This window comes from Flavobacterium ardleyense (assembly GCF_042686085.1).
Lineage (GTDB): Bacteria > Bacteroidota > Bacteroidia > Flavobacteriales > Flavobacteriaceae > Flavobacterium > Flavobacterium ardleyense.
The window spans coordinates 1-461,373 of record NZ_JBHUOL010000006.1 but is presented as its reverse complement, the minus strand read 5'-3'; the positions used below and the strand labels follow the sequence as shown (position 1 = coordinate 461,373).

At 32.2% G+C, this 461,373-nt stretch carries 420 protein-coding genes, 2 tRNA genes, 1 rRNA gene, 1 other RNA gene and 3 pseudogenes (1 of these 427 only partly in view); 191 read left to right on the top strand and 236 right to left on the bottom strand.

Going from position 1 to position 461,373, the window contains the following annotated elements; translation table 11 throughout:
- From gyrA to hisIE, 26 genes are all read left to right on the top strand, one after another.
- On the top strand, positions 1-2,229 hold the 3' portion of the coding sequence (gene gyrA, locus ACFSX9_RS03780) for a DNA gyrase subunit A (protein ID WP_379804602.1). The gene continues 369 nt to the left of window position 1, outside the view; only the last 2,229 of its 2,598 coding nucleotides appear in the window; the start codon falls outside the window, past its left edge; the stop codon is at positions 2,227-2,229.
- Positions 2,230-2,291: 62 nt separating this feature from the next.
- Positions 2,292-3,398, top strand: a complete 1,107-nt coding sequence (locus tag ACFSX9_RS03775) for a hypothetical protein (RefSeq protein ID WP_379804599.1) — start codon at positions 2,292-2,294, stop codon at positions 3,396-3,398.
- Positions 3,399-3,499: 101 nt separating this feature from the next.
- Complete coding sequence (locus ACFSX9_RS03770; protein WP_379804597.1) at positions 3,500-4,738, top strand: HD domain-containing protein; 1,239 nt, start codon at positions 3,500-3,502, stop codon at positions 4,736-4,738.
- 119 nt (positions 4,739-4,857) lie between these two features.
- Positions 4,858-5,880, top strand: a complete 1,023-nt coding sequence (lpxD, locus tag ACFSX9_RS03765) for a UDP-3-O-(3-hydroxymyristoyl)glucosamine N-acyltransferase (protein WP_379804594.1) — start codon at positions 4,858-4,860, stop codon at positions 5,878-5,880.
- Positions 5,881-5,893: 13 nt separating this feature from the next.
- Positions 5,894-7,282: a bifunctional UDP-3-O-[3-hydroxymyristoyl] N-acetylglucosamine deacetylase/3-hydroxyacyl-ACP dehydratase gene (locus tag ACFSX9_RS03760; protein WP_379804592.1), complete on the top strand. Its 1,389-nt coding sequence runs from the start codon at positions 5,894-5,896 to the stop codon at positions 7,280-7,282.
- A gap of 4 nt (positions 7,283-7,286) precedes the next feature.
- Positions 7,287-8,075, top strand: coding sequence for an acyl-ACP--UDP-N-acetylglucosamine O-acyltransferase (gene lpxA / locus ACFSX9_RS03755; protein WP_379804589.1), 789 nt, complete (start codon positions 7,287-7,289; stop codon positions 8,073-8,075).
- Positions 8,076-8,113: 38 nt separating this feature from the next.
- On the top strand, positions 8,114-8,680 hold the full coding sequence (efp, locus tag ACFSX9_RS03750) for an elongation factor P (RefSeq protein ID WP_379804586.1): 567 nt from the start codon (positions 8,114-8,116) through the stop codon (positions 8,678-8,680).
- Positions 8,681-8,754: 74 nt separating this feature from the next.
- Positions 8,755-9,696 carry a UDP-3-O-(3-hydroxymyristoyl)glucosamine N-acyltransferase gene (locus ACFSX9_RS03745; protein ID WP_379804583.1) on the top strand — a complete coding sequence of 314 codons (942 nt, stop codon included), beginning with the start codon at positions 8,755-8,757 and terminating at the stop codon, positions 9,694-9,696.
- Positions 9,686-10,048: a nuclear transport factor 2 family protein gene (locus ACFSX9_RS03740; RefSeq protein WP_379804581.1), complete on the top strand. Its 363-nt coding sequence runs from the start codon at positions 9,686-9,688 to the stop codon at positions 10,046-10,048. Before ACFSX9_RS03745 ends, ACFSX9_RS03740 begins: the two co-directional genes overlap by 11 nt.
- 82 nt (positions 10,049-10,130) lie before the next feature.
- The gene (gene sucD, locus ACFSX9_RS03735) at positions 10,131-11,003 is read left to right on the top strand and encodes a succinate--CoA ligase subunit alpha (protein ID WP_379804579.1); all 873 of its coding nucleotides are present in this window, start codon (positions 10,131-10,133) and stop codon (positions 11,001-11,003) included.
- 106 nt (positions 11,004-11,109) lie between these two features.
- A complete protein-coding gene (fabG, locus tag ACFSX9_RS03730; protein WP_379804577.1) occupies positions 11,110-11,856 on the top strand; it encodes a 3-oxoacyl-[acyl-carrier-protein] reductase in 747 nt (248 codons plus the stop codon).
- Between the two features lies 1 nt (position 11,857).
- Positions 11,858-12,259, top strand: coding sequence for an MFS transporter (locus tag ACFSX9_RS03725; RefSeq protein ID WP_379804575.1), 402 nt, complete (start codon positions 11,858-11,860; stop codon positions 12,257-12,259).
- A gap of 19 nt (positions 12,260-12,278) precedes the next feature.
- Complete coding sequence (locus ACFSX9_RS03720; protein WP_379804573.1) at positions 12,279-14,306, top strand: hypothetical protein; 2,028 nt, start codon at positions 12,279-12,281, stop codon at positions 14,304-14,306.
- Positions 14,307-14,396: 90 nt separating this feature from the next.
- A complete protein-coding gene (locus tag ACFSX9_RS03715) occupies positions 14,397-14,774 on the top strand; it encodes a hypothetical protein (RefSeq protein ID WP_379804571.1) in 378 nt (125 codons plus the stop codon).
- A 98-nt stretch (positions 14,775-14,872) separates the two neighbouring features.
- Complete coding sequence (locus ACFSX9_RS03710) at positions 14,873-19,207, top strand: CusA/CzcA family heavy metal efflux RND transporter (RefSeq protein WP_379804569.1); 4,335 nt, start codon at positions 14,873-14,875, stop codon at positions 19,205-19,207.
- A gap of 4 nt (positions 19,208-19,211) precedes the next feature.
- Positions 19,212-20,330: an efflux RND transporter periplasmic adaptor subunit gene (locus tag ACFSX9_RS03705; RefSeq protein ID WP_379804567.1), complete on the top strand. Its 1,119-nt coding sequence runs from the start codon at positions 19,212-19,214 to the stop codon at positions 20,328-20,330.
- 12 nt (positions 20,331-20,342) lie between these two features.
- A complete protein-coding gene (locus ACFSX9_RS03700; protein WP_379804565.1) occupies positions 20,343-20,837 on the top strand; it encodes a hypothetical protein in 495 nt (164 codons plus the stop codon).
- A 28-nt stretch (positions 20,838-20,865) separates the two neighbouring features.
- Positions 20,866-21,573, top strand: coding sequence for a VIT1/CCC1 transporter family protein (locus tag ACFSX9_RS03695; RefSeq protein WP_379804563.1), 708 nt, complete (start codon positions 20,866-20,868; stop codon positions 21,571-21,573).
- A gap of 252 nt (positions 21,574-21,825) precedes the next feature.
- Entirely contained in the window at positions 21,826-22,683 is an 858-nt protein-coding gene (gene hisG, locus ACFSX9_RS03690) for an ATP phosphoribosyltransferase (RefSeq protein WP_379804561.1), read from the top strand.
- 20 nt (positions 22,684-22,703) lie between these two features.
- Positions 22,704-23,984 carry a histidinol dehydrogenase gene (gene hisD / locus ACFSX9_RS03685; RefSeq protein ID WP_379804559.1) on the top strand — a complete coding sequence of 427 codons (1,281 nt, stop codon included), beginning with the start codon at positions 22,704-22,706 and terminating at the stop codon, positions 23,982-23,984.
- A gap of 2 nt (positions 23,985-23,986) precedes the next feature.
- Positions 23,987-25,054 carry a histidinol-phosphate transaminase gene (gene hisC, locus ACFSX9_RS03680; protein ID WP_379804557.1) on the top strand — a complete coding sequence of 356 codons (1,068 nt, stop codon included), beginning with the start codon at positions 23,987-23,989 and terminating at the stop codon, positions 25,052-25,054.
- Positions 25,029-26,168 carry a bifunctional histidinol-phosphatase/imidazoleglycerol-phosphate dehydratase HisB gene (gene hisB, locus ACFSX9_RS03675; RefSeq protein ID WP_379804555.1) on the top strand — a complete coding sequence of 380 codons (1,140 nt, stop codon included), beginning with the start codon at positions 25,029-25,031 and terminating at the stop codon, positions 26,166-26,168. Before hisC ends, hisB begins: the two co-directional genes overlap by 26 nt.
- Positions 26,168-26,749, top strand: a complete 582-nt coding sequence (gene hisH / locus ACFSX9_RS03670) for an imidazole glycerol phosphate synthase subunit HisH (RefSeq protein WP_379804552.1) — start codon at positions 26,168-26,170, stop codon at positions 26,747-26,749. The genes hisB and hisH overlap by 1 nt, the downstream gene beginning before the upstream one ends.
- A gap of 78 nt (positions 26,750-26,827) precedes the next feature.
- Complete coding sequence (hisA, locus tag ACFSX9_RS03665) at positions 26,828-27,553, top strand: 1-(5-phosphoribosyl)-5-[(5-phosphoribosylamino)methylideneamino]imidazole-4-carboxamide isomerase (RefSeq protein WP_379804550.1); 726 nt, start codon at positions 26,828-26,830, stop codon at positions 27,551-27,553.
- A 1-nt stretch (position 27,554) separates the two neighbouring features.
- A complete protein-coding gene (gene hisF, locus ACFSX9_RS03660; protein WP_379804547.1) occupies positions 27,555-28,310 on the top strand; it encodes an imidazole glycerol phosphate synthase subunit HisF in 756 nt (251 codons plus the stop codon).
- 40 nt (positions 28,311-28,350) lie between these two features.
- Positions 28,351-28,950, top strand: a complete 600-nt coding sequence (gene hisIE / locus ACFSX9_RS03655) for a bifunctional phosphoribosyl-AMP cyclohydrolase/phosphoribosyl-ATP diphosphatase HisIE (RefSeq protein WP_379804544.1) — start codon at positions 28,351-28,353, stop codon at positions 28,948-28,950.
- A gap of 5 nt (positions 28,951-28,955) precedes the next feature.
- Here hisIE and ACFSX9_RS03650 read toward each other — a convergent pair whose 3' ends face one another.
- Positions 28,956-29,423: a hypothetical protein gene (locus tag ACFSX9_RS03650; RefSeq protein WP_379804541.1), complete on the bottom strand. Its 468-nt coding sequence runs from the start codon at positions 29,421-29,423 to the stop codon at positions 28,956-28,958.
- Positions 29,424-29,507: 84 nt separating this feature from the next.
- On the opposite strand from ACFSX9_RS03650, the gene ACFSX9_RS03645 reads away from it, so the two are divergent.
- Positions 29,508-29,897 carry an acyl-CoA thioesterase gene (locus ACFSX9_RS03645; protein WP_379804538.1) on the top strand — a complete coding sequence of 130 codons (390 nt, stop codon included), beginning with the start codon at positions 29,508-29,510 and terminating at the stop codon, positions 29,895-29,897.
- Between the two features lie 4 nt (positions 29,898-29,901).
- Positions 29,902-30,567, top strand: coding sequence for a DUF2461 domain-containing protein (locus tag ACFSX9_RS03640; RefSeq protein ID WP_379804536.1), 666 nt, complete (start codon positions 29,902-29,904; stop codon positions 30,565-30,567).
- Here the strand turns inward: ACFSX9_RS03640 and ACFSX9_RS03635 are convergent.
- From ACFSX9_RS03635 to ACFSX9_RS03610, 6 genes are all read right to left on the bottom strand, one after another.
- Entirely contained in the window at positions 30,557-31,054 is a 498-nt protein-coding gene (locus ACFSX9_RS03635; RefSeq protein WP_379804533.1) for a MepB family protein, read from the bottom strand. The two genes, ACFSX9_RS03640 and ACFSX9_RS03635, sit on opposite strands and share 11 nt — an antisense overlap.
- 6 nt (positions 31,055-31,060) lie before the next feature.
- Positions 31,061-31,453, bottom strand: coding sequence for a glyoxalase (locus tag ACFSX9_RS03630; RefSeq protein ID WP_379804531.1), 393 nt, complete (start codon positions 31,451-31,453; stop codon positions 31,061-31,063).
- 56 nt (positions 31,454-31,509) lie between these two features.
- Positions 31,510-32,760, bottom strand: a complete 1,251-nt coding sequence (locus ACFSX9_RS03625) for a mechanosensitive ion channel family protein (RefSeq protein ID WP_379804528.1) — start codon at positions 32,758-32,760, stop codon at positions 31,510-31,512.
- A 3-nt stretch (positions 32,761-32,763) separates the two neighbouring features.
- Positions 32,764-33,048, bottom strand: a complete 285-nt coding sequence (locus tag ACFSX9_RS03620; RefSeq protein ID WP_379804525.1) for a DUF3817 domain-containing protein — start codon at positions 33,046-33,048, stop codon at positions 32,764-32,766.
- Positions 33,045-33,653: a YqaA family protein gene (locus ACFSX9_RS03615; protein WP_379804522.1), complete on the bottom strand. Its 609-nt coding sequence runs from the start codon at positions 33,651-33,653 to the stop codon at positions 33,045-33,047. Before ACFSX9_RS03615 ends, ACFSX9_RS03620 begins: the two co-directional genes overlap by 4 nt.
- Before the next feature lie 118 nt (positions 33,654-33,771).
- Positions 33,772-34,140, bottom strand: coding sequence for a hypothetical protein (locus ACFSX9_RS03610; protein WP_379804519.1), 369 nt, complete (start codon positions 34,138-34,140; stop codon positions 33,772-33,774).
- A gap of 178 nt (positions 34,141-34,318) precedes the next feature.
- Between ACFSX9_RS03610 and ACFSX9_RS03605 the strand changes: the two genes are divergently transcribed.
- Together ACFSX9_RS03605 and ACFSX9_RS03600 are read left to right on the top strand one after the other, a co-directional pair.
- Complete coding sequence (locus tag ACFSX9_RS03605) at positions 34,319-36,238, top strand: DUF294 nucleotidyltransferase-like domain-containing protein (protein ID WP_379804516.1); 1,920 nt, start codon at positions 34,319-34,321, stop codon at positions 36,236-36,238.
- Position 36,239: 1 nt separating this feature from the next.
- Positions 36,240-36,848: a 3'-5' exonuclease gene (locus tag ACFSX9_RS03600; RefSeq protein ID WP_379804513.1), complete on the top strand. Its 609-nt coding sequence runs from the start codon at positions 36,240-36,242 to the stop codon at positions 36,846-36,848.
- 4 nt (positions 36,849-36,852) lie between these two features.
- On the opposite strand, the gene ACFSX9_RS03595 is transcribed toward ACFSX9_RS03600, so the two are convergent.
- The 8 genes from ACFSX9_RS03595 to ACFSX9_RS03560 form a co-directional block, all read right to left on the bottom strand.
- On the bottom strand, positions 36,853-37,332 hold the full coding sequence (locus ACFSX9_RS03595; RefSeq protein ID WP_379804510.1) for a 4'-phosphopantetheinyl transferase family protein: 480 nt from the start codon (positions 37,330-37,332) through the stop codon (positions 36,853-36,855).
- Positions 37,329-37,583 (bottom strand): acyl carrier protein, encoded by a 255-nt coding sequence (locus ACFSX9_RS03590; RefSeq protein ID WP_379804507.1) that lies wholly within the window; start codon positions 37,581-37,583, stop codon positions 37,329-37,331. Before ACFSX9_RS03590 ends, ACFSX9_RS03595 begins: the two co-directional genes overlap by 4 nt.
- A gap of 50 nt (positions 37,584-37,633) precedes the next feature.
- Complete coding sequence (locus tag ACFSX9_RS03585) at positions 37,634-38,902, bottom strand: beta-ketoacyl-[acyl-carrier-protein] synthase family protein (RefSeq protein ID WP_379804505.1); 1,269 nt, start codon at positions 38,900-38,902, stop codon at positions 37,634-37,636.
- Positions 38,903-39,031: 129 nt separating this feature from the next.
- Positions 39,032-39,454, bottom strand: a complete 423-nt coding sequence (locus tag ACFSX9_RS03580) for a 3-hydroxyacyl-ACP dehydratase FabZ family protein (protein ID WP_379804502.1) — start codon at positions 39,452-39,454, stop codon at positions 39,032-39,034.
- Between the two features lies 1 nt (position 39,455).
- Complete coding sequence (locus ACFSX9_RS03575; RefSeq protein WP_379804499.1) at positions 39,456-40,508, bottom strand: type III polyketide synthase; 1,053 nt, start codon at positions 40,506-40,508, stop codon at positions 39,456-39,458.
- Positions 40,509-40,544: 36 nt separating this feature from the next.
- Positions 40,545-41,249 (bottom strand): methyltransferase domain-containing protein, encoded by a 705-nt coding sequence (locus ACFSX9_RS03570; RefSeq protein WP_379804496.1) that lies wholly within the window; start codon positions 41,247-41,249, stop codon positions 40,545-40,547.
- Between the two features lie 40 nt (positions 41,250-41,289).
- Positions 41,290-42,441, bottom strand: a complete 1,152-nt coding sequence (locus ACFSX9_RS03565; RefSeq protein ID WP_379804493.1) for an NAD(P)/FAD-dependent oxidoreductase — start codon at positions 42,439-42,441, stop codon at positions 41,290-41,292.
- Between the two features lie 86 nt (positions 42,442-42,527).
- The gene (locus ACFSX9_RS03560; RefSeq protein ID WP_379804491.1) at positions 42,528-45,005 is read right to left on the bottom strand and encodes a zinc-dependent metalloprotease; all 2,478 of its coding nucleotides are present in this window, start codon (positions 45,003-45,005) and stop codon (positions 42,528-42,530) included.
- A gap of 134 nt (positions 45,006-45,139) precedes the next feature.
- Between ACFSX9_RS03560 and ACFSX9_RS03555 the strand changes: the two genes are divergently transcribed.
- Entirely contained in the window at positions 45,140-46,951 is a 1,812-nt protein-coding gene (locus ACFSX9_RS03555; protein ID WP_379804489.1) for an SLC13 family permease, read from the top strand.
- A 14-nt stretch (positions 46,952-46,965) separates the two neighbouring features.
- On the opposite strand, the gene acs is transcribed toward ACFSX9_RS03555, so the two are convergent.
- The 8 genes from acs to ACFSX9_RS03515 form a co-directional block, all read right to left on the bottom strand.
- Positions 46,966-48,873 carry an acetate--CoA ligase gene (acs, locus tag ACFSX9_RS03550; RefSeq protein WP_379804486.1) on the bottom strand — a complete coding sequence of 636 codons (1,908 nt, stop codon included), beginning with the start codon at positions 48,871-48,873 and terminating at the stop codon, positions 46,966-46,968.
- A 109-nt stretch (positions 48,874-48,982) separates the two neighbouring features.
- Positions 48,983-50,884: an acetate--CoA ligase gene (locus ACFSX9_RS03545; protein WP_379804663.1), complete on the bottom strand. Its 1,902-nt coding sequence runs from the start codon at positions 50,882-50,884 to the stop codon at positions 48,983-48,985.
- A gap of 131 nt (positions 50,885-51,015) precedes the next feature.
- Positions 51,016-51,378, bottom strand: coding sequence for a response regulator transcription factor (locus tag ACFSX9_RS03540; RefSeq protein ID WP_379804483.1), 363 nt, complete (start codon positions 51,376-51,378; stop codon positions 51,016-51,018).
- Positions 51,379-51,383: 5 nt separating this feature from the next.
- A complete protein-coding gene (locus ACFSX9_RS03535; RefSeq protein ID WP_379804481.1) occupies positions 51,384-54,077 on the bottom strand; it encodes an ATP-binding protein in 2,694 nt (897 codons plus the stop codon).
- A gap of 282 nt (positions 54,078-54,359) precedes the next feature.
- Positions 54,360-56,108, bottom strand: coding sequence for a sodium:solute symporter family protein (locus ACFSX9_RS03530; RefSeq protein ID WP_379804478.1), 1,749 nt, complete (start codon positions 56,106-56,108; stop codon positions 54,360-54,362).
- 23 nt (positions 56,109-56,131) lie between these two features.
- Positions 56,132-56,392, bottom strand: a complete 261-nt coding sequence (locus tag ACFSX9_RS03525) for a DUF4212 domain-containing protein (RefSeq protein WP_379804475.1) — start codon at positions 56,390-56,392, stop codon at positions 56,132-56,134.
- A 27-nt stretch (positions 56,393-56,419) separates the two neighbouring features.
- Positions 56,420-57,652 (bottom strand): hypothetical protein, encoded by a 1,233-nt coding sequence (locus ACFSX9_RS03520; protein ID WP_379804472.1) that lies wholly within the window; start codon positions 57,650-57,652, stop codon positions 56,420-56,422.
- Between the two features lie 100 nt (positions 57,653-57,752).
- A complete protein-coding gene (locus tag ACFSX9_RS03515; RefSeq protein WP_379804470.1) occupies positions 57,753-58,172 on the bottom strand; it encodes a transposase-like zinc-binding domain-containing protein in 420 nt (139 codons plus the stop codon).
- Between the two features lie 256 nt (positions 58,173-58,428).
- Here ACFSX9_RS03515 and ACFSX9_RS03510 point away from each other — a divergent pair, with 256 nt between their 5' ends.
- The 5 genes from ACFSX9_RS03510 to ACFSX9_RS03490 all read left to right on the top strand — a co-directional run bounded on the left by ACFSX9_RS03510 (position 58,429) and on the right by ACFSX9_RS03490 (position 63,471).
- Positions 58,429-59,037, top strand: coding sequence for a flavin reductase family protein (locus tag ACFSX9_RS03510; RefSeq protein ID WP_379804467.1), 609 nt, complete (start codon positions 58,429-58,431; stop codon positions 59,035-59,037).
- 523 nt (positions 59,038-59,560) lie between these two features.
- Positions 59,561-61,141, top strand: coding sequence for an FMN-binding glutamate synthase family protein (locus ACFSX9_RS03505; RefSeq protein WP_379804464.1), 1,581 nt, complete (start codon positions 59,561-59,563; stop codon positions 61,139-61,141).
- Positions 61,142-61,650: 509 nt separating this feature from the next.
- Positions 61,651-61,881, top strand: a complete 231-nt coding sequence (locus ACFSX9_RS03500) for a 4a-hydroxytetrahydrobiopterin dehydratase (protein WP_379804461.1) — start codon at positions 61,651-61,653, stop codon at positions 61,879-61,881.
- Between the two features lie 392 nt (positions 61,882-62,273).
- Entirely contained in the window at positions 62,274-63,176 is a 903-nt protein-coding gene (locus ACFSX9_RS03495; protein WP_379804458.1) for a DnaJ C-terminal domain-containing protein, read from the top strand.
- Between the two features lie 4 nt (positions 63,177-63,180).
- Positions 63,181-63,471 carry a chaperone modulator CbpM gene (locus tag ACFSX9_RS03490; protein WP_379804456.1) on the top strand — a complete coding sequence of 97 codons (291 nt, stop codon included), beginning with the start codon at positions 63,181-63,183 and terminating at the stop codon, positions 63,469-63,471.
- 136 nt (positions 63,472-63,607) lie between these two features.
- Here ACFSX9_RS03490 and ACFSX9_RS03485 read toward each other — a convergent pair whose 3' ends face one another.
- Both ACFSX9_RS03485 and ACFSX9_RS03480 read right to left on the bottom strand, forming a co-directional pair.
- Positions 63,608-64,243 (bottom strand): NAD(P)H-dependent oxidoreductase, encoded by a 636-nt coding sequence (locus ACFSX9_RS03485; protein ID WP_379804453.1) that lies wholly within the window; start codon positions 64,241-64,243, stop codon positions 63,608-63,610.
- Between the two features lie 146 nt (positions 64,244-64,389).
- Positions 64,390-64,809, bottom strand: coding sequence for a MarR family winged helix-turn-helix transcriptional regulator (locus ACFSX9_RS03480; RefSeq protein ID WP_379804450.1), 420 nt, complete (start codon positions 64,807-64,809; stop codon positions 64,390-64,392).
- Positions 64,810-65,127: 318 nt separating this feature from the next.
- Between ACFSX9_RS03480 and ACFSX9_RS03475 the strand changes: the two genes are divergently transcribed.
- Positions 65,128-66,132 (top strand): LLM class flavin-dependent oxidoreductase, encoded by a 1,005-nt coding sequence (locus ACFSX9_RS03475; RefSeq protein ID WP_379804447.1) that lies wholly within the window; start codon positions 65,128-65,130, stop codon positions 66,130-66,132.
- A gap of 172 nt (positions 66,133-66,304) precedes the next feature.
- On the opposite strand, the gene ACFSX9_RS03470 is transcribed toward ACFSX9_RS03475, so the two are convergent.
- The 6 genes from ACFSX9_RS03470 to ACFSX9_RS03445 form a co-directional block, all read right to left on the bottom strand.
- Positions 66,305-67,402 (bottom strand): slipin family protein, encoded by a 1,098-nt coding sequence (locus ACFSX9_RS03470; RefSeq protein WP_379804445.1) that lies wholly within the window; start codon positions 67,400-67,402, stop codon positions 66,305-66,307.
- A gap of 1,485 nt (positions 67,403-68,887) precedes the next feature.
- Positions 68,888-69,946: a DNA polymerase beta superfamily protein gene (locus ACFSX9_RS03465; RefSeq protein WP_379804441.1), complete on the bottom strand. Its 1,059-nt coding sequence runs from the start codon at positions 69,944-69,946 to the stop codon at positions 68,888-68,890.
- A 4-nt stretch (positions 69,947-69,950) separates the two neighbouring features.
- The gene (locus ACFSX9_RS03460; RefSeq protein ID WP_379804438.1) at positions 69,951-72,620 is read right to left on the bottom strand and encodes a DEAD/DEAH box helicase; all 2,670 of its coding nucleotides are present in this window, start codon (positions 72,618-72,620) and stop codon (positions 69,951-69,953) included.
- Entirely contained in the window at positions 72,617-73,621 is a 1,005-nt protein-coding gene (locus tag ACFSX9_RS03455; protein WP_379804435.1) for a Hachiman antiphage defense system protein HamA, read from the bottom strand. The genes ACFSX9_RS03460 and ACFSX9_RS03455 overlap by 4 nt, the downstream gene beginning before the upstream one ends.
- A 10-nt stretch (positions 73,622-73,631) precedes the next feature.
- On the bottom strand, positions 73,632-74,381 hold the full coding sequence (locus ACFSX9_RS03450; protein ID WP_379804432.1) for a nucleotidyltransferase domain-containing protein: 750 nt from the start codon (positions 74,379-74,381) through the stop codon (positions 73,632-73,634).
- Between the two features lie 91 nt (positions 74,382-74,472).
- Positions 74,473-75,894 carry an RtcB family protein gene (locus ACFSX9_RS03445; RefSeq protein WP_379804429.1) on the bottom strand — a complete coding sequence of 474 codons (1,422 nt, stop codon included), beginning with the start codon at positions 75,892-75,894 and terminating at the stop codon, positions 74,473-74,475.
- A gap of 156 nt (positions 75,895-76,050) precedes the next feature.
- On the opposite strand from ACFSX9_RS03445, the gene ACFSX9_RS03440 reads away from it, so the two are divergent.
- Positions 76,051-76,554, top strand: a complete 504-nt coding sequence (locus ACFSX9_RS03440) for an HD domain-containing protein (RefSeq protein ID WP_379804426.1) — start codon at positions 76,051-76,053, stop codon at positions 76,552-76,554.
- 170 nt (positions 76,555-76,724) lie between these two features.
- Positions 76,725-77,750 carry a helix-turn-helix transcriptional regulator gene (locus ACFSX9_RS03435; RefSeq protein WP_379804423.1) on the top strand — a complete coding sequence of 342 codons (1,026 nt, stop codon included), beginning with the start codon at positions 76,725-76,727 and terminating at the stop codon, positions 77,748-77,750.
- 623 nt (positions 77,751-78,373) lie between these two features.
- Here the strand turns inward: ACFSX9_RS03435 and ACFSX9_RS03430 are convergent.
- Together ACFSX9_RS03430 and ACFSX9_RS03425 are read right to left on the bottom strand one after the other, a co-directional pair.
- Positions 78,374-78,925, bottom strand: a complete 552-nt coding sequence (locus tag ACFSX9_RS03430; protein WP_379804420.1) for a hypothetical protein — start codon at positions 78,923-78,925, stop codon at positions 78,374-78,376.
- A 190-nt stretch (positions 78,926-79,115) separates the two neighbouring features.
- Positions 79,116-81,092: an alpha-ketoacid dehydrogenase subunit alpha/beta gene (locus ACFSX9_RS03425; RefSeq protein WP_379804418.1), complete on the bottom strand. Its 1,977-nt coding sequence runs from the start codon at positions 81,090-81,092 to the stop codon at positions 79,116-79,118.
- A 205-nt stretch (positions 81,093-81,297) separates the two neighbouring features.
- On the opposite strand from ACFSX9_RS03425, the gene ACFSX9_RS03420 reads away from it, so the two are divergent.
- From ACFSX9_RS03420 to nhaA, 10 genes are all read left to right on the top strand, one after another.
- A complete protein-coding gene (locus ACFSX9_RS03420) occupies positions 81,298-82,251 on the top strand; it encodes an isopenicillin N synthase family dioxygenase (protein WP_379804415.1) in 954 nt (317 codons plus the stop codon).
- Positions 82,252-82,407: 156 nt separating this feature from the next.
- On the top strand, positions 82,408-82,800 hold the full coding sequence (locus tag ACFSX9_RS03415; RefSeq protein WP_379804412.1) for a GxxExxY protein: 393 nt from the start codon (positions 82,408-82,410) through the stop codon (positions 82,798-82,800).
- A gap of 66 nt (positions 82,801-82,866) precedes the next feature.
- Positions 82,867-83,199, top strand: coding sequence for a translation initiation factor (locus ACFSX9_RS03410; protein WP_379804409.1), 333 nt, complete (start codon positions 82,867-82,869; stop codon positions 83,197-83,199).
- Positions 83,200-83,270: 71 nt separating this feature from the next.
- The gene (locus tag ACFSX9_RS03405) at positions 83,271-84,137 is read left to right on the top strand and encodes a nucleoside phosphorylase (RefSeq protein WP_379804407.1); all 867 of its coding nucleotides are present in this window, start codon (positions 83,271-83,273) and stop codon (positions 84,135-84,137) included.
- A gap of 3 nt (positions 84,138-84,140) precedes the next feature.
- Positions 84,141-84,518, top strand: coding sequence for a VOC family protein (locus ACFSX9_RS03400; RefSeq protein WP_379804405.1), 378 nt, complete (start codon positions 84,141-84,143; stop codon positions 84,516-84,518).
- On the top strand, positions 84,519-85,055 hold the full coding sequence (locus tag ACFSX9_RS03395) for a GNAT family N-acetyltransferase (RefSeq protein WP_379804403.1): 537 nt from the start codon (positions 84,519-84,521) through the stop codon (positions 85,053-85,055).
- Between the two features lie 30 nt (positions 85,056-85,085).
- On the top strand, positions 85,086-86,210 hold the full coding sequence (locus ACFSX9_RS03390) for an SDR family oxidoreductase (RefSeq protein WP_379804401.1): 1,125 nt from the start codon (positions 85,086-85,088) through the stop codon (positions 86,208-86,210).
- A gap of 50 nt (positions 86,211-86,260) precedes the next feature.
- Positions 86,261-87,109, top strand: a complete 849-nt coding sequence (locus ACFSX9_RS03385) for a substrate-binding domain-containing protein (protein ID WP_379804399.1) — start codon at positions 86,261-86,263, stop codon at positions 87,107-87,109.
- Positions 87,110-87,137: 28 nt separating this feature from the next.
- A complete protein-coding gene (locus tag ACFSX9_RS03380; RefSeq protein WP_379804396.1) occupies positions 87,138-88,064 on the top strand; it encodes a transglutaminase in 927 nt (308 codons plus the stop codon).
- 19 nt (positions 88,065-88,083) lie between these two features.
- Positions 88,084-89,415, top strand: a complete 1,332-nt coding sequence (gene nhaA / locus ACFSX9_RS03375; RefSeq protein WP_379804393.1) for a Na+/H+ antiporter NhaA — start codon at positions 88,084-88,086, stop codon at positions 89,413-89,415.
- Positions 89,416-89,448: 33 nt separating this feature from the next.
- On the opposite strand, the gene ung is transcribed toward nhaA, so the two are convergent.
- Positions 89,449-90,114, bottom strand: a complete 666-nt coding sequence (gene ung, locus ACFSX9_RS03370; RefSeq protein WP_379804391.1) for a uracil-DNA glycosylase — start codon at positions 90,112-90,114, stop codon at positions 89,449-89,451.
- A gap of 83 nt (positions 90,115-90,197) precedes the next feature.
- Between ung and ACFSX9_RS03365 the strand changes: the two genes are divergently transcribed.
- The 3 genes from ACFSX9_RS03365 to ACFSX9_RS03355 all read left to right on the top strand — a co-directional run bounded on the left by ACFSX9_RS03365 (position 90,198) and on the right by ACFSX9_RS03355 (position 93,069).
- Positions 90,198-92,366 (top strand): endonuclease MutS2, encoded by a 2,169-nt coding sequence (locus tag ACFSX9_RS03365; protein ID WP_379804389.1) that lies wholly within the window; start codon positions 90,198-90,200, stop codon positions 92,364-92,366.
- Between the two features lie 65 nt (positions 92,367-92,431).
- A complete protein-coding gene (locus ACFSX9_RS03360) occupies positions 92,432-92,854 on the top strand; it encodes a thiol-disulfide oxidoreductase DCC family protein (RefSeq protein ID WP_379804387.1) in 423 nt (140 codons plus the stop codon).
- Positions 92,855-92,925: 71 nt separating this feature from the next.
- The gene (locus tag ACFSX9_RS03355) at positions 92,926-93,069 is read left to right on the top strand and encodes a hypothetical protein (protein ID WP_379804384.1); all 144 of its coding nucleotides are present in this window, start codon (positions 92,926-92,928) and stop codon (positions 93,067-93,069) included.
- A gap of 87 nt (positions 93,070-93,156) precedes the next feature.
- On the opposite strand, the gene ACFSX9_RS03350 is transcribed toward ACFSX9_RS03355, so the two are convergent.
- Complete coding sequence (locus tag ACFSX9_RS03350; RefSeq protein ID WP_026726210.1) at positions 93,157-93,636, bottom strand: Lrp/AsnC family transcriptional regulator; 480 nt, start codon at positions 93,634-93,636, stop codon at positions 93,157-93,159.
- 57 nt (positions 93,637-93,693) lie between these two features.
- Positions 93,694-94,848, bottom strand: a complete 1,155-nt coding sequence (locus ACFSX9_RS03345; protein ID WP_379804381.1) for a M14 family zinc carboxypeptidase — start codon at positions 94,846-94,848, stop codon at positions 93,694-93,696.
- A 301-nt stretch (positions 94,849-95,149) separates the two neighbouring features.
- Here ACFSX9_RS03345 and ACFSX9_RS03340 point away from each other — a divergent pair, with 301 nt between their 5' ends.
- A complete protein-coding gene (locus ACFSX9_RS03340; protein ID WP_379804378.1) occupies positions 95,150-95,599 on the top strand; it encodes a helix-turn-helix domain-containing protein in 450 nt (149 codons plus the stop codon).
- A gap of 54 nt (positions 95,600-95,653) precedes the next feature.
- Here the strand turns inward: ACFSX9_RS03340 and ACFSX9_RS03335 are convergent, their stop codons facing one another.
- On the bottom strand, positions 95,654-96,691 hold the full coding sequence (locus tag ACFSX9_RS03335; protein WP_379804376.1) for a hypothetical protein: 1,038 nt from the start codon (positions 96,689-96,691) through the stop codon (positions 95,654-95,656).
- Positions 96,692-96,816: 125 nt separating this feature from the next.
- The gene (locus ACFSX9_RS03330; RefSeq protein ID WP_379804373.1) at positions 96,817-97,377 is read right to left on the bottom strand and encodes a 1-acyl-sn-glycerol-3-phosphate acyltransferase; all 561 of its coding nucleotides are present in this window, start codon (positions 97,375-97,377) and stop codon (positions 96,817-96,819) included.
- A gap of 55 nt (positions 97,378-97,432) precedes the next feature.
- Between ACFSX9_RS03330 and ACFSX9_RS03325 the strand changes: the two genes are divergently transcribed.
- Entirely contained in the window at positions 97,433-98,095 is a 663-nt protein-coding gene (locus ACFSX9_RS03325; RefSeq protein WP_379804370.1) for a spermidine synthase, read from the top strand.
- A gap of 8 nt (positions 98,096-98,103) precedes the next feature.
- On the opposite strand, the gene kdsB is transcribed toward ACFSX9_RS03325, so the two are convergent.
- The 3 genes from kdsB to ACFSX9_RS03310 all read right to left on the bottom strand — a co-directional run bounded on the left by kdsB (position 98,104) and on the right by ACFSX9_RS03310 (position 100,987).
- Complete coding sequence (gene kdsB / locus ACFSX9_RS03320; protein ID WP_379804367.1) at positions 98,104-98,832, bottom strand: 3-deoxy-manno-octulosonate cytidylyltransferase; 729 nt, start codon at positions 98,830-98,832, stop codon at positions 98,104-98,106.
- 117 nt (positions 98,833-98,949) lie between these two features.
- Positions 98,950-99,513 carry a DUF4919 domain-containing protein gene (locus tag ACFSX9_RS03315; protein WP_379804364.1) on the bottom strand — a complete coding sequence of 188 codons (564 nt, stop codon included), beginning with the start codon at positions 99,511-99,513 and terminating at the stop codon, positions 98,950-98,952.
- Between the two features lie 49 nt (positions 99,514-99,562).
- Positions 99,563-100,987 carry an ATP-dependent DNA helicase gene (locus tag ACFSX9_RS03310; protein ID WP_379804362.1) on the bottom strand — a complete coding sequence of 475 codons (1,425 nt, stop codon included), beginning with the start codon at positions 100,985-100,987 and terminating at the stop codon, positions 99,563-99,565.
- Between the two features lie 120 nt (positions 100,988-101,107).
- Between ACFSX9_RS03310 and ACFSX9_RS03305 the strand changes: the two genes are divergently transcribed.
- From ACFSX9_RS03305 to rsmD, 3 genes are read left to right on the top strand one after another with little or no spacing between them, the layout of a single operon-like run.
- On the top strand, positions 101,108-101,866 hold the full coding sequence (locus tag ACFSX9_RS03305; RefSeq protein ID WP_379804359.1) for a hypothetical protein: 759 nt from the start codon (positions 101,108-101,110) through the stop codon (positions 101,864-101,866).
- Positions 101,850-102,662 (top strand): DUF3822 family protein, encoded by an 813-nt coding sequence (locus tag ACFSX9_RS03300; protein WP_379804357.1) that lies wholly within the window; start codon positions 101,850-101,852, stop codon positions 102,660-102,662. Before ACFSX9_RS03305 ends, ACFSX9_RS03300 begins: the two co-directional genes overlap by 17 nt.
- On the top strand, positions 102,659-103,234 hold the full coding sequence (gene rsmD, locus ACFSX9_RS03295; protein ID WP_379804354.1) for a 16S rRNA (guanine(966)-N(2))-methyltransferase RsmD: 576 nt from the start codon (positions 102,659-102,661) through the stop codon (positions 103,232-103,234). Before ACFSX9_RS03300 ends, rsmD begins: the two co-directional genes overlap by 4 nt.
- 10 nt (positions 103,235-103,244) lie before the next feature.
- On the opposite strand, the gene rnpB is transcribed toward rsmD, so the two are convergent.
- Positions 103,245-103,568: RNase P RNA component class A (gene rnpB / locus ACFSX9_RS03290), an RNA gene on the bottom strand.
- A gap of 170 nt (positions 103,569-103,738) precedes the next feature.
- Here rnpB and dnaX point away from each other — a divergent pair.
- The 8 genes from dnaX to ACFSX9_RS03250 all read left to right on the top strand — a co-directional run bounded on the left by dnaX (position 103,739) and on the right by ACFSX9_RS03250 (position 109,243).
- Positions 103,739-104,812 (top strand): DNA polymerase III subunit gamma/tau, encoded by a 1,074-nt coding sequence (gene dnaX / locus ACFSX9_RS03285; RefSeq protein WP_379804351.1) that lies wholly within the window; start codon positions 103,739-103,741, stop codon positions 104,810-104,812.
- Between the two features lie 62 nt (positions 104,813-104,874).
- Entirely contained in the window at positions 104,875-105,483 is a 609-nt protein-coding gene (locus tag ACFSX9_RS03280) for a DNA polymerase III subunit gamma/tau (RefSeq protein WP_379804349.1), read from the top strand.
- 362 nt (positions 105,484-105,845) lie between these two features.
- A complete protein-coding gene (locus tag ACFSX9_RS03275) occupies positions 105,846-106,199 on the top strand; it encodes a DUF488 domain-containing protein (RefSeq protein ID WP_379804347.1) in 354 nt (117 codons plus the stop codon).
- Positions 106,196-106,513, top strand: a complete 318-nt coding sequence (locus tag ACFSX9_RS03270) for a phosphoribosylpyrophosphate synthetase (RefSeq protein ID WP_379804344.1) — start codon at positions 106,196-106,198, stop codon at positions 106,511-106,513. Before ACFSX9_RS03275 ends, ACFSX9_RS03270 begins: the two co-directional genes overlap by 4 nt.
- A gap of 17 nt (positions 106,514-106,530) precedes the next feature.
- Positions 106,531-107,019, top strand: coding sequence for a hemerythrin domain-containing protein (locus tag ACFSX9_RS03265; protein WP_379804341.1), 489 nt, complete (start codon positions 106,531-106,533; stop codon positions 107,017-107,019).
- A 184-nt stretch (positions 107,020-107,203) separates the two neighbouring features.
- Entirely contained in the window at positions 107,204-107,953 is a 750-nt protein-coding gene (locus ACFSX9_RS03260; RefSeq protein WP_379804338.1) for an ion transporter, read from the top strand.
- Positions 107,954-107,962: 9 nt separating this feature from the next.
- Positions 107,963-108,508, top strand: coding sequence for a GNAT family N-acetyltransferase (locus tag ACFSX9_RS03255; RefSeq protein ID WP_379804336.1), 546 nt, complete (start codon positions 107,963-107,965; stop codon positions 108,506-108,508).
- Between the two features lie 15 nt (positions 108,509-108,523).
- Positions 108,524-109,243: a YoaK family protein gene (locus ACFSX9_RS03250; protein WP_379804334.1), complete on the top strand. Its 720-nt coding sequence runs from the start codon at positions 108,524-108,526 to the stop codon at positions 109,241-109,243.
- 33 nt (positions 109,244-109,276) lie between these two features.
- On the opposite strand, the gene ACFSX9_RS03245 is transcribed toward ACFSX9_RS03250, so the two are convergent.
- The 3 genes from ACFSX9_RS03245 to ACFSX9_RS03235 are packed head-to-tail and all read right to left on the bottom strand — an operon-like array spanning position 109,277 to position 112,754.
- Complete coding sequence (locus tag ACFSX9_RS03245; RefSeq protein WP_379804332.1) at positions 109,277-110,167, bottom strand: Ppx/GppA phosphatase family protein; 891 nt, start codon at positions 110,165-110,167, stop codon at positions 109,277-109,279.
- 15 nt (positions 110,168-110,182) lie between these two features.
- Positions 110,183-112,270 (bottom strand): polyphosphate kinase 1, encoded by a 2,088-nt coding sequence (gene ppk1, locus ACFSX9_RS03240; RefSeq protein WP_379804329.1) that lies wholly within the window; start codon positions 112,268-112,270, stop codon positions 110,183-110,185.
- A complete protein-coding gene (locus ACFSX9_RS03235) occupies positions 112,263-112,754 on the bottom strand; it encodes a SixA phosphatase family protein (RefSeq protein ID WP_379804327.1) in 492 nt (163 codons plus the stop codon). The genes ppk1 and ACFSX9_RS03235 overlap by 8 nt, the downstream gene beginning before the upstream one ends.
- A gap of 320 nt (positions 112,755-113,074) precedes the next feature.
- Here ACFSX9_RS03235 and ACFSX9_RS03230 point away from each other — a divergent pair, with 320 nt between their 5' ends.
- From ACFSX9_RS03230 to ACFSX9_RS03215, 4 genes are read left to right on the top strand one after another with little or no spacing between them, the layout of a single operon-like run.
- Positions 113,075-113,563, top strand: a complete 489-nt coding sequence (locus tag ACFSX9_RS03230; protein WP_379804324.1) for a hypothetical protein — start codon at positions 113,075-113,077, stop codon at positions 113,561-113,563.
- Between the two features lie 12 nt (positions 113,564-113,575).
- Entirely contained in the window at positions 113,576-124,072 is a 10,497-nt protein-coding gene (locus tag ACFSX9_RS03225) for an HYR-like domain-containing protein (protein ID WP_379804321.1), read from the top strand.
- Between the two features lie 30 nt (positions 124,073-124,102).
- On the top strand, positions 124,103-125,011 hold the full coding sequence (locus tag ACFSX9_RS03220; RefSeq protein ID WP_379804319.1) for a PorP/SprF family type IX secretion system membrane protein: 909 nt from the start codon (positions 124,103-124,105) through the stop codon (positions 125,009-125,011).
- Between the two features lie 11 nt (positions 125,012-125,022).
- Complete coding sequence (locus tag ACFSX9_RS03215; protein ID WP_379804316.1) at positions 125,023-126,930, top strand: OmpA family protein; 1,908 nt, start codon at positions 125,023-125,025, stop codon at positions 126,928-126,930.
- 77 nt (positions 126,931-127,007) lie between these two features.
- Here ACFSX9_RS03215 and ACFSX9_RS03210 read toward each other — a convergent pair whose 3' ends face one another.
- The gene (locus tag ACFSX9_RS03210; protein ID WP_379804313.1) at positions 127,008-127,499 is read right to left on the bottom strand and encodes a CAP domain-containing protein; all 492 of its coding nucleotides are present in this window, start codon (positions 127,497-127,499) and stop codon (positions 127,008-127,010) included.
- 227 nt (positions 127,500-127,726) lie between these two features.
- On the bottom strand, positions 127,727-128,371 hold the full coding sequence (gene pdxH, locus ACFSX9_RS03205; RefSeq protein WP_379804310.1) for a pyridoxamine 5'-phosphate oxidase: 645 nt from the start codon (positions 128,369-128,371) through the stop codon (positions 127,727-127,729).
- A 116-nt stretch (positions 128,372-128,487) separates the two neighbouring features.
- Here pdxH and ACFSX9_RS03200 point away from each other — a divergent pair, with 116 nt between their 5' ends.
- Genes ACFSX9_RS03200 through ACFSX9_RS03190 form a run of 3 tightly spaced genes read left to right on the top strand, consistent with a single transcriptional unit; the run spans position 128,488 to position 129,937 of the window.
- The gene (locus tag ACFSX9_RS03200) at positions 128,488-129,030 is read left to right on the top strand and encodes an RNA polymerase sigma factor (protein ID WP_379804307.1); all 543 of its coding nucleotides are present in this window, start codon (positions 128,488-128,490) and stop codon (positions 129,028-129,030) included.
- 30 nt (positions 129,031-129,060) lie between these two features.
- Complete coding sequence (locus ACFSX9_RS03195; RefSeq protein WP_379804305.1) at positions 129,061-129,483, top strand: hypothetical protein; 423 nt, start codon at positions 129,061-129,063, stop codon at positions 129,481-129,483.
- A gap of 4 nt (positions 129,484-129,487) precedes the next feature.
- On the top strand, positions 129,488-129,937 hold the full coding sequence (locus ACFSX9_RS03190) for a sensor of ECF-type sigma factor (RefSeq protein ID WP_379804303.1): 450 nt from the start codon (positions 129,488-129,490) through the stop codon (positions 129,935-129,937).
- 74 nt (positions 129,938-130,011) lie between these two features.
- On the opposite strand, the gene ACFSX9_RS03185 is transcribed toward ACFSX9_RS03190, so the two are convergent.
- On the bottom strand, positions 130,012-130,941 hold the full coding sequence (locus ACFSX9_RS03185) for a WD40/YVTN/BNR-like repeat-containing protein (RefSeq protein ID WP_379804300.1): 930 nt from the start codon (positions 130,939-130,941) through the stop codon (positions 130,012-130,014).
- A gap of 264 nt (positions 130,942-131,205) precedes the next feature.
- Here ACFSX9_RS03185 and ACFSX9_RS03180 point away from each other — a divergent pair, with 264 nt between their 5' ends.
- The 3 genes from ACFSX9_RS03180 (at position 131,206) to ACFSX9_RS03170 (ending at position 134,996) form a co-directional block, all read left to right on the top strand.
- A complete protein-coding gene (locus ACFSX9_RS03180; RefSeq protein ID WP_379804299.1) occupies positions 131,206-132,513 on the top strand; it encodes a hypothetical protein in 1,308 nt (435 codons plus the stop codon).
- A 73-nt stretch (positions 132,514-132,586) separates the two neighbouring features.
- On the top strand, positions 132,587-133,804 hold the full coding sequence (locus tag ACFSX9_RS03175) for an RsmB/NOP family class I SAM-dependent RNA methyltransferase (protein ID WP_379804296.1): 1,218 nt from the start codon (positions 132,587-132,589) through the stop codon (positions 133,802-133,804).
- 1 nt (position 133,805) lies between these two features.
- Entirely contained in the window at positions 133,806-134,996 is a 1,191-nt protein-coding gene (locus ACFSX9_RS03170) for an endonuclease (protein ID WP_379804294.1), read from the top strand.
- A 109-nt stretch (positions 134,997-135,105) separates the two neighbouring features.
- Here the strand turns inward: ACFSX9_RS03170 and ACFSX9_RS03165 are convergent, their stop codons facing one another.
- From ACFSX9_RS03165 to ACFSX9_RS03130, 8 genes are all read right to left on the bottom strand, one after another.
- Positions 135,106-135,807, bottom strand: a complete 702-nt coding sequence (locus tag ACFSX9_RS03165) for a sulfite exporter TauE/SafE family protein (protein WP_379804292.1) — start codon at positions 135,805-135,807, stop codon at positions 135,106-135,108.
- A gap of 137 nt (positions 135,808-135,944) precedes the next feature.
- Complete coding sequence (locus tag ACFSX9_RS03160) at positions 135,945-136,391, bottom strand: FixH family protein (RefSeq protein ID WP_379804289.1); 447 nt, start codon at positions 136,389-136,391, stop codon at positions 135,945-135,947.
- Between the two features lie 15 nt (positions 136,392-136,406).
- A complete protein-coding gene (ccoG, locus tag ACFSX9_RS03155; RefSeq protein ID WP_379804287.1) occupies positions 136,407-137,831 on the bottom strand; it encodes a cytochrome c oxidase accessory protein CcoG in 1,425 nt (474 codons plus the stop codon).
- 113 nt (positions 137,832-137,944) lie between these two features.
- Entirely contained in the window at positions 137,945-138,886 is a 942-nt protein-coding gene (locus ACFSX9_RS03150; protein ID WP_379804284.1) for a cbb3-type cytochrome c oxidase N-terminal domain-containing protein, read from the bottom strand.
- 78 nt (positions 138,887-138,964) lie between these two features.
- Positions 138,965-139,138, bottom strand: coding sequence for a CcoQ/FixQ family Cbb3-type cytochrome c oxidase assembly chaperone (locus tag ACFSX9_RS03145; RefSeq protein ID WP_379804282.1), 174 nt, complete (start codon positions 139,136-139,138; stop codon positions 138,965-138,967).
- Positions 139,138-141,327 carry a cytochrome-c oxidase, cbb3-type subunit I gene (ccoN, locus tag ACFSX9_RS03140; RefSeq protein ID WP_379804279.1) on the bottom strand — a complete coding sequence of 730 codons (2,190 nt, stop codon included), beginning with the start codon at positions 141,325-141,327 and terminating at the stop codon, positions 139,138-139,140. The genes ACFSX9_RS03145 and ccoN overlap by 1 nt, the downstream gene beginning before the upstream one ends.
- 2 nt (positions 141,328-141,329) lie before the next feature.
- A complete protein-coding gene (gene ccoS, locus ACFSX9_RS03135; RefSeq protein WP_379804276.1) occupies positions 141,330-141,530 on the bottom strand; it encodes a cbb3-type cytochrome oxidase assembly protein CcoS in 201 nt (66 codons plus the stop codon).
- Positions 141,531-141,611: 81 nt separating this feature from the next.
- Positions 141,612-143,987 carry a heavy metal translocating P-type ATPase metal-binding domain-containing protein gene (locus ACFSX9_RS03130; protein WP_379804660.1) on the bottom strand — a complete coding sequence of 792 codons (2,376 nt, stop codon included), beginning with the start codon at positions 143,985-143,987 and terminating at the stop codon, positions 141,612-141,614.
- A 107-nt stretch (positions 143,988-144,094) separates the two neighbouring features.
- Between ACFSX9_RS03130 and ACFSX9_RS03125 the strand changes: the two genes are divergently transcribed.
- The 5 genes from ACFSX9_RS03125 to pdeM all read left to right on the top strand — a co-directional run bounded on the left by ACFSX9_RS03125 (position 144,095) and on the right by pdeM (position 150,825).
- Positions 144,095-144,772 carry a Crp/Fnr family transcriptional regulator gene (locus tag ACFSX9_RS03125; RefSeq protein ID WP_379804273.1) on the top strand — a complete coding sequence of 226 codons (678 nt, stop codon included), beginning with the start codon at positions 144,095-144,097 and terminating at the stop codon, positions 144,770-144,772.
- Between the two features lie 214 nt (positions 144,773-144,986).
- Entirely contained in the window at positions 144,987-146,024 is a 1,038-nt protein-coding gene (locus ACFSX9_RS03120; protein ID WP_379804271.1) for a ligase-associated DNA damage response exonuclease, read from the top strand.
- 12 nt (positions 146,025-146,036) lie between these two features.
- On the top strand, positions 146,037-147,638 hold the full coding sequence (locus ACFSX9_RS03115; RefSeq protein ID WP_379804269.1) for an ATP-dependent DNA ligase: 1,602 nt from the start codon (positions 146,037-146,039) through the stop codon (positions 147,636-147,638).
- Between the two features lie 54 nt (positions 147,639-147,692).
- Positions 147,693-150,155, top strand: a complete 2,463-nt coding sequence (locus tag ACFSX9_RS03110; RefSeq protein WP_379804267.1) for a ligase-associated DNA damage response DEXH box helicase — start codon at positions 147,693-147,695, stop codon at positions 150,153-150,155.
- 34 nt (positions 150,156-150,189) lie between these two features.
- Positions 150,190-150,825: a ligase-associated DNA damage response endonuclease PdeM gene (pdeM, locus tag ACFSX9_RS03105; protein ID WP_379804264.1), complete on the top strand. Its 636-nt coding sequence runs from the start codon at positions 150,190-150,192 to the stop codon at positions 150,823-150,825.
- Between the two features lie 611 nt (positions 150,826-151,436).
- Here the strand turns inward: pdeM and ACFSX9_RS03100 are convergent.
- The 3 genes from ACFSX9_RS03100 to ACFSX9_RS03090 form a co-directional block, all read right to left on the bottom strand.
- A complete protein-coding gene (locus ACFSX9_RS03100; RefSeq protein WP_379804261.1) occupies positions 151,437-151,628 on the bottom strand; it encodes a hypothetical protein in 192 nt (63 codons plus the stop codon).
- A gap of 129 nt (positions 151,629-151,757) precedes the next feature.
- A complete protein-coding gene (locus ACFSX9_RS03095; RefSeq protein ID WP_379804258.1) occupies positions 151,758-153,908 on the bottom strand; it encodes a catalase in 2,151 nt (716 codons plus the stop codon).
- A 275-nt stretch (positions 153,909-154,183) separates the two neighbouring features.
- A complete protein-coding gene (locus tag ACFSX9_RS03090; protein ID WP_379804256.1) occupies positions 154,184-154,489 on the bottom strand; it encodes a rhodanese-like domain-containing protein in 306 nt (101 codons plus the stop codon).
- 128 nt (positions 154,490-154,617) lie between these two features.
- Here ACFSX9_RS03090 and ACFSX9_RS03085 point away from each other — a divergent pair, with 128 nt between their 5' ends.
- Genes ACFSX9_RS03085 through ACFSX9_RS03075 form a run of 3 tightly spaced genes read left to right on the top strand, consistent with a single transcriptional unit; the run spans position 154,618 to position 156,306 of the window.
- Entirely contained in the window at positions 154,618-155,070 is a 453-nt protein-coding gene (locus ACFSX9_RS03085; RefSeq protein WP_379804254.1) for a MarR family winged helix-turn-helix transcriptional regulator, read from the top strand.
- 15 nt (positions 155,071-155,085) lie between these two features.
- Positions 155,086-155,718, top strand: a complete 633-nt coding sequence (locus ACFSX9_RS03080) for an NAD(P)H-dependent oxidoreductase (RefSeq protein WP_379804252.1) — start codon at positions 155,086-155,088, stop codon at positions 155,716-155,718.
- Between the two features lie 24 nt (positions 155,719-155,742).
- Positions 155,743-156,306 (top strand): YceI family protein, encoded by a 564-nt coding sequence (locus ACFSX9_RS03075; protein WP_379804249.1) that lies wholly within the window; start codon positions 155,743-155,745, stop codon positions 156,304-156,306.
- A gap of 69 nt (positions 156,307-156,375) precedes the next feature.
- On the opposite strand, the gene ACFSX9_RS03070 is transcribed toward ACFSX9_RS03075, so the two are convergent.
- Together ACFSX9_RS03070 and ACFSX9_RS03065 are read right to left on the bottom strand one after the other, a co-directional pair.
- Entirely contained in the window at positions 156,376-156,915 is a 540-nt protein-coding gene (locus tag ACFSX9_RS03070) for a hypothetical protein (RefSeq protein ID WP_379804247.1), read from the bottom strand.
- 1 nt (position 156,916) lies between these two features.
- On the bottom strand, positions 156,917-157,816 hold the full coding sequence (locus ACFSX9_RS03065) for a hypothetical protein (protein WP_379804245.1): 900 nt from the start codon (positions 157,814-157,816) through the stop codon (positions 156,917-156,919).
- A 165-nt stretch (positions 157,817-157,981) separates the two neighbouring features.
- On the opposite strand from ACFSX9_RS03065, the gene ACFSX9_RS03060 reads away from it, so the two are divergent.
- On the top strand, positions 157,982-158,908 hold the full coding sequence (locus ACFSX9_RS03060; RefSeq protein ID WP_379804242.1) for an SIMPL domain-containing protein: 927 nt from the start codon (positions 157,982-157,984) through the stop codon (positions 158,906-158,908).
- 57 nt (positions 158,909-158,965) lie between these two features.
- On the opposite strand, the gene ACFSX9_RS03055 is transcribed toward ACFSX9_RS03060, so the two are convergent.
- The 4 genes from ACFSX9_RS03055 to ACFSX9_RS03040 form a co-directional block, all read right to left on the bottom strand.
- A tRNA-His gene (locus tag ACFSX9_RS03055) sits at positions 158,966-159,041 on the bottom strand.
- Between the two features lie 74 nt (positions 159,042-159,115).
- The gene (gene bshB1 / locus ACFSX9_RS03050; protein ID WP_379804239.1) at positions 159,116-159,832 is read right to left on the bottom strand and encodes a bacillithiol biosynthesis deacetylase BshB1; all 717 of its coding nucleotides are present in this window, start codon (positions 159,830-159,832) and stop codon (positions 159,116-159,118) included.
- A gap of 31 nt (positions 159,833-159,863) precedes the next feature.
- The gene (locus ACFSX9_RS03045; RefSeq protein WP_379804236.1) at positions 159,864-160,904 is read right to left on the bottom strand and encodes an isochorismate synthase; all 1,041 of its coding nucleotides are present in this window, start codon (positions 160,902-160,904) and stop codon (positions 159,864-159,866) included.
- Positions 160,904-161,326, bottom strand: coding sequence for a hotdog fold thioesterase (locus ACFSX9_RS03040; protein ID WP_379804233.1), 423 nt, complete (start codon positions 161,324-161,326; stop codon positions 160,904-160,906). The genes ACFSX9_RS03045 and ACFSX9_RS03040 overlap by 1 nt, the downstream gene beginning before the upstream one ends.
- A 133-nt stretch (positions 161,327-161,459) precedes the next feature.
- Between ACFSX9_RS03040 and ACFSX9_RS03035 the strand changes: the two genes are divergently transcribed.
- The 4 genes from ACFSX9_RS03035 to purL all read left to right on the top strand — a co-directional run bounded on the left by ACFSX9_RS03035 (position 161,460) and on the right by purL (position 168,459).
- On the top strand, positions 161,460-163,007 hold the full coding sequence (locus tag ACFSX9_RS03035) for a hypothetical protein (RefSeq protein ID WP_379804230.1): 1,548 nt from the start codon (positions 161,460-161,462) through the stop codon (positions 163,005-163,007).
- Between the two features lie 116 nt (positions 163,008-163,123).
- Positions 163,124-163,804, top strand: coding sequence for a hypothetical protein (locus ACFSX9_RS03030; protein WP_379804228.1), 681 nt, complete (start codon positions 163,124-163,126; stop codon positions 163,802-163,804).
- Complete coding sequence (locus ACFSX9_RS03025; RefSeq protein ID WP_379804225.1) at positions 163,804-164,502, top strand: hypothetical protein; 699 nt, start codon at positions 163,804-163,806, stop codon at positions 164,500-164,502. The genes ACFSX9_RS03030 and ACFSX9_RS03025 overlap by 1 nt, the downstream gene beginning before the upstream one ends.
- A gap of 291 nt (positions 164,503-164,793) precedes the next feature.
- Entirely contained in the window at positions 164,794-168,459 is a 3,666-nt protein-coding gene (purL, locus tag ACFSX9_RS03020) for a phosphoribosylformylglycinamidine synthase (RefSeq protein WP_379804223.1), read from the top strand.
- A 196-nt stretch (positions 168,460-168,655) separates the two neighbouring features.
- Here the strand turns inward: purL and ACFSX9_RS03015 are convergent, their stop codons facing one another.
- From ACFSX9_RS03015 to ACFSX9_RS02980, 8 genes are all read right to left on the bottom strand, one after another.
- Positions 168,656-168,994 (bottom strand): YtxH domain-containing protein, encoded by a 339-nt coding sequence (locus ACFSX9_RS03015; RefSeq protein WP_379804220.1) that lies wholly within the window; start codon positions 168,992-168,994, stop codon positions 168,656-168,658.
- A gap of 58 nt (positions 168,995-169,052) precedes the next feature.
- Positions 169,053-169,214 carry a lmo0937 family membrane protein gene (locus tag ACFSX9_RS03010; RefSeq protein WP_379804217.1) on the bottom strand — a complete coding sequence of 54 codons (162 nt, stop codon included), beginning with the start codon at positions 169,212-169,214 and terminating at the stop codon, positions 169,053-169,055.
- 485 nt (positions 169,215-169,699) lie between these two features.
- Positions 169,700-170,149, bottom strand: coding sequence for a hypothetical protein (locus tag ACFSX9_RS03005; protein ID WP_379804214.1), 450 nt, complete (start codon positions 170,147-170,149; stop codon positions 169,700-169,702).
- A gap of 95 nt (positions 170,150-170,244) precedes the next feature.
- Complete coding sequence (locus ACFSX9_RS03000) at positions 170,245-170,556, bottom strand: YtxH domain-containing protein (RefSeq protein ID WP_379804212.1); 312 nt, start codon at positions 170,554-170,556, stop codon at positions 170,245-170,247.
- 268 nt (positions 170,557-170,824) lie between these two features.
- Positions 170,825-173,203, bottom strand: coding sequence for a glycosyltransferase (locus ACFSX9_RS02995; protein WP_379804209.1), 2,379 nt, complete (start codon positions 173,201-173,203; stop codon positions 170,825-170,827).
- A complete protein-coding gene (locus tag ACFSX9_RS02990; protein ID WP_379804206.1) occupies positions 173,193-174,227 on the bottom strand; it encodes a glycoside hydrolase family 130 protein in 1,035 nt (344 codons plus the stop codon). The genes ACFSX9_RS02995 and ACFSX9_RS02990 overlap by 11 nt, the downstream gene beginning before the upstream one ends.
- A gap of 431 nt (positions 174,228-174,658) precedes the next feature.
- Positions 174,659-175,219, bottom strand: a complete 561-nt coding sequence (locus tag ACFSX9_RS02985; RefSeq protein ID WP_379804204.1) for a helix-turn-helix domain-containing protein — start codon at positions 175,217-175,219, stop codon at positions 174,659-174,661.
- Between the two features lie 42 nt (positions 175,220-175,261).
- On the bottom strand, positions 175,262-175,615 hold the full coding sequence (locus ACFSX9_RS02980) for a cupin domain-containing protein (RefSeq protein WP_379804202.1): 354 nt from the start codon (positions 175,613-175,615) through the stop codon (positions 175,262-175,264).
- Between the two features lie 334 nt (positions 175,616-175,949).
- On the opposite strand from ACFSX9_RS02980, the gene ACFSX9_RS02975 reads away from it, so the two are divergent.
- The 5 genes from ACFSX9_RS02975 to ACFSX9_RS02955 all read left to right on the top strand — a co-directional run bounded on the left by ACFSX9_RS02975 (position 175,950) and on the right by ACFSX9_RS02955 (position 183,777).
- Positions 175,950-177,728 carry an AMP-dependent synthetase/ligase gene (locus tag ACFSX9_RS02975; protein ID WP_379804199.1) on the top strand — a complete coding sequence of 593 codons (1,779 nt, stop codon included), beginning with the start codon at positions 175,950-175,952 and terminating at the stop codon, positions 177,726-177,728.
- Positions 177,729-177,852: 124 nt separating this feature from the next.
- A complete protein-coding gene (locus ACFSX9_RS02970) occupies positions 177,853-178,293 on the top strand; it encodes a MarR family winged helix-turn-helix transcriptional regulator (protein ID WP_379804197.1) in 441 nt (146 codons plus the stop codon).
- Between the two features lie 11 nt (positions 178,294-178,304).
- Positions 178,305-180,695 carry a 3-hydroxyacyl-CoA dehydrogenase/enoyl-CoA hydratase family protein gene (locus ACFSX9_RS02965; protein ID WP_379804194.1) on the top strand — a complete coding sequence of 797 codons (2,391 nt, stop codon included), beginning with the start codon at positions 178,305-178,307 and terminating at the stop codon, positions 180,693-180,695.
- A gap of 6 nt (positions 180,696-180,701) precedes the next feature.
- Complete coding sequence (locus ACFSX9_RS02960; protein ID WP_379804192.1) at positions 180,702-181,889, top strand: acetyl-CoA C-acyltransferase; 1,188 nt, start codon at positions 180,702-180,704, stop codon at positions 181,887-181,889.
- 97 nt (positions 181,890-181,986) lie between these two features.
- The gene (locus tag ACFSX9_RS02955; RefSeq protein ID WP_379804190.1) at positions 181,987-183,777 is read left to right on the top strand and encodes an acyl-CoA dehydrogenase family protein; all 1,791 of its coding nucleotides are present in this window, start codon (positions 181,987-181,989) and stop codon (positions 183,775-183,777) included.
- A 67-nt stretch (positions 183,778-183,844) separates the two neighbouring features.
- Here the strand turns inward: ACFSX9_RS02955 and ACFSX9_RS02950 are convergent, their stop codons facing one another.
- On the bottom strand, positions 183,845-185,068 hold the full coding sequence (locus ACFSX9_RS02950) for a cation:proton antiporter (protein ID WP_379804188.1): 1,224 nt from the start codon (positions 185,066-185,068) through the stop codon (positions 183,845-183,847).
- A gap of 137 nt (positions 185,069-185,205) precedes the next feature.
- On the opposite strand from ACFSX9_RS02950, the gene rlmH reads away from it, so the two are divergent.
- On the top strand, positions 185,206-185,679 hold the full coding sequence (gene rlmH, locus ACFSX9_RS02945; protein WP_379804186.1) for a 23S rRNA (pseudouridine(1915)-N(3))-methyltransferase RlmH: 474 nt from the start codon (positions 185,206-185,208) through the stop codon (positions 185,677-185,679).
- Positions 185,680-185,685: 6 nt separating this feature from the next.
- Here the strand turns inward: rlmH and ACFSX9_RS02940 are convergent, their stop codons facing one another.
- From ACFSX9_RS02940 to ACFSX9_RS02920, 5 genes are all read right to left on the bottom strand, one after another.
- A complete protein-coding gene (locus ACFSX9_RS02940) occupies positions 185,686-187,884 on the bottom strand; it encodes an ATP-binding response regulator (protein WP_379804183.1) in 2,199 nt (732 codons plus the stop codon).
- A gap of 74 nt (positions 187,885-187,958) precedes the next feature.
- On the bottom strand, positions 187,959-189,650 hold the full coding sequence (gene ettA, locus ACFSX9_RS02935) for an energy-dependent translational throttle protein EttA (protein WP_379804181.1): 1,692 nt from the start codon (positions 189,648-189,650) through the stop codon (positions 187,959-187,961).
- A gap of 52 nt (positions 189,651-189,702) precedes the next feature.
- Positions 189,703-189,885 carry a CAL67264 family membrane protein gene (locus ACFSX9_RS02930; protein WP_379804179.1) on the bottom strand — a complete coding sequence of 61 codons (183 nt, stop codon included), beginning with the start codon at positions 189,883-189,885 and terminating at the stop codon, positions 189,703-189,705.
- Positions 189,886-189,963: 78 nt separating this feature from the next.
- The gene (gene holA / locus ACFSX9_RS02925; protein ID WP_379804177.1) at positions 189,964-190,968 is read right to left on the bottom strand and encodes a DNA polymerase III subunit delta; all 1,005 of its coding nucleotides are present in this window, start codon (positions 190,966-190,968) and stop codon (positions 189,964-189,966) included.
- Between the two features lie 29 nt (positions 190,969-190,997).
- Positions 190,998-191,396, bottom strand: a complete 399-nt coding sequence (locus ACFSX9_RS02920; RefSeq protein ID WP_379804174.1) for a four helix bundle protein — start codon at positions 191,394-191,396, stop codon at positions 190,998-191,000.
- A 25-nt stretch (positions 191,397-191,421) separates the two neighbouring features.
- Here ACFSX9_RS02920 and ACFSX9_RS02915 point away from each other — a divergent pair, with 25 nt between their 5' ends.
- The 5 genes from ACFSX9_RS02915 to ACFSX9_RS02895 all read left to right on the top strand — a co-directional run bounded on the left by ACFSX9_RS02915 (position 191,422) and on the right by ACFSX9_RS02895 (position 195,075).
- Positions 191,422-191,868 (top strand): type I restriction enzyme HsdR N-terminal domain-containing protein, encoded by a 447-nt coding sequence (locus ACFSX9_RS02915; RefSeq protein WP_379804171.1) that lies wholly within the window; start codon positions 191,422-191,424, stop codon positions 191,866-191,868.
- Positions 191,869-191,870: 2 nt separating this feature from the next.
- Positions 191,871-192,263 carry a hypothetical protein gene (locus tag ACFSX9_RS02910; RefSeq protein WP_379804169.1) on the top strand — a complete coding sequence of 131 codons (393 nt, stop codon included), beginning with the start codon at positions 191,871-191,873 and terminating at the stop codon, positions 192,261-192,263.
- Positions 192,260-193,162, top strand: coding sequence for a hypothetical protein (locus ACFSX9_RS02905; protein WP_379804166.1), 903 nt, complete (start codon positions 192,260-192,262; stop codon positions 193,160-193,162). The genes ACFSX9_RS02910 and ACFSX9_RS02905 overlap by 4 nt, the downstream gene beginning before the upstream one ends.
- Position 193,163: 1 nt before the next feature.
- Positions 193,164-194,168 carry a glycosyltransferase family 2 protein gene (locus ACFSX9_RS02900; protein WP_379804163.1) on the top strand — a complete coding sequence of 335 codons (1,005 nt, stop codon included), beginning with the start codon at positions 193,164-193,166 and terminating at the stop codon, positions 194,166-194,168.
- A 70-nt stretch (positions 194,169-194,238) separates the two neighbouring features.
- On the top strand, positions 194,239-195,075 hold the full coding sequence (locus ACFSX9_RS02895) for an OmpA/MotB family protein (RefSeq protein ID WP_379804161.1): 837 nt from the start codon (positions 194,239-194,241) through the stop codon (positions 195,073-195,075).
- Between the two features lie 266 nt (positions 195,076-195,341).
- On the opposite strand, the gene ACFSX9_RS02890 is transcribed toward ACFSX9_RS02895, so the two are convergent.
- Both ACFSX9_RS02890 and ACFSX9_RS02885 read right to left on the bottom strand, forming a co-directional pair.
- Positions 195,342-195,962 carry an L-threonylcarbamoyladenylate synthase gene (locus ACFSX9_RS02890; protein ID WP_379804158.1) on the bottom strand — a complete coding sequence of 207 codons (621 nt, stop codon included), beginning with the start codon at positions 195,960-195,962 and terminating at the stop codon, positions 195,342-195,344.
- A gap of 41 nt (positions 195,963-196,003) precedes the next feature.
- A complete protein-coding gene (locus ACFSX9_RS02885; RefSeq protein ID WP_379804658.1) occupies positions 196,004-198,337 on the bottom strand; it encodes an ATP-dependent helicase in 2,334 nt (777 codons plus the stop codon).
- Between the two features lie 209 nt (positions 198,338-198,546).
- Here ACFSX9_RS02885 and ACFSX9_RS02880 point away from each other — a divergent pair, with 209 nt between their 5' ends.
- Positions 198,547-199,071, top strand: coding sequence for a DUF7935 family protein (locus tag ACFSX9_RS02880; protein ID WP_379804156.1), 525 nt, complete (start codon positions 198,547-198,549; stop codon positions 199,069-199,071).
- 190 nt (positions 199,072-199,261) lie between these two features.
- On the opposite strand, the gene ACFSX9_RS02875 is transcribed toward ACFSX9_RS02880, so the two are convergent.
- Both ACFSX9_RS02875 and ACFSX9_RS02870 read right to left on the bottom strand, forming a co-directional pair.
- The gene (locus ACFSX9_RS02875) at positions 199,262-200,302 is read right to left on the bottom strand and encodes a PLP-dependent cysteine synthase family protein (protein WP_379804154.1); all 1,041 of its coding nucleotides are present in this window, start codon (positions 200,300-200,302) and stop codon (positions 199,262-199,264) included.
- 138 nt (positions 200,303-200,440) lie between these two features.
- Positions 200,441-202,576, bottom strand: coding sequence for a S9 family peptidase (locus ACFSX9_RS02870; protein WP_379804152.1), 2,136 nt, complete (start codon positions 202,574-202,576; stop codon positions 200,441-200,443).
- A gap of 65 nt (positions 202,577-202,641) precedes the next feature.
- On the opposite strand from ACFSX9_RS02870, the gene ACFSX9_RS02865 reads away from it, so the two are divergent.
- Positions 202,642-202,965: a YbaB/EbfC family nucleoid-associated protein gene (locus ACFSX9_RS02865; protein WP_379804149.1), complete on the top strand. Its 324-nt coding sequence runs from the start codon at positions 202,642-202,644 to the stop codon at positions 202,963-202,965.
- 208 nt (positions 202,966-203,173) lie between these two features.
- Here the strand turns inward: ACFSX9_RS02865 and ACFSX9_RS02860 are convergent, their stop codons facing one another.
- On the bottom strand, positions 203,174-203,743 hold the full coding sequence (locus ACFSX9_RS02860) for a fasciclin domain-containing protein (protein WP_379804147.1): 570 nt from the start codon (positions 203,741-203,743) through the stop codon (positions 203,174-203,176).
- A gap of 143 nt (positions 203,744-203,886) precedes the next feature.
- On the opposite strand from ACFSX9_RS02860, the gene tpx reads away from it, so the two are divergent.
- From tpx to ACFSX9_RS02785, 15 genes are all read left to right on the top strand, one after another.
- Entirely contained in the window at positions 203,887-204,384 is a 498-nt protein-coding gene (tpx, locus tag ACFSX9_RS02855) for a thiol peroxidase (RefSeq protein ID WP_379804145.1), read from the top strand.
- A 1-nt stretch (position 204,385) separates the two neighbouring features.
- A complete protein-coding gene (locus ACFSX9_RS02850; protein WP_379804142.1) occupies positions 204,386-204,760 on the top strand; it encodes a diacylglycerol kinase in 375 nt (124 codons plus the stop codon).
- Between the two features lie 33 nt (positions 204,761-204,793).
- Positions 204,794-207,304: a DNA translocase FtsK gene (locus ACFSX9_RS02845; protein ID WP_379804140.1), complete on the top strand. Its 2,511-nt coding sequence runs from the start codon at positions 204,794-204,796 to the stop codon at positions 207,302-207,304.
- Positions 207,305-207,311: 7 nt separating this feature from the next.
- Positions 207,312-207,956 (top strand): LolA family protein, encoded by a 645-nt coding sequence (locus tag ACFSX9_RS02840; RefSeq protein ID WP_379804137.1) that lies wholly within the window; start codon positions 207,312-207,314, stop codon positions 207,954-207,956.
- 10 nt (positions 207,957-207,966) lie between these two features.
- A complete protein-coding gene (locus tag ACFSX9_RS02835) occupies positions 207,967-209,439 on the top strand; it encodes an LptF/LptG family permease (RefSeq protein ID WP_379804135.1) in 1,473 nt (490 codons plus the stop codon).
- 4 nt (positions 209,440-209,443) lie between these two features.
- Complete coding sequence (ribB, locus tag ACFSX9_RS02830; RefSeq protein WP_379804133.1) at positions 209,444-210,577, top strand: 3,4-dihydroxy-2-butanone-4-phosphate synthase; 1,134 nt, start codon at positions 209,444-209,446, stop codon at positions 210,575-210,577.
- Positions 210,578-210,813: 236 nt separating this feature from the next.
- Positions 210,814-212,931, top strand: coding sequence for a ribonucleoside triphosphate reductase (locus tag ACFSX9_RS02825; RefSeq protein ID WP_379804131.1), 2,118 nt, complete (start codon positions 210,814-210,816; stop codon positions 212,929-212,931).
- Positions 212,912-213,085: an anaerobic ribonucleoside-triphosphate reductase gene (gene nrdD, locus ACFSX9_RS02820; RefSeq protein ID WP_379804128.1), complete on the top strand. Its 174-nt coding sequence runs from the start codon at positions 212,912-212,914 to the stop codon at positions 213,083-213,085. The genes ACFSX9_RS02825 and nrdD overlap by 20 nt, the downstream gene beginning before the upstream one ends.
- Positions 213,072-213,758, top strand: a complete 687-nt coding sequence (locus ACFSX9_RS02815; RefSeq protein ID WP_379804126.1) for an anaerobic ribonucleoside-triphosphate reductase activating protein — start codon at positions 213,072-213,074, stop codon at positions 213,756-213,758. Before nrdD ends, ACFSX9_RS02815 begins: the two co-directional genes overlap by 14 nt.
- 34 nt (positions 213,759-213,792) lie before the next feature.
- Entirely contained in the window at positions 213,793-214,227 is a 435-nt protein-coding gene (locus ACFSX9_RS02810; protein ID WP_379804124.1) for an RrF2 family transcriptional regulator, read from the top strand.
- 40 nt (positions 214,228-214,267) lie between these two features.
- Positions 214,268-215,194, top strand: a complete 927-nt coding sequence (gene nadA / locus ACFSX9_RS02805; protein ID WP_379804121.1) for a quinolinate synthase NadA — start codon at positions 214,268-214,270, stop codon at positions 215,192-215,194.
- Positions 215,195-215,200: 6 nt separating this feature from the next.
- Positions 215,201-216,727 carry an L-aspartate oxidase gene (gene nadB, locus ACFSX9_RS02800; protein WP_379804119.1) on the top strand — a complete coding sequence of 509 codons (1,527 nt, stop codon included), beginning with the start codon at positions 215,201-215,203 and terminating at the stop codon, positions 216,725-216,727.
- The gene (locus ACFSX9_RS02795; protein WP_379804117.1) at positions 216,724-217,158 is read left to right on the top strand and encodes a c-type cytochrome; all 435 of its coding nucleotides are present in this window, start codon (positions 216,724-216,726) and stop codon (positions 217,156-217,158) included. Before nadB ends, ACFSX9_RS02795 begins: the two co-directional genes overlap by 4 nt.
- Positions 217,155-218,471: a cbb3-type cytochrome c oxidase subunit I gene (locus tag ACFSX9_RS02790; protein WP_379804115.1), complete on the top strand. Its 1,317-nt coding sequence runs from the start codon at positions 217,155-217,157 to the stop codon at positions 218,469-218,471. Before ACFSX9_RS02795 ends, ACFSX9_RS02790 begins: the two co-directional genes overlap by 4 nt.
- Positions 218,472-218,567: 96 nt before the next feature.
- On the top strand, positions 218,568-219,002 hold the full coding sequence (locus ACFSX9_RS02785) for an RrF2 family transcriptional regulator (RefSeq protein WP_379804113.1): 435 nt from the start codon (positions 218,568-218,570) through the stop codon (positions 219,000-219,002).
- 25 nt (positions 219,003-219,027) lie between these two features.
- Here ACFSX9_RS02785 and ACFSX9_RS02780 read toward each other — a convergent pair whose 3' ends face one another.
- From ACFSX9_RS02780 to ACFSX9_RS02565, 44 genes and pseudogenes are all read right to left on the bottom strand, one after another.
- On the bottom strand, positions 219,028-221,019 hold the full coding sequence (locus ACFSX9_RS02780; protein ID WP_379804110.1) for a TonB-dependent receptor plug domain-containing protein: 1,992 nt from the start codon (positions 221,017-221,019) through the stop codon (positions 219,028-219,030).
- Between the two features lie 53 nt (positions 221,020-221,072).
- Entirely contained in the window at positions 221,073-221,921 is an 849-nt protein-coding gene (locus ACFSX9_RS02775) for a FixH family protein (protein WP_379804108.1), read from the bottom strand.
- Positions 221,922-222,033: 112 nt separating this feature from the next.
- Complete coding sequence (locus ACFSX9_RS02770) at positions 222,034-222,411, bottom strand: hypothetical protein (protein WP_379804106.1); 378 nt, start codon at positions 222,409-222,411, stop codon at positions 222,034-222,036.
- Positions 222,412-222,552: 141 nt separating this feature from the next.
- Positions 222,553-225,180 carry a TonB-dependent receptor gene (locus ACFSX9_RS02765; protein WP_379804104.1) on the bottom strand — a complete coding sequence of 876 codons (2,628 nt, stop codon included), beginning with the start codon at positions 225,178-225,180 and terminating at the stop codon, positions 222,553-222,555.
- Between the two features lie 2 nt (positions 225,181-225,182).
- On the bottom strand, positions 225,183-225,971 hold the full coding sequence (locus tag ACFSX9_RS02760) for a GLPGLI family protein (protein ID WP_379804101.1): 789 nt from the start codon (positions 225,969-225,971) through the stop codon (positions 225,183-225,185).
- 56 nt (positions 225,972-226,027) lie between these two features.
- Entirely contained in the window at positions 226,028-226,363 is a 336-nt protein-coding gene (locus tag ACFSX9_RS02755; protein WP_379804099.1) for a hypothetical protein, read from the bottom strand.
- A 411-nt stretch (positions 226,364-226,774) separates the two neighbouring features.
- Entirely contained in the window at positions 226,775-227,443 is a 669-nt protein-coding gene (locus tag ACFSX9_RS02750) for a hypothetical protein (RefSeq protein ID WP_379804097.1), read from the bottom strand.
- Positions 227,444-227,776: 333 nt separating this feature from the next.
- The gene (locus ACFSX9_RS02745) at positions 227,777-231,085 is read right to left on the bottom strand and encodes a T9SS type A sorting domain-containing protein (RefSeq protein WP_379804095.1); all 3,309 of its coding nucleotides are present in this window, start codon (positions 231,083-231,085) and stop codon (positions 227,777-227,779) included.
- 1,352 nt (positions 231,086-232,437) lie between these two features.
- Positions 232,438-234,699: an acyl-CoA dehydrogenase family protein gene (locus ACFSX9_RS02740; RefSeq protein WP_379804092.1), complete on the bottom strand. Its 2,262-nt coding sequence runs from the start codon at positions 234,697-234,699 to the stop codon at positions 232,438-232,440.
- A 247-nt stretch (positions 234,700-234,946) separates the two neighbouring features.
- Positions 234,947-235,726, bottom strand: a complete 780-nt coding sequence (locus tag ACFSX9_RS02735; RefSeq protein WP_379804089.1) for a hypothetical protein — start codon at positions 235,724-235,726, stop codon at positions 234,947-234,949.
- A 165-nt stretch (positions 235,727-235,891) separates the two neighbouring features.
- Complete coding sequence (locus tag ACFSX9_RS02730) at positions 235,892-236,668, bottom strand: NYN domain-containing protein (RefSeq protein ID WP_379804087.1); 777 nt, start codon at positions 236,666-236,668, stop codon at positions 235,892-235,894.
- Between the two features lie 557 nt (positions 236,669-237,225).
- On the bottom strand, positions 237,226-238,068 hold the full coding sequence (locus tag ACFSX9_RS02725; RefSeq protein WP_379804084.1) for a DUF5694 domain-containing protein: 843 nt from the start codon (positions 238,066-238,068) through the stop codon (positions 237,226-237,228).
- A 102-nt stretch (positions 238,069-238,170) separates the two neighbouring features.
- A complete protein-coding gene (locus tag ACFSX9_RS02720) occupies positions 238,171-238,749 on the bottom strand; it encodes a hypothetical protein (protein ID WP_379804082.1) in 579 nt (192 codons plus the stop codon).
- 333 nt (positions 238,750-239,082) lie between these two features.
- Positions 239,083-240,489, bottom strand: coding sequence for a sensor histidine kinase (locus tag ACFSX9_RS02715; protein ID WP_379804079.1), 1,407 nt, complete (start codon positions 240,487-240,489; stop codon positions 239,083-239,085).
- A gap of 206 nt (positions 240,490-240,695) precedes the next feature.
- Positions 240,696-241,301 carry a hypothetical protein gene (locus ACFSX9_RS02710; RefSeq protein WP_379804076.1) on the bottom strand — a complete coding sequence of 202 codons (606 nt, stop codon included), beginning with the start codon at positions 241,299-241,301 and terminating at the stop codon, positions 240,696-240,698.
- A 328-nt stretch (positions 241,302-241,629) separates the two neighbouring features.
- Positions 241,630-242,025, bottom strand: coding sequence for a hypothetical protein (locus tag ACFSX9_RS02705; protein WP_379804074.1), 396 nt, complete (start codon positions 242,023-242,025; stop codon positions 241,630-241,632).
- A 283-nt stretch (positions 242,026-242,308) separates the two neighbouring features.
- Positions 242,309-242,893 carry a hypothetical protein gene (locus tag ACFSX9_RS02700; RefSeq protein ID WP_379804071.1) on the bottom strand — a complete coding sequence of 195 codons (585 nt, stop codon included), beginning with the start codon at positions 242,891-242,893 and terminating at the stop codon, positions 242,309-242,311.
- A 281-nt stretch (positions 242,894-243,174) separates the two neighbouring features.
- Positions 243,175-244,140, bottom strand: coding sequence for a hypothetical protein (locus tag ACFSX9_RS02695; RefSeq protein ID WP_379804068.1), 966 nt, complete (start codon positions 244,138-244,140; stop codon positions 243,175-243,177).
- 210 nt (positions 244,141-244,350) lie between these two features.
- A complete protein-coding gene (locus ACFSX9_RS02690) occupies positions 244,351-245,097 on the bottom strand; it encodes a DUF6882 domain-containing protein (protein WP_379804066.1) in 747 nt (248 codons plus the stop codon).
- A 236-nt stretch (positions 245,098-245,333) separates the two neighbouring features.
- On the bottom strand, positions 245,334-245,840 hold the full coding sequence (locus ACFSX9_RS02685) for a DUF6678 family protein (RefSeq protein ID WP_379804063.1): 507 nt from the start codon (positions 245,838-245,840) through the stop codon (positions 245,334-245,336).
- Between the two features lie 170 nt (positions 245,841-246,010).
- Positions 246,011-246,538 (bottom strand): hypothetical protein, encoded by a 528-nt coding sequence (locus ACFSX9_RS02680; RefSeq protein WP_379804060.1) that lies wholly within the window; start codon positions 246,536-246,538, stop codon positions 246,011-246,013.
- Positions 246,539-247,387: 849 nt separating this feature from the next.
- Positions 247,388-247,612, bottom strand: coding sequence for a hypothetical protein (locus tag ACFSX9_RS02675; protein ID WP_379804057.1), 225 nt, complete (start codon positions 247,610-247,612; stop codon positions 247,388-247,390).
- A 138-nt stretch (positions 247,613-247,750) separates the two neighbouring features.
- Positions 247,751-248,152 (bottom strand): hypothetical protein, encoded by a 402-nt coding sequence (locus ACFSX9_RS02670; protein ID WP_379804054.1) that lies wholly within the window; start codon positions 248,150-248,152, stop codon positions 247,751-247,753.
- A 203-nt stretch (positions 248,153-248,355) separates the two neighbouring features.
- A pseudogene (locus tag ACFSX9_RS02665) lies at positions 248,356-248,556 on the bottom strand (DUF6678 family protein); the annotation flags it as partial.
- 547 nt (positions 248,557-249,103) lie between these two features.
- Positions 249,104-249,661: a hypothetical protein gene (locus ACFSX9_RS02660; protein ID WP_379804052.1), complete on the bottom strand. Its 558-nt coding sequence runs from the start codon at positions 249,659-249,661 to the stop codon at positions 249,104-249,106.
- A 188-nt stretch (positions 249,662-249,849) separates the two neighbouring features.
- Positions 249,850-250,542 carry a hypothetical protein gene (locus tag ACFSX9_RS02655; RefSeq protein WP_379804050.1) on the bottom strand — a complete coding sequence of 231 codons (693 nt, stop codon included), beginning with the start codon at positions 250,540-250,542 and terminating at the stop codon, positions 249,850-249,852.
- 335 nt (positions 250,543-250,877) lie between these two features.
- Entirely contained in the window at positions 250,878-251,528 is a 651-nt protein-coding gene (locus tag ACFSX9_RS02650) for a hypothetical protein (protein WP_379804047.1), read from the bottom strand.
- A 172-nt stretch (positions 251,529-251,700) separates the two neighbouring features.
- Positions 251,701-252,246: a hypothetical protein gene (locus ACFSX9_RS02645; RefSeq protein WP_379804045.1), complete on the bottom strand. Its 546-nt coding sequence runs from the start codon at positions 252,244-252,246 to the stop codon at positions 251,701-251,703.
- Positions 252,247-252,424: 178 nt separating this feature from the next.
- Positions 252,425-253,213, bottom strand: a complete 789-nt coding sequence (locus ACFSX9_RS02640) for a DUF4272 domain-containing protein (RefSeq protein ID WP_379804043.1) — start codon at positions 253,211-253,213, stop codon at positions 252,425-252,427.
- A 180-nt stretch (positions 253,214-253,393) separates the two neighbouring features.
- The gene (locus tag ACFSX9_RS02635) at positions 253,394-254,101 is read right to left on the bottom strand and encodes an EF-Tu C-terminal domain-related protein (RefSeq protein WP_379804041.1); all 708 of its coding nucleotides are present in this window, start codon (positions 254,099-254,101) and stop codon (positions 253,394-253,396) included.
- A 348-nt stretch (positions 254,102-254,449) separates the two neighbouring features.
- The gene (locus ACFSX9_RS02630; RefSeq protein ID WP_379804039.1) at positions 254,450-255,712 is read right to left on the bottom strand and encodes a WG repeat-containing protein; all 1,263 of its coding nucleotides are present in this window, start codon (positions 255,710-255,712) and stop codon (positions 254,450-254,452) included.
- Between the two features lie 204 nt (positions 255,713-255,916).
- The gene (locus ACFSX9_RS02625; protein WP_379804036.1) at positions 255,917-256,411 is read right to left on the bottom strand and encodes a hypothetical protein; all 495 of its coding nucleotides are present in this window, start codon (positions 256,409-256,411) and stop codon (positions 255,917-255,919) included.
- A gap of 493 nt (positions 256,412-256,904) precedes the next feature.
- The gene (locus ACFSX9_RS02620) at positions 256,905-257,672 is read right to left on the bottom strand and encodes a hypothetical protein (protein WP_379804034.1); all 768 of its coding nucleotides are present in this window, start codon (positions 257,670-257,672) and stop codon (positions 256,905-256,907) included.
- 196 nt (positions 257,673-257,868) lie between these two features.
- Positions 257,869-258,378, bottom strand: coding sequence for a hypothetical protein (locus ACFSX9_RS02615; protein WP_379804032.1), 510 nt, complete (start codon positions 258,376-258,378; stop codon positions 257,869-257,871).
- Between the two features lie 515 nt (positions 258,379-258,893).
- Positions 258,894-259,286: a phospholipase D-like domain-containing protein gene (locus tag ACFSX9_RS02610; protein ID WP_379804029.1), complete on the bottom strand. Its 393-nt coding sequence runs from the start codon at positions 259,284-259,286 to the stop codon at positions 258,894-258,896.
- 454 nt (positions 259,287-259,740) lie between these two features.
- Entirely contained in the window at positions 259,741-261,270 is a 1,530-nt protein-coding gene (locus ACFSX9_RS02605) for a hypothetical protein (protein ID WP_379804027.1), read from the bottom strand.
- Between the two features lie 681 nt (positions 261,271-261,951).
- Positions 261,952-263,754, bottom strand: a complete 1,803-nt coding sequence (locus ACFSX9_RS02600; RefSeq protein WP_379804655.1) for a hypothetical protein — start codon at positions 263,752-263,754, stop codon at positions 261,952-261,954.
- Between the two features lie 114 nt (positions 263,755-263,868).
- Entirely contained in the window at positions 263,869-264,108 is a 240-nt protein-coding gene (locus ACFSX9_RS02595; protein WP_379804653.1) for a cytochrome C oxidase subunit IV family protein, read from the bottom strand.
- A 5-nt stretch (positions 264,109-264,113) separates the two neighbouring features.
- Entirely contained in the window at positions 264,114-264,686 is a 573-nt protein-coding gene (locus tag ACFSX9_RS02590; protein WP_379804025.1) for a cytochrome c oxidase subunit 3, read from the bottom strand.
- Positions 264,677-265,645 (bottom strand): DUF438 domain-containing protein, encoded by a 969-nt coding sequence (locus tag ACFSX9_RS02585; protein WP_379804023.1) that lies wholly within the window; start codon positions 265,643-265,645, stop codon positions 264,677-264,679. Before ACFSX9_RS02585 ends, ACFSX9_RS02590 begins: the two co-directional genes overlap by 10 nt.
- A 1-nt stretch (position 265,646) precedes the next feature.
- On the bottom strand, positions 265,647-267,413 hold the full coding sequence (locus ACFSX9_RS02580) for a nitric oxide reductase activation protein NorD (protein ID WP_379804020.1): 1,767 nt from the start codon (positions 267,411-267,413) through the stop codon (positions 265,647-265,649).
- A gap of 11 nt (positions 267,414-267,424) precedes the next feature.
- Positions 267,425-268,210, bottom strand: coding sequence for a CbbQ/NirQ/NorQ/GpvN family protein (locus ACFSX9_RS02575; protein WP_379804014.1), 786 nt, complete (start codon positions 268,208-268,210; stop codon positions 267,425-267,427).
- Between the two features lie 105 nt (positions 268,211-268,315).
- On the bottom strand, positions 268,316-269,653 hold the full coding sequence (locus ACFSX9_RS02570; RefSeq protein WP_379804011.1) for a cbb3-type cytochrome c oxidase subunit I: 1,338 nt from the start codon (positions 269,651-269,653) through the stop codon (positions 268,316-268,318).
- Positions 269,654-269,669: 16 nt separating this feature from the next.
- Positions 269,670-270,101: a c-type cytochrome gene (locus ACFSX9_RS02565; protein ID WP_379804009.1), complete on the bottom strand. Its 432-nt coding sequence runs from the start codon at positions 270,099-270,101 to the stop codon at positions 269,670-269,672.
- A 159-nt stretch (positions 270,102-270,260) separates the two neighbouring features.
- Between ACFSX9_RS02565 and ric the strand changes: the two genes are divergently transcribed.
- Complete coding sequence (gene ric, locus ACFSX9_RS02560; RefSeq protein WP_379804007.1) at positions 270,261-270,977, top strand: iron-sulfur cluster repair di-iron protein; 717 nt, start codon at positions 270,261-270,263, stop codon at positions 270,975-270,977.
- Between the two features lie 289 nt (positions 270,978-271,266).
- On the opposite strand, the gene ACFSX9_RS02555 is transcribed toward ric, so the two are convergent.
- The 10 genes and pseudogenes from ACFSX9_RS02555 to ACFSX9_RS02510 form a co-directional block, all read right to left on the bottom strand.
- A complete protein-coding gene (locus ACFSX9_RS02555) occupies positions 271,267-272,550 on the bottom strand; it encodes an alginate export family protein (RefSeq protein ID WP_379804005.1) in 1,284 nt (427 codons plus the stop codon).
- A 29-nt stretch (positions 272,551-272,579) separates the two neighbouring features.
- Positions 272,580-273,173 carry an SCO family protein gene (locus ACFSX9_RS02550; RefSeq protein ID WP_379804002.1) on the bottom strand — a complete coding sequence of 198 codons (594 nt, stop codon included), beginning with the start codon at positions 273,171-273,173 and terminating at the stop codon, positions 272,580-272,582.
- Between the two features lie 28 nt (positions 273,174-273,201).
- Positions 273,202-273,984 carry a formylglycine-generating enzyme family protein gene (locus tag ACFSX9_RS02545; RefSeq protein ID WP_379803999.1) on the bottom strand — a complete coding sequence of 261 codons (783 nt, stop codon included), beginning with the start codon at positions 273,982-273,984 and terminating at the stop codon, positions 273,202-273,204.
- Positions 273,985-274,009: 25 nt separating this feature from the next.
- Positions 274,010-274,327: pseudogene (locus tag ACFSX9_RS02540) on the bottom strand (c-type cytochrome); the annotation flags it as partial.
- A gap of 136 nt (positions 274,328-274,463) precedes the next feature.
- Complete coding sequence (gene nirK / locus ACFSX9_RS02535; protein WP_379803996.1) at positions 274,464-275,933, bottom strand: copper-containing nitrite reductase; 1,470 nt, start codon at positions 275,931-275,933, stop codon at positions 274,464-274,466.
- Between the two features lie 325 nt (positions 275,934-276,258).
- Complete coding sequence (locus ACFSX9_RS02530) at positions 276,259-277,290, bottom strand: TlpA family protein disulfide reductase (RefSeq protein ID WP_379803993.1); 1,032 nt, start codon at positions 277,288-277,290, stop codon at positions 276,259-276,261.
- Between the two features lie 19 nt (positions 277,291-277,309).
- The gene (locus tag ACFSX9_RS02525) at positions 277,310-278,728 is read right to left on the bottom strand and encodes a RagB/SusD family nutrient uptake outer membrane protein (RefSeq protein WP_379803990.1); all 1,419 of its coding nucleotides are present in this window, start codon (positions 278,726-278,728) and stop codon (positions 277,310-277,312) included.
- Between the two features lie 10 nt (positions 278,729-278,738).
- Entirely contained in the window at positions 278,739-282,170 is a 3,432-nt protein-coding gene (locus tag ACFSX9_RS02520; protein ID WP_379803987.1) for a SusC/RagA family TonB-linked outer membrane protein, read from the bottom strand.
- Positions 282,171-282,334: 164 nt separating this feature from the next.
- A complete protein-coding gene (locus tag ACFSX9_RS02515; RefSeq protein ID WP_379803984.1) occupies positions 282,335-283,477 on the bottom strand; it encodes a FecR family protein in 1,143 nt (380 codons plus the stop codon).
- Positions 283,478-283,615: 138 nt separating this feature from the next.
- A complete protein-coding gene (locus tag ACFSX9_RS02510; RefSeq protein WP_379803982.1) occupies positions 283,616-284,194 on the bottom strand; it encodes an RNA polymerase sigma-70 factor in 579 nt (192 codons plus the stop codon).
- Positions 284,195-284,609: 415 nt separating this feature from the next.
- Here ACFSX9_RS02510 and ACFSX9_RS02505 point away from each other — a divergent pair, with 415 nt between their 5' ends.
- The 3 genes from ACFSX9_RS02505 to ACFSX9_RS02495 all read left to right on the top strand — a co-directional run bounded on the left by ACFSX9_RS02505 (position 284,610) and on the right by ACFSX9_RS02495 (position 286,793).
- Positions 284,610-285,056, top strand: a complete 447-nt coding sequence (locus ACFSX9_RS02505; RefSeq protein ID WP_379803979.1) for an META domain-containing protein — start codon at positions 284,610-284,612, stop codon at positions 285,054-285,056.
- A 300-nt stretch (positions 285,057-285,356) separates the two neighbouring features.
- Complete coding sequence (locus ACFSX9_RS02500) at positions 285,357-286,364, top strand: NAD-dependent epimerase/dehydratase family protein (protein WP_379803976.1); 1,008 nt, start codon at positions 285,357-285,359, stop codon at positions 286,362-286,364.
- Between the two features lie 12 nt (positions 286,365-286,376).
- Positions 286,377-286,793 (top strand): DUF2141 domain-containing protein, encoded by a 417-nt coding sequence (locus ACFSX9_RS02495; protein ID WP_379803974.1) that lies wholly within the window; start codon positions 286,377-286,379, stop codon positions 286,791-286,793.
- A gap of 93 nt (positions 286,794-286,886) precedes the next feature.
- Here ACFSX9_RS02495 and ACFSX9_RS02490 read toward each other — a convergent pair whose 3' ends face one another.
- Positions 286,887-287,387, bottom strand: a complete 501-nt coding sequence (locus tag ACFSX9_RS02490; RefSeq protein WP_379803971.1) for a hypothetical protein — start codon at positions 287,385-287,387, stop codon at positions 286,887-286,889.
- A 276-nt stretch (positions 287,388-287,663) separates the two neighbouring features.
- Between ACFSX9_RS02490 and ACFSX9_RS02485 the strand changes: the two genes are divergently transcribed.
- The 6 genes from ACFSX9_RS02485 (at position 287,664) to ACFSX9_RS02460 (ending at position 294,720) form a co-directional block, all read left to right on the top strand.
- On the top strand, positions 287,664-289,370 hold the full coding sequence (locus ACFSX9_RS02485; RefSeq protein ID WP_379803969.1) for an amidohydrolase: 1,707 nt from the start codon (positions 287,664-287,666) through the stop codon (positions 289,368-289,370).
- Between the two features lie 17 nt (positions 289,371-289,387).
- Positions 289,388-290,161 carry a glucose 1-dehydrogenase gene (locus ACFSX9_RS02480; RefSeq protein WP_379803967.1) on the top strand — a complete coding sequence of 258 codons (774 nt, stop codon included), beginning with the start codon at positions 289,388-289,390 and terminating at the stop codon, positions 290,159-290,161.
- Positions 290,162-290,268: 107 nt separating this feature from the next.
- The gene (locus ACFSX9_RS02475) at positions 290,269-291,168 is read left to right on the top strand and encodes a DMT family transporter (RefSeq protein ID WP_379803964.1); all 900 of its coding nucleotides are present in this window, start codon (positions 290,269-290,271) and stop codon (positions 291,166-291,168) included.
- A 10-nt stretch (positions 291,169-291,178) separates the two neighbouring features.
- Positions 291,179-292,633, top strand: a complete 1,455-nt coding sequence (gene cls, locus ACFSX9_RS02470) for a cardiolipin synthase (protein ID WP_379803961.1) — start codon at positions 291,179-291,181, stop codon at positions 292,631-292,633.
- A gap of 295 nt (positions 292,634-292,928) precedes the next feature.
- Positions 292,929-293,975 (top strand): endonuclease/exonuclease/phosphatase family protein, encoded by a 1,047-nt coding sequence (locus tag ACFSX9_RS02465; RefSeq protein WP_379803959.1) that lies wholly within the window; start codon positions 292,929-292,931, stop codon positions 293,973-293,975.
- A gap of 199 nt (positions 293,976-294,174) precedes the next feature.
- On the top strand, positions 294,175-294,720 hold the full coding sequence (locus ACFSX9_RS02460) for a hypothetical protein (RefSeq protein ID WP_379803957.1): 546 nt from the start codon (positions 294,175-294,177) through the stop codon (positions 294,718-294,720).
- 95 nt (positions 294,721-294,815) lie between these two features.
- On the opposite strand, the gene ACFSX9_RS02455 is transcribed toward ACFSX9_RS02460, so the two are convergent.
- The 24 genes from ACFSX9_RS02455 to dinB form a co-directional block, all read right to left on the bottom strand.
- Positions 294,816-298,784, bottom strand: a complete 3,969-nt coding sequence (locus tag ACFSX9_RS02455; RefSeq protein ID WP_379803954.1) for a PAS domain-containing protein — start codon at positions 298,782-298,784, stop codon at positions 294,816-294,818.
- Between the two features lie 12 nt (positions 298,785-298,796).
- Positions 298,797-299,231, bottom strand: coding sequence for a response regulator (locus tag ACFSX9_RS02450; protein WP_379803950.1), 435 nt, complete (start codon positions 299,229-299,231; stop codon positions 298,797-298,799).
- A 173-nt stretch (positions 299,232-299,404) separates the two neighbouring features.
- On the bottom strand, positions 299,405-300,331 hold the full coding sequence (locus tag ACFSX9_RS02445; protein ID WP_379803947.1) for a TolB-like translocation protein: 927 nt from the start codon (positions 300,329-300,331) through the stop codon (positions 299,405-299,407).
- A 227-nt stretch (positions 300,332-300,558) separates the two neighbouring features.
- Positions 300,559-303,075, bottom strand: a complete 2,517-nt coding sequence (locus tag ACFSX9_RS02440) for a heavy metal translocating P-type ATPase (RefSeq protein WP_379803944.1) — start codon at positions 303,073-303,075, stop codon at positions 300,559-300,561.
- Between the two features lie 5 nt (positions 303,076-303,080).
- Positions 303,081-303,557: a DUF305 domain-containing protein gene (locus tag ACFSX9_RS02435; RefSeq protein WP_379803941.1), complete on the bottom strand. Its 477-nt coding sequence runs from the start codon at positions 303,555-303,557 to the stop codon at positions 303,081-303,083.
- Between the two features lie 333 nt (positions 303,558-303,890).
- Entirely contained in the window at positions 303,891-304,910 is a 1,020-nt protein-coding gene (locus ACFSX9_RS02430; RefSeq protein ID WP_379803938.1) for a TerC/Alx family metal homeostasis membrane protein, read from the bottom strand.
- 21 nt (positions 304,911-304,931) lie between these two features.
- Positions 304,932-306,443: a helix-hairpin-helix domain-containing protein gene (locus tag ACFSX9_RS02425; protein ID WP_379803935.1), complete on the bottom strand. Its 1,512-nt coding sequence runs from the start codon at positions 306,441-306,443 to the stop codon at positions 304,932-304,934.
- Between the two features lie 3 nt (positions 306,444-306,446).
- Positions 306,447-307,856: a PP2C family serine/threonine-protein phosphatase gene (locus ACFSX9_RS02420; protein ID WP_379803932.1), complete on the bottom strand. Its 1,410-nt coding sequence runs from the start codon at positions 307,854-307,856 to the stop codon at positions 306,447-306,449.
- Between the two features lies 1 nt (position 307,857).
- The gene (locus ACFSX9_RS02415) at positions 307,858-308,910 is read right to left on the bottom strand and encodes a TerY-C metal binding domain-containing protein (RefSeq protein ID WP_379803929.1); all 1,053 of its coding nucleotides are present in this window, start codon (positions 308,908-308,910) and stop codon (positions 307,858-307,860) included.
- A 252-nt stretch (positions 308,911-309,162) separates the two neighbouring features.
- Complete coding sequence (locus tag ACFSX9_RS02410; RefSeq protein WP_379803926.1) at positions 309,163-309,798, bottom strand: vWA domain-containing protein; 636 nt, start codon at positions 309,796-309,798, stop codon at positions 309,163-309,165.
- Positions 309,799-309,965: 167 nt separating this feature from the next.
- Positions 309,966-310,604 carry a vWA domain-containing protein gene (locus tag ACFSX9_RS02405; protein WP_379803924.1) on the bottom strand — a complete coding sequence of 213 codons (639 nt, stop codon included), beginning with the start codon at positions 310,602-310,604 and terminating at the stop codon, positions 309,966-309,968.
- A complete protein-coding gene (locus ACFSX9_RS02400; protein WP_379803922.1) occupies positions 310,604-311,287 on the bottom strand; it encodes a TerD family protein in 684 nt (227 codons plus the stop codon). The genes ACFSX9_RS02405 and ACFSX9_RS02400 overlap by 1 nt, the downstream gene beginning before the upstream one ends.
- A 24-nt stretch (positions 311,288-311,311) precedes the next feature.
- On the bottom strand, positions 311,312-311,863 hold the full coding sequence (locus tag ACFSX9_RS02395; RefSeq protein WP_379803919.1) for a TerD family protein: 552 nt from the start codon (positions 311,861-311,863) through the stop codon (positions 311,312-311,314).
- Between the two features lie 4 nt (positions 311,864-311,867).
- On the bottom strand, positions 311,868-312,605 hold the full coding sequence (locus ACFSX9_RS02390; protein WP_379803917.1) for a hypothetical protein: 738 nt from the start codon (positions 312,603-312,605) through the stop codon (positions 311,868-311,870).
- A gap of 248 nt (positions 312,606-312,853) precedes the next feature.
- Positions 312,854-313,939, bottom strand: coding sequence for a toxic anion resistance protein (locus ACFSX9_RS02385; protein WP_379803914.1), 1,086 nt, complete (start codon positions 313,937-313,939; stop codon positions 312,854-312,856).
- Positions 313,940-313,948: 9 nt separating this feature from the next.
- Positions 313,949-314,557 carry a TerD family protein gene (locus ACFSX9_RS02380; protein ID WP_379803912.1) on the bottom strand — a complete coding sequence of 203 codons (609 nt, stop codon included), beginning with the start codon at positions 314,555-314,557 and terminating at the stop codon, positions 313,949-313,951.
- Between the two features lie 4 nt (positions 314,558-314,561).
- Entirely contained in the window at positions 314,562-315,116 is a 555-nt protein-coding gene (locus ACFSX9_RS02375) for a TerD family protein (protein ID WP_379803910.1), read from the bottom strand.
- Position 315,117: 1 nt separating this feature from the next.
- Positions 315,118-315,924, bottom strand: a complete 807-nt coding sequence (locus tag ACFSX9_RS02370) for a phosphoribosyltransferase family protein (RefSeq protein WP_379803908.1) — start codon at positions 315,922-315,924, stop codon at positions 315,118-315,120.
- Positions 315,925-315,926: 2 nt separating this feature from the next.
- Positions 315,927-316,592: an HAD family hydrolase gene (locus ACFSX9_RS02365; protein WP_379803905.1), complete on the bottom strand. Its 666-nt coding sequence runs from the start codon at positions 316,590-316,592 to the stop codon at positions 315,927-315,929.
- 10 nt (positions 316,593-316,602) lie between these two features.
- Positions 316,603-317,361 (bottom strand): TerD family protein, encoded by a 759-nt coding sequence (locus ACFSX9_RS02360; protein ID WP_379803903.1) that lies wholly within the window; start codon positions 317,359-317,361, stop codon positions 316,603-316,605.
- A 9-nt stretch (positions 317,362-317,370) separates the two neighbouring features.
- Positions 317,371-317,946: a TerD family protein gene (locus ACFSX9_RS02355; protein WP_379803901.1), complete on the bottom strand. Its 576-nt coding sequence runs from the start codon at positions 317,944-317,946 to the stop codon at positions 317,371-317,373.
- Positions 317,947-318,968: 1,022 nt separating this feature from the next.
- The gene (locus tag ACFSX9_RS02350; RefSeq protein ID WP_379803899.1) at positions 318,969-320,348 is read right to left on the bottom strand and encodes an exonuclease domain-containing protein; all 1,380 of its coding nucleotides are present in this window, start codon (positions 320,346-320,348) and stop codon (positions 318,969-318,971) included.
- Between the two features lie 31 nt (positions 320,349-320,379).
- Entirely contained in the window at positions 320,380-323,436 is a 3,057-nt protein-coding gene (locus ACFSX9_RS02345) for a DNA polymerase III subunit alpha (protein ID WP_379803897.1), read from the bottom strand.
- A gap of 19 nt (positions 323,437-323,455) precedes the next feature.
- Positions 323,456-324,637 (bottom strand): DNA polymerase IV, encoded by a 1,182-nt coding sequence (gene dinB, locus ACFSX9_RS02340; RefSeq protein WP_379803895.1) that lies wholly within the window; start codon positions 324,635-324,637, stop codon positions 323,456-323,458.
- Positions 324,638-324,730: 93 nt separating this feature from the next.
- On the opposite strand from dinB, the gene ACFSX9_RS02335 reads away from it, so the two are divergent.
- The gene (locus ACFSX9_RS02335) at positions 324,731-325,504 is read left to right on the top strand and encodes an XRE family transcriptional regulator (RefSeq protein WP_379803893.1); all 774 of its coding nucleotides are present in this window, start codon (positions 324,731-324,733) and stop codon (positions 325,502-325,504) included.
- 181 nt (positions 325,505-325,685) lie between these two features.
- Here ACFSX9_RS02335 and ACFSX9_RS02330 read toward each other — a convergent pair whose 3' ends face one another.
- On the bottom strand, positions 325,686-326,681 hold the full coding sequence (locus ACFSX9_RS02330) for an OmpA family protein (protein WP_379803891.1): 996 nt from the start codon (positions 326,679-326,681) through the stop codon (positions 325,686-325,688).
- Positions 326,682-326,685: 4 nt separating this feature from the next.
- A complete protein-coding gene (locus ACFSX9_RS02325; RefSeq protein ID WP_379803889.1) occupies positions 326,686-329,007 on the bottom strand; it encodes an outer membrane beta-barrel protein in 2,322 nt (773 codons plus the stop codon).
- 517 nt (positions 329,008-329,524) lie between these two features.
- On the opposite strand from ACFSX9_RS02325, the gene ACFSX9_RS02320 reads away from it, so the two are divergent.
- The 20 genes from ACFSX9_RS02320 (at position 329,525) to ACFSX9_RS02225 (ending at position 348,301) form a co-directional block, all read left to right on the top strand.
- Entirely contained in the window at positions 329,525-330,217 is a 693-nt protein-coding gene (locus ACFSX9_RS02320; RefSeq protein WP_379803887.1) for an NUDIX domain-containing protein, read from the top strand.
- A 72-nt stretch (positions 330,218-330,289) separates the two neighbouring features.
- A complete protein-coding gene (prs, locus tag ACFSX9_RS02315; RefSeq protein WP_379803885.1) occupies positions 330,290-331,132 on the top strand; it encodes a ribose-phosphate diphosphokinase in 843 nt (280 codons plus the stop codon).
- Positions 331,113-331,496 carry a hypothetical protein gene (locus ACFSX9_RS02310; RefSeq protein ID WP_379803883.1) on the top strand — a complete coding sequence of 128 codons (384 nt, stop codon included), beginning with the start codon at positions 331,113-331,115 and terminating at the stop codon, positions 331,494-331,496. Before prs ends, ACFSX9_RS02310 begins: the two co-directional genes overlap by 20 nt.
- A 4-nt stretch (positions 331,497-331,500) precedes the next feature.
- Complete coding sequence (locus ACFSX9_RS02305; protein WP_379803881.1) at positions 331,501-332,955, top strand: nicotinate phosphoribosyltransferase; 1,455 nt, start codon at positions 331,501-331,503, stop codon at positions 332,953-332,955.
- 313 nt (positions 332,956-333,268) lie between these two features.
- A complete protein-coding gene (locus ACFSX9_RS02300) occupies positions 333,269-333,631 on the top strand; it encodes a hypothetical protein (protein ID WP_379803879.1) in 363 nt (120 codons plus the stop codon).
- A 183-nt stretch (positions 333,632-333,814) separates the two neighbouring features.
- Positions 333,815-334,675, top strand: coding sequence for a DUF3347 domain-containing protein (locus ACFSX9_RS02295; RefSeq protein WP_379803877.1), 861 nt, complete (start codon positions 333,815-333,817; stop codon positions 334,673-334,675).
- A gap of 13 nt (positions 334,676-334,688) precedes the next feature.
- Complete coding sequence (locus ACFSX9_RS02290) at positions 334,689-335,162, top strand: TlpA family protein disulfide reductase (RefSeq protein WP_379803875.1); 474 nt, start codon at positions 334,689-334,691, stop codon at positions 335,160-335,162.
- Between the two features lie 4 nt (positions 335,163-335,166).
- On the top strand, positions 335,167-335,664 hold the full coding sequence (locus tag ACFSX9_RS02285) for a heavy-metal-associated domain-containing protein (protein ID WP_379803873.1): 498 nt from the start codon (positions 335,167-335,169) through the stop codon (positions 335,662-335,664).
- Positions 335,664-336,473 carry a hypothetical protein gene (locus ACFSX9_RS02280; protein WP_379803870.1) on the top strand — a complete coding sequence of 270 codons (810 nt, stop codon included), beginning with the start codon at positions 335,664-335,666 and terminating at the stop codon, positions 336,471-336,473. The genes ACFSX9_RS02285 and ACFSX9_RS02280 overlap by 1 nt, the downstream gene beginning before the upstream one ends.
- A gap of 251 nt (positions 336,474-336,724) precedes the next feature.
- The gene (locus ACFSX9_RS02275; RefSeq protein ID WP_379803867.1) at positions 336,725-338,944 is read left to right on the top strand and encodes a multicopper oxidase family protein; all 2,220 of its coding nucleotides are present in this window, start codon (positions 336,725-336,727) and stop codon (positions 338,942-338,944) included.
- 585 nt (positions 338,945-339,529) lie between these two features.
- Positions 339,530-339,769, top strand: coding sequence for a toxin-antitoxin system YwqK family antitoxin (locus tag ACFSX9_RS02270; protein WP_379803865.1), 240 nt, complete (start codon positions 339,530-339,532; stop codon positions 339,767-339,769).
- A gap of 767 nt (positions 339,770-340,536) precedes the next feature.
- On the top strand, positions 340,537-341,217 hold the full coding sequence (locus ACFSX9_RS02265) for a hypothetical protein (RefSeq protein ID WP_379803862.1): 681 nt from the start codon (positions 340,537-340,539) through the stop codon (positions 341,215-341,217).
- A gap of 648 nt (positions 341,218-341,865) precedes the next feature.
- Entirely contained in the window at positions 341,866-342,444 is a 579-nt protein-coding gene (locus ACFSX9_RS02260; RefSeq protein ID WP_379803859.1) for a Crp/Fnr family transcriptional regulator, read from the top strand.
- 84 nt (positions 342,445-342,528) lie between these two features.
- Positions 342,529-343,335: an SDR family oxidoreductase gene (locus ACFSX9_RS02255; RefSeq protein ID WP_379803857.1), complete on the top strand. Its 807-nt coding sequence runs from the start codon at positions 342,529-342,531 to the stop codon at positions 343,333-343,335.
- A gap of 436 nt (positions 343,336-343,771) precedes the next feature.
- Positions 343,772-344,170, top strand: coding sequence for a GNAT family N-acetyltransferase (locus ACFSX9_RS02250; RefSeq protein ID WP_379803855.1), 399 nt, complete (start codon positions 343,772-343,774; stop codon positions 344,168-344,170).
- 313 nt (positions 344,171-344,483) lie between these two features.
- The gene (locus tag ACFSX9_RS02245) at positions 344,484-345,230 is read left to right on the top strand and encodes a hypothetical protein (RefSeq protein WP_379803852.1); all 747 of its coding nucleotides are present in this window, start codon (positions 344,484-344,486) and stop codon (positions 345,228-345,230) included.
- 55 nt (positions 345,231-345,285) lie between these two features.
- Positions 345,286-346,317 (top strand): sensor histidine kinase, encoded by a 1,032-nt coding sequence (locus ACFSX9_RS02240; protein ID WP_379803849.1) that lies wholly within the window; start codon positions 345,286-345,288, stop codon positions 346,315-346,317.
- Complete coding sequence (locus ACFSX9_RS02235; protein WP_379803847.1) at positions 346,314-347,081, top strand: LytR/AlgR family response regulator transcription factor; 768 nt, start codon at positions 346,314-346,316, stop codon at positions 347,079-347,081. Before ACFSX9_RS02240 ends, ACFSX9_RS02235 begins: the two co-directional genes overlap by 4 nt.
- 68 nt (positions 347,082-347,149) lie before the next feature.
- On the top strand, positions 347,150-347,686 hold the full coding sequence (locus tag ACFSX9_RS02230; protein WP_379803844.1) for a Crp/Fnr family transcriptional regulator: 537 nt from the start codon (positions 347,150-347,152) through the stop codon (positions 347,684-347,686).
- Positions 347,687-347,737: 51 nt separating this feature from the next.
- A complete protein-coding gene (locus tag ACFSX9_RS02225) occupies positions 347,738-348,301 on the top strand; it encodes a DinB family protein (RefSeq protein ID WP_379803842.1) in 564 nt (187 codons plus the stop codon).
- Between the two features lie 982 nt (positions 348,302-349,283).
- On the opposite strand, the pseudogene ACFSX9_RS02220 reads toward ACFSX9_RS02225, so the two are convergent.
- Positions 349,284-349,472, bottom strand: a pseudogene (locus ACFSX9_RS02220) (Sir2 family NAD-dependent protein deacetylase); the annotation flags it as partial.
- Positions 349,473-350,182: 710 nt separating this feature from the next.
- On the opposite strand from ACFSX9_RS02220, the gene ACFSX9_RS02215 reads away from it, so the two are divergent.
- Positions 350,183-351,676: a Fic family protein gene (locus ACFSX9_RS02215; protein WP_379803839.1), complete on the top strand. Its 1,494-nt coding sequence runs from the start codon at positions 350,183-350,185 to the stop codon at positions 351,674-351,676.
- 121 nt (positions 351,677-351,797) lie between these two features.
- On the opposite strand, the gene ACFSX9_RS02210 is transcribed toward ACFSX9_RS02215, so the two are convergent.
- The 31 genes from ACFSX9_RS02210 to ACFSX9_RS02060 form a co-directional block, all read right to left on the bottom strand.
- Complete coding sequence (locus ACFSX9_RS02210) at positions 351,798-352,061, bottom strand: hypothetical protein (RefSeq protein WP_379803836.1); 264 nt, start codon at positions 352,059-352,061, stop codon at positions 351,798-351,800.
- Positions 352,051-352,362: a HipA N-terminal domain-containing protein gene (locus tag ACFSX9_RS02205; RefSeq protein ID WP_379803834.1), complete on the bottom strand. Its 312-nt coding sequence runs from the start codon at positions 352,360-352,362 to the stop codon at positions 352,051-352,053. Before ACFSX9_RS02205 ends, ACFSX9_RS02210 begins: the two co-directional genes overlap by 11 nt.
- 11 nt (positions 352,363-352,373) lie before the next feature.
- A complete protein-coding gene (locus ACFSX9_RS02200) occupies positions 352,374-352,496 on the bottom strand; it encodes a hypothetical protein (protein ID WP_379803831.1) in 123 nt (40 codons plus the stop codon).
- Positions 352,497-352,552: 56 nt separating this feature from the next.
- Entirely contained in the window at positions 352,553-352,843 is a 291-nt protein-coding gene (locus ACFSX9_RS02195; RefSeq protein ID WP_379803828.1) for a helix-turn-helix domain-containing protein, read from the bottom strand.
- 91 nt (positions 352,844-352,934) lie between these two features.
- Positions 352,935-355,445: a UvrD-helicase domain-containing protein gene (locus tag ACFSX9_RS02190; RefSeq protein WP_379803825.1), complete on the bottom strand. Its 2,511-nt coding sequence runs from the start codon at positions 355,443-355,445 to the stop codon at positions 352,935-352,937.
- A gap of 19 nt (positions 355,446-355,464) precedes the next feature.
- Positions 355,465-356,319: an SPL family radical SAM protein gene (locus ACFSX9_RS02185; RefSeq protein WP_379803822.1), complete on the bottom strand. Its 855-nt coding sequence runs from the start codon at positions 356,317-356,319 to the stop codon at positions 355,465-355,467.
- Positions 356,320-356,399: 80 nt separating this feature from the next.
- On the bottom strand, positions 356,400-356,594 hold the full coding sequence (locus ACFSX9_RS02180; protein ID WP_379803819.1) for a hypothetical protein: 195 nt from the start codon (positions 356,592-356,594) through the stop codon (positions 356,400-356,402).
- A 19-nt stretch (positions 356,595-356,613) separates the two neighbouring features.
- Entirely contained in the window at positions 356,614-356,817 is a 204-nt protein-coding gene (locus ACFSX9_RS02175) for an SOS response-associated peptidase family protein (protein ID WP_379803816.1), read from the bottom strand.
- Between the two features lie 502 nt (positions 356,818-357,319).
- Positions 357,320-357,535, bottom strand: coding sequence for a hypothetical protein (locus tag ACFSX9_RS02170; protein ID WP_379803814.1), 216 nt, complete (start codon positions 357,533-357,535; stop codon positions 357,320-357,322).
- Positions 357,536-357,631: 96 nt separating this feature from the next.
- Positions 357,632-358,153 carry a hypothetical protein gene (locus tag ACFSX9_RS02165; RefSeq protein WP_379803812.1) on the bottom strand — a complete coding sequence of 174 codons (522 nt, stop codon included), beginning with the start codon at positions 358,151-358,153 and terminating at the stop codon, positions 357,632-357,634.
- A 116-nt stretch (positions 358,154-358,269) separates the two neighbouring features.
- Positions 358,270-358,413 (bottom strand): DUF4113 domain-containing protein, encoded by a 144-nt coding sequence (locus ACFSX9_RS02160; protein ID WP_379803810.1) that lies wholly within the window; start codon positions 358,411-358,413, stop codon positions 358,270-358,272.
- Positions 358,413-358,670, bottom strand: coding sequence for a DinB/UmuC family translesion DNA polymerase (locus tag ACFSX9_RS02155; protein WP_379803807.1), 258 nt, complete (start codon positions 358,668-358,670; stop codon positions 358,413-358,415). The genes ACFSX9_RS02160 and ACFSX9_RS02155 overlap by 1 nt, the downstream gene beginning before the upstream one ends.
- Positions 358,671-358,726: 56 nt before the next feature.
- The gene (locus tag ACFSX9_RS02150) at positions 358,727-358,870 is read right to left on the bottom strand and encodes a DUF1156 domain-containing protein (RefSeq protein WP_379804651.1); all 144 of its coding nucleotides are present in this window, start codon (positions 358,868-358,870) and stop codon (positions 358,727-358,729) included.
- Positions 358,871-358,899: 29 nt separating this feature from the next.
- The gene (locus ACFSX9_RS02145; protein ID WP_379803805.1) at positions 358,900-359,280 is read right to left on the bottom strand and encodes a hypothetical protein; all 381 of its coding nucleotides are present in this window, start codon (positions 359,278-359,280) and stop codon (positions 358,900-358,902) included.
- A 30-nt stretch (positions 359,281-359,310) separates the two neighbouring features.
- The gene (locus ACFSX9_RS02140; protein WP_379803802.1) at positions 359,311-359,748 is read right to left on the bottom strand and encodes a hypothetical protein; all 438 of its coding nucleotides are present in this window, start codon (positions 359,746-359,748) and stop codon (positions 359,311-359,313) included.
- Positions 359,720-360,721 carry a type IV toxin-antitoxin system AbiEi family antitoxin gene (locus tag ACFSX9_RS02135; RefSeq protein WP_379803799.1) on the bottom strand — a complete coding sequence of 334 codons (1,002 nt, stop codon included), beginning with the start codon at positions 360,719-360,721 and terminating at the stop codon, positions 359,720-359,722. Before ACFSX9_RS02135 ends, ACFSX9_RS02140 begins: the two co-directional genes overlap by 29 nt.
- Positions 360,722-361,217: 496 nt before the next feature.
- Positions 361,218-362,066 carry an SMODS-associated NUDIX domain-containing protein gene (locus ACFSX9_RS02130; protein ID WP_379803796.1) on the bottom strand — a complete coding sequence of 283 codons (849 nt, stop codon included), beginning with the start codon at positions 362,064-362,066 and terminating at the stop codon, positions 361,218-361,220.
- Positions 362,063-362,947, bottom strand: a complete 885-nt coding sequence (locus ACFSX9_RS02125; protein ID WP_379803794.1) for an AAA family ATPase — start codon at positions 362,945-362,947, stop codon at positions 362,063-362,065. The genes ACFSX9_RS02130 and ACFSX9_RS02125 overlap by 4 nt, the downstream gene beginning before the upstream one ends.
- Positions 362,947-363,459: an HORMA-1 domain-containing protein gene (locus ACFSX9_RS02120; RefSeq protein ID WP_379803791.1), complete on the bottom strand. Its 513-nt coding sequence runs from the start codon at positions 363,457-363,459 to the stop codon at positions 362,947-362,949. Before ACFSX9_RS02120 ends, ACFSX9_RS02125 begins: the two co-directional genes overlap by 1 nt.
- Before the next feature lies 1 nt (position 363,460).
- Positions 363,461-364,441, bottom strand: coding sequence for a CBASS oligonucleotide cyclase (locus tag ACFSX9_RS02115; protein WP_379803788.1), 981 nt, complete (start codon positions 364,439-364,441; stop codon positions 363,461-363,463).
- A 110-nt stretch (positions 364,442-364,551) separates the two neighbouring features.
- Positions 364,552-368,040 carry a DEAD/DEAH box helicase family protein gene (locus ACFSX9_RS02110; protein ID WP_379803786.1) on the bottom strand — a complete coding sequence of 1,163 codons (3,489 nt, stop codon included), beginning with the start codon at positions 368,038-368,040 and terminating at the stop codon, positions 364,552-364,554.
- Positions 368,041-368,052: 12 nt separating this feature from the next.
- Positions 368,053-368,631 (bottom strand): hypothetical protein, encoded by a 579-nt coding sequence (locus ACFSX9_RS02105; protein ID WP_379803784.1) that lies wholly within the window; start codon positions 368,629-368,631, stop codon positions 368,053-368,055.
- Position 368,632: 1 nt separating this feature from the next.
- The gene (locus tag ACFSX9_RS02100) at positions 368,633-370,669 is read right to left on the bottom strand and encodes a DUF262 domain-containing protein (RefSeq protein ID WP_379803782.1); all 2,037 of its coding nucleotides are present in this window, start codon (positions 370,667-370,669) and stop codon (positions 368,633-368,635) included.
- Positions 370,670-370,679: 10 nt separating this feature from the next.
- The gene (locus tag ACFSX9_RS02095; protein ID WP_379803780.1) at positions 370,680-371,231 is read right to left on the bottom strand and encodes a zinc metalloprotease; all 552 of its coding nucleotides are present in this window, start codon (positions 371,229-371,231) and stop codon (positions 370,680-370,682) included.
- Between the two features lie 2 nt (positions 371,232-371,233).
- On the bottom strand, positions 371,234-372,361 hold the full coding sequence (locus ACFSX9_RS02090; RefSeq protein WP_379803778.1) for a restriction endonuclease subunit S: 1,128 nt from the start codon (positions 372,359-372,361) through the stop codon (positions 371,234-371,236).
- Positions 372,361-374,079 carry a type I restriction-modification system subunit M gene (locus ACFSX9_RS02085; protein WP_379803775.1) on the bottom strand — a complete coding sequence of 573 codons (1,719 nt, stop codon included), beginning with the start codon at positions 374,077-374,079 and terminating at the stop codon, positions 372,361-372,363. The genes ACFSX9_RS02090 and ACFSX9_RS02085 overlap by 1 nt, the downstream gene beginning before the upstream one ends.
- 20 nt (positions 374,080-374,099) lie before the next feature.
- Positions 374,100-375,017: a hypothetical protein gene (locus ACFSX9_RS02080; protein ID WP_379803773.1), complete on the bottom strand. Its 918-nt coding sequence runs from the start codon at positions 375,015-375,017 to the stop codon at positions 374,100-374,102.
- Entirely contained in the window at positions 375,014-377,479 is a 2,466-nt protein-coding gene (locus ACFSX9_RS02075) for an N-6 DNA methylase (protein WP_379803771.1), read from the bottom strand. The genes ACFSX9_RS02080 and ACFSX9_RS02075 overlap by 4 nt, the downstream gene beginning before the upstream one ends.
- A 61-nt stretch (positions 377,480-377,540) precedes the next feature.
- A complete protein-coding gene (locus ACFSX9_RS02070) occupies positions 377,541-378,551 on the bottom strand; it encodes a helix-turn-helix transcriptional regulator (protein ID WP_379803769.1) in 1,011 nt (336 codons plus the stop codon).
- Between the two features lie 268 nt (positions 378,552-378,819).
- Positions 378,820-378,984: a hypothetical protein gene (locus ACFSX9_RS02065; protein WP_379803766.1), complete on the bottom strand. Its 165-nt coding sequence runs from the start codon at positions 378,982-378,984 to the stop codon at positions 378,820-378,822.
- A 361-nt stretch (positions 378,985-379,345) separates the two neighbouring features.
- Positions 379,346-379,738 carry a helix-turn-helix domain-containing protein gene (locus tag ACFSX9_RS02060; RefSeq protein ID WP_379803763.1) on the bottom strand — a complete coding sequence of 131 codons (393 nt, stop codon included), beginning with the start codon at positions 379,736-379,738 and terminating at the stop codon, positions 379,346-379,348.
- A 160-nt stretch (positions 379,739-379,898) separates the two neighbouring features.
- On the opposite strand from ACFSX9_RS02060, the gene ACFSX9_RS02055 reads away from it, so the two are divergent.
- From ACFSX9_RS02055 to ACFSX9_RS02045, 3 genes are all read left to right on the top strand, one after another.
- Positions 379,899-380,729, top strand: a complete 831-nt coding sequence (locus ACFSX9_RS02055; protein WP_379803761.1) for a hypothetical protein — start codon at positions 379,899-379,901, stop codon at positions 380,727-380,729.
- A 25-nt stretch (positions 380,730-380,754) separates the two neighbouring features.
- Complete coding sequence (locus ACFSX9_RS02050) at positions 380,755-381,153, top strand: hypothetical protein (protein ID WP_379803758.1); 399 nt, start codon at positions 380,755-380,757, stop codon at positions 381,151-381,153.
- Between the two features lie 93 nt (positions 381,154-381,246).
- Positions 381,247-381,621 (top strand): hypothetical protein, encoded by a 375-nt coding sequence (locus tag ACFSX9_RS02045; protein ID WP_379803756.1) that lies wholly within the window; start codon positions 381,247-381,249, stop codon positions 381,619-381,621.
- 79 nt (positions 381,622-381,700) lie between these two features.
- On the opposite strand, the gene ACFSX9_RS02040 is transcribed toward ACFSX9_RS02045, so the two are convergent.
- From ACFSX9_RS02040 to ACFSX9_RS02025, 4 genes are all read right to left on the bottom strand, one after another.
- Positions 381,701-382,261, bottom strand: coding sequence for a hypothetical protein (locus ACFSX9_RS02040; RefSeq protein ID WP_379803753.1), 561 nt, complete (start codon positions 382,259-382,261; stop codon positions 381,701-381,703).
- A gap of 798 nt (positions 382,262-383,059) precedes the next feature.
- Positions 383,060-383,144, bottom strand: a tRNA-Ser gene (locus ACFSX9_RS02035).
- 165 nt (positions 383,145-383,309) lie between these two features.
- Positions 383,310-383,543: a hypothetical protein gene (locus ACFSX9_RS02030; protein WP_379803751.1), complete on the bottom strand. Its 234-nt coding sequence runs from the start codon at positions 383,541-383,543 to the stop codon at positions 383,310-383,312.
- A gap of 42 nt (positions 383,544-383,585) precedes the next feature.
- Positions 383,586-384,749 carry a THUMP domain-containing class I SAM-dependent RNA methyltransferase gene (locus ACFSX9_RS02025; RefSeq protein ID WP_379803748.1) on the bottom strand — a complete coding sequence of 388 codons (1,164 nt, stop codon included), beginning with the start codon at positions 384,747-384,749 and terminating at the stop codon, positions 383,586-383,588.
- A 110-nt stretch (positions 384,750-384,859) separates the two neighbouring features.
- On the opposite strand from ACFSX9_RS02025, the gene ACFSX9_RS02020 reads away from it, so the two are divergent.
- From ACFSX9_RS02020 to ACFSX9_RS01985, 8 genes are all read left to right on the top strand, one after another.
- Positions 384,860-385,603 carry an SAM-dependent methyltransferase gene (locus ACFSX9_RS02020; protein ID WP_379803746.1) on the top strand — a complete coding sequence of 248 codons (744 nt, stop codon included), beginning with the start codon at positions 384,860-384,862 and terminating at the stop codon, positions 385,601-385,603.
- Complete coding sequence (locus ACFSX9_RS02015; RefSeq protein WP_379803744.1) at positions 385,603-386,337, top strand: ZIP family metal transporter; 735 nt, start codon at positions 385,603-385,605, stop codon at positions 386,335-386,337. Before ACFSX9_RS02020 ends, ACFSX9_RS02015 begins: the two co-directional genes overlap by 1 nt.
- A gap of 90 nt (positions 386,338-386,427) precedes the next feature.
- Positions 386,428-386,808, top strand: coding sequence for a PH domain-containing protein (locus ACFSX9_RS02010; RefSeq protein WP_379803742.1), 381 nt, complete (start codon positions 386,428-386,430; stop codon positions 386,806-386,808).
- Positions 386,809-386,812: 4 nt separating this feature from the next.
- On the top strand, positions 386,813-387,631 hold the full coding sequence (gene murQ / locus ACFSX9_RS02005) for an N-acetylmuramic acid 6-phosphate etherase (protein WP_379803740.1): 819 nt from the start codon (positions 386,813-386,815) through the stop codon (positions 387,629-387,631).
- Positions 387,632-387,639: 8 nt separating this feature from the next.
- The gene (locus ACFSX9_RS02000) at positions 387,640-388,104 is read left to right on the top strand and encodes a hypothetical protein (protein ID WP_379803737.1); all 465 of its coding nucleotides are present in this window, start codon (positions 387,640-387,642) and stop codon (positions 388,102-388,104) included.
- Positions 388,104-388,343 carry a DUF6095 family protein gene (locus ACFSX9_RS01995; RefSeq protein ID WP_379803734.1) on the top strand — a complete coding sequence of 80 codons (240 nt, stop codon included), beginning with the start codon at positions 388,104-388,106 and terminating at the stop codon, positions 388,341-388,343. Before ACFSX9_RS02000 ends, ACFSX9_RS01995 begins: the two co-directional genes overlap by 1 nt.
- A 1-nt stretch (position 388,344) precedes the next feature.
- The gene (locus tag ACFSX9_RS01990; protein WP_379803732.1) at positions 388,345-388,716 is read left to right on the top strand and encodes a DNA topoisomerase IV; all 372 of its coding nucleotides are present in this window, start codon (positions 388,345-388,347) and stop codon (positions 388,714-388,716) included.
- Positions 388,717-388,748: 32 nt separating this feature from the next.
- Positions 388,749-389,522, top strand: coding sequence for a TerC family protein (locus tag ACFSX9_RS01985; protein WP_379803729.1), 774 nt, complete (start codon positions 388,749-388,751; stop codon positions 389,520-389,522).
- 155 nt (positions 389,523-389,677) lie between these two features.
- On the opposite strand, the gene ACFSX9_RS01980 is transcribed toward ACFSX9_RS01985, so the two are convergent.
- From ACFSX9_RS01980 to ACFSX9_RS01950, 7 genes are all read right to left on the bottom strand, one after another.
- The gene (locus tag ACFSX9_RS01980) at positions 389,678-391,351 is read right to left on the bottom strand and encodes a formate--tetrahydrofolate ligase (protein ID WP_379803726.1); all 1,674 of its coding nucleotides are present in this window, start codon (positions 391,349-391,351) and stop codon (positions 389,678-389,680) included.
- A 240-nt stretch (positions 391,352-391,591) separates the two neighbouring features.
- Positions 391,592-392,644 (bottom strand): serine hydrolase domain-containing protein, encoded by a 1,053-nt coding sequence (locus tag ACFSX9_RS01975; RefSeq protein ID WP_379803724.1) that lies wholly within the window; start codon positions 392,642-392,644, stop codon positions 391,592-391,594.
- Positions 392,645-393,081: 437 nt separating this feature from the next.
- Complete coding sequence (locus ACFSX9_RS01970; protein WP_379803722.1) at positions 393,082-394,479, bottom strand: alpha/beta hydrolase family protein; 1,398 nt, start codon at positions 394,477-394,479, stop codon at positions 393,082-393,084.
- A gap of 67 nt (positions 394,480-394,546) precedes the next feature.
- Entirely contained in the window at positions 394,547-397,252 is a 2,706-nt protein-coding gene (locus ACFSX9_RS01965) for a DNA gyrase/topoisomerase IV subunit A (RefSeq protein WP_379803720.1), read from the bottom strand.
- A 19-nt stretch (positions 397,253-397,271) separates the two neighbouring features.
- The gene (locus ACFSX9_RS01960; protein ID WP_379803718.1) at positions 397,272-397,451 is read right to left on the bottom strand and encodes a hypothetical protein; all 180 of its coding nucleotides are present in this window, start codon (positions 397,449-397,451) and stop codon (positions 397,272-397,274) included.
- 6 nt (positions 397,452-397,457) lie between these two features.
- On the bottom strand, positions 397,458-398,573 hold the full coding sequence (locus ACFSX9_RS01955; RefSeq protein WP_379803716.1) for a PDDEXK nuclease domain-containing protein: 1,116 nt from the start codon (positions 398,571-398,573) through the stop codon (positions 397,458-397,460).
- Between the two features lie 2 nt (positions 398,574-398,575).
- On the bottom strand, positions 398,576-400,432 hold the full coding sequence (locus ACFSX9_RS01950; RefSeq protein WP_379803714.1) for a DNA topoisomerase IV subunit B: 1,857 nt from the start codon (positions 400,430-400,432) through the stop codon (positions 398,576-398,578).
- Positions 400,433-400,582: 150 nt separating this feature from the next.
- Here ACFSX9_RS01950 and ACFSX9_RS01945 point away from each other — a divergent pair, with 150 nt between their 5' ends.
- A complete protein-coding gene (locus ACFSX9_RS01945; RefSeq protein ID WP_379803711.1) occupies positions 400,583-401,767 on the top strand; it encodes a GAF domain-containing sensor histidine kinase in 1,185 nt (394 codons plus the stop codon).
- Positions 401,768-401,778: 11 nt separating this feature from the next.
- Here ACFSX9_RS01945 and ACFSX9_RS01940 read toward each other — a convergent pair whose 3' ends face one another.
- Genes ACFSX9_RS01940 through ychF form a run of 5 tightly spaced genes read right to left on the bottom strand, consistent with a single transcriptional unit; the run spans position 401,779 to position 405,536 of the window.
- Positions 401,779-402,453, bottom strand: a complete 675-nt coding sequence (locus ACFSX9_RS01940; protein WP_379803708.1) for a TIGR02117 family protein — start codon at positions 402,451-402,453, stop codon at positions 401,779-401,781.
- Between the two features lie 5 nt (positions 402,454-402,458).
- Positions 402,459-403,124, bottom strand: coding sequence for a hypothetical protein (locus tag ACFSX9_RS01935; RefSeq protein ID WP_379803705.1), 666 nt, complete (start codon positions 403,122-403,124; stop codon positions 402,459-402,461).
- 47 nt (positions 403,125-403,171) lie between these two features.
- Positions 403,172-403,831, bottom strand: coding sequence for a YiiX/YebB-like N1pC/P60 family cysteine hydrolase (locus tag ACFSX9_RS01930; RefSeq protein WP_379803703.1), 660 nt, complete (start codon positions 403,829-403,831; stop codon positions 403,172-403,174).
- 55 nt (positions 403,832-403,886) lie between these two features.
- On the bottom strand, positions 403,887-404,381 hold the full coding sequence (locus tag ACFSX9_RS01925; RefSeq protein WP_379803700.1) for a nuclear transport factor 2 family protein: 495 nt from the start codon (positions 404,379-404,381) through the stop codon (positions 403,887-403,889).
- A gap of 60 nt (positions 404,382-404,441) precedes the next feature.
- The gene (ychF, locus tag ACFSX9_RS01920) at positions 404,442-405,536 is read right to left on the bottom strand and encodes a redox-regulated ATPase YchF (RefSeq protein WP_379803697.1); all 1,095 of its coding nucleotides are present in this window, start codon (positions 405,534-405,536) and stop codon (positions 404,442-404,444) included.
- Positions 405,537-405,741: 205 nt separating this feature from the next.
- Here ychF and ACFSX9_RS01915 point away from each other — a divergent pair, with 205 nt between their 5' ends.
- Positions 405,742-406,278 (top strand): hypothetical protein, encoded by a 537-nt coding sequence (locus ACFSX9_RS01915; RefSeq protein ID WP_379803694.1) that lies wholly within the window; start codon positions 405,742-405,744, stop codon positions 406,276-406,278.
- 59 nt (positions 406,279-406,337) lie between these two features.
- On the opposite strand, the gene ACFSX9_RS01910 is transcribed toward ACFSX9_RS01915, so the two are convergent.
- Positions 406,338-406,682: a DUF2853 family protein gene (locus ACFSX9_RS01910; protein ID WP_379803692.1), complete on the bottom strand. Its 345-nt coding sequence runs from the start codon at positions 406,680-406,682 to the stop codon at positions 406,338-406,340.
- 71 nt (positions 406,683-406,753) lie between these two features.
- Positions 406,754-408,409 carry a 2-succinyl-5-enolpyruvyl-6-hydroxy-3-cyclohexene-1-carboxylic-acid synthase gene (menD, locus tag ACFSX9_RS01905; RefSeq protein WP_379803689.1) on the bottom strand — a complete coding sequence of 552 codons (1,656 nt, stop codon included), beginning with the start codon at positions 408,407-408,409 and terminating at the stop codon, positions 406,754-406,756.
- 79 nt (positions 408,410-408,488) lie between these two features.
- Here menD and ACFSX9_RS01900 point away from each other — a divergent pair, with 79 nt between their 5' ends.
- Complete coding sequence (locus ACFSX9_RS01900) at positions 408,489-408,986, top strand: GNAT family N-acetyltransferase (RefSeq protein WP_379803687.1); 498 nt, start codon at positions 408,489-408,491, stop codon at positions 408,984-408,986.
- A 69-nt stretch (positions 408,987-409,055) separates the two neighbouring features.
- On the opposite strand, the gene ACFSX9_RS01895 is transcribed toward ACFSX9_RS01900, so the two are convergent.
- Positions 409,056-409,646, bottom strand: a complete 591-nt coding sequence (locus ACFSX9_RS01895) for a glutathione peroxidase (protein WP_379803685.1) — start codon at positions 409,644-409,646, stop codon at positions 409,056-409,058.
- A 107-nt stretch (positions 409,647-409,753) separates the two neighbouring features.
- Between ACFSX9_RS01895 and ACFSX9_RS01890 the strand changes: the two genes are divergently transcribed.
- Complete coding sequence (locus tag ACFSX9_RS01890; RefSeq protein ID WP_379803683.1) at positions 409,754-410,119, top strand: potassium channel family protein; 366 nt, start codon at positions 409,754-409,756, stop codon at positions 410,117-410,119.
- Positions 410,120-410,143: 24 nt separating this feature from the next.
- On the opposite strand, the gene ccsA is transcribed toward ACFSX9_RS01890, so the two are convergent.
- Both ccsA and ACFSX9_RS01880 read right to left on the bottom strand, forming a co-directional pair.
- Positions 410,144-413,302 carry a cytochrome c biogenesis protein CcsA gene (ccsA, locus tag ACFSX9_RS01885; RefSeq protein ID WP_379803681.1) on the bottom strand — a complete coding sequence of 1,053 codons (3,159 nt, stop codon included), beginning with the start codon at positions 413,300-413,302 and terminating at the stop codon, positions 410,144-410,146.
- 104 nt (positions 413,303-413,406) lie between these two features.
- Complete coding sequence (locus ACFSX9_RS01880) at positions 413,407-414,138, bottom strand: biotin--[acetyl-CoA-carboxylase] ligase (RefSeq protein ID WP_379803679.1); 732 nt, start codon at positions 414,136-414,138, stop codon at positions 413,407-413,409.
- Between the two features lie 85 nt (positions 414,139-414,223).
- Between ACFSX9_RS01880 and rsfS the strand changes: the two genes are divergently transcribed.
- The 7 genes from rsfS (at position 414,224) to ACFSX9_RS01845 (ending at position 419,762) form a co-directional block, all read left to right on the top strand.
- Entirely contained in the window at positions 414,224-414,595 is a 372-nt protein-coding gene (gene rsfS, locus ACFSX9_RS01875) for a ribosome silencing factor (protein WP_379803677.1), read from the top strand.
- 8 nt (positions 414,596-414,603) lie between these two features.
- Entirely contained in the window at positions 414,604-416,532 is a 1,929-nt protein-coding gene (ftsH, locus tag ACFSX9_RS01870; protein WP_379803675.1) for an ATP-dependent zinc metalloprotease FtsH, read from the top strand.
- Positions 416,533-416,638: 106 nt separating this feature from the next.
- Positions 416,639-417,250, top strand: a complete 612-nt coding sequence (locus tag ACFSX9_RS01865; RefSeq protein WP_379803673.1) for a lactate utilization protein B/C — start codon at positions 416,639-416,641, stop codon at positions 417,248-417,250.
- 1 nt (position 417,251) lies between these two features.
- Positions 417,252-418,058 (top strand): phosphatidate cytidylyltransferase, encoded by an 807-nt coding sequence (locus tag ACFSX9_RS01860; protein WP_379803670.1) that lies wholly within the window; start codon positions 417,252-417,254, stop codon positions 418,056-418,058.
- A complete protein-coding gene (locus ACFSX9_RS01855) occupies positions 418,048-418,701 on the top strand; it encodes a phosphatidylserine decarboxylase family protein (protein ID WP_379803668.1) in 654 nt (217 codons plus the stop codon). The genes ACFSX9_RS01860 and ACFSX9_RS01855 overlap by 11 nt, the downstream gene beginning before the upstream one ends.
- A complete protein-coding gene (locus ACFSX9_RS01850) occupies positions 418,701-418,988 on the top strand; it encodes an acyl-CoA-binding protein (RefSeq protein WP_379803665.1) in 288 nt (95 codons plus the stop codon). Before ACFSX9_RS01855 ends, ACFSX9_RS01850 begins: the two co-directional genes overlap by 1 nt.
- Before the next feature lie 6 nt (positions 418,989-418,994).
- Positions 418,995-419,762: a superoxide dismutase gene (locus ACFSX9_RS01845; RefSeq protein ID WP_379803663.1), complete on the top strand. Its 768-nt coding sequence runs from the start codon at positions 418,995-418,997 to the stop codon at positions 419,760-419,762.
- A 73-nt stretch (positions 419,763-419,835) separates the two neighbouring features.
- On the opposite strand, the gene ACFSX9_RS01840 is transcribed toward ACFSX9_RS01845, so the two are convergent.
- Together ACFSX9_RS01840 and ACFSX9_RS01835 are read right to left on the bottom strand one after the other, a co-directional pair.
- Positions 419,836-420,768 (bottom strand): peptidylprolyl isomerase, encoded by a 933-nt coding sequence (locus tag ACFSX9_RS01840; RefSeq protein ID WP_379803661.1) that lies wholly within the window; start codon positions 420,766-420,768, stop codon positions 419,836-419,838.
- 166 nt (positions 420,769-420,934) lie between these two features.
- On the bottom strand, positions 420,935-422,092 hold the full coding sequence (locus ACFSX9_RS01835) for an MFS transporter (protein WP_379803658.1): 1,158 nt from the start codon (positions 422,090-422,092) through the stop codon (positions 420,935-420,937).
- Between the two features lie 201 nt (positions 422,093-422,293).
- On the opposite strand from ACFSX9_RS01835, the gene ACFSX9_RS01830 reads away from it, so the two are divergent.
- The 5 genes from ACFSX9_RS01830 (at position 422,294) to ACFSX9_RS01810 (ending at position 427,451) form a co-directional block, all read left to right on the top strand.
- Positions 422,294-423,013, top strand: coding sequence for a 3-ketoacyl-ACP reductase (locus ACFSX9_RS01830; protein WP_379803656.1), 720 nt, complete (start codon positions 422,294-422,296; stop codon positions 423,011-423,013).
- 73 nt (positions 423,014-423,086) lie between these two features.
- Positions 423,087-423,884, top strand: coding sequence for a class I SAM-dependent methyltransferase (locus tag ACFSX9_RS01825; protein ID WP_379803654.1), 798 nt, complete (start codon positions 423,087-423,089; stop codon positions 423,882-423,884).
- Between the two features lie 17 nt (positions 423,885-423,901).
- Entirely contained in the window at positions 423,902-424,585 is a 684-nt protein-coding gene (trmD, locus tag ACFSX9_RS01820; RefSeq protein ID WP_379803652.1) for a tRNA (guanosine(37)-N1)-methyltransferase TrmD, read from the top strand.
- A 133-nt stretch (positions 424,586-424,718) separates the two neighbouring features.
- Complete coding sequence (rplS, locus tag ACFSX9_RS01815; protein WP_379803649.1) at positions 424,719-425,075, top strand: 50S ribosomal protein L19; 357 nt, start codon at positions 424,719-424,721, stop codon at positions 425,073-425,075.
- A gap of 153 nt (positions 425,076-425,228) precedes the next feature.
- On the top strand, positions 425,229-427,451 hold the full coding sequence (locus ACFSX9_RS01810) for an NADP-dependent isocitrate dehydrogenase (protein ID WP_379803646.1): 2,223 nt from the start codon (positions 425,229-425,231) through the stop codon (positions 427,449-427,451).
- A 96-nt stretch (positions 427,452-427,547) separates the two neighbouring features.
- Here ACFSX9_RS01810 and ACFSX9_RS01805 read toward each other — a convergent pair whose 3' ends face one another.
- Complete coding sequence (locus ACFSX9_RS01805) at positions 427,548-428,216, bottom strand: hypothetical protein (RefSeq protein WP_379803643.1); 669 nt, start codon at positions 428,214-428,216, stop codon at positions 427,548-427,550.
- Positions 428,217-428,341: 125 nt separating this feature from the next.
- Here ACFSX9_RS01805 and ACFSX9_RS01800 point away from each other — a divergent pair, with 125 nt between their 5' ends.
- The 3 genes from ACFSX9_RS01800 to ACFSX9_RS01790 all read left to right on the top strand — a co-directional run bounded on the left by ACFSX9_RS01800 (position 428,342) and on the right by ACFSX9_RS01790 (position 432,272).
- A complete protein-coding gene (locus ACFSX9_RS01800) occupies positions 428,342-430,711 on the top strand; it encodes a TonB-dependent receptor (protein WP_379804649.1) in 2,370 nt (789 codons plus the stop codon).
- A 4-nt stretch (positions 430,712-430,715) separates the two neighbouring features.
- Positions 430,716-431,546, top strand: a complete 831-nt coding sequence (locus ACFSX9_RS01795; protein WP_379803640.1) for a DUF4249 domain-containing protein — start codon at positions 430,716-430,718, stop codon at positions 431,544-431,546.
- Between the two features lie 63 nt (positions 431,547-431,609).
- Positions 431,610-432,272: a thiamine diphosphokinase gene (locus tag ACFSX9_RS01790; RefSeq protein WP_379803637.1), complete on the top strand. Its 663-nt coding sequence runs from the start codon at positions 431,610-431,612 to the stop codon at positions 432,270-432,272.
- Between the two features lies 1 nt (position 432,273).
- Here ACFSX9_RS01790 and ACFSX9_RS01785 read toward each other — a convergent pair whose 3' ends face one another.
- Positions 432,274-432,840, bottom strand: a complete 567-nt coding sequence (locus ACFSX9_RS01785; protein WP_379803634.1) for a C40 family peptidase — start codon at positions 432,838-432,840, stop codon at positions 432,274-432,276.
- 105 nt (positions 432,841-432,945) lie between these two features.
- Between ACFSX9_RS01785 and uvrB the strand changes: the two genes are divergently transcribed.
- Together uvrB and ACFSX9_RS01775 are read left to right on the top strand one after the other, a co-directional pair.
- Positions 432,946-434,937 carry an excinuclease ABC subunit UvrB gene (uvrB, locus tag ACFSX9_RS01780; RefSeq protein WP_379803632.1) on the top strand — a complete coding sequence of 664 codons (1,992 nt, stop codon included), beginning with the start codon at positions 432,946-432,948 and terminating at the stop codon, positions 434,935-434,937.
- Positions 434,938-434,939: 2 nt separating this feature from the next.
- Entirely contained in the window at positions 434,940-435,410 is a 471-nt protein-coding gene (locus tag ACFSX9_RS01775; RefSeq protein ID WP_379803630.1) for a DMP19 family protein, read from the top strand.
- An 82-nt stretch (positions 435,411-435,492) separates the two neighbouring features.
- On the opposite strand, the gene ACFSX9_RS01770 is transcribed toward ACFSX9_RS01775, so the two are convergent.
- The 3 genes from ACFSX9_RS01770 to ACFSX9_RS01760 form a co-directional block, all read right to left on the bottom strand.
- Positions 435,493-435,828, bottom strand: coding sequence for a hypothetical protein (locus tag ACFSX9_RS01770; protein WP_379803628.1), 336 nt, complete (start codon positions 435,826-435,828; stop codon positions 435,493-435,495).
- Positions 435,829-435,915: 87 nt separating this feature from the next.
- Positions 435,916-436,512, bottom strand: a complete 597-nt coding sequence (locus ACFSX9_RS01765) for a PAS domain-containing protein (RefSeq protein WP_379803625.1) — start codon at positions 436,510-436,512, stop codon at positions 435,916-435,918.
- Between the two features lie 520 nt (positions 436,513-437,032).
- Positions 437,033-437,434, bottom strand: a complete 402-nt coding sequence (locus ACFSX9_RS01760; RefSeq protein WP_379803622.1) for a TerB family tellurite resistance protein — start codon at positions 437,432-437,434, stop codon at positions 437,033-437,035.
- Between the two features lie 272 nt (positions 437,435-437,706).
- On the opposite strand from ACFSX9_RS01760, the gene ACFSX9_RS01755 reads away from it, so the two are divergent.
- On the top strand, positions 437,707-438,174 hold the full coding sequence (locus ACFSX9_RS01755) for a DUF1456 family protein (RefSeq protein ID WP_379803620.1): 468 nt from the start codon (positions 437,707-437,709) through the stop codon (positions 438,172-438,174).
- A gap of 263 nt (positions 438,175-438,437) precedes the next feature.
- On the opposite strand, the gene ACFSX9_RS01750 is transcribed toward ACFSX9_RS01755, so the two are convergent.
- A complete protein-coding gene (locus ACFSX9_RS01750) occupies positions 438,438-439,934 on the bottom strand; it encodes a glycosyltransferase (protein ID WP_379803617.1) in 1,497 nt (498 codons plus the stop codon).
- Between the two features lie 185 nt (positions 439,935-440,119).
- Entirely contained in the window at positions 440,120-441,925 is a 1,806-nt protein-coding gene (rho, locus tag ACFSX9_RS01745) for a transcription termination factor Rho (protein WP_379803615.1), read from the bottom strand.
- Positions 441,926-442,112: 187 nt separating this feature from the next.
- On the opposite strand from rho, the gene ACFSX9_RS01740 reads away from it, so the two are divergent.
- Positions 442,113-442,523: a DUF4293 domain-containing protein gene (locus ACFSX9_RS01740; protein WP_379803612.1), complete on the top strand. Its 411-nt coding sequence runs from the start codon at positions 442,113-442,115 to the stop codon at positions 442,521-442,523.
- A 93-nt stretch (positions 442,524-442,616) separates the two neighbouring features.
- On the opposite strand, the gene ACFSX9_RS01735 is transcribed toward ACFSX9_RS01740, so the two are convergent.
- Positions 442,617-443,111 carry a metallophosphoesterase family protein gene (locus ACFSX9_RS01735; RefSeq protein ID WP_379803610.1) on the bottom strand — a complete coding sequence of 165 codons (495 nt, stop codon included), beginning with the start codon at positions 443,109-443,111 and terminating at the stop codon, positions 442,617-442,619.
- 110 nt (positions 443,112-443,221) lie between these two features.
- Here ACFSX9_RS01735 and truA point away from each other — a divergent pair, with 110 nt between their 5' ends.
- From truA to ACFSX9_RS01705, 6 genes are all read left to right on the top strand, one after another.
- Positions 443,222-443,974 carry a tRNA pseudouridine(38-40) synthase TruA gene (truA, locus tag ACFSX9_RS01730; protein ID WP_379803607.1) on the top strand — a complete coding sequence of 251 codons (753 nt, stop codon included), beginning with the start codon at positions 443,222-443,224 and terminating at the stop codon, positions 443,972-443,974.
- Positions 443,974-445,791, top strand: a complete 1,818-nt coding sequence (locus ACFSX9_RS01725; RefSeq protein ID WP_379803604.1) for an ABC transporter ATP-binding protein — start codon at positions 443,974-443,976, stop codon at positions 445,789-445,791. The genes truA and ACFSX9_RS01725 overlap by 1 nt, the downstream gene beginning before the upstream one ends.
- A gap of 189 nt (positions 445,792-445,980) precedes the next feature.
- Positions 445,981-447,369 (top strand): dihydrolipoyl dehydrogenase, encoded by a 1,389-nt coding sequence (lpdA, locus tag ACFSX9_RS01720; protein WP_379803602.1) that lies wholly within the window; start codon positions 445,981-445,983, stop codon positions 447,367-447,369.
- A gap of 171 nt (positions 447,370-447,540) precedes the next feature.
- Positions 447,541-448,320, top strand: coding sequence for an MlaE family ABC transporter permease (locus tag ACFSX9_RS01715; RefSeq protein WP_379803600.1), 780 nt, complete (start codon positions 447,541-447,543; stop codon positions 448,318-448,320).
- Positions 448,321-448,329: 9 nt separating this feature from the next.
- The gene (locus tag ACFSX9_RS01710) at positions 448,330-449,076 is read left to right on the top strand and encodes an ABC transporter ATP-binding protein (protein WP_379803597.1); all 747 of its coding nucleotides are present in this window, start codon (positions 448,330-448,332) and stop codon (positions 449,074-449,076) included.
- A gap of 3 nt (positions 449,077-449,079) precedes the next feature.
- On the top strand, positions 449,080-450,057 hold the full coding sequence (locus tag ACFSX9_RS01705; protein WP_379803595.1) for an MlaD family protein: 978 nt from the start codon (positions 449,080-449,082) through the stop codon (positions 450,055-450,057).
- A gap of 111 nt (positions 450,058-450,168) precedes the next feature.
- On the opposite strand, the gene ACFSX9_RS01700 is transcribed toward ACFSX9_RS01705, so the two are convergent.
- The 6 genes from ACFSX9_RS01700 to ACFSX9_RS01675 all read right to left on the bottom strand — a co-directional run bounded on the left by ACFSX9_RS01700 (position 450,169) and on the right by ACFSX9_RS01675 (position 457,616).
- Complete coding sequence (locus ACFSX9_RS01700) at positions 450,169-450,630, bottom strand: hypothetical protein (RefSeq protein ID WP_379803593.1); 462 nt, start codon at positions 450,628-450,630, stop codon at positions 450,169-450,171.
- A gap of 23 nt (positions 450,631-450,653) precedes the next feature.
- Positions 450,654-451,337, bottom strand: coding sequence for a (d)CMP kinase (gene cmk, locus ACFSX9_RS01695; protein WP_379803591.1), 684 nt, complete (start codon positions 451,335-451,337; stop codon positions 450,654-450,656).
- A gap of 298 nt (positions 451,338-451,635) precedes the next feature.
- Entirely contained in the window at positions 451,636-452,655 is a 1,020-nt protein-coding gene (porQ, locus tag ACFSX9_RS01690; protein ID WP_379803589.1) for a type IX secretion system protein PorQ, read from the bottom strand.
- Positions 452,656-452,842: 187 nt separating this feature from the next.
- Entirely contained in the window at positions 452,843-455,308 is a 2,466-nt protein-coding gene (gene lon, locus ACFSX9_RS01685; protein ID WP_379803587.1) for an endopeptidase La, read from the bottom strand.
- A 147-nt stretch (positions 455,309-455,455) separates the two neighbouring features.
- A complete protein-coding gene (locus tag ACFSX9_RS01680; protein WP_379803584.1) occupies positions 455,456-456,748 on the bottom strand; it encodes an MFS transporter in 1,293 nt (430 codons plus the stop codon).
- A gap of 49 nt (positions 456,749-456,797) precedes the next feature.
- Positions 456,798-457,616, bottom strand: coding sequence for a M48 family metallopeptidase (locus ACFSX9_RS01675; protein WP_379803582.1), 819 nt, complete (start codon positions 457,614-457,616; stop codon positions 456,798-456,800).
- A 140-nt stretch (positions 457,617-457,756) separates the two neighbouring features.
- Between ACFSX9_RS01675 and ACFSX9_RS01670 the strand changes: the two genes are divergently transcribed.
- From ACFSX9_RS01670 to ACFSX9_RS01660, 3 genes are all read left to right on the top strand, one after another.
- Complete coding sequence (locus ACFSX9_RS01670) at positions 457,757-458,617, top strand: alpha/beta hydrolase (RefSeq protein ID WP_379803580.1); 861 nt, start codon at positions 457,757-457,759, stop codon at positions 458,615-458,617.
- 412 nt (positions 458,618-459,029) lie between these two features.
- Entirely contained in the window at positions 459,030-459,398 is a 369-nt protein-coding gene (locus ACFSX9_RS01665) for a hypothetical protein (protein WP_379803578.1), read from the top strand.
- Positions 459,399-459,539: 141 nt separating this feature from the next.
- Positions 459,540-459,986, top strand: coding sequence for a hypothetical protein (locus ACFSX9_RS01660; protein WP_379803575.1), 447 nt, complete (start codon positions 459,540-459,542; stop codon positions 459,984-459,986).
- A gap of 676 nt (positions 459,987-460,662) precedes the next feature.
- Here ACFSX9_RS01660 and ACFSX9_RS01655 read toward each other — a convergent pair.
- Both ACFSX9_RS01655 and rrf read right to left on the bottom strand, forming a co-directional pair.
- Complete coding sequence (locus ACFSX9_RS01655) at positions 460,663-460,899, bottom strand: hypothetical protein (RefSeq protein WP_379803573.1); 237 nt, start codon at positions 460,897-460,899, stop codon at positions 460,663-460,665.
- Between the two features lie 269 nt (positions 460,900-461,168).
- Positions 461,169-461,278, bottom strand: a 5S ribosomal RNA gene (rrf, locus tag ACFSX9_RS01650).
- Between the last annotated feature and the right edge of the window lie 95 nt (positions 461,279-461,373).

Sequence of the window (461,373 nt, the reverse complement as noted above, 5' to 3'; positions counted from 1 at the left end):
GCAAGAATGAGAAAGATTTCGGAAGAAATGTTAGCTGACATTGATAAAGAAACTGTTGATTTCCAATTGAACTTTGATGATACGCTACAGGAACCAACTGTAATGCCAACAAAAATTCCTACCTTATTAATTAACGGTGCATCTGGAATTGCTGTAGGTATGGCGACAAATATGGCGCCTCATAACTTAAGAGAGGTTATAGATGGTACTTTAGCTTATATTGATAATCCTGAAATTGAAATTGACGAATTAATCAATTATATAAAAGCACCCGATTTTCCTACAGGTGGAATCATCTACGGAATGGAAGGTGTAAGAGAAGCTTTTAAAACGGGTAGAGGTCGTGTAGTAATGCGTGCTAAAGTCGGTTTTGAAGAAGTAAACGGAAGAGAAGCTATTATTGTTACCGAAATTCCATACCAAGTGAATAAGGCAAATATGATTAAGCATACTGCCGATTTAGTAAACGATAAAAAGATAGAAGGTATTTCAAATATCCGAGATGAATCGGATAGAAATGGAATGCGTGTTGTATATGAATTAAAACGTGATGCGGTTCCAAACGTTGTTTTGAACACATTATATAAATACACACAATTACAATCTTCATTTAGTGTAAATAATATTGCATTGGTGAAAGGTCGTCCGCAAATGTTGAATGTGAAAGATTTAATTCACTATTTCGTTGAACACCGTCATGAAGTTGTAATTCGTAGAGCGCAATATGATTTGCGTAAAGCAGAAGAAAGAGCTCATATTTTAGAAGGTTTAATTATCGCTTCGGATAATATTGATGAAGTTATCAAAATTATTAGAGCTTCTAAAGACGGAGATCAAGCAAGATCAAGCTTAATTGAACGTTTTAAATTATCAGAAATTCAAGCGCGCGCGATTGTAGAGATGCGTTTAAGACAATTAACAGGTCTTGAACAAGATAAACTTCGTGGCGAATATGAAGAAATAATGAAATTGATCACCTACTTAAAAGAATTATTAGCAAGCGAAGAAATGCGTATGCAAGTAATTAAAGATGAGTTAGCGGATATGAGAGAGAAATATGGCGATGAGCGTCGTTCTCAAATTGAATATTCTGGTGGTGATGTAAGTATTGAAGATTTAATTGCCGATGAAAGTGTTGTAATTACAATTTCACATGCAGGTTATATCAAACGTACTTCTTTATCAGAATACAAAACACAAAATAGAGGAGGAGTAGGACAAAAAAGTGCTGGAACAAGAGATCAAGATTTCTTAGAGCATTTGTTTGTAGCAACGAATCACCAATATTTAATGTATTTCACGCAAAAAGGTAAATGTTATTGGATGCGTGTTTACGAAATTCCGGAAGGAACGAAAACAAGTAAGGGTCGTGCTATTCAGAACTTAATCAACATTGAAAGTGATGATAAAGTAAAAGCGTTTATTTGTACACAAGACTTGAAAAACGAAGAGTATATCAATAGTCACTATGTGATTATGGCTACTAAAAAAGGTCAGGTTAAGAAAACATCTTTAGAGCAGTATTCACGTCCACGTCAAAACGGAATCAATGCTATTACTATTAAGGAAGATGATGAATTAATCCAAGCAAAATTAACTACTGGAAATAGTCAAGTATTATTGGCTGTGAAATCGGGTAAAATGGTTCGTTTTGAAGAAGAGAAAACACGTCCAATGGGAAGAACTGCGTCTGGAGTTAGAGGAATTACTTTAGCAGATGACAAAGATGAAGTTATTGGAATGATTTCGATTGATAAAGATCATGTTGCGGAATCTCAAATCTTAGTAGTAACAGAAAACGGTTACGGAAAACGTACGCGTTTAGTTGAAGAAGACGGAGTTGATGTTTATCGTATCACAAATAGAGGTGGTAAAGGTGTGAAAACACTAAATATTACTGAAAAAACAGGTGCTTTAATTGCTATTAACAACGTAACAGATGCTGATGATTTAATGATTATCAACAAATCTGGATTAACTATTCGTATGATGGTTTCTGATTTACGTGTAATGGGAAGAGCTACACAAGGAGTTCGTCTTATTAATATCAAAGGATCTGATTCTATTGCTGCAGTTACAAAAGTACTTCGTGAAGATGAGGAAGTTTTAGAAGAGCTAGAAGGTTCTGAAGAATTAGAAGGTTCTGAAGAATTAGAAGGTTCAACAGGTTTAGAAGGCGATGTTGAAAATGGCACAGCTATTGAAGCGCCAGAAGATACAGAAGAATAAATAAAAGTAAATACGCCCGAATTTATTTTCGGGCTTTTGTTTAACCCCAAGACAATAAAATTATGAAAAAACTTATTTTAAGCGCAGCTTTATTACTTTCAGTTGCCACGTTTGCTCAAAAAGAGGAGCTGAAAACTTTAAAAAAGATTTACTCAAAAAAAGCGATATCTGAAAAAGATTTAGCAATGTACAAAGATGCTAGTGACGCATTGCAAAGTAAAGCTACCGAAGAATCAGATAAAGTATATGCAGAACTTTATAAAACGATGTATCCTACCGTTGTTTTAGCTTCTAAAGGAGATAAAGCTAGTCCTCAGGATCTAATGAAATTATACACTCCTGAATTCGTAAAAGAATACGGGGCTGTTATTGATGAAACTATTGAATTTGAAAAAAAATCAGGTAAAAAAATTCATACAGATGAATTAATTGCTGAAAAAATAGAATTTAAATCAAATTTAAGTGCATTAGCTATGTCGTTAAATGGCGCAGCTAAATTCAAAGAAGGTTCTGATGTTTTTTATAATTTATATATTTTTGACCCCAAACAAGAAGGTAAATCACTTCATAATGCAGCGCTCTTAGCTATTCAGTCAAAAGATTATAAATTAAGTGAAAAACGATATGAAGAGCTTTATAAAAGTGACTATTTAAATAATAGTGTTCATTATTATGCTGTAAATAAAGCGACTGGAAAAGAAGAGGATTTACTTACAAAGGAAAATAGAACAAAATTCATAGGATTAGGCGTTTATGAAAAACCTAGAGATGAAAAAGTTAGCAAAATGAAACCAGAAGTTTTAAAGATGCTTGCAATTTTATATGATCAAAACGGTGAACTTGCTAAGGCCAAAGAAGCTTATGCGGGCGCTAGATTGTTGTTGCCAAATGATAACGAATTAAAAACAGGAGAATTTAGTATCTACTACAATGAAGGGTTCGCTGGCCTGGCTGATGAATCTAAATTAGTTGATGAAATGAATGCAATTAGTGCTAATGACAAGAAAATGCCTGAATTAGTAGCTAAAAGAAAAGAAATGTTCAGTAAGGTAATTCCTTTATTTGAAAAAGCATACTCAATCAAACCAGATGATGCAAATACCAGAAGTGTTTTAAAATTAGGATACGAAGTTACGGGACAAACTGAAAAAGTTAAATCCCTAAAATAAGATATGTTTTTTATATAGAGAAGGTGCTAGATTTAATTCTAGCACCTTTTTCATTTATATCTTCTTCTTAAATTCCATACATTTGTAATTCAAAATTTTATATGACGGCTCAAACTAATAAACTAAAAATAATAAACGATCCTATTTATGGTTTTATTACCATTCCTAATGCGTTAATTTATGATTTAATTCAACATCCATATTTTCAAAGGTTACGTAGAATTTCACAGATGGGTATGTCTTATTTGGTTTATCCTGGCGCGCATCATACGAGATTTCATCATGCTTTAGGTTGTATGCATGTGATGCAAAAAGCAGTTCATACGCTTAAATTCAAAGGTGTTTCTATTTCGCTAAAAGAAGAAAATGCGCTTTACATAGCGATTCTTTTGCATGATATTGGTCATGGGCCATATAGTCATGCAATGGAACACAGCATTGTTGAGGAAGTGCATCATGAGGAATTGTCGTTACTTTTTATGGAGCAATTGAATAAAGAGTTTAATGGAGAATTATCATTGGCGATTCAAGTTTTTAAAGGAGAATATCAACGACAATTTATGCTTCAATTGATATCAAGTCAACTTGACATGGATCGAATGGATTACCTTAAACGAGATAGTTTTTATAGCGGTGTAGCCGAAGGGAATATAAATAGTGACCGATTAATTCAGATGATGAATGTTCAAGATGACATCTTGGTGATCGAAGAAAAAGGGATTTATTCCGTAGAAAAATTTTTAGTAGCCCGAAGATTGATGTATTGGCAGACTTATTTGCATAAAACTAGTGTTGTCGCAGAGCTAATACTGACAAAAATATTAAAAAGAGCAAAAGAATTAACGCAAAAAGGTATCGTTTTACCTTGCAGTGAATCTTTGCAATTCTTCATGCAGTACAAAATTACACTGCAAGACTTCGATAAAACTGTCTTAGATAAATTTTCTTATTTGGATGATTATGATGTTATGGGAGCTATCAAATCATGGCAATTTAATGAGGATTATGTGTTGCATAATTTATGTAGAATGATCCTTAATCGTGATTTACTAAAGATTCAAATGACCGAAGATAAACCAGACAAAGACAGGTTATTAGAACTTAAGAATAAATTCATAAATAAGGAGAATATAACCGAAAAAGAAGCAGATTATTTTGTATTTAAAGGGAAGATTAAAAACCAAGCTTATAATAAATCAATCGAACCTATTTATATTCTAAAAAAGGATAAAAGCATTGAAGATGTTGTCGAAGCTTCAGACCAGATGTACTTGAAAGCATTGTCAAAAGAAGTGACTAAGTATTACATTTGTTTTCCGAAAGTGATACTAGAATCTTAACATTATAATTAATTTTTATATTTTTGTCCAATTGAAATACTCAAATTTGTATATTTGATACTTTTGAGTCGTTTTATATTTATCATTCTGTCAAAAACGGAATAAACATTACTTTTAAAATGAAGTTTACAGCAGCGCAAATAGCAGGTATTTTACAAGGTGAAGTAATAGGTAATCCTAATGCTGAAGTTTATAGATTGTCTAAAATAGAAGAAGGAACCGAAGGATCGCTTACTTTTTTAGCAAATCCTAAATATTTGAATTTTATCTATTCTACCCAAGCAACCGTTACTATCGTTAGTAATACCTTTGAGCCTGAACAAGAAATAACAACTACTTTGATTAAAGTTGACGATGCCTATGAATCATTTTCAAAATTATTAGAATACTACAATCAAGTGAAATTGATGAAATCAGGAATAGAGGAACCTTCAGTTATTTCTGAAAATGTATCTTATGGTACTGATTTATATTTAGGAAGTTTTAGCTACGTGGGTAAAAATGTCATTATTGGAAACAATGTAAAAATCTATCCAAATAGTTTTATAGGGGACAATGTGACAATTGGTGATAATTGTGTTTTCTTTGCAGGCGTTAGAATCTATTCTGAAACTGTAATTGGAAATAATTGCACCGTTCATTCTGGCGCTATTATAGGTTCAGATGGTTTTGGATTTGCACCACAAGAAGACGGTACTTTTAAGAAAATACCGCAAATTGGAAATGTAATTATTGAAAACGACGTTGAAATAGGTTCTTGCACAACTATTGATAGAGCAACATTAGGCTCTACTTTTATTAGAAATGGTGTAAAATTAGACAATCACATTCAAGTAGCGCACAATGTTGAAATTGGCGAAAATACAGTGATTGCTGCTCAAACCGGAATTGCAGGTTCAACAAAGATTGGTAAGCATGGAATGATTGGTGGGCAAGTTGGTTTTGCAGGTCATTTAGTAATAGGTGATAATGTAAAGATCCAAGCACAATCAGGGATTGGGAAAAATGTGGGAGATGATGAAGTAGTACAAGGAAGTCCAGCATTCAATTTTGGAGATTTTGCAAAATCATATGTGCACTTTAAAAATCTACCAAAAATTGTTTCAGATTTAGAAGAAATTAAGAAAAACAATAATATATAAATTGAATAATATCATGGTCAAACAGACAACCATTGCCAGTGAAATTACGCTATCTGGAGTAGGGTTACACACAGGAAAAGAAGTTACAATGACTTTTAAACCTGCCCCTATTAACAACGGTTTTACATTTGTTAGAGTCGATTTAGAGGGGAATCCAATTATCGAAGCTGATGCAAATTATGTTGTGAATACACAACGCGGAACAAACCTTGAAAAAAGAGGTGTTATGATCCAAACGCCCGAGCATGTTTTAGCAGCAGTAGTAGGTTGTGATTTAGACAATATTGTAATTGAGTTGAATTCTTCGGAATTACCTATTATGGATGGTTCTTCAAAATATTTTGTAGAAGCTATCGAAAAAGCTGGAATCGTTGAGCAAGAAGCCGAACGTAAAGTTTACGTTATAAAAGACGTTATTACATATACTGATGAAGCTACAGGAAGCGAAATTACTGTTATTCCTAGTGATAACTACTGCGTAACTGCTATGGTAGATTTTGGTACCAAAGTATTAGGTACTCAAAATGCCACTATGAAAAATATTTCAGAATTTAAAACTGAAATTGCAAATTGTAGAACGTTCAGTTTTTTACATGAATTGGAAAGTTTATTGAATAATGGATTAATAAAAGGAGGCGATTTAAATAATGCTATTGTTTATGTAGATAAAGAAATATCTTCAGAAACAATGAATAATTTAAAGAAAGCGTTTAACAAAGAGACTATTTCGGTAAAAGAAAATGGAATTTTAGATAATCTTACGTTACATCATCCAAACGAAGCAGCTCGCCATAAATTGTTAGATATTGTTGGTGATTTATCTTTAATTGGAATTAGAATTCAAGGTAAAATTATCGCTAACAAACCAGGTCATTTTGTAAACACTCAGTTTGCTAAAAAGCTTCAGAAATTAATTAAAATTGAAGAGAGAAATCAAGTTCCTGTGTATGATTTGCACAAAGAACCATTGATGGATATTCATCAAATTATGGCAATTTTGCCTCATAGACCACCATTTTTATTTATTGACAGAATATTAGAAATGTCAGATTCGCACGTTGTTGGATTGAAAAATGTAACAATGAACGAACCTTTCTTTGTAGGACATTTTCCAGACGCACCAGTGATGCCTGGGGTTATTATCGTTGAAGCTATGGCTCAAACAGGAGGGATTTTGGTATTAAGCACAGTTCCAGATCCTGAAAATTACCTTACATTTTTTATGAAAATTGACAATGTAAAATTCAAACAAAAAGTATTACCAGGTGATACATTAGTTTTTAAGTGTGATTTAATAACACCTATTAGACGTGGAATTTGTCACATGCAAGCAAACGCTTATGCTAATGGGAAATTAGTAGCTCAAGCCGAATTAATGGCACAAATCGCTAAAAAACAATAAGACTATGAATCAACCGCTAGCATATGTACATCCAGGAGCCAAAATTGCTCGAAATGTAGTAATTGATCCTTTTACAACCATTCATAACAATGTAGAAATTGGCGAAGGAACTTGGATTGGTTCTAATGTTACCATTATGGAAGGCGCAAGAATTGGTAAAAATTGTAATATTTTTCCAGGAGCAGTAATTTCCGCAGTACCACAAGATTTAAAGTTTGGTGGTGAAGATTCGCTAGCAGTTATTGGTGATAACACTACTATTAGAGAATGTGTTACTATTAATAGAGGTACAGTTGCGTCAGGTCAGACTAAAATAGGTAAAAACTGTTTAATTATGGCAACTGCTCATATTGCACACGATTGTCATATTGGTGATAATGCTATAATTGTAAATGGTGTTGCTTTAGCAGGACATGTTACGGTTGGTGATTATGCAATTATTGGAGGTTTAGCTGCGGTTCATCAATTTATTTCAATTGGAGAACATGCTATGATTTCAGGTGGAAGTTTAGTTCGTAAGGATGTTCCTCCGTTTTCAAAAGCAGCAAAAGAACCTTTATCCTACGTCGGAATTAATTCAGTTGGACTAAGAAGAAGAGGTTTTTCAACAGATAAAATTAGAGAAATTCAAGATATCTATAGAATTTTATATCAAAAAAATTACAATACCACTCAAGCAGTAGCAATTATCGAAGCAGAAATGGAAGCAACGCCAGAACGTGACGATATTATTCAATTCATAAGAAATTCTTCTCGAGGAATCATGAAAGGATATAGCGGCAGCTCAATGTAAGACTAGAAAAAATCACAATCACTTAAAAATAAAATAAAATGGCAAGTACATCAGATATTAGAAATGGATTATGCATTAAATTTAATAACGATATATATAAAATTGTTGAATTTTTACATGTTAAACCAGGTAAAGGTCCCGCGTTCGTAAGAACCAAATTAAGATCATTAACTAATGGAAGAGTTTTAGACAATACGTTTTCTGCAGGGCACAAAATTGAAGAAGTACGTGTTGAAACGCATACTTACCAATACTTATATGCTGAAGGTGATCAATTTCATTTTATGAATAATGAATCATTTGAGCAAATTACTTTAGATAAAAAAGTATTAGATAATCCAGGTTTGTTAAAAGAAGGAACTAATGTAATGATTATGATTAATGCTGAAACAGAACTTCCTTTATCTGTTGATATGCCGGCTTCTATCGTTTTAGAGGTTACTTATGCTGAGCCAGGTGTAAAAGGAAACACAGCTACAAATGCTACTAAACCAGCAACTGTTGAAACTGGAGCTTCAATCAATGTGCCTTTGTTTATCAATGAAGGAGATAAAATTAAAATTGATACAGCTACCGGAAACTACATGGAAAGAGTAAAAGAATAATTTTTAAAATGTTCCGATAACTACCTGTTTTCGGAACATTTTCTTATAAATTACTTTTAAACGAATAAATACAAATGAAATTCCCTAAAACTTATCCTCTTAAGGAAATAGCACAAATTATCAATTGTAATTTTGTGGGCGATGAAAATTTTCCTGTGCACGGCATGAACGAGATTCATGTGGTTGAAACAGGTGATATTGTTTTTGTTGACCATCCAAAATATTACGATAAAGCTTTGCAATCCGCAGCAACTATTGTTTTAATTAATAAAGAAGTAGATTGTCCTCAAGGAAAAGCGCTTTTAATTTCTGATGATCCTTTTAGAGATTTTAATAAATTAACCAATCATTTCCGACCTTTTCAAGTGGCAAATAAAGCTATTTCTGAATCGGCAATAATTGGAGAAGGAACAATAATTCAACCGAATTGTTTCATCGGACATAATGTTCAGATTGGAAAAAATTGCTTAATTCATCCTAATGTTACTATTTACGATAATACGTTAATTGGTGATAATGTAATGATTCATGCCGGAACTATTTTAGGTGGCGATGCTTTTTATTATAAAAAACGACCAGAAGGCTATGACCAATTGATTTCGGGCGGAAGGGTAGTAATTGAAGATAATGTCGGAATTGGTGCACTTTGTACAATAGATAAAGGTGTTACCGGAGATACAACCATTGGAGCAGGAACAAAAATTGACAATCAAGTTCATGTCGGACACGATACTGTAATTGGTAAAAAATGCCTCATTGCTTCACAAACAGGAATCGCAGGTTGCGTAATTATTGAAGATGAAGTCACAATTTGGGGTCAAGTTGGAACTACTAGTGGCATCACAATTGGAACAAAAGCCGTAATTATGGGCCAAACTGGTGTAACTAAATCTGTAGAAGGCGGTAAAACTTATTTTGGAACACCAATTGAAGAATCTCGTGAGAAGTTAAAACAATTGGCTAATGTAAAGCGAATTCCTGAAATTATGGAAAAATTAAAAAAGTATGACAAATAGAGAGAAAATCGAGTTTCTATTCAAAGATGACGGAATGCGAAATGAACAATTTTTAAAAGAGTTGATTCATGAAGATTTTAAGTTAGAATGGGATAGTTCTTCAGGCAATTCTATTTCAGATAAAAGCTTTATTTTAAATCTAAGCGATGCGATTAATGCGAATTATGAGATTTCATATTTTGAAATTTCACACATAATTGAAGAGAATAATCAAATTGTTGTAAAATACAGCCACAAAGTAGCTACAATTGAAAACCCTAAGGAAATAATGTTAATCACGAAAGCCGTGGCTATTTGGACCTTTGAAGAAGGGAAAATCACAAATGGATACTTAATTAGCAAACCTAATTAAAAATATTCGGGAAACATAGTGACAATAGTTGCTAAAAAACTTACTTTTGCATAAAATTTAAACACAATCTAATTCATATATCATGAGCGTTTTAGTTAATAAAGATTCAAAAATAATTGTACAAGGTTTTACAGGTAGCGAAGGAACTTTCCACGCTTCACAAATGATTGAGTACGGAACGAATGTTGTGGGTGGTGTTACGCCAGGAAAAGGTGGAACAACTCATTTAGAAAGACCCGTTTTTAATACTGTTGCACAAGCAGTAAAAGAAGCAGGAGCAGACACTTCAATTATTTTTGTACCGCCAGCATTTGCTGCTGATGCAATTATGGAAGCTGCTGAAGCTGGAATTAAAGTAATTATTTGTATCACGGAAGGAATTCCTGTTGCAGATATGATTAAAGCAAACGAATACGTAAAAAATAGAAACTGTAGATTAGTAGGTCCTAACTGTCCAGGAGTTATCACTCCAGGTGAAGCTAAAGTTGGTATTATGCCAGGTTTTGTTTTCAAAAAAGGTACAGTAGGAATTGTTTCTAAATCAGGAACATTAACTTATGAAGCAGCGGACCAAGTTGTTAAACAAGGATTAGGAATTACAACAGCTATCGGAATTGGTGGTGACCCAATTATTGGAACTACTACTAAAGAAGCAGTTGAATTGTTAATGAACGATCCAGAAACTGAAATTATCATTATGATTGGAGAAATCGGTGGTCAATTAGAAGCTGATGCTGCTAAATGGGTTAAAGCTGATGGAAACCGCAAACCAGTTGTTGGATTCATCGCAGGTGAAACCGCTCCAAAAGGAAGAACAATGGGTCACGCAGGTGCAATTGTAGGTGGAACTGATGATACTGCAGAAGCTAAGAAAAGAATTATGAGAGAATGTGGAATTCACGTTGTAGATTCTCCAGCAGAAATTGGTAAAAAAGTAAAAGAAGTTTTAGGATAATTTTACATCATATATTTAAAGTAAAGCCTTACAATTGTAAGGCTTTACTTTTTTTAACAAACTAAAGTATTATATTTGTTACACTTATTTAAAAACTAGACATAATATGAAATTATTAGAAGGAAAAGTTGCAATTATCACTGGAGCTAGCCGTGGAATTGGTAGTGGAATTGCAAAAGTTTTTGCAGAACAAGGAGCAAATGTTGCTTTTACTTACAGTTCATCTGTAGAATCGGCGATGGCTTTAGAAAATGAATTAAATGCTTTAGGAATTAAAGCAAAAGGATATAAATCAAATGCTGCTGATTTTACAGAAGCTCAGAAATTGGTAGAAGATGTTTTGGCTGAATTTGGTACAGTTGATGTTTTAATCAACAATGCTGGAATCACTAAAGACAACCTATTAATGAGAATGTCTGAAGAAGATTTTGATAAAGTAATCGAAATCAACTTGAAGTCAGTTTTTAATATGACAAAAGCAGTACAAAAGATTATGTTGAAAAACCGCAAAGGTTCAATCATAAATATGAGTAGTGTTGTTGGAGTAAAAGGAAATGCAGGTCAAGCGAATTATGCAGCTTCTAAAGCGGGTATGATTGGTTTTACAAAATCAATTGCCTTAGAAATAGGTTCAAGAAACATCCGTTGCAACGCAATCGCACCTGGATTTATTGAAACAGAAATGACTGCTAAATTAAACGAAGATGTAGTGAAAGGTTGGAGAGAAGCTATTCCTTTAAAAAGAGGTGGAACTCCTGAAGATGTTGCTAATGTTTGTGTGTTTTTAGCCTCAGATATGAGTGCTTACGTAACCGGACAAGTAATTAATGTCGATGGCGGAATGCTTACATAATATGGACCAGAAATTAAAAACTCTTCAAACGATACATTTAGCTTTAGTAATGGGAATTGTTATTGCCTATTTCGTTTTATTAGATAAAAATTTTATTATCAATTTTAAATTTCCAAAAATTGAAGGAGAAGCTATTGTATTTGCAATAATTCCTGTTGTAGCTATACTATTAGGTAACTTTTTATTCAATAAAACAATTAGTAAAGTCGATTCAAGATTATCAGTTGAAGAAAAATTTACAACATTTCAAACTGCCTCAATAATCAGATGGGCAGTATTGGAAGGTGCTGCGTTTTTAATATTAATACTAAAACCAGAATTGTTTATTTTTGGAATTCTATTATTAATTTATTTTATAATTACTCGACCTAGTGAAAATCAGGTAAGAAATTACTTAAGTTAACATATAAACTTTTAAACAATTGACAACCAACACAATTCTCCTGCTTATTTTATCAGTAATAATTGCTGTCGGCTTGTCTTTTTATCAATATATTTATAAAGTCAAAAACCAATCAAAAGTGTATTGGTTTTTGGCTTTTTTACGTTTTTTAAGTTTATTGTCGATTTTCATTTTACTGATTAATCCAATTATTAGTCGAAAAATCACAGAAATCAAGAAAACGCCACTTCCAATAGTTGTTGATAATTCGAAATCTATTGCCGAATTAAAGGCCACTAAAGAAGCTAGTGAATTATATCAGAAAATTGCTAACAATAAAGACGTCACAGAAAAATATGATGTCCAGTTGTTTTCGTTCGATGAAGATTTCAATTCTTTAGAACAATTAGATTTCAAAGGAACACAATCGCATATTGATGGTGTTGCAAAAAATCTAAAACAGTTATTTAGAAATACTAATTATCCAGTTGTACTAATTACCGATGGAAATCAGACAATGGGAAATGATTATTTGTTTAGTTTTCAAGAAAATACTAGCGTTTTTCCAGTTGTTTTGGGAGATACTACGACGGTTTTCGATTTGAAAATTAATCAGATTAATGTAAATAAATACGCTTTTTTAAAGAATAAATTTCCAGTTGAAGTGTTTTTGCAATACAATGGAAATCAAACAATTTCGACAACTTTTGCTATTCAAAACGGAAATCAAACTATTCACAAACAAAATATTACTTTTTCAAAAGATAAAAAAGCTCAATCCATTTCAGTTTTATTGAATGCAGATAAAGTAGGAATTGCCAAATACAAAGCCGTAATTTCATCTGAAGTAAAAGAAAAAAATACATTTAATAATAGTAAGAATTTTGCCGTTGAAGTGATTGATCAAAGAAGTGAAATTGCTTTAATTTCCACTATAAATCATCCGGATTTAAGTGCATTGAAAAGAAGTATCGAAGTTAATCAACATCGTAAAGTAACTATTCTTAAGCCAAATGAAATCAAAGCATTAGAAAATTATAATGTTTTAATTTTTTATCAACCAGATGCTTCTTTCAAAACAATAGTTGATAAAAATAAAGTTACGCAGTTAAATACGTTTATCATCACAGGAACGACTACCGATTTCAATTTTGTAAACCAGATGCAATCGGATTTAACGTTTAAAATGTCGTCTCAAAATGAAGATTATTTGGCCGCATTTGAGTCCAATTTTAATTTATTTGCTCAACCAAATATCGGTTTTGAGAATTTTCCTCCGTTGCAAAATAAATTTGGAACGATTACACCAAACAACAATCTTTCAACTTTACTTTCGGCAAGAATTCGAAATGTAGAATTGCAAAATCCAATCTTAACTTTCGCAGAAAATGGAAGTAAAAGAAACGCTTATTTACTAGGAGAAAACATTTGGAAATGGCGTTTAGAAACCAACATCAATAAAAAGTCATTTGACGAATTTGATTTGTTTACCGATAAAATTATTCAGTTTTTAATGACTAATGCTTCAAAAAAGAATTTAAATGTAACGTATGAAAGTTTTTATAATTCTGGCGAAAACATTGAAATATCAGCCGAATTCTTCAATAAAAACTATGAATTCGACGAAAAGGCACAATTAACCATCCAGGTAGTCAATACAAAAACCAAAGCGTCTAAGAAATACGATTTATTAAAAGCTACAAATAACTATAAAGTAAACTTAGACGGTTTAGAAGCCGGAAATTATTCGTTTAAAATTACTGAAAAACAATCTAATTCTAATTTTTCTGGAGCTTTTGAAGTCTTAGATTTTGACATCGAAAAGCAATTCGTAAATCCAGATAAAGCTCGTTTAGAACAATTGGCTAGCAATACAAATGGTGCTGTTTTCTATCCAAATCAAATGGAACAATTAATTAAGTCGTTAGTTGAAAATGAAAATTATATTCCAATTCAAAAAACAATTATTAAGAAATCACCACTTATTGATTGGACTTGGCTGTTACTGCTTTTAATCGCTTCTTTAGCAATCGAATGGTTTACCCGAAAATACAATGGTTTGTTATAACTTAAGTAAATTTTAACTTATTTTTTAATTCTCAAATTACTAAAAACAGCTTTAAGTAATACTTTGCGATATTTTCATTAAATTTGCGATATGAATAAATTAGTCACATCTTTTTTAATAACCGTATTTTTGTGTGCGAACACATCAATAGGCGAGTTGTTGAAAGTGCCTAATTTAGTAGAACATTACAAACAGCACATTCAAGAAGCTTCAAATTCTTCTGCTTCATTTGTTGATTTCATCAAAGATCATTATGCTAAAAACACGGATAACGATTTAGACGAACATCAAAATTTACCTTTTAAAACGTTTGATCATAGTTCAAATGTATTAATTGATTTTCCAATTTCACACTTTAAATTGGAAACTGAAAAAGTTGCTATTGTAACGAATAAAACATTTGTTTATAAAAATTCATTCAAGTCAAATCTGTTCACTTCCATTTGGCTTCCCCCAAAAATAGCCTAACATAGTACCGTTTAATATTTAAACGAATCCTTTAGTATTATCTGTATTTATCTAATAATGAGATGAATGCTATTTATTAATTTTATTATTGTAATAAAATGTTAGAAAAAATAATCGCTTTTAGTTTAAAAAATAAACTAATCGTTTTGCTATTTACATTAGGAATTTTTGGATTTGGATTGTTTTCCATTTTTCAAATTTCCATTGGTGCTGTGCCTGATATTACGAATAATCAAGTGCAAGTAATCACTACTTCAGCAAATTTATCAACACAAGATATTGAACAATATATTACGTATCCTGTAGAAATTGAAATGGCTAATTTACCAGGTGTGGTAGAAATTCGTTCTATTTCGAAATTCGGATTATCCGTAGTTACTATTGTTTTTAATGAAGAAATTGGAACTTATCTTCCAAGACAATTAATTGCCGAAAAGATAAAATCAGCATCCGAAAAAATTCCAGCCGGATTTGGAACTCCAGAAATGGGACCAATTACAACAGGTTTGGGAGAAATCTATCAATATACCTTAGAAGTTAAACCAGAATTCAAAGACAATTATACCGTTACTGATTTACGTACCATTCAAGATTGGGTGGTTAAAAGACAATTATCGGGAATTAAAGGTGTTGTTGAAATTAATACTTGGGGTGGTTATCTAAAACAATATGAAGTTGCCATAAATTCGGCAAGTTTAAAAGCGATGAACATCAACACAACCGATGTTTTCAAGGCTTTAGAAAATAACAACAGTATTGCCGGCGGAGCTTATATCGAAAAAGTAAATCAAAGTTATTTCATTCGTGGCGAAGGAAAAGTAACATCTCTAGAAGACATTGAAAATATTGTAGTTAACAACAATTCGGGAACGCCAATTTATATAAAAAATATTGCCGAAGTGAAATTTGGTCACGCCAATCGTTTCGGTGCAATTACCGGAAATGGAGAAGGTGAGAAGGTTTTAGGTCAAGTAATGATGCTAAAAGGAGGAAACTCTAAGCAAGTTATCGACGATGTAAAACACAGAGTTACTGAAATTGAAAAAACCTTACCAGAAGGCGTTTATATCAATGGTTTTTTAGAAAGAAGTGAATTAGTAGGAAAAACAACATTTACAGTAGCTGAAAACTTAATTTTAGGTTGTTTAATCGTGATTTTTGTCGTGGTTTTATTATTAGGAAATTGGAGATCAGGATTAGTAGTTGCTTCGGTAATTCCGTTGTGTTTGCTTTTCGCGATCTCATTTATGAATATTTTCCATATCGATGCCAATCTAATGAGTTTAGGTGCAATTGATTTTGGAATTATAATCGATGGAGCTGTAATTATTGTTGAGTTTATAGCTTTTCAAATCGCCCATAAATCAAAACATTTAGTCGGATTATCAAGAGAAGAACAACGAATTCAAATTGATGAAATTACTTATAAAAGTGCTTCTAAAATGATGAATTCGGCTATTTTCGGTCAATTAATCATCTTAATTGTGTTTATACCGATTTTATCACTTTCTGGAGTAGAAGGAAAGATGTTTAAACCAATGGCAATGACATTTAGTTTTGCATTATTAGGAGCTATGTTGCTTTGTTTTACTTATGTTCCGGTAGTTTCTTCACTATTTTTAAAACCAAATGAAGAAAATCCAAAATCAATTTCAAACCGATTAATCGCTAAATTAAATGCACTTTATTTCCCTGTAATTAATTGGGCTTTGCATCATACTAAAAAAGTATTATACGGAGCAGTAGCCTTATTTATAATCACCATCGGAATTTTTACAACAATGGGTGGGGAATTTATCCCAACATTAGATGAAGGTGATTTCGTAATTCAACCTGTTTTAAAAACGGGAACTTCTTTAAGTAAAACCATCGAAATTACGACAAATATTGAAAAAATAATTCTTAAAAACTTTCCGGAAGTTTCTCAAGTGGTAAGTAGAATTGGTGCCGCCGAAGTGCCAACAGATCCAATGAGCATGGAAGAAAGTGATATTATCGTTAAGCTGAAACCAAAATCAGAATGGGTTTCTGCTAAGAATAAAGATGATTTAGCCGATAAAATGAAAATTGCTATCGAGAAGAAAATTCCAAATATGGAAATTGAATTTACGCAACCTATCGAAATGCGATTTAACGAATTAATTTCGGGTTCGCGTTCCGATATTGCGGTGAAAGTTTTTGGAGATGATTTAGATATTTTAGCGAAAAAAGCGACAGAAATCGAAAACGCAATCAAAAATGTAGCAGGAGCTTCGGACATAATTATCGAAAAGACAGAAGGGTTGCCTCAGATGATTGTTGAATATGACAGAAGTAAAGTAGCTAGATATGGTCTAAACATTGCCGATTTAAATGATGCAATTGCTCTAGGTTTTGCAGGAAAAACGGTCGGAAATGTGTTTGAAGGCGAAAAACGCTTTGATATGGTGGTTCGTTTGAAGCAAGAAAATCGCGAAGACATTGAAGATTTGCGTAATTTATATGTGTCAACCCCAAATGGTGAGCAAATTCCACTTCGTGAATTAGCAAGCATTGAATATACTGAAGGTCCAGCGATGATTTCCAGAGATGATACCAACCGAAGAATTGTTGTAGGAATCAACGTTAGAAACCGAGATTTACAAAGTGTTGTTAAGGATATAAGAGAAATTATCGAGACTAAAATTAAATTACCAAATAGCTACAGAGTTACTTATGGTGGTCAGTTTGAAAATTTAGAAAGTGCTAAAGCGAGATTATTAATCGCTGTTCCAGTTGCTTTATTTTTGATATTTATGTTATTATATTTTGCTTTTGGATCAATAAAAGAAGCTTTAATGGTTTATTCTGCGATTCCATTATCTGCTGTCGGAGGAATTTTGTTCCTTTGGATGAGAGATTTACCATTTAGTATTTCAGCAGGGGTAGGGTTTATTGCTCTTTTCGGAATTGCGGTATTAAACGGAATCGTACTAATTGAGCATTTTAAAGAATTGAAACAGCAAGGAATGAAAGATATGAATGAATTAATTTTAAAAGGAACAGCAGACAGACTAAGACCCGTTTTATTAACCGCTTCGGCTGCCGCATTAGGTTTTTTACCAATGGCAATTTCATCGTCAGCAGGAGCAGAAGTACAGCGACCTTTAGCCACAGTTGTAATTGGAGGATTATTCACCGCAACGCTTTTAACAATGATTGTTTTACCAATTTTATTTAAAGTGTTTGAAGAAAGACAAATTAAAAAACTTCAAGCGAAGAATGCCTTGAATAAGGTAGTAGTTATCTTGTTTTTTTTAGGAACAAGTTTTGGATTTGCCCAAAATAACAATCCAGAATTACAAGAACTTGTGTCGAAAGGAATTCAGAATAATAAAGGAATTAAGTCAGGACAATTACAAGTTGATAAATCGAAAGCTTCAATCAAAACAGCTTATGATTTTGAAAAAACCAATATTTACTATAGTTATGACCAAAATAATTTGGCAGTAAATGATAAACCTTTGAAAGTATTTGGAGTACAACAAAATTTTGCTTTTCCCACCGTTTATGGTGCTCAACAAAAAGTAAATGCTGCCGCTTATGAAAAAGAAAAATCAGGTTTCGAAATTCAAAAAAACAAGCTTTCTTTAGAAATTTCAAAGTCATATTATCAAATTGTTTATTTGCAACATCAGGAGAAATCATATACTTATTTAGATAGTTTATACCAAAATTTCTCCACTGCAAGTGATAGACGATTTGAGTTAGGTGAGACAAATTATTTAGAAAAAATTACAGCTCAAGCCAAATTCTATCAAATCAGAGTGAAGTTAAAACAATTGGAAAAAGAGAAAAATAAGCAATATGAAATTCTAAATTCTTTAGTGCAATCGGATGAAAAAACAATAATTGAAACTACTAAGCTAGAACCTTTATATGCTTTAACTGATAGTTCAAATAAAGATTTATATGATTCATATTTTGAGACCGTTACAAAAGAATACAAAAGTAAAATTAAACGAGAAAACCAGAGTTGGTTACCCGATTTAAATGTGGAATATTTTCAAGGAAAAAATAACGGTATATCGCAATCATTGTACGGATTTCAAGTAGGAATTGCTGTTCCTTTATTGTTTTCAGGAAATGTAGCAAAATCAAAAGTAGCTAGGTTAGAATTGCAGTCTTGGGAGCAACAAAAACAAGAAGAAGAGCAAAAAATAGCGACTTACATTAAAGTTTCAAAGAATACTTTAGACCAACATTTAGAAGCTATAAAATACTACAATGAATATGGTAAAAAGTTAGCTTCCGAAATCATTAAAGTGGCGGATATGAGTTACAAACATGGAGAAATTGACTGGTTTGATTACATAAATAGTTTAGAAAATGCTAACACGATTCAAATTGAGTATTTGGATGCAGTAATAGAATTCAACACAACACAACTAGATTTACAATACCTTAATTATTAATAAGATGCTTAAAAAATATATACTATTAGCCGTTTTTTCACTTGTTATGTTTTCTTGTAAAGATAAACAACAAGAAGAAGTTGCAACCGTTGACGAAAATGTAATTACGGTTACTAAAGAGCAGTTTTCTTCTTCTAACATGAAGATTGAAACACCAATGGAACAAGAGTTTGATGTAACTATAAAGACATCTGGTAAAATAGATGTGCCACCACAATATCGTGCAAAAGTGACCCCATTTTTAGGCGGTTATGTAAAAAACACGAAACTTTTAGTTGGCGATAGAGTAGCGAAGGGTCAAGCCTTAATTACATTAGAAAACACAGAATATTTAGATTTACAAAAAGATTATTTAGAATTAGCCGAAAAGCTAAAGTATTTAAAATCAGAATTTGAACGTCAGAAAACTTTGTTTGAAGAAAAAATTTCTTCGCAAAAAAATTATCTCAAAGCAGAAAGTGATTACAAAAGTACCCGTGGAATTTACCAAGGTTTAAGAGAAAAATTACTACTTTTAAACATCAATCCAGCAAGTGTGGAAAGAGGAAATTTCACGTCGCAAATTACGTTAACAGCACCCATTTCTGGTGATATTACAGTTATGAATGTGAATGTTGGTATGTTTATGTCACCTTCTGAAGTTGTTTTGGAAATCGTAGACACCCACTATTTAAATTTGAATTTATCCATTTTTGAAAAGGATATCTTAAACGTCAAAGAAGGACAAAAGATAACTTTTTCAATTCCAGAAGCTAGTAAAGAAGTATTTACTTCAAAGGTTCAAAAAGTAGGAAAATCTATTGAGAGTAAAGATCGAACAATTCCCGTTTTTGGTGAATTGAGTACGGCTGACAAAGCGAAACTACTTTCCGGAATGTTTGTCGAAGCCAATATAGTAGCGACTTCTAAGAAAGGTTTTGGAGTGCCATCGGAAGCTATTATTTACGAAAATAACAATACATTTGTACTGCTAGTAACGGATGATAAAAAAGATATAATTTTCAAAAAAGTAATGGTTACTTTGGGTGAAAAAACAGAAGGTTTTTCAGAAATTATCCTTTCAACAGCTATAAATAAAAATAGCAAAATATTAACTAAAGGAGTTTTTGATTTAACGAATTAAAGAATAGAAATTATGAACGATGCACATTTACATATGGTAGTAAACCATTTTCCAATTATTGGGACAATCTTTGGATTAGGCGTATTGATTGCTGGAATATTTTTTAAAAATAATGTTGTAAAAAATGTCGGTTATGTGCTTTTTGTTGTAGCAGCAATTTTTGCAGCAATAAGTATGGCAACTGGCGAAGGAGCGGAAGAAATCGCTGAAAAATTACCATCTGTAACCGATGAAATTATTCACGAACACGAAGAAATGGCTGAAAAATTAGCACTAGTTTTATATGCATTAGGATTGGTATCTTTGCTTGGTTTGTTCGTAAATTATAAAAATCATGCAAAAGCAAATTTAATCTCTTATTTAGCGGTTATAATTGCAATTGTTGGTGTTTTTTTAGGCAAACAAACAGGAACAACAGGAGGAGAGGTTCGTCATACTGAAATTAGAGAAAATTTTGTTCCAGCACAAAATAGTTCGGACAAAAATTATAAGGATGACGATAATTAGCTATCAATTTTTTATTTAAATAAATACTATGGAAGAATCAAATGACGATTATTTAGACAATCACTACATTCATAAAAGTAATTGGTTGCGTGCAGCTGTTTTAGGTGCAAATGATGGAATTTTATCTACTTCCAGTATTGCAATTGGTGTGGCGGCAGCAAGTGAATTTAGAGAACCCGTAATCTTGGCGACTTTAGCAGGATTAGTAGCAGGTGCTTTATCAATGGCTGCCGGCGAATATGTTTCTGTAAGTTCGCAAACCGATGTTGAAAATGCAGATATAGCTCGAGAGAAAATCGAACTCGAAGAAATGCCAGAATTAGAATTGCAACGTTTAGCCGAAATATATGAAGATAGAGGTTTGAAAAAGGAAACGGCTTTACAAGTTGCAATAGAATTAACGGCTCACGATGCATTAGGAGCACACGTTAGAGATGAATTAGGAATTAACGAAATAAACCAAGCACATCCGTTGCAAGCTGCTTTAGCTTCCGGTGCAGCGTTTACCGTTGGAGGAGTTTTACCTTTTTTAGTAACTTTATTTCTACCAATGGAAACTATGGAATATACGCTTTATGGTTTAGCCATTTTATTCCTAGCAATTTTAGGTGCATTAGCAGCAAAAACTGGCGGTTCTAGTGTTTCTAAAGCAGTATTTAGAGTTACGTTTTGGGGAACAATTGCTATGGTTTTAACCGCTATTGTTGGACACCTTTTTGGGGTGCAGTTAGCTTAAACAAAACATAAATTTTAAAAACATTTTGTTTATTCGGAAAATTAGTTGTTACATTTGCAAAGTTAAATACAAGAAGAAATTATGTTTTCAAGTCAATTACATCATCATCATCATTTTTCCCACGCTCGAGCGAGGTAGTGATGCTATGTAATTAATCCACATATAAACTATTAACCCGTTTGAGTACATCAAACGGGTTTTTTTATGCAAATTTGCGAAACTCCTAGGTGTACTCTTTTAAACAACTAAAAAATGAACACCTTAAAAATTGCTATTCAAAAATCAGGTCGGTTACACGATGAAAGTATTCAACTCTTAAAAGATTGCGGAATTTCTGTTTACAACGGAAATGACCAGTTAAAAGTTACAGCTTCCAATTTTCCTTTAGAAGTCTATTATTTACGAAATTCCGATATTCCTCAGTATTTGATTGATGGCGTTGTAGATATCGCGATTGTTGGCGATAATCTTTTAGTCGAAAAAGGACAAAATATTGTTGTTGCCGAAAGATTAGGCTTTTCAAAATGTAAGGTCTCGGTAGCCGTTCCAAAGAATTTTGAATATAATTCAATTCAAGATTTAAAAGGATTACGTGTTGCTACTTCTTATCCAAATACGGTTATTGATTACTTTTCTTCCCAAGGAATTTCAGTGGATATTCACCAAATTTCTGGTTCGGTTGAAATTGCTCCAAACATTGGTTTATCCGATGCCATTGTAGATATCGTTTCCAGTGGAAGCACGTTATTTAAAAACGGATTGAAAGAAGTAGAAGTAATTCTAAAAAGTGAAGCCGTTTTAGCAGTTTCTCCTCAAATTTCAGACGATGTAAACGCCTTAGTTGTCAAGCTTCAATTTAGAATTCAATCGGTATTACGTTCTAGAAAATCGAAATATATTTTAATGAATGTGCCCAATGATAAAATTCCAGAAATCAGTAGAATATTACCTGTTTTAAAAAGTCCAACAGTTATGCCGTTAGCAGAAGAAGGTTGGAGTAGTGTACATTCTGTAATTGACGAAGAGCAGTTTTGGGAAGTGATCGATCAATTAAAAGAGGCTGGAGCCGAAGGTATTTTGGTTTGTCCAATAGAAAAAATGGTATTATAAGTAATAATAAGAAATTTAAAATGAATAAAATATACAATCCACAACCCGAAACTTGGTCTACACTTTGCAAAAGACCAACGCAAACCTTCACCGATGTTGAAGAAACGGTAAAACAAATTTTCAAAGAAGTCCAAACTAAAGGCGATCAAGCCATCATCAAATACGCTTCTTTTTTCGATAATGTAAATTTGGAGGTTATTCAAGTATCTGCTGAAGAAATAGCTTCAGCTAAAAATGAGATTTCTACCGAATTGAAAGAAGCTATTCAACTGGCCAAATCAAATATCTACAACTTTCACCAAGCACAAAAAACGGAAAAAATAGAAATTGAAACTACAATTGGCGTAACTTGTTGGCAAGAAAAACGTGCGATTCAAAAAGTAGGTTTATATATTCCTGGTGGAACAGCTCCTTTATTTTCAACTGTTTTAATGTTGGCAGTTCCAGCTAAAATTGCAGGTTGCAAAGAAATTGTAATGTGTACGCCACCCGATAGAAACGGAAAAATTAATCCGGCCATTTTATACACGGCAGAATTATGTGGCGTGACTAAATTATATAAAGTTGGAGGAATTCAAGCCATTGCCGGAATGACATTTGGTACAGCGACAATTCCGAAAGTATATAAAATATTTGGACCAGGAAATCAATTCGTAACGATTGCTAAACAATTTGCTTCTCAAAACGGGGTTGCAATTGATATGCCAGCCGGACCAAGCGAACTGTTAGTTTACGCAGATGAAACGTCAAATCCAAAATTCGTTGCTTCTGATTTATTGAGTCAAGCCGAACACGGAAAAGATAGCCAAGTAATTTTGGTTACTACTAATAAAAATCTTTTAAATGACGTTGAAGAGGAAGTTTACAAACAACTAAAAGAACTGCCAAGACAAGAAATAGCTCAAGTTGCAATCAATAATTCGAAGTTAATTTATGTAGAAACAGAACAAATGGCTTTGGATTTAATTAACGAATATGGTCCAGAACATTTTATTGTTTGTTCTAAAAATGAAGATTTTTTTGTGGACAAGATTGAAAATGCAGGATCAGTTTTCATCGGAAACTATACACCAGAAAGTGCTGGAGATTATGCTTCGGGAACCAATCACACCTTGCCAACAAATGGTTATTCAAAAAGTTATAGCGGTGTAAACTTAGACAGTTTCCTAAAAGCAATGACTTTTCAGAAAATTACCCAAGAAGGCATACAAAATATTGGAAAAGCCATTGAGGTTATGGCAGAAGCTGAAGGTTTACAAGCCCACAAAAATGCAGTTACATTACGTTTAAATCAGAAATAATTATGACGAATTTTAATTTAGAAGCCATTACTCGGGCTAACGTAAAAAATATGAAACCTTATTCTTCGGCTAGAGATGAATTTGAGAATTTCACATTAAATATGATTTATTTAGACGCTAATGAAAATCCGTTTTCTAACGGAATGAATCGTTATCCAGATCCGCAACAAAAAGAATTGAAATTAATAATTTCAGACAAAAATAACGTTCCAAAAGAGTCTATTTTATTAGGTAATGGAAGTGACGAAGTCTTAGATTTAGTTTACAGAGCTTTTTGCGAACCGAATAAAGATAACATAATCACTTTACCGCCAACATACGGAATGTATAGCGTTTTAGCTTCCGTTAATGCGATAGAAAATCGTGAAGTACTATTAAATGAGGATTTTCAGCCTAATGTCGATGCGATTTTAAATGCTGTGGATGAAAATACGAAAATTATCTTTTTATGTTCGCCGAATAACCCAACAGGAAATTCATTTACAGATTCTTCTGTAATTAAAATCTTAAATAGTTTTAATGGATTAGTGGTTTTAGACGAAGCTTATATAGATTTTTCTGAAGATCAGAGTTGGTTGAGTGTGTTGAATGATTTTCCAAATCTAATAATCACACAAACGCTTTCAAAAGCTTACGCAATGGCTGGTTTACGCATTGGTATTTTGTATGCTTCCAAAGAAATTATTACGGTTTTGAACAAGATAAAACCACCTTATAATATTAATGGTCTTTCCCAAGATACGGCCGTAAAAAAGCTGTTACAAAGCACAATGCCAGCTCAGGTAAAAAAAATAATTTCAGAAAGAAAAAAATTGGTTGAACTGCTTGAAACTTGCGAATTTGTTGAGAAAATATATCCATCAGACGCCAATTTTATATTAATAAAAGTAGATGATGCTAATTTTCGATACAATCAATTTTTAGAAAATGGAGTAGTGGTTAGAAACCGAAGCAATCAGCCTTTGTGCGAAAACTGCCTTAGAATTAGCATCGGAACAAAAGAAGAGAACGAACAAGTATTTGAATTAATAAAATCCATAAACAATGTCCAAAAAAGTATTATTTATTGATAGAGACGGCACTTTAGTGTTAGAACCCGAAAATTATCAATTAGACAGTTTAACCAAATTAGAATTTTATCCGAAAGCTTTTCAATATATGAGTAAAATTGCTCAAGAATTAGATTTCGAATTGGTAATGATAACGAATCAAGATGGTTTAGGAACTTCAAGTTTTCCCGAAGATACTTTTTGGCCAACTCAAAATTTTATCTTGAAAGCTTTTGAAAATGAATCAGTTAAGTTCGATGAAATATTTATAGATCGAAGTTTCCCGGAAGATAATGCACCAACTCGAAAGCCAAGAACTGGAATGCTAACAAAATATTTGAATAATTCAGATTATGACTTGGCCAATTCTTATGTGATTGGCGACCGAATTACCGATGTAGAATTAGCAAAAAATTTAGGTTCGAAAGCTATTTTTATTAAAAACGAAGCTGACTTAGGTGGAAGTGAAATTGTTGCTTCGGTAGAAGAATTGCAAAACGTAATCGCTTTACAAACAACAGATTGGAAACAAATCTATGAGTTCTTAAAGTTAGACGAAAGAACAGCTTCAATCACAAGAAAAACGAATGAAACGGATATTTTCATACAATTGAATTTAGACGGAACAGGAAAAAGTAACATCGACACCGGAATTTCATTTTTTGATCATATGTTGGACCAAATTGCTCGTCACGGACAAATGGATTTAGACATTCAAGTCAAAGGCGATTTAGAAGTCGACGAACACCACACAATTGAAGACACGGCAATTGCACTTGGAGAAGTTTTCGCCACAGCTTTAGGAAACAAATTAGGAATTGAACGCTACGGATTTTGTTTACCAATGGACGATTGTTTAGCCCAGGTGGCAATTGATTTTGGTGGTAGAAATTGGTTGGTTTGGGAAACCGAATTCAAACGAGAAATGATTGGAAAAATGCCAACCGAGATGTTTTTTCACTTCTTCAAATCGTTTACAGACGGTGCAAAAGCCAATTTGAACATCAAATGTGAGGGATCAAACGAACACCACAAAATTGAAGCGATTTTTAAAGCCTTTGCAAAAGCTATAAAAGTTGCCGTAAAACGCGATACCGAAAAAATGATTTTACCATCCACAAAAGGAATGCTATAATGAAGATTGCGATTATAGATTACGGCGCTGGAAACATTCAAAGTATTCAATTTGCCTTAGAACGATTGGGTTTTGAAGGGATTTTGACGAACGATGTTGCGTTTATTCAATCGGCTGATAAAGTAATTTTTCCTGGTGTTGGCGAGGCGAGCAGTGCAATGAAAAAATTAAAAGCTTCAGGTTTAGCTGAAATCATTCCCAATTTAACACAACCTGTTTTAGGAATTTGCTTGGGAATGCAATTGATGTGCAATAGTTCGGAAGAAGGAAACACTAAAGGATTAGGGATTTTTGACGTCGATGTTCAACGCTTTTCTAATGCTGTAAAAGTGCCACAAATGGGTTGGAATAAAATCAATAATTTGAATTCCGACTTGTTTAAAAATACCAAAGAAAATGAGTATATGTATTTGGTTCACAGCTATTATGCACCAATATGTGCAGAAATGATCGCTTCCACCAATTACGAATTCGACTATGCAAGTGCTTTGCAAAAGAATAACTTTTACGGCGTTCAGTTTCATCCCGAAAAAAGTGGAAAAGCAGGCGAACAAATTATAAAAAACTTTTTAACACTATAATATAGATTACAACACAGATTTTAAAAATTTTAGAAATTTATCCAATCTGTGTTGCAAAAATTAAATTTGACATTGAAAATGAGAATCATCCCAGCCATAGATATAATTGACGGAAAATGTGTTCGCTTGTCGAAAGGCGATTACACTACCAAAAAAATATACAACGAAAATCCGCTTGAAGTTGCGAAATCTTTCGAAGACAGCGGAATCGAATATTTACATTTAGTAGATTTAGACGGAGCGAAATCGAGCCAGATTGTAAATTATAAAATATTAGAACAAATAGCTTCGAAAACCAAATTAAAAATCGATTTTGGTGGTGGATTAAAGTCGGATGCCGATTTAAAAATTGCGTTTGAAAGTGGTGCCAATCAGATTACAGGCGGAAGTATTGCAGTGAAAAATCCTGATGTTTTTAAAAACTGGATAGCAACTTTTGGTTCTAATAAAATCATATTAGGAGCTGATGCAAACAATAGAAAAATAGCGGTTTCAGGTTGGTTGGAAGAAAGTAACGAAGAAGTAATTCCGTTCATTCAAAACTATCAAAAAGAAGGAATTTCTTATGTTATTTGTACCGATATCGCAAAAGATGGAATGCTTGAAGGTCCGAGTTTTGACCTCTATAAAGATATTCTTTCAAGTTGTAAAAGTGTAAAACTAATTGCTTCTGGCGGAATTTCCACTTTTGATGAATTACCAAAATTAGCCGAATTAGGTTGCGAAGGTACAATCATCGGAAAAGCCATTTACGAAGGCCGAATTACTTTAAAACAATTAGAAAACTTCATTTTAAAACAATAATATGCTTACGAAAAGAATAATTCCTTGTTTAGATATCAAAAACGGAAGAACCGTAAAAGGTGTTAATTTTGTAGATTTGAAAGATGCAGGAGATCCAGTAGAATTGGCTAAAAAATATGCAGAAACAGGAGCGGACGAACTTGTGTTTTTAGATATTTCAGCAACAGAAGAACGCAGAAAAACCTTAGTTGATTTGGTTCGAAAAGTAGCACAAAACATTAATATTCCGTTTACCGTTGGTGGTGGAATTTCATCAATTGAAGATGTTGAAATCTTACTCAAAAATGGTGCAGATAAAGTTTCTATTAATTCATCAGCCGTAAAAAGACCGGAGCTAATCAACGAATTAGCAACAGCTTTTGGAAGTCAATGTGTTGTGGTTGCAATCGATGCTAAAAAGATCAATAACGATTGGATAGTCCATTTAGTTGGTGGAAAAGAAGCGACTACCTTAAACCTTTTCGATTGGGCAAAAGAAGTGGAACAAAGAGGAGCAGGCGAAATTTTATTTACTTCGATGGATAATGACGGTACAAAAAACGGCTTTGCAAATGAAGCTTTAGCAAAATTATCAGAATTGGTTAATATTCCAATCATTGCTTCGGGCGGTGCTGGAACAATGCAAGATTTCGCAGACACTTTCACAATAGGAAAAGCTGACGCAGCATTAGCAGCAAGCGTTTTTCATTTTCAAGAAATTGAAATTCCAGTTTTGAAACAGTTTTTAGAGGATAGAAAAATAGCAGTTAGATTATAAAAACAACTTAGTGACTTAGAGCCTTCGAGGCAAAAATAATATGAAAATAGACTTCACAAAAAACACAGACAACCTTATTCCAGCGATAATTCAAGACAATGAAACTAAAAATGTTTTGATGTTGGGTTACATGAATCAAGAAGCGATTGATAAAACTTTAGAAACAAAAAAAGTAACTTTTTTCAGTCGTTCTAAAAATAGATATTGGACAAAAGGCGAGGAGAGTGGCAACTTCTTAGAATTGATTTCCATCAAAAATGATTGCGACAATGATACGCTTTTAATTCAAGTAAATCCTGTTGGACCAACTTGCCACACAGGTTTAGATACGTGTTGGCAAGATGATAACAATCAAGAGTATGGATTTATTTCGAAATTGGAAAAAACAATAAAAGAACGCAAAGAAAATGCTGATGCCGAAACAAGTTATGTAGCTTCATTATTTGCTAAAGGAATCAATAAAATTGCTCAGAAAGTGGGCGAAGAAGCTGTTGAAGTTGTGATTGAAGCTAAAGATAATAATGATGATTTATTCTTATCTGAGAGTGCCGATTTATTATTTCACTATTTGATTTTACTACAAGCAAAAGGGTTTCAGTTGAATGATGTGGTAGAAGTTTTAAAAGGAAGGGAGAAGTAGATTAATTATAACATTAGATTTGAATTCGACTCTATAAAACTTAATGCTTGATCAAATTTATCTTGTGAATGTAAAGTGCTTAAATTCTGTTCGTTTAAATACAGAACAAAAAAGTTTTCTTCTACGTGAAAAGTTCTGTCAAAAATATGATGAGCTTGATAGTTATTACTACTAATAAATTTTTTGTGATTTAGGTGAGAATTTTTGTATAATTGGAAATGCTTAATTTTAATAATAATACCGAACAATGAGATTATTTTTATAACATTTTCATTATTGCAAATCAATCCTTTTTTACTAAATAATAGGAAAGTAAGAGTCAAACAAATTAACGATAGAGAAAATATTATAATTTTAGAGGTACTTTCTTCAGAAAAAAGGAAACCAAATAAAAGCAATGATAAAATTAGATTTAAAAAAAATACATTTTTAAACCTTTTAAAATCAAGAGCATTTTCTAAAATTAGCGTCATATATTTAATTTCAAATAACTAACAGTAGTTAAATTCCTCAAATATATCTAACTTTTCTTAAACTTTTGTATCTTTAAAATAAAAATGAGATTTCATACAAGAAAATGGATTAAACCCGAAGATTTAAATGCAAACGGAACTCTTTTTGGAGGTAAATTACTAGCGTGGATTGACGAAGAAGCTGCTTTATATGCGATTGTTCAATTAGAAAATGCTAAAGTTGTAACCAAATATATGAGTGAAATAAATTTTACAAGTGCTGCAAGACAAGGCGATATAGTTGAAATCGGTATCGATGTGGTTAAGTTTGGAAGATCTTCCTTAGTGCTGAAATGTGAAGTACGAAATATGATGACTCGTGCTACAATCATTACGATTGAAAATATTACCATGGTGAATTTAGGTGATGACGAAAAACCAAAAGCACACGGAAAAACTCAAATCGAATTTGTTGACGATCGCTTCAAAAAATAAAACTATGGTACAAAAGTCAGTGTTAGAATTTCTAAGTATTCTTCAAGAAAATAACAATCGTGAATGGTTTGCTGAAAATAAGAAAACCTTCGAAAACGAACAAAAAATTGCAAAGGAGTTTTTTACCGAAGTGGGAACAGCTTTAGGAAAAGTTGACAGTATTGAACGTACTCAGATTTTTAGAATTTACCGTGATGTGCGATTTTCTAAAAACAAATTACCTTATAAAAATCATTTTAGTGCCGGTTTTACGCGAACTAAACCTTTACTTCGTGGTGGTTATTATTTGCACATTGAACCTGGAGCAAGTTTTGTAGGCGGTGGTTTTTGGGAACCAAATCCTGCTGATTTATATCGAATAAGAAAGGAAATTGAATTGGATGATGAAGAAATCAGAACACTTATTGCCGATAAAACATTTCAAAATTATTTCCAAGAATTGAAAGGCGAGGAGTTGAAAACCGCTCCAAAAGGATTTGATAAAACGCATCCTGCTATTGATTTACTTCGTAAGAAGCAATATTTACTTACGCGTAATTTTTCGGATAAAGAAGTTTTAGCTCCACATTTTCAAGAGGAAGTATTGAAGACATTTGAAGCAATGCGACCATTTTTTGATTACATCAGTGAAGTGCTTAGCACCGATTTAAATGGCGAATCTATTTATTAAGAAATAACTTTTTTAAAGAATCTATATCCATAGTTTCAGATAGTTGTACGAAATATTTATTTTGCCACAACTGTGTTTTTTGGGCTTGCTTGCTGACTGTTAATTCCCAACTTGGATAAACCCTAAAACCGCGTTTTCCATCTTTTTTAGTCGAAGAAATAATTCCTTTTTTAATTAAAATGGATTTAGGAAATACGAATTGCCCAAAATCAGTTTCGGTAGAACAATTAATGACGAAGAAGTCGAAATCGTCATTTTCGTTGTAGGGTTCAATAGGTCCAAGTTCACTTCTTTTCCAAAAAGTAACAAATTGACCCAATTTTTTAGGAGTTTCTTTTGATTTTCGATAAATAACTTTGTTTCCGTTTAAAAGAAACGAACTAGCATTATATTCAATACTTTCGGGATCAAGAATTGTGTTTTTAATAGTGAATTCACAATTAGTATAGCACTCTTGTTCCAATAAACTTACTTCAGCAAATATCATAATATATTATTTTTCAATTAGTTGCATTTGACTTTTAAAACGTTCCGTCAATAAATTTGTCATTCTCTTATTGATATTAGAAGTGTTTTGACTGTATTCTTTATATTCAGCAATCGTAAAAAAACCGATAATCATTCCTTTTAAAGAATTGCTGAATTTTACGTCTTTTTGTAGTGCATTTTCAATATAAAGTTGTTTTTTAGACAACGATAATGTAAAAAATAAATCTTTTTGTGTTTTTGCATAATTTATAAAAACTTCCAAAAGTAAGTCGTTTTGAAGTTTTAAAATCGGACGTAAGATTTCATTTTGAAAGCGTTCTTCAACACTTGAATCTTCGTTAACTATTCCTAGTGCAGTTCCTCTAAGTTCTAAAATTGCTTCGTCTTTTGTTTTCATATCACTTATATTAATAGTTAAAGGTAGAAATAAAAAACCTCCAATTTCTTGAAGGTTTATAAATTATTTAGTTTAGGATTCGTAGTACTAATGATTTCAAAAACTTCTAAGTCAAAGTAAGGAATCGAAGCCATTGTATGATCCACAATGTCCGCCATAATATGTTCATAATTAGCCCATTGCTTGTCTTTTGAGAAACAATAGATTTCTAAAGGAATACCATTTTCAGTCGGTTGTAAATGCCTCACCATCATAATCATATCCTTATTAATTCCAGGATGTGAAACAATATATTGATTGATATATTTTCGAAATAAACCTAAATTAGTCAAATTTCTACCATTTACAATATTAGATTTATTGATGTTGTTTAAGGTATTAAATTTATCAATGTCAGCTTGTCTGTGTGTAATGTAAGATGTTAAATGATGGATTTCTTTATAGTGTTCAACTTCCTCTGGTGTAACAAATCTTACAGAATGTGCTTTGATTAAAATATGTCTTTTAATACGTCTTCCTCCAGACTTTGTCATTCCTCGCCAGTTCTTAAAACTATCTGAAATTAAACTATATGTGGGGATTGTTGTGGTTGTATTATCGAAATTTCGAACTTTCACAGTAGCTAAATTGATTTCAATTACATCACCATCGGCACCAAATTTATCCATTGTAATCCAGTCGCCAATTCGAACCATGTCGTTCACGGAAACCTGAATACTTGCTACAAATCCAAGTATAGTATCTTTAAAAATTAAGAAAATTAAGGCTGAAATTGCTCCAAAAGTAGTCAACAACGTCTTCATCGTCGTGTTAAACATAATTAGCACTAAAGCAGTAATTCCGAAGATCCACAAAATAATCATAATCACTTGAATGTAACTATCGATTGGTTTGTCGCTAAATCTAGGTTTGTTCTTTAAATAATCTTTTAATGAATTAAAAATACTTCGAATAATCCAAAGGAAAATTATAACTATATAAATTTTTACTCCTTTTTCAAAGAAATCTTCCCAGTATGTAAATTCGCTCAAAATAACTGGAACCGTTTTTGAAATAAAAATAAACGGAACCAAATGTGCAATGTATTTAGCTGTTTTATTGGCAATCAAAAAATCGTCAAAAGTGGATCTAGTTTGAGTCGCAACAATTGCTAAAATAACAATAAATATTTTTTTGAAAATAAAATCCAATAAAAAGGAAACCGCTATTAAAATAATAAGATTTACAATCAAATTTAGGTAAAGCGAAACATCGTTACTAAAATCTAAATGTTTGAATAGCTGGTATGCCCAATTGAATATTTTCAAATTTTATGCTTCTTTAGGTTGTAAGTACTTTTTATCGATATAAAAAGTGCCAAATGGAAATAACGATGCAATGCAAATGATTGCAAATTCTTTCATCGTCCATTTTTGTTGGCTTTTGTTCAAGATAGCAAAAATAATGTACAATACAAAAAGAATTCCGTGAGCCATACCTATGTTTTTCACATAAATAGGATCGTTAGCAATATATTTCATTGGCATTGCAAAAAAATATAAAGCAAGAGTAGAAATTCCTTCTAATAAAGCAATTGATCTAAAAGATTTCATCATGATAAAGCAGAATATATTATAAATCCATAAATTATAAAACGTCCAAAACGCAACAAAGCGAACAAGAAGAAATGTTTTCTTGAGAAATTAATCATTCCTGCTGCCAAACACGCAATAGCAAATGGCAAAGGTAATAATGCCCCAACAGCAATTAAGAAACCGCCCCATTTTTGCATGTTTATAATGTGTTTTGTCATTTTTCCATACAAATACTTATTCACAGAAGGAATAGCAGCGATCCCCATTCCCATAAAATATGCAATTACACCTCCTAAATAAGATAGGAAAGCTAAAATGGTTAAATAGAGTAGAGGAGTGTCCGTATTTTTTGTCCAAGCGATAAAAATATCGGGTGGAATTAATCCTAAGATTGTTTCAGAAGCTAAGAAAACAGTGAAAATAAAGAAATCACTAAAGTTTTTAGTAATATACATTAACCCTTCGTTCAGGTTAATTACCTGATAATTAACATAGAATAAAACAGCCACAATTATAGCGGTTGGAATAATAGCCTTACGAATACCTTCCCAAATGAAGGAATAAAAACCAGTATATTTATAGTACTGATGTAATAATTTATATTTAGGCTTTTTAGCTTTAGACATTATTATATATTTTACGCAAAACTAACATATTATATGACAATAATATGTTAATAAAAAATAAAAAATCGGCAGAAAAATCCTACCGATTAATTATAAATATTATGTAAAATAGAATGTATTAGAGCGCTAAAAAGGCCTTATTATATTCTTTTAAATCTAACAGATTATTTTTCTTACTTAAATCAGTAAACAATGTTAAGAAGTAGTTTAAACTTTCTAAATTATTCTCTTCAGAAATATTCGCTTCAACAACAGCATCTTTAGAGTCAACTGGCTCATCATCAGGAATTCCGATTAAAAAGGCATCGTTAGATTCTAAATGTTCGTACGCTAAACGCAATGCTTTTGTAACAACAGGATTGTTTAATTCTAAAGTGATTTCTCTTAACTTCTTTAAATCGGTTACTGCATCAGCAACAACTAATTTATCTTGTAATATCTCTTTTTGAATCTTTTCAATTAATTTAAGGGCTTGTTTGTTTTCCATGACTTATTTGATAATGGTACAAAACTAAACTTTCTGAGCTATAAATACAAACGTTTTTCAGTCTTATTTAGATATTATATAATTGAACTATAATATACATTATGTAAAATAGAATATTTAAGAATACAACTTTTGTAAACAAACCTTATTTCGTACCTTCGTATCAAATGTACTTTCTATGAAAAATTCTATAGCAGAACGTATTACCGATTTTCTAAAGCAATATCCTCCTTTTTCGAGTTTACAATATGCTGACTTATTAGAAATTGCTAAGAATTCTAAAGTTTTATATCTTGAAAAAAATCAGACTTTATTCAAAATAAATGATGTTACACACGGCTTTTTTTATGTAGTGAATTCGGGTGCAATTGGATTATCTGTAACGTCGGACAGCGATGATGTTTTAATTGATAAATGTGATGAAGGTGATATTTTAGGCTTGCGTCCGTTTTTTGCTAAGGATAATTATTTGATGACGGCAAAAGCTCGTGAAGAAAGTATCGTTTATGCGATTCCTATAGACATTTTTACACCTTATGTAGCATCAAATCCGCCTGTTTTGAGCTTCTTATTAGAAAGTTTTGCTTCAAACACTCGGAATCCTTACGATAAAAATAACAAGGGAAAATTAATTTCTGAAAATGTTATTTATAACGATCAAAATGCTGAAATTCAATACTATCAACCTATAAAATATACTGAAAATCCAGTCACGGCTTCTCCCTCTGATATAGTTCGATATGTCGCGCAAACGATGTCTAGCAGTCATATTGGAAGTATTATTATTCACGAAAACAGAAAACCAATTGGTATTGTAACGGATAAAGATTTGCGTTCCAAAATTGCTACTGGTTTATTCGGAATTGACGTTACGATTGATAAAATTATGTCTTCGCCAGTAATTACGGTTGCCGATAATTTGTCTTTGGCTGAAGCCCAAATTATGATGTTGAAAAACAATGTCACGCATTTATGTGTTACCAAAGATGGATCAAGAGATTCAGAAATTACGGGAATTCTTACCGAACACGATATTGTCGTCGCTCAAGCCAATAATCCAGGTGTTTTGCTGAAACAATGTAAAAGAGCAATGAAATCAGCTGATTTAAAAGAAGTTAGATTAAAGTTGTCCGATTTAATTCAGCATTCTTTGGATAAAAATGTGCCTATTCAACACATTACTTCGATTGTTGGTGAAATTAATTTAGCGATTACTACACGTGCGATTGAATTGGCGATTGAAAAAATAGGAACTCCTCCTCCAACCGAATTTGCTTGGATGAATATGGGAAGTCAAGGTCGAAAAGAGCAACTTTTAATGACGGATCAAGATAATGCGATTGTTTTTGAAGATGTTCCCGAAGAACAATACGATACGGTGAAACAATATTATATAGAATTAGCCGAAAAAGTTACCAAAACACTGAATAAAGTTGGCTATATTTATTGTCCAGCCGGAATGATGGCAAGTAATCCGTTGTGGTGTAAATCAGTTACGGATTGGCAAAATCAATTCAAAGGTTGGATTAATACGCCAGGCGAAAAAGGTATTTTACATTGCACGATTTTTTTCGATTATGATTTTGTTTATGGATCTGAAGCTTTGGTTGATGCAATTACCAAAACGATTCACGAAGAAACGAATGATAATCAGTTATTTTTCGCATATTTAGGTGCGGATGCGTTGAAGAATCCGCCACCATTGGGATTCTTTAGGCAATTTTTAGTTGAAAATGACGGCGAACATAAAGATACTTTTGATTTAAAAGCAAGAGCTTTGATGCCTTTGATTGATTCTGCTAGAATTTTAGCCTTAAGTAAAGGAATCAAAAATGTTTCGAATACACTTTCAAGATATGCGAAATTAGCCGAATTAGAACCTCAAAATGCTCCTATTTATGAAGCTTGTGCCGATGCTTTTTCCGAATTATTAAATTTTAGAACGGAAGAAGGTTTGCAAAATGATTCTGATGGTAGATATTTGAATTTAAACGAGTTATCTAAATTAGATAAACTAAAACTTAAGAATGATTTCCAACCGATTAATGATATTCAAGAAGTAATTAAAAATCGTTTCCAATTAACCTATTTTACATAATATGAAGTTGAATTGGTTTAATAAAATAGTAAAAGAAAATCCTAAATTTTGGGAAACCTATCTCGCCTACTTTGATGAAAATCAGAGCAAGGAGAAGCGTTACGTGGTTTTTGATTGTGAAACAACAGGATTAGATTATAAATCGGATCGAATTTTGTCGATTGGCGGTGTTGCCATTCAGCATAATGAAATAATTGTCAATGATTATTTAGAGGTTTTCCTGCAACAAGATGTTTTTAAAGCAGAAACAGTTCCTATTCACGGAATTTTAAGAGAAGGAAAAGAAGAGAAAATCGTAGAAGCTGAAGCGGTGATTCGATTTTTAGATTTCGTAAAACATGCAACAATAGTAGGACATCACGTTGATTTTGATATTGAAATGATCAATCAATGTTTAGCACGATTAGATTTGGGTAAACTGAAAAATCAATCAATGGATACGGATATTATGTACCAGAAATTGAAGTATTTACCTTATGAGCAACATATTTCTTTAGATGAATTATGCACTATTTATAAAGTTAAAAAGTCAGATCGCCATACTGCAAGTGGTGATGCTTTTATTACAGCCTTGTTGTTTTTGAAATTGAAGCGAAAACTAGAGATTTAAAGCATTAATTCAAAGCAATGATTTCTTTATATCTTCCGTGATGGCTTACGGATATTGGTTTATTTGAATTTAAAGTTATGGGTAAGCCTTTTTCATCTTTTTTATATTCGGAAGTATTTAGCTTTTCAATTCGTTGAAAATCGGCTTTATTTAAAACGACAATTGTTTTTATGAACTCGGAATTACTTGTGGTTTTTCCGTAAAATAAAGTTCCAAATAACTGAATAACAGATTCATTTTTAGCATTTATTTCTAATATTTGTATTTTGGTTGGATAAAAGCCTTCGTTATACTGAATTCTTTGGTAAGCTTTGTAAACGCTTTCTTTTATACTCCAAAGCGTCCAAACCATTTCTTCTTGATTTGTTGCTATTGCGATTAATTCTTGCTCAAATGATGTAAATAGTTTAGTTAGAAAGCCTTTGCGTTTCCAATTGCTTTCTTTTTTGGCGAGCACCAAATCTATTACATCGTTTCCAATCATTTTTCGGCTAATTTGGTTTGAATGATCGCAATTGTGTTTCCTAAATCTAACATTTTTTCCATTGAATCGTTGTCAATTTCAATTCCAAAGGCTTCTTCAACATCTAAAACAATATCTACTAAATTGGCCGAATTGATGTTCAAATCCGTGATAAAATGCGTTTTTTCGGTAATTGAATTAAAAGCTGTTTCGTCCTTTACAAACGGCTTAACGATGGGCTTCAATTTTTCTATAATTTCTTCTTTGTTCATATTTTTTTTATTTAAATCAGTGTGTAATATACACTTTACAATATACTTTTTTAATACTTTTTAAAGATAAGGCAACCATTTACATCACCAAACCCAAAACTCGCTTTTGCGACGATATTTAGTTCTTTTTGAATCATTTTTTGTGGAATTTTATCCTCTGAAATAATTGATTTTATTTCTTCATTCAAATCTTCGCAATTTATATTTGGAAATATAAAATCATTATAAATTTGAAGCACCGTTGCCACAGATTCCACACTTCCCGAACCTGATAAACAATGTCCAACCATTGATTTTAGCGAATTTATATACGGAAAATCAATTCCTGTTCGATTTAAAGCTTCGCTCCAATTTTTTATTTCTAAAGCGTCTTTTGAAGTCGCGGTTAAATGCCCGTTTATTGCATCAATTTCATTTGGATTTACGTTGGCATCTTTCAAAGCATCGGTAATACATTTTTGAACGGCCACCGAATTTGGAGCTGTCATTGTTCCTTCGCCACGTTGTCCGCCCGAATTTACATTTCCTCCTAAAATTTCGGCATATATTCGAGCTCCACGAGCTAAAGCCGATTCTAATTCTTCTAGTACCAACGCTCCTGCTCCACTACTTGGAACAAATCCGGAAGCGGTTGCACTCATAGACCGTGAGCCTTTTTCAGGTGAATTATTGTGTTTAAAAGTACAGACTTTCATCGCATCGAATCCACCCCAAATATACGGTCCAGAATCGCTCGTGCTTCCGACTAACATTCGTTTTGCTTTTCCTTGTTGGATGCGTTCAAAACCCATTAAAATGCTTTCAGTTCCTGTTGTACAAGCCGATGAATTGGTTGTAACTTGATTCCCTAAACCTAATTTTCCACCTAAATAAGCCGAAATTCCGCTGTTCATAGTTTGTGCAACTGCCGTACTTCCTAATCTTCTGGTTTCAAAAGCGTCAATTTTATAAATCGATTCCCTAAATTTCTCAATTCCCGAAGTTCCTGTTCCGAAAATCGTTCCAGTTTCCCAATCGGGATTTTCATTATTTTCAATTGCTAAGCCAGCGTCTTTCCATGCATCTAAACCCGCAATTACGCCATATAAAATTCCCGTTGAATTGAAATTTCGTAATTCTAAATCCGAAAAATACAGACTTTTTAGTTCTTCCGAAATTTGTGGCGTTCCCGAAATCTGACACGAAAATTTTAATCGTTCTAATTCCGCATCAAACTTAATGCCTGATATTCCGTTTTTTATGGCATTCGTAAACGCCTCAAGTCCTACTCCATTTGGAGCAACAATTCCTAAACCTGTTATAACGACTCTTTTTTTCATAAATCAATTGCAATTTCAAAATTCAATGTCAACGACAATTTCAAGAACAATTTCAAAAATAAAACATAAAAACTATTATTTATTATCAACATAAAACTTACAACGTATAACCTAGAACATACAAACTTTTTAAACAATCATTCCTGCTAAAATTCCTGAACAAACTTCTTCCCTTTTCTCGTTTAACATTTTGACTTTACATTTCAGTTTACCGAATCGGTAATATATTTTTTCAGAAATAACCGTTACTTTTTCATTTGGGTAAACAGGTTTCAAAAATTCCACTTCGGAAGATGTAAACCCTATATTTTGAATCTCTTTTCCTTCATTTAAATAAATTCCCAAACAAACTAGTCCAATTTGAGCCATGGTTTCCGTTAAAATAACGCCTGGCGTAATGGGATTATTCTTAAAATGGCCTTTATAAAAATCTAAATTTTCATCAAAGGTAAAGCTTCCTTCTACTCCATTTTCATTGACAACTAAAAGTTCGCCCACAAATAAAAAAGGTTTGGAATAAGGTAATTTCGATATTATTTCTTCTTTTGTCATTTTACCATTCTAATAAAACTCTTTGAGCTGTAAAACCAGGTCCAAAACTTAACATTACGCCTTTGTCTCCGGCTCTTGGTTGATTGGCCATTATTCGTTCTAAAACGTATAAAACCGTGGCACTCGACATATTTCCATACAAGCGAAGCACTTCTTTTGTATCATCAATATTTTTGCCTAAATCGGAAAATAAGCCTTCGACTAAATTAACGATTTTTTTTCCACCCGGATGGAATATTAAGTGATCGATATCTTCTATTTTTAACTGATTTCGCTCTAAAAATGGATGAATTATAGCCGGGAAATGTTCTTCGATCGTATCGGGAACTTCGATATCTAAAATCATCTTCAAACCATTATTAGTCAGTTCAAAACCCATCATATTTTCTTTATCGTAGAAATGATACATCGCTTCATCGACAATTGTGGGTCCAACTTCATCTTCATACGATGAAAGTAAAACACAAGCCGCTCCATCACCAAAAATCGCTGCACTCACTATGTTTGCCATCGAATAATCATCTAACTGAAAAGTAGCTGTTGGACTTTCGACCGCAATAACAACGGCTCTTTTATTCGGATTTGCCTTAAGAAAATTTTTAGCATAAATAATTCCAGAAACACCACCAACGCAACCCATTTCAGTAACGGGCAAACGCACGACATCCTGACGCAAATTCAATTTATTAATCAAATACGCGTCTAAAGACGGAATCATAATTCCAGTGCAACTTACCGTAATAATATAATCGATCGTTTCTGGTTTCCAATTAGCTTTATCCAAAGCTTTTCTAAGTACTTTTTCACCTAAAACAATCATTTCTCGTGCATAAATGGCGTTTCGCTGTTCAAAAGAATATAACGAAAAGACTTCCGCAGGATCCATTATAGAATAGCGTTTATCCACGTTTGCTCCTTCAAAAATCTTTTTGACTTTACGCTTAAATCGATCGTCTTGATTGGCTAACCAAATATCTAAAAAAGGCAAGATATCCTTGGTTTCTCGATAGAAATCGGGCAATTGAGTAGCAACATTTATTATTTTAACTGACATAAAATATAGATTTTCAGATATTCCGATTTTGGATATTTAGACTTTTTTAATAATCCATTGAAAACGAAAAGCCCATTTCCAGTGAATTGTATAATTTTTAAGTTGATTTCGTTCCGAAAAATCAATTAATTCTTGTTTTTTAAAACCTCTTAAAATGGAAATTAAACCATCTTCTCTCGACATTCTGTTTAATCTAAAGAAGAAACAAATTAATTGAAACGCTCGGTAAGCCACTATATTTCGATGCAAATCATTTATGACTATTCCTGTTCGCGCTTGCTTGTGAAATAATTGCAATAAGTAGTCTATTTGGTCATTTTTAAAATGATGTAATGTTAAGGTGCACAATACGATATCATAATTCAATTGACTGAAAGGTTCACTAAAAATATCTTCGCATTTATAGCTTATATTTGGATATTCTTTGGAAAGTCTGATGGCATAATCGATTGTAAAAGCATTTGCATCAATTCCGATTAGTTTGAAATTGTAGTTATTCTTTATTCCAAAATCAGCCAAAGCTCGCAACATATCACCATTTCCACAACCAACATCTACGATTGTAATTTCATCTTTTGTGTGAATTAACTTTTTGACTCCTTGTAAAGTTAATTTATTTCCTCCTAAAAACTGATTTATAGAAGCAATTTTATCCAAAGCATCACGAAGTTCCTCACCTTCTAGCGCGAAATCATCCATAAATTCCTCTTCTTCAGTTCTTTGTTTCGTGCTTATTGCCATTTTATAAATTGTTTTTTGAAGTTGTTTTTTTTGATGCCATTTATATCGGATTTCCGTGCGTTTTCTTAATAATAATCGGCAACAAAAACGGAAATACTAATAATAAATTCATTGTTACTTTAGACAGATACGGATTTAAGAGCAATTTGGATAAAAATTTTCCGAACTTTAATCTGTTTTTAAACGTTTTATTCCAGATTGAAGTATAACTGGCTTCTAAATTTACTCTCGAAATTTTATTATTTAGAAAATCACCTACTAATTCGCTTGCTATTTTAGCACTATGAATCGCCATTGCCATTCCGTTTCCACATAAAGGATGAATTAAACCTGCCGAATCGCCCAACATTAAAATGTGGTTTTCAATTTTTGGCTTGTCTTCAAATGAAATTTGGCTGATCGTTAGCGGATTGTCAAAAATCATTTTACTCTCTTTTAATATTTTTTCAAGATTTTTATTTTGATAAAGTACATTCTCTTGAAAATCAGTTATATTTTTATATTTCTTAAACGATTCAAATTGAACTAAATAGCAAATATTAATTGCATTATTTTCAACTTTAGAAACACCACAATAACCTCCTTTGAAATTATGCAAACCAACAATATCATTGGGAAAATCACCTGAATAATGTGCTTTTACACCCAACCAAGGCGATTTCTGTTGGATGAATTTTCGCTTCAATTCTATATCTAAATTAGACCGTTTACCGAAAGCACCTAAAACAACTTTTGATTGAAATATTTGATCTGTTTGAGTCGTAATAGTGAAATTATCTTCTAAATAATCGATAGTTTGTACATTATCGACAATAATTTTACCTCCTAAATCTAGCACTTTTTTTGATAAATAATAATCTAACCTATAGCGACTTACACCAAATCCACCCAAAGGCAATTTTGCTTTAATTGTCTTTCCAGAATGCGTTGATAACTCTGTTTTAAAAATATGTGTTGGTTGAAGTGAATCGATATTTAAACCTAAATTTTCTAAATACGGTAGAACTTCGTTGGATATGAATTCGCCGCAAACTTTATGCTTTGGATATTCATTTTTTTCAAATACAACAACTTTAAAATTTCTATTAAGTAAATCTATAGCAGCTGTTAATCCTGCTAAACCGCCACCAATTATAGAAACTTCGTTACTTGCATTCATTTTACTAAAGTATGAATTTTTATGCGAAAACATATCAAACAATTTTTATTAACACATGTTTAATAAAAAAAAACTGCTCCATTTCTGAAGCAGTTTTAAATTTAAGTGTTTTTTGAGAGTTATTTTGGATCTAAAATAACGTTGATTCTAGACAAACAATCTTCTAAATGATATTTGTTTTCGGTTGAACTTTGCAAACCTTTCTTACCTATAATAATCTTTTTAAGCACATTTAATTCGCCTCTAACTAAAGCTCTCACATCAGATTGCGATGCATTATAACTTTCTATAGAGTTCGAATTTTTAAACTCTTCTTTCATTAAAAACTCCATTCGTTCAATATAAGCTCTCTGTAAATTTCTTCTGTAAATTGTTATATCTTGATTGGTAGTAAGTTCACTCCATATTCCCGCTCTAAGTTCTTGTAAGAATGCAACTGGTTTATAACTATTTTGATCAATAACTGTTGCATTTTGAAGCCTTCCTAATGTTTCTAAACTTAAAATTTTATTCAAAACACGAACTTGTAATCCTCTAAATTTTTCAATATATCCTGTATAAGCTGTGTTTTTTAATATAGCAGTATTTACTAACCAAGTTGGACTATTGAAAGCATTTTCTTGCATCCACTTTAGAGCTTCTTGCTGTGTTAGTTTAGGTACATTGCTATAAATATCCCCTGTTTGATTTGGCTTTTTATAAGTTTCATAAACGCCGCCAATATTCGTAGAGACGTGACCCACATATCGGTTCCAGCATCCTAATAATTCATCATATAATTCTTCTACATCTTCATAATTATTTGTTTTTGCACTTGTCCAATTTTCTAAGTTTTCAGAAACAAACTTTAGATTCTTTAAAGCGTAAGTACTGGCTTTCATAGCATCATTTCCAATATCTTCCGTTTGTGAACTAGGATCAAAACTACTTCCTTGGTTTCCAAATTTATAAATGATATCGTTCGATTTTTCTTCAATCCACTGGTCTAGAATTTTAACCTCACTTTCTGGAGTATTTGCATTTGGAATTTTTCTGTAACCCCAATTTGCAGCATAATAATCATAAGGTCCCATTTGACGAATAAAACGAACATCTTTATCGCCAGGTTGAGCAATGTAATTGAAACGCGCGTAATCCATTATACTAGATGAAATACCCATTTTCTTAGTAAAAGCAGGTTTTCTATAATTCTCCACATCATAAGCACAACTTGCGCCCATATTATGTGGAAAACCTAATGCGTGTCCAACTTCATGAGCAATTACCATTTGCATCATTTCCCCCATATCTTCGTCAGAAGTATCTAAAGTTCTTGCATTTTCATTCGCAGCACCCGTTTCTAATAAATATCTATTTCTGTAGGAACGCAAATGATTGTGGTACCAAATAATATCACTTTCAATAATTTCACCTGTTCTTGGATCTGAAACACTTGGTCCAACTGCGTTTCGCGTAGTACTCGCAACATAGCGAATTACAGAATAACGAATATCTTCTGGACTAAAATCTGGATCTTCTTCCTTTGATGGCGCATCTTTACAAATAATTGCATTTTTAAAACCAGCGCCTTCAAACGGCTTTTGCCACTCTTCTACTCCTGCTTTGATGTATTTTCTTAACTTTTCCGGCGTGGCAGGATCTAAATAATAAACAATTGGTTTGATCGGTTCTACTAATTCACCTCTATTATAAGCTTCAACATCTTTTGGTTCTAAACGCCATTTTCTGATGAATGTTTTCTTATCTGACTTTAAAGCTTCGCTAGAATAATCATATTGATTTACTGTAAACCATCCAACGCGTTTGTCAAAAAGTCGTGGTTGCATAGGTTCTTCCGGAAGTAAAATCATCGATTGATTCATCTGCAAGCTAATCGTTTCTGTATTTTGTAAAACAGAAGGATTTGAAGCGATATAAGTGAAATCTTGAATTACTTCAATATTTAATGGAAATGATTTTACCGAAGTAATAAAACTTCTCGAATCATCTAAACTTTTTACTTTATAAGATTCTCGCATTTGCGTTGTTAAGCCACTCAGAGCTTTAACATCTGACGAATAAAATTTTGTTACATCGATTACAATTGCAGAAGAATCTTTGGCAAAAGCAACGATATCAAATGCATATAAAGTAGGTTCGTAATTATTGGCTTTTACGGAAATATTAATCGGCAAGCTGTCGTTAGCAATTGAAGCAAAAGATTTTACTTTTATTAAAACTTTATCTTGAAATCTTTCCCAAACAATCAGTTGTTCGTTTGCTGAAGAACCCGCATTTACATAACCACCGCCGAGCCCAGAAGGAAGTTTTGATATTCTACTTACCAATAACATTTCTTTATTTAAAAGTATATTTGGGATTTCGAAATAATATTTATTATCTACTTTATGACTTTTAAATAAACCATCATCTGAAACTGCTTGTTTTGTTATTACTTGATTGTAATCCTTAATTTTAACGTCTTTTTTCTTTTCAGCTTGTAATTTAAGTAATTGCTCTTTCTCAGCTAGCTCTTTTTTCTTTCTTTTAGATTGTGAATAAGTGTTGTTTACTTGCAAAAACATAGTCACAATAAATAGGAATGTAATTTTTCTCATATTTAGTTTTTTGGGAAACCAAATATAACAAAATCAAATATAACAATTGATATGGTAATCTTATAAATAGTTTTTGTAATTTCATAAGTTGAAATATATTAAAGTAGATACTTTTATCAAAAATTAAGAAGACTATGACTATAGAAATTATCATTGTATTTAGCGTGCTTTTGTTATCTGTAGTTTTGTTCGCGTTAGAAGTTTTTCCTATCGATAAAATTGCATTTTTTATAATGGTTAGTTTATTGGTATTCGGTCTTTTAAGTCCAGAAGAAGCGATTAGCGGGTTTTCAAGTCCGGCTACAATCTCCATTTTGTGTTTAATGATAATTGCCATAGGTTTAGAAGATAATGGAGTTATTTCGTGGCTCTCTCAAGGACTTCAAAAGCTAAAAATATTACCACTTCTTCTAATTATTCCTTTATTTATGTTTATTACGGGAACGGTTTCTAGTTTTATTAGTACGACTGCTGTTGTAATTGTTTTCATTAAAATTATTACCGATTTAGCTCGAAATTATAAAATTCCAAAAGGTAAATTATTACTTCCCATTTCATTTGCAGGAATTTTAGGTGGAAGTTGTACGCTAATGGGAACATCTACGAATTTAATTGTGAATTCTGTTATTAAAAAAGAAGGTTTAGAACCTTTTACTTTTTTTGAATTTTCTAAATATGGCTTAATTTTCTTAGTAATTGGTATTGTTGTAGTAACCGCTTTATCCTTTTTATTACCAACTGGAAATACGGAAGACTTAGACGTTTTAGACAAAAATAATCGCTATTTAACTACTGTCCAAATTAAAGAAGATTCTGAATTAATTGATAAAACTCTAGAAGAAACTATTTTATTTAAAGAAGATAAAATAAAGATCTTAAAATTGATTCGAGGTTATAAAACCACAAAATCTCCTGGAAAATATATAAAAATTCAAGCTAATGACGTATTTGTAATAAGTGGCGATGCGAAATCGTTATTTGATATGAAAAATTCCGATCATTATTTGGTGAATCATACGCTTGAAGAGAATGAAATTGCAACCATTACCGATGAAAAGCAGAAAGAAGCAAATTACACGAAAATTGTTGACTTAGTAGTTTTACCAGGTTCTGCCTTGATCAATAAAAGATTTTCAGATATAAAAAGTTATATGATTAATGGTGCAAAGCCTTTAGGGTTTCGAAAAAGGACAATTATGCCGAATTTTTACGAAAGAATGATGCAAGTAAAAATTAATGATCAGACGATAACATTAGGAGACCAACTTTTGGTAGAAATCCCTGAAAATAGATATTTCGAATTTAGTTCTTCAGAATACATGACCGTCAACAAAGATTATGATTTTACAATTAAGTCTTCTAGATTCAAAAGAAATATAACTTTTTCAATATTGTTATTAGTTATTGGATTAGCGGCAACAAGTATAGTTCCTATTATAACAAGTGCCTTAATCGGCTGCTCTTTATTACTTGCTTTTAATTGTATCACATTAGGAAACATCTATAAAAAGGTAAATTGGGAGATTATATTTCTCTTAGCCGGAATGATTCCCATTGGAATTGCAATGTCAAATAGCGGTGCTGATAAATTCTTGACGGCAAATTTGCTAGAAATATGTATGGGACAAAAACCATTTATTATTATTGGAATTTTATTCTTAACGACGATGATTATTAGTGGTTTTGTATCTAATAATGCCACGGCAATTATTATTACACCAATAGCAATTGCACTAGCACAAGGAATGAATTTGCCTGTAAAACCTTTTATATTAGCCGTCTTATTTGCTTCAAACTTTAGTTTCTTTACGCCAATGGGATTTCAGACCAATACTATTATTTACGGAATGAATATTTATAAATTCAAACACTTTTTTATTATTGGTGGAATTTTATCAATAGTACTATGGATTGTAGCAACTTTTGTTTTATCAAGTATGTTGTAAAAAAAAAAGGAAGCTTATAGCTTCCCTTCTTTAATTTCTTCCACAATTTCTGGATTGAGCAGTGTTGAAGTATCTCCAAAGTTTGAAAAATCTCCTTCTGCAATTTTACGTAATATTCTACGCATAATTTTACCTGATCTTGTTTTTGGTAAACCGCTTACAAATTGAATTTTATCTAATTTTGCAATTGGGCCTATTTGATTAGAAATCATTTCATTAATTTCTTTTGATAAGTTAGTTTTATCACGTCCTTCACCACTTTCTTTCAAGATAATGAATGCGTATAAAGCATTTCCTTTGATATCGTGTGGGAAACCTACAATAGCACTTTCCGCTACAGCTGGATGTTCGTTAATTGCATCTTCAATTGGCGCTGTTCCTAAATTATGTCCCGAAACAATTACCACATCATCTACTCTACCGGTGATTCTGTAATAACCAACTTCATCGCGTAAAGCACCATCTCCAGTGAAATATTTACCTGGGAAAGCTGTGAAATACGTTTCTTTATAACGCTGGTGATCACCCCAAATTGTTCTTGCCATTGACGGCCAAGGGAATTTAATACACAAACTTCCGTTTACTTGATTTCCTTCGATTTCATTGCGTAATTCATCCATTAAAACAGGTTGGATCCCTGGTAATGGTAAAGAAGCATAAGTAGGTTTTGTTGGTGTTACGAATGGAATTGGTGAAATCATAATAGCACCAGTTTCAGTTTGCCACCAAGTATCTACTAATGGGCAACGCTTTCCTCCTACGTGGTCGTTATACCAGTGCCAAGCCTCTTCATTAATAGGTTCTCCAACCGATCCGATAACTTTTAATGAGTTTAAAGTAAATTTTTGAACATAATCTAAACTTTCTTTAGCTAAAGCACGAATTGCTGTTGGCGCCGTGTAAAATTGAGTAATTTGATGTTTTTGAATCACTTCCCAGAAACGACTAAAATCAGGATAAGAAGGAACTCCTTCGAAAATAACTGTAGTGGCACCGTTTAAAAGTGGTCCGTATAAAATATAAGAGTGTCCGGTAATCCAACCAATGTCGGCTGTACACCAAAACACGTCATTTTCTTCATAATTGAATACATTTTTGAAGGTATAAGCCGTGTAAACCATATATCCTGCTGTCGTATGCAACATTCCTTTTGGTTTCCCAGTCGAACCCGAAGTATATAAGATAAATAACGGATCTTCTGCATCCATAATTTCGGCAACGCTGGTTCCCATTGCTTCATCTAATAAAGGTTGTAACCAAATATCACGACCTTCTTTCATGGTAACAGGCGTATTAGTTCTTTTTACAACCAGTACTTTTTCAACACAAGGAGATTTTTCTAAAGCTTCGTCAACAATTACTTTTAAATCAATTGTTTTATTACCTCTATAACTTCCGTCTGAAGTAATTACCATTTTACATTCACTGTCATTAATTCTTGCTGAAACTGCTGTAGAAGAAAATCCTGCAAATACTACTGAATGTATTGCTCCAATTCTAGCACAGGCTAAAATGGCAACGGCTAATTCAGGAATCATTGGTAAATAAATACAAACTCGGTCTCCTTTTTGAATGCCTTGATCGCGCAATACATTCGCCATTTTAGAGACTCTTTCATACAATTCGTTATATGAAATATGTAAGGCTTGTTCACTTGGATCGTTTGGTTCAAAAATAATAGCGGTTTTAGTACCTCTTTTTGCTAAATGCCTGTCTATACAGTTTTTAGAAATATTAACTTTAGCATTTAGAAACCACTTAAAATTGGCTTCTTGCATATCAACTTCAAAAACTTTATCCCATTTTTGGTACCAAACAAAGTTTTCATCTGCAATGCGATCCCAAAATTTTCTTGGTTCGCGCACTGATTTTTTATACATTTTAAAGTAATTCTCTAAATCGTGTATTTTATAATAACTCATTTTTCAGTTTATTTTTTAATTGATTATGTAAATATAACCAAAGTATTTTTTGAATAAAATATTATTTTGCTAAATTACTATAGTTATAGCACTTTTACTATTTATATAACTATTTAAAAGAACCTATTTTAGCAGTTTCTAAAACCATTCTTATTTCACCAATTATTGCTTCATCATCAATTGTGGATGGAACTTGAAATTCTTCACCATCGGCGATGCTTCGCATCATTTTTCTTAAAATTTTACCAGATCGTGTTTTTGGTAAGCGTTCTACCATCACAACATCTCGCAAAGAAGCAACGGCTCCGATTGTATCTCTAACTAACTTAACCACTTCAAACTGTAATTGGAAACTCTCAATTTCTTCTCCTGATTTTGCAACGACTAAAGCTAAAGGAATTTGGCCTTTTAAATCGTCGTTTATACCAATTACCGCGCATTCTGCAACCGAAGAATGAGAAGCAACTACTTCTTCCATTTCCGCTGTAGATAAACGGTGTCCTGCCACATTTATGACATCATCCACACGTCCTGTTATAAAAATATAATCTTCGTCGTCTTTATAACCGCCATCTCCTGAGAAATAATAGCCTGGGAATTTATTCAAATAACCTGCTTTGAAACGCTCATTGTCTTTCCATAAATCCATTAAGGTTCCAGGAGGTAATGGTAATTTGATTACTACATAACCTTCTTCATTTGGACCTAATTCTTTTCCGTTTTCGCTAAAAATTCGTACATCGTAACCCGCAACAACTTTTCCAGATGACCCCGGTTTCACTGGTAAGCGCTCCACTCCCATCATATTTGCAATCATTGGCCAACCTGATTCCGTTTGCCACCAATGGTCAATTGCAGGAACTGGAATATGTTGGTTAATCCATTCTAAAGTCGCCACATCACAACGTTCACCCGCTAGAAATAAAATTCGTAAAGATGCTAAGTTATATTTCTTAATAAATGCTCCGTTGGGGTCTTCTTTTTTTATAGCTCTAATTGCAGTTGGCGCCGTAAACATTATACTTACTTTGTGTTCTTCAATCACTCGCCAAAACGTACTTGCATCGGGTGTTCGAATCGGTTTTCCTTCAAATATAACAGTTGTATTTCTATTTATTAATGGACCGTAAACGATAAAACTATGTCCTACAACCCAACCCACATCTGAAGCTGCCCAGAAAACATCGCCTTTTTTTACATCATAAATGTATTGCATTGAATATTTAAGTGCTGTAGCATAACCTCCTGTATCTCTTATGATTCCTTTTGGTTTTCCTGTTGTGCCAGACGTATATAAAACATATAAAGGATGCGTTGCATTTACCGGAACACAATCCGTTTCTTCCGAACCATAAACCAAAGCATCATAATCAACATCGTACTTTTTGAAAGGAACTCTTGCGCCTAATTTTCTATTGAAAACTAATACTTTTTCAGGTTTGAAGTTTGCTAATTCAATCGCATCGTCGACTAATGGTTTATAAGCAATTACCCGATCAATTTCAATTCCTGAAGAAGCCGTAATGATTAATTTTGGTTCACAATCGTCAATTCTAATGGCTAATTCGTGTGGTGCGAAGCCTCCGAAAACTACCGAATGAGTAACTCCAATTCGGGCGCAAGCCAACATCGCGAAAGCTGCTTGAGGAATCATTGGCATGTAAATTACCGCAGTATCTCCTTTTTCTAATCCTAAGGATAATAGACCTCCGGCTAGCTTAGCTACTTCCGACTTCAGTTCACTATATGTATACTTTTTTACAGTTTGAGTTACTGGTGAGTCATAAATAATGGCGATTTGATCTCCAAAACCATCTTCTATATGTTTATCAACCGCTAAATAACAAGCATTTAGCTCTCCATCAGCATACCATAGTGGATAATCATTAGCATCTTTAGATAAAATCGTCTCAGGATTCTTAAACCAATCAATCTTTTGCGATTGCTCCTTCCAAAAATCTGCAGCAAATTCGCTACTTTTCTTATAAAATTCTAGATAATTCATAGGGATAGTTTGGTTTTTGTTACTATTTGATTCGTAAATTTAAAGAATAAAATAAAGCCAAATGAATTAATCTTGCTAAATAGATATAGTTATAAGAATTAAAAAAAGACTAAGTTTTCTTAGCCTTCTAATTTATACTACACCAATAAATCGCTTATCTGTTCCACTACCTTTTTAATGGAGAAAGGCTTGGTCATATAAGCATCAGCACCTAATGCCAATCCCTTTTCAATATCACTAGCTTTGTTTTTGGCAGATAAAAACAATACTTTGGTGTGTTTCAAATTATCATCTTTTCTAATATGTTCCAAAGTGGCAAAACCATCCACCGTTGGCATCATAATATCCAATATAATTACATCTGGAAAATTGGTTTTTAATATATCTAATGCTTCTTGCCCATCGCGAGCGATAAATACTTCGTAATTATTTTTTTTGAATGTATATTCTAACGACATTACAATATTTGGCTCGTCATCTACAATTAAAATCTTCTTCATAAATCTTAGTTTTCAATATTTTTTTTAGGCAATGTAAATACAACACAAGCTCCTTTAATGCTTGGTTCTACTGTTATTTGTCCTTTATGATGTTCTATAATTTGCTTACAGATAGCAAGTCCTAAACCGCTACCTATTGGTTTTTTAAAGTTTTGATTAGATGCTTGATAAAACTTGTCAAATATAACATCAAAATCGTTAGTGTTTATCCCTTTTCCATTATCCTGAATGGAAGTAACGACGAAATTATCCCTTTGTTGTACTTGAATCGTGATTAAACCTTCTTCATCTGGACAAAATTTAATAGCATTTGACAACAAATTGGTAATTACTTGAATAATTCGGTCTTCGTCGTAATAAGCAATAACAGTATCTTTCGCTTCGATATGTACTTTTATACTTTTATTATTAATCAGTTGCCGCAGTGGTTTAACAGCATTTTCAATAGTTGTGATCAGATTACTTTCTGCTGGATAAATCGTTTGTTTTCCAGTTTCAAACTTCTCTAAATCTAATATTTTGTCAATCAGACGATTTAAACGATCGGACTCCGAAATTATATTCTGTAAAAATTGCTTTTTTAGCTCTTCGGGAATATTATCATCGTCGTGCAAAATTTCACTTGCAGCGCGAATTGCTGTGATTGGTGTTCGTAATTCGTGCGTAACTGTATCTAAAAACTCATCTTTTTGTTTGTCTTTTCGAACTAAGTTTTCGTTGGCTGTTTGGAGTTGGGATGTAATTTCTTTTAGTTCATTAGAAGTTTCAACCAGTTTTTTATTGGTAATAATATTCTCTTTCGATTCTTCTAATATTTTTAAAACTTCAGGCAAGGTTACTTTTTCCTCTTTTACAACGCTCGAAATCAAAATTCTGGCCGAAGCTGTTCCGATATGTCCTGTCAATAAATTTTCGGCAAATTTCACCAATCGTGCATCGGCTAATTCTTCGTTCTTATCTACGTTATACTTCACGTTGAAGATGTTTAAGGCTCTTTTCGTACGATCTTCGCCTAAAAATCGAACTAAAACTTTTTCAATATCACTAGTGTAAGCCGTCCCTTTCCAAACAAATGCATTTTCATGATTGGTGCTGTATTTATCGATATCCACGTACATTTCGGCATAATTTCTTTCACGATAATTTCCTTTAAAACTTACGGATACTGCGAAATAGGTCAAGGTATTAAATAACATACTCCAGAAAAAGGCGTGAGGAACAGGTTCTAAATAATCCAACCCAAACAATTGGAAAGGTTTCAATAATTTAATATTCATAAATCCTTCTGAAATAAAGGAACTTTCTTCGTTGGTTAGCCCAATGGCATAAGGAATTAACAATGTATAAAGACAAATGGCGAATCCGATTAAAATTCCGTAAATGGCACCTAATCTTGAACCTCTTTTCCAAAAAATAGCTCCAAAAAAGGCTGGTCCTAATTGTCCGATGATTATAAATGCAATCAATCCGATGGAAACTAAACTATAATCTAAAGCGAAGAAGCGATATATCAAATATGAAGCTATAATTAAAGAAAATATTCCGATTTTTCTAATGTTAACAATCTTCTTGTTATTTATTGTTTGTTCTTCATTTCGCAACTTTCCTAAGAATGTATAAGGGATTAATAAGTTGTTACTCAACATTGTAGATAAACTTATGCTTGAAACAACAATCATAGATATCGCTGCAGAAAATCCGCCAAGGAAAACTAAAACCGTTAAAAAAGTATTGTTGAAATACTGTGGAATTAATAATGAATAAGAATCGGCATTAGCATTTGTGCCTTCAAACAAAACATTGCCTCCCCAAGCAATTGGATAGACAAAAATATTAAACAACAATAAATATAATGGAAATAACCAAATAGCGGTTTTAATATGACGTTCTCTATTATTTTCAACTACCGACATATGAAATTGGCGTGGCAAAAGAAAAATTGCAAAAAGCGAAGCCATACAAAGGAAAAACCAGTTCATTCCTTGCTCTAAACTTCCGAAAGTATTTTTTTCGTGATAATTTTCTAAAAGTGACGCTTTTGCATAAATATCATCGTAACCATCAAAAACAAAAAATGTTACGTAAATCCCGATTATTAGAAAGAATACTAGTTTTAAAATACTTTCCATAGCAACTGCGGTAACAATTCCTTTCCTTTTTTCGGAAGCATCTACATATCTAGTTCCATAATAAGAGGCAAAAAGCGCTAATGCAATGGCAACATAAGTTGTGGTATCATCAAAAATTAGCGAACTTGTATCTGTTTTTGTTACAATATGGAAGGTTTCAGAAATTGCTTTCATTTGTAATGCTACATAAGGTAAAATCCCAGCCAAACAAACTACGGTAACTAATGCGCCTAGAAAACGACTGTTTCCATAACGAAGTGAAATAAAATCGGCAATACTCGAAATTTTATTGACTTTTGAAATTCGAATGATTTTTTTAAGGATAATAATCCAAGCCGGAATAATAATTATGGGTCCAATGTAAATCGGCAAATAACCTAAGCCCGAATTTGCAGCGACACCAATACTTCCATAATAAGTCCACGCCGTACAATAAACCGCCAATGATAAGGAATAGATATACGAATTATTGGTCCACTTGCTGCTTTCTTTCTTTTCTGCCCAATGTGCAATAAAAAAAAGAATACCTAAATAGACTAATAAAATAAGTAAAAGAACTGCACTATTCATAATAACGTTGTACTACAATCCAAGAAATTAATACGGAAAACAACCAAACCGAGAAAATATAAATGTAGATAATGGGAAACCCTAAAAAACTTTCAGAGCTATCAAATAATAAAAGTAATGGCAGATTAAGCGCCAATACTAATAATAAGGATAATACAACTAACTTATGTTGATGTCTTTTCTTCATTAATAACTACGTAGTTTATTATATTTATTTTTTAAAAATACAAACTCTGCTCTTGAAAAACAAGAACAGAGTTGTAAAATAATTATATATAAAAATTAGTGAGAACCGCCAGCTTCGCCTGCTCCAGAAGGAATACGGATATTTTCAACAATATCTTGTACTTCTTGAGGCGGCGCAGGTGTAAACTTACTTACAACTATAGCAACAACGAAGTTTGCAATCATAGCAACAGTACCAAATCCTTCCGGTGAAATTCCAAACCACCATTCTGATTTGTCTGGCATATCGCCTATCCAACCTAATTTGAATTTTGCCATATAATAAAGCATTAACAACATTCCGACAATCATTCCAGAAACAGCTCCTTCTTTATTCATACGTTTATTGAAAATTCCTAAAATAATTGCTGGGAAAAATGATGCAGCCGCTAATCCAAAGGCAAGCGCGACGACGGCGGCGACAAAACCAGGCGGATTAATTCCGAAATATCCTGCAATAACTACCGCAACTGCAGCAGCTCCACGAGCAGACCAAAGTTCCGCTTTTTCAGAAATACCTGGGTTGATCATTTTCTTAATTAAGTCGTGAGAAACAGCAGCAGAAATTACCAATAATAATCCAGCAGCAGTTGATAATGCTGCAGCTAATGCTCCAGCAGCAACTAATGCAATTACCCAGTTTGGTAATTTTGCAATTTCAGGATTCGCTAAAACCATAATATCATTATCGATATATAGTTCGTTCGCACTTTCTAAATTTGGCTGATCTTTCTGTGGTTTACCATCTTTTAAAATAAAAGCATCCCCTTTTACATATTGAATTATTCCATCATTATTCTTATCGTTATAAATCAATAGTCCTGTTTTTTCCCAGTTTGTAAACCATTCTGGCATATCTACATAGTTTTTATTACTAACTGTGTCAATTAAATTAGCTTTAGCAAAAACAGATACTGCAGGTGCAGTTGTATATAAAATAGCAATTAAAAATAACGCTAATCCGGCAGATTTACGTGCATCTTTTACATTTTTCACCGTGAAGAACCGAACAATAACGTGAGGTAAACCAGCAGTTCCAACCATCAAAGCTAATGTAATCGCAAACACATCTAATTTAGATTTTGTGCCGCTTGTGTATTCTGCGAATCCTAATTCTGTAGATAATCCATTTAATTTATCTAATAAATATACATCAGTACCGATTAGTTTATCTCCCATTCCCAATTGTGGAATTGGATTTCCTGTCATGTGAATTGAAATATAAATCGCAGGAACCATAAATGCGAAAATCAATACGCAATATTGTGCAACTTGCGTGTAAGTAATTCCTTTCATTCCTCCTAAAACAGCATAGAATAAAACGATAATCATTCCGATAATTACTCCTGTGTTAATTTCAACTTCTAAAAATCGTGAAAAAACAACTCCAACGCCACGCATTTGACCTGCAACATAAGTAAATGAAATAATTAAAGCACAAAATACCGCTACTGAACGCGCTGTTTTTGAATAATATCTGTCTCCAATAAAATCAGGCACTGTAAACTTCCCGAATTTTCTTAAATAAGGAGCTAAAAGTAAGGCTAGAAGCACATAACCTCCGGTCCAACCCATTAAATAAACGGCACCATCATAACCTGCAAAAGATATAATTCCTGCCATCGAAATAAAGGAAGCCGCAGACATCCAATCGGCAGCAGTTGCCATTCCATTTGCTAATGGGGAAACGCCTCCACCGGCAACATAAAATTCTTTTGTAGAACCTGCTCTACTCCAAATTGCAATTCCAATATATATAGTAAACGTAATTCCTACGATAATATAGGTCCAAATTTTTACATCCATGATTTCGTTTTTTTGTCTGTTAGTTAGTCTTTGTCAAATCCGTATTTTTTGTCTAATTTGTTCATCAATCTCACATAAACAAAGATTAAAATAACAAATATGAACATTGAACCTTGCTGTGCAAACCAAAATCCTAAGGGAAATCCTCCCATTTTTATGGTGTCTAATTGGTCAACAAAAATGATTCCTGCTCCATAAGAACATAAGAACCATATGCTTAATAAAATTAGAAGGTATCTCACATTTTCCTTCCAATAAGCCGTGGCGTGTTTTTGATCGCTCATAATTTTGTAGTAGTTTTTGATTGGTTATTATAGATAAATCATCGCTTGAAGTGTCAGCGTATTTACCGCATCACTTGTAGCATATTTTAAAGATTGATATTCTAAAGTTAATTTAGCGTTGTGACCGCTTAAATAAAGGTTTGTTCCCAAGCCAAATTGTGTTGCATTATCGTTTAAAACATCAATTTGTCTGTTGTTATAAGAAAGATAAGGTTGAATTTTTGCAGTAGTTTTTAAAGGTAAAACATAACCAACGTGCGCATATAACATCGAACCCGTTTCATAAGTAGTTCCTAATGTGAAGTCTTTTCCGTAATCGTTATTTTGATATAAAGCATAAGCCGTTAAAGCTGCACCATTTGCTCCTAAAGGAACATCATAAAAAGCATCTACAGCTAATATTTTTACATCTTCACCACTTAAATTTCCAATTGCATCTGCAACTACAGAACCTTTAGGATGAACAAAAAATCCAGCTCCTACATTAAATACTTTTTTTGTTCCTACATAAGAACCTACTTTATAAGGTAAAAAATTACTTTCATCTTCTAAAAAACCATATTCAAAATAACCAGCATACGTTTTTCCAGCATCTTTTGAACCTAATAATCTTCTTCCTGAGTAATTTGCAGCCCCACCATTTACAGGAAGTCCTGTTTGTAAATTAGTTGTTACAGCATCATTTATTGAAATTCGGTATTGAAATTTATACAAAGCTCCTTTTAGATAAACACCCATATGTCTCGCAAATTGATCAGACAAACCAAGAGTTGCCCAAGTTTGACGTTGATTGTCTAACGTCATAATGTTCAAAGTACTTTGGTTATTTAAACGCGAAATTCCGTTCCAATAATGCAAACCTCCACCGATTGCGTGATCTTTTCCTAAACTATATTGTGCCCAAACATCGTGAAAGAATAACTGAGAAGCATCTTTAGTTCCGGTCGGACTCATATTATCTGCATTAAGGCTGTTTAAACCAAAATGCGTTAATATCATAAAATTCTTATTAATCTGAGCGTACATTAATACTCGCGCTCTTCTAAGATTGAATTGCGTATCTGATTGCTCGTTTCCGTTTGCGTCTAAAGGTCGGTCTGAATTGTGTTGTGCCCAAAATTGCGCCCACGAGATAACTCTGAAGTATTTAGAGCCATCTTCATTGATATTTACTTTCAATCCGCCACCATAATCAGGCGAACCTTGACCAAATGTAAGTGCCGAAAGTAATAATCCAGCGGTTAGTAATAATTTTCTCATAGTTTAGAAATTGGTTAATCAGTTGGTTTTTGATGCAGCCAAATTCTAAAATTATGTTAATGAAAAAAATTACAATATATAATTTTGTAAACTACTATAGTTAATCCTTAAAACGTTCCCATTTTATAAGCATAAATTTATCACCTAATTCGGTAATAATCATTCCAGCTCCTGATAATTGGTCTTTGTTTTGAAGGTATTCAACTAGTTCTGCGTGTTTAAAAATCTTATAAGTAGGATGATAATTAGGATGTGGTGGTTTCTTGATTTTAAACTCCTTAACCCAATTACTAATGGAAACGTGCGAAACCCCGATAATACGCTCAATTTCTCTAAAGCTTAGCCCTTCAAGATACAATTGTAAAGCTTTAGTCACATAATAATCATCAATCTTTTTACCTAGTTTGTTGACTGTGAAGTAATAATTACAAGATTTACACAAATAACGTTGTCTTTCTTTAATAATACCGCTTTTTACAATTGTGTCGCTTTGACATTTGGGACAAGCTAAAATCTCCATATATATAATTTTTGCATAAATATACTAATTTAGCAAGATATACAAAAAAATATTTCATAATTATTGAATAGTATTTTTTTATTAATGATAATTTTATTCCTTAATAATTACACATAATACAATTAATACCAGTAACTAACAAAATAGAATAGTGAAAAATAACAGCTTATAATCTAATTTATCTACAATTTTATGATTATTCTATTATGGAAACTTTAATTAATTTACGTAATTTGTACAAACAACGATAACAATTATGCAATTCGATATTCAAAATACGGATCCTTCAACTTTATACAAACTCTTGACAGGAACTATTATCCCAAGACCCATTGGTTGGATTTCTACTTTAGATGAAAATGGAATTAACAACTTAGCTCCTTTTTCGTACTTCAATATGGTAAGTAGCGATCCTCCATGTGTTATGTTTTCAACCCGAAGAGATAATGGAACTAATAAAGACACTTTAAATAATGTCTTACAAAATGGTGAATTCGTGGTGAATTTAGTCACGATGGATATTGTAGAACAAATGAATAAAACTTCGGCAACTGTAGATTCAACTGTGGATGAATTTGAACTAGCAGGCCTTACTCCTATTGACTCTATTGTGGTTAAACCAAAAAGAGTTAAAGAAAGTTTAGTACATTTTGAATGCGAAAAAATCCATCATTATTTCATTAGAGATGCGGATGGAAATGAAACGGCTTGTATAATTGTAGGTCAAATTAAAACAATTCACATTGACGATTCAATTCTTTGTGAAAACAATCGCATTGATTTGGACAAATATAAACCTGTTGCTCGTTTAGCAGGTTCTAATTACTCCACTTTAGGTGAAATTTTTTCCATAACAAGAGCTTAATACTTTTTCGGATTTACTTCCGAAAAGGTTTATAAATTCCTAAAAGAAGATAACAATAATTGCTCCGATGAAACTTTGCGAGATCTTGTAAAATGCGAGAATGAAATTATATAACTGGACCTACTTTCATTCAAGATGCTGACGGATATTTAAATTTGTAGTGGGCTATGATGACATGATTGATTGTTTCTTCGCGTTATAATGTTGCTTCAATTCAAGTAGAATCCGTACTTTTAACAAATGAGATTCTTTTCAGATGTGCTGTTAGTGGCTTCACAGCTATTGCTTCACAGATAAATTTTAAACTTATATTGTACTGAAATTTTATTAAAGCTTTAGATTATATTAGGTACGATAATTATAAGTAATTCAAGTGATTAATGTAAAATTAAAAGTATAAAAGTATTTTGAATTTCGTTACTATATTACCTAAAAAATTAACGGAGAAACCCACCGTCAAATTAAAATAACACTAATTTGTATCTCCAAATTTTTGTTGTAAACTAAATAAAAAGAATAAAATATGAGAAAAGTATTTGTTGTAGTCAGTATCACACTCCTTTCCTTAACAGGGATTTTAACCTATATCAATTGGAAATTCAGTTTCTTATTATTGATTTTTATTCCTTTAATAATAATGGGATTGTATGATATGTTTCAATCTCAAAAATCAATTCGTAGAAATTTCCCTTTATTAGGAAGAATGCGTTATTTGTTAGAAGGAATTGGACCAGAAATACGCCAATATTTTGTGGAAACCGATTTAGACGGAAAACCATTCAACCGACTACAACGAAGCATTGTATATCAACGAAGTAAAAAAGAAGCGGATTCAATGCCTTTTGGAACCCAATTAGATGTTTATAAAAACGGCTATGAATGGATAAATCATAGTATTCGTGCAATTTCTTTTACTAATGTAAACGAAAATCCAAAGGTGCATATTGGTTCTTCGCAATGTGAAAAACCTTACGACGCTAGTTTATTCAATATTAGTGCAATGAGTTTTGGCTCACTTAGTAAAAATGCAATTCTGGCTTTAAATAATGGAGCAAAAGAAGGTGGATTTTACCACAATACAGGCGAAGGCGGACTTTCACCCTATCATTTACAAGGTGGCGACGTAGTTTGGAATATTGGAACAGGTTATTTCAGTTGCCGTGATGAACAAGGAAACTTTAGTTATGATCAATATACTAAAAGAGCGATTTTAGACAATGTAAAAATGATTGAAATTAAATTCTCACAAGGTGCAAAACCAGGCCACGGTGGAATTTTACCTAAAGAAAAGGTAACCGATGAAATTGCCGATATTCGCTTGGTAGGAAAAGGATATGATATCATTTCACCACCAACGCATTCTGCTTTTTCAACGCCTTTAGAATTGATGGATTTTGTCAAATTACTACGAAAAGGTTCTGGTGGTAAACCCGTTGGAATCAAGATTTGTATCGGTAATAAAACTGAATTTGTAGCAATCTGCAAAGCTATGGTTGAAACAAAAACTTTTATTGATTTCATAACAGTTGATGGTGGCGAAGGCGGAACTGGTGCGGCTCCGCAAGAATATTCTGACCACGTGGGAATGCCATTACGCGATGCTTTAGCGTTTGTTTACGATTGTTTAAATGGATTCGGAATCAAAGACCAAATAAAAATTATTGCTAGTGGAAAAGTGGTTACTGGATTCGATATTATTCGTTGTCTTTCTATCGGTGCAGACCTTTGTAATTCAGCCCGAGGCATGATGTTTGCCTTAGGATGCATACAAGCTTTAGAATGTCACGCGAACACTTGTCCGACCGGAATTGCGACTCAAAATCCAAAATTAACTAAAGGATTAGTTCCCGAAGAGAAAAGTATTCGTGTCGCTCGTTTTCAGCACGAAACCGTAAAATCAGCTATGGATTTAATGGCTTCTGCGGGAATTGATCATCCGGATGGTGTAACGCGAGATGTAGTGAGCACAAGAGTTGAACGCAATAAAACACAAACATTTGCTGAAATTTATCCCGAATTAAAACCAGGATCACTTTTAGATGGAAGCAGCGTACCCAACGAATATTTCAGAATTTGGAAAAATGCCACTTCAGAAAAATTTTAATTAGATGCTAATCCCGCTATACATTGCAAACGAAGTTCACTGAACTCCTAATAAGATATAAAATATGTGAAGTAATCTTTGTGTTTAGAAAGAAAAAACACAAAGAATTTCCACTACTATCGGGGCTAGGCAATCAGTAATGTTAATTAATAAATTTTAAATTAGTCTCATTTTGTACTATTTGGTAAGTTAGATAAAGTAAGGATCAAGCTTTTAATTAGCGAGAAAAATGTGTCTTGAATAACTTTATTATTCAGGATCAGTGTTCGTTTAAGTTGAAATTATTTAAAAAAAATAACGTGTTTGACTATTTATCAAGAGATTAAAGTTTTGATGGTTTCGTATTTTGTACAAATGCTACGTTTGGTAGCTACTGATTAAATTCAGGCAGAATGCGCTATTACAATAGCATCTGCAACAGTTTGCAAAACTTATGAAATGATGAAAAAAATTAGGACTTCAAGCTAAAGCAGCTGAAGGTAAATTATTAAACAGTAAATATTATAACTATGGAATGGAACGTAATTGATGGAAAATTGGTAAAAAACTTTAAGTTTGAATCCCAAACTGAATTGGCACAGTTTCTTTTAAAAGTAGCCACTTATGCAGATGAAATGAATCATCACCCCGACTGTAAAATACATAAAGCGTTTCAATTAGAAATTACTTTATTTACACACGATAAAAACGAAATTACTAGTTTAGATCACCAGCTTGCTGAAAAAATAGATTCGTTATAGGTTCGAACAGAAGTTAATTATCGTAATTACGAAATAAAACAAGATATTTAATTTATATAAAAATTTTAGAAAATTGTGTAATATGACAAATGATATTGTGTCTTAAATTTGCTAAACTAATTACTAAAACTAACTATCATGAACGGATTCTTTAAAACAATAATTGCCGGATTTACCGCAAAAAAACTAGGTGGAGGTTGTCTTACAACGATAATAATTTTTGTAATCATCTATTGGTTACTTGGAAAATTTTAATCTTAACTCCTTAAGATTTATATTATGTATTAATTTTCTTGCTTAATCAAGCTATATTTTAATACATTTTAAAGGATAAATTCCATAGAAATTTGTAAATTTACTAAGCTATTTAAACAGCTTAATTTACATATTCTATGGAATTTATTGATTACTACAAAGTCCTAGGCCTATCTAAAACTGCAACTGCAGATGAAATTAAAAAAGCTTATCGAAAATTAGCTAGAAAATTACATCCCGACATCAACCCGAATGATAAAGATGCCAATACTAAGTTTCAACAATTGAATGAAGCTAACGAAGTATTAGGCAATCCTGAAAAAAGAAAGAAGTACGATAAGTATGGAAAAGATTGGGAAAACGGTGAAGAATACGAAAAATACAAACAACAACAGCACTATTCTAACGCTGGTCAACAACAATCTTATGGTGGCGGTGGTTTTGGTGGAGAAGATTTTTCAGACTATTTTTCATCTATGTTTGGAAATCAATCTGGTGGTGGACAAAGAAGCCAGCCAAAATACCGTGGACAAGATATTCAAGCGCAAGTACAAATTGATATTAAAGAGGCTTATACAACCCATAAAAAGGAATTTACGGTAAGCGGAAAAAATATTAGAATTACGGTTCCTGCTGGGATTGAAGATCAACAAACCATTAAAATTGGCGGTTATGGTTCGCCTGGAATGAACAATGGGCCAAGTGGCGATTTATATATTACATTTTCAATTTTAAATACTACTGCTTTTAAACGGGTCGTAAATGATTTGTTTTTTACGCAAGATTTGGATTTATATACTGCTGTTTTAGGTGGAGAAATTACTCTTTCCGATTTCAATCACTCTAAATTAAAACTAAAAGTAGCTGCAGGGACTCAAAATGGAACAAAAGTACGTTTGAAAGGAAAAGGATTTCCAATTTATAAAAAAGAGGATGCTTTTGGTGATTTATATGTGACTTATAATATTGTTATTCCAACTAATCTTTCCGAAAAGGAAAAAGAACTGTTCACTGAATTAGAAAAATCTACCAAAAACTAATACTATGGAAAATCAAGAATTAATTATAATAGACGTATTTTGTAAAGAATACCAAATCGAAATTAACTTTATCCATGATTTAGAAGAATTTGGTTTGATTCAAATTGTTAAACATCAAGAAAAGAACTATTTAGATAAAAATCAATTAGTATTTATTGAAAAAATACTTCGACTACACAACGATTTAAATATCAATAAAGAAGGTATTGAAATAATTTTAGATCTTCAAGAAAAAGAAAATCAATTACTGTCGGAAATTAATTATTTAAGAAAGCGTTTGGGATTGTATGAGTAATGAAATTTACAAATTGAACAACTATTTCTTTCACGAATTAATTTATAAAATATAAAAAAACCTGAATTAAAACTAAGTTTTGATTCAGGTTTTTATTTGTGAAATACAGAAAAATAATCGGTATTCTATTTAAAGATTATTTAAACTCAATAACAAATTCTTCTTTAGGAGTTCTCACTTTTTTCATAGGAGCAATCCAGTCTTTTGGTGTATCTGCATAGCCAACATACATTAATGACACACTTTTTAAGCCCAGTTTATCTAATTCCAAAATTTTATCAACAACACTATTGTCGAATCCTTCAACGGGCGTGCTGTCAATTCTTAATTCTGCCGCTTGTCCTAATGCTAATCCAAGAGCAATGTAAGTTTGTCTAGCAATGTGTGCGAAGTTTTCTGCAGCGGGTTGCGCCAAATAAATTTTCTTCAGCATATCCGTATAACTTCCAAAACGTCCGCGTTCTAATTCACGTTCATCGGTAGTGTAATTATAAACTTTGTCAATTCGTTCTTCTGTGTAACGATCCCAACCTGCAAAAATTAGTACGTGAGAACAATCGCGCATACATTCAGGATTTAATGCTCCTTTTACTAGTTTTTCTTTTAATTCTTGATTTTCAACAACAAGGACATTAAAAGGTTGCAATCCCGATGAAGTTGGTGCTAAACGCGCCGCCTCGATTATTTTATCAATATTTTCTTTACTAACTTTTTTACTTGGATCGTATGCTTTTACAGCGTGTCTCCAGTTTAAATCTTCTATTAAAGCCATTTTTATTTAGGTGTTATGTAATTTATTTATTCTTTTGAAACAATGAAAATTCTGAAAGTATTTCTTTTAATATAAAAATCCATTTTCACATTTAACCAATTCCTTTCTAACTGCAACTTCTATATTTTATGAATTATAGAAAAAATCTATTTTTTTGATATTTTAGCAATTATGTTTTTTAATACCATCAAATCTTCCAGAGAAATATCCATAGCTTCCATCATTTTAGTCGGAATGCAAGCTGCCCTAACTTTTAAAGCTTTACCTTTTTCGGTTAATGAAATATTTACTATTCGTTCATCAACTGAGCTTCGTACTCGGATAACAAAACCCTTCAGTTCCATTCTTTTTAGTAATGGAGTTAATGTACCGCTATCCAATTGTAATTTTTCCCCGATTTGATTCACAGTTAGTTGCTCGAATTCCCACAAAACCATCATTACTAAATATTGAGGATAAGTAAGTTCTAATTCCTCTAAAAAAGGGCGATACCTATTGATTATCTCTTTGGCAAAGGAATAAACAGGAAAACAAACTTGCTCACTAAGATGTAATGGATCTTTCATATTTTCAATTTGATCGTACAAATGTAAAAATAAATTAAATTGCGCACAATTTAATTGTGAAAAACTAACATTAGTTTAACAATAGTTTATTAAAGAATTAAGAACCTCAATTTGGCACTACTCATTCAATTGAGTTACCTTTGCGACTACTTCAAAATTGAAAATTCAGAACGCTAAAAGTTTTATAAAACAATCTTTTTAGTACTGTAAAGTGTACTAATTAAAATAAGTGGTTTTAGTTTTTATAGTTTTAAAATAATACACGAGAGCATTCTGCTACTTTTAGAAAAAAAGTCAAAACCTTAAGTTTGAAAATCAATGAAAAATTCGCATACCTCCTATTCCATTTTAGATCTTGCTCTAGTTTCTGAAGGAAATTCGTTAAAACAAACCTATAATGATGCCTTAAAATTAGCACAACATGCAGAAAAATATGGTTATACGCGTTATTGGCTTGCAGAACATCATAATGCACCTAACATTGCCAGCAGCGCCACTTCTATATTAATTGGATATATTGCTGAAGGCACGACAACACTTCGTATTGGTTCGGGTGGAATTATGTTGCCAAATCACTCGCCATTGCTAGTAGCAGAACAATTTGGGACTTTAGGTTCGTTGTATCCTAACCGTATTGACCTTGGATTGGGCAGAGCTCCAGGAACAGACGGAGAAACAGCAAAAGCTATTCGGTCTGATTTTATGGAAGCCGCACATTCGTTTCCAAATGAAATCGATAAAATTCAAAAATATTTTTCTGCGGATAATTCCACTGCTAAAGTTCGTGCCACAGTTGCAGAAGGTGTCGAAGTGCCGCTTTATATTTTAGGTTCAAGTACAGATAGTGCTCATTTAGCAGCCAAAAAAGGATTGCCTTATGCTTTCGCAAGTCATTTTGCCACCACACATTTAATGGAAGCATTGGCTATTTATCACAATGAATTTCAACCTTCAAAAGACTTAGAAAAACCTTATGTTTTAGCGGGTGTTAATATTATAGTCGCTGATACTGATGAAGAAGCGCAGCGTTTATCAACTTCGCTAATTCGTATGATTGTTGGAATACTAACAGGAAAACGAGATTATGTACAACCTCCAACAGCACTGACCGATGATTTAAAGGAAGTTATGCAACATCCACAAGTATACCAAATGTTGAAATATTCATTTATAGGAAGTAAAGCCACAGTAAAAGATCAAGTAAAGAAATTTCTAGCCGAAACAAACGCAGACGAACTTATCGCAGTGACGCACATTTATGATGCAAACGAAAGAATTCGGTCGTATGAATTATTTGCGGAGCTTATGAAAGAATTAAATTAGAAAAATTTGTTTCTATAACTTAAAGTAAATGAAATTTTATAAACACTTGAAAGACTAAACATTGAGATCCTTTTTTTAAAGCCTTACTTAATCTTCGATTCAAATAATACTCAGAGAAGCATCATTAAAATACTTAATAAAAAACCTCGAAAAATAAATTCCGAGGTTCTTCTTACTTAACAAAGATTTCCTTCAATTGACTAATAACATTCCCACCTCCAGATATGGTTATTTCACCAATTTTATCCGCAATTTTTTCAACATATTCCATCTCTTTCAATTTCCATAACATTTCGTTTTCTTCCATCAATTTGGCCGTATTTAATAAACTTCTGGTCGCAGCTGTTTCCTCTCTTCTCATAATGCTATTAGCTTGAGCCTTTTTCTCGGCAACTAAAACCTGATTCATGATTTCTTTCATATCTCCTGGCAAGATAATATCTCTAATACCTACCGCAAATACTTCCAAACCTAAATCAACCATTTTATTTTTAGTTTCTTCCAAAATTACTTCGGCAATAGTATCTTTTTTAGACAATAACTCGTCCAAAGTAAAGGTACTCACAAAAGCTCTTAAAGCCAATTGCATGGTTACATACAATTGTTTTTCAAAATCCTTATTGTTTATTAAAGCTTTCGTAACATCAACAACACTATAACTGGCAAAAAAGTTAATTCGCAACGCTGCTTTATCTTTAGTCAATAATTCTTGACCTGAAATTTCCATTTGTTGCTTTCTGGTATCGGCATTTTTAACTTCCACAGCAATAGTATTATTCCAAAAGTAGAAAGTACCCGCTTGTAATTCTTTTACGAAAACACCGTTTACAAATAACAAACCTTTTTCAAAATTCGCCACGTTGAATTTTCTGATGTAAGCTCTAACCTTTTGGTTTTCCAACATATTTACTGAAATTTCTTCTGTAATCTCAACTTTACTTGTATTTGCTTTAATGAATTTATTTTCCAAATAACCTTTCCAAAAAGCAAATCTTCCTGTTGTTAAAACCTCTTTAAAAATGCCGTTTACATAGTATAATGCAATTTCATTATCCGCAATTTCAACAACTTCTAACATGGCTGCTAACTTTTCGTTTTGCATCAATATACTTATTTCTATTGGTGCTACAAAAGAAGATTTCATTTCATAAATCATTACTTCTTTGTTCCCTAAAATCCAAAATTTTCCTTCTTCTAAAACAGTTACTAATTTTCTGTTTTCAAATACCAAACCTACTTGATATGCTTTAATTGTAATTCTTTTAATCATTAGTTCTAGTTATTATAGCTGCATTATTCAGCGTTACTTATTATTTCTTTTTTAATAAAAAAGCCTACTTGTCTCAATCCTCCTCCAAGGACGGAAAAATGACTGTTTAAGAAAGCGATGAAAACGTTTGTGATTATTTTTTGTACAAAACCTAAGTTTAAAACAAGCAAACCCTAAAGGCAATTAACGGTTTAAAAAACAGAGCCAATTTTCAGGTCGTGTCGGCAGTGCAATACGAGAAACCTGCGTAATTTGTATTGCCGATCAAGACAAATAGTCTTTTTCCATGGTACGTTCAATTTAAAGAGCGAGCGCCACTCTGTGAAACAGATTATTAGTCTGTTGGTGACAACCACTGTCAAACACATTTACTAAACGTGTGTAGGATTCGAACCTACGATTCTATTACTCTAACCAGACTGAGCTATTCTGACAAAGTCAGAAGTGGGACTCGAACCCACGACAAATAGATTGGTGATTTTTGGAAAACTACCAAAACCTTCAAATCAAGTTGAATAGTAAAACATCATACGCAATTGCGAAACGAATACTACAATAGTGCTATACAGAAACACCCAACAAGACTTGCTTGATATTTTTTCCTCCAAATTGTCTTTACAACAACAGGAGGCTTTATAATTTTTTATCCTTCAAAGAACTTAGTTGCTTTCGCTTTACAAATATTCAAAACCAACTACGCAACTATTTTACGTAGTGAATTTTAATTTTATATTTTTTCACAAAACACCTGTTAATCTGCCTTTTAAAAAATATTTTAAACAAGAAAAACGCCCTTTTATAAAGGGCGTTTGGACTATTGACAAACGAAGGAACTCACAAAAATTTCCACAAACAAAAGAAACCACCGAAAATCAGCGTTGGACGAAGTCGATTCGTGTCGTCCGCGTTCGAATCACACAAAACCTTCATTCCTGTATAAAAATCTATTTTCTCAACAAACTTTACGAAAAAATGGAACGCGGATGACGCGGATACAGCGGATTTGCACAGATTTTTTATGATGCTTTTTCTCCACAAACTTGTCATCCTAAAGAAGTAAGGATCCCACAAAAATTTCCGCAAACAAAAAAATCAGCGAAAATCTGCGTTTGACGTAGTCGATTTGTGTCATCCGCGTTCGAACCACACAACATTTTCATTACGATCTAAAAATCATTTTCTTTACAAACTTTGCGAAAAAAATGGAACGCGGATGACGCGGATTAAGCGGATTTGCACAGATTTTTTTTAAGACGCTCCATAAACACAAACTTGTCATCCTGACGAAGGAAGGATCCCACAAGAATTTCCGCAAACAAAAGAAATCAGCGAAAATCAGCGTTTGACGAAGTCGATTCGTGTCATCCGCGTTCGAATCACATAAAACATTCATTCTGATATAAAAATCTATTTTCTCAACAAACTTTGCAAAAAATTGGAACGCAGATGACGCGGCTTAAGCGGATTTACACAGATTTTTAAAAATTATCGATAAATATTTTCTCGAATTGCGATTAAAGTAGCTATAGCTTTCTCTTCATTTGGTGTTTCCGGCAATATTGAGGTTTGATAAAGAGCTTCAATTCTTTCTATCAAGTCATCAGCTTTTTGCAATAAATCATCATATTCCATAACACCTGCTTTGATGTCCAACAGTTCTTCACGATTGGTAACTTTTATGTTTAAAGTTCCGATAGCTAAAATTTGTTCTGCCGATTGCAACAAACGAATCGTATGCATCATGTTTTTAGAATCGTAATTTTTACCGTGTTCCTGATTGGTTTTATAGCGTTCTTCGTTGCGTTTTTCAATCCAATCCCAATATTCTGCGTATTCTTTGCAGTATTTGGAAGATCCTTCAATATTGCAAGACAAATAGCCCAGTTCCTTTTCTCCTTTTGGGATAGAAGACAAAGAAACTTCATTAGACAAGTCACTTTTGACGATTCCTTTGTAACCTAATGTGTTGGAATCATCATAAAACAAGGCATAAATTCCTTTAGCATTGGGCACTTTTATTAAACCACATTGCTCCTGCTCTATTTTATTTGCTTTTAACCATTGCATTAAAGAAACCGAGTCATAACCTTGCAGAATACTACAAAAATCCAATAAACTTTTACGTTCTTTTGCCATTGGATTTACGATTTTCTTTTTTAAACCTCTCGCTTTTCTAATTTGCGTCATGGCATAACCTGCAAAACTGTCTTTGCATAATTTAGAAATAAAATCTTCCAACTGCAATTGCTCCATTAAAGGATGTTTGTACAAAATACAATCTTCTGGTGTAGCGAGAATTTCAATTATATTAGGATTATTCTTTAAAAGCAACTCCACAAACCGACCTATTTCATAATAGACTTCATCATTGGTTTCATTACTAATTTGTGGAATATAATTTAACCCATAAAATTGTTCTCTGGGTAAATAATAAACTCCTTTAATATCGGTATCCGATGTTGGTGTGTTTAAACCAAACGACTTACTTCCCGAAATTACTTCGAATAGTATAAGGTTTTGGGATTTTAGGGTTTGGATGGTCATAAGATCAAATAGTTGTTTTTAAAACTTTAATCCTTCTTAAGTATCTATTATAAATAGGTTTTAATCCTTTTAATTCATTCTGATTTGATAGCCATATTAAAACATCATTTTTTTCTCTAAAATCTTTCGAGGTACTTTTTTTATAGACATCAAATATTTGAATTGCGACACTTCTTGTAATCCCTGATGAAATTAATTGAATGACAACAGGTTCTTGAGTACCTAATTCTAACATTGTAGGCAAACTCAGCGTTAATCTATATTCTTCTTTTTGTTCTTCTGTTAAAATGTCTTCAAGAATATCAGTTAACACTTTTAAATATTTAGGTAATAAATGAGTTGTAATAGAGGAATTGTATTTAATTGTCTCATTTATTACAGAATTTATATCTTTTAAACTTTCAGGGTCAATTCTATACCTTACATCAACCTTCTCCGATTTATATTTAATATCCTCATCAATTATTCTACCTATTGGATAACTAGCCAACCATTTTTTTGCATTAACACACATTGATCTTGAGGATACCCATCTATGATGTTTGTCCTTTCCTTCTTGTAGTATATTAAAAATATCATCTAATTTATCAACAATATTTACTAATTGCCAATAAAAAGGTCTTTCAAAAATTGATAAATCTTTTATTTCTTTATAGCCTAGATATTCGTTGAAATTACTGTTTTTATTGATTACCCATTCTCGAATATCATTTTTTTGTACGTTGTCATACAATATGTTTTGTAATACAGGATCAATAGAAGGGTTATTTTTTAAAATAGATTTAGGAATGTTTCTACCTGATAAATTTTTTCTAAGATAACTCATAGATAATTCAATTTCAGTTTCTGTTAACTTTTTACTTCTTAAATATTTTAATGCATACTCTTCACCTTTAATAAATTTATGTCTTAAAAAAATTGATAATTGTTGAGCCTTAAAAGTTTTTGACTTGTCTTCTTTATCGATTTGTTTTATATCTTTATTTAAATCACCAATATCTAAATCATTCAATGCATTTGATGAAAAAACCTCAATTTCTTTATTATATTCAGCATCATAATAATCACTTGCTTTCAATTTATCTTTAGACTCCTCTATATAATAAACTGTACCATATAAAGAAGAATTTAACCTACCAGCTCTACCAATTAAATTTCCAAATTCAAATTTTGTCAAAGGTGTATCTTTCTTTTTTGGCTCAAATGTGAATAAATTATTAGCAGGCAGATTGACTCCTTCTAATAAAGTTGAAGTGCAAAAAATAGTCGATATTTTTTCATTAATGTACAGTTCTTCAATTTCCTTTCTTACAATATCCGGAAGACTACCGTGATGATACGCAACTTTTTTCTTTAAACATTCAATTAAATAATACTTTTTATGTATGTCCTCTTTTAAAAAATCAATCAATTCCTTAACTTCATTGTCTATTGCAATATCTTCAACTTTTAAGTTTGCATACTTTATAGCCCATTGCTGTGCATAATATCCATTATGTACAAAAACTATATTAAAATCATCTGGAGCAATGTAGTTTACTAATTGAGCAACTGTATCTCCTTTATTTGAATCTTTGCTAAAATTATATTTAAAATCTTGAATAAATTTTTGATATTTACCTTTCTCTGTTTGAAATTCTATATCAAATCTACTTTTTTTATTATTTTTTAATGTTATTTTTAATTGAAATACAGGAGATAATTTTGTTTGAACTGTCGAACAATCTCTTTCAAAAATGTCTTTAAATGTTTTTTCTGGATTGTCTATATTCGGACCAGCTGACACAAATTTAGCAAAAGGAAATTTTAACGATATTTCATTAAATACATATTCAAAAGTTAAACCCCTTCCATAAACATCTTCTATTCCTTGTATCTCATCGATAAAAACAAATTGGATATTTATATTACTATTCAATAGCTTAATACACCTTTCAGGCGTTAGTATATATATTTCTTTTTCGAAAATTTCATTTTCTTCAACAAATGAGGTTTTAATATGTACATCAAAATCTAATTCTGTTTTAAAATCTTCACTAACTTGATTAATCAGAGCTCTAGATGGAACTATATATAAAACTTTAAAATTTTTCTTAATTGTAAACTCATTAATTAAATATTGTTTTATTATAAATGATTTTCCAGAAGATGTTGGAGCAGAAATTGCAATTTCTGAAACATCATTTAAACCCTGCCATAACTCTTTTTGAAAGTCAGTTATTAAAAATGAGTTATTAAATGATGAAATTATTTTTTTTTCTCTTTCGAACAATAGCTCATGGCTCAAGAGTTCTCCAAAATCAAATTTAGATTTTAACTTTACAGGATTATCTTCTTTTCTCACATATAGCTTTTCTAAAAATTTAGTTGCTGTAAGATTACCTAATCTAGAAAATAATATATAACATGTTTTAAGAATTTCAATATTATCCTTGTTGTTTAAATAAAGTAAAGAAGCAAATAATTGTGCCTTTCTTTTGTGATTTTGATCATTACTATTACATAAAATGGATGCTATCCAAATAGATTTTTTTAAATCATTTTCTTCAATTTCTATTGATTTAATAGAATCAAAAACATTAGGTAATAAATTTAAAGTATAATTATAAATTACTTTACTTAATACTATGTGGTTAAAGGCTTGTGAACTTAATAAGTTATTATTTTTTATCATATTAAATTGTCCATTGTATCATTAAAATCAGCTACACTATTTGTTGGAATCAAAATAAAATCTAAAAATACTTTTTCTAGTTCAGGAAATTCTTTTACTTTTAAAGCAATTTTTTCTAATGTTTTGTCCAACTTTGATTTGATATTTATATCAATTAAATTAGTTAATTCAGTACAATTTAGTGCGTTTTTCATCAAATTATTGTAATTCTTTGTTTCGTACATAATCAATATTGGATGAACGGCTATTTGGCTTTTGAATAATTCGGATTTTTGATCAAGCCTATCGTATAATTCATCAATATCTATTTGATTACCAACCACTTTTTCAATATCTTTCTGAGCAATAAAAAATTCTAATGTTTTAAAATCAGCTTGGATTTTTGAATCGTAAAATCTATTTATAGATTCCAAAGCATCTTTTTTAGCTCCTGAATAATCTTTCCAAACTTTTGATTCGCCAATTAGATAAGCAACTTCAATATTTCCATTTGGTAATTTATAATTTCCCATAAAAATTCCATCACCTCCTTTAACTTCATCATGATAATTAGTAAGGTTTGTTATTTTATGAGCAATCATTTTACAATCGAAAACTGCTTCAACAAGTCCAAACAAAAGTAATTCGCCATATTTTCCGCTTTTGGAATCAGAACTCTTTTTTTTAAAGAAACTCTTTGCTTCTCTATAGGTTCTAGCATGTACTATTTTAGCAATTTCTTCTTTTTGGTCAATATCAGATGCACTTGTGTAATCATTAATTGTCTTAGAAATTTCTCTTTGTACTTGTTTATCTATTTCAGATTTTGATTTAAAATAATATGGAAGTATATCTAGCAAAGTATTTGCTAACGAAATAGAATTTATCGTTGTACCTGAGGGTTTTATAGAATATAATCTAATATTAAGTTTATCATTTACCTTTTCCGTGTAATGATGATTAAATTCATTATCAACCCATTTTTTATTAATTGTAATCAAACCGCTAAAATCAATAGCCATAATCTGTAATTTATAATTTTATTATCTCCCTAAAAACCCCATCCAATTCCTCACTAACCTTCTTCCCAATCCCCAAACCACTCGCATTCTCCTGATTAAAAACCACCGTTTCCTGCAAAAAAATCATAATCAATTTCTCTTTTGGGTGTAAATAGCTTTCGTCTTGGTTGGCTTTTATTAGCATTAATTCTTTCACTTTTTCTTGTATGTTTTGCGGTGCAATCGGCAACAATTCCATAAAATCTACTGGTGGAAAGGTTTGGCTTATTATAATCCATTTTCCTGCCAAAGCCGTTCGCAAGGCATAGAAATAGCTTTTTAGCTTTACTTCTTCTTGCTCGCAAACGTCCATAAAATTCTTAGTCGTTCCTAAGTAATGATGCAAACAAGCAATAGGCGAAAAACATTCTTTAGCCAATGTTCGTATTTGCTTCATAAACGCTTCATTTTCATAATAGACTACTGGAGAAAATATCCATTCCAACAAAGATGCGTTCGATTTCGCTAGCAATTTTATGCTTTTACGTAAATCCCAACCCGAACCGTCTAAATCGTCTTCTGTCATGAATTCAATAACGTCGGTTTGCTCCCACAACGATAAATAATAATCGATATCGTGTTTATAAATAAAGCGTATGTCATAATCGCTATCAGAAGAAGCAAAACCCCAAGCTCTACTTCCTGATTCTACAGCATATAGTATCTCTACTCCTTTTTGAAGTTCAACTTCTTTTAGCTTTGCTACTATTTTATCTTTCATAATTTTCTTTTCAAATCTAATGAAAAAAAGAACCACAAAAAAGGGTATAAATACCTGTTTTTATGGTTTATTTTTAATTGTTTATTTATTGTTAATCTTCCCTACTTCCATCGTCAGCCATTCGTACCATTTTGGGTGTAAATGTCGCTACAACATCCACCAAATCAGTTTGAGCAGCCATCACTTGATGAATATCTTTGTAAGCCATGGGAGCTTCATCTAAACCAGCACCAATTAAGGTTACGTTATGGTCTTTTAAGATGCTTTTCATCTCGTTTTTACTGATGTTTTTAATAGCCGAAGTTCTGCTCATTTGTCGGCCTGCTCCGTGTGATGCTGAGTTTATGGCTTGTGTTTCTCCTTTTCCACGCACTAAAAATCCCGGTGCGGTCATACTTCCTGGTATAATTCCCATTACTCCTTTTCCGGCTGGTGTCGCTCCTTTTCTATGCACAATAACGTCTTCGCCCTTGTGCTGTTCTTTCCAGGCAAAATTATGGTGGTTTTCTACTTTGGCTAAAACCGTTGCACCTAATGCTTTTCCCATTTTATCGTGAATCACTTCATGACAAGCAGCAGCATAATCTCCGGCTAAATTCATAGCAATCCAATATTCTTGCCCTAATTCGCTATCTAAATCTAAATAAGCTAAGTTTTTGGCAATTTCTGGTAAATTACACACTTCTTTAGCCATTTTCGTATAATGTCCGGCTACAGTTGCTCCAAATCCTCTAGAACCGGAATGCGTCAATAAGGCTACATATTTTCCTTTAGCAATATTTAAAACTTTATCTTCTTGAGCAAATTCAAGGATTCCGAATTCCACAAAGTGATTTCCACCACCAGAAGAACCCAATTGCGACCAAGCTTTGTCTTTCAAATTCTTAATAAACGAATGGTTGTTAAATTCTTTTCGTTCTAAAACCGCATGATCTGATTTGTACTGACCTTGAAAACCGTGTCCGGCTCCAAATTTTGAATGGGCTACCAATTCTCGCTTGAATTTATCTTCGTTTTCATAATAAAACAATTCTGGAATATCATAAATAGACAAAGCCATTCGACAACCAATATCAACACCAACTCCAAAAGGAATTATAGCATTTTTAGTGGCTAAAACACCACCAATTGGCAAACCATACCCTTGATGAGCGTCGGGCATTAAAGCACCGGCAACTGTAACTGGTAACTGCATCGCCACGTCCATTTGCTTTCTCGCTCCTTCTTCAATATGACTTTCACCATATAATGCATAAGCAGGTGGATTTTGATTTAAAGCAATAAAATCTTCTGGTTTTTCATTGGCTTTATCAATTATGGCTTGGGCCAAAGTACCGAACAATGCATCTTCTAAATAACTTTCGGGATTGGCTAATACGTTTTTATACTTTTCTACCATTTGTTCTTTGGTAAAACCAGTGCGTTTTCTATTGCATTTTAAAGCAAGTCCAATTAAACTTCCTTCGGCGTATCCTAACTCTTTTAAATCGTTTCCGTTGATTGGTGTATTCATAACTATAAATTTAGTGTTTTTTTATTTGGTAAGTCTGATGCTGTTCTTCGAGACATCGACCTACTTATTATTTGATGAAGCAAAGATTTTACTTGAGTACGCAATTATTTTGCGTAGTATAAAAAGAATTGTATTTTTACTAAAAAAAGAATGGATTTGGAACAATTATTTACCAAATTATTACTTGAAACAGGCTTTGCTCCTAGTAGTATTCCTAAACAGTGGGAAGAATTAGAAAAAGCATATTCTTCAAAATCAAGACAATATCATAATTTGAGCCATATAGAAGCTATGGTTTCCTCTTTTGAACAGTATAAAGAAGAATTAGAGTTTCCGAACGAAGTTTTATACAGCATCTTTTATCACGATATTATTTATAAAGCGACACGAAACGACAATGAAGAAAAAAGTGCTGCTTTTGCAATCAAAATTCTTCCGGAAACCACAACACTAAATTCGAGTTTAGTATCTGATATGATATGTGCCACGAATCTTCATCAAAAGAATGAGGTAAATGATATTAACTGGTTAATAGACTTCGATTTAAAAATATTAGCATCAGATTGGAATACGTATGAAAACTACTGCCAACAAATAAGAAAAGAATATAAAATATATCCAGATTTACTCTATAAACCCGGAAGAAAAAAAGCCTTGTAACGTTTCTTAGCAAACGATTTCATTTTTCAAACTAAAGTTTTTAGAGATCAATACGAAACGCAAGCCAGAACAAATATCCAAAACGAAATTAATAACCTATAATTTCAACGAAACACGGTAATCGCAATACCTTTTAAACTCATAAACTTTTAAACTTTGAACCTAAAAAAATGGCCCAAAACAAAAACGCACTAATTCGATACAAAACCATAGACAAATGTTTGCAAAACAATTACCGTCAATGGACTTTAGAGGATTTAATTGAAGCTTGTTCGGATGCTTTGTTCGAATATGAAGGCAAGGAAAATAAGGTTAGTAAGCGCACAATTCAATTGGATATTCAGTTGATGCGTAGTGAAAAATTAGGTTATAATGCTCCCATTGAAGTCTATGATAAAAAATACTATCAGTATGCGGTTGAAGGTTTTTCGATTACAGATATTCCGCTGACAGAAACCGATATGAACGTACTAATGGAAACGGTTTCCATGTTGAAACAATTCAAGGATTTCTCTTTGTTTAATGATGTCACTGATATTTTACAACGTTTAGAAGATAAGATATATTCCGAAAAATCAAACAATAAACCGGTTATTCATTTGGATAAAAACGAGAGTTTAAAAGGATTGCATTTTTTAGATGAAATATATCAATCGATTATAAAGAAAGTGGTTTTGAAGTTGGAATACCAATCCTTTAAAGCTTTAGAGTCCAATACGTTTCACTTTCATGCCTTTGCTTTGAAAGAGTTTAATAACAGGTGGTTTTTAATTGGAAAAAGGAAAGCACATCATCCAATCGCTAACTTGGCGTTAGATCGAATTATTTCAATAGATTATGATTTTACGCAAACGTATTTAGAACAAGATTTTGATGTAGAAGCATTTTATAAATATGTAGTTGGTGTTACGGTAAATCAAGGAATGCAACCGAAAGTTATTCAACTTTGGATTGATAAAACGAATGCTCCTTATGCGATTACAAAACCTTTACACAATACGCAACGCCTACAGCAACAAAATGAAGATGGTAGCATCATTATAAGTCTATTCTTAAAGGAAAATTTTGAGTTTGAACGCTTGTTGTTAGGTTTTGGTGCTGGTTTAGAAGTGCTAAAACCTGAAAGTTTACGAAATCGAATTAAAACTATTTTAAAAAATAGCTGTCAGTTATATCAACGGGAAATAACTGATTAGTTTTTTTAGCCCCTTATAAGTTCGGAGTGTTATTTCAAATTTTTAAAACATTCCACTCTATTTATACTATATCGTTTATTCTTTGTTCCATTTTCAATTAACAACTAGTGTGATTATTCTATTCAAAAAATTATTTTAATCACACAGTTGTGATTTTATTTATTAAAAAGTTTTATTAATCGCGTTATTGTGATTGTTTTATAGAATTATGAATCATAATCACAATTAACTTACAAGCTTTGCGAAAAAAATGGAACGCGGATGACGTGGATCAAGCAGATTTGCACAGATTTTTTAAGAATCTCCTTCTCCACAAACTTGTCATCCTGACGAAGGAAGGAACCCACGAAAATTTCCGCAAACAAAAAAATCAGCGAGAATCTGCGTTTGACGAAGTCGATTCGTGTCATCCGCGTTCGAACCACACGATATTATTATTCTGGAAAGATTTTAAGATGTATTTTTACATACTTTACGAAAAAATTAGAACGCAGATGACGCAGATTAAACGGATTTGCACAGCTTTTTAAAATGCTCATTCTTCACTAACTTGTCATATTGTAAGCACATTAAAAGAAGCTTTTTAAGTGCTAGAATACTAGTTCTTTTTGAGGAAGGGATTGTTAATTAGCACTATCGGTAGTAATTCCATTAATTTGTTTTTGTATTGCTAATTCTGTATTAATAATATCTAATATCATTAATTTTAAGAGTTCCTTCTTATCAATTCCGGTTTCATTAGTATTTGGGTAAATGAAATTCATTAAATTTTGACTTTTCATTTTCAATAATTCCCTTTGTTCCTCAATATTCGCCATTGTAGAAACTTTATCGTATTCCATTAATTCAATTTTCGAATTAGAAATAGCTTTCCAAGAATTTATTTTGATTGAAGGTATATTAATCCCGTTTACTTTCTTTAATATGTCAAATAATGAAATTTTATCTTCTTTTTTATAAAAATCAAGCGTATCAATAAGAGATTTTTGTGTTGCTATATTATTAATAATATCATCCCTAGTTTCAGATAATTCTTTATTAATTGAAGTAGTAATATGGTGAATGTATTTTTTGTCTTTTCTATTTTCATTCCAATTATTAATCCACAACGCAATTAGAATTCCGACTATTATTGTCACAATCTCTTTAACAAAAGCTTTTATTTTTTTTTTCATTTACTAGTATTATTTTTAATTTTGGGTTTACTACTACCAATAGAAGTCTGTAAACAAAACAAATATAACGCAAACTCTTTGGAAAAATAGTTTTAAATATTTTTTTAAACTTACCGTGCAGAAAAATAAAATCACAAAAAAAGGAGTTTCCAAAATAGAAACCCCTTTTTCACGCTTTATGTTTGTACTATTAGTAAGCTAATAATTCCTTTAATTCTGTTTCAAACCTAACTTTAGGTAAATACTGATCTTCTAATGATTTCATAAACGGAATTGCCGATTCTAAACTTCCTACTCTTCGAACAGGTGCGTCTAAATATTCAAAGCAATTTTCCATAATCATCGAAGAAATATCACTTGCAATTCCACCAAACAAAGTATCTTCTTGCAAAATAATTACACGATTTGTCTTTTTAACCGAATTAAATATCGCTTCTGTATCTAAAGGTTGTAACGATCTTAAATCTAATAAATCGGCACTAATTTCTGGATTATTAGTCAATGTTTCTAAAGCCCAATGCACTCCTGCTCCAAAAGAGATAATCGTAACATCTGAACCTTCTTTAAGTAATGAAGCTTTTCCGAAAGGCAATGTGTAATAATCCTTTGGTACATCTTGGTGAATACTTCTATATAATTGTTTATGTTCGAAAAACAATACTGGATTTGGATCATTAATTGCGGTATTCAACAATCCTTTTGCATCGTAAGGAAAAGCAGGATAAACTACTTTTAATCCTGGCGTTTTCGTAAACCAAGCTTCATTTGTTTGCGAATGGAAAGGTCCGGCTTGCGTGCCACCACCACAAGGCATTCGAACCACTACATCTGATTTTTCTTGCCATCTGTAATGTTGTTTTGCCAATAAATTTACAATCGGATTGAATCCTGAAGATACGAAATCGGCAAATTGCATTTCTACAATAGCTTTGTATCCGTTAATAGATAAACCGTTTGCTGCGGAAACAACTGCACTTTCACAAATTGGTGTATTTCTAACGCGTTCTTTTCCAAACTGTGCTACAAATCCGTCCGTAATTTTAAAAGCACCACCATATTCTGCAACGTCTTGGCCCATAATGACCAAATTTTCATGTCGTGTCATTGATTCGCGTAAACTTGAAGAAATAGCGTCAATAAAACGAATATTTTCAGTTTCAGTTGAAGGTTCGAAATTTTCAAAATCATAAGGAGCATAAACATCGCCTAATTCTCCTTCTAAAGTCGCCACAATTGCTGGTTCTTCTTGTACTTTTGCCCAATCGGTATCGATTTCTTTTTTGATTTCAGCACGAATCAATTCATCTTCTTCATCCGATAAAACGATCGTTTCTTTTAAATAGCGTCTGTAATTTTCCACTGGATCTTTCACAGCCCACATATCCATTAATTCTTGCGGTACATATTTGGTGCCACTCGCTTCTTCGTGCCCACGCATTCTAAACGTTTTGAATTCTAGTAATACCGGACGTGGATTTTCGGCCATCGATGCTTTTAATTCGGTAATTAAATGCACGACTTCTAATAAGTTATTTCCGTCCACAACGTGGCTTTCCATTCCGTATCCAATTCCTCTATCCGCTAAATTTTCACAACGATATTGTTCGTTTGTTGGCGTTGACAAGCCATAACCGTTATTTTCAATTACAAATAAAACTGGTAATTCCCATACCGAAGCAATATTTAATGCTTCATGAAAATCACCTTCAGACGTAGCACCTTCTCCTGTAAAAACAGCGGTTACTTTTCCGTTTCTCTTTAATTTATTGGCCAATGCAATTCCGTCAGCAACACCCATTTGTGGACCAAGGTGCGAAATCATACCAATAATATTATAATCTTGCGTACCAAAGTGAAAACTTCGATCACGACCTTTTGTAAAACCATTTTCTTTTCCTTGCCATTGCGAAAAAAGTCGGTGCAACGGAATATCTCTCGTTGTAAAAACCCCTAAGTTTCTGTGCATTGGCAAAATATATTCGTCTTTATCCAAAACTGAAGTAATTCCGACTGAAATAGCTTCTTGGCCAATTCCTGAGAACCATTTTGATACTTTTCCCTGACGAATCAGGATTAGCATTTTTTCTTCAATTAATCTCGGTTTCAAGATTTTCTTATATAAATCTAATAACTGTGGATTCGATAATTCTTTTCTTTCAAAGTTCATGATACTGGAACAATTAAATTTTTCTCAAAAGTAAGAAAAATAACATTTTGAAAACCATTTGTGATAAAATATTATATCTTTTTTGAAAACCCGATTTTATGCCAATTTTAAAATGCTAATAACGCAACTGATTTGTGATAAAAATAATTATATTTGTGGTACTTGGGTTATAGCCCTATTGGTTTATTAACAATAAAGTTTAAGTATGCAACAAATTCCTAGTGTTGACTTACGTGATTTCCTGTCGGATGATCCGGCACGTAAACAAAAGTTTGTAAATGAAATCGGAAAAGCCTACGAAGATATTGGATTCGTAGCATTGAAAGGTCACTTTTTAGATGATCAACTTGTACAAGGATTGTATTCAGAAGTGCGAAACTTCTTCAGTCTTCCATTAGAAACCAAATCTAAGTACGAAATCCCAGGTATTGGCGGTCAAAGAGGTTATGTTTCTTTTGGTAAAGAACATGCTAAAGGTCGTTCTGCTGGTGATTTAAAAGAGTTTTGGCATTTTGGACAATACGTTAGCGAAGATTCTCCTTATGCTGGTGAATATCCGGATAATGTGGAAGTATCAGAGTTAGCAAAATTCAATTCGGTAGGAAAAGAAGCTTACCAAATGTTAGAAAAAACCGGCGTTTATGTATTAAGAGCTTTGGCTTTATACATTGGTTTAGATGAGTTTTATTTTGACAAATTCATCAAAGACGGAAACAGTATTTTACGTCCAATTCATTATCCACCAATTACTAGTGAACCTCTAGATGGTGCTGTTAGAGCTGCGGCTCACGGTGATATCAACTTGATTACGCTTTTAATGGGTGCTCAAGGAAAAGGTTTACAAGTACAAAATCACGATGGCGAATGGATTGATGCAATGGCACAACCAGACGAATTGATGATTAATGTGGGTGATATGTTATCACGTCATACTAATAATAAGTTGAAATCGACGATTCATCAAGTGGTAAATCCACCTAGAGAATTATGGGGTTCTTCGCGTTATTCTATTCCATTTTTTATGCATCCTGTAAGTGATATGGATTTGAATTGTTTATCAGAATGTATTGATGAAAATAATCCGAAAAAATATGAAGACATCACTGCTGGCGCTTATTTACACGAGCGTTTAGTGGAATTAGGATTGATTAAAAAATAGATTACCCGATTATAATTTATAGAAAGGCATTGAGATTTCTTGATGCCTTTTTTAATATTTAATTTTTGCAACACAGATTTGAGAAATTTAAAAAAAATTAAAAAATGTGTTTCTTGAAATTAATACAATATAAAATAAACGCCAAACAGAATAAGTATGAAAAATTTTCCACAACAAGAGTTAACAAAAGCAATAATAGGTATTTACTACGATGTTTATAACGAATTAGGATACGGTTTTCTAGAAAGAGTTTATCAAAATGCGATGCTGATCGAACTAAAATCAAGAGGTTATGAATTTGAAGCCCATAAAAAGATAAATGTTTTTTATAAAAAAGAAATAGTTGGTGATTATATTCCAGACATAGTGGTTAATAATTCATTAATTTTAGAATTAAAATGTACCGAATGTTTAGTAGATGCACACGAAGCACAACTATTAAATTATTTAAAAGCTACAGATTGTGAAGTGGGATTAATTCTTAATTTTGGAAAAGAACCACAATTTCTCAGAAAAATTTTCACTAACGATTTAAAAAAACGCAAATAAGCAGAATATAAAGATTTTAAAAATTATTTAAATTTCTTAAATCTGTGTTGCTAAAAAATTACAGTAATGAATCTAGAAGAACAACTAAAAAAATTATTCCCAGACCACGAAGTTTCTAACGAACCAGAAGCGGTCGATGACACACCGCACGAATTATTCGTTCAAAAGGAACCTATGATTTGTAAATATGAAAAACGAAAAGGGAAACCAACCACCATTATTTCGGGTTATGAAGGTGAAGAAGAAGATTTTAAAATACTAGCTAAAGAAATTAAGAGTAAATTAGCCGTTGGTGGTACTTTTAAAGAAGGCGAAATCATTATTCAAGGTGATTATCGCGATAGAATAATGAAAATGTTACAAGACAAAGGCTTTAAAACAAAACGCGTTGGAGGGTGAGAAAAGTGTTCAGTGATCAGTAAAATATATTGACCTTTAAAAAACCTCTAAAACGCATAAAATAAAAAAATATGATAGCAGCATCAGAATTAATATTAAATCCAGACGGAAGTGTTTATCACTTAAACCTTAAACCTGGTCAAATTGCAAACGATATTATTTTCGTAGGCGACCAAAATCGTGTTGAAAAAATTACGAAACACTTTGATTCTATTGAGTTTTCAATTCAGAAAAGAGAATTCAAAACACAAACCGGAATTTACAAAGGCAAAAAAATCACCGTAATGTCAACAGGAATCGGTCCTGATAATATTGACATTGTAATGAATGAGTTAGATGCTTTAGTAAATGTCGATTTGGCAACAAGAACCATCAAAAAAGAACTAACTTCTTTGAATATTGTGCGTATTGGAACTTCAGGTTCACTGCAAGCTGATATTCCTTGTGATAGTTTTGTTATGAGTCAGTATGGCTTGGGATTAGACAATATGCTTCGCTCCTACTTGATTGAAGAAATTTCGGAAATTGAAATGGAAGATGCGTTTATTGCCCATTCAAATTGGGATATGAAAAAAGGACGTCCTTATGTAATTGCTGGAAGTAGAACTTTGGAAAAACAATTGGAAAGCGATAAAATATTCAAAGGTTTCACGGGAACTGCTGGTGGATTTTATGGTCCTCAAGGTCGTGTTGTCCGTTTAGGAATTCAAGATCCTGAATTAAATAATAAAATGGATTCATTCAATTACAAAGGAATTAAAATGACCAATTTAGAAATGGAAACTGGAGCCATTTACGGACTTGGAAAATTACTTGGTCACCAATGTTTATCTTTAAATGCTATCATCGCCAATCGTACAACTGGTACTTTCAGTGAAGACCCTTATAAAGCTGTAGATGAATTGATTGAATATACTCTGAATAAGTTAGTAGAATAAAAAATGACCTTTCGTTTTGCCAGACATACTAATAATTTAGAGCAACTAAAAAATTTTTATTGTTCATTGATTGGATTTGAAATTCTAGGAAATTTTGAAAATCATAATGGATATGATGGTGTTTTCATTGGTAAAAAGAATGAAAATTGGCATTTAGAATTTACTAAATCAGATGAAGTTATTGCATTTAATTTTGGCGAAGAAGATCTATTGGTTTTTTATCCAAATACTAAAAAAGAATATTATCAAATTTTAGAAAATTTCAAAACCAACTCTGTACCAGCTATCAAATCAAAGAATCCCTATTGGATGGAAAATGGTAAAATGTATAGTGATCCTGATGGCAATCACATCATAATTTCCGACCTAAAAACAGCATAAATGAATTTTAAAATAGAAACCGAACGACTGATTATGCGTCCTTTAGAAATTTCGGATGCAGCTGCTTTCTTTGCGATGGATAAAAATCCAAATGTTCATACTTATTTATGGCAAAAACCTGTTCAAGAAATTGATGAAGTCATAAAAAACATAGAAATGGTACAGAAGCAATACGATACTAATCAAATTGGTCGTTTTGCTACTATTTTAAAAGAGACAGGAGAATTTATTGGTTGGACAGGAATTAAATTTGTCAATGACCACATCGAAAACGGAAAGACAAACTTTTATGATTATGGCTATCGTTTGGATGAAAAATTTTGGAATAAACGTTTTGCTTCTGAAGCGACAATAGCTTGGTTAAATTATGGTTTTAATCAGATGAATATTGATAAAATAAATGCATCAACCCATTCAGAAAACGTAGCTTCAAACCATATTTTGCAAAAAGTAGGCTTTTCAATGATAGAAGAATATCTGGATAAAGATGAAATTCTGTGGAAATGGTGGGAATTAGAGCATAAATCGTTCAAATAGCATTACTTTTGTTATTAATCAAAATTTAGAATGAAAATTATCCTTACGGGAGCAACAGGAGCTTTAGGTTCTCACATTATGTTTGACATTTTGGAGCAATTCATAAGCAATAAAGGTGATGGAAAATTATTTTTAATTTCGAGAAACAAAGGGAAAACTTCCGCTAAAGAGCGTATAAATACAATACTTTCAAGTGATTATACGCCAAAAATTTTACTAGACTTTGGCTTAGATAAATTAAATGAATTTTTAGAAATAATTGATACTGATTTAGCGTATATAAACGATTCGTTTTCAGAAAAAATAAAAGATGCTTATTTTATTCACGCCGCAGGTTATGTGAATTTATCTACTGATGAAGAGCAGAAGGATAAAATTTTTAATGAAAATGCCGAAATAACAAAAGCTGTTTTCAATACTTTTTCACCTTTTATAAAAAAATTCATATACATAAGCACTGCTTTTTCATCAGGCGCAAGAAAAGGTTTAATTGCTAATGATTTTCATAATTTAAATTTCGAATTAGCGCATCGAAATGCCTACGAAAACGCAAAGTTTCATTCGGAAAGCTTTGTAATTAAGCAATGTAACGCTTTAAACTTACCTTATCAAATCTTACGTCCTAGTGTGATTGGCGGGAAAATGTTAGGTACAGAAAATCGTTATTTTATATCAAAATATATGGTTTTCTATTTGATGGCTAAATTTTTCCATTTTACTGCCCAACGCAAAAATCAACAAGAAAACGTTCGTTTCGCTATAAATGAGGAATCGGGTTTAAATATTATTCCTGTAGATTATGTAGCTAAAGTAATTGTTAATACCTTTGAACGAGAAGATATAAAACAGTTAAATATTGTTCATAATGAAAGTTTCAATTTAGTAAATGGACTAGAATTGATCATGAAGGAAGTGGGTTATTCTAATTTTAGCATAATTCAAAAAACTTTTGATTTTAATTATACCAACTCTATTGAAAAATTATATTATGAAAGTATCGGAAAACATTTAGAGCCCTATTTAACAGCTCCGGCAAATGAATATGATACAACTTTACTAAATTCAATCTTAGAAATACCAAAACTAGATGCCGAATCGTTTACTAGTATGATCCGTTATGCGCGTCTTAATAACTTTAAAGATATTAATGTTTAATTTATAATGAAAGTGAAGATTCACGAGTACAAAATAACAATATATAAAACATGAGTAAAACAATAAAAATTGCAGGTGTTCCAGAGCACTTTAACTTACCTTGGCACATGTGTATAGAAGATGGCGAATTTGATGCTGTTGGAATCGACCTAGAGTGGACTGATGTGCCAGAAGGAACCGGTAAAATGTGCCAAATGCTTAGAGACGGTGAAACCGATATCGCTGTAATTCTTACCGAAGGAATTATGAAAGATATTGCAGCCGGAAATCCATCTAAAATTGTTCAGGTTTATGTGAAAAGTCCATTAATCTGGGGAATTCACGTGGCTGCCAATTCTAATTATAAAACATTAGCCGATTTAGAACATAAAAAAGTAGCTATTTCTCGATTTGGTTCGGGTTCGCAATTGATGAGTATCGTAAATGCTGAAAATCAAAATTGGGACACCAATAATCTTCAATTTGAAGTTGTAAATACTATTGACGGCGCAGTTGAAGCATTAACTTCAGGCAAAGCCGATTATTTTATGTGGGAACGTTTTATGACGCAACCTTTAGTAGATCAAGGAATATTCAGAAGAATTGACGATTGCCCTACGCCTTGGCCTTGTTTCGTAATAGCGGTTAGAGATGAGTTTTTAGAAAAGAATCCTAAAGTTATTGAGCAAATTTTAGAAATCATCAACACAACAACCGAAGAATTTAAAATTATTCCTAGTATTGATCGAACTTTAGCTTCAAAATACAATCAAGAAGTTGATGCTATTCAAGAATGGTTAAAAGTTACAAATTGGTCTCAAAAACAGATGACCACGCCAACTTTTGATAAAATAATGGAACAGCTTTTAAAGCTTCAAATCATTGACAAAAAAGTAGCTAAAGAAGCGATACTTATATAAACATATATTTTTTATCGTTCAGAACGAAATGACATTTAAAAATCCAAAAATAATACTGCTCAAAAAGAAGCTTTCTTTACCGAAGCCATGGGATATTATTGTCATTTTTATTTTGAATATTCTTATTACAATACCTCTTTTTTTAATTGCACATCAAAATTTAATTGATTTAGATTGGATTTTGCATTTAGACCGAGTTATTATATTTATCGTTCTTATTGTTCTGATTCAGTTGTTGTTAAGATTAGTAAAGACGATTATTATTTTAATTATTTTTCTTTATGTAATCATATTACTGTTTGGAACATTGTTTGGCGATTATGGTTTCACTAGAGTTTATGAAGATTATAGGTATATGATTTACGCGATGAAAGAAAATCCGAATCCACAAGATTTGATTATCTCTAAATTGCTTCCTTTCCCGAATAAATCGAAAATTATAGCTGCAGTGGAATATAATAATCCAAAAGTTAGAAATTTTGCCGTTGCTGCGACTACCAAACATTTTAAAAATGTAAAAAAATCGGGAGATTTGAGGGTGATGATTCAATGTTTCGCTGTTTTCAAAGAAATTAGAAACAATTGGAACTATGTAAACGATCCAAAAGGAAGAGAATATATTGCAGCGGCTTCAGAAAGTTTACAACATTTTTCAGGCGACTGCGATGATCATGCTATTTTAATGGCGGCTTGTATAAAAGCTATTGGAGGAACACCAAGAATTATTCACACCGGTGGACATTTATACCCCGAAATGCTAATTGGCTCCCAAAAAGAGCTTGAAACAGCAACATATTACATAAAAGAAGTTCTTTTTGCCAAAGAATCACGCAGCCAGCAAATCCATTATCACATTGATGAACGCGGCCAAATTTGGTTAAATTTAGATTACACCGCTACCTACCCCGGCGGAAAATTCATGAGTGAAGAAATTCTAGGGGCATTGACATTTTAAAATAATTAAAAACTTATTGATGAACAGAAACGAAATTAAAAGAGCACCAGTAGACAAATGGGTTATCGAACCTATAAAAGATTTTATAAATAACAGTACAACAAGTGGAATAGTTCTATTTTCTGCTGCAGTAATTGCTTTAATTCTAGCGAATTCACCTTTAAAAGATGCTTATCACGATTTTTGGGCAACTTCTTTTAGCATAGGATTTGGCGACCATGTACTAACAAAATCTTTACATCATTGGATAAATGATGGTTTAATGGCAGTTTTTTTCTTTGTCGTAGGTCTAGAATTAAAAAGAGAAATTGTAGGTGGCGAATTAAGTAATCCTAAAAATGCATTATTACCCATAGTTGCCGCTGTTGGAGGAATGGTTTTTCCTGCTTTAATATTCTTATTATTTAACACCACAGGTCAAGCTTCTCAAGGATGGGGAATTCCAATGGCAACCGATATCGCATTTGCATTAGGTGTTTTATTTTTATTAGGAGACCGAGTTCCTATCCAAGTTAAAATATTTTTAACAGTTTTAGCAATTGCTGATGATTTAGGAGCCGTTTTAATAATCGCTTTTTTCTATACTTCCCAAATCGATTTTGATAGTTTATTAGTTGGTGTTCTGTTTATAGGTGTTCTTGTTTTCGCTAATTTTATTGGTGTAAGAAATACTTTATTCTACGGAATTGTTGGAATTTGTGGTGTTTGGTTGGCGTTTCTTATGTCTGGAGTTCATGCTACAATTGCAGCAGTTTTAGCAGCATTTACCATTCCTACGAATGCCAAAATTAACGAGAAGCAATTTAATGTTCACCTGAACTATTTACTGGAAGAATTTAAAATTGCTAAACCGAACGAAAACCCAACCGTCACTACTGAGCAACTTTATATCCTCGAAGAAATTAGAGATTATTCTAAAAAAGCATTGACACCTTTACAACGCTTGGAACATAGCATGCATCCTTTAGTTTCCTTTATAATCATGCCTATTTTTGCGTTGTGCAACGCTGGTGTAGAAATTAATGGCGCAATGTTTTCTAATGGATTAAGCAACGTTACATTGGGAGTAATATTTGGATTAATTGGTGGAAAATTAATTGGAGTTGTCGGCGGCACTTACTTATTTCATAAAATGAAATGGGCAACTTTACCCGAAGAAATTACAGTTAAACACTTATTTGGAATTGGTTTATTAGCCTCTATAGGGTTTACGATGTCCTTATTTATCTCAGAATTAGCGTTTAAAGATCCTACACTTATCAATCAAGCAAAAGTAGGTGTGCTAATTGCTTCTGTGATTGCTAGTATCGTAGGATTTATAGTTATGAAAAAGGCTTCTAGCGCACAATAGTAAAAAAATCACATATAATAAAGCTGAATTAGACTACCACTCTATTTCAGCTTTTTTGTTTTCTTTTAAATACGCATTAGCTTGTTTGAAATGATTATTTCCAAACCAGAAACCTCGATTAGCACTTAAGGGCGATGGATGACCGCTTTCTAAAACTAAATGTTTATTTCTATCTACAATTTTTCCTTTTTTATGTGCGAAATTTCCCCAAAGTAGAAAAACTAAATTTTCACAATTTTCGTTTAAAATTCGAATTACAGCATCGGTAAAAAGATTCCATTTAAGATGTTTGTGACTGTTAGCTTCGTCTTTTCTTACAGTTAAACCAGCATTTAAAAGCAATACACCTTGTTTTGCCCAGCGGTCTAAATTGCCTGTTGTCTGAAAAAGTAAGCGGTCATATTCTGAATTAATTTCCGAAAATATATTTTTCAAAGAAGGCGGAATTGCAATACCATCATTTACAGAAAAACACAAACCATTCGCTTCACCCGTGCCATGATAAGGATCTTGACCAATGATAACGACTTTAGTTTGTTGAAAATCAAATTGTTCGAAAGCATTAAAAATTAGTTCCTTCGGCGGAAAACAAATGGTTGTTTTATATTCATTATCAACGTGTTGCGTTAGTTCCAAAAAGTAAGGTTTCTGAAACTCCTCCTTTAATTGCTCTTGCCAAGTACTGTTTTTGATAAACATATTATAATTTTTACCAAAAATATAAATTTCTATTTCAATATGGGTCTATTACTTTGTAACTTTGACCTATTAGAAAAAGAAAAATGATTTCGATTACAGAAAAAACCTTAAAAGATTTAGAATTTAATACCGTTTTAGAAACCATTGCCAGCCGTTGTAATACGGACATTGGTGAAGAAAAAGCATTGGCAATTGTACCTTTTAAAACGAAAGAAGAATTGCTCGTTAATTTGAAGCAGACTTCTGAATATTTGTCGTCTTTTTCAAACAATAATGCGATTCCAAATCATGGATTTGATAATATAAATTACGAACTAAAATTCTTAGCGATTGAAGACAGTTTTTTAGAAGTGGCTAGCTTTAAGAAAATTGGAACGCTTTCGGAAACAGCCATTGCTTTACTACAATATCTAAAGAAATTTGAAACTTATTATCCTTATTTGTATCAAAAAGCAATCGAAATTGATATAATCAAATTAATTAATCAACGAATAGATGAAGTGGTTGATAAATTTGGAATTATAAAAGACGATGCTTCGCCTGATTTAATTGAAATTCGAAGAAATATCAATGTTGTTCGAGGAAAAATAAATCAAAGCTTTGGAATGGCTATGAGTCAGTACAATGGTTTGGGTTATTTAGATGATATTAAAGAAAGTATTGTTGATAATCGCAGGGTTTTAGCAGTTTTAGCAATGTATCGTAGAAAAGTTAAAGGTTCCATTTTAGGAAATTCTAAAACTGGAAGTATCGCATACGTCGAACCCGAAGCAACTTTACGCTATTCAAGAGAATTAAATAATTTAGAATACGAAGAGCGCGAAGAGATAATGCGAATTTTAAAGCGTTTGACTAATGAAATTCGTCCTTTTTCAGAAACAATTGCAGCTTATCAAGATTTCCTGAGCGATATTGATGTGATTGCTGCTAAAGCGAAATACGCCAATAAAATCAATGGAATTTTACCGAATATTACGGAAGAAAGACGCTTATTTTTTAGAGAAGCCTTCCACCCTATTTTATATTTAAATAACAAAGAAAAAAAGGCCGTTACTTATCCGCAAACTATTGAATTACACGCTGAAAGTCGCATTATTGTTATTTCTGGTCCAAATGCTGGCGGAAAAACAATTTCATTAAAGACGGTTGGATTGTTGCAATTGATGTTGCAATGTGGGATTTTAATTCCCGTGCACGAACGAAGCGAAACCTTCCTATTTGATCGAATTTTAACTGATATTGGTGATAATCAATCTATTGAAAATCATTTGAGCACGTATAGTTATCGTTTAAAAAACATGAATTACTTCTTGAAGAAATGTAATGATAAAACGTTATTTCTAATCGATGAATTCGGGACGGGTTCTGATCCTGAGCTAGGTGGCGCTTTAGCGGAAATATTTTTGGAAGAATTTTATGATCGTGAAGCTTTCGGAATTATTACCACCCATTATAGTAATTTAAAAATATTGGCTAATGAACTGCCATTTGCTTCGAATGCCAATATGCTTTTCGACGAAAAATCGCTTGAGCCAATGTATAAATTAATATTAGGTCAAGCCGGAAGTTCCTTTACATTTGAAGTGGCGCAGAAAAACGGAATTCCCTTCGGATTAATCAATCGCGCTAAAAAGAAAATTGAAGGTGGAAAAGTACGATTTGATAAAACAATTGCGACGCTTCAAAAAGAACGTTCAAAATTAGAAAAAACATCGATTAATCTGAAGGAAGAAGAATCGAAAGCGCGTGAAGAAGGTAAGAAAATGGAAACCATCAACGCGAAAATTCAAGATAAATTAGAACGTTATCAGGAATTATACGATGCGAATCAACGTCTGATCTATATTGGGCAAAAGATTGATGATATTTCGGAAACGTATTTTAACAATAAAGACAAAAAGACTTTAATCGGAGATGTATTAAAATTAGTGGAAATTGAAAATTCAAAACGTAAAAAACTGACCGTTAAAGAGAAAAAAGTTAAAGAAGTGGTTCAGAAGAAAGTTGCTGAAGAAGTAAAAGTTATTGTCGAGGAAATTCGAGAAGAAAAAAAAGAAAAGAAAATTAAAGCTAAAATTGAAGAAGATAATAAGCCAAAAGTGCTATTAAAGGTGGGCGATCGTGTTCGAATGATTGATGGTAAAGCTATTGGAACTTTGGAAAAAATTGAAAAATTAAAAGCAACAGTTAACTACGGCATTTTCACTTCAAAAGTAAGTATAGAACAATTAGAATATGTGCAACCTTCTTAAAAATTGAGGTTATAAATTAGAATTTGAGATTTATATTTAGTTTTTAATTTGGAATTTAATTCGTTATGGAAATAGAAGATCTGCCTTTAGATAAAAAAATAATATTGTTTGATGGAGTTTGCAATTTATGCGACACTTCCGTTCAATATGTGATTAAACACGACAAGAAAGACATCTTTCGATTTGTGGCTTTGCAATCTGAATTAGGAAAAAAAATATTACAACATATTGGTATCAATACATTTCACACCGATAGTGTTGTGCTTTATGAACCAGGCGTTTCGTATTATTATAAATCCGATGCGGCTCTTCAAATTTCAAAAAATCTCAGTGGAATTGTTTCTGTCATTGGTGTCTTTAAGATCTTACCTTCAGGATTTAGAGATACCATATATGATTATGTAGCCCGTAATCGCTACAAATGGTATGGTAAAAAAGAAAGTTGCTTACTTCCAACAGCCGAACTACGGTCTAAGTTTTTAGAATGATTATATGATAATTATCAGTGGTTTAACAATTGTTAATTACTATATTTGTTGAAATTCTAACCTTTATAGCTATGGCAAACTTATTATTACCACTTTATTCATGGGGAAACGGAGCGTTTATTATGGTCGCAGTTTTTGGACTTGTAATTTTAGGCTTAATTGGAGCAGTAATGTTACTAATGAATAGTGATAAAAAGAAAAAAAACGACCAATAATTGGTCGTTTTTTGTTTAAAGTATATTGTTTTTAGTGCAGTTCTTATGGGAAAAGCATAAAAAAAGCCCCTTTGCAGAGGCTTTATATTAAAGTTCTTTAAAAATAGTATGCATCAATCGTTTTTTGTCGTTGATACTTTCTTCTAAAGAAATCATTGTTTCTGTTCTATAAACACCTTCAATGTCGTCAATCATAAAGATAACTTCTTTTGCGTGTTTTGTATCCTTAGCTCTAATTTTACAGAAAATATTGAATTTCCCTGTTGTTACGTGCGCTACAGTTACGAAAGGGATTTGGTTAATTCTCTCTAACACAAACTTAGTCTGAGATGTATTATGTAAAAACACTCCAACATAAGCGATAAAAGAATAGCCTAGTTTTTCATAATCTAATGTTAATGAAGAACCTTGAATAATTCCTGCATCTTCCATCTTTTTCACCCTAACATGCACAGTTCCGGCAGAAATCAAAAGCTTTTTTGCTATATCTGTAAAAGGAACTCTTGTGTTATCAATCAACATGTCTAAAATTTGATGATCCACTTCATCTAATCGAAACTTACTCATAAGTGCTTATAATAAATGTTAAAATATTGTAATTTAATCAATATCCTTGCAAATTTATTAAATTATTTCATCTCCATTGTTAAAATAAGTTAAATTATTCAAATTAAATGATGCTTTTGCTCCTATTTCGGGGAAATTCTTTCCTTCCGATGAAAAAAGCATCGATTTACAATCATATTCAACATGTCCTGAAAAATTCTCTAAATCTGATATTTTAGAAATAATGGCTTCAAAATGAATTTCATCTGCTACCAAAGTTTCCTGATATTGGGCTGCAAAGGTAATTATTTTTTCAACTTTATTATCAATTATTTTCACATTTTTATAAATAAAATCGAAAAAACTTTTACTATTCTGAGGAATCTCTAAATAATCATCCAGATTATCAGCTTCAATTGCATTTTCGTCAGTTACTTCAAAAGAATTTAACAATGCAATGAATACAAATTTTCTACTTTCATCTCTAGCATAGTCGTTTTGAAAATGACCGGCTTCAAACAAAATAGTTGGTGTATTGCTAGTTGTAAAAAAATCTCCAGTGCAATTGACGTTATAACTATCATCAAAACGTCCTACTTGATTAGGTATATAAGCTTGTAAAGCATCATTCATACTATTAATAACAGTTATTGCTTTTAATCTAACGTCATTGTAATCTCTTTGGACGTTGTATGCAGGCGCTAAAAAAGATAAGGTCGCAGGAAGCTTAAAACCCTCAGTACCAAATATAGTGCGCTGATCGTGCAAATTGTAGCAATAATCAGGCTGAAATGCTTCGTAAATCGTCCGTAATAACTTCATCTCAGGCTGACTTGCCAAAAAAGCATCTCTATTTAGATCAATTTTGTTCGCATTTTCACGTGTATATGCAAAAGCGCCATCCGGATTTAACATTGGGATACATAATAAGGTATACTTTTTCTTAATCTGTTCAGCTAATTCTAGATCTGATGCAAGAAAATTGAAGAAGTCTAACAAGCCTTTTGTAGTGGTTGGTTCATTACCATGCATTTGAGACCAAACCAGAATTTTAGTTTTACCCGTTCCAATTTTTACTTGCAAAATACTTCTTTGTGCTACTGATTGTCCAATTTCAGAAACTTCGAATATCGTTTTGTAAGCATCTAAAATGGGAAGAATTGTATCTAAATGAATATACTTTCCTTTTAGATTCTGCTGTAAAAAATGTGTTGCTAATTGTAAATTATTCATAGTTTTATAATGTGTTACAAATGTAAACAACTTTATATTCACATTTGTAAACAGCGAATTGGCTCCATTTAATTACTTCTGTAAACAGTCAGTAATGGTTTATTAATGCTTAATATACAATAATGTTTACAAAAATAAATAGTGTTAAAATAAAAAGTAATAACACTATTAATCAATTACTTATAATACTTCACATGTAGTAGTAGTTTAGTGTTAAATACACTATTTACAATTGTAAACTTGCAATAGTAAGTAACTTTGTTTACATTTGTAACAGGTTAAATCTGAAACACTATTTACAATGGTAAACATCGATGACTTTATAAAACGGTTGGAAATAATACTTGATTATTATAATCTATCTGCTTCTGCATTTGCAGATAAAATTGGTGTGCAACGTTCTAGTATGTCGCACCTACTCTCTGGTAGAAACAAGCCTAGTTTAGATTTTATCATAAAAGTAATTGAGGTATTTCCTGAAATAGATTTGTACTGGATTTTGAATAATAAAGGAACTTTTCCAAAATCGGAAAGTAAAAACGTTTTCGTCGAAGAGAAAAAAACGGTACTAAAAGAAGATTCAGTTTTACCAAATGAATCCGTACCAACTGATTTATTTTCCACAGCAGTTCAAAATGAATCACAACCGACAGCTAATTCAAATTATAATCCAATTGCTAGCAATGATATCAACATTGAAAGGATTGTGATATTCTACACCGATGGAACTTTTAAAAATTATACGCCATAAAAAAGCCCTAGTAAAACTAGAGCTTTTCAAAATGAAAATAATTAACTAAACCTATTATCTTCTCAATAAGTAAACTGCGGTAACTCCAGCTTCCATTCTGCTTGTTGTAGGAGCAAAATCTCCATTTGCTGTAGGGAAAGCAAATTTTAAAACTGTTCCTCCTCCATTTAAACGTTCTGCTACGTAAATATCATTTGTTACATGATCGTAAGCGACATCAACTGGATTTCCTAACAAAGAGTTTGGTCCGTAAATTCTAACTTGGTTACTCATAGCAATTGTTCCCATATTTGCAGTAGCACTTAAAACTGCAGAAAAGTTATTAATAACAATTAATCCGCCATCTGCATCGTCTGCTGCCAATCCTACATCTGATAAAATCATTACATTATCTTGTGCAGAGTGCGTTATTCCATGAGTTCGTACTAGTCCTTCAATCGTAACTCTTTTTGAAGGTGTAATATCTCCTGACATATTAGCAAAGAAATTTTCATAAACTACTAAATCACTTGTTGCATCAGCAATTGCGTACATAGTATTTCCATCAATATGTATTCCCCATAGTTTAATATTTACGGTAAAAGTATTTATTAATGAAAGACTTGAAGCTGTTCTCTGGTAAACATAAAATTTACTAACATTTCCATTTCCAGCAATTTGGTCCTGTGCCACAACTACCTTATCAGTAGTAACAGCAATTTCTCTTGCATTTGTAAAATCAGATTCGGATGAAAATCCTAAATTTAAAGCTGCCGCTCCAGAGATAATTGAATTTCTAAAACCAGAATAAACATCTATTTTATTATTTGTTCTAGAAGCCTGAATAACTTGATCTTTAAAGGGGTCATAAAAAATCCCGTCAGCATCAATTGAATTAACCATGAAACTTTTTGGAGTTGGTGTTGCAGCTAAAAGATCTGTAAAAGACATTTTACCAGACGTGTTGCTTGAAGTAAATAATTTCAACTCCACCGCTGGGGTTGGCGTTGGCGTTGGTGACATTGGCGTAAGAGCCGTTGCCATTGAATCATCATCACTGCAAGATGCTAAAGAAATTGCGATAATAGCTAAGGGTAAGAATAATTTTTTCATTTTGAAAGTTTTTAGATTTCTTTCATTTACGAAAAAGGATTCTTATTGGTTTTATATAAGTGAACAATTAGTATTATTGATTACTAAATATAATACTAAATAATTAGAAAACAACAACTTATGTCCTATTTATTTTCTGGATAAAAACCTTTTTCTGGATTTTTACCAATTACTCCTATATAATATGATTCTAAAACTTTTAAATCTTGTTCGATACTTCCTGTAGGATAAAACGGTTCGTGATAAACTACTTCTTTTTTTCCATAATCAAAGGCAACGGGAATTATTGGAACATTTGCTTTCAAAGCGATGTAATAAAATCCGGTTTTCCATGTAGTTACTTTTTTACGAGTTCCTTCTGGCGACAATGCTAGTCTAAAAACATCATTCTGTTCAAACACGGCAGCAATAGTATCCACTTTATTTTCGTTTTTTCCTCTATTTAAAGCTCTCCCGCCCGTCCATTCAAAGAAATACTTAAAAGGAAAAACAAATAATTCCTTTTTCGCCAAGTAATTAATTTCTACTTTCAAAATAGCTCGAGAAAAAATTCCTAAGAAAAAATCCCACCAACTTGTATGAGGAACCACAACCAGTACTGCTTTTTTTACTTCTGGAGCAATAGTACCAACTACTTTCCAACCAAAAATTTTGTAGAAAATAAATTTGTAGATAATTCGTTTCATTTGACTTAATTTGCCACAAAATTAAAATTATATTTACGATTACAAACTAAAACAGATGATAAAGCGATTGCTAAGCTATTTATTGCCTATAAATATTTACCAAAAAAAGTCGGAATTCAGTAAAAATCTGGAAGTTACGTGGAATAATGGGTTCTTAGTTTTAGATTCTGAAAACACTAATTATTCTTTTGGAAGTCTACAACGCGTACTTAAGAAAGGCTTGAAATATATTGGTTATGACCGAATTAATAAATTTGAGTCGATTTTAATACTCGGAGTTGCTGCCGGAAGCGTTATAGAAACACTAAAAAATGATCTAAAATTCAAAGGAAAAATTACAGGAGTAGAAATTGATCCGACAGTAATTGAAATTGCAAATAAATATTTTGGTCTAGACCAGTTTAATAATGTCGAAATCGTAATTGATGATGCGTTTGAATTCGTTTTAAAAACAAGAGAAAAATACGATTTAATAGTGATTGATATTTTTCAAGATACCACAATGCCTAATTTTTTATTCGAAGATTTCTTTATAAATCGTATTAACTTTTTACTTAATGTAAATGGATTTATCTTATTTAATACCATGATATTAGATAAAAAAGATTCAGAAAGAAATCTAGCTTATCGTACAAAATTTAGTACCGATTATTGCGTTAGATTGTATCCGAAAATAGAACATCACAACGAATTATTTACCATTAAAAAACTAGCTTAATTTAAAGTTTATTGCAATAATTTTCTCGCTTTTTCTAAATCTTCAGGCGTATCAATTCCGATGCTTCCGTGAGTAGTTTCTACCATTTTAATTCGTTTTCCATATTCTAAATAACGAAGTTGCTCTAGTTTTTCCGAAGCTTCTAAGGATAACATTGGTAAATTATAAAAATCAAGTAAAGCTTGCTTTCTAAACGCGTAAATTCCAATGTGTTTCATATACCGAACGCCTACATTTTCTTCTCTTGGAAAAGGAATCACCGAACGCGAAAAATAGAGTGCAAAACCTTGTTGGTCCGTAATTACTTTTACATGATTTGGATTATTAATCTCTTCTTTATCAGTAATTTGAAACATTAACGAACCTAAATCTACCTTTTTATCGAAATCGTTTTTAAAAACTTCAATTAATTCTTCCAGAGGTTTTTTGTTAATGAACGGTTCGTCTCCTTGCACGTTAATTACTACGTCAATATCCATATTTTCAACTGCTTCTGCAATTCTATCGCTTCCGCTTTCGTGCAATTTTATTGACATAATCGCTTTTCCGCCTTTCGAAATAATTTCGTTAAAAATTAAATCGGAATCAGTCACCACGAAAACATCGTCAAACAAATTCGTAGCAATTGCTGCTTCATATGTTCGTAGAATAACGGTTTTACCTCCTAAATCTTGCATCAATTTTGCAGGAAAACGAGTGGATGCATAACGAGCCGGAATTACAGCAATTATCTTCATTCTTTATTTTATATGTAATAAGTTGATGGTTTTATTCTCTTTTTTGGCCTTTTTTCAGGAAATCCACTTTCTAAATAACAAAATTAGTATTAAAAATGGTATTCTTTTGCTGTTTTTCTAATTTAATGATCTACTTATATCGAAATATAGTTCCTTAATATTTTTATCGTCGATAATCTGAACTACTTCAAGCGAATTCATATAACTTATTTTGCCAGATGTTTTTAATTGGAGCAGTTGCAAAATGAAATTTTTATGATTTGAATTTATAATATATATAGGACTTTCAAGTGTACCTTCACCTGAGCTTTTTATAGCATGAAACATTTTCATAACTAACTGAACTTGATTAATATAATTATTATCTTTAGGTACTAATTGTCTTTTACAATTTAAACGAATGATATTAACTTCTACATCAAACAAATCATCTTCTAAAATTGAATCACAAATTTTAATTTTCCGAGAACAATCTACCGATTCGTTTAAGATCAGATCAAAATTTTTATTTCTAAATGTCGAATTATTAGCATAAAAATATTTCAGTTTATAACCATAATATAAGTGTTGCAGTTCGCTTTGCGTTAAAGTCAAATCAAAATCAGTATAGCGTTTTAGCAAATCGTCAATACCATTTGAATTTACTTGTGCATCAATAAGTTCAAAATTAATTTTTTCCACATTATTTTGTGAAAATAAAAAAATTGGAAATAATAACAGTAACCAAAAATTATTCTTCAAAATATTCATCTTTAAATCCTATTAAATAAAGTTTTTCTTGAGAACGCGTGATTGCCGTGTACAACCATCGCACATAATCAATATCAATTCCGTTAGGTAAATAAGGTTGTTCTACGAAAACCGTTTTCCACTGTCCACCTTGCGATTTATGACAAGTAATCGCGTAAGAAAACTTAACCTGCAATGCATTGAAATATTCATTTGCTTTTACTTTTTGCAGTTTTTTATACTGCTGGCGCTCGTCTTCATAATCCAATAATACCTCCTGATATAATCTATTAGATTCTTCATAACTTAGGGAAGGTGATTCGCTCATGATTGTATCTAACATAATAATAGTATCAAGTGGCGCCTGATTTGGGTAATCGACCATTCGAACTTTTACCGTTGCAAATTTGAATCCGTATAATTCTTGAATTTTTCTAATTTCTAAAATTTCAATAATATCACCATTCGCAATAAAACCAGCTTCTGATTCTTCCTTCAGCCAGAAATAATTATTTTTCACAACCATTAAATAATCTCCAGTAGAAATCTCGTTTTCTTTTGATAAAATTGAAGCTCTAATTTGTTGATTGTATTGATTCGCTCTTTTGTTAGAGCGAACAATGAAAACGGTGTCTTCTAATCCGTAATTATCATAAGCGCCGTGAATGGCATCTTGAATATCGTAGCCATCTTGCAAACGGACAATATCTTTAAAACCTTTCAGGTTAAATTTAAAAGTATCTATAAAATGAGAATTAAGTAAGTCTCGCAATAAAGTAGCATTGTATAAAATTCCTGAATCTTCGGACTGGCGCATTACTTCATCAAACTCTATGTGATGTACATTTTTTTGATAATGCAAAGAAAGTCCATCAATATCCAAAGCCGGGCTAACTGTCATATTCACGGGTGGCAATTGCGCGGTGTCTCCTATTAATAACAATTTACAGTTTTTTCCAGCTTCCACATAGAAAAACAAATCATCTAGTAATGATCCGTTTTCATATAATTTAGAATCTTGCGCTGTATCTGAAATCATGGAAGACTCGTCAACTATAAAAAGTGTATTTTTAAATTTATTTTGTTGGAGCGTAAAACTTACGCCACCAGAATTGTTCTTTTTAGGATAATAAATACGCTTATGAATTGTAAAAGCTGGCTTTCCAGAGTAATTACTGATCACTTTAGCGGCTCTTCCGGTAGGTGCTAACAATACACACTTCATATCCACGTTTTCAATTGAATTAATTACATTCGAAATAATGGTTGTTTTTCCGGTTCCGGCGTATCCTTTAAGCACAAAAATATCCTCAGAAGTAGAATTTAGTAAATAATCGGCAATTTTTTGTAAAAAAATATCTTGTTTTAGCGTTGGTTCAAACAGAAAATTTTCACGTAAAATATTGTAAAACAGCTTGTAATTCATAAAAAGAGGTATGGCTAATATTAATTTTTCAAAGATACTGATGATTTTTACAAGAAATTCTTTTCTAAAGAAAAAAAAATTGTAGATTTGTCAACCTATTTTAACTAAAAAGTATATATAATGTTGTTATTAATTTATTTTGTTATCACTTGCATCGTTGCATTCGTATTAGTAAAACTTATTGATAAATTCTTACCTTCTGGAGCTAGAATAATTGTCTCAGTTGTTTTATGGGCTGTATGTATCGTTATTGCCTATTTTATTTATGCTTCGATTATGAAGCCTATTGAATTTAAAAATGAAAAAGAAGCGCGTTTTGCAGTTGCTGTAAAAACAATGCTTGACATTAAAAAACTACAAACTGGGTACAAATCAGTTAATGGTCAATTTGCTGATAATTTTGATGAATTAATAAAATTCGTTGAAGAAGGAGAGTTTGAAATTATATCTCGTAAAGATACCTCAATCGTTGACGTAGCTAGAAATGCTGCTTTTGGTATTAAAGCAGATGAAAATGGCGTTGGAGGTTTTTACAAAGATGTTGTAATAACTGAAAAACTAGGAAGTGTTTCTGTTAAAGATTCATTATTCAAAAACTCAGAAAGATACAAAAGATTAAATGTTGTAAAAGTTGGAAATATCGAAGTACCAGTTTCTATGAAAACAGGTTTAGTTAGCAGAAACGATATGAACATTTCTGTATTCCAAGCGGTGATTGACAAAGATGCTTTATTAGCAGATCTAGATCAAGATTTAGTAAAAAGCGAAAATAAAGTAGAATCAATTGACGAAATCAATGGTCCTAAAATTACTTTAGGTTCACTAGAAGAAGTAAGTCTTACTGGAAACTGGCCAAAAAAATATGGTAAAAACGAATAACGACATTACACAAAAAACATATAAAAAGTTGTCCATTCAGGTTTCCTTGAATGGACTTTCTTTTTGTGTATTTGATGTAATTACAAATAAAATATTGCATACTTCCACTATTGACTTTGAGAAGAACAAAGTGGTTGAGGAACAATTGTGGCGTGCTTTTGTAGATAATACAATACTTACAAAGTCTTATGATGAAATTATAGTTGTACACAATAACAATTTGAATGCTTTTGTGCCTTCATCACTATTTGACTCTAATTATTTAGCAAGTTATTTACAATACAATACAAAGGTTTTTGAGACAGATTTCTTTACATTTGACACAATTTCTCCTTATGAAATTAATAATATTTATGTGCCTTTTGTAAACATCAACAACTTCTTATTAGACCAATATGAAAGTTTTGAATATAAAAATAGCAATTCCATTCTAGTAAAAAAATTATTAGATCTGTCTAGAAACACAGAAGAAAAGCAAATTTTTGTACACCTACAGCAAAATACATTTGAATTAGTAGTTGTGAAAAATCAAGAATTGCTTTTATTTAATTCATTTACTTATACTGCTCCAGAAGATTTGATTTATTACATTTTATTTTCATGCGAGCAATTGCAACTCAATCCGGAAACCATTTTACTTAAAATTTTAGGAAATTGTTCTGAATACGATGCAAATTTTAAAATTATTTATAAATACATTAGAAACTGTTCGTTATTAGATGCTAGAATAATGAGTATTGCACTTGGCGAAACAGAAGCAAATATTAGAAATCACTTTACACTATATCATTCATGAGAATAATTTCCGGAAAGCACAAAGGTCGTCGTTTAGTTGCTCCTAAAAACTTACCTGTTCGTCCCACGACTGATATGTGCAAAGAAGCATTATTTAATGTTTTAAACAATTATTTCAATTTTCACGGTTTGAAAGTTTTAGATTTGTTTGCTGGAACTGGTAGTATAAGTTATGAATTTGCATCACGCGGTTCTGGCGCTATTACTAGTGTTGATGGCGATATGGGTTGTGTAAATTTCATTAAAAAAACGGCAACCGATTTAGATTTAAATATTACTGCTGTTAAAAGCGATGTTTTCAGTTTTGTTGAAAATAGTAAAGCTACTTTCGATATTATCTTTGCTGATCCTCCTTACGAAATGAGTCAGGAAGATTTTGAACGTCTAGTCCAACTGATTTTTGAAAAAGAATTATTAGATGAAGAAGGAATGTTAATTGTAGAGCATTCAAAATATACAAAACTAGAACACTTGACCAACTTTTCTTTTGCAAAAATTTATGGAGGTTCTGTATTCTCTTTCTACGAATTTGAAAGCGACGACGAAGAGGATTATGAAGACGACGAAGAATAATATTATTTTTAAAAAATGCAGACCTATAAGCCGGATTCTGTCCCCAATAAATTGGAGCCTTATCATTTATCTAGACTAAGCATTACTGCTTAGCTCAAGCTGTCTACCCTTCAACATCGGACGAGTCGCCCTTATCCTAATAAATTAGGAGGAGTTGATATACTTGACATTTCACCGCATAGAGTTTACCTGGTTTCACTACAGCATTACCTGTACATACTTTCTGTTGCACTTGTCCTCGCCTTTCAACGGACGGGCGTTACCCGCTATGCTACTCTTTGGTGTCCGGACTTTCCTCTCTTCATTATTGAACAGCGATAAGGCGGTCTGCGGGGCAAAGATAGTGTTTTGAAGTTAAAAAAGAGAAGTTAGAATTTAGAAAAAAGAAAAAATAAAAGTATCAAATTTTAACTGGTAATGTGACTTAATTTTTGATCTTGAAATTGCTTTTTCAACTTGAATTTTGAGATTTAAAATCCTATATTTGTCACTCAATAATATTCTATGGAACAATTTGTAGTATCAGCCAGAAAATACCGTCCGCAAACATTTAAAGATGTTGTGGGCCAGCAGGCTATTACTAACACTTTGTTGAATGCTATTGAAACCAACCATTTGGCGCAAGCCCTTTTATTTACTGGACCCAGAGGTGTTGGAAAAACAACTTGTGCTCGTATTTTAGCCCGAAAAATAAATCAAGAAGGTTATGATGATCCGCTAGAAGATTTTTCGTTTAATGTATTTGAATTGGATGCTGCTTCAAACAACGGAGTCGATGACATTCGAAGTATTATTGACCAAGTTAGAATACCGCCACAAACAGGAAAATACAAAGTCTATATTATTGACGAGGTGCACATGCTTTCACAGGCTGCTTTTAATGCATTCTTAAAAACATTAGAAGAACCGCCTAAACATGCTATTTTTATTTTAGCGACTACAGAAAAACATAAAATTATTCCAACGATTTTATCGCGTTGTCAAATTTTTGATTTCAAAAGAATCACTGTTAAAGATGCTAAAGAGCATTTGGCCGAAATTGCAAAAGAACAAGGAGTCGCTTATGAAGATGACGCTTTGCATATTATTGCACAAAAAGCTGATGGTGCTATGCGTGACGCTTTGTCTATTTTTGACCGAGTAGTTTCGTACTGTGGTAAAAACTTAACAAGACAAGCCGTTACGGAAAACTTAAACGTACTTGATTTTGAATATTACATCAGAATCACCGATTTAATTTTAGAAAATAAGATTCCAGATTTATTAATCGCTTACAACGATATTTTAGCTAAAGGTTTTGATGGTCATCATTTCATTGCAGGTTTGGCGTCGCACTTTAGAGATTTGTTGGTTTGTAAAAATCCAGCAACTTTATCTTTACTAGAAGTAGGCGAACAAGCGCAAAGTTTATATTTAGCACAATCACAGAAAGCAACACACGACTTTTTAATCAAAGGAATTGAAGTGGCAAATGATTGCGACTTAAAGTTTAAAGTCAGCCAAAACCAACGCCTGCTTGTTGAACTTTGTTTAATGCAATTAGCCTCTATCACTTTTGATGGAGAAAAAAAAAAGTAGCTAAATTTATAATTCCAGCTACTTACTACAAGAATAACTCCTACTCTATTACCGAAGTTTCAGTGCCTAAACCGTCAGCGCCAAAAGAGGAAAAACAAGCTGATGCTACACCCGTACAAAAAACGGAACCACTAATTGAAGTTGCACCGCAAGAAAAAGTTATAGCTCCTACAGCTGTAAATCCGGTTACGCCACATTTAAACACCATTGGCACAAAGGTTTCCGCACTTTCTATTGCTAGTATAAAGGCTAAGAAAGATATTGAAGCGCAGCAACAAAGCCATCAAAAAGCACAGGAAAATGCACCTGCACAAGCGTTTACAGAAACCGATATGCTGTTGTTGTGGACAAAATTTGCCGAAAGAATGACTAAAGAAGGCAAACGTCTATTAGCAACTTATATGCAAATGAACGACCCAACATTAAACGGCACAACTATCACTTTAGAATTACCAAATCAAGGTACAAAAGAGGATTTTTTATCGGGTTGCCACGAATTAATGACCTATTTAAGAGGCCGACTTCACAACCACGAAATTAGTATTGAAGTAATTGTCAACGAAGTTACTGAAACTAAATTTGCTTTTACACCACAAGAAAAATACGATCGTTTGCGACAAATTAATCCTAATTTAGATTTATTACGTAAAGTATTTGATTTGGATGTTTAGCCGTTTACGAAAGTATTAGATTTCATTTTCAAGTTATATAATATGGGCGTTCCCTTCGGGCGGGCTTTCCGTTGCAATCTTTTGCTTTTTTAAAGAAAAAAACAAAAGGATTTCCACTGCAATCCCTAACGCAAACCTGTTATTACAGCAAATTTATTCTTAAAATCAAAATTTCCAATCGATTAAATTAGTGCTTAATTCTTTTTTATCTGACAATTTAACTCGGCATTTCACGTCAAAAACCAATCCAAACCAAACTATTTTCGGTATCTTTGTGTAGGCTTCGTATCAAAAAACTGATGATAATGAACTTCAAAATCTTTTATTTGGTACTAAAAAGTCACTAAACTAAAACGGTTAGTATGGAACCTATTGTTATCAAAAGAATTTACGAAGACGCATCCGAAAATGATGGTTATCGGATTTTAGTAGATCGAATTTGGCCTCGTGGCGTTTCAAAAGAAGAAGCAAAATTAGATGAATGGGATAAAAACATTGCTCCTTCCACCGAACTTCGAAAATGGTTTGATCACAAAGAAGAACGGCTTCACGAATTTGAAATTCGGTATAAAGAAGAATTAGCGGACCAAAAAGAAGAGCTAAATCGATTATTAAAAATTGCTCAAACGCAGAAAGTAACGCTTTTGTATGGAGCAAAAGATCCTAAAATAAATCAAGCACTGGTTTTAAAAAATATATTAAATCAAATTGTATGAACAATCACCACTATGACACTGTAACAGAAGCAATGGCTGGACTTAAAGAAAGAGGCTATTTAACTGACTTCGAATTGTTGGTTGAAAAAGAATGTTTGGCCTGTCACAAAACTTCATCCTATCTTTCTCCTGAAGAATTTGAAATTGACGAAATTCACCGCTTTGAAGGCGATTCAGATCCTGGAGACGAAATGATTGTCTATGGAATTTCTTCAACAATTCACGGTATGAAAGGTATTGTTGTAAATGCATACGGACTCTATTCAGATCCTAATACCTATAAAATTGTCTCAAGATTAAAAAAACATATTTAAAAAAATAGAATTAAAAAATGGAAGTAAAGAAACCCTTAAAACGAAATCCTGCCATTGTCACTTTTTCAAAAGATCATCATTTTGCTTTGTTGCTGGTTTGGAAAATTAGAGAAGGTCTAAAAAAAGAAATTGAAACTTCAAGAATTAGCAATTATATAATTCACTTTTTCGATACAGATTTAATTTTTCATTTTGAAGAAGAAGAAACACTATTGTTTAGTAAATTACCTTCAGATAATTTATTAAGACTTCAGGCCGAAGAAGAACATAAATTAATTAAGTTAGAAATAGACGCTTTGCGAAATAATCCCGAAGACAAAGTCGGAATTGAAAACTTAGCAAACATTTTAGAAAAACACATTCGTTTTGAAGAACGTGAATTGTTTAATTATTTACAAGAAATTTTTACGGAAGACGAATTAGCGGCAGTCGCAGAAGCTATGGAAGCTAGAACTCGCGATCACGAAATTATCTGGAAAGATGAATTTTGGATCGTTACTAAATAATAAAACTAGAGGATTTAAAGTCCTCTTTTTTTATGCCTAAAATTTATTTAATAAAGCACTCAATTCTATTTTTATCCTTTAAAACGAGGCGTAAACTAACTATTTTTAATATATTTGTTAAAGCTTTTATATAAAATCCCCCTAAAAAGCGCCGCTTAAAATTGCGCTAATTCAAAAAATACTGATGACAAAATTAAAACTGCGATCCATAATTGACGACACAACAACTCGTGAAGGAAGATTTTTTGACTATTGCATTCAACTGTTAATTTTCATTTCCTTAGTCGCTTTTTCAATTGAAACATTACCAGACAATTCTGCTCAAACAAAGCAAATTTTAAGTGTAATTGAATCAATTTGTATTATAATTTTTAGCATTGAATATTTGTTGCGAATTTATGTAGCGGAAAAACCTTTAAAATATATCTTTAGCTTTTACGGTGTAATTGATATTATATCTATTTTGCCATTTTATCTTCATGTTGCTTTCGATTTAAAAGCCTTAAGAGCTTTCCGAATTTTCCGAATTTTCAGAGCCTTTAAATTAGTGCGTTACAACAAAGCATTGAAACGGTTTGGAATTGCGTTTAACATAATTAAAGAAGAATTAGTTTTGTTTTTTATGGTGACTTTAATATTGGTATTTCTTACGGCATCCGGAATTTATTTCTTTGAAAATGAAGCCCAACCCAAAGTTTTTAGCTCGTTGTTTCATAGTTTATGGTGGGCAATTGTTACACTAACAACCGTTGGGTATGGCGATGTTTATCCCATTACTTTAGGCGGAAGAATATTCACATTTTTTGTCTTAATTATTGGAATCGGTATCGTAACTATTCCGGCAGGATTAGTTGCAACAGCTTTGACGAAAGCAAGAACAATTGAAGAAGAAAACGACGTAAAAGAAGAAGAAGAAAAAAACAAATCACTTTAAATAAATCCTATGAATTTCAGCATTCAACCTGTTTTAGAGCATGAAAATGTAATTCTTTATCCGTTACAAAAAGACGATTTTGAAGCGGTGCACTTAGCGGCTTCCAATCCAGAAATTTGGGAACAACATCCTAATAAAAACCGTTGGCAAAAAGAGGTTTTCAAAAATTTCTTCGAAGGAGCAATTCAAAGTAATGGTGCTTTTAAAGTAGTCGACAAAACCAGCAATAAAGTAATCGGAAGTACTCGGTTTTATGATTACAATGAAGCTGAAAACAGCATTTTAATTGGATATACTTTTTACGATAAAGCATATTGGGGAAAAGGAGTTAATCATGCAGTTAAAAGTATGATGTTAGATTATATTTTTCAATTTGTTGCTAGTGTAGATTTTCATATTGGTGCCGAAAACATACGCTCTCAAGTATCAATTAATCGCTTAGGCGTTACGAAAATTGGTGAACTCGAAGTTACTTATTTTGGTGAAGAACCGAAGATGAATTTCGTATATCGCTTAAGTAATGAGGATTGGTTAGCTTTTCAAGCGAAAAACTAAAATGCAACAACAATAATGTTTAGACATCAAGGCAAGACAAGAACTTTAAGTCACAATAAAAAGATTGCTTCTTTGCTTTCCTTCGTCGCGGGAATTGTAAACGTAGCCGGATTTTTATCGGTGCAAAGACTTACTACAAATGTAACAGGTCATTTTGCTTTTTTTGTTGATGAAGTGTTTAAACTAAATTTTTCAGAAAGTTTTATTTACTTTTTATATATTCTATTCTTCTTTTTAGGTTCTTTCGTTTCGAGTTTATTTATTGAAATTATTTCAAAGAAAAATGATCGTTATATTTATGTAATTCCTACTTTAATCGAAAGTCTAATTTTATTTGCAGTCGCTATTTTCGTACAAAATAATATTGCTACTCATTATAATATAATTGCTTTTACACTTCTTTTTGCAATGGGATTACAAAACTCTTTAGTAACCCGAATTTCTGGAGCAATTGTAAGAACCACTCACTTAACTGGGCTTTTCACGGATTTGGGAATCGAATTATCTCAATTGTTTTTCTATAAAACGAAAGAACAAAACGAAAAATTGACTTCAACGATCAGACTTCGATTGCGAATCATTTTATTTTTCTTTATTGGTGGTGTTTTAGGTGGAATTTTCTATTCGTATTGGTCACTTTATGTGTTGTTTATTCCGGCTACTGTTTTATTGATTGGGTTGTATTATGACACCATTAAATTCCAATTGTTAAGTTGGAAAAGAAAACATATTTAAAAGAAAAAAGCCGCTTTCGCGACTTATTATTTCTTACATTTTTCCGTAATACATAGCTTTCACTATTCCATCAGACAATCCGATTTTTGGCACATAAATTTGTCGTGCACCACTCCATTTCATCGCATTTAAGTAAATTCTTGTTGCTGGAATAATTACATCGGCACGATCAGGATTAAGTCCTAAATTTGCGATTCTTTCATCATACGTCATGCTATTCAATTTTTGGTATTGCGCTTGCACGTACATATATGACAACGGTTTTTCCTGATTTTTTCCTGATAATTTGAATAATTTGTTGATGTTTCCACCCGTTCCAATCAAATTTATATCTTCAAAAGGTTCACATACTGCTTTTATCCATTTTTCAATTTCCTGCCAAACAATTTCGGAAACCATATTATTCAACAAACGCACCGTTCCATTTTTAAATGATTTCGAAGCTATAATTACGCCTTTGTTGAACAATGAAAATTCGGTACTTCCACCACCCACATCAACATATAAATAGGTTTTGTCTGTATTTATAAAATGATTTAAATCAGATGCCGCAACAATAGCAGCCTCTTTCTTCCCTTCTATAATTTCTATTTTTATATCTGCTTTTTTCTTAATCAGATCAGCAATTTCTTTACCATTATAGGCTTCACGCATGGCAGAAGTGGCGCAAGCATGATACTTTTCAACCTTATGAACTTTCATCAATAATTTAAAAGCTTTCATGGCATCAATCATTCGTTCGATGTTTTCTTCCGAGATTTCTCCCACCGTAAAAGCATCTTGTCCCAAACGAATAGGCACACGAACTAAAGCACATTTATTGAATTGAGGTGCACAATTTTTTTGCTCTACAATATTCGTTACTAATAACCTCATGGCATTCGAACCGATATCAATAGCTGCGTATTTTTTTATAGTAATCATCTTATAAATATAGGGTTATTGTACTGTTTCAGCAATTACATCTAACCTGTTTTGGTAATAATTATACATTTCTAATTGTGCTCTAAAGGGCTTTTCGTCACCACATGTTCGGTACACATTTTTTAAATCGTCTGAATGAATTCTGGCTTTTACATTCGCTTTCCAACCAATATCAAATGTTTCTATCAGTTCTTGTCTAATATCAGCATCATATATAGGACAAGTAACTTCGACTCTAGCGTCTAAATTACGTGTCATAAAATCGGCAGAAGAAATATAAACTTCCGGATTTCCATTATTTCCAAAAATATAAATTCGAGAATGTTCTAAATAGTGATCCACAATACTAATAGCTTCAATGTTTTCACTCAAACCTTTAACCCCTGGGATCAAACAACAAATTCCTCTAATAATCAATTGAACTTTCACTCCTGCTCTGCTGGCATCGTATAATTTATCTGTCATTTTAAAATCAGATATACTATTCATTTTCAACTTTATATAAGCTTCTTTTCCTGAAAGTGCATTTAAAATTTCACGATCTATTAATTTATTGAATCGACTTCTTGTATAATGTGGCGATACGATTAAATGTTTGTAACGATGCACGCGATAATTAACATCGAAGAATTCAAAAATCTTTGCTGTATCTTTTAAAATTTCAGTATTACTAGTAAATAGCGTTACATCAGTATAAACTTTTGCAGAATTTTCATTGAAGTTTCCTGTTGAAATAACACCATATCGTTTTACTCTTCCTTCTTCAAGACGCTCTATTACACAAATTTTGCTGTGTACTTTCAGACCTTTAACACCAAAAATCAATTCGATGCCTTCCGTTTGCATTTGTTCCGAATAGTAAATATTACTTTCTTCATCAAAACGAGCTTGCAACTCAATTTGAACGGTTACTTTTTTACCGTTTTTGGCGGCATTTATAAGTGAACTAACAATTTGAGAATTTTTTGCTAAACGGTATAAAGTAATTTTTATTGAAACTACTTTTGGGTCCAACGCGGCTTCACGAAGAAACTTAATTACGTAAGAAAAAGACTGATAAGGTGTATATAATAAGTAATCTTTCTTTTTAATTTTTTCTAAAATACTACCTTCTAGCGACAAACCAGGAATTGGCAGTGGTAAATTTTCCCTATATAATAAGTCGTATCGTCCTAAATTTGGGAAATTCATATAATCTCTACGGTTGTGATATCTGCCGCCTGGAATAATACTATCTGAACTATCGATTCCCATTCCGGTTAAGAAAAAGTCCAATGTATCTGCGCTAATTGCTTGGTCGTAAACAAAACGCACGGGTTCTCCCACTCTTCTATCCTTTACGGATGAAGATATTTTTTCGATGAAACTTTTACTCAAGTCACTATCAAATTCCAACTGTGCATCTCGCGTAATTTTAATCATGTGTGCCGAGATGCTTTGGTAATCAAAAATATTGAAAATATTATTCAAGTTATAGCGAATAACATCATCTAAAAGAATAATATATTGTTTTTCAGAATTAGAAGGTAGCACTACAAAGCGATTAATGGTATTTGGAATTTCAACAACGGCATAGCGAATCTGTTCAGTATCTTCAGTTGAATTCATTACTAGTTTTATCGCCAAATAGCCCGAAGTATCCTTTAAAAGTGGGAATTCTTCCAAATCATTTAACATAATAGTAACTACGGCTGGACTGACTTTTTGAATGAAATAATCGTGAATAAACTGCTCTTGCTCTTTTGAAATATCTTTTTCTGTAATGATATAAATATTTTCATTTTCGAGTTTATGCTCGATTTCGCTTAAAATTCGTAAACTTTCGGATTGTTGTTCAATTACAATTTCGGTGATTTCTTTCAATAGCTTTTCTGCTGGAACCCCGAGAATTTTCTCAGTTTCTGTACTTTCTAAAGATAATCTTCTGATTGCTGCGTAACGAACTCTAAAAAATTCATCTAAGTTGTTAGAAAATATACCTAAAAAACGAAATCGATCCAATAATGGAACGTTTTGGTCATTCGCTTCTTGTAAAACTCTTGCGTTAAAAGTCAACCAGCTTTTTTCTCTATCGATATATGAATTATGATTGGAATTATTCATGTTTAAAATGGCTTGGAAATAAGGTATTTATTGTTTTCCCCTTTGCTATACTTTCCCAATCTTCGCAATCAAATTGCAGATGAACTAATCCCGAAGTGGGTACATTTTCTATATAAAGGTCCCCAAATTTATTAACAAAATTTGTAATAGCTTCATTATGTCCAAAAAGAATTAGATTATTATGTTCATTTTTACATTTTTTTATGATTTGAAGCAATTTTTGATCACAAAAGGTATATAATTCGTCTGAAAAATTAATTACTTCAATGGGAACAGATAAATATTGTGAAAAAATATAAGCTGTTTCTTTTGTGCGTTTGGCATTACTACTCCAAACTATGTACGATTTAGGAACAATATTCACTGATTGCAAAGCAATTAAATGAGCATTCTTCACTCCTCTCGAAGAAATAGAACGATCTACGTCTTGAACAGGTACATCCCAACTTGACTTTGCATGTCTAATTAAAATTAAATTTTTCATATTTTCCTATTTAAAAAATTAAATTAATCATTTTTTTTGAATTGGCAAACACAATAATTCGGAATTTTTAAGGAGTTAATAGATTATTTCGACCACTTTATCGAATAAGACCTGCGTAATATTCACTCCTAAGAGATTTTATATAAATTAGCGCTATAATTTTAATAGGATTATTACATTTAATTAACAGATTTTAAAAATTAACCAAAAGATTGACAAACACTTATCGCCAAAAAAGGATTAACATCCCATCGACCCATCCCCAAAAAATCTACCCTATTACTTCTCCTCCTATTATCATTAATTTTTTAACTTTTATTATGAAAAATACAGCAAAACTAAAGTGTCATTTGACGCTTACACTATTTTTCTTTATAAGCTTTGGTGCTTGTAATGCACAGGAATTTTTTAATTATAACAATGTTGGATCAAATACACCCAGCCAGCTTATAAATAAAGGAAAGATCGATGCTATTTTAAATTCAGATAGCGTTAGTTTCACTACAAACAGTAGTGCAAGCAGAACAACTTCGGCAGCTCAAGTAAATGCAAGTGTCAATACACTTGAAATTAACTATTCGAACTTAAATGAAGTTAACGGAATGCAAAATCAGAATATAAAAAATTGTATTGTGAAAATTACAGCTCCGGTTTCTACTATTAATTTAAACGTCTTAAATCATTTTTCAAAATTAGAAGTTGTTCATGTAATAATTGAGACTCCTTTAATTACTGGAAACATTCGTGATTTAATCGTTATGACTAATTCTCTTGTTTTGATATCTTATCAAATAAGTATTCTTCAATAAAAATAGTATATTATGAATTTAAAAAATTACATTTTTAAAAATATGGCAGAACAAACAACACTACTATATGTGTTGCTTTTCTTGTCTTTTAGCTATTTTGGAGTTGCACAAGTTAGAGTTGGTTTTACACCAAGAAAACCAGCAGCAAATCCGTCACAGACAATTTACAATGTAAAAGGAGATTTTACATTAATTGGAAATACGAATTTAACACTAAACAGTTACGGTGTTAATACTCAAAATGGTAATAATAAGATGAATTATGTTGATGTTGATAGTGATAATACCACTTTTAATTCATCATCTGCAAATTTAACGTTTTCAACTGAAAACGGTGCTATTCCAAGTTGTTCTAAAGTTGTATTCGCAGGATTGTATTGGACAGGTAGAGCATCAAACTCTTCACCTAGCTCTGACACATTTACCGTTACAAAAAATGGAACTACTAAAACTTTAAATAAACGAAAAGTTCGACTAAAAGGTCCTACTGCAGGTTCATATACTGAAGTTACCGCTGGTACAAATGATATTTATTATCCTCAAAATAGTGATGATTATATGTACTCCGCATTTGCCGAAATTACTGATTACGTGCAAACAAACGGCGTAGGTAAATACACGGTTGCAGATATTGCACTTGTCGAAGGTAATGGTGGCGGTACAGGATATTATGGAGGTTGGGGAATCATAGTAGTTTATGAAAACTCAAAAATGAAATGGAGAGACATTACTATTTTTGACGGTCATGCTTTTGTAGCTGCAAGTACAGTAAGTCATCAAATTCCAATATCGGGCTTTAACGCAGTTCAAAGTGGCCAAGTAAATGTCAAATTAGGATTAATGGCAGGTGAAGGTGACAGAGGAATCACTGGTGATTATTTTGACATTCGCAGAGTCAATAATAGTTGGTTAGGCTTGGATCATGCTGGAAATTCAGTTGATAATTTTTTTAATTCTTCTATTCAGACTGGCGGAAATACTAGAAGTCCTAATTTGGTAAATAACACAGGACTAGATATTTCAATGTTCAATATTCCTAATCCAAACAACTCTGTAATTGCTAATAACCAGACATCGACGGCACTCCGTTATGGCTCTACCGGTGACACTTATGTCGTTTTTATGGCAGCTATGGCAGTTGATGCTTATATACCTGAAATTCAAGGAATAATGTCTTTAGAAACTATTGATGGTCTTCCGGCAACAGGAATTACAAGCGTTACTCCTGGTCAAGAACTTGAATATTCTATAAAAATAGTAAATCAAGGAACAGAGGCGGTCAACAATACAAAAATTAAGATTGATATTCCATATATGGCTACTTATGTAAATGGAAGTGCTGTTAAAACAATTAATTTCAGTCCATTACCTAGTCCAAATACGGTGTCTTTTAATCCTTCGATTGGTCCATCAGGTCTGTTAACTTGGGATGTTGGAACACTTCCTATTCCTGCAAATCCATCTACCATTCTCGGAGAATTAAGATATAAAATTAAGGTAACCGAAGATTGTTTTTTATTAACCAATCAAATTTGTACACCAAGCGCTACTTTGCAAGGTTTTATAAATGGAACTGGTTCAATTACCGGCGTATCGATTTCAAATCAACCTTTTATTCAAGGTTATGAAACATCTGGTACCTGTGTTGGAGAACCAATTACTAGACCACTAAAAATTGATGTAAATGCAATAAATTTCGTAAATCAAAATTGCCAGAATGAAAGTACAAACACTAGTTTTAACTTTTGTGGTTCAGCAAGTGGTATTCCTTTCAGCACTATAGTTGCAACTTATCCTAATGGTACTTTATTTTACGACTCTTATCCTGTAACTGCATCTTCAGTTCAGTATACTAGTGCTAATCCATTTCCTAGTAATGTTGTTGGTTCAACCACTTATTACGCAGTTCCCGCCGATCCAAATGGTTGTTATTTTAAATTTGTGATTAGTATAGATGATGTTCCAACAATTACAGGACCTTCTTCAGCGACATTTAATGGTTGTGGAACAAATGGTATAGCACCATTAGCTTTTAGCACTGCTCCTGTTACAATAACACTTCAAGATTTTATTACCGCTGGTGGAACTGTATCAAATAGTTTATTAAATTATACTATAACATATAAAGATGTTGCAACTGGTAGTTGTCCAACAATTGTGACTAGAAAATTTACAATTTCCACAACATGTATTAGTGTAAATTTCAATCAGACAATTACTATTAATGATATTATTGCTCCAGTATTTAACGAAATCGCTCCAGCACATGTAACTGTAGAATGTAATGCAGTGCCGGCAGCTGCAACATTAACAGCAACAGACAATTGTGATTCCAATATTGTAGTAACTTTTATTGAAGTAAAAAACTCTAGTGAGGGAGGTTCTTGTTCAAACAATTATAAATTAGTTAGAACTTGGACAGCTACTGATCTTTGTGGAAACACAACTTCAGTATCACAAACAATTACAGTTCAAGATAGGCAAGCGCCAACATTTACTTCAACTGCTCCGGCTGACGTAACAGTAGAATGTAATGCAGTTCCAACAGCTGCTACTCTACTTGCTACAGATAATTGTAGTGATGCAATTGTAACTTTTAACGAAGTGAAAACGGATGGTTCTTGTGCAAACAATTATAAATTAGTTAGAACTTGGACCGCAACTGATGTGTGTGGAAACACAACTTCAGTATCGCAATCAATTACAGTTCAAGATACGCAAGCGCCAACATTTACTTCAACTGCTCCAGCTGACGTAACAGTAGAATGTAATGCAGTTCCAACAGCTATTACTCTTTTAGCAACTGATACTTGTGATGCAAACGTGGTAGTAACTTTTAACGAAGTGAAAACAGATGGTTCTTGTGCAAACAACTACCAATTAGTTAGAACTTGGACAGCAACTGATCTTTGTGGAAATACAACTTCAGTATCACAAACAATAAATGTTCAACATACACAAGCGCCAACATTTACTTCAACTGCTCCAGCCAATGTAACAGTAGAATGTAATGCAGTTCCAACAGCTAGTACACTTTTAGCAACTGATACTTGTGATGCAAATGTGGTAGTAACTTTTAACGAAGTGAAAACAGATGGTTCTTGTGCAAACAATTACCAATTAGTTAGAACTTGGACAGCAACTGATCTTTGTGGAAACGCAACTTCAGTATCACAAACAATAAATGTTCAAGATACACAAGCGCCAACATTTACTTCAACTGCTCCGGCTAACGTAACAGTAGAATGTAATGCAGTTCCAACAGCTATTACACTTTTAGCAACTGATACTTGTGATGCAAACGTTGTAGTAACTTTTAACGAAGTGAAAACAGATGGTTCTTGTGCAAACAATTATAAATTAGTAAGAACTTGGACGGCAACTGATCTTTGTGGAAATACGACTTCAGTATCACAAACAATAAATGTTCAAGATACACAAGCGCCAACATTTACTTCAACTGCTCCAGCCAATGTAACAGTAGAATGTAATGCAGTTCCAACAGCTATTACACTTTTAGCAACTGATACTTGTGATGCAAATGTGGTAGTAACTTTTAACGAAGTGAAAACAGATGGTTCTTGTGCAAACAATTACCAATTAGTTAGAACTTGGACGGCTACTGATCTTTGTGGAAACACGAATTCAGTATCACAAACAATTACAGTTCAAGATACGCAAGCACCAACATTTACTTCAACTGCTCCGGCTAACGTAACAGTAGAATGTAATGCAGTTCCAACAGCTATTACACTTTTAGCAACTGATACTTGTGATGCAAACGTTGTAGTAACTTTTAACGAAGTGAAAACAGATGGTTCTTGTGCAAACAATTACCAATTAGTTAGAACTTGGACAGCAACTGATGTTTGTGGAAACACGACTTCAGTATCACAAACAATTACAGTTCAAGATACACAAGCGCCAACATTTACTTCAACTGCTCCAGCCAATGTAACAGTAGAATGTAATGCAGTTCCAACAGCTATTACTCTTTTAGCAACTGATACTTGTGATGCAAATGTGGTAGTAACTTTTAACGAAGTAAAAACAGATGGTTCTTGTGCAAACAATTACCAATTAGTTAGAACTTGGACAGCGACTGATGTGTGTGGAAACACAACTTCAGTATCACAAACAATAAATGTTCAAGATACGCAAGCGCCAATATTTACTTCAACTGCTCCGGCTAACGTAACAGTAGAATGTAATGCGGTTCCGACAGTTACTACTCTACTTGCTACAGATAATTGTAGTGATGCAATTGTAACTTTTAACGAAGTAAAAACGGATGGTTCTTGTGCAAACAATTATAAATTAGTTAGAACTTGGACGGCAACTGATCTTTGTGGAAACACGACTTCAGTATCACAAACAATTACAGTTCAAGATACGCAAGCGCCAATATTTACTACGACTGCTCCGGCTGACGTAACAGTAGAATGTAATGCAGTTCCAACAGCTATTACACTTTTAGCAACTGATACTTGTGATGCAAACGTGGTAGTAGCTTTTAACGAAGTAAAAACGGATGGTTCTTGCGCAAACAATTATAAATTAGTTAGAACTTGGACAGCTACTGATGTTTGTGGAAACACGACTTCAGTATCACAAACAATAACGGTTCAAGACACGCAAGCGCCAACATTTACTTCAACTGCTCCGGCTGACGTAACAGTAGAATGTAATGCAGTTCCAACAGCTATTACTCTTTTAGCAACTGATACTTGTGATTCAAACGTGGTAGTAACTTTTAACGAAGTAAAAACAGATGGTTCTTGTGCAAACAATTACCAATTAGTTAGAACTTGGAAAGCTACTGATGCTTGTGGAAACACGACTTCGGTATCACAAACAATTACAGTTCAAGATACGCAAGCGCCAATATTTACTACGACTGCTCCGGCTGACGTAACAGTAGAATGTAATTCAGTTCCAACAGCTATTACACTTTTAGCAACTGATACTTGTGATGCAAACGTGGTAGTAACTTTTAACGAAGTAAAAACGGATGGTTCTTGTGCAAACAATTACCAATTAGCTAGAACGTGGACAGCGACTGATCTTTGTGGAAACACGACTTCAGTATCACAAACTATAACAGTTCAAGATACGCAAGCGCCAACATTTACTTCAACTGCGCCGGCTGACGTAACAGTAGAATGTAATGCAGTTCCAACAGCTATTAAACTTTTAGCAACTGATACTTGTGATGCAAATGTGGTAGTAACTTTTAACGAAGTGAAAACAGACGGTTCTTGTGCAAACAATTATCAATTAGTTAGAACTTGGACAGCAACGGATGTATGTGGAAACACGACTTCAGTATCACAAACAATTACAGTTCAAGATACGCAAGCGCCAATATTTACTACGACTGCTCCGGCTGACGTAACAGTAGAATGTAATGCAGTTCCAGTAGCAGTTACACTTTTAGCAACTGACACCTGTGATGCAAATGTGGTAGTAACTTTTAACGAAGTGAAAACGGATGGTTCTTGTGCAAACAATTACCAATTAGTTAGAACTTGGACAGCAACTGATGTGTGTGGAAACACGACTTCAGTATCACAAACAAGAACAGTTCAAGATACGCAAGCGCCAACATTTACTTCAACTGCTCCGGCTGACGTAACAGTAGAATGTAATGCAGTTCCAACAGCTATTAAACTTTTAGCAACTGATACTTGTGATGCAAATGTGGTAGTAACTTTTAACGAAGTGAAAACAGATGGTTCTTGTGCAAACAACTATAAATTAGTTAGAACTTGGACAGCTACCGATGCTTGTGGAAACACGACTTCAGTATCACAAACAATAAATGTTCAAGATACGCAAGCGCCAATATTTACTTCAACTGCTCCGGCTGACTTAACAGTAGAATGTAATGCCGTTCCAACAGCTATTACTCTTTTAGCAACTGATACTTGTGATGCAAATGCTGTAGTAACTTTTAACGAAGTGAAAACGGATGGTTCTTGTGTAAACAATTACCAATTAGTTAGAACTTGGACAGCTACCGATGCTTGTGGAAACAAGACTTCAGTATCACAAACGATAACAGTTCAAGATACGCAAACGCCAATATTTACTACGACTGTGCCAGCTAACGTAACAGTAGAATGTAATGCGGTTCCAACAGCTATTACACTTTTAGCAACTGACACTTGTGATGCAAACGCGGTAGTAACTTTTAACGAAGTGAAAATAGATGGTTCTTGTACAAACAACTACCAATTAGTTAGAACTTGGACAGCAACGGATGTATGTGGAAACACAACTTCAGTATCGCAAACAATAAATGTTCAAGATACGCAAGCGCCAACATTTACTTCAACTGCTCCAGCTGACGTAACAGTAGAATGTAATGCAGTTCCAGCAGTTATTACACTTTTAGCAACGGATACTTGTGATGCAAACGTGGTAGTAACTTTTAACGAAGTGAAAACAGACGGTTCTTGTGCAAACAATTATAAATTAGTTAGAACTTGGACGGCGACTGATGTTTGTGGAAACACGACTTCAGTATCACAAACGATAACAGTTCAAGATACGCAAGCGCCAATATTTACTACGACTGTGCCAGCTAATGTAACAGTAGAATGTAATGCAGTTCCAACAGCTATTACTCTTTTAGCAACTGATACTTGTGATGCGAATGTTGTAGTAACTTTTAACGAAGTGAAAACGGATGGTTCTTGTGCAAACAACTACCAATTAGTTAGAACTTGGACAGCTACTGATGTGTGTGGAAACACGACTTCAGTATCACAAACAATAACAATTCAAGATACTCAAGCGCCAACATTTACTTCAACTGCTCCGGCTGACGTAACAGTAGAATGTAAAGCAGTTCCGACAGTTGCTACTCTACTTGCTACAGATAATTGTAGTGATGCAATTGTAACTTTTAACGAAGTGAAAACGGATGGTTCTTGTGCAAACAATTACCAATTAGTTAGAACTTGGACGGCGACTGATCTTTGTGGAAACAGGACTTCAGTATCACAAACAATAAATGTTCAAGATACGCAAGCGCCAACATTTACTTCAACTGCTCCAGCTGACGTAACAGTAGAATGTAATGCGGTTCCAACAGCAGTTACACTTTTAGCAACTGACACCTGTGATGCAAACGTGGTAGTAACTTTTAACGAAGTGAAAACAGACGGTTCTTGTGCAAACAATTACCAATTAGTTAGAACTTGGACAGCAACTGATGTTTGTGGAAACACGACTTCAGTATTACAAACAATAAATGTTCAAGATACGCAAGCGCCAACATTTACTTCAACTGCTCCGGCTGACGTAACAGTAGAATGTAATGCGGTTCCAACAGCAGTTACACTTTTAGCAACTGATACTTGTGATGCAAATGTGGTAGTAACTTTTAACGAAGTAAAAACAGACGGTTCTTGTGCAAACAACTACCAATTAGTTAGAACTTGGACAGCTACTGATGTTTGTGGAAACACGACTTCAATATCACAAACAATAAATGTTCAAGACACGCAAGCGCCAACGTTTACTACTACAGCTCCGGCTGACGTAACAGTAGAATGTAATGCAGTTCCAACAGCTATTACACTTTTAGCAACTGATACTTGTGATGCAAACGTGGTAGTAAGTTTTAACGAAGTAAAAACGGATGGTTCTTGTGCAAACAACTACCAATTAGTTAGAACTTGGACAGCAACGGATGTTTGTGGAAACACGACTTCAGTATCGCAAACAATTTCAGTTCAAGATACGCAAGCGCCAATATTTACTTCAACTGCTCCGACTGACCTAACAGTAGAATGTAATGCCGTTCCAACAGCAGTTACACTTTTAGCAACTGATACTTGTGATGCAAATGTTGTAGTGACTTTTAACGAAGTGAAAACAGATGGTTCTTGTGCAAACAGCTACCAATTAGTTAGAACTTGGACTGCGACTGATCTTTGTGGAAACACGACTTCAGTATCACAAACAATAACAGTTCAAGATACGCAAGCACCAACATTTACTTCTACTGCTCCGGCTGACGTAACAGTAGAATGTAAAGCAGTTCCGACAGTTGCTTCTCTACTTGCTACAGATAATTGTAGTGATGCAATTGTAACTTTTAACGAAGTGAAAACAGACGGTTCTTGTGCAAACAACTACCAATTAGTTAGAACTTGGACAGCTACTGATGTTTGTGGAAACACGACTTCAGTATCACAAACAATAAATGTTCAAGATACGCAAGCGCCAACATTTACTTCAACTGCTCCGGCTGACGTAACAGTAGAATGTAATGCAGTTCCAACAGCTATTACTCTTTTAGCAATTGATACTTGTGATGCAAACGTGGTAGTAACTTTTAACGAAGTGAAAACAGACGGTTCTTGTGCAAACAATTACCAATTAGTTAGAACTTGGACGGCAACGGATGTGTGTGGAAACACGACTTCAGTATCACAAACAATAAATGCTCAAGATACGAAAGCGCCAACATTTACTTCAACTGCTCCGGCTGACGTAACGGTAGAATGTAATTCAGTGCCAACAGCTATTACTCTTTTAGCAACTGATACTTGTGATGCAAACGTGGTAGTAACTTTTAACGAAGTGAAAACAAATGGTTCTTGTGCAAACAACTACCAATTAGTTAGAACTTGGACAGCTACTGATGTTTGTGGAAACACGACTTCAATATCACAAACAATAAATGTTCAAGACACGCAAGCGCCAACGTTTACTACTACAGCTCCGGCTGACGTAACGGTAGAATGTAATTCAGTTCCAACAGCAGTTACACTTTTAGCAACTGATACTTGTGATGCAAACGTGGTAGTAAGTTTTAACGAAGTAAAAACGGATGGTTCTTGTGCAAACAACTACCAATTAGTTAGAACTTGGACAGCAACGGATGTTTGTGGAAACACGACTTCAGTATCGCAAACAATTTCAGTTCAAGATACGCAAGCGCCAATATTTACTTCAACTGCTCCGGCTGACGTAACAGTAGAATGTAATGCAGTTCCAACAGCTATTACTCTTTTAGCAATTGATACTTGTGATGCAACTGTGGTAGTAACTTTTAACGAAGTGAAAACAGATGGTTCTTGTGCAAACAATTATAAATTAGTAAGAACTTGGACGGCAACTGATGTGTGTGGAAACACGACTTCAATATCACAAACAATAAATGTTCAAGATACGCAAGCGCCAATAATAACAGTACAAGCTGCAGATGCTTTAGTTGAGTGCGATGGACAAGGAAATACCGAAGCTTTAAACGCATGGTTAGCTTCTAATGCGGGTGCAATTGCCAATGACATTTGCTCTTCAGTAACATGGAGTAATAACTTTAATACAGTAACAGATACTTGTGGCGCAACGGGAACTGCAGCTGTAACATTTACAGCAACTGATGATTGTGGAAATACTTCTACTTCTGACGCGACATTTACAATTATTGATACAACAGCACCAGTTTTTTCAAGTGATTTACCTGCAAACGTAAGTGTATCTTGTGATAATCTTCCGACAGTACAAACAGTAACAGCAATTGATAATTGTGATACTAATGTGCTTGTTACACTAGTTGAGACCTTAGATTATGAAGGATCTAATTGTGCTGGTTCTTACAACATTATAAGAACATGGACTGCAACTGACGCTTGTAACAATAATGTAAGTCACACTCAAGTTATCACTGTTTCAGATACTACACCTCCTACAATTCTAACACCATTAGAAGCTGTAATTGATGTAATCTGTTCGGAAATTCCACCAGTTCCAACACCCGAGTTTACAGATAATTGTTCAGGAATATTAGACGTAGTTTACACAGAAACCGTTACTACAATTTCTATATACGATTATACAATAACACACCAGTGGCTTGTATCTGATAATTGTGGAAATGAAGCTACTTTTTCTCAAGTATTGAATGTTATTATAGACAAGCCGTTTGATTCAATTAATTACGCTATTTGTACTGAGGACGAAGCTTTAGATTTATTCTCAGTAATAGGTGCTTCGGTTCCTACAAATGGAGTTTGGACGGAGACGACAAGTTCAGGAGGTTTAACGGGAAGTATATTTAATCCTTTAAATGTATCACTAGGATACTACACCTTTCAATATGTTGTTACTCAAGAAAATAACGACTGTCCGATGATATTCGAAATTTATCTAAATGTAAATGATGATTGTGTGGTATTAGCAGCTTGTGATATTACTGTTTATAATGCAGTTTCTCCTAATGATGATGGATCAAATGACCTGTTCTTTATTGATGGATTAGAATGTTATCCAAAAAACAATGTGGAGATCTATAACAGATGGGGAGTACTTGTTTATGATCAAAGTGGTTATGATAATCTCACGAAATCATTTAAAGGAAAATCAGAAGGTAGAAGTACTTTTAACAAAAACGAACTTTTACCAGACGGAACCTATTTCTACATCTTGAAATATACAGATGCAGAAAATAACAATCATAATAAATCTGGGTACCTGTACCTTAATCGTTAATAAATTATGGCAATTAAAAATATGAACAATATGAAAACATATATCACTATAATTTGTACACTTATTTTACATGGTTTGAGTTATTCACAACAGGATTCTCAATATACCCAGTATATGTACAACACCGCAAATGTCAATCCGGCATATGCGGGTTCGCGAGGAACTTTAAGTGCTTTCCTTTTGCACCGTAGTCAATGGGTGGGATTAGATGGAGCTCCAGTAACTAATAACTTTAGTATAAGTTCACCTTTAGGCGATTCAGATTTTGGGATGGGATTATCATTTACGAATGATAAAATAGGACCAACATCTGAAAATCAAATTTCTGCAGACTTAGCCTATTTTATTCAAGTTTCTGAAAATTACAAACTGTCTGTAGGATTAAAAGGAACCGCTAATTTATTTAATTTAGACGTAAATAAATTGACTATATATGATCCTTTTGATCCTCAATTTCAAAATGTTGACACTAAATTTTCTCCAAATATTGGTGCTGGTATGTATCTATTTTCTGAAAAAGGATATCTAGGAATATCTGTTCCTAACTTTTTTGAAAGCTATAGATATAATGACAATGATGTAAAGATTAATAAAGAAAAAATGCACTTTTATTTTATAGGAGGATATGCTTTTGATATAAATGAAAATTTAAAATTCAAACCAGCCTTGTTAGCAAAAGTTGTAGAAGGTGCGCCATTGCAAGCAGATGTAACTGCTAATTTCTTATTCTTTGATAAACTAACATTAGGAGCAGCCTACAGATGGGATGCTGCTCTTAGTGGATTAGCTGGTTTCCAAATTTCCGACTCATGGTTTATTGGCTATGGATACGATATGGAAACAACTAAATTAGCACGATATAATTCAGGTTCGCACGAAATATTTCTTCGTTATGAACTTTTTAGTAAAACACGAGTTTCTGCACCAAGATTCTTCTAAAAGATATAATTATGAAAACAAAACACATTTTTATTATCCTTATAGGTATGACCTTTTCAGCTTTTGGCCAATCGTCAAAATTAAAAACAGCTGATAAAAAATATGAACGCTATTCATATATTGATGCAATAGAAATTTATGAAAAAGTAGCTGAGAAAGGTTATAAGTCAGTGGATCTGTATCAAAAACTAGGAAATTCTTACTATTTCAGCGGTGATTTAGATAAAGCTGCAAAAGCTTATGAAGAATTATTTGCACTTAATCAAGAAGTAGATTCTGAATATTATTTTAGATATGCGCAAACCTTGAAGTCGCAAGAAAAATATGAAAAGGCGGATCAATATATGGTGATGTTTAATCAGAAGACGACAGACTCAAGAGGTAAGTTATATGCTGAAAACAAAAATTATATAAAAGATATCAATGCTGTTTCAGGTAAATATACGGTTGAAAATACAGCTATTAATTCTGAATTTTATGATTATGGTCCTTCCTTCTTTGGTAAAAAATTAGTTTTCACTTCATCTAGAAGTGAAGGCAATACACATGCTAAAATTCACGATTGGACTAAGCAAAACTTTACCGACTTATTTGTAACCACAATTGACAATGAAGGAAAACTTTCTGGAGTAGAAAACTTCTCAAGTGAGATCAATACCAAGTTTAATGAGTCCTCTCCTATTTTTACAAAAGATGGTAAAACAATGTATTTCACTAGGAACAATTACAACAACGGTAAAAAAAGAAAAAGTGAGGACAAATTAACTATTTTAGAAAAAATTTATAAGGCTGATTTAGTAGACGGTAAGTGGTCAAACGTTACTGAACTGCCCTTTTGTAGTGACAACTATGCAACAGCACATCCTGCTTTAAGCCCAGACGAGAAAACAATGTATTTTGCATCTGATATGCCAGGCACTTATGGCTTGTCTGATTTATACAAGGTGTCAGTTGCTGCTGACGGAACTTTTGGAACACCAGAAAATTTAGGTCCAGCAATAAATACTGAAGGGCGTGAAACGTTTCCGTTTGTGGATGAGCATAATAATTTATTCTTTGCTTCTAATGGACATCCAGGTTTAGGAGGTTTAGATATTTTTGAGGCTAAAAATGTAAATAATCAATTTCAAAATCCAGAAAACGTCGGGAAACCTATTAACAGTTCAAAAGATGATTTCGGTTATATCTATAAAGACAAACTAGGTTTTTTCTCTTCTAACAGAGAAGGAGACGCGGGATTTGATGACATTTACACGTTTAAAATTTGTACTCATAAATTGTCTGGCTTAATTACAGATATAGTTACTAAAACGATTTTACCAAATTCAAAGGTTATTTTATTTGATGAAAACATGAAAAAAGTAAGTGAAACAACTTCTTCAGACAAAGGTTTATATGAATTTGACATCAATTGTGAAAAAGAATACTATGTAAGAGCTTCTAAAGAAGAATATGAAACAGCTGAAAAATCTTTTGCACCTGTGGAAGTTAAAGGAGAATCTACGCTAAATATTGAACTTAAGCGTAACATTATTCCTATTGAAGAAGGAACAGATTTAGCAAAAGCGCTAGATATAAGCATCATTTACTTTAATTTAGACAAATCCAACATTAGACCTGATGCAGCAGAAGAATTAGAGAAAATTATTGTAGTTCTGAAACAATACCCAACAATGGTAATTGATATTAGATCGCATACAGACAGTCGTCAAACGCATAAATACAATGAGTCACTTTCGGATCGAAGAGCAAAATCTACTCTAGAATTCATGGTTAAAAATGGAATCGACAGAAAAAGATTAAGTGCGAAAGGTTATGGCGAAACGCAATTAATTAATGATTGTTCTGATGGAGTTCCTTGTAGTGAAGCAGAGCACCAAAAAAATAGACGAAGTGAATTTATTATAATTAAAATGTAAGTAGTACTACTCAACATAAAAAAAGCAGCTAAATCCCAGTGAGATAGCTGCTTTTTTACTATTAATCAAACTTTAAACTATTTTTTAATAAACATATTCGTATAATATTTTCTTCCTGCATCGTCCGTTTTAATCGATGCACCAAAGTGACTATAATCACCTTCTAAATTTGCTTTATGACTTGGGCTTGTAGTCCAAGCACTAACTGTAGCTTTTGAAGTATTAAAACCATAAGCCACGTTCTCTCCCACTCTAACAGCGCATAAAACTTGTTTTAAATTCGATTTTCTTTCGCTGAATCCATCATGATTTGCATTTTTAACAGCGATCATATAATCGTTGTGCTGACTTGAAACATGAGAAATATGTTCGATAATCTGAAGTGGAATTAAACCAACAGAAACACGATAAGAATTCACTTCATCTAATAATTCTAATTCATTTACTGCATGTGTATAACTCTTAGCCGTTTCAATAGGATTTGAATTAGAAACATTATCAGAATCTGAAGAACAAGATGTTAGAGAGATAAATGTTAACGCTACGATGGTGATAATAATTTTTTTCATGATTATCTAGTTTTAGATACGTTAATCGGTCAAAAAATCCGATGAAGTGTATTAATTACTAGACAAATGTATAAAACTATCGACCATCTGCAAATAAAATCGATGAACCGCAACAAACTTTAACATATAGTTGGTGATAAGTCATAATAACTGCTAATTTACTTACAGAAAATAAAAAATCCCAACTATAACTAGTTGGGATTCAGGGTGAAAAATATTTTTTAACACTAAGGAGACAGACGATCTATTTTCCATTCGTAATTTTCTTGCAACTTGTACCTTATTCTATCGTGCAAACGATTTGGACGACCTTGCCAAAATTCAACTTCAACAGGACGTACTAAAAATCCACCCCAGTGAGCAGGTCTCAGAATTTCTTTTCCTTCAAAATCTGTTTTTAATTGCTTTAAATTATTTTCTAAGAAAGTTCGGTCTGGGATTATTTCACTTTGTGGTGAAACAATAGCACCGAGTTTACTTCCGTCAGGTCGTGAAGCAAAATAATTGTCGGAAATAATATCCGTTGTTTTTTCAGCAATACCTTTTATAATAATTTGGCGTTCTACCGTTGGCCAAAAAAACGACAAACAAACCTTTGGATTATTTAAGATCGCTTTTCCCTTTTCAGAATTATAATTGGTATAAAAAACAAAACCATCTTCATTAAACTTTTTTAGCAGTACAACTCTAGCTTTTGGAAAACCATCTAGTCCAATTGTATTTACCGTCATGGCATTCACTTCTTCCGCCGCGTTTAATTCTTCTGCTTCATAAAACCATCGGTGAAATAAATTTATTGGATCTTCAGGAATACTATTTTCCAATAATTCACTTTTCTCGTATGACTTTCTATAATTACTTAAATCTTTCATATTGATAAGCTGTTTATAAAGCAAAGTTACAACTCCAAAGCAGAAATACATCAAAACAAAATTTAAAATTAAACCTTTTTGAATATCTTTAGTCTTAAGTAAATAACCTAATTGTTTTGCAAGACGAAAAAGCTTTTATTTTAGAACTATTAAATCCTACTACGCAGAATGAAGCGTTTAGGAAACTCTTGCAATTGTATCAAAAACCATTGTATAATCACGTTAGAGGAATGGTTTTAAATCATGATGATGCTGATGACGTGCTTCAAAATACTTTTGTTAAAATTTTTGGGAATCTAAAAAATTTTAAAGGCGATAGTAAATTGTTTTCTTGGATGTATCGAATTGCCACAAATGAAGCCATTACTTTTATGCAACAAAGAGCTAAAAAGCAAGGGATTTCGAATGAAGAGGTGCAACAAAATGCAATTAACAGTTTAGAAAGTGATGTGTATTTTGATGGCAATGAAATCCAACTCAAACTACAAAAGGCAATTGCCATTTTACCTGAAAAACAGCAATTAGTATTTAAAATGAAATACTTTCAAGAATTAAAATATGAAGAAATGTCTGAAATTTTAGAAACTTCTGTTGGTGCTCTGAAAGCAAGTTATCACCTTGCAGTTAAGAAAGTTGAACATTTTTTAAAAACAAATTAAACCTTTACGAATTTTAATTGTCTAATGAATATGAAACCATTTGATATAGAACATAACGAAAAAGTAGCAACTGGATTTAAAATTCCAGAAAATTATTTTGAACAATTTGAAGCTAAAATGATGGCGCAACTTCCAGTTGAAAAAGAAGTCAAAGTAATTTCTATTTTCCACAAAAAACAACTTTGGATGAGCAGCATCGCAGCCTTGGTTTTGCTAGCAATCGCCATTCCTGTTTACTTTAATATGGCAAATGAAACTAAGTTAGACGCTTCTACAATTGAAAATTACTTAGCGAAACAACATACAATTACGAACAATGAACTGATTAATCATTTAACAGATGATGATATTAAAGAATTAGAAACATCGCTCGGAGTTACAGTTGCAAACACAGATGGAATTGAATCTTATTTATCAGAAACGCAAAACTTAGATTATATTTTAAACGAATAATATTATGATAAGAAAATTTATACTACCGATTTTATTTCTTCTTGTTACCACTATTTCTTTAGCGCAAGGACATAAAGAAAAGCAGGAGAAGATTAAAGCGCTAAAAGTAGCTTACATCACAGAACAATTAGAATTGACTGCAGATGAAGCCCAAAAATTTTGGCCAATTTACAACGACCTACAAGAGAAACAATTTGACTTACGTCACGAAAAAATGCGAGCCATTTTAAATAAATTAGAAGCTGGAAGCATCGAGAAGTTATCTGATAAAGAAGCTTCTAGTTTATTAACTCAAATGGAAAATATTGAAGAGAATTTATTCGCGCTTCAAAAGAAATATACTAAAGACTTACAAGGAATTATGAGTGACAAAAAAATAATGAAACTTAAAAAGGCGGAAGTTGATTTTAACAGACATTTATTGAAACAAATGCGCGAAAAACACAAAAATTAATATAAGAAGGTTACTAATTGCCAATTGGAATATGTTTTAGAATCTGAAACTAATTCCAATTGGCAATTACTATTTTACTTAATTTCAAATTTTACTACTTTATTTTTTCCTGTTGCATAAAACGTTTTTTCGGAAGCAAATCTAAACGTAAAGAAGGCTTTATCGTCTGAAAATTTAATCCAATTCTTTCCGAAATCTTCCGAATAAAACATCCCTGTTCCTCCCACTGAAATTAATTTTCTTCCATTACTATTTGGAACAAACTGAACACAGGAAGCATAACCAAACGCTTCATTTTCTGCTATTAAATCCCAAGTTTTTCCACCATTTGTCGTAATTGCTTTATTGCCAAAATTTTGTTCTTGTTTGACGTAATTTCCACCAGCGATAATTCCCGTTTTGGTATCGTAAAAATCCGCAGTGAAGATTCCAGTCATTTCTTCGCCTTGAATTATTGGCGTGTTGTAAACATTCCAAGTTTTTCCAAAATTATTCGAAACAAAAACACGCGATTTTTTGCCACCTGAAACCATAAAAATGCTTTTACCTTTTACAATTAAATTCGTATTACTGGTTGCAAAACCTCCTTCTCCTTCTTCCACTTTTGGCAAATTATCACAAGAAACTTTTTGCCAGGAATTTCCGCCATCAGCTGTTCTGATAAAAGACAAACAATTCCCAATTGGATCACCCATTGCAAAACCATTCAAATCATTAGCAAATTGCATACTGTCGTAAAAAACTTTTTCGTCTTCTTCTTTATAAACTATGGTTTCTTGTTTGCTTTTTTTATCAATCTTCAACAATACTGCAGGATTTCCAACTGTTAAAATAAAAACCGATTCTTTTGTCATTGCGATACTTCGGAATTCAGTTGAATTTGCTACAAGTCTAATTGTTTTCAAAATTAAAGTATCTTTTTTCTTATCGTAATAACCAAATCTTCCTTGATCCATTCCCAACCAAATATAATCCTGATCCACTAAAATGGCTCTGCAACTCATTTTTTGACTTGAAAGGATTTCGCTTTGGAACTTTGGGCCCACCCAACTATTTTGTTTTGTAGCACATCCAAAGCAACAAATTAGTACTAAAAAGAAATAATTTTTCATAAGTATAAATTATTTTTCAAATATAAAGATTTCAATCGAATAAAATAAAAAATACAAATCATTAATATTCAAATACTTGCCGTTAAATTTAAAAATTGGCACAGAAATTGGATAATCAAAATCAAGAAAAATGTGTTTAACCTTAATACGGAAATTATGAGAACGAAAATACTGACTTTGAGCGCAATTACTATGTTATCGATAACGTCGCTAGTAGCTCAAGATAAAACCACAGTTAGAGCAAAAAGTGCTGACATTAGTGATAACTTAGATTTGAGAGCCATTGCAACAGTATTTGGTGACGCATCTAATTTAGAAGATTTTGAAAACAGAATAAACGATCCAAAAGCTCAAATTTCAAATTTAGATTTGAATAATGACAATTACGTAGATTATTTACGTGTAATTGAATCTGTTGAAGGAAATGCGCATTTAGTGATTGTTCAAGCGGTTTTAGAAAAAGATGTTTACCAAGATGTTGCCACCATTGAAGTGCAAAAAGACCGAAATAATAAAGTGCAAGTACAAGTTGTGGGTGATGTTTATATGTATGGTGAAAATTATATTTACGAACCAGTTTATGTGCACAATCCGGTAATTTATACTACGTTTTGGGTAACCAATTATCGTCCGTATTATTCTTCTTGGCATTGGAATTATTATCCAAGTTATTACACGTATTGGGCTCCATACCCAATTTACAGATATAGAAATAACGTTCACATTCATATTAACTACGGTCACTCCTATCATTACGTAACCAATAGAAGATGCCAGGTTGCATACTCTTCTTATTATGGAAGGAGAGGGAATGGTTATGAAACAAGATACCCGAATCGTTCATTTTCGCACCGAAATGCAGGTTATGCAAACCGTCAAGAATTAGATAATAATAGAAGAGTAAATTCGCCAAGAGGAAGAAATGAAATGGCTGGAACTAATTCTAGAAACAGCGATTCAAATGGAACCAGAGGAAATAGAGAAGCTAATTCTTCACCAAGAACTAGAGAAGCGAATGGTTCTAGAGATGCAAATACGACACCAAGAACTAGAGAAGCAAATGTAACTAGAGATGCGAATACAAATCCACGAACTAGAACAGCGGAAGTTTCTTCAACAAGAAATGAATCTACTCCTAGAGCAAATTCGACAAGAACGGAAACAAATTCACCTAGACAAAGAGAAGCAAATGTAGCAACAAGAACAAATACTCCAAGAAATTCACCAAGAGCAGAAAGCCCAAGAAGTTCTTCGGAACCAAGAGCATCTGCACCACGAGCTGAAAATCAAAGAAGTTCTTCTCCAACGCGATCAAGTGCGCCAAGTGCTGGAAACCAGAGAAGCTCTTCGCAATCTAGTCCTAAAATGAGTTCACCTAGAGGTGATTCAGGTCAACGAAATAGTTCACAGAGAAGTGATTCGGGCTCAAGAAGTTCAGGTTCTCGAACCACTGGAAGAGGATAAATCATAAAGCTGCCAAATAAGGCAGCTTTTTTTATTTAAATTCGTATCTTTGCAAGCTGATTTAAAATATAAAATGAGATTACATAGAAATTTAGTGTTCACAACGATTGATTCCCTAATGGCGATTTTCAATGACGGTGAATATGCTGATAAAGTGGTTGCTAGAGCTTTAAAAAAAGACAAACGTTGGGGAAGTACGGATAGAAAATTCGTTGCAGAAACAATTTATGAAATTGTTCGATGGAAACGTCTATACGTGGAAATTGCAGAAGTAAGAGAACCATTTGATAGAGATAAAATTTGGAGAATATTCGCAGTTTGGGCTGTATTAAGAGGATATACCCTACCCGATTGGAAATATTTCGAAGAAACACCTGTGAGAAGAATCAAAGGTAAATTTGACGAATTAACAAAAACTAGAAAATTCAAAGAGTCTATTCCAGACTGGATGGACGAATTAGGTGTTAAGGAATTGGGTGAAGAAATTTGGACCAAAGAATTAGCGGCTCAAAACCAACAAGCGAAAGTAATTCTAAGAGTAAATCGTTTAAAAACGACGAAAGAAAAACTTAGAGCGATGTTGATGGATTTAAACATAGTAACGGAGTTTAACAAAGAATATCCAGATGCTTTAATCTTAACGGAGAGAGCGAATGTGTTTTTAACAGATGCATTTAGAGACGGTTTATTTGAAGTTCAAGATGCTTCCTCTCAACTAGTTGCTTATTTCTTGGATGTAAAGCCAGGAATGAAAGTTGTAGACACTTGTGCTGGTGCTGGTGGAAAAACGTTGCATTTGGCTTCTTTAATGGAAAACAAAGGGCAAATTATTGCAATGGATTTATATGAAAGTAAATTAAAGCAATTAAAAATTCGTGCTAAACGAAATGGTGCATTTAATATTGAACCAAGAGTTATTGAAGGCACAAAAACAATAAAAAAATTACACGAAAAAGCGGATAGAGTATTAATTGATGCGCCTTGTAGTGGTTTAGGAGTTTTGAAAAGAAACCCTGATAGCAAATGGAAATTGCAACCTGAATTCATTGAAAACATCAAGAAAATTCAAGCGGAAGTATTAGAAAATTATTCAAAAATCGTAAAACCAGGCGGTAAATTAGTTTATGCTACTTGTTCTGTTTTACCTTCAGAGAATCAAGAGCAAATTGAGCATTTCTTAACTACAGAAATTGGAAAAGAATTTACTTTTGTTCAAGATAGAAAGGTTTTAGCGCACGAAAGTGGTTTTGACGGTTTTTACATGGCATTATTAGAACGAAAAAATAAATAGCATGAAGAAAAACTTTACCTTATTATTGGTTTTAACTTCATTCCTCGCATTAGCGCAACCAGCCGGATATTATAATGCAGCAACAGGAACAGGTTATGCATTAAAAACGCAGCTAAAAAAAATAATTGATGACGTAAATGATGGATTATCTCCTGAATTTTTACATATTGATAGAGGTTATGGTTCTGGGACTAATACTAATAATAATGGTTTATGGACTGCTTATAAAACCACTGATAGAGATTTAGGTATTGGTTATGAAAATGACAATACAATAGTAGATATGTATTCTGAAAATCCGAATGCTACCGATCCTTATAATTATAATTACAATACAGCTTCTTCCGGAAATAATGGACAATGTGGTACCTATAGTGGTGAAGGTGACTGCTACAATAGAGAACATTTAGTGCCACAAGCTTATTTTAGTCATTATCAAATTGATCCAATGAAAAATGATCCCAATTTTGTTTTTCCAACTGATGGTAAAGTAAATTCTATAAGAGATAATTATCCATTCGGTCCAGTTTCTGTAGCAAATTACACTTCAGGTAACGGTTCAAAAAGAGGTTCAAACGTTAACTCTGGATATTCCGCAGGCTACAACAATACTGTATTTGAACCTATTGATGAATTTAAGGGGGATATAGCTAGATCTGTTTTGTATTTTGCTACGCGTTATGAAGATTTATTAGGTAACTTTTATACAGGAACAAACGTTAGGTCAAAAGATATGTTTGATGGTTCTTCTGATAAAGTCTTTTCAAACACCTTTTTGAATATTTTAATAACTTGGCATTTACAAGATCCTGTTAGCACAAAAGAAATAATCAGAAACAATGCTATTTATGCTTTTCAATCTAATAGAAATCCATATATTGACCATCCTGAATATGTTTGCCAAATATGGTCTGCAACTTGTGCTAATTTATCATCTGATAGTTTTGCTTTGGACAACAATATAACTATTTATCCAAACCCAGCGCTGAACAATGAAGTTTATGTAACAGCTACGACAGAATTAAAAACAATAGTTTTGTACAACGTTAATGGACAAATCATACAAGAGATTAAAAACCCTTCTAAAGTTGAAAATAACACGTATAAAGTATCTAATTTACCTAAAGGATTTTACTTAATGCAATTAGGAACAGAAAATGCTTCAACTACTAAGAAGTTGATTGTAAACTAAACATTTAGAAGTTATAAAGTAGAAAAGCATCACGTTAAGTGATGCTTTTTTTATTGAATAAAAAGAGTGCTAGGAGAAAATCTTATTTCTCTTTTTCTATTAACTACAATTAATGACAATCTGCTTCGGGTTGCACAAATAAGCTTGTATTGCTTGGTGAAATATAAGGAATGTCTAATCCTAAACCTCTAATAATAAATAACATTCCGATTAGTACTGCAATTACTGGAATTGCTTTTTGAATCTTTCCTCTTAAGGAAAATGACATCACATCTGAAACATAAACCACTGCTGTTAACATTGGAATTGTTCCTATTCCGAATAGAATCATATAAAGAACACCTAATGATACACTTTGCATGGCTGTAGCACCAAAAATAGCCACATAAACCATTCCGCAAGGAAGAAACCCATTTAACAAACCGATGGTAAATAATGACTTATAACTTTTCTTCTTGAATTGCTGCCCCAGACTCGACTTTACTTTCATAATAATCTTGTAAACAGGTTTCGAGAAATTATATTTAGCAAATACTTTTTCAGGAACTAGCGCCACGACTATCATCAAAATCCCTACGACTATTGACAATTGCTGTTGCATTCCGGCTAAGTAAAAGCTTTTCCCTAATAATCCAAAAATCAGACCTAAACTACCGTACGCAACCAATTTACCAATATGATAAGTTATAATTTGAGTTACTTTTTTGGCTTGATTATTTCTATCGACAGGTAACATCATAGCAATGGGTCCGCACATTCCTACGCAGTGAAAGCTACTAATTAAACCAAAGATAAAAGCTGAATAAAGCATAAGAATTAAATTTCAAAAATAAAATTGTATTTTCTAAATAAATCTAAAAACAAGAGGTAAAAATATTGCTATAAAATGTATAGTGCATAGTAAACCTTCGATTCAATATACACTATACAAAACTACTTTATAACTTACTAAAAATAAACAGTTTCTTTATTTAAGTAGTCTTTTCCATCATATTTCCAATCTACAGAAACATCCCAAATACCACCTGTCAAACTACTCTCAGGTATCAGTAAATGAGTACTACTTAGCTCAATCTTAAATTCAAAATCTAATTTTTGACTTGAAGGCCTGTATAAAGATACTTTTCCTTCAATTTTTGAATAATCGAAATCCGCTGGAAATTCTACTTGAATTCCCTGATCATTCTTCTTTATTGTCACTTTTGTATTTAAAGCATTAGCATTATCTCTCTTTTCATTATCATAATTAACAGCACCTTCCGCTTTGTAATAATCTTTTGTTACTAACTCATTATCATACTTTGAATCTGTTTGTACTTTATAAACAAAGAATAAAATAAAAATCATAAACAAACCAAAAGCAATTACAATCCCTGTTCCCCAATTAATTTTCATATCTGTAAATTTTATTTAAAACGTTCGTGGACCCATAAAGTTGGTGGTAGCAGTTTCTATCAGCTTATCGCCGCTGTATACTTCAATCACGATCACCATCTTATCATCTTCTAAAAGTGCCTGATTAATTTCAACAAACATTGTTCCTTGAACCAATCCTTGCTCTTTAATTACAATAGCTTCTTTACCTACTAATATAATTTCACCTTTGGCATCTCTTAGTTTGAAATTAATATCCTTTAATTCTCTCACGGTTTTGTTCACAATTTTAAAAGTAAACACATTACTAATGTTATCACCTTTGTGCTCAAACATTTGACCTGGCATTCTTAAAACTGTTGCTTCCACATCATTACGTAAAAATAGCATCGAGATCAGAACACCTATTAATATAAGTAAAACCGCAATATACCCCTTCATTCGAAGTGTTAATTTAAATTTACGCTTGTTGACAATTTCATCTTCACTAGCATAACGAATTAACCCTTTTGGTAAACCGACTTTTTCCATAACGATATCGCATTCGTCAATACACGCCGTACAGTTTACACATTCTAACTGCGTACCATTACGAATATCAATTCCGGTAGGACAAACTACAACACATTGGTTACAATCGATACAATCTCCATAACCAGCGGCTTCTCTATCTTCTCCGTTTCTCCATTTTTTTCTACCATTCTCTCCTTCACCTCTTACGTGATCATAAGATACATTAATTGATTTATTATCTAGTAGTACACCTTGCATTCTTCCGTAAGGGCACGCAATTATACATACTTGTTCTCTAAACCAAGCAAAAACAAAATAGAAAATTCCGGTAAAAATTAATAAAGGAATTAGTGTACTTTTATTAGCTGCAGGTCCTTCAGTTACCAGTTTGAGTAGCTCATCACTACCAATTAAATATGCTAAGAAAACATTCGCGATGAAGAATGAAAAAATAAAAAAGATAGTCCATTTAATAGCTCTTTTTCTTATTTTTTCAGCATTCCATTTCTGTCTGTCCAAGCGCAATTGAGAACCTCTGTCACCATCAATCCAGTATTCAATTCTTCTAAAAACCATTTCCATAAAAATAGTTTGAGGACAAAACCATCCACAAAATATTCTTCCGAAAGCTACAGTAAATAATGTTAAACCCACTACTCCAACAATCATTGACATCACAAATAAATAAAAATCTTGTGGCCAAAAGGGAAGTCCGAAAATATTAAACCTACGTTCCATGATGTTAAACATCAAAAACTGATTTCCATTAATCTTAATAAAAGGAGCAACTATTAAAGCTACCAATAATATGTAACTAAGTATTTTTCTTTTCTCGTAATACGGGCCAGAAGGTTTTTTTGGAAAAACGTAATTTCTTTTTCCATCTTCAGAAATAGTAGAAATACTATCTCTAAAACTTTCGTCTGGCAAATTTTGATGATTAGACATAATTTATACTTTTTTTAAGTGCTTATATTTTAATTTAAAAAAGGTTTTGGGGTTCTCCCAAAACCTTTTTAGTTTTATTATTGCGTTGCCATTTAACAACGTAAAATAATTATTTATTCTGCCATAGGAGCCATTGCATCTGCTACAGGTGCATCAGCTGCGGGAGTGACTGCTTCATCAACCCAAATTTTCGCATCTGGTTCAGTTGGTTTTGGTTCTTTTGGATTAGAACCTTGCAATGAAAGTACATAACTAGCTAATTTTTGTAAATCAGTTGGTTTAATTTGGTCTTTCCAAGGAATCATTCCTTTACCAGGTCTCCCACCTTCCATCAAAGTGTTGAATACGTTTTTAACACCACCACCTAAAATCCAATATTCATCTGTTAAGTTAGGTCCAATTGCTCCTCCTCCATCTGGTCTGTGACAAGCAATACAGTTTGCATCATATATTTTTTTACCTTCAGCTAAAGCGCCAGCATCTGTTAATAAAACAACTTTATCCATATCCATTTGGTCTGGAGCTGTTTTTAAATAAGCTTCAACTTCTTTGTCTTTTTCAGCCATTTCAGTTAAAAACTCTTCGTCCTGCGTGTAATCACCAATTACATGGAAACGAACCATATAAACGATAGCAAAAATGATACCTGCCCAAAACAACCCAACCCACCATGGTGGTAAAACGTTGTCTAGCTCTTTAATACCGTCATAATCGTGCTCTAGCATTACGTCATTCTCTTCCTCTATATCTTTCGTACGAGTTAGTTTCTGAACTAAACCTTGATAAAATTTACTTTCGGTAAAAGGTACTGATTCAGCAACTGCCAATTGATTTTTCTGTTCTTCAGATAATAAATGGTATGTAACTTTATCCATGGCACTAACTACAACTTCAATTGCAATTAATAAAAATAGAAATATAGCTAAGAATAAAGAAACCATAGGGAACTTTATAAAAGCTGGCAACTCTCCAGAGTCAATAAAATATTCCAATGCTACAAACACAATTGCAAAAAGTAGTAGCACTCTTACATATGATGGAAATAATTTTTTCATTTGATTAATTTTTAAATTTTGATAACGATAACTTTTTATAAACTTCCTCTCTCAAAACTAAGAGAGGAAGCTGTTTATTTATTTTTCATCTTTGAATGGTAAATCACTCAATTCTTTAATTTTCTCTTTACTATAAGTCATTGCCCAAATAAAGAAAGCAACGAATATTATGAAGAATAAAGTCAATGAAATTATCGGATAGATATCAACGCCGCTGATAGTTTCTAAATTATGTTTGATAAACTTTAGCATTATTCGGCTTTTTTAACTTTTATATCTGTACCCATACGTTGTAGGTAAGCAATAAGAGCAACAATCTCTCTATCTTTCATTGGCACAAAAGTTTCCCCTTTAGCCGCAGCTTGTTTCTTACTCATTTCATAAGATTTTACAAAATCTGGATCATCATGTAAATTTTTCTCGATTTTGGCTGATTGTTCTTCAATACTTTTTCTAGCATTTGTAATATCTGCTGGCGTATATGGAACTCCTAAAGTTACCATTACATCCATTTTCTTCTCGATTAAAGAATTATCCAAAGGTTCGTTATCAAATAACCATTTATAAGCTGGCATTATAGATTTTTCATCCATACGCTGTGGACTCCACATGTGATTAAAGTGCCAGTTATCGTTATATTTCCCACCAATTCTCATTAAATCTGGACCAGTTCTTTTAGAACCCCATAAGAATGGGTGATCGTAAACATATTCTCCTGATTTAGAGTATTCACCGTAACGTTTTACTTCCGAACGGAAAGGTCTAATCATTTGAGAGTGACAGTTGTTACACCCTTCTCTGATATATAAATCTCTACCTTGTAATTCTAATGGTGAATAAGGTTTCACAGTAGAAATTGTAGGAATATTAGATTTTACTACAATAATAGGTACAATCTGAACAATACCTCCAATTGCTACGGCAATAGTAGTTAAAATTGTGAATTGAACTGGTTTTCTTTCTAACCAAGAATGCCATTTTTCACCTTTTAATTGTTTTCCTGATATCGCTGCTAATGGAGCTGCTTCTGCTAATTCATCTTCAAAAGCAGAACCTTGTCTAACCGTTCTAATAATATTATATACCAAAACTAAAAGTCCAATGAAGTATAAAGTACCTCCTATTGCTCTCATAATGTACATTGGCATAATCTCAGTAACTGTTTCTAAGAAGTTACCATACACTAAAGTTCCGTCTGGATGAAATTGTTTCCACATTGATGCTTGTAAAAAACCAGCAACATACATTGGTAAAGTATAAAGAATAACCCCTAAAGTACCAATCCAAAAGTGGAAATTAGCTAATTTTTCAGAGAATAATTTGGTTTTTGTCATTCTTGGGATCAACCAATAAATCATACCAAACGCCATGAAACCATTCCACGCAAGAGTTCCTACGTGAACGTGAGCTACGATCCAATCCGTAAAGTGAGCAATAGCATTTACGTTTTTCAACGATAACATTGGTCCTTCAAAAGTTGACATACCGTAACCTGTAATAGCTACAACGTAAAACTTAAGAACTGAATCTTCTCTTACTTTATCCCAAACACCTCTTAAAGTTAACAATCCATTAATCATACCACCCCAAGATGGTGCTAATAACATAATTGAGAAAGCTACACCTAAATTCTGCGCCCAATCTGGAAGTGAAGAATATAATAAATGGTGAGGTCCAGCCCAAATGTAAATGAAGATTAACGACCAGAAGTGAATAATAGATAATCTGTAAGAATATACAGGACGATTAGCTGCTTTAGGTACAAAATAATACATCAAACCTAAGAATGGTGTCGTCAGGAAGAATGCCACCGCATTATGTCCATACCACCATTGCACTAAAGCATCTTGAACTCCTGCATATACTGAGTAAGATTTCATTGAAGTAAATGAAACCGGAATCTCTAAACTGTTAAAAATATGAAGTAAAGCAACTGCAATAAACGTAGCAAGATAGAACCAGATCGCTACATAAATATGACGTTCTCTTCTTTTAATAATCGTACCAATCATATTCACACCAAACGAAACCCAAATTAAAGCAATGGCAATATCAAATGGCCATTCTAATTCTGCGTATTCTTTTGATGTAGTATAACCTAAAGGTAAAGTGATTGCAGCACCTAAAATAATTAACTGCCAACCCCAAAAGTTAAGCTTACTTAAAAAATCACTATACATTCTTGTTTTTAACAAACGTTGTAGTGAGTAATATGCCCCTGCAAATACAGCATTTCCGACGAAAGCGAAAATTACAGCATTAGTATGCAAAGGTCTTAGTCTCCCGTAACTCAACCACGGAATCCCGTCTGTTAAGTTTGGAAACAAATATAAGAAGGCTACTAAAAGCCCTACAAGCATTCCGATGACTCCAAAAGCAATTGAAGCGTAAAGGAAGTTTCTTACAATTTTGTTGTCGTAATAAAATTGTTGCTTCTCCATAATTAGATTGATTTTTGTTTTTCTGTTTGTGTTTGTATTAATTTATTGGGATCTTCCTTTACTAATTCATCGTCAAAAAGCATTCTGACAGATGGTGTATAATCATCATCATACTGCCCACTTCTAACCGCTTTTATGAAAGCAAATAGAAAAAAAACAGCTACGCTAATACTTACTGAGATTAATATATAAATGACGCTCATTCCTTATTTTTGTGTTAACAAAGTTACTTCTGCTCTCTTCTTTAAAATATGATAATTATCATATCTTTTTTTTTATTCTGACTACTTATTTCTTGCAAATAAATTACTCATTATGGTAACAAAACTTACAATTGTAATTGTACTTAACGGCATTATAATTGCCGCAACTACTGGTGCTAATTCTCCAGTTACTGCATAACTTAAACCTACCACATTGTACAATAATGACAATCCAAAACTCATATAAATGGTCTTCATAGCGTTTTTAGAATAATTCATTAAAAAACCAATAGATTCAAATTTACTGGCATCTACAATTCCGTCGCAAGCTGGTGAAAACACATTTACATTTTCTGAAATTACGATTCCAATGTTACTCTGTGCTAAAGCTCCGGCATCATTAAGCCCATCTCCTACCATCATCACATTTCGTGAATTTTGTTGCAATTGTTCAATATATTGAAGCTTTTGCTCCGGCTTTTGGTTAAAAACTAAAACCGTACTTGAGGGTAACATTTTCTCTAAAATCTTGCGTTCACCATCATTATCTCCTGATAAAATAACCAATTGATACTTCTTAGAAAGCGTTGCAAATAACTGCTCTAAACCTTTACGATATTGATTGTTAAAAACGTAACTTCCCTTGTAAACACCATTAACTTCTACATGCACTTTTGTTTTTTTGTGCGTATTTTCGCTCATATGCTCCAAAAACTGCGAAGAACCTAATTTTATTGAACCTTTTTCAAAAGTAGTAAAAATTCCTTTACCTATCACTTCTTCGAAGCTAGTTGTTGCTATTTTTTCCTGATTTGGTAAGAAATCGTATAATCTTCTACTTAGTGGATGATTTGATCCTCTTAATGCATTTTTCAGTAATTTAAGATCGAAATCATTTAAAGGCTCTCCTTCATAAGTAATTGAAGTCTTTTTATTGGTTGTAATTGTTCCAGTTTTATCGAAAACTATCGTATCCACTTTTGCCAATTGCTCAACCACTAAAGCGTTCTTTAAATAGAATTTACGTTTTCCTAAAATTCGCAATACATTTCCTAAAGTAAACGGAGCCGTTAATGCCAAAGCACAAGGACAAGCTACAATTAGAATGGCTGTAAATACATTAAAAGCTGTGGTAATATCAATAAAGAACCAATATATAAACGATATAAAAGCCAAAGCTAATAAAGCCGGAGTAAAATAACGGCTGATTTTATCGGTAACCGTTTTGTGTTGTTGCTCTACTCTTTTTTGGAAAACATCATTACTCCATAATTGGGTTAAATAACTTTGGGAAACCGAAAATAAAACTTCAATTTCGATTACTTTCCCAATTTGTTTTCCACCTGCAAAAACTTTATCGCCTGATTTTTTCTCAATGGCAACTGCTTCTCCAGTAACAAAACTATAATCGACCGAGCCATTTTCAGAAATTAAAATACCATCAACAGGAATTAATTCTTGGTTTCGAATTAATAATCGATCTCCTTTTTCAATATCATAAACCTGAACTGATTCTTCGATTCCGTTTGGAAGTATTTTTGTAATGGCGATGGGGAAATACGACTTATAATCGCGTTCGAACGAAAGAAAATCATATGTTTTTTGTTGGAATAATTTACCTAAAAGCATAAAGAATACTAATCCGGCCATACTGTCAAAAAAACCTTGACCGTAACCAAAAATAATATCAACCGTACTACGAACAAACATCACAATAATTCCTAAAGCAATAGGAATATCGATATTTAACATACCCGATTTAATACTTTTCCAAGCAGAAACATAGTAACCCGAAGCCGAATAAAAAAATGATGGAAGTGCTAATGCAAAAACCATCCATCGGAAAAAACCGCGATATTGATTGATCCAAAATTCTTCCACCTCAAAATATTCAGGGAAAGATAATAGCATTATATTTCCAAAACAGAAAAATGCTACACCTATTTTGTAGATTAAACTTCTATCGATCTTCTTCTTCCCTTCGTCAAAGTTTTCTAAACTAATATAAGGTTCGTAACCAATCGTGCTCAATAAATAAACGATTTCTTTTAAAGTAGTTTTTTCGGAATTATACGTTATACGTACTTTTTTCTCTGGAAAATTAACCTGAGAAGTGCTTATTCCTGACTGAAGTTTCTGTAAATTTTCCAAAATCCAAATACACGAACTACAGTGTATATGAGGAATGTAGAGTGAAACAATGTGTGTGTTGCTCTCTTGGAAATCGAGTAATTTATTAACAATTTCTTCATTATCTAAAAAGTCATATTTTCCTTGTATATCCTGTGGTGTTGCACCTGGAGATGATTGAAAATCATAATAACAAGTTAAATCATTCAAACTAAAAATTTCATAAACGGTTTTACATCCGTTGCAACAAAACTTCTTATCATCAAATAAAACCTCGTCTTTTTTTATAATTTCATTACCACAATGGAAACAATTTTCGGCGTCCATAAATCTGCTCATTTTACCTTTTGCAAAGTTCTTTTATAATTATAACTCAAAATATGATAATTGTCATACATTTTCGTAATTTTGCAGTCTTAAAACAACTGCATTCTATGAGTAAATGTGAACAATGTATCGTGAGGCAATTTAGTTCTTTAAAAGCATTAAACAAAGAAGAACTTGTACGAATGGCCGATTGCAAAACTTCTTATACAATTAAAAAAGGAGAACCTATTTTTGAAGAAGGAGAAGTTACCAATGGCATTTATTGCATCAAAGAAGGCGTTTGTAAATTGTCTAAATTAAGTGATAATGGAAAAGACCAAATTGTAAAATTGGTAAAACCAGGAGAGCTTTTAGGACAACGTTCGATGATTAGTGATGAACCTGCAAATTTAAGTGCTGTTGCTCTGGAAGATATGGAAGTTTGCTTTATTCCAAGAAATGAAGTAATGCAGTTTTTTACTGAAAATAATCAGTTTTCAATGAATGTAATGAAAACTATTTGCGAAGATTTGAAAGGTGCCGATGATCATATGGTAAATATGGCTCAGAAAACCGTTCGTCAGCGTTTAGTAGATACTTTGATATATTTGGAAGAAACTTTTGGAAAAAATCAAGATGGTTCGTTACGTATTCAACTTTCAAGAGAAGAATTAGCCGGAATGATTGGAACTGCAACAGAAAGTTGCATAAGATTATTATCAGAACTAAATAAATCAAAATTAATTGAGCTAACAGGAAAGAAGATTCTACTTTTCGATAAAGTGAAATTGAAAAAATTCGCTTAGTAAAAGCAAAAATATAGTTTTATAAAAAATGCTGTTTTAGATTTCTAAAACAGCATTTTTATTTAATATTGGTAAGGAATATTCTCATCAGTTTGAATGATATTGACTCCCATAACTGATTGGAAGATGTAAATTTTACTACTATTTTCAAATAAACTATAAAACTTCCACAGTAAAAATAATTAATTTTATAAGTTAATAAAATTGACACATTATGCGGAAGCCACTTTTAGTTTTTAACGACAAAGGAATATATTGTGAACAAGCAAATGTATACCTGGATCCTTGGAAACCAGTACAAAATGCCATTATTACTCACGGTCACGCCGATCATTCGCGTTGGGGACATGACAATTATATAACACATACTACAAATGTACCCATCATCAAACATCGATTGGGTCCAATTAATGTTACGGGTAAAGAATGGAATGAAACTTTTGTGATCAATAATGTAAAGTTCTCGTTGCATCCTGCCGGACATATAATTGGAAGTGCTCAGATACGAGTTGAATACAAAGGCGAAGTTTGGGTGTTTACAGGTGATTATAAAACAGAAGACGACGGAATTTCAGTTCCTTATGAAGTGGTAAAATGTGATACTTTTATTACAGAATGTACTTTTGGATTGCCCGCTTTTAAATGGACGCCACAAGCCGAAGTGATGGATAATATCAATACTTGGTGGGCAGAAAATAGAGCAGAAAAGAAAACATCGATTCTTTTTGGCTATTCTTTGGGTAAAGCCCAACGTTTATTAAAGTATTTAGATCCAAATATCGGTACAATTTATACGCATGGAGCCATCGAAAATATGACCAATGTGATTCGGCCGATGGTTGACTTCCCTCCTACAACATTAGTTACGAGAGAAACTAAAAAAGAAGATTTATTAGGAAATTTAGTTTTAGCACCGCCTAGTGCACACGGAAGTACTTGGATAAGAAAAATGACACCTTTCGTAACCGGAACAGCAAGCGGATGGATGGCTTTTAGAGGAGCAAGAAGAAGACGAGCCGTTGACAAAGGATTTGTTCTAAGCGATCATTGTGATTGGTCTTCCCTTCTTGAAAGTGTGAAAGCAACTGGTGCCGAAAAAGTAATCTGCACTCATGGTTATACCGATATTTTTTCGAAGTATTTAAGAGAATTGGGATACGATGCAAGAACAGAAGCTACGCAATATGAAGGCGAATTAAGCGAAATTGAAAAAGAAGTCGAAACTGAAATTACATCGGAAACAACTAGTTAAAATGAACAATTTATGAAGGATTTTGCCAATTTAATAAAACAGTTAGACAGTTCGAACAAAACGACTTTAAAGGTGGAAGCATTAACAGATTATTTCCGAAAGGCTTCACCGGAAGATAAAGTTTGGACGATTGCTATTCTTTCCCACAGAAGACCGCCAAGACCTGTTAACACTACATTATTACGAACTTGGGCTAACGAATTAGCAAATATTCCGCTTTGGTTATTTGAAGAAAGTTATCATATTGTGGGTGATTTAGCTGAAACGATTGCGTTAGTTATTCCTGAATCTAATCAAGTTTCCGAAAAAAGTTTATCAGCTTATTTACAGGAAATTATAGAATTAAAGAAAAAAACGGAAGAAGAGAAAAAGAAATACTTGCATGACAATTGGTTGGCTTTAAACTATTACGAACGTTTTGTTTTTACCAAATTAATTACCGGAAGCTTTCGAATTGGCGTTAGTCAAAAATTAATGACTCGAGCACTTTCCAAAGCAGAAAATGTCGACGAAGATATTTTGGCTTATAAACTGATGGGAAATTGGAATCCGAGTACAATTAGTTTTCAAGAATTGATTTTAGATGAAAAAAGTAGCGACTATTTATCAAAACCATATCCTTTTTATTTAGCCTATCCAATTGAAGGCGAAGTTTCGAATTTAGGAAATGTGGAAGAATGGTCAATTGAGCATAAATGGGATGGAATTCGGTCACAAACGATTATCAGAGACGATCAAATTTTTGTTTGGTCGCGTGGTGAAGAATTAGTAACCGATAAATACCCGGAATTTCAGTCCTTAATAAATGCTATCCCAAATGGAACGGTTATCGATGCAGAAATTTTAGCTTTCGCGAATGGAGAAATTGGAACTTTCAATGATTTACAAACGCGAATAGGCCGAAAAACCGTTTCTGCCAAAATGCTACAAAGTAATCCAGTCGTTTTAAAAGCTTATGATTTATTAGAATGGGAAGGAAATGATATTCGAAATTTACCGTATGAAAAACGAAGAGTATTATTAGAAGAATTATTCGAAACTATAAAAGATAAAAACTTACCTTTTCACTTATCCGAAAGGAAATCCTTTACATCTTGGAAAGAGGTTTCAGACGAAAGAATGATGGCCCGAGAAATGAGAAGTGAAGGTTTGATGTTAAAAAGAAATGATTCACCTTATCAAGTTGGGCGAAAAAAAGGAGATTGGTGGAAATGGAAATTAGAACCTTTGGTAATTGACGCCGTGTTGACTTACGCGATGCGAGGAAGCGGACGACGAACCAATTTATTTACTGATTACACCTTTGCTTTATGGCAAAACAACGATAAAGGCGAAAGAGAATTAGTGACATTTGCAAAAGCGTATTCCGGTTTGACCGATGCCGAATTCAGAAAAGTTGATGATTTTATTAAAAAAAATACACTTGATAAATTTGGTCCTGTTCGAAGTGTGAAACCACAACTTGTATTTGAAATTGGTTTCGAAGGAATAGCATTATCAAAAAGACATAAAAGTGGTATTGCAACAAGATTTCCTAGAATTATTCGCTGGCGACAAGACAAAAAAATTGAAGAAGCAAATACAATTGATGATTTGAAAGATATGATTATTTAAGAAACATCTTCGGATATTGAGATTTTCGGATTTTCGGACCAAAAGAGTAAAAAAATGAATAGAGAAGAATTATTTAAAATAGCCGAAGCTTGGTTCCAACAACAAAATTGGAAACCATTTCCTTTCCAAACGCAAACTTGGACGGCATTTTTACAAGGGAAAAACGGTTTACTAAACGCACCAACGGGTAGCGGAAAAACTTATGCCCTTTGGCTTCCTATTGTTTTAAATTATATCAAAGAAAATCCAAATTATAAAACCAAGCATAAACCAGGATTAAAAGCAATTTGGATAACACCTTTACGAGCACTTTCTGTGGAAATAAAACAAGCTGCTGAAAAAGTGGCTTCAGATTTAGGAACTCAAATGACGGTCGGGATTCGTTCAGGAGATACTTCTGCAAGCGAAAGAACCAAGCAAAAAACTAAAATGCCCGATTTGCTAATTACGACGCCTGAAAGTTTACAACTGCTATTAGCGACTAAAGAATATAATAAAATATTCGCGAATTGTTCTGCAATTGTAATCGATGAATGGCACGAACTTTTAGGCACAAAACGAGGCGTTCAAATGGAATTAGCTTTATCGCGATTAAAAAATATAAGTCCGAACTTGAGAATTTGGGGAATTTCCGCAACCATTGGAAATTTAGAGTTGGCACAAGAAGTTTTACTAGGACATAATTCAGAAGCTTTAGAAAATTCCGTTTTGATTAAGGCTAAAATCAATAAAAAAATAACCGTAAAATCGATTATTCCGGAAAAAATGGAAACATTTCCATGGCGTGGTCACATGGGTTTGCACCTTATTAAGGAAGTAGCAAAAATTGTAAAACAGAGTAAAACTACTTTAATTTTTACCAATACAAGATCGCAGTGCGAATTATGGTTTCAAGCTTTATTAGATAAATATCCGGAGTTTGCTGGCGAAATGGCCATGCATCACGGAAGTATTGCTCGCGAAACAAGAATCTGGATTGAAAATGCGATTAAAAATGAAGATTTAAAAGTAGTAGTTTGTACTTCCAGTCTAGATTTAGGAGTCGATTTTGCTCCTGTAGAAACCATAATTCAGGTGGGTGGACCAAAAGGCGTTGCACGTTTTTTGCAAAGAGCCGGAAGAAGTGGCCATCAACCCGGAAAAGAAAGCGTAATTTATTTCTTAGCCACGCATGCAATGGAATTGATTGAAGCTTCAGCGTTAAAAAAAGCTGCTGAAAATACAATTGTTGAAGATCGGGTTCCCTATTTAGACAGTTATGACGTTTTGATCCAGTATTTAAATACGTTAGCGGTTTCAGATGGTTTTTTTCCCGACGAAATTTTTAAAGAAATAAAAACTACGTTTTGTTACCAAAATATTTCAGCTGATAATTGGCAATGGATTTTAAATTTTATTACGCTCGGAAGTCAAAGTTTGCAACGTTATGACGAATACAAAAAGGTAGAAATTGAAGAAGACGGACTTTTTAAAATTAACAGTAGGAAAATTGCAATGCAACATCGCATGCAAATTGGAACAATTGTAAGTGATGCTGTTTTGAATGTGAAATTTCTAAAAGGCGGTTATATAGGTTCTATTGAAGAATCATTTGTTTCGAAATTACAAGCAGGCGACACTTTTATTTTTGGTGGAAAAAAATTAGAGTTTTATGCTATCAAAGACATGAAAGTTCTGGTTCGGAAAGCAGATGTTAAAAAAGTAGCGAAAACTGTGAGTTGGCAAGGCGGAAGAATGTCGTTTTCTGCACAAATGAGTGAATTGCTTCGCGAAGAATTGTATCATTTAGAAAATAATCCACTTTCAATTGAAGCACAAGCTTTGAAACCCATATTTATAAGACAGAAAAGAGAAAGTATTGTGCCAAATGCAGACCAGTTTTTAATAGAAATGTTTAAAACTAGAGAAGGTTTTCATTCGATCTTCTACCCATTTGAAGGTCGATTTGTCCATGAAGCGTTAGCAAGTATTTTATCTTATCGAATAAGTTTGCTTTCGCCAATCACTTTTTCTTTGGCTTATAATGATTACGGATTTGAATTACTTTCGGATCAAGAGATTGATATGCAAGCTGTTTTCGATAATAACTTATTTACGACTTCGTACGTGCATGATGATTTGCAAAAAAGTCTAAACGCAACGGAAATGGCAAGAAGAAAGTTTCGAGACATCGCAATTGTTGCTGGATTAGTTTTTACAGGAATGCCAGGAAAAGTAGTAAAAACAAAACATTTACAAAGTGGTTCCCAATTGCTATTTGAAGTTTTTCGTGATTATGAACCTGATAATTTATTATTGCAACAAGCATATATTGAAACCTTTGAACACCAATTAGAAGAAGGTCGATTGTTAAAAGCTTTGGAACGTATTGATAAGCAAGAAATTGTAGTAAAAAGATGCGAAAAACCAACTCCTTTTAGTTTTCCAATTATTACCGATCGCTTACGCGAAAAATTATCTAGCGAATCTTTAGCCGAACGAATTGCTAAAATGACCGCAAGTTATCTAAAGGAATAATTTTGAAAAGAATACCTTTGCCAAAAGGAATTTCATGAAGATAACTATCCAAAGTCAGACATTTATATTACATCATTTTGGTGCTGTTTTTTGGGAAAGTAATTCCATTCTTCTACTTTCGGATGTACATTTAGGGAAAGTTAGTCATTTTAGAAAACATGGAATTGCTATTCCGATGGAAGCAATAATTGCCAATTTCAATCGGATGGACACATTAATAGCTGAATTCCAACCAAAAAGTATCATTTTCCTTGGCGATTTATTTCACAGTGTCCAAAATATAGAATTTGAGCTCTTTGCAAATTGGACAAAATTGCTTTCACAAAAAATTATCCTAGTTAAAGGAAATCATGATATAGTCAACGAACTTTTTTTTGAAGAGTTAAATATCGAGGTAATGAACGAGTTACTTATAGACAATTTTATTCTAACTCATCATCCTTTAGAAGGTAATACTTTGTTTAATTTTTGTGGTCACATTCATCCAGGAATTAAAATTAGAGGAAAAGGTAGACAATTTCTTAATATCTCTTGTTTTTTTAGAAAACCTACTCAAATGATATTTCCATCATTTGGTGAATTCACCGGAAATTTTTATCTAGAACCTACAAAAAATGATTTGGTTTATGGAATCACTCCAGATGAAGTCTTTGAAGTTGTCTTGAAATAAAAGTTATAAGTATTGTAATAGTAAACGATAAATTTCAGAAGTATGAAATTCAATTTTAAGATGTAAAAAATTGACCGATGCTTGGATTATTGTTGTGTGACTGGTTCTCCTTTAAGTGGAGACGTAGGCTTTTTATGCATGCCCGAACGGGTGGAAAGGACATACGCCATTACAGATACTTCAACAACCTGACTACCCGTGACCTTCGTTTCACCAGCATCGGTTCAATTTTTATTTAATTTGGCTCCCAACAGCCAAAAAAAACAAAATCAGAATTTAATTTTTTCTTTATTTTTGTTTCTACTTTCGTAAAAATTAATTACTAAAGATATGCTTGAATTCTGTTTAGTAAAATTATGAAAAACACCACATATGCGTTTTACAAAATTTTCTAAAATTTTTATATAATTTTATTTTCAAGTACACTAACAAAACCTATTCTAGCCCTGATTGCATGAAAATCCTTTTGTTTTTCTTCTAAAAACAAAAGATTGTAAGGAAAGCAGGAATATGGACCGCTGAAAATGCCCTAAACTTTCGCTCCAAATAAAACTTATATTATTAAATAGAAACGCCTCAATTTTGCAATTGAGGCGTTTTAATATGAAGTATTATTTCTTTTCTTCATTATTCATTTTATCATCTAATTCTGGTAGTTCACCTTTGAATTTCTGTGTGTCAACATCATAATTTTCATCATTTGTTAATACTTCTTTGTGATCTTTATATTGATGTTTTCTCATATCACTTCTGTTGTCACTCCCTTTTTTGTTCGCTGATTGCGGATTTTTGTTTGCGCTCATAATACTAGTTTTTAAATTCTTTATAAAATTACATGTATTAGAAGAATAAGTACTTACATGATTTTTACGAATAGTTACAAAACATTACTATTAATAAAGATGACCAAAATTTATGGTTCTGTTACCAATTTAATTCTTCAATTTATCCTCGCGATTCCAAAATCTGTGCTTTCCTAAAGAAGCAATAAAATCTTTACTGATATCATCGCCAGTTATAATTCCAAATTCTGCAAAATTAGAAGCTTTTACTTTTTTCTTAATCGTAGTGTCATCAAGTAAAACTAAACTTTCATCAGAGAATCCCATAACTTTGCAATGTTTAAACATATCCATTAAGAATTCTGGAACTTTGTCTAATTCGCTAAGTTTTAAAATACTTTCTTTTCCACTTGGCACATAAACTGCATCAAACAAAACTGCCGATACGGTGTTCAAACTATGATCTACTTTAATCATTTTTCCATCTGAACTCTTAATTTCAGTAGCATTTGTTCCAATAATTTTTATTTGTGCACCTTCTTTTTCTAACGCACTTTTAAGCTTGTCAATTGAATTGCTGTCAACGCCATCACTACATAGAAAAGCAACACTTCTAGTTGCGATTGTAGCTGAATTTGTTTTATTTTTAATCATACTCAATGCCGGTGAAGGCTTTGCAGTGCTTTTAACAATCTTTGGTTCTTGTTCGTTTCCAGCATCTGCTCCTACTCCTTTATTGATAGGTTTTTCTGGTGCGTCCGGAACTTTTAAACCCAAACCTGTCGCAACATCTTTTGCTAAGTCTTTATCAATAATATCAAGCAAACTCAACATTCTTAATCGAATAGCAATCGTCTCTACTTTACCAAGTTCGAACTTTAAAGCACTTTTCATGTGATCTTGTTCTGTTTTTGTCTGACTAACGTAGAATAGTTGTGCTTGACTAAAATGATCTGCAAAACTTGTACTTCTAGCGCGAACTTTGTGTGCGTCAACTCGTTCATTAAAACTTGTAAATCCACCTTCTGCTGCTTTTGCTTGGAAAGGACAACCACCACCTAAAGAATTAGGATGATAGTTTGCACGACCTACATTAATTTCTTGTCGCATGTGTCCATCTCTCTGATTATTGTGCATCGGAGCTATAGTTCTGTTGATAGGAATTTCATGAAAATTTGGTCCGCCTAATCTTGAAAGTTGTGTATCTGTATAAGAAAATAACCTTCCTTGAAGTAAAGGATCATTTGAAAAATCAATTCCTGGTACTAGATGACCTGGATGAAAAGCTACTTGTTCTGTTTCTGCAAAGAAATTATCTGGGTTTCTATTCAATGTCATTGTACCAATTATTGTAACCGGTACCAATTCTTCAGGAATTAATTTGGTAGGATCTAATAAATCGAAATCAAATTTATGTTCATCTGCCTCTGGGATAATTTGAACTCCTAAATCCCATTCTGGAAATTGACCATTTTCAATAGCTTCATATAAATCACGGCGATGAAAATCTGGATCATTTCCAGAAATTTTTAAAGCTTCATCCCAAACTACAGCGTGAGTTCCTAATTTAGGTTTCCAATGGAATTTCACAAAATGCGATTCGTTTTTAGCATTTATAAATCGGAATGTATGCACTCCGAATCCTTCCATCATTCGAAGACTTCTTGGTATTGCACGATCTGACATTACCCACATTATCATGTGCATTGACTCTGGCATTAATGAAATGAAATCCCAAAAATTATCGTGCGCACTTGCTGCTTGTGGCATTTCATTATGTGGTTCTGGTTTTACAGCATGGACCAAATCTGGAAATTTTGAAGCATCTTGTATAAAAAATACAGGCATATTATTACCGACCAAGTCGAAATTTCCTTCTTGCGTATAAAATTTTACAGCAAAACCGCGTGTATCTCTTGCCAAATCCGTGGATCCTCTAAAACCTGCTACTGTGGAAAATCTTGCAAAAACAGGCGTTTCTACTCCAGCTTGTAAGAAACCAGCTTTAGAGTATTTAGCCATGGAATTCGAAACTTTAAAAACACCATGCGCTGCAGAACCACGGGCGTGCACTATACGTTCTGGAATTCTCTCATGATCAAAATGTGTTATTTTTTCTCGTAGTATAAAATCTTCTAATAACGATGGTCCACGTTCACCTGCTTTTAAAGAATTGTTGTCATCATTTATTTTTAAACCTTGATCAGTAGTTAAAAACTGACCGGTTGCATCTGACTTATTTTTTTCTAAATCTGTAATTTTATCACTCGATGCATTATTTTTTTGGTCTTGCTTTTTCATCGCTTTGCCTTTTAAAGATTGAAGTTGTAAAATTGGTGTTTTATTCAATTTTAATGTTATAAAATTTTTTATAAAACTTATACAATTTACACCCTAAACTCTGACTATCAAAGCATAAGAAATTAAAAAGAACTGCTATTTTATTGATATATATTATTTATGAAAAGTTAGACCTCAATTATAAGTACTAATCGCAGTGAGAAAACCTACTTAATATTAGATATAAAAAACAAAAAATCCGCATAAAGCGGATTTGATACTAATATGTAGATTACTTATTCCGTGGGACCATCCCATTGCGAAATACCACCTAATAAATTATATGCGGTTTCAAAACCAAGTTGATTCATTACACCACAAGCTTGACCGCTTCTTCCGCCTGACAAACAGTAAACGTAGTAATTTTTAGTTTTATCTAATTCCTCTAATTTATAAATAAAACCTTGTCCTTTATAAATATCAATGTTAATAGCTCCTGGAATTTTACTACTTTCAAATTCTTCATCCGTTCTAACATCTAAGATTACACCATTTTCATCAGCTGAAAATTTGCTCCACCATTCGCTTTGTTCTAAATTCATTGTCTTTATTTTTACCAAAAGTACTATTCAAATATTTAATTTCAAAAAATTAATAAAAAATTAACAGACACTTGTATCTACAACTAAAATAATTACTACATTTGTACCTACAATTATTACAAAAGCAAATGAGAATAGAAGACATTATAAAACCTACTTCACCACTGCCAGTTGAAAAGCGCACATTGTTAAATGTGATGTTTACGCAACATGTCATTGCTGAAAAGTTCAATGAAATTTTAAAACCATTTGACTTATCGCCTGAACAATTTAACGTTTTACGCATTTTAAGAGGTCAAAAAGGCAATCCGGTAAACATGTTTACGATTCAAGAACGAATGGTCGCAAAAACGAGTAATACCACAAGACTTGTGGATAAATTGCTTTTAAAAGAATTTGTAAACAGAGAAATTTGTACAGAAAACAGAAGAAAAATGGAAATTACCATTACTGAGAAAGGATTGGCCCTTTTATTGCAGTTGGATCCACTAGTTGAAGCCCACGAAAAAGCGTTTGCGAACAACCTTTCAAGTAAGGAATTAGAAGTACTGAATGAATTATTAGAAAAATTTAGAATTTAATCACAAGAATTAAAGATGAGTAATTTCATAGAAAATCAAAATTGGCGTTATGCCACTAAAAAATTTGATGCGACAAAAAAAATATCGGCAGCAGATTTAGAACTATTAAAAAAAGCAATACAGTTGAGTTCTTCTTCTTATGGTTTGCAATTGTACAAAGTATTTATTGTTGAAAATCCAGCCATTAGGGAGCAATTAAAACCTGTTTCTTGGAATCAGGCTCAGATTGTTGATGCTTCTCACCTATTCGTTTTTGCCAATATTGTTGATGTTCAAGACAACCATATTGACGCTTATGTAGAAAATGTAGCAAAAACAAGAGGCGTTGCAATTGAAACTTTAAAAGGATATTCTGATTTTATGAAATCTAAAATTGTGACACTTCCGTTAGAAGAAAAAGCGGTTTGGACTTCAAAACAAACATATTTGGCTCTAGGAAATTTAATTAATGCTTCCGCCGAATTGAAGATTGATGTTACACCGATGGAAGGATTTGATGCTGCAAAATACAACGAAATTTTGGGCTTGACCCAATTGGGTTTAAATGCAGCTCTCGTAGCACCCGTTGGATATCGCCATGAAGAAGATAGTACGCAACACAGTCCAAAAGTAAGAAAACCAATCGAAGAATTATTCGAAATTATTTAATAACTAATCTTAATAAATCAAACAATGAAAAATTTAAAATCAATTGCATTAGCAGTAGTTGCGTTTGTAACGTTAACTGCAACAGCTCAAACTAAACAAATTGATGCTTCAAAAAGTACTATAAACTGGGTTGGAAAAAAAGTAACTGGTTCGCATGAAGGAACAATTAACTTGAAAGACGGTGCTTTAGTATTTAAAGAAAATAAATTATCTGGTGGTATTTTCAACGTAGATATGACGTCAATCAATACAACTGATTTAGAAGGAAAAAGCAAAGCAAACTTAGAAACACATTTAAAATCTGAGGATTTCTTTGGTACAGAAAATTTCCCAACAGCCAATTTATCATTCAAAAAAATTGTTGATAAAGGAAATGGTGTTTACGGAATTACTGCTGACTTAACAATTAAAGGCATCACAAATTCTATTAATTTTGACATGACTGTTACTGATTCTACCGCAATTGCAGATTTAAAAGTAGACAGAACAAAATATAAAATCACCTATAAATCAGGAAACTTTTTCACCGATTTAGGTGATAAAGCAATTTATGATGATTTTCTATTAAAAGTAAAATTAGTTTTCTAATTGAATTTTGGGGGGAGATTGCTATGAAAAGGAAAGCCTTGGAGAAATTCAGGGCTTTTTTGCGTTAACTTATTGCTCAATTTCTCCTAGTAGTATAGTCCAAACCTCTTTTTTAGTTGTTCCAAATGATTTTAAAACAGGCTTAAATTTTACGTTTTGAAAATAGTGCGATTTGACTCTTTTATTGTTTTGAATCACGGTTAATTTATATTGCATCGTCCAATAATCAGAAGCCACAATAGAACTTTCAAAATCAGAAACCAGAAAAGTATAATTTTTATTTTGAATTTTCTCGATGATTTTATTCAAATGGATGAAAGGCTTTTCATCCGTTGTAAAATCAATTATATTCACATTTTCCGTTTCAAAAAAACTATAAATTGAAGTTTTAATTTCACTTTTTAAAGGTCCAGAAGTAGTTTCGTTAGATAATAATGTCAGATAGTTATAAAAATCCTCCACTTTTAATGTCGCACTTTCTTGGTATGCTTTTACTGAAGCTGTTGTAAAATTAGCTTTGATCGATTTTGTCGCAGGAGAGTTTACACTTTGTCCAAAGGAAAAAAATGAAGTCAATAAAAAAACGATATAATAAGTTGTAATACGCATATTATTCTTGTAAAATTCTTATAAAATTAATTTCATTACTACTATTCCTTTGAATGTCAATTACTTTCATTTTTTTAAGGGAAACGCTCGGGACAATTAGTTTTTCTGAAAATTCTTTTTTGTTGAAATATTCAGTTCCTAAATCATTTTTCAGCATTACCAAAACTTCTAAATCAGCAGCTAAAATTTTATTTAATTGTTCTTTTCGGGTTTGCCAGTCTTTAATGTCTGATTTCATAAAACCTTTCAAAATCATGGCATAATCGTCAGGTTGTAACGATATTTCAGGATTTGACGTCTTATTGATGATAACGGTTTTCTCTTTATAGTACGGGCTTTTCAATACTATTTTCGAACTGTCTTTAGCGTTAATTTGAATTTTAGAATCAATAATTTGAATTGGCGTTTCTACATTTTTTTCAATTAAAACGGCTTTTACTTCATCGCTATTTATTTGTTCTTCCGTAAAGGCATTTTTCACTTCTATGGTTTGTATATTTTCGCTTTTGATATATTTATAGCTTAAAAACATAAGTAATACTAGAACTGGAAAAAGTACAAAATAAATTTTAGCACGATTCGGTGCTTTCGCTGTTAAAACTATAGCCGGTTCTTCTTTCCACTTAAAAACATATTCATCCCAACCGGAATAACCTACAAATTGCGATAAAATATCCAACATATCTTTCCGCGGAAGCTTTTCATTCGTTTCCACTTTTAGATGCGTATAAATCCATTTTTCACTCACCGTTTGCTTAACGTTTGTGGTGATTAAATCGATTAAATTCTGAATGTCTTGGGAACTGAATGTTTTCCAATTTCCTTCAAAATAGGGATATTGCTTCTGATAAGTCAAAAGCACATCTTCTTTAAGTTTTTGAAAGACAAGTATTGGATTCATTAATTTTATTAGTATTCAAAAGTATTTTATACTCTTTATTATTTACTGTAAACCAACTGTAAAAGTAGTGAAAAATCTTTACAGATAATGGAAGGCGATTTTACTACGTTATTTTTTGATTCCAAGAGTAGTATTGCATCATACTAATCTTAAAAACAAAAAGACATGAATATGCAATTCCTTTTACTAAACGAAAAAATTAAATTCTTTATTGCTTTACTTTTTCTGACAACTTTTTCTTCATTTGCCCAAATTAGCGGTAATCAAATCTATGGCAACACCACTTACAATTCGGATAATTACAATCAAAACACTTCAGCAAATAGTACTAGTTTTTCTATTGATGACACTATTTTGTCTGTTTCTGTCAAAATAGTATTGAATAAGAAAGCAGATGGATTTGTCATTACTTTAGGTTTAAATGAAGAAAATGAAACCGTTTCCACTTGCAATGAAAAAATCAATTCTAGAATTAATGGATTTATTGGAAAACTAAGAGCAATTGGTATTAAGCCTGAACAAACTTATGTCGATTTTATTTCTCAAACTAAAATTTATGATTTCAATACAAACGATGCAACCGCTAAACAATATGAAAAAGGATTTGAAATAAAAAAGAACATCATTATTTCGACTTCCAATGCAATAAATTTAGAAAAGATAATCACTTTGGCTTCTGAATATGAAATTTACGATATTATTAAAGTAGATTATTTCAATACAGATATAGATTCAATTCACAATTCACTATTTGATGATGCATTAGTTTTAGCAGAAAGCAAAAAAAACAAGTATTTAAAGGCGTTCGGCAAACGAATTAATGGCACACCGAGCGCAACGGAGACTTTTACGACACTTCTACCCAAAACACAATATAAATCATATCAAGCTTATGAAAGTTCGGAAATTCAAGCCAATTCCAATTCTAGAAATCACAATTTAAAAAAGGTTGAGCGAAAAAATAAAACTTTTTACTACGACGGAATATCAAGTGCAGGATTCGATAAAATAATAAATGCAAATCAGACGGAAGTTGGAATTCAATATGCAATAACCTTGACGATTACTTATAAAATTGACACTTCGATCTAAGAATTAATTCCATAAAAAAAAGCCCTGAATTGCTTCAGGGCTTTTGTAAATAAAAATGGGTGAAAGACGGGGCTCGAACCCGCGACCCTCGGTACCACAAACCGATGCTCTAACCAACTGAGCTACAATCACCATTTGTTTAACGGGTGCAAATATAAGGCAAAAGTTCGATTCTCCAAACCTTTTTCAATAATTTTTACTACTATTTTATTTCAAATCACTTAAACTATTGACTGCCACATATCTTTCGGTTGTAAAACCTTCTGCATAAGTTGCTCCTACTAGCCTTCCTAGGTCTTGTGCTCGATATTTTACACTGTCTAAAAAGTTTTTAGAGGTAATTGGAGAAACCGGTTCGCTAGAGTTTGGATTGTAAAATTGAGAACCGTAAGCCAAAACTGCATCCATCTTCTTATCCATAAAGTCTGAAATATCTACTACAAAGTCGGGCTCAATATTTTGCCATTGGATGTAATGATAAACTATTTGTGGACGCCAAGCTTCTTGTGGAACACCATCTAATTCCGTTTCAATTCGAATTAATCCCGATAAAAAACAAGCATCGCTTACTAATTTACTACCTTTTCCATGATCAATATGTCGGTCTTGAATTGCATTACACAACACGATTTCCGGCTTGTACTTACGAATCATCTCGATTACTTTCAATTGATGTTCTTCGTCATTTATAAAAAAACCATCACGCATATCCAAATTTTCACGAGCTACAACGCCCAAAATTTCAGAAGCTTTAGCAGATTCCGAATTACGGATTTCAACTGAACCACGCGTTCCTAATTCGCCTCGAGTCAAATCTACAATTCCAACTTTTTTTCCTAAACTTATTTCTTTAGCAATTGTACCGCTGCAACCTAATTCTACATCATCAGGATGTGATCCAAAAGCAAGTATATCTAATTTCATATTTATAGTTTAAAAGTTCTTAGTTAATAGTTTAAAAGGTGTCTATTTTCACTAGAATATTTCGCATTGTCATCGACTTATTCTCTGTTTCTATAAATTCTTTTTCGGGATTACTATTTTTTGTAATACCACAACCTACGTAAATATTGATTTTATTTTCTTCTATTTCCAAACAACGTAAATTTACGAATAAATCGGATTGATTTTCCTTATTCCATTCGCCTAAATATCCAGAATAGTAAGTGCGCTGATAATTTTCATTTTTCAAAATAAAAGCAATCGCTTCTTCTTTTGGCATTCCGCAAATTGCTGGCGTTGGATGTAAGGTTTTTACCAATTCAATTGCTTCTAAATCGCTATTTAATTCTCCTGTAATTGTGGATTTCAAATGAGCTAAATTTCCGGCCTTAATTGATTTAGCTTTAGTGATATTAAGGTTTGTTACTTTATCTTTTAGTTTAGCAAAAATATAGTCAGTTACAAATTGCTGTTCTTCAAGCTCTTTTGTTTCCCAAATTAATTTTTCGGAATATAATTGCGTTCCCGCCAAAGCAACAGTTTCAAACTGATTTTTATTAATTTTCAGTAATTGTTCTGGTGTTGCTCCCATCCATAATCCCACTTTTGGATGAAAAAATAAATAACGAAAAGCCGTTGAATAACTTGCAATTAGATTCTGAAATGTTTCTGAAATGGCTATTTCTTCATGCAAAACTACCTTTCTAGAAACTACCACTTTTTCAAAAACTCCTTTATTAATTTCATCAATTCCATTCGAAACTAAAGATTCAAAAGCACTCTTTTCAGAACTTGATGCCGATTTAAAAGTTATGGAAGATTCTTTTTTGGAAACCTCAAATTCTTCCGAATAAAACGAACATATATCAAAAGGAAGCACAACTTCAATTCCTGCATCAAAAGGCATAAAAACAAAACCCGATTGCCCTGAAAATTCGTGTAACTCTGTATCTTTTTGAACTAATAAATGCCCAGTAGTTTCGTTTGGTTTCACATAACAAACGAAAGGTTTTTCACCACTTAAAAGCAAATTTATCTGTTCTAAAATATTCATTATTGTCTTCTAGATAATACCATATTAGTCAACTTACAAAGCGAAATTAATTTTCCTTGCTCGTCTACAATTCTAATTTCCCACAAATGGATACTTGCTCCTTTGTGAACAATTTTAGCTGTTGCGGTAACCATTCCTTCCCGTTTGCTTTTCAAATGATTAGCCGAAATTTCAATACCACGAACCTCTTGCTTTTCAGGATTAACAAACATTAAAGAAGCAGCACTTCCAACACTTTCTGCTAAAGCAACCGTTGCGCCACCATGCAATAATCCCATTGGCTGATGTACTCTTGGATTTACAGGCATTGTTGCCGTTAAAAAATCTTCACCGGCATCAGTATAAACGATGTCTAACGTATCCATTAAGGTATTTTTACTCCAATCATTGCACAATTGTAGCATTTTTTCTCTATCCATCATAAGTTCTAATTTTGTGTAAAATTAATCATTCCTACTAGAATAATTCAAGCTATTTAACGTTTTGATAAGTAGAATAAGCAATTTCTTTATAAAATTGAAATTAATAATTACTTTTACAAAAAAATCATCTTAAATGCGTCAATATATACTTCTCTTACTTATTGGATTTGGAATTACATTAACTTCTTGTAGAAATGATTTTGATTTTGAATCGAGTAAAGGTGGATTAAGTTTTTCTAAAGACACAGTTTATTTAGACACTGTATTTACAGCTATCGGCTCAAGTACATATACTTTAAAAGTGTATAATAAAAGTAATAAAAATATTTCTATTCCTTCACTTAAACTACGGAAAGGATTGGCCTCAAAATACCGATTAATGGTTGATGGTGTTGCGGGACAAGTGTTCCAAAATGTAGAAATGCTAGCAAAAGACAGTATGTATATTTTTGTTTCAGTTACGGCTGAAGTCGCTGATTCTAATCCAACCGATTTTTTATACACCGATCAAATTTTATTTGGTGAAGGAACAAATGAACAAAAAGTAGAATTAGTAACACTTATTCAAGATGCTTATTTTATTTATCCAGGAAGAATTCAAAATCCTGATAATTCTTATACCTACGATTCTTTAAATTTAGGACTTGATGCAGATGGAAATCCAATTTCAATCCGTGGTCGTTTTTTAGAAGAAGCCAACGCAGCTAACGGAAATGAATTAAACTGGACGAATACCAAACCTTATGTTGTTTATGGTTATGCAGCGGTTCCGCCAAACAAAACATTAGTTGTTGATGCAGGTGCGAGAATTCATTTTCATGCGGAATCTGGACTAATTGTCGCCAATAATGCATCATTACAAATCAACGGAACTAGCTCCTCAACAGCTTCTTTAGAAAATGAAGTGATTTTTGAAGGCGACCGTTTAGAGCCAAATTTTTCTGAAGCGCCAGGTCAATGGGGAACAATATGGTTAACACAAGGAAGTACAAACAATAGTATTTCAAATCTTACGATTAAAAATGCAACTGTAGGATTATTAGTTACCGGAAATGACGGAACTTCTACTCCAACCTATATTAATAACACCCAAATTTACAATTGCTCAAACGTAGGAATTTTAGCTAGAACTGGAAGTATTGAAGGGAAAAATGTGGTAATCAACAGCTGCGGTCAAGCTGCTTTCGCTGGAAGCTTTGGTGGAAGCTATGAATTTACGCATTGCACCTTTGCAAATTATTGGTCAAGCCCAAATCAAACCGCTGTTTTATTAGACGATTACGATGGTGATGCTTTGTACACACTTACTAAGGCAGATTTCAAAAATTGTATTATTTATGGTTCTTCTAATTTAGGCATAAACTTGAAGAAAAAGGGAACTACTTTTAGCTATAATTTTGAAAATTGTTTAATTAAATTTATTGATATTGGCAATCAGTTCGGCACCAATCCTTTATATCAGTTTTCAGGAAGTAATTTTGTGAATTGTTTAATTGCAAGTAGTTCGAATGTTAATAAACCTATCTTTAAAAACCCTTCGAGAAACGAATTAATTATTGGTGAGAATTCCGTTGCGAAAGGTACTGCTAATGCAACTTACTCCACATTTAGCGACATTTTAAACAAGCCGAGAAATGGCGACACGGATATTGGAGCCTACAATTGGATAACCTTTGACTAAAATTAAGTTAAAAAGTAATATATCAGAAAAGTTTTGCTAATTTTGCACACCCCAACTATTTAAAACTTTTAAATAGATTTCAAAAGCATGGTAGCTTAAAACCTTATAACTTTTCGATGAAAATTTTTATTTTTATTCTTTTATTCGTTCTAAATTCTCAAGCGCAAGTAGGAATTGGAACAACAGATCTGGAACCTAGTGTATTGTTAAAATTAGAAAGCAAAACTCAGGCTTTTGTTACAACAAGAGTTTCTACAGCACAAATGAAAGCTCTTGTAAAGCCTTTAGAAGGTTCGTTTGTATTTAACATTACTGAGCAGTCACCGTATGTTTATATAAACGGGGCTTGGGTAAAATTTGAAAGCAACAGAACTCCTTCCCTTCTTTTAAGGAAAGATTCTGGGACATTTCAAACTTCGCTAACAAGTGAATTTCCATTTCCTTTAAATGCTTCAAATGTACTAGAAAATGATACTTCTGTTTTTAAAGTAGATAATGCGCAAGGTAAAGTCACAGTTTTAAAGGATGGAATTTATGTCTTCGCAGCTACTTTGAGTACAAAAAATTTAAATCCTGGAAATCGTAAATTTTCTCTAAAACTTTATAAAAACGATGTAGCAGTAGGAAACTTATCTGCTATTTCTTTTAGTATGCCTAAAAATGACTTTTGGGGTGGCAACGGTGTAATAATGATAAATGCTAATGCAAATGATGTGTTTGACTTACGTTATTTTTTAAATGAAAACACCGCCAAAAACATCGCAATTCTAACCTATAATATCACAAAATTAAGATAATGAAAACACTATTTAGTTTTTTTTTAATCATAACGTCATTTTTTACTGTTGCCCAAGTAGGAATTGGAACAACGACGCCTAGTCCTAGTTCAATTTTAGAACTTCAAAGTACTACACAAACATTTGTTCCTCCAAGAATGACAGGAGCAGAAATGAATGCAATTACAGCTCCATTAAATGGTTCTATTGTTTACAACACTACGGAAGATGCTATGTATATAAAAACCAGTGCAGGATGGCAAAGCATGTTTTTTGTAAACAATGATGTTTTATTATTAAACAAAGAGTTTTCTGAAGGCAACATGGCACTTGCTACAGGAAATGACTCCTATTATAATTTGCCAATCAACAATGCGGACGTTTTACAAATCGAACCGCTTACTTATACCGTTATCGGAAACGGAACCATAAAAATTTTAAAATCAGGCGTATATTCGATAGTTGCAGGTTTGTCAACTTCAAATTTACCAGCTGGAAATGCAAAATATATTATTGCAGTATATAAAAACGGAAATTTATATAATTATTTGGCAAGAGGAGTTGCTAACAATTCTTCAACTGATGAATTCGGATTTAGTGGATCAACAGGTATCACTGTAATTTCTGGAGATGTGTTAAATATACAGTACGTACTTAATAACGGTGGAACTCCATTAAATGCTAAATACATTAATATAGGAATTACTAGATTAAAATGATGTTTTTGAGGCTATAAAATTTGAGCGATCCTTTTAATTTCTGTTAAGTATTGAATTGTGCAAATTAATACTTATTAGACCTCATTAAAATCAAATAAAGGGACGATTTTAGCAACAAAAATGTAGTTTTCAACACTATTTTTTAAAGCCATTCATAAAAGAATATTTTTTTAGATTTTATAGTAATATAAAACTTTGAACTTCTAGTTATTTTGAATAAATTTGCACTTTCAAAACAACAACACAAACGCACTGATAGGTCTTGACTTGTCACTAAAAAATTTCAACACAATGATTCATTTCTTCGGAAACCAATCCAGTACAGTTTTTGCGGTTCAAACGCAAAACGAAATTTCATCAGAAGACATCAACAAATTAAATTGGCTTTTTGGCAACGCAAATAAAATAGAAAAATCCATACTTACGGATTTTTTTGTTGGACCTCGTGCCACAATGATTACGCCTTGGAGTACTAATGCCGTTGAAATTACTCAAAATATGGGGATTTCCGGAATTATTAGAATTGAGGAGTTTGAAAAAGTTTCTGCTGATTTCACTGATTTCGATCCAATGCTTTCGCAAAAGTATTCGGAATTAAATCAAGAAATTTTTGCAATTTATGTGCAACCAGAACCTATTTTAGACATTGATGATATCGATGCTTACAATAAACAAGAAGGTTTAGCACTGAGTTTAGAAGAAGTAGGCTATTTAGATGACTTGGTAACAAAATTAGGCAGAAAATTAACCGATTCTGAAATTTTTGCTTTTTCTCAGGCCAATTCAGAACACTGTCGTCATAAAATTTTCAACGGTACTTTTATCATTGATGGTGAAGAAAAACCAACTTCTTTATTCAAACTAATTAGAAAAACGTCTGAAACGAATCCAAACGAAATCGTTTCAGCTTATAAAGATAACGTGGCTTTTGTAAAAGGTCCAAGAGTGACTCAGTTTGCTCCAAAAAGTGCTGACAAACCTGATTTTTACGAAGAAAAAGAATTTGATTCGGTACTTTCTTTAAAAGCAGAAACGCACAACTTCCCTACTACTGTTGAACCCTTCAACGGAGCGGCAACAGGTTCTGGAGGAGAAATTCGCGACCGTTTAGCTGGTGGACAAGGTTCGTTACCATTAGCAGGAACAGCAGTTTATATGACTTCGTATTCTCGTTTAGAAAACGATAGAACTTGGGAAGATAAAATGGACGAAAGACCTTGGTTGTATCAAACACCAATGGATATTTTAATTAAAGCATCCAACGGAGCTTCAGATTTTGGAAATAAATTTGGACAACCTTTAATTACAGGTTCTATTTTAACTTTCGAACATGAAGAAAACAATCGCAAAATTGGTTACGATAAAGTAATTATGCAAGCGGGTGGAATTGGATACGGAAAATTAGACCAAGCGATAAAAAAGACACCACAAGAAGGCGACAAAATCGTTATTTTAGGTGGAGAAAATTATAGAATTGGAATGGGTGGCGCTGCAGTTTCTTCTGCAGACACGGGTGCTTTTGGTTCAGGAATTGAATTAAATGCCATCCAACGTTCTAATCCAGAAATGCAAAAACGTGCTGCTAATGCTATTCGTGGTATGGTGGAAAGCGATGTGAATCCTATTGTTTCCATTCATGATCACGGCGCTGGTGGACACTTAAATTGCTTGTCTGAATTAGTAGAAGATACTGGAGGTTTAATCGATTTAGATAAATTACCTGTTGGTGACCCTACACTTTCTGCTAAAGAAATCATCGGAAATGAATCTCAAGAAAGAATGGGATTAATTATCGCCAAGAAAGATATTGACATTCTACAAAGAATTGCGGACAGAGAGCGTTCTCCAATGTATGAAGTTGGGGATGTCACTAGCGATCATCGTTTTACATTCGAATCAAAATCCACAGGTGAAAAACCGATGGATTATGCTTTAGAAGATTTCTTCGGAAGTTCGCCAAAAACGATTATGACAGATAAAACTGTTGTAGCAAATTACTCAGAATTAGACTATTCTCAAGATAATATTGCACGATATTTAAATCAAGTATTACAATTAGAAGCTGTCGGTTGTAAAGACTGGTTAACCAATAAAGTAGATCGTTGTGTAGGCGGACGCGTTGCAAAACAGCAATGTGTTGGACCTTTGCAATTGCCTTTAAATAATGTTGGTGTAATGGCTTTGGATTATAAAGGTAAAGAAGGAATTGCAACTTCAATTGGCCACTCGCCTATTGCTGCTTTGATTGATCCTGTTGCGGGTTCAAGAACAGCTATTGGCGAATCATTATCAAATTTAGTTTGGGCACCTTTAAAAGAAGGAATGCAATCGGTCTCGTTATCGGCAAACTGGATGTGGGCTTGTAAAAATGAGGGTGAAGATGCGCGTTTATATGAAGCTGTGAAAGGATGTTCAGATTTTGCAATTGAATTGGGAATCAATATTCCGACAGGAAAAGATTCATTATCGATGAAGCAAAAATATCCTAATGATGAAGTAATTGCACCGGGAACGGTTATTATTTCGGCTGCAGGAAATTGCTCAAATATTACGAAAGTTGTAGAACCTGTTTTACAACGTAACGGTGGAAACATTTACTACATCAACTTATCGCAAGATTCCTATAAATTAGGAGGAACATCATTCGCACAAGTTTTAAATAAAATTGGAACAGAAGTTCCTACTATTAAGGATGCGAAATTCTTTAAGTCAGCGTTTAATGTTTTACAAGATTTAATTAAAGAACGCAAAATTAAAGCAGGACATGATATTGGAAGTGGTGGTCTAATCACAACTTTATTAGAAATGTGTTTTGCTGATGATAAATTAGGAGCTTTAATCGATTTGACTTCATTAGGAGAAAAAGATACGGTAAAAGCCTTATTTAATGAAAATATTGGAGTGGTTTTTCAAGCAGATGCATCTGTTGAAGCTACTTTCAAACAGCATAACATTGAAATTTTCAATATTGGTTCGGCTATCGATGGGGATGCGTTTACTATTATTAATCGTGATGATAGCTTAACTTTTAGCATTTCGACATTAAGAGATACTTGGTACAAAACTTCATTCTTACTAGATTTAAAACAATCTAAAAACGGAATGGCTGCTGCGCGTTACGAAAATTACAAAAATCAAAAATTACAATTTACATTCCCAAGCCATTTTACAGGAAAACTTCCTGTAATTGCAACTGGAACTGCAAAACCAAAAGCAGCTATTATTCGTGAAAAAGGAAGTAATTCTGAGCGTGAGATGGCAAACGCTATGTTCTTAGCAGGTTTTGATGTAAAAGATGTGCATATGACCGATTTAATTTCGGGAAGAGAAACTTTGGAAGATATTCAATTTATTGGAGCTGTTGGAGGATTCTCTAATTCGGATGTATTAGGTTCAGCTAAAGGTTGGGCTGGTGCCTTCTTATACAATGAAAAAGCAAACACAGCACTGAAAAACTTCTTCAAACGTGAAGACACACTTTCTGTTGGAATTTGTAATGGATGTCAATTGTTTATGGAATTAGAATTAGTAAATCCAGAACACGAAGTCCATGGAAAAATGCACCACAATACGTCTCAAAAACACGAGAGTGGTTTTACTTCGTTGACTATTCAAAAAAACAAATCGGTGATGCTTTCTAGTTTAGAAGGTTCTACTTTAGGCGTTTGGATTTCACATGGAGAAGGAAAATTTAAATTACCTTATACAGAAGATCGTTATAATATTGTAGCAAAATATGCTTACGAAGGTTATCCTGCAAATCCAAACGGTTCAGATTTTAACACAGCCATGATGTGTGATACAACAGGAAGACACTTAGTAATGATGCCACATATTGAGCGTTCTACTTTCCCTTGGAACTGGGCTCATTATCCAGAAAGAGGACAGAAAGACGAAGTTTCACCTTGGTTGGAAGCTTTTGTGAATGCTAAAAATTGGATAGAAAATAAGAAATAAAAACAATAAAGCTCTCATGAAAATGAGAGCTTTATTTCTAAAAAGCGAAAACTTTAAAAAAAGCTTTCTGTTCATTAGGCCCCAAACCTAAAAAAGTAAACTTATCTTTAAAATAGTACTGCATTGTTTTTTAAAATACAGCACAATCTGTTTTTATAATGTTGGAAGTGTTAATAATGATTTTTCAATTCAATTACTACTTTCTCACCATTTTATGATTAACTGGCGGGTTTGGTCTTTGATTGACTTTGTCCTTAAAAGATGTAGCGCTATTTATCATCTTCCCTTCTAAAAAATTTTCAAAACCAGGCGCTGTATTTGGCAAGTTTCCTATTGTTTCATATTCGATATCTTCAATCTCACCTTTAAATTTACTTGTAAAGCTTTCTGTTGTCTGTTGCACAGCTTTAGAAATTAACTTTCTAGTTTTTTTTCCTTTATGTGGTGCAAAAAGTACTCCAACTGTGGCACCGATTAAAGCGCCAACAATGAAACTTCCTGCAATTGTTCCTATATCGTTATTTCTGTTTTTCATAATGCTATATTTTAAATTAAACTTACTATGTTATTAATTTTTTCTAAACTAGAAAAAATTATGTGGTCAATGTTTTCTTTCCTTTCACAAATCTAACCACCACTAATGCAACAGCTGCTACTAATGCTAGATGAATGAAATTTCCTATATCATAGATAAAAAAACCTATAATCCAGATTCCGAAAAGAATAACCGCCACTACGTATAATATATTTCTCATTACCATGATTTCTAATGTTTTAGGATTACTAATATGTTATACAAATTTCAAGAAATATAAGATAGCATGTGTTATATAATTTATTTTATAATTTACAAAATTTACCTTTTTGTAAAATAATTTTAAAATAACACCTTGATTTCAGCTCTAGTTGCTTCAAAAGTTAGATTTGATTACTTGATGAACTTATATAAAATGATTACAGTTATTTAAAATGAAACGCTATTTAATGCGAAAAACTGCTTTACAGCAGTTTTTCTTATAAACCCAAAAACTAAAACTCGCGATTATGTAAATCAATATAAGTATTAACTATTATACTTATCTGCTTCTATCTTTAATTCTTCTCTAACTTTAAATTAAAGGAAGTAATCTTCAAATGTTATCTTTTAAACATGAGATAAATATTAGCAATGACGCAGAAAATTATACTAAAAAAAAGTAATAACCTTAGAACCGTAGTAGTTGTTTTCATTTCATTTTATCTACTTATCGTAAACCGCCATGCTAGAAATTGAACTTCTTAAATCGTCCAATTCATTATTAAAAGTTTCTTTAGATATTTCCCACTTTTGCGTTGAGATTAGTTCATAATTCTCAATTTTGTATTTTAAAGTGGCATTTCTTTTTTCTAATTTACTAATTTCAGAATTTTCTATAGCTCTAACTGCTTTATCGTTAGAATCGATATCCAATTTTAAATTATTCAAAACTTTTTGATTTTCACCTAATTTAAATTTAAAACTAACTTTAAATGTGTTATAATCATTAATTGAATCAAATTCTGCTTGGGCTAACACTGCTTTAGCATCGTTCAAATCTTCAACTGTTTCATTCAAGTTCTTATTATATTCTGCAGAAGAAACAGTACAACTTGTTAATAAAGGAATACTCACAATTAAAAAAACTAACATAATAGTTAAAAATGTTCTCATTCAAATATTTATTGGGTTAGGAAAAAGCCATAACAAATTTTAAAATTACATTATGGCTTTTGTTTGTTATAAATTAAATAATCCGAATCCGATTTCTATTTATTCATTAAATGATCTGAATTGCTGTGTAACAATTCATTCGCTTTATCTTTAAATGACTTAACGGCCTGGGACATTTTATCTTCTATAATATTTTCAAACTCCATCGCTTTATCTTTTAAGTAAGTAGCGTCATCGATAATTTCATTTTTTATGTTTTTCGATGTTTTTTTAACTTTGTTAGAAATGTTTTTTCTTGTTTTTTTACCTTTATGTGGTGCGAACAAAACACCTAACGTTGCTCCAAGAATTGCACCAACTAATAAACCACCAACTACTAATTTTCCTTTTTGACTATTATTTTCCATAATATTTTCTTTTTATTAATTTAAAATTTGTTTTGTATTGTGGTACGATACCACTTTTTTTTGTAAAGTTATGTTGCAACACTATTATCAACTTTAATACTTTTTTTGTAGTTGCATTTTTACTATCAAATGCTAATTAAAATATTTCCTTCTTTCATCATTCCAGTAATGGTAAGAAAAACTTTAGCTATTTTCCTACTTTCTTACACAAAGATGCAACACAATCAATCAAAATATGTTACACATTAGATGCTCTAAGTTACAGATTTTACTGATTTTCAAATTTTTCTTCAAAGTGCGCTAATTCGCTTTCTACAATTGAAAGCTGTTCCATAGCTAATCTGGAAAGTAAATAACTAACTGTAGATTCTGCTCCTTGATTCAAGTTAATATGATTTTCCTCCACACCGTCATAACATCCGCCGGTTTTAGGATTGTAAACTATTTGACTTAAATGATTTCTTCCTAAAAACCAATCAAATGCAATTTCCATTTTTTCTTTGTACGTTTCTTCTTCATATACTTGGTAAAAAGTTTTCAATGCCATAATAGTGTATGCCACATCAATAGGTTGCTCGCCAAATTGGTTTATTGATTTTCCTTTTTGATACCAACCTTGATTTGAAATTACCTTAATCTGATCATCTTTAAAGATCACAGAAAGTAAAAAGTCAAATGTCGTTTTTGCAATGTCTTTAAAGAGTTCACTGCCTGTTGCTAATCCTGCAAAAAGCATTGCTTCGGGCATAATACTATTAGCATAAGTTAGATATTCTTCAAACCATTTCCATTTGTCATCTGAAACGCCTCGGTATTTCGAAACTAAATTATCTGCTAATGAAGTTATTAACTGATTAACTTTTGGACTTTGCAACTCTAAATTGTAAAAATACAAACCTTTAATAGAAAAAGAAATTGCTCTCGGCGAATTGAATTTTGCGCTGTTAATCATCGCATTTTCAATGGCATTTGTAGCTTGTTCAATCACATCTTTTGGCATAAGCTTTTTGTAAGAAATAAACTCGCCTAAAGCCCAAATAGCTCTACCATTGGAATCTTCCAAGTTCTCATTGCGATTATTAGCAGTGAAATTTCCTTTCTTATCTACATAATTATAAAATTCACCATTATCTTGTTGGCAAAATAAAATAAACTTTAGATAGGTTTTAATCAATTTTAAATCTGCACTATCATTTGTTAATTCATAATGTTTCGTTAGCGCAATTAATGCTCTTGCATTATCATCTAAAGTATAACCCGATTCAATATCTGGAGCTGAAATAGCCGCAAACTGGATTAATCCATCTTTAGTTGTCATTCTTTTGATATGATCTAATGAAATACTAGGTATATTATAGTGTAAATCAATTTTATAATTACTGTTTTTTACTAGCTGTATGTGTGCTATAGCAGCGTTTTGCCACGAAGTAGGACTAATTTTATGCAAGGCATTCAAACGCATTTCCCTTAATAGCTTCGTATTATATAAGAGTTCTATTGTTTTTTCTGCCAATTGATTAGCGTTTTGAAAGTCATAATTCATCCCAGCTCCATCTAAGAATTCTTTAGCATGAGGAATTGGTGTTGCAATAATAGGACAACCACAAGACATTGCATAGGATAAAGTGCCGCTAACTGCTTGATTTGGATCTTTTGAAGTGAATAAATAGATTTTTGTACGTTGCAAATAATCCATTAACTCTGCTAAAGATAAATACTTATCCACGAAACGAACATTATTCTCTAAATGTAATTCTTTTACCTTTTCATACAGAAATTCTCTATATTTTTCGCCGTCACGCTTCACAACTTCGGGATGTGTTTTTCCTAGAACTAAATAAATAGCATTAGGAAACCGTTCAATAATTTTAGGCATTGCTTCTAAAGCTGTTTCTATACTCTTCCCTTCACTTATCAAGCCAAATGTTGACAAGACAATTCGATCACTGAATTGATTTCTTGTGGTTTGTTGTAAGGTATCTAGTGAAGCTACTAAATGTGTTCCGTGCGAAATAACGGATATTTTTCTATCAGCAATTCCATAATCATTCATCAAAATAGCTTTTGAAGTAGCGGTCATCACAACCAAAACTTCAGAACAATCCGCAATTTCTCGAACTACTTCTTTTAATTTTTCCTCAGGATTTGGCAATACGGTATGAAACGTCGTAGTAATTGGTCTGTTGATGTGTTTCATGAACTTTAGTAAAAAAGTCCCGTAAACACCTCCAAACAGTCCAAATTCGTGTTGCAGAAACACCATTGCGATGTTTTTATCCGAATTAATCTTTGCAGCTAATTCAGAGAAATTGCTTTCAACTTGTGTATCTAATTTATATTTTACTTCCTCAGGATAATCATAATTACAACCAGCTGTTTCTATAGCACAAACTTTTAGTGAAAAAGTGGCTCCAAACTTTTCTTGAACGGCGTTTTTTAAATCTTGTGCATACGTTGCAATGCCACATTCTCTCGGTGGATATGTTGTAATGAACAGAATTTCAGGTAATTTCTTCTCCATCAATAGAATTTCTTCATGCTTTGAGGCAGTTAGTAACTTTATTAACGGAGATTCTTTCAAGTTCTTTTTTGATTCATTATAAACGATAAATGAATTTTTATAAATGGGAAAAAAATTAGTGTTCATTTTGAGAGGGATTTAGTAAAAGTTCTTTTAATAACGCTTTTAAGCTTACAGAAGCACAAGCAATGCGTTTATCTGCAGCACCATAGTAAATATAAAGTGTGTCATCAAATAAAGCGGTTCCTGTAGGGAATACAACATTAGACACTACTCCATTTTTTTCATAATCGAGTTCAGGAATGATTAAAGGTTCTTTTAATCTGCAAAGTACTTTCGTTGGATCATCTATATCCAATAATGCAGCGGCAGCCGTATAAACATAACCATCGCAAGTATCACTTACTCCGTGATAAATGAGTAACCATCCATATTCAGTTTCTATTGGAGGGCAACCACCACCTATGAAACCCGCTTCATGATTTGTTCCTAAAGGATCTAAAATAATATGCTCGTTAAAATGTAGAAAATATTGATTCCAAAATTCCTTAGTTAAATTAGCTAAATCGTCGATTAAGACCAATTGAATTCCTGGACGTATTCGGTGTAGAAAAGCTAGTTTGCCATTGATTCTTCTGGGAAAAAAGATTACATCTTTGTCCCAAAGAAATACATTTTCGTTTTGATCAAAATGTCTTACATGTCTAAAATATTTTGCGTTTACTAAATTATTACATTCAGCTAATCTTTTAAATTCATCAAAAGTGAATTTTGGCACAATAATTCCATGTCTTTCAAACGTTATTAAATCTGTTGACGTTACTAAAGCACCCAACGCATTAATTCCGTCATAGGCAGTGTAAGTAATATAGTAGACACCATCTATTTTAACAATCCGAGGGTCTTCAATACCCTTCGAACCTTGTTCAGAATACGGAATTAATAATGGTGTATTATTTCTTTGTACAATTTTAAGAGGCCCTTCTAACTTGCAATAACCAATTGTAGAATAATTACCACTTCGCACCGCACGATACAACATATGAACCACATTTCCTTCTTGCATAATGCCCGGATTCAAAACACTATCATTTTCAAAAGAAAGTGTCGTTTTTTTTAGAAGGATTCCTTCTTTTTTAATTGGTATCATAACGGTGGTAAAAATTAATGAATAAAAAAAGCGTAGATGCTAATTAAATACGCCTTTGTTGGATTATATGTATATTCTTAATAATTTTAATTACTAAGAATATACATAAACCAGTCAATTATAATAGTTCAGGTTGCCCCTTTCAAATAATGCTAATTACTTCAAGTCGTTTTTTATGAAAACGCTGTTCTAATCTCTTGAGTAAATAATCATTTGTTTCAGTTTGCAATCTTTAATCAGAATCGGTTCACTGCGTAAAATTTTCTTTCAGTTTATATTTTTGTTTTAGAATCTCCAAAAAACTGAAGCATTTATGTTCGCTTTTACATTTTTTTAATCTTCTTAAACAAATATACAGTAACATGTATCAATAACTGTTATAATATAATTGAAATATATTACATAAATCACACATTTCTAACAACTTAACATCAAATATTTTCTAAGTTTCTATTTCTTTTCTCTTTCAATTTTTTAAAGAATGAAGGTGATAATCCTGTAACTTTCTTAAACTGATTAGATAAATGAGCTACACTGCTATAATTTAGTTTGTAAGAGATTTCGGTAAGATTCAGTTCGTCATATAAAAGTAATTCTTTGACTCGTTCTATTTTTTGATTGATAATAAATTGTTGTATTGTAATTCCTTTAACTTCGGAAAAGATATTAGACAAATAGGTGTAATCATAATTCAATTTTTCGCTAATATAGTCTGAGTAGTTTACTTTTGGCATTTCATCAGTATAATGCACAAGCTCAATAATTACGTTTTTAATTTTTTGAATCAAGATAGCTTTCTTATCATCTAGTAATTCTAGGCCAGATTGTGCTAAATTTTTTCTAAGTTCTTCAAATTGTTTAGGAGTTATATCTTCTAAAATCTCTACAAATCCTAAATCAACAACAACAAATTGCAACCCTAATTTTTTTAATTCTTCCTTAACCATCATTTTACAGCGAAGGCTAACCATATATTTAATATAGAGTATCATAAATTTTTAATATTTGCAAGCAAATTATTTTTTGCTCAAAAACTAATCTTCATAACCACTTTTAATTACTGTGGAAATCATTTTAAATTGTTGGTTTGCGTTGAAGTGATGACTTGAATGTGCCTGAATAACCATTCCGTCGCCTTGTTTCATAACATACTGCTTTTTATTTATCGTAACTTCTGCTACGCCGTCAATAATTTGAATATAGGTATCAAACGGTGATTTTTTCACATCTCCTTCTTCGCCAGCATCAAAAGATGACACCGTAACATTACCCGTTAATTTTTTAATTATTGTTTTGCTCAGTACTGCATTTGGAATATATTCTATAAGTTCTACTACAATATGTACTTTCTCTTTATCAACTTCAATACCTTCGTTTGGTTTTTTCATAATGTTTTTGTGAGTTGTCTCATAACTCTAATCAAAGATGACTCGTTTTTTTTAATATTAATTGCATATGGTAAATTATTATTTACATAAATCACACTTATAAAAATTCACAAATTAATCTAACTTATCTATTATTTTCTAATTATAGCTGCTATGCAATTGTAGAAAGTATTATTTCAACAATTTTTATCAGAATTCTGTATTATTCAGAGTTTAGTAGGCAAGCATAGTATTTTAAAAAATTCAAAAAATTAAAGTATAGATTATCAATTGTTTAAAAAATTGCACAATTAGTTTTATTTTTATACTTTGCATTAAATATTAATTGTGAATTATGGACAATATTACACGCTTATTTGACTTTCCTTATCACCAATTAGAAAAGTACAATTTAGAGGACTCTCTTGTAACCAAGTATGGTAACGAATGGATTAAAACTTCAACCAAAGAATATTTAGACAAAGCAAATGCATTTTCTAGAGGATTAATTAGACTTGGCGTCAATGTCAATGACAAAATAGCTATTATTTCTTCAAACAACAGAACAGAATGGCATATTACCGATATTGGTGTGCTTCAAACAGGTGCACAAAATGTACCTATTTACCCTACAATTTCGGCTGAGGATTATGATTATATTTTAAATCACTCTGACTCTTCTTATTGTTTTGTTTCAGATCAGGAAATTTTTGACAAATTAACTAGCGTGAAGCATAACATTCCGAAGTTAAAAGAAATTTATTCTTACAATGATATCGAAGGATGTAAAAGTTGGAAGGAAATTCTTGAATTAGGAAAAGATGAGTCCAATCAAAATGTGGTTGAAGAACGAAAGAATAATGTGACTACTACTGATTTAGCTACAATTATTTATACTTCAGGAACTACCGGAAGACCAAAAGGTGTAATGTTATCTCATCAAAATATTGTTTCTGATGTATTAATGAGTTCTATAAGAGTACCATTAAGAGCAGGAGATACAAGAGGAATGAGCTTTTTGCCAATCTGTCATATTTTTGAAAGGATGATTACCTATCTTTATCAGTATTATGGAATTTCGATTTACTTCGCTGAAAGCATTGAGAAAATTTCAGATAACTTAAAGGAAGTACAACCTCACGTAATGTCAGTTGTTCCTCGCCTATTAGAAAAAGTGTACGATAAAATATACGCTAAAGGATCTGATTTAACTGGAATTAAGAAACGATTATTTTTCTGGGCAACTGGTTTAGGAATTCAATTTAAACCCTATAAAGAAAATGGATGGTTCTATGAATTCCAATTAAAAATTGCTAGAAAATTAATATTTTCAAAATGGCAAGAAGGTCTTGGTGGTCGATTAGAACTTTTAGTTTCTGGAAGTGCTGCTTTGCAACCTAGATTAACAAGAGTATTTACTGCAGCTGGAATTCCAGTAATGGAAGGATATGGTTTGACTGAAACTTCTCCTGTAATATCAGTAAATGATATGAGAAACGGAGGATTTAGAGTAGGAACTGTAGGAAGAGTTTTAGATGGTGTTGAAGTTAAGATCGCTGAAGACGGTGAAATCCTTTGTAAAGGACCAAATGTAATGCTTGGTTACTATAAAGATGAAGAGCAAACAAAAGTTGTTATGGAAGGTGGATATTTTCATACAGGAGATATTGGAGAAATTGACAGCGATGGTTTCTTAAAAATTACCGACCGTAAAAAAGAAATGTTTAAAACTTCAGGTGGAAAATATGTTGCACCACAATTGTTAGAAAACACATTTAAACAATCTCGATTTATTGATCAAATAATGGTTATTGGTGAAGGAGAAAAAATGCCTGCCGCTTTTATTCAAATAAATTTTGACTTCGTTAAAGAATGGGCAAATAGAAATGGATTTACAATTGGTACTACAAATGAAGAAATTTGTAATAATCCAGAAGTTATTAAACGTATTCAGGAAGAAGTAGATCATTATAATGAAAAATTTGGTAACTGGGAAAAAGTAAAACGCTTTGAGCTAACTCCAGAAGTTTGGTCCATTGAAGACGGACATCTAACACCTACTATGAAATTAAAACGTAAAATTATTATAGAAAAGTACAAAGCATTATACACTAAAATCTATGGTGTACATTAAAAACACTCCTAATAATAGATAAATTATATTTTTAAATGTTAAAATGTAACTATTTACATAAAATAAACCTAAAATACTATGCGTGCATAGTATTTTTTTTTTATATTTGGAGTAAATTAAGAACATGCAAGATAAAACCATAGATTATATATTAAGATCAACTTGGCAAGCTGTGGCAAGAATGTATAATGAAGAAGCAACAAAATATGGCGCTACTATGGCAACAGGTTTTGCTTTATTAAGCATTGACAGAGAGCACGGAACATCTTCAACCGCACTTGGTCCAAGAATGGGGATGGAAGCAACTAGTTTAACTAGAACGCTGAAATCAATGGAAGAAAAGGGTTTAATCTACCGAAAAAAGAACCCGGCAGACGGAAGAGGTGTTTTAATATACCTAACAGAATTAGGAAAGGAAAAAAGAGAGTTGTCAAAAAATACGGTATTGCAATTTAACGATACCATAAAAACAAATCTTACCGAAGAAAAATTAAGGATTTTTGCTGAAGTTTCCGAAACTATAAATGAATTAATTACAGATAAAAAAATATTTAACGACAAATAATTAACCTAGACATGAAACGAAATATTAAGAAAGTTGCTGTTATTGGTTCCGGTATTATGGGAAGTGGCATAGCGTGTCATTTTGCTAATATTGGTGTAGAAGTCTTATTATTAGACATTATACCAAACGAGTTAACCGAAGCGGAGCAAAAAAAAGGATTAACATTAGAAAGTAAAGCTGTTAGAAACCGATTAGTAAATGATCATTTAACAACCGCTTTAAAATCGAAGCCCTCTCCTATTTATCATCCAAGTTTTGCTAGTAGAATTACTACTGGAAACACTACAGATGATATGAAAAAGATTGCTGAGGTAGATTGGATCATCGAAGTTGTTGTAGAACGCTTAGATATTAAAAAATTGGTTTTCGAACAAGTTGAAAAATACCGTAAACCAGGTACTTTAATTACTTCAAATACTTCAGGTATTCCTATTCATTTTATGAGCGAAGGCAGAAGCGAAGATTTTCAACAACATTTTTGTGGAACGCATTTCTTTAATCCAGCACGTTACTTAAAATTATTCGAAATCATTCCTGGTCCTAAAACATCTCAAGAAGTATTAGATTTCTTAACTGTTTATGGGGAGAAATTCTTAGGAAAAACTTCAGTTGTGGCAAAAGATACGCCTGCTTTTATTGGAAATAGAATTGGAATCTTCGGAATTCAAAGTTTATTTCACCAAGTAAAAGAAATGGGATTAACGGTTGAAGAAGTTGATAAATTAACGGGTCCAGTTATTGGCCGTCCAAAATCAGCTACTTTCAGAACTGTTGATGTTGTAGGATTAGATACATTAGTTCATGTAGCTAACGGAATTTATGAAAATTGTCCAAACGACGAAGCTCACGAATTGTTTAAATTGCCAGAATTTGTTAACAAAATGATGGGAAACAAATGGTTGGGAAGCAAAACAGGTCAAGGTTTCTACAAAAAAGAAGGTAAAGAAATTCTAACATTAGATTTAGATACTTTAGAATATAGAGCTAGTAAAAAAGCTTCATTCGCTACTTTAGAATTGACAAAAACAATTGACAAACCAATTGACAGATTCAAAGTATTAGTAAAAGGAAAAGATAAAGCAGGTGAATTCTACAGAAAAAACTTCGCTTCTATGTTCCAATATTGTTCGAATAGAATTCCCGAAATTACAGATGCATTTTACAAAATCGATGACGCTATGAAAGCTGGATTCGGTTGGGAAAATGGTCCATTCGAAATTTGGGATGCAATCGGAGTTGAAAAAGGAATTGAATTAATGAAAGCGGAAGGTTATGAACCAGCTGCTTGGGTTAAAGAAATGTTAGCAGCAGGAGTTACTTCTTTCTACGCTGTAAAAGATGGTTCAACTTACTTCTACTCTATCACGAATAAAAAATTAGAGAAAGTTCCAGGACAAGATTCATTTATCATCTTAAACAACATTCGCGAAAGCAAAAAAATATGGAGCAACAGTGATTCTATCATTACCGACTTAGGCGATGGAATTATCAATTTAGAATTTACTTCTAAAATGAATTCAATTGGTGCTGGCGTTTTACAAGGAATCAACAAAGCAATTGACATTGCAGAAAAAGAATACAACGGTTTAGTGATTGGAAATCAAGGTACAAATTTCTCTGTTGGAGCTAATTTAGGAATGATTTTCATGATGGCTGTAGAACAAGAATATGATGAATTAAACATGGCAATCAAAATGTTCCAGGACACTATGATGCGTTGTCGCTATTCAGCTATTCCAGTTATTGCTGCGCCTCACGGTATGACACTTGGTGGTGGTTGTGAATTAACAATGCATGCTGACAGAGCGGTTGCTGCTGCTGAAACGTATATCGGTTTAGTAGAATTTGGAGTTGGTGTTATTCCGGGTGGTGGTGGTTCTAAAGAAATGGCGTTGCGAGCTTCTGATTTATTCCGTAAGAATGATGTTGAATTAAACGTGTTACAAGAATATTTCTTAACAGTTGGAATGGCTAAAGTGGCTACTTCTGCTTATGAAGGATTTGATACAGGCGTTTTAATAAAAGGAAGAGATATTGTTGTAGTAAACAAAGACCGTCAAATTGCAACTGCGAAACAAGTGGCAATGCAAATGGCAGAACAAGGTTATACGCAAGCACCTAGAAGAAAAGATATTAGAGTTTTAGGAAAACAAGCTTTAGGAATGTTCTTAGTAGGAACAGATCAAATGGAAGCTGGTAAATATATTTCAGAGCACGATAAGAAAATTGCTAATAAATTGGCTTACGTAATGGCTGGTGGTGATTTATCTGAACCAACATTAGTAACTGAGCAATACTTATTAGATCTTGAAAGAGAAGCATTTTTATCACTTACAGGTGAAAGAAAATCTTTGGAAAGAATTCAATTTATGTTAACCAAAGGGAAACCATTAAGAAACTAAGAAATTATGAAAACAGCATATATAGTAAAAGCATATAGAACAGCAGTTGGAAAAGCACCTAAAGGAGTTTTTCGTTTCAAAAGACCAGATGAATTGGCTGCTGAAACCATTGAATACATGATGAATGAATTACCAAACTTTGACAAGACGCGTATTGACGATGTTATGGTTGGTAATGCAATGCCAGAAGCAGAACAAGGCTTAAACGTTGGTCGTTTGATTTCGTTAATGGGATTAAAAGTTGAAGATGTTCCTGGAGTTACTGTAAACAGATATTGTGCTTCTGGAATTGAAACTATCGGGATGGCAACTGCTAAAATCCAATCTGGAATGGCAAGTTGTATTATCGCTGGTGGCGCGGAAAGCATGAGTTTTATTCCAATGGGAGGTTATAAACCTACTCCAGATTATAAAGTAGCTAAAGCCGGAAATGAAGATTATTATTGGGGAATGGGATTAACTGCTGAAGCTGTTGCAAAACAATTCAATGTTTCTCGTGAAGACCAAGATGAATTTGCATACCATTCGCATATGAAAGCTTTAAAAGCTCAGGCTGAAGGTAGATTTGACGCACAAATTGTTCCAATTACGGTTGAAGAAACTTTTGTAAACGCAAACGGTAAAAAAGAAACACGTTCTTACGTTGTAAATAAAGATGAAGGACCAAGACTTGGAACTTCTAAAGAAGGTTTAGCCGGCTTAAGAGCAGTATTTGCTGATGGCGGAAGCGTAACTGCCGGAAACTCATCACAAATGAGTGATGGAGCTGCTTTTGTATTAGTAATGAGCGAAGAAATGGTAAAAGAATTAAACCTTGAACCAATTGCTCGTTTGGTAAACTTTGCTTCAGCAGGTGTTGAACCAAGAATTATGGGAATGGGTCCTGTAAAAGCAATTCCAAAAGTATTAAAACAAGCTGGTTTAGACTTAAAAGACATTGACTTAATTGAGTTGAACGAAGCTTTTGCTTCTCAGTCTTTAGCGGTTATTCGCGAATTAGGATTAAATCAAGATATCGTGAATGTTAATGGTGGAGCAATTGCATTGGGTCACCCACTTGGTTGTACAGGTGCAAAATTATCAGTTCAATTGTTTGATGAAATGCGCAAGCGTGGTAATGCAAAATACGGAATGGTAACTATGTGTGTAGGAACTGGACAAGGAACTGCAGGTATTTACGAATTTTTAAAATAATAGAGAAGCAACACAGCTTAAATAAATTTAAGAAATTTCAATAATTTATTTAATCTGTGTTACTGAAAAATAAAATAACAATATTAAAATATAAATCATGGCAGATATTATTAGAGGAGGTCAATTCCTTGTAACAGAAACAAAATGTGAAGACGTTTTCACACCAGAAGATTTCAATGAAGAGCAAATTATGATGCGTGATTCAGTTATTGAATTCGTTGATAAAGAAATTTGGCCTTATAAAGAAAGATTCGAAAAGAAAGATTATGCACTTACTGAAGAAGTAATGCGTAAAGCGGGTGAACTAGGCTATTTAAGTATTGCCGTTCCTGCAGAATATGGTGGAATGGGAATGGGATTTGTAAACACGGCTTTAGTTTGTGATTACATTTCTGGAGCTACAGGTTCATTTTCAACTGCTTTTGGAGCACATACAGGAATTGGAACTATGCCAATAACTTTATACGGAACAGAAGAACAAAAACAAAAATATGTACCGAAATTGGCTTCAGGTGAATGGTTTGGTGCGTACTGTTTAACAGAACCGGGTGCAGGATCTGATGCTAACTCAGGAAAAACGAAAGCTGTTTTATCTGATGATGGTAAATATTACAGCATTACAGGTGGGAAAATGTGGATTTCAAATGCAGGTTTTTGTAGTGTAATGATTGTTTTCGCTCGTATTGGAGATGATAAAAATATTACGGGTTTCATCGTTGAAAATGATCCATTAAATGGAATTTCAATGGGAGACGAAGAGCATAAATTAGGAATTCGTTCTTCTTCTACGCGTCAGGTTTACTTTAATGATACTAAAGTTCCTGTAGAAAATATGTTGGCGGGTCGTGGTGAAGGTTTTAAAATTGCCATGAACGCTTTAAATGTTGGTCGTATTAAATTAGCTGCTGCGTGTTTAGAGGCACAAAGAAGAACTATTACAGGTGCAGTAAATTATGCTAACGAAAGAATGCAGTTTAATGTTCCTATTTCTAGCTTTGGAGCTATTCAGGCTAAAATTGCTGAAATGGCTACAAATGCATATGCTGGAGAAAGTGCAACTTATAGAGCAGCTTCAGACATTGAAACTAGAATTAAAATTAGAGTAAGTGAAGGAAATTCGCACCAAGAAGCAGAATTAAAAGGTGTTGAAGAATTCGCAATAGAATGTTCTATCTTAAAAGTAGCAGTTTCTGAAGACGTACAAGCTTGTACAGATGAAGGAATTCAAATTTTTGGTGGAATGGGATTCTCTGAAGATGCTCCTATGGAAAGTGCTTGGAGAGATGCTCGTATTGCAAGAATTTATGAAGGAACTAACGAAATCAACAGAATGTTATCGGTTGGAATGTTAGTGAAGAAAGCAATGAAAGGTCATATTGATTTCTTAGGTCCAGCAATGGCTGTGGGTGAAGAATTAATGGGAATTCCATCGTTTGACGTGCCAGATTATTCTGAATTATTCGCTGAAGAAAAAGAAATGCTTGTTAAGTTGAAAAAAGTATTCTTAATGGTTGCTGGTTCTGCTGTTCAAAAATACGGACCAGAATTAGAAGCACACCAACAATTATTAATGGCTGCATCTGATATCTTAATTGAAATTTATATGGCTGAAAGTACTATTCTTAGAACTGAAAAATTAGCTAAAAAAGAAGGTGAAGCGAAAGTGCAAGAGCAAATTGCTATGGCACAATTGTACTTATATCATGCAGTAGATATCATCAACCAAAAAGGAAAAGAAGGAATTGTTTCTTTTGCTGAAGGAGATGAACAACGTATGATGTTAATGGGATTAAAACGTTTCACAAAATATGCAAACATGCCAAATGTAATTGGTCTTCGTGAAAAAATTGCTGCAAAAGTAATTAGCGAAAACAAATACGCATTCTAAGGTTATTTTGTAATAGGTTATAATAAAAACCGTCAAGTATTCAATTACTTGACGGTTTTATTTTATATTATAAAGGAACATTAATATCGATTTTTAAAGCTGAATCACTATCAGATTGTGTTTTATCTTTATCTGTCTTATTGAACATTAAACCTAACATCATAATTAGCGCTGTCAATACAATAACTTGAATTATCAAGGCATTGTTAACTAAATCGATTTTAAGTGTTGAAGGAATACCTAAGAATAACAAAATAGTTATTAAGCCTCTTGGCGCGACAAATAATAAAGGCATCAGTTTTACTTTGTAAATTTTCAATTGAATGGCTCTTATCAAATAAATAAGAATTACTATACCGACTGCTAATTCAAATGTTTGGGGATTTATCACATCTTCCGTTCTTATTAAGTATCCAAATAGTATAAAAAACAGAGAACGTACCAGAAAAGCAGCTTCAAATATTAATTCCTTAAATTTATGAACTTCTTTTTGTAAGGCTCTAGGTTTAAGAAATTTGATCCAACTGTAATGTTCTAATCCGTCAAAATTACCCATTATCAAACCAAATATCATAATAAATATTAAGGCTGGCAAATGATAAATCTCTGATACAGCATAAATTAATATGATAAAAAGTACGATAGGAGCAAATTTCACATGATGGTCAATCCTACTCAATAAAAAAGCTAGAAAAGCTGTAGCGATAAATGAAATAGCTAACATCATTAGAATTTGAAGCCCAAAATTCGCGAAGGTCTCTAAGTTAATTACGTGATTCAGTACTAAGAAATTAAAAAATAAAACTCCAATAATATCAGACATGCTGCTTTCGTAAATAGCAAATTCTTTATTAAATGAACTCAAATTTCCAACACTAGATATCGCAATAGCACTACTAATTATACACAACGGAATTGCATTTATCAATCCTTGTTTATAATCAGCATCTAGAAAGTAATAAAAAAAATGACCAATTGCAAAAGCTGAGATTACTAAAGGAACGATAGCCGTTACCACCGTTTTACCAATAAAAGGTAATTTTCTTTTATTTAACTGCACTTCCAGCGAACCTTCAAGTACAATTAAAATTAAACCAACTGTACCAAAAAAAGGTAACAGACCATTTAAATCGGGAATTACAATATTCAATAAAGTTGTGCCTTGCTTTACCAGCCAACCCATTAAGATTAATAAAATCACTGAGGGAATTTGTGTTTTGTTAGCAGACACTGTAAAAGCATAGGCCAATAATAGTAAAACACAAATTGTAATAATAATTACATAATTCATAAAAAAATACTTTTCAGCAAGATAAAAATACTTTTAAAAATAATACAATTTTAAAATACAAATTTTCCAATTTTTATAGAAACAATTTTAAAAGGAAAGATTTACAAAAAAAAACTATTTTTGCAAAAATAATTTTTATGAATATTCGCCTTATCACCATTGGAAAAACTGATAATAAAAACTTACAAACGCTAATTGAAGATTACACGAAACGTTTGTCGTTTTATGTAAAATTTGATTTGGAAATTATTCCCGATATTAAAAATGTAAAGAATTTATCAGAAGCACAGCAAAAAGAGAAAGAGGGCGAATTAATTCTATCAAAAATAACCGCAACCGATCACTTAATCTTATTAGATGAAAATGGAAAAACGTTCAACAGTGTAGGATTTTCGGACTATTTGCAGAAAAAGATGAATGCCGGAACTAAAACGTTGGTTTTCGTAATTGGTGGTCCTTATGGTTTTAGTGAAACCGTTTACCAAAAAGCAAATGGAAAAGTTTCTTTGTCTGAAATGACTTTTTCACATCAAATGGTTAGGCTTTTTGTAATTGAACAACTTTATAGAGGCTTTACAATTTTAAAAAATGAACCTTATCATCATCAATAAGCCTTCTTATTTATCAACGAATTTTTTAATTACATCAAATAACTTACCACTATCAAATGGTTTTACAATTACGTCATCGATTTTAGCATCTTTGATCTTATCCATAATCTCTTGTTTATCAAATGCTGTCACCGCTATAATAGGTGTTTTAATTCCTTTTTCTCTAATTAGTTTTGATGTTTCAAATCCATTGATCTTCGGCATATTAATATCCATCAAAATAACGTCATAACTTTTCTCTTCTAAAAGTTCTAATGCCGTATAACCATTGTCTACAATATCACAAATAAAGTGATTGTTTTCCAATAGTTTTCTCGTTACCAATTGGTTAATTTTATTATCCTCTACAACAAGAACTGTGTAATCTCTTCGCGTTGATTCATCTACAATTATATTTTTAATAATTTCGCTGATTTTAAATTGGTCCGTTTCAAAAGGAATTACTAAGCTAATTTTTGTTCCAACATTCTCTTCACTTTCTAGCTCAATGGTTCCATTAAAAAGTTCAACCATCTTTTTTACAATCGTTAAACCTAAACCAGTTCCTAAATAATCATCTTCTTTACGAACAATCTGTACAAATTTATCAAATACCTTGTCCTGATCTTTTTTAGCTATACCTATTCCATTATCGATTATTTCAAATCTAATTTGACAAAGTGTACCTTGAGTCTTAACTAAATTTGCTTTAATCGTAACATGACCATTCGTAGTAAACTTTAATGCGTTACTTATTAAGTTAATAAAAATTTGAGAAAGTCGTACTTTATCGCTGATTATTGCTTCTGGAATAGTAGAATCGAATTCTAAGAAAATTTTATTATTGTTTTTTATCGCGATAAAATGAAGTGAATCTTTTATCGTTTCTAATTCATCATGAAGGTTAAATACAATATTGTCTAAAACAACTTGATTTTCTTCAATTTTATAAACGTTTAAAATATCGTTTACTAAGGATAGTAAATATTTTGCAGAAAACTTCAATGACTTTAAGTGTGGACTGTCTTTTAGTTCTTGATGTTCATCTAAAATAATATCAGTAATTCCAACAACACCATATAAGGGAGTTCGAAGTTCATGACTAACAGTTGAAATAAATTGAGATTTTATCTTTGACGCTTCTTCTGCTTTTTCTTTGGCAAATAATAAATCAGCATTTGCCTTTTTTAACTTAGCGTTTACCAATGTTTTAAGCCTGTTGTTTCTAATAAAAGAAAACAACAACAATAATAATGTGGTGACGATTATCGCTGATAAAACTACAAATTGTTTATTTTTCTCAATTCGTTGTTCATGCGCTAACTTCTCAGCCTCAATAACTTCAATTCTTCTATTAATTTCATCATGTTCTAGCTCTAAACCGGCTACTTTAACACCTTTTAATTTATCATCATTGTAAATTTCATCTCTTAACTCATTATGTTTTGCTAAATATTTGTGGGCTTTTTCAAAATCTTTATATTTTAAATAAAAGTTAGAAAAATCTTCATAAACAACAGAAATATGAGATTTTATATACTCTACATCACCTTGATCAGCATAAGAAAGAGCTTTTAAATAATGTTCTTCTGCTTTTTCATAATCGTTTAAGTGATTATAATACAATGCAAGGTTGGAATTTAATGAAATTTTAGATTCAATATCATCATCGTTTTCAATATAATCTCTAACTTGATTTACATATTTTATACCCGTGTCGTAATCTCCAACTGTAAAATAAGCGCTTCCAATATTTAAGGTAGAAAATGTAATTTCGTACTGATCTTTTAATCTTTTTGCATAGATTACACCTTTTTTATAGTTTTCAATCCCTTTTTTGAAATCAATTTTCCGATAACAATAGACATTTGCCAGATTGTTATACAACCAACATTTAATAGTATCATTATCCGTTTTTAAAGCGGCTACTATTCCTTTATCGTAGTATTCAATTGATTTACTGTATTCTGCAAATTCATCAAAATTTAAGCCAATTAGGTTATAAGCTTTTGCAGCTAACAAATCATCATCGTTTCGCAATGATAATTCTAAAGATTGTTTGGCGTAGTTTAAAGATCTTTTTCCGTCTAAAGCTAAAAAGCTTTCTCCACCCTTGGAAAGTAAAATTTTTGCTTCTTTTTCAACAGCACTATTTTGTTGCGCCCAAGCAAGTTGGAAACCAGAAAAAAAGAGTATAAATAAAGCAGTATGCTTAGAGAAATTCATTAGTTTAAGTGCGATTTTTGAACATGACAATATAAAAAAAATCCTGATTAAATCAGGATTTTTTCTGTAATTATTTAACGTACTAATTTCTTGTATTTTATTCGAGTTGGAGCAACGTCTTTTCCTAAACGTTTGCGCTTATTTTCTTCGTATTCAGAGAAACTTCCTTCAAAGCAATATACTTGTGAATCTCCTTCAAAAGCTAATATATGCGTACAAACTCTATCTAAAAACCATCTGTCGTGAGAAATAATAACTGCACAACCAGCGAAGTTTTCTAAACCTTCCTCTAAAGCACGCAATGTATTAATATCTAAATCATTCGTAGGCTCATCTAAAAGCAATACGTTTCCTTCTTCTTTCAAAGTCATCGCAAGGTGCAATCTATTTCTTTCACCACCTGATAAAGTTGCAACTTTCTTATTTTGATCGCTTCCGCCAAAGTTAAAACGAGATAAATAAGCTCTAGAATTTACTTGTCTTCCACCCATCATGATCAATTCTTGACCATCACAGAAATTTTCCCAAAGTGACTTATTTACATCAATATTTGAATGTGCTTGATCCACGTAAGCAATTTTCACAGTATCACCAATTTCAAAAGTTCCACCATCTGGTTGTTGCTCACCCATTATCATTTTAAAAATGGTCGATTTTCCAGCTCCGTTTGGTCCGATAATTCCAACAATTCCTGCTTGTGGCAACACAAAATTTAAATCATCATATAATAATTTATCACCAAATGCTTTTGCAACATTTTTAGCTTCAATTACATTAGTTCCTAAACGTGGTCCATTAGGAATATAAATTTCTAATTTCTCATCTAATTCTTTTTGATCTTCGTTTAATAACTTATCATAGTTTTGTAAACGTGCTTTTTGCTTGGTTTGACGGCCTTTTGCACCTTGACGAACCCAATCCAATTCACGTTCTAAGTTTTTTCTACGTTTTGACGCTACTTTTTCTTCTTGCGCCATACGAGTTGATTTTTGATCTAACCAAGATGAATAATTCCCTTTCCAAGGAATACCTTCTCCTCTATCTAACTCTAAAATCCAACCGGCTACATTATCTAAGAAATATCTATCATGCGTTACAGCAATTACTGTTCCTGCATATTGTGCTAAATGTTGTTCTAACCAAAGCACCGATTCTGCATCCAAGTGATTCGTAGGCTCATCTAATAACAATACATCTGGTTGCTGCAATAACAAACGACATAAAGCCACACGACGCTTTTCTCCACCTGATAATACATTAATTGGCGTATCTGCTTCTGGCGTGCGAAGCGCATCCATTGCAATTTCTAATTTGGTATCAATTTCCCAAGCACCACAAGCATCAATTTTGTCTTGTAATTCTGCCTGACGATCCATTAGTTTTTCCATCTTATCAGCGTCTTCATACACTTCTGGCAAACCAAAATCATCGTTGATTTTATTAAATTCTGCTAATAATGCAAATGTTTCAGCTGCACCTTCACGAACAATTTCAATAACTGTTTTAGTTTCATCTAAAAGAGGTTCTTGCTCTAAATAGCCAACTGTATAACCAGGTTGAAAAACCACATCACCTTGATAATTTTTATCAATTCCAGCAATAATTTTCAATAATGAAGATTTTCCTGAACCATTTAATCCAAGGATACCAATTTTTGCACCATAGAAAAAGCTCAAATAAATGTTTTTTAGGACCTGTTTATCGGCTCCTGGATAACTTTTACTCAATTTTTGCATTGAGAAAATTACTTTCTTATCGTCTGACATAATATAAATTTAATTTAAAATATTCTTTTTCAATAAACTATCAATCTACTGCTTAAACCCTTCCTTTTAAGGCATTAAAAACCCATGCAATAGCAAGAAACCCAATTCCTACTGCTGCGAATCCCCAACCTGCTACATCATCATAACGATAAATTCCTAAACCAATAATGATTAAACCCATTAGTATCATAATAAAGGTGGCCCAAGCCAATACAGTATTTTTATTCATTCCCATTTTGTTCTCGTTTTGTTTTAGTAAAAATTTAGGATTGCAAATATAAGCAATAATAAAAGGTTTCGTTTGAATACAAATTTAATAAAAAATATTAATCAACATTTCCTTTAATAAATCGTGATGTGTCATTGAAGCGGCACCAACACCTTTACTCTTTACGTCAATATCTCGAAGAGCTCCAATAATACCACTTACTTTTCTCATCGGATAATTTCGGGCAGCTACTTCATAATCTTTCACGAAAAAAGCGTTAATTTTTAATTCCTTAGAAACATTCTGTTTTGATTTATCTTTTAAGCCATGATATTGCATCAATTGAGAGAAAAATCCAAAAACCATTGCAGTTGTAACAACCATGGGATTATCCTTTGGATTTTGCGCAAAATAATCGACTATTTGATATGATTTGAGTTGGTTTTTTTCGCCAAGCGCACTCCTTAATTCAAAGTTATTGAAGTCTTTACTGAACCCGATATTTTCTTCAATATCTTTTGGTGATATGGTATGACCTTTGGGTAAAATGATCTTCAATTTATCTAATTCATTACTTATCTTAGACAAATCTGTTCCTAAAAATTCAACTAAAATAGAAGAAGCCTTAGGTTCAATGGAATAACCTTGACCAGACAAAACGCGCTTAATCCACTCACCTACTTGATTTTCATATAATTTTTTACTTTCGTATACTACACCAACTTTATCTAATAATTTGGTAATCTTTTTACGTCTATCTAACGTTTTATATTTGTACGCAAAAACCAAAACAGTTGTCGGTTGAGGATTTTCAACATAAGCTTCTAACTTGTCAATATATCGAGATAATTCCTGAGCTTCTCTAACAATAACTACTTGTCTATCAGCCATCATTGGATACCGTTTTGCATTCGAAACAACTTCTTCAATCGTGGTATCCCGACCATATATAATAGTCTGATTGAAATCGCGTTCGTGTTCTTGCAAGATATTTTCCTGAATAAAATCGGTCAATTTATCAATATAATAAGGCTCTTCACCCATAAAAAAGTAAATTGGCTTGATCTTTCCAGCTTTAATATCTTTTGTAATTTGAATTACTTCATCCATTTTTTAGTTTATTGTTTGTGGTTATTAGTTTATTGTTTGTTGCCGAACTTTAAACCTTTAATTTCACAATTGTTCAAATACGCCATAAATGCACCTATTTTGTTTTTCACTAATTCCACTTTAATAGAAACACAATCGAATTCTAGTTGAGAAATCAATTTTTTATCTAAATATCGATATAGCTGTGATTTTAATTCGCCAGCCGAACCCTTGGCATAACTTAAAAAGTTAATGAACTCTCTATTTCCATTTCTTTCAAATCCTTCAGCAATATTGTCCATTATAAAACCTGAACTTCTGTCCATTTGATCTTTCATTGAATATCTTTTGCCTAAATTTGTAGTTTCGAATAAATTTTCGAAGTCAATACAAATTTCCCTAGCTAAATTCCATGTGACTAAATCCTCGAATTTTTCTATTTTTGCCATAAACGATAAACAATAAACGATAAACTTGAGACAGTTGAATTTCCCAACGTATTCCTTTCGGTTCAAAAATAGTGAAAATAAAGTGTCTATTTTTGATGAAATTAGAAAAAAATTTATTGTGCTTACGCCCGAAGAATGGGTGCGTCAACATGTGATTCAGTATTTATTGCAAGATAGGAACTATCCAAAATCATACATTAATGTGGAGAAGTTAATCAAAGTCAACGGATTAAGTAAGCGTTATGATGGAATTGTTTTTAAACCCAATGGTGAAATATTCTTATTAATTGAATGCAAAGCACCGGAAGTTCCTATTTCACAAGACACTTTTGATCAAATTGCTCGTTATAATTTGGAGTTAAAAGCCCAATATTTAATGGTAACCAACGGCTTAAATCACTATTTTTGCCAAATGGATTTTGAGAATGAAAAATATGTTTTTCTAAAAGAACTTCCTGATTTTAAAAACTAATTATGGTAAAGAGAGATTTAATTTTAGACCAAATTGAACAAATGGGTGCTTTCTTACGGAAGTTACTCGATAAATTTGCAAACAGTAATTCGCTTGAAGATGGAACTAATGCTTCAGATTCAGTTACAAATGAAATGATTGATGAAATCGGATTTGATTTGAAATTATTTTTAACCCTTTCGGAAGAAGAAGCTAGAAAATATCTTTCAAACTATAAATTTACCGAAGAACATTTGGAAACTTTATCAAATTTATTAGTTAAAATGAGCTCCGATGCACTAAGTAGAAAAGAATATTTAGAAAAAGCATTGTTAATTTTAGATTTTACAGATGAAATTTCTAGTACTTTTTCTTTCGAAAGAAATAATACGAAAAACAAGATCAGAGGATTATGAAGTATAAAACACTACTACTAATCGCTAGTATTTTTTTATCATCTTACAAAGATAAAAATTTCACTGATGAGAATAAATATAATGGAATTAACCACAGTATTTCTTTTAGTAAATTTTTAAATTCAGACGAAAAAACTCCTATTAGTGGAATAGATCAAGAACAGTTAGATTCATATTGTGATTCTTTAAAAACTAATAAACAATATATTATCGATTTATTGGATAAAAATGCTTCTGTAGCAAACAATATTAAATACGAGAATTATAAAACCAACAGAAAACGCCTAGAAGAAGAACTCTTTGGTATTCTATCTCCGCTAATAGAAAAGTATATTAATTTATTCCACGAAAGTAATAGTAAAGCTGTTGTACCAAAAGATTTTAAATTAATCAACAAAAAACTTAAATCGGTAGACATTGAAACCTGGTATATCGGCGAAGGAATTACCGAATTAAGAACAGTTCCAAGCCACTATTATAAATTATTTAAAAACATAGTTTCGGTTGATTATAAAGATTTTATAAAGCAAGAAACCGTAGAGGAAGAGTCCCTATATTCTAGCGATGGTGGAATCGTTGTGTCTTTTGAAGAGGTTGGAAATCGGGTTGCTTTTTGGGAAAAATTTATTTCTAAATATCCAAGCAGTTCCTTGTTGTCGAATGCGAAAGAAAGATACCTTAATTACTTAAGTGATTTTCTTTTTGGTCTAGATAACACGCCAACTTTTGAAAATAATATTATTTATCCTGAAATTTTGAATACTCATAATTCTTTCATTAGGAAATACCCTAAATCTGAAACTTCACGAAAGATAAATGAGTTAAAGAGTTTACTGACTTTAGAGATAAATAATAGCGATGAGTATAGAAAAATAATCTTTAAAGAAACTAATTTTTAATATGATTAATTCAAAAAAAATAGCAGTAGTTATACTCAATTGGAACGGTGCTAAATTATTAGAACAATTTTTACCTTCAGTTGTAGCTTATTCGGATGAAGCAACGGTTTATGTGGCCGATAATGCTTCAACTGATAACTCAATTGAAATCCTTAAAAAGCAATTTCCATCGGTAAAAATAATTCAAAATACTGATAATTTTGGTTTTGCAAAAGGTTATAATGAAGCATTGAAAAATGTAGAAGAGGAATATTATGCTTTAGTAAATTCAGATATAGAAGTGACTGAAAATTGGTTACCTCCTATTCTAAACATATTCGAAACAGAACCAAATACATCAATTATCCAACCTAAATTACTTGATTTCAAGAAGAAAACTCATTTTGAATATGCAGGTGGAGCTGGTGGTTTCATAGATAAATATGGTTATCCGTTTTGTCGTGGTCGAATTTTTGATACTGTTGAAGCAGATAAAAACCAATATGACGACGAAATAGAAATATTTTGGGCAACCGGAGCTTGCTTTTTTATTCGAAAAGAAGCTTTTAGAACGCTTAATGGTTTTGATGATGATTTCTTTGCCCATCAAGAAGAAATTGATTTGTGTTGGCGCGCATTTAACTTAGATTATACCACTAAATATTGTCCGCAATCTGTGGTTTATCACGTTGGTGGTGCTACCTTACATGAAGGAAATCCAAGAAAGACATTCTTAAACTTTCGAAATTCACTTTTAATGTTACTAAAGAACCTTCCTAAAAATCAGTTAGTTCCAGTGATTATTATGCGAATGATATTAGATGGCTTAGCCGGATTCCAATTTATTTTAAAAGGAAAATTCAGACATTTCTGGGCAATTCTTAAAGCACATTATGCTTTTTATTTGCTTACTCTTAAATTTTACAAAAAGCGAAATATCATACAAAAAACAAATTATTTTAAAATAAAAAGCATCGTTTACCGTTATTTTATTAAGAGTGGCAAGGAGTTTGCTAAATTGTTTTAACAATAGTTTAAGTATAAAAATTTCCTATCCTTGAACTTCCTGTTTAATTTTGTAAAAAATAATTATTAGTATGAAAAAAGTATTGTTAGTCATCACAATTGTTTCAATGTCGCTAACTTCTTGTGTTTCTAAAAAGAAATACACGGAATTAGAAACTAAGAACAAAGAAATTCAAGATTTATTAAACACAGCAACTGTAAAGTTAAACTCTTGCTTAACAGAGAGAGAAGCGTATGCTAACCAAATTGATTTTTTAAAGAAGAACAATTCTGATTTAATCAACAACATGGGGAATTTAACTACGCTTACTACGAAAGGTGCTGAAAACCTTGAAAAATCATTAGAAAGTTTAAAAGAGAAAGATTTAAGAATCACTCGTTTACAAGATGCTTTAACTAAAAAAGACAGTGTAACATTGGCTTTAGTTACTAGCTTAAAGCGTGAAGTGGGTATGGACGATCCAGACATTAACATTAATGTTGAAAAAGGAGTTATTATGATTTCTATTGCTGATAACTTATTATTCAAATCGGGTAGTTATGAAGTTAGCGATAAAGCAAAAGGAGTTTTAGCTAAAGTTGCTAAGGTTATTAACAGCAAGCCAGATTTTGAATGTATGGTTGAAGGTCATACTGATAATGTTCCTGTTAAAAATGCAGTTTTATTAGACAACTGGGACTTATCTGTAAAAAGAGCAACTTCAATTGTAAGAGTTTTACATAATGATTTAGGTGTAAGCCCAAAACAATTGATTCCAGCAGGAAGAAGTTCATATGTGCCTTTAGTTGATAACGATACACCAGCTAACAGAGCAAAAAACCGTAGAACTAAAATTATCATAATGCCAAAAATTGATCAATTCTACGAAATGATTGAAAAAGAAATGAAAAACTTAGGCGGGAAATAATCCACTTAAATTTCAACAATATAGTAAAACACCTCAAGCAATTGAGGTGTTTTTTTATTAGAATAAAATCGTGCTATATTACAATGTTGGTGCAACAGATTATTGAATTTTAAGCATGGTATGAAAAGACTCATAGTATTGCAAAGAAAATAAAATTCGGGAAAAATAAAGATGGTGCTATTTTAAATTAGTATTTAAAATCTATTTCAGAGGTTTTATTTTAAATAATAAATAACGCGAAAAAAAAATATTAAGATAGAGTTGATCTACAATATATCTAAACTTCCTTTTCCTTCACGAATTACTTCGGGCTCATCACCAGTCAAATCTATAATGGTTGAAGCTATGTTATCACCATAACCTCCATCGATGATCAGATCGACTTTGTTTTGCCACTTTTCGAAAATTAATTCAGGATCGGTTGAATACTCGATTACATCATCTTCGTCTTTAATAGAAGTAGAAATAATTGGATTACCCAACATTTCTACAATTTGCAAAGCGATGTTGTTTTGCGGAACACGAATTCCAACTGTTTTTTTCTTTCTGAATTCTTTCGGCAAGTCGTTATTTCCTGGTAAAATAAAAGTATAAGGTCCAGGCAAAGCACGTTTTAAGATCTTGAAAGTAGCTGTATCAATTTGCTTCACATAATCAGAAATATTGCTTAAACTGGAACAAACAAAAGAAAAATTTGCCTTTTCCAACTTAATTCCTTTGATTTTAGCTAATTTTTCTAAAGCACGAGAATTCGTAATATCACAGCCAAAACCATAAACAGTATCGGTTGGATAAATAATTATGCCACCATCTTTCAACACAGCAACTACTTTTTTAATAGCAGCTTCATTGGGTTTGTCTTCGTATATTTTTATAAATTCTGCCATAATTTTTTGTTTCAGGTTAATTTTGTTTGAAGTTTCAGATTTTATCCAATCACTTCCAATTTTGCAAAACGAAGCAATAATTTCTTCAATCCGCCAACATCAAATCTAATTTCTGCTTTTTTATCAGCTCCAATTCCTTCTATATTTACAATTTGTCCTTTCCCAAATCGTTCGTGCATTACTATATTTCCTGATGCTAAATTCGAATCAAACAAATTAGCACTTCCTGAATTTGAGTTACTCGACATTGGTTTTAACTTTCTAACGTTTGCCGATGGATTCGGTTGGTCACTCTTTAAATTAGCCGGTGGCGTTCCCATTTTTGGTTTAGCTAATCTTAATTTCGATTTATCAATATCACCAAAAACATCAATATCCATGACAGGTTTATAACGATAACCTGAATCAACCGGATTCAAATATTCCAAATATTGGTCGTCAATTTCTTCAATGAATCGAGAAGGTTCGCTATCCACTAGTTTTCCCCAACGATAACGTGATTGTGCATAAGTCAAGTAGGCTTGATGTTCTGCACGTGTTAAAGCCACATAAAACAAGCGACGTTCCTCTTCTAACTCACTTCTGGTATTCATACTCATCGCACTTGGAAATAAATCTTCTTCCAATCCTACGACAAATACATGTGGAAACTCTAATCCTTTCGCCAAGTGAATTGTCATCAAGGCAACTCTATCGTCATCTCCGGTATCTTTATCTAAATCGGTAACCAAAGCAACATCTTCCATAAATTCGGCTAATGCGCCTCTTGCTCCGTCAATTTCAACTTGTCCTTCTGTAAAATCTTTAATACCGTTTAAAAGTTCTTCGATATTTTCAATTTTAGCAATTCCTTCTGGTGTTCCGTCTTTTTTAAGTTCTTGAACTAATCCTGTTTTTTTGGTAACGTGTTCAGTCAAGAAAAAAGCATCTTGATTTTCATTAATTACTTGAAAACTCTTAATCATCATCACGAAATCATTCAGTTTGGCTTTCGTACCAGAATTTAGTTTTAAATCAATTTTATCAATATGTTCCATTACTTCAAAAATAGAACGCTTATAATGATTAGCGGCAACTGTTAATTTTTCTACGGTTGTATCTCCAATTCCCCTAGCCGGATAATTAATAACACGCACTAAAGCTTCTTCATCTTTAGGATTGATCACCAATCGAAGATAAGCCAGAACATCTTTAATTTCTTTACGCTGATAAAATGATAAACCACCATAAATTCGGTAAGGAATATCGCGTTTACGCAAAGCATCTTCCATAGCACGTGATTGTGCATTGGTGCGATATAAAATTGCAAACTGTCCGTTTAACATTTGATTCTGCATTTTTTCTTCAAAAATGGTAGCCGCCACAAAACGCCCTTCTTCCCCATCTGTTAAACTGCGATGTACTTTTATCTTTGCACCATCTTGATTTGCGGTCCAAACAATTTTATCTAACTTAGTTTTGTTTTTATCAATTACGTTATTCGCCGCTTCCACAATATTTTTTGAAGAACGATAATTCTGTTCCAAGCGATACATTTGAACATTTTCATAATCTTTCTGAAAATTCAAAATGTTATTGATGTTTGCACCACGGAACGCATAAATACTTTGGGCATCATCTCCAACAACACAAATGTTATGAAATCGATCCGACAAAGCCCGAACAATTAAATATTGCGAATGGTTGGTATCTTGATACTCATCAACCAAAATATAACGAAAACGATCTTGATACTTCGCTAAAACTTCAGGAAAAAGATTCAATAATTCATTAGTTTTTAATAATAAATCATCAAAATCCATCGCACCTGATTTAAAGCAACGCTCTACATAATTTTGATAAATTTCTCCCATTCGAGGCTTTTTGCTCATCGCATCCGCTTCTTGTAATTCGGGATTATTGAAATAAGCTTTAACCGTAATTAATGAGTTTTTGTACGATGAAATTCGACCTAAAATCTGTTTCGGTTTGTAAATTTCCTTATCCAATTGCATTTCCTTGATGATTCCACCAATACAACGCAATGAATCTTGTGAATCATAAATCGTAAAGTTCGAAGGATAACCTAATTTATCGGCTTCACTTCTTAGAATCTTAGCAAAAACCGAGTGAAATGTTCCCATCCAAAGGTTTTTAGCTTCGTTATTTCCTACAATATCAGCAATACGTTTTTTCATTTCACGTGCTGCTTTGTTAGTAAATGTCAAAGACAAAATATTAAAAGCATCAACTCCCTGACTCATTAAATTAGCAATACGAACCGTCAGCACACGCGTTTTTCCAGAACCCGCACCTGCAATAACAATCATTGGCCCATCTTTTTGCAAGACCGGTAATTGTTGCGCCTCGTTTAATTGGCTAATATATTTCTGTATATCCTTCATTTTTCTGATTAACTTTTAACTAATCTACAAAAATACGCTTTGAATAGGGTTATTACAAGTTTTAATTTAAACTTTAAGAGACGTTTTATTTTGAACACGGATCGAAAAAATTTTAAAAAGCATTGTTATTAAATAGTTGCTATTCATTTTTGATTATTAAAAATTTTGAGCTTAATTTGTGCTACTAAAATAAACCAAAAATGACAATTGAAAGTAAATTATTAGAAATTGCTGCATACACCTTACCTGCTATAATTACTGGCGGCGTGGCTTATATGATGATGCAAAGATTTTATAATAGTGAAGAAAGTAAAATCAAATTTGAATTATTAAGACAAAATCAAAAACAAGGTTTACCTATTCGCTTGCAAGCTTATGAACGAATGGTTTTACTTTTAGAACGCATCAATCCATCTCAATTATTACTACGTGTGGCTCCCATAGGAACAGATAAACAAGATTACGCTACATTATTGATACATAATATTCAAACAGAATACGAACATAATTTAACGCAACAAATTTATGTAACTGCGGAAACTTGGACTATTATTTTAAAAGCCAAAAATGGTATTACTAAAATGATTAGAAGAAATGCTATACGCGAAGATATTGCTGATGCAGAAAAACTTAGGGAAGCAATTATGTTAGAACTAACTGAAGTAGAATCACCGAGTAGCATTGCGATAAGCTTTATAAAAGGCGAATTAAAAAACGTTTTTTAATACTTTATTTTTTGTAAATTACCATCCAATTAGTACTCAATTGCTATTTTAAAAAGATAAAGCCCGATACAATATCGGGCTTTATCTTTTTAAAATCTATTTGATCTGCTATTATTATCCTCTTTTTCGTATTCAAAAATATATGAAATACTAAAAAGTTATAATAATCACTATTAAATCATAAAATTATTTACTTGATAATTTCAATTTTCAAAGCTTCTTCCATATTAACCGAGTCAAAAAATCCTTGCTCACTCATCCACTCGTCACTAAATACTTTACTCATATAACGCGAACCGTGATCAGGAAATATAATAATTACATTACTGTTCTCATCAAATTCCCCTTCTTCAGCATATTGTTTAACAGCTTGAAAAGCCGCTCCAGAAGTATATCCAACAAATAATCCTTCTTTCTTAGCTAATTCTCTAGTGGTATGTGCACTTTGCTCATCTGATACCTTGATAAATTTATCAATAATATCAAAATCAGTAGCTGAAGGAATTAAATTTTTCCCTAAACCTTCAATACGATATGGATAAATCTCATCGTTGTCAAATTCCTTTGTTTCGTGGAATTTTTTCAAAACTGATCCAAATGCATCTACTCCTAATACTTTAATATTTGGATTTTTTTCTTTTAAATAACGTGCTGTTCCAGAAATTGTTCCTCCTGTCCCACTACAAGCTACTAAATGTGTAATCAATCCGTTTGTTTGTTCCCAAATTTCCGGACCTGTTGATTTATAATGTGCATCAACATTCAATTCATTGAAATATTGATTGATATAAACCGAACCTTTAGTTTCTTCGTGTAGTCTTTTTGCTACATTATAATAAGAACGATCATCATCTGCAGAAACGTTTGCTGGACAAACATATACTTTCGCACCCATCGAGCGCAACATGTCAATCTTATCTAAAGATGATTTTGAACTTACTGCTAATATACATTCATACCCTTTAATAATACTCACCATAGCTAAACTAAAACCCGTATTACCCGATGTAGTCTCGATAATAGTATCACCTGGTTTTAAAATACCTCTTTTTTCTGCTTCTTCAATAATATATAAAGCTATACGGTCTTTTGTAGAATGGCCTGGGTTAAAGGCTTCAACTTTTGCATAGAAATTACCTTTTAAACCAGCTGAAATTTTATTCAGTTTGATTAACGGTGTATTTCCGATCAAATCTAATACACTATTACAGGCTTTTATTTCTTCTTTCATAGGAAGATTTTTATTTTTTAATGTTTCCAAAATACTATGCATGACTAGCACTTTAGTATTTTATACTTGATTTTTTGTGTTTCAAAACGACTATTTATCGTTTCTAAAACCTTGCAAATTTAACTAAAAAAAGTCAAACTACTTCGTAATTTTTTCTAAATCTAATAAAAATGCAAATTCCTTTGCTAATTCTTTCAAAGCTTCAAACCTTCCAGAAGCACCTCCGTGCCCTGCCTCCATGTTTGTATCTAAGAATAACTGCTTATTATTTGTCTTTAAAACTCTTAATTTTGCAATCCATTTTGCAGGTTCATAATATTGAACTTGTGAGTCATGAAGACCTGTAGATACATACATGTTTGGATATGCTTGCGCTTTTACTTGGTCATAAGGCGAATAAGACATCATATAATCATACGATTCTTTTTCGTTTGGATTTCCCCATTCGTCATATTCTCCAGTAGTCAATGGAATTGTATCATCTAACATTGTTGTAACGACATCAACAAAAGGAACTTGAGCAATTACACCATTGTATAATTCAGGTGCCATATTCACAACCGCTCCCATTAATAATCCTCCAGCAGAACCGCCTTCAGCATATAAATGATCTTTTGATGTATATTTTTCAGCAATTACAAATTTAGAACAGTCAATAAAGTCTGTAAAAGTGTTCATTTTCTTTAGAAGCTTTCCATCTTCATACCACATTCTTCCTAAATCTTCTCCTCCTCTAATATGTGCAATAGCATAAATAAATCCTCTATCTAATAAGCTTAAACGAGTGGACGAAAAATAAGGATCCATTGTAGAACCATACGAACCATAAGCATATAATAATAATGGATTTTTACCATCTTTCTTAAGTCCTTTTTTGTAGACCATAGAAATAGGTACTTTGGTTCCGTCTTTGGCTGTAGCCCAAACTCTTTCTTCTATATAATTGTTCTTATCAAATTTACCACCTAAAACTTCCATCTCTTTTAATACTTTTCTCTCCTGAGTTTTCATATTAAAATCAATAAGAGATGCTGGTGTAGCCATTGATTGATAGCCATAACGAAGTATATCTGTGTCAAAATCAACATTTGTACTTGTATAAGCTGTGTAAGTTTCACTAGTAAATGGTAGGTAATATTCTCCTTTACCACTCCATGGCATAATTCTAATTTTATTCAATGCATTAGAACGCTCTTCAACGACTAAGTAATCTTTAAAAATTTCAATTCCTTCTAATAACACATCATCTCTGTGTTCAATTAAATCTTTCCAATTGTCTGCTGAAGTTGCTTTTACTGGCGTTTTCATCAGTTTGAAGTTTGTAGCTTTGTCCTTATTAGTTACAATATAAAAATTATCACCAAAGTGCGAAATAGAATATTCTAAACCACGAGTTCTCTTTTGAAACAATCTAAACTTACCACTCGGTTTATTAGCTTCTAAAATTTGGTATTCAGAAGTCAAAGTACTTGAAGAACCGATTACTAAATATTTTTTTGATTTTTCTTTATAAACGAATGTGTTAAACGTATCGTCTTTTTCATTAAAAATCATTTTATCCGCAGCAGCTTGTGTTCCTAAAATATGTTTGTAAATTTTATCAGAACGAAGTGTTTTTGCGTCTTTTCGAGTATAAAACAGTGTCTTATTATCGCTTGCCCAAGTAGCTCCACCTGTAGTGTTTTCTAATTTAACTGGAAGTATTTCGCCCGTTACAAGATTTTTAATTTGAATTGTATATTGACGTCTTGAGACTAAATCTAAGCCAAATGCAACCCATTTATTATCTTCTGATACGCTTATTCCGGCCAAGTTGAAGTAAGCCTGTCCTTTTGCCATTTCGTTGCAATCAAACATAATTTCTTCTTTTGCCTGAAGATTTCCTTTTTTACGCGAATAAATTGGATAATCTTTTCCAGTTTCAAAACGAGTTATATAATAATAACCATTATATAAATAAGGTACTGAACTATCATCTTCTTTGATCCTAGATTTCATTTCCAAGAATAAATTATCTTGAAATTGTTTTGTGTGAGCCGTAGATTTCTGATAGTATTCATTCTCTTTGTTCAGATAATCGATAACTTCTGGGTTTTCCCTGTCGTTTAACCAATAGTAGTTATCAATTCTTTTCTCGCCATGCTTTTCTAATGTTTTAGGAACAATTTTAGCAACTGGCGGTTGTATTTTACTAGACATTTTTTTTGTTTTATTTTGACTATAAACTGGAGCAAAAATAACACAACCTAAAAGAAAGTACGTGATTTTTTTCATGAAGTTTTACAATAATTATTAACCGCTAATTTACTATTTTTGCTGAAATAAAAAAATATAATATTATGTTTGGAGATATGATGGGCCTAATGGGGAAATTAAAAGAAACCCAACAGAAAGTTGAAGAAACTAAAAAACGCTTAGATCACGTTTTAATTGATGAGAAAAGTACGGATGGATTACTAGAAATTACACTAACTGCTAATCGAACAATTAAAAACATTTCTATTAGTGACGAATTACTAAAAGACAAGGAAATGCTTGAGGATTACTTAGTTAACGTTTTAAACAAGGCGATTTCAAAAGCCACTGACGTAAATGAAGCAGAACTAGCGGCTGTTGCTAAAGATGGTATGCCAAACATTCCAGGAATGGATATGTTTAAGTAGAATAAAATAATTTCATCTTTTATCAAGTGGAAGGATTTCGCTTAGTTTTATATTTTTTTAAAATTTATAAAGCAGCTAAAAGGCATTTATTAATAAAAAAAACACTTGCAAAATATAATTGCAAGTGTTTTTACATTAATCAAATTCTAACCTTTCAAATTAATCATAAAATTAAATCTACTTAAAACTAAACAACATCATTATCTTGTTATGCTTTTGGCGTAACCACTGAATCAATTACGTGAATTACACCATTTTTTTGATTTACATCAGCAATTGTAACTTTAGCACTATTGCCGTTTTCATCTGTGATATAAAGGTCTTTACCTTTCATCCAAGCAGTCAACGTACCGCCACTTACTGTTTTGAAAGCATATTTTCCCTTTCCTTTTTTAATAGCAGCCATTATATCTTTGGCGCTCCATTTTCCTGCCGCTACATGGTAGGTTAAAATTGTAGCTAACATTTCTTTGTTTTCTGGTTTCAATAAAGTTTCAACGGTTCCTTTTGGTAATTTATCAAAGGCCGAGTTTGTTGGGGCAAAAACGGTGAATGGTCCATCGGACATTAATACATCTACTAAATCAGCAGCTTTAACAGCAGCAACTAAAGTAGTATGATCTTTAGAATTAACTGCATTTTCAACAATATTCTTACTTGGATACATCGGCGCACCTCCTACTTCAACTGTTTTTTCTTCTGATTGTGCAAAAGTTGCAGTACTGAAGAATAAGCCAAAAGCTACTAAACCTGTAGCTAACATTTTTTGAGTTTTCATTTTTACATTTTTAAAGTTATAATTGCATTTACGCAAATTCTTTAATCTTGGTTTTCTAAAAAGGAAAAATAATTTAATCTTAAAACTTTAATACTTCATTATTAGATTATATTTTTTAAATTTGTTATCTTAAAAAACAAGCTATGGCAACAGTAACATTAGGAGGAAATCCAATTCACACATCAGGCGAATTACCAGTAGTAGGCTCAAAAGCAAAAGACTTCAATTTAGTAAATACCGATTTAGGAACAGTATCTTTAGCTGATTTTTCAGGTTCAAGAGTTGTATTAAATATTTTCCCAAGCATTGATACCGGAACATGTGCAGCATCAGTTCGCAAGTTCAACGAAAAAGCAGCTGCTATGGAAAACACTAAAGTATTATGTATCTCAAGAGATTTACCATTTGCTCAAAAACGTTTTTGTGGCGCAGAAGGTTTAGACAATGTGGTCAATCTTTCTGATTTTAAAGAAGGAGCCTTTGGTAAAAACTACGGTTTAGAAATTACTGATGGTCCTTTAGCAGGATTACATTCTCGTGTAGTGATTGTTCTTGATGAAAATGGAACTATTTTACATACCGAACAAGTTGGAGAAATTGCAAATGAACCTAATTACGAAGCTGCCTTAGCTTTACTTTAATATGAAATTTGAAAAAGACGAAACACTTTTTACCGGAAGGTTGAAAAGTATGGGCTTTGCCTTAAAAGGAGCCATAAAATTAATCACAACCGAGCATAGTGTAATGGTTCAATCATCATTAGCTGTCTTAATGATTATTGCAGGATTTTATTTTGGGATTACCCGAATAGAATGGATGTTCCAAATACTAGTTTTTGGACTAGTTTTGGCTGTAGAAGGTTTAAATACTGCTGTGGAAAAAATAGCCGACTTTATTCATCCTGAATATCACGAAAGAATTGGTTTTATTAAGGATATTGCTGCTGGTGCCGTATTTTTCGCTGCAATGACTGCGATTGCCATTGGTTGCATTATTTATTTTCCATATTTGTTTTAAAAAAGCTATTTTTGTAAAAATCGTTCCTTTTAAATGGCTAAAAAAAATTCAAAAGATGCTGCAAAAACAGCAACAGAAACCAATAACAGTAAGTTTTCAATGAAAATGAACCGCCAGCAAAAATTTATTGTTGGTGTTTTACTTATTTTCTTTTCCATAGCTTTGCTACTAGCTTTTATTTCCTATTTTATTACTGGAAATGTAGATCAAAGCGAAGTATCAGAATTAGGAAATAGACTAATTAAAACTGAAAACTGGCTGGGAAAAATAGGCGCTTATGTAGCGGATTTTTTCATGTATAAAGGTTTTGGAGTTACTTCATTTATATTTATTAGAATTCTATTCTTAAGTGGCGCCTATCTCATTTTAGATATGTCGTTAGCCAAACTTAAGAAAAGTTTCTTTTGGGATTTATTTCTAATTATAATTGGTTCTATCCTTTTAGGTTTCTTTTGGAATATTCTTCCTCAATTAGGTGGAATAATTGGTTTTGAAATGAATTTATTCATACAGGATTACATTGGTAAAACTGGGACATTATTAGTTCTCCTTTTTGGAATTGTAATATTCTTAGTTTTCAAAATAAAAATTTCACCTGATACCTTTACTTCTATTTTTGAACGGTCAAATGATTCTTTCAAAGAAGATTTAAAAACAGAAGAAGCAAATGAAAATAATGAGACAGCTTCTACTTCTGCAGAAGAAAACAGCATAATCACAGCTCCAACTTCATCAAAAAAAGGAGACTTTGTCTTAACTGAAAATGATGAAGAAATTGGTGATTTTGAATTAAAAACTTATCCTACTTCTTTTGAAATTAATAAAGAAGCGTTAAAACCTACCATTACTAATTCTTCGGAACTAAGTATGGAGCCAAAACCAAAAAACGAAATACCATTAGTTACTAATTTCTCAATTGAAGATAAGTCGATTCCAAAAGAAAAATCTGTAAATGAAGATACTTTTGTAATTGAAAAAATAGCAGAAGAAGAAACTGTTGAAGAAAATTTAGCTTCGAGATTGGTACAGGATTTTGGTGAATTTGATCCAACGCTAGAATTAGCACGCTATCAATTCCCTCCTATTGATTTATTAAAAGAATATTCATCAGGTGGAATTACTATCAATCAAGCGGAATTAGAAGAAAATAAAAATAAAATTGTAGATACTTTAAAAAATTATAGCATCGGGATTTCACAAATTAAGGCAACCGTTGGGCCAACCGTTACTTTATATGAAATTGTTCCTGAAGCGGGAATTCGTATCTCAAAAATTAAAAATTTAGAAGACGATATTGCTTTGTCTTTGGCGGCATTGGGTATTCGTATTATTGCTCCAATTCCTGGTAAAGGAACTATTGGAATTGAAGTACCAAATAATAATCCGACCATGGTTTCGATGAAAAGCGTAATCGCTTCACCAAAGTTTCAAGCCGCTGAAATGGAACTACCAATTGCGCTTGGAAAAACTATTTCGAACGAAACTTTCGTTGTGGATTTAGCAAAAATGCCTCACTTGTTGATGGCTGGAGCAACTGGACAAGGAAAATCAGTAGGATTAAATGCCGTTTTAACATCGCTTTTATATAAGAAGCATCCCGCCGAAGTAAAATTTGTTTTGGTTGACCCAAAGAAAGTTGAACTTACGCTTTTTAACAAAATAGAACGTCATTATTTAGCAAAATTACCTGATGGTGGTGATGCTATTATAACTGATAATACTAAAGTAATCAATACTTTAAACTCGTTATGTATTGAAATGGATAACCGTTATTCTTTACTAAAAGACGCAATGGTTAGAAACATTAAAGAATACAACGAAAAATTCAAACATCGTAAATTAAATCCTGAAAATGGTCACCGTTACCTACCATATATTGTGTTAGTAGTTGACGAGTTTGCCGATTTAATTATGACAGCTGGTAAAGAAGTGGAAACACCTATTGCGCGTTTAGCACAATTAGCGCGTGCCATTGGTATTCACTTAATTATTGCTACGCAACGTCCGTCTGTAAACGTAATTACGGGGATGATTAAGGCTAACTTCCCTGCTCGTATCGCTTTTAGAGTAACTTCTAAAATTGACTCTAGAACTATTTTAGATTCGGGTGGAGCAGATCAATTAATAGGTCGTGGAGATATGTTGTACACGCAAGGAAACGAAATTGTACGTGTACAATGTGCATTTGTTGACACACCAGAGGTAGAAAAATTATGTGATTTCATTGGTGCACAAAAGGCATATCCAGAGGCTTATTTACTTCCAGAATATGTGGGAGAAGAAAGTGGCATAAAACTTGATGTAAACATATCCGATAGAGATATTTTATTTCGAGATGCAGCCGAAGTGATAGTTACAGCGCAACAAGGAAGTGCATCATTAATTCAGAGAAAACTTAAATTAGGTTACAACAGAGCTGGTCGATTAATTGACCAATTAGAAGCTGCTGGAATTGTAGGACCATTTGAAGGAAGTAGAGCCCGTTCAGTTTTAGTTCCTGACTTAGTTTCTCTTGAAAATTTTTTAAATAATGAACAAAAATAAAAACAAAATGAAACGTATTTTAAGTGTAGTATTCTTACTTTTTATCGGATTGTCAACTCAAGCTCAAGATGCTAAAAAAGCAAAGGAACTTTTGGATGAAGTATCAGCTAAGGTGAAGTCTTATACTAATATCGTAATTGACTTCAAATATTCGATAAACAACCCAGCAGAGCGAATCAATCAGGAAAGTAACGGAAATGTGGCTTTAGAAGGAAATTTATACCACTTGAACTTTATGGGTGTAACTAAAATATTCGACGGTAAAAAAGTATATACTATTGTTCCAGAAGATGAAGAGATAACAATTGAAAATTTTGACGCCTCTGATGACAAAGCGATAACACCTAATAAGATGTTAACATTTTTTAATACAGGCTATAAATTCGCTTGGGATATTACTCAAAATGTAAAAGGAAGACAGATTCAGTACATAAAATTAATCCCGAATAGCACTAAAGATACGCGTAAAGAAATCCTAGTAGGTATTGACACGCAAACCAAACACATCTACAACGTAATTGAAGTAGGTAAAAATGGTTCTAAGACTACATTAACTGTTAATTCTTTTAAAACAAATCAGCCATTATCCAAAAATCATTTTACCTTTACGAAATCAAAATATCCTAATTATTACATCAATAAATTAGACTAAAAAAGTTCGGGTGAAAATTTTAGATAAATATATTATTAAATCTTACATGATTACATTTACTACGGTATTTGTAATCTTGTTTTTTATATTCGTTTTGCAAGGCATTTGGCTTTTTATAGCTGAATTAGCAGGTAAAGATTTGGATTTTTTCACCATTTTGAAATTCCTTTCTTTTTATGCGCCTACCATAGTGCCGATGGTTCTTCCTCTTTCAGTGCTTTTAGCAGCTATCATGACTTTTGGTAGTTTTGCTGAAAACTATGAATTTGCAGCAATGAAATCATCAGGGATTTCATTGCAAAGAGCCATGAAAATGTTAACCATAACAATTGGTGCGCTAAGCTTAGTAGCTTTCTTTTTTGCCAATAACGTGATTCCCGACGCACAATACAAATTCATCAACCTTAGAAAAACTATCGTGCAACAAAGACCAGCAATGGCTATTGCAGAAGGCCAATTTAATATGATTGGAGCTTCAAACATTAAGGTGGATAAAAAATCAGGAAAAAACGGAGAAAAACTTGAGGGTGTTACCATGCACGTTAAAAACACAAGCATGGGACTTGGTGCCAATACTATAATAAAAGCTAAAAGAGGTTTGTTAACCAGTGATGATGATTCGAATTATCTTCAATTAGAATTATTTGACGGTTATTATTACGAAGATATTCATCCAAAAAATTATGAAGAGCGCAAAAGAATGCCTTTTGCAAAAAGTAGTTTCAAAAAATACATCATTAATATTGATTTAACCACTTTAAATCAGGCTGATTTAGATAGTGATGGATCGATAACTTCCGAGAAAATGTTGACTTCTTCCGAGTTATTATTTACAATAGATTCGTTAGATATAAATTACAAAAAAGATGCGATTTCGTTTGCGGAAAATATAATCAACAGAAACGAATATGTTGTTACCAATAAGGATATACCTTTAAAAGATCCTATAAGATCTCCTAAAATTTCAAAATTAACTGAAAAATCAAAAGATTTAATAAGTATTTTTTCATATTCTGAAAAATCACAAATCGTAGAAATTGCTAAAAACAATCTAACTAGTATTGAATATAGTATTGAAAACAGTTATTTAGATTTAGAATATAAGTCGAAAAACATCAACCTGCACTGGCTTGCCATTTATGAGAAATTTGTAATCGCTTTCTCCTGCTTACTAATGTTTTTTATTGGTGCACCATTAGGAGCGATTATTAGAAAAGGTGGTCTGGGATTACCTATTGTTTTTGCAATGTTAATTTTTATCACTTTTCACTTCATCAATACTTTTGGACGAAAACTGGCACAAGAAGATACTATTTCTCCCTTTTTAGGTTCGGCAATGTCTTCTATTGTTTTAATTCCTTTGGCGATATTTTTAACTTATAGAGCTACAAATGATATTGGAATCATGGTCAATTTTGATTGGCTTACTGATCCTATAAAAAATATATTTAATAAACTTACACATACTAAAGACAACAACTAACTCCATGTCAAACAACATACAACTAAACACCATCGAAGAAGCTATTGAAGACATCCGTCAAGGAAAAGTTATTATAGTAGTAGACGATGAAGATAGAGAAAATGAAGGTGATTTCTTGGCTGCAGCCGAAAAAGTCACTCCTGAAATGATTAATTTCATGGCAACTCACGGAAGAGGTCTAATCTGTGCGCCATTAACAGAATCGCGATGTAAAGAATTAGATTTACATACGATGGTTCGAAATAATACGGATCACATGGAAACGGCTTTTACTGTTTCTATTGATTTAAAAGGAAATGGCGTAACTACCGGAATTTCAGCAGCAGACAGATCACGAACAATTGAAGCCCTAATTGATCCTGATACAAAACCATTTGACTTAGCACGACCTGGACATATTTTCCCATTGATTGCTAAACAAGGTGGTGTTTTAAGAAGAACCGGTCATACGGAAGCTGCGATTGATTTCGCAAGATTAGCTGGATTCAAACCTGCTGGTGTTATCGTTGAAATCATGAACGAAGACGGAACAATGGCACGTTTACCTCAATTATTTGAAGTAGCTAAAAAATTCAACTTGAAATTAGTTTCTATCGAAGATTTAGTGGCTTACAGAATGCAACACGATAGTTTAATCCAAAAGAAAGAAGATTTTGAAATCGAAACTCGTTTTGGAACGTTTAGAATGCGTGCTTACTTACAAACTACCAACAAACAAGTTCATATTGCTTTAAGTAAAGGAACTTGGAACGCTGGCGAACCTGTTTTAACACGTATCAATACTACCCAAGTTAATAACGATATTTTAGGAACGTTAACAATGGGTAACGATAAAAAATTAGAGGATATTTTCCGTAAAATCAATGATGCTGAGAAAGGTGCAATTGTATTTATCAATCAGGAAGTGAAATCTTTGGAATTATTAAATCGTATTAGCGAGTTAAAAGTGTTACAAGGTCAAGGCGAAATGAGAGCACCACAGATTAAAATGGACACCAAAGATTTTGGAATTGGAGCTCAAATTCTACACGATTTAGACATCACAAAAATTGAATTGCTTTCTAACAGCTCTGCTCCTACTAAACGTGTGGGAATGATTGGTTACGGTTTAGAAATTACAGAATACGTGAATTACTAAGTAGAAATGCACCAAATAAATATACTAACTCTCAAGTAAATTGGGAGTTTTTTTTATGCCTTATTTTTCGGTAATAAATTATTTCGATTTGCGTAATATCTAAACAATTGAAAATCAAATCTTAAACTTATTAACAAAATTAATAGCTAAATTGTTGATTACTTGTCATTCAAACAAGACAAAAAAGTCTTTTTAATTTCTACATTTGTTCCATAGCACAATTAAATTTCTACACTATGGACAAATTTGTAATCAAAAGAAATGGTCAATACTTGCCATTTGAAGCTTTTAAAATTGAAGAAGCCATCCAAAAAGCGTTTAGCAGTGTTTCTGAAACTTACAATCCAAAAGTAACAGAAACCGTATTTTTATTGTTAAATCACCAAGATACTTTAGCAGTCGAAGACATTCAAGATTCCATCGAAAAAGTATTATTTGAATACAGTCATTTTGAAGTAATGCGTTCTTTTATGATCTATCGTCATACTAGAAAAATGCAAAGAGAACACGTTTTAGGTTTGAACGACGACACCACTTATGTAGACAGCACGCAAACTATTGAAGAATATATCCATCAAACCGATTGGCGAATTAATGCCAACGCCAATACTTCGTATTCCAATGCGGGTTTAGTAAATAACGTAGCCGGAAAAATAATTGCAAATTATTGGTTAGATAAAGTCTATTCGAAAGAAGAAGGTTATGCCCACAGAAATGGTGATATTCACGTGCACGATTTAGATTGTTTAACCGGATATTGTGCGGGTTGGAGTTTACGCGTTTTGCTAAATGACGGATTCAATGGCGTTCGTGGTCGCGTGGAAAGTCGGCCACCCAATCATTTTAGAGAAGCATTGGGTCAAATGGCTAATTTCTTAGGAATTTTACAAAGCGAATGGGCCGGAGCTCAAGCATTTAGTTCGTTTGATACCTACTTAGCACCTTACGTTTTTAAAGATGATTTATCGTTTGATGAAGTACTGAAAGCCATCAGAAGTTTTGTTTATAATTTGAATGTTCCGGCACGTTGGGGACAATCACCTTTTACAAATATCACTTTAGATTGGGTAGTTCCCGATGATTTAAAAGTGCAAATTCCAACAAGAAGCAATCAGCATTTATTCAATGGAATTACCGATGAAAATACCATTCAAAAAGCAAAAGAATTAGGAATATCAGACCTTACGGAAATGCGTTACGAACATTTTCAAAATGAAATGGATATGATCAACAAAGCCTATTTTACCGTTATGACGGAAGGCGATGCTCACGGACAACCTTTCACTTTTCCTATTCCAACAGTGAATATTACCGAAGATTTTGATTGGTACGGAAAAAACACAGATATTCTATTCGAAAATACAGCAAAAATTGGTTCTTCTTATTTCCAAAATTTTATCGGAAGTCAATATAATTATGATGAAAATGGGAATAAAGTCGAAAATCCAAACGCCTATAAACCAAATGCAGTTCGAAGTATGTGTTGCCGATTACAACTCGATTTACGTGAATTGCTAAAAAGAGGAAACGGATTATTTGGAAGTGCCGAAATGACCGGAAGTATTGGTGTTGTTACTATTAATATGGCAAGATTAGGCTATTTGAACAAAGGAAATAAAGAACAATTATACACTCAATTAGATCGTTTATTAGACATTTCGAAATCCACTTTAGAGAAGAAACGCATCTTTATTCAAGAAATGTATGACCGCGGATTGTTTCCTTATACCAAACGTTATTTACAGCATTTTAGAAACCACTTTTCAACAATTGGTGTCAACGGAATGAACGAAATGATACAGAATTTTACCGATGATAAAGAAAATATTGTGTCCAACTTCGGGATGGAATTCGCTATTGAGATATTGGATTTTATCCGTACAAAAATGCGTGCCTATCAAGAAGAAACAGGCAATTTATACAATTTAGAAGCTACTCCGGCGGAAGGAACTACGTATCGTTTTGCTAAAGAAGATAAAAAACGTTACGCCGATATTATCCAAGCGGGTGAAGGTGAAAATATTTATTATACCAACAGCTCACAAATCCCTGTAGATTTTACTGAAGATCCTTTCGAAGCCTTATTATTACAAGATAAATTACAATGTCAATATACGGGCGGAACGGTTTTACACTTGTATATGAATGAAAAATTAAGTTCGGTTGAAGCGTGTAGAAACTTTGTTAAAAAAGTGATTACAAATTTCAAATTGCCTTATATAACCGTTACGCCAGTATTTAGCGTTTGCCCAAAACACGGCTATTTGAATGGTGAACACGAATTTTGTCCACAATGCGACGAAGAATTACTAAATACCTTAAATATAAATAATTATGAAAACACAAACCACTGAAGCCTTGCTTTTAAACACTGAAAAAAGAACCAAATGTTTGGTTTACACCAGAGTAATGGGTTATCACAGACCTGTTGAAAGTTTTAATATTGGTAAAAAAGGAGAGCACAAACAACGCACTCATTTTAGAGAATGCAACAATGGAGTGGCATAACAAAAAAGCAATTCATAGCATCAGTCCGTTTACTTTATTAGATTATCCCGATAAAACGGCTTGTATCTTATGGTTTTCGGGATGCAATATGAAATGCGATTATTGCTACAATCCAGAAATAGTTTTCGGAAAGGGACAATTGTCTTTTTCCGAAATCTTTTCGTTTTTAAAACTTCGAAAAAACCTTTTAGACGCTGTTGTTTTAAGCGGTGGCGAATGTTTAATTCATCGAAATATCTTGCCATTAGTTCAAACCATTAAAGCAATGGGATTTCAAGTAAAAATTGATACTAACGGAAGTAAACCATTGGTTTTAAAAACTTTATTAGATCAAAATTTAGTTGATTATATAGCAATGGATTTCAAAGGTCCGAAGGAGAAATTTGAAAAAATTGCTCATCTAAATGCTTACGGAAGTTTTAAGGAAAGCTTAAAATTATTAGTTGAAAATGAAACTATTCCGTTTGAAATTAGAACGACTTTTCATTCGTCATTACTGAACAAAGAAGATATTTTAGAAATGATTCAAGATTTAAATGATACCAATTATAATAAACCCTTTTACATTCAAAATTTTAGAAATTATCAAAATACAATTGCACCACTACCCGATTCAAAACCTCTAAAAACAACAGATTTCTCTGCTGATATGACCAAAGTCATATTTCGATGAAGTAAAAAACGTAACTTTGTTTTAAATTTTAACTATGTTTTCAAAAACTTGCGAATATGCTATTAGAGCTACCATTTATATTGCATCAGAATCTTCTGAAAGCAAGCGTTGTGGCATTAAAGAAATTGCAAGAAAAATTGAATCTCCAGAACCGTTTACAGGTAAAATCTTGCAACGCTTAGTAAAATCAAACATCATTAATTCGATAAAAGGAAATGGTGGCGGATTTGAAATTGAAAAATCACAATTCGAGTTAATTAAATTAGACCAAATTGTAAGAGCTATTGACGGAAATGATTTATTTGATCGTTGTGCTTTAGGATTGCACGATTGCTCTGATCGATTACCTTGTCCTTTTCATCACAAGTACAAACCGGTTCGTGAAAATTTAAAGAAAACATTGAAAGAAACTTCCCTTCAAGAACTAATTGACAGTTATAATGCAGGTGGAACTTTCTTAAAATTATAAAAAAAATTTACTAAAATAGAAGACAAAAACATCCTTTTAAATGAAAACACTTCAAGATAAGATAATCGCTTTAAAGCAAAAGAAAAACGCAGTAATATTGGCTCATTATTATCAACATAAAGCGATCCAAGACATTGCTGATTTTGTTGGAGATAGTTTAGAATTATCGCGAAAAGCTTCGACCACTGATGCGGATATTATTGTTTTTGCTGGCGTATATTTTATGGCGGAAACGGCTAAAATTGTAAATCCGACTAAGAAAGTTTTAATTCCAGATGAAAATGCAGGTTGTTCCCTTGCCGATGGTTGTCCACCTGAAGATTTTAAGCAATTTTTATCCAATTATCCAAATCATACCGTCGTGACTTATATCAATTGTTCGGCTGAAGTAAAGACTTTGACAGATATCGTTTGTACATCTTCGAATGCCAAAAAAGTAATTGCTTCGATTCCAGAAGATCAACCCATTGTTTTCGCACCGGATAAAAATTTAGGAAAATATCTAATTGCTGAAACCGGAAGAGAAATGGTGCTTTGGGAAGGTTCTTGCATTGTGCACGAAGCATTTTCATTGGAAAAATTGATTGATTTACATAAAAAAAATCCCACAGCTCATATCATCGCACATCCTGAATCGGAAACGCATATTTTAAAAGTGGCTAATTATATTGGTTCCACTTCTGGAATGATTAATTATGTGAAAAATACAGATCACGATCTATTCATTGTTGCTACTGAAGCAGGAATTTTACACAAAATGCAACAAGATAATCCTCAAAAAACCTTAATTCCCGCTCCTGCAAAAGAAGATAATACTTGTGCTTGTAGCGAATGTGCGTTTATGAAATTGAACACCTTAGAAAAATTATACAATTGCTTAAGCGATGAAAGTCCGGAAGTTAAATTGGAACAAGATATAATTGAAAAAGCCTTGCTTCCTATCCAAAGAATGTTGGCTCTAAATTAAACGAAAATGCAAAAATTAACAACCGATATCTTAATTGTAGGCACAGGATTAGCCGGATTATCATTGGCAAAATATAGCAGTGAATTGAATCCCGATTTGCAAATTTTACTGCTTAGTAAAACTTCAATTGATGAATGTAATACTTATTACGCTCAAGGCGGAATTGCCGTTGTGCACGATTTCATAAAAGATAGTTACGAAAAACATATAGAAGATACGCTTAATGCTGGAAAAGGAATATGCGATGAAAAAGTAGTGAAACACGTCATTACAGAAGCCCCGAAACGCTTGAATGAATTGATAAATTGGGGAATTGAATTAGACAAAAACCAAGAAGGTAATTTGGATTTAGGCTTAGAAGGTGGTCATTCTCAAAATCGAATTGTACATCACAAAGACAAAACCGGTTACGAAATTGAAACAAAACTAATTCCTATCATTGAAAATCTTCCGAATGTAGCGATAAAAACATCCTTTTTTGCTACCGATTTAATAATGGAAAATGATACTTGTTTAGGTGTAATTGGCTTTGATGACAAAGGCGAACCCACCATAATTGAAGCAAAAATTACCGTTTTAGCATCGGGTGGTTTGGGACAAGTTTTTGGAGTAACTTCGAATCCTTTTGTTTCAACTGGTGATGGCGTTGCTATGGCGATTCGTGCCAATGTGGCGTTGAAAAATATGAAATACATCCAATTTCATCCGACAGCTTTGTATGAACCCAATAAAAGTCAGGCGTTTTTAATTACCGAAGCTATTCGTGGTTTTGGTGCCCATATTTTGAATCAAAAAGGCGAACGATTTTTATTGAAAGCTCATAAAATTGGTGAATTAGCAACCCGAGATGTAGTTTCAAAAGCCATTTCTGAACAAATGAAAATTGAAAATAGTAAAAACGTTTGGTTGGATTTAAGACATTTACCATTGGAAGATTTCAAAAATAAATTTCCAAAAGTATATGATTATTGTACGGAAGAAGGTTTTGATATTACTAAAGATTTGCTTCCGATTACGCCGGCTTCGCATTATCAATGTGGCGGAATTGTAGTTGATGAAAAGGGTGCAACGGATAAATCCCATCTTTTTGCTTTGGGCGAATGTTCTTATACGGGATTACACGGAGCTAATCGATTGGCTTCAAATTCACTTTTGGAAGCGATGGTTTATGCTCACGATGTTGCCAATCACATCACGAAAATAATTTCAAAAATTGAAGCAAAATCTTATGATACTGATACTTTAAAATACAAAAACATTCATCACGAAGAGGTATTTCAATTTAGAAATCAACTGCAACGAACAATGAAATATGATGCCGTTTATGGCACAAAACAAGATATCATAACTTCTTATCAAATGGTCTGCGAAATGCAGAAACGTTTTAAAATGAAGTTTAAAAACTACAATTCTCATCCATTTTTGTGCGAGACTTATAATTTAATTCAAACAGCAGAAATCATCTTAAAGGAAAGTCTGCCCTTGAATTATAAACGTGTAAAAGCTACCAAAAAAACCAAAGCTAACTTATGAATCTAAATATATTTCAACAACCAAGAAAAGTTTTCATCATCTTGTTTAGTTGCTTCCTTTTATATAGTTTTTGGGTGTATTCGATTCCGTTATTCAGCACTTATCCTACTCCAATTCAAAAAACAAAATTGGTGAGTGACGGTCGTTTGGTTTGGCAAAAATACAACTGCCATACTTGCCATCAATTTTATGGCTTGGGCGGTTATTTGGGACCTGATTTGACCAATGTATATTCGCGTTCTAATAAAAATGAAGCGTATATCAAAGCGATGATTCAATCGGGTGTGCGACAAATGCCTGCTTTTGAATTATCGGACGAGGAAATGACGACACTTTTAGCATTTTTAAAAGATGTCGATGCTTCTGGAAGTGCTGATGTAAAAGCCTATCAGCCTGAAATTTTAGGAACTTTTAGTTTGGAAAAGAAATGAAAAATATTGGAATTATATTAGTTAGAATCGCATTATTATTAATCTTATTAGGTCTGATATTTGGACATCTAGCTTCTGAAAGTTACCAAATTCCTGAAGCTAAGAAAGGCATTATGGGATTTTTATCGCTTCGGCCGATGCACGTGAGTAGTGCTTATTTAGGAATTATCACTGCCGGATTAGGTTTCGTAAGTATTATCATCCAAAAAAGAAGAGATTCCTCTTTCGAAAGAAAATTGCAATTACTACATTTATTTTTATGGATAACGGCTTTAATCGGGATATTTTACAGCTATTTAACTGGAGATTTTGGTGGAAGAGAATACTGGGAATTCAATCCTATTTGGGCTTTACCCATCTTTCTTTCGTTCATCGTTTTTCTGGTTTTTTATTTGCATCAAGTTGGGTTTAAAGAAAAATGGCCCGTTTACCAATGGATGTGGTTTACCGGAATTATCTTTTTTATCTTCACCTTTATTGAAAATTATTTGTGGGTGATTCCTTATTTTCGTTCGCATTTTATTGCAGATATGACGATTCAATGGAAAGTTAACGGTTCTTTAGTGGGTGCAGTAAATCAGATTATTTATGGAACGGCTTTCTATCTGATGGAAAAAATTAGTGGCGATAAAAAAACATCATATCAAAAACTATCTTTTGCACTTTATTTCTTGGGATTATTTAACTTGATGTTCAATTGGGGCCATCATATTTACTTACTTCCGACTGAAAAATTCATCCATTATATTGCTTATGCCGTTAGTATGACCGAATGGATTTTATTTATCCGTATTTTTTACAAATGGAATAAGCAAATCAAAGAAAACAAACAACATTATTACTTATTTCCCTATCGCTTTTTAATGGCAATGGATTATTGGGTAATTTTGAATTTAGGAACAGCATTGTTGATGTCAATTCCAGCGATAAATCTTTATACGCACGGAACGCATATCACGGTCGCACACGCAATGGGAACAACAATCGGAATTAATACGATGATTGTTTTAGGTGCAAGTTTTTATTTTTTCAAACCAAATTTTCTATCTATTAAAGCCTTACGATTCAATACAATTCTGTTTTGGACCGTACAATTTACGTTATTAGCTTTTCTTACAGCATTAGTTGGTATGGGCGTTCAAAGAGCTTTTTGGCAAGCTGGATTAACTAGCAAAAGCTTCATTCAAATGACAGACGCAAGCAGTTATTGGACTTTAGCCTTCATAATTTTAGGAACACTTTTAATGCTAGTTATGGGATATTTCATTATTTATTTACTCTTCAAATCGTTCCGAAAAAACAATGTAACTTAAGAAAATCAGGCAAATAAGCATCAAAATGTAAATTTCAATCGTTTATCACATGATTCCTATTATCTTTGCTAATCAATTTCACCAAATAGAAGATTTATGTTTTCAAAATCCTGCAATTATGCTATCAAAGCTTCGATTTTCATCGCACAGAATTCGTTAGAAGAAAAGCGAGTTGGCTTTGTTGCTATTGCGAAAGAAATCGAATCACCGGAAGCTTTTACAGCTAAAATTTTACAAATTTTAGTAAGAGCTGGCATCATTGAATCTGTAAAAGGAGTTAATGGTGGATTTTCTATTCCGAAAAACAAAATTGCTACTACTTATTTGGTTGCAATTGTAGATGCTATCGATGGAGACAGCGTTTTTCACGGCTGTGGATTGGGTTTGGCACAATGTTCAGAAACACAACCTTGTCCGGTGCACGATAAATTTAAAGTAATTAGAGAAGCTTTAGCACATATGCTAAAAACGACTAATTTAGAAGAATTGGCTTTAGGAATTAAGTCAGGCGAAACCTTCTTAAAACATTAATTCCTAAAGCGAATCCTATTTATTTTTAGAATTGAATCATTAGATTCACAAACATATTTCTACCCATTCGAGGTAAATTTTTCCAATCGGTGTACGTTGTATATTGCGTATCCAATACATTTTCCATTCCCGTATTGAAAATCATTTTGGCTTTTCCGAAGTTAAATTTATAACCAAAATTTAAATTTAAAATTGCATAATCTTTGGTTTTATCTTCTCCATAAAAAGGATTAAATTCTGTCTGCGTTGTATTTCCTCGAACTAAAACTTCTGCATTGAATTTGTTTTTTGTAAATGCTACAGATGATAAATAACTGAACGGACTCATAAAAGGCAAGCCATCATTATTATTGTCTTTTCCTAAATTATAAGCAAATTGTGCTTTCCAAGTCCAATTTTGGTGTAAAAAGTAACTAAAAGTCACGTCATTTGACCAAATTGTAGCATAATCAATTGCGGTATACACTTTAATTCCATTTGCACCGATAGTCATTGGAGCAACTAATGGATCTGGAATTCCGATGATGTAATTATTAATGTGGAAATAAGAAGAAGACATTTTCGCACTCCAAGTACTTCTTTTCACACCTAAAAACGCACTTGCTTCTAAAGCTTGTTCACTTTTTAAATCTGGATTTCCGATGTAATCATAACCATCAAAACTATTGAATAAATAAAATCCGTAACCCTCAGAAACTGATGGTGCTCTTTCTCCATAACCCGCTCCTACTCCATATTGCCATCCATTTTGATCATAGCTATAATTCGAAGAAAAACTTTTTAAGAATCTTGTATTTGTAGCATCCATTTCCGGATGAAATATTTTTAAACTTTGTAAGCCAAAATCACTGGCCACATTATTAAAATGCATTCCTAAAGAAGTAGTGAATTTTAAGCTGGAATGACAATTTAACAACCAATTATCTTCTAGATAAATTCCAGTGTATAATGTTCGGATATCAGGCCAAGTGTACATAAACATTAAGTTTTCATTTGGATCGGCTGGATACATTGTCATTTCGGCTATCGAACGGTTATAAAAACCATTTAAATTCGCCGTAAAATGATGATTTTCAAACTTTCCATTCACTTTTGAATATAAACCATACGTATCGCTCCATCCGGGCATATCCATATGAATTGGGACGTTTGGACGTTTTGTATCATCCATTGTATGCGTAATTGTGTTGAAATAAATCTTAGTTTCCCAATTATCGACTAATTCAGAAATTGACTGGTATTCAAATTTAACTGAAGCAATTACGGCTTCCGCCAAAGAAACATCCATCGGTAAAGCTGGATAACCCACATCGGTAGCTTTGTCATAAATTACAGAAGCTTCAATCAATTTGTTAGACGCCAAACGATATCCCGAAGTCAACGAAAGGTTTAATTTTCGGAATTGAGAAAATAGAATTTCATCGTTATTTCCATCTTTGTAATTTTCGGCATCACGAAACATTACATCCGTATCAACATAAAACAAACTGTCCACATAATTGATTGACGAACCGATTATTTTCTGTTTATTATTGGTTTCATATCCAGTATTCAGCGTGAAATCCCAACCTTTTGAAACAAATTTATTACGACTTCTTTTCAAATCAATGGAACCACCAATTGTATTTCCGTGGCAAGTTCCTTGTTGCCCAGATGAAATCGCTGCTTCGGATAAGTTCGAAACTTCAACATAAGAAGTCACAGGATCCATTTTATCAGTACAAGCTCCGAAAATTCGCATTCCATCAATGGTTACAACAGTTCGTTCCGTTGCCATTCCGTTGATGATTGGTTCCCAAGCATAAGCACCTCTTTTAATTAAATCTACTTTGGTTGATTTTTGTAGAAATTCATCTACTGATGCTAGTGTTTTTGATTGTTTTTCGTGTAATTGTGATTTCGTTCCAGCTACAATTACTTCTCTTAATTCCTTAACTTCTAAAGAATCGTTTTCTATTTCTTGCGCAAATACGATAGAAAAAGAAAGTGCTAATATAAAGGCTAAACTATTTTTCATAACAAAGATTTTAAAAAAAGCCATTTATAAAAATGACTTTTTTTATAAGTAAACTAGAACTCGATTTCAAAGAAAATACTACTTGCTTCTACTGAATCTGTAATTTCTTCTCCTTTTAATATCGTACCTTCAGCATTAGCTAATTGTAAATTAATTTTCCAATAACCAGACATAGTCATTGATAATTTTCCGTTATACAACCCGCCAGCTGAAGCTTGAGTAGCATTTACATTGTTTGGAGAAGAATGATTTCCCATACTTGGCATTCTTGGATCAATTTTTACAGTATAACCATCTACAACTGGGAAATTCATCATTGTGTCCATTTTCCAAACACCTACTTTAAAGTCATTGATTGCAACTTTTGGACTAGTTGGATTTACAAGTGCTACTAAATATTTTGTTCCATCAGAACCAGCAAATACATTTACTCTTCTTTTTGCGGCATCAGGAACATTAATAACTGAAGTTGCTGTATATTCTACTCCGCTGATAGTATATGTAACATTTAAATCCCAATATTCAGTTTCATTTTGAGGCATTTGAAACATAATGTAACCCTTATAAAGTGTTCCGTTTTCAGTAACTTTCTCAACAGAAGAATAAGGACAAGCATGAGTTCTTGCCGTCATATGCATTAATGGTTTCCAAGATACTGCAGCATCTTTAACATACTGATTTGTCGCATTATTTTTAATTCGTAAACTGATATCATTGTATCCCAGCTCTAAAGCAACTTTATTAGAATATAATTCGATAGTATGTGTGTCGTTTGTAATTTCTTTGAACTTTGTAATACCTGATAATTCATTGACAGGAGTTGAATCGTCATCGCTTGAACATGATACGAAAGTGAAGGCCATAGCAAAAATAGCTACAATATATTTGATTGAAGTTTTCATTTTAATTGATATAAAAGATTGATATTCATCATACAGCATGAATTTAGCTATATAACTTATGTAAGTAAATTTTTAACTGTCGAAATTTAATAAAAAATTGACAAACCAATAATTAAACCAATGCAAGAATGGGCGGGTGAAAAACGTAACTATCATTCATGTGAAAGTAAAAATTTGAATAATTGTTACTGATTGAAGTGATATTAGGGTAATAAATTTGTCGAAAATCCATAAATTCAAGTGCTTGACAAAAAACAATTTCCGCTTGTTGGAATGATGTTTTTTTCTCACTTGAATTCGCATTATCACTTTCTGATGCTTTTGCTAATTGCTCAGTTAAATGACATTTTCCATTACAATGTAATTCAGGTTTTGACTTGTTTTCACAAAGTTCTGTAACGATATAATCATAATTGACAATGTATTCTAAAACCGGTAACACTGGCTTTAAAAACATTAAAAACGAAATTATGATTATTACTCTTTTCATAGGACAAATGTAGTCCAATTCAACACACTTTTAATATGATTATAATCATGTTTTATTAATTTATTATAATAATCACTTTGTAGGCTATTTGTAGAAAAATCTGTGTCCTAAATTATTGTTCGACATTCCAGAATGCATGGACTATAATGTAAATCTAACTTTAAACAGCACTTGGGATGGTCTGAGTGCAAAACTAGTTTCAACATAGCTGAAGCTATCCACATTCACAGTTTGAAATTCGTTTGTATTAAATATGTTATTGTATTGAACTTCGAAATCAATTTTTTTACTTTTCCATGTGTAGCGATAAATTAAATCGGCAAAAAGATTTTCATCAGTTGTCGCAAATAAGTTGTTTTTAAAGTATTCGGTTTTTAGCCCGATGTAATGATTCTTAAGCGGATATAAATTTAAACATGCCAAATGCGATTGGTTTGTAATCGCTTTCTTACTTTGATTATCTACTTTACTTTTCGAGATATTCCACTTAGCCTGATACTCCAAATCAAACCATTTTAAAATATCTGTATTAGATTTTATACTAATAGTACTATTTTGAGAATTTATTTCTGCCAACTGATTGTTTAAAAACTGATTAAAACTGAAACTTGACCAAGAAGAGCTCAATTTAAAATTAGTTTTAATGGTGGAAATATATTTATTAACATTTCCAGAAATAATACTACTTTTTTTGATGTTACTTTGCTCAATAGCTTCCAATTCAATACTTCCGTTATTTAAAATATTAATTTTATTTATCAAATTAAAATTAGAGACTGAATATGAATAAAATAAATTTCCAAAAAGTGATGTTAGCGGGTTTCGATAAGAAATACCTATGTTATAGGTCTGGGTATACGTTTGTGGAATAATAGAATTATTGCGTTGAATATTTCGATAGTTTTTTAAAATATAAGCATAATTAATAGCATCAATTGATCCGAATTTATTTTTAAATCCAGCTGAGCTACTAATTTTCCAGAATGAATTGATATCATTAACTACTGATATTCTAGGTTCAAAAGTTACTTTATTTAATGCTTCTCTTTTATCTAAATGATAATCTTTAATTTGTAAATAATTGAAGTTCAAAGGTGAATTAAATTCAAGTCGCCAATTATTCTTTTTATATTGTGTCTGTAGTTCAATGTATAGTTTAGATTTAAACCAGTCTAACTCATTGTAGAACTCATTATTTTGGATTTGTATGCCCTCAATAAATAGCGCTGTATCTAAATTCTGATTCTCTACGTTGACTCCAAATTTGGGTGTTATTGTAAATTGCTTCAATGCTTTAGTGAAACTAATAGAATTGGAAGTGTTTATATTTTGTAAATCTACGTTTTGTTTCAAATTATCATATGGAACTCCATTGTTCAGTAACACATCAAACTGACCTGGATTAACGTTTAATATTTGTGGCGTTCTATTATATCCAAAATACGAGTTGACAGTTAGGAGCTGCTTACCGAGACTAAAGATATTTTTGAATTTATTTGAAATAGTGTAATAATGATTGTTCAAATTTTGGTTCACTCCTAAATTGTTTGTGCTTATAAGTCCATTATTGTTATCCCAGTATCCTTGATATTGAATGCTGTTTTTAAAATAATTCTCTTTGGTGTTTTTTTGAACGGTTAAGTTAGTCTGTAAAGAATTATTATATATTCGATTGTATTTTACTTCATTGATAGCAATAGTGTCATTTTGAGTAAAAAACAATGTTTTTGTCGCACCTTTTTGTTGCTGATAATCGTTTAAATAAGAAATATTAACGCGTAACTCTAAGTTTTTTTTAAGCTTTTGCAGATAATTTGCAGTAATTAAATGGATATTATTATCCAACCATCTTTTTTCGGAGAAGGAAGGCGTATTTAAACGTTGGATGGCGAGCCAGTCTTTTTTGTCGCTATTACTTTCAACACTTTCTATTAAATCTTCTAAAGTCAAAGTTTCTAGTTGCGAACTGACATCATTCCCTGTATTATTTGATTGATAGGAAGTCAAAAATTGTCTGTTTTTAGTAAACAACATGGGAGTCAAATTATTTTCCCATAAAATTGGCGATAAACCAATACCTAATTCGGCTTGACCCGTAAAAGAAACACTATTTTTAAGTTTGATATTTAATGCAGCATTGTCCGAATATACCAAGCTATCTAAAACTCTTACCGGTTGATGGTTTTCTAATATTTGAACTTTTGCTACTTGACTGAATGGAAGGTTATTATTTGCAAGATTATATTTACCTTCTAATAAATCCATACCTTCAATATAATATTTATTGATTGGTTTGCCTTGATACAAAATTTTACCATCAGGCATGACTTCAATTCCTGGCATTTTTGATAATACATCTGCAATAGTTCTGTCTTTTTCACTTGCAAATGAAGCAACATTATAACTTAAAGTATCACCTTTTTTTGTAATAGGCGAAGTTTTAAGAATAACTTCTTTTAAAATAGTGATTTCTGAAACTAGGGTATAATTTATTCTTTGATTTATATTATCAATTATTTTAATTTCCTTTTTATAGCCTAAAATTTGAACTTCAATAGTGAATTTATCTAAATTTGAATCTACATTTATTTCAAAATTCCCATTATCATCAGTAATATCATAAGCTATTATGTTGCTAGAATCAATATTATTTATAACTACACTTACTCCATAAAGGTTTTCTTTCAAATCATTTTTCACATTACCTGTAATCTTGATTTGAGAAAAACAACAAATAGGAAAAAGCAACAAAATAATATATTTAGTCATTTTTAATTTGTGGCTAATTCTATAGGATTGTTCATTTTTGCCAACTTTTCTTTTGCTTTTTTAATCATTTCGGGAGTGACATTAAATCCTGAATTTTGTAAATTACTTATTTGATTATTTCTGACTTTGGTAATCTCTTTCATATTTGCTTCAATAATATTGCGATGCTGTATATTATGAGCTATGTTTTTAGATTGTAGAGAAATCATTGAAAAGAAATGATGGTTTTTTGTGTCATAAATTTCAATAATTAGACCCGGTAAACCACTAAATTTATAGGGACCATCAATTATAGGAACCTCGTTTGTAAACCACGCAACATAATCTCTGCCAGCAAAAGTTGTAGTAGCTTTTCTGCATAAGTATCCACTGATATTTTTTTTCTCTTCCACTAACTTCCAATTTAAAACAGGCTTGGTATTAGCGTCCAAGTAAGTGGTGATAAAAATAGTTTCAAAATAATTAATACTCTTTTTATCTTTGTTCTTTTCCACCTCAAATTTTATTTTATTTTTAGGTATAGAATTCTTCAAAGCTAATAGTTCAGTAACATTTAAATTTTTACTTTTTAAGGTATCTAATGTAAACTTGGCATTACTAATAAAAAAGCTCTTTTTAGAATTTACTAATAGAAGCATTTCTTCATTTTCTTTGCTAGCTGCATCTGTAGAATCTGATTGAAAAGTATATTGATACTTGATTACGGTTTCAAAGTTAACTTCTTGGGCATTTGATTTATTATTTATAGAAAGCAAATAAATTATAAATATTAAAACTTTTAGATTTTTCATTATATATTAAAATTTAAACCCTCAACTAAAAAATTTGTTGAGGGTTATAATGTATATTAACAAAGTAGATCGTCAAGATAAGCAACTACATCAACAATATCAGAAGTACTTGGATTACCTTCCCAAGATAATGTTCCGCTAATACCACATGATAAAGTTACTTCAACAGATCCATCTGCCTGAGCTTGTACTTCGATTTTGTCAAAAATAACTTCATTCAATTTAACGTTTTCAACATTAGTATTTGCAAACGAAAAAGACCCTATTAGCATGAATGCTAAACTTAAAAATAAATTTTTCATTGTTTTAAATTGTTTTGCACCATTGAGAACTTGTGCTGTTAAGTTTCGTTCTTCTGCTTTTGTTTCGTGTAAGCATGTCCCACTATTCAATTTTTTTCTTTGACTAATTGACAAATGTCTCAATTCGTAGCTACAGAATATGATTATTTAGGTAACTATGGTTTACTTAAAACGTTTATTTATATATCTTTACACATAATTACCAATTGCAATGTATTAAATTTTTCTCATCTTGATGTTACAGAAAATCTGTACATTTTCACTTTTTTTTCACAGTGTTTATTGAGATTTATTTTTAAAAAGATATATTTCATAAAAAAACACACCATCTGTTTATTTATATTACTGAACTCTTCTAGCAAAATTAAATTTGAACTAACGTCTTGTAACTTAAATAAGTATTGAATTTTTAAAATTATCCGCAAAAGTTGGAAACTGCGGGAATTTTAAAAAAGATAAACAACAAGCTTTCTAATCACTTTTTTATGCGATCAATTTGTATTAGAACTTTGTCAGCCAAATAAATAACAAAATTATCCACTGTGCAGCAACCGTTAACCAAATTGGTTTTCTACTTGGTTTCGTAATACTTTTCAAGCCTTGAATTGTTTTAAATTTTATAATATCATAGAAATTCTGATTATCTTGATTAAAATCTATATCGTCTAATTGTATTTTTTTCATACCAAATACAACTATTTTTCTGATCCATTTATTTTCAGATTTATCATTTTTAATTTCTTGAATTATTCTAAGTTTATTCAGCGAATAGTCCCCTGTGTTTCTTAATACTTCTGGTTGTTTGACCTGAAATTTTTTAAATACTCTGTCTAGTAAGGGATTTATTAAGTTTTCTGACTTATCTGTAATTAACTTATTGGCTAATTTTGAAATTATATAACTATTCCCAAGTCCAAAAAATATAATTGGACTAAAAATGCAAGTTGCGTACCATAAAATACAACCTACTGGGCGGGCTACAAAAGCCATAACTAAAAAAGGTAATGCACTAACGTGTCCCGAACTACCTGAATCAATATTTTTTGCCAATAAGAAAAACTCAATGATAACCACTAAAGTGGTAGAAAACACAGCTAAAAGATTTATTTTTATAAAGCTCCAAATTGCTGTTGCTGATAATTTTGCGAAGTATTTAAAATGTTCGTTCATTTATTATTTGTTGTATTTATAACTGTATTTCGGCCGAAATTTCAAAGCGCTTGAAAATGATTTTTATTTAACGGCTACTAACACAAATATAAACAAATTTCCAATTTTTAAAGTTTTGAGCTAACTTGTTTGCCAGTATTATACGATCGCTAAATATGAAAACATTTTCCAAATCTACTATAAACCATATTTCTTGCTTAACTGCGCTGTTAAGATGTTGCTTGTTAAAACTTTAATTATATTATTTATCTTAAAAAGATTAAAATATACTATAAATAATAAGACAGTTTTTGGCTGTACCAAAAACTGTCTTGAAATTATTGCTTTTAGATTTTACTCTACAGCGATCTGATGACTTTCTATTTGATCATTTACGCTTATCTTAAGTACATAAATTCCCTTAGGAAGCTGTGCTACTGAAAAAATAGCTTTATTATCTATAATGTTCACTTTTGCTTTAACAAATCCCATCATATCATACAGTAAGCCTGTTACCGCACTATTATTTTGCGGTACATTTTCAAAATCTCTTACTTCAATATGTACAATATCTTTCGACGGATTAGGATAAATTGTATAATTATCAGATTTGTTTATTCTATTCATTTTATTATTTTCACCACAAGGATCAATAATAACTTTGTAAACTACATTTTCAGATATTATAGTTTTTTGTGTAAATCTATAATTATTGTTACAAGGATCGGGAGCTGGAGGTGTAAATGATTCATAAATAGTTGTTGTTCCACAAGAGTTGGTTGCTGTTACTTTTATATTTATGTTCCAACTGTTACAATTTCCATCGGCTCTAGCATGAAAAATATTATTAGAATTAACTCCAGATAGACTGGACGAACAGCCGCCACTTCCCGATATTTTTTCCCAAGTAGTCGATGTTATTCCTTGATTATTAATATTTGTACCACCAGCGCCAACGATATCTATATTTAAGTAATTAATGCCTATTGGTGTTACCTCAAATGATATTAATGGTTTACCTATCCAAATGGTCTTCGTAAGTGTGATGTTACCACATTTTGCCCAATTATCGCCCATAGTAAGCGATATAGTAACTTTACCAGAAATATTAGTTAAAGGCGTTAGAGTTATTGTTGATGTTCCGTTTCCAGAGAGCGAGACTAAACTTGCACCTTGAGTTATTGTCCAATTGTAAATAGCCGCTCCAGATGGAACGCTATAAGTCGCAGATGTGCAAATACTATCATCACCAGCTATTTCACTTGAAGAACACATAAATGAGCAATCAAAACTATCATTATTATTAGGAATATTATCAATTTCTTTAGCTAACCAATTTGCATTTCTTGAATTCAAATAAATATGATGCTCGTTAGTACTTTGAAAATTATCATCGGTATTAAGTATAAATAAATTTTGATAGGACGTGGTAAAATTATTAAATGGACTTACTTTTGGTTCAATTAAGTCCGAGTTTACATTATATACTTTTAAATAATCATCATTATTTAAAGTTACATTCCCTAAACCAATATCTAGTGCACTTGTTGCTGGAATAAAACAAAATGATGGCTCGGTACTAATATTCATTTTATACTTTATAAATGCTTGTTGCCAAAAGCTGCTACCACTGCCAGTAGCTGAATTTCTTATACCTGTTTCTATAGCACCACCAGGGTAATAATCATATGGTAATGCATTAGGTTGGGAATTAAAACTTTTGTCGGTTATTGTTACATTTATATTAATAAGCCAAAGCAATTTTTTGGTATAAGTGATCTTTCCTTTATAAATTTGATTTGTACCAGAACTTGGTAGTGAATTTACTTTAAAATCTAATTTTATTTTATTACCTCCTGGTAAAATACCAAACAAAAAACCAGGTTCGTTTGTTAGCGCAGCAATGCTTTGAAAAACAGTGTTATTTACAAAGGGAAAAGCTGTAAGAACAATATCTGTAAGCCATCCAGAACTATAACGGCCATCTATTGACAATAAGTTAGCACCTGCTACTGCATTTTGTGTTATTGCACAATGATTAGCATTACTTATAGCAATTTTTCGCATACTTGGATATCCTTTTAAACGCAATTCATTTTGCCAATCGGTATGAAATTCATTATTAATACCGTAATTAAAACCGACGTAATTAATCAGCATTTGTCTTGCCGCGGGTGTATTTTGTAATAATAAAAAATCTAAAGGTGTAACACCATCTGTAAACAATGGCATTATAACTTCACCACCAAATAACAACAAAGGAGACTTAACATACTGATGTAGTGCATGACGACTCATGTACTGATACCCTATTGGAAAATTAGCCCCTTGATGTGGTGCATCGTGACTTATATATAAACTAGTTTCTGTCGCAATGTTAGCATCTTCCATGTCTTTAAGAGCAAAACGTGCGATAAGTCCACCCATACTCGCGCCCAAAACCACATTTGATTGGGTACTCCCATTAGCTGCTTTTTCTTCATTTACCCACTTTATAACTTCTTCGAGAACGAATGCATTTTTTTGAATAAAATCCACACCATTATTCCAGTCAACCCATATAATGTCATATAATTGACTATTATTATTTGTCAGTAATGATTGTAATTCAGAGCTATTTGAAGCATTTACTATATTAATAAAATCTGAGTAATCAGTAATACCAAATTCCTGCTCAGGATTTGTCAAAACTCCCTGGTCAAAACCTTCTGCCACAATAAGCGGTCTTCTTATTTTACCATCTGAAGAAGCATAATCAATCACTAATTTTGCCGACCCAAAACTACCATTATAAGATTTTGTTGCAGTAATATTTCTTCTACCTAGAGCACTAGTACTTAAGATGTTATTTATAGAGGGCTCAGTTCTAAACTGGCTTGAACCCTTACTATCAATATGTGGTCTTGTTATCAGACCTTCTTCTATAATGATTTTTGAGTGCGAATATAAAATTTGGCCATTGTTAAGAGTTATTTTATATTTCCAACTTTTTAACCCCGAAGTTGTATAAGTAACTGAAAGATTTTGATCAAAATAGATTGTTCTATAACCAAGTCCATCATTAGCATCTATCTGAACATTTTGAACACTTTGAGTTGAGTTTGTAAGCCATAAATTTGTAGGTAACTTAATTGCTAAATTATAGCCTTTATACTTTCTAACACTCGGCGCAATTGCAAAAACCTGTTTAGTTTCGTAGGGGTTTTGCCAAATATTTTTATTATATTTATCCTTAAACTGATTGTTAATTACTTGTAACTTTCCAGCAGTTATAGCGTTAGGGTAAAATTGCGAATAATTATAAAACAAACCGCTCAAAGTAATTACTCCTTGACTTCTATTGGCTTGCCAAAGTTGTTCATAAATTTCTGGTTGAATAAATTGACTTGCATTATCATGAATACGTGCAGACAGCAAGGTATTATAAATTTGTTTTATAGTTGCGGGCATTACGTAATTTGAATCATTAACAACACCATTGTAAGCTGCGAGTTCAGTAAATTCAAATGCTTGATCTTTGAGTAAGCCAAATGGAACTCTGTTTTTTTCGAGCGGTTGAAAGGCAAAATTCATTTTGTTAGCAAATTCTGTATTTATTTCTTTTTGTGCCAATAAACTTGCGACACAGAAGAAAGCAATACAAAAAGGTAATAATTTTTTCATACTTTTGATTGATTTTTGGTTAATAAATTTATTTGCTTTTAATCTAATTTTAGGATTCCCACTTGAATGACAATCCTTTTTCTATTTATGGAAATACAGTGTTTATTAGTTAGGATCAATAGACTACTAAAATTGCTATTACTGCTGTTTTCATATTACTTTCGGCTTAGTTTTTTTTGAAACAATTAATCTAAATTATTTCGTAAACAATAAGATCCCTTCCTTTTATGATTACGAAATGTAAAATACTATAGTTAACTCTTCTGTAATCGAAAAATTTACTAAAAATTCTATATTTATAACTCAATACAACGAAACAATATTCACTAATTTTTTTAATGTATAGTGAATTTTGTAAACCTTAATTTCGTGTAAAGGTATATTAAGAGTATCTAAAACCAATTACAGAAAATCTGTACATTTTAGTTTGTTTTTTAGAGCTTTTACTGGGTTCTTGTTTTAAAATTCCTACTTTATTTTAAATTCCACCAGTAAGAACGTTGAATTACAAATAACTTTGTTAAGCTATTTCTTGGTCCTCGTTCTTTCTTGTTTTTGAATTCTCATGATAAAAAAATTAAATAATAAAAATTTATTTATTATTTAATTTTAAATCTCAAATTTCCCAAAATTCAAAATGATCAATTGGAAATTTGTAAATAAGTGAAGTGTTTTTGTTGAAGTATTTTCTTTTTGAAAAAAAGCAGTAATAAACAAGTTATATTGTACTTATTTTCCTATTTAGTGAGACAAGTAAGAGCTGGAAAAAAAAATTGAAATCTGTTTTTTCGCTAAATCAATTTCTGTAGTTTAATCGTAAAATGTTTATTTTTAGCTTTCGATTGTAATTATAAATGTGAATATTATTTCTTTAAATAATGGTTCCGAAATCCTCTTTTTATCTAAAATAAATATAAAATTAATTTGATAAAATATTTGCACTCTATAAAATTACACCAATTAAACTACTAATTCATTGTTTCGTCAAAAAAATATTCTTTACATAAATAAAATTATTTAACATCATGATTAAGAAGTAATAATTGTGATTGGAACAACTCATTGATTCTGATTCCAAAAAGAAGTCTATTACTAATAAACTCTCAAAGACGCAATAACCACTATGATTAGTATATTATTTAGATATGTTGTTCTATTAATTTTTACTTTTAATCTAATTACGATTCAAATAAATATGATCTATAAATAAGTCATAAAATTAGATAAATCTTGTCAATCTTTACTAAGAACTATTAAATTGCTTTCTACCCTATCTATTGTATGATCAAATTTAAACAACAAAACCTTGATTTTCAGAAGCAAATATAAAAGACACTAAAATAAACTTGAAATTACTGAAAAGCAATTGGTGCAGCGATACAACTTTCTGGAATTGCAAAAGCATCCACAAGAGCTACAGCGTCCGGACGAATGTCCCAACACAATTGGTTGACCATTTTACGAATAGCTTTGGTTTTTACAGCTTCCATATAGCCTTCTTCTAAATACCAACCTTTATTTTTTTCTATTTGGAAAAGTGCATACAATTGAGCTAATTTAATTAAAGTTACTTTAACAGCTTCATCTTCGACAGTTGCAATTGCAATTTGAAATTGTTCTAATGTTATCCTTTCTAAATATGCTTGAGCCACATCAATCATGTGATGTTGCACTACATTAAAAGCATCATAAGGATCTAAACCGTCATCAATTAATTTCTTAATTCTTCTTGCTGCCGCAGCTAAAACGCTTTTCTCACGATACTGAAAAGCTTGTAAGTGAAATTCACTATCTAGCAGATGGGCTTCGTCTGTTTTTCTAGTTGCAATGGGATTTTTTTCAGAAACTGCAGTTTTGGCATTTTCAAAAACGTAATTAATAATTCCTAAAGAATTCATTTCGCCAAACGATTTCCGAAATTCAGACAATCTGTTTTTAGCTACTAATTGCATTAAAACGGTATTATCTCCTTCAAATGTGGTATAGACTTCCGTATCATTTTTTAAAGCATCAATTCTATTTTCAGACAAATATCCTTTTCCACCGCAAGCTTCTCTACATTCTTGTAAAATATCTCTTGTACTCCAAGTTGAATAGGATTTCATTCCTGCTGCCAAAGCTTCAATTTCCTGCATTTCTTCTTCGGTTCTCGCAAGAAATCGATTCGTCAAATACTGCAATCCAAAGTGAATTCCATACGTTTTTGCTAAATGCGGTAATAGTCTCCTTTGGTGCATTCTATAGTTTAGAATAGGAATTTCAGAACCTCCTTGTGGTCCAAATTGACGTCTTTGATCAGCGTATTTAATAGCGATTGTTAATCCGGATTTGGCTGCAGCCAATGCTGATCTCGGAATTCCAATTCTTCCACCTACTAGCGTTCCTAGCATTGTAAAGAATCTTCTGTTATCGCTTGGTATTGGACTTTCAAACTCCCCTTTCTCATTTACCGATGCAAAACGATCGAGCATATTTTCTTTTGGAATAACTACAGCATCAAAGCTAAGCGTTCCATTATCTACGCCATTTAGCCCCATCTTAAGTCCACAATCAGCAATGGCAACTCCTTTTGCAACATTTCCCTTCGCGTCTCTAATAGGAACGATAAATGCGTTTACCCCATAATCCTGGCCATTAATGATCAACTTCGCAAAAACGGTAGCCATTTGACCATGTATTGCGGCGTTTCCTATGTATTCCTTTTGATCATCTTTAGTAGGTGTTTTTATGGTGAATGATTTAGTGTCATGATTATAAGTTGCTGTCGTTTCTAATCCTTTTACATTGGAGCCATGACGCGTTTCTGTCATTGCAAAACAGCCTGGTAATTCCAACGAGCCAATAGCGCTTAAATACTTTTCATGATGTTTTGCAGTTCCTAATGAAAACACGCTCATCCCCCACAGTCCAAACTGTACACCAAATTTAATTACTAAACTTAAATCATGATAACTTAAAGTTTCCATTACAGCAAAATAATCGGCTATGTTCTCTCCTCCACCATATTGTTTAGGATAAGCCATATTTCCTAAATTATGTTTTGCTAAAATCTGACACCACTCATAGACTTTATTCCGGTAGACTGTTACGTCTGTGGTAGTCTCGTAAGCAAATTCAGGTTGGGAAATTATTGATTTTACCTTATTAATGATTGGCGCTTGTGCTCCATCTAAAATTGCAGTTAATTTCGCGATATCAAAGCTGGTATTTGTCTGCGTTTCAGAAGTGATCGATGACGCTGTTTTTTTAAAGTTACTTATGACTTCCTCGCCTAAAAAACCTAGATCATTTTCTAGTTTCATAAAATCGGGTTGCAATTTCAGGAGGTTTACATCATTGTTTGACAGTGCTTTCACCATATCAAAAATCGAAGTAACAGAAGAATCTTTTTGTACTATCTTCTCTAATTCTAATTTCCAGTGATTCAAATCTTCTCTGGACGGCGGATTAGAAATAGCAATTTTTGATAGCAGGAAGCTCTGCTCTTCTTCCGAAAGCCAACTTTGGTTTTTTATAAAATCGTTTAAAGTTTGAAATTCTTTTTGTGTCAAAAGATCATCAGACCAAGCTAAGTAAAAGACAGGTATAAAAGCGTGCAGTTTGGCATTATTCATAAGTAGTAGTTCTAATTTTAAACTATGAGTTTTCTAAAACTCTAATTTACTTAAAAAAAGTGAGTACAATTGTTAAGTAAATAGTAAAATAATAGAAGTTACTAAATTTTGTCAATGTTGTAAGCATTTTGAATATTTCTAATTACCTTTTTAGACAAATTTAAATATCAAAAAAAGTCCTTACAAAAATTAGTATTTCCATAATGATGTTGCATTTAGAATTAATTTAAAATAACCGACAATTGCGTTAATAATTTTTTATGATTTCGCATTGGTTCCAATTCACAAACAACAAATTGAAAGCTTTAGTTATTTTCTTAATTTCTGCTGTTGTGTTTTCAGTAGATTTTGATATGCAAAGTTCAATTATTGTGTCATTTTCCAATGTTCCAAAATAAGTTGAACTATCTGTGCTTACTGCAAAACCGTTTTTAAGCTTTTCTCCATTGATAATTACTTGTCCGACCGATTCAAATTTTAATAATTCTTTGAAATTGCTAAAATTTATAGTCAAATCTGGTAATCCAATACTAGTTCTTAGGTGGCAATTTTTAAACAAAGTATAGTCTTCACTTTTTTTACTGTATTTTTCCCAAATATTTTTGATTCCAACAAATTCTTCTTCTATAAGTGACGAAGCCTCAGTATTTAAAAACTCATTCTGTCTGTAATCATCTTCGTGAATATGAATATCAAATTTGGTTGATTGGGTAACTGGAATTGTATGCGGAAATTCATTTGAAATTGTGGGTAAGCTATACCAAATATCTTCAACATTCATTTTTTCAATTTTTCGCATTTTCAAAACAAGACTTTTTGACTTGATAAAATCAATTGAGGAATCGGGTATAGCTTCTTCTACATCCCAGTCGTTGTCTTGAATGTGCATTGTTGTTCCCACTGAAAACGTTTCTGGTAATTGATCTGCCGTCATTTCGGAAACGCCGATAGTCTCGCCATTAGAGTTGTCAATAAATTCAACTCTAATCTTGTCGTTTGTGCCGAATATTTTGTCGAATAATCCCATTAGATGATCTTTTGTTTTTTATATAATAGCATTTAATAGCCCTCGAAAGGTGTAAAATCAAAATTTAAATATCATGAATTTTTTGGATAAATTTTGATAAATACTACAGATTTTACACAATCCGGTTAGACGTTTGCGTTCTTTAATAAAATTTATTAGTTTTATTTATCTTCTTTTTACCAAGGGATGATTTAAGGCTCCAACTTCATTTCTGATGACTTCGTATTCTTCTAAGTTTTCAAATAATTTTGATAGCGTTCCAAAATTATAAGTTCTGGTATCAAAACTGGGGTCTATTTTTCTAATATTACCTCCAACTTTAGAAATATAAGCCACTTCATTTTCATCAGTAGAAATATCAAAAGCGGTAGAAATTGTTTTGTCATCTTTGTCTGATAAAATACTTGCTTTCTTGGCGTCTTTTTTAGCAGTATCTTCAATTACTACAGGAGCAGTTTTCTTCTTATCTGTTTTGACTTTTGTTTCGCTTTCTGTTCTTGTTTTTGGAGTAATATTTTCTGTATAAGTAAAAATATCACAGGACTGAACAAAAGATTCTGGTGTCTTTTTTTCTCCAATTCCCATTACAAATAGTCCTTCCTCACGAATTCGTTTGGCTAAACCTGTGTAATCACTATCACTTGAAACGATACAAAAACCTTCAATATTTTTACCATGCAAAATATCCATTGCATCTATAATTAAAGCTCCATCGGTTGAGTTCTTTCCTGTAGTGTAGGAGAACTTTTGAATAGGATTTATTGAGTATTGATTTATTAAAGGTTTCCACGAGTTCATAGCTTGAGAAGTCCAATCGCCGTAAATTCGTCTAATAGTTGCTTTTCCGTATTTTGAGACTTCTTCAATTGTTTCTTTTAGCAATTTTGGTTGCGCATTATCTCCATCAATAAGAATGGCAATATTAAATTTTTTTTCACTCATAATTTTTTATTGTATTTTAATTTTAACTAATGTATTGTGATATTTTAATCAGTTATTTTTCCGAAAATGGTTTTTAATTTGATTGTTATAAATGTAGCTAATTACTGTGATTCCTCCAAATAAGACAGTATTTTGAAGTATATTTCTTAATTAGTACCGTTTTAATAAAGTGGATATTGAGCGCTTTCCATTTTTCCACGCCAACGTATTTGCCAATTTTCGTAGTTTAATTTTAACTTTCAAATATTAAAGTGATGCTCTGAAAAAATTTCTTTATCTACCCGATAGCTTAATATTTCCAAAGAATTAAAACTAATCAACACATTCTTATTGTCTGATGCGGTTGTTAGTGTTTCTGTACTTCTTAAAGAATTCAAGAAGTTTGCATCTTCGACATTATGCTTTTAAACTTCTTTCTTTTCTGTACCAAACAAGTAATTCGTAAAGTATTTACTGAAATTGGAAAATATAAAACGCGTATTTTCTGAAATAAAGAAATTATTAAATGAGCAAATCACATGAAAACATCAACCTGGGCAAACAGCTATAATCAACAGTTATTTTAAATATTTAAAAGTGTTTTCTAAATTATATTTGGGACTTCTCGTCAAAAAATCATTTAAGAAAGCTGTATGTGTGCCTCCAAGCAAAATAAATATTCTGTCATTTTTGTCAACCGAAATTTGATTAAGATTTGAAAACATAACTAAATTTCTATGGTAAAATTTAGCGGCTTCATCTGCTCCTTCTGAATTTCGTTTACTTGAAATATAGGTAAGTATATCTGCGTTCATTATCATCAAACTTTCTAAGTATTGCGGATGGTTGTTCAATTTGAATAAATCGTAAAAAGGAATGTCCTTTTCTGGATTATTATTTTCGTTTTCAGTTAGTAAATCCCAATACTTATTTGCGGTTGTTTTGTCAACGGCATCCTTTACATTTGCGCCAATTTGATAATTATAGCTTTCGTGGTAATCTATACCGTGAATTCTTTTAGCACCACTTAACCTTCCCACTTCATACGCCAATAAACTAATTTCATCTGGATTCTTTACTTTTACTTTTGGATTTTTTAGATAGGCTAAATAATCTGCTTGTCTAATACTATCATTTTTTGGCAGGCCTTCAATTATAATAATTGTTGGTTTAAACTCTGCTAAAAGTTTAGCAACTTTTTTAACTTCTGCTTGATTTTTCTTGTCATTCTCATTAAATTCTGTAGCATTTGCATCTGAAGTTTCTCCAAAATGAAAGGTAGCAACATTTAAAACAGGAACCGCATTGTCAAATTTTGTTTTATAGATTTCTTTTTCGTCATACCTAATTTCTTGCGCATAAGACGTAAATAATGTAAACAAATTTATGAATATTATTATTGCTATTTGAGTTGACTTCATAGGTGTTTTTTTGTTAATTTCTTATGCGCTATTACTTTGGGCTGTCATAAAAGTAATTGATTACGTTGATTGAAGCAAATAAAATATTATTTACAACAATAGCTATAAATTGCTTTTTTTAGAAGGTTCAATATGATTAATAATGATTTTCTGCTTTCCATTAAAGTTCAAATTATACCAAATATCCTCAACTCTTCTAAAAAAAGAATCAAATAAAAATGGAACATCCTCTTCTACAGATGATTTCAATGAAATAAAATATTCTGAACTTTCAATAGTAATTTTAATTCTATAGGCTGCTTCTTCTATTTCATATGTTTTTTCACTCCAACCTTTTTCTAATAAAGTTTTTAAAAATCGGTCCAGTACTATTTTGTTAGTTTCTGTAAAGTCCAATTCATAATTTATATTAGAATCGATTTCAAAGGAATTTTGTTTTACTCTAAAATTTTTAAATTTTCTTTTATCAAAAATTATTTTATAGTTTGACGCAAAATGGTCAATTTTTCTACCAACTTCTATTTTACTTAAATAGGTTGAATTTTGAAATTCTAACCCTAAATATATTCCATTAAAATAATAAGTGATGAAAAAGGAAGTCAAGCCAGAAACTTGCTTGTCGTAGTTTATGTTTAAAGATTTAAGATATTCTTCGATATGTTCTTTCCAATTTCGCGTCATAAAATAGTAGGATATGACTTAATACTACCTAAAACAAATATAAAACAACTTTATGATAGTATCTTAATAAATTTTCGAATATCTGTGTGTAATGCTCCGTAACTTTTTAGGTCTATCAAAACTATTCAAAATTCAGAACTAAACCAAAAAATATAAAGTACCTTGTCCTAAAAATTACAGGATTATACAAAAGTTGACGAAGCGTTTGCGTTTTATGAAAAACCAATATAAAATCTAAAAAATAACCTCGCTTAAATGTCTTTAAATGAGGTTAGATTTAATAATGTTTCAGGGAACTAGATATGCCATAGTGTCCCAAAAAGGTAATAGCTGTTAAGTAGTGCTGCTATTTATTTGAACAATTGGAATATAAATATCAAATTGAGCACCTTTATTTTTTTTACTATTTGCTGTAATAATCCCATTATGATTATCAACTATTTTCCGTGCGATGGTGAGTCCAATTCCCGTTCCATTGTATTCATTCTTATTATGTAAACGTTGGAACATTTCAAATATTTTTTCTTTAAAATCTGGATCGAATCCAATTCCATTATCACTAACGCTTATATGATAATGATCACATTTTAATATTGAATCTTTAAAATTTGCTTCATCGTACTTAACAAAATCTCCCTTAATTATAATATGCGGTTTTACTTCCGCGACAGCATATTTAAGTGAATTACTAATAAGATTTTGCATCAACTGTCTGAACTGAAATGGAATTACATTAGCTTCAAAAAGTTCAGAAACTTCAATAATTGCATTCTTTTCTAGAATTTCTTCTTCGAGCATGTTTAGTGCTTCTTGAACAATTTTATTAAGATCACTATTTACAAATTTTCTTTCAGTTGTTTTGGTTCGTGAATAAGCAAGTAAATCATTTATAAGTGTTTGCATATGTAAAGCTGAGAGCTTCGTACGTTCCACATAATATTTACCCATTGCGGATAAATTATCATATTCTTCTACGAAAATTCTGCCTGAGAAAGTCTGAATTTTCCGTAAAGGTTCTTGCAAGTCATGACTAGAAATGTATGAAAAAGATTCAATTTCTTTATTGGCAAGTAACAATTCGTTTGCACGCTTTTCTTTTTCAATGTTTTGAAATGCCAATTCATTATTTGCTATTATTAATTCTTGCGCTCTATTTTCCTTTTCTTGATTTTGATACGCTAATTCTTTGTTAGCAATCACTAACTCTTCAGCTCGTTTTTCTTTTTCTTGATTTTGAAATGTCAATTCTTTGACAGCAATTACCAACTCCTCAGCTCGCTTTGCTTTTTCCTGATTTTGATACGCTAATTCTTTGTTAGCTATCACTAATTCTGCTGCTCTATTTTCTTTTTCTTGATTTTGAAACGCTAATTCTTCGTTAGCAATAACTAACTCTTCAGCTCTTTTTTCTTTTTCTTGATTTTGAAATGTCAATTCTTTGACAGCAATTACCAATTCTTCAGCTCGCTTTGCTTTCTCCTGATTTTGATACGCTAATTCTTTGTTAGCAATGATCAATTCTGCAGCACGATTTTCTTTTTCTTGATTTTGAAACGCTAATTCTTTGTTAGAAGCAGTAAGTTCTTTATTTGCTATAATTAATTGTGCATCAAGTTTTTGCATCTCAACAACTTGTACCTTCAATTCTTTATTAGCATTAATTAATTTAGCAGCAATGTTTTCATTATCCTCGATCTCCAGAGCGATTTCTATGTTTTCAGGAATTACTTTTTTACTCATTTATGTTTAAAAATTCAAAGATAATAATACGATTTTTTACTTTAACTGGGCGCTCGGGGTCAGAAGCATTACACAATATGTTGTGCAACTAGCGAAAGATTCAAGAATATCCACAACAAATATAGAACAACTTTTGATTAATTTGATTCGGTTTTTAAAAGTTGCAATGGTGTTTATGAGTTTCGTTGCAATTTGTTAGCAATAGTTTAGTGAATTTTATTATTTAAAACACTTTTCAGCTTAAAACTAAATTCGATTATTTCTAGATTAGTACGTAAGTATCTAATTGGTCTTTTTGTCTTTATAAAGCATCTTCTATCATTAAATTCTACTGTAAGATCTTTATCGAAAGCCACAAATAGATCGACTATTTCTTTTGAAATTTTAGCTTGAAATTCATTATTATTTAGAGATGAACACGAATATTTGCTGTTAAATTGTGGAAAATTCTTGAATTTAATATCTGTATTTACAAAAAAATCAACAACTTCATCTATAAAGTATTTTGACGTAATCTGACTTTTCCCATAATCTTCATTTAATACAAAAGCACAAATACAAAATTCATCATCGAAGTTATATTTTACACTATTAGCTTCTGTAGTAAATGTTAAACTACTATTTGTAGTTACAAAAAACACTTTAATCGTATTTAAATCTGACTTAATATCAATAGATTCACCAAGAGTAGCATTAGGAAATTCAGTATAAATTGTGGTTTGTTTAAAATCTTCAAATGATGCACTTATTCTAGAATAAGTATCTTTATATTTTTGAAAAATTTGCTCAATAATTATATTACGAAAATTCATTATACCTTTTTTCAACACAATTAGCACTAAGGATTAAAGCTAGCAAAACTTCAAAAAGATTCAAGACTAACCACAGCAAATATAAAGTAACTTTTTGTAAAGATGACTTGATTTTACAAAACCGCTATAAGACATAAAAACTAACCTCTTTTAAAAATATTTAAAAGAGGTTAGTTCTGTTTACTATCGGAAAATAAATTATTAAAAAAAATTGCAACGCTACCAGTATTCGAAAGCAATTTTTGTATACATTACCTTGTTTAACGGTTCGAGCTTTTTTCTATTCTCTAACTTTCATCAAGCAATTATTGCATTAATTATGAACCTTTTACTGTTTTGTTCCAATCCAAGTTCCATTCATTTGTTCAAAAGTATTTATCCACGTTCCTGCCCCGTTTCCGTTTGGATTCATTTGTCCATTAAATGTTGCGCCAGTAGATGCCGTTCCAACAGTTGCAAGAAAAACTCCTTGTGCACTTACAGTTCCGGTTAACTGATAGGTATTTGAAAAAGTAACTGAAGTAGCACTTCCGGTTGCAATTCCTGAAGCATTAACATCTGCAGTCCACGTTCCATTATCTTCTGCACCGCTAAAACTTCCTGACCAAGTTCCTTGATACTGAGAATTAGGAACTGCGTCATTGTCATCATTCTTAGAACAAGAAATTAAAAAAAATGTAAATAATACTAAGATTACTGCTTTAAAAGTGTTTTGTGCTTTCATTAAAATATTAATTTGTTTTTAGGTGTACTTTATTTTATGCTCTTTTTTACAAAAAGTCATTTTAGGCTTTAGGTTTTCCACTTTTTCCAGCCTTTAAATTATAACCTATTTAAAATTTTACTAAATCACAGCAGGTTATTATTAAAATAACTACAGATTTCTTCCTCTTATTAAGCTTATTACTTTATAAACGAAATTTTTAGGTCCAAAGTATTAAGAAGATCAAAATTGATACTCAGTAGAAGCTAATTTAGCTAGGAATCAATGTTAACTATGTTTTTTTTTAATTAATTAAGATATTTCGTATTTTAAAATATCTTTCAGACACCGGTTCTGTAGTAACAATTGCTTTATCAGATTCGGTTATTTTTTCTTTTCTTGCTTCTCTACCGATAAAATAGTTGTTTTCTAACTGTTTCAAATTTTTCGCATAACTTATTTCTCCAATACTAATTCTGTCAATGTCAATTTTTAAATTATCAAAAACTGTTATATTTTTTGCTATAGTATCAACATTTAAATATGTAAGATCATAACAATCAATATAATTACCATTGTAACCATTTGGGATTTGTCTTCCTAAAAAATTTAACTCGTTGATTTCTTTCCTATTAGGGATAACCCATCTATAATCGCTAAGACATATACCGTACCATATTCCATTTTCATCTTGGTCAAAGTCCATTACTATTCCAATATAATATTGTTTAGCAATGAATATTGAAACGGCATCTCCAATTTTAAACTTAAGTTCTTCGGTTTTTATTCCATCCCAATTTGGTTTCATAGTTTCTGGATGCACGTCTACTTCTGTCCTATTTCCACAACTACAAAATAGCAAGGTTAGGATTAATATAAATTTTTTCATTAAAATTCCGTTTTTTTTGGATACAATTACCGTTGTATGGCTAACAAGATCTTTAAGAATTCAAGTCTAATAATCAAAAATATAAAATATCTTTGGTTAATTGTGCAATATTTATAAAAAGATAACTTTAGTACATTATGCCTATTAATAACCAAAATCAGCATCAAATTTTAGATGTAAATTAGAAAGTTTACACTGGAAAAAAAAGCAAGATATAATACTTTCAAATTCCTAACAATTGAAGCTGCTTTAAATAAAAAACACATTTATCGATAGTTTTCTTATTTATTTATTTTTTCTACTAATCTTTCAAAAGCTTCTCTTTTCAATGATTTGTTGTTGCTGTAATAATCATCGATAATTTCCAATACTAATTGCGTGTCTTTATTCCATTTGTTATTATTCTTTAAAATAAATTCGAGAAACTCATTATATCGTGCAGGATTCTCATCAAATGCATCATCGTAAGTTCTTATTGTTGCTAGTTTTGTTTTATAGAACTCCAATGTTTCTTCTGGATAAAATTCATAAACTAATTTCGTGTTTTCTATATCATCAAAATAAGCATCATAAAACACATAATTCTTTAGTCGCTCTTTTTGTTGAGTTGTGAGAATTATTGCCTTTGGTGTTTTTAATTTATAATAAAGCATAAAATTTGAAGTCGGTAAGAGTATATTTTCAAAAAAATGAAAACCTTCACATACAGTATTACGCTCAAGCATAGAAAGATATTTTTCGATATATAATTTACATCTTTCTTCTTCGCTTTTCAGTTTTTGAGTATTTTCTACCCAATGCATAAAGTTCTCAATAGTAGTAAAATTTATCTCATCCATTTCTTTAAAATAATGTACTTCGGTGAAATATTTTTGTATTTTCGCGAATAAAATTGTCTTATAAACTTGTTGTTTATTATATAGACTTATAGGTATGATAGCCTCGGGCGCTAAAATACTTTGTAAAAATCCATTCTCCGAATCCTTTATTATAATAAATTTTTGGGTAGATAAGTTTTTATTTCCTTTTTTGAGATAAGAAATAATTTTCACACTGTCAACAAGTATAACTGCCTGATGGTCATTTAATGCAATTTTGCGCTCGTAAGGGTAAAATGGGTCAGGAATTTTTTCGGTAATTGCAACTAAATCCACCTCCAAAAGAAGTTCTCTTAACGATTTTGTTTGTCCAAATGTTAAGGTTGAATAAAATGAAATAATGATAAATAAGTAAAATTTAATTTTCATTTTTGATTGATGCTATTTGAATAGATTTATTTAAAAAAATTGCGAATAATTCGTTTTAGTTAAGTTCTGTAAATTCAATGTTAATGCTTATTATCTGAAACATTAGGCTGTTTCGAAGCACAATATTTTCAATTAAGCACAAAGTCATAAAAGAACTAAAAGTCTTAAATTTAGGACTTATTTGCCTCTTTATTTATTGCTGGTACAATTTTATATTTTTCCTTTAAGTGATTGCAGTCTGTTTAACTCATCAAATTCGGCAACAATTACTATTTCATTTCTCAATCCTTCAATCTTATTTTCAGAAATCCGTAATTTAAAATCTCTGTCTATTAAATAATTTTGAAAAGCGATTCTGTGATTTAATTCTATGCTGCTGATTAGTTGAGGGAAACTTGTAATTATTTTTTCAAAACTATTTATTTCTATTTTCGGTATTTTGTTATCGTCTATTGTAACAACAAGAGTTCCTTGGCCGTAATTTGCACAGTAGTAGCTTTTTGATTCAAATAATCCGCAAGCCATCATTCCAATTTTATGTTCAAATCCCTGTTCTACAGTAAAGTGCCCTTCGCACAATTCTCTAATATTTTTGTTTTCTCCTATTTCTTTGAGTTGGTTTGATTGAACTAATAAATTCTCCGGCATTCCACTTTGAATATTCGCCCAACCCCACATCCAGGAATTATTATTAAATGCAAGCGAACCAATTATTTGTATAGGAAATTCTAAACTCCCAAAGTTAATTGTTCCTTTTGCCATGTCAAGTTCCCAAGCACTTGTGCCTATTACATCACTAAAAATGAATTGTTTTTCAAAGGAAAGTCCCGCGTTTTGTTCAATCATTTCCTCCAACGTAGTGAAATCTGCTTTTTTTATTACACTGAATTTTGAGTGGTCTATTTGAGGTACTTCTTCCGTTTTTTTACTTCCAAATATTCGTTTTAATATGCTCATATTTTGTCTACTGTTTTATAAAGTCTTGTCGCTTTAAGAAGTTGTGAAATTAGATACTATAAACGCAAGATTTACATGCTGTTCAAACAATATCATTATAAATAAAAATATAGTCCTTTCAGTTTGTGCCTTTACCGTGCATGTAAATAATGAAATTACAAGTTAAAATCTTTTTTTAGCTATTCCAGTAATCTGAGCTGTTTTCTCGGAAATAGCCGCTGTATGATTTATTTGTATTACTTATATCCGTAAATGACGAAGTTTCCATTATTAAATTCAAACGGTATGTTATTGTCGAGCAATAGTTTTTCAAGTTCAGCAGTAATGTCTATTACTTTTCCTTTAACTAATCTTCCTACATATTCAATATAAACAGGAATTACGATTATATATTCGATACTAAAAAACAACGACATTCCTTCCATATAGAACGGCGACCAATTTCCGAAGCACGTACTATTTTTAATCTTTACAATTTTCGAAAAATTAAAATTATCATCTCTTATCAGCTTTTCATAATAGCTTGGAGAAAAAGGTAAGTTAGCTACTAATTTTTGAAGTCTTAACCATTTTGTATCATTCATATAAGAGCCAAGTCCTTTCTTCTCGACTATTTTGCGAACATCTTCTTTGTAAATTAAAATATCAGAATCATTTGTGGTGTAGTATTTATATTTTTCATCTTCCGTCATATTCTTGGTATCGGTTCCAGAATATAAATCTCTTTTCTCTAAATCTTGCATTTTATATTTTTATGAATATTAAGCTCTTCAGTAGTGCCTTAGTTTCACGGATTACAAAAGTAATTTGAATGAAAGAATAATCACATAGAGTAACTTAGTCCATTCTTTGTTTGCACGGAATGCAATTTCGCACTCTCGTTGTTATGGAATATCTGAACGATCGGATAAAGCTACCTATGTCGTTGTGATTTCCTATAATTTATTTCCCATAAAACTAATCCTATAGCTAAAAGAAATAGAAATAAATGTGAAATTAATTTATAAAAACTTTTATCAACTTTAAAAATATCGTCTTTACCGAAAGCGTAGAAATCGATTGCGTTTTTATTGTGCCAAACCCAAATAAAATCTCCAACTTCCGCACTTGTTTTATCTCCAAAAACCTCGAAAATTATACCTTCAGCTCTTAAATGAGAAAAGTGCTCAAATTCTTTTGTATTTTCAGTTATAGTTAATTCTTCTAGATTGGAAGTACCGTCATTTATTAGATATTTTATTCGTGTAGCTTGCGCTCCTCCACCTCCACGACTGCTGATAGTTACATCTTCTAGTTCTTTAATCTCAACATTCAACAATTTATAATTATCTTTATTAGCTACTATCTTGTAGTTTTTATATATTAAAAAGAGATGCAACGGTGAAATTATTACATTCACAACTAAGAAGAAAACTATTATTTTTTTAAAGATTTTAATCAAATTTTGCTGATTTTTACAGATTTCTTACAACTTTTCCTGGCTGATTGAGTCCATAAAGATTAGCTCCTAACCTTCACAAATGTAGAATAAATATTGGAAACATCTCTAGCACAGAATCAAATGCCGACAATCCACTTCAAAGAAAATCTTATAAAACTATTTCTAATTCATTTTCTAAAACGGAATAGTTTCTAGCCGAATTAAAATAATAAGCTTCTGCTGAAGTAACAATTTTATCTTTAAAATATGTTTGTTATTGTGATGAAGTAAGCATTTTCTGTTGTTGTGTCTTTATACTTTCTTGACATATATTGCTTGTAAAACAAAACTATTTTTTGTACGTTGTGGCCAATCTTTGTTGGTACGGAATGCAATTACGTGCTGTCTTTGCATGGGAATATCCGAGCGGTCGGGATGGTTATTTTATTCTACTTTTTTATATTTTGCATTTAATTTTAAAACTAACCATTGTTTAGAATTAAAGTCAAACATTTTTTTATCTAAAGTAACTTCAAAATTAGATTTATTAATACGAGTTAGATTTATTATTTCCCCAAACTGTGAATTCTATTCTCTATTATCGTCAATTATTTTAATTTCATTTTGATTAATAAATTCATAGCGTATATGTCCATTCATTGAATGAAAATAATGTGATAATATCGGATTATTTAATACCAAATCATTGCTTAAATAACTTATTGATTACTCAGAAAAATTAAATGAAATAAATTGAGTTAAATTAGATTGTTCGCTTTTTGGACTAACTACCGCATAGTTATTTGCATTCTCTGCATTATAGAAATTTGGAAAGATACCATTCAAAGTATAATGTGGACTTGATATTTCCTAAAGAATGTTTAAAGATCCTATTCCATCATTATTTAAATCAATTTCAGTTTCTGAAACTATTGAAATTATTTTATAATAACCTTTAAAATCATTTTGTATTGTTTCATTACTATCTGAATTACAAGAAATCAGAGTAATGACAAATGCAAATAATAATATTTTTTTTATATATTTTAATTTATGTTGTTTTTTTAAACTGCGTTTTTTTCTAATCGCTGCCAACAGTCGTGGCTTTGTGAAGTGGAGAACTTCGAAACCGTATATTTTCTGCTAAAATAATATTTCTTGCGAAAGAAAAACGTGAATTTTATAAATTTCTCGCCATTTTTGCAAACTACTGCTGTGCAACGTTTTTTATTTTCATTTGACTATTCCGATGTCTATAAACATTTTTTTTAATTCGTTAAATTCAGATTCCGTTTTTATGTCAGCTAATTCACGCTTTTTTCCGTTTATTAACTTTATTGAAAATCTACTTCTGCCAAATATTGATATTCTATTCAATCCTTTTATTTCTGAAATTGGTATTTTCTCTAATGTTGTTCTTTTAAATATAAAAAGATATAAAATAATAAGAGAGGCAAAACCTAATGCAAACCAAATAATTTCCTGAAATCCTATTCCAGTCTTTTTTATATTAATAATTCTCAATAATGCATTTAGAAGATTTAAAACTATTAAGAATTTCATTAAGAAATAATGAGATTTTACTCCGTCTTTGATTTCAATTGATTTATCTATTTCATTATATTTAATTTTCATTTCGTCATTTTTTTTCAAATGTTGCACAACGCCTTGGCGCTATAAGATGTTTGGGATTAAAGATTCGATATTTTTCCATTATGCACAAGTTTTCCAAGTACAAAACCATCTTTAAATTTAGCCAAATGCCTAAATATCTTGTAACGGCTGTTGTGCGTTCGGCTTTTTATGTTTAAATGTTTGATTCAGTATAAAATTCAGTTTTAATGTTTCACTTTTTTGTTATAAATTTTTTCTTTTGTTTTCGTTTTTATTCTTATAATCTTTTCACGAATTTCAAATTCTATATTAAGTGTTTGCATAATATTTATGATTTCTTCCGTGTGGTCAATTAATTTATTCTGAACTAATTTTCCAATATATTTATTTTCAACAGGATTAATTTCGATGATTTCAATATTTCTATAAGGTTTTGGCTCTAGTCCAAAATCTAAATATTTTCCAGTTGGATTTGATAACTAATTACTCCAATGCCAAACTTTGCTGTCATTATCAATAACACGATATTCAACAGAAATGTTTTCCATCAATTTAATCATTTCTGTTATTTTATCAAATTCAATACTCATTCAATTCTTCGTTTGTAAATATGTGATATAATTTTAACTCGATTTTCGCACGTCAGTTTTAAGCTGACGCACAACTCATATAAATACAAACATCTAAATTTTAAAAATTCGCAAATATTAATTTATTAGTTGTTTATGAAAATATATTAAAAAAACGAAATTCAAATTATTTTTTTTTAAATATAAATTCCTTACTAATGTAATTATTTCATTCCTACAAAACACATGAGTTCTATAATTTTCTTCAACTAACTCAAAAACCCGATTAACGTCCATTTTCGAACCAGATACGGCAAAATTAAATTACATACTAACAAATTATCAGGAAATTCGATTTAAAATGATGTAGTGAAACGGTCACGGCTGTTAGCGGATTGTTTTTTTAAAATCTATATCCAATTCTTAAATGTAAATTCGCTGTTACTCCTTCCAAATCTCCATATCCATCTCTAAATTGATGTCCGTAACCAATTCCAATTGCGGTTTCATATGTAAAATGTTTTCCAACATTACGTTTTATTCCCCAAGTTGGAACTATTGTTACTAAATTAAAAGTTTTTAAGTTGTCATAATTTGAAATTACAAACCAATTTGGATGATAACTTGTTTGAAGTGAAACAAAGTTTCCACTATTTCCAGAAATATTCTTAGATTTTGATTGTCTTTTTTCTAAATTATAATACCATCGAGGTTCAACAGTAATAACTGGAGTCATTAAAAAACCAGATTTCGGATAAAAATCTCCTCCAAATATTCCGGCATTCATTCCAAGTTCTGTTCTTAATGCAATTTGATTTGTAAGTCTCATTTCGTTATGAACCCAAATTCCAAGAAGTCCTGTTTGAATTCCATAAGTTGATTTTTCAACGCTTGTAGTTTGAGCATTTCCAGCGAAGAAAATTAGGCTAAAAATTAATGAGAATAAGATTTTATTTTTCATTTAGTTAAATTATTGGTTTTTATTTGTATCGTTCTTTTTTTAAAACTATCCGCCAACGGTTCTCGTCTTGCAGAAGTGGCGAACTTCGGAACCGAGATTTTTCTGCTAAGATAAAATTTCTTGCGAAAAGTAAACTTGAATTTACCACATATTTCGCCATTTTTGCAAACCGCTATTGTGCGATGTTTTTAAAATTTATATATTATTTTTAAGTCGAGATTAAAATTGAAACTATTGTTTATACCATTGTCACGTAAAAATCCATTACTTACTGGAATTACAGATGAGTCTGGTTCCTCAAAATTTTCGTCCTCAATTCTATTTATTACATTTGAATATAAAACATCTCTTTTTCGAAAGCCAATGCCAGCCTTTTGTAATAAAGCCAAATTTTTAGTGATATTATATATCAAATTATAATTAATACCTATACCATATTTAATTCTTTGATATTCTGCACTGTCAAATTTAAAATATGTTTTACTATCTAAATCATAATACCAAGAATTATTAAATTTATCTGTATGTTTTACATATTGGAATTCCAAAGAAAGTAAATGTTTTAATTTAGATTTTGGTTTTAAGTCGTAATAAATTTCAGGTTTAATTTCGAATATTTTATAATCGTTTTTAATATAACCGCCTTTTTCTGCAAAATTTACAGATATATTTTTATTCCCGTAGCCTAGCTCAAAACCAAGCCAATATCGTTTATCAATTTTTCTTATATATCCTAAATTCCATCTTGGAGCATAATTTACGATTGGAGAAAATGTACTTAAAGTAATAATTGAATTAAATTCATCAATACTTTTTTCTTGAGCAAATGTAAAATTCGTGAATAATATTACAAAACTGATTAATATATAACTTGATTTCATTTTCTATCTGTTTTCGGTAAATATCGCACAACTCATATATACACGAACCTCTAAATTTTAAAAATTTGCAAATACATGTTCTATAATTGTTTATGAAAATATATTAAAAAAACGAAATTCGAATTCTTTTGTTTAATATAAATTCCTTACGAATGTAATTCTTTTCTTCCTACAAAATTCATCAGTTCTCTAAATTTCTTGAACTAACTCAAAAACCCCATTAACTTCCATTTTCGAACTCAATACGGCAGAATTAAATTAAATACTAACAAATTATCAGAGAATTTGATTAAAATGATGTTGTGCAATGGTCACGTCTGTTGGGCGTCGTTTTTTTATTCATTAGAGCAAATTTCATCATATTTACTATATGTACTTCCAACTTTTTTTATGACTTTAATTAATTTGTTTTTTTTATCAAATACTAAATTTCTAATATTTATAATTGGATGCTTACCTGAATACCCTCCTTCTTTGATTTCAGAATATGAATAAACCATACATTTACAATTACACAGCATTTGTTTTTGTGGTTTCCCAAATTTTTCAAATATTTCAGACTTTGTTGATTTTTTTAGTTCTTCTTCGTTTTCGGTATATCCCCTAATCATAACATTTTGTACATTTCCTATACTGTCAAATGAGATAAATGTATATTTCACATTTTCGCTATAACCTTTTAAACGTACGCTTATTGAATTTTCCTTTAAGTAAACACTATCTTTAAAATTAGTATATAAAATTGCATCAAAATATTTTAATTTAGTTTTTGACAAAGGATTTCCAATTATCTCTATAATTTCATTTTTGGATTTTCCAATAAGACGATTTTGAAACAATTCTTCATTAAAGTTTTGAGCATAAATTGTATTATATTCTGGGTCGGAATTTTCAATTCTGTCTAAAAAGATATTTATTTTATAAATTCCAAAAATGATGAGAATTGCTAAACCAATTCCTATAAAATATTTTTTCTTTTTTATCATCAGTCTTTCGATTTTCTGTTGCTCAAAACTACCTGCTAACGGTTGGGAATATGAAAAGTACTGCAATAAAATGCACTAATTTTCGGTTCATTACTACTGCTTATTAATATGCTAAAAGCTCAATTTAGCACAGAACCCGCAATTTTTTTATACCATGTTACCAGATGGCATTTTACCAATTAGGCTTGCTTTTTCGGATTAGATTAATGTCTTTGTCAATTTTGAATTCATCTTTAAAATGTCGATTTATGCCTTTTTCTTTTCTTATTAATATTTCATTTTCAATATTAAAATTCCATAAAACTCTGTAGTGAGCAGAGTTGAAGTTTCCTGTAGGCGTTTCTAAAATAAGTTTTTTGTCTTTATTAATATAATATCCAACAAAATTTGCCTTGTTTAAATCATTAGTATTTATGTCTTTTAAATCAGAGGAAAAATAGGCAAATTGACCTGTCTTATAAAATAGTAAATATCTGTGTTTTTTATAATTAATTTGTTGGTCTTCATAGTAATTATAGTAAATATCATTGCAATTTATACTTTCAGCCATCTCAGGTTTAAACTTTTCCTTAAACTTCTTTTTTTTCAGTTCTTTTCTTCCGTCAACATTAACTTGAATATATTTATCGTGACCGCTTACCATTTCATAAGTTCCGCTTACGCAAGAATTTAACGTGAATAATAATAAAACTAAAAATGCTTTTTCTAAAATTCTCATTTTGTTACGGTTTGTCTATTATGCTTTCTGCCAACGTTTTTTCAGCTTGGCGATGTCGCGTATAAAGAAGCCGAAACTTCCTTTTATCACTGAACTTCAAAGGAAACAAAAATCTTCGATTTAGCAATAAACCCGCCATATTGCAAAATCGATGTTACCTGCTGGCGTTTTTTGGTTTTTATGTATCTGTTGTAACTTTGTCCCAATCTTGGTTCATAAATTTTATAAGCCAATTTAATGAGTAATGTCGCTCGTAAACAACACTTGTGTCAAGTCCACTTGGTGCAGATTCATTTTTTACTCTTGCATTTACACAAGCCCAATCAAGTCTCAATATTAAATCGGCTTGGTCAAGTATTTCATTTTTCGTTCGCAATTTTGCATTTGCTCTAAATTCTTTCTCAGTCCTTGAGAACAAATGTTTTACATCATCTGCAACATTACAAACTTCATTTGCATATTTTAGATTGTCAATATAACCCAATGCCCACAACATAACGTGATAACTTTCGGCTCTCCAATTTGCATCTGTCATCTGTTGTTCCGTTGGGTTGTCAGATAAAGCAAATTCTTTCTCATTTGCTGTTAATTTTGCCAAAACATTATATTTTTTGTCGAATTCAGCCAACATTTTTTTGTCTGCGTTTTCACTTTTAAGTTCCAAATAACATAAAGCAATTGCTCTGTCTACAACTTCGTCTTTTGTCCTGATTGTTACGTTTTCTTCAGAGTCAACAAACAATGAGTTTGGGTTTTTATATATTGGAATATTTTTTGATTTGCAAAATTCCTCTGATTTAGCCCGTCTTTCAAGTTGGTCTTTAGTTGCAGAAATATTCTCAACAGACTTTGTTATAGGCCCTATTTTTGAATTGTCAGAAGTTGTGTCGTTAGATTTATTCTGTCCACAACCAAAAAGTGTTGATAAAAATCCCATAGTTATTATAAAAATTGTTAGTTTTTTCATTTTATGTAATTTCATTTTAAGGTGTTGCGATACGCTTGCAGGCAACGTTTCGCGCCTTACAGAAGTGACGAACTTCGTGACCTATTATTTTCGGCTAAGATAAAATATCTTGCGGAAGATAAATGTGAATTAACCACATATTTCGCCATTTTTGCAAACCGCTGTTGGCAGATGTTTTTTCTATTGAGTTACTATAATCTGACCGGTTAGATAAATTGAATGCCAAGTTGCAAAACTTAACACCATTTTTTCTATTTCTAATTGATTTTTTCTTTGATTAAATTTGTTTTCCATTTCAATTTTGTAAAGATGATTTGAAGTTGCTAATCTTGTTTTCCAACATTCAATAATTTTAAATGCAACGTCTCTGGGTTGTATATTTTCGGCAATTAATTTACATTTTACCAATATCATACATTCCAAATTTCCTGTCATTTCAAATTCAATTTCTCTAATAATTTCTGTTTCATTTAACCAACCTTCAAAATCTATTTTGAATCCAAGTAAATCATCGTAATCAGAATAGGGTTTTATCTTTTTGTCGATTGAACTCAAAAAAATTTTTCCATCCCAATAATTGAAATCTTCTCGTAATATTTTAGTTATTTTACCTTTACCAACAACTTTATTTCCCTCACGTGTTTCAAATTCTTGATTAACTTTAAATTTACCAACGTGAAAGTCTGTACTTAAAGTTTGTATATTTACTTTTACAGTTTCTCCAAGTTCGCAAATTTCTTTATCAATGAATTCTTGTGGTGCGTCCCAATCTTTTCCGTTATAATGAAATTGTCCTCTATATCCACTTTTTACGGCACTTTTTCTTCCACCTTCATTTTCTGTAAGATAGTAAATTTCTGCTTGTAATTGTGGTTCCAAAAGTTTCATTTTTTTTAGGTTTCGTCTGTTTTTCGAAAATATCTGCCAACTCATATATACACGAACCTCTAAATTTTAAAAATTCTCAACTACTAGTTTATTAGTTGTTTATGAAAATATATTTAAAAAAACGAAATTCGAATTATTTTTTTTGATATAAATTCCTTACGAATGTAATTATTTTTTTCCTACAAAATACATCAGTTCTCTAAATTTCTTAAACTAACTCAAAAAACCGATTAACGTCCATTTTCGAAACAGTTAAGGCAGAATTACATTTCATACTAACAAATTATCAGAAAAGTAGCTTTAAAATGATTTTGTGAAACGGTCACCGATGTTAGCAGAAGTAGTTTTTTAATTACTATCCATCATCATTTCATCGGGTTGTCCTTCGTACTTTAAAATTGCAATTACTTCTTCTTTATTGTTAATTAATAATTTTTGACTATCATATTCTACAATGAAATTTCCGTTATAAGCCACTTTTATGCTATTGTATTTGTTTTGAATAACAATGTTTCCTTTTTTGTCAATTAAACCCCATAAATCTGTTGTATAATATGCTCCAGATGAAAACCCTCTTTTACCGAAAGATGCAAATCCATTTTGAAAAGATGTCATCACACCTACAAATTTGAAATCGATTACTGTTTCTCCTTTTGCGTTTATAAATCCCCATTTTCCTTCTTTCAAAACGGGTGCTAAACCTTCGCTAAAGTTGCCGGCTTCATCGTAAATCATTGGAATTACTATTTGACCCTTTTTATTTGCATAACCAAATTTTTTATCTTTTTCTAACACCATCAAACCTTCATAATAAAACCGTCGGAAACCTTCTCTATATTCGGTGGGTAATAGAATATTGCCATATTTATCCGCAATGCCATTTTTAGTATCTTTTGTAAGATAAACCATGTCTTCCGAAGTATAAATAAAGTCAAACTCTGGCTTTAACAACACATTTCCTTTTAGATCTATTAGTCCCATCTTTGAATTTTTTTTAAATGATAAAGAATGAGCATTTTCAAAACTACCTAAATAGGAATATTGAAAGGGTAGTACAGTTTTACCTTTCATATCTATAAGTCCACTTTTCCCACCAATCTTTACTACAACATAACCATTTTCAATTTCGCCAATACTTTCAAATCTATTTGAAATAATGATTTTCCCTTTTATATCCATTAATCCATAAAGGCCATCTTTTTTAAAAGTTATTATGCCTTTTTTTAAATTATTAAAATTTACATCTTCAAATTGTGGTTTTATTCTATATTGACCCTTTTTATCAATAAGACCATATTTTCCATCAATTTTCACTATTGAAACTCCTTTTATCATTTCGTTTGCGAAATCATATTTATAAGGGATAACTAATTTGCCTTTTTTATTTATAAATCCATATTTATCATTTTTTTTAACAGGAAATAAACCTTCAGAAAAATTCCCTACATAGGAATATGTTTCATCTGAAATAGGTTGCCCAGTTTTGTTTAAAATTTGTAGTTTATTGTCTTGACCAGAAATATAGTATACAAACTCTTTTTTTTGTGCAAATGCAAAATTTGAAAATACCAATAATGTAAAGAGTGTAATCGTGTAAAGTTTTATTTTCATCTCCTGTTTTTTTATACTATTTATGCTAACGTTTCGCGACTCGCAGAAGTGGCGAACTTCGTAACCGATTATTTTCGGCTAAGATAAAATATCTTCCGAAAGATAAACGTGAATTTAGCACCTATTTCGCCATTTATGTAAACCGCTGTTGGCAGTAGTGCTTTATTCTTCAGCCATTTTTAATATTTTAATTTTCTTTTATTTTTATGTTTCGTGTTGTCCCACTTTTATAACTATTCCATTTTTAAATTCTATATCTAATACGTCTGGGTCAATTCCGAAAAGTTGTGGTCTAAAGCCTAAATAATAATTCCATAAATCACTTTCATCTGCATTTTCTTCATTTCCAAGGATTTGTTTCACTTCTGCTTTTGTTTTTCCAATTAACATTTTACTTTCAATTATTTCTTCTGAAAGTTCATACCTTTTTTCTTTATCGTTGAGCCATTTTTCTCTGTCAAAGTCATTAGATGGATAGTAACTTATACTGAAAATCCAAAGTATTATAATACCAAGGTAAATTACAGGCATTGAGATTATTGTTGCAGTCCAAGTTGCAATATTCAGTTTCCTTTTGTCTTTAATAGATTTTCGGAAAATCCAACGCCAAATGAAAAATGTTGGAATTGCTAAAATCAGAATAATAAAATAAACTTCAATGCTTATTCCAAAAAGTTCAGGCATAATTAATAGTTCCATTATAATTTTTTATTTTTTTTCGTTCTGCGCTAGCATTACTGCTAACTCATATATACACGAACCTCTAAATTTTAAAAATTCTCAAAATACTAGTTTATTAGTTGTTTATGAAAATATATTTGAAAAAACGAAATTCGCGTTGTTTATTTTTAACATAAATTCCTTACGAATGTAATTCTTTTCTTCCTACAAAATTCATCAGTTCTCTAAATTTCTTCAACTAACTCAAAAACCCCATTAACTTCCATTTTAGAACCAGATACGGAAGCATTGCATTCTCTACCAATAATCCACTTAAAAACAAATCTAATAAAACTATTTCTAATTCACTTTCTAAATCAGAATAGTTTCTTGCAGAGCTAAAATAATATTCTTCTGGTGAAGTAACAACTTTAAAACAAAACTATTTTTTGTGGGTTTTGGTCATTCTTTGTGGGAAAGGAATGCAATTCCGCACTATCGTTGCGTGGGAATATCCGAACGATAGGAAAAGTTATCTATATACTATATTAAACGTCTTAATCATATTCAGTTTATCGTTTATGAATGCCTTTTTCTCTATGTAATTATCTAGTTTGTCCTTTTTATATTCAAAACGATATGTGGAAATTAATGAATCATTTTTATTGTATTCTAAGGTTTTTATTAAATCGTCAGCTTCATAAAAATATTTACTTCGGACATTTTGAGCTGGATTTTCTCGATATTCCATTTTTGATTCTGTTATCTTTCCTTTCGCATTGTAGTTGTCAGTTTGTAAGGCGTTTTTAATAGTGTCGCCAGTTTTTAAATCAATAAATAATTGCGAAAGAGAATTTTTTATCAATTTTTTGTCAGCATTATAATGATAAACTCCAATTTGTTTAAAAGTAGTGCTATCTGTTGTTGATTCCGAAATTGTTTTAATTAATGAAGAGCCTTTATAAATATAATCTACCTCAAATGTATTACTTTCAAAAGACATTTTTACTTGTTCTTTTTTAAGTCTTTTACAACTATTATACATATAAGTAATATACATAGTCTCGTCCGAAAATATATAATTTTGGTTAAGTTTTACTATTTGATTTATTTCATTATAATATTTTTTAACAACAGATAATGTGTCGCGAATCTGATTGTTTAATGAATCGTATTTTACACTACTATTATATTCAGTCAACATTTTAACGTTGCCTTTAAGTTCGCTTTCTTGCGGTTCTATTTCGCCACAACAGCCGATTAGTATAAATAATGATGTAAAATTTAGCAAGTTTTTCATTGATTGGCTTTAATTATACGGAATTAAATTCCGCACTATTGTTACGTGGGAGTATCCGAGCGATCGGGATATCCGAGCGATCGGGTTAAAGATGCAAGTTTTTTCCATTAAACACTAATTTTCCAAGTACAAAACCATCTTTAAATTTAGCCTAAAACCCAAATATCTTGTAACGGCTGTTAACTGCCGTTTTTTTTTAATTCATTATATTTTTATTCGAATAGGTAATTTCACAAATCCATTTTTGTCCTTCATTTTCTTTTCCGATTATATATTCTTCTGTTTTTTCAATGCAAATAAAATCAGTTTTCAATGGATTAAAGCAAAAAATATCATCGTTTTCAATTTCTAATATTTTATTCCATTCTTTTAAAAACAAACTTTTTTTAATTTTCAACAAACCAAAATTAAAATTCATCAAAAAAATATACAAATAATCGGTTTCTATTTTCTCTAAATAGTTTTTAATTCGTTTGCTAATTTCTTCAACATTATTTAATTCAATTTGAAAATAAAGATTTTCAGCATATTTATTTGGCCATTCTTCTGATTTTGCTTGAAATTCATCAGATTCTACAAAACCTAAATTTTCAATTTTGTTATTTAAGTTTGTCGAACTTATTTTTTCCATAAAAGAGTTAAGTTTTTCATTTCGTTCTATTTCCCAACGCTTTTCCGCTATTCTGTTTTTTAAAGATTCATTCATTTCTTATGTTTTAGAATAAAAACGGTTGTTATTAGTTGTTTTTCCGGTGTTTTTGGGCAAAATGGCAGTTAACTCAAATATACACGAACCTCTAAATTTTAAAAATTCTCAAATACTAGTTTATTAGTTGTTTATGACAATATATTTAAAAAAACGAAGTTCGAATTCTTGTGTTTAATATAAATTCCTTACGAATGTAATTCTTTTTTTCCTACAAAAAACATGAGTTCTCTAAATTTCTTCGACTACCTCAAAAACCCTATTAACGTCCATTTTCGAACCAGATGCGGAAGCATTGCATTGTCTACCAACAATCCACTTCAAAACAAATCTAATAAAACTATTTCTAACTGACTTTCTAAATCAGAATAGTTTCTAGCCGAACTAAAATAATAATCTTCTGGTAAAGTAACACTTTTAAAACACAACTATTTTTTGTACGTTCTGGCCATTCTTTGTGGGTACGGAATGCAATTCCGCACTATCGTTGCGTGGGAATATCCGAGCGATCGGGGTTATATTTTTGTCAAAAGAATTTCTGTAGGACTTACGAACTCAACTTTAATTTGATCTCCAATTTGCAGTTTATTACGTACAAACCATGTTCCTAAAAGTTTTAAATCTCCATTTCCATGAATATTTTTAGCATATTTATCTCCTTTTTTTCGATTTCCAGAAGCTTTTAGTTCTTTGTCTTTTATAAATCCATCATTTGTACTAAACTTATAAACATTACTCTGATTAGTGTTATGTAAATTTGTTATGTGAAAAGACAAAGCGTATTTAGAGGGAATTGGAATATATCCTTCGTTTTGAATGCTTGGTCTTGACTTTGTTTTTCTGTGAGTTCCCCATCCTAAATGTGTTTTTTTAAGACTTGCAATGTAAAAATCCCCTGTATTTGGCATGTTTCTATTATTTATTTATTTTTTTGCGTTGCGGTCGTGTTGCTTACAACATAATTATATACGGAACTTAAAATAATTTAAAATTAGTAAACTTATTTTTGATAATAAAAATATTTTAAAAAATGAATTATAAAATCTCTCCTTTCAATAATCTCCCCACGAATATAATACATTATTTTCCTACAAAATACATCCGTTCTCTAAATTCCCTCAAGTAACTTAAAAACTCGATTAACAACCATTTTTGAATCAAAAAATAAATATGAATTCACTACTAGGTTGCGTTAAGGAAGAATATGGAATGCAATTCCTAGATATCATTACATGAAAATATCCGAGCGACTGGGAGAGTCTTGTTCATTAGATATCAGAAAAAAAATATAAAAAATTAAAAATATATTTTTCATAATTATATAGTTTAATGGCAGAGCAATTTTGCTCTGCCATATTTAATTTATTGTACTTTTTTCGGTTCAATACTAAACTTACAATAGCCCGTTGTATAATCACGTGTTTGCCATCCTTCAACTCCTAAAATCCCACCTCTTCTTCGGCCGATAATTACCTTATCTGCGAAATTTACAATTGCTGCTCCAAGAAAATCGTTACCTTCGGTAAATGTTTTTTGAACAGTCTTAATTTGTGTGGTTTCTAAACTTGCACCAAACTTTAATCCTGTTTTTACCTTTATACCAAAAGTAGCATCAATACTAAAGTTAGTAGCAAATTTTACGGATCTAGAATCTGTTAATACAGTTGTGGTTGTTAAATCAACTTCTTCTATTTCGATTTTTATTGAAGATGCATATTCATCTAAATCCCAATTAATTAGTGGAATGTCAACTAAAACAGTTTGATTAGAAATGTTTTTAAGTCTATAATATTTAAAAGTGAAAGAACCTTTGACAATTTCGTACTCCAGGAAAAAAAGTTGGTCTGGAGAAACGGTGAATCCATTTATCAACTCATTACCTACACCATTTTTTGCATTTATAATCGTACGAACTTTAAATTCATAAAAACCACCAGTCCAATGACTTGTGTTTACCCTGTGATAAGAAACCATTTTTGGATCACCAGTTTGATCAGAAATTTTGTTGTACGCATTTATAGCATCACCGGTCATACTAAAACTTCTTAAATGCTCTTGAAAGTCATAAGTGAATTGACCGTTTGGTGCAGTTGGTTGTATGCCGTAATATATATAGTCTCGTTGCCAACCATCTAAATTTGGGTTTTGTTGATCATAAACATCATATGAACTTACTAATACCGGGTCTAAATTCCTAACAAACCTAGCAGCATTATTTTTTTCATTTTCGTTATCAAAAGAATCCGCCCAGAATTTAATAATAACGCCGTCTTTTTCAAAAACTGTTTTAGTTTTTAAATTTCTGATATTTGGATTTTCTAAGTTAGATATAACTCTTTCATTATTTTTTACAACAATAACAGGAAATCCAGGAACTAGATCGCTTGGTATCATTTCTAAATTTAAATCAGGTGTAATCAAAGGTACTTCGTTTGTATAATTAGTTCTTAAAGCAACTGCTGGAATTTCGGATGCAGTATTCCAAATTTTAGCAGAAAATGATCCCTGTGGAAGTTCAGGTACTAGTATAGTTAAAGTTGGTTCAACACTTAATAACTTTGATAGTTGAAAATTATTTTCTGCATTTCTATTTATTGTTTCTTCAAAAGTCGCTCCATTTTCAAGTCTAATATCTTTAATTAAATAAACTAAAACCTCAAAGTCTTTATTAAACATTTTTAGTGCTTCGTTTTTTATTAAATCCCTTAAAACTTTACTTTCTTTAATACTTTTCATTAAACTGAAAGCAAAATTTTCCTTTAAAATGCTTTTAGAATCTTTTTGTTTAATGATTTCTTGAGAACTTTCATTTTTTGTAAAATCTTCATTTGTACAAGAGCACAAAAAAAGCAAAGAGATTACAATTGCCAGATTTTTTAATTCAATTTTCATTTTTGAACATTTTACCTTATTATTAATACGGACTACCGTAAGGACGACATCTTTAGGCACAATTTTGATTTTTAGTTAATTTGTACCGCCCCGTCGGTTTTAAATTTTAAACTTTAATTACTAAATTTACGTATTTCCTTGAAGTAAATCTATAGTATCCTCAAGCGATTCGTTTATTTAGCACGGTTTTAAAAATTTTATGCCGACTCAGTTATACGCGAATTTTCAAATTTGAAAAATTTGAAAATACATGTTTTTTACTTGTTTATAAAAATATATTTGAAAAAACGAAATTCGCTTTTTTTTTTAATATAAATTCGCCACGAATATAATACATTTTTTTCCTACAAAACACATCAGTTCTTTAAATTCCTTTAACTAACTCATAAACTCGATTAACTACCATTTTTGAATCAAAAACTAAATATGAATTTACTACCAGGTTGCGTTAAGGATGGGAGCGGCATCCTTTTTGTTTTTTCTTTAAAAACAAAAAGATAGAGCGGACAGCGTGGTAGAACGCCAAAAAAAAGTTTAAAGTTTAAAGTTTGAGGTTAGTGGTTATTAGTTAGTGGTTTGTAGTTGATGGTTGATACTTGATGGTTGATAGTTAAAAGAAAACACCATTACTCAATGAATTTCGTAATGGTGTTTTTTATACTAATGATTGGCTAACTTACTTTAGAATGCTGGTTCTTGGTAGGTTAGTTGTTGTAATTTGTTTTCGAAAATGGCCATGTCTGCTGTGATTTTTGCAAAGCTGGCAAATGTGGTGGCATCGGTGAATAACGCTTTGTAATACGAAATTCCGTTGGTAAGATTGGTTTTAAAGGTTTCCCACTTCTTAATTTGCTGGGCAGAGATTTCTAACGTATCGTTGATTTGGTTCGTTAAATAAGTCACGTATAATTCCAATTCTTTGACAAACATATTGGGTCTGGCTTCGTGGTTTTCGAGATTTTTTGAACCATAAATATGGTGCATCATGTCTTTTAAAGAAACTTCTTTAGAGAAATAAGCCATATTTGGACCTGGACAAACGACAACGCCTTGGTTTTGCCCTTTGATAGGAATTCCGAATTCTAACAAACTTGGATTCGCTAATCCAACACACAAACACGATTTTTCGGTAATGGAAGTGTACGCTTTGTTGTAGGCTTCGGCAGAAATCGCATCTTTGGTTTCGTCTAAAGCTTCAATTTTCTTGTCTTGGTATTTTTTAGAGGCCGAGCAACTTCCCTCCGCTTCATATTCTTTGCTTAAGGCTAAAAATTTCTTTGGACAAGAACTTCCGGCTTTTCCTGAAGAAATGCGTTGGTTTTTGTAAAAGTCGTTCGTGGTTCCTTTAATGGTGTTAAAAGGCACGCCTAAAGGTGAAATATTGCTCAAATATAAATCTTCGGCCTCTGCTCCTGCTAATAATTTTCGGGTTTGTACGTCTACTGAAGTGGCTTCGGGAACCAATAAAAAGGGCGAACCCCAACCTACTGCGTCCATTTTGTAATGGTCTAATAAAAATTGGTGTTCTTCTGAAGTTCCCACGCCTCCTTGAACCGTTAATTTTAAATCTGGCGGTGTGTTTGGCAACGTTTTATTTTTTGCGGTCAAAGCCGAACTCAATAAACCATAAGCCGATTCAATTAAATCTTGCTTTTTGTTTTTGAACTCTTCCAAAATGGGTCCTAATAGAAATCCGTCGGTTGCAAAGGCGTGTCCGCCACAATTTAATCCGGATTCAATGCGGTATTCTGACACCCAAAGTCCTTTTTTAGCTAAAAAATTTCCTTGAATCATGGCCGAACGAAAATCACTAACTTTTAGGATAATCTTCTTCTGAAATTGTCCGTTTTCATTTGGATAAAAAGCGTCAAACGATTCCATATAGGCGAATAACCTCGGATTCATTCCAGCAGAAAAAACTACGGAAGAATTAGTGGTGCTGTTCACAAAACCGCGTAAAGCCGCATGTGCATCGTTATACATTACCGGCAATTGCTCGTGATCAATAAAATTATCTTTGTCCAGCTTCGTCATGATGTTGACATCAATGCTTCCGGGTTTAAAATAATGATTTAAAGTCGTTTGCAACTCATGAAAATTATCTTTCCCGGATGTAATCGCTTCTTCTAATCGCACTTTTAATTCGGAAGTAGAAGGTAAAGTAGCCATGAAATCTTCCAATTTACTTCTAGTTTCTAATAATTCTGCTTTAAAAGATTCAAATTTCTGAGTAACAACGGTGTCGATTAAATTCAGATAATTGGTAATTCTTTTCGCTCTAAAATCTTCTACTTTCTGCGAAATTTCTTCATACGGTTGTTTGAATTTTTCGGCATAGAAAGCAGTCATTTTCTCGATTAAATCGTCATCCATAATGGAAATAACGGAATCGATTCCATACTGAGCAACACGAATGGGGCTATCAATAGTGAACGCCAATCCCATTACTGGAATATGAAAAGTGTGTGTGTTCTTTTGTAAAATCATTATATGGAGGTTTTGAGTTGTATTATTTTGATTCTTAATTCATTAAAAATTTAGTAACAAATTAAATACAATCTAAAAAGAGTTTATATGATATATATCATACTTCTTAAATTAGAGTAAAATAATAAGTACTAAGCCCATAAATGCTCCATAAGCAAGCAGTAATACCTTCCAAAAAACATTTGCATTTTTCAATTCCATAAACTGAAAAGCCACCAAATAAAATTTTAGTAACGACAAGCAAACGACAATAGCCACAATCAGTTCTGAGCTTATATTAAAAGCAAAGAATACAGACACTAATGTCAACAATATCAACACTATAAATGTTGAAGTAAGTTTTAGTTTCATCATAATTAAAATAATAAATAAAGTACTGGATATAAAAGCAACCAAATGATATCGCACATGTGCCAGAATGTAGCACTTGCTTCAATGTCTTCTAACGAAGCTTCTGTTTTGCTTTGTTTAATTGATCTGCGAATAAAAATTAGAATAATCAAACCCACAAAAACGTGAATCCAGTGGAATCCTGTTAATAACCAATAGTTGGTGAAGAATGCACTTTTCCCCATGGTTAGGCCCATTTCGATTTTTTCGTAATATTCGTAGGATTTCAAAATCAAGAATCCAAAACCGGATAGAATTGCCCAAAGCATAAATTGGGTCGTTTTTTCTATTTTCTTTTCTTTGAAAAAATGTACTGCTTTCGCTACGAAAAATCCACTAGTTAACAATAAAATGGTATTAATTGTAGCGGTAAATTTGTTCAATAACTGGCTGTCCGCATGAAATTGTTCTCTTTCCAAAGAACCATAATAAGCCAACGCCAAAATTGCCATGCCGAATGTGAATAATTCTAAATAAATGATGATCCACATTAATATTCCTCCTGGAGGATAATAGATTGATTTGTGATTTACTTCCATTCTAATAGTCTTCTTTCTCCGTCGATTTGTTTAATTTCAGTGATATCTTGTGACATTTCGATTACGCCTTTGTAGTTCTTTTTATCGTCTCTAACGGCGAAGTATCGAATGTAAATTTGTCGTTCTTTAAAAGTAATCCAGAACGAAGCTTCGTTTTGTTCTCCTTTTCTGAATGCTTCTAGAATTTTTAAAACCGTATCCACACTTTTTGGCGGATGACAGAAGCGAACTTCTCGCCCAATAACTCCTGCACTTCTAGGAAAAACGCGTTCTTCTCCTCTATTGTAGAAAATTACTTTATCGTTTTCGTCTACATAAGTTAGGTCGATGGGTAAGGTTCTGAAAAGTAAATTCACTTGTTCAACCGTCATATACCCTTCGTCAAAGTGCGATGCATTTTCAGCAAAAACAACATCGGTTCTAATTTCAGTATCTTGTGATGGGTGAATATAATCGGGAATATTTGGAAATTTTGCTGGAGCTTCTTTTAGCATCCATCCGATTTCGTCTTCTCCTTTTCGCATTTTAATCCAATCTTCATCGGTTAATAATTCCAAGGCGTTTGGAAACAACACATTTTCTTCAACACCCAATAATCGTTCGATATTTTGAACAATTAAACTGGAATTGTGTTTTACGGAAGTGAAATCTTTTTCGGCAATATTTTTTCGAACAATGCGAAACATTTCTCTAATGGTATCGTGAAATGACCACATATTTTGAGAAGGTCCATTCCATCCTTTTTGTTCAAGAAACGGGAAAAGTTGGTTTTCTTTACGTTCAAATCGTTTTTCTACCGTTGCTAATTGATTGAAAACATTATAAAATGGTTGAAATTCTTCTTTTGGGTCCAAAGCATTTTGCTCGGCAATTAACATATGTATTAAGTCAGTTTCTACAAGATAAGTGTGAATGGGATGGCCTTCTATCACTTTTGTATGTGTTTCTTTTAGTAACATTTTATTGATGTTTGATTTTCTCGTAGAGTTTTACCAATGATTTTAGCAAAGCTTCTGGAGAAGTTAATATTTGATAATGATTTTGTCCAAACATTTGCGGTAAATAATATTTGGCTTGTGCCTCGATGGCTAATGCATACGAGTTTATTTTGCGTTCGTTTAATTCGCGTAACGCTTGTTTGATGTCTTGAATTCCGTGTTGGCCTTCATACTTATCGTAATCATTTGGTTTTCCGTCCGATAAAACGATAATCCATTTATTTTTGGAATCGATTTGATCTAAACGAGCTCCTGCGTGACGAAGTGCCGGACCAATTCTAGTATAACCGTTTGGTTCGATAGCTCCAATTTTATGTTTGGCCGTGTTCCAACCTTCGTTGAAATCTTTTAAGGTTAAATAAGTGGTGAAGTTTCTTGTTTTCGAATAAAATCCGTCGATTGCAAAATCAATGTCGAATTCGTGCAGAATTTCACCAAATAAGATGGAAACTTCTTTTTCGACATCAATAACCCGATTTCCGGCCGCATAACCATCGCTCGAAAGACTTAAATCTAACAGAACCAAAATGGCAATGTCTTTGTTCTTTTTTCGATTCGAAAGATAAACGCGTTCGTCAGGCGATTTTCCCGAATGAATATCGGTGTATAAATCCGTTAAAGCATCTAAATCGAAGGATTCACCTTGCAATTGTCGGCGTTGTTGTTGCATTTTATTGTTCACGCTGGTTAGCATTTTTCGTAAACCATTTAAAGTGGTTTTGTACTTAGCCATTGTGTTTTTATAGTACGAAGGATGTGTTTTAATTTGCGTTTTTGGATATACTTTACAAAAATTAGGCAAGTAATTTCGCTTTTTAAAATCCCATTCGTCATATTTTAAGTGGAATCCTTTTTCATCTACCTCAGCACTTTCGGCAATCGAAGTATTTTCAATAAAGTCAGCTTGATAAACAGAATGCACCATATCATCGACCCGAACTGTAAAACGCATATTCATTTCTTCCAAAGCGTCTTCGTGGTCTTTTAAATCGTCTTTTCCGTCGAAATCTCTCCAATTTCCGTTGAATTCTTCGGCTGTTTCGATTTTTTCAAAACTATGCATCAACACGTAATCTTCTTGTTGCTTTTTATCGATGGCAAGCGATTGGATTTCTTCGACCGCATTCGCGTGAAGCGTTGTTTCTGCCACCACGCTATTTTGAATTTTTGTTGCTACATCGTCAAAATTTTGCAAAACGTCTGAAGCATCTACTTCGGGCGAATTTTTCATCCATTTGCCGTATAACCAGCTAAAATCAGCTGTTTCTTTGTTTTTCTCGAGCGGTAATTTTGGAACGGCTTCGTAATACCATTCTTCTAAACTTGGGTATTCTTGAAATAATTTCTCCAACACTAATGGTGCTGTTTCTTGTGCTTTTTCTAACGATAATTGTTGTAAATCTTCGAGAGAAGTCCAGTTTAAGTTCAATTGTTTCTGAACGCTTAAATACGCCGTTCTGAAAAAATAAAACTTTAGGTTTTCTTCTTTTGTTGGAAAAAGGGAACAATTTATAGGTAGAAAGAAGTTCAAGTTTTTATAACCACCTTCGCGTTCGGCAGGAAAAATCTCAATCGGAACACCGCAAAGTGCTCTTGCTAGAAGTGTTAGTCTGGGTTTAATTTCGGACAACGTCACTTGACGACTCAGCATTTCACTGTCATTGAGTCGTTTGTGTTTAAAGTATTTGATTACTTTTTTATATAAAATTTCATCTAATTCGAACCCCATTATTCATTTCTTTAGATCATTAAATCACATAAATCTTTCAAGGCATTGATTGTTTCGCGTTCATCCGTTAATGGTTCTACCACAGCAACGTGAACGGCTAAACGTTTTGGAAGTCCGTTGTTAATTAACTTCGCGGCGTCTACTAAAAGTCGGGTTGAAACGGTTTCGGTTAACCCCAATTCGGTTAAATTTCTAATTTTTGCACCAATTGCTACTAATTTCTGAGCGATTTCAGCTGAGATTCCAGTTTCTTTGATTAGGATTTCAGTTTCTGCTTTTGGATTTGGGTAATCAAACGAAAGTGCTACAAAACGTTGGCGTGTTGAAGGTTTCAATTCCTTAAATCCTTTTTGATATCCCGGATTGAAGGAAGCTACTAAAAGAAAATCGGGATGTGCTTTGATGGTTTCTCCTAATTTATCGATAAAAAGCTCTCTTCTGTGGTCGGTTAAGGAGTGAATGGCAACAATTACGTCTGGTCTTGCTTCTGCAACCTCATCTAAATATAAAATATGTCCGTTTTTAACGGCGATTGAAAGTGGTCCATCAATCCAAACGGTTTCTGCTCCTTTGATGATAAATCTTCCGATTAAATCCGTTGCAGACGTTTCTTCGTGACAACTTACTGTGATTAGTTTTTTATTCAATTCATTGGCCATAAATTCAATAAAACGCGATTTTCCGGAACCTGTTGGTCCTTTCAATAATAACGGCAATTGCAATTGATTGATTTGATTAAAAACTTCAATTTCTGAGCCAACTGCTTTATAAAAAATGGTTTTTTCTGCTACTAACATTTCTTTTTTTGTTTAAAAACCGAAACCAAATGCTAACAGCGACAACTCTGAGCAATTGGTCTCGGTGGGTTATTAATTGTAAACTCTAACCTAAAAAATTAATAACTATTCTTCTTTTATAAGAGCTTCATCTGTAGGTTTACCATATTTGATAAACTCAATGATGAATAATGTAATTCCTGTTGCAAATAATGTTGCACAAACTAGTAAGATGACGAAGTGAATGGCAATTTCATTTTGAACGTCCATAAAATCCATTTTCATTTTACGTTCTAAATATACTTGTGCTACTCCAGCTACTCCAAAAGCAACTGTCATTCCTAACATTCCAACGTTTGATAACCAAAATGCCATGTGACCTGGTGTGCTGTTGTAACGTTTTCTTCCCGTCATATTTGGTAAAGCATAACTAATAATTGCTAAAACAATCATCGCGTAAGCTCCCCAGAATGCGTAGTGACCGTGCATTGCTGTTACTAATGTTCCGTGTGTATAAATATTTGTTTGTGGCATTGTATGTGCAAAACCTAATAAACCAGCTCCTACAAATGAAACGATTGAAGCTCCGATGGTCCAGAACAATGCAATTTTATTAGGGTGCGATTTTTCTCCCTTGCGGTACATATAAACGGCGAATAATGCCATTGCTAAGAATGCTAGCGGTTCTAATGCTGAGAAAATTCCACCTACGATTAACCAAATTTTGTTTACACCGATGTAATAATAGTGGTGACCTGTTCCTAATAAACCTGAAAGGAACGTTAAACCTACAATTACATATAACCATTTTTCAATTACTTCACGGTCAACACCTGTAAGTTTGATTAATAAGTAAGATAAAATACCTCCCATAATTAGTTCCCAAACTCCTTCTACCCACAAGTGAACAACCCACCAACGGAAGAATGAATCGGTAACTTGACTATCAAACCAGATCATACCCGGAATGTATAATAAAGCTGCGAAAACTAATCCCATAGTTAAAACTAAAGCGGTTGTAGTTCTTCTTTCTGCTTTGTATAGAGTTCCTAAGATTAGGAATAAGAATAACAAGACATTTACAACTACTAAATAATCTAATTCTCTTGGGATTTCTAAGAATTTTCGTCCTTCCCAAATGTTGAAGTGAAAACCAACAATAGCTAAAACACCTACAACTGCAAGAGAAATTAACTGAACATATGCTAATTTAACATTAATTAATTCGCGTTGTGCTTCTTCAGGGATAATGTAATAAGCGGCTCCCATGAAACCCGTTAACAACCAAACTACTAATAAGTTTGTATGAACAGCTCTTGCTGTATTAAAAGGAATCCAGTCGTGCAGGCCATCCATTCCTATTCGGGCAAAGCCCATTATAAAACCGTAGACAATTTGCAATGCAAACAATAACATGCATAAGGCAAAAAACCAATAGGCTACTTTCTGTGATTTATATTTCATAATTCTATTTTTTAGATTATTTGTCTTTAGCTAAAGGTGAAACTACGCGTTCAAAGCCATTCAAATCAATTTTTCCGATCCACTTAAAATAAGCGATTACAGCTTCAGCGTCGGCGTCATTCATTTCGTATTTGACCATTTTCCTTCCTTTAGGACCCCAAGGAATTGGAGCTTGAAGTACGGCTTTTACATAACCTTCTCCCCTTCTGTCAATAACTTTTGTAAGTTCTGGTGCATAATAGCCACCCTCTCCAAGTATGGTATGACATCCCATACAGTTATTCGATTCCCAAATTTCTTTTCCTCGAATAACTTTTGCATCAATTTTCTCATGATACGTTTGATCGTTTCCAGGCATGAACGAGTACACCGTTAATCCAATAAAGACTAAAAAGGTTATAACTGTTCCTCCTAGAAAAAATGTTCTGGCTTGTGATTTTGATAACATAATTAATAGTTTAGTTTTACAAAAAACATTGAGGATAAAAGCATCCTCTATTTTCTAAAGCAAAATAAATGAATAAAAATTAGTCCTATTATGATTACAATCATAAAATAGAATTTAAATTAAGGATAAATTTGTCTTCTATTTAAAATATAACTTATTATGGTATTAGATACAAACAAAACAATCGGTGAAATGGTTGCGGAAGATTACAGAACAGCCAGTGTTTTTAGTGAAAATAGAATTGATTTCTGCTGCAAAGGTAACAGAACTTTAGATGAAGTTTGCAGTGAAAAAGGTTTAGACGTTTATACGCTTTTAGACCAATTAGAAAAAGTTACGGCTAGCAACAATACGAGTATTGACTTTAACACGTGGGAATTAGATTTGCTAATCGACTATATTGAGAAAAAACACCACCGTTATGTAGAGGAGAAAATTCCAGTATTACTTTCTTTCTTACTAAAACTAGAACAAGTACACGGTGTTGCGCATCCTGAATTATTTGAAATTAAAAAATTATTCAAAAGAACTGCAGATGAATTGACACAACACATGAAGAAAGAAGAGTTGATTCTTTTCCCTTACATTAAGCAAATGGTTGAAGCAGCTCGTAATAAAACACCTTTAAACGCTCCTGGGTTTGGCTCTGTAGCAAATCCAATTGCTATGATGATGGAAGAACACGAGAACGAAGGAAATCGTTTTGAGCAAATTGTGGAAATATCTAATAACTACACTCCTCCTACTGATGGTTGCAATACTTATAAAGTAACGTTCCAAATGCTTCAAGAGTTTGAAAATGATTTACACACACACATACATTTAGAAAATAATATATTGTTTCCAAAAGCAATTGTATTGCAAGATAATTTTTAATAGTTGATGGGTTCTTTAAAGTTAAGTCGTCTTGTTTAAGGGGCGACTGACTTTAAAGATTAAAGGACTGCTAATGTGATGTTAGCAGTCCTTTTTGAATATATACTACTCCAATACGATATAATTTATAAGTAAACGATTCCGAAGTAAATGAGAAATTTAGCGAAGCCTAATCGTTTGAGAAATTTATGTAGAGTTCTTTAAGAGTCGACTTAATTTAAAATAAAAGGACTGCTAATGTACTATTAGCAGTCCTTTTTCGAATTAATAATAACCTACCTATAACTAATTAATCTTTATTTTTATAGGTAAACAATTGCGGATTAAATGATACCATTACCCAAGCCCAATTGTTACCGTTTGATTTGTCTCCTCCTTTTAGTGCTTCCATACTAGAACTTGCAAACAGTTTAGATACACCGCCAGAAATAAGGAAGTTTTTATCTATTTTGTAAGAAGCTGTTAGATCAATTTCTGTTCCCAGATAACTATCTTGTTTTTCAAATGTTGTAGTATTATATAATGAAGCAGCGCTATAAAATAAATGCGGCGTTAGCGCTACTTGCCATTTGTCTTTGTCCAATGTAAATTTGGCATAAACATCTTGTAAGCCTACCGAATTCTTATGATTTCCTACATAGAAATAATCCATAAAACCATTAAATCCGTGGTTGGTTCCAAATAAAGGCGTGAATGATTTAAATTTTGAATCCGAATCATCTTGATCTTTTCCGGAAAGGTATTCAAATCCTACCTCTGCTTTGAACGCTTCTGTGAATTTATAACCCAAATTAAATCCTCCGTAATAAGCTGAAATCGCTTCTTTATCATTTGGTAAAGCAACTTCACCTGTTTGCAAGTAAAGACCTAAATCTCCGAAGAATTTAGTACCGCTCCACTTTCCATAAGCACCTACAGTCTGTAAATAAGCAACTTGAAATTTATTTTCTACTAAATTTTCGTATTGGTAACCTGTATTCATCGCTAATAAACTAATGCTAGTATTCGTGAATTTCTTATTTAACCAAGCAAATTGCATGTTCTTATAATTGGTTGAATAAGCAACTTCATATAAAGCTTCATTGTTGTTGTTCAAAGCAGCACCCAAATCGAATTGGTAACTATTTTTCTTGTTCGAAACCAATAACGCGTCGTGACTTTGACCTTGTTGTGCCCAGTCAATTCCTCCTAATATTCTTTGATTGTCATAAGACAACACTTGTCGGCCTATTTTCGTAGACCATGATTCATTGAAATCATAACTCAACCAAGATTCAAACAAAGCAATTCCGTTTTTATCAGAAGGTGAAGTCGTTGCTACATCTCCCCAAATTCTAACATTTTGAAAAGACACATTCGCTTTTAATTTGTCTTGTTTGTAGAAAAAATTCATTCTTGAACGTTGGGAAACTAATGAAGTAGGATACAAATCGTCTTTCATTAATTCTTTATAACCATTTCGGTATTCAAATCTTGGTCTTATTTGTAAGTTTACGTCTAACTCTTGGCCATAAGAACTTGCCGTTGTAATTGCCAAGGCAACTGCAACAAATAATTTATTATTTAGTTTCATGATTTTAGTTTTCTAAGTTTGAAGAGTAACTATTTTATTTTAGCCGCTTCCTCTATGATTTTAGAAACTGTTTTATCATAACCAGTTCCTAAACCTTCTTGTTGGTATGTCATTTCGCCTTCTGCATCAAAAATACTAATGATATTAGAATGTGAAAAATCGATAGGTGATATTTTTTTGTAATTTACCGCTAATACTGCTGCAAATTCTCTTGTATTTTCTTCATTTGAACGAAGAAAAGTCCATTGATTCCCTGTCATTTTGTTTTCTATAGAGAATTCTTTCAAGCGTTCTGGTGTGTCAACTGTTGGATCGATACTCACCAACACTAAATTCACTTTATCTTTATTTTCTTTTGGAATTAATTCTTCAATATGGCGCATATCCGCAACTAATCTTGGACAAGCCGATTTGCATGAAGTATAAATCATTACCATCACCAATACTTTTCCTCTCAATTCTTTTAACTCAATGTCTTTTCCATCTTGATTGGTCCATTTTTCAGGTAAGTTATAGATTGATAAATCAGTAATTGGTTTCTCTGCTACATCCTTTTTCTCTTCTTTCGAATTGCAACTTACCAGTACTAAAAAGGCAATTGCTACTAACATCATTTTTTTCATGATATTTAATTTTAAATTGAAAACTCAATTATTCGATGTTTTTGGCACATCGAAAGCCTAAATTTTTTGTAGTATAATTTGCTTTCACACTTCCTCTAAAAGCATAACGCATAAAAGCTGCATAATTCATTAAATCGGTTGCATTTACTGAGCCACTTCCGCAAAACAACTCTTTATCTGTGTCTTTGTCTTTTCTAGATTCACCTGATAAAAAAATGCTGTTGAAATCGAAAGTCCATTCCCACACTAATCCGTGCATGTCATAAACGCCCCAATAGTTCTTAAAGGTTTGCCCGACTGGATTGTTGTAAGTTTTATTTTTTTCGTACCAACTTAATATGTATTTATTGAATTCTTCTCTAGAGCGAGCGTCTTTTCGCTTTTCATCGGCCATTGCAACATATTCCCATTCGTCTAATGTGGCTAATCTTTTCCCTTGACAAGAACAATATTCTTTAGCAGCAAACCATGAAATATTAGTTACTGGTGCATTTGCATTTAAGGCTCCAAAACTTAGATCGTCTGTCCACTCTGATAAATAAGTTTTATTAGCAAATAACCCTTTAATTTTAGATTTTCTATAGTTCGTATTTTCTTTTACAAACGCTAAATATTCTTTGTTGGTCACTGGATAAATATCCAATAAAAAAGCATTTACTTTTACCGGTTGCTTATCATCTGTTCCATACAATGGAATGTAATTACCTGTTCCTACGGTTGCCATGTTTTCGGTTCCCTGAGAAAAAGAGATGGAAACCCAAAAAAGCAAAACTAGACAGTAGTTAAATCGATTGTTAATTTGAGTTTCCATTTTTTATTATATTTACTATTATTATTTATTTTTTGCCTCTTTGTGCTTTTACCATTCCTGGCGTCACTTTTGTGTTGTTATTTCCCCAACTGCTGTAAACATACGTTAAAACATCGGCTACTTGTTGGTCATTTAATCCCTGACTAGTCATGACACTATTATACTTCTTACCGTTTACAGTAATTGGTCCTGTTAATCCGTTTAAAACCGCTTTAATTGCTCTGTTTACATCGGCATTTAAGTAATCTGACTTCGCTAATGGTGGAAATGCATTTGGGATCCCAACTCCAGTTGCTTGATGACAAGCTACACAAGTTTTAGCATAAATAGCTTTTCCTTTTGCACCATCTTGAAATGCTACTACTTCCGTAGTTTTTGTTGTTGGTAATTTAAAACTGATTAAAGTTCCTGTAACTAGTAGTGCTAGAGCACCGAAGATTATTTTTTTCATTTTGTTTGATTGTTATGTATTTAATTAATTATTCATGCATGTCTTTTGCTTTTACAGCGGGTTTTGCGCGTTGTGTTTTAACCATTTCTGGAGTAACTCTAGTTTTATTATTACCCCAACTGTTGTATACATAAGTTAGAACGTCTGATATTTCTTGGTCTGTTAAATTTTGACTCGTCATTACAGAGTTGTATTTTTTACCATTTACAGTAACTTCACCACTTAAACCATGAAGAACCGCATTGATTGAACGGTCAATATCTGCGTTCAAGTAATCTGATTTTGCTAAAGGAGGGAAAGCATTTGGAATCCCTTGTCCTTCAGATTGGTGACAAGCAAAACAAGTGTTTGAGAAAATATTCTTACCATCATTCATTTGTTGGGCTAAAGTTTTGTTCACAATAACTTCTTTTCCGTTAGCTACTTTCGGCATGTTTTGGATTGTTCCACCTTCTGGCATATAAATACCTTCTTGTGTCGTTCCAGAATATATTTTACCATTTTCTTTTCCTTCCACTTTTAACATTCCTAAAGCTCCTTTATTGAAAGCTCTGAAAATGGAGTGGTCAACTAAAATTAAAGTTCCTGGTACATCGACTTTAAATTCTACTATAACAGCACCACCCGCAGGAACCAAGGTTGTTTGAATATTAGTATTAATCATATCGCCACCTTCAATGTGTACTTTATCAAAAATTTCACCAATAACGTGGAATGAAGAAACTAAGTTAGGTCCACCATTACCCATGTAAATACGTACTGTTTCACCTACTTTAGCAGTTAAAGATTTGTCACCTGTTAAGGCTCCAACTTTACCGTTAAAAACTACATAATCTGCTTTTTCTTCTACCGCTTTGGTCATATCAAAAGGTTGAACACCTGGATCTCCATATTTACCTTTAGTATAAAAATCACCTTGCATCACATAGTATTCTTTGTCTACTGGAGGTAAACCACCTTCAGGTTCCACTAAGATTAAACCGTACATACCATTTGCAATGTGCATTCCTACCGGAGCAGTAGCACAATGGTAAACAAACAATCCAGGATTAAGACATTTGAAATTGAACGTTTTAGAATGTCCTGGCGCCACTAAAGATGAAGCTGCTCCACCTCCTGGTCCAGTAACGGCATGTAAATCAATGTTGTGAGGCAATTTGTTGTCTGGGTGATTTTTCAATGTAAATTCCACTTCATCTCCAACTCTTGCTCTGATAAAACTTCCTGGTACACTTCCTCCAAACGTCCAGTAGTTATATTTTACACCATCGGCCATTTCGCCTTGCTCCTCTTTGATTTCCATATGAACAATCAATTTTGTGGCCTTACGATTTCCAATAGGTTTAGGAACAAAAGGTGGCGCTGTCAATTCAGCAGTCATTTGGTCTACAACTGCAAGAGTTGAATAATCAGTGGAAGATTCACTGTTTTGCTTACACGCTACACTCGAGAGACAAGCAATAGTAACTACAAGTATTCTTTTAATAAAATTACTCATGATAAAAAATTTAGTTTATTATTGGTTCAACAACAGCTCATTATCCTGTTGTTGTATGGGACAAAATTAGAAGACAAAAACATCCTTTAATATGACATAAATCATATTTCTAAAAAAAAGAAAATTATTTGTAAAAGTGCAATTACTAACTCAAAAAAAAGGTGAAGAAAAACTTTTAGGTTAACTACAAACAACTGAAAATCAATAGTAAATAAATTTTAGGCACAAAAAAAACACTTGTAATAAAATCACAAGTGTTTTGAAAAATAATTAACTTTAAAATAATCTATGTAATTGCTTCGATGCGAAACACTACTTTTTTATACTAAATTGCTAAGCCATTTAATATTGTTTTCAGTTTTTCTTCCGATGGACGAGGCGCATCGTAATTAATAATTTTTCCAGCTGGATCAATTAAAATGAATCTTGGAATTCCGTAAATGAAATAATCCTGAACGAATTGAGATTCATAATCTTTATCTGCTAAAAGCTGGATCCCTCCCATTTTCTTATCTTTAATCATAGTTCTCCATTTTGCTTCATCTTTAAGATTATCAATTGAAAGACTGATGAATTTAATGTTTTTACCATGATATTGCTCTTCTACTTTAGCTAAAAATGGTATTTCGTATTTACAAGGACCACACCAAGTTGCCCAAACATCGATATAAACATAACTTCCTCTGAAGTCTTTTAAAGATGATTTTCCACCAGCATAGTTCATATAATCTGTAAACTCAGGCGACTGATTTCCTGGTGCTAAAGCTTTATTTACCTTTTGTTGTTCTTGGTATGCAATTAAATTATCTTTTTCAAAAGCTACTAAATTTAATTCTTGGTTGCTTACGAAACTAGAATCTAATTCAGATTTTTTTGATTTTAAAGTAGTACCAATTCCATCTAAATAAGATTTCGTTTTTTTATCAAAAGCGTCTTGCTCTAAGTTGTAATAGTCTTTATAATCTTCACCATAAAGTTTATTGTCTTCTGCTGCCTTGAATTTTAAGAAGTTGTTTTCAGCTTCACCTTTACCTGTGAATTTTAAACTTTCGCTAAATTTTTCTGTGTCAACCTCAATTTTAAGATCCATATCGTTTGCCACGAATAAACCAAAAGCATTTTTATAAACCGCAGTAAATAGCGTTGGTTCTTCCATTCTTAATGTATCTAAGAATGTTCCATCTTTAGCTACAGCAACCATAACCGTTTTATCATTTTTAGCATCGTATAAACGAAGTTGCAAACTGTCGATTGGGTTTGTAATTGTTCCTTGAACAATAGCATAATCTTTTGGTGGAGTTTGTTTTTGACAAGCCACAACCATTAAAATAGAAGCAATAATTAATATCTTTTTCATGTGTATATAGAGTTTAAAATTAATAACCTGGATTTTGAATCACGGTATTGTTACCGATAATTACTTGTGTTGGAATTGGTAAAATGAATTGATTAACATTAGTTAAAGTTGGTTTTACAGCTAAAGCGTCTAGATCGCCTAAAGTATGGTAACGCACTAAATCAAACCATGGTTCTCCATTTTCATAAAACAATTCTAATAATTTTTCTTGACGAATATCTCCTAATAAAGTAGGCTTGTCAGAAAATGTTTTTAGAGTTACATTAGCTCTTAATCTAATATCATTTAAACGTTCTGTTGCTAAATCTAAATCCCCACCAACTCTTCTAGCTTCTGCTTCTGCTTGAATTAAATAAATTTCTCCTAATCTCAAATGATACATTGTATTATTTTGAGAACTAGTTGTACTTTGAAAAGGATATTTTCCTTGACCATTAGAACCTTTTGTAGCATTGGAATAGGCAAAGCTAAAACGTGGATCGTAATTAGACCCAGATCCAGCTAAATCACCGTCATTTGCAGTACCAACTTGACTATCTGCTAATGTTTTAAACGTGTTACTATAAGTTGTTCTGTTGATTTGATCCATATTGCTTCCACCTTCAGCATTTGATCCTGAAAAAGGAGCAAAAATTACTTCTGAAGAATTGAAACTGTTAGAAAATATAGCTGCATAAGTTGGTTCGAGTTCATAGCCTTCGAAATTAGTAATCACTTCATCTGCTAAAGATGCTGCTTCGTCATAATTACCTCTGTATAATTCAACTTTAGCTAATAAAGCTTTTGCCGCTAAACTTCCTGAATAAAAATGTTCAATAAATGTAGGACCATTTGCAGCTGCAAAATCTAAATCAGCGTAAATTAAGTCATACACTTCTTGCACCGTATTTCTTGGTTTTGCTTCTAGTCTAGTTGCAAATGTTGTACGAACCACTACTCCATAAGTAGAATTCATATCATAAAATTGTCCAAAATAACGCACTAAATTAAAATAAGCAAACGCTCTTTGAAATTTAGCTTCCGAAATCATTTCGTTCTTTTTCATCTCAGAAATCCCGACAGCTTTTCCCGATTCTAAACCCTCAATTAAAAAATTACTTAGATTAATAATTTTATAGTATCCGTTGTATAGGTTAGTTAAAAACTGATTATCTGAAGGAACTTCGTTAGTATTAAAACCAGTTCCACCGTTTAACTGTCCTGAAATTCTTCCTTCATTACCATAGGCAGCAAGATATAATGGAAACGAACTCACGCTAAATTCACGTCCCATATCATAAATTCCATTTAATACCAATTGGGCAGAAGCCACATCTCGAATTGCATTGTTAGCTGTTAATTGATTTTCGGGTTGAATCTTATCAATATCACAACTTGATACCATCGCAAAAATCGGTAAAAGTAAAGCTGCTGTAATTATTTTTATATATGTTTTCATAAGACTTTAATTAAAATTGAAATTGAACACCAAAAGAAACTGATTTAGATAAAGGGTAAGGGTCTTCGTTATTAACTTGATCAACAATGCCGCCTCTTTCTGAAAATGTTTCAGGATCCATACCTGGCCAATTTGTCCAAGTCATTAAGTTTGTAGCTGTTAACATTAATTTTGCATTGGTAAGTCCTATTTTTTTCATCAATAAACTATCGAAATTATAGAAAAATTGAAGATTTTTTAATCTTAAATAAGAGGTGTCATACAAGTACCTATCCGATATACGACTACTACCAGATGGATCAAAATACAAAGCTCTTGCATAACGTGCATCTGGCGTTTCCGGCGTCCAAGTGTTTAAAGCATATTCGCTGTATTTATTTTCTCCTAAAATATTTAATGTTCCAAAAGGAATATTAGACCATGTTCTTTCTCCTCCCACTGAATATTGAAACAAAGCAGTAAGTCCGAAGTTTTTATAAGTGAATGTATTTGAAATTCCACCAAAAAAGTCGGGTTGAATATTTCCAATAACTGTTCTATCGGCAACACTAATTTCGCCATCACCATTTATATCTTCATACAAATAATCACCCACTCCAGTTGAAGACAAATCATATAAACCCGTTGGTGAAGCTGCATTTAAATCATCAATTTCAGTTTGATTTTGAATAATCTTAACCACTTTGTATCCTTTGATAGTTCCTACAGGTTGTCCTTCAACAAAATAATCTAAACTAAATGGATTAATTTCCGCACCTTTAATTTTAATTAATTTATTTCTGTTTAACGACCAGTTGATGTTAGTTGTCCAAGAAAAATCTTCCGTCTTAATAATATCTCCACCTAAACTAATTTCTAATCCTCTATTTGAAATATCAACAAAGTTTGAGAAATAAGTGTTAGAACCCAGTTCTTGAGGAATTGGTGTGTTTGCCAATGCGTCTGTTGTTTTTCTACTGTAAACATCGATTCCCCCGCGTAATCTTGAGTTGAAAAATGCAAAATCTAAACCTGCGTTAATTTCTGACGTTTTTTCCCATCCAATATTTACATTTGGAAAAACATTACTTGGAACTACCGCTGAGTTGCCATTATACAAATCATCTGAATCCGATTTAAAAAATTGTAAATAAGCGAAATCTGCAGTATTTGTAGACCCCACTTTACCAGCACTTAAACGTAATCGTAACGTATTAATCTTTTCACTATCTGCTAGGAAATCTTCGTTCGAAATGTTCCAACTAGTGGACACGGAAGGAAAATAAGCTCGTTTATTTTCAGGTCCAAATTTAGATGAAGTATCCGTTCTAAAGTTGATGGTTGCATTGTATTTATTTTTGTAATCATAAGTAAGACGTGAGAACATTGAATTTAATCCAGTTTCTAATCTGTTACTTCTATAAGTACCAACATTTTGTGCTGATGAACCATTAATAAGAATATCATCGTCAGGAAATCCAACAAAAAATTGATCTTTATTTCTAAAATTCGTTCTATCCCATGCTGCTCCTACTAATGCACTGAAATTATTATTATTAATTTTAAAGCTGTAGTTCGCAGTAAGATTTGTTGTTACGTTTGAAACTAAATTACTTGATTCTGCTAAAAATGATTCGTTTGGTGCAAAAATTAAATCAGTTTGTGTAATCTTTGGAATGAAAGTACTGTTATCTGCGTAAAAAAGAGCCGTGTTAACGTCCGCTTTTAATTTCAGTTTTCTTATTGGTTCATATTCTAAGTAAGTATTTCCAATAAAATTATAACTTTGATTCTTTGTTTTATTTTTTAAGCGCATTAATGGATTTGGCTCTAAAGTTTGAAAAGAACCATAAGCATAATCTGGCTGACCTAAAAGATTTCCATTGTCATCATAAGCAGGCAAATCTGGACGTGCTCTTGCAATAGAACTATTAACAGTATATTGACCTAGAATATCATCTTCTCCTGATTTTGTATCTACGTGAGAAAGATTCACAGTACCACCAGCTTTTACTTTTTTAGATAAGTTAGTATCCATAGACAAACCTAAAGTGTATTGTTTGATACCATCATTGATTGTTAATCCTTCTTGATCTAAAAATCCTACGCGAAGTGAGTAGTTGCTGTTTTCACTTCCTCCAGTAATACCAACATTTGTTTGTTTTGTAACTGCTAATTTTCTAAATACTAAATCATTCCAGTCTGTATCTGCATCTCCAAAATATTCATCTCTTAAGCCATTGTAAGTTACTTCAAACGTATCGAAATCTAAATCAACCATTCCAATATTATCTAAGTCAAATGCGAAAAATGGATCAATCTGACCTGCATTCATTGCGTTTACAGAGTTCTTGATTAACATATCGTAAAAATTACGGTATTGTTTAGCATTCAACACATCCACCTTCTTAATAGGTGTTGCTAAAGTTGTAGAATACGAAAAGTTTACCTTCGTATCTTGATTGCGTTTTCCTTTTTTAGTTTGTACAATGATCACACCATTTGCACCACGAGAACCGTAAATAGACGTTGCAGCAGCATCTTTCAATACGTCAAAACTTTCAATATCATCTGGGTTCAATGTCAATAAAGGATTAGCTCCGTTTAGCCCGTCAATGTTAAAAGGAACACCATCAATTACAAATAAAGGTTGATTTAACTTGCCTATTCCTGATAATGGCGAAGTAATTCCTCTAATCTGAATGCTAACTGGCGAACCAGGTCTTCCTGAAGATTGAGAAACACTTACTCCTTTTACTAAACCACCTAAAGATCTGTCAAAACCAACTGAACCAGTTGAAGCCTGAACAATATCGGATGTTTTTACTGAAGAAACTGCACCAGTTACATTTTCACGCTTTTGGGTTCCATATCCAATTAAAACCACTTCTTCTAATTGTGCAAAATCTTCTTTTAACGTAATGGTGAAATTAGTTTGATTTCCCACAACTATTCGCTCTGTTTTATATCCTAATGAAGAAATCACAATGACATTTTCTCCTTCTTTTAATACGATTTTAAAAAATCCATCAAAATTAGCTACCACTCCACGATTTGTGCCTTCAACGGTAATAGAAGCTCCAGCCATTTCTAAGCCTTTTTCATCTTTAATTGTACCGATGATTTCACGATTTTGTACAATACTCTTCTTAGTAGGTTTAGCTTTTATGATGATGGTTTTGTTTGCATTATATTCAAAATCAAAATCACCTACAGATAACGTTTTCTCTAATAAGTTTTTAGTACTAATTGTGCCTTTTGTTAGTTCAATTTTGGGAACATTTTTAAAAATTCCTTCTTGATAGATAAATTTATAATCTGTTTGATTCATAATCAAGTCGAAAACTTCGTCTGCCGATACTTTTTTATTTGCATCGATAACTACAGCAGCAGTTTGTCCAAAACCTTTTTCTGGAGAAATGCTGAAAGCAGATAAACAAAACAGAAATATAAATACTCTCATAATGTTAATGGGTAGTTTTTTTCTTACTGTGAAAAAAACATTAGTAAAATTAATTTTCATAAGTTTGCATAGTTGTTAATGGTTTTACAATAAAATTAGTTAATAGCGGTATTAGGGGGATAAAGAAGAAACTTTGCACGGTCGAAATCTTTATTCCCTTTTTTTTATTTCAAATAAATAGTCTTGTTTTTTATTTGATATGAATTTATAAGACTGGCGCTTTTTATAGCGACTAATATTTCTTCAATAGATTGCTCTTTTCCTAAAACACCTTTAAATGAAAGATGCTCAATGGATTTATTTTCAAAAACTACTTCAACATCATACCATCTTGATAAGACTTTCATAATTTCTTTCAGGTTTTTGCCCTTAAAACTAAAAATCCCATCTTTCCACGCAATTTCGTGTTGAACAGCAACCAACTGAGATGTTGTTTTTTCGTTTTCAAGATTTAAAACAATTTGTTCGTTTGGTTTTAGCACTTGTATATTATTTTTAAACTGAAATTCAATTTTACCTTCTATTAAAGTTGTATAAATACTTTCTTCGTCTTGATAGGCTTTAATATTAAATTCCGTTCCTAAAACTTCGATATTTTGTTTATTCGTGATGACGTTAAAATGAGCGCCATTATGATTTTTACTAGATGAAACTGCGAAATAAGCTTCACCATAAACTAATTCTACTTGTCGTGATTGGCCTGAATTAAAAGTTACTGGGAATTTCAATTTTGATTCCGAGTTTAACCAGACTTTTGTTCCGTCTGATAATTGTACAAAAAACTGTCCTCCTCTCGGAATAGTCAAATAGTTATAAACAACCTCTTTTTCCTTATTGTCATTTTCTTGGTATACCAATGATTCTCCGTTTGAATTAGCGTTTTTACTTTCAAACGACTTTCCTTTTTCTAAAGAGATTGTTTCGCCATTTTCTAAAGTTAGGAGTGCTTTATCCGAACCAATTAAAATAGGTTGTTCAGCAATTACGATAGTTTCAACGTCTGGCGCTGCGTTATTAGTAAGCAAAAAGAAAGTAGCACTAAAGAATAATAAAAATGATGCAGCAACTGCGTAAAAAGTATATGAGGTAAAGAAGTTAGGTTTTCTTTGAACAGGTGGCGTCTCAATAGCGGTCAAAATATTTTTCCATACTTTGTCTTTACTATTTTGAATCTTTAAAACTTCTGACTTGTCAAAATCTTTACCTTGATAAGAATCTAAAAAAGTTTCTAACAAGATAATTTCTTCCTCCGAACATTGATCGTTGGTGTATTTTGAAAACAGTATTTGAGCCTGTGCTTTGTCCATTGAGATTAAAATAAACTTAAAAATTAAAGAATACTTCTATAAGTACCGAAACGAACATAAAGGTACACGTTAAAAAGTAACTATTTTTAAAAAAACTTTAAAAACTATTGAAAATCAAGCGGATAGAGGATATTTATTTTATAGATATTGACTAAAAAATAAAAGAAACAGTAAGATGTGTTCTTCTTTTTTTAAATCGGTACGAATAGCTGCAAGTGCTTTTGAAATTTGATTTTTAACCGCTTGTAAGGAAACACCAAGCAAATCTGCAATTTCTTGATTTGTTTTATGTTCGAAGCGACTCAGCTGAAAAATCTCTTTACATCTTGACGGCAATTGATCCACTGACTTGTTAATAGCCAATTCTAAATCTTGATATTCTAGAATTTTTGAAGCCGAAACCGATACTTCAACCAAATTTAAGCGCGTTAAATCTTCATCTGAAAATTTACTATCTCTAAAATATTTGAAAATTTGAAATTTTACAGCTCTAAACAAATACCCTTCTAAGTTTTCAACGGTATTTGTTTCTCTTTTAGACCAAAAATCAATAAAAATATTTTGAATAATATCTTCGCACACTTCCTTTTCTTTTAAAATCTGTAACGCATACGTAAGCATTCTGGAAGCATATTTTTGATATATTTCCTCAAATGCCTGCACATCGATGGCAGTAGTTTTTTTAGTTAAATCAGTATTTATATGCGCTTTTAACATTAAACTATATTAAAAAAGGGTAGGTTTAATAACCAAAGATAAATTATTTAATGCTACAAAATCGGCATTGCATTAAAGTTTTTTCAGTAAAAAATTAGCATTAATTTAAAAAAGTGTATTCCACAGCATTGAAAAATATTATTTTACTAGAAAAAAGATATTCGAAAGTTGAAAAATGGCTCAATGCTTACTTTTTTGCGAAGCTAAATCATCAAAAACTTAATTTATTTTTAAAACAACACGTAAATTTCAAATCGTAAAAATGTAACACTTTAGCAATCTAAAACTCTGATTTAGTGTTCAAAAATTAACTCAAACACGAAATCCTTGAATGTTAATTTAGTGATAAAGTCAAGGTTTCAGGCAGATTTGTTCGCAACTAAGTCTAAATTTGTACCATAAATTATAAATAATCATGAAAACTAAAACAGCTTTTTTGGCCTTACTTGCACTAGTAATTATGGGTTGTAATGCTACAAAAAACGTTACTACTGAAAGTTCGGAAAATACGATTACCGAAAAATATTGGAAACTAACACTTTTAGATGGTAAAAAAGTTACAATGGCTGCAAATCAGGAGCGTGAAATCTTTTTCACACTTAAAACTGACTCAAATAAAGTAACTGGATTTTCTGGTTGTAATACATTTTCTGGTGAATATACAATTGAAGATGGCAACAGAATCCGTTTTAAAAATATGGCAGTAACAATGATGGCTTGTCCTGATGTGGCTGTGAATGAAGGTTCGTTTTTAGAAGTATTTGAATTAACAGATAATTACACAATTGTCAATGATGTTTTATCATTAAATATTGGTCGTAGAGCGCCGTTAGCTGTTTTTGAAGCTGTTTATATGAACTAATGAATTCGTTTCACTGAAATAGCATAATTGAACTATCACCTTTTCTTTTTAAAGAAAAAGTACTATATTTAAACTTATAAATATCTGATTTACATTTGTATGTCAGATATTTGTTTTTATAGTACAGTTCAAAAATAATATATTGCTCTAAAAATAAAAAAAAGCCCTTTGTAAAATCAAAATTAATTTAAATTTTTAATCAAATCATATTGCCCAAAACTATAAATCGAAGTTAAATTTATAAAAATAATACTCTTCGGCACTTGTTTTGCAACTATCTAAATACCCTACTATAACATTATGACTAAGAAAAACATATTACTTACCGGAGCATCAGGAACTGTTGGTTTTGAAGCCTTATTGCAACTAATTGATAAAAAAATATACAATGTGACTGTATTTGATAAAGAAACAAAACAGTCCAGTTTAAAATTACTTCCTTATAAAGACCAAGTGAATGTAATTTTTGGAGATATTTCAGTTGCAAAGGACTTAGAAGCTATTAAAGATATTGATTTTGTTATTCATTTGGCCGCGATAATTCCTCCTGTTGCAGATGACTTTCCTGAACTAGCGAAGAAGGTTAATTTAATTGGTACGCAGAATCTAGTAGATCAGTTGGAAAAACATTCACCAAATGCCTTTCTAATGTATAGTTCAAGTATTTCTGTTTATGGCGATCGCATTCTAAAACCTTTTATAAAAGTGGGTGATGCTTTGCGACCTAGTGAAGGAGATTATTATGCAACAACAAAAATAGCAGCTGAAGAATACATTCAAAAAAGCAAATTAGATTACACCATTTTCAGATTAGCCGCCATTATGGGGAATCATAAAATATCGAAGTTAATGTTTCATCAACCGTTAGATACTTCTTTAGAAATCGCAACACCAAGGGACACTGCGAGAGCTTTTGTAAATGGAATTGAAAACCAAAACGAACTTTCTAAACGTATTTTTAATTTAGGCGGAGGCGAAAGTTGTCGCGCTAGTTATGAGGATTTCTTACAACGTTCGTTTACTATTTTTGGCTTAGGCAAATTGAATTTTCCAAAACATGCTTTTGCAGACAAAAACTTCCATTGTGGTTATTATGCAGATGGAGATGATTTAGAAAACATTGTCCATTTTAGACAAGATACGATAGACGATTATTTCAAAATGGAAGCGGCTAAAGTTTCTTCGATTAGAAAATTCGTGACCTCTCTATTAAAAACACCAATTAAATGGTTTCTACTAAAGAAATCAGAACCATATCAAGCCTATAAAGACAAAGATATAGTGCAAATGAATCATTATTTCAACTAAAAACAAGATATTATGAAAAGCATCTTCTTACTTATAACCGTTATTTCGGGATTATTTTCAAATGAAAACCCGCAATTAACACTTAAAATCTCCAACATTGAAAAAATGCAAGGCGAAATAATAATTGGTGTATTTAACCAAGATAAAAACTTTTTAAAGGATGGTTTTGCAATTAAAAACTACAAAATAAAAGTGGAGAAAAATACAGCTGTTATAAACATCACTGATTTACCTAAAGGTGAATATGCTATTACAATGTATCACGATGAGAATTCGGATAACGAATGCAATCGTAATTTTGTGGGAATTCCAAAGGAAGGTTATGCTTTTTCGAACAACTTCAAACCAAGATTTGGTCCACCAAAATTTAAAGATTGTAAGTTTGAATTATCAGGAAATAAAACTTTACAGATTAAAATGATTAATTAATAAGGCTCATTGCTTCTTATAAATAGGTTTTGTCCAAAACTTATAAAAATATAAAATCCTAACTTTTACGTTAGGATTTTGTGTTTTTATAATCTAATTTTTCGCCGGTAAGGGTGCTCCAACAGCTATAGAACAACTATGTCCTTCTTGACCGTGCGGCGGATTCATTCCTGCAGGAGTAATTACCTGACTACTAGTTGCATTCATATTACCATTAGGATTAGTCGCGCCTAACTGAGGAGCATTTGGTTGCACATTAGTAGTGGTAGGTTGAGTAGTGTTAGTAGTAGATTTTGATAAGCCTACATCTTTGGGCGCTGTATTTAAAGGTGCTCCAACTGGAATTTCACAACGATGACCTGGTTGTCCATGAGCTGGATTTATAGCGCCTGAATTTGCAGTCGGTTGGATCAACATGTTTGATTCTGAATTTTGAACCTCTTGAACAACATTCGTATTCTCAGGAGATGCTACTGGAATTATAATTTTTGATTCAGTAGTTGCATCGGTTGTTATTTCTGCCTGTGTTTCCTCTTTTTTACAAGAAACAGCCAACAGCGAAATCAACAATGAGGCAGTAAGTAGGTTTTTCATTTTTTAATTTTATTTAGGAGTATGATTTCAAATATAAGAATTTTAAAGTAATTTTAAAATTAAGATGTTTTAAAAAATAATTAAGCTCTTAATTATCAGACAAATTCCTAGAGTACATTTTTGACATCTTTGCGATTCAAAATGAAAAATCGCTAAAATATATTAGAAAATTTTCATTACTTAGTGGTATCATAAAGTATTTATAAAAAAGTACTTAACAATGTTTTTGTCTAGCTAAAATCCTTAAATTTATAAATACATTCAAAAATCACCAAAATGAGGCAAATTCTATATGCTTTTGTACTTTTTTCTTTCTTCAGTTGTAAAGAAAATGATACTATTATTTCAGCAAAAACTTCCGAAATTTTCTATAATGGCGACATACTTACCATGGAAGAAGATACTCCTAAATATGTAGAAGCAGTTGTAATTCAAAACGGAAAAATTGTATTTGTAGGCAGTAAATCGGATGCCGAATCCAAATTTAAAGATTCCAAAAAAACGGATTTAAAAGGCAAGACTTTATTACCTGGTTTTATAGATCCACACAGTCATTTTGGAATGGTTTCTAATACGATGGGACAGGTAGATTTGAATCCAGAACCTGTAGGAAAAATCAAAAATATAGACGATATTCTTCAAAATTTGAAGGAATATAAAGAAAAAAATAAAATTCCAGATGACGAATGGATTTTTGGTTGGGGTTATGACGATGGCCAATTAACCGAAAAACGACATCCAACTAAAAAGGATATAGACAAAGTATTACCTAACAATCCCGTGTATTTACAACATACGAGCGGACATATGGGTGTTGCAAATTCATTAGGTTTAAAGGAATTAAATACTTCTTCAGATTCAAAAGACCCTGATGGTGGAACAATTGTTCGATTTCCTAATTCTAATGATCCAACAGGTTTAGTGCAAGAAACGGCTATGTATCCTTTTGTACGTTTGATGATGGAAAAATTAGACTCAAAACAAGCAGAATTTTTCGATACTACTCAAGATTATTATGCGTCAAACGGAATAACTACTGCTCACGACGGAATGACCAGTAGAGAATCTATTACATTTTTTCAATCACAAGCAGATGCTGGAAAAATGAAGATCGATTTAGTGACACTTGCCGGATATTCTGAATTAGATAGTAATTTGGCCGACACTTCACTCCTATTCAAAACCTACAAAAACGGATTTAAAACGCAAGGAACAAAAATAGTTGCTGATGGTTCTCCACAAGGTAAAACGGCTTTCTTTAGTAAACCTTTTTTAACCGAAGTTCCAGGTTGCCATCACGATTGTAGAGGTTTACCAAGTTTATCACAAGAAGCCATTAACAAATTGTTCGAAACAGCTTACGCCAAAGACAATCAATTATTTATTCATTGTAATGGCGATGCCTCGATTGATATGGTTTTATTAGCACACAAATTGGCTTGCGAAAAACTAAATCAGCCTTTAGATAAAGACCGAAGAACGATTGTAATTCATTCGCAATTTGTGCGTCCGGAGCAATTAGATACATTTGTAAAATACAATATGGAACCTTCATTTTTTACGAATCACGCTTATTTCTGGGGTGATATTCACGTACAAAATTTAGGAAAAGAACGTGCCGATTTTTCAAGTCCAATGGTTTCGGCAAAAAAATTAGGCTTAAAACCGACCAATCATTCAGATGCTACGGTTACGCCTATTGATCCGATTTTCACACTTTGGACCGCGGTGAATCGTGTTTCTCGTTCGGGTGAAATTATCGGTCAAGCCGAAAGAACAACTCCTTATTTAGCTTTACAAGCAATAACTTCCTTCGCATCTTACGAGCTATTCGATGAAAATTTAAAAGGGACTTTATCCACTGGGAAATTAGCAGATTTTGTGATTTTAGACAAGAATCCATTAAAAGTTCCTCCGATGGAAATCAAAAATATAAAAGTGGTAGAAACCATTAAAGAAGGAAAATCAATTTATAAAAAATAATCATTAAAACATATCTTATGAATACTTCAGAATTATTCAATTTAAAGGGAAAAACGGCCATCGTTACTGGTGGTGCAAACGGAATTGGGAAAGCAACCGCTATAATTTTAGCTCAACACGGAGCCAATATTTCAATAGGCGATTTCAATTTAGAAGATGCTCAAAAAACGGCTAAACAAATTGAAGCTTTTGGTGTAAAAGCGATTGCGGTTTCTTGCAACGTTTTAAAAGATGAAGATTTAGTGAATTTAGTAGAAACTACTGTTAAAGAATTAGGTGGCGTTCATATTTTAATCAACAATGCTGGTGGCGGTGGCGGTGGAAGAGAAAATCCATTCAAAATTTCAGTAGATGACATTAGACGTGATTTCGAATTAAACGTGTTCAGCGGTTGGAGATTATGTCAATTAGTTGTTCCTTACATGAAAAAAGATGGTTATGGTTCTATTGTTTTCACCACTTCCATGGCAAGTATTAATAAAAGTCCAAATATGAGTGGTTATGGTGGTTCTAAAGCGGCAGTAAATCATACTGTTGCTAATTTAGCGCACGATTTTGGCCCAGAAGTTAGAGTAAATGCCGTTGGTCCGGGTGCGACTAGAACTGCCGCTTTAGAAAGCGTTTTAACACCAGAAATTGAAAAAGTAATGCTGGCACATACACCTATTAAACGTTTAGGAAAATCCGAAGATATTGCTGGTGCAATGTTGTATTTTGCTTCACCAATTTCAGAATGGGTAAGCGGCCAAACTATTTTTGTAAATGGCGGTGGCGAACAAACATTAGAATAGCATATAGTTTCTAATTGAAACAAAAAAATGGAGCATTAAATTACATTACTAAAGAATGTTTAATGCTCCGTTTTATATTTAAAATAAGGTGTTATACAAATTTACTTATGCAGAAAATCTACAACAACCGCTGGTTTCTATTACTTTTCATTTCCTTAACCTGGGGAAGTTCATTCATCTTGATTAAAAAATCACTATTGGTTTTTACACCTTATGAAATTGGTGCCATCCGAGTAGTTGGATCGGGAATAATTTTAGCTGCAATCGGAATTCCTGCACTTTTACGAATGAGAAGAGGTACTTTATTATGGGTAATTATCGCTGGATTTTTCGGAAATTTTATACCGATGTTTTTATTTCCAATAGCTCAAACCCAAGTTAGTAGTTCTTTAGCTGGAATTTTAGATTCATTAGTTCCCATATTTATTTTAGCTTTTGGATTTCTCTTTTTTGGAATTAAAAGTAAGTTAACACAAGTAATTGGTGCTATAATCGGATTTATCGGAGCTGCAAGTCTAATCTTTTTTTCTGAAGGCAATTCCGAAAATTCGCAGTTTGGATATGCAATGCTTATTATTTTGGGAGGCGCTTCTTATGCAGTGAATTCCCTTATTGTTAAAGAAAAATTACCAGAATTAGATGCGATAAAATTAACAGCGGCGGTTTATAGTTTTTGGGCTATTCCTTCTGGGGTAATTCTATATTTTACAGGAATAATTCAAAACTTCGAAATGAAAGAGAGTTATGTAGAACCCATTTTTTATATGGCTTTTCTAACGATTTTCGGAACAGCGATTGCGATGCTTTTGTATTTCAAATTGATTCAAAATACTTCTGCGGTTTTTGCGAGTATTTCAAGTTATCTTTTACCTGTTGTAGCTATAATTTGGGGAATTGTAGATGGTGAAGAATTTAATTTTTGGTACATTTTGGGTGGTGTTTTAATCTTAATTGGAATTTATTTAATTCGAGAAAAAAAGACAGCTCCTACAAGTATTCCTGCTTAAAAATAGTATTTTGAATTGGATATTAATCATACAATTGGCCTATTTACTTTTAATCTTTTTTGTGATTTTAAGAGTGCTTTACGATACCCGAAGCAGTACAAAAGCATTGGCTTATATTCTCTTTATAATATTCGTTCCGCTGGTTGGAATGATTTTCTATTTTTCTTTTGGAATTAATTACCGAAAACGAAAATTATACACCAAGAAAATTGTTGAAGATGAACCTTTTCGAATGCTTATTCACAACAAAATGAATGCTCATTCGAACGAAATTAGTAATTCTGGCTTGATTCCCGATAAAAATATAACATTGACCGAATATATTCGTCGTGCCGGAAGTAGTCCGCTGACCGCTAATAACAAAGTTAAATTGCTTATTAATGGTGAAGAGAAATTTCCGGAATTACTGAAAGCTTTGGAAAACGCAAAATCACACATTCATCTTGAATATTATATTTATGAAAATGATGTTACTGGAAATCAAATTGCCGAAATCTTACTAAAAAAGGCAAAAGAAGGTTTAGAAGTTCGTTTTCTTTATGATGATTTTGGAAGTCAAGGTTTGGGAAAGCCTTTTATTCAAAAACTGAACGAAGCTGGTGTAAAAACAGCTCCTTTTTACAAGATAAAATGGTACGCTTTGGCCAATAGAATCAATTATAGAAACCATCGAAAAATTGTGATTATTGATGGTTTAACAAGTTTTGTTGGCGGTATTAATATGAGTGATAAATATAGAAATGATTTAAATCCGAAAAATAAATTATTTTGGCGCGATACGCATTTGATGATAAAAGGACAAGGCACCTCCTATTTACAGTATCTTTTTATGTGCGATTGGAATTTTTGCAGTCCAAACAAATTAGTTTACAACGAACTTTATTTTCCTGAAATTCCGCAAAATAATACCATTGAAAACGATGTGGTTCAAATCGCGGCTTCGGGTCCTGATAGTTCGCAACCTGTTATTTTTTATTCCCTTTTAGAAGCAATTAGTGCTGCTAAAAAAAGTATTTACATTACAAGCCCATATTTTATTCCCGGTGAAAGTTTGATGGACGCTTTAATTATCGCCATTCAAAGTGGATTGGACGTAAAAGTACTAGTTCCAGGAATTTCTGATTCTAAAATGGTCAATGCCGCCGCAAACGCTTATTACACTGAATTACTTCAGTATGGAGCGAAAATTTACAAATACAGCAAAGGTTTTGTGCATGCAAAAACTATAGTAATTGATGATGATTTGGCTATCATTGGATCGGCCAATATGGATTATCGCAGTTTTGATTTGAATTTTGAAGTGAATGCAATGGTTTACAGTAAGAACATCGCGAACCAACTTAAAGAAGCTTTTGAAAATGATTTAAAAGAATCCGCACAAATTGATGCACATTCTTGGTTAAACAGACCAAAACACATTCATCAATGGGAAAAAATAGTGAAATTATTGTCACCTTTTTTGTAGGTTTAGCTTAAACAAAAATCTAAAATGCAATTCCACTAGAACTTTCAATTTATTTTATTTTACTTTTCTGTTTCATTTCTATTTATGATTCTAAATTTTAAATAATTTTAAAAAAGAAGTAAACTACAGTAAATCAAATTTTTGCGTAGTAAAAAAATCTAAACTACACCTAACACTTGATTAAAAAAGAGCCAATTGAATTATTAAATACATTTTAATTACTATCTTAGTATTACTTTGCTTGGCTCTATAATAATCTAACAAAGACACGCTTCGACAAATTTAAACGAATTGAATGAAAATATTTTTACTGTGTTTTTCCATATTTCTATTAGTAGGTACGCTAATTCCTCTTATAAAAAAGGAATATTGGGTGTTCCGAATTTTTGAATATCCAAGATTACAAAAATTAGTAGCTAATGTATTTGTTATAGTACTTTGGATTGTATTTCGCGACGTTGAAACTACATTAAGCACAATTTTCTTAGTGGTAATGGGGCTTAATGCTATTTATCTGCTTTCGCTTGTTCTGCCTTTTACTAGGCTGAGTAAGAAACAAGTTCTTACAATTACCAATGAAATAATTGAAAATGGCTTTAGTCTAATGATTGCAAACGTTTATCAAGATAATACCAATTATAAAGGATGTCTGAAAGAGATTTCTAAAACTAATCCGGATCTTGTTCTTCTTCTAGAAACTGATTCGAAATGGGAAAAAGAGACTGCAATTTTGAAAGATGATTTTCCATATAGTATAAAAGTACCTTTAGAAAACACTTATGGAATGTTGCTATACTCAAAATTAGCGTTAGAAGATAGTACAATTAAATATTTGGTAGAAGACACAATACCTTCGATACATACTAAAATTGTGATTCCTAATAAAAAGAGAATTCAGCTTTATGCGGTTCATCCTACTCCTCCTGTACCAACTGAAAACCCAACGTCAATGGAGCGCGATAAAGAATTGTTACTAATTGCAGATCTTGCAAAGGAATCGGAACTTCCGGTCGTTGTTATTGGTGATCTAAATGATGTTGCTTGGAGTTTCACGACAAAATTATTTCTAAAAATGAGTGGATTATTAGACCCAAGAAGAGGAAGAGGTTTTTTTAATACTTTTCACGCGCATTATCCATTTTTAAGATTTCCATTAGACCATGCTTTCATATCCGTAGATTTAAAATTAAAGAAGATTAAACGGCTAAACAATTTTAGTTCTGATCATTTTCCGATGTTTATAAGTCTGCAATATGAAGAAAAAGCAAAATTACAGCAAGAAGGATTTGAACCTGATGCCGACGATATTGAAACTGCTAATCAGAAAAAACAAGCTGTTTAGTTTTTCAAAGATACTTACAGTTTTTACTTTATCCGCCGTTACTTTTATCTCTAATTAAATCTATTTCCTGATTATAAACCTAATATGTTCCGTAATTAATATTCTGTAAATCTTAGGCGAAATTTTGTAACACTTTGTTTTTGAGGATTTACGAAATTTGTTTTAGTGAAAATTACTTCACATTATAAAACTATTTATCATGGAAAATAATCTAAACAATCAAAGCAGTGGAAGAACTCCGATGCTTACCGGAATGTTCTCGGATCGTGAAAGTACAGAAAATGCATACAACACTTTACATGAAAGAGGATACGCAAAAGATGATATTAACTTATTAATGTCTGATGAAACTCGTAAAAAATACTATACAGACGTACATGACACTTCAGAATTAGGTACAAAAGCAGCTGAAGGAGCAGGTACTGGTTCTGCTATTGGCGGAACAATTGGTGCAATTGTAGGAGTTATTGCTGCGATTGGAACTAGTGTAGCTATTCCAGGACTTGGATTAATAATTGCTGGTCCATTAGCGGCTGGTCTTGCTGGTGCAGGAGCTGGAGGAATCACAGGTGGAATCGTAGGCGCTTTAGTAGGTTCGGGTATTCCTGAAGATAGAGCAAAAATTTACGAATCTGGAATTAAAGAAGGACACGTAGTGCTAGGTGTTAATCCAAAAAATGATATTGATGCTGATTATCTTGAAGATAATTGGAAATCAAACCGTGCAAGAGACATTTACAGATAGTCAATTCTTCTTGTAAAAAAATATACTCGTCCTTTTTAGACGAGTATATTTTTTTTATAGTAAACTGAAAGGACAATTAAGATCTTGAATCTTAACTAATTATTGGAGATAGGAATATAAATATCAAAAGTTGCACCTTCATTAAGTACGCCGCTTGCCGTGATAAAACCATTGTGATTGTCTACAATTCGCTTCACTATAGCTAATCCTATTCCCGTACCATCATATTTTTCTTTTCCATGCAGGCGTTGAAAAACTTCAAAGATTTTATTGCTGTATTGTTCTTCAAAACCAATTCCATTATCTTGATATTTAAGATGAATGTACAATTTATCTGGGTATAATCTGTCATTTCCAATCTCACTTCCTTTGCCAATAACGGATTCGATAGTAATTAAAGAAGCAACATCTTGTTTCTTGAATTTCAATGAATTACTAATTAAATTAAAAAGTAATTGTCTGAACTGAAAAGGAATTACATCAAGTTCTGCATCGTTTATGATCGTAATAGTAGCATTTCTTTCCAGCGAATCTTGTTCTAAGTCCTCTTTAACGTCATCAATAATTGCTGAAAGAGTTGCTTTTTCGAAGATACGCTCTTGTATACTTGTTCTAGAATAAGCTAGTAAATCTTGAATAAGCGTCTGCATGCGATTTGCCGCATTTTGCATTCTTCTAAACTTATCTTTTCCACTATCCGATAGATTTTCAGATTCCCTATCATTTATTTGTGTCGCAAACGTCTGAATTTTACGCAAAGGCTCTTGCAAGTCATGACTCGAAATATAAGCAAAGGATTGCAACTCTCTATTCATTTTTTCAAGATCATCGTTCTTCTGATTTAGCTCTTTTGTTCGTTGCGACACTTGAGTTTCTAATTCATTAGTAAACATCTTTTGATCCTGAATATCCGTACTTGTTCCTACCCACATTGTAATTTTACCGTTCTGATCCCTTTGAGGAATAGCCCGACTTAATTGCCAACGGTAAGTTCCATCGAATTTGCGGAAACGATGTTCTATTAGAAAATCTTTTTCCGTAGCAATAGATTCCATCCATTTTCGGGTATTTGCAACCCGTTCATCAAAATGTACAATTTCTAGCCAACCTTTATCACTTATCTCTTCTTTAGAAACACCTGAAAAATCAAAAACCGACTGATTGAAATAATTTAATTTTCCTTCTGGATTAGCAGTCCAAACAAACTGAGGCATTGAATCTGCTAATAATCTAAACTTCTGCTCGCGCTCAAGAAGTTGTGTTTGAATATTTTTCTCTTCACTAACATCTCTCAAGGTACCAAGCATTCTCAATGGTTTATGAGCTTCATCAAAAAATACTTTCCCTTTTGCTTCGACCCAATGAATTACATTATCAACAATAATTCTAATTTCATAATGCAATACACCATTTTGAAGCGCTTTTTCAAAAGCAGTTTTACGAATATCTAAATCCTCCGGATGCATCTTACTCATGAGTTGCTTATGATCTTCAAACTTTTCATTGTGCAAGCCTAAAATAGTTAGTGCTCTGTCTGAAATTGTCGTTTCATAGGTTTGCAAGTCTAATTCCCAAACACCCAATTCACTGGCATTTATAATAATATTTAAGCGTTGTTCGTTCTCTTCTAATGCTTTTTTCACAAAGACATTAGCGGTAACTTCTGTAGCAACAACCATTATTCCAGTAACTTCATTTCCTTCTTTTAACGGATGATAAACAAAATTAAAATAAGTGGTTTCTTTTTTTCCGTAACGCATCAGTATTACTGGAAATTCGTATCCATAAAATGCTTCTTCTGTTTTATAAATTTCATCGATAATAGGACGTATAGGTCCTTCCACATCAGGCAAGGATTCAAAAAGAGGTTTTCCTAAAAATTGTTCTTCGGTTAAATCAACTAACTCAAGATACGGTTTGTTTACCATCTCTACAATGTTGTCTTTTCCTCTAAAAATAACCATGGCCGTTGGCGCCTGTTGCACGGCATCACGGAATCTTTTTTCACTTTCTTCAATCTTTAACTTCGCTTCATGCAGTGCTGTTACTTCTGCTGCGGTATTCATAACGCCGTATATTTCACCATTTGAATCTCTCAACGGCGTAAAACTATAGTTAAAATAAAACGTTTTTAACAAGCCATCTTGCACAATATCAACACCTTGATTTTCTGCATGATAAGCTACTCCAGTTTCATAAACATCTCTAATTTGATTGTAAATATTCTGATTTTCGAGTTCTGGTAAAACTTCGCTGTATAATTTTCCGATAACATTGCTTTCTTTTCCCCAAGCTTTTATAATGGATTGATTTGCAAGTTCAATTTTCATTTCTTTACCCGTGTAAACACCAATAGGGAAAGGCGCACTTTCAACTAAACTTCGAATACTTTGCTCACTCTTTTCAATTTCTTGACGTGCTAAAACTTGCGCAGTTACATCAAAACCTATGGTCATAATTCCATTACTGTTTCCCTTTTCATCAAAAAGAGGTTCGTATGAAAAATTCACATAAACAGTTTGTAATTTACCTAAACGAACCATTTCTACTGCAAGTTCGGTGGATGCATAGCGATTTCCAGTTGAGCTCACATCGTCTAAAAGTTCTTTAATACCTTGAAGTTTCAATTCTGGCATAGCCTCAAAAATCGACTTATTCAGCACATCCTCTTCGGTTCTGTTCCAAAATTCTAAAGCATTTTTATTGGCAATTTCCACTACATACTCTGGACCGCGCATAATTGATATAGCAAGTGGTGCTTGCAATATCATCAACTTTAAATTTCTTTCACTTTGCTCAAGCTTCTTAAGTGCAATGCTTTGTAAAGTGATATCTTCAAGTGTTCCGTTTAATCTAACTGGTTTTTTTTCGTCATTAAAATAAACTTTACCCTTCGCATGTAATGTTATCTCCTGATTTGAAACCGGATTTACTATATTGTAAGCGATGTCATAATTACCACCAGAAACATATTCTAATGCGTAATTTAAAGCATCATAAACCCTCTTTTTATCTTTCTCACCAATTATTCTTGTTGCATCGTATAAATCAATTTCTTGATCATCTGAAAGTCCAAACCAGCTTTTTAAACGTGCATTTGCAACAAATTTATTTGTTTGTGGGTTGAAATCGAATGTACCTAACTTTGCGGCTTCGATAACAAATTCTAATTCGTTTTTACTGTCTAAAAGTGCTTCTTCAGCTATAATCTGACCTGTAATATCGGTGTTTGTTCCAAACCAACTGACAATTTCTCCTTGTTCATTTTTTAATGGAAGTGCTCGCGTTAGAAAATGGTTGTATGCTCCAGTTGCGCTTCTAATCGGATGAATCATTTCAAACGGCTTATCGTTCGCTAAACAAAAGTTCCACTCTTTCAAAAGCTCTTCTACTTCTTCTTCTTTATATGCCGATTTCCAACCCCATCCTTGCATCGTTTCGAAATCAGTTCCGGTGTATTCATACCATTTTTTATTGTAATAATACACACAACCATCGGCATGAGCCATCCAAGCTAAGTTTGGAATATTATCCGCCATAGCTTTAAAGCGCTCTTCGCTTTCTTTCAAATCATTTTGAATGATTTTTTTTGTGGAAGTTTCTATTACTGTGGCAAGAACGCCCCCTATTTCACCATTTTCTAATCGAATTGGACTGTATGATAAATCGAAATAACAATTTTCAGTGTGGTCCTTTTTTTCTAAAGGCAACATCAAATCTTGCAAAAATACAGGTTCGCCTTTCATGGCTTTATCAATCATGGGATGAAAAACGTTCCAAATATCTGGAAAATTTTCTTGCATAGTTGCTCCTATGCCGTCTTCATGATTTAGTTTTCCAAGAAATGGTCGATAGCCATCGTTATAAATCTGAGTATATTCTTTTCCCCATACAATATACATTCCGAAAGGATTATTAAGCACCACAGAAATCATTGTTTTCAAACTTGATGGCCACGAATCAGGATGACCTAAAGGAGTTTGAGACCAATCTTTAGATCGAATTAAGGCTCCCATTTCGCCTCCACCATCGAGGAAATACTGCTTATTATTTATTGTGCTCACAATATATTTTTATTAGGATAGTATGATAAAATCAAGGAAGTCAGGTTGTTTCATATTGTTGTGCTCTAAAAGAAAAAGAGCTTCACCAATAACTTTTTTTAAAATATTAAAATCTCCAGGTTTTCGAATGTAATAATGTGCGCCATTTTCATACAAAGTACTAACTACATCGGCATTCTGAGAAGTTGAAAAAATGACAATCGGAATTTCTTTTAGGGAATCATTGCATTTTATTTCCAGCAAACATTCATGGCCTGATTTACAAGGCATATTTAAATCTAGAAATAATACGTCGGGAGGATTTGTTATATGATCTTCTAGATAACTCATTAATTGTACTCCATCACTTACAGTAACCAGATTGTTCTGGATTAATAAGTCTTCTAAAGCATCTTGAAAAAACAAGCAGTCATCTATATCGTCATCAGCAAGTAATATGTTAATCATTATTAAATTTAAGATTACATTCGAAAATAAAGCAGAAAGCACAATACGCTTTTAGATATAAAAATGGTATTGTGTTTCAAAAATAATAAAAAATATGACTTAAACGAAACTTAAAGTCATTTTTTGAGCAGATAAACTAGATGCCATAGGAAATTTTAAAGTGAATCGATCCGCTATAATTTTATTTTAGTCTTATAAATTTTACTTAAACCGTTGCCATTTCCCATTATGTGCTTTTTTAAATCTGCTACATTTTTAAAATCCCTCGCACTGATATTTTGTCGTTTACTTGTAAAATATAGGATTTCGTTTTGCTCGTCATAAAAAGGACAATATTCCATGAATTTGGTATTAATGGGAACGCCTAAATTTGTAGCTTTCTGCCAATTTCCTTCTGCGTCTTTTTTTGAAATATATAAATCACCACTACCTTGTCCGCCTTCTTCATTATATTTTGTAAAAAGGATAAAATCTTCTTTCTTACTGATAAAAGCATTAAATTCATAACCACTACTGTTGATGTTTTCATTCAAAATCACAGGTGGTAAATAGCTTCCGTCTTCCCACTTAGAAAAGTAAATATCGTCTTTCCCAAATCCATTAGGAGATTCCATTGTAAAATAAAGATTATTATTGTCACTAACTGAAGGATAAAACTCGTCTAATTCTGAATTAACAGGTTTACCAATATTCTTCGGTTCAGACCATTTGTTGTCTTTTGAAGTTCGGTCAACATACCAAATATCGAAATCTTTTTTAGATGTTCCGGAATTATCTAAGGGTCTATTCGATACAAAAAACAATCGATCTCCATTCGATGCTAAAAAAGGTTCTAAATACATATACGAATCACAAAAAGGCAATAATTCTGGTTCTAGCCATCCTTTATTTTTCTTCTTCATGACGGCAATCTGAGAAATTTCTGAATTTGGACTTTGTATCGTGAAAAATGCTTCTTTCCCGTCAGAAGAAATACAGAAATCTCGCACATTGAAAAATTGATTTAGTATCTCATCAAACTGGCTAATAGAATTATCGTTTTGAGCTGTTAAAAAATTTGAAAGTAAAATTAAAATAAGTGTGAAAGTCGCTTTTTTCATTGTAATTTGATGCTGTATTTTTTCTCGACTCAAGAAGCTCTCGCAAAGAGTCCGATTTATTTTATAGTATTCAAATTTAGCTTATAATTTCAACTTTACATAATTTCACATTAATCGTTTATTAGCTTCTAAAACCTTTGCACGACAGCTAATTCTAAATTATTAATCATTTTTCGAATTCCATACTTTAAGTAATTTAAAAACTATGCAATCGAAATAAATTGTATTTAAATTTTTAAAGATCTTAATCGCAACGCATTTGCAATAACGGATACGGAACTAAAACTCATCGCTAAAGCTGCAATCATGGGTGATAATAAAATTCCTAAAAACGGAAATAAAACACCTGCTGCAATTGGAATACCAATTGTATTGTAAATGAAAGCGAAGAAAAGGTTTTGTTTTATATTTTTCATTACAGCGTGACTCAAGTTTTTTGCTTTTACGATTCCAAGTAAGTCACCTTTTACTAATGTTATTTTAGCACTTTCGATAGCTACATCAGTCCCGGTTCCCATAGCAATTCCGATATCGGCTTGAGCTAAGGCTGGTGCATCATTTATACCATCGCCCGCCATTGCAACAATTTTACCTTTTGCTTGTAACTGTTTGATATATTCTAATTTATCTTGCGGCAAGCAACTCGCTTTGAAGTCGGACAGATTTAATTCGGAAGCCACAGCTTTAGCAGTATTTTCATTATCTCCTGTCAACATAATTACTTCAACACCTTGTCGTTTTAATTCTTCAATTGCTTCAAAACTCGAAGCTTTAATTGCATCCGTGATTGTAATATATCCCACTACTTTTTTATTAATAGCAATGTATGAAACTGTTTTACCAAGTTTTTGTTCGGCAGTTACTTCTTTGATAACTTCTGAAAAGTCGGTAACTTGTTCTTGTTCCATTAGTTTTTGATTTCCAAGACTAATTTTTTCACTATTTATAAATCCGACAACGCCTTTACCTGTGACCGATTCGAAATCTGCAACTTTTTGAAGTGTTGCATTTTTATCTTTTGCAAAATTCACTACTGCATTTGCTAAAGGATGTTCACTACTTTGATTGATTGATGCTATTTTTCCTAATACTTCTAGTTCAATTCCTTCTTTAACAATTATTTTTTCAACCGAAGGTTTTCCTTCTGTAATTGTACCTGTTTTATCCGTAATTAGCACATCTATTTTATCCATTTTCTCAATGGCTTCTGCATTTTTTATCAAAACTCCATTTTGAGCTCCTTTACCTACTCCAACCATAACTGACATTGGAGTGGCCAAGCCTAAAGCACAAGGACAAGCAATAATTAACACCGCGATTGCATTTACAAAACCATAAACCAATTTAGGTTCTGGTCCAAATTGCCACCAAATAATAAATGTGACAACAGAAACTGCAACCACAATTGGAACAAAATATTTAGCTACTTTATCTACTACATTTTGAATTGGTGCTCGGGAACGACTTGCGTCACTTACCATTTGCACAATTTGAGATAACAAAGTATCTGAACCTACTTTTTCAGCGACCATCAGAAATGATTTTGTACCATTTATAGTTCCTGAAGTTACAATATCATCTTTATTTTTATCTACCGGAATGGGTTCGCCCGTAATCATCGATTCATCAATGGTACTGCTGCCTTCTGTGATAGTTCCATCTACAGGAATTTTTTCTCCAGGTTTAACACGAATGCTATCTCCCTTTTTAATATCATGAATTGAAATTACTTTTTCCTCTCCATCCACGATCAAAGTGGCTTCTGTGGGAGCTAATTTCAACAGTTCTTTAATCGCACCACTTGTTCTGCTATGTGCTTTAGCTTCTAGTAATTGTCCTAATAAAACTAAAGTTAGCACTACAGCTGTGGCTTCGAAATATAAATGAACTGTACCACTTGCCGTCTTAAAATCGGCTGGAAAAATATCAGGAAATAACATGCCGAAAATACTGAACAGAAAGGCAACACCCGTTCCAATTCCGATTAGTGTAAACATATTTAGATTCCAAGAAATTATGGATTTAAACGCTCTTTCGAAAAACATCCAACACGCATAAAAAACCACAGGTAACGTCAAAACAAACTGCACCCAATTCCAATATTTTAGCTCCATAATTTCGAACATCGGATTGTTTGGAATCATTTCAGACATTGCAATAATAAACACAGGAATTGTGAATAGTAAAGCAATTTTCATTTTTTTGGATAAATCCAAATAACTTTTATTCTCTTCCGATGCTGAAGGTTCTAGCGGAACTAAATCCATTCCACAAATTGGACAACTTCCTGGTTCATCTTGAATGACTTCGGGATGCATTGGACAAGTATATTGAACCTTTTGAACTAACGACGGTTGTTTGACCAAGTCCATACCACAAACCGGACAATCGCCAAATTTGTCATAGACCTTATCGCCTTCGCAATGCATTGGACAATAATACGTTCCTGCTTCATGTTTGTGATTAACTGCTTGCTTATTTTCTTTACTTCCACCGCAACAGCTACTTTCACTTTCCTTTTTTGGATCTGAATTTGGTATAGAAATTTGGTACTTACTATCTTTTCCGCCTAAAGCTGTTTGGAAAGTCTCTAATTCAACATGTTTATCCATAGTAATCACAGCTTCCTTTTTCTCTTTTGAAACAAGTACGTCGGTTATGTTTTCTACACTTAACAAACTTTTTGTTACGTGGGCTTCACAACCAGAGCAAGTCATTCCGATAACCGTATAAATATGTGTCATTTTGTTTATTTATTTTGCAAACGAAGGATCATTTCATTCATTTGTTTGATTTCTTTTTCTTGAGCAATAATAATGTCTTCTGCTAGTTTTTTCAATTCCGCATCTTTAAAATCCACATTGCTACTCGTCATAATTGCTGAAGAATGATGCGGTATCATTGCTTTCATATATTGCACATCAGTAATTAAAGTTTGATTTCGCAGCATCAATAGCGAAGTTACGAATACTAAAGATGCTGCAATAATAATACTATAATTTGTTTTCTGATTAGGATACATTTTCCACATAAATAGTAACATACTAATGGCCATTGGTGAAACCATTAATAATGTCATATAAGTTCTTGTTAAGCTTAGTTTAATGTGCTCAAATACCGCAACATTCAGAAACATAACAGCATACATTATTACAAAAGAAAGCAACATCATTAACCCAAATTTCAAGTAAGGATTCATTTTGTTTGAAGTATCTTGATTTTCCATAATTGATTATTTTTTATGGAGCTTAAGGTAAATTAAAAGATGCGGTTTTCTGTTATATAATTTTTATAGAGTTTTGTATTTTTTACACTTATGTATTTGAAGTAAAGCATTTAGCAATTAGAAACAGCTAAGAAGTCGAAATGAAGTTGATGAAAATTTTTAGTACCAGAAAATAAATTTATTTTATCGCATGAAACTACTTACATCAAGACGACAATGAAAAAAAGCGATGCGAAAATTAAAGTTATAGTAAATTTATAAAAGGTCTATAAACAACAAATTCAGCCCTAGGGACTGAATTTGAGATAAAAAAATGTGAATTATTCTGTTTTATTATGCTACTTCGTCTTCTTTTTTATCAGGAAACATAATAGATACAATAACTGAAATAATTAAAACTCCTCCTACAATTCCAAGTGATATTGGAGAAGATATATGGTACCAAGGTGAAATGATCATTTTAATTCCAATGAATGTTAATATGATAGACAGTCCGTAAGGCAATTTGCTGAACATGTGAATAAAGTTCGCCAACAAGAAGTATAAAGAACGTAATCCAAGAATAGCAAAAATATTTGAGGTATAAAGTATGAATGGATCTTTAGAAATAGCGAATATAGCAGGAATACTGTCCACTGCAAAAAGTACATCTGTAAATTCAATCACGGCTACTACAACCAACAAAGGAGTTGCGATTTTTACTCCATTTTTTATAGTAAAAAACTTATCTCCATCATAGTCATCACTTACTTTGTATAATTTTTTCACTAAATTAGCTCCTGCTGAATTTGAAAAATCTTTATCTTCATCATCGTCTCCACCACCCCAAGATTTGATTCCTGCATAAACAAGAAACAATCCAAATAATGATAATACAATATTAATTTTTACTTCTTTTCCAAGCAATTCAAATTCTGGCAAATAAGTTACGTTGATGATACCAACTCCGGCAAAAATAAAAATCGCTCTAAATAACAAGGCTCCTAAAATCCCCCAGAACAACACTTTATGGTGTAATTCTCTTGGTACTTTAAAGTACGAAAATACTAAAATAAAGACAAATAAGTTATCGATAGACAATGCTTTTTCAATCCAGTAAGCTGCTTGAAATTGTGTGAATTTTTCAATTGCTAAATCATGTCCGCCCATATCGCCATTGAATACATAATATACAACGCCTGAGAACACCATTGATAAAGAAATCCAAACTATTGTCCAGATAGTAGCTTCTTTTGAAGTAACTACGTGACTTTTCTTATTAAAAATACCTAAGTCTAATAGTAGCATTATTACAACTGTAATACCGAAACCTATGACTAAACCAGGGTGTAATTCTAAAATACCTTTTTCCATTTTTTAATTGATTATTAATTTTTATTTATTCGCCATCGTTATTAAAACTAATCTACCGCCATCTTCATTAGATAAAAGCAGTTTCATACCATCAGTTAACTCAACCATAGTATTTATAGGGATTTCAACATCGTTCGTTAAATCCTTCAGTGAATTTAATCTTTGATTGACCAAAACCCATTTATTATTATGAAAAGTAAAATATCCAACAGGAACTTTCTGTTCTGCTGTCAATTTTTCATTTCGTGCAATATTACGATTTACATGCCACTGAAACAAGTACTGATTATCGTAAACCATCAATCTGTGATTTTCTGGTTTCCATACAGTAGGCTGAAACTGGTAATATAAATCTAAAACTGGTAAAGTTCCTCTGTGCGAAGTACCGCAGAAAGGACACTTAGGTGTGTTTGTATTATCGAAGACATACCATTTTTGTTCGCAATAACTGTTGTGGCATTTCTGCATTAGATCAGTGGTTTTCAACAAGCCTATTTCCCATTCCTCAGCAAGTGGTCTTTTCATAGGATCATGCAAACCATCGATAAAAACTCTATCGAATAAAGCTTGTAGATAAGGTCCAGTAATAGAATAGGGAAGCTTATTTATATCTGCCCATGGTAAATCCCATTTTGAAATTTGATTTAATTTAGGTCTGTTCGTAGCGTCTGTTGGATGTTCAATAAACATTGCTTTTTCGCCCATTGAAAGTAAATCATCCATTTCAGTATCTAAATCGTGTACTTTCCCGCCTTTTAATGGATGCCTGTGCAGCAAAAACATATAAATTAATATAGGTAATGCATGCAAATCAGTCAATCTGTTAGGAAGCTTTCTGTTGGGGTCATTTTTATCTAAATGTTTTGTTGCTAATACTTCTGGGGCAATGAATTCTGCCGTACCAATTACTTCAGCCGGAAACATTCCTGGCACAACTAATCCGTCTAAATCAATCATACAAGCTGATTTTTCTACCGGATCGATAAGCACGTTATTATACGACAAATCAGAATGCGCTAATCCCATTGCGTGCATCTTTTTGACACCACGCGTTAGATTAACACATACTTGAAAATAGCTCAACCAATCTCCTAATTCAGATTTTGCAATTTTTAAAGGAAATTGAGGATTTCTGAATTTTGCACCAGCAAACCATTTACCATTTTTTTCTTTTCCTTGAATCAAATCACTAGTTTCATATCCTTTTTTAAAGAAAAACTTCGAATTATAAATCGGAACTATAATCCCAGTTAACCCATTGTGTTCAATAACATCTGTGGGCCATCTGTACACTTCGTTTAAATAATAATCTCCGGCGTCCTTATTTTGTATCTGAGGTAAATAATGATTTGTAATTTTTTGAAGTCGTTCTTTTTGATTGTAATCTAGTTTATCTCTAAAAAGTGCTACTACATATTTTTTATCTGGGCTAAAATAAACATCTTTAACGCCACCACGCATAGGTTCTCCATTATCAACATATTGATATGATTTTGAAGAATCGTTTATCGATTTTACGGTAATTGTTCTCATAGTCTAATAAATTATAGCAAGCGTTCTGTCATCATGATTGCCCGGATTCCAAAAATCCATCCACTTTGAAAGCTCTTCAGCAATTTCATCATTTTCTTTGTTGAAATCTACTTTGCAATTGTCTTCGTTCTTACCCTTTAAATCTTCTAAAAACTCCTTCCAGCTTTCTATTTTTTCTAAATTAGCTTCCACTACAAATTTGGGATCATAAATACCATCCGTCATTAACATGAAGTAAGAAAAATCATCGACCATTTTGAATCCAAATCTTGTCGAAAACTTATCACTTTGGAATATTTCTGGCATAGTCACAAAACGAGTTCCACCGCCAAATTCACCAACATCCAACCAATTCATTAGCGTTATTTCAGTTAAATCCTTATTTAATAAGCCTATTGGACAATCTCCTACTCCAAAAGTTAAAAAAGCATAACCAAAATCATATTTTTTTACCAGTGCAAAAATTAATGTGGCATGAAAATCTTTTAATTCCTTTTCATTTGCAAGCGCAAACTTTTCAATTTCTTTGTGCGTAAAATGAGCTCCTTTTGATAAATTATTATAAGCAAAAAGACTAATTTTCTTTGAAGATTCTTCATCAGGATTCTGAGAATGATTTAATAATGTTTCATCAAAATCTTTCAAATATTCTTTAGTGAAAATTTGCTCAAAGTATTTCACAACTGATTCACAGGCAATTTTAGAACCATGTCTGGCTAAAGGCGCAGAACCTGCTCCATCTGACACAGCTATGACGCTCCAACCCGTATCATTAATATTTTTGAAAGCAAAATCATCGTCTCTAAACGAACCTACATTAGCATGACTTCTTCCTCTTTTTGATGCGACAACTAATTTTTTATCTAAAAATCGATCAGCTACGGCAACGTTGTCTTCTTTCCAAAAAGGATCGTTTTTATCGCTTTCAGTATCTTTCCAAAGTGATTTAGGATCGGGATTAATAATGATTGTTATTGATTTTTCATTCAAGATACTATTTTCTGGTTCGTCATCGATTCTAAACAATAATTTAATCTTTAAATCACCGCTCTTCTCTGGAATTCCGGAAATTAATTCCTCACTATTATTAAACTGAAGGCCAGTATCTTCAAGGCCCTGAATTTCAAAGGAAACAATATCATCCCAACCTAATTTTTCAAAATCAATTTTAGCCTGATATTGTTTATTTACGGTTCCATTTGGCAAAAATATGGATTGTGAAATCACATCATCAATTCTGGTTTTTAATTTCCAATTAGCCATAATCATTTTTTGGTTTTCCTGTATTATTCGTACTGAATTAATATTGTTTTCATTTGAAATAAATTCATTAAAAAGGGTGATTTTACTGTCCTTTAATTCAAATTTATTTTGTGTTAATAAGGCGTGTATGTATATTTTTGCTTCTTCCATTTTAACCTTGTGTTCTTTCAACATCAAAGCCTTCTCCTCCACTTCCATACGTTCCTTGATTACCACACCAAGGACAAGTACTTAATTCTTCTTCTCCAATACAATGTACTTTTCCACAACTGCAAACGGCAAATGCAATTTGATTACCACAACAAGGACAAGTAGGCCCTCCTATTAGTTCGTCGCTGTTTACTTTATTAGTGAAATTTGTGTTGTCTGCTAATTCAAAATAAGAATTATCAACTTGGTACGCTCCAACCAATCTATAGCTTTTTGTAGCTAATTCAATTCCTGCAAAGCTTGATGGAGCAAGGACTTTGCGATATTTCATTAAGTAAGGTCTTTTCGTGTTTTGGCATTTCCCATTTAAAACCACAAAATTATCATCCACAAAAAGTCGATTAGGCTCTGACTTTGTAAGGTCTATTTTAGAAAGTGTGTCACCATCTAATTTTGCAAGTTCAAATCCTGTTGAATTACTCTCAACACTAACGCTACTTGTTTTAATAGAATCCGTGATCCATTTAAAAAATTCTTTGTACGATTGAACATTCGTGTTTTTAAATTCTAGAACCGTATCCGTCAATTCACCTAAAAGTTGGGTGTCGGTACTGTTTCCAAAAGAAACTGCCACTAAATTTGCTGTTTTTTGCCAATTTTGTTTCCATTCTTCGATAGCTGATCTGCTATCATCCGTAGGAACACCATCCGTAAAAAGAAAAACAATTGGTTTCCAATCGCCTTTTACTTCGTAGGTGGTTTTTACAATATTTGTTCTTAGCTCGTGCATTAAATGTCCTAATCCTTTACTCAATGATGTGCCACTACCAATTGGAAATTTTGGCGGATAGAAGCTAACAATTTCTTGTAATGGTACCAATGTTTTTGGCTGGCCAGCGAAAACTATAATAGATACAAAAACCGTTTCCAAAGCATGAGGATCTGTTTTCAATGCTTGAATTATGGTTGATAATCCTTCTTCAACCATCTGAATTGGCTCTCCGACCATTGATTCGGAAATATCTATTAAGAAATATATGGGTAGTCTTCTCATGTTAGAAAAAATTTAAAAGCATTAAAAATAGAATGAGTAATACAATCTGAGAACTATCGACAAATAATCCAATTCCCACTTGAAAAGGCTTCACTATACTTTTTATAAAAGAAAATAATGGCAAAAATATAGCATCGAAAAAATTAAAAACCTTCCTGTATTGCGGATCTAATTTGTCTTTATAAGGGAATAATTTTGAATATAAAAATAATCCAACAATTAGAACGCTTATAATAACCGGAATCAATTTACTCATATCACCACTGTAATTTCACTTGGTGGCGGTGGTAAACTAATGCTTTCGCCTGTACCTTGACTTTTATTACCTTGTTCGATAGTTTCTGAAACCCATTTAAAAAATTGTTTTAAAGTGGAACTATCTGCTGAATCAAGATGTACTACATTTTCCGTTAATTCTTTTAAAATAACATCATCTGCTTTTGGTCCGGCTGCACAACCAACGACAGCACCAAAGTTTAAATTCTTGATTTCCTTGATTTTTTCTCGGTATAATGGCATGTCCGAAGGTTTTCCATCTGTAAAAACAAAAAGCAAAGGTTTCCAATCTCCTTTTTGAGTTGGGGAGCTTTTTATAACATCGCTTTTAACTTTTTGAATTACAAATTCTAGTCCGGCACCAGTATTTGTAGGGCCACTTTGCGGGCATACAATTTCTGGAAGTTGAAAATTAACTAATTCAGTTAATGGTGTAACTTCTTTAACCTCTCTGTCATAAGTAATAATACTTAGCCAAAGTGAATCAAGTGCTTGCGCATCTGTACGCAATGTATTTACCATGCCGCTTAACGCATTATTTAATGCTTCAATGGGTTCGCCACGCATGGAGCCTGATGTGTCTAATAAAAAATATACCGGTAGTCTTCTCATACTATTAGTTTCAGAATAATGATTTAATTATAAAATATACTTATCTTCTAAATCATCTCTAGTGTAAGGAACTGTAATTTTTAATGCAAAAATCTGCTTTATAATTACAATTCCTAAAGTACTATTTAATGAGAAAGACAAGTCAAATTTATTTATGACTTTGTGTTTTAAACAACAATATTTAGCTCTGATGGTGGCGGTGGTAATTCATCTAACCCTATAACTTCTTTACCTGATTCTTCCACTTTTGTAGAACTAACTCCAATAGAAGCGGTTACCCACTGAAAGAATTTTCCAATACTTGCGCTATCAGCAGTATCTAAACTCACCACATTATCTGTAATTTGTTTTAAGATCTTTGTATCAGCGCCACCGCCTGCAGCACAAGCTACAGTAAAGGCAACTTTAGATTTTTTAAAATTATTTAAACCACTTTGCCAATCATCTGTAGGAATTCCATCCGTCATTATAAAGACTAATGGTTTCCAATCCCCTTTTTGTTCTGTTGTCGTTTTTTGAACTTCAGTATCTATTTTAAAAGCTACTAAGTTTAAGGCTTCTCCTAAAGCTGTAACGCCAGTAGCTTTAATATCAACCATTTGAAATGAGGCTAAATCAGTTAATGGAATTATCTGTTTAGCAGTTGTATCAAAAGTAATTACACTTAAAAAAGCAGTTTCAATAGCCTGCGGATTTTGTCGTAATGAACTAATCATAATCTGCACGCCATTTTTAACCGCCTCTATTGGTTCGCCCGACATAGAGCCAGAGGTGTCTAACAATAAATAGACGGGTAGTCTTCTCATTATTTAGAGTAGCTAGCAGTTATGCGCTCAATAGTTTGTAAAAACATATTATCGCTGCTTGCATCACCGATTGCGTCGAATTTCCACTCTTCATTTTTTCTGTATAATTTAGCTAAAATTAAAGCTCCTTTTCCAGCGAATGAATTATCTGTAACGATGTCAAAGTTTGAGTGTACACTGCTTACTTTCGTAGGTGTTCCTTCATACATTCTAATTTTTGCAAATGGTATTTTTGCGAAATCGATATTTTGACCTGGATTCAAATAAATATTTATAAAGAAGAAAATTTGTGTAATTTTTTCATTCACTTTTGTTAAATCTACACTGATGATTTCGTTGTCTAATCCATCGTCTCCTCCAACATCTCCTTGGCGGTCATCACCACTGTGTTTTAAAGCGTAATCATTTGAATTTAACTTCCCTAAAGGAAAATTATTTTGTTTTAAAAAGGCATTATAATCTGGAGAATAAATCCAGTCTACTAACGCTCCGCTAGCATCAGTCATGATACAGCTTAAGTCTAAATCCACATCTTCCACTACTTTTTTAGTACCAAAACCTAAAAAGCCCGGTTTAGTAGTTTCAATTGCGCCCCAGTTCACTCCAACACAGAAGTTTGTAAGTTGATCACCGTTGCTTTTTCTTAAATCAATCTTTTGTCCTTTTGTTAAATTAATCGCCATGTTTTATTGTTTTTTTTAGTTTTGTTAATTGTATTTATTTAAATAATCTTGTAATCCGCCTTTCATTCCGATACCAACGGCTTCGAATTTCCACTCCTCATTTCTTTTGTATAATCTTCCAAATTCAACGGCAGTTTCTATTGAGAAATCTTCGTCAAGCTCATATTTTACCAGCTCAACATTTGATTGGTCCACAATGCGAATAAATGAATTGCGTACTTGTCCAAAATTTTGTCTTCTTGTGTCTGCATGATGTATTGTAACCACGAAACATATCTCAACAACGTCTGACGCTATTTTTGATAAATCGATTATAATTTTCTCGTCGTCACCGTCACCAGCACCTGAAAGATTATCACCTGAATGCATTACAGCACCATCTGGCGATTTTAAATTATTATAATAGATAAAATGGCTTTCGCTGCTGATTTTACCATTTGATCCGACAAGAAACACGGAAGCGTCTAAATCGAAATCTTCTCCTGTGCTGCTAGAATTGCTATCCCACCCAAGACCTACAGTAAACTGCGGTGCTGCAATAGATTGTCTTTGTCCTTTTTCTAAATTAATAGCCATACTTCTAAGTTATTTTTATGTTCAACATTGCTTTTAAAATGTTTGTTTGCTCATCTACATTTTGTAATTCATCTAAAAAGTCTACTGACGAAATTTTTTCGAAATATTCTTTTAAAACTATTTGAATATCATTTGTTAAATCTGTCTTTACGGTTTCTAGTTTTTTATTCAATCTTCTGTTTTTCGCTCTTAAATCTTCGACAATACTACTTTTATTTGAGTTGTTTTTCGAAAGATCGAGATCCTTCCGATCTTCTTCATTAAGGAAAAAGAACGATTTGTTATTCAATATAAAAATAAAAAGGTCATTGGAGTCTCTGAATTCATAAACTTCAATAACCTCATTCTGACAAACGAATCCGCATAAGAATTTTACTTTAAACTTTAATATATTTAACCTGCCTAAAAGTTTTTTTTCTATTATAGCGTTTGCATTGTAATATGTATTCCTGTCAAAACAAACTAGTTCTTCATATTTCTCAAGTGGTATCTCTCTGTAATATTCTGACTTAAAATCAGCTGAAAAATTTGCAATTTCAATCCAGCTAGCTGTTCTTGTATCCTCTGTTACAAACATATTGTAGATTTGCTCTACTTTTTCAGACATTTTTTGAGACTGATTTCTTACACGTTCTGAAAATTTCTCATTACCTATTTCTGAATCTATTTTTGAAATAAATTCATTATTAATGTAGATTTCATCCGAAAGTAAAAGATACTGTTGCTCTTTGTTTTTTTTCAATTTTTGAAATAACTCAATAAGAGTATCCGTATATTGAATATGAAAAAGATCTAATTTATTAGTATCAAGTGTTTTATTTTTATCAAAAAGATTGTGAATAATTTTCGTTCGTATAATGATATTAATAAAGTCTGGGTGATTAAAAAAATTGGATAACAATTTTAAAACCAGTAACTTTTTCTTACTATCATTAATTATTTGAACAAAAAGTTCTTCGTCATTTTGCATTATAATTCAAATTGATTTTATTAACTAATTACAGATTTCTTTAATTCACTTTCAAGACTTTGTAAACCTGCATCGAGCTGTCTTCTCGTTTCAGTTCCTTGTTCATGTATTTGTTTTACTTCAGTCAACGTATCAATTAATGATTTTGTCGTCATTTTTAAAGTTTCAAGCGATACAATAGTGTTTTCATTCTCTTTTGCTACTTCAATACTATTTTGTTTTAGCATCTCAGCATTTTTCTGTAGAATAGTGTTCGTTGTTTCAGAAACTCTTCGTTGTATTTCAATGTTTTGCTTTTGTCTTTGTAATGCAACTGCTAATGTCAATTGATTTTTCCAAACTGGCATCGTCGTTGTTAAAATAGACTGTGCTTTTTCTGCAATTGAAACGTTGTTATTTTGCACTACTCTAATTTGCGCCAACGATTGTAACATGATAAAACGTACAATTTTCATATCAGCTAAACGCTTATCTAATCTATTGATATACGTTCTCTTATCTGCAATTTGGTAATCTTGGTATTGCGCACTATTGGTTTCCATTTGTGTCAATTCTTCCTTTAATTCATTAAAGCGAATTTGACCACCAATAATATGTTTCTCCATTTCCTTAATCAGATTCACATTCCCGTCAAACATTGTTTGCAAAGAAGTATTATCTTTTACAGAATTGATCATTCCAGCTTTTACTTTATTGCTGATTTTATCAACATTTACAGTGATTTTATCGTACTCCTGAAACAATTTTTTTACATCCCCAACCAATTTATTAAGAAGTGGAATTTTAGACATAAATCGTTTTAACGGACCTTGGTCTAATTGATCTACGTCTACATAATTAATTTCTGTTAATAAGTCATTAATCAATGTACCCACTTCGCCCGAATTGTAAGTTCTTACATTCGTTAAAAAAGTATCACTTTGTTTTGAAATAGAATTTTGAATTTCAGCACCATAGTTTAAAATTGAATTGATATCATTTTCATTCAATTGACTCGTCATCGATTTATAATTGACAACTTCTGCTTCAGAAATAGTTGCCAAATTTACATTTCCATCTTTGTCAATCAAGTTCTGATTTTCTGAAATTACTTGTAAATTGTCCATATCTTAATTTTATAAGTGATTTTGTTGAATTGTAACAATAGTTTGTTCTAATTTTTTATCGCTTGTTGCAACACCTATTGCATTAAATTTCCATTCGTCATTTCTCTTGTAAAAAACGCCTAGAATCATAGATACTTTCCCTGAGAAAGTAGCATCGTTAGCAATATCATATCGTGCAAATTCTTCATTCACCTTCGTTGGCGTACCTTCATAGATGCGAATTGATGCAAACGGAATGTCTTTAAAATCTTGACCTCGAAAACTATTTACATAAAAAGCAACGTAGTTAGCGCTTGCACTTAATTTTGAAAAATCTAATGTTATTACTTCATTATCTAATCCATCATCACCATTTAAATCTCCTGTTAAATCATCACCACTATGAATAATAGCACGGTCGTTTGATTTTAATTGTTTAAAATTAACAGAATCTATGTGATTTTTCTTTTCGTCATAAACAGCGCAACTTGCATCTAAATCAACCGCTTCTTTTTTAGTTCCGAAAAGACCTTTCTTTTCGATGGCACCCCAGTTGATTCCAACGCAAATATTTTGTAATTTAGATCCATTACTTTTCTCTAAATTAATTCTCTGTCCTTTTTCTAAATTAATAGCCATCTTTCTAGTTGTATTTGTTTAAGTAATCTTGCAAGCCACCTTTCATTCCAGCACCAATAGCTTCAAATTTCCATTGTCCGTCTTTGTTGTAGATTCTACCAAATTCAACAGCAGTCTCAATAGAAAAGTCTTCTTCTAATTCATATTTAACCAATTCAGTATTATTACTATCATCTACAATACGGATGAAAGAATTACGAACTTGACCAAAATTTTGTTTTCTTACTTCAGCATCATGAATTGTAACTACAATACAAATTTCTTTTACATCTGAGCCTATTTTACTTAGGTCAATTTTAACTTGTTCATCGTCTCCATCACCATCTCCAGTTAAATTATCTCCTGTATGAAGTACTGATCCATCTGGCGATTTAAGATTATTATAAAAAATAAAATGTGCGTCAGAAATCATTTTTTTGTTTTCACCTAAAATGAATACCGAAGCATCTAAATCAAATTCTGTACCTGTTGTGCTAGTGTTTGTATCCCAGCCTAAACCGATTGTAAATCTTGGTGCATTAATATTTTCTCTTTGCCCTTTTTGTAAATTGATTGCCATTTTATATTGATTTTATAGTTTTTAAATTGTTAATGTATTCATTAATATGGTGATAGTTATTACTTATCGCTAGCGCAAATAATTCTTCGCGTCTTGGAAAAGTAATATTCTCTAGAAATTTATTCAAATCATTTTCTTCAAAATTCAAAATAAATTTAATTATTCTAGTGTTATACTGAAAATCAGCTCTGTTCACAACTTCGATGATTTCTTCCACTCCCTTTACTGCAAAATAGTTGAAAAAATTTTCAATATTTGGATGAATTTCCTTGTTAGTTAATTCGGCGAAATAGACAAATAAAAATTTACCATCAACATTATATTGATTCAAAATTTTATTTATGGTGTGTTCATGACTTCCTGTAATTTTTATGTCATCAACAAAAATACAGAATTTATCATTTATAAACTCCTTATCTAAATAATAGGTGTCGTTTGATATTAGCTTAATTCTTTCTTCAAAATCTAGATTTCCATAATCAGTCACATAAGTCTGATTTCTGTAAATCTTAGATTCAATTGTTGCTTTTCTATTATTGTTAAATAAAAAAATGTTCAAATATTCTTTAAAATAATAGCATAAAAAATTAGAAGCTGTTGGAATTGATAAATAAGGACTCGGAAGCACAATAACTTCTTCTTGTTCTAAAATTATATCACCGTGATTCAGAATAAAATCGTCAAAAAGTTCCTTCGCGAAGCTTTTCGCATAATATCTATCTCCAAATTTAAACCAACTGTAATCAGATGGACTAAAAGTAAGTGCATCAACTGATTCTATTTTATGTAAACTATAACTTTTATTCACTCTTATATTTTTATTAGTAATGCCCTAAATCCAAAATTTATGGCGCCATCGTAGTCTGCTTTTGCATTATCTCCCACGTGCAAAATCTCTTGTTTTTGTATCGTATTGTTTTCACCGACTTGATCATAAACGAGTTGAAACATTTTTTGATTGGGTTTTGAAAAACCAGTTTCATCTGAATAAATCTGAAATGAAAAATACTTGGTTAAGTCATAATATTCTAGTAATTTCCTCAAGGTATTTCCTTTAATAAATCCGGTATTACTTAATATATTAACTGTTTTTCCTTTCTCTGTCATTTCCTTAAGCAACAAATCTAGATCTGAATAAATCAAATTTGGTTTAAACTCCATGAACAAACGCTCGGTTTCTCTATAGAATTCGTTTAATTTGATGGAATCAATTTCTTCTATATTAACATGTAATGCATTCAAAATTAAATAATAAATCTCAAATGTATTAAAATTAAGACCTGATTTTTCGTTTATACTGTTACATAAAACATCATAATAGCGCACCACTTCCGTCACTTTTTCTATAGAAGCATCGATTTCAAAGTACTCTTTAAACAATAAATTTCGTTTCTTTTTAAATTCTGGATTTGATCGAATCAAGGTCAGCCATAAATCGAAAGAAACGTGGCTATAAGGGGTATAATCAATTTTCAAACTTTATTTTTTAATTAATGTATGTCTTTAAAATATCAACAAAATTATCCGTTTGAAGCGGTTCTCCAATAGCTCTGAACTTCCATGCTCCATTGTGGCGGTATGTTTCTCCAAAGATTAATGAATGTTTGTTCTCCAAATCAGGACTGTTTGATAATGTGTATTTTGCAATTTCCTTATTATTCTTGTCACATGCTCTGATGAAGGCATTTTCTACCTTTCCAAATTGTTGTTTTCTAGCAACTCCCTGATAGATGCAAACACAAAAAACAATTTTATCAATTTTTGTTGGTAACGAATCTAGCTTTATAATAATCTGCTCATCGTCGCCATCTCCTTCTCCAGTAAGATTATCGCCGGTATGAACAATTAGTTCCCCGTTATTAAGTAACTGATTGATTTTTTGTTGCATTGTATATTTAGGAGTTCCTTCTGGAAACAACATATTTGATGTGCCGGAACCCGAAGGATACGTCATACTGTTAAAAAAAACAACGTCCCCAGCATGAAGTCCAACTTTTTTACCATTCGAGAAAACTAAATCCTTTCCACGATTAGCAACTTTTCCATTCGCATCCAAAAGAAAAGCTATTACATCTAAGTCGTACTCCTCCTCTTTATTACTGTTGAAAAATTTGCCTAAAATGCCGTTTTCCTTTTGTTTTACATCCCAACCTAATCCAATGGTAACTTGAGAGAGATCAAACGATTCACCTTTGTCATTTTTACGCAAATCAATAGTTTGCCCTTTTTGAAGATTTATCGCCATATTTAAAACCTATTTTATGATCTGACCTGAGTAGTATTTCTCCAAGAAAAATCCTAAATCAGCTCTATAACCAATACCAGATGCTTCAAATTTCCACTGACCACCTCTTTTGTATAATCTTCCAAATTCAACACCTGTTTCTATTGAAAAATCCTCGTCTAACTCATACTTAGCGATTTCTTCTCCACTAGCATCGTCAACGATTCTGATATATGAATTTCTAACTTGTCCAAAGTTTTGTTTTCTTCTTTCGAAGTCTTCAATTGTTACAACAAATAGCACTTCTTGCACATTTGCGTCGATCTTATTTAAGTCTACTTTTATGGCTTCGTCATCATCACCATCGCTGTTACCGCCTGTTGGATCATCGCCTGTATGCTCTAAAGCACCATCTGGAGATTTTAAATTATTGTAAAATATAAAATAATCTTCACCAAGCAATTTGCGGTCTGAATTGATCATTATCGCTGATGCATCTAAATCAAAATCATTTCCCGTCCCTTCATTTGGATCCCATCCTAAGCCAACTGTAATTTTTGATAAACCAATATCTATTTTTTGACCTTTTTGTAAATTAATTGCCATGATAAATAAAAAATAATTAAATTTAATGTAAAAACAATATTACAAATTACAATTTTAATAAAAAACCATAATAGTAAAAAACAATTGAAAGTTATCAACAAAGTGTGCTAACAATAATCAAATTCTATTTCTCTTAAATTTGAGTTAGGTATTTAACGGTTTTTAACACAAAATAATAATTTCTGTAGTATTGCCAAATGTCTTTTTTAGAAATAGAAAATTCAGAAGACCTTATAAAATAAGCCTTTTATTTTCTTTCTTGTCCAAAATAAAGTTGCCTTTAATTTAGATATTTTAAAGAAATTTTTCGCTTTTACGATGTGAAAAACGAGTAATTGAGAAAGTATTTTTAGCTTTTAAAACAACAAATCTTACAGTAAACTATTGCTGTAAAATGATATTTTATGAGGTAATTTTAATCTTTTCGAATTATTATTTAAAACTAAATAATTTATAAAAACAGTCCTATTTTAGAAAAAATAGTAGTTATAATTTGAAGTTCTACTACTGAAACATTTACCTTTAAGTAGTACTAGTTTCAATATTTTCAATTTTAAACAACGCTATTAGTTAAATAGAATAAATTGCGAATTAAAATAGCCCATTACATTTAAAAGATGTAACGTCTTGACTAATTTCACAAGAAAAATTGGTTATGCTACAGAAGGTTCTGGTCTGCTGATTCTTCCGTATTTAGTGATAAATTCTTCTAAAGTTAACGTAAGTTTTACTGCTGCATTTTGCTTTTGATCAAGGTTTGAATTTTTCATTTTGAACTTCTTTTTAGTGATTAATATTATCATACAAAAATGTCACATTAAAGGCATTATAGTCTTATACAATTATTCAGCTTTCTTACATAATTACAAACAATTCAAGCATTTAAGTTGATTTTAATTCTTTTTAATACTTTTTCGGCGTTTGATATCAATAATTTTACTAAACTTCAATAAATGATAGGACACTAAATAAATTCAGGCTAACTTTTTTATTAGTTTATTTGCAGTATTAATTTAAAAAAATTAAAGCATCTCACTAATACTATATTTTACTTTTTTCGGATATTTCAAAGCGTAATTATTGATCAATTGCATTATATAATTATTGCTCTTGTGTGGAGTAATAAAATTTTTCAAATCATTTAATTCGTATATCGTTTCTGATTTTTCGATATATCCCATTCCGTAAAAATGACCTTTTTCAATCCAGACGCAACTGTATTCTTCGAAAGTTCGGCCTTTATCTACAATTACAAATGTTTGTCTTTTTGTTACCAAGTGATTTAAGGCTTCATCAATTTTAAGATTGTGTTCTTCATTATCTGGATACGGAAATTCATCTATCTGATTGAAGAGTTCGCCATCATTTGGACTATTAAATTTGCAAAATCTGAAATCGATATCAAATTGTTCCGTTAAGTTTCGAACTTCAGAAATCCCTTCGTGAAGTGAGTTGAAAAATTCTATTGGCGTTTGAAATTTATTTATTTTGGTAACTGCCAAATAGCGATAACCATTCATTGCTTCATATTCATACAGTCCGAATTTAGGTTCAAACTTCTTCAAAGCTCTGTTATACATGGGCCAAAGCTTTTTTATTTCACTACATTCCATTAGTAAAGCCATTAATTCAGTTGCACAAACTTCAAAGGATATGGCGTGAATATCTCTTAAAAAATGTTGTCTTTGTGCATTTGTAGTATTTCCTGTAAAGTGAGAAGCGACACGCTTTTTGATATTGATAGCTTTCCCGATATAAATCACCTTTTGCTCTTGGTTATAAAAATAATAAACTCCCGGTTTTTCTGGTAATTTTTCGAAATCCGATGCAGGTAAATTTGGCGGAAGTCTTTGATCTTTTGCGTTTTTTTTAATCATTTGTGCAATTTCACCTTCTGTATCCCATTCCATTAATCGGGAAAACAAAATTGAGGTTGCTTCTGTGTCTCCTCCTGCTCTGTGCTGATTTTCTAAAGGAATATCGAGTGATTTACACAAGACTCCAAGGCTGTAGGATTTAAAACCTGGTCTGATCTTTCGGGCAAGACGAACCGTGCATAATTTTGAAGCTGTCCATTTAAATCCAGATTGTTCTAATTCGTGATGTACAAAACTGTAATCAAAATTCACATTATGTGCTACAAAAATTCGATCCGAAAGCATCTCGAAAACTTTAGGTGCAATGTCATCAAATATAGGTGCATCACGAACCATTTCATTGTTTATTCCAGTTAATGCAAAAATAGGAAGCGGTATTTCTTTTTGTGGATTTACCAAGGTTTCCCATCGTTCTATCACTTCTTTTCCATTGTGAATGAAGATGGCGATTTCCGTTATTCTGCTTGCTCTAGCATTACCTCCCGTGGTTTCTATATCTACTATAGCGTATTCTATATTTTTCATGTTAGCTGTTGTTCTAAATTTAATTAGACATTTAATTTATCATTTTTTGACGTGGCAAATTGTATTCACTTTCCTGTGGATAAGGTGCTCTTTGTGTCATACTCACATCTTCTTTTATTTGATTTTGCGTATCATATCTTTTTTCATCCGTTGCGGCATAACGTGGATCTGGAATAAACGGCATTTTACTCATTTTACTAATCGTTATGGTAGGAAAATGATAATCAACCTCAACTTTACCCAATAATAAATAACAACCACCGCCCTTGAACGGGTAAGTTACTAAAGAATCTGCAAAGTGAGCGGTATCAAAAAAATCGCCATTGGCATCAATCCAAGTTCCAAAAAACATATCGCCTTTTTTTGTGGGCACATGTTTTCGGGCAATTAAATACGCCAACATTTTCACTTCTCTTTTATGGTATTTCGTTAAATCCTTCGCCATAACATCTCCTCGATATTTTGTTTTTAATAAATCGAAAGGTGTCACAGAAACAGGAAAATCTAGCAATTCAATTTCATCAAAAGCATCTTCAAAAGGAGCCCGTTGTAAATGTGGCAATTGATATTCTCTCGCAGGTTCTTCAATTAAAAGCAAGTTGTTATTTTGAGGTTTGTAGTTAATCAGCAATAATCGTGCTTTTATTAATAATTCGTTTTTTTCTTTACCTGTAAATCGGAACGCACCAATAAATATCAATACTTGTAAGGTTTCAATCCCGATAGCCACCCGATTTATAAAATTCTCTAAATCCAAATAGTGTCCATTTCTATTTCTCTCTTTTACGATTTCATTTGCAACTTTTGTTTCCACGCTTTTTAAATGTTGGAAGCCTAAAAAGATAGTTCTTCCGGCAACAGTAGTATGGTTTTCACTTCTATTGACGCATGGATTATCAATTTTTGCTCCAGACATTTTCGCTTCATGAACATAAACTTCGGTTCTATAAAAACCTCCAAAATTATTGATAACCGCCGTCATAAATTCGATAGGATAATAGGTTTTCAAATATAAACTTTGATAACTTTCAACGGCGTAAGATGCTGAGTGTGATTTGCAAAAAGAATAACCTGCAAAAGATTCTATTTGCCGATAAATCTCTTGACTTAGCTGTTCAGGATGTCCTTTTTGTTTGCATGAATCAAAGAAATTATCTTTTACTTTTTGCAAAGAAGCTAAGGATCTCGATTTACCACTCATGGCTCTGCGTAAAATATCACCATCGGCAGCCGGAAGTCCGCCATAATGCAAAGCAATTTTAATTACATCTTCTTGATAGACCATAATTCCGTAGGTTTCGCCTAACTGTTCTTTAAATACATCATGAAAATATTCAAATTTATCGGGATGGTTGTGTCTAAAAATATATTCCTTCATCATACCTGATTGTGCTACACCAGGCCGAATTATTGAAGATGCCGCCACTAGGACTTTATAATTATCACATTTTAATCGTCGCAATAATCCTCTCATGGCCGGACTTTCGATATAAAAACAACCGATAGTTTTACCTTGACTTAGTAATTCATTGCACTTACTTTCGTTTTTTGAAATCGAAGTGTCTTTAATGTTAACATCGAGATTTTGATTTTGCTTGATTAATTTCACCGTATCATCAATATGGCCAATACCTCTTTGGCTTAAAATATCGAATTTATCAAACCCAATATTTTCTGCTACATGCATATCAAATTGGACAATTGGAAAACCTTTTGGCGGTAATTCTAACGCTGTGAAATTGGTAATTGGTTCCTCTGAAATTATAATACCACAAGAATGCATACTTCTTTGATTGGGATATTTTTCTAACATTTTGCCATATTCTTGAATCATGACAACTAATTTATTCTTGTGAATGTTAGCGGGTTTATTTTTAGCCAATTCGTCCAATTCTTCTTTTGGCAATCCAAATACTTTTCCAATTTCTCGATAAATTGAACGGTATTTAAATTCGACATTGGTACCACAAAATGCTACATGATCTCTTCCGTATTTGTTGAAAATATAAGTCAGTATGATGTCTCTTTCTCGCCAAGACCAATCAATATCAAAATCAGGAGGTGATTTCCGATTTAAATTCAAAAACCGTTCAAAATATAAATCTAATTCCAACGGACAAATGTCTGTGATTTTAAGACAATAAGCGATTATACTATTGGCACCGCTTCCTCGTCCAATATGTAAAAACCCTTGTCCTAAACTGTAATTTACGATGTCCCAAGTTATTAAAAAATAACCGCTAAAATTTAAATCACTAATTACTTTTAATTCTTTTTCAATTCTAGCGATAGCCTCTTTATTACCATTTCCATACCGAAAAATCATTCCTTCATAGGCTAATTTTGCCAGTAATTTAATATCTTCCTCTTTGCTTGAAGTATAGTTTTTTTTATTTCGAGAAATAGTAAAATCAAAAGTGAAATTGCAATTATCAATTATGTACTCCGTGTTTTTAATAATTTCTGGATAATTTTCGAATTTTTTCAACAGTTCTTCAGTTGAAATCATTACTTCTGAAGTTTTGCAATAATCGGTTTCTTTCAATTTAGAACCCAAGCAATTTAAATCGACTGCTCGTAATATTTTATGCAGATTAAATTCTTTTTTTGTCCGATAAGTAACCGATTGCAACACTACCATTTTATGAATTCTTTCTTTCAATAAAGGATTGTATAATTGTGGCAATTGTTCGAAATTTATACCAATAAACTCATTAGACTTCAAGACTTCTGGATAAATTTCAAGTGGATAAATTATAAAAACGTCATTAAAAAGTGGTGCTTCAGTCGGAAGTATTATTTTTTCGAGATTATGTGCTGTTAAAAACCGATTCATCTCGCCTACACCCTTTTCGTTTTTAGCTAAACCGATATATAATTGTTTGTTGTCATTTCTAAAATCAATTCCCACTAAAGGTTTGATACTTGCTTTTTCACAATTTTTCATGAAATCGTAAATTCCAGTTATGGTATTGATATCCGTTAAAGCCATCACTTTAAGTTGCAAAGCATGTGCTTGTTCCACCAATTCGTTTAAAGGGATGGTGCCGTAACGCAACGAATGATAAGAGTGACAGTTTAAATGCATTTTTATTTATTGTACTTTATTATTGACTGTTTCTAACTCGTAATTGTTCTTCGACTTTTGATTTAAAACAGTTTCCTCCTCTTGTTACTGCTTCAAACCCATATCTGTTTTTGATGGAATCCATTGCTTGATACAATGCCATCATTTCCTCTGTATCTTCAAACATATTCATTTGGTACGTTCCTCTAACCAATCCGGTAAATGAAACGCCTATCAATCGAATACGCATTCTTCTGGTGTATAATTTATTGAATAATTCTAAAGCCAATTTTCCTAATACGTGATCACAAGAAGTGTAGGCTGTTTTTCTTTGTGTATTTTCCGTATCAAAATTGGAATACCTAATTTTAATTGCAACTGTAGAAACAAGCCATTGTTCTGATCTGGCTTGGAACGCTAATTTCTCCACCATTGTTAAGATCATAGTCGCAATTTCTTTTACAGCGATTGTATCTTGCAGATAAGTATGTTCGGTAGAAAGCGATTTTCGGTCTTTATACGGCATTACCGGCGTATTGTCTATTCCGTTTGCTTTCTTCCATAGTTCTACCCCATTTTTCCCGATCATACTTTGTAAAACTTCTGCCGGAGTTTCTGCAAGTTTTTCAATATTTCGAATCCCAATTCTTGATAATAAATTAAAGGTTACTTCGCCAATCATCGGGATTTTTCGAATGGATAATGGATTTAGAAAGTGTTTTACATTGTTTTCTACAATTTGCAGATTACCATTGGGTTTACCTTCACCTGTAGCAATTTTAGAGACCGTTTTGTTCACTGATAAAGCAAAACTTATAGGCAAACCTGTTTCTTTAGTAATCGTATGTGAAAGTTCATTGGTCCATTTGTAACAGCCATAGAATTTATCCATTCCTGTAATGTCTAAATAGAATTCGTCGATACTCGCTTTTTCAACTAATGGTGAATTCTCTTCTACAATTTGGGTCACCTCATTTGATTTCTTCGAGAAGAATTCCATATCGCCTTTTACCACTTTTGCTTGCGGACAAAGTTGCATTGCCATCCGAATAGGCATTGCAGAGCGCACACCAAAATAGCGCGCTTCATAGGAGCAAGAAGCAACAACACCTCTTTCGCCTCCACCTACAATAAGTGGGATTCCATTTAATTGGGGATTTTCCAATCTAACACAGGAAACAAAAAATGTGTCCAAATCCATGTGAACAATTGCACGTGACATAGTGATTAAGGGTAATTAAAATTATTTTACAAAAGTAGGATATTGAGTCCCTTAATTCTGTATCTTTGTAGTGACTCTAAATCACTTTAACATATGCTTTATATTTCTGACAATTTAAAATGGCTTCGAAACAAACTCAATTTGACTCAATTGGAAGCTGCGCATGGAATGAAGTTTGGTGTGGACCAATATAAAAAATATGAATACGGTAAAAATGTTCCACCAGCAGAATCCTTATTAGTAATTTCTAGATTTTATCACATTAGTATTGACTTACTTTTAACTGTTGATTTGAGTAAAGTCTCGATTGATAATTTATTAAAACTAGAAGATAATCGAATTGTTTTGCCCATTGTTGTTAATAAAGAAGGCGAGAATTTAATTGAGATTGTTACGCACAAAGCAAAAGCAGGTTATACAGCTGGAGGTTATGCTGATTTCACTTTTATATCTGAATTAGATCATATTCATCTGCCTTGGTTGAATAAAAACGAAAAGTATAGAACCTTTCCTATCGATGGAGATTCTATGCCGCCGCATAATAGTAAATCTTACATCATTGGGAAATATATTGAAAAAATTGGCGATGTAATTGATGGTAAAACATATGTTGTAATCACCACTAACAGAGAAATGGTTTACAAGCGTTTGAATAAAAACGGCACTAATAGTTTTGCCTTTAATTCTGATAATACGTTCTATAATTCATTTGATGTTAAATTTTCAGAAATAGCAGAAATTTGGGAATATGTTGGTAGCGTTGAGCGCGAAAATTTTAAACCTCAAACTTATGATGTGAATACTTTAGAAGAAATTATTAGAAGACTTCAAATGGATATGACTGCCATTAAGCAGAAGTTATCTTAAATTCCAAAGGATTATTAAACAGTTTAAAATTATAACTATTTTAGAATTCTTCTGTTAGCCCATAAATCACAAAAAGCCGATAAATCCACAGATTTACCAGCTTTTTGTTTGTTAACTAAAACAACGTATTGTATTATAAAATAAAGTTAGAAATTAGTATTCTTTCTTATTTTTCACTTCATTACCTTACTATAATCGACATATCTACACGTCTTGCATGTTGCTCTGAAGATGATTTATCTTCTCCTCTAAAAGAAGTTAAGATACGAGTGCTGGCAATTCCATTATTAAGAAAAGCTTTTTCTACTGATTCGGCTCTTCGCATGGACAGTTGTTTATTATGAAGTGGTTTTCCTACTGGGCTTGCCCAACCTTCTAGCATCACTTTCGCTTCTGGGTATTTAAGTAAAATCTGAGTTAGATCTTGAATATACTTAAAATACTCATCATGCAAAGTTTGTGAATTATTGTCGAAATAAACTTGCTGTTTAAAGTACGACTTATTTTCAGGTGATGCTGCTTTTACGCTAGTTTTAGGAACAGGTTTCATTTTCATTTCTAAACTATCCAGATGACGTCTAACAATATCTAATCTTGAATTAATCACCGAAAGACTATCGCCAAACGAATTCTTCTCTTTATAAACTTTGGCCGGAGCTGTAACATTTCGTAAGGAATCTATTGTAGCTTCTAGTTCTTTAATTCTTTTCTTGTCAGAAGTAATCAAAGTGGTTGCATTTCTGTCATTTGGCGCATAAAGCGATGATCCGGCTGCATTTCCAGGCACTACTACAGTGGAATTGTCTCTATTCATAGAAGGAAATTCACTATTATTTCCACTTAAATTATCAATTCTCTGATTTATGTAACGCAGTTCTCTTAAAATTTGCTCATTTGAAACCGGAGCATATTCATAAGATTGCACTGCATTTCGTTGTTGATATTTTAACCTCAACGCCTCTAAATCTTGTTTCACACTTCTACTATCCCTTGCTTTCAGTTCCGATCTTCTTGCCTCAGCAATCGTACTTAAAAAAGAGTCTAGTTCAGATTTTGTCATAACAATGGTACTTTTCTCAGCATTCTTATCGCTTTGCGCGAAGAGCGAACCTGTGAATAGCGTACTTAAAGCAAGCACTATTGTCGTTAGTTTAAGTAATCTGTTTGTCTGTGACATACTATTAAAAGTTTAATTTATAGCCCAGTGATATTCTATGTATGGATATAAAATTGTGCGCTGTATAATCTGCAAATAATTTTCCTCCAAGAACGTTAAAAGAAGTTCCTATAAGAAGGTTTGGTGCAAATGTGCTTTCTCCTGCTGCCTGATTATATCCAAGTCCAAGTCCTGCATACGGAGTTAAAATTACTCCTTTATCCACTGGAAAAGGTACTATAACGTTTGCATTAAGACCAAATCCAGTGTTTCTTCCTGGTGCTAAATAGAGCTCTGGCATAAATTTAAAGGGTGAATTTGTAAATGAATAATTCCCTCTAACACCAATTGTCATAGCCACCTCATCTGCAATTGCAACACCTGTGAACACTGAGTAACCTTCATCAATTACCCATCCGCTTGCAACACTGTTAACAACAGGTTCCGTTTTTATAGCTGTATTTCCATCAGCATCCGTTACAATCTTAGTTTCCGGTTGCAATTGTACTGGAGGCGCAACAACTGGGGTTTGCTGACCCGCTGCAATAATAGTTGTTTTATCCTGATTCTGATTTTGTAAATTGCTTCCTAAATTATTTATTCTATCCGTGTTTCTGTCTATTTTTCTATCTAGTTCGTTTAATTTGTCTAAGATTTTTTGTGAAGCATCTTGCTGGCGCGCAGGAGTTGTATTTTCTCTGTAAGTCCCCGTATTTACTTCAAGCAACAAACGTTCTAATCTGTCCATACGCTCATCAGTTGTTTGTCCTTTTCGAGATTCTTCATCAACACCTTGAATTACTTTTTCAATCAGCTCTTCAAGTTCCTTAGGCGTCATTTCAACTCTAGATTCTTTTTTCACTTCTCTCTCTTTAATATCTCTCTCCTTAACCTCTTTCTCTCTAACAGAAGTTTTTGGTTGGTATTCAGCTTCAATTTTACGTTCTAATTCCTTTTTCTCTTCAATTATTTCGACAGCTTTTCTCGTATCATTGTTTCTATACGCTTCGGATAATTCAGCTTCAAGATCCTTTATTCTATCTTCATATATCTTAGTTCTTTCTTCCACTCTTCTGTCTACTGTTCTTTCTAAAATTTTATCTGTGTCCGCTGCTTTTTTACCTAACTGAAAACGAAGACCAACGGTGTACATTGTATGTTGTTTTAATTCATCTGGTGCAATAGTATTTTGCAAATCATCCACTGCACGATCAGAAGTAAATAGCAAACTAGCGTCTCCAAAAACTTCAAAATTTCTGCCTAATGGAATATTAATTCCTGCTCCACCTTTTGCAAAATAACCTGAGTTAGCACGATTTAATCCGTCTTTACCAACGTAACTTTTTTGATAAGCGTTTAAATACCCTCCACCAACAGTGATATAAGGCACTAAACCACGCGAAACATTTAGCTTAGCAACAAAGTCTGCACCATACATAGCCATATCATCCCAATCTGTAGAAATTTTTTCATCTCTAATAGCTTGATAATAAAAAGCTCTTAAACCAACGTATTCATTTAAATCAAACCCCAGTTTACCTCCAAGAAAGTAAGCGTCTTTTAAATTTGTATCGTTATCAAAATTTACATAAGCACCTGAAGGCTCAACAATTAACTTGAAACCACCTTGTCCACCTGAAAATTTATTTTTGTACGCTCTGTCTAAGGCGCTATACTCTTCAGGAGAACGACCACCTAAATACAGTTGTAAACCCGCCAACACAGACCAGTTATACATACGCGTATTTTTATTATCATTCAACCAATCTTCAATATCACTTTGATCTTGTCCATCTTGGAATAACACAGATGCAGGATTCATATTAAAAATGGTGTTTTTTGCTTCTAAATTTAAAAACACTCTTTTTCCTAATCTAATTTGTGTCCCCAAACCTAAGTGCGCATATATCTGCTCTGACTTTTGCACATTTGATGGCGCACCAGTGGCTGCAATATCTACTTTTAATTTTTGAACTCCAGCACCTAATGTTATGTAGGGAACAAAAGTACCTCTAGTAGGAATGTTTCCTTTAAACTCACCTCCTATGCGTTCGATATCAACGCTTCTGGACTTGAAGTTATTCACAAAATCATCCGAAAAAACTCCAAAACCATCCACTGTGTTTTTTAAGTTTGCAGATTTTTCGTAGATAGCTCTTAATTCAATGGCTTCTCCAAAGCCAAAACCAACCCTTCCTCCATATAGCACACCATCTTCAATTGCCGTATTTTTATCAAACCAATGGTAACTTGCGGTGGGTTGCAATGTGACAGTCACATCCTTCATTTGGGCTTGTATAGTTGCCCCGAAAAGCCCTAAGGCGCAAATAGTAATTGTTTTTTTCATAACGCTGTTTTTTAAGTTATTTTGTACATTTACAGTAAAAGCATTTGTACGATTAAATTTATGATCTGTTTATTTTTCGATTTTTTTTCTCTAACTACTTATCAATAAGGGTTTAATAAGAGCTTGAGTTTGCAAACTAATTTTGCTTTTTGTAAACTATAAGTGTTTGACGTTTTAAACGTTTTAAAGAATTAATTACACTGTAAAGGTGATAATTATATTCATTTTTATGTTACATATGAAAATTCACTTCTTACATATATCACTGATTATCAATAAAACTAAAATATTTGTGTAGCTTTTTTCAAACAATTATATTACAAAGTTTTAATTTTATCATAACCCTTATAAAAATAAAATCAGATTTTTTTTGACTAGGTGCGTTCGAGAAATAGCATCTTATATAGTATCATATCGAATAATTTTAAGAGTGCTTTTGAATTATTACTTAAATGATTAGATTTTAAAAGAGTAAGAATAAATTTATATATTTGTGTATAAACTACGCATACAAAAAATGAAAATTGAACAGCATATTAAAATAGCAGTAGACGCAATAGTTTTTGGATATTCAGACAACAATTTGAACGTGTTACTGATTAAACAGAAGTTTGGCGCTTTAAAAGATCAATGGGCTTTAGTTGGTGGTTTTGTAAAAGACCACGAAACACTTAATGAAGCAGTAAAAAGAGAATTAAAAGAAGAAACTGGAGTTACCGTAAATTATTTAGAACAACTGTATACATTTGGAGACGATATCAACAGAGATCCTAGATTTAGAGTGGTCTCAGTTGCTTATTTTGCTTTAGTGAATTCTCGAAAACTAGTTTTAACTGCTGACAGCGATGCTGAAGATGCCCAATGGTTTCCTATAAAAGAGTTACCTGAATTAGCCTTTGATCATAAAGACATCATCGAAAAAGCTCATCTGCGGCTTAAAAATAAATTAACATACCAACCAATTGGCTTTGACTTGCTTCAAAAAGAATTTCTATTTTCCGACTTAGAAAATCTCTATTGTACAATTTTAGAAAAAGAAATTGACCGAAGAAATTTTAGAAAAAAAATAGTAAGCTTTGGTATAATTGAGGAAACAGGAGGCTTTTCACCTAAAAAAAGCGGTAGACCTGCAAAAATGTTCAAATTTAATAACACAAAATACAAGAGGTTATCGAAAGAAGGATTTCTGTTTGAAATTAATTTTGCGTAAATATTACACAAAGTATTTGGATGTTAAAAAAATTAATCTAACTTTGCGTAAGAATTACACAATATAAGAATTATGATATTAAATTTAGACAAAGATTTCAGACCTTTAGAAGGCAAAGAAATTGAATTTCAAAATTTTACATTTTCTGGTGGAGAACCACACATCAAAATTAAATCAACTTTTGATTCTGAAACAGAAATTGTAATAACGCACAGACTTAATTCATTTAACGATTTAGGATTATTGTGTTTAGCAGTTGACGCATTAAGAAGAATGGATGCTAAAATTTCAAATTTAGTCATCCCCTACTTCCCGTCGGCTAGACAAGACCGTGTTATGGTAAAAGGTGAACCTCTTTCTGTAAAAGTATACGCTGATATTATTAATAATTTAAACTTTAAGAAAGTTCTTGTTTTAGACGCGCATTCAGAAGTTACACCAGCTTTACTAAACAATTGTGAGGCAATACCAAATCACAATTTCATAAAAGAAGTACTAGCTAAGATTGACACAAACGTCAAATTAATTTCACCTGACGGAGGCGCTTTAAAGAAAATTTATAAAGTTTCAGAATTTCTAGGTGGCGTTGAAGTAGTTGAATGCAGTAAAAGTCGTAATGTGAAAACAGGAAAACTAACTGGTTTTAAAGTGTATTATGATGACTTAGGTGGTGAAGATTGCTTAATTGTGGATGATATCTGTGATGGCGGTGGAACTTTCATCGGATTGGCAAATGAACTAAAAAACAAAAATGCTGGAAAACTATATTTAGCTGTTACCCACGGAATTTTCAGCAAAGGGTTTGAGGAACTAGAAAAATATTTTACCCATATTTATACGACAGATTCAGTAAAAGAAATAAGTCACAACTGTTTAACACAAATTAAACTAGACAATGGACTTTTATCTTACTAAAAACAATTCACAAAACAGGCTTTTAGAAGAATATCAAAACCACGGCTCATTAGTCGTAGCTTTTGATTTTGATGATACTGTTTATGATTTTCACAAAAAAAACAGAGTTTATACTGACGTAATAACTTTAATTAGAAAGCTAAAGACTATAAACTGCTATTTGATTTGCTGGACCGGCCAAGAAGATTTAGAATTTGTAGCTAACTATTTAATGGCAAACGATATTCCTTTTGATTCCATCAACGAAAATCCTCCATTTCATAAATTGAAAAGTAAAAAAATATATGCAAACGCTTATTTAGATGATCGAGCAGGTTTGCATCAAGTATATACAGAATTAAACTATTTAACAGAAAACGTTTAAAATTATGAGTAACCCATTATTATTAACAGACGGCTACAAAGTAGACCACCGCAGACAATATCCAACAGGAACAACTTTAGTATATTCGAACTGGACTCCTAGAAAAAGTAGAATAGAAAGCATAGATGAAATTGTGTTTTTTGGTTTACAATACTTCATCAAGAAATACATCTTAGAAGATTTCGAAACTCATTTTTTCAAACAACCTAAAGAAGAAGTAATTGCCGCTTATAGCCGAAGAATAAATAATTATTTAGGCGAAAATCAAGTGGGTACCAAACACATTGAAGACCTATACGATTTAGGATATATTCCGATGGTCATCAAAGCTTTACCTGAAGGCTTTAGTGTTCCAGTGCGCGTTCCTATGTTTACAATGTACAACACTTTACCAGAATTCTTTTGGCTTACTAACTATTTTGAAACGCTTGTTTCTGCCGTAATTTGGATGCCTTGTACTTCTGCTACTATCGCGAAGCAATACAGAAAAGTACTGGACAAATACGCTAAAGAAACCTCATCAATGCCAGAATTTGTAGATTGGCAAGGACACGATTTCTCTATGCGAGGAATGGCTGGAATAGAAGCTGGAGTTTGTTCTTCTAGTGGACATTTACTAAGTTTCACTGGTACGGATACAATTCCCGCTATTGATTTATTAGAAAAATATTACAACGCGAACTCAGACAAAGAACTAGTAGGTGGATCAGTTTCCGCAACGGAGCATTCCGTAATGTGTATGGGGACTTTTGAGGACGAATTAGGGACATTTAGAAGATTAATTACCGAAGTATATCCTAAAGGCGTTCTTTCTATCGTTTCAGATACATGGGATTTATGGAAAGTACTGACCGAATACTTACCTAAATTAAAAAATGAAATCACAAACAGAGAAGGAAAAGTAGTAATAAGACCAGACAGTGGCGACCCAGTTGATATAATTTGTGGAAATCCACAAGGAAAAAACGAAAATGAGAAAAAAGGAGTTATCGAATTACTTTGGGACACTTTTGGTGGTACGGTAAATGCCAAAGGTTATAAAGAACTAATTCCACAAATTGGAGCAATTTATGGCGACAGCATCACTATTGACAGAGCCACACAAATTTGTGAAAGACTAAAAGAGAAGGGTTTTGCTTCTACAAACGTGGTATTAGGAATTGGTTCGTACACGTATCAATACAATACAAGAGATACTTTTGGTTTTGCAATGAAAACGACATACGGAGAAGTAGACGGTGTGGGAAGAGAAATTTTTAAAGATCCAGTTACGGATGATGGAACTAAAAAATCTGCAAAAGGTCTAATGAAAATTATTTCTGAAAATAACACCTATAAACTTGTTGATCAAGTAAACTGGGAACTTGAAAAAACAGGCGAATTAAAAGAAGTATTTCGTGATGGTGAACTTTTAATTGACTTAACATTAGAAGAAATCAGAAAGAATATAAGAAAATAAATAAAAAATTTAAAGATTGGGACTTGCGATTAAGCTTAAACTTATATCGAAAAGTCCCAATGTTTAATTTAGGTGAAAAGTGAGAATGTGTGCGTTGTTTGAAAACTTTATGCTGTAAAAACAACACACGCTTTCCTCCTTCTTATATAAAACTAACTAAGCATTTTCATTTCTCTTGAAAATGCTTCTTTTTTTACATAAAAATGCAAATTGAACTTCACGACAAAGCACTGCTTACTGCTTCTTACTTTTAACATTTTCTTTATAAATTTTAATTTGAATTGAGTAACTTTGTAGTGTTGAAAATAAATAAATGAGAAAATCATACGTCATATTTTTATTGTTTTTCGGAATATTCTTTATTCCGAGCAATACTTTTGCGTGTGGTAGTCATGAAAAATCTTGCAGCAAAGAAGTTTCTACCTCAAAAACAGCATCAAAAAGTTGTTGTTCAAGTACTCAAGGTTCTGAAGAAAAAGATTGTGACGGTAGTTGTGGACATTCAAGTTGTGGTTGTTCGTCAACCTGCACAACAAGTATAGCCTCTATTTTTGTTCAATATAAATTTGATAACTTTATCAATATTCCTACGATAGCAAAAGTTAACTTCTATTATCATGCACCTTCTCTTTCAGAAGGTCATTCTTCAATTTGGCTTATTCCTAAAATAAGCTAAAAACACTTTTGACAGCCACACTTATGTCAATTTAATAGCAAATGCTATACTTCTAAAGCAATTAATGAATTAATACTGTTGTATTTATATACAATTATTAATGTGTTTCTAATTGTTTAAAATTCAAAAAAAATAAAATCAATTCAAAAAAATCAACTTTTTTGAATACAATATTCTCATAAAATGAAAAAATCAATTTCAACAAGTATGATGGTAATTACTATGTTACTGTCATTTATAGTGGGTCACTCGCAAATAAAAAACGCAAAAACAGCTTCAGTGAAAATTTATGGTAACTGTGGCATGTGTGAAAAAACAATCGAGACAGCAGGAAATTTAAAAAAGGTAGCTTCAGTAGATTGGAATCAAGATACTAAAATGGCAACATTGACGTATGATTCAAAAAAAACAAATCAAGATGAAATACTAAAACGAATTGCTTTGGCAGGTTATGATAGTGATTCATTTCTAGCACCTGATAATGTATATAATAACCTTCACGGATGTTGTCAATATGATAGAGAAGCTAAAGTTGCCGTAAAATCAGAAATGATTATGGACGGAACTAGTACTCATAAAAATCATTCTGATAAAGCAGTTACGAATCAAAAAAGTAAAGGACTTACACCAGTTTTTGACGCTTATTTTGAAGTGAAAGACGCTTTAGTGAAAACAGACGGTGCTACTGCTTCAGTAAAAGCAAAATCTTTGTTAGCGTCAATCAACGAAGTTAAAATGGAGGCTTTGCCAATGGACGTTCATAACGTTTGGATGAAATTGCTTACCGATTTAAAGAAAGATACTGAAAGTATTAGTACAAATAAGGACGCAAATAGGCAAAGGACTTACTTAGATCGATTGTCTAAAAATGTATATGAGCTTATTAAAGTTTCAAAAATAGATGCAACTGTTTATTACCAATTTTGCCCTATGGCCAATGATGGAAAAGGAGCGAATTGGTTAAGTAAAGATAGTGCAATCAAAAATCCATATTACGGTTCAATGATGATGAGTTGTGGAAAAACGGTTGAAACGATCAAATAATAACTTGAAGTCTATGAACATCAGAATAAAGATTGCGACAATTATGCTATTAATTTTTAGCACCAATGCAATAGGGCAAATCAATGTAGGAGACGCACTTCCAGATATAGCGTTGAAAAACAAATTAGATGTAACTACCAATTTAAATCAGTTTAAAGGAAAGTATTTGCTAATTGATTTTTGGGCTTCTTGGTGCGGACCTTGCAGATTAGGAAATAGAAAATTGGTAAAACTTCACGCAGACTTAAATTCGGATAAAATTGAAATTGTTGGAATTTCATTAGATACCGACAAATCTAAATGGCTAAAAGCGATTGAAAAAGATAAAATAAAATTCACACAGTTTATTGATCATAATGGATTTGATGCGGAAGTTGCTCTTTTATTTGGAGTAGAAGAATTACCATCAAAATATCTGTTCGACCCGAATGGAGTATTAGTAAAGAAAAATCCAACAGATCAAGAAATAATTAATTTAATAAAATAACAAAATGAAATATTTAAATAAAACCCACATATTAGTTGCAGTTCTAACAATACTATTCACAACAATTGGAAATGCTCAAATTTCAAAAGCCGAAATAAGAGCTACAGGATTAACTTGTTCCATGTGTTCCAATGCAATTAATAAGCAATTAAAATCGCTTGCAGAAGTAGCGAATGTTGAAACGGATTTGAATACAAATACTTTTACCGTAACGCTAAAAGAAGGAAATTCTTTAACTCCATTTGTGTTTAAAGAAAGAGTTGAAAAAGCGGGATTTTTTATTGGTTCTTTGATTTTAACCATGGACGCAGCAACGGTTGCAAAAAGTCCGTACATAATGGTAAAGGAATCTACAAACATTCCAGCTGAAGTTAAAATTCAAGTTTTAGATAAAGGCTATGTAGTAGATAAAGAATTTAAAAAATTAGCAAAAACTTATAAAAACAGTCCAACATACGCAAGTAATAATGAAGCTGATTTTCATATTAAAGTCATCAACTAATGAGAAAGGTCATAGTAATAATTGTACTATTTCTTTTTAATAAAGGGATTAGTCAGGAATTGTTTTTGCTCACTGATCCAGCAAGTAATGTTCCGGCAAACTCATTAAGCGTTAATGTATTGCAATCGCTATTTAAGGAAAAGTTCAAGACTGGCAACAGTTATCAACTTATGCCAGAAGTAACTTATGGATTGAACAGAAATTTAATGTTTAGAGCTTTAGCTTTTTTAAGCAACCGCGATAAAGATTTTGTAACAGAAGGAGCTAGTTTATATTCAAAATACCGATTTTACTCTTCCGACGATTTAAACAGTCATTTCCGAATGGCTGTTTTCGGAAGATATAGTTTTAATAATTCCGAAATTCAGCAAGAAGAAATTGAAATTATGGGAAATAATTCGGGTTTTGAAACTGGAATTGTAGCCACAACATTAATTAAGAAATTGGCAGTTAGTTCGACAGTAAGTTTTGAAAAAGCTTTTGATAACAAACGCAATTACGCATTTCCTGATAATTTAGGAGATAATGCAACAAATTATACGTTATCATTTGGCCAATTAATGTATCCAAAAACATACACGAGTTTCAAGCAAACAAATATCAATTTAATGCTTGAATTCGTAGGGCAAACAATTAACGAAAACGGTAGATCGTATTTAGACGTTGCTCCTGTTATTCAGTTTATTTTTAACAGTCAAGCTCGATTAGATTTAGGTTATCGCCACGAATTGATGAGTTCTATGACGCGTTCCGCACCTAATGGAGTTTATTTTAATCTGTATTATACTTTTTTCGATTTGAAGAAATAGAAGTTTTAGTTAAGAGAAGACATAAATAATAAATGAAAAAATTGTAACGTTCGCTAAATATTATATAACAACTCACTTGCCTGTTTTTACTAAATTGGGTCGATTAAAAATAAATAAATCGAACTACTATTTTTGTTCAACATAAAAGGATTGCTTTGATTAATAAGCGGTTAAAAGTAAGTAAAGTTTCTAAATCTATGCGCAATGTATGTAGCGCATTGCAAATTACGAAATTTAAAAAATGAAAAAAAATGAAAAAGAAAGCGATATTATTTCTGGCAGTACTTCTAACATCAATTACCTATGCTCAAAAAGTGGTCCGCTATGATTTACACGTGCGGGACACTTTAGTTAATTTTTCGGGAAAAGAAAAAAGAGCCATTGCAGTTAACGGTCAAATTCCGATGCCAACTTTAACTTTTACGGAAGGTGATATTGCTGAAATTCACGTTTATAATCACCTGAAGGAATCTACTTCTTTGCATTGGCACGGATTATATGTTCCAAATAAAGAAGATGGAGTGCCTCATTTAACACAAATGCCCATAGAACCGGGTGCGGAATTTGTTTATAATTTTCCCATTATTCAATCGGGAACGCATTGGTATCACAGTCATAGTGGAATGCAGGAACAAATTGGAATGTACGGTTCTTTAATTTTGAAGAAAAAGGATAATGATCCCTCTTTTAGAAAAGGTATCGATGATTTGCCCGAAATTCCACTAATTCTAAGTGAATGGACCGACTATAATCCTAATAATGTACATCGGATGTTGCACAATGCTTCCGATTGGTTTGCTATTAAAAAAGGAACTACTCAAAGTTATGCCGAAGCGATAAAAGAAGGCCATTTCAAAACCAAATTAATCAACGAATGGAAACGAATGTTGGCTATGGATGTGAGTGATGTCCATTATGACAAGTTTTTAATCAACGGACAAAATGAAAGTCAACTTTCCCAATTCAAATCGGGCGATAAAGTGCGACTTCGTATTTCAAATGGCGGCGCTTCTTCCTATTTTTGGTTGACTTATGCAGGTGGAAAAATTACAGTTGTTGCCAATGATGGTAATGATGTAGAACCTGTTGAAGTGGATCGATTAATTGTAGGTGTTTCCGAAACGTATGATGTTGTTGTCACTATTCCGGCTGAAAATACTTCATATGAATTTTTAGTTACTCCAGAAGATCGAACGAGTTCAACATCTATTTATATCGGAAAAGGAATCAAACAATTAGAAAGTCCATTACCAAAATTAAAGTATTTTGAAGGAATGAAGATGATGAATGATATGATGAATATGGATGGAACTATGAGTGATATGGGTATGGATATGAGTCTCCAAAAAATGGATATGAATACTGTAATGTATCCAGAAATAAGCGGAAGTTCTGAAAAAAAACCAATGAAGATGGATGCCGAAATGGATCATTCAATGCATTCGATGGCTTCTGATATAGTATCTTTAAATTATGGAATGCTAAAATCGCCAACTAAAACAACACTTCCAAAAGAAGCACCCATTAGAGAAATGCGATTTGAACTAACCGGAAATATGAACCGTTATGTTTGGAGCATGGATAATAAAGTTCTTTCAGAAAGTGATAAAATTTTAATCAAAAAAGGAGAAATTGTTCGTATTACATTGTACAACAACTCAATGATGCGTCACCCAATGCATTTGCACGGTCACGATTTTAGAGTATTAAATGGCGAAGGAGATTACTCACCGCTCAAAAATGTTTTAGACATTATGCCGATGGAAACAGACGTAATTGAATTTGAAGCGAATGCTGATGGCGATTGGTTTTTCCATTGTCATATTCTATATCACATGATGTCTGGAATGAATCGTGTATTTAGCTATGAAAATTCGGAACCAAATCCGTATTTACCAAATAAGGAAAAATCTTATAAGAAGCTACAAGCAGAAAGTAATGAAGTTCATTTTATGGCAGAAAACGATTTTGCGACCAATGGTAATGATGGACAAGCGATGATTCAAAATGCACGTTGGAGTTTTGCTACGGAATGGCGTTTAGGGTATCACGACGAACATGGTTACGAATCTGAAACTCATATTGGAAGATATATCGGAAGAAATCAATGGTTTATGCCGTTTATTGGTCTTGATGCTCGTTATAGAAAGTTAGATGCATTCGAAGTAGAGAAAAATATTTTCGGACAAAAAAATACTAAGGACAAACGCATACAAGTGAGTTTAGGATTTAATTATACTTTACCATTATTAGTAATTGCACAAGCTGAGGTTTATCATGATGGAAATGTAAGATTTCAATTAATGCGAGAAGATATTCCAGTTTCAAAGCGTTTGCGAATGGCTTTTATGGTAAATACAGATAAAGAATATATGGCAGGTTTAAAATATATTGTTGGGAAAAATATGGGAATAACCACGCATTATGATAGCGACATGGGATTTGGTTTGGGAGTGAATCTTAATTACTAGTTTCCAATTACTTTAAAAACTACAAATAACCCAAGTTGCAATAATTTTTCCGGAGTCTGGAAACTTCAATTCAAATGTAAGTTTTTTCTACGAAGTTTCCAGACTCCTCAATTCTATATAAAATAAACCCGACAGCTTTTTGCAAAAGTTATACAGTCTTCCACGGTTTTGAAATAATAAGAAACAATATTAGATTTGTTTTACTGTATAGATTTTAATTATATTCGTCCTTATTTTATGCTGCAAAAACAAACGGATTTGCATTTTTTTAGTGTGTAATTTTTTAGAAAAATTTCAAAAAACTAAAACCTGTGAAGTTTAAAAAATTTTACTTTTATATTTTTTGTTGGAGTTAATAGTTTCGGAATTGTTGCAGTCGGATATTTTTTAAATGTAGTTTTCATAAGAAAACAACAGTCACAAGCATCCATAAATTGGAAATCATTCTAATAAACGAGAATAAAATTAAATTTATGATTAGAGCATTATTTATATTGTTTGCACTTTTTACATTGTCTTCCTGCAATACGCAAAAGGAAGTTTATGAAAGTGGAAGTTTAAAAGCCAAAGGGAAAATAACTTCTAATGAAAAGAGTGGAAAATGGAAATATGTATCAAATAGGATCCTACTCAAATGGAAAAGAAACCGGTGAATGGAAAACATTTCACAACAATGGAAAAATAAGACAAATTGGAAAATTTAATAATGGAAATCAAACCGGTGAATGGAAGTTTTTTCACCCAAACGGAAACCGACAAGGAATTGGAAATTTAATTAATGGTAAAAGATTTGGACTATGGAAATGGTATTATAATAATGGGTAGATTCAAACTGAGCGACAATGGAATGATGGTAAACTTGTAAAAATCATTAGTTGTTACGACGGTAAAGGAAATGAAGTGGACAAAGGAACATTAAGGAACGGAAATGGGACGATGAAAATATACGATATTGATGGGAAATTATTAGAAACATTACTATATGAAAGCGGTGAATATATAAAATAACACCTCCAACTAATAATTTTGAAAATGTAATAATAAGGAGGGCTAATTGTTTTATAATAAAATTAATGATTTTTATTTTCAAAATGTTTCACTTCCAGTGGTTGGAAGAAGTTAGTACATATTTAACGTTAAAATCAAAAACTATTTAAATTTAAAAAGAACGTTGTACACTTATGATATCAGACTTTTTGAAAAAATAGAAGAGTTAGAACAGGTCACTTTTATGAATGATGACTCAAATTTTGAAATACATACTGCTTTAAGGCAGATATTGCACTTTTGACAAATTTAATTAATGATTGTCCAATCCACTTCCTAATAAATAGATTAAAATATTACTACACCAGTTTAATAATTACAGATAATAAAGAATTAACATTTTATAGTGCAGTAAAGAATCTTAGCAAATAAAATCCAGATGATGACACTGCCATTTTAGTGGAAAAATCGTTTTTATTCATATCTTCGTTTCGGCAGAAAATTTACTGCTTAAAAGTAACTATTCTAGCCAAGCGTCAAGACAAAGTTGACATAAAGTTTAAAGCAGAACTCAATCGAAAATGGCAACCAAAAAAAGCAAAAAAATGAGAAAATTTTTATCCGTTTTATTTCTAATTACTCTTTGTTCATGTAATAAATTAACCGAAACAGAAAATGAAATAAATTCGGTTCAGGCCGTTTTAAACTACTACGATGGAGAATGTTTAAAATCAAAAGGATTTGAAAAAAGCAATGGAACTGATAAACAATTTTATGAAATAGAAATTAGTAATAGTAAATTACTGAATCAAAGTGCAGATAAATTAAATTCAAATGCAGCAAATATTGCATACTTATTTTACTCAAATTTGAAAAATGAAAAATCAAATTATCAGGAAATTAGAGTAAAAATAAACTTATCAAACGGTGAGTCTCAAAGTTTTAAATATTCAGATCAAGAAATAAATGAAATTGAAAAGTTACAACCTAGAATCAACGAAATTATTGAATATATCAAAACCAATAATTATGAAAAATTGGCTGGACAATTTCAGGATTCAATAAAAGTAGACGAGAGAGCTATTTCAGATTTATTTACTTCATTACAAAGTAAATATGGAAAAATAGAACAAACACAATTTCAAGGTTTTCAATTTGAAGATTCCAATAATTTTGGAAAATTGATCATCATTCGCGAAGCTTTGGTTTTTGAAAAAATAGCAGCAAGTATGAATTTGATATTTAACCGCGAAAGTAAAAACCTAATTTCGGTAGAAATTCCCTAAATTGAAATAAATAAAGCGATCTAAATGGTGAAGAATTTAAATTTGACGCTAAAAAGCAAAACGAATTATATTGCATGCAGTATATGATATTTAAATACATACAGTTGAAAGGAAAATAAATTTAATAGCACAGAACAAAACAGAATCTGACGCGGGATTACTAGTACTAGTGAAAAATTCTTAATTCAATTTTACAGAGATTTTTGAAACTCTATAAAATTGCATTTTTAGTAAATCCAATTATAGTTCTGACGATTATCAAAGAGCGATTATCGGTATTTTAAACAACAAACTTATACACCTATTTTGATACTTATTCAATTTTCAACCAAAATTGCTTTTTAATAAATTAAGTGAATTACCCGAGAGACAATATGAAAAAATAATTAGCTCCTTCTATGCGTTTTTAAAATCACAGACAATGAACGAGACAATTTGAACGTGATAAAGGATTTAAACAATATTGGCAGAATTTCATTCCTTAGAAAAACACTTTAAAACATTTTTTTGTAACTAGTATTTCATTTGCTGAAATCACCATAATCAATTACTTTTACGATAAACACATTACATCTAGTTTTCATAAGAAAATAACACTCCTAATTCTCAAAATGTCAGCCACCATAGAAAGCATTGCATAAATTAATAATGGAAAATAAGCTTCAAAATATAAAGAAATTGATTTCGCATTATATCGAAATTAGCGATGAAGAATGGATTTCTTATGCTGCTAAATTGTGTGTAAAGAAAATTGAGAAAAAGGAAATAATCCTTACCCAAGGAGAAATTTGTCAGGATGTGTTTTTTGTCGTTGATGGATTGCTTAGAGTATATTTTGTTGATGATGAGCGAGAGGAAAAGACCTTCCATTTCTCATTTGAAAATACTTTTTCGGCTGATTATGAAAGTTTTTTAAAGAAAATACCATCGAACTACTCTATTCAAGCATTGGAAGAAACAACTGTCATTTTAATGTCGTACGAAATGCTTCACGATGGTTATAAAACCCTTAGAAACGGAGAAAGACTTGGCAGATTACTTACCGAAGAATATTTTTTTATTTTCAATGATAAAATTCAAGCTATGTACACCCAAAGCCCGCTTGAACGCTATAATAATCTAACTAAAAAATTTCCAAATATATTGCAGCGTGTTCCACAACATTATATTGCTTCATATCTAAATATCAGCTCCGTACATCTCAGCAGATTAAAAAATTCCAAATAAAATTGTAAACTGATAACATATGTTATCGCCCTAAGGCAATTACTCCCTTAACTTTGTACTAGTAAAGCATCAAATTATAACAAGATGAAAAATTTAGAAAATAAGACAGTCTTAATCACTGGCGGAGCATCGGGTATTGGTAAGATAATGGTTCGATTGATGTTAGAACGGAAAGCCAAAGTTATTATCTGGGATATTAATCAAGAAAAAATTGACGAAACAGTAGCTGAATTTTCGCACATAGGAAGCGTTTCTGGTTTCAATATCGATGTATCTAATGTTGATCAAATACAAGAAATGGCAAAAAAAGTGAAGCAGGAAATAGGCGTTGTTGACGTATTGATAAATAACGCAGGAATAATAGTTGGTAAATTTTTCAGCGAACATTCGATATCAGATATTTCGAAAACAATGGAAATTAATGCAAATGCGCCCATGTTTATAACGAAGGTATTTCTTAATGATATGTTAGCGCAAAATTCAGGGCATATTTGCAACATTGCTTCCTCAGGCGGACTCGTTTCAAATCCTAAAATGTCTGTGTACGCCGCCAGTAAATGGTCGCTCATCGGTTGGTCTGATAGTTTACGTTTGGAGATGAAACAGCTGGATAAAAAAGTAAATGTCACGACGATTATGCCGTACTATATCAATACTGGAATGTTTGATGGTGTAAAATCGAAGATTGCAATTCTTGAACCTGAAGCAGCAGCACTTACAATTGTTAAAGCTGTAGAGAACAACAAAAAAATGCTGACTATGCCAGGATATATTTACAGATTTACTCGTTTAGGTCAAGCAATTATGTCCATTAATGTTTTTGATTGGTTTGCAGGAGATGTTCTTGGAATTTACAAAACAATGGAGCATTTCACTGGTCGCAAAAAGTAGCATGACTTAGAAATGGAACAAACATAATTGGGAAATATCCTTTACCATATTGAAAATCAGAGCGCTTTTTGACCTCCAAAAAAGCGCTTCAACATTTTGTTGAAAAAGTGGTCAAAAAAAATCATACTGCTTAGTTCTACATTAGATATTTTTATTTTATGACGTAAACTTTATGAACATAAAGAATGAAATTATAAGATGCGCAATCGAACGAATAAAAAAGAGTAGTAGAATTATTTTGCTTTATAATATTAATTATATTCGTAAATAATTTATATTAAAAAATAAATCGTATTTCATTTTTTAAATATATTTCTATAAAAGTCTAAAGAACCCGTATTTACGGATTTCGATTTGTTTGAAATTTGCATGGTATTAACTGGGCATTTTCAGAATATACGCTATCGGAATACGGGAGATAATAATTTAAATAATTATGGAGATAACTTACAATTTTCACGTCATTCCAACTGCAGAACAAGTAATTGAACTTTACCACAATACACAATTGCCTCGTCCTATAGCTGATAAAGCAAGGATTCAAAAAATGTATGATAATTCAAACCTAATTGTTACCGCGTGGCACAATGAAAAATTAGTTGGAATTTCTCGTTCTATTACAGATTGGGCTTGGAGTTGTTATCTTGCAGACTTAGCCATTCACACAGACTATCAAAAATTTGGAATTGGAAAAAATTTGGTCCGTTTAACTAAGGAAAAAGTGGGTGACGAAACTATGGTTCTATTGCTTTCAGTGCCAACTGCAATGGAATATTATCCCAAAATAGGATTTACAAAAGAAGACAGAGCATTTACAATACTAAGAGAAAAATAGAATCAAAGATTTTCGTTTCTCATAAAATGTACTTATTATTGAAAATTTCATCTTCTTTATCCGCTACATTGGCAACCCGAAAACCGTGGTGGTAATTCTCACAGAACATGCATCTTTTCTTTTAGACAGAAAAATATGCCGCTTCGAAGTTCGCATCTTGCCAAACGCTAAGACGATTCCAGCTGCTCTACTCCCACTCAATAACCAAATTCCTTAACTCATCAGTTTTTTTCCCTCGCTCATTGTTTTGTTGTTGAATCAAAAACGTATTTCAAATAGATTTGTATCATCAAAAACTTAAAAATTAAATACAATGAACAGAGAACTAGTTTTTTTAAGAGCATTTGCAGTAGCAACCGTAGTCGGAATGATCTATATAACCACTTCCGCATTCAAACAAAATGGAAATAAAAAATTCGGTGAAATTGATGTGGAACGAATCAATGTCGTAGAAAAAGACGGAACTGTAAAAATGGTTATTACAAATGTCGAAAAGTTTCCAAACGGCAATGATAAAATCAATAATAGACCAACGAATGAAGACAGGAAAAAGCGTTCAGGAATGCTGTTTTTCAATGAGGATGGAATAGAATGTGGTGGCTTTATTTATGACGGCGAAAAGAATGCAAAAGGTCATAGCTCCGGATTATCATTAACTTATGACCAGTATGACGGCGACCAAGTAATGCAATTGATGACGCAGGACCATCAACAAGGAGATAAAAGATTTGTAAGCAGTACGCTAGCATTTAATGACCGTCCGAGTAAAGAATCTCAAATCAAAACGACGGCAATAATGAAAGAATTGAAAGAGCTTGGCAAAAAAGACCCAAAAGCTATGCAACTTAAACAAAAAGAATATGAAGAACAAGGCTTAATCGATGGCGTACCGAGAGTGATGTTAGGAAAAACACGAAGTCAAAATAACGGTTTGTTTCTTTTTGATGATAAAGGACAACCCAAGGCAATGTTTTATGTAGATAAAGAAAACAACGCCAAACTCGACTTCTTTGATGACAAAGGAAATACGATTGCCTCCTTTCCAGAAAAAACAAAATAATAAAGCCACTAAAATAGCATTGTAGTGATATAATGCTATTTTTACATTTTGTACCATGAAGAAACTGCTAAACATCTCATATTCCAATCGGCACTTTTTGCTGTTCATTTTACTGTTTGCCTATTTGCAGTCTATTTATACGCGAATTGCAATAAGAAGAGTATTTAATGCCTATATTTTTACGCCCGAAGCCGCATTTGCTAAACTAATTTCAGTAGGTATTCTCTTTTTTGTCATCCTGTTCTTTATCAGAAATTGGCATAAGTCAGAAATTTTGAAAATAGATGAAATTTTGAAAATATTTGGTGCTTCGCTCGTGGCTTATTTAATTGCAATGCTAACTATCGGGTTTATAATTGCTTTTACATTTGATACTATTGAACGAAATTTCAACCAAGAAACGTTTATCCTCTCTACATTTTCAAATTTGTTAGATGGTTTCATTTATGGCAGTTTTTTTATGGCCTATTACTACTATCAGCAGAACATAAAAAAGCAGAAGCAACTAATTGTATCGAACCAAGCAATTTCTGAAAGTAAAATCAACCAACTTAAAACACAACTTAATCCTCATTTTCTTTTTAACAATCTTAATATTTTGGACCAACTCATTGAGGAAGATAAAAATAAGGCATCTGATTTTTTGAATGAATTTGCAGAAATTTACAGATATGTTTTACAAGCTTCAGATATAAATTTTATTACCATAAATAAAGAATTGATCTTTGCAAAACAATATTTCAGCTTGATGCAAAATAAATATGGAACAGCATATCAACTTCAGATTGAAGACCAAAATAGTGACGGTTATATTGTACCGCTCACTTTGCAATTGTTAATTGAGAATGCATTCCAGCATAATTTAGGACATGTAAAAAATCCGGTCTTTATAAAAATTAGAATTGATAAAAATCTTATTATAACAAACAACTGCATACCTAAACGAAATGCGAAATTAACGTCAGGAAGAGCATTAAATAACCTGAAAGAGCAATATAAATTGCTAACAAAGAATCCGATTAAAATTCAAAAATCTGATAGCACATTTTCGGTAAATATTCCTATAATTCATAAAGTAAAATCGTGATAAAAATACTCATCATAGAAGACGAAATACCGGCTAGAAAGAAACTAAAAAGATTTCTAGACGAATTAGAAACAACAACAGAAATCGTTGCAGAAATTGATACCGTGGAAGTAGCAATTGAATTTCTTAAGGAGTCTAAAATAGATTTAATTTTTTCAGATATTGAATTGTTAGATGGTAACGCCTTTGAAATCTACAATCGGGTTAGCGTTTCTTGTCCTATTATTTTCACCACCGCTTACGATCAGTTTTTGATGAATGCTTTTGAAACCAACGGAATCGCTTATTTATTGAAACCATTTTCGAAAGATCGTTTTCAAGCAGCTTGGGATAAATTTCTCCTCTTTCGAAATTCAAGTGTTAATGAAAACCAGCAACTTAATAATCTTACTGAACTAATTCGTCAAAACTTCGTACAAAATTCTTATAAAAAACGGTTTACTATACATGCGCATCAAAGAATTTACTTTTTAGATACCGAAAACATTACTTTTTTTGAAGCCTCTGAGAGTGTTATTTTTGCAGTTGATATAAACGGGAAGAAGCATTTATTAAGCGAATCTACTTTAAAAGACATCGAAAAACAGCTAAATCCAGTAGATTTCTTCAGAATCAACCGCAGTACGCTCATAAACAAACAACACATAGAAAAAATAGAACGCTATACTAAAAACACATTAGCGCTAAAATTAGTAGGTTATAAAGAATATCTTAAAACCAGCCAAAGCAGTACGCACTCTTTTCGAGAGTGGATTGAAAAATAATAACCATTTACTTTATCGCAACACTTCCAAAAGCAATTTGTAAATTTGTTTCTAAAAGAGTGAAAAATATGAGCGACATCTTTAGCCTTATCCAACAAATAAACCTTCTGGATTTATGGGATAATACAATAGAATTAAAACGTAATCAATATTTAAAAGTAGAAGGAACTGTAGACACCAATCTTTACTTTGTTAGCAATGGTAGTTTGAAAATTTATGTGCTTGATGAACAAAATGAAAACATAATACGATTTGGGTATAAAAACAATCTAATTGCATCCTTGGATTCATTCATTACAGAAGAACCATCGGATCTTTACATTCAGGCAATTAAAAAGACGCAATTAAAAGTTATCAAGAAAATCACATTTATGAATCTGATTGAAAGTTCCAAAGAAAATACGATCATTTGGCAGCGAATGCTTGGCGATTTAATGTTACAGCAAATGGAAAGAGAACGCGATATTTTAACCTCCTCTCCTATTGAACGATATAAAAGAGTCCATGCCCGAAGTCCTCAATTATTTCAAGAAATTCCAAATAAACATATTGCGTCGTATTTAAGAATGACTCCCGAAACCTTATCAAGAATAAAAAAATCTTAATTCAAATCAATTATTTTCTAACAGTTACTAACGATATTTGAATAAAAAAAGATGACAATTAAATCTGCACATTTACTACAAGACTTAATAGAAAATACGCAAACAAATAGAAGTCAGGCCGAAGAATTGATTTCTCTTTCTATTGAAGAGTTAAACTGGAAAGCTGAAAAAAAAAGTTGGAGCATTTTAGAATGTCTAGAACATTTGAATTTATACAGTAATTTTTACCTGCCTGAAATTAGTGAAAGAATCGAAAATTCAAACAAAATTTCAAGTGTTAATTTCACATCAGGTATTGTTGGAGATTACTTTGCTAAAAGTATGTTGCCTCGAAAAAAGCTAAATAAAATGAATACCTTCAAGGATAAAAATCCGCTTGGCAGTAAACTAGACAAAAAAACTATTACACGATTTATTTCAGATCAAACGCAATTGCTGGACCTTCTAAATAAATCAAGAAACATCGATTTAAACAAGACTAAAACGGCCATAAGTATTTCAAAATTATTGAAATTGAAACTCGGTGATACTTTTAGAATTGTAGTGTATCACAATCAACGGCACATCGCGCAAGCTAACAAAGTACTAGGAACTATACTTGAGAAAAATGATTAGCGTTAATTTGGATGATGAACTTTACAACTCAATTCACTGGAAATACTAGAATACCAATCCAATAACATCATTGGAAAACCTATTATCAAGGATTTAAGTATGATTTACGCTCTCACTGTTGCGTTTATCACTTACTATAACATAAAGAGTTTATTGTCTACAGCGATGAGCCTACAGATAAAATTTAAATTAAAAGCAGTGGGTTAAAGGTGCATGACTAATCAAAAAGAGACAGAAGTAAAGAGCTGTAAAGGTTTTACAAATACTAAAATTTATAAAACTAAAGGTTGAGCTTGTGATTTTGCTAACATTTTAATTCAAATGAAAAGCATAGAAACTATTTAAAACTTTTTTTAATACGATATCCTTCTACAGTATAAATAGATTTAAAAGGATCAAAAAAGCTAACCAAATCCAATAGAGCTAAGGCATGATAATAAATATTAGGAAGCTCTTATTATATTACCGCTTGACCTGCGCAAAAAGCGTTAGTATATTTATACCAAAGTAAGTTCAGAAACGTGAACAATAATAATGAAATTACTAAATTTGAAAAACATTTTCGATCTAACAGCAAAATTGTAATCTATCCGCAGCAGTTTAATCGTAATTTGATTAGAGAACGGTATGAAAATATTTCGTCCGAACCACTTACTAAAGGAATCGAGACGATAAAAAAAATAAGCAAAGAAGTTGGGAATTTGTTTAAAAAAGAAGATAACAAATAATGTTAATACTAGTTGAAATCGTCATTGACAGTAAAAAGATTTCTTTTTGATTTAATCAAATTAATTAGTCTAATAATATGCTTTTTATTGTTTTTAATATGGGAATTGACGGTGATATTGAAAGCGGTTTTACAAAATAATAGATCGGACCATGCCTCTTCACATATAACCTTTTGATTCCTTTAGTTATTAAAGATGTTGTAAGTATAGTACGAAAGATATCGTTAATTGTACGATCTGAAAGTAAAACAGCACTCCGATCTTCTACTGTTGTAAAAATCTAAAACTAATTGTGGGTTCCTTGCAAATCCTTCCGGTGATGCAATATCTTCAATCTTATGGTTTTTCCATAGTCCAGATTCTCCTCTTAAAGTAGTTAATCCGCTTTATTGACTTATCCCAGCACCGCTGAAGAAAACTAAATGCCGTTTTTTATTATTCATTTGCAATCGCTTTTAGTTTCATTATTAATTTTTCACTTATTACTTATAGAATAACTATGGTTTGCAGATCTGAAAACTATATAAATACTAACCGATTTAACCGGAACGCTTGTAGAATAGATACCGTGAAAGTATTTAGCACTATTAAAGTAAATGCTTATCAACTGAAAAACAGTTTGTGTTTAAGGGAGTGGCGAAGTGGCGGTGTTTTTTATAGCCGGCTTTCGAAAAGCTCCGGGTGATAACCCAGCGGAAGGCTATTAAAAATGTTGCCGCTGAGTCACTCGCTGCGCGTTGGGTGGAGCGGCTATTTTACATAGTTGTTGTTATGGCTTTCAGCACAAAAACCAATAAACTATAGTATCGTTTTGTGCTGAACCATAATGAGAAATTCTGTAAATATAACTTGTGTCAACCTTTTTGTTGCTCCTAAACTACTTGTTATTGTTTACTGGTATCATGATTGAGCATTCAAAAACTTTTTGGAGCGTTGGCAACGAGTGGCAACTGGGAACCTTATAAAGTTTGTCTAAACCGCACGAAAAAAAAACAGTATTGGTACAACAATTTATTCATTTTACTGCTTTATGGTTTTAGCATATCATTTTTACTGCACTGTTTGTAAGTATCTGTTTTTTGTTAATTGTTTTACATAAATATTATGCTTTTTTATTACATTTACTGCTTGAATATCTTTTTTACCGCATATTATGACATCACAAAAAGCAGGAAGCCTTTGGTTGGCAGCACATTTTGAACTTATTAATTATCGCATAACCCATCGATCCTATATCGGTACAAGGGATAAAATTGAATTTGCTCACGACAACAGTGTCGAACAAACCTATGGTCCCAAGTACGCTCCTAAAACAGACACCGCAGTTAGTCATATTGAGTTTATGTTGAAATATGATGATTTAAATCTTGATTTTTTAGCGGCAGTATTCCAAAAACTTGACGAACTGGAACTTCTAAATTATATTTGTGAAAGTCCAAGCGGACGTTATTCAAGAAGGATAGGTTATTTATATGAATGGTTAACCAATAGAAAATTAAACATTACGTACGAAGTTAGTGGTAATTATACCGATTTACTTGACACAAAACGATATCTTACTGGCAAAATTATAAAAAATGCCCGCTGGCGCGTTAACGATAATTTATTAGGTGTTCCGGCGTTTTGCCCTATAATCCGAAAAACGCAAGCCTTAAAAGTGCTACTTAGCAAAGACATTAGGAATGAAATTGAGGTACTTAAAAATAACTATTCTCCTGAAATATTTCAACGTGCCAGCCAATATTTATACCGTAAGGAAACCCGATCTTCTTACGAAATTGAAAGCGAAAAACCTTCCCCTGACCGTATTGATCGTTTTATTACACTACTTTATCAAGCAGGGAAACAGCCTTTTTCGGAGTTAATGGCTGAACAGAGTTTAACTGTTTTGCAAAATGCTATTGTTGATCCACGCTATGCTCAACCTGGTTTTCGTACTTTCCAAAATTATATCGGGCAGACGAATTATCGAGGTGAAGAAATTTATCATTATGTATGTCCACCACCCGCTATGATTGGTTCTATGATGACAGGACTTACTGCCACAGAAGAAAAAACAATGGGCATTTCAGAAGTTGTACGTGCTGCAATAGTTGCGTTTGGCTTTGTTTTTATACATCCCTTTTTAGATGGAAATGGACGTATCCACCGCTTTTTGATTCACGATATGCTGACTCGAGATGGTTTAGCAGCGCAGAGTCTTATTATACCAGTTTCGGCTCACATGCTACAAAATATGGTTGCGTATGATACTGTACTTGAAGATTATTCTAAACCATTGATGCAACGAGTTCGCTATAGTAAATCGGCAAGTGGTGATTTGAGGATTGACAATACTGACGCTGTTAGCTCTTATTTTAGATATCCTGACCTGACCATGCAAAGTGAATACCTTGCTAAAACCATATTCTCGACTATACAAGAAGACTTATTGGAAGAACTTTTTTTTCTGGAACGCTATGACGAATTAAAAAAGGATCTCCAACAATTGATAGATATGCCCGATAAGCGATTAAGTGATGTTATTATGTACCTTCATCAAAATAAAGGGATTTTCCCTAATCGAAGAAAAAAACAATTTGAAGAGATTACTGATGCTGAATATGATGCGATGGGAAGTATTTATTCAGAAATATTTTCTAGATGATTACTATTTTTAATAAACAAAATATAAGTTGGCGTTTTTAGTGTTATTATTTGATCCTAATCTAATAGGAATTGCCAGAACATTGCTAATTTTTTAAAAAGCTCCTTTGGGGTTGCCTTGGTTATTGGGCATGAATTGTACCCGAAGCTTTAGTCAAACTTACGAAGTAGATTCGCGTTAATGGGTTTGATTTTATTAGCCAATGTTCAAAACCTTTAGGAGCAATTGTTTGCCCTGATTTTACTTGTCCTGTTTTTTCATTGTAAGCAATAATTGCTTTTGGACGAGCACCACCTGCTGAGGTTCCTATTTTAAGAATGTCTAACATCGCTTGTTGCTCATCATCATTCAAATTAGCTTCAAAACCTTCTCTTTTAGAAAGCATTTTTTGCGAAATCTTTATTAAGTTCATCTACTTCTATATCAAAAGCTCTTTTATTTGATTTTAGTTGTGATGGTTCAAATTCTAAAGCACCCATACCTCGTGTTCCTATAAAACCTAACAATTCTACTGGATTCATACTGTTTTCTGGACGACCTTGTTGTGCTAACCAACTGTTGATTAATTGGTTTCCGTAGTCGTCTGGTAGTACATCTGCTAATAGACTTGGTAAACCTTTAAACGTTTTTATATCTCTGAGTTCTGGAAACGAGAAAATGCGTTTGTTGCTGCTTGCAATTGGCATTTTAAGTGGTACTAAATCGGTTTTAGTAGATATGAATTTGGATCGTATTCAAAACTAGCCACACCAGTTTCGGTGTTCCATGCTACGGCACCGACTGTTTCTCCCCATATTTTCAGAAAAGCGGTTGTTATCATTACCAGTCAGATTTTTTGGTGTTGTCGTTATCTGTATTTCTAGCTCGTTGTCTTTTTTATTGGTCTTGCTTAGCAAGTTTTAAAGGACTAATTTCTTCTTGAATTTTAAACGAATTCATTATATATAATAGATCTAAAACTCGAAGCACTTGTAATAGGGTTGGTACCGTTATGTTTTCTCCTTTTTCTAACAAGCTTAGTGTAGAACGGCTAATGTTTGCTGCATTAGCTACTTCCTCTTGTGTTTTGTTTTGTGCTAAACGATGGTGTTTTACGAATGTTCCAATAGTTTGTGCTAGTGCTGCATCGCTCATTGAAACCCAATCTATGTATTGTTTATCATTCATAAAGCGTGCTTTTTAGTCTTAACGACTGATATATCATACAAATATAATTAACTAAATTTGAATAAATTCATCAATCTCACTTTTTAATATTTTAAATAATAATAGTCTCTAAAGAATTCAATTCATCATTTTCATCACTATCTTCATCAGGAATTTCGACTGGAATATAGGTTTCGCAAAAAGAATTAAATTTATCTTCTGAAGTTTTATCCCAAAAAATTAATCTTTCTTTATTTAATAGCCCTAAAACTTTTTTATAAACAGCTTGGGTTTGTTCTGTAATAGCAATAATTAAAATTCCAGAAGTTCTTGTTACAATTGTATAAGCAAATTCTAAGGCTTCTTTTTCAAATTCTAAGGGAATATAAGTTGACCAAATGACACATTCTTTTTCTAGTCCTTTTAAACTTAAAATAGAATCTGAATCTATTTTTATTTTTTTTGCGGTTAATGCATTTTTTAATGGATAATCTCTTTCTAATATACAATTGTTTTGCAAATCAAAGATTTTATATTCATTAAATACATTTTCCAGTTTAGAAACTAATTGCTCATTGGTTTCTCCATATACTGCAATAGGTCTTGCACCTGGAGGAGAGCCTTTGTATGGGATTATGTTAGATGTTCCTTCGGTATTACTGAAACGCTTGTTTATTGCTAGAGATAAATTACTAATGCATTCACTAATTCTTACTGGTAAACGGTATGAACCTTCTAATTTAAAATTTCTACGAGTAGCCATATTTGCGTCTCGAGGAATACTGGCGGCTAAACCTAAATGAACTGCTTGTGCTAAGTCTCCGCCAATGGTAAAATTGTTAGGATTTTTAATCAAGGAATAAAATATTTTAAAATCGGCTGCTGTACAATCTTGAAATTCATCCACTAAAATATAGTCGTATTTGAAACCTATTTGATTGCTATTAAGCTTTGATAATAAGTATTGCCTACGAATAGTAAAACTTTCAACCCCTTCTTTATGCATACGAAGTGCATATCTTTCTAAGCACTGAAATACTAATTTTCTTCGATCACTATTTTTTTGAAGCGATGGAAAATTTCCTCGTCCAATCCTAGACACATTAAGGTAGGCTTTTTCACTTCCAGAAATACCGACTTGTAAGCCATAAATAACCCTATGGTATTCTTCAAAAATAAAATCAGAATTTAAAACATTATCGTATTGACTACCCGTTACATTATTTTCTTTTTTGACATCCGCAATAATTTCATTGATAATTTTATGATGCAATGGCATACTTACCATTCCTCTGTAAGTTACTCCTCCAATATATTTAGGCAACATATCAAAATGTACCAATCGTATGTTTGCTATTTTTGAACCAGTGAAACGAATGATACAAGAAGGAAGTGTTGCACCATTAAACCCTGAATCATAAGTAATTATAAACTTATCATTATCTAAAACATCGACTAGCCATTCTGATAATTTTTTTATCAACGCTTTATTAAACGTCGTCAACAATATTTGAATTTTCGGATCGTAGTTATGTTCTTCAACAATGTTTTTAATTTTTTCGGTAATCACAATACTTTTACCACAGCCTGCAGGTCCCACAATAGTAACAGGTCTCTCGCTAGTTTCGGCTGCTTTTTTCTGATTATCATTTAATGTTACCTCTCTACGAATGGTTATGGGCGGATTAAAAACGTCTAAGTGCTCAATAGGTTTTCCTTGCTCAAACATTGCTAATTGAGGTCTTTCAAAAATGATTGCTGCATTACTAGCATCATACCACGAAGTAGCTCTACTCAGTTCTGTGATATTGAGTATTTTACCTAATTGAGTACGAATATTATTTATATTAGTTAATGGTTTATTGAACAGTAATTGTGTTGATTGAATTAACTGACTGGTATATTTTAATTTTAAAAAATCTTGTTTTAGTAATGGAAAATATTTAGTTGCTTTTTTCTCTGAAGTCAATAACAGCACAGCGGACGGCTTATAAACTTCGACTAATTTTAAAAAGTCTTTACTAATAGCTTCTTGATTATCTGAATCGTCAAACAAATAACTAGCTGCAAGAATACTATTTGCCGTTGAGATTCGTTTATTATTGTTCCAAGAATTTACTTCATATTCTATTTTAAAATTGTGGTCAATTTCTGGATATGATACTACTAATTCTTTCCAAAGGTAATCTCTACTATATTGCAACATGAATGGACTCGAGTCTATATTGATTATAGTTATTGAAGGAGGAGTTTGTCCTAATTTTTTAAAACCTGCATAAATTAATCCTAAGCTCCATTGAATGGCACCAGCACCAGCACCTAAATCAAAAACAACTAATTCCTGACCTTGGTATTGGATAATTTTCTCTAAAAAGAACGATATAAACGTATTTACTCTTCTAGGATGGTACCACAAAGTATAAGAAAAAGCGGTATTAGGACGATCATAACATAAATCTTTACCTCTAATTAAATTATAACTTTCAATGTGGCATTGTTTTAGATCGTATTGAAAATTTGCTTTGGCTTTATTTTCATTGTAATACTTAATCGAAGCATTTGCAACAACTTTATCTAAAGTGTCTTGCTGTGCTAAGAGCCATGTTTTTAATTGTTCCTTCATAAATACCAATTGTTATAGATTATATTGGTGCAAAGCCACATTTACCTTCACCCAACCAAGGTAATTTTTCTCTAAATATTTTTACAGCTTCTTCATATTTGGCATTATTCCAATTCATTTTTTTAAACTGTTCAAGCGCTTCTGCTCCTGTGCCTGCAATGAACTTGCCTTTGTCTTGGTGGAACGGTTGTACAATGAATTTTTTTACTCCAGTTGCCAATAATTCTTCAGTGAAAGTTATTACATTTTCAACTGGTAATAAAGGTGTCATGGTAATGCATGTTTGTATACCTGCCTCTGAAATTTCTTTTATGGCTTTTAATCTAACTTTATTTGATGGACAAAAAGGTTCAAACGCTTTTCTGACGGATTCACTATCTGTAGTTACTGTCATGTTTACCTGAATAATATCAAATTGCTTGAATAAATCAATATCTCTTTTTGCTAATTGACTTCGAGTTTGAATTACTAATCGTACTTTATGATATTCGATTAGCTCTTTTAAAATACTTCTTGTAAGTTCTAACTCTTTTTCAACTGGTTGGTATGGATCTGTAACGCTGCTCATGTAAATCGTTTTATCTATGAGCGGTTTTTTTCGCTTCTTCATCAATAATTGTAGTGCGTTTTCTTTTACTCGCAACCAGTTTCCCCAGTTGTCTTTATCGGCAGTTGATCGAGAAAAGAAAGCGGCATAACAATAATTACAACCAAACGAGCAACCCGAATAGGGATTAAGCGTATAATCATAAGCTCCCATAAAGCCTTTGGCTTCGGTGAGGATCCCTGCTGCTTGTACGTAATCAATATTGGTATGACCCAGTTTTGTTTTACGTGGGTTGTTTTCTTCTTCTAAACTACTGAATAAGTCCATGTTGATTTTGAATTAAAAAGTACTATTTAAAATGGTTAAAACTCCATTTTGAGTATAAAAATTATATAATAACACCACTTCTAAATAGGAAGGTGGTGTTTGTTTGTTTTCAATATATGGAAAGTTAAACCTTCAACGGCATTGTTTTGCATAAAATTAAACACACAATCATTGGTTAGAACATCTTTTCCATTTACTTTTCCTCTTGTTGCGATTAATCTGTTTTCTATAGAATGATTTCCCAAATCACCATTTGTCTTTATTTTACCTGCCATACCTATGTAAACATTTTCTCTAGTTGTAGTGTTCTCCCATATATAAACCCCAATTGTAGTGTGTTATTATTTCTGGGTTTGTATCTGTGATTATTGGCATTAAAGGAAATTCAAAACCATTTATGTTTTCGTGCGAAGAAAACACATCTGGGTTATCGATTTTTGCTTTAAATCGATTTTGAACTTCTGAAGTTGATTTTGATTGTTTGGTGTGGAAGCACATGGAGATTGGTTGAACGGATTGCGGCTTGCAGAAATGGCGACGAGCCAAGACCAAGCCAAAACAAATATAACATAAACTTTTGAATTTACGGAGAAAACACGTACGTATGCGCTTACCTAAGCCATTTTTTTAACTGTTATTACAAAACGTCTTTATTTGTAAACTTTTGATTAAAATCTAAAATTAAAATAGCGATTTTACTTTTTCTATTAACCATTTATCACGATAGCGTACTAGTTGGTTTTCATAATCGTGATTTAATACACCATCTAAATCAGAAATTAGAATATTTAAGTCTGATATATTCCAATATTTCCAAATATTAAAATCCTCTTCATCTATTTTAGATTTTTCTAAAATTTCAATTATCTCTAGCGCAGAATTTTCTAGAATAAAAGGTTTTGGAAACTTTACTAAAGATTCATCAAATAGTTACCGTTTAATTTTTACAAGATTTTCGTCAATTAATTTTAATTGATTTTCTGTAGTTTTATCCATTTGATTAATATTTTACATCTCCAATTTTACATGTTGATATCACTTTTTCTACTAAACGTCTTAAATAATATCTACGACCTTCTAATTCTTCGAAAGTGATTTCATCTTTATCCCCATAAGTTCTAACTTTGACAAAATAAGTTATTCCGTTCTTTTGATTTGAGTCAAATGAAATAAAATTATCAGTTATAATATATTGATATTCATCTTCTAGAATCACAGTAAACTTAAAACCTTTAATCCCAAATACTGTTGCACGATTAATGTCCTTTTTATGAACAAATATCTCACTATTTTCTCCATTAGGATTAAGTTCTCAAACTACTATTTCTTCCATTTTTGATATTTTTTCAACGACCACAGTGTCATTTTCTTTATTATATTCTGGACCATAAATAATAATTTCAGTAGTTATATTGTTTGAACTTACATTTTCAAATCTACTTGTACCCGCCAAAACAAAGAAAGAGTTGTGAGGAACTCTATAAGATATTTTAAATTTTCTTAACTTAGATGGTTTTGCTTTTTCACCATTTACCTCAAAAGTATTTTGATAACCATAATCATATGCTTTTGAAGGGTCGGATGAAATTTCTAATGAAATTAGCTTTTGCTTTTCATCCTGATATTTTAGGTTTTCTAATCTAGTTTTTTCATTTTCAGCATTTGCAAGTGCTAATTTACCATAGTCAATTGTAGAAATGTTTTTATTTACAGTTACATTTCCACTAATATTTACATTTTCATTGATATTTGCATTAACTGTATAATATCTTGAATGTTGAGCATTTGCATTAAAGTATGCAATTGTTAAAATCAGAAATAATTTATTTTTCATTTTTGCAAAATTTTTGATTAAATGTGTAGTAATTAATAGACATATGAAATTATCACTTTACAATTATACATACAAAATTTGATTTAAAAATGTCGAAAACATTAATGGCTAGAGATTCATTGTATTATTTCATCAAGCCTTGTGGTAAATGATTTTGATAGTTTTTCTTGTTTCATTTTCCATTGACGTGCTAAAGATTGATTTGCAAACTTCACTTTATTTGTACCATAACTCTTATTCATTTTGTCAATTACACTCATTAGTGGTTGGTGTTTTGGATTTGAAGTGTGTTGAATAATGATAGTTGTGTTTCGTTGTTTGGTGTTAGACCCATTACAATTACACCTGCTTTTTTATAATGAAATCCCTCTCTGAAGTTTGCTTTTAATCCTATTTGTGCATAGTGGTTTAATTCAATCGTTGAGTTTGTTGGGAAGTCTGTATTTATTATAATATTTCTTGAATATTGTGGTTGGCCTTTGCTGAAGTAGTTTGTTTGCACGAAAACCATAATCATATTGCAATGACTTCCTTTCTTTCTTAATTTTTCGGAACAAGAAGCTGTATAAGTTGCTAATCAGGTACTAAAATGGCAAATACTACCGCACGACAAACTGGCAATGGACGTCTTGCCCACCAAAGATGTAGTGTTGAAATGTGTCCGTGACGGATGGATTTATCGCGAACGCTTTCAGCCGAAATTTCTTTAATCGGCATGGCTACTTCTATTAGTTTTTTTGGTTTTATCATGGTTGTATTGTTTCTGTAATTCCTAATTTTATATGTTCTAATATGCTAACTGCATATTCTATGGTCCAGTCGTTTTCTCTTGCCCAACGTTCTGCAATGGGAGTATTTTCTAGATTAACTGTGTTGTTGTTTAGTACGTGTAATACTCTTTCTTTTACTTTATTTGATGTACTGCAAATCTCAGCCATTTTTCTACCTAATACTCTTGCCGCTACTATTAATTTATCAAATTCTTCTGGAAAAGTGTCGTGATGGTGATCGTATATTTCATCGCTGTTAAAATCGAAATATTCTTTGATGATTAATAGAATGTCTTTAAGATCATTTCCTCTATCTTCCGGTCGGTCGTTCCAGGCAATTAATTTAAGTATTATCATTCCTTCTAATGGTGGAATTTGAGCAAACTTCTATTCTATAGCTATGGGAATGGCATGCTGTAATACTTCTTTAAATCCTAATAAGTGTAAATCGGTATATCGCTCATTGAAGTTTATAGTGTCGTTTTCTTCAATTTGTCCGAATGGTAATATATCAATTGCCGTGTTGTATTTTGAATGATATAATGTAAAAGGAGCTTCTTCTACTTTGTTAAATCCTTCAGATTCAAGTTCTTTGATTACTTGTTCAAATTCTTTCATTGCACTAATCATTATAGCAAAATCTATATCTTTGGTACCTCGTGAAGGTTTAATGCCATCTCTAAGTAAGTTTAATGCCACAGCACTTACACCTACTAAATAATAAGGTATTTCTAGCTTTACTAATACTTGGTCAATGATGTTAAACACTTCATTGAAATAAGGAATTGCTAGTTCTTTATAAGTTTTGTTCAATGCATTGCTCATATATCATTTGTGCTGTTTCTCGGTTTCTCTTATCGTCAGTGTTTATTAAATCAGCATATACTACAATAGCAGGTGCTGTATCTCTGTCTTCATTTGTTTCCTCTTGTTTCCAGAATTTTTTGTATACTTCAACATTGCCATTTTTTTCCGGAACTAAACGGTAGTTTCTCATTAGTTCGTTTTGAGTTTCTGTAGTGTATAAAGTTAGTTTTTCTGGTCTTAAGTGGTTTGTAATTAAGTCTGCTGCAGGCTCACCACCCCAAACTGTTGTTTCTTTTAAATTAATATTTTTCCATTCATAAAAATTATTTTCATTTACAAATGCAAAATTTCCTACTTTTAAAGTAGGTTTTAAGGTGTGTTCATATGCATTTGTCCATTTTTCAAGTAACTCTTTTTTGTTCTTAAAAATTATTTCATTTTTATTTAACTGCATTACAAAGCCTTCTTCTTTTAGTCCTTTTATAATGTTTGTTACATTACCCACTGCAGTATTTGCTACTTCGGCAATGTATCTGTATGGTTGGTGTATTAATTGATTGTTATTTAAAAACGCGAAAACTACTTTTAATCCTGTTTTTGTATAGGCTCGGTTTCGATACTTTTCTTCCATTTTTATAGGTTGGTTGGTATCAATCCAAAGTAACTGATTTTCTTTATTGAAATAAATGTTTCCATTAGCTTCTAAATAAGCTATGTTGTTTTGTTGTAATTGTGTTTTAATTTTTGGAAAAATTCGTGCGGCAATTATTATAAAAGGATTGTATTGGATGTTGTAATTTAATAAGGTTTCTAATGTTTGGCTTCTTAATTCCTTTTTTATCTCAGCATTAAGTACAAACTCGTTATTGTTAATGACTAATTTTAAGCAACCATCTAGTTCGTTAGGTCCATTAAAAGTCCATCTCCCTTTTATTCCATGGAGTTTTTCTAAGTTAATGAGTGCTTGATTAATTATTTCGTCTTCAGTCATGTTCATTTAATTTGCGTGCACACGTTTACGTGAACAATGTTTTTATGTGAACAAATTAATTAATTTTAGATTTCCATTCCTCCATAGGTAAGAAATATTGAATTCCTTTTGACTTTCGCAAAAAAAATAGTGTCTTTATTCTTGATTAATCTTTTATTCAGAGCAATAGATCATTCGATAAAATCGCCTGCTGGTGAAGGGAACCCGCCACCTATTCCTCAGTTGACAAATGGTAATTCTGTAGAATAATCCGGAAAGAAGAATTCTAATGTTGTTGAGTGATGTAGGCTTCGTAATCGCATTTTACAAAATTAGAAAAGTAAAGTTTGATTTTCTGTTAAAGGGTGGGAATAGTTAGTAACGTAATGAAGCAAACAAAGAACCGGCTTTAGGAATACTTGGAGTAAAGACGGTTTTTGTGCAGTTGAATGAGGTAATGGCTATTTTTATTTATTATGAACAGCTTTTTTATTACTATAAATAATTTGAGGTAATGTTAACTTTCGCTCCATTTCATATTTAATGCCCATTTTGCATGCTTTGCTATTTCATGTATGTATCCTTTTTTATTTTCGCTATGACCTAATCTTTCAATCAGTTTATCATTTGCCCAAATAAAGTTTTCTGTATTACCAGTAGCTAAAAGTGCTTCAAAAATTGGTTTCTGTTCGTTATTAATTATAAGGTCATAAATTTCATAAATAAACATTCCTTTATCTCCACTATCTAAATTTAGAATAGGTGTTTGAACGGTTCCTTTATATTTATAGTCTATATATCTAAACTCTTTCCAAGGTAAAATATTTGTCATAATAAGTTCCTCGCAAAATTCTCTCCAAGGTGAAGTTTCGCGATCTTCTTTAGAGTTAAACCATTCTATAAACTCAATTACTTTTATTCCTTTTACAAAAACACGTAAATCATTTTTTGCAACTCCTTTTTCAGTTTCAATTAATCTATCTGATTTTACGTCTAATTTTTCAAATATCTTTTCTGAACCTGGTAATGTTTTAAAAGCTCCACCAACAGGTTGAAAATAATTTCTTCTACTGCTTTTTACTAGCAAGTATTTCCCATCCAATTTAATTCTAAATAAGTATGCAATAGATAGTCTTATTTCTTTATCCCTAAGTAATACTTGAGTCTGAAAATAAAGATACAGACGATTAATATTTTGGAGTAAATTAAGAATAGTATATAAAACTATACCACCCACTATTTCAATAGAAAGATTAAATAATGTACTTGAAAATGTATCATTTTCTTCTGCAGGAAAAATTGTTCGGATAAGTATAAATGTTCCAAAAATAATTAAAATGGTCAAATTGGCTTTTCTTGTTGTCATAATATTTCTGGACTAGGATTAATTGCGATTATCGTTTCTTTGATTATCTCGAAAGATAACGGTCTATTAGGGAATGCTTTTGCCACCGCTTCAGGTAAGACTTTCAATCTAATGTCTGAAAATGAAAAACCTATTTTGTCTCTATCTTTTTTAAGTGAGAGTTCCGCTAATTCACTTAATTGTTCTTCAGTAAAAGTTAAACCTAATAAACTTTTTTTATAAAGTTCAACACATTCTTCTTTTGTTGGTCTTTTAAATTCTAAAACAATTGCTGCTCTTCTTAAAATTGCTTCATCTATGAAATGTAACCTGTTCGTTGACATGAATACAATTGCACGACCATTTAACTCTCTTATCTCATCAATTTTTTGAATTAAAGTATTAACAGCCGCTTTCTCTTCTTGGTGCATTTGACTTGTAGAACGTGTTGTTGCAATTGCATCCGCTTCGTCAATTAATAAAAAAGCTAATCTATTTTTACCTGCTTGTTCTTTTAATTGCGAAAAAGCATCATTGACTAATTTACCCATTTCGCCATGTAAACCTTCACCACGAACACGCGTGCTTAACTTTAAGAAGTAACCTTCTTTTTTTAATTCTCTTGTCATTCTATCTGCAATTGCTGTAGCAGAAATTGTTTTCCCTGTTCCGGCATCACCCGCCAAAATTATAAGAGGATATTTCTCTTTTAATTGTTGGATAATCGGAAGCTCTACTTGATGGTGTTTTTTACTCCATTCTACTAATCCGGATTGGTCTAATAGTAATTTTAAATTATTATAAATCCTATTGAATTTATCCTCAAATCCTACTAATGATTCCGTTTGTTCTTTTACTTCTTTGTTGGGAAGTTCTGTTATATTATCAAATATTGTAGCCATTATTTAAAGTTTGTTTTTTGAAGTTCGTATCCTTTGTTTGCATATAGTTGGGCCGTTCCTGAGTTTAAATGAGAAAATGACGTATCATCCGTTGTTGTTATCCATCCAATTCTAAAGTTATTATTCCTTTGAAAATCTTTTTTTTGCTGTTCGGTCAAAGCATGCCACTTTGTGGTATATGCTAAGTAAACGGTTAAATGAGTATTTACAATGTTTTCCCAATCATTATTCTGACCTGGCCGAGCACTATCTGAGTTGTTACCACTTTCGTTTATCGTGAATTTTGTTGCTCTTTTAACCGTGTCATTTGCATCTTTCAAAGCAATTGAAACTGTAGCTATATATCCGTTCTCAGCCAACTTTAATATGTCATGCATTAAATTGTCAACATAATCCATTGTCCATTTACCTGTTCTTCTTGCTATAGTTCTTATATCTGCTTCGCAATTTTCAAAAGTTTTACGAATGTCAATTAACGTATAGGTGTTTGTATTCGTTTTTGTTCCGTACATATTACTTAATATTAAAAGTTGGACTAAAAATTGTTCTCCATTCTTCGATGGTTGCTCCTTCCGTTTTAATTGATTGGGCATAATTCAATGTATCAAATGCTTTTTCAGCTTCTTCAACTATTTCATTCCATTTGGATTGGTCTATTTTTTTGGCAGCATTATTTTCATTATTAGTATCGTCTGCAATATAGACTTGAGTAGAGAAGGAAGGAATAGTATTGATTGCATGAGAAAACTTTATATTTGGAAAATTTGGTCCACTAACAAACTGGAAAAAACGAATAACTGCTTCTTCAATATTAGACTCTATGCCTTGCTTTTCATCTAAATATGCAACTATTAGTTCAATTGCGAATGAAGAAATTCCTCCTTCAGAATCTGTTGGTTTTAATTCCTTATAATTCTTCCAATATTTGAGAATTCTAACAATTGCGGTATAGCTTTGATTATTTTTTCTTTTTTGTAGTGAGAACGCTAAATGATTTTCTACACTTGTAATATATTTCCCACCACCACCACGTTGTGGCTGCCAAACATACTTTTCAGGATTACTAAGTGGAACTACTGGAACTATATCTACTTCGAGACCTGAACTAGAAAATCGTATTGTTATAGACTTAGTATTTCCTTTAGCATCAACATCTCTTTTGATATCTTTTTGTGGATAGATTTCTTGCAGGTAGTTCACAATATAATCATGTACTTTCTCCAAATCATTTTGGATGTTTTCATCACCACCCACAAAAAGTACTAAGTCAATGTCAATAGGGTTATCCCCTGATGCTTTCAAAATTGTTCTTTTTTTCCAAGAACCTGCTAAAAGAAATTTGGTTACTTTGAGACCCGTATTTTGGTCATGTTTAATCTTGTTTTCGAGTTTTGACTTAAGATTGTCAATTTGATCTCGGTACTTCTGCATGTTTTCTGGTTGCAGCTTAATTTTGTTTACAAAGAATTGTAGTTGATTGTTGTCTAGATTCATTTTACAGCGTTTATTAATTTATACTGCAAAGTAATACGCTAACTGTGCATTATAAGTGCACAGTAAAAAATATAATTTAATTGAAGTTAAATTATAGGAACGAAATTAGATTAATTACCTGTTTTATTCTTGTTAAATTCTCTAATTATACTAAAGATATTTATTGATTGTTCTTCGTTAAAAACACCATCTATACCTTGACTATGATAGCTTTTAAAAGGAGAATCGTATAATTTTGATGGGTCTATTTTTCCATTATTTGTAAGAAACAATTTTATAGTATCCAGGAATTGAATTTGTACTGCTGTTAATTGGTATTTATTTATGAAGTCTGCAAAAGAGGCATTCACTTTTTCTGATGATAAGCCTATTAAACTAATTATAAATGCCACTAAATCTAAACGATGTCCTATCTCCTTTTCGACTTGTTCTTTTTGAATTTTGTTTGAAAATAGTACTGCCTCTAAAGATTTTAATTCGTCTTCAGTAATGGCTTCACCGTTTTGGATTCTATTAATTGTAATGTTGTTTTGGTTTTCTCTAATAATCTTTTCTAATCGATGTGTATTGTTAACGAATGGATTACCATACGGTTGTTGCTTTCCTTCTCCAAATGTTGTTGTGATAATCTCAGCTTCTAGAATTACATCTTCAAAATTAGTTGTAACGTATCTTTGATCTGCAGGATCCATATATTTTACTAGTTCCCGAATACCTGCACGTATTTTTTCTAAATGATTTAGACCGTTATTTTTCCAAAAATCCTCATTCAAAGGTAGTTTTACTATTTCTTCGTTGTGTTTGATTTCTGGTATTGTGGTTTTCTTTAATAGCTTTTTGGAAATGATGGCTACTTTTGTAATTGGCACGTTTAAGGCTGCTAAAAACTCATCCGTGTTAGGTGTTTCAATACGTTTTATCATTAGCATGTAGATCATCTTATCGTAAAAACGAGCTGTATCTGAATCTCCTTTTGAAGGTCTTATTAATGGAGCTAAAACATCTAAAATGGTTTTGCACTCTTTTTTATCTAAATGATTCCATACTTCTCTGTTTGAATAATCCATCACGGTTTCGATTTTCATCTTCACATCGAAACGTCGTTTGTTTAATTCAATAACAGACTGGTGTAATTCATTTAATAACCGTTCACTATATTCTTGTAGTTCCTTATCTTCTTTGAAATTATCTTCTTTTAAGTATAAGGCTAATTGTAATTTTAATCCAAAAACAATTTCGGTTAAACTTTTTTGCGTGCCTGTTTCTATACCGTTTGGATTTTCTCTGAAGAATTCGAAATTTCCATATAAGTCAAAAATTAGAAAGTTTTCTTTATCTTGGTCTTCTCCAAATAAGTTTGGACGTAAACGAGAACCACGACCAATCATTTGCCAAAACTTAGCATACGACTTCACAGGTTTATAAAACATTAAGTTCACACAACTTGGTGCATCTATTCCCGTATCCATCATGTCTACTGAAATGGCTATTTGTGGTAATCTTTCTTTTTCTTCGTCGCAAAAGCGTTGGATAAATTCTTCTGCTTTTGGTTCGCCGTGGGTTATTACTTTTACGTAATCATTTCCATAACGCTCTGGATCTAATTCTAGAAACATGTCTTTTAAAAATTGTGCATGTTTTCTATTTCTTGCAAAGATTATGGTTTTTCCTATTTCATCACCACCTCTTTTTTTAATTCCTTTATCTATTAAAAATTTTAGTGTTTTAATCGCTGTATCTTTATTAAACAGCCAATTGTTCAATTCGTTTGCAGGTATGATTTCTTGACCTGTTGCTTCTTCACCGTCTAAAATCTCGTCTTCGAATTCTTCTTTTTCTTCCTCTGATAAGTCATCATAATGAATTCCACCTGTCAAAAATTTTGTAGGAACTTCAATTGAATTATAAGGTACTAAATGTTTGTTAGTAACCGCTTCCTCAAAAGTATAAGCGTCTGTAGGTGTTTTATCTGCTAACCCAAAACTAGAATAGGTATTTTTATCAATACTATTTTTGGGAGTTGCTGTTAACCCTAGAAATAGTGCATCGAAATAATCAAAAATAGCTTGGTATTTTTTATAAATAGAACGGTGTGCTTCATCCACAATAATTAAGTCAAAATGCCCTACACCATAAAAACGTTTGTCTTTTTCTTTAGAACCATCGATTAGGCCCATCATGGTTGGATAGGTTGAAAAAGCAATACGAGCTTCGATGTTGTCTTTTTCTTGTAATAAATTGACACAAGAATGCTCTGGCATTAATTTTACAAAGTTGTTTTTTGCTTGACTGACTAAACTTTTTCTATCGGCTAAAAACAATATTCTTTTTGCCCAATTGGCTTCTAATATTAATTTTGATAAAGCTATACTAATTCTAGTTTTACCTGTTCCAGTGGCTAAAACTAATAAAGCTGCTCTATGTGTTCCAAGAAGTTTACCATTTGCTTTATCTTTTCCTGCGAAATGTTCTGCAACAGACCTGATTGCCCTTAATTGATATCCTCTATCTGTTATGGTTGTATCTATTGGTTGTTCTCTAATGTCTTCTCGATTTTCTCTTCTGAACATTAGTGTTTGTAATTCTTTTTTGGTGTAAAAACCATGCACTATTCTTGCTTTTTTATAGAATTGATCGTCCCATAAATAGGTTTCAAAACCGTTTGAATAATACATAACCGGACGACGACCGTACATTTTTTCAATGCAATCGGCATATAATTGGGCTTGGTTTTCGCCCTTAGTTGCATTTTCCATTGTTTTTTTAGCTTCGACTACTGCTAATGGTAAACCATCATCATCCCACAGCACATAATCTACATAGCCCGTTTCGGAAACATTGGTGGAACTTGGCATGAATTGCACTTTGAATTCTTTGTCTTTACTACCCGATAAATCCCAACCTGCTTCTCGAAGTGATACATCTATAAAATATTTACGTGTTTCGTATTCGTTGCGTGGATGGTTTGTGGTGTCGCCTGTATTGGCTTCTTTTTTGTTTAGCTCTATTTGTGCTTGTAAGGCTTCTATTTGTTTTTTAAATAGTTCGTTTTGATTAGCTAACTCTGTATTTTTTTCTGCTTCTTGTTCTAATTTTGATTTGAACTTTCCTAGATCTGTTTCAAACTTATCTTGAACTTTTTTATAGTCTTTTTTAGAAAGTGCTTCTTGTCCTTCGGTAGGAATTACTTCCCGATTAAACATTGGAATGGTGCCTACACTATTTTGTGCGTAAGATTGTGCAAACCATCTTGAAAAGTAGAATAGGTTCTCTATTATTTTTTCAGCATCCGAAGTAGTAACTTGTTTGTTGTGAATGGCTAGGTTTCCTGCTTTTCGAATTAAATCAATTTCGTTGTATAATTTGTGCGGAAATTGTTCTTGAAACTCTCTTTGTTTCATTAAAGAGTTTAACGAAGTATCGTAAGGAAGTGTTAGTTCTTCATCATTTGTAAACATCCAATTGATAGCTAACTCTAATGCCATACGTGCATAAGTCAACGAAGTACGTGGATCAGTAACCACGCATTGTTCTGCTTTTACACTGCGTTGGTAAAAGTCAGCCCATTCTTCTGCTAAAAATTGAAAGTTTGTGTTCATTACGCTAATATACTAATGTGTTTTGAAACTATTCCATTTTGTACTGAAAATTCCTGCTAAAGCTACTTCTAAGAAATACAAATCATAGTCATTTTGTACTTCTACTAAAACCACTTTGTAATTTTGAATTATAGTTTTTGCAGGTAGCATGTCTTCGTTTGTAATTGTTGCTCTAGATATTACTTTTTCTTCTATTTCAAATTGATTTTTTGATTTTAAATATGCCAAGCTGCATTCATTATGTTTTTTACCCCAAGCATGTTGCTTTAATCTTCGGAAAACAGAACGACTAATCCCTACATAAACCGGAATTATTTTACCGTCAAACTCATCACCAAAAATATACAATCCTTTAAATTCATTATTTATAATTTTTTTAGATTTTGTTTTTAGGTATGCGTTTGGTGAATATCCTAATGCATTAAAGAAAGCTTCGTTTCTTTTAATTCTATCTCTCTCAAAATAGTAGAGCTCGTTTATTTTTTTACAAGAAGCTGCATTTAATTTTTCAATTATTTCTGTAGCCAATACCTCAGCATTATTGAGTAATGACAATACGTTTTCTGGATATGGTTCTTTTTTATAATTCATCTTATTTTATTAATTGCTCTATTTTAAAATCATTCCAAAACTTCTCATAAATGTTTATCATACGAGTACTAATTGCTTTGAAATGGCTTTCTACATTATCGCCCCAAATCCTTTGTTCTATGTTTTGCCAATTTTGCCAATCATTTTTCACAAATGAAATTTCTCTATTTTCTTCTGAAGTTAGCCTATCTTTAGGCGAAGCCGTATTGCTTTCGCTTCTGTTTTGTTCTAATGATATTGCACGGAAATTACCGTTTGTATTATTCCAATCTTTAATGCTTTGGTTGCATCCTTGCTTTCTATAAACCCATTCGCTTGGATAAATATGATCCCAATCCCATGGAACATTGGTGTCATCCATATCGTCCATTTGGTTGTAATCGCCAAAAGTGGCATTTATATATTCTCTTTGGGCTACTAAAATGAGTTGTCTATTGAATTGAATTTTACCTATAAAGTTCCAGAAAAATTCATTTGCTTTAGGAAAATCATATTCTTGTGATTTGACATCATTGTAATATTGAATTATTCTTTCACCAACTCCACTTTCTAAAAGTCCCCATCTATCTTTATCTTCTTTTATAAACCTGTTTTCTACTTCCGTTTGTAGATAATATTGTCTCAACAAATTGGGTTTCATCAAGAATTCGATTCCGTCACTATCATTCCACCAGATTAATTCATTTAATGGTTCTTCCCAAAAGGTAGTATTTGTAATTTTTTCATTCCATAATTTAGGTAAATTGTCAAAACCAAACCAAGCAAAAGAAAATAGTTTAGCTGCCATTTTCAATTTAATTTGATTGTTAGTGACCACTTTATTATGATGCAGCCAATAAACAAAAAATAAAAACAATTCTTGGTTTCTTTTTATTAACTGTTTAATAATTACTGGAGGCATTTCACCTTCAAATAAATCATTGTCCTTACAAGATAAAATTTCAATTGCCTGTTTGAAAACGGTTTTTAGTTGTTGGCTAAGAAACAGGTTTTTTAAACCGTCTTTAAAATCGTCTTTTTTTATTCTTCTTTGAAAATCTCTGACATTAATTTTCTTTATAAAATTATTGTTATCCAAATCGGATGCTACTATTCGAGAAGCTAAAGAAAGTATTTGAGTAGGTGCAATAAAATCTAACCCAATGTCTTCCATTAACGATTTAGCTTCTGGAAATATGGCTTTGTAAATGGAATAGATTAAATCATCACCTGTTAAAGTTGTACCTGAAGAATTTATTCTAACAAAAAGGGTTGGATTTTCGGTTTCGTTTTCTTCTTGTAAAACCCGATCCTCAATAATGTTTGATTTGATTTGTAACTTGTTAAGTTGTTTTACATTATCAAAAACATCTTGTAACTCCTGTTTCAATTCTGATTTTAGTAAAGAAATGAATTCCGTTTTATCTTTAAAAGTTCCTCTCAATGTTGCAAAGTAATCTGGTAGATGTTGTTCTACCATTTCTATCACTTGATCCGTATTTTTTGATTCCAATAAAAAAGCTAGAGGCATTGGATGTGCAGCATCAAACGGAAAGGTTGTGGTGTTTTTAAAAGAAGTATAACCACCTGTATTATCAGGATTTTGCTTGAATAGTTCAAATGCTTTTCTTCTTTCTGATACAGTTAACTTTGCATCATTGTTATTTGCTTGATATCCCCAAGGATGTGAACGCGTTGTTAAACGAAATAAATATTTACTAGTGGCTGGTTTTACTGATGGCTTTATATCTATCCACACAATGGGTAATTCTCCTTTTATTGACCAAGCCTTAGTTGCATTGTTTGTATGATAAGGATTGAAATGTCCTAAAAAGATTGATGTTGCTCTTTGTTGACCATCCATTAAATGGAGCTTGTTGCTTGTTTTAGAAAACAAAAAAGAACCAATAGGATAACCTCGTAAAAGAGAATCCCATAAATCTTCTACTTGCTTGGGTTTCCAAACAAAGCCTCGTTGAATAGAAGGCAATTCAACATTTGAGTTTTCGGTGTCTAATTGCCAATTGGCTATTTCTTGAATTGTAAAAACATCTTTCATAACATTATATTTATAACAGTTCGCCTTCGGTTAAATTATAAGTTATATCATATTGTAATACTTTGTCTGATAATAATTTACCTATTCTATGGATTTCTCTAATGTTTTCAAATACAATTTGCACGGAATTAGCAAAATTCACTTTGTCTAATTTATCTAATTCTAGTTGTTGTTTATTTTCTTCAGAAGTTTTAGGATATTTAATATTTCTTAGTACATGTGTTAACTCTCTGATTTTAGCATAATCAACCATACCACCTCCATTTTTCCAATCTATTAAAGCACTAGAGTCATCAAAATTTTTATTCAAATCTGTAAATTCTGCAATAACACCAGCATATAAAATTTGAATTCTCTTTTCTAAATAACCTATTAATTCATTATTGTTAGTAATATTTGCCACAGGCAAAATAATAGTAGCTTCTCCCGAATGTCCAATTCTTTGATTAATTAGAATAGAAATACCATTGGTTTTAAATCCAAATAATTTACTTGTAATTAAATGACCCGCTTCATGAATACAAATTTTTTTAGCTCTTACTTTATCTTTTTCACTTATCATAATTATACTAATTCTCCTTTAAACGCTTTTTGCAACAAGCAATTGAACAAATCTTGACTTTCTTGGAGCTCTTGTTTTGCCAATTCTTTTTGCTTTTCGATTAAAGTAATTTTTTCAGCATACTCATTTTGTAAACTTAGAGGAGGCTCAAGAAACTTAATTTTCTTCAATGCAACTATTTTTAATTCTGCAAAGGTTGTTCCTGATGCTATTTTACTGTAGTTTGTGTAAAATAATTCTTTTAAAAATGTTTTTAAATAGAAACTATTAATTTTCAAACTGTCTATTTTTATCCATAATACACGGCCATCTTTAAAATAAAAAGGGTTATTATTGTGAACTCTTAAAATTCTTCCATCAGGACAAATTGACGGCATTAATAAATCTCCTATTTTAGGAACACCTGTTTCTTTTTTTAAATTCTCATAATGTTCATTAGAAATAAACAACTCAGATTTTATAGATTTATTTGTACTTAATTCACCTACTTCCTTTCCTCTGTAAAATGGTACTCCTTCTTCAACAAGTTCATCAACAAAAACTCGTCTACTAGAACCTATATCGCAAATGTCTCCTAACTTTTTTGATTTCCATCCTTTTTGATTTTTTACAGGATCACCAAACATATCTAAAAATATAGATTGTGCTAAAGCATCATATTCTTTAAGAAGTTGCTCGGTTTTATTGCGTAAAGCAGCTGCATCGTCCAGAATTTGTGCTATACGTTTTTGAGTTTTTAGTGGTGGAAGTGGGATTTGAATATTTGAAATATAACCTTTTGAAATATGTTTTAAACCAGCTCCTTTAAAACCTTCTTCCAAGATATAAATGTTACCTTCTAAATAATGATATACATATCTTGGCAAAATTATTTTTTCATCTTTCGCTTGAGCAACTAAACAATCTGTCGAAACAGCAAATTTTTCTATACATAGATGAACACTTGCTAAACCACCTGTTCCGAATATTAAACTAGGTTTGTCAAATTGATATTCATTTATTGATTTTGTTAATATATTACTTGAAGTATAAAACGGATATTTACCTTCATTAATTTTTAATCCATCTCCAGCTTTTATTTTTGATTTCTTTTGAAAATCAAATAATTCAGAAAAATGTTTCTTTAACATTAGACAATATTTTTTAATTGATTAGCTAAATTTTCTCTTTCAGAACTTAGCTCATTTATACGCTTTAAAATTAATTTTGGTTCATCATACACTACTTCTTCATACACTATTTCTTTGTATGAGTTTATAGATAAATCCCAATCGTTTTCTTTAATTTCCTTGAAAGGAACTAAGAAACTTTGAGAGGTTCTGTCGCTGTAATCGTGGGTACAAGTGCCGTCCATAAACTTATCCCATCCTAAATTTTCTGGCACATCGTGTACGTGTAATACTTCGCCCTTTTTACCGTGCATTTTTTTGAAATAATCACTTTTTAAATAACGGTAATGATCAAGAATTTGTGGTAAATTGAACTTAGCGTGTAAGGTATCTTGTTTTTCTTTTTTATTAGGCAAAAAGTCAAACGCATCTTCACTGTCGTTGTCTCCTTTTTTTGGAATACTTGCATCTGCATCTTTAATAATTTCTTTTCTTTTTGAAAAGGCATCACCAAAGGCAAAGTCCATGAACAAATCTTCGTCTACTAACAAACTACGTTTGTCGTCTAATGATTTACCATCGGCCAACATGTCGTAAAACCAAACATTATCAGTACCACCTGTACCTGTTTTTGTAAAGATGATTATGGCAGTACTTACTCCGGCATAAGGTTTAAACACTCCACTTGGCATTGAGATTACAGCTTCTAGTTTGTTATTGGCTATGATTTCTTCTCTAATACTTTTGTACGCTTTTCCGCTTCCGAATAATACACCATCAGGTACAATTACTGCCGCACGACCACCGGTTTTTAGTTGACGAAGCATTAAGGCTAAGAATAGTAATTCGGTTTTAGAGGTATCGGTAACATTTTTTAGTCCTGGTGCAATACTTTCTTTGTCGATCGTTCCTTTAAACGGAGGATTTGCTAATACTAGCGTATAGGCATTAGAGATTGTGTTGTCTTTAGAAACGGCATCGACATCTATAATATTTGGTTCTTCTACACCATGTAGGTACAAATTCATCGAAGCAATACGCAACATGGTTGCATCGAACTCTGAACCGTTGAACATCTTTTTATTGATGTGATTTTCGTATCTGTCTAGTTTGGTGACATCGTTGTGTTTGTCGATGTATTCTTTGGCCGCAACTAAAAACCCAGCAGTTCCTACTGAAGGATCGCAAACGGTATCTTCTAAAGTAGGTTGCATCAACTCGACCATTAATTTAATAATGTGTCTTGGTGTACGGAATTGTCCGGCTGTTCCACCGCCTTCTAATTTAGACAATAGGTACTCGTAAATATCACCTTTAGTATCTTGGTTAGACATGTCGATATTTTCCAATTTCTCCATTACTTGGTCGAGCACCGAAGCTTTAGAAATACCAAATGTGGCTCCTTTCATGTGGGTAGCGAACAAACTGGTTTCTTTTCCTAATGAACGAATGAATGGGAAGATTCCATCAACGGTATTGGTAAAGAGGTTATGACGTGCGTTTACATCTAGTTCTTTTATGTTTTTCCAACGGAACTGTTGTTGCTCTTGGTTGAAAATAGGTGTGTATTTGAAACCGTGACGTGCTTTTAACTCATTTCGCACTTCTGATTCATCTAAATTTTTAATAAAGATGAGGTACGTAAGTTGTTCAACGATTGTTATGGTGTTTGTAACTCCTCCTGTCCAGAAGGTGCTCCATATTGCGTCTATTTGTGATTTAAGGTCGCCTGTTATCATGGGGTGTTTATTGTTTTTATTTAAATATTTTCTTTGTAAGTTTTCTTGAACCACAATAGTAATTCTAATAATCCCGAAAATAGGGATTGGACTGCATAATTTGAAATTACATGGCCTGTATAGTGGGCTTGATCCAAATGATGGATATATGTTCCGCAGGTGGTATAAATCCATTTTTGCAAGTTTTCAATTTCAGTTGTTTGATACTCTGGGGATGTCGCTATCCATTTGCTTGCATGACTTTTATTTCCTGAAAGATGTATATTTTTATGGTTGAAAGATAAACCAACTTGTAAAACGCTGATACCTTCTAATTTAATAAATATGCTTTCCTGAATGCTTCTTATATTTGTTAGAATAGCTTTTAATTCTGCTCTATTATCGTAAGATGGTTTTTTGAAAATTGATAATAATTGTTCTTCAACCTCAACGGGCAAAATACCTTCTTCAAAAATGGAAAAAATTTCAGGATTTTTAATTTTAATAATACGTTCCGGATTAGTGTCAGCTGCTTTTTTTATTTCAGCTAAAAGTTCTTTAAAATCTTCATCTTTGTTTTTGTCGAAGACTTTACCTTTTGCAAAGGAATCGTCTTTAAATAACTCCACAAAACTATTTCTGTCTTTTACGAAAGAAGGTTGTCCCGAATAGATAAACCAAGGTAAAATCTTGTTTTGAGCTTTTAATTCACTTAATAATTTTGCAACTTCACCAAAAGCTGAATCGTCAATATCAGTACCCTGATGATCTGCAGTTTTGAAAAATAGTCCATCCAAAATTACAGCGTCATAATCTTTGTAATGATCTCTTAATTCTGGGACACCTTCTTTTGAATTAGAATAACCAATTAGTTGAATATCTTGTAGGATAGCTTGATCCTTTATTGGTTGAAATTTTTCATGTTCATCATCAAACCAAATTACTTTGTATATTCTCATAGCGCTTGTATTAATGGAAAAGTTAATTCCATAGTTGTGACATATTCCCCATCAATTCCTTCAGAACCAGTTTCGTCTGTATAACCGAATTTTCCTTTATGAATTTTCATTACTTCATTAACAAACCAGATGCCTAAACCATCTCCTGAATTTTTACCTGAAGAACTCCCTTTTCTAATCATAGAATTATAAGTTAAACTCTCAGGTATTGGATTTCCTGTATTAGAAATATCGATTTGAACATTGTCATCTTCAAAATCATATTGTAGTTCTATTTTGATTTTATTACCACTGTTAATACTATTGGTAAAAGCATGTTTTTCAGCATTTTCAATGATATTATCAAACATCTTTCTAATAATATCTTTGTCTCCATGAATTTGAATACCCGAAATACCATATTCAATAATTGCATTTTCATCTAAATCAAGTATTACTGCAAATAAATTTTTCGCTCTTATTTTTAGACTTTCAGCATATTCTTTGATAAAAAGAAGCAAATCAAAATATTCAATATTTAAATCTAATAGGTCAATTTTATCCCCAGCTTTATTGACAGCTTTATTGACAGAAATTAAATCGCGATCAATGATATTTATATAACTAGATAACGTTGTTTCTAATCTTGCGTCAGCTTTAAAATTGTCTAAATCTGGAATTTGTTGTTTTACTTGTTCATCTAATATTCTTTTAACAAAATCAAAAGCACCTCTTATATTTTTTAAAGAACCCGCGATTTGATGTCTTAAAAAGCTATTTTCATCCTCTACATTGATTTTTTTCTCATTAAAATCAAATTCAGATTCTTGAACTTTGGATTTGATATATTTATCAGCAAAAGAATAATATTTCTTTTTTTGCTCTTCAATGGATGGAAGCTTGACCTTTATTTGAAAAAAATCATCCTTTCTTAAAGTTGGAATAATACCAGTCAATCTTAACCCCTCTAATTGATTTAATACATAATCTACATTAAACTCATTAATTAGGTAATTTATATTTACAATTTTTTTATCTATTTTAAATGCCAAGATATCATTTGTAATGTAGATGGCTTCACCATTGTATTCGAAGTAGGTTGGTTTTAAGGTACGCCATCTCAAAGCAACAAGTAAACAACTTTGTTGAATTTTACTAATACCAGTACTAGGAATTTCTTTGTCTTCAAATTCCTCAATATCAAGATTAAAATTTACAATGCTATCTTTTAAGTTTCTAATTTTAACTAACTTCCCAATTTCGTCTTTTTCACTTCTTGATCCTCTAATAAAACTACATATTTCATGCAAACGAACACCTTTAAAGTTGTCGTCTATAAAATACCTACTAACTAATAAATTATAGTCATTTTCAATTATTGTTTCTTTATCAACAAGTTGAACAAACTTTTTATTACCGTCTTCAATATGTTGAAATAAATTTATATCATCAAATAGCTTATCTCTATTATTTGTTTTACTGTTAACAAAAGAAGTTGCGTCAATAAAACGGACTTTATTCTTATAAGCTTTCTTTTTATTTACAATAACAACGCATGTGCCAATAGCTGTATGCTTAAAAACACTATTAGGAAGACTAATAATTGTATTGATTAAATTATTTTCAATTAAGTGTTTTTTTAATTGAAAATCGCTACGATTTTTTTTGTACAAAAAGGATTCAGGAAAAACACATATTAATTCACCACTGTAATTTAGTTGATGAAGACTATGTTCAATAATTACACTTTCAAGAGAAAAATTAACACGGCCATAATTTCTATTATTTGCTCTTAGATTAAATGGAGGGGTACTTACAATTAAATCAAATTCACCAAACCTATTCCAGTTTTCTAGTGAATCTTCTAATTTGTAATCAAAGTCTTTTAAATTATGAGCTAACAATCTTAAATAACCTAATGCCCAAGTTTTATGGTTTATTTCTTGACCGTAATAATGATTTGAATTATCTAAAAAAGTAGCATAAGATGCCAAGCCAGCAAATGGATTATAAATAGTGTCGTTCGCTTTTATTTTAGCTAGATTCATAATAAATCTAGTTATTTCATATGGTTGAATATATTCACCAGTATATTTTCCCTGAGCTTCCGATAATTTATAGACTAAAGTGTCAAAAATTTCTTGAAATTGCTCTTTTAAAATTGAATTATCAAAATACTGAAATGAATTAATTACTTGAATTAATTTTTCACCTGGGATGAATTTAATTATTGGAGCATAAATTTCTATAACCTTAGAATATTTAAAGTCTTGAGCAAAGGATTTAATTACTGCATTATGAATGCTGTAGGAATCATTTACATAATAGGCATCTAAAACATTATCTTTAATTCCAGAAAGTAACAGTAGAATAACATTGTAATCTTCAATAGGAACTGAGCCTCGAAGATTTTCGAATAACCTCCAAATTTCACTTGAAATATTATTAATATATTGATTATCGATTTCTCTATCTTTCATCATACTTTTTTAATTCTACTCGACAAAACTACCCTCTTGGTGTGCAATATGAGTGCATAGTTAATTAATAATTATTAATTTGTTGATTAATTCTCTTCAAAATCCTATTTACTAAATCAACTGGTTCTATTACTATTATCTTTTCACCAAAGGAAAGGATTCGCATTTCAAGTTCATAATTTAACATCACTTTTATTCTTATTTCCAATGAACCGTCATCAAGATACTTGTTTTTTTGCGACCAGTGCAATGGCTTGGTCTCTATATAAGGAGCTTGTTCTTTGTGGAATACTAATTTGACTTCTTCTATTTTATTTTCTATATTTTTAGAAACTCCAATGATATCATCAAAAAATTCTTCCCAATCTGTAGTGTCTTCTTTATATTTATTATTTGTTGTATCAGTATCTCCATTTATTCTATCTAATGCGAGATTCCATTGAGAATTATCATTGTATTCATTGTATCCAAAAACAAACCATCTACTGTTGTATTGTTTTAAAAAATAGGGGTGAAAAGTAACTTCGTATTCAGACTTATTGAAGGGTTCGTATTTTATTTTAAGAACTGTTTTATTGACAATCGCGTTGAAAATAGGTGTAATGTAATTATAACCTTTATAATCAATATTGGATTCTAACGACATTACTTTTTTATCTTGACTTTTTAAACTGAACTTATCGTTTAACAATGGTCCTAATTCATTAACCCATTCAAATTCGGGACTACCTTCAAAACGCTGTAAAATGGATATAGCTTTTTTTAACTGTTCTGCTTCTGTTTCATTTAATGGACTCTTATTTATTGAAAAACCTTTATCTGTGTATCTGTAATAATTTACACCAGTAGAACCTTTAATTGTATCAATAGGTGCATTGTATCCAGCTTCTGAGCGCATAAATGAAATGTCTTTTCTTAATGTTCTCATTTGAACACCAGAACTGTTCGGATCATAATCAATTATAGCTTCATTCACAGCATCCAAAAGATCTAAAATACTGTATTCTCTTCCGAAGTTTTGGAAGCATTTATCAAGCTTATTGTATCTTACTATTTGATGTTTTGTTGTAAACATGATATGATTTTAAATAATCTGAATTACAACTAACCGTTGTAATATCAATCAAACCTGTAAATTTAAAAAAATTAACAGAATAAACCTATCCAAATTTTGAACTAGTCTATCATTGTATAAATATATTCTTATCATTTCATTTCTATAAAACTACCCTTTTTTATAAAATATAAATAAACTAAATAAATACTTTTTACGGTTAACCACATTTTAAAGTAAAAAAACTTTTAAAGATGTTTTTGTCCTTAAAAGTTTAATAAATATTCAATTATAATTTGGTTTTCTTATAAGCCATTGAATTATACAAATACTTAATAAATTCATCAATTTCTATGAGTTGTAATAAACTATTGGTATTTTTAATGATTGGTTTTATTTCTATCTTTTTCAGATGCTTTTTAAATGCTACTTCGCCCATTACTAAAAGAATCATTATCTCTATTGATTCATCAAGACCATTTACCTGGTTGTATGGGTGGAAAACTGTAATGTTTAATTTTTTTTGTACTGGTATTGAAGTCGTCTAATTGTAAATATTATGTCGCTTATTCTTTAATTATGCTTTATAGCTGTTTTATCAGGATAAACCTGATTATTTTACTACAAAACATAACTTTTATTAGTTCAGTATTGGCAGTAAGTTGAGTTTACTCCCGAAAGTTAATTTATGTGGTTCTTCTTGTGCTTTCATAAGGATACTTTTTTTGTATCGCTATTTCAGGACAAGACAGGCTTTTATAAAAAAAAGCCTCTCTAATGAGAAGCTTTTTACTAACTAAAATAAAGTTAAGGGATTATTTGTTGTTTAGTAGTTTTTCTAAGTAGGCTACTTTTTCTTTTTCTGCTTGCACTAAGCGTTCGTATAATTCTACTACTTTGTCTAGTGAGTTGAAATGGCAAGTATTATAGTTACCAAAATTACTATTATTGACTACATCGTTAAAAGTATTGAAATAATTAAATATTGCATCATCACTAAAGTTCTTAATTGCCTCGGCTGTCACACCCAATTCTTTTGCAATCAATTCTAATTTTTCTTCTTCCACCGTTTCACTGTTTTCGATGTTAGAAATGGTCTGCTGGCTTACTCCAATAGCCATTGCTAAAGCTTCTTGTTTTATGCCGCGTAGTTCGCGTAGTCTGCTTATATTACGCCCGATGTGTTTTGGTTTCGTTTCTGTGTTCATAAGTCAAATATAATAAATATTTTGATACCGCAAGCTATTCAATTTGGGAAAATAAGTATGCCAAACTGCTAGTAAAATACCAATGTTTTTTGGTACGTTACTATTTGAATTGGTAGGGTACGGGTTTGAGGCTTAGTAAATTGCCTTAAAATTAAGACTTATGGAATCATTTACTTTACCGCCGCTTGAAACTGAGTTTGTTTTGGAACAGATGCAGCAATTAGTTTCTCCTTGTACTGTTTATGTTTTTGGCTATCGACACTATGCTAAAAAGGAACAGCATGTATTTCCTGATCTTTTAGCAGATGCTACCGTTAGGCATCATTATTATTTGGTGGTATTTACAAATCATGTTCTTCCTAATGGTGGTTTTGCTCTAGCTCAATCCGTTGCTGAAGCCTCTGGGAATAGTATTACTGCTACTGTATTGTTGCATAAAGTTAAGGATTTGGCAACGAAGCAAGTTGACCAGCAATGGTTTTATAATCAGGTTCTTCGTGATGGACAGCGTTTGTGTTTGGATACCACTGCTCCACCCTATTTATTGCATACTGTTAGCACCCGAGATGCCAAAGCTACTGTTGCTTATTGGCATAAATGTATTAGGGTGGCCCAATTTTATATGCACGCTGTTACAGGTAGTGAGCAGTCAGACGTTGAGCTTTGTAAAATAGCTTTGCTACACAGTGCTGTACATCAAGTAGCTTTGGGTTTGATCCGTGTGTTTTTGGGTTATACTCCTACTACACTTAGTCTTGTTTATCTTTTGGATTTGTGTGGTTCTTTTACGGCGTTGCCTTCTCAGGTGTTTAAGTTAGAAACGAGTCTTCCACAAAAACGCTATAAAATGCTATGTGCGCCACCTTCTATGCTTAATCATTGGATAGCGCTGAATGCCAATGAGCAGCATTTTGTTTGGCTGTTAGCTGCTTGCCAGTTGTTTTTGGAGGAAGCCGAAACTTTGGCAATGATTGAGCTTAATCGTTATTAATTATAAACCACTAAAACATATACTTATGAAAAATCAAATTCCACCCTTGTCTCCGGCTTTTCGTGAACTTGCGGAGCAACATTTTGTATTGCTTGCAGCTGCTAATACTGCAAAAAAGCGCGATGTATTACAACTTAATCTTTCCGGTTACGGAGATGTAATGCAGTTGATTGGTGACCTTGTAAAAGTTTCTATTCTTGCCATGGGAGAGGGTGAGCCTTATAGTAATGCCCATATTCCGCAACCACTAGTAAACATTAGCGGTGTGTTAGGAATTATTCTTGATTTGATTCCGTACGAGGAAGCTGATTTGTTGGACCAGTTGAGAGCTGCTGTTTTGGAACCTGATTTGAATGGTGTTGAAGCAGCTGATTTTCTTGTGGAGAATATTTTTTCAACTATGCCTGTTGGATTGATGGAGTGATTAATTTTTAGTTTTTAGTGAATTTAGTTTTTTGGATCACTAATTAGAGAAATCTTGAAAATTTTGTGGATTATTAATTTATAAATTGAAATTATGGAAAATAAAATTGATGAATTGCGCAGGAAATCGGAATTGGTTCTGTGTAGTTTGAAAGCACATCCTAAGAAGGAAGGTGTTTGTCAGATAAGCGTAAATTTTGCGAATTATGTTTGTTTGTTTGGTACTATCAGTGATTTGATGAAGTTATGTAGTGTTGCGATCGCTAGTGAAGAGCCTTTTGTTTCAGATACTGTGGACAACCCAACTATTGATGTAGCCAGTGTATTGGAGTTAGCCATGCAATTAATTCCACATCCGGAAGCTGAGTTTTTAGATGAGGTGAAAGCGATTTTGAATAAAGAACCTGAACAAGAAATTCCACTATACAACTATAGTACAACAACAGTACTTGAGAAAAAAACATCTTAATTGGGTGCTGGTTTTACTAAACAGGACTGTATGATGAAGTCCTGTTTTTTTTTGTACAATGTCAGGGATACTTACTAGTCTAATGATTTTGACCTAAAAAAGTTTGTAGTTTCTCCCTCTTGTAAGCCATTGAAGCATATAAATATTTTATAAATTCATCAATTTCTATTAGTTGTAATAAACCATTGGTTTTTTTTGGTATAGGTTTAAACATTATATGTTTTATATTTTTTTTATATGCGATTTCACCTATAACTAAAATTACTATGGTATGTATTACAGTAAAAAGCCCTAAAGTTGCTTTATAAGGATGGAAAACTGTAATACTAATTTTTTTATTTTTAGTGTTGCAATCATCAAGTTGTATGTACAGAGCACTAATTATTACCTTAAGATTATTAAAAACATAATAGTGATCTTGCTTGTTTAGACAGGGCTCTTTGTTTATGATTGGTTTGATAAATACCGAAGTACTAATCTGTTTTAAATTGGGTATTGAATTCTCTAATGCTATTAATTTAGATAATAGTTTTCTGCATACTAAGGCCGTTAAGTAAAGTTTTACCTTTTCATTTTGAAAAAACAGAATGCACTCTATCACTTTAGAAACATAGTTGAGGTTTCTATGTAGATATTTCATAACTTCTTTATTTTTGATACCTAACGCCACTGCATTGCAAATGTTTGTTTCGTTATCTTCAACCCATCTCCAGAAGTTGCTGATGGTTTTTATTTGTCTTTAGTTTAGAGTTTTGTTCATTTTGATTCGTATTTTGCTTCAGGTTTAAAGTTTTCAGGTTGTTTTTTTAAGCTGCGCTTAAAAGTTAGCCTTCTTCGTAGGAGTTACTTCGGCAAGCTCACTATGACAAAATGAGGAATTATCTTTTGTCTCTGGATTCATTGTTGAAGGTGATAAGATTGAACATTTACTCATTTGTTTTATTTTAATTTTGGAAATCGTGAATGGTTAATTTATCTCTTATCAATAGAATCTTGGTCAAATCCAATTAAATTGAACATCTGTAGTAATCTGGAACGGACTTGTTCACTGTATAACATTTCCATTTCTGATGCTGAAAGATTTGTAGTGATGTGCGTTATAGATTTGTTTTTCGACAAACTGCTCATGACGAGTGATTAGTATTTCTGCCATTACATTCCAATCATTACCGAAGTGTTTGATTAACTTATCAAACACCAAACCATTAAAGTAGTAACAAAATAACCTTGTTTATTTTTTTTATATTTAATTCTTAAGGATTTGACCAGTGAACTCCATAGATACTCCATAGATACTCCATACATATCCCGTATAAACTTCAAAAGAACAGAAGAAGAAAAATCACATCGCAAGTATAAATTTTAATTTCATTTTGAACTGAAATTAAAACAAAAAACCCTAACTAATTGATAAACAATTGTTAGGGTTTTAATTCCGCGGAGAAAGAGGGATTCGAACCCCCGGACCTGTTACAGTCAACAGTTTTCAAGACTGCCGCATTCGACCGCTCTGCCATTTCTCCAATAAGACTGCAATCATTTCCGTATTGCGAGTGCAAATATAGAATCTTTTTTTATTACTACAAACCTTTTGAGGACAAATAATACTATTTTTTTTGAAGATTTTTACAATACTTTGAAATTCAATGGATAGTGTCAAAAAATATTTTCAAAAAAGAAGCAAAAAACTAGTTTACTTCCTTCACTCCTTTGGTAAGAAGCCACTTCATATAGATCTTTTCACCTTCCGTAGTACGTATTGCCTGAAACTTTGGCGCTAATAACAATGAAATCATAAAAGCCGTTCCAGCAATCCAATATCCTTGCAAGTGAGTAAAATTAATCACTATGAAATAGGTTGGGATATAAAAAACACTAAATCCTAAAAAGTTATATAAAAATGCTTTTACTTTTTTACTCATTTTATCATTTGTTAACGTGTTGACTTAAATAGTAAATACTGATTACTCCTCAGTATTCATATATTTTCCTTTTTTACTACCTTCATACATTTCGTATTTTACAAAACGTGTTTCTAACTGACCGTTGAAAAGTTTAATTTTTCTACTTGGACGTAAACCAACGAACTTTAAAGCTTCTAAATTAGCGGTAATAAACCAAGAATTAGTATTCGGGTAACTCTGTTTTAAAGTATCGCCAATTTCTCTGTAAAAACGCTCCAAATCAATTTCTAAACGTTCGCCATAAGGTGGATTAAAAACCATCTGTAGCGGCCCGTCTGTTTCTTTCTTCGAATCAAAGAAATTATCGTTTGTAATGGTGATGTATTCTTCTAAATTCGCGTTTCTGATGTTGTCTTTCGCCTTTGCAACCGCACTTGGCGCTTTATCATATCCTTTAATAGTATAATGGAATTCGCGCGTTTTCTTCAATAACGATTCTAAAACCGCATCAAATAATTCAGCATCCCAATCTTTCCATTTTTCAAACCCAAATTCCTTGCGGTTGATATTTGCTGGAATATTACAAGCGATCATCGCTGCTTCTGCTAATATTGTTCCACTTCCACACATTGGATCTAAAAAATGAGTGGTTCCGTCCCAGCCTGATAAAATCAACATTCCAGCTGCTAAAACTTCATTAATAGGTGCAATATTTGTCGCCGTTCTATAACCTCTATGGTGCAATGAAGCGCCCGAAGAATCTAACGAAACGGTAACCGTATCTCTATCGATATGTACGTGAATTTGTAAATCTGGAAAATCCTTATCGATACTTGGACGTTTTCCATTCAAATCTCTAAATTGGTCTACAATCGCATCTTTTGTTTTCAAAGCCACAAACTGACTGTGGTTGAAGTTTTCAGAATGCATCGTAGTTTCCACAAGAAAAGTATTGTGTTCTGTCAAGTAATCAGACCAATCAATCGTTCTGATTCCCTCATACAAAGCTTTATCATTTATTGCTTTAAAAGTCTTAATTGGTTTTAAGATTTTAATTGCTGTGCGAAGCGCTAAATTCGCTTTATACATAAATCCTTTATCGCCATAAAAACTAACTACTCGCGTTCCTATTTCGACTCTCTGGGCTCCTAAATTAGTTAATTCTTTAGCCAACATTTCTTCAAAACCAAAAAAGGTTTTGGCAGTCATTTTATAATTTTCCATTATTCAATTTCAAGGTCTTGTGCAAAAATGAATTGCATTTTCAATAATTAAGACATTCTTTTGCAAAAATACATTAAATTTGCAAGTTCATTCAACTTAAAAGCCAATTAATGTCAGAAATTACAAATTCCAATTCGAACGATTGGTTCGAATCTTGGTTTGATACCGATTATTACCATATTTTATACAAAGAAAGAAACGATGAAGAAGCGCAATTGCTAATGGACAATTTGACGCAATATTTAAACCTTCCGGAAGAAGCAAGAATCTTAGATTTAGCCTGTGGAAAAGGCCGTCACGCGATTTATTTGAACTCATTAGGTTATGATGTAACCGGAATTGATCTTTCGGAAAACAGCATTACTGAAGCTTCGGCTGCTGCCAATGACAAACTGCATTTCAAAGTGCACGATATGCGTGAAAACTGTGATGAAAAATACGACGCTATTTTCAATTTATTCACAAGTTTTGGTTATTTTGATGAAGATGCAGATAATTTAAAAACATTAAAAGCGATTCATAATAGTTTAACAGAAACAGGTTTTGCTGTAATTGACTTTATGAATGCCGATTATGTAATCGAAAATTTAGTTCCAGAAGAAATAAAAACAGTAGACGGTATTGATTTTCATATCAAAAGAACTTACAAAGACGGCTATATTTTTAAGGAAATTTCGTTTGAAGATAAAGGCAAAAAGCACCAATATACAGAACGTGTTCAGGCACTTCGCTTAGCAGATTTTGAAAAAATGATGGAAGAAGCGGGCATTTATCTGTTGGATATTTTTGGTGATTATAAATTGCGTAAATTCTTCAAAACTCAATCAGAACGCTTAATTATGATTTTTAAATAATGGAATACATCATTACTTTTTCAGCGGTTATCATCGGATTTTTAATCGCTTTATTTTTAAAACCACAAAAGAAAAAGAATATTAAATTACTGCTGGCTTTCAGCGGTGCTTTCCTATTATCGTTGACTGTTTTGCATTTACTTCCTGAATTATTTAACGACGGACACAATCACGCACATGAAGCCGGTCACGAACACAAAACCTTACCTGTTGGTGTTTTTATAATGCTTGGGATTTTGTTCCAAATCTTATTGGAGTTTTTCTCTAAAGGTGCCGAACACGGTCACGTTCACGTGCATACAGACGAACACAATGAATTGCATCAGATTCCTTGGTTATTGTTTATTAGTTTGTGCATTCATGCCTTACTAGAAGGTTTCCCGATACACCAAAATCATAATTTGGCTTACGGAATTGCCATTCACCACTTCCCTATTGCAATTATTCTAACTTTGTTTTTTGTAAATGCAAAAATGAATAAATTTATGGTTTTTGCTTTTATGTTTTCTTTCGCTTTAATGACACCTCTTGGTACATTATTAGCGGAAAAAATGCATTTTGCCCAACATTATTCTAAGGAAATTTCAGCGGTTGTAGTCGGGATTTTATTCCATATTTCTTCTACAATTATTTTCGAAAGTAATGAAGGTCATAAATTTAACTTAGCAAAAATCACAATGATTGTTATAGGATTTGCAATGGCTTATGTCATCGAAATGGGACATTCGCATTAGAAATTTACTGATAAAGAAAGTATAATTAGTTTAGGCTTCGTTTTTAACTGATTTTTAGGTAAATTTGAAAAACTTGTAAAAACAATTTATATGGGATTATTTTCTGCACTACTTGGAAATGCTGGAGCTGTAAATCAGGAAACTTTAGTCAAAGACTATGGCAAACTTTTAATTACAGGTGAAGAAATTGAATTGGGTTTCAAATTAATTCGCGATACTTTTATTTTCACAAACAAAAGATTAATACTAATTGAAAAACAAGGAATTACTGGTAGTAAAGTGGAATATAAATCAATAATTTATAAAAGCATCTCTCGTTTTAGTGTAGAAACTGCAGGGACTTTTGATCTTGAAGCTGAATTAAAAATTTGGGTTTCAAGCGAAACCAATCCTAGTATTGTGAAACAATTCAATAAAGCTGTGAATGTGTATGACGTGCAAAATGTTTTAGCACATCACGTTTTGAAATAAGAGTATGGATTTTACAAAAACCACGGAACAAGCTTCGAAACACGAAAATTTAGAAAAAATGTCGGTTTCGGATTTATTGACGAATATCAATAATGAAGACAAAACTGTTCCTTTAGCGGTTGAAAAAGCATTACCTCAAATTGAAGTTTTAGTCACTGAAATTGTATCTAAAATGAAACAAGGCGGTCGCTTATTCTATATTGGAGCCGGAACTTCAGGCCGACTAGGAATTGTCGATGCTTCTGAATGTCCGCCTACTTTTGGTGTCGCTTTTGATTTAGTAATTGGAATAATTGCCGGAGGTGACACTGCCATTAGAAAAGCCGTAGAATTTGCAGAAGACGATAACCAACAAGCATGGAAAGATTTACAAGAATGGAATATTACCGAAAATGATATCGTAATTGGAATTGCAGCTTCAGGAACAACTCCTTATGTTATTGGAGGTTTAGAGGAATGTAATAAACGAAATATCTCAACCGGAAGCGTTAGTTGTAATGCCGAAAGTCCGCTTTCCAAAACAGCTAAATTCCCTATTGATGTTGTAGTCGGGCCCGAATTTGTAACCGGAAGCAGTAGAATGAAAGCCGGAACAGCTCAGAAATTAGTTTTAAATATGATTTCAACGGCAACAATGATTCAATTGGGAAAAGTCAAAGGAAATAAGATGGTCGATATGCAATTGAGCAATACCAAATTAATAGACCGAGGTACGCGAATGATTATGGAAGAAATTCCGGTGAATTATGAGGAAGCCAATCAACTATTAACTTCCCACGGAAGTGTTAGAAATGCAGTTAATTTTTACAACAACAATAAATAAAACATATTATGAAAAAATTGCTATTAATCATCGCACTACTTGGATTTTCATTAAGTTTTGCCCAAAGTTTAGAATACACTAAAGGTAAAATTTATCAAGGCGACACCCAATTATCAACTTTCGAAACGAAAGAACTGATGAAGACGGATTTAAAAGCGCAGCACCTATTCAAAAAAGCGAAAAGCAAAGAATCACTTGGAGGGTTTCTACTAGGTTTAGGAATTGGTACAACCGCTGCTGATTTAGTAATGGGATTAACATCGGACAGAGAATATCCTACAGCGATTACTTATGTTGGAGTTGGATTAATTGCGGTTTCTATACCTATTATTTCAGGAAGAAAAAGAATGATTAAAGAAAGTATCGATATTTATAATTCTAATTTACAGGAACAAAACAAGACTTTGGGAAGTAATTTCGAGTTGAATATGGTTAATAATTCTAATGGTTTTGGAATCCAAATTAATTTTTAATGGCAGCAGATAAAAAAATATTTCAAAAAGGAATCCGTTATTTATCGGGAAGCTTGCCTTTATTATTCATTGGCCCCGTAATAATCAATAGCTCTTTTAACAATAAAGAAAACCCTTTATATATTTACATTTTAGTATTGGGAATTATAATTGCTTTGTTTGCAATGTATTTATTATTCAAAGGTGCAACCACAATTACAAAAAGTTTATTTGATGGAGATAAAAACCAAAATTCTTAATATGAAAGCCATTTTTGCCCTATTTTCTATGTTTTTGTTAGTTTCTTGTTACAATCAAGAACGCAATTGTACTGATTTCAAAACAGGAAAATTCACTTCCGAAACTATTATTGACGGTGTACATTACACTAGTACTTTTGAACGTAATGATACCATTCAAACAGAAACTTACGATGGAAAAGTCGATACTTTTAAAGTAAGATGGATCAATGATTGCGAATACATTATTAAAAATACGCATCCAAAAAACAGAGAAGACAAAAAACCAGTACAGATGAAAATTTTAACTACAAAAGGTAATTCATATACTTTTGAATATTCTTTTGTGGGTGATCCTAAAAAACAACGCGGCACTGTAACAAAAATAGATTAATCCACGTATAAGTAAGATAAACAAAAAACCGAATGGAAGTATTCTTAAATCCTGATGCTTGGATAGCCTTACTAACCCTAACTTTCTTAGAAATTATCTTAGGGATTGACAACATTATCTTTATTTCAATTGTAACCGGAAAATTACCGGAAGCAGAACGCAAAAGAGCCACTAGAATTGGTTTGTTTTTAGCAATGTTTATGCGAATCGGACTTTTATTTGGAATTACTTTTTTAATTGCAATGAAAGCACCTTGGTTTAGCTTTGATTTCGGATGGTTTAAAGCCGATATTACAGGTCAAGCGATGATTTTATTATTAGGAGGTTTATTTCTGATTTATAAAAGCACCAAAGAAATTCACGAAAAAGTAGATCACAAAGGAGAAGAAAGTCATGATATTAAAATGGCGGCTTCTAAATCGTTTAAAAGTGTAATTGGTCAAATCTTATTAATTGATATTATTTTCTCCGTAGACAGTATTCTAACGGCTGTTGGGATGACAAACGGCGTTGAAGGTGCATTAGCAATTATGATTACCGCTGTAGTGATTTCGGTCGGTGTAATGATGTTATTCGCAGTTCCTGTCGGAAATTTCGTAAACGAAAACCCATCGATTCAAATCTTAGGTTTGGCATTTTTAATCTTAATTGGTTTTATGCTAATTACCGAAAGTATGCACTTATCTGGAGCTGAATTAGTAGGCGAACAAGTGGGTGCTGTACCAAAAGGCTATTTGTATTTTGCTATTGCGTTTTCTTTGGCTACGGAATTTTTAAATATGAAAATGAGAAAAAGAAAACAGTAATTTCTTTTGAAACGAATGGCTCGGGCTTTATCGGGAAACCATATTCCTGCTGTCCATTACAATAAAAAATGTCCCGAAAAAACAATCGAGACATTTTTTATTTCCTTTCCCATCAGGGTTAGTTATGTTAGGTATTGAATCTTTGATTAGAATTTTTAAGACAATCCCGAAATCACTCCATCGTTATCAATATCAATGCGTTCCGCATTTGGAACCGCTGGTAAACCTGGCATTCGCATTACATCGCCTAAAAGCGGCACAATAAATCCGGCACCACTCGCAATTTCAAATTCACGAACTGTAATATCAAAATTTGTTGGACGACCAATTAATTTATCATTATCTGAAAAGCTTGCCGGCGTCTTTACCATACAAACCGAAAAATGACTGAATCCCAATTCATTAATCATCTTCAATTGCGTTTTAGATTTGGCTGAAAATTCAACCGAATTTGCTCCATAAATTTCTTTAGCAATCGTATTAATTTTATGTTCAATACTGTCCGAAGGTTGGTACAATGGTTTGTAATTAGCCGTTCCTTTCTCAATTTCTGCTACTACTTCTTTTGCTAAATCTGCCGAACCTTTTCCACCGTGAATAAAAGAAGTGCTAACAATTGCAACTACTCCTTTGGTTGCACACAATTCAATTAATTTATCATATTCTGCTTGTGTATCATCCGGAAACGCATTTATACAAACAACAGGATTCAACCCAAATTTCTGAATATTTTCAATATGTTTCTCCAGGTTACAAAAACCATTTTCTATCGCTTCAACACTTTCTGTTTTGAAATCTTCTGCAGTTAAACCGGCGTGGTGTTTTATTGCTCTGATTGTTGCAACCAAAACAACACCATCAGGCTTTAAACCCGATTGCTCACATTTGATATGCAAGAACTTTTCAGCACCTAAATCGGCACCAAAACCTGCTTCTGTAATCGCATAATCACCTAATGACAAGCCCATTTTTGTAGCAATTGCCGTATTAGTTCCTTGTGCAATACTGGCAAATGGTCCACCATGCAAAATAGCCGGATTTCCATCAATTGTTTGCACTAAATTAGGTTTAATAGCATCTTTCAATAAAGCAGCCATTGCTCCTACTACCTTCAAATCGCGAGCAAAAATAGCTTTACCGTCTAAAGTTTTTCCAACGAATATATTTCCCAAACGGAACTTCAAATCTTCTAAATCTTTTGCCAAACATAAAATCGCCATTACTTCAGAAGCCGCCGTGATGTTAAATCCATCTTCACGCATTGTGCCATTGGCTTTAGCTCCAGCTCCAATAATAATTTGGCGTAACGAACGATCATTCAAATCAATCACGCGTTTCCAAGCAATTGATTTCGGATCTAGATTTAAAGAAAATTTGATGTTTTGAAGATTGTTATCGATCACCGCAGAAAGCAAGTTATTCGCCTTTTCAATCGCCGAAAAATCGCCTGTAAAATGCAAATTGATATCTTCCATTGGTAAAACCTGAACATATCCACCGCCAGCCGCACCACCTTTTAAGCCAAAAACGGGACCTAATGATGGTTCGCGTAAAACAGCAATTGCTTTTTTACCAATGTAATTCAATCCGTCGGTTAAGCCAATCGACATTGTAGTTTTACCTTCACCATATTTAGTTGGCGACATGGCAGAAACTAATATCAGTTTTCCTTTTGGATGTTCTTGGTGTAATTTTAAAGGTAATTTAGCTTTGTATTTGCCATAAAATTCTAAATCATCTTCGTCAATGTTAATTTTCTTCGCAATTTCTTTAATATTAAGCATTGTTGCATTCTGTGCAATTTCAATGTCTGATGGAAATGTTGCCATTCGTATTTGTGTTTATTAGTGTGTTGTAAGCGTGATTAAAATCTTAATTTAAATAAGTCCTAATTTTAAGAATGTGATTATTATTCTTTAATGCAAAATATCTATACTTATTTATTAAATCTGTGTTTTTACAAAATATAGTGAAAAATAAATCAAAAAATACTTACAAATTTAATTTTCTTTGTTCAAAATGAAAAATGAGAAACGTCCATTTTCTAGTAATAATTTTAAAAAATACTTTTATTTTTTTATTACATCGTAGACTTCGGTCATTAGATCTCGAACTAATTGACCATTTTGATGATTCGATAATATAACTATACCAACGTTATTTTTATGCGAATATCTAATTAAAGATGAATTACCAAATGTATCTCCGTCTTTTTGAAAAAAATCATCTTCAATTTCCCAGCCTAATCCCATTTTTTTATTTGTGTCTTCGTAATAAGTTCTTTCAATAATACTTGCCGGAATAATAGCTAAATTATTGTTTAAATGAGCTTTTAAATATTTAATCAAATCAACCGCATTAGATTTTAATCCTCCAGCAGCATTTGCTTTATTAAGGATCATTGGAATCTGGATAATACCTTGTTGATTATGCAATGCAGCATTGTTTTTATTTTCAAATCTTTCAAATGATGTAGAATTCATCTGTAGTGGAATTAAAATTTGAGTTTTAATTAAATCTTCAAATTTTAATTTTGAATTATGCTCGATGATATTCCCTAAAAGTGAAAAAGCAAAGTTATTGTATTGATATTGCCTAAAATTATTTAAAGAATCAGTAGTTTTTAAAACATCAAATAAATATTTTTCATCAACAAATCTAAAAGGATTACGTGAATCTTTTTCCATTAAATCAGAAAAATATTTATCAGTACTCAAATTTGGCAATCCAGATTGATGTGTTGCTAAATCTGTGATGAAAATTTTGTTTTTAATATTGTAATTTAATTTGAGTTTTTTGTTAAGATATTTATCTACAAAATCAAATTGTTTGATATTTCCTTTTGCTATTTCTTGCGCTAATAATAATGCTGTAAATGTTTTAGTAGCTGAACCAATTTCAAAAATTGTTGTGCTGTCCATTTTTGCTTTTGTGCTTACTAATTGATTTTCATAAGTAAAATAATATGTTTTTGAATCTTTATATATTCCGATTACGATTCCAACGGATGGGAATTTTTTCAATTTTGCTTTTATATTATTGTCAATTATTTTTAATTGATTTTGACTAAAAGAATAAATTGAAAAAAGTAAAAAGAATAAAATAGAAATATACTTACTCATAAGTTTTTTTTATAATAGACGTGATAAATTATAATTCGTTACATTAAGTTATTAAAGAAATCTCAATTTATTTAGTATGCCGTTAAACTAATTTTTTGATGAATTAAAAATATTAATTTTTAACTTCACAATTTGAATTATTAAGGATATTGATTATTTTACAATTTGTAAGTTCATGAATTTCATTTTCAACAAAAATCTATGAATGAAAACTTTAATAAACTTCTGCTATATAATGAAAATATTTCATTTCAGTAATTGAGGAATTTCTACATACTAGATTTGAATCATAAAAGGCATATCTTCTTTTAACAAAGTAAATCATCGTAAATTCCGATTAGAAATCAGTTAAAAATTTCAATGGCAATTTATTTATAAATATCATCAAAACAACATAATACTCCTCTTCGGCTTTTAATAAATAAACTGTTCCGCTTTTATTTAGTTTGTAATTTTATCCAGCTCGTCATTTCTTCTAAAACAATTGGCGCAAATGTTTGCTCTATCGTCTCATAATCTGATGGCGCTCCCGTTTCTGATTCTTGAAATAAATGATTCAAATTAGGATACTCTTTAATCGTTACTTTTTTGTTGCCACCTTTTTTCAAAGCATTAGCAATTCCCGCTAAATTTTCTTTTGATGGAACTTGTAAATCTTTCGCTCCATTAACCGCTAAAAGCGGACATTTCACTTTTTCTAAAGCCGGTGCCGGATCATATTTTATGAAATATTGCATCCAAGGTGTAGCAATTTGATTCACTTGCAAAGCTATAAATTCATCTTTTGTCATTCCATTTGGAATTTCAGCAGTAGAATCATTAGCGAATAATTCACTTAAATAATTCGTTAAATCTGTTTTTAATTGTTGACTATCATTAGATTTATTAATAAGATCAAACAACTTCGCATTGGTCTCAAGCCCTTTCTTTATTTCGGATTCAGAAACGCCTTGTTCTTTTTCAATAAGTTCTTTTTGAAGTAATAATATTTTATTGCCTTTAATTCCAGGACCAGCCAACAGCACTATAAATGCCACATCTTTTGATTTTGAAGCAACCATTGGAGCAATTAATCCACCTTCGCTATGTCCAATTAAACCAATTTTATTTTTATTAATCTCTTTTCGCGTTTTTAAATAGGCGATAGCACTTTCCACATCTGTTTCAAAGTCTGCCGAAGTTCCAGCTTTAAAGTTTCCGGTTGATTTGGCAACACCTCTGTCGTCGTAGCGTAATACTGCAATTCCATTCTTGGTTAAATAATCAGAAATCACTAAAAAAGGTTTATGTCCTAATAGTTCTTCATCTCTATTTTGAGGTCCACTTCCCGAAATTAAAATTACAACTGGAAAATTTCCATCTTTTTGAGGAAGCGTTAATGTTCCTGCTAAAGAAACGTTTGCTTTTGTATTATGAAAAATAACATCTTCTGAATAATACGAAGAAGGTTTAATAGGTTCTTGTGGTCTTTTGAAAACTAATTTTTCCAGCGCATTTCTAGAAAAATTTAAAGGAAATTCCTGACCGCTTTGTTTAAAAATTCCAATAAATTCATTATCCTTCAATTCGCCATTATATTCAATCGTAGCATTTGGAATCGCGAAATATAATTTCGAATTTTCAAACGTTGTAGTGGTAATGGGAATTCCCATCGCACCTTGATTCGGACTGTCCATAGTAGCACTGAAACCAGTAGCAGTTTTTGTAATATTGATAACAAGGGGTAATTGTGTTCCTTGTAATTTTAAACCACCGTTCCATTGACCAGAAATGTCTTGAGCTATCAACGTAATTGACGTTAAGAATGCAAGTAGTAAAATTGAAAATGTTTTCATAGGCTATTTATTATGAAATTAAAAAAGACCTGCAAGATTTTATCATCTCGCAGGTCTTCGTATAAATTTAATCTAACGATAACGTTATTTGTCCGTCGTCGTCTAATTCTGTTTGAATGTTATCCGAAACATTATCTTCTCCTGAAACTTCGATTTGCTCTGGAATTACTTCTTCAGGCTCTTCATAGGGTAAAGATTCTAATAAGTTAATTTGTTTCAATTTATCGCCTGTTAATTGGTTCCCCAAAGCTTTGATTCCCTTTACCGAAATAAATTGTTCTAAATCAATTACTTGATTCTCTTTTTGTATTCCTTTTACTTTGGCAAAAATTACCTCAGCAACCGGACGCCAATCTGTAGATATAATTTCTAGTTGCGATTTTTCGTGCTCGGTAATAAAATATTCCTCTTTGTTTTCGTTCTCGATTAAGAAACGCTTTACAAAATACTTTTCTTTTTCACCATCAAAATAAATACAAGAAATCGGTTTATTTGGGTGCCATTTTTCCAAAACAATCATATCTTGATCAAAATGTGTCGTAATCTCTGGTATAATCGTTTTTAATTTCCCGGATTGCGTTACGATCAACAAGCGATCATTCGGACGGAATTCGCCCAATAATTCACCTCTTCCATCCACATTTAAACGTTGCACCGTATCATCAAACCAAACTTTTCTTGGTCGTAAGGTGGAAATCCCTTTTTCTTTTAATTCAATTTTCTTGATTGGATATTTAGAAACGGTATTTCCGCGGGAAGCTCTTCCTTTAATAGCAATGTCAGAAAAATCGACATCCCATTTCAATTTCTTCACACTTCCCACTTGACGCAATAAGATAGTCACAACCTCCGCTTCTCCATTTGGATTCGCTGAAAAATAAGAAACTAATGATCCTGGCTTTTCTTGTGTTAAATCATAAAACTTATCACGCGTAACGCCAGAAACATTGAAACGTTTGATGAAAGTAGAACCCGTTTTCCCATCGCGATACATCATATTGTAAATGGTGCGTTTGTCATTTCTGTCAAAAATCGCAATGTGAATAATGTCTTTTCCTACGAATTTCTTATCGTCAACTTTTGAAATCATCATTTTTCCATCGCGAAGAAATACAATTACATCGTCAATATCCGAACAATCGGTAACATATTCGTCTTTCTTTAAACCTGTTCCAAAGAATCCTTCTTCCTTGTTTACATATAATTTTGTGTTTCGAAGTGCCACTTTCGTAGCTTCAATATTGTCAAAACTTCTCAATTCAGTTTGGCGTTCACGACCTTTTCCATATTTATCTTTAAGCATTTGGAAAAAAGCAATCGTGTAATCGATAATATTAGCTAAATCGTGTTTAACACGTTCCATTTCTGCTTCCAATTTCGCAATTCCTTCATCGGCTTTATCCGAGTCAAAACGCGTAATACGAATCATTGGAATTTGCGTTAATTTCTGCAAATCATCATCGTTAATCGCTCTAACGAATGATTTCAAAAACGGCTCAAAGCGATCATACATATAAACGTAAAGCGCTTCTCTGTCGGAATATAATTTGAAATCAATATACATTTCTTCACGGATGAAAATCTTTTCCAACGTAGAGAAATGCCATTTATTTTCTAATTCGTCTAATTGAATTTCTAACTCACGTTTCAGTAAATCAACGGTACGATGTGTCGAAATTTTCAACATATCAGAAACACCGATAAACAAAGGTTTATGATTTTCAATCACACAACCTAAAGGTGCAATTGAAGTTTCGCAAGCTGTAAAAGCATACAAAGCATCAATCGTTTTATCGGGTGAAACACCTGTTGGCAAATGGATTAAAATTTCCACTTCTGCAGCAGTATTGTCTTCGATTTTTTTAATTTTAATCTTTCCTTTTTCGTTGGCTTTCAAAATACTATCAATCAAAGTTGACGTATTTGTCGAAAATGGAATTTGATTAATTACCAAGGTTTGCTTGTCGAATTGTGCAATTTTAGCACGAACACGAACACGTCCGCCACGTACTCCATCGTTATAATTCGATACATCGGCGATTCCTGCTGTTGGGAAATCAGGAAATAACGTAAATGGTTTTCCTTTTAATATTTTTATAGAAGAATCTATTAATTCAATGAAATTGTGAGGTAACACTTTTGTGGATAAACCCACGGCAATTCCTTCTGCTCCTTGTGCTAACAACAAAGGAAATTTAACTGGAAGATTTACAGGTTCTGCACGACGACCATCGTAAGAAGTTCCCCATTCGGTAATTTTTGGTGAGAATAAGATGTCGTGACCCAATTTTGAAATTCGGGCTTCGATATAACGAGAAGCTGCGGCACTATCTCCCGTAAGGATATTTCCCCAGTTTCCTTGCATATCGATAATCAACTCCTTCTGACCAATTTGCACCATCGCATCACCAATACTCGCGTCTCCGTGCGGGTGATATTGCATAGTATGTCCAACGATATTCGCTACTTTATTGTAACGACCATCATCTAACTCCTTCATTGAATGCATAATACGACGTTGCACCGGTTTAAATCCATCTTCAATAGCTGGAACCGCACGCTCTAATATTACATAAGAAGCATAATCCAAAAACCAATCTTTGTACATTCCTGTAACTTTGGTAATGGTCTCTTCTGGATTTTCGTTGTTTTCGTAAAAATGATGTCCCGTTGTAACACGAATATCATCAAAACCAGCTTCGTTAGTCGCTTGGTCTTGATTGTCTAAATTTTCGTCTTCGTTTGGAATGATGTTATCTTCGTCGTCGTTCATTTATTGAATTCGATTAGTTTTAAAAGTTATACTTTTCTTTACAGATATGTGCTTCTGTTTTGACACTATTCCCGTTTGAATCTGTTGTAGTACTTGTAACTGTATCACATTCTTCATGATCATTTGAAAAATGAATAAAAATTAATGTTGCTATCGTTCCTATTAGAATTAATCCTAAAATTAAAGTATATTTTTTCATATTTTATTATTCATTAATTAATCTCTTAAATTCTTCTTTACTTGGTAAAACGGTTTTGTATTTACTTGCAAAAATTTGTTCGTTGTTTTCTGGCAAAGTGTATTGAACTACTAAATCGCTTTTATTTTGACAAAGGACAATTCCTATAGTTTTATTTTCATCTTCTAGTCTCATATTCCTGTCGTAATAGTTCACATACATCTGCATTTGTCCTAAATCTTGATGTTTCAGTTCTCCAATTTTTAAATCAATTAGTACAAAACTTTTTAAGATTCTATTGTAAAAAACCAAATCGATTCGGAAATGTTTATCATCAAAAGTAATTCTTTTTTGACGTGCTACAAATGCGAATCCTTGACCTAATTCTAACAAGAAATGTTCTAATTTATTGATGATTTGTTGTTCTAAATCACTTTCAGAATACTGATGCAATTCGGGTAAACCCAAAAACTCTAAAATATAAGGATCCTTGATAATATCCTTCGGTTTTTCAATAATTTGACCTTCTTCAGAAAGTTTTAAAATCCCTTCTTTATCTCTACTTAAGGTCAATCTTGTATATAAAGCAGTGTCATATTGTCTTTTTAATTCTCTAACACTCCAGTTATTTTTAATAGATTCTATTTCGTAAAAACTTCTTTCTTTCTCATCATCAATTCGCATTAAGAATATATAATGTGTCCATGTTAATTTAAAAAACGAAATCAATGTTAGATATTTAGTATTTATAAATTCCGCAGTCAGTGATTGCGTATTTTGAAGTCTATTTAATTTCACATCTTTAGAATCCTTCGTCACTGATGACGAATTCTCAATATCTAAAATTCTATTCAGTGATTCGGAAATTGAATAAATCAAATAAAACTGTCTCATTTGTTCTAGGTTTCGTAATGAAAAACCTTTTCCAAACTCTCTTTTTAGTTCTTCTGAAAGTCCTTTTAAAATTTGCTTTCCATATTCGGCTCTTTCTTTTCCGTTTTGTTCTTCTTCTACAATGATTCTGCCTATTTCAAAATAAGTATATACCATAGTCGAATTTACAGTTCGCAAAACTTGTTGTCTCGCTTGTTGCAATAAATCAACTACTTGTTTGAATATTTCTTTATTTTGAAGATGTTTCATCTTTATTGCTTTTCTATTACGTCTAATTCAACCTTCAAATTATTGATAATAAATGTTTGTCGATCCGGTGTGTTTTTCCCCATGTAGAATTCTAATAACATTTCGATTGGAGTCGATTTGTCTAGCATCACAGGATCTAAACGGATACTTTCACCAATAAAGTGCTTGAACTCGTCAGGCGAAATTTCCCCTAATCCTTTGAATCGGGTGATTTCTGGTTTTGGTTTTAATTTTTCAATTGCATCCACACGTTCTTTGTCCGAATAACAATAGATGGTTTCTTTTTTATTTCGCACACGGAATAATGGTGTTTGTAAGATATACAAATGACCATCTTTAATTAATTCCGGGAAAAACTGCAAGAAAAAGGTAATCAACAACAAACGAATGTGCATTCCATCGACATCGGCATCAGTTGCAATTACGATATTGTTGTATCGCAGATCGCCCATATCTTCTTCGATATTCAGTGCGGCTTGCAATAAATTAAATTCTTCGTTTTCGTATACAATTTTCTTTGACATTCCGTATGAATTCAAAGGTTTTCCACGCAAACTAAAAACTGCTTGCGTATTCACATCACGAGATTTCGTAATGGAACCCGAAGCCGAATCTCCCTCGGTAATAAAAAGCGTACTTTCTAAACTTCTTGGATTTTTAGCGTCGGTTAAATGCACACGACAATCGCGTAATTTCTTATTGTGCAGGTTTGATTTTTTAGCACGGTCTTTGGCCAACTTACGAATTCCTGATAATTCCTTACGTTCGCGTTCGGCTTGTAAAATTTTGCGTAACAAAGCGTCTGCTAATTCGGGATTTTTATGTAGGAAATTGTCTAGCTTAGTTTTAATAAAATCATTTACAAACGTACGAACAGAAGGACCATTTGGACCAATATCCGTAGAACCTAATTTTGTTTTCGTTTGGGATTCAAATACAGGCTCTTCTACTTTTACAGCAACAGCCGAAACAACCGATTTACGAATATCTGACGCTTCGAACGGTTTGTTATAAAATTCTTTTATCGTTTTTACAATAGCTTCGCGAAAAGCACCTAAATGCGTTCCACCTTGTGTTGTGTTTTGTCCGTTTACAAATGAATGATATTCTTCGGAATACTGCGATTTACTATGAGTAATAGCTATTTCAATATCATCACCTTCTAAGTGAATAATTGGGTAAACCATATCTTCTTCCGCAATATTTTCTTCTAATAAATCTTTTAATCCAAATTCAGAAAAATATTTTTCACCGTTGTAATAAATCGTTAAACCACGATTTAAATAACAGTAGTTTTTAAGCATTTTAATGACATACTCATTACGATACTTGTAGTTTTTAAAAATAGCTTCGTCAGCTACGAAAGAAACTTTTGTTCCTTTTCGCTTGGTGCTTTCTTGCACATCTTCTTCAACCGTAAGATTTCCGGCTGAGAATTCTGCTGCTTTTATTTGGTTGTCACGAACAGATTCAACACGAAAAAAATTTGAAAGTGCATTTACTGCTTTCGTACCTACACCATTTAAACCTACTGATTTCTTGAACGCTTTTGAATCATATTTTCCACCAGTATTCATTTTGGAAACAACATCCACAACTTTCCCTAATGGAATACCACGACCATAATCGCGAACGGTGACCAATTTCTCTTTGATAGTAACCTCAATAGTTTTTCCGGCACCCATAACGAATTCATCGATACAGTTGTCCATCACCTCTTTTAAAAGGATGTAAATACCATCGTCAGGCGAAGAACCATCGCCTAATTTTCCGATATACATACCAGGACGCATACGAATGTGCTCTTTCCAATCGAGCGAACGAATATTGTCTTCGGTATACTGATTTTGCTCTAACATAGATAGATTTTGGATTTTGTGCAAGATAGGATTTATACTCTAAATTTAAAACTAATTTAATTAGATTTTTTGCTTACTAATTGAAGATATTATTTTTAATTACGCTGTTTATTATGTACATTTATTGCCCCTACTAATTTTATTTACCCTGTGAAAAATATACCTAAAAAAAACGCTATTGAAGTTTTAGAAGACTATCTACTATTTGATTCTGAAGCAGAAGTTGAATATGATAATATCACTTTTTTAGCTTCAAAAATTTGCAACACACCTATTTCAACTATTACATTATTGGACGAAAAAAGACAATGGTTTAAATCTAAAATAGGTTTTGAACATTCAGAAACCCCTCTGAATAGGTCATTTTGTGCTTTATCAATTTCTAAATGCAAAAAAGTGCTCGTAGTTCCTAATGTAATGGAAGATAGCGAGTTTAGTGAAATTGGCAAATTAAACGGCTTAGAAAAAGATGGTTTTTATGCTGCAGTGACGCTTTTTAATGACGATGAAATCCCATTAGGAACATTATGCGTTATTGACTACGAAAGTAAAAATTTAGATGAAGATCAGATCAAAGCTTTAGAAATTTTAGGCAAGCAGGTGGAAGAATTGTTTCGAATTCGAATAAAAAACATTCAACTCAATAAAAATTACGAGAATTTAAAAGATAAGTATACCGAACTGAAGCAATTTTCAAACACAATTTCTCACGATATTCAAACGCCGATCAATAATATAATTTCGCTAATCTCTTTACTTAATGAAGATAAGGCAAATCAGAAGGCAACTTCGGAATATTTAGATCTGTTGGTAACATCATCTTATCAACTAAAAAATTACATCAATAATTTATTAACTTACTACCAATCTGAAGCACTTGTAGTAAACAAAAACGAGTTTTTACTTAGTGATGTTGTTTCTGAAATTGAACAAATAGTCACTACCGATAAACAAGTGCAATTTGTTTATGATTTTGATAAATCTTCTATACATACTACAGACAAAATGGCGTTATCTCAGATTTTGTTAAATTTGATTTCAAATGGTATTAAATATAATGCACAAACTAATCCAATTATAACGATAAATTTTTCAACGCTTAACGCGAAATCTATTATTAAAATCACTGACAATGGAATTGGGATTGAGGAAAAAGATTTTGATGCTATTTTTGAAAACAACATCACTTTAGCGAAAAAAGACCGTTATGGAAATTTCGGGACAGGTTTAGGATTATCTATTGTTTCTAATTTAGCTAAGAAGATCAATTATAAAATTACGATTGATTCTAAAATTGGCGTTGGAACTACTTTTACATTGACTGAAATAAACTAAGAGGAAAAATACTACTTCGAATAATGTCTAAAAATACCTGTATCGGTTATTGTCCAAAGTGCAGCTTTTTGATTCGCAAACTTCAAAGCCTGATTTGCCCAAGAATTACAAGTGTAAAACAAGGAATAACTTCCCTTAGCTTCATAAAAAACATCATTTTTTCCATAAACAGCATCGGTTTCAATTTTTAAGAAATCTCCTGCTTTGGTTTGAAAAGATTCATTTAAATAAGCGATTAGCCTTTTGTAATTAGTAGGAGAAATTACAATTTCTTTGCAAGTATCACTTTCCTTCATCTTGTTGTAAAAAGTAATATGCATTGCTGAAGTACTTATTCCAGTTGTTGCTTTTAAAGCGGTTGAGACTTTCAGATCTGCCCAGGTTGGCGTTTCCAAGTAAAAGCCTTTATCTCCCCAGCCCATAGCAACAAAATTAGCCGAGCTGTCCTGCGCTTTTGTATCTGATGCTTTTACACTTTTAGACCAATCATAGAGTTCGTTTTTAATCGGAACAACAATATCAGTATGCACTCCATTTGTGATAATATAAATGGATACGTCTTTATCAGCTATAACCTCTGTTTTATTTACAGAAATATAAGAAACTAATGTCACCCCGATTACATAACTAAGTAATGCTAAAAGAAAAAGTGCCGTATATTTTAATATTTTTTTAAAGATCTTCATGTCGTTTATTTAAATAAGTAAGTGCTTTGGTACTCAAATCCGTCTTTTCTAATTAATTTTCTGAAATCAGCACGAGATGGCGTTAAAACCACATGCGAAGTGTCCTTTTCATTCATTGCTACTACAAAAGGAATTCTTAATTCATTCTGCAATTTAGTAAAATCTTTTTTAGTTCCTAACTGAATGTGTTTCATGCCAATCGTAGAAAGTTTGATAATGCTCGTTAAATAATTATCATCGATTTTTTTATTCAATACTAATGAAGATTTGTATTCTTTTGCGATTTCGTTGGTAGCAAATGAAAAAATCGTATCTAATCTTTCAATTTCGAAGGTAATTGTGTCGCCTTTTACAAATGTTTTATAGGTTTTATTTTCGTTCTTATCGAAGATTTCGTTGTTGCGCAACTCTACTTCGGGAAAAGAATCGAGTTCTGATTTTAAGACTGAAAGCGTCTCAATTTCTTTGATGAAAATTATTTTTTCCTCAATTGTTAAGCGATGCGAATAATCTAAAGAATAAGTGCCGATGAACTTTTTTGGAAAAGATTTAATTGCATCGACATTTGAAGGTTGGGCATCTGAAAAATAGATAAAACCATCATTCAAAGCGTATTCTTTGCAAGAGAACAGAACAGAAGTTAGAGCAAGAATTAAGAATTTTTTTTTCATTTACAATCGTTTACAAAAAGACAGCAAGAATTAAACCAGTAGTAGCGCTAATCCTTATACTTATCAATTATTAAATCAATTATAGTCAAATCATACATACATTTCATAGAGAAAAAAAACAACTCTCGTTCTTCTTTTTCCTGCGGTAATTTAACCAACTGCAATTCCTGTTCTAGAATATACCAAATCATTTCAGTACAATATAGCTTTGAACTATCACTTATGTCACCATGATGATCAAAAGGAACTTTTAAAGCTACCAATTTTAATGCTTCAACCGAAATTTGCTTTCTCTGTTCTACCGTCGCATTTTTCAGTCTTGAAATGATAATTTTATTAGGCTGTGAATATTTTAAAAAACGACTTAACTTTTCGATTTGCATGCCGTCAATTTTAGAAACATCAGAAGATAATGAATGAATTACATACCATTCATTCTTTTTTTTAGTTAAAATTCCTGCATGCGTTACATCAAATTCTTTGGTATTTAAATGATCGGCTATTATATCACTAAAGTAACCATAACCTTTTCTTAAAATTAAATCTCCTTCTTCGATTTTATCTATATCAGCAGTTTCTAGTCTGACTTGATTTTCATTTTTCGTTACTTCCTTTACCTCTTCTCTTGCATCTAAATAAAAGAAAGCTTCATAGATTGCAAAGCCACTTAAAAAAAATATTCCGAAAATAAAAAGCACTTTTTTCATAGTTTTACTCTTTATTTTCGAAATTATAAATATTTAGATAAGTACTTAGTAGCACTTACTCAACTACTATTGAGTCATTTAAATCATCTTCAAAAATAAATGGTTCACTTTCCTCTACTTCAACACTTTCATTTAAAGATTTTTTTCCTTCTTCTTTCTTTGCATCTTCCTTATTCATAGAAACTTTCCATTTCCCATCAATCTTTTTCAAGTTTAACGTTTCTTCTTTAGTTTCACCATCTTTCATTTGAGTATAAGTTACAGTTGCTTTATCATCTTTAACCTCAGAACCTGTAATTTTAAATTCTGCAATTTTTTCGTCTGTTTTACCAGCCATTGCACTAAAGCTTTCTAGCATTCCTAATAAAGGTGCTGTTTTATCGTCACAATATTCTTTCGCTTCTTTAAATTCTAATTTATTTAAATGCGTTAAGAATTTATTTGCTACATTTTCAACTTCGCTTTTGTCTGAACAAGCAACATTAGTAAACAATGCTAATACAAGGACAACTTTAAGCAAACTAATTGCCTTTTTTTTAATTTGTTTCATGTTATTTTTTTTGAATAATTAATCTAAAATAGTAATTTTTTTTTATTGAACAATTATTCTTTACACATTAAAACGAAAATGCATAACATCACCATCTTTTACAATGTATTCTTTTCCTTCTACTCTTAACTTTCCAGCTTCTTTTACTTTTGCTTCTGATCCGAAACTTGAGAAATCTTCAAATGCAATTACTTCTGCACGGATAAATCCTTTTTCAAAATCAGTATGAATTACTCCAGCTGCTTTTGGTGCTGTATCGCCTACGTTAATTGTCCAAGCACGAACTTCTTTAACTCCGGCTGTGAAATAGGTTTGTAATTTTAATAATCTGTATGCAGCACGAATTAAAACTGCCGAACCTGGCTCGCTCAATCCCATGTCTTCTAAGAAAACCTGGCGCTCTTCATAGCTTTCTAATTCGGTGATATCTGCTTCCGCTCCTACTGAAAGGATAATAACTTCTGCATCTTCGTCTTTTACTAATTCGCGCACTAAGTCTACGTATTTGTTTCCTTTTACTGCTGATTCTTCGTCAACGTTACAAACGTATAAAACTGGTTTTGCAGTAATTAATTGGAAATCTTCCATTAAATCAATTTCATCTTGATTTTGAGGAACAATTGTACGTGCTGATTTCGCTTCTAATAAAGTTTGACGAATGCGGTCTAACAATGCTTTTTCAACTTGTGCTTCTTTATTTCCTGTTTTTGCAGCACGATTGGTTTTTTCCAAACGTTTTTCTACCGTTTCAAGATCTTTTAATTGCAATTCAATATCAATAGTTTCTTTATCACGAATAGGATTTACATTTCCGTCAACGTGAATAATATTATCATTATCAAAACAACGTAATACGTGAATAATCGCGTTACATTCTCTAATGTTTCCTAAGAACTGATTTCCTAAACCTTCTCCTTTACTTGCTCCTTTAACTAAACCTGCAATATCTACGATATCAACAGTTGCCATTTGAACACGCTCTGGCTTCACTAATTCCTCTAAACGATTAATACGTGGGTCTGGAACGTTTACAACGCCAATATTTGGTTCTATAGTACAAAACGGAAAGTTTGCACTCTGCGCTTTAGCATTTGATAAACAATTAAATAAGGTTGATTTTCCAACATTTGGTAATCCTACAATTCCTGCTTTCATTATTGAATGTGTTTTTAAAAGTGTGCAAATATAGTTTAAAAGTTGGAAAGCTACAATGTTTGTAATAAAGCGACTTACGTTTAAAGAAAAAGCTCGGGAATATAGGTGAGGTGGGAATTATATAAGATTAAGAATTCATTGTATAATACGCAAGGATGCAAACAGAGCTAAATTTGTAATTAATTAATCACTAAAACATTACATTATGAAATCAATATTTATGTCATTGGCATTATTATTTGCTACAAGTACAATAATTGCGCAAAACAAAAACGTGAAAGACGAAACTAAGACAACGGTTACCACTGTTAAAACGTCTGATGGAGAAAAGAAATTTGTGAAGAAAGAAAACACTCGTGAAGTGCAGAACATTGAATTGAAAGATCAAGAAACTAAAAATATCAATATGGATATGAAGGATTCTGAAGTAATGGTTGAGAAAACTACTACAGTAACAAATCCTGATGGTTCTACTAGAACAGTACATATTGACCGTTCATCTTATTATACATTAGATGGAAAAAAATACCAAGTGTCTTTAGACAGTAAAGGATACCGAATTGTTTCTGATGATAAGAAAAATGAGGCTTTCTTAAGAAAAACAACTACTAATAGTTTTATTTACAGAAGTAAAAATAAAACTGCTATTGGATATTTTGATACTGACGGAAACTTGATCTTAGAAACTTACGATCCAAAATCAGATACTATTACCTATGAAAAATATACGGTAAACAGATAATATAAGAATTGCTATGAATGAAAAAATCCTGAATGAGAATTCAGGATTTTTTTTGTGTCTTACTTGTTATAAACAGCTTCTTTTTTGAAATGTTTTGCCAATAAATAATAAACTACTGCTCTATATTTATTTTTATTTGATTTTCCATATTGTTCGATTACAGCTTGAATACCTTTATCTAACTCTGGACCATCAGTTAATCCTAATTTTTTGATTAAAAAGTTGTTTTTTACTGTTGCTAATTCTTTTTCGTCAGAACCTGCAACTGTAGAAGAATCTGCATTATAGATTGATGGACCACAACCAATGGTTACTTTAGTTAAAAAATCCATATCAGCAGTTACACCACATTTTTCTTTTAAATCAGCCGCGTATTTAACAATTAATTCATCTCTTTTACTCATAATGTTGTTTGTTTAAAGGTTTATCCTTCTCAAATTTACACTTTTATTTTAACATTAGTTAAAAATAGATCTTAATTTTTTAAAGATTTGAAGAAATCTAGTAAAATAGAGTTATTGCGTTTTTCCGGTGTAAATACCTCTAAAATACTTGGCCCATTTTGTTCATTTATAAAAGATAGATAGCTTGCTTCCAAACTTGCTTCATCTGTAGCAGCGAAATAACTAATTTGATACATTTTTGCTAGATGAACGGCATTTAACTGATGCGATGTCTCGAAAAATGTATTAAATGTTTCGGTTTCTTGATGACCTGGCAAGATTCTAAAAATCCCACCTCCTCCATTATTCAATACAATAATTTTAAAGTTTTTAGGAATGTAATTGTTCCAAAGTGCGTTACTGTCGTATAAAAAACTAATATCGCCTGTAATAAAAAGAGTAAGTTTTTGGTTCATCACAGCAGCACCAATTGCGGTTGAAGTGCTTCCATCAATTCCACTAGTTCCTCGGTTGCAGAAAACTTCAATTGTTGGATTCAAATCAAACAATTGTATATAACGAATCGGCGAACTATTGCTGACTTGTAATTGTATATTTTCCGGTAAATGTTGGCTTAGAAAGTCAAACACTTTAAAGTCTGAAAACGAAACTGATCCTGAATAAATTGTGTGCGCTTTAACTCTATCTTTCCAAATAGCTGCTATTGATTCTTTATAATTACTTTCTACTTTATCTGCGTCTAAAAAATTATTAAAAAAAGTATTTACTGAAGTTTCAAAATGATGCGATAAAACGCCGTAAGTGTCATAAGCACGCAATTCATCAACATGCCAATGATTTTCGGGTTGATACTTTCTTAAGAACGATTTAATTCTTTTTGAAATCACCATTCCTCCAAAAGTCAATAGTATTTCAGGTTGAAAATCCTCAAAATCTTCCTCAGAAAATGGCGTAATTAAGGTATCTATTTGATTTATAAACGATTCGTGATGAATGTTTGAAGTTTTTTCGGTCAAAACCACGACACTTGGATCATTTCCTAAACTATCTAAATATTTTTGTTCAATTGAATTTGGAAATAATTCGCCTACTACAATTAGCTTCTTAGTTGCTTTGTTCCATTTTTGCAGAAATTCTGGCTGAAAATTAACAGTATTTTCCCTTTCTTTATTTTGGGAAATTAGAGGGAAATAAGTCATTTCAGAAACAGTTCCATACAGCGGTTCTTCAAACGGAGCATTAATATGAACTGGCCCTTTTTTAGAAACAGTAATTTCAAGTGCTTCCTGAATCAAATTATCGTTGGCAACCGAAGTTTCATCGGATAAATTCGCATTGAATAAACTGTGATTAGCAAATACATTTTCCTGACGAATCGTTTGACCATCGCCAATGTCAATTTTACTTTGAGGTCGGTCCGCAGAAATAACAACCAAAGGAATTTGACTGTAAAACGCTTCGGCCAAAGCCGGATAATAATTTAGCAAAGCCGAGCCTGAAGTACAAACTAAAGCGACCGGTTTTTGCATTTGTTGTGCCATTCCTAATGCAAAAAAAGCAGCGCAACGTTCATCAGCAATACTATAACATTTGAAATACGAATTGTTAGTAAAACCAATGGTCAAAGGTGCATTTCTTGAACCGGGAGAAATTACGATATGTTGGACTTCCTTTTGTTTGCAAATTTCAATAATGCTTTGTGCTAAAGGAATTTTTGGATACATCATTTTTTTATAACTAAATGGATTACAAATTTACGAAGATGTGCTGATTTTTACTACTTTTACGGAACTATTTCTCTTTAAAATGAATATTCAAATAAGAACTTACTCTGTTGCAGATTGTCCTGCTATTTTAGCAATTATAAATGAAGCTATTTTAACTTCAACTGCTTTATATGATTACCTTCCTAGAACATTAGAACACCAAATTGCTATTTTTGAAGATAAAATTTCAAAGGGTTTTCCAATTATTGTGGCTGAAGAAAATAATCAAGTTATTGGTTTTGGCTATTATAGTGAATTTCGATTTAGAGAAGCGTATAAGTTTACAGTAGAACATTCAGTTTATGCTGATAAAAACTATATAGGAAAAGGCGTTGGGAAATTATTATTGACCGAATTAATTCAATTAGCAAAAGCACAAAAATTACATACTATGATTGGTGTGATTGATTCTGAAAACGTTGCTAGTATTACATTTCATGAGAAATTTGGTTTTGAAAAAGCGGGTTATATAAAGGAATCAGGTTTTAAGTTTGATAAATGGCTTGATTCTGTTTTTATGCAAAAAATGCTGTCATAAAAAAATCCCAAACTCCAATATTAAATTGAAACTTGGGATTTAAAACAAAACATTATATTAATCAAAACATTATTTTCCTTCAATCCAATTTGTGATTTCAGCATCTGTTGGAAGTATTCTTGGTCCAACTACTTTTGCTAATTCACCATTTTCGTTAATTAAGTATTTTTGAAAATTCCATTCTACTTCACTGTCTTGCAATCCATTTTTACCTTTTTCAGTTAAAAATTTATATACAGGATGCATATCGTTTCCTTTTACTGAGATTTTGTCCATCATTGGAAAAGTCACCCCATAATTACGTTGGCAAAATTCTGCTATTTCTCCACTAGTTCCTGGTTCCTGACTCATAAAGTTGTTTGCAGGAAATCCTACAATTACAAAGTTCTGGTCTTTATATTTATCATAAATAGCTTGTAGTTGCTCATATTGTGGCGTTAAACCACATTTTGAAGCTGTATTTACTACAAGTATTTTTTTTCCTTTCAATGTTGAAAAATCAAAATCGCTACCTTCTAAAGTTTTTACTTTAAATTGATAAATCGTTTCTTTTGCCATTATTTCTGCTGTTTCTGATTCGTTAATTTGCTTAGGTTGCGCTTGATTTTGGCAACTCCACAAAGAGATCACTGCCGAAAACAAGAAGATTGTATTTTTCATTATATTTTATTTGAGACTGTTATACAAATTTAGAAATTTAATTACCTTTACTCTCTTAAACAAATGATAATTCTTGCTTAATGTTTGTAATTTAAAGAAATCAACCTATGTTTTTTATAAAAACTATTTTCCTCTTTCTTCAAGACGAAGAATACCGCGATTTACTTATTACTACTGCTATAATTTTAATAATAGGCACTTTAACTTATCATTATTTAGAAGGCTGGGGCTATATTGACTCGCTCTATTTCTCAATGGTGACTTTAACAACAATTGGTTATGGCGACTTTACACCACAAACTGACGAAGGTAAACTATTCACCGTTTTTTATATTATTGTCGGTATTGGTGTGATTTTAAGTTTTATAAATACAATTCAACGTCATTATGCCAAAATGAAATACGAAAATAAACGAGAATTTGTCACTTCGCGCAAAGCAGAAAATTCGAAGCATAAAAAAAGGGAAAATTAATATTTTCCCTTTTTTCTATTCTATTTATTTCTTAAAATGTTTCTTGTAAGGTACATAAGCAATTCCTGCTATAATCAACACGCCTATTAAAATATATAAGTAATAGGAAACGTTTTGTTGTTCTCCCGAAGCATAACTATGTAAACCACTTAAGTGGAAATTCACTCCGAAATACGTCATAATGATAGATGCAAAGGCTAAAACACTCATTACGTTATAAATCCATCTGCCTCGTAATGCAGGCACAAAACGTGCGTGAATCACAAATGCATAAACCATAATACTAATTAATGCCCAAGTTTCCTTTGGGTCCCAACCCCAATAACGTCCCCAACTTTCATTGGCCCATTGTCCTCCAAGGAAGTTTCCAATGGTTAACATTACTAATCCTACAGTTAAAGCTAATTCATTGATGTATGTAATTTCATCAATGCTCATCTTCATTTTTGCTTTGTTCTTCTCGTTAGTAAAAATCATCAAGAATAAAGCGATTAATCCTAGAACCATAGCCAATGTAAACGGACCATAACTTCCAACGATAACTGCTACGTGAATCATTAACCAGTACGAATTTAAAACCGGTTGCAAGTTTCCAATTGATGGATCCATCCAGTTCCAATGCGCAATCATTAAAATCATCGACGTTACAAAAGCTGTTGATGCTACTGTTAATTTAGAATCTTTTCCGAAAGCTAAACCAAAGAACATTGTTGCCCAAGCCACATAAATCATACTCTCATAAGCATCACTCCAAGGTGCGTGACCTGAAATGTACCATCTTACAATTAATCCCGCTAAATGGAACGCAAAAAATAGTGCAATTAATCCGTGGAATACGTTGATTATTCTTCGAATTGTTTTTGTGTTATTGAAAATTTGAACAATACAGAATGCTAACATCAAAATTCCGGCAAGCATATACATATAATATAATCGCTTGAAGATATCATACTTATTATATTGAATTTCCGAATTTATTTTACTGTCTTCAAGCATCACCAAACCACCATATTTGTGCTGGTATTGTTTTAAACCTGTCAACAAGCTATTCGGCATTGTGTAGTCGTTGCTCTGTGAAGACTTTTGAACTGCATCTAAATAAAAAGGCATGATGTTTTTAATAGAGTCTAAAGCAGTTCCCGTTGGTTCATTAATCTCTAAAAATGAAACCCATTTATTAGATTTATCAGCAGGAATAGGAAATACTTTTAAAATTTGACCGCTTAAAGCCGAATATAATAAGTTTACTTTTTTATCTGCATCGATAAAGTCTTTTTGAAATTGATTTGGAACCGGTTCTTTCGAAGCATCTTCCAGAAGATCCGCTAGTTTATAAGCACCTGTTTCATCGAAAAATGAAACTAACGGCGCATATTTTGCATCTTTATCAATACCAATTATTTTACGAATACTATCATTTCCTCTTTTCAGATAAATAATTGGCAAACCGTACCAATACTGAGGATATTGTGTCATCGAAATGAAAGCTTGATCCGAATTCATGTCTTCATACGTATCATTTTTAGATACTTTACGAAGCAATTCTGAAGAAAACGTATTGATAGGCTTCATACGACCACCATCTTGTATCACAATTTTTCCAAATTCAGCCGCATGCTCTTTTGAAACAACGCTTTTCTTCAGTAACTTAAGTGTTTCTTCTTTATTTGGTTGGTGCTTGTGCTCTTGTGCAAAAGTTAGCGTTGTAAATAAAATCAAGAAAACGCTGAGCATTTGACCTTTCTTGATTTTTAATTTTTCTAATTTTTCTTTAATACTGGCAAAACGGGTGTTTCTATTAAACAGAATTGCCATCATACCAAAGTACAATAAGAAATAACCAATGTAAGTAATCCAAGTTCCCCATAAGTCATGACTCACAGATAATTGCGTTCCTTGTTCGTCTGGATCAAAACCGGCTTGGAAGAATCTAAAACCTCTGTAATCCAATACGTTATTCATGTATATACTATCTTTAATAGTTTTATTTTCCTCTTTATCTTGCACTTCAACTAAACTCTTGAAAGCCGAATAATTTTTTTCGGTTCCTGGATATTTATCAGCGATAAAATCATCTAGTTTAATGTCAAAAGGTGTGTTATAAATTTTACTACCGAAGAAAAGCGTAAATTCTAAATCACCAATTTTCACACTTTGTGGAATACCTTGTCTTCCTTTTGCGCCCACTAAAGTTAGCAATTCTTCTTTTCCTTGGCTTATAATTTTAACAACCAAAGCATCATCAGTCTGTTTGTCTTTGAAATCATTATTCGATTTCATTATCAATTCACCTTTAACCGCTTCATCAGGAAATACAAATTGTGCGCCTCCAATATTATATAATGAACGCAACATCAAAGGTTGCACATCGTTTTTTACAACTTTACCTTCTAGTTTATCTGCCATTCGCATAAAATCACCTTCAAAAGGAGTTTGAATGGTATAAGCCTCAGCTATTTTGGTAATATTTATTGCTCCTTCCGTGAACTTATTGAACGCAAACAATACGTTGTGTAAATTTTGAACTTCACCTTCTTTTAAAAAGTGTTCGTGGCGAGTTCCACCACTAGATTCAACCATTTTGATCATTAACTGACCATTTTCATTTGGTTTCAAGGTTTCAGAAGCACTCATAATAAATTCTTGGTGAACGATTTTAAAAGGAATATCACTGAATTCACCACCTAATGAGAAATTGTTATTGGAAAAGAATGATAAAAATGCGTCACCTTTTACTTCTGGCGCAAAAATCAAACTTTTCTCGAAAGTTTTACGTTTTACTTCTCCTTGATAATCTCCATCAACCATAACGGTCAAATACGTTTTATCAGAAAAAATCATGTTAGTGGATTCGCCTTCTCTAATTGGCATCATTCCTTCATAACTAATATAGCGTGTTACGAATGCTCCAACGATAATAAGAATAAATGAAAGGTGTAATAATAACGTAGCCCAATTTTCTTTTTTCTGCAATTGGTACCGTTTTATATTTCCAATAAAGTTAATTACAAAGAAGACCATTATGGCTTCGAACCACCACGTATTATATACAATATTTCTTGCTGTGTCCGTGTTATAGTAGTCTTCGATAAAAGTTCCTGCTGCCATTGCTGCTGCAAAGCCTATAAACAAAACAGCCATTAAACGAGTTGAGAACAAAAATGAGAATATTTTTTTTTCCATGAGAGATAGAAATTCTAAATTTTATAAATTGTCACAAATGTACTGAATTCGAATTTCTTTTTAGAAAGTTTAACAAAGGTTTTAGTTATTTTTGGCAATTTATACTAGTACAGCATTTTAACTTCTTTAATGTCAAAATCCACTTCAGAATCATCTTCTAGAAGCACTTTTAATTTCCCTTCGCTAGTAACTTTTATAATTTTCCCTACAAATCTTTGACCTAAAGCACCTTGAAAGGTAGAAACGATATCTCTTTTATACAAATAAGAATGATACTCTTCCCAGAAATAGACTTCTTCGAATTCATTTAGTTCCTTTAAATTGTATTCTAATCGATCTACAATGTTTTTCAGAAGCAAATCTTTGTCTATTTTTTTCTGTTCCAAAAGAAATAAAGAAGACGCTTGAGGCAAATTTTCGAATAGTTCCTGATTTACGTTTACGCCAATTCCTATGATCGATTGTATTTGTGTCTGACTTTTTAGGGTGTTTTCAATTAAAATTCCAGCAATTTTTTTATTCTCTGACAAAATGTCGTTTGGCCATTTAATATTAAATTTCAAATTACTTTGCATTTGCAATCCTTCTACTACACTTAATGCAACAATAACATTTAATGTAAAAAGACACGAATTCAAGCCCGAATCATTTAGATACAATACACTAAAAGTTAGATTCTTACCCGGTTCTATTGTCCAATTAGCACCACGCTGTCCTTTGCCATCAGTTTGGTGTTCAGCAACAACGGTTGTGAAGTTTTCTACTTTCTCAGAAGAAGCTAATTTCTTTAAAAAAGTATTTGTAGAATCAATGGCACTGAGTTTGATTAAGTTCATGTGTAAGTAAAAAAATTTAATCTTATGTTAAGGTCCAAAAATAATCACAAAAAATGATACCTTTGCATAAATTCATAAATAATAAATGGCTAAGAAAAATATAAACAATGATGATTTATTAGCAAACATCATAAAGGGTATCGAAGAAGTAAAAGGAGATAACATTAAGATACTTGATTTAAGAGAGATAGACAACACCGTTTGTGATTATTTTGTAATCTGCGACGGAAACTCAAACACACAGGTTAATGCTATCGTGGGTTCTATCCAAAAAATTGTTTCAAGAGAATTAAAAGACAAGCCTTGGCATGTTGAAGGTTCTGAAAATGGCGAATGGGTTTTAATGGACTACGTTAATATAGTAGTGCATGTTTTCCAAAAACACATTCGTGAATACTACCGAATAGAGAATTTATGGGGTGATGCAAAAATCACTACTATTGAATCAAAATACTAAAAACTTTTATGGCACCAAATAGCAACAATAAGAATTCGGGCTTTAAGTACAGCCCATGGATGAGTCTTGCTACTGTTATAGTAATTTTTATAACTATCAGCTTTATCTCTAATGGGTTTGACTTAAGTAATCCTGGTAAGACAAGTTTATCAAAATTCAATCAATTTTTACAAGCTGGTCAAGTAGACAAAGTAACTTTTACTAATACTAAAGCTACCGTTTTCCTTAAAAAGGAAGCGCTAGACGATAAAAATCATGAAAAAGTTAAAAATGATTATACCAATAAATTAAATACTAAGGGACCTCACTATTATTTTGAAATTGGTGATTTAAAAACTTTTCAAGAAAATCTTGCTAAAGCAGATGCTGAAAAGAAAATTAACTCGTATGAAAAAGAACCTGAAAGCTTTTTAGGTGACCTAATCGTTGGAATTATTCCTATCTTATTACTTGTTGTTTTATGGATCTTTATGATGCGTAGAATGTCTGGTGGTGCTGGTGGTGGCGGTGGACAAATTTTCAATATAGGAAAGTCTAAAGCCAAACTTTTTGATGAAAAAACTGACACTAGAGTTACTTTTGAAAACGTAGCTGGATTAGAAGGTGCAAAAGAGGAAATCATGGAAATTGTAGAATTTCTTAAAAATCCTGAAAAATATACTTCAATTGGAGGGAAAATTCCAAAAGGAGCTTTATTAGTTGGACCTCCAGGAACAGGAAAAACATTATTAGCTAAAGCCGTTGCTGGTGAAGCTAAAGTGCCTTTCTTCTCATTATCTGGTTCTGACTTTGTTGAAATGTTTGTTGGCGTTGGAGCTTCTCGTGTTAGAGATTTATTCAAGCAAGCAAAAGAGAAGGCGCCCGCAATTATCTTTATTGATGAGATTGATGCTGTCGGAAGAGCTCGTGGAAAAAACAGCATGACAGGTGGAAATGATGAAAGAGAAAACACATTGAACCAACTTCTTACAGAAATGGACGGTTTTGGTACCAATTCAAATGTTATCGTTTTAGCTGCAACTAACCGTGCAGATGTATTAGATAAAGCTTTATTACGCGCTGGTCGTTTTGACCGTCAAATCTATGTTGACTTACCAGACATTAGAGAACGTAAACAGATTTTTGAAGTACATTTAAAGCCTATAAAAAAATCAGAAGAATTAGATACTGAATTTTTAGCAAAACAAACACCAGGATTCTCTGGAGCTGATATTGCTAATGTTTGTAACGAAGCTGCATTAATTGCTGCTAGAAAAGACAAAAAAGCAGTAGACAAACAAGATTTCTTAGATGCTGTTGACAGAATTGTTGGTGGTTTAGAAAAGAAAAATAAGATTGTAACACCAAGCGAAAAGAAAGCAATTGCTTATCACGAAGCTGGTCATGCAACTGTGAGCTGGATGTTAGAACACGCAGCGCCTTTAGTAAAAGTAACAATTGTTCCTCGTGGTCAAAGTTTAGGTGCTGCTTGGTATTTACCAGAAGAGCGTCTGATTGTAAGAACAGACCAGATGTTAGACGAAATGTGTGCTACTATGGGCGGAAGAGCTGCAGAAAAAGTGATTTTTAACGAAATTTCTACAGGAGCTTTAAGTGATTTAGAAAAAGTAACCCGTCAGGCTAGAGCAATGGTTACCATTTACGGTCTAAATGATAAACTTGGAAACATCACATATTATGATTCTTCAGGTCAGTCAGAGTATAATTTCTCAAAACCATATTCTGAAGATACTGCTAGAGTAATTGATTTTGAAGTTTCTAAACTAATTGAAGAACAATATCAAAGAGCTATTCATCTTTTAGAAACTCATAAAGATAAATTGACGCTTTTAGCAAATATTTTAATTGAAAAAGAAGTTATTTTCAAAGACGATTTAGAAGCTATTTTCGGAAAACGTCCTTTCGATAAAGAAGATGAAATTTTTGCCGATAAATAATACTTATCAACAATATAATCTTAATAAAAAACTCGGTTAGTGGCTTATCTAACTGAGTTTTTTATTACCTTTGAATTTTACTATATAATTTACCTGCTAAGAATAAATGAGTAGTCTTTTTAGAAAATTTTTCGGAACTTCTAGTGATGAGGCAAAAGATGACAAACAAGAGGATGTCAAGAGTCCTTATGCACCAGATATCTCAACGCCAGTAGATGAGCAATTTACTATGCAATTCATCAACAATGGTGGCAAGTTTATTTATTGCGAAAATTTAAAGGAAGTTTCAGATAACTTTGAAAATATTTTAGCAGAAAATGATTGGTACGAAAAAGAAGCTTTATGTTTTGATCAAAGGCTTTTCAAATTCTTAGAAGAAAATAAATTATCCCCACACGGAACTATCGATAAAGCTAGTTTCCTTTTAATCGGTTGTGAAAACTTAATTGCTAGTGAAGGCTCAATTCTATTTTCGTCCAACCAGTTGAAACATTACAAACCAGACGAATTACCCACAAATATGATTGTATTTGCAACAACTAGTCAGTTAGTTGCTGAAAAAGGTGATGGAATGACAAGAATTAAAAATGCTCGTCAAGATGGGTATCCTACAAACATTACCACTATAAAATATTTTGAAGAAGTAAAAGAAAAAGATTTCCTGCACTATGGAAGTTGTCACAAAAACCTTTACCTACTTCTTCTAGAGGATTTATAAAATGAGTGAAACGCTTAAAAGAGCACTATCTGGCGCAGTTTACATAATATTATTATTAGGCTGCATCTCTTATTCAAAAGAAAGTTTAGCGCTTCTATTTGGTGTTTTTTTGGTTATTGGAGTTTATGAGTTTTGTAAAATTGTACGAATCAATTTATATTTCAGCTTACTTATAGCAGCTGTGGCTTATTTTTTCTTATGGGATCAGTACAACCACCTAGTTGCTAAAACAATCATCACAAGTATTTCTATTCTAACTTCTATTAAGCTCTTGTTATATCTTTTCAATACGGAGAAAACAGGTTTTAGAATGGCAACTAACTACTTCTTGCTTATTGGATATATTATTATTCCTTTCATCCTTGTTAACTATGTTGCTATTGGAATCAAAGGCTATAATCCTAAAATACTAATTTCAATTTTAGTACTAATATGGACTAATGATACCTTTGCCTACATTGTGGGTAAAAACTTCGGTAAAACGAAACTTTTCCCTAGTGTATCACCTAAAAAGACAATTGAAGGTTTCGTAGGTGGTATTATATTTACCATAATTAGCAGTGTTCTTTTATCTAAATTTTTTATTGAATCGAAGATTTTATACATTTGGATAATAATCGCTGTAATTGTTAGTATATTTAGTACTTTAGGCGACTTAATACAATCCAAATTTAAAAGAGTTGCCGGTATAAAAGACAGTGGAAAAATAATGCCAGGTCATGGTGGTATCTTAGACCGATTAGATAGTATTATCTTTGTAATCCCAATTATTAATTTGTTTTATTTAATTTTATATTATGTTTCATAAAGAAGGTTCAAAAATCATATTCATAACGCTAGTTTTAGTAGTAGCAATTATTTTAGGTGCAGATGAATTCGTTTCTATCGAATGGTTGAAAATATCCCTTATTGTACTTGGATTAGCACTTTTAATTATTGTTTTACAATTCTTTAGAAATCCTACCAGAATTGCAGACAACAGTGACAATCATATTTTAGCACCAGTAGATGGTAAAGTTGTTGTTATTGAAGAAGTTTACGAACCTGAATATTTCCAAGAAAAACGCCTTATGGTTTCAATCTTCATGTCACCAATAAACGTTCACGTTACAAGATATTGCGCTAATGGTCTTGTTAAGTATAGTAAGTACCATCCAGGTAAATACTTGGTAGCTTGGCATCCAAAAGCAAGTGAAGAAAACGAAAGAACAACAGTTGTAATTGAAAATCGTGTCTTTGGAGAAATTCTTTACAGACAAATTGCAGGTGCTTTAGCAAGAAGAATTGTGAACTATGCAAAAGAAGGAATGCGCGTTACGCAAGGAGATGACGCTGGATTTATCAAATTTGGTTCAAGAGTAGATCTTTATTTACCGCTTGGAACAGAAGTAAATGTAAAATTAGGAGATATCGCTACCGGAAATAAAACAGTCATTTGTAAAAAAGCATAATGAACGAAAAAGATTTAAATACCTTATTTGATGAAGCGTTTGCAAATGCGCAATTGATTCCACAAGAATCGGTGCCGCAGGATATGCAATTGGTTTTGTATGGTTTATACAAACAAGCTACTTCAGAAAGTACAAATCAAATATATGTTCAAAATCCGCAAGACTTAAGGAATGCCTTCAAATATAACGCTTGGATGCAACAAAAGCACGTCTTTCCAGATGATGCTAAAAAACAATATATTGAAATCATTAATCAATTAATGAAGGAACGCAATATTAAATTCTAATCAAAAATGAAAAAACACTTAGTCGGAGCATTTTTTCTTTTAGCACTTATTAGCTGTAAAAAAGAAAATGAACTCATTGAAGTTAAAATTCCAGATCCTGAAGTTATAACTGCTCAAACAGCTTATGGAAATCCGGCAGATGTAAAAGTAGACGAAGGTGGCGTTTTTAAAATGAAAGGTTTAAAATATGCTTACGATGATTTAGCACCATTTATTGATGCTAAAACCATGGAAGTTCATTATTCAAAGCATCACTTAGGTTATGCAAATAAATTGAATAAAGCTATTGCTGGAACAGACTTAGAAACTAAATCCATCGAAGAAATTCTTTCAAAATTAGATTTAAAAAATACGGCAGTAAGAAATAATGCTGGTGGCTATTACAATCATAATTTATTTTTCGAAATTTTAAATTCGAAAACAACCGGAGCACCTACAGGAAAATTAGAAGAAGCTATTAACAAGGAATTCGGTTCTTTTGAAGATTTTCAGCAAAAGATAACAGAGGCAGCTTCAAGTCAATTTGGTAGCGGTTGGGCCTGGTTAGTTGTTACTAATGAAGGAAAACTAGCAATAACTAGTACGGCTAATCAAGATAATCCATTAATGCCGAATGCTGAAATTAAAGGAACTCCTATTTTAGCAATTGATGTTTGGGAACATGCCTACTATCTTAATTATCAAAATAAAAGAAACGAATACTTAACTGCTATTTTCAATGTTATTGATTGGGATGTAGTCAACACAAAATACACAACGATTACAAACCGTTAAAACGTAAATAATAAGCATAAAAAAGCAGGATATTCAAATGGAATATCCTGCTTTTTTTTATAGTATTGGAAGACTATTTCACATCCATTAATTCTACATCAAAAACCAATGTAGCGTCTGCAGGAATAACTCCTCCAGCACCTCTTGATCCGTATCCTAAATAAGAAGGAATAACAAAACGAGCTTTATCTCCAACTTTTAATAAAGCAACACCTTCATCCCAACCTTCGATAACTTGTCCAGCTCCTAATTTAAAATCAATAGGTTGTTTTCTTTTGTATGATGAGTCAAAAACTTCTCCATTTTCTAAAGCACCTTGGTAATGCACAGAAACCATTTTACCTTTTTCTGCTTGCTTACCAGTTCCTTTTTGGATAATTTGGTAACGCAGTCCGCTATCTGTTTTTTGAAAACCAGCTGCTAATTTTTCCAAAGCATCCTCTGCCGCTTTTTTTTGTTCTGCTAATCTAGTTTCTCTTGAACCAGTAAATGTTCTGAAAGCTTCAATAGCATTCCAGTTTTTAGCCTCTTCTCCTACTCTAATGATTTCAATAGAATCTAGAGCATCTGAACCTTCAACTGCATCAACAACATCTTGTCCTTCCACTACATGACCAAAAACAGTATGTTTTCCATCTAACCAATTTGTAGGAATATGCGTAATGAAAAACTGAGAACCATTTGTTCCAGGACCAGCATTTGCCATAGATAAAACCCCTGGTTTGTCATGTTTTAAACTTGGATGAAACTCATCGTCAAATTTATAACCAGCATCACCAGTTCCTGTTCCTAATGGACAACCTCCCTGAATCATGAAATCTGGAATTACTCTGTGAAATGTTAATCCATTATAATAAGGCGTTCCCATTGGTTTTACCGAATTTTCTAATTGACCTTCTGCTAATCCAACGAAGTTACCAACTGTTCCTGGCGTTAAATCGTGTGTTAATTTTACTAAAATCTCACCTTTTGCAGTGTTGAATTTAGCGTATATTCCGTTTTCCATTCTTTTGTATTTTTTATTAGTGATGCAAATTTAAATAATAATGTGGATATGACCTAAAGTTTAATTTTTGATGTTCGTATTTAACTCAATTTTAAGCAGTTTAAAGTATAAAAAAAATTAAATCCAATAAAGTTTCGGTTACATTGTAAGTTCTACGCTCTGAAAATTATTTTCTTTTATAAGTAAGCAGATAAATTATGATAGCGGTTATAGATAAAGCAGCTCCTCCAATTGAAAAAGCCTCCCATCTTCCGTAATTCCACAACCAAATTCCAAAAGCCGAACCTAAAGCTGTTCCTAAAAAACTAAACGACATAAAAATGGTGTTCATTCTATTCCGAGCCTCAGGAAGAAAAGCATAGATACGCGTTTGGTTTGATATATGAATTGCTTGCAACCCAACATCTATAAATACAATTCCGATTAAAATCCCGACTAAACTTTCCGCTGAAAAATAAAAAACTATAAAACTCAGTAGTAATAAGACGCATCCATAACCAATTACTTTTCGTGGATTTCCTTTATCACCAAGCTTCCCAACTAATGGTGCTGCTAAAGCTCCGGAAGCACCAACAATTCCAAAAAGCCCGATTGTTGCGCTATTATAGTTGAAAGGAGCTTCGGAAAGTAACAAAACCATCGTTGTCCAAAAAGCACCAAACTGAGCAAAACTTACCGCATTGATCAGCGTTGCTTCCCTAAGCATTTTTTGTTCTTTTATCAATGTAAACATAGAGTTGAATAATTGAATATAAGATCCCTTGAAATTTGGACGATTCACCGGGAATTTCTTTTGAATCACAAGCATAATTAACAAACATAAGAACGCTGCAATCCAAAACATACCGCGCCAGCCGATCCAAAGACCAACAAAGCCACTTACAGTTCTAGAAATTAAAATTCCTACTAGCAAACCACTCATTATCGTTCCAATTACTTTTCCTCGTTGTTCTGGAGAAGCTAAACTCGCCGCTAAAGGCAAAATTAATTGCGGCACAATTGAGAAAGCACCAATTAGAAAACTGGCAACTTGCAACATCAAGAAACTCTTAGAAGTTGCAGCAAAAACAAGTGCAATAATAGCTGCAAAAGTGGTGTATTGAATTTGTTTTTTACGTTCGAGCTTATCACCTAATGGAACCATAATAAACATTCCAATCGCATAGCCTGCTTGAGTCAAATACGTAATTGTTGCTGCTTGCTCTTCGGGAATAAAAAATTCCTTAGCAATTAATATTACTAAAGGTTGACAATAATATAAATTAGCAACAATTAATCCTGTTGCAATCGCCATAAAACCTACGTCTGTTCTTGATAAATTCATGGGTGCAAAAGTAGTTTTATATGGCTGAAGTAAATCACAAATTAAACTTAAAAATAAAAGCTATTTTCTATTCAATTGAATAATTTAAAAAGGAAACGAAAATCAAAAAACAATCCTAACTTTATCATTAATTTAAGGTTTGAATCATATCAAAGCGATATTTTATAATTAATTTTACTACAAATAAAAAAATACATTAAAATGGAACATTTAAAAGGTAAAAAAGCAATTATAACTGGAGGAAGTAGAGGTTTAGGAAAAGCAACTGCAATCGCTTTCGCGAAGGAAGGAATTAATGTAGCTGTTACTGGAAGAAACGAAAAAAACTTACAAGAAACAGTATCCGAACTAAAAGCTTTAGGTGTAAATGCGACCTATGCCCTATTTAATGTAGGAAATTTTGAAGAAGTTCAGAAAGGAATAAAATCAATTATTGATGATTTCGGAAGTGTAGATATTTTGGTAAATAATGCCGGAATTGCTGCCTTTGGATCGTTAAATGATATGAAAGTGGAACAATGGTCTGAAATTATTCAAACCAATGTAATGGGAATGTATTTTGTGACGAAAGAAGTGCTTCCTTATTTAATAGAGAAAAATGAAGGTGATATATTTAACGTAGCTTCAACAGCTGGCTTGACTGGAAATGCAAATACTTCGGCTTACTCGGCTTCTAAATTTGCAGTTATTGGAATGTCAGAATCCTTAATGAAAGAAGTTCGAAAAAACAATATCCGTGTTTGTACTTTAACACCAAGTACAATTGCTTCAGATATGTCAATTGAATTGGGAATCGCAAACAAAGATTCAGAAGATTCTGTTTTACAACCGGAAGATTTTGCGGAATTAATCGTTGCTGGATTAAAATTACCAAGAAGAGCGATGTTGAAAGGAGCGTCACTTTGGTCTACAAATCCTTAATTTAGGGACAAAAAAATATTTGAACATTTTAATTATATGAAGTAATTTGTTAAAAAATCAAATCACAAGCTATATGAATACTGACGATTATAAAGATGTAAATAAAAAAACATGGAATAATAAAGTCGCTATTCATGTAGCTTCTGATTTTTATAATGTTTCTGATTTTTTAAAAGGTAAAAATTCGATACCTGAAATCGATTTAGCGCTTTTAGGAGATATTAAAGGCAAAACTATTTTACATTTGCAATGTCATTTTGGTCAAGATACACTTTCTTTAGCCCGACTTGGCGCCAAATGTACTGGAATTGATTTATCCGATAAAGCGATTGAAAAAGCACAAGAATTCAATGAGAAACTAGGTTTAGATTGCAAATTCATTTGTTGTGATATTTACGATACTCCAAAATACATCGATGAAAAATTCGATATTGTTTACACGAGTTACGGAACTATTGGTTGGTTTCCAGATTTAGATAAATGGGCAAAAGTAATTACTCATTTTTTAAAACCTGGTGGTAAATTTATCATGGCAGATTTCCATCCTGTTCTTTGGATGTTTGATGATGATTTTAAAGAAATTTTTTATAATTACTTTAATGTCGAACAAATCACAGAAGAGGAATCGGGTACTTATGCAGAAAAAGGGGCAGCAATTTCTAACCACACAATTACTTGGAATCATCCTACTTCCGAACTCTTGAATGCACTATTAAATAATGGATTAGTGCTAAATTGTTTTAATGAATTTGATTATTCACCCTATAATTGTTTTAATCAAACAGAAGAATTTGAACTAAACAAATTCCGAATAAAACATTTAAAAAATAAAATTCCGATGGTCTATTCTTTGTCTGCAACTAAAAAATAATCTACTATCTTTGCACCATGCGAATAGATATTATTACAATTTTACCCGAATTATTGAGAAGTCCTTTTGAGGCTTCCATTATGAAACGTGCCATTGAAAAAGGATTGGTGGAAGTTCATTTTCACAATTTAAGAGATTATACGGCTAATAAACAAAGAAGTGTTGACGACTATCAATTTGGTGGTGGTGCCGGAATGGTGATGAGTATTCAACCTATTGACGATTGCATTTCTAAGTTGAAAGCCGAAAGAACCTATGACGAAATCATTTACATGACGCCTGATGGGGAAACTTTGAACCAAAAAATGGCAAATTCCGTTTCGATGTATGAAAATATCTTGATTCTTTGCGGACATTATAAAGGTGTTGATCAACGCGTGCGTGATTTACATATTACGCGAGAAATTTCGATTGGTGATTACGTTTTGAGTGGTGGTGAAATTGGTGCTATCGTATTTTGTGATGCTATAATTCGATTAATTCCTGGAGTTTTGAGCGACGAAACTTCGGCCTTGACCGATAGTTTTCAAGACAATCTACTATCGCATCCTATATATACAAGACCATCTGACTACAAAGGAATGAAAGTTCCGGAAATATTATTGAGCGGTAATTTTGCAAAAATTGAAGAATGGCGTGATGATATGGCCTACGAACATACGAAAAACAGAAGACCAGATTTACTCGAAGATTCAGAGTAATTTGAGTCATTAAAAATTACTAACAAAAATTGTTAATTATAATTTTATTTTCTTACTTTTGCACCCACTTTGAACCAACCTCTGGCGATACCCGTGCATGTTGCTTTGAATTAAACCTTTATTATTAAAGACTATGTCAAATTTAGTTGATTTCGTTAATAGCGAATTTGTAACAAAAAAAGATTTCCCTACATTCGGAGCTGGTGATACTATCACTGTTTACTACGAAATTAGAGAGGGTGAAAAAACAAGAACTCAGTTCTTCAAAGGAGTTGTAATCCAAAGAAGAGGAATCGGAGCTACTGAAACTTTTACAATCCGTAAAATGTCTGGTGCTATCGGTGTTGAGCGTATTTTCCCTGTAAACTTACCTGCTCTTCAAAAAGTTGAAGTGAATCAAAGAGGTAAAGTTCGTAGAGCTCGTATCTACTACTTCAGAGAACTTACTGGTAAAAAAGCAAGAATTCAAGAAAGAAGATACAAAAAATAATCTTCCTTTCTCAAGTATAAAAAGCCACAACATTGTTGTGGCTTTTTTATTGAATAATATGCAAGATTTAACTCATTTTAACTAATTATCTCTTTCAAAATTCTTATATTTGGACGATTTAACAAACTATATTCAAACATAATACATACTTCTATGTCTAAGCAGTCAAAAATAATGTATACCATTACGGATGAAGCGCCAATGTTGGCTACACATTCGTTTTTACCTATTGTAAAAGCCTTTACAAAACCAGCTAATATCACTATTGAAACGAGAAATATCTCTTTAGCAGGAAGAATATTATCTAACTTTCCAGAATTCTTAAAAGACGACCAAAAAATGGGCGATGCTTTAGGGGAATTAGGTCAATTAGCTACAACTCCTGAGGCGAACATCATTAAATTGCCAAACATTTCAGCTTCGGTTCCACAATTGAAACAAGCTATCACTGAATTGCAATCTCAAGGATACAACATTCCAAATTATCCGGACGAAGCAACTACAGAAGAAGAAAAATCAATCAAAACAAAATACGCGAAAGTTTTAGGTTCGGCTGTAAACCCTGTATTACGCGAAGGGAATTCCGACAGAAGAGCTCCTAAAGCAGTTAAGAATTATGCCAAATCAAATCCACATTCAATGGGAGCTTGGTCGGCAGATTCAAAAACAGAAGTAGCTCATATGAATCATGGTGATTTCTACGGAAGTGAAAAATCAGTTACCTTGACAGAAGCATCTCAATTTGTAATTGAATTCACAGCTGAAAACGGAACAACAACTGTTTTAAAAGCTGCTTCTCCTTTATTAGCTGGAGAAATTATCGATTCATCGGTAATGAGTTTAAAAGCTTTGAAAGAATTTGCTGTAAAAGAAATTGCTGATGCAAAAGCAAAAGGATTATTACTTTCAGTACACTTAAAAGCTACAATGATGAAGGTTTCAGACCCTATCATTTTCAGCGCTATTGTTGAAGTTTTCTTTGCAGATGTTTTTGCTATGTATGCATCTTTATTCGATGAATTAAACGTTGATACTAAAAACGGTTTAGGAGATGTTTATGCTAAAATTGCTGGACATCCAAAACAAGCAGAAGTTGAAGTAGCTTTATACGAAGCTTTCGCGAAAGGCCCTGCTGTGGCAATGGTAAATTCTGAAAAAGGAATTACGAACTTCCAAGTTCCATCTGATGTTATTGTTGATGCTTCTATGCCTGCAATGATCCGAACTTCTGGTCAAATGTGGAATGCAGCAGGAAAACAACAAGATACTAAAGCTTTAATTCCAGACAGATGTTACGCTGGTTTATATACTGCAACTATCGATTTCTGTAAGAAAAACGGTGCTTTTGACCCAACAACAATGGGAAGTGTTCCAAACGTAGGTTTGATGGCACAAAAAGCAGAAGAATACGGTTCGCATGATAAAACTTTTCAAATGACTTCAAATGGAACAGTGAAAGTTACTGATGGTAACGGACACGTTTATATGGAGCAAAAAGTGGAAACAGGTGATATTTTTAGAATGTGCCAAGTTAAAGATGCACCAATTCAAGATTGGGTAAAATTAGCAGTAAACAGAGCAAGATTATCAAACACACCAGCTATATTTTGGTTAGATGAAAATCGCGCACACGATAGAGAAATTACTAAAAAAGTAACTACTTATTTAAAAAATTACGACACTACAGGTTTAGATATTCAAATCTTAAATCCAGTAGCTGCTACTTCATACACTTTAGAGCGTTTAAAAGCAGGTTTAGATACAATTTCAGTTACAGGAAACGTTTTACGTGACTATTTAACAGATTTATTTCCTATTTTAGAATTAGGAACTTCTGCAAAAATGTTATCAATCGTTCCCTTAATGAATGGTGGTGGATTGTTCGAAACTGGTGCAGGTGGATCAGCTCCAAAACATATTGAACAATTTGTTGAAGAAGGTTACTTACGTTGGGATTCGTTAGGTGAAATCTTAGCTTTAGGTGTTTCTTTAGAACATTTAGGTCAATCGTTAAACAACGAGAAAGCAATGATTTTATCAGAAACTTTAGATGAAGCTACTGAAAAATTCTTAGCAAATGATAAATCACCAGCTCGTAAAATTGGACAATTAGACAATAGAGGTTCACATTTTTATATCGCTCTATATTGGTCTCAAGCTTTAGCTAATCAAGATAAAGATGCAGAATTGAAAGCTATCTTCGCTCCTATCGCTTCAGAATTAACGGCTAACGAAGCAAAAATTAATGAAGAATTAATCGCTGCTCAAGGAAAACCTCAAAACATTGGTGGTTATTATCATCCAAATTTTGAATTGACTGACAAAGCAATGCGTCCAAGTACTACATTGAATACTATTTTAGCAAAACTAAATTAGTAGTAGTTAAAATTATACTGCCCAAAAAAGAGCTATTTCTCTGTCTAAATAAATTACAGATTTTATAAATAGAACTCTTTTTTGGGCAGTTTTTTTTTATTTTCTTTGTAATGGTTTACGATAGACTAAGAAAAACTTAGCGGCCAAACCTGTATTCAAGTTCCAATCGTTTGTAGTAATTAGATTGTCGTTATCATCATATATAGCAAAAGTTGCGGTATTAGGTCCAGACAAACCTTGATTAAGTGCCAAAATATCTAATAAATTATCACCTTCTTTTAAATCAATATAATGTGTTTGAAAAGCACCTTCTAAAGTAATATTCATAATCACTATCACATCATCTAAAATTACACGAACTCTATCACCATCAGGGTCTGCGAAATCTCGCGTCATCAATTTAATTCTAGGTGTTTCAACAATGAATTTTCCGAAGAAAACATCTACTTTACTGCCTTCATTAATTTCTTTATTTAATTTAGCTTTATAAGCATCACCTGGATTTTTATATTCTGATTTTTTCTCTAAAATACTGGTAGTTTCATTCTTCTTTTCGAAAAGGGAATATTTCTTTAAATACGAATCATCCTTGTCTAAAATGCTTTTATACGGAATACCAGGAGTATTCGCTCCAGCTTCTGTTGCGATAGCAGGCGGTTGATCCCAATTCAATTTCAACTTTTTGGATTTAAAAGGCGAGTCATCCTGAGCCCAACTAAATTGAGAGAAACATAAAATCACCAATAAAATAATCTTGAAATTCATTTGCTTTATTATCTTAAAAAGTAAAAATATAATTTTAAATAGCATTTTCTCACAAATTAACATTTGTTTTAAAAATTAACTAATTATTATACTGAAATTTGTAAATCAAAAACCGTGCAACAATGATGCTAAAACATAAGTTTTTTACTTTTTTATCACTTTTTACCCTTTTTGGCTTTTCCCAAGAAAAGATTACCATTAGCGGTGTAATTTCGGATGCTAAAAACAACGAAACATTAATAGGTGTTTCTGTATATATTCCAGAGTTAAAAGCAGGAACTTACACCAACGAATATGGTTTTTACTCTTTAACAATTCCCAAAGGAAGTTACGAAATAAAAACAGATTATTTAGGCTACGGAAATACATCTGAAAAGATAGATTTTTATCAAAATATAAAGAAAAACTTCAGTCTAACAGAAAGCAGTACGGAACTTGCCGAAGTTGTTGTTTTTGAAAACGCTTATAAAACCAAGATTAAAAAACCTGAGATGAGTGTGACTAAGTTGTCCATAAATACCATCAAACAAATGCCAGTTTTATTGGGCGAAGTTGATGTTATAAAATCACTTTTATTTATTCCCGGTGTAACGAATGCTGGTGAAGGGCAATCGGGATTTAATGTTCGTGGTGGCGGTGCCGATCAAAATTTAGTACTTTTAGATGAAGCCACTTTATACAGCACTTCGCATTTATTTGGATTATTCTCAGTTTTTAATCCTGATGCGATCAAAGATTTGTCCTTATACAAAGGTGGGATCCCAGCTCGATTTGGCGGTAGAGCGTCTTCTGTATTAGATATCTATCAGAAAGATGGAAATAGTAAGAAATTCAGCATGAACGGCGGAATCGGACTTATTTCGAGTCGTTTATTAGCCGAAGGTCCAATTGTAAAAGACAAAAGCTCCTTCATTATTGCTGGAAGAGGTTCTTATGCCCATTTATTCTTAAAATTATCAGACAATAAAAACATAGCTTATTTCTACGATTTGAATACAAAAATCAATTACAAAGTAAACGAAAACAACAATTTATATGTTTCGGGCTATTTTGGAAGAGATATATTTTCATTAAGTGATGCTTTATCCAATACGTACGGAAATTCGACCTTAAATTTGAGATGGAATCATTTATTTACAGATAAACTATTCTCAAATCTTTCCTTGATTTATAGTGATTATTACTACGGATTAGATTTGAATTTCATTGGATTTAATTGGGAATCAGGCATAAAAAACTACAACATTAAATACGATTTCAAATATTATATTTCGGATAAAATGAAGATGAATTTTGGTACCAACCTGACTTATTTCGATTTGAATCCGGGAACTATAAATCCATTGGACGAAAATTCTGCAATCAACTTCAAACAATTGGAAAAAAAATATGCTCTAGAAACCGGATGGTTTGCGGAAATGGAACAAACATTATCAGAAAAATTAAACTTTTCTTACGGAATTCGATTAAGCACTTTCAACCGATTGGGAAATTCGACTGTAAATTATTATGCAAATGATCAAGCTGTAGTTTATAATGAAGATTTAAAAATTTATGAAAAAGGAACACCGACATCGACAAAATACTTCGGTAAAAATAAGTCAATTGCCGATTATGTAAATTTCGAACCTAGAGCAACTATCGCTTATGAAATTGACGAAAATACATCGGTAAAAGCGAGTTATAATCGAATGACACAATATATGCAATTGGTTTCAAACACGGCTTCTCCTACTCCATTAGACGTTTGGACGCCGAGTGATAATTACATAAAACCTCAACTGGCCGACCAAATTGCAATTGGTTATTTTAAAAATTTCAGCAAAGGCGATTATTCGTTGGAAGTAGAAAGTTACTATAAAAAAATCAAAAACAGAATTGATTATATCGATGGTGCCGATTTAATTGCCAATGAAGCGATTGAACAAATCATTTTAAACGGAAGAATGCGTTCGTACGGATTAGAAGTATTAGTACGAAAAAACTCAGGAAATTTCAACGGTTGGGTTGCTTACACTTTATCGCGTTCGGAACAACAAACTCCTGGAAGAACACCCACAGAAATAGGAATTAACAATGGCGATTGGTATCGTTCGGCTTACGATAAAACACATAATTTAGCAGTAACCGGAAGCTATAAATTAGATACGAAATGGACTTTTGGAGCGAATTTCACCTTACAATCGGGTCAACCTGTAACTTTTCCTTCGGGTAAATATATTTTTCAAGGTGTAACTGTTCCTAGTTATAATTCAAGAAATGAAGACCGATTACCCGCTTATCATCGTTTAGATATTTCGGCAACTTTAACGCCAAAACGCAAAGAAAAACACAAATACGAACGCGAATGGGTATTTGGAATTTACAATGTTTATAGCCGATACAACGCGGCATCAATAAGTTTTAGACAAAACGATGAAACTGGAAGAAATGAAGCAGTTCGCCTTTCAATTTTTGGAATTGTTCCATCAGTTTCTTATAATTTTAAATTTTAATCGGATGAAAAAGATCATATTTTATATAACGCTATTTTTCAGTGCTACACTATTTACCAATTGTGAAAAAGTAGTCGATATTGATTTGAATAATGATAGTCCAAAATTAGTAATTGATGCGATTATTAAATGGGAGAAAGGAACAACAGGCGAAAATCAAACGATTAAATTAAGTTTGACGAATGATTTTTATACGAATACTATTCTTCCGGCAAGCGGTGCGGTAGTTAAAGTTTTTAATAGCACCGGAACCGAATTTGATTTTACAGAAGTAGTTCCGAATTCAGGCGATTATGTATGTTCGAATTTTTTACCTGTTATTAACGAAACTTATGATTTAACGATTCAATATTCTGGTGAAATTTACACTTCGTCAAGTAAATTATTTGCAACGCCCGAAATAGCTAATGTTACTCAAGAAACTGTTCCTGGTTTTTCTGGTGAGGATCAGATCCAAATAAAATATTTTTTCCAAGATAATGGTGCTGAAGACAACTACTATTTACTAAGAATTAAAAACCCAAATAAAGCGATTCCTGAATTTGGAGCGGTTAGTGATGAGTTTTTTCAAGGAAATCTAATGTTTGGATTCTATGCTAGTAGTAAAACGGAACCTGGAATTACTTTAAATTTAAGCGTTCAAGGAATTTCGGTTGGTTATTATAATTACATGTCCAAAATTTTATCAATCGCGGGAAGTGGCGGTGGAAATCCATTTGCAACAACGCCAGCAACAGTTCGAGGAAATATTGTGAATGAAAGTAATATTGCTAATTATGCTTTAGGTTATTTTTCCTTAAGTGAAATTGATACGGTCGACTATTTAGTACAATAATTTGAAGTAGTTCGAAATTGGTCCAAAACTTTAAAACCTTATCTTTGATTTTTAAATATAAATATGTCATCACACCACATTGTTAGAGACGATCAAGAACCTGCTTTAATTATTGCAAACGGTGCTTCTTGCAGTGAAGAATTAATCGGGCAACTGTTAGAATGGTCGCCACTAGTGATTGTTTTGGATTCGGCAATTGATCGTGTTATTAAATTAGGCATCAAAATAGATGTTTTACTAGGAGATTTTGACCGAGATTTCGATGCTTCGTATTATTTAGAAAAACAATATCCGTTAAAAATTGTGCACACGCCAGATCAAGACAAAACAGATTTGGATAAAGCATTTGATTACCTTATTGCAAAAGGTCATAAAGCAGTTAATGTAATTTGGGCAACCGGAAAACGTGCCGATCATACGATTACGAACATCACCAACATTGTCGCATATCGCAATGAATTGAAAATTGTAGTTTTAGATGATCACTCAAAAGTGTTTTTATTGCAAAAGAAATATGAGAAATGGTATCCAAAAAACACTACTATTTCGTTAATTCCAATTGGAAAAGTCACTGGAATTACCACAAAAAATCTATTTTATCCTTTAAACAACGAGGAATTAATTATCGGATATCGCACTGGAAGTAGTAATCACGTTGTCGAAGATGGAATCGTAACGATTGAACATCAGGAAGGCGATTTACTTTTAATGGAGTGTTGGGATTAAATTATTGATTGATAACATCAACCGCGTGCAAAAATCTTTTTGAATAATGAGTTGAATTCAAGTCGCTAATTGTTACTTCCATTACTTTTCCTGAAGATGCATGAATAAATTTAGAATTCATTCCGTTTGCTTCAGAAACTATTCCTAAATGTCCGACAGAATTTGTATCGCGATATCCTGTAAAAACTAAAACATCGCCAACTTTTACATTATTAATAGCTATTTTTCTACCATAATTTTTGAAACCACTTGAACTTCTAGGAACGGTAATTTTATAATTTTTAAAAACATAATTAATAAATCCCGAACAATCAAATCCTACTTTTGGATCTTGTTTTGCATATACATAGGGCGTTCCTAAAAAAGTAGTAGCAAAATGAATTAAATCTTTCCTGCTAATATCATCTCGAGTCCCACTGGCAACCTCAACAAATTCGTTTTTTAAATTATTCTCAATTTGAAAATTATCAATTTCAACAGCAGAAAAGTCTTCCGATGTTTTTTCGATTTTTAATTCGTGATGAGATTGAAAACTTAAAAATGCAGTTAATATAAAGATGATTTTCATAGGCTTAATTTAAAACAATAGTCAAAAATAATACATTCAAAATTGAATTGTGTTAAAATAAAATAAAACAGTTCTATTAACTATCTTTGTACTTTATAAAAATATATGAAATTCCAAGTCGTTTCCGATTATGTTCCTACTGGTGATCAACCTCAAGCTATTGAAAAATTAGCGAAAGGTATTATCAACGGTGAGAAATATCAAACCCTTTTAGGTGTTACTGGTTCCGGAAAAACATTTACGGTTGCAAATGTGGTTCAAGAAGTACAAAAACCAACTTTAGTTTTAGCACATAATAAAACTTTAGCCGCACAATTATATTCTGAATTCAAGCAATTTTTCCCTAATAATTCGGTACAATATTTTGTTTCGTACTATGATTATTACCAACCCGAAGCTTTTATTCCCGTTAGTGGAACTTATATAGAAAAAGATTTATCCATCAATGAAGAGTTGGAAAAACTTCGTTTAAGTACAACTTCTGCCTTACTTTCAGGTCGAAGAGATATTATTGTGATTTCGTCCGTTTCTTGTTTGTATGGTATCGGAAATCCGGTTGAATTCCAGAAGAACGTTATTAATATTGATAAAGGGGAACAAATTTCGCGAACTAAATTACTACACAAATTAGTTCAAAGTTTGTATTCGAGAACAGAAGCCGATTTTGGTCCTGGAAATTTTAGAATTAAAGGTGATATTGTTGAAATTTTTCCCAGTTATGGCGATGAACCGTTCCGAATTCACTTTTTTGGTGATGAAGTAGAAGAAATTGAAGCATTTGACTCGATTAATGCAAAAGTTGTGGAACGTTACGAAAAGCTTACAGTTTATCCGGCAAACATGTTCGTGACTTCACCCGATGTTTTACAAAATGCAATTTGGGCAATCCAGCAAGATTTGGTAAAGCAAGTTGATTATTTTAAAGAAATTGGGAAACATCTCGAAGCAAAACGATTAGAAGAACGTACAAATTTCGACTTAGAAATGATTCGGGAATTAGGTTATTGCTCAGGAATTGAAAACTATTCGCGTTATCTTGATGGAAGACTGCCCGGAACAAGACCTTTCTGCTTATTAGATTATTTTCCAGATGATTTTTTAATGGTTGTCGATGAAAGTCACGTTACCATTTCCCAAGTCCACGCCATGTATGGTGGCGATAGAAGTAGAAAAGAAAATTTAGTAGAATATGGTTTTAGATTACCTGCTGCGATGGACAATCGTCCTTTGAAGTTTGAAGAGTTTGAAGCTTTGCAAAATCAGGTGGTTTATGTTTCTGCGACTCCTGCCGATTATGAGTTACAGAAATCTGAAGGTGTTTACGTAGAACAAGTAATTCGTCCAACAGGTTTATTAGATCCTATTATTGAAGTGCGTCCAAGCGCGAATCAAATTGATGATTTAATCGAAGAAATTCAGTTGAGATGTGAAGCTGATGAACGTGTTTTAGTCACAACTTTAACCAAAAGAATGGCGGAAGAATTAGCAAAATATTTTACAAAAGTGGCTATTCGTTGTCGTTACATTCATTCGGATGTAGAAACTTTAGAACGTGTCGAAATTATGCAAGATCTGCGTAAAGGTATTTTTGATGTATTGATTGGAGTGAATTTACTTCGTGAAGGTTTAGATTTACCCGAAGTTTCGCTGGTTGCTATTTTAGATGCTGATAAAGAAGGATTTTTAAGAAGTCACCGTTCGTTAACGCAAACCGTTGGTCGTGCTGCCCGAAATGTAAATGGAAAAGCGATCATGTACGCCGATAAGATTACTGCTTCGATGCAAAAAACAATGGATGAAACTACTTATCGTAGAGAAAAACAAACCGCTTATAATACGAAACATGGCTTTGTACCAACAGCTTTAAAGAAAAGCTTAGGAAGTGCCTTAACCGGAAATTCTGTTTCGACTGGATATTATGAAAAAGAAGCATTAAAAGCGGCTGAGCCAGAAAGTTTATATCTTTCGAAACCAGAATTAGAGAAAAAAATTAGAGATTTGCGTAAGATGATGGAAAAAGCGGCTAAAGAATTAGACTTTATGCAAGCAGCAAAATTGCGTGACGATATAAAAGTACTACAAGATAAATTAAAATAATTATGAGTAAAATTGACAGCATTTTAAAATTAGAAGATGAAGTAGCAGTAATTGAGGCTATTGGAACACTAATTTGGGAGAAGAAAGAAGAAACACAAGATTTTTCAGCTTTAACAGATGAAGAAAAAGTATTTGTATTCATAGATATTTATGAAGGTGCAATGGGCCACGGTGGTTTTGAATTCTTTTTCAAATCTGAATCTGCTAATTTTGTAGAAGAAATTATTACTTCTTATTTAGAAATTAAAGCACCAAAAACAGCTGAATTAATTGCAAATGCAGTAAAATCTTTCCCGGGAACGTTTACTACAAATATGGAAGAACGTATTTCATTAATTGAAAAAGCAGATGAAGAAGTAATATCTGGTTGGGAAGATCTAGACGAAATGTTCTTTGAAAACGAAACGGAAGAAGATGTAGTAAGTCTTATCGTAGCGTACATCAAAGAAAATGAAGGTCAATTTGGACAATAATTGATTTTGTTATTAAATCAAAAAACTTCGCCTTAATCTACATGATGGGGCGAAGTTTTTCATTTATCTAAATAAGTTAGATTTAGTTATCAAGCTCTAAGAATAATTTTTCTAAAATATCACAGGTTACAAAAAACTCTTCAATTAGATATTCTGGAAGATAATCGTCTTTCTTACTTTTAAGATCGTAAATATCAACTGCGATTAAAAGATTCTTCTTAATGTAAAATTCTATCTTCTTAGCATTTTCAATTGCATCGAAATTTGGACGAACAAGCGTATTAAAACTAATTCCTAAATTATTCTCATCAAAAATAAATTTTGATTTTGGAATAGTAACGCCGCCAGTTTTTATAAATAGATCAATTTCTTTCTTCCAAATTGCCAACTGCGATTTTAATTCTATTGTAGTACTCATTTTTTAATAGTTTGATTTATAACTAAAACACTACCATTTACTGTTAGTACTTTAGCTGACTCATTTTAAAACAAAAAATAGGTTTTGTTATTTCTTTTTACTTCTGAAAAATCCAGAAAAGAATCCCTTTTTAACTTTGTTAAAATCGTCTTTACCAGTTGCTACTAAATGATCTACATATTCAGTATAGGTTTTGTTTCTTTCCTCTAAAAAACCATCTAAAAATGCTTCCGAAGCTTCCATTCCTGATGCTTCTTCTATTTGTACTAATTTTTTATACAAAGGATCGATATGCTTTGGAATAATTTCATCTTGATTTGGAATTGCTTTTCTTGTTCCGAAGTACGATATGATTTCACCTTCGTCATCGAAAATAGTTTTAAAATCAGTAATTACCCAGTAGTATCTTCCTGACTTTGTAAGGTTTTTAACAATTGCATGTACATTTTCACCCTTTTTAATCGTATCCCAAAGTAGTTTAAAGATGACTTTTGGCATGTCTGGATGTCTAATAACATTATGTGGCGCACCAATAAGTTCATATTCGTCATATCCTGAAATATCTATAAAAGCTTCATTAGCATATAGAATAAGTCCTCTTTTATCAGTTTTACTTAAAATTACTTTTGATTTGTTCCAGTCTACTTCTCTGTCTGATACCTTTGGTCGTACAATTGTGCTCATAGCTACTATTTAATATTTATTTGAAAGGGCAAATGTATAACTATACATCTTTGTATAAAATGACATATATCATCAAAATGGTATACATGATTTTTTACAAAAAATAAGAATACAAAATGCTATATATGAACAAATTACATTATTAAAACATAAAACAAACGATAATAATAACTTGAAGATAATTCACAAGTATACATATACCTTATTGAATACTTACATCATAGTCGATTGTCCCACCTAGAAAACATGCATTATACTGAAAGTAAGAACGAGTATTAATAAATGCATCCGAATTCTATTTTTTTTGATGATTAAATAAAATCAACAGTAACGAAGGTGTAATAGATTTTAAATTAATTTGCAAATTAGAACCTACAGGTGAAATGTAAAACAAAAAAAAACTTACGATAGCTTGATCGTAAGTTATATAAAATATTGATTTTGTATAATCTTTGTACAACATAATTGGATCAGTTTTTAATTTAATAAAAATGACCAACAAGTACAAGAGTAAGGTTAGCTAATTGTACTGTTCTGCAAAAACAGAAAGCAAAACGGCCCCATCAATCATCTGATTTGGAGATTTTTCCATTAATTGTAATACACGTTTGGTAGAATAAGGATTCAATCCCATATTAATACCAATTTCGTTTATTTTGATTAATTCTCTTTCGTGTAAAACACCGTCAGAATGCATTAATAATGCCAAACGATAAAACTGACATATTCTGTTGAATTCGTCTTTAATAACTTTTACTTCGCTGGGGTTCTTAAATAATTCTAAAAAAGTTGGCTTGTCGATTTCTAGTTGATTTGCAATAAGTTCTAAGAAATCATATTCTCTATCATGAAGCTGACCATCTACTAAAGCGAACGATATCATTTCTTGTAATAAACTTTTTCTTTCTTCGTAATTCTCCATCAAAATGCTTTTTTTATTTTGTGCTATATCAAATATAAAGATCTAAAGGGATTTATCCGCATTTACCTTCTATTATTTATCAACATTTATAATTAAGTATAAATAAAATAAGAGTAAGACTGTATTAGAATCTCTCTCCAATCTATGAATTTAAAATAATAAATTGAAGGACTGATTGAAACATAATGAAAAAAATATGAGTTAGAGAAATAGCAAAAGTGTATCTTTGTCCAGTTATAACGAAAGTGAATATTATAATTGAACTACATAAAATGAATAACAACGATATTTTTAAAAAATTACGCGTAGCATTGCAATTGCGTGACGAGCAAATCATTGAAATCCTAGAATTAGTAGATTTTAGAGTTTCTAAAGGAGAATTAGGCAATGTGTTTCGCAATGAAGACCACCCAAATTTTATAGAATGTGGTGATCAATTGTTGCGTAACTTTTTAAATGGATTGGTAATTCACCTTCGTGGTACTAAAGAAGACCCAAAACAACCGATGGAAGTTTTGAATGCTATTAAAGCCAGTAAAATTCCTTTATCAGATAGTAATAAAGATGATTCAGGCAAAGAGAAAAAGGTATATAATAAGGATGCTGCAAAAAAACCTTTTAAACCTAAAACGGGAGAAGCGAAAAAACCATTCGGAAAAGGAAAACCATCAGGAAAGAATGCAAAACCAGAAAACCCTGTAGAACGCTTCAAATTCAACTCAGGTAAAGATAAAAAGTAATATAAAATCTCAAGAAATTGAGATTTTTTTTTGCTCCTATTTTTAGTAATTATTCAATGTTGTAACTACTCTTTCTGATTAAGTACTAAATAACAAAGTAAATTATAAAAACCTACCTTGGTATAGAATTGCAAAATAATAGTATCGCTCAGGTTTTCATCTTTATTACTCTACTTAACCCTCGATATGTCATAAAACAAAGCAACTCCAGCCAAAGCTAGAGTCGCAATAAATAAACTTAACAAACTTATCTAAAACTAAAATTAATTAGTTAATTCTCTTGTTAGCCAACCGCTTTTACTTGCTGTGATAATAGCATAAGGTGTTATCCAGAACAAACCAAAAGCATAAAGCAAACTATATGAATATGCCCAAAATGATTCAGACAGTGAATATCTTTTTGCGTAGAATAAAACTTGAATACTAGAAAGCACTAAAATACTAAAAAGTGATGCCGTTATAAATAATAAGGGTTGAGCAACTATAAAGTAAATCATAAATAGAACTGCAGGATAAGCCATAACTAATTTAATAGACTGATCTAAAAACAATAGTCGTGTTCCAAATTTTGATCCTTTTCTGAAATTTTTAAAAATGTAATTAGTCATGTTTAAATTCTCTCTTACATTACTTCTTCCCCATCTAATAAACATTTTATATAATCCTGTATAGGTTTCAGGTACGTTCGTTAAAACATAAGCATTTCTCTGAAACAATACTTTGAAACCTTGCTGTAATATCATGTTGGTCATAGCTCTATCTTCTCCAATATCAGAAGCTTTACCCATAAAAGTTTGATTAATCCATTCTGGTAAACAATTAAACACTGCATCTCTTCTATAAGCTGCAAGTGCTCCTGGAGTACATAAAACTGATCCTAATGCACTTTCAGCTGATCTTACAAATTCGAAACTGAAAACAAAACTCACGTTCAACATTTTAGGAATTAATGCTTTTTCATTATTCAAAACTTGAACATTTCCTGCAACAGCACCACAATCTTCATTATGAACAAAAGGACTAACAAGATTTCTAAGTGTATCTGGCTTAACAATAGAATCACTATCTACCGTTACAAATATATCACCAGTCCCTACATTAAAACCTCTGTACAAAGCATGTCTTTTACCCATGTTTTTAGGTTGCTTGAAAATACTTAAACGATCTCCTAAAACATCTTTTGCTTTAAGAATCCATTCCCACGTATCATCTTTACTTCCATCGTCAATAGCTAAAATCTGTAATTTTTCTTTTGGATAATCACTATCTGCCAAACTTTTTAAAGTATGCCAAACTAATTCACCTTCATTATATGCAGGAACAATTACGGTACAAATTGGTAGTAATTCATCTGAAACCGATTCGATAGGTTTATATTTAATATACAAATACACACTGTAAAGAAATAAGGAAACCTTAAAAGCTAACAATGTCATTGTTACTATAAAAAAGGATTTTCCAAAACCTGTCGCCAATCGATCTGTATTAAACGATTCAAAATTTGGTTGTAAATAAAACATTAAAAAAGCAGCGCCAAACAATAATAAAAGTGTGCTGAACATAACTAATTTACCTTTTGGGTTAGCTTTGAATGACACATATTCTTGTTTTAAGAAACCACCGAAGTTAACTACGTTCTGAGACAAATTGGTAAAAACACCATTTGCAACATCGCCGTTAATTGGCAGAATAAAACTAAACAACTGATTCTGTCTTTTAAATGTTTTCTTTTGATCTGATTTTATGTTTTCTGAATTCATGGGGCTGATTTTTCTAATTAATAGTGCGAATAATTAATTAGAAGTAGGCAAGCCTTGTGCCAATTAAACAATCTCCTAGATATGAGCAGTTTAAATTATTTCGAAAAAAGAGAAGTGTGTAAGTTATACACACTTTGTTACTTTATGACCCAAAAAAAACTCCGATTGACATCGGAGTTTAAGTTTTATTGATTCATCGAAATTAGAAATTCTTCGTTGTTTCGAGTTTTCTTGAAGCGATCGTGTATAAAATCCATTGCCTCTACAGGGTTCATATCAGCAAGATACTTACGCATAATCCACATTCTATGAATTGTATTTTCGTCTAATAATAAGTCATCACGACGTGTACTTGAAGAAACTAAGTCGATAGCAGGGAAAATACGTTTGTTAGCAATTCTTCTATCTAACTGTAATTCCATATTACCTGTTCCTTTGAATTCTTCAAAAATAACCTCGTCCATTTTAGATCCTGTCTCCGTTAACGCTGTTGCGATGATACTTAATGAACCACCATTTTCAACATTACGAGCAGCTCCAAAGAAACGTTTCGGTTTTTGTAAAGCATTAGCATCAACTCCACCACTTAAGATCTTTCCAGATGCAGGTTGAACTGTATTGTAAGCTCTTGCTAAACGTGTAATTGAATCTAAAAGAATAACAACATCATGTCCACATTCTACCAAACGTTTTGCTTTTTCTAAAACGATATTAGCAATCTTTACGTGTTCTTGTGGTTCTCTGTCAAAAGTAGAAGCAATAACTTCACCCCGCACACTACGTTGCATGTCAGTTACCTCTTCCGGTCTTTCGTCTATTAGCAAAACAATTAAATAAACTTCTGGATGGTTAGCTGCAATTGCATTAGCAACATCTTTCAAAAGCATTGTTTTACCAGTTTTTGGTTGGGCAACAATCATTCCACGTTGTCCTTTTCCAATTGGTGAAAACAAGTCGATAATACGAGTTGAAATCGTACTACCACGTTCAGCCAAATTGAATTTTTCTGTTGGGAAAACTGGTGTTAAGTGTTCAAATGAAACTCTATCACGAACTACTTGTGGATCGTGACCATTAATTTTCAAAACTTTTACTAGTGGAAAATATTTTTCACCTTCTTTTGGAGGGCGAACTACACCTTTTACAGTATCTCCTGTTTTTAATCCGAATAAACGAATTTGAGAGGTAGATAAATAAATATCATCAGGCGAAGCTAAATAGTTATAATCTGACGAACGAAGAAATCCGTATCCATCAGGCATCATTTCTAAAACACCTTCGCTTTCAATAATCCCATCGAACTCAAAATCAGGTTCTCTGAAATTTGGCTTTTTACTTTGATGAGGCGCTTTTGGTGTGGGTGCTACAGTTGCAGTATTTGTTGGGATTCCAACAGTTCCTTCAGTACTAGAACTTTTCTTGTAATCAGGATGATTTGGATTATTTTGATTTGCCTTATGATTTGGATTCTTAGACAAATTCTTATCGTTTTGAGCAGCTTCCGCTGTTTCTAAAGACACTACTACTGGAGTTTCGGATGTTGAAGCTTCCGTAATTGCAACTTTCTTCGGTAAAGGTTTCTTTGCTTTTATTTCTTTAGCCGGAGCTTTAGGACTTGGTTTAGCAACGATCTCTTTAACTTCTTCTGCTTTAACTTCTTCTTCGATTTCTTCTTTAGCTTCTGGAGTTGTAACTTCAACTTCTTCAGGTAAATCTTTCAAAGGCTTCGAAAATAAGTCTTTTTTTATTTGAGGCGATTTACTTAAATCTTTTTTCGGTAAAATTCGGGCTCTTTTTTCTTTGGGTTGGTCGTCAGTTGTGTCTGGAGTTAAATCAGATTTGATCACTTCAGGTTTCGCTGCTTGTAAGTCTAAAATCTGGTACACTAAGTCGTCTTTTTTCAAAGATCGGTATTTATTGATTTTAGCTGTTTTTGCAATCTCTTGCAGATCAGAGAGTTTCATCTCCTTTAATACTTCAATATCAAACATAGATATAATGTAGAATAAAATTATTGAATTTGTTAAAACAAAAAATGATAGGTTATTTTTTGCTGTCTAAGGTATCGTAAAATGAAGTACTTACGCCTTATCCAATGCAATAGTACGAAGAAATTTCAAAATAACAATAGTTTAAATAAAAAAGAAGTACTATTTTTGCTCAACAAAACAATTAAATATGTTTCAAAGAATTCAAACGGTATATATGTTAATCAGTGCAATTGTAACTGGTGGTTTACCATTTGTTTTTCCTTTATGGACTGATAATCAAAAAAATGAAGTGTTTTTTACTTCATCAATTATATATATTAGTCTGTTTGTATTATCTACTGTTTTGGCTATTTATAGTATAATAAATTTCAAAAAAAGACAACACCAATTTGTTTTAAACAGATTGAATATGATATTTAACTTTATTTTACTAGGATTTTTTGTGTATTGGTCTCTAAATCTATCCGGAGAAGCTTTGGTTTCTGAGAAGGGTATTGGGATGTTTCTTCCTGCAATTTCTATCGTTTTATTAGTCTTGGCAAACAAGGCAATAAAAAAGGACGAAGATCTCGTAAAATCTGTAGATCGGTTGCGATAAACCTATCATCTTAGTTTATTAGTGCGAAGAAAAAATCCGAAGCGAAAGTTTCGGATTTTTTTGTTTTATAAAAATGTAAACTGATCACTAAAACTACTTCTTCCCTATTTCAATCACTTCTAAACTTTGAATTTTGTCGCCATCTATTTCAAAGCGCAACATGGTTCTGACTTGGTGAAAACCGTATTTTCCACAAGCACCAGGATTCATATGTAATAAATTCAACTTCTTGTCAAATTGTACTTTTAGAATGTGCGAATGACCGCAAATGAATAATTTCGGAGGATTCTTGTTGATTTCAGCACGAACATCCTGATTATATTTATCGGGGTAACCGCCAATATGCGTAATCCAAACATCAACTCCTTCACAAAAAAACCGATTGTTCAACGGGAATTCCATTCTTGCTTTATCGTCATCAATATTGCCATATACGCCTCGAAGCGGTTTTAAATTCTTAATCGTATCAGTAACTTTTAAATTGCCGATATCTCCAGCGTGCCAAACTTCATCGGCTTGCTCAACATATTTCAAAATAACATCGTCAATATGGCTGTGGGTATCGGATAACAGGAGGATTTTCTTCATACTGCAAATTTAGGTTTTTATTATTAAATTTTGAAATTGCAATTGCCTTTGAATTTTGTAAATTTGCATTCACATTTTACAATATACACTTTACATCATACCTTTTTAGCTTGAGATATTTCATAGAATTTGCATATAACGGAAAAAACTTTCACGGTTTTCAATGTCAGCCCAATGTTTCCTCAGTGCAAGAAACAATGGAGCAAGCACTTTCTACCTTATTAAGAGAAAAAATAGCAATTGTTGGTGCCGGAAGAACCGATTCTGGCGTGCATGCGAAACAAATTTATGCCCATTTTGAAACTGATCAGGAATTAGAATCGAAATATTGGACTAGTAAATTAAATTCGTACTTACCTCCTTCTATAGTAATTTATAGAGTTTTTCAAGTTTCCGATGAAGCTCACGCTCGTTTTGACGCGACTTCACGAACTTACAAATATTATATCCATTCGTATAAAAATCCTTTCCTTACCGAAGGAAGTTGGATGTATTCGCACAAATTGGATATGGAAAAAATGAATGAAGCTTGTCAGATTTTATTTGATTATACCGATTTTGAGTGCTTTTCGAAAGTTCATACCGATGTGAACACCTTTAATTGCGACATTTCGGAAGCATATTGGGAACAAACCGAAAATCAACTTATCTTTACCATCAAAGCCGATCGTTTTTTACGCAATATGGTTCGAAGCATAGTAGGAACAATGGTAAATATTGGTCTAGGAAAAATTGAAGTAGCCGATATGCATAAAATAATTGCAAGTAAAAACAGAGGAAATGCTGGTTTTTCAGTCCCGGCACAAGGTTTATATTTAGTAAACGTAACTTATCCTTATATAAAAGAAAGAGAAAATAAATAATGAGTAAAACAACAAAATCTTCATTCAATAAATTGTTAGCTTATGCGAAACCCTACAAAGGTAAATTATACTTTGTCGCGTTTTGGGCCATATTTTTAGCAATTATTACTGCTATAAGACCGTTTTTGTTGAATTTCACCATTGATAACTATTTAGTTGAATCGAAAAAAGAAACGAACATAATTCAGGCATATTTTGAAAGTTTTATGCAGTATTTCTTTTCAGGAAACGATAATTCTTCTAATCTTCAAATATTAGTTATAATAATGTTTATTGCACTTGTGCTGGAAGCTATGGCGCAATTTTTCTTCACTTATTTAGCCAATTGGTTAGGCCAGGACATTATTAAAGATCTTCGTGATAAATTATACAAACACATCAATTCGTTCAAAATGAAGTATTTTGATGTGGAACCTGTTGGAAAATTAGTAACTCGTGCCGTTTCAGATATCGAATCGATTGCAAGTATTTTCAGTCAAGGGTTATTTATGATTGTTAGTGATTTGCTGAAAATGATTATCGTAATTGTGTTTATGCTAGTCGTAAACTGGAAAATCACAGCAGTCGTTCTTTCGATTATGCCAATTATCTTGATTGCAACACGAATTTTCAATCGAAAAATGAAAGTTGCTTTTAAAGAAGTTAGAAATGAAGTTTCCAATTTAAATACCTTTATTCAGGAACGATTAACAGGAATGAAAATCGTACAACTTTTCAACAGAGAAAAAATCGAATTAGAGAAGTTCGAAGTAATCAATGAAAAGCACAACAAAGCTTGGTTGAAAAATATTTTATACAACTCCATCTTTTTCCCTATCGCTGATATTATTTCGAATATTAGTATTGGATTAGTGGTTTATTTTGGAGCGCTTTGGATTATAAATGGTGATACCGAAACTACTATTGGACAGTTAATTGCCTTCAATATGTACATTACGATGTTGTACAATCCGTTGCGTCAAATTGCAGACAAATTTAATGTAATGCAAATGGGAATTGTTGCTGCAGATCGTGTATTTGAAATTTTAGATACCGAAGAAAATGTTCAGGATAATGGTACGATTGAAGCTACGCATTTCAATGGAATTATCGATTTAAAAGACGTGCGTTTCAGTTACATCAAGAAGGAAGAAGTATTAAAAGGGATTAATTTACACGTTGATTCGGGCGAAACTATAGCAATTGTAGGAAGTACTGGAGCAGGAAAATCTACAATTATCAATTTATTGAACCGTTTTTACGAAATCGATTCTGGTGAAATCTTAATCGATAATCAAAATATTAAAAACTACACAATTTCAAGTCTTCGTAAGCGAATTGCTATTGTTTTACAAGATGTATTTTTGTTTTCGGACAGTATTTTAAATAATATTACGTTGCACAACGAGGCTATTTCGAGAGAGGATGTTATCGCTGCAGCGCAAAAAATTGGAGTACACGATTTCATTATGACTTTGCCAGGAGGCTATGATTATAATGTGAAGGAACGCGGTGTAATGTTGTCTTCGGGCCAACGCCAGTTGATTGCTTTCTTGCGTGCTTATGTAAGTAATCCAAGTATTTTAATCTTAGACGAAGCTACTTCTTCTATTGATACACATTCGGAAGAATTAATTCAAAAAGCAACGGAAACGATTACTAAAGGAAGAACTTCTATTGTAATTGCTCACAGATTAGCTACGATTATTAACGCTAGTAAAATCATCGTGATGGATAAAGGCCAAATTGTAGAAGCAGGAACCCACTCGGAACTGGTATTAAAACCAAACGGTTATTATAAAAAATTATACGATTCGCAATTTGCGGTTGAAGTTTAGTAGTTTTTAAAATTAACTATTATACACTTACTAAAGTTTTTTTTTTGTGAACTTAGTGCATTTCCTAGTGGACTTAGTGGTTAAACTTTTCTAATTTTTTCCTGCAACTGAAATTCTCTCCGACCTTGCTCTTGATTTGAAAAAAATGCTTAAATTCGCACATTAAATAAAACCGAAAAAAGTTTACAAATGAAATACGATATTATAGTTTTAGGAAGCGGTCCTGGTGGCTATGTAACTGCTATTAGAGCATCACAATTAGGCTTCAAAGTAGCCGTTATCGAAAAAGAAAATTTGGGTGGAATTTGCTTAAACTGGGGTTGTATCCCAACAAAAGCGCTTTTAAAATCAGCTCAAGTTTTTGATTACCTAAAACACGCTGCTGATTACGGATTAACTGTTTCTTCTTTTGATAAAGATTTCTCAGCAGTTGTAAAGCGTTCAAGAGATGTAGCAGATGGAATGAGCAAAGGTGTTCAATTCCTAATGAAGAAAAATAAAATTGACGTTATTGATGGTTTTGGAAAAGTAAAACCTGGAAAAAAAGTAGATGTAAAAGCTGCTGATGGAACAGTAACTGAATATACTGCAGATCATATTATTATTGCAACGGGAGCACGTTCAAGAGAATTACCAAACTTACCGCAAGACGGTGTAAAAGTTATAGGATATAGAAAAGCAATGACTTTAGCAGAACAACCAAAATCTATGATTGTTGTAGGTTCGGGAGCTATCGGTGTTGAATTTGCACATTTTTATAATTCAATGGGAACTGATGTTACTGTTGTTGAATTTATGCCAAATGTAGTTCCTGTAGAAGACGAAGATATCTCTAAACAGATGGAGCGTTCTATGAAAAAAGCGGGAATCAAAATTATGACAAACTCTTCAGTAGAAAGAATCGACACTACTGGAAACGGCGTTAAAGCATTTGTAAAAACGGCTAAAGGAGAAGAAGTTTTAGAAGCTGATATCTTACTTTCTGCTGTTGGAATCAAGACAAACATTGAAAATATCGGTTTAGAAGAAACGGGTATTGCTACAGATAGAGATAAAATTTTAGTAAATACATTTTACCAAACTAACGTTCCTGGTTATTATGCTATTGGAGATATTACTCCCGGGCAAGCTTTAGCTCACGTAGCTTCTGCTGAAGGAATTTTATGTGTAGAGAAAATTGCTGGATTACATGTAGATGCATTAGACTATGGAAATATCCCAGGTTGTACGTACGCTACTCCAGAAATTGCTTCTGTAGGTATGACAGAAAAACAAGCTATAGAAAAAGGATTTGAAATTAAAGTGGGTAAATTCCCATTCTCAGCTTCAGGAAAAGCAAAAGCAGCTGGAACGCCAGACGGTTTTGTAAAAGTAATTTTTGATGCTAAATATGGCGAATGGTTAGGTTGTCACATGATTGGTGCTGGTGTTACAGATATGATTGCTGAAGCAGTTGTAGCACGTAAACTAGAAACTACAGGTCACGAAATCTTAAAAGCTGTTCATCCTCACCCTACAATGAGTGAAGCGGTTATGGAAGCTGTTGCGATGGCTTATGGTGAAGTAATTCATTTGTAAGAAATTAGAAGTACGAAGTACAAAGTAAGAAATACAAAATAAAAGTACCAAGTAATAAAATAATAAGAAATCCGGTTTGAAATTTTCAAATCGGATTTTTTTTTGTTTCTAATAAAATTCTTACATTCCATTTAAAAACACTACATTTGAGAGGGAAAAAATCCATAGTTTATGAATAAATATTGGATAAAAATAAAAGAAGCTTCACGAAATTTTCTAACTGAAGTAGGTGAAATCGCTTATTTTACAGCAAGATTTTTCAAAGAAGTTTGGAGACCACCTTACGAATTCAAAGAATTTTTACGTCAGTGTTTTAATATTGGTAATCGCTCGTTTTTTTTAGTGGGAATTACTGGTTTTATTATTGGATTAGTTTTCACCTTACAATCTCGTCCCACATTAGAGCAATTTGGTGCTGTTTCTTGGATGGCATCCATGGTTAGTGTTTCCATCATTAGAGAAATTGGACCAATAATTGTTGCCTTAATTTGTGCAGGAAAAGTGGGTTCAGGTATTGGTGCCGAATTAGGTTCCATGAAAGTTACCGAGCAAATCGATGCTATGGAAGTTTCAGGAACAAATCCTTTTAAATATCTTGTGGTTACTAGAGTACTTGCTTCTACTTTAATGTTGCCCTTACTAGTGATTTTTGGCGATTTTATTGCTATTTACGGATCCTATTTGGTTGAAAATGTGAAAGGAAATGTGTCGTTTGCTTTGTATTTCAATCAAGTTTTTAATATCTTAGAATTTAGTGATATCGTTCCTGCTACTATAAAAACATTCTTTTTTGGTTTTGCAATTGGATTAATTGGTTCCTACAAAGGATATACTTGTAAAAAAGGAACTGTTGGCGTAGGAAAAGCAGCAAATGCAGCAGTTGTTTACACCTCAGTACTTCTTTTTGTGATTGACTTTATCGCGGTTTTCATTACAAACATCTTTTTATAATTACTAACTATGGCAAACACTAAACCCATCATAACAATAGATAATCTGCATAAAAGCTTTGGTACGAATGTAGTACTGAATGGTTTTACTATGGATTTGAAAGAAGGTGAAAATGTTGTTGTAATGGGAAAATCAGGTTCCGGGAAATCAGTGATGATTAAATGTGTGATTGGTTTAGAAAAACCTGATACGGGTACTATTTTGGTGATGGATAAAGAAATCAACAATTTGAATCGGGAAGATTTAGATGAATTACGCACGGAAATCGGATTTCTATTCCAAGGAAGTGCTTTATATGATTCGATGTCGGTTCGGGAGAATTTAGAATTTCCGCTACGACGTCATACTAAGAAGTTTGGCCATCTAAAAGACCCAACGCCTTTGGTCATGGAAGCTTTAGAAAATGTAGGATTAGCGCACGCCATCGATTTAATGCCAAACGAACTTTCTGGTGGAATGAAACGCAGAGTAGCTTTAGCACGAACACTTATTCTAAAGCCAAAAATCATTCTGTACGATGAACCTACAACTGGATTAGATCCTATAACATCAAAAGAAATTATACAACTAATGAATTCCATCCGAAAAGAATACAATACGTCTTCCATCATAATTACACACGATGTGGATTGTGCAAAAGCCATTTCAGACCGAATGATTTTATTAATTGACGGAATTAATTATATAGAAGGTCGTTTTGAAGAATTAGAAGCATCAACCGATCCTAAAGTAAGAGCTTTTTTTAAAGAAAAATAAAATATGGAACAAGAAACATCTCAAAAAATACGTCTTGGCGTCTTTGTAATACTCGGAACTATGATTTTTCTAGGTGCGCTTTATGTGCTTGGGAACAGACAATTTATATTTGGAAATACTTCAAATATAAAAGCAGTTTTTGAAAACGTAAGCGGTTTGCAAGTAGGAAATAATGTGCGTTATGCCGGAATTGATATTGGAACGGTAACCAAGATTGAGATGGAAAATGACACCATTATTTATGTGACCATGATCATCGAGAATAAAATGATGACCCATCTAAAACGAAATGCAATTGCATCTATAAGTTCTGATGGTTTAGTAGGAAATATGGTTATCAATATCGTTCCTGGTAAAGGTGACGCACCAGTTGTTGAAAATGGAGACCTTATAGCATCAAAGAGTAAAGCCGGAACTGATGAGATGTTAGAAACCTTAAACGAAACCAATCAAAATGCGGCCCTTTTAACAGCCGATCTGTTGAAGATTACAAATGAAATCAATCAAGGAAAAGGAACGGTTGGTTTATTATTGAAAGATAGTTTGATGTCTACCGACTTACAACAAACTATGCATAATTTAAAAGAGACCACGCGCGGCACTGCCGAATCAGTAGCTAATTTAAATAAAATGATTCTCTCATTAAATAAAAAAGATAATGTTATTGGCGTTTTAAATGATAAAGAGGTCGCCTTGAAAATGAAGTCAATCATTACTAATTTAGAAAAATCGAGTGGAGAAATTAATAAGGTAGTTACGAATTTAAATGAGACTGTCGTGAATATAAAAGATGGAAAAGGAGCGTTGAATTATTTGTCCAATGATCCACAATTAGTAAAACAAATTGATGCTACGATGATAAATTTAAATTCATCTAGTATCAAACTAAACGAAAATTTAGAAGCTTTGAAACACAATTTTTTGTTTAGAAGTTATTTTAGAAAACTAGAAAAAGAGAAGGAGAAAGAAGATAAAAACTAGATTTGCTATTTATGATGTCTTTAATACTTATCAATTAGAAAAGTGATTTAATTCTAAAATCTCCTTACAACCTAAGTTATAAGGAGATTATTTTTTTTGAAAAAACCAAAATTAGCGTTTATTAAATTCAGTATAAAGCTCACCTACTACACCATCTTGGTTGATTAGTGTTTTGATTTTCATGAAATTTGCATTTAAAACAACCACTTTAGAAGTTTTATCTCCAGTAGTCAAATCATCATTCGCCGTATTATAAGTATATAAACCAGACTCAGTTGATGGTTCTAATGGCGTAGTTTCGGTATAATTTAATGTAGGGACAGTAACGACTAGAGCACCACCTGTCATTATACTCGTATAAGTACCATCTGCTCTAAATTCAGAAGTTCCTTCAGCATCACCTGTTATACTTGCATTCACTCCACTATACTTTCCAGTTCCATAAACCGCTCCATTTTCCCAAATCCCTACGATATCCCCGGTTGTTTGGTCCGTTTCATCATCGCTGCTGCAACCCGAAATTCCAATTAGCGCGACGAAAATTAATGTTAGTTTAAAAAAAGTTTTTTTCATTTGATTAGTATTTATGTTTATAGTTATAATTTATCTTGAGCAAGCTTCAAGACTAAATCAAATTGTTCTTTTTTACTCATTGTTGAATTGTCAATTTCAATGGCATCAGTAGCTTTCACTAAAGGTGAATCCGCTCTGTTTGTATCAATATGATCACGCTGTTGCACGTTTTCCAATACTTCTTCAAACGTGACACGTTGTCCATTTTCAATCAATTCATCAAATCGGCGTTGCGCTCTAGTATTGGCACTTGACGTCATAAATAATTTTAGTTCGGCATCTGGAAACACAACGGTTCCAATATCTCTTCCGTCCATTACGATGCCTTTACCTTTGCCCATTTCTTGTTGTTGTTCGACTAATTTAGCACGAACTTCCGAAATTTCGGCCACTTTACTAACTAAACGAGATACAGCGATTGTACGAATTGGATTTTCAACATTTTCGTTATTCAAATACATTTCGGCAAAACCCAAAGTGGCATTAAATTGAAAACGTAAATTGATATTTGATAATTGTGCAATCAGTTTTTCTCTGTCTAGATGCGTTTCAGAAACTAAATTATGTTGGCTTGCAAAATAGGCAACTGCACGATACATTGCGCCAGTATCCACATAAACGTAACCCAATTCTTTTGCTAATTGTTTAGCTAAAGTGCTTTTTCCTGTTGACGAAAAACCGTCTATTGCTATTGTAATTTTATTCATATTTCTTTTGCCACGAATTATTTTTTTATAAATGTAGCGCTATTTTGTGTTTTTATACTTTTTATAGTTATAAATTCGTCCATAAAATATCTGCTTTTATAGTCCAGTATTTCATAAATCGGTTCATTAGCAAGAAATATAGTGTCATTTCTTACTTTCATTTGATTAAAATTTATTACGTCGCCAAAATCTGTCGAAGATTTGTCATAAATTTTCCACGCTGCATTATGCAAATCTTTTTCATCAACCTTACAAGAAACAAATAAAAGAACTGAAAAAAGAATGCTATACTTCACTACTATTCTAAGTCTATCGTTAAACCAAATAAACTTGTATTAGCTGCGACCGTATATCTAGAATACGAATAATCTAGCTTGACTTTTCCAAAACGCAGTCCGAAACCAGCTGAAATACCTGAAAAGTGACGTTGATCTACAATTCTTAATTCTTCTGCTCTTCTGAAATTATAACCTAATCGGATGTTGAATCCTTTTTCTGGAAATAATTCGGCACCAATAATTACGTGTCGCAAAGCATTGTTGAAAAAAGAAACTTTTTCTTCTGTGGCACCTCCATCTAAATTTCCTTCTGCCCTATTTGGGTTTGAAAAACCTATATCCCATTGTTGCAGATTTTCTAAGGTTAAATGCCATCTGATAGGCACATTTTCTAACAGCTGAGAAATCCCGGCGTCTATTGAAAGTGGCAATTTTTCGCGCGTATCAGCGTAAGTTGTAATTTGGAAACCAACATTTCTAACCGTTAGTCCATAATTAATATCGTTATCGTAATCAACATATAAAAATCCCAAATCTACTGCGGCTCCCCAGGAATTATAGCTTTCTAAAGTGGAAGAAATCAGTTTAGCGTTGGCGCCAATATACATATCAGTCCTAGGTAAATTATAAGCATAACCAAGTGACAAAGCAGCTTCACTTCCTGTAAAGTCAGACGTTAAATCACCTAATTCATCACGTCCTTCAAAAGTACCGTAATTGATATAACTTATTCCTGCGTGAAAGGTTTGTAAATGTTGATCGTAAGTATACGCATAAGCTGCAGTTCCATAGGAAACCTCGCCAAAATAACTACCATAACTGGCAGATAAACGCTTGTTCATTTTAGAGTTGATTGTTGCCGGATTATAGAATGCCTGGTTGACATCATGATCTACAACGGTAACGGTTTTGCCACCTAAAGCAGCTTGCCGTGGTGATTGCGCTAAATTTAAAAATTGATATACATATTTTCCACCTATTTGACTAAAACCGGTAGTCGAAATAAGTAATAAGTAAAATAGTATTCTTTTTTTAGGCATTTTATGGTGTTAGCTTAATGATAACGCAACTGCGAAGATAAAATTATAATAAGTAGTAAACAAAAAAAGAAATTCCAATAAATACTACTGGAATTTCTTTTTGCGTTAGTGATTGTAGCGGCATCCTTTTAGGGCTTTTTCTGCCCTAAAAGATAGAGCGGAAAGCACGACCTGAAAGGGAACGCACTTATAATTTAGGAATTACAAAATTCTTTGCATTCTTCACATCTTCGTCCGTAATAGCAATCGCTAGAACTTCACTCATTCTATTGACGTAATGGAAAGTTAATCCTTCAATATAGCTTGCTTTAATCTCTTCAATATCGCGTTTATTTTCTTTACAAAGAATGATTTCTTTAATGTTTGCTCGTTTGGCTGCCAAGATTTTCTCTTTGATACCGCCCACAGGCAACACTTTTCCACGAAGCGTAATTTCGCCCGTCATGGCAATGTGTTTCTTAATTCTTTTTTGCGTGAAAGATGAAACCATTGAAGTTAGCATCGCAATTCCGGCACTTGGTCCGTCTTTTGGAGTTGCTCCTTCTGGCACGTGAACATGAATGTTGTAATTGTTTAAAACCTCTGGATTTATGCCTAATTCTTCTGCATTTGCACGGATATATTCCAAAGCAATCGTCACCGATTCTTTCATAACCGTTCCTAAATTACCAGTCATTGTCATTGTTCCTTTTCCTTTTGAAACCAAAGATTCAATGAACAAAATATCACCCCCAACCGAAGTCCAAGCTAATCCAGTTACAACTCCTGCAACCTCATTACTTTCGTATTTATCGCGTTCCATTCTTGGCGATTTTAAAACCGCTAAAATGTCTTCGTCCGTAATTTTTATATTATAAGGCTCGTCCATAGCAATAGATTTTGCAGCGTGACGAACCACTTGAGCGATTTTCTTTTCCAATCCACGAACACCTGATTCACGTGTGTAACCCACAACTATTTTTTCGAGTTGTTTTTTACCAATTTGTAAATGTTTAGCGGTTAATCCGTGTTCTTTTAATTGTTTTGGTAATAAATGTGTTTTTGCAATTTCAATTTTCTCTTCAATAGTATAACCCGTCATTTCGATCATTTCCATACGATCGCGAAGTGCCGGTTGAATTGAAGAAACATTATTTGCAGTAGCAATAAACATCACTTTTGATAAATCGTAACCCAATTCCAAGAAATTATCATGGAATTCTTTATTTTGTTCCGGATCTAAAACTTCTAATAAAGCTGAAGATGGATCGCCGGTATGACTTGATGATAATTTATCAATTTCGTCTAAAACAAACACTGGATTCGATGATTTTGCCTTTTTAATATTTTGTAAAATACGACCAGGCATGGCACCAATATACGTTTTTCTATGCCCACGAATTTCTGCTTCATCACGCAAACCTCCTAATGACATTCTGATATATTCTCTTCCTAAAGCTTCTGCAATTGATTTTCCAATTGATGTTTTTCCAACACCCGGAGGTCCGTATAAACATAGAATTGGCGATTTCATATCGTTACGCAATTTCAAAACTGCTAAATGTTCGATAATACGCTGCTTCACTTCTTCCAAGCCATAATGATCGCGGTCTAGAATTTTTTCTGCTCTTTTTAAATCAAATTTATCTTTCGTAAATTCATTCCAAGGCAGTTCTAAGAACAAGTCAATATAGTTTCTTTGGATACCAAAATCTGGTGAATTTGGATTAGTACGTTGCAATTTTGACAATTCCTTTTCAAAATGTTTGCCCGTTTCCTCGTTCCATTTTTTCTTCAAACCTTTTGCACGCATTTCTTCAATTTCAGCTTCATACGAAACGCCTCCCAATTCTTCTTGGATGGTTTTCATTTGTTGCTGTAAGAAATATTCACGTTGTTGCTGGTCTAAATCAAAACGTACTTTAGATTGAATATCGTTACGAACTTCTAATTTCTGAAGTTCTAAATTCATATAACGCAACGTTTCTAAAGCTCTATCTTTTAAGTTTTTAATGGATAATAATTGCTGCTTTTCTTCGACCGTAAGGTTCATATTAGAAGAAACAAAATTGATTAAAAACGGATCACTTTCGATATTTTTAATAGCAAAAGTAGCTTCTGTAGGAATGTTTGGACTCTCGCGAATAATTTCGATCGCCAATTCTTTAATCGATTCTACAATGGCTTTGAATTCAACATCTTTCTCTTTTGGACGCTCTTCAGCAACTGCTTTAATTTTCGCTTTCAGATAAGGTTCTTCTTGCGTAAACGACTCAATTTCAAAACGTTTTTTACCTTGAAGAATTACTGTGGTATTTCCGTCTGGCATTTTTAAAACGCGCATGATTCTAGCTACAGTTCCTATATGATGAACATCTTTTGGTGAAGGATCTTCTTCATTTTCATCGATTTGAGCGACAACACCAATAATTTTTCCTTTGGCATTGGCATCATTAATCAATTTGATCGATTTATCTCTCCCAGCTGTAATCGGAATTACAACTCCAGGAAATAAAACGGTATTTCGTAAAGGTAGAATTGCAATATCTTCTGGCAATTCTTCATTGTTCATTTCCTCTTCATCTTCCGGCGTCATTAATGGAATTAATTCAGCATCTGGATCCATTTCTTGAAGTGACAAATTGTCAAGGGCTAGTATTTTATGGTGTGGCATAGGTTATATATGGTCTTTTTGTCAGTAATTATTTTATCTTATACTATTCAAATTTACGAATAACTGACTTATCCAACTGATAATCAATTCATAAATTAAATATAAAGGGTATTTCTTTAAATAATAAGTCAAGATGTATGCCAATCATTACTCCTTTTTAGGCACTCTTAATAAGAGGAGTAATCCGACTACGAAAAATAATATTAAAAATAGAATTGCATTTTGAATTTTCCCTGTAATATCTGCTATGTAACCATAAGTCAACATTCCGATAACGATTCCAACTTTCTCGGCAACATCGTAAAAACTAAAAAATGAAGTAGTATCCGTTGCATCAGCAGGAATAAATTTAGAATATGTAGAGCGCGATAATGATTGAATACCGCCCATTACTAATCCTACAAAAGCAGCCGTAATATAAAAATCTTGAGGAGTAATTACAAAATAAGCATAGGAGCAAATTAGCACCCAAAGGAAATTTATAACGATCAAAACATTGATATTTCCAAATTTAGCCGAAGCTAAGGAAGTTATCCAAGCGCCTAAAACAGCAATCAATTGAATTAACAAAATACTTACTATTAAGCCGATAGTTCGTTTGCTATCATCGCCCCATTGTACTTCTTTTTCGCCAAAGTATGCAGCAATAATCATAATTGTTTGAACTGCCATGCTGTAAACAAAGAAAGCACCTAAATAACGGCGCAATGACTTTAGCTCTTTAATTTGCTTCCAAACCTTTCGCAACTCCTTGAATCCGTTAAAAATAATATTTTTATGGAACTTATTTTTACTCTTGTTATTTGGTAAGTGGAAATAAGTATATTGACTAAAACCCATCCACCATATTCCTACTAAGAGAAAGGAATAGCGCATCATTTGGAGCTTTTGGCTGTCATCTACCGACATAACCATTGCCAAACAGATTAACAATAAAACTACGCTTCCGATATAACCTAGACTAAATCCTTTTGCACTAATGCCATCTTGTTGTTCTTTGTAAGCGATATCTGGTAAATACGAATTATAGAATACTAAACTTCCCCAAAAACCTATTAAAGCCAATAAATAAGAGAACAAACTCAATACCACCGTATCAAGTGAGAAAAAATATAAAGACATGCAGGATAAAGCTCCAACGTAGCAGAATAACTTCAGGAAAAATTTCTTATTTCCTAAATAATCGGCAATTCCTGAAAGTAAAGGCGATATAAAAGCAATGATTAAAAAACCTAATGCCGTTACATAACTTATTAAAGATTCACTTCGAATTGAAAGACCAAACAATACAATTTCATCAATTTCTTTCTGTCTAAACAAAGCGCCATAATACAACGGAAAAATGGTTGAAGAAATAACCAATGCGTAAACTGAATTTGCCCAATCGTAAAATGCCCAAGCATTTAAAAGCTTTGAACTTCCTTTTTCTAAATTTGCCATAAAAAAATCCCGATTTAAGTCGGGATTCAAATATACTATTTATTTTTATTTATTTAAAAGTAACACCAAATTTAGCAGCTTCTGCTTTTGCTTTTGGAATTAAAGCAGTGATTTCTCTAATTCTAGTTTCATTACTAGGGTGCGTGCTTAAAATCTCAGCTGGTGCTTGACCGTTTGAAAGTGCTGACATTCTTTCCCATACTTTAACTGCATTGATAGGATCGTAACCCGCAATTGCCATAAGTGTTAAGCCAATCATATCCGCTTCACTTTCATGCGCTCTACTAAAAGGTAACATTCCTCCTACTTCACTTCCTATTCCATAAGCTTGCATTACTAACGCTTGAGTTTCTGCGCTTTTATTTCCTACAGCAACTTGAGCACCAACAGCACCTAATTGTTGCAATAAACCCGCACTCATTCGTTGTTGTCCGTGATTTGCTAACGCGTGAGCAACTTCATGACCCATAACGGCTGCAATTCCAGCATCATCTTTACAAACCGGTAAAATACCCGTATAAAACACAATTTTTCCACCTGGCATACACCAAGCGTTTAACTCTTTACTATCTACTAATGTGTATTCCCACTGATATCCTTCTAAATATTTAGATTGACCGTTTGAGTTTAACCAACGTTCAGCTGCCGTTTTGATTTTCATCCCAATTGTTTCAATACGTTTAGCATCAGCCGTACCTTTTACAACTTTATTCTCAGATAAAAACTGACTATATTGTTGAAATGCAGAAGGAAATATTTCACTGTTCGGCACTAAAGCCATCGTACTTTTTCCTGTAAACGGATTTTTAGCACAAGCCAATACTAATGCTAAAAGCGCTACAACTAAAATTCTTGATTTATAATTCATAGAGATATGTTTTTATGTAAGCTACAAATTTACTACTTAATTTATAAAAAAATAGAGCTTATATTAATTTAACGATTTTTTATAGCTAAAAATGAAATTGGCGCCGGGAATAATAGTAATTTGCAGGAAATTTTGTTGAAATGCCTAAAAAGAAAAAAACTCCTCTTCAGGTTCAGGAAGTGCCTAATTTTATTAAAACGATTGCTAAAATATTAGAAGTGGTTTCGCCAACACTTACCACTAAATTTGCATCAAAATTATTTACAACACCTATTAAGCATAAGATGCCAAAGCGCGAAATGGCAATGGATCAAGAAAGTATTCAAAAAACAGTCTTGATACCAGAAATTAATAAAGAAATCGTTATTTACGAAAACGGTGCAGGTACAAAAAAAGTGCTTTTAGTTCACGGTTGGTCTGGCCGAGGAACCCAGTTATTTAAAATAGCGGAAGAGCTTAACAAACACGGTTACGCCACTATTAGTTTTGATGCTCCTGCCCATGGGAAATCAAAAGGAAATATGTCAATAATGACTGAATTCATTGCTTCAATAATGGAATTGGAAAGAATCTACGGACCATTTGAATTTATAGTGGGACACTCCTTAGGAGGCATGTCTGTATTAAATGCTATAAAGCAAAACCTTCAGGTTAAAAAAGCAGTAATCATTGGAAGTGGAGATATAATACAAGACGTTATTGACGATTTTATTTCAAAATTAGGAGTCGATGCCAAATTTGGCCTGTTGCTAAAAAGTCATTTTGAAAAGAAATTTGGTGGTAAAATGGACGACTATTCCGCTTACAAAGCCGCCGAAAACATTACTATTCCAGTTTTAGTAATTCACGATACAGAAGACACGGATGTGCCAGTTACAGCTGCACATCACATTAAAAAGCATCTAAAAAATTCAGAACTTCTTATTACAGAAGGTCTTGGACATCGCAAAATTCTTGGAAATGAAGAAGTCTTAAAGAAAATGATTACCTTCCTTCAATAGAAAATGCCTCCTTAGTGGTGCTTTTTTTTTACACTTGCTTTTAAAACTTAAAATTTCACTTTAAGATTATCGGAAATCAAGAATCAGATCTATTTGGGCGTGTCCTTTCAGGCCGGGCTCTTCGTTGCAATCTTTATATTTTGCTTTTGATTACAAAATATAAAGGATTTCCACTGCTATCCCTCACGCAAGAATTGTTTTCATAAGAACTAATTTCTTTGAAAGCAGTAAAAATAAAAAATTGTTATAAATTAGCTTTATAGCGTTATAATTAGCTAATTAATAGAACTAAAAGTTAACTACTATTTCCTAAATAAATACTTACTAACGATTAATTTCGATCTTATCAAGGAAAGATTAACGCTAGACTAAAACATTTTGTTAGGAAATCTTCAAATAAAATAACTAAACTATGAAAACTAAACATTTTAATTATTTTGCTATTTTTATTGCAATAAGTTGGATTTTCTATAGTCTCTATAATGGAGAAAAATTTGACAAAGAAATCGAAAAATATGGAATAATAACAGTAGGTAAAATTACTAAATTTAAAGGAGCCAGTAGTCGGGCTTATTTGAGATATCACTATTACGTGAATAATAATTCTTTTGGTTCTGATTCACCAAGAAATGAAAAAGGAGAAAAAATTGGAGAATTCTATAAAGTAATTTATTCATCTAAGAACCCAGAAAAAAGCAGAATTTATCTTGATGAAAAAATTACAGACACTACAACTATATTAAATGCAGGTTTTTCAAGAGAAGATATTATTTCAAAGTAATTAAATAATAAAAAATAAGAGCCTAACGGTTCATCTTTTCTTTAAACCCGAATAAACTAAAAAGATAATTCTCAAAACTTCATAGAAGGCTAAATGGTATGATCAATTATTTTGGAAATTTAATTAACGAAATGTTTAAAAATGAAAACTAAAACACAAATTGTATTATTGATTCTAATAGTTTGCTTAGTTTCATTTGTTGCCTATTATAATAAATATAAGCTAGAAAAAAACGGAATATTTGTCATAGGTAAAGTGGTAAAAAACACACATGGTACAGGTAATGATGGATTCTTTTTTAAATTTCATTATAAAAACACTGAATACGATGGATGGTGCTTTACAAATAGTGAAGGAAATATTGGTAAATCATATTTCTGCATTATAAATCCAAAAAATATAAACAAAAGTGTGTTGTTAGTTGACTATCCTGTTCCTGATAGTATCTCAAAATCACCATATAATGGCTGGAAAAAAATACCCGTTCTTGATTATCAAGTAAAAGTTGACGAGTATTTAAAAACCAATATCAAAAGGGTTATTGATAATGTAAAACCCGATGGCGCGGATATCTCACCACAACGATAGCGCAGAATTAAATTCCTTTGATTAAAATAAAAATGGTGAATTAAATAAAAAAATATGGATAAAATAACGGTTTTTTTAATTTTTTTTATGTGGGGAATATTATTTTTAAATAGATTTTATTTTAAAAATAAATATAAATGTTTTTATAAGAACATATTATTTGATGCGAATTTTTATAAACTAAGGATTTATAATGTTTCTTTAATATTAATGTATATTGCTTTAGGGTTTAAATATTTAGATTTAAAATTGTTTTTTATTCATTTAATTGTGCTTGTTATATCGACAATAAAGTTAAATAAAAATGGTGAGATTCACCCTAATGAATAGAAAGACAATGTTCAAATTTAGCACTACAACCATTCATAAAACTCCGATGGTGCGGATATTTGCACACAACGATAGTAGGGATTTACAATCAGTGCCCATAAAGTGTAGCCAAAAATTAAATCAATCAATGAGTAATGGTGCAGATTAGTTGATGAGCAATTTTTAAAAATCAGATAATTAAAGAGCATCAATTTAAAAACAAATCTTCATTACAAAAAGGATAGACGCAAAGTTTATCCTTTTGTTTTTTAATGCAATTTACGCGTCTAAAAGATGTTTCGTAGACTTTTATGATTCGTTGCTTCTATGAAAGAAATCCTAACTTAAACAGTTAGGGTTTTCCTTTTTAATCACAATTACTTAAAAGACTCAAAGCACCGAAACTCAAATCGTCATAGTCGTCATTTTTATCTTCAATTTCAATTTCAAATAATGCTTCTTTATGTAATTGTGGGGCTACACCAAACAACGCAATACAGCTATCTAAAACTATCTTTTTAACTATTGGTAGTTCACTTTCGGAAACGATAAACGAATCGTGAATCGTAAACGGATAAATTTCCAATTCTTGAAGTTTAACCATAATAACATAAATACACTCTTGTAATTGGATTGCTAAGGTGTACTACTTCTGAATTATTTTTCGTTTAAATCTATAATAAAATGTGTGTTTTGCCAGAAGAATCCTTTATTTTCTTTAAAACCTTACTGATTTTGGCTCTCCAAACTCCTAAAACCACAACAACCCAGCGCTTTCTGCTAGGTTTTTGTGGTTTTTATGTTGTTTAGTCGCTTTTAGGCGGTATATATATAACAAAAAAACCCTATCATTACTGATAGGGCTTTTCAAAAGAAAGGCGGCGACATACTCTCCCACATAAATGCAGTACCATCTGCGCAATCGGGCTTAACTTCTCTGTTCGGTATGGGAAGAGGTGAGCCCCGACGCAATAACCACCTTAAAGGGTTTTGCAAGGGTAACTAACATGTGCTAGCTAACAATACATAATATCTTAACATACTGAGATAAATAAATTTAAAGAAAGGTTCTCCTGAG

What these genes read in the sequence shown, in the direction of transcription:
- ACFSX9_RS03770 (WP_379804597.1), top strand. Translation starts at nt 3,500, where the DNA reads ATGACGGCTCAAACTAATAAACTAAAAATAATAAACGATCCTATTTAT.
- ACFSX9_RS02485 (WP_379803969.1), top strand. Translation starts at nt 287,664, where the DNA reads ATGAGGCAAATTCTATATGCTTTTGTACTTTTTTCTTTCTTCAGTTGT.
- ACFSX9_RS02065 (WP_379803766.1), bottom strand. Translation starts at nt 378,984, where the DNA reads ATGATTCTTTTAGTAATGGGCGAAGTAGCATTTAAAAAGCATCTGAAA.
- ACFSX9_RS02605 (WP_379804027.1), bottom strand. Translation starts at nt 261,270, where the DNA reads ATGAAAATTGAATTAAAAAATCTGGCAATTGTAATCTCTTTGCTTTTT.
- ACFSX9_RS02300 (WP_379803879.1), top strand. Translation starts at nt 333,269, where the DNA reads ATGAGAAAATCATACGTCATATTTTTATTGTTTTTCGGAATATTCTTT.
- ACFSX9_RS03480 (WP_379804450.1), bottom strand. Translation starts at nt 64,809, where the DNA reads ATGAAAGATCCATTACATCTTAGTGAGCAAGTTTGTTTTCCTGTTTAT.
- ACFSX9_RS03430 (WP_379804420.1), bottom strand. Translation starts at nt 78,925, where the DNA reads ATGAAAAAAAAAATAAAAGCTTTTGTTAAAGAGATTGTGACAATAATA.
- ACFSX9_RS02870 (WP_379804152.1), bottom strand. Translation starts at nt 202,576, where the DNA reads ATGAAAAAAATCACGTACTTTCTTTTAGGTTGTGTTATTTTTGCTCCA.
- nadB (WP_379804119.1), top strand. Translation starts at nt 215,201, where the DNA reads ATGCAAAAATTAACAACCGATATCTTAATTGTAGGCACAGGATTAGCC.
- ACFSX9_RS03195 (WP_379804305.1), top strand. Translation starts at nt 129,061, where the DNA reads ATGAAACCATTTGATATAGAACATAACGAAAAAGTAGCAACTGGATTT.
- ACFSX9_RS02460 (WP_379803957.1), top strand. Translation starts at nt 294,175, where the DNA reads ATGGAAAATAATCTAAACAATCAAAGCAGTGGAAGAACTCCGATGCTT.
- ACFSX9_RS01965 (WP_379803720.1), bottom strand. Translation starts at nt 397,252, where the DNA reads ATGAACGACGACGAAGATAACATCATTCCAAACGAAGACGAAAATTTA.
- ACFSX9_RS02975 (WP_379804199.1), top strand. Translation starts at nt 175,950, where the DNA reads ATGGACAATATTACACGCTTATTTGACTTTCCTTATCACCAATTAGAA.
- ACFSX9_RS02905 (WP_379804166.1), top strand. Translation starts at nt 192,260, where the DNA reads ATGAAGTATAAAACACTACTACTAATCGCTAGTATTTTTTTATCATCT.
- ACFSX9_RS01715 (WP_379803600.1), top strand. Translation starts at nt 447,541, where the DNA reads ATGAATAAATATTGGATAAAAATAAAAGAAGCTTCACGAAATTTTCTA.
- ACFSX9_RS03630 (WP_379804531.1), bottom strand. Translation starts at nt 31,453, where the DNA reads ATGAAAACAAAAGACGAAGCAATTTTAGAACTTAGAGGAACTGCACTA.
- ACFSX9_RS01975 (WP_379803724.1), bottom strand. Translation starts at nt 392,644, where the DNA reads ATGAGTAAGTATATTTCTATTTTATTCTTTTTACTTTTTTCAATTTAT.
- ppk1 (WP_379804329.1), bottom strand. Translation starts at nt 112,270, where the DNA reads ATGAATAATTCCAATCATAATTCATATATCGATAGAGAAAAAAGCTGG.
- ACFSX9_RS03145 (WP_379804282.1), bottom strand. Translation starts at nt 139,138, where the DNA reads ATGCTAAAGTTTATCAAACATAATTTAGAAACTATCAGCGGCGTTGAT.
- ACFSX9_RS02465 (WP_379803959.1), top strand. Translation starts at nt 292,929, where the DNA reads ATGAAAATATTTTTACTGTGTTTTTCCATATTTCTATTAGTAGGTACG.
- ACFSX9_RS03130 (WP_379804660.1), bottom strand. Translation starts at nt 143,987, where the DNA reads ATGGACGCCGAAAATTGTTTCCATTGTGGTAATGAAATTATAAAAAAA.
- ACFSX9_RS03100 (WP_379804261.1), bottom strand. Translation starts at nt 151,628, where the DNA reads ATGAGCGCAAACAAAAATCCGCAATCAGCGAACAAAAAAGGGAGTGAC.
- ACFSX9_RS02445 (WP_379803947.1), bottom strand. Translation starts at nt 300,331, where the DNA reads ATGAAAAAAGCGACTTTCACACTTATTTTAATTTTACTTTCAAATTTT.
- ACFSX9_RS02205 (WP_379803834.1), bottom strand. Translation starts at nt 352,362, where the DNA reads ATGCCAATTGCAAGCAGCAACAAACGCATTTTCTCGTTTCCAGAACTC.
- ACFSX9_RS02200 (WP_379803831.1), bottom strand. Translation starts at nt 352,496, where the DNA reads ATGATAACAACCGCTTTTCTGAAAATATGGGGAGAAACAGTCGGTGCC.
- ACFSX9_RS02920 (WP_379804174.1), bottom strand. Translation starts at nt 191,396, where the DNA reads ATGGCAAAAATAGAAAAATTCGAGGATTTAGTCACATGGAATTTAGCT.
- ACFSX9_RS03570 (WP_379804496.1), bottom strand. Translation starts at nt 41,249, where the DNA reads ATGGCAATAAGCACGAAACAAAGAACTGAAGAAGAGGAATTTATGGAT.
- ACFSX9_RS02010 (WP_379803742.1), top strand. Translation starts at nt 386,428, where the DNA reads ATGGGATTATTTTCTGCACTACTTGGAAATGCTGGAGCTGTAAATCAG.
- ACFSX9_RS01950 (WP_379803714.1), bottom strand. Translation starts at nt 400,432, where the DNA reads ATGTTAGAGCAAAATCAGTATACCGAAGACAATATTCGTTCGCTCGAT.
- ACFSX9_RS01835 (WP_379803658.1), bottom strand. Translation starts at nt 422,092, where the DNA reads ATGAATTTATCAAGAACAGACGTAGGTTTTATGGCGATTGCAACAGGA.
- ACFSX9_RS03585 (WP_379804505.1), bottom strand. Translation starts at nt 38,902, where the DNA reads ATGAAAAAAAGAGTCGTTATAACAGGTTTAGGAATTGTTGCTCCAAAT.
- ACFSX9_RS02940 (WP_379804183.1), bottom strand. Translation starts at nt 187,884, where the DNA reads ATGAATTTCTCTAAGCATACTGCTTTATTTATACTCTTTTTTTCTGGT.
- ACFSX9_RS02575 (WP_379804014.1), bottom strand. Translation starts at nt 268,210, where the DNA reads ATGTTAGTAGCAGAAAAAACCATTTTTTATAAAGCAGTTGGCTCAGAA.
- ACFSX9_RS03210 (WP_379804313.1), bottom strand. Translation starts at nt 127,499, where the DNA reads ATGAAAAAAATTATTATCACCATCGTAGCGTTAACATTTATCTCTCTA.
- prs (WP_379803885.1), top strand. Translation starts at nt 330,290, where the DNA reads ATGATATTAAATTTAGACAAAGATTTCAGACCTTTAGAAGGCAAAGAA.
- ACFSX9_RS03590 (WP_379804507.1), bottom strand. Translation starts at nt 37,583, where the DNA reads ATGAACAAAGAAGAAATTATAGAAAAATTGAAGCCCATCGTTAAGCCG.
- ACFSX9_RS03350 (WP_026726210.1), bottom strand. Translation starts at nt 93,636, where the DNA reads ATGAGTAAGTTTCGATTAGATGAAGTGGATCATCAAATTTTAGACATG.
- ACFSX9_RS02555 (WP_379804005.1), bottom strand. Translation starts at nt 272,550, where the DNA reads ATGAAACTAAATAATAAATTATTTGTTGCAGTTGCCTTGGCAATTACA.
- ACFSX9_RS03540 (WP_379804483.1), bottom strand. Translation starts at nt 51,378, where the DNA reads ATGAAGAAGATTTTAATTGTAGATGACGAGCCAAATATTGTAATGTCG.
- ychF (WP_379803697.1), bottom strand. Translation starts at nt 405,536, where the DNA reads ATGAAAGCAGGAATTGTAGGATTACCAAATGTTGGAAAATCAACCTTA.
- ACFSX9_RS02050 (WP_379803758.1), top strand. Translation starts at nt 380,755, where the DNA reads ATGAAAAATCAAATTCCACCCTTGTCTCCGGCTTTTCGTGAACTTGCG.
- ACFSX9_RS03640 (WP_379804536.1), top strand. Translation starts at nt 29,902, where the DNA reads ATGGTACAAAAGTCAGTGTTAGAATTTCTAAGTATTCTTCAAGAAAAT.
- hisA (WP_379804550.1), top strand. Translation starts at nt 26,828, where the DNA reads ATGAGAATCATCCCAGCCATAGATATAATTGACGGAAAATGTGTTCGC.
- ACFSX9_RS02995 (WP_379804209.1), bottom strand. Translation starts at nt 173,203, where the DNA reads ATGAACACTAATTTTTTTCCCATTTATAAAAATTCATTTATCGTTTAT.
- ACFSX9_RS02895 (WP_379804161.1), top strand. Translation starts at nt 194,239, where the DNA reads ATGAAAAAAGTATTGTTAGTCATCACAATTGTTTCAATGTCGCTAACT.
- ACFSX9_RS03710 (WP_379804569.1), top strand. Translation starts at nt 14,873, where the DNA reads ATGTTAGAAAAAATAATCGCTTTTAGTTTAAAAAATAAACTAATCGTT.
- ACFSX9_RS03080 (WP_379804252.1), top strand. Translation starts at nt 155,086, where the DNA reads ATGAGTAATTTCATAGAAAATCAAAATTGGCGTTATGCCACTAAAAAA.
- ACFSX9_RS03650 (WP_379804541.1), bottom strand. Translation starts at nt 29,423, where the DNA reads ATGACGCTAATTTTAGAAAATGCTCTTGATTTTAAAAGGTTTAAAAAT.
- hisC (WP_379804557.1), top strand. Translation starts at nt 23,987, where the DNA reads ATGACGAATTTTAATTTAGAAGCCATTACTCGGGCTAACGTAAAAAAT.
- ACFSX9_RS03620 (WP_379804525.1), bottom strand. Translation starts at nt 33,048, where the DNA reads ATGATGAAATCTTTTAGATCAATTGCTTTATTAGAAGGAATTTCTACT.
- ACFSX9_RS02325 (WP_379803889.1), bottom strand. Translation starts at nt 329,007, where the DNA reads ATGAAAAAAACAATTACTATTTGCGCCTTAGGGCTTTTCGGGGCAACT.
- ACFSX9_RS03225 (WP_379804321.1), top strand. Translation starts at nt 113,576, where the DNA reads ATGAATTTAAAAAATTACATTTTTAAAAATATGGCAGAACAAACAACA.
- ACFSX9_RS02740 (WP_379804092.1), bottom strand. Translation starts at nt 234,699, where the DNA reads ATGAATAATGCCAAACTGCACGCTTTTATACCTGTCTTTTACTTAGCT.
- ccoN (WP_379804279.1), bottom strand. Translation starts at nt 141,327, where the DNA reads ATGGAGAAGCAACAATTTTATTACGACAACAAAATTGTAAGAAACTTC.
- ACFSX9_RS02860 (WP_379804147.1), bottom strand. Translation starts at nt 203,743, where the DNA reads ATGAAAACTCAAAAAATGTTAGCTACAGGTTTAGTAGCTTTTGGCTTA.
- efp (WP_379804586.1), top strand. Translation starts at nt 8,114, where the DNA reads ATGGCAAGTACATCAGATATTAGAAATGGATTATGCATTAAATTTAAT.
- ACFSX9_RS02495 (WP_379803974.1), top strand. Translation starts at nt 286,377, where the DNA reads ATGAAAAGCATCTTCTTACTTATAACCGTTATTTCGGGATTATTTTCA.
- ACFSX9_RS03265 (WP_379804341.1), top strand. Translation starts at nt 106,531, where the DNA reads ATGGAAGTAAAGAAACCCTTAAAACGAAATCCTGCCATTGTCACTTTT.
- ACFSX9_RS01800 (WP_379804649.1), top strand. Translation starts at nt 428,342, where the DNA reads ATGCTAAAACATAAGTTTTTTACTTTTTTATCACTTTTTACCCTTTTT.
- ACFSX9_RS01680 (WP_379803584.1), bottom strand. Translation starts at nt 456,748, where the DNA reads ATGGCAAATTTAGAAAAAGGAAGTTCAAAGCTTTTAAATGCTTGGGCA.
- ACFSX9_RS02780 (WP_379804110.1), bottom strand. Translation starts at nt 221,019, where the DNA reads ATGAAAAATAGTTTAGCCTTTATATTAGCACTTTCTTTTTCTATCGTA.
- ACFSX9_RS02135 (WP_379803799.1), bottom strand. Translation starts at nt 360,721, where the DNA reads ATGACTGAAGACGAAATAATTAATCAAGCACTCATTAACTTAGAAAAA.
- ACFSX9_RS03560 (WP_379804491.1), bottom strand. Translation starts at nt 45,005, where the DNA reads ATGAGAAAAATTACATTCCTATTTATTGTGACTATGTTTTTGCAAGTA.
- ACFSX9_RS02025 (WP_379803748.1), bottom strand. Translation starts at nt 384,749, where the DNA reads ATGGAAAATTATAAAATGACTGCCAAAACCTTTTTTGGTTTTGAAGAA.
- ACFSX9_RS01940 (WP_379803708.1), bottom strand. Translation starts at nt 402,453, where the DNA reads ATGAAGATCTTTAAAAAAATATTAAAATATACGGCACTTTTTCTTTTA.
- ACFSX9_RS02725 (WP_379804084.1), bottom strand. Translation starts at nt 238,068, where the DNA reads ATGAAGTCAACTCAAATAGCAATAATAATATTCATAAATTTGTTTACA.
- lpxD (WP_379804594.1), top strand. Translation starts at nt 4,858, where the DNA reads ATGAAGTTTACAGCAGCGCAAATAGCAGGTATTTTACAAGGTGAAGTA.
- ACFSX9_RS02130 (WP_379803796.1), bottom strand. Translation starts at nt 362,066, where the DNA reads ATGACAACAAGAAAAGCCAATTTGACCATTTTAATTATTTTTGGAACA.
- ACFSX9_RS03420 (WP_379804415.1), top strand. Translation starts at nt 81,298, where the DNA reads ATGCAACAAATTCCTAGTGTTGACTTACGTGATTTCCTGTCGGATGAT.
- ACFSX9_RS02660 (WP_379804052.1), bottom strand. Translation starts at nt 249,661, where the DNA reads ATGAAAAATAAAATCTTATTCTCATTAATTTTTAGCCTAATTTTCTTC.
- lon (WP_379803587.1), bottom strand. Translation starts at nt 455,308, where the DNA reads ATGCCACACCATAAAATACTAGCCCTTGACAATTTGTCACTTCAAGAA.
- nirK (WP_379803996.1), bottom strand. Translation starts at nt 275,933, where the DNA reads ATGAGTAATTTTATTAAAAGAATACTTGTAGTTACTATTGCTTGTCTC.
- rplS (WP_379803649.1), top strand. Translation starts at nt 424,719, where the DNA reads ATGTCAAATTTAGTTGATTTCGTTAATAGCGAATTTGTAACAAAAAAA.
- ACFSX9_RS02150 (WP_379804651.1), bottom strand. Translation starts at nt 358,870, where the DNA reads ATGCCGATTAAAGAAATTTCGGCTGAAAGCGTTCGCGATAAATCCATC.
- ACFSX9_RS02990 (WP_379804206.1), bottom strand. Translation starts at nt 174,227, where the DNA reads ATGATACCAATTAAAAAAGAAGGAATCCTTCTAAAAAAAACGACACTT.
- ACFSX9_RS02435 (WP_379803941.1), bottom strand. Translation starts at nt 303,557, where the DNA reads ATGGAAAATCAAGATACTTCAAACAAAATGAATCCTTACTTGAAATTT.
- ACFSX9_RS03555 (WP_379804489.1), top strand. Translation starts at nt 45,140, where the DNA reads ATGACTATAGAAATTATCATTGTATTTAGCGTGCTTTTGTTATCTGTA.
- hisF (WP_379804547.1), top strand. Translation starts at nt 27,555, where the DNA reads ATGCTTACGAAAAGAATAATTCCTTGTTTAGATATCAAAAACGGAAGA.
- ACFSX9_RS02670 (WP_379804054.1), bottom strand. Translation starts at nt 248,152, where the DNA reads ATGAAAATTAAATATAATGAAATAGATAAATCAATTGAAATCAAAGAC.
- ACFSX9_RS01985 (WP_379803729.1), top strand. Translation starts at nt 388,749, where the DNA reads ATGGAAGTATTCTTAAATCCTGATGCTTGGATAGCCTTACTAACCCTA.
- ACFSX9_RS01935 (WP_379803705.1), bottom strand. Translation starts at nt 403,124, where the DNA reads ATGAAAAAAAAATTCTTAATTCTTGCTCTAACTTCTGTTCTGTTCTCT.
- ACFSX9_RS02785 (WP_379804113.1), top strand. Translation starts at nt 218,568, where the DNA reads ATGTTTTCAAAATCCTGCAATTATGCTATCAAAGCTTCGATTTTCATC.
- ACFSX9_RS02790 (WP_379804115.1), top strand. Translation starts at nt 217,155, where the DNA reads ATGAAAAATATTGGAATTATATTAGTTAGAATCGCATTATTATTAATC.
- ACFSX9_RS02690 (WP_379804066.1), bottom strand. Translation starts at nt 245,097, where the DNA reads ATGAGCATATTAAAACGAATATTTGGAAGTAAAAAAACGGAAGAAGTA.
- ACFSX9_RS02630 (WP_379804039.1), bottom strand. Translation starts at nt 255,712, where the DNA reads ATGAAAATAAAACTTTACACGATTACACTCTTTACATTATTGGTATTT.
- holA (WP_379804177.1), bottom strand. Translation starts at nt 190,968, where the DNA reads ATGGATGAAGTAATTCAAATTACAAAAGATATTAAAGCTGGAAAGATC.
- ACFSX9_RS03250 (WP_379804334.1), top strand. Translation starts at nt 108,524, where the DNA reads ATGTTTAGACATCAAGGCAAGACAAGAACTTTAAGTCACAATAAAAAG.
- lpdA (WP_379803602.1), top strand. Translation starts at nt 445,981, where the DNA reads ATGAAATACGATATTATAGTTTTAGGAAGCGGTCCTGGTGGCTATGTA.
- ACFSX9_RS03580 (WP_379804502.1), bottom strand. Translation starts at nt 39,454, where the DNA reads ATGACAAAAGAAGAAATAATATCGAAATTACCTTATTCCAAACCTTTT.
- ACFSX9_RS02275 (WP_379803867.1), top strand. Translation starts at nt 336,725, where the DNA reads ATGAAAAAGAAAGCGATATTATTTCTGGCAGTACTTCTAACATCAATT.
- ACFSX9_RS03325 (WP_379804370.1), top strand. Translation starts at nt 97,433, where the DNA reads ATGATAAAGCGATTGCTAAGCTATTTATTGCCTATAAATATTTACCAA.
- ACFSX9_RS03385 (WP_379804399.1), top strand. Translation starts at nt 86,261, where the DNA reads ATGAGTAAAACAATAAAAATTGCAGGTGTTCCAGAGCACTTTAACTTA.
- ACFSX9_RS03125 (WP_379804273.1), top strand. Translation starts at nt 144,095, where the DNA reads ATGAGTAAATGTGAACAATGTATCGTGAGGCAATTTAGTTCTTTAAAA.
- hisD (WP_379804559.1), top strand. Translation starts at nt 22,704, where the DNA reads ATGAATAAAATATACAATCCACAACCCGAAACTTGGTCTACACTTTGC.
- ACFSX9_RS01860 (WP_379803670.1), top strand. Translation starts at nt 417,252, where the DNA reads ATGAGTGAAACGCTTAAAAGAGCACTATCTGGCGCAGTTTACATAATA.
- dnaX (WP_379804351.1), top strand. Translation starts at nt 103,739, where the DNA reads ATGGAACAATTTGTAGTATCAGCCAGAAAATACCGTCCGCAAACATTT.
- ACFSX9_RS03455 (WP_379804435.1), bottom strand. Translation starts at nt 73,621, where the DNA reads ATGGCTATTGATTTTAGCGGTTTGATTACAATTAATAAAAAATGGGTT.
- ACFSX9_RS02595 (WP_379804653.1), bottom strand. Translation starts at nt 264,108, where the DNA reads ATGAAACTAAAACTTACTTCAACATTTATAGTGTTGATATTGTTGACA.
- ACFSX9_RS02060 (WP_379803763.1), bottom strand. Translation starts at nt 379,738, where the DNA reads ATGAACACAGAAACGAAACCAAAACACATCGGGCGTAATATAAGCAGA.
- ACFSX9_RS01710 (WP_379803597.1), top strand. Translation starts at nt 448,330, where the DNA reads ATGGCAAACACTAAACCCATCATAACAATAGATAATCTGCATAAAAGC.
- ACFSX9_RS01670 (WP_379803580.1), top strand. Translation starts at nt 457,757, where the DNA reads ATGCCTAAAAAGAAAAAAACTCCTCTTCAGGTTCAGGAAGTGCCTAAT.
- lpxA (WP_379804589.1), top strand. Translation starts at nt 7,287, where the DNA reads ATGAATCAACCGCTAGCATATGTACATCCAGGAGCCAAAATTGCTCGA.
- ACFSX9_RS03425 (WP_379804418.1), bottom strand. Translation starts at nt 81,092, where the DNA reads ATGAACTTTGAAAGAAAAGAATTATCGAATCCACAGTTATTAGATTTA.
- ACFSX9_RS03185 (WP_379804300.1), bottom strand. Translation starts at nt 130,941, where the DNA reads ATGAGTTGCAGAGCCATTTTAGTGGATCAGGATTATATTTGGTTGGGA.
- ACFSX9_RS03775 (WP_379804599.1), top strand. Translation starts at nt 2,292, where the DNA reads ATGAAAAAACTTATTTTAAGCGCAGCTTTATTACTTTCAGTTGCCACG.
- ACFSX9_RS03490 (WP_379804456.1), top strand. Translation starts at nt 63,181, where the DNA reads ATGGAAAATCAAGAATTAATTATAATAGACGTATTTTGTAAAGAATAC.
- ACFSX9_RS02160 (WP_379803810.1), bottom strand. Translation starts at nt 358,413, where the DNA reads ATGAGTGTAATTGACAAAATGAATAAGAGTTATGGTACAAATAAAGTG.
- ACFSX9_RS02110 (WP_379803786.1), bottom strand. Translation starts at nt 368,040, where the DNA reads ATGAACACAAACTTTCAATTTTTAGCAGAAGAATGGGCTGACTTTTAC.
- ACFSX9_RS02760 (WP_379804101.1), bottom strand. Translation starts at nt 225,971, where the DNA reads ATGAAAAATCTAAAAGTTTTAATATTTATAATTTATTTGCTTTCTATA.
- ACFSX9_RS02620 (WP_379804034.1), bottom strand. Translation starts at nt 257,672, where the DNA reads ATGAAAAACTTGCTAAATTTTACATCATTATTTATACTAATCGGCTGT.
- ACFSX9_RS03000 (WP_379804212.1), bottom strand. Translation starts at nt 170,556, where the DNA reads ATGGAAAATAATAGTCAAAAAGGAAAATTAGTAGTTGGTGGTTTATTA.
- ACFSX9_RS01960 (WP_379803718.1), bottom strand. Translation starts at nt 397,451, where the DNA reads ATGAAAAAATATACTTTAATTTTAGGATTAATTCTAATAGGAACGATA.
- ACFSX9_RS01995 (WP_379803734.1), top strand. Translation starts at nt 388,104, where the DNA reads ATGGCAGCAGATAAAAAAATATTTCAAAAAGGAATCCGTTATTTATCG.
- ACFSX9_RS03715 (WP_379804571.1), top strand. Translation starts at nt 14,397, where the DNA reads ATGAATAAATTAGTCACATCTTTTTTAATAACCGTATTTTTGTGTGCG.
- ACFSX9_RS02795 (WP_379804117.1), top strand. Translation starts at nt 216,724, where the DNA reads ATGAATCTAAATATATTTCAACAACCAAGAAAAGTTTTCATCATCTTG.
- ACFSX9_RS02290 (WP_379803875.1), top strand. Translation starts at nt 334,689, where the DNA reads ATGAACATCAGAATAAAGATTGCGACAATTATGCTATTAATTTTTAGC.
- ACFSX9_RS03040 (WP_379804233.1), bottom strand. Translation starts at nt 161,326, where the DNA reads ATGATGGATAGAGAAAAAATGCTACAATTGTGCAATGATTGGAGTAAA.
- ACFSX9_RS02400 (WP_379803922.1), bottom strand. Translation starts at nt 311,287, where the DNA reads ATGGCGATTAATTTAACAAAAGGACAAAAGATTGATTTAAGAAAAAGC.
- ACFSX9_RS02145 (WP_379803805.1), bottom strand. Translation starts at nt 359,280, where the DNA reads ATGATAATACTTAAATTAATTGCCTGGAACGACCGACCGGAAGATAGA.
- ACFSX9_RS03400 (WP_379804405.1), top strand. Translation starts at nt 84,141, where the DNA reads ATGACCTTTCGTTTTGCCAGACATACTAATAATTTAGAGCAACTAAAA.
- rsfS (WP_379803677.1), top strand. Translation starts at nt 414,224, where the DNA reads ATGGCTAAGAAAAATATAAACAATGATGATTTATTAGCAAACATCATA.
- rlmH (WP_379804186.1), top strand. Translation starts at nt 185,206, where the DNA reads ATGAATATTCGCCTTATCACCATTGGAAAAACTGATAATAAAAACTTA.
- ACFSX9_RS02265 (WP_379803862.1), top strand. Translation starts at nt 340,537, where the DNA reads ATGAGAAAATTTTTATCCGTTTTATTTCTAATTACTCTTTGTTCATGT.
- ACFSX9_RS02900 (WP_379804163.1), top strand. Translation starts at nt 193,164, where the DNA reads ATGATTAATTCAAAAAAAATAGCAGTAGTTATACTCAATTGGAACGGT.
- ACFSX9_RS03485 (WP_379804453.1), bottom strand. Translation starts at nt 64,243, where the DNA reads ATGGCTTTAATAGAAGATTTAAACTGGAGACACGCTGTAAAAGCATAC.
- ACFSX9_RS02405 (WP_379803924.1), bottom strand. Translation starts at nt 310,604, where the DNA reads ATGAGAAGACTACCCGTCTATTTATTGTTAGACACCTCTGGCTCTATG.
- ccoS (WP_379804276.1), bottom strand. Translation starts at nt 141,530, where the DNA reads ATGAGCGTCATTTATATATTAATCTCAGTAAGTATTAGCGTAGCTGTT.
- ACFSX9_RS01655 (WP_379803573.1), bottom strand. Translation starts at nt 460,899, where the DNA reads ATGGTTAAACTTCAAGAATTGGAAATTTATCCGTTTACGATTCACGAT.
- ACFSX9_RS03115 (WP_379804269.1), top strand. Translation starts at nt 146,037, where the DNA reads ATGAAGGATTTTGCCAATTTAATAAAACAGTTAGACAGTTCGAACAAA.
- ACFSX9_RS02545 (WP_379803999.1), bottom strand. Translation starts at nt 273,984, where the DNA reads ATGGAAACTCAAATTAACAATCGATTTAACTACTGTCTAGTTTTGCTT.
- ACFSX9_RS02295 (WP_379803877.1), top strand. Translation starts at nt 333,815, where the DNA reads ATGAAAAAATCAATTTCAACAAGTATGATGGTAATTACTATGTTACTG.
- ACFSX9_RS03495 (WP_379804458.1), top strand. Translation starts at nt 62,274, where the DNA reads ATGGAATTTATTGATTACTACAAAGTCCTAGGCCTATCTAAAACTGCA.
- ACFSX9_RS02310 (WP_379803883.1), top strand. Translation starts at nt 331,113, where the DNA reads ATGGACTTTTATCTTACTAAAAACAATTCACAAAACAGGCTTTTAGAA.
- ACFSX9_RS02735 (WP_379804089.1), bottom strand. Translation starts at nt 235,726, where the DNA reads ATGGGATTATTCGACAAAATATTCGGCACAAACGACAAGATTAGAGTT.
- ACFSX9_RS03365 (WP_379804389.1), top strand. Translation starts at nt 90,198, where the DNA reads ATGATTTCGATTACAGAAAAAACCTTAAAAGATTTAGAATTTAATACC.
- ACFSX9_RS02425 (WP_379803935.1), bottom strand. Translation starts at nt 306,443, where the DNA reads ATGAGAACAATTACCGTAAAATCGATAAACGATTCTTCAAAATCATAT.
- ACFSX9_RS01810 (WP_379803646.1), top strand. Translation starts at nt 425,229, where the DNA reads ATGTCTAAGCAGTCAAAAATAATGTATACCATTACGGATGAAGCGCCA.
- ACFSX9_RS02430 (WP_379803938.1), bottom strand. Translation starts at nt 304,910, where the DNA reads ATGGAAAAAGGTATTTTAGAATTACACCCTGGTTTAGTCATAGGTTTC.
- ACFSX9_RS02375 (WP_379803910.1), bottom strand. Translation starts at nt 315,116, where the DNA reads ATGGCAATCAATTTACAAAAAGGGCAAAGAGAAAATATTAATGCACCA.
- ACFSX9_RS01725 (WP_379803604.1), top strand. Translation starts at nt 443,974, where the DNA reads ATGAGTAAAACAACAAAATCTTCATTCAATAAATTGTTAGCTTATGCG.
- nhaA (WP_379804393.1), top strand. Translation starts at nt 88,084, where the DNA reads ATGAACAGAAACGAAATTAAAAGAGCACCAGTAGACAAATGGGTTATC.
- ACFSX9_RS03330 (WP_379804373.1), bottom strand. Translation starts at nt 97,377, where the DNA reads ATGAAACGAATTATCTACAAATTTATTTTCTACAAAATTTTTGGTTGG.
- ACFSX9_RS01955 (WP_379803716.1), bottom strand. Translation starts at nt 398,573, where the DNA reads ATGAAACATCTTCAAAATAAAGAAATATTCAAACAAGTAGTTGATTTA.
- ACFSX9_RS02270 (WP_379803865.1), top strand. Translation starts at nt 339,530, where the DNA reads ATGAAAAGAGTGGAAAATGGAAATATGTATCAAATAGGATCCTACTCA.
- ACFSX9_RS03515 (WP_379804470.1), bottom strand. Translation starts at nt 58,172, where the DNA reads ATGGAGATTTTAGCTTGTCCCAAATGTCAAAGCGACACAATTGTAAAA.
- ACFSX9_RS02355 (WP_379803901.1), bottom strand. Translation starts at nt 317,946, where the DNA reads ATGGCAATTAATTTACAAAAAGGTCAAAAAATAGATATTGGTTTATCA.
- ACFSX9_RS03415 (WP_379804412.1), top strand. Translation starts at nt 82,408, where the DNA reads ATGAAAAATTTTCCACAACAAGAGTTAACAAAAGCAATAATAGGTATT.
- ACFSX9_RS02000 (WP_379803737.1), top strand. Translation starts at nt 387,640, where the DNA reads ATGAAAAAATTGCTATTAATCATCGCACTACTTGGATTTTCATTAAGT.
- ACFSX9_RS03740 (WP_379804581.1), top strand. Translation starts at nt 9,686, where the DNA reads ATGACAAATAGAGAGAAAATCGAGTTTCTATTCAAAGATGACGGAATG.
- ACFSX9_RS02020 (WP_379803746.1), top strand. Translation starts at nt 384,860, where the DNA reads ATGTCAGAAATTACAAATTCCAATTCGAACGATTGGTTCGAATCTTGG.
- ACFSX9_RS02810 (WP_379804124.1), top strand. Translation starts at nt 213,793, where the DNA reads ATGTTTTCAAAAACTTGCGAATATGCTATTAGAGCTACCATTTATATT.
- ACFSX9_RS03470 (WP_379804445.1), bottom strand. Translation starts at nt 67,402, where the DNA reads ATGATTAAAAGAATTACAATTAAAGCATATCAAGTAGGTTTGGTATTT.
- ACFSX9_RS03340 (WP_379804378.1), top strand. Translation starts at nt 95,150, where the DNA reads ATGGTAAACATCGATGACTTTATAAAACGGTTGGAAATAATACTTGAT.
- ACFSX9_RS02440 (WP_379803944.1), bottom strand. Translation starts at nt 303,075, where the DNA reads ATGACACATATTTATACGGTTATCGGAATGACTTGCTCTGGTTGTGAA.
- ACFSX9_RS02525 (WP_379803990.1), bottom strand. Translation starts at nt 278,728, where the DNA reads ATGAAAACATATATAAAAATAATTACAGCAGCTTTACTTTTACCGATT.
- ACFSX9_RS03745 (WP_379804583.1), top strand. Translation starts at nt 8,755, where the DNA reads ATGAAATTCCCTAAAACTTATCCTCTTAAGGAAATAGCACAAATTATC.
- dinB (WP_379803895.1), bottom strand. Translation starts at nt 324,637, where the DNA reads ATGTCACGTGCAATTGTTCACATGGATTTGGACACATTTTTTGTTTCC.
- ACFSX9_RS03380 (WP_379804396.1), top strand. Translation starts at nt 87,138, where the DNA reads ATGACATTTAAAAATCCAAAAATAATACTGCTCAAAAAGAAGCTTTCT.
- ACFSX9_RS01900 (WP_379803687.1), top strand. Translation starts at nt 408,489, where the DNA reads ATGAATATTCAAATAAGAACTTACTCTGTTGCAGATTGTCCTGCTATT.
- ACFSX9_RS01785 (WP_379803634.1), bottom strand. Translation starts at nt 432,840, where the DNA reads ATGAAAATCATCTTTATATTAACTGCATTTTTAAGTTTTCAATCTCAT.
- ACFSX9_RS03190 (WP_379804303.1), top strand. Translation starts at nt 129,488, where the DNA reads ATGATAAGAAAATTTATACTACCGATTTTATTTCTTCTTGTTACCACT.
- ACFSX9_RS01890 (WP_379803683.1), top strand. Translation starts at nt 409,754, where the DNA reads ATGTTTTTTATAAAAACTATTTTCCTCTTTCTTCAAGACGAAGAATAC.
- ACFSX9_RS01660 (WP_379803575.1), top strand. Translation starts at nt 459,540, where the DNA reads ATGAAAACTAAAACACAAATTGTATTATTGATTCTAATAGTTTGCTTA.
- ACFSX9_RS03165 (WP_379804292.1), bottom strand. Translation starts at nt 135,807, where the DNA reads ATGCTTTATTCAGCTTTTATCTTTGGTTTAATTAGTAGCTTTCACTGC.
- ACFSX9_RS02015 (WP_379803744.1), top strand. Translation starts at nt 385,603, where the DNA reads ATGGAATACATCATTACTTTTTCAGCGGTTATCATCGGATTTTTAATC.
- ACFSX9_RS03345 (WP_379804381.1), bottom strand. Translation starts at nt 94,848, where the DNA reads ATGAATAATTTACAATTAGCAACACATTTTTTACAGCAGAATCTAAAA.
- ACFSX9_RS02285 (WP_379803873.1), top strand. Translation starts at nt 335,167, where the DNA reads ATGAAATATTTAAATAAAACCCACATATTAGTTGCAGTTCTAACAATA.
- tpx (WP_379804145.1), top strand. Translation starts at nt 203,887, where the DNA reads ATGGCAACAGTAACATTAGGAGGAAATCCAATTCACACATCAGGCGAA.
- ACFSX9_RS03085 (WP_379804254.1), top strand. Translation starts at nt 154,618, where the DNA reads ATGAGAATAGAAGACATTATAAAACCTACTTCACCACTGCCAGTTGAA.
- ACFSX9_RS02730 (WP_379804087.1), bottom strand. Translation starts at nt 236,668, where the DNA reads ATGAGTGAAAAAAAATTTAATATTGCCATTCTTATTGATGGAGATAAT.
- murQ (WP_379803740.1), top strand. Translation starts at nt 386,813, where the DNA reads ATGGATTTTACAAAAACCACGGAACAAGCTTCGAAACACGAAAATTTA.
- ACFSX9_RS02165 (WP_379803812.1), bottom strand. Translation starts at nt 358,153, where the DNA reads ATGAAAAATAAATTATTTCTGATTTTAACAATTGCATACTTTAATGCA.
- ACFSX9_RS02825 (WP_379804131.1), top strand. Translation starts at nt 210,814, where the DNA reads ATGGACAAATTTGTAATCAAAAGAAATGGTCAATACTTGCCATTTGAA.
- ACFSX9_RS02185 (WP_379803822.1), bottom strand. Translation starts at nt 356,319, where the DNA reads ATGGACTTATTCAGTAGTTTAGAAGAAGAAAACAACCCACGTAAAACA.
- ung (WP_379804391.1), bottom strand. Translation starts at nt 90,114, where the DNA reads ATGTTTATCAAAAACAGTACTTGGCAAGAGCAATTAAAGGAGGAGTTT.
- ACFSX9_RS03520 (WP_379804472.1), bottom strand. Translation starts at nt 57,652, where the DNA reads ATGAGAAAATTATTACTAACCGCTGGATTATTACTTTCGGCACTTACA.
- ACFSX9_RS03030 (WP_379804228.1), top strand. Translation starts at nt 163,124, where the DNA reads ATGAAAATTTTTATTTTTATTCTTTTATTCGTTCTAAATTCTCAAGCG.
- ACFSX9_RS01700 (WP_379803593.1), bottom strand. Translation starts at nt 450,630, where the DNA reads ATGAAAAAAACTTTTTTTAAACTAACATTAATTTTCGTCGCGCTAATT.
- ACFSX9_RS03070 (WP_379804247.1), bottom strand. Translation starts at nt 156,915, where the DNA reads ATGCGTATTACAACTTATTATATCGTTTTTTTATTGACTTCATTTTTT.
- ACFSX9_RS03150 (WP_379804284.1), bottom strand. Translation starts at nt 138,886, where the DNA reads ATGAAAAAATTATTTCCATCATATGTAAGAGTGCTACTACTTTTTGCA.
- ACFSX9_RS03230 (WP_379804324.1), top strand. Translation starts at nt 113,075, where the DNA reads ATGAAAAATACAGCAAAACTAAAGTGTCATTTGACGCTTACACTATTT.
- ACFSX9_RS03460 (WP_379804438.1), bottom strand. Translation starts at nt 72,620, where the DNA reads ATGATAAAAAATAATAACTTATTAAGTTCACAAGCCTTTAACCACATA.
- ACFSX9_RS02420 (WP_379803932.1), bottom strand. Translation starts at nt 307,856, where the DNA reads ATGGAAGAAGCAAAAATATACATACACGCCTTATTAACACAAAATAAA.
- ACFSX9_RS02490 (WP_379803971.1), bottom strand. Translation starts at nt 287,387, where the DNA reads ATGAAAAACCTACTTACTGCCTCATTGTTGATTTCGCTGTTGGCTGTT.
- ACFSX9_RS03610 (WP_379804519.1), bottom strand. Translation starts at nt 34,140, where the DNA reads ATGGAAAACAAACAAGCCCTTAAATTAATTGAAAAGATTCAAAAAGAG.
- ACFSX9_RS02880 (WP_379804156.1), top strand. Translation starts at nt 198,547, where the DNA reads ATGACAATTGAAAGTAAATTATTAGAAATTGCTGCATACACCTTACCT.
- ACFSX9_RS02700 (WP_379804071.1), bottom strand. Translation starts at nt 242,893, where the DNA reads ATGAAAAAATTTATATTAATCCTAACCTTGCTATTTTGTAGTTGTGGA.
- ACFSX9_RS03120 (WP_379804271.1), top strand. Translation starts at nt 144,987, where the DNA reads ATGCGGAAGCCACTTTTAGTTTTTAACGACAAAGGAATATATTGTGAA.
- ACFSX9_RS03450 (WP_379804432.1), bottom strand. Translation starts at nt 74,381, where the DNA reads ATGAAAGATAAAATAGTAGCAAAGCTAAAAGAAGTTGAACTTCAAAAA.
- ftsH (WP_379803675.1), top strand. Translation starts at nt 414,604, where the DNA reads ATGGCACCAAATAGCAACAATAAGAATTCGGGCTTTAAGTACAGCCCA.
- ACFSX9_RS02775 (WP_379804108.1), bottom strand. Translation starts at nt 221,921, where the DNA reads ATGAAAACTTCAATCAAATATATTGTAGCTATTTTTGCTATGGCCTTC.
- ACFSX9_RS02180 (WP_379803819.1), bottom strand. Translation starts at nt 356,594, where the DNA reads ATGGCAGGTAAAATAAAGACAAATGGTGATTTGGGAAATCATTCTATA.
- ACFSX9_RS02770 (WP_379804106.1), bottom strand. Translation starts at nt 222,411, where the DNA reads ATGAAAAGAGTAATAATCATAATTTCGTTTTTAATGTTTTTAAAGCCA.
- ACFSX9_RS02030 (WP_379803751.1), bottom strand. Translation starts at nt 383,543, where the DNA reads ATGAGTAAAAAAGTAAAAGCATTTTTATATAACTTTTTAGGATTTAGT.
- ACFSX9_RS02055 (WP_379803761.1), top strand. Translation starts at nt 379,899, where the DNA reads ATGGAATCATTTACTTTACCGCCGCTTGAAACTGAGTTTGTTTTGGAA.
- ACFSX9_RS02045 (WP_379803756.1), top strand. Translation starts at nt 381,247, where the DNA reads ATGGAAAATAAAATTGATGAATTGCGCAGGAAATCGGAATTGGTTCTG.
- porQ (WP_379803589.1), bottom strand. Translation starts at nt 452,655, where the DNA reads ATGCCTAAAAAAAGAATACTATTTTACTTATTACTTATTTCGACTACC.
- ACFSX9_RS02360 (WP_379803903.1), bottom strand. Translation starts at nt 317,361, where the DNA reads ATGGCGATAAATCTTCAAAAAGGGCAAACTATTGATTTGCGTAAAAAT.
- ACFSX9_RS01895 (WP_379803685.1), bottom strand. Translation starts at nt 409,646, where the DNA reads ATGAAAAATACAATCTTCTTGTTTTCGGCAGTGATCTCTTTGTGGAGT.
- ACFSX9_RS02640 (WP_379804043.1), bottom strand. Translation starts at nt 253,213, where the DNA reads ATGAAAAAACTAACAATTTTTATAATAACTATGGGATTTTTATCAACA.
- ACFSX9_RS02955 (WP_379804190.1), top strand. Translation starts at nt 181,987, where the DNA reads ATGGCAGATATTATTAGAGGAGGTCAATTCCTTGTAACAGAAACAAAA.
- ACFSX9_RS02570 (WP_379804011.1), bottom strand. Translation starts at nt 269,653, where the DNA reads ATGAAATATAAATCACAGAAAGTAGCCTATTGGTTTTTTGCCTTATGC.
- ACFSX9_RS03705 (WP_379804567.1), top strand. Translation starts at nt 19,212, where the DNA reads ATGCTTAAAAAATATATACTATTAGCCGTTTTTTCACTTGTTATGTTT.
- ACFSX9_RS02255 (WP_379803857.1), top strand. Translation starts at nt 342,529, where the DNA reads ATGAAAAATTTAGAAAATAAGACAGTCTTAATCACTGGCGGAGCATCG.
- ACFSX9_RS02105 (WP_379803784.1), bottom strand. Translation starts at nt 368,631, where the DNA reads ATGAATTATAAAAAAGAACCATATCCAGAAAACGTATTGTCATTACTC.
- ACFSX9_RS03565 (WP_379804493.1), bottom strand. Translation starts at nt 42,441, where the DNA reads ATGTTTTCGCATAAAAATTCATACTTTAGTAAAATGAATGCAAGTAAC.
- hisG (WP_379804561.1), top strand. Translation starts at nt 21,826, where the DNA reads ATGAACACCTTAAAAATTGCTATTCAAAAATCAGGTCGGTTACACGAT.
- ccoG (WP_379804287.1), bottom strand. Translation starts at nt 137,831, where the DNA reads ATGTCTAATCATCAAAATTTGCCAGACGAAAGTTTTAGAGATAGTATT.
- ACFSX9_RS03405 (WP_379804407.1), top strand. Translation starts at nt 83,271, where the DNA reads ATGATAGCAGCATCAGAATTAATATTAAATCCAGACGGAAGTGTTTAT.
- ACFSX9_RS02930 (WP_379804179.1), bottom strand. Translation starts at nt 189,885, where the DNA reads ATGGGAATGAATAAAAATACTGTATTGGCTTGGGCCACCTTTATTATG.
- ACFSX9_RS02505 (WP_379803979.1), top strand. Translation starts at nt 284,610, where the DNA reads ATGAAAACTAAAACAGCTTTTTTGGCCTTACTTGCACTAGTAATTATG.
- ACFSX9_RS02980 (WP_379804202.1), bottom strand. Translation starts at nt 175,615, where the DNA reads ATGAAAAAACCAAACGAAGGTATTGAAGTTGATAAAGAGAAAGTACAT.
- ACFSX9_RS02580 (WP_379804020.1), bottom strand. Translation starts at nt 267,413, where the DNA reads ATGGGGTTCGAATTAGATGAAATTTTATATAAAAAAGTAATCAAATAC.
- ACFSX9_RS03010 (WP_379804217.1), bottom strand. Translation starts at nt 169,214, where the DNA reads ATGAGAAATATATTATACGTAGTGGCGGTTATTCTTTTCGGAATCTGG.
- ACFSX9_RS03060 (WP_379804242.1), top strand. Translation starts at nt 157,982, where the DNA reads ATGAATATGCAATTCCTTTTACTAAACGAAAAAATTAAATTCTTTATT.
- ACFSX9_RS02385 (WP_379803914.1), bottom strand. Translation starts at nt 313,939, where the DNA reads ATGGACAATTTACAAGTAATTTCAGAAAATCAGAACTTGATTGACAAA.
- ACFSX9_RS03255 (WP_379804336.1), top strand. Translation starts at nt 107,963, where the DNA reads ATGAATTTCAGCATTCAACCTGTTTTAGAGCATGAAAATGTAATTCTT.
- ACFSX9_RS02845 (WP_379804140.1), top strand. Translation starts at nt 204,794, where the DNA reads ATGGCTAAAAAAAATTCAAAAGATGCTGCAAAAACAGCAACAGAAACC.
- fabG (WP_379804577.1), top strand. Translation starts at nt 11,110, where the DNA reads ATGAAATTATTAGAAGGAAAAGTTGCAATTATCACTGGAGCTAGCCGT.
- ACFSX9_RS02155 (WP_379803807.1), bottom strand. Translation starts at nt 358,670, where the DNA reads ATGATTATGGTTTTCGTGCAAACAAACTACTTCAGCAAAGGCCAACCA.
- ACFSX9_RS02655 (WP_379804050.1), bottom strand. Translation starts at nt 250,542, where the DNA reads ATGAAATCAAGTTATATATTAATCAGTTTTGTAATATTATTCACGAAT.
- ACFSX9_RS01855 (WP_379803668.1), top strand. Translation starts at nt 418,048, where the DNA reads ATGTTTCATAAAGAAGGTTCAAAAATCATATTCATAACGCTAGTTTTA.
- ACFSX9_RS02075 (WP_379803771.1), bottom strand. Translation starts at nt 377,479, where the DNA reads ATGATGAAAGATAGAGAAATCGATAATCAATATATTAATAATATTTCA.
- ACFSX9_RS03635 (WP_379804533.1), bottom strand. Translation starts at nt 31,054, where the DNA reads ATGATATTTGCTGAAGTAAGTTTATTGGAACAAGAGTGCTATACTAAT.
- ACFSX9_RS01790 (WP_379803637.1), top strand. Translation starts at nt 431,610, where the DNA reads ATGTCATCACACCACATTGTTAGAGACGATCAAGAACCTGCTTTAATT.
- ACFSX9_RS03410 (WP_379804409.1), top strand. Translation starts at nt 82,867, where the DNA reads ATGAATCTAGAAGAACAACTAAAAAAATTATTCCCAGACCACGAAGTT.
- ACFSX9_RS03270 (WP_379804344.1), top strand. Translation starts at nt 106,196, where the DNA reads ATGAACAATCACCACTATGACACTGTAACAGAAGCAATGGCTGGACTT.
- ACFSX9_RS02070 (WP_379803769.1), bottom strand. Translation starts at nt 378,551, where the DNA reads ATGTTTACAACAAAACATCAAATAGTAAGATACAATAAGCTTGATAAA.
- trmD (WP_379803652.1), top strand. Translation starts at nt 423,902, where the DNA reads ATGCGAATAGATATTATTACAATTTTACCCGAATTATTGAGAAGTCCT.
- kdsB (WP_379804367.1), bottom strand. Translation starts at nt 98,832, where the DNA reads ATGAAGATAATTGCTGTAATTCCGGCTCGTTATGCATCCACTCGTTTT.
- nrdD (WP_379804128.1), top strand. Translation starts at nt 212,912, where the DNA reads ATGAAAACACAAACCACTGAAGCCTTGCTTTTAAACACTGAAAAAAGA.
- ACFSX9_RS01910 (WP_379803692.1), bottom strand. Translation starts at nt 406,682, where the DNA reads ATGAGTAAAAGAGATGAATTAATTGTTAAATACGCGGCTGATTTAAAA.
- ACFSX9_RS02565 (WP_379804009.1), bottom strand. Translation starts at nt 270,101, where the DNA reads ATGTTATCAAAATCACAAGCCAGAACATTTTTTCTAGGAGGAACAGTT.
- ACFSX9_RS01915 (WP_379803694.1), top strand. Translation starts at nt 405,742, where the DNA reads ATGAAATCAATATTTATGTCATTGGCATTATTATTTGCTACAAGTACA.
- ACFSX9_RS03005 (WP_379804214.1), bottom strand. Translation starts at nt 170,149, where the DNA reads ATGAGAACATTTTTAACTATTATGTTAGTTTTTTTAATTGTGAGTATT.
- ACFSX9_RS03220 (WP_379804319.1), top strand. Translation starts at nt 124,103, where the DNA reads ATGAAAACATATATCACTATAATTTGTACACTTATTTTACATGGTTTG.
- ACFSX9_RS02710 (WP_379804076.1), bottom strand. Translation starts at nt 241,301, where the DNA reads ATGAATTTTCGTAATATAATTATTGAGCAAATTTTTCAAAAATATAAA.
- ACFSX9_RS03035 (WP_379804230.1), top strand. Translation starts at nt 161,460, where the DNA reads ATGCGTCAATATATACTTCTCTTACTTATTGGATTTGGAATTACATTA.
- ACFSX9_RS01825 (WP_379803654.1), top strand. Translation starts at nt 423,087, where the DNA reads ATGAATACTGACGATTATAAAGATGTAAATAAAAAAACATGGAATAAT.
- ACFSX9_RS02240 (WP_379803849.1), top strand. Translation starts at nt 345,286, where the DNA reads ATGAAGAAACTGCTAAACATCTCATATTCCAATCGGCACTTTTTGCTG.
- ACFSX9_RS03045 (WP_379804236.1), bottom strand. Translation starts at nt 160,904, where the DNA reads ATGAATATTTTAGAACAGATAAATTTGCTTTTAAGTGGTGAAAAACCT.
- ACFSX9_RS03615 (WP_379804522.1), bottom strand. Translation starts at nt 33,653, where the DNA reads ATGTCTAAAGCTAAAAAGCCTAAATATAAATTATTACATCAGTACTAT.
- ACFSX9_RS03025 (WP_379804225.1), top strand. Translation starts at nt 163,804, where the DNA reads ATGAAAACACTATTTAGTTTTTTTTTAATCATAACGTCATTTTTTACT.
- ACFSX9_RS02175 (WP_379803816.1), bottom strand. Translation starts at nt 356,817, where the DNA reads ATGTGCTTCCACACCAAACAATCAAAATCAACTTCAGAAGTTCAAAAT.
- ACFSX9_RS02195 (WP_379803828.1), bottom strand. Translation starts at nt 352,843, where the DNA reads ATGAATGATAAACAATACATAGATTGGGTTTCAATGAGCGATGCAGCA.
- pdxH (WP_379804310.1), bottom strand. Translation starts at nt 128,371, where the DNA reads ATGAAAGATTTAAGTAATTATAGAAAGTCATACGAGAAAAGTGAATTA.
- ACFSX9_RS01705 (WP_379803595.1), top strand. Translation starts at nt 449,080, where the DNA reads ATGGAACAAGAAACATCTCAAAAAATACGTCTTGGCGTCTTTGTAATA.
- ACFSX9_RS02100 (WP_379803782.1), bottom strand. Translation starts at nt 370,669, where the DNA reads ATGAAAGATGTTTTTACAATTCAAGAAATAGCCAATTGGCAATTAGAC.
- menD (WP_379803689.1), bottom strand. Translation starts at nt 408,409, where the DNA reads ATGATGTATCCAAAAATTCCTTTAGCACAAAGCATTATTGAAATTTGC.
- ACFSX9_RS03090 (WP_379804256.1), bottom strand. Translation starts at nt 154,489, where the DNA reads ATGAATTTAGAACAAAGCGAATGGTGGAGCAAATTTTCAGCTGATGAA.
- ACFSX9_RS03465 (WP_379804441.1), bottom strand. Translation starts at nt 69,946, where the DNA reads ATGACCATCCAAACCCTAAAATCCCAAAACCTTATACTATTCGAAGTA.
- ACFSX9_RS03390 (WP_379804401.1), top strand. Translation starts at nt 85,086, where the DNA reads ATGAAAATTATCCTTACGGGAGCAACAGGAGCTTTAGGTTCTCACATT.
- ACFSX9_RS01735 (WP_379803610.1), bottom strand. Translation starts at nt 443,111, where the DNA reads ATGAAGAAAATCCTCCTGTTATCCGATACCCACAGCCATATTGACGAT.
- ACFSX9_RS02260 (WP_379803859.1), top strand. Translation starts at nt 341,866, where the DNA reads ATGGAAAATAAGCTTCAAAATATAAAGAAATTGATTTCGCATTATATC.
- ACFSX9_RS03275 (WP_379804347.1), top strand. Translation starts at nt 105,846, where the DNA reads ATGGAACCTATTGTTATCAAAAGAATTTACGAAGACGCATCCGAAAAT.
- ACFSX9_RS02950 (WP_379804188.1), bottom strand. Translation starts at nt 185,068, where the DNA reads ATGAATTATGTAATTATTATTACAATTTGTGTTTTACTATTATTGGCC.
- ACFSX9_RS02815 (WP_379804126.1), top strand. Translation starts at nt 213,072, where the DNA reads ATGGAGTGGCATAACAAAAAAGCAATTCATAGCATCAGTCCGTTTACT.
- ACFSX9_RS02380 (WP_379803912.1), bottom strand. Translation starts at nt 314,557, where the DNA reads ATGGCTATTAATTTAGAAAAAGGACAGAGAATTAATTTAGAGAAAAGT.
- ACFSX9_RS01930 (WP_379803703.1), bottom strand. Translation starts at nt 403,831, where the DNA reads ATGAAAAAAGTGCTTTTTATTTTCGGAATATTTTTTTTAAGTGGCTTT.
- purL (WP_379804223.1), top strand. Translation starts at nt 164,794, where the DNA reads ATGATTCATTTCTTCGGAAACCAATCCAGTACAGTTTTTGCGGTTCAA.
- ACFSX9_RS02120 (WP_379803791.1), bottom strand. Translation starts at nt 363,459, where the DNA reads ATGTACGGAACAAAAACGAATACAAACACCTATACGTTAATTGACATT.
- ACFSX9_RS01770 (WP_379803628.1), bottom strand. Translation starts at nt 435,828, where the DNA reads ATGAGTACTACAATAGAATTAAAATCGCAGTTGGCAATTTGGAAGAAA.
- ACFSX9_RS02840 (WP_379804137.1), top strand. Translation starts at nt 207,312, where the DNA reads ATGAAACGTATTTTAAGTGTAGTATTCTTACTTTTTATCGGATTGTCA.
- ACFSX9_RS03015 (WP_379804220.1), bottom strand. Translation starts at nt 168,994, where the DNA reads ATGAAAAACAGAAATAACGATATAGGAACAATTGCAGGAAGTTTCATT.
- ACFSX9_RS02280 (WP_379803870.1), top strand. Translation starts at nt 335,664, where the DNA reads ATGAGAAAGGTCATAGTAATAATTGTACTATTTCTTTTTAATAAAGGG.
- ACFSX9_RS02765 (WP_379804104.1), bottom strand. Translation starts at nt 225,180, where the DNA reads ATGACTAAATATATTATTTTGTTGCTTTTTCCTATTTGTTGTTTTTCT.
- ACFSX9_RS03435 (WP_379804423.1), top strand. Translation starts at nt 76,725, where the DNA reads ATGGCCCAAAACAAAAACGCACTAATTCGATACAAAACCATAGACAAA.
- ACFSX9_RS03760 (WP_379804592.1), top strand. Translation starts at nt 5,894, where the DNA reads ATGGTCAAACAGACAACCATTGCCAGTGAAATTACGCTATCTGGAGTA.
- ACFSX9_RS02330 (WP_379803891.1), bottom strand. Translation starts at nt 326,681, where the DNA reads ATGTCACAGACAAACAGATTACTTAAACTAACGACAATAGTGCTTGCT.
- ACFSX9_RS02890 (WP_379804158.1), bottom strand. Translation starts at nt 195,962, where the DNA reads ATGGCAGAATTTATAAAAATATACGAAGACAAACCCAATGAAGCTGCT.
- ACFSX9_RS03305 (WP_379804359.1), top strand. Translation starts at nt 101,108, where the DNA reads ATGTTGTTATTAATTTATTTTGTTATCACTTGCATCGTTGCATTCGTA.
- ACFSX9_RS01925 (WP_379803700.1), bottom strand. Translation starts at nt 404,381, where the DNA reads ATGAAACAAATTAAAAAAAAGGCAATTAGTTTGCTTAAAGTTGTCCTT.
- ric (WP_379804007.1), top strand. Translation starts at nt 270,261, where the DNA reads ATGGTATTAGATACAAACAAAACAATCGGTGAAATGGTTGCGGAAGAT.
- ACFSX9_RS01840 (WP_379803661.1), bottom strand. Translation starts at nt 420,768, where the DNA reads ATGGAAAACGGAATATACGCTAAATTCAACACTGCAAAAGGTGAGATT.
- rsmD (WP_379804354.1), top strand. Translation starts at nt 102,659, where the DNA reads ATGAGAATAATTTCCGGAAAGCACAAAGGTCGTCGTTTAGTTGCTCCT.
- ACFSX9_RS02095 (WP_379803780.1), bottom strand. Translation starts at nt 371,231, where the DNA reads ATGATAAGTGAAAAAGATAAAGTAAGAGCTAAAAAAATTTGTATTCAT.
- ACFSX9_RS01990 (WP_379803732.1), top strand. Translation starts at nt 388,345, where the DNA reads ATGAAAGCCATTTTTGCCCTATTTTCTATGTTTTTGTTAGTTTCTTGT.
- ACFSX9_RS01795 (WP_379803640.1), top strand. Translation starts at nt 430,716, where the DNA reads ATGAAAAAGATCATATTTTATATAACGCTATTTTTCAGTGCTACACTA.
- ACFSX9_RS02480 (WP_379803967.1), top strand. Translation starts at nt 289,388, where the DNA reads ATGAATACTTCAGAATTATTCAATTTAAAGGGAAAAACGGCCATCGTT.
- ACFSX9_RS02745 (WP_379804095.1), bottom strand. Translation starts at nt 231,085, where the DNA reads ATGAAAAAATTATTACCTTTTTGTATTGCTTTCTTCTGTGTCGCAAGT.
- ACFSX9_RS01830 (WP_379803656.1), top strand. Translation starts at nt 422,294, where the DNA reads ATGGAACATTTAAAAGGTAAAAAAGCAATTATAACTGGAGGAAGTAGA.
- ACFSX9_RS03595 (WP_379804510.1), bottom strand. Translation starts at nt 37,332, where the DNA reads ATGATTGGAAACGATGTAATAGATTTGGTGCTCGCCAAAAAAGAAAGC.
- ACFSX9_RS02625 (WP_379804036.1), bottom strand. Translation starts at nt 256,411, where the DNA reads ATGGAACTATTAATTATGCCTGAACTTTTTGGAATAAGCATTGAAGTT.
- ACFSX9_RS01765 (WP_379803625.1), bottom strand. Translation starts at nt 436,512, where the DNA reads ATGAGCACAATTGTACGACCAAAGGTATCAGACAGAGAAGTAGACTGG.
- ACFSX9_RS02960 (WP_379804192.1), top strand. Translation starts at nt 180,702, where the DNA reads ATGAAAACAGCATATATAGTAAAAGCATATAGAACAGCAGTTGGAAAA.
- ACFSX9_RS02345 (WP_379803897.1), bottom strand. Translation starts at nt 323,436, where the DNA reads ATGCATTTAAACTGTCACTCTTATCATTCGTTGCGTTACGGCACCATC.
- ACFSX9_RS03725 (WP_379804575.1), top strand. Translation starts at nt 11,858, where the DNA reads ATGGACCAGAAATTAAAAACTCTTCAAACGATACATTTAGCTTTAGTA.
- ACFSX9_RS01750 (WP_379803617.1), bottom strand. Translation starts at nt 439,934, where the DNA reads ATGAATTCAGAAAACATAAAATCAGATCAAAAGAAAACATTTAAAAGA.
- ACFSX9_RS02585 (WP_379804023.1), bottom strand. Translation starts at nt 265,645, where the DNA reads ATGTTACTAAAAGAAACACATACAAAAGTGATAGAAGGCCATCCCATT.
- ACFSX9_RS03355 (WP_379804384.1), top strand. Translation starts at nt 92,926, where the DNA reads ATGGCAAACTTATTATTACCACTTTATTCATGGGGAAACGGAGCGTTT.
- ACFSX9_RS02115 (WP_379803788.1), bottom strand. Translation starts at nt 364,441, where the DNA reads ATGAATCTAGACAACAATCAACTACAATTCTTTGTAAACAAAATTAAG.
- hisB (WP_379804555.1), top strand. Translation starts at nt 25,029, where the DNA reads ATGTCCAAAAAAGTATTATTTATTGATAGAGACGGCACTTTAGTGTTA.
- ACFSX9_RS02450 (WP_379803950.1), bottom strand. Translation starts at nt 299,231, where the DNA reads ATGATTAACATATTACTTGCTGATGACGATATAGATGACTGCTTGTTT.
- ACFSX9_RS02040 (WP_379803753.1), bottom strand. Translation starts at nt 382,261, where the DNA reads ATGAAATATCTACATAGAAACCTCAACTATGTTTCTAAAGTGATAGAG.
- ACFSX9_RS03500 (WP_379804461.1), top strand. Translation starts at nt 61,651, where the DNA reads ATGGAATGGAACGTAATTGATGGAAAATTGGTAAAAAACTTTAAGTTT.
- ACFSX9_RS02210 (WP_379803836.1), bottom strand. Translation starts at nt 352,061, where the DNA reads ATGCTTTCTAAAAGAGAAGGTTTTGAAGCTAATTTGAATGATGATGAG.
- ACFSX9_RS03525 (WP_379804475.1), bottom strand. Translation starts at nt 56,392, where the DNA reads ATGAGCGATCAAAAACACGCCACGGCTTATTGGAAGGAAAATGTGAGA.
- ACFSX9_RS03575 (WP_379804499.1), bottom strand. Translation starts at nt 40,508, where the DNA reads ATGTCAGTTAAAATAATAAATGTTGCTACTCAATTGCCCGATTTCTAT.
- ACFSX9_RS03335 (WP_379804376.1), bottom strand. Translation starts at nt 96,691, where the DNA reads ATGAAAAAATTATTCTTACCCTTAGCTATTATCGCAATTTCTTTAGCA.
- ACFSX9_RS01740 (WP_379803612.1), top strand. Translation starts at nt 442,113, where the DNA reads ATGTTTCAAAGAATTCAAACGGTATATATGTTAATCAGTGCAATTGTA.
- ACFSX9_RS03395 (WP_379804403.1), top strand. Translation starts at nt 84,519, where the DNA reads ATGAATTTTAAAATAGAAACCGAACGACTGATTATGCGTCCTTTAGAA.
- ACFSX9_RS02720 (WP_379804082.1), bottom strand. Translation starts at nt 238,749, where the DNA reads ATGACGCGAAATTGGAAAGAACATATCGAAGAATATCTTAAATCTTTA.
- ribB (WP_379804133.1), top strand. Translation starts at nt 209,444, where the DNA reads ATGTCAAACAACATACAACTAAACACCATCGAAGAAGCTATTGAAGAC.
- ACFSX9_RS02970 (WP_379804197.1), top strand. Translation starts at nt 177,853, where the DNA reads ATGCAAGATAAAACCATAGATTATATATTAAGATCAACTTGGCAAGCT.
- ACFSX9_RS01805 (WP_379803643.1), bottom strand. Translation starts at nt 428,216, where the DNA reads ATGAATTTCAAGATTATTTTATTGGTGATTTTATGTTTCTCTCAATTT.
- ACFSX9_RS03160 (WP_379804289.1), bottom strand. Translation starts at nt 136,391, where the DNA reads ATGAAAATTAATTGGGGAACAGGGATTGTAATTGCTTTTGGTTTGTTT.
- ACFSX9_RS01865 (WP_379803673.1), top strand. Translation starts at nt 416,639, where the DNA reads ATGAGTAGTCTTTTTAGAAAATTTTTCGGAACTTCTAGTGATGAGGCA.
- ACFSX9_RS01970 (WP_379803722.1), bottom strand. Translation starts at nt 394,479, where the DNA reads ATGAAAACATTTTCAATTTTACTACTTGCATTCTTAACGTCAATTACG.
- ACFSX9_RS03475 (WP_379804447.1), top strand. Translation starts at nt 65,128, where the DNA reads ATGAAAAATTCGCATACCTCCTATTCCATTTTAGATCTTGCTCTAGTT.
- ACFSX9_RS02645 (WP_379804045.1), bottom strand. Translation starts at nt 252,246, where the DNA reads ATGAGAATTTTAGAAAAAGCATTTTTAGTTTTATTATTATTCACGTTA.
- ACFSX9_RS02125 (WP_379803794.1), bottom strand. Translation starts at nt 362,947, where the DNA reads ATGGCTACAATATTTGATAATATAACAGAACTTCCCAACAAAGAAGTA.
- ACFSX9_RS02415 (WP_379803929.1), bottom strand. Translation starts at nt 308,910, where the DNA reads ATGAGAAGACTACCCATATATTTCTTAATAGATATTTCCGAATCAATG.
- ACFSX9_RS03360 (WP_379804387.1), top strand. Translation starts at nt 92,432, where the DNA reads ATGGAAATAGAAGATCTGCCTTTAGATAAAAAAATAATATTGTTTGAT.
- ACFSX9_RS03645 (WP_379804538.1), top strand. Translation starts at nt 29,508, where the DNA reads ATGAGATTTCATACAAGAAAATGGATTAAACCCGAAGATTTAAATGCA.
- ACFSX9_RS03075 (WP_379804249.1), top strand. Translation starts at nt 155,743, where the DNA reads ATGAAAAATTTAAAATCAATTGCATTAGCAGTAGTTGCGTTTGTAACG.
- ACFSX9_RS01775 (WP_379803630.1), top strand. Translation starts at nt 434,940, where the DNA reads ATGAGTAAAATTGACAGCATTTTAAAATTAGAAGATGAAGTAGCAGTA.
- ACFSX9_RS01675 (WP_379803582.1), bottom strand. Translation starts at nt 457,616, where the DNA reads ATGAATTATAAATCAAGAATTTTAGTTGTAGCGCTTTTAGCATTAGTA.
- ACFSX9_RS02530 (WP_379803993.1), bottom strand. Translation starts at nt 277,290, where the DNA reads ATGAAAAAGATATTAATTATTGCTTCTATTTTAATGGTTGTGGCTTGT.
- ACFSX9_RS02650 (WP_379804047.1), bottom strand. Translation starts at nt 251,528, where the DNA reads ATGATAAAAAAGAAAAAATATTTTATAGGAATTGGTTTAGCAATTCTC.
- ACFSX9_RS03215 (WP_379804316.1), top strand. Translation starts at nt 125,023, where the DNA reads ATGAAAACAAAACACATTTTTATTATCCTTATAGGTATGACCTTTTCA.
- ACFSX9_RS02245 (WP_379803852.1), top strand. Translation starts at nt 344,484, where the DNA reads ATGAACAGAGAACTAGTTTTTTTAAGAGCATTTGCAGTAGCAACCGTA.
- ACFSX9_RS02685 (WP_379804063.1), bottom strand. Translation starts at nt 245,840, where the DNA reads ATGCAAGATTTAGAGAAAAGAGATTTATATTCTGGAACCGATACCAAG.
- ACFSX9_RS03535 (WP_379804481.1), bottom strand. Translation starts at nt 54,077, where the DNA reads ATGAATAGTGCAGTTCTTTTACTTATTTTATTAGTCTATTTAGGTATT.
- pdeM (WP_379804264.1), top strand. Translation starts at nt 150,190, where the DNA reads ATGAAGATAACTATCCAAAGTCAGACATTTATATTACATCATTTTGGT.
- ACFSX9_RS03170 (WP_379804294.1), top strand. Translation starts at nt 133,806, where the DNA reads ATGAAGAAAAACTTTACCTTATTATTGGTTTTAACTTCATTCCTCGCA.
- ACFSX9_RS02635 (WP_379804041.1), bottom strand. Translation starts at nt 254,101, where the DNA reads ATGAAACTTTTGGAACCACAATTACAAGCAGAAATTTACTATCTTACA.
- sucD (WP_379804579.1), top strand. Translation starts at nt 10,131, where the DNA reads ATGAGCGTTTTAGTTAATAAAGATTCAAAAATAATTGTACAAGGTTTT.
- hisIE (WP_379804544.1), top strand. Translation starts at nt 28,351, where the DNA reads ATGAAAATAGACTTCACAAAAAACACAGACAACCTTATTCCAGCGATA.
- ACFSX9_RS03110 (WP_379804267.1), top strand. Translation starts at nt 147,693, where the DNA reads ATGAATAGAGAAGAATTATTTAAAATAGCCGAAGCTTGGTTCCAACAA.
- ACFSX9_RS01850 (WP_379803665.1), top strand. Translation starts at nt 418,701, where the DNA reads ATGAACGAAAAAGATTTAAATACCTTATTTGATGAAGCGTTTGCAAAT.
- ACFSX9_RS02865 (WP_379804149.1), top strand. Translation starts at nt 202,642, where the DNA reads ATGTTTGGAGATATGATGGGCCTAATGGGGAAATTAAAAGAAACCCAA.
- ACFSX9_RS01760 (WP_379803622.1), bottom strand. Translation starts at nt 437,434, where the DNA reads ATGGAGAATTACGAAGAAAGAAAAAGTTTATTACAAGAAATGATATCG.
- ACFSX9_RS03180 (WP_379804299.1), top strand. Translation starts at nt 131,206, where the DNA reads ATGAGAACGAAAATACTGACTTTGAGCGCAATTACTATGTTATCGATA.
- ACFSX9_RS02250 (WP_379803855.1), top strand. Translation starts at nt 343,772, where the DNA reads ATGGAGATAACTTACAATTTTCACGTCATTCCAACTGCAGAACAAGTA.
- ACFSX9_RS02715 (WP_379804079.1), bottom strand. Translation starts at nt 240,489, where the DNA reads ATGAGTAAAAAAGTAATTCCTGAAAACATAGAAATCGCTCTGGAGATC.
- ACFSX9_RS01845 (WP_379803663.1), top strand. Translation starts at nt 418,995, where the DNA reads ATGAAAAAACACTTAGTCGGAGCATTTTTTCTTTTAGCACTTATTAGC.
- ACFSX9_RS03095 (WP_379804258.1), bottom strand. Translation starts at nt 153,908, where the DNA reads ATGAAAAAGCAAGACCAAAAAAATAATGCATCGAGTGATAAAATTACA.
- ACFSX9_RS03260 (WP_379804338.1), top strand. Translation starts at nt 107,204, where the DNA reads ATGACAAAATTAAAACTGCGATCCATAATTGACGACACAACAACTCGT.
- ACFSX9_RS02510 (WP_379803982.1), bottom strand. Translation starts at nt 284,194, where the DNA reads ATGTTAAAAGCGCATATAAATACTGATTTAACTAAAAAAACTACTGCC.
- ACFSX9_RS02190 (WP_379803825.1), bottom strand. Translation starts at nt 355,445, where the DNA reads ATGAAGGAACAATTAAAAACATGGCTCTTAGCACAGCAAGACACTTTA.
- ACFSX9_RS02615 (WP_379804032.1), bottom strand. Translation starts at nt 258,378, where the DNA reads ATGAATGAATCTTTAAAAAACAGAATAGCGGAAAAGCGTTGGGAAATA.
- ACFSX9_RS02475 (WP_379803964.1), top strand. Translation starts at nt 290,269, where the DNA reads ATGCAGAAAATCTACAACAACCGCTGGTTTCTATTACTTTTCATTTCC.
- ACFSX9_RS03445 (WP_379804429.1), bottom strand. Translation starts at nt 75,894, where the DNA reads ATGAATACACCAATCAACGGAAACGATTTAAAAGAGTTAGGATACGCC.
- ACFSX9_RS03175 (WP_379804296.1), top strand. Translation starts at nt 132,587, where the DNA reads ATGAGATTACATAGAAATTTAGTGTTCACAACGATTGATTCCCTAATG.
- ACFSX9_RS02610 (WP_379804029.1), bottom strand. Translation starts at nt 259,286, where the DNA reads ATGCCAAATACAGGGGATTTTTACATTGCAAGTCTTAAAAAAACACAT.
- ACFSX9_RS03300 (WP_379804357.1), top strand. Translation starts at nt 101,850, where the DNA reads ATGGTAAAAACGAATAACGACATTACACAAAAAACATATAAAAAGTTG.
- ACFSX9_RS02850 (WP_379804142.1), top strand. Translation starts at nt 204,386, where the DNA reads ATGAAATTTGAAAAAGACGAAACACTTTTTACCGGAAGGTTGAAAAGT.
- ACFSX9_RS02910 (WP_379804169.1), top strand. Translation starts at nt 191,871, where the DNA reads ATGGTAAAGAGAGATTTAATTTTAGACCAAATTGAACAAATGGGTGCT.
- ACFSX9_RS03235 (WP_379804327.1), bottom strand. Translation starts at nt 112,754, where the DNA reads ATGAAAAATTTAATTTTAATTAGACATGCAAAGTCAAGTTGGGATGTA.
- ACFSX9_RS02335 (WP_379803893.1), top strand. Translation starts at nt 324,731, where the DNA reads ATGCTTTATATTTCTGACAATTTAAAATGGCTTCGAAACAAACTCAAT.
- hisH (WP_379804552.1), top strand. Translation starts at nt 26,168, where the DNA reads ATGAAGATTGCGATTATAGATTACGGCGCTGGAAACATTCAAAGTATT.
- ACFSX9_RS02350 (WP_379803899.1), bottom strand. Translation starts at nt 320,348, where the DNA reads ATGAAAAATATAGAATACGCTATAGTAGATATAGAAACCACGGGAGGT.
- acs (WP_379804486.1), bottom strand. Translation starts at nt 48,873, where the DNA reads ATGAGTTATTATAAAATACACGATTTAGAGAATTACTTTAAAATGTAT.
- ACFSX9_RS03505 (WP_379804464.1), top strand. Translation starts at nt 59,561, where the DNA reads ATGAGAAAAGTATTTGTTGTAGTCAGTATCACACTCCTTTCCTTAACA.
- ACFSX9_RS03065 (WP_379804245.1), bottom strand. Translation starts at nt 157,816, where the DNA reads ATGAATCCAATACTTGTCTTTCAAAAACTTAAAGAAGATGTGCTTTTG.
- ACFSX9_RS02085 (WP_379803775.1), bottom strand. Translation starts at nt 374,079, where the DNA reads ATGATAACAGGCGACCTTAAATCACAAATAGACGCAATATGGAGCACC.
- cmk (WP_379803591.1), bottom strand. Translation starts at nt 451,337, where the DNA reads ATGAATAAAATTACAATAGCAATAGACGGTTTTTCGTCAACAGGAAAA.
- ACFSX9_RS01665 (WP_379803578.1), top strand. Translation starts at nt 459,030, where the DNA reads ATGAAAACTAAACATTTTAATTATTTTGCTATTTTTATTGCAATAAGT.
- nadA (WP_379804121.1), top strand. Translation starts at nt 214,268, where the DNA reads ATGAAAACACTTCAAGATAAGATAATCGCTTTAAAGCAAAAGAAAAAC.
- ACFSX9_RS03700 (WP_379804565.1), top strand. Translation starts at nt 20,343, where the DNA reads ATGAACGATGCACATTTACATATGGTAGTAAACCATTTTCCAATTATT.
- ACFSX9_RS03530 (WP_379804478.1), bottom strand. Translation starts at nt 56,108, where the DNA reads ATGGATGTAAAAATTTGGACCTATATTATCGTAGGAATTACGTTTACT.
- ACFSX9_RS02410 (WP_379803926.1), bottom strand. Translation starts at nt 309,798, where the DNA reads ATGAGAAGACTACCGGTATATTTTTTATTAGACACATCAGGCTCCATG.
- ACFSX9_RS02965 (WP_379804194.1), top strand. Translation starts at nt 178,305, where the DNA reads ATGAAACGAAATATTAAGAAAGTTGCTGTTATTGGTTCCGGTATTATG.
- ACFSX9_RS02515 (WP_379803984.1), bottom strand. Translation starts at nt 283,477, where the DNA reads ATGGACAAAGCACAGGCTCAAATACTGTTTTCAAAATACACCAACGAT.
- ccsA (WP_379803681.1), bottom strand. Translation starts at nt 413,302, where the DNA reads ATGGAAAAAAAAATATTCTCATTTTTGTTCTCAACTCGTTTAATGGCT.
- ACFSX9_RS02395 (WP_379803919.1), bottom strand. Translation starts at nt 311,863, where the DNA reads ATGGCTATTAATTTAGAAAAAGGACAAAGACAATCTATTGCAGCACCG.
- ACFSX9_RS02090 (WP_379803778.1), bottom strand. Translation starts at nt 372,361, where the DNA reads ATGTTAAAGAAACATTTTTCTGAATTATTTGATTTTCAAAAGAAATCA.
- bshB1 (WP_379804239.1), bottom strand. Translation starts at nt 159,832, where the DNA reads ATGAAATTAGATATACTTGCTTTTGGATCACATCCTGATGATGTAGAA.
- ACFSX9_RS02875 (WP_379804154.1), bottom strand. Translation starts at nt 200,302, where the DNA reads ATGAAAGAAGAAATAAAAGCCTGTAATAGTGTATTAGATTTGATCGGA.
- ACFSX9_RS01755 (WP_379803620.1), top strand. Translation starts at nt 437,707, where the DNA reads ATGAATAACAACGATATTTTTAAAAAATTACGCGTAGCATTGCAATTG.
- ACFSX9_RS02985 (WP_379804204.1), bottom strand. Translation starts at nt 175,219, where the DNA reads ATGATACTCTATATTAAATATATGGTTAGCCTTCGCTGTAAAATGATG.
- ACFSX9_RS02500 (WP_379803976.1), top strand. Translation starts at nt 285,357, where the DNA reads ATGACTAAGAAAAACATATTACTTACCGGAGCATCAGGAACTGTTGGT.
- ACFSX9_RS02550 (WP_379804002.1), bottom strand. Translation starts at nt 273,173, where the DNA reads ATGAAAAAAATGATGTTAGTAGCAATTGCCTTTTTAGTACTGGTAAGT.
- ACFSX9_RS03310 (WP_379804362.1), bottom strand. Translation starts at nt 100,987, where the DNA reads ATGAATTACAAGCTGTTTTACAATATTTTACGTGAAAATTTTCTGTTT.
- ACFSX9_RS02705 (WP_379804074.1), bottom strand. Translation starts at nt 242,025, where the DNA reads ATGAAAGCACAAAACACTTTTAAAGCAGTAATCTTAGTATTATTTACA.
- ACFSX9_RS03605 (WP_379804516.1), top strand. Translation starts at nt 34,319, where the DNA reads ATGAAAAATTCTATAGCAGAACGTATTACCGATTTTCTAAAGCAATAT.
- ACFSX9_RS02230 (WP_379803844.1), top strand. Translation starts at nt 347,150, where the DNA reads ATGAGCGACATCTTTAGCCTTATCCAACAAATAAACCTTCTGGATTTA.
- ACFSX9_RS02215 (WP_379803839.1), top strand. Translation starts at nt 350,183, where the DNA reads ATGACATCACAAAAAGCAGGAAGCCTTTGGTTGGCAGCACATTTTGAA.
- ACFSX9_RS03600 (WP_379804513.1), top strand. Translation starts at nt 36,240, where the DNA reads ATGAAGTTGAATTGGTTTAATAAAATAGTAAAAGAAAATCCTAAATTT.
- ACFSX9_RS01980 (WP_379803726.1), bottom strand. Translation starts at nt 391,351, where the DNA reads ATGGCAACATTTCCATCAGACATTGAAATTGCACAGAATGCAACAATG.
- rho (WP_379803615.1), bottom strand. Translation starts at nt 441,925, where the DNA reads ATGTTTGATATTGAAGTATTAAAGGAGATGAAACTCTCTGATCTGCAA.
- ACFSX9_RS03695 (WP_379804563.1), top strand. Translation starts at nt 20,866, where the DNA reads ATGGAAGAATCAAATGACGATTATTTAGACAATCACTACATTCATAAA.
- ACFSX9_RS01880 (WP_379803679.1), bottom strand. Translation starts at nt 414,138, where the DNA reads ATGAACTTAATCAAACTCAGTGCCATTGATTCTACAAATACTTTTTTA.
- ACFSX9_RS03510 (WP_379804467.1), top strand. Translation starts at nt 58,429, where the DNA reads ATGCAATTCGATATTCAAAATACGGATCCTTCAACTTTATACAAACTC.
- ACFSX9_RS02590 (WP_379804025.1), bottom strand. Translation starts at nt 264,686, where the DNA reads ATGGAAGTAAATCACAAATCAATCTATTATCCTCCAGGAGGAATATTA.
- ACFSX9_RS02305 (WP_379803881.1), top strand. Translation starts at nt 331,501, where the DNA reads ATGAGTAACCCATTATTATTAACAGACGGCTACAAAGTAGACCACCGC.
- ACFSX9_RS02520 (WP_379803987.1), bottom strand. Translation starts at nt 282,170, where the DNA reads ATGAGAGTATTTATATTTCTGTTTTGTTTATCTGCTTTCAGCATTTCT.
- uvrB (WP_379803632.1), top strand. Translation starts at nt 432,946, where the DNA reads ATGAAATTCCAAGTCGTTTCCGATTATGTTCCTACTGGTGATCAACCT.
- ACFSX9_RS02080 (WP_379803773.1), bottom strand. Translation starts at nt 375,017, where the DNA reads ATGAGAATATACAAAGTAATTTGGTTTGATGATGAACATGAAAAATTT.
- ACFSX9_RS02140 (WP_379803802.1), bottom strand. Translation starts at nt 359,748, where the DNA reads ATGAGCAATGCATTGAACAAAACTTATAAAGAACTAGCAATTCCTTAT.
- ACFSX9_RS02750 (WP_379804097.1), bottom strand. Translation starts at nt 227,443, where the DNA reads ATGAACGAACATTTTAAATACTTCGCAAAATTATCAGCAACAGCAATT.
- ACFSX9_RS02695 (WP_379804068.1), bottom strand. Translation starts at nt 244,140, where the DNA reads ATGAAAATTAAATTTTACTTATTTATCATTATTTCATTTTATTCAACC.
- ACFSX9_RS02225 (WP_379803842.1), top strand. Translation starts at nt 347,738, where the DNA reads ATGACAATTAAATCTGCACATTTACTACAAGACTTAATAGAAAATACG.
- ettA (WP_379804181.1), bottom strand. Translation starts at nt 189,650, where the DNA reads ATGTCAGACGATAAGAAAGTAATTTTCTCAATGCAAAAATTGAGTAAA.
- ACFSX9_RS02320 (WP_379803887.1), top strand. Translation starts at nt 329,525, where the DNA reads ATGAAAATTGAACAGCATATTAAAATAGCAGTAGACGCAATAGTTTTT.
- ACFSX9_RS03245 (WP_379804332.1), bottom strand. Translation starts at nt 110,167, where the DNA reads ATGATTACTATAAAAAAATACGCAGCTATTGATATCGGTTCGAATGCC.